The following is a 461,373-nucleotide window of genomic DNA, read 5'->3' as shown; positions in this document are numbered from 1 at the left end:
ATGCATGCGACGTCTACTTCCGCGTGCGGCGCGCGCGAAGGCTGCAGGCGATCGCAGTCACGGTGCTCGCGGCGATGCTCTTCGCGCCGATCGCGGGCCTCGCGTCGGGCGCGTTCGGCGCGGCGGCACCGATCGTGTCGGCGGTGCTGGTGATCGCGCTGATCGTCACCGCGATCGCGCGCGCGGCGACGTGGCACGACCGCTTGCGCGAGCGGATGGGGACCGGACTGCTCGACGATCTCGCGCGCGGAGTCCCCGAGGTGCAGGGCGCGCTCGGCTGGCGCGACGTGCAGCTCTTCGCGTCGATCCCGCGCGACGCGACGCCGAAGACGACGCTGCGCGCGGTGCGTCAGCGCGCCGAGCGGACGCGGACGCTGCCGAACTGAGCGCTCGGCTCGAACGAGGGGCCCGAGGGGCGGGCACTTCACCACCCGTCGACGTCGTCGTCGGTCCCGGCCTTCGTGTCGCGCCCTGCGGAGCGGACGTGGACCTCGTAGCCGTCGCACGTCACGAGATAGCGCGTGCCCCAGGGATCGAGCGCGAGCTCTGGGTCGAGCAGCCCGCTCTCGACGAGCGACTCGATGTCCGCGCAGCGAGCGTCGGGCGCTCCGGAGAGAAAGAGGACAGCCGCGGACTGGACGCGCTGCGCGTCTCGCCTCGCGACGTGCGCGGGTCCCAGCTCACATCCGTGGTACGGCGGCCAGAGCATCACGCACGCGAACGATGCCGCGCCGAGCGCGAGCGTGCCGAGCACCGCGAAGAGCACGAACGAGCTGGCTCGATCGTCGGCGCCGCGCGGGCGGCTCGGCCACGTGACCCCCTCCGGCGCCGTCATCCAGGCCCAGTCGCTGGATCGCTTGGACATCGCCGGACGGTGGAGCACCAGCGATGCCAGCGCAGGGATGCTCGATGGGCAACGGATCGCGGTCGGCGCCTCGGACATCCTGTCCGGAGCGCGCGCGCTTCATGGACGGATTGTCGGCGCCATTCGTCAGCCGACCACCCGGAGTGATGGTCGAGGCCGCAAGCGTGCGGCCCCGACCACCCCGGAGGTTGGTCGGACCGTAAGGGTTCCGGATCCGACCACCCCGGAGGTTGGTCGGACGGTAAGGGTTCCGGATCCGACCACCCCGGAGGTTGGTGCAAACCGTAAGGGTCCGGATCGGGCGGGTTCGAGGATCATCCATCGATAGGAGCTCTCGATCACACGCTCGAGGTCACCCAATCGAGAAAGCTTCTCGATCGGAGCTTCGAGCGCCAGCGAATCGAGAGGCCCTATCGAGTGAGCGCTTCGAGTCCCCACGCGCTCGAAGGCATGGCCGTGCGAGATCTGCGGGGACTCGAGATCGCGCCGACCGCGAAGCAACCCCACCACGAGCGGCCCGCTCGCCGAGACCCAGACGAACCAGCTGCGAGCGCGAGCGCGCGCCAGCGCGCCCTTGCGCGAGCGTGCACACCGAAGCCTCACGGTCAGTACCGAGATCGTCCTCGAGATGACGCTCTCGCAAGCGACGAGCGCGATCTCGAGATGACGCTCTCGCAAGCGACGAGCGTGTTCTCGAGATCACGCCCCCGAGCACGATCCGCGGGGACTCGAGATCGCCATACCGCGAAGCAACCCCACCACGAGCGGCCCGCTGGCCGAGACCCAAACGAACCAGCTGCGAGCGCGAGCGCGCGCCAGCGCGCCCTTGCGCGAGCGTGCACACCGAAGCCTCACGGTCAGTACCGAGATCGTCCTCGAGATGACGCTTTCGAAAGCGACGAGCGTGTCCTCGAGATCACGCTCCCGAGCACGATCCGCGGGGACTCGAGATCGCGCGACCCGCGAAGCAACCCCACCACGAGCGGCCCGCTGGCCGAGACCCAAACGAACCAGCTGTGAGCGCGAGCGCGCGCCAGCGCGCCCTTGCGCGAACGTGCACACCGAAGCGTCGCGGTCAGCGCTCGCACCGAATCACCTGCGCTCCCAGCGGTCCTCTTCCACGTGGTGCACCAGGGTCAGCTCTTGGCCGCTCTCGCTCCGCACCATGAAGCACACCAGGCGCGCCCCGTCGTCGTCTTCGATCCACCGGCCCAGCACGTCGCCCACCTTCGTGCGCTCGGTGCCCATCCAGAACGCGCTCGGCGCGTACGGCCAGCCCTTCGCCACGCGCACCTCCACGCGCACCCGCGCGTCGATCGCGGGCTCCCAGCGCGGCGTGACCTCGCCGCTCTCGACGCGCAGCTTCCGCACCGCGAGCTCGATCGTCTCGGTGAGCAAGCTCGGGATGCCCATCGAGAGCGTCACCACGACCAGCAGGTACTCGTCCGTCACGCGCCGCACGACGATGTCGCGCTCGCTGCCTTGCACGTGAATCGCCCAGGGCTCGCCGGCGCGTCGCTTCGTCGTCTCGCGCACCTCGCTCGTGACGACGAGCATGTGCGCCGCGATCACCTTCGCGTCGAAGGGTGGAAGCGACGAGCAGTAGTCGATGCACTCACCCTCGGCGTCGACGAACACCACCGCGAGCACGCCAGGGACGGAGTGCAGCACGCTGCGGAGGATCGGCGTGAAGCTGCTCTCGTCGAGATCCCGACGCGACTCGACCGGGACGCTCGACGGATGGCTCATGGGCTCGCGCCTCCGCGCTCCATCGCCTCGAGGTCGATCGTGATCGCACGATCGATCGCCGCCTCGTCGCGCTCCACCGGCGTGCGCGACGCGAGCTCGCGCGCCAGCTCCTCGAGCCGCGCCGCGCGCGCCTCGACCGCGAGCTCCTGGCGCATCGCGGACACGACCTCGTCGCGCGGCGCCTCCCACGGCGGCATCACCTCGGTCAGCACGATCGCGTGCCATCCGAAGGTCGTCCGCAGCGGCTGCGCCACCACGCCGGGCTCGGCGCGCGAGAACAGCGCGTCGAGGTACTCGGGCACCAGCTGTCCCTCGCGCGTGACCGGCGGCAGATCCTCGACGAGCACCTCGTACGTGCGCCCGGCGTGATCCTCCTCGCCGATCACGTGTGCCTCGGCGCGCGCGTCCTCGGCTGCGCTCATCCGCTCGATCGCCCGCCGCGCGAAGCGCTCTGCCGCCGCGTCGGCCTCGGGCGGTGCGTCGGGCGCGAGCCTCGCGACCACGTGCGTGCTCCGCCGCCGCTCGGGGCGCGCCCACCGCGCGCGCTGCGCCTCCATCCGCGCCGCGACCTGCTCGGCGGGGATCGACGCGGGCGTGATCTCCGCCTCGACGCGCGCCTCGAGCAGCGCCTGCACCGACGCGCGCCGCACCGCGTCCTGCACCTCGTCGTCGTCGCCGAGCCCGGCCGCCTCGGCGTGCGCGGCGAGCACGCGCTCTTCCTGCAGCCGCCGCAGCGCGTCCTGCGGCGCGAGCCCGGTCTCGCGCGCGACCTCCTCGACCTCCTCGAGCGTGATCGGCGCGCCGTCGACCGTGGACACGACGGTGCCGCTCACGCGCGCGCTCGGCGCGACGGCGCGACGAGCCCCCGCGTCGGGCGCTGCGGTCTCGCCGCCGCACGCGAGCGCGAGCGACACGAGGCACGCGACGACGACGCTCCGCGCGCGACGCAAACGTCACTCCCCCAGCGTGGGCCGCAGGAGCTCGACGCCGGCGCGCAGCACCGAGAGCGCGACGATCACGAGCAGCACCGCCGCGACGTAGTCGTGCGCGCGCAGCTGCACGACGCCGAAGAAGAGCGCCGCCATCGCCACTCCGACGAGGAGCGCGCCCGAGCCGTCGCGCAGCGTCCGTCCCATCGGCGAGAAGATACTCCGCGGCGAGCGTTTCGTGCCGTTTCCGGCGCGATCGATCTCGGTGATAGAGTCGCGCCGCGCGCGACGCTTCGTCGCGCACGGAGGACCCGGATGCGAAGCCATCGCCCCTTGCTCGCCCTCGTCGCGCTGCTCGCGATCCCCACGCTCCTGACAGGCTGCGGTGCGCTTCGTCCCGGCCGACGGGGCTCGGCCGGCGGGGGCGGCGGAGGGGGCGGCGCGGTCGGTGGACAGTGCCGTGGCGACTTCGGGACCAACAACGCCGCGCAGAAGATCGAGGCGTTCCTGATCGCCGCGGGCGACTTCAGCGACGCGGCGATCTCGGTGCAGAACGATCTGCTCGCGGCGTGTCAGCGGATGGGCCGCGCGCTCGGCGTCGCGGAGGCGGACCTCGCGGGCGACGGGCCCGAGGGCGTGCGCGCGGTGTGCACGACGGTGAACGAGCGCTTCCGCGCCGAGATGCAGGCGATCCGCGGTGCGAGCCGAGTGCAGGTGACGATCGAGTCGCGCCCGCCGCACTGCGAGGTCTCGATGGACGCGTACGCGTCGTGCGCGGCCGAGTGCGAGGCCCGCGTCGATCCGGGATCGATCGAGATCCAGTGCGAGGGCGGTGAGATCCGCGGGCGATGCAACGCGCAGTGCACGGGCTCGTGCGCGGTCGACGTCCAAGGCGAGTGCACCGGCACCTGCGACGGCATCTGCGACGGACGGTGCTCGCAGACCGGGCCCGACGGGTCGTGCGCGGGGCGCTGCGAGGGCACCTGCCAGGGCCAGTGCGTGGCGCGCGCGCAGGCGAGCTGTCAGGGCGAGTGCCGCGGCGGCTGCTCGATCGAGTACGAGGAGCCGTACTGCACCGGTCAGGTGCGCCCGGCGTCGGTCAGCGCGCGCTGCCGCGCGTCGTGCGAGGCGCGCGTCGAGGCGCACGCCCGCTGTGATCCGGGCGAGACGCGCATGAACGTGTCGGGCGGCATCGATCCGGCGATGCAGCCGCGCGTCGACGCGGTGCAGAACGCGGTGCGCGAGGGCCTCTCGGCGATCCTGGCGCTGCGCACGCGCGTCGAGCGCCTCCAGCGCTCGGGCCGGGAGATCGCGCGCCTCGCGCCGGACCTTCCGAACGCCGCGGCGACGGTCGGCATCGGCGCGGTCGCGTGCGCGACGGCGGCGGCGGGCGCGGTGGCGGACTCGATGGCGAGCGTGTCGGTGTCGGTCGAGGTGTCGGTGTCGATCTCGGCATCGGCGTCGGCGTCGGCGTCGGCGCGCTGACGGCGCTGCCTCTTCTTCGCGCTGATCTCCCGTTCCGGTGGTGCGAGCAACGTTCGTCTTCGTTGCTCGCACCAGATCGGTCCGGTAGCATCGGGCCCCGTGAGTCGTCGCTGCCCGCAGTGCGGGACCGAATACGCGGATCAGATCGCGTTCTGCGGGAACGACGGGTCGATCACGATCCAGGTGCAGCCCGCGGGAGAGACGCCCGATCGCCGGCTCGGGACGCGCTTCGGCGACTACGTCGCGGTCGCGCGCGTCGCCGACGGCGCGATGGGCCGCGTGTACGAAGGGCGCCACGCGCAGACGAAGCAGCGCGTCGCCGTGAAGGTGCTGCACGACGACGTCGCGAAGGATCGCGTCGCGGTCGAGCGCTTCAAGCGCGAGTTCGAGACCGCGAAGGACCTCGACTCAAAGCACGTCGTGCGGGTGATCGACTTCGGCGAGGCGCCCGAGGTCCCCGGCGCCCCTGGGTCGTCGGGCGGCGTGCGCTCGTGGTTCATGACGATGGAGTACCTGCAGGGCATCGAGCTCGGCGGCGTGCTCCGCGGCGCCGGTGCGCTGCCGCTCGCGCGCGCGCTGCGCGTGATGTGTCAGGTCGCGCTCGGCCTCGAGGACGCGCACTCGTTCGGCGTCATCCATCGCGACCTCAAGCCGGACAATCTCTTCCTCTGCGAGGGCGAGGGCGGCGACGACGTTCGCATCCTCGACTTCGGCTCGGTGAAGCTGCAGATGGAGACCGGGCCGAAGCTGACCGCGTTCGGGACGACGCTCGGCTCGCCCTATTACATGTCGCCCGAACAGGCGATGGGGAAACAGGACGTCGATCAGCGCACCGACGTCTTCGCGCTCGCCGCGATCCTCTACGAGATGCTCACGGGCAAGATCGCGTTCGACGGCCAGGCCGTCGCGCAGATCCTGATGAAGATCGTCAACGAGATGCCCGCGCCCGCGAGCACGCAGAAGGCGGGGCTCCCGGGCGCGATCGACGACGTGATCGAGAAGGGCCTCGCGAAGGACAAGCGCGCTCGCTACGGCAGCACGGTCGAGCTCGCGGCGGCGGCGCTCGGCGCGTTCGGCCTGCCGGTGCAGCCGGGTCGCGCGGGGATCGAGCAGTGGGCGCACGCGCCGATCGCGCAGCTCGAGCAGGCGCTCGCGAGCGCGACGCCGCCGGCGCCGAAGCCGTACGGCGCGCCGGAGCCCGCGGTCGCGCCGCAGGCGCCCGCACCGACGTCGATCCCGATGACGCCCACGCCATCGCACGACGCGCTCTCCACGCCGGCGCCGCCCAGCAACAACCTGGGCCTGATGATCGGCCTCGGCGTGGGCGCGATGGTGTTCCTCGGTCTGGTCGGCGCCGTCGCGATGTTCTTCTTGATGCGCTGAGCCGAGGCCGTGCCGCCTTCCGCGACCGCGATGATCCGGAAGGCACGGCTCGCGACGACGGCGGTGGTCGCGCTCGTCACGGGGCTGCACGCCGGGTGCTTCGCGGTCGGGATCGTCGACGACGGAGCGCTCGTCGTCGGCTGGGTGATCACGGGGAGCGCGATCGCGGCCGCGGTGCACCACGCGTCGCGCGCCGAGACGTTGCAGAGCGCGTCCACGCGGGCGGCGCTCGGCACGATGGCGGCCTGCGCGATCACCGCGCCGGTGGTGTGGCTGGTGGCGCGGACGCTCGCCGATCGATCGACCGGCGACGCGGCGTTCGCGTTCCTCGCCGGGCCGTTGATCGGCGCGCTCCTCGGCGCGCCCGCCGGCATCGCGGTGGCGGTGCCGAGCGTGGCGTTGGTGCGCGAGACGCTCCGCCCGACCGCGTGCACGACGTCGATGATCGGCGCGACGCTCGGCGCGTGGAGCGCGGGGATCATCGTGCTGCTCGCGCTGCATCGCGAGATCGTCTCGGAGGGCACGTCGGTGCTCGCGGTCGCGGCGATGCTGGCCGGGATCGTGGTCGCGGCGCGCTCCTACGCGCGCATCCGCTCGCAGCAGCAGTGGCTCGCGCGCGTGCGGCGCGGCGAGATCCCGGGGTTCGTCATCGTGCCCGCCGTCGAGATCGAGCACTCGCCCGATCTGCTGCGGTTCTCGCCCGACGCGACGCGCGACGCCGTGCTGGTGCGGGAGCGCGGCGGCGAGGGCGGCGCGTATCGAGAGGCGAGCGCGCGCGAGCCGATCGCGTTCGCGGGCAGCGGGCCCGACCTCGAGCCGATCGAGCCGCCGCCGAGGACCCCCCGACCGCGCGACGGCGTCGCGTAGCGATCCGGGCGGGCTCAGCCTTCGCGCGTGAGCTCGCGGATCACCACCGTCGCGTAGCCGCCCGACGGCAGATCGAACGCGAGGACGAGCCCTTCGTCGTCGACCTCGACGGTCGGGGCGCCGAGCCGGATGCGGTAGGGGCGGCGCGTGCCTTCGCCGTACTTCGCGAAGCGCGCGAGCATCTCGTGATCGAGCCCTGCCGCCGCGAGCGCCTCTTCCTCGCGTCGCTTCGCCTCGCCTTCGGGCCAGCGCATCTTCGCGCCGAACATCGGGCCCGTCGCGCTGATCTCGAAGCGCGCGGCGCGCTCGCTCTCGACCGCGAGATCGCTCGCGACGAAGAGCCCGCCCGTCTCCTCCTTGCGGCAGAGATCGCCCTCGACGATCGCGCCGAGCGTGCCCTCTTGGACGCGCGCCGCGCACATCGCGTTGAAGAGCTCCGACTGCAGCACCGACACGAAGAGCTTCCGCTCGAACGAGTCGCGCGGCGGCTTGCCGCCCTCGACGAGCCACGCGCGCGCCCGCGGCAGGTTCGCGCGATCGCGCCCGAAGCGCTGATCACCGAAGTAGTTGGGCACGCCCTGGCGCTCGAGCTCCGCGATCACCGCGCGCGCGTCGGGCTCGGCGTCGCGCGGCGCGTCGCGGAGCCGCACGCGGAAGCGGTTCCCGCGCAGGTGCCCGGTGCGCAGCTTGTTCACGTGCAGCTTCGCTTCGAGCACGCGCACGCCCTCGAGCTCCACGCCCTCGAGCTTGCTCGCGTCGCCGCGATGGAAGCTCGCCCACTGCGTCGTGATCGCGTGGCGGTCCTTGAGCCCCGCGAAACCGGCGTCGCGCGGGTCGCAGCCGAGCGCCTCCGCGATGCGCCGCACGGCGTCGCGGGTGTCGACGCTGGTCTTCTCGAAGCGCACGTAGAGGTGCTCTCCGGCGCCCGAGGGCTCGTAGGCGGGGATCTCGTCGACCCGGAAATCCTGTGGACGATCCTTGAGGATTCCGGCGATCGGGCGCTCGAGACGGGTCAGGAACGGGAGACGATCTTCCACGGAGCGAAATCTCTCATTTCCCATCGGGAGCGGCTCGCATATTCTCGTGAGCCGGCACCCCGATCGGTGCGTGAGGGAGGGGCGGTGCGTCACGCAGGCGCAGTAGGCGGTTCGCGCCGAGAACGAGTCCGGGCCGAAGCCCGTCGGCTGTTGGCGGCGGGAGTCACCGGAACCGTCTTCCCAGGCGCGACGGCGTGCCTGTCGTGGCGGTCGAGGGACGGCGAGCTCGAGTGGGCCGAGGCCAGCGCGGGCACGACAGGTGGCCCAGGCGCCAAACCCGTCGCGGACGACACGCCCTTCGATCTCGCTTCGCTGACGAAGCCGATCGTCTCCAGCATCGCGCTGCGCCTGGTCGCGCGCGGGGCGATCTCGTTCGACACGCGCGCGGACGCGCTGATGCCCGACGCGCGCGGCACGCCGGGCGGCGCGGCGACCCTCGAGCAGCTGCTGACGCATCGCTCGGGCCTCGCGCCGTGGGGCGGGCTCTACCTCGACGTGCCGCACGATCCCGGGACGAGCGCGGCGCGGCGGTGGATCCTCGCCGAGGCGTGCCGCCGTCCGGACGAGGGCGCGCCCGGTCGCGCGGTGTACAGCGACCTCGGCTACATGCTCGCGGGCGAGATGCTCGCGCGCGCCGCGGGTCGCGATCTCGACGATCTGCTGAAGCAGGAGATCGTGCGCCCGCTCGGCATCGCCGAGGATCAGATGATGTACGCGGGCGCGCTCGCGCCGGACCGGCGCGCGGACCTCGCGCGGCGATGCGCGGCGACGGAGCGCGACGACTGGCGCGGCGTGATGGTGCGCGGCGAGGTGCACGACGAGAACTGCGCGGCACTCGGCGGGGTCGCGGGGCACGCGGGCATGTTCGCGTCGGCGCGCGCGATGGCGACGTTCGGTCGCGCGTACCTCGACAGCCGCAACGGCAAAGCGGAGTTCCTGCCGCAGGAGATCGTCGGGCGCGCGCTGCAGGTGCGCCCGGGCGGGACGCACCGGCTCGGCTGGGACGGCAAGAGCCCGGAGAACAGCGCGGCCGGCAAGCGGATGAGCGCAGAGACGTTCGGTCACCTCGGGTTCACGGGGACGAGCATCTACTGCGACCCGACGCGCGATCTCGTGATCGTGCTGCTGACGAACCGCGTGTGCCCGAGCCGCGCGAACGAGAAGATCAAAGGCTTCCGCCCCGCGTTCCACGACGGCGTGGTCGCGGTGATCGACGGCTGAGGGCGTTCGCCCGCGACGGCGTGATCGCGAGGACGCACTGGGTGCTGACCTTGCGGCGTCGACGCCTACGACGAGCCGTGATCGTTCGCGGCGCGTGAGCGAGTGCTCGACGCCCCCGTCTTCCATGCGCGCAGGCGCGCGCCGAGCTTGCAGTAGGTCTTCGCGATCTCCGCGGTGCGGGCGGCGCGCGCGATGGCGCGCGGGTCGCCGACGATCACGGCGAGCTTCTTCGCGCGCGTGAGCGCGGTGTAGAGCAGCGGGCGCGAGAGCAGCACGTGATGGGACGCGTGCAGCACGATCACGACCGCCGCGATCTCCGAGCCCTGCGCCTTGTGCACCGTCGACGCGTAGGCGAGGGCGATCGAGTCGACGTCGTCCTGCGTGTAGCTCACCGCGCGACCGTCGATCTCGACGTACGTCACGCCGTCCTCGACCTTCGTGACCCAGCCGAGATCGCCGTTCCACACCTCGCGCTCGTAGTCGTTGCGCAGCTGCATGATCTTGTCGCCGGCGCGCATGACGCCCGCGAGCGACGAGGTGGTGCGCGGCGGGTTGAGCTCGGTCTGCAGGAGCTCGTTGAGCTTCTCGGTGCCCAGCGGTCCCTTGCGCATCGGGGTCAGCACCTGCACGTCGCGCTTGGGATCGAGCCCGTACGCGGCGGGGATGCGGCGCAGCACGTCGACGAGCCGCTGCTGGATCGCCTCGGGCTCCTGGGCGCGCACCACGAACAGATCGCCCGCGCCCTTCTGTCCGGTGGGCGTCGGCGTGGGCGCGCGACCCGCGAGGATCTCGTGCGCGCCGCGGACGATCGCGCTCGCCTGGGCCTGGCGGAACACGCGATCGAGGCGCACCACCGGGCACACCTCGCTCGCGATGAGCTCGCGCAGCACCTGGCCCGCGCCGACGGGCGGCAGCTGATCGACGTCGCCGACGAGCACGAGCGTGCTCTCGGGCGGCACCGCGTCGAGCAGGCTCGCGGCGAGCTGCACGTCGAGCATCGACGCCTCGTCGACGAGCACGAGATCCGCGTTGATCGGCTCGTCCGCGCAGAGACGGAACGAGCCGGTCGCGGGGTTCCACTCGAGCAGGCGATGGATGGTGCGCGCGTCGCGCCCCGCGGCCTCGCTCATGCGCTTCGCGGCGCGACCAGTCGGCGCGCACAGCACGATGCGATGCCCGATGCGCTCGTGCGCCCGCACGATGGCCTTCACCGTCGTCGTCTTGCCGGTGCCGGGCCCGCCGGTGAGCACCATGAGCCCGCTCGTGAGCGAGCGACGCACGGCTTCTTCTTGCTGCTCCGCGAGCCCGAGATCGGTGATCGCGGCGAGCGCCTCGGGCATCTTCGCCGGCGGCTTCCGCTCGCGAACCAGCCGCGCGAGCGCGCGCGCGGCCTCGACCTCGGCCTCGTGCATCGGCGGCGCGTAGACGTCGCCTTCGTCGAGCACGAGCATCCCGCGCGACGCGAGCTCGTCGATCGCAGGCGCGACGAGATCCTCGGGCACGTTCAGCTCGCGCGTCTGCGCGCGCAGCACCTCGTCGGGCAGGTAGACGTGCCCTTGGTCCGCCGCGCGCCCCACGACGTGCAGCACCGCGCCCGCCGCACGGCGCGGATCGTCGATCGCGATGCCGACCTCGCGCCCGATGCGATCCGCGGTCGCGAACCCGATGCCCGGGATCTCCTCGGCCGCGCGGTAGGGATCGTCGCGAAGCTGCTGCGCGGTGCGCGGCCCGTACTTCATGAGGACCTTCTTCGCCATCGCGGGCCCGAGCCCGAGCCCGTGCAAGAACGCGAGGCCCTCCGCGTCGGCGCGGCGCGCCTTCACCGCCTCGGCGATCGCGCTCGCCTTCTTCTTCCCGATGCCCGGGATCTCCTCGTGGAGGCGCGCGCTCTGGGTCGTGATCACGTCGAGCGTGCGATCACCGAACTTCGCGACGAGCTTCTTCGCGATCGCCGGGCCCACGCCGGGCACGAGCCCCGAGCCGAGGAAGCGCGTGAGGCCCTTCTTCGTCGTCGGCATCACCGGCGTGTACGCGACCGCGCGGAAGCGACGGCCGTACGACGCGTGGTCCTCGTAGCGACCTCGGAAGCGCGCGACCTCGCCCGGCGCGAGCCCTCCGACGTCGCCGACGACGAAGAGGATCTCGTCGTCGCTCTCGCGCTTCACGCGCAGCACCGCGAAGCTGCCGTCGGCGCTGCGCCAGCGCTCCTCCTCGACGACGCCGACGAGCACGACCTCGTCGCGCGCGCGCGCGCCGTCGGAGGGGAGCGCGGTCTGCTGCGGTTCGCGAGGGCGCATGGAGGGGAGCGGCATCACCGGCCCGGTGTGCAGCCGCCAGCGGCATCGTAGTCGAAGCTGCCGCGCGCGCCCGTGCGGGGATCGTCCGCGACGCGCACGGTGCACACGCCGGCGCGCGGGGTGGGCTCGGCGGGCATCGCCGAGACGCGACGGCCGTCGGGATCCCGCAGGAAGAGCGGCTCGCCGGAGTTCGCGAGGCCCCCCGACGCGAGCGATCGGTCGACGCGGATCAGCGCGACGCCCGGCGGGATCGCGACGTCGCGATCGTCCTCGCCGCGATCGTCGGGATCGAACGCGTCCGCGACGATCAGGGCGCGCGCGCCGGGCGCGACGCGCGCGGGACCGACGATCACGTCGCCCATCGAGCCCGGCGCGTCGGAGAGCGAGAAGCCGGCGAGATCGATCGTCACCGCGCCGAGGTTCGCGATCTCGACGTACTCCTGGCGCGGCTCGACGCTCCAGGGATCGGCGCGCACCTCGACGATCGAGATCGGCGCGAGGGCGTCGGTGGTCGAGAGCTCGAGCTGGGTGCGCATGATCGTCCCCGCGAGATCGATCGCGTCGAGCGTCGCGTGAATGGTCGCGCTCGGTCCGAGGTCGTCGATCGCGAGCTCGGTCTCGCCGCGCGGCGCGACCGCGGTGAGGATGCGATCGCCGATCGTCATCCGCACGCGCACGGGCTCGCTCCCGCGGAGGCGCAGCACGATCCGGCGATCGTCGGCGAGCACGCACCCCGCGTCGCTCGGTCGCTCGTCGAGCGCGCACGCCGTCGCGAGCCACTCGGGCGGATCGAGGTCGGGCTCGCGCCCGGTCTCGAAGGGCGCCCTCGTCGCGGGCACGCTCGCGCCGGTCGCGTCGAGGAGACGCTCATCGGTGCGCAGCGCGTGGATCGCGCTCGGCGCCAGCGGACGCGACGGCACGATCACCGCGCAGTGCGCGCCTTCCCAGCCGATCTCGTCGCAGCGCGCGGCGCGCGCATCACCGGGCACGCGCTCGCCGCTCGGACCTTCGATCCACACGCCCTCGGCGATGCCCGACACCGCACCGTCGAAGCGCACCGCCGCGAGCGGCAGGTCCGCCGAGACCGCCGAGGCGCCTTCGGGCGGCCAGGTGCTCACCACGCGCGCGCCGCCGAGCTCGCTCGGGTCGACGTGCATCGTCTGCACGAACGCCGTGCCGAGGCGACGTCCTGCCTCGTCGCGCGCCCACGACGCGATCCCGAGGTGCAGCGTCGTGCCGGGCGCGAGCGGGACGCGCGGTCGCAGCTCGATCGTCGCGCCCCGCGTGATGCGCTCGCACGCGACGACGCGCGCGAGCGTCTCGCTACGCAGCGGCGCGCTCTCGAGGTCCTCGCGCAGCACCTCGGGGTCCAGCTGCGCGACGAGAACGAGCGGATCGGGCTCGCCTTCGAGCGTCGCGCTCGCGTCGATCACGATGCGCGCGGAGCGAGGGATCGCGTCCATCGAGCGCTCGTTGCCGAGCGCGTCGAGCACGGCCACCGAGACGATGCGCAAGGGCTCGGCGGCATCGAGTGGCGCGTCGAGCGCCGCGTCGCGTGGCGGCGGTGGTGGTGGCAGCTCGAAGCAGCCGGACAGCGAGAGAGCGAGCGAGAGCGTGTGGAGAAGAGCTGACGTGCGCATGACGCGCCGCTCATCGACGCACGATGTGTGTGGTTGCGCTCTTTCGTTGCGCGCGCCGCCCGATCTGGCCCTTCGCGACCTGCGCTCGCGGGGATATGCTCCCTTGCGATGCTGACCCCTCCAGGCAGGGGCGGCGAGCCCGGTCCTTCATCCGAGATGCAGAGCGCGATCTCGCGGCTGGTGGGCAGCCTCGTCGCCGGCAAGTACCGCGTGAAGCGGCTGCTCGGTCACGGCGGGATGGGGAGCGTCTACAAGGCCGAGAACGTCGCGATCGGGCGCACGGTCGCGCTCAAGGTGCTGCACACGCACCTCGCGGACGACGGCGTCACGCTCGCGCGCTTCCAGCGTGAGGCGCGCCTCGCGGCGAGCGCGGGGCACGACCACATCGTCGAGATCCTCGACATGGGCGTCGAGCCCTCGGGCGCGCCGTACATCGTGATGGAGTACGTGCGCGGGCAGAGCCTCGGGAAGCTGCTCGCGAGCGAGCCGCCCTTCGAGGTCGAGCGCGCGGCGCGTGTCGCGGGCGGCATTCTCGCGGCGCTCAGCGCGGTGCACACGCGCGGCATCGTGCATCGCGACCTCAAGCCCGAGAACGTGATGCTCACGACGAAGGGCGGGCAGAGCGACTTCGTGAAGCTCTTCGACTTCGGCATCTCGACGTTCGTCGAGGCCGCGCTCGATCCCTCGGGCCCGCTCGATCTCACGCCGAGCGGCCGCACGATGGGCACGCCGTTCTACGCGAGCCCCGAGCAGATCTCGGGGGAGCGCGGGCGCGATGCGCGCGTCGACATCTGGGCGGTCGGCGTGCTGCTCTACCAGATGCTCGTCGGGAAGAAGCCCTTCGAGGGCCGCAATTTCCCGGAGCTGTGCCGTGCGATCCTCGAGAGCACGCCCGTGCATCCGGGCGCGATCCGCCCCGAGCTGCCCGAGGCGCTCGACGCGGTGGTGATGCGCGCGCTCGAGAAGGATCCTGCGCAGCGCTTCCAGAGCGCGAGCGCGATGGCCGCGGCGCTCGTCCCGTTCGGCGCGGTGCCGCTCACCGACGAGCCCGAGCCGACCGACACGTTCACGTGGGACATGCGCGAGCTGCGCGCGCGCGAGGCCGTGCTGCAGAGCGCGGGCACGCGTCCCGCGAGCGACCCGCCGGGCGGCGTCGAGGGCTCGGCGGCCGTGCGCGGCGAGGTGCTCGGAGCGCTGCTCGACTTCTTGCGCGACCGCCTCGGTGGCCCGCGCTTCGAGCGGCTGATCGACGACACCGAGCCCAGCGTGCGCGGCGTGCTGCGCGCGCGGCTCGATCCCGTCGCGTGGTACCCGGGCAGCGCGCTGTGCGTGCTCGAGATCGCGGATCGCAGCTACGCGGGCGGTGATCGTCGGCTGATCGCGGACGCGGGCCGCTCGCTCGCGCGGCGCTCGATCGGGCGCGATCCCGGCGCGCTGGTGCGCACCGTGACGCCCGAGCTGCTCTTCGCGATGACCGCGGACCTGTGGCGACGCTTCTTCGCGGGCGGCGAGCCGAAGGTGACGACGGCATCGCGCGGCCTCGGTCGCCTCGAGATCCGCGGCGGCACGAATGGCGGGCTCGTTCGCGCGGTGGCGATGATGGGCTTCCTCGACGAGGCGCTGACGACCGCGGGCGCGCGCGACGTCGACGTCCGGCTCGCATCGGCGGCAGCGCTCGGCGATCCCGCCGACGTCTACGAAGCGACCTGGTCGAGCTGAGTCTCCGGAGGGGTCTTGGAAGACCCCTCCCCCGACCGGCGAAGCCGGATCGGGGCCCCCCTCCCCAACGCTGCGCGCGGCGCCCAGCCCCGCTTGCTCTCGATCGGCGCGCGTCGCGCCGAGCCCGCTACTCCTCGGCGGCCTCGATGTCGTCGTCCTCCGGGAACACCGGCGTCTCGATCCCCGCGAGGAAGGGCTCCCACTCGACGTAGCGACGCGTCGGCGCGGCCATCACGAGCGCGGTGCTCCAGCCCGGTCGCACCGGTCGCGAGCGCAGCAGCATCCCGGCCTCGTCGGGCGTCGCCCAGCCCTTGCGCAGGTTGCAGTCGCGGCACGACGTCACGAGGTTCTCCCACGTCGAGCGACCACCGCGCGATCGCGGCATCACGTGATCGAGGTTGAGCTCGCGCGTGCCCGGCCGGCGCCCGCAGTACTGACACGTGAACGAGTCGCGCAGGAAGATGTTGCGGCGCGAGAGGCGCAGCGGCGCGTGCGGCACGCGGTTGTAGCCCGAGAGCAGGAGCACGCGCGGGACGCGGATGCGGCCGCGCGGCGTCCCGACGAACTCGTCGCCGTCGTGCACCTCGTGCGAGGACGACAGCGAGGCCCACTGCGAGAAGTCGTGGGGCTCGTACGCACGATCGAGCGCGCGCGCGCGACCGAGATAGAGCAGCGTGAAGCCGTGGCGCGCGGTCGTGATGCGCACCGGCTGGAAGCTGCGGTTGAGCACGAGCACCGGCGCGGCGAGGCCGGTCTTCGCGGCGCGACCCGGCTTGGGCACGGCCTCGATGGTGCTGGGGTTCGGCCCTTCGCGGCGGTCAGCCCGCGAACCGGCAGTTTCGTCGGCGTGCAGCGCGCCTCGCTCGTGCCTGTCGGCCGAGCCGGCCTGCTCCTTCGAGCTGGCATCGCGCGGGTCACGCAGACCACGGCGAGCACGGGACTCCACGGCGAGGACCTTAGCACAACGCACCCCTCGGGTTCCTGACCGAACGCGCAGGCGCCTCCCTCGTTGCGTGCGCGGGGGGGCGCTGGTAAGCACCGCCCGCCATGGCGGGCCAGAACGCGGACTCGCGCGGTGGGCGCGAGCGCGGCGACGCGACGCTCCCCAGCGCACCTCCCGAGGTCGACCTCTTCCGCGAGCCGGGCGACGACGACGACGCGCCGCGCGATCGCCGCGACGCACGTCACGAAGCAGAGGGCGAGCGCACCACGCCGCGCGTGCGTCCGGCGTGCACCATCGCGGTCGGCGGCAGCAAGGGAGGCGTCGGCACGAGCGTCGTCGCCGCGAACCTCGCGCTCTACCTCGCGAGCATCGGGCGCCGCGTGTTGCTCGTCGACGCCGATCCCGGCGGCGCGAACCTCCACACGCTCGTCGGAGCGCCGAGCCCGACGCGCCCGCGCGCCGACAATCGTGCGGTCGGTCGTCCCGTCGACACGCAGATCCAGGGGCTGCGCTTGCTCTGGGGCGCGCTCGACGAGGGCCTGCGCGGTCGTCGCGGTGGTGGTCGTCGCAAGCTCGCGCGCGCCGTCGAGAGCGCCGAGGCCGACTACGTCGTGCTCGACCTCGGCAAGTGCACGAGCCGCGGCGGCATCGATGCGCTGCTGAGCGCGGACCTCTCGCTGATCCTCACGCTGCCCGAGCCGACCGCGCTCGAGAGCGCGTATCGCTTCGTGCGCCGCGCATTCCTGCGCTACCTGCACCGCAGCGTGATCGATCAGCCCACGCGCCTCGCGCTGATGCAGAAGGCGCGTGAGCTCGGAGGCGCGCCCGCGCCGCTCGATCTCTGGCGCACGCTCGAGGACGACGGCGATCCGCTCGCGGAGGTCGTGCGCGACGCGATGGAGCGCTTCCATCCGAACCTCGTGATCAGCCAGACGCGTCTGCGCGCCGATCTCGAGCTCGGCGATCAGGTGCGCAGCGCCGCGCGTCGCCGCCTCGGCATCGGCATCGAGTACCTCGGGCACGTCGAGTACGACGACACGGTGTGGAGCTGCGTGCGCGCGCGGCGTCTGTTGCTCATCGAGAGCCCGGGCACGAAGGCGAGCAAGAACGTCGAGAAGATCGCGCGTCGACTGCTCGCGCTGCAGACCGGCAAGCGCAAGCCTCCGGCGCGCACGGTGCCGCCCGAGAGCCACCACGACCTGCTCGAGGTCGATCGCGGCGCGACCGACGAAGAGGTGCGCCGCGCGTTCAAGCGGGTGCGCGACATCTACGCCGAGGACGCGCTCGCGTGTTACTCGCTGTTCGAGCCGCACGAGCTCGAGGTGCTGCGCGCGCGCCTCGAAGAGGCGTACGACGTGCTGCTCGATCCGGTGCGCCGGAAGCCCTACGAGCTCTCGGTGTTCCCGCCGTCCGAGGAGCACGAGGAGCCGGTCCCCGCGCGCATGTCGCACAACGAGCCGCTCCCGCCTCCGCCCGAGCTGACGCCCGACACCGACTACACGGGCGCGCTGCTGCGCGCCGTGCGCGAGTCGCAGGGCATCTCGCTGCGCGACGTCAGCGCGCGCACGAAGGTCGGGCTCCCGTACCTCGAGGCGATCGAGGGCGACGCGTTCGACGCGCTGCCCGCGCCGGTCTACGTGCGCGGCTTCGTCACCGAGATCGCGAAGGCACTGAAGCTCGACGCGGCGCAGGTCGCGCGCACGTACGTCCGGCGCTATCGACGTCACCTCGAGGAGCGAGGGAAGAGCGCATGACGCTGGTGCTCGCGTCGGCGTCGCCGCGGCGCCGCGAGATCCTGACGACGCTCGGCGTCGCGTTCGAGGTTCGCCCGAGCAACGCCGACGAGACGCAGCACGAGGGCGAGCCGGCGCGGGCGTACGTGCAGCGTGTCGCCGCGGCGAAGGCGCTCGAGATCGCGAGCGCGTGCGAGGCTGGTCGCTGGGTGCTCGGCGCGGACACGATCGTGGTCGTCGACGGCGAGCTGCTCGGTAAGCCGGAGAGCGACGCGGCGGCGCGCGGGATGCTGCGCATGCTCGCGGGGCGCTGGCACGAGGTGATCACCGGGGTCGCGCTCGCGCGTGATGGCGCGATCGTGGAGACGATCGCGGTGACCACGCGCGTCGCGTTCCGGCCGCTCACCGTCGACATGGTCGAGCGCTACGTCGCGACGGGCGAGGGGCGCGACAAAGCGGGGGCGTACGGGGCGCAGGGCATCGCGTCGGGGTTCGTGCGCGGCATCGAGGGCTCGCACTCGAACGTGATCGGGCTGCCCGCGGCGGAGACGATCGAGCTGCTCGAGAAGCACGGCGTGATCGCGCCGTGGCCGGGGACCGCGCGATGAGCGACGTCGCGGCGCGGCTCGCGGCCGTGCGCGCGCGGATCGACGCGGCGTGCGCGCGATGCGGGCGCGATCCTGCGAGCGTCGCGCTCGTCGCGGTCAGCAAGACGCAGGGCGCGGATGCGGTGCGCGCGGCGTACGACGCGGGCCAGCGCGTGTTCGGCGAGAACTACGTACAGGAGCTCGTCGAGAAGGCGAGGGCGCTCGAGGATCTCACCGAGCTGCGCTGGCACTTCATCGGGCACCTCCAGCGCAACAAGGCGAAGGACGTCGCGTCGGTCGCGCGATGCGTCGAGACCGTGGACTCGGTGCGCCTCGTCGAGGCGATCGCGAAGCGCGTCGACGCGAGCACGCCGCTCGAGGTGATGCTCCAGGTCAACGTCGGCGGCGAGGCGCAGAAGTCGGGCTGCACGCCCGCCGAGCTGCCCGCGCTCATCGACGCGGTGCGCGCGACGCCGCTGGTGCTGCGCGGGCTGATGACGGTGCCGCCGCTCGGCCAGGAGCCGGAGGCGTCGCGCCCGCACTTCCGCGCGCTGCGCGAGCTCGCGCAGCAGCACGGGCTGCGCGAGCTCTCGATGGGCATGAGCGCGGACCTCGAGGTCGCGATCGAAGAGGGCGCGACCATCGTGCGCGTCGGCACCGCGATCTTCGGCGCGCGCGCGTGATCAGACGATCGTGCGACGTCGATCGACGATCGCGACGCGCTCGTGCATGCGGCGCACGGGCGGATCGATCGCGGTGCGCGTCCCGTAGCTGAGCGGACGCTGGCGGACGAGCGTGCCGTCCTCGAACGTCAGCTCCTCCATGAAGCGCCGCGGGCCGAAGTCGTAGATCCACGTCTCGATCGCGACGGTGACGGTCACGCTGTCGGCGATGACCGTGCCCGCGACGATGCGGCTCCCGACGGTGCGGGTGCGCGAGACCGTGCTCGTCGTGATCGACGCCGGGTCGCCGCAGATCGAGCGCACGTAGTGGATGGGGTCGCCGGTCACGACGAGCCGCGTTCCGCAACGGAGCGCGTGGGCGGTGCCGTCGAACAGGAACGGTGATGCGACGAGGGCGAGGAGCGAGAGCCAGCGGGCCATGGGTTCCTCCGAGAGCGAAGCGAGGGACGAGACCGAGAGTCGAGCGCTTCGCGCTCGACGAAGCAACCCGGAGGCCCATTCATTCGCGCGCACGCGCGGCTCGCGAGGTGGAGCCGGGAGCGCGCCCGGCTCCCGCGTCCGTGCGCGAATACGTGCCTTTTTGCATGGCACGCGCGTTGTCTTCGCACCTCCGGCCACATGAGCTCTGCAGTGCATGGCGCGTCCCCCGAGGACTCCGGCGAGCACCCCATCACGCGCGCTCCGGCGCCGGCGGAGCCGGATGCGCCGCGACCACCCGAGCATCCGAGCTTCGAGGATCTCGACACCGAGGAGATCCCGACGCGCGTGCACAAGCTCGAGGAGCACGAGGTGCGCGCGATCTTCGAGGGCACCGCGGAGCGCAGCGTCGACGTGAGCGGTCTCGAGCTCGAGGATCTGCCGACGCGCGCGGTGCCGTCGAACGCGCCCATCCGCGCGGTCTCGCTCTCGGACGACGGCATCGTCGTGCCGATCGAGGTCTTCGAGCCGCTGCCCGAGACGGGCGTCCGCTCGCGCGCGTCGACATCCAGGATCACGCGCCCGCGAAGGACGTGGATCGAGCGCGTGATGCGCGCCGTCGCGCGCGTGCTCGCGATGCGCTGAGGCTACTCGGCGATCACACCGCGGGCGACGAGCGCGTCGATCGCGTCGTCGTGCATCGCGAGGCGCTCGCGCAGCACCTCGCGCGTGTGCGCGCCGAGCGCGCCGCCGGGCCACTCCGTGCGCCCCGGCGTTCCATCGAGCTTCGGCGCGATCGCGGGGATCGTGAGCGAGCGACCGTCGACCTCCACGTGCTCGAGCATGCCGCGCGCTTGCAGCTGCGGATCGTGCAGCAGGTCGCGCGCGTCCTGGATCGGACCGGCTGGCACGGCGGCGTCCTCGAGCACGCGCACGATCTCGTCGGCGCTCCGCGTGCGCGTCCACGTCGCGATCGCCTCGTCGAGCTCCGCCTGTCGCGCGACGCGCGCAGGGTTGCCGCGCAGCCCTTCGAGATCCGGGCGCTCGATCGCGCGCATCAGGCGCTGGAAGTTCGACTCGCTGTTCGCGCCGATCACGACCCACTTGCCGTCGCGCGTCGGGTACGTGTTCGACGGGACGATGCCGGTCACCGTCGTGCCCGCGCGCTCGCGCACCACGCCGCGATCGGCCTCGGGGATCATCGACTCGAGCACGCTCACGATGGACTCGGTGAGCGCGACGTCGATCGTCTGACCGGTGCCGCCCTGCGCATCCCGCTCGTAGAGCGCCATCACGATCCCGAGCGCCGCGTGGATGCCCGCGAGCGAGTCGCCCAGGCTCACGTTCGCGCGCGCCGGCGGACGATCGGGGAATCCGGTCACCGAGCGCAGCCCGCCGACGGCCTCGGCGACCGACGCGTACCCGGGCCGATGCGCGTGCGGGCCCGTCTGCCCGAAGCCCGAGACGCGCGCGTAGACGAGGCGCGGACTCGACGCGCGCAGATCGTCGGGGCCGAGCCCCCACTGCTCCATCGTGCCGGGCCGGAAGTTCTCGATCAGCACGTCGCTCGTCGCGGCGAGCTGCTTCACGAGCGCGCGACCTTCGTCGTGGCGCAGATCGATCACCACGCTGCGCTTGTTGCGCGCGAGGCTGCGCCACCAGAGCGACGTGCCGTCCTCGACCACGCGCCAGGTGCGGATCGGATCGCCGCCCGGCGGCTCGACCTTGATCACGTCGGCGCCGAAGTACGCGAGCATCGTCGCGGCCCAGGGCCCCGCGAGGAGCTGCCCGAGCTCGAGCACGCGCACGCCGTCGAGCGGGCGCCGGCTCACCAGCGACCCTGGATGCGCTGCGCGAAGTCGTACGGGTAGCCGAGCTCGAACGCGCTCGCGTCGTCGAGCGTCTTGATCGCGTCGGCGGGCAGCCGGAGCCCGCTCGCAGCGAGGTTGCCCTTCAGCTGATCGATCGTGCGCGCGCCGAAGATCACCGACGTGACCGCGGGCTTCGCGAGGAGCCACGCGAGCGACACCGCGGTCGGCGTCGTGCCGAGCTCGCGCGCGATCTGCTTCACCGCGTCGACGGTGCGCCACCCTCGATCGTTGTCGTAGCGCGCGAGGTTCGAGGTCCAGCGCGACGACGCGAACCGCGAGCCCTCGCCGGCGCCCTGACCGCGCTCGTACTTGCCGCTCAGGAACCCTCCGGCGAGCGGCGACCACGGCAGGATCCCGAGGCCGAACTTCTCGCAGAGCGGCACGTGCTCGCGCTCGAGATCACGCACGAGGAGCGAGTACTGCGCCTGCAGCGACACGAAGCGCTCGAGCCGCCGCGCGTCGCTCGTCCACAGGCTCTCGACGAGGCGATACGCCGCGTAGTTGCTGCAGCCGAGGTAGAGCACCTTGCCCGCGCGCACGAGGTCGTCGAGCGCGCGCAGCGTCTCTTCCTCGGGCACCTCCACGTCCTGCATGTGGATCTGGTAGAGGTCGATGCGATCGGTCTGCAGGCGACGCAGGCTGTCCTCGACCGTGCGCACGATGCGCAGCCGCGACGCGCCGGTGCCGTTCGGGCCGTCGCCCATGCGGAACCGAAACTTCGTCGCGAGCACGGTGCGATCGCGCGTGCCGCGCTCCTTCATCCACCGACCGACGATGCGCTCGCTGAGCCCGTCCTGGCCGTACACGTCGGCGGTGTCGACGAAGTTGACGCCCGCGTCGAGCGCGGCGTCCATGATGGCGAAGCTGGTCTCCTCGCTCGCGCCGACGCCGTGCATGAACGACTTCTCGTCCGGCTCGCCGAACGTCATCGCACCGAGGCAGAGCTCCGAGACCTCCAGCCCGCTCGAACCGAGACGGCGATATTCCATCGTGTCCTCCCCGCGTGGGTCGCGCCTACCTGCGGCGCGCACGCGGGGAGGTCAAGCGTGTCGCGCTCCGATCACCGCGCGCGGAGGTACGCGCGGTCCGTCTCGATCGTGCCCGCGCTGCTCGTCGCCTCGGGGCGGATCACCGGGCGCGTCGGGCTGATGTCGTCGTCGGCGTTGTAGCGCGGGCCGGCGACCCACTCGCCGGGCGTGATCGCGGGATCACTGGTGCTGCCGCCCGGCGTGTAGCCGGTCGCGAGGTTGTGCTCGGTGAGCGCGGGCAGATCGGTGCGCCACGGCGAGTCGGCCGGGAGCAGCTGCGTCGCGGCCGTCGGCCCGTGCGCGAGGTGCGACCACTCGATGAACGACGCGTCGTACCAGCGGGTGGGCAGACCGAGCACGAGGATCGACGCGAGGCCCGTCACCATCGAGCGCACGTTCGTGCGGCAATAGTGGATGTACGTGAGGCCCGGCGCGGTCGCGGCCCGTGCATCGAAGATCGCGCGCAGCTGCGACTTCGGGAGGAACCGGAGGCCATCGTCGGCGCTCGTGAGCAGCTGCGTCCACGGCACGGTGTGCGCGCCGCGGATGCGCCCCTCGAAGAGCGGCGAGCAACGCGCGGTGGTGCCACTGCCGGTGTAGCTCGCGCAGTCGCGACGCCCGCTGTTCGTCGCCTTCGGCAGGCCGAGCGCTTCGGCGCCGCCGCGCGCATCGACGACGCGATACGCGGGATCCGCATCGCGCACGATCGGGATGAGCTCTCCCACGTGCACGACCAGCGTCGTGTGATCGCGGCGCAGATCGCTCACGCGCGTCGCGCCGTCGCCGGGCGGCGTAGCGGCGGCGATCTCGGCGACGGGCAGGCCTTCGTTCGCGCCGTTCCAGTCGAGGCTGCCGTTCAGCACCGCGAGGTGCTCCGGCTCGGCGCCCCAGTACGCCAGCCAGAGCCAGCCGCGCCCGAGCTGCTGCACCGCGGCGCCGGTGGTGCCGGGGAGCTGCTCGAACACCCACACGACGAGGTCGCGTCGCGGGTCGATGCGGTAGCGCTGGAGGAACGCGTCGGTGCTCTCGCCGCGCGGGATCTCCGCTTCGATCGACGAGAGCCCGCTGTCGCGCTCCTCGAGCAACGAGGCCTGCGGCACGTCGTACACGCGAACGCCGGTCGACACCGGCGACACGTGCACGCGCGAGGTGGCGCCGGTCGGGACGATCTGCAGCACCACGAGATCACCCGTGATCGCGGCGGGGCGCGCCGCGCTCCAGTCGCGCACCCAGCGTCCGAGCGTCGCGCCGGTGATCAGGCCGTAGGTGTTCGTCGCGTAGTCGTCCGCGGACTCGCGCGCGAGATCGGCCGCGGTCGCGACCTGCACGTCGCCGGCGATCGACGCGTCCGTGCCCGCGTCGATCGCCTCGACCGCTGCGTCGATCTCGATCTCGCCCGCGTCCTCCTCGATCGCGAGGGCCGCGTCGTGCCCTGCGTCGATCGCGGTCGAGGCGTCGTGATCTCCTTCGTTCACGTCGTCGTCGCCTCCACACGCGCCGCACGCGAGCGCGAGGACGACCGAGAGAGAGCGCAGCGCAGACGAACGAGCACGAGCCATGTCGAAGACCTCCATCGGGTGCGCGCCGCTGAGCACGCGGTGTTCCACGCGCGCGGGGCGCGCGGATCCACGCGTCGCCGCGATCGATCACGGGCGCGCCGTGATCGATCGCGGGACGCCCGTGATCGGTCAGACTGTTCGCGTGATCTCTCGCCTCCTGGCGCTGCTCCCCGCGCTCCTCGTGCTCCCGGGTTGCCTCACCGAGTCGCCTGCCGCGCTCACCGACACGCAGGGCGTGCTCGTCGGATGGACGTGCGAGCGCGGCGACTGCGAGGTCGAGCCGCGCACCGCGACCGTCGATCCCCCCGCGTGCGGCGAGCGCGATCAGTGGGTCGTCGGCGCCGGTGCGATCGCGATCCTCTGCGCCGCGACCGAGAGCGACGACGGCGAGCTCACGGTGCACGAGGCGACGTGCCGCCCGCTCGCGTGCGACGACGAGCTCGACTGCCCGCAGTGGGAAGATCTCGTCTACGGCTGCGACGGCGGTGTGTGCACGACCGAGCGCTTCGACCTCGACGTGCTCGACGTCCGCGCCGCGTGCCTCCGCGGCGTGCCGCGCGCCACGACCTGCGCGCTGCAGGACGAGGACGCGGCGACGATCGATCGCACCGCGCTCGCGACGAACGCATGCCCCGGCGAGGGCGCGTGCGAGATGCCGGAGGCGTGCCTCGAATGAGCGACTCCGCGATCGATCTCGGCGCTGCGATCGGCGCGCTGCTCGTCGGCGCCGCGCTCGGGCTGCTCCTCGGCCTGCGCTTCGGCCCACCCGTCGGGATCGTGATCGCGCTCGTGGTCGCGATCGCGCTCTACCTGCTCAAGACGCGCCGCACGCGACGCCGTCGCGCGCTCGCGCGCGCGCCGTTCCCCGCGTCGATGCGCGCGGTGCTCGAGGAGCGCGTCGAGTACTACCAGCGTCTCTCGCCGGACGAGCGACGCCGTTTCGAGGACGAGGTGCGCTTCTTCCTCGACGAGCAGACGATCACCGGACCGCGCGGCGCCGCGCTCGACGAGCGCCTGCGCGTGCTCGTCGCGGCCTCCGCGGTGATGGTCGTGTTCGGTCGTCGCGGCTTCCGCTATCCGAAGCTGCGCGACGTCGTCGTCTACGACGAGGCCTTCGACGAGGAGTACCGGGAGGGGCACGCCAAGCACATCCTCGGCATGGTGCACGGGCAGGGGCCGATCCTCTTCTCGGCGCGCGCGCTCGAGCACGGCTTCGCGAACACGCGCGACGGACTGAACGTCGGTGTGCACGAGTTCGCGCACGTCCTCGACTTCGACACCGGGCAAGCGGACGGAGTCCCGAGCTTCATGCCCTGGAACAGCGTCACGCCCTGGCTCTCGGTGATGCACGACGAGGCGCAGCGCATCGAGCGACGCCGATCCATCCTTCGGGGATACGCGACCACCAACGAAGCGGAGTTCTTCGCGGTCGCGACCGAAGCGTTCTTCGAACGACCGAGGGCGATGCGAGACAAGCACCCCGAGCTCTACGCGCTGCTGCGCGACACCTTCGGACAGGATCCCGCTTCGTCGCCGACCGAAGCGCCGCGAGGTGACGCGTGACGCCGCGCGCGCGCTTCGCGTTCGACCCGCGCACGATCGACACCACGGGCGTCCGGCGCGAGCTCCACGGGCACTACTGGACGTTGGGCAGCTTCGTGCGCGGCATGGTCCGCCCCGAGGCGCCCCTGATCGACGTGCCGTTCTCGACGACGCTCGTCGACGCGATCTCGGGGCCGGTCGAGCTGAGCGGTCGGCTCGCAGTGCCCGCGGGCGGCGCGCGCGACGCGGTCGTGGTGCTCCACGGGCTCGGTGGTGACGTCACGAGCCGCTACATGTTGCTCGCCGCGCGCGCGGCGCTCGACGCAGGCATGGCGTGCCTGCGCCTCCACATGCGCGGCGCCGATCGTCGCGGCGCGGACGTCTACCACGCCGGGCTCACCGACGATCTCGACGCGGCGCTGCGCAGCGAAGCGCTCGCGGGCTACGAGCGTCTCTACGTGATCGGGTACTCGCTCGGCGGTCACGTGACGCTGCGCTGGGCCGCAGGGCACGCGCTCGAGCATCCGCGCGTGCGCGCCGTCGCCGCGATCTGCCCGCCGGTCGATCTCGCCGCGGGCGTGCGCGCGATCCAGCGCATCGATCGCCGCCCGTACCAGTTCCACGTGCTGCGCGGGCTCAAGGAGCAGTACGCCGCGGTCGCCGCGCGACACGGCGAGCGCACGCGCATCGCGCCGATCCGCGTCGAGCAGGTGCGCCGGATTCGCACCATCGTCGAGTGGGACGACTGGGTGATCGCGCCGCGCTACGGATTCCGGAGCGCCGATCACTACTACGAGCAGGCGGCGGTCGGCCCGCACCTGCGCGCGATCGGCAAGCCCGCGCTCTTCGTCGCGGCGGACGCCGATCCGATGATCCCCGAGACGACGGTGCGCCCCGCGCTCGCGCGCATCAGCGAGCACGTGCGCGTGGTGTGGACCGGCCGCGGCGGGCACGTGGGGTTCCCCGACGACGTGTCGCTCGGGCTCGCCCCCCGTCGCGAGGGCGATCTCGGCGTCGAGCCCGAGGTCGTCGCGTGGCTGCGCGCGCAGTAGCGCGTGCGTGAGAGGTTCGAGGCCGCTCGCGGCCCTCTTCGGTGACAGCGGTCGATGCCGGCGCGACAGCGCGCGGCATCACGCGTCGTCCGAGGAGGACCATGTCGATCCGAGACGCTCGCTCGCTCGAAGAAGGCACCGCTCTGTCCGCCGACGTCTGCATCGTCGGCGCCGGTGCCGCGGGGATCACGATCGCGCTCGAACTGCTCGGGCGCGGCCGCTCGGTGCTGCTGCTCGAGAGCGGCGCGATGGATCTCGAGCCGTCGATCCAAGCGCTCTACGACGGGACGATGAGCGGCATCCGCACGTTCCGCCTCGACGATCACCGATGGCGTCACTTCGGCGGGTCGACGAACCGTTGGGCGGGCTGGTGCATGCCGCTGCTCGCCGAGGACTTCACGCCGCGCGATCACGTGCCGCTGAGCGGCTGGCCGATCGCGCTCGAAGATCTCGCTCCGTACTACGAGCGCGCGCAAGAGCTCGCGCAGATCGGCGATCGATGGGACGCCGAGCGCCTCGCCGGCGCCGCAGGACGCGCGCTCCTGCCCGCACCCGGCGGGCACCTCGCGACGCGCGTGTTCCGCTACAGCCCACCGACGCGCTTCGGTCGGACGTACCGGCCTCTGCTCGAAGACTCGGCGCAGACCGACGTGCTCATGCACGCGAACCTCGTCGGCATCGAGGTCGACGGCGCGCGCGTGTCGCGCCTCGCGTGCGCTGCGCTCGGGGGCCCGCGCTTCTCGGTCGAGGCGGGCGCGTACGTGCTCGCGATGGGCGGGCTCGAGAACGCGCGCATGCTGCTCGCGTCGGACGTCGCGAACGGGAGCGACTGGGTGGGTCGCTGCTTCATGGAGCACCCGCACCTCTACGACTCCGCGGCGTGGCTGGAGCTCGGCCACGCGGACGTCGGCTTCTACGCGGACACCCACGGCACCGAGGCCGGCGACGAGGTGCGCGGCGCGCTCGCGCTCTCGCGCGAGGTGCGCGAAGCCGAAGGTTTGCTCGACTTCACGATCACGCTGCGCGAGCAGGACGTCGGCGCCGAGACGGGGGAGGTGATCGCCCCCGACGTCGCGCGGCTCTGGCGCGGCTCGGGTGACGCGCGGCTCTTCCGCATGACGCTGCGCGCGGAGCAATCACCCTACGAGGAGAGCCGCGTGACGCTGCGCGACGACGTCGACGCGCTCGGCGTTCCTCGGCTCGATCTCCGGTGGCAGGTGCGCGACGACGATCTCCGCGCGTATCGGCGCGCGATGGAGGTCCTCGGCCGCGAGCTCGGCGCGGCGGGGCTCGGGCGCGTGTGGACGCCGCGCGATGCCGAGGGACGCTTCGCCGACGAGATCGCGCCCGGCGGGCATCACATGGGCACCACGCGGATGTCCGCGGATTCCGCGAAGGGCGTGGTGGACGCGGACTGCCGCTGCCACGAGGTGGAGGATCTCTACGTCGCGGGCTCGTCGGTGTTCACGACCGGCGGCAGCGCGAACCCGACGCTGACGATCGTCGCGCTCGCTGCGCGGCTCGCGGATCACCTCGCGGGAGGTGCGTCGTGATCACGCGGCGCGGGTTCGCGCGGACCAGCGTGCTCGCCGCGATCGTGATGGCGCTCGGCGCCGGATGCGAGGGCATCGCGCGGCCGATCGTGCTGCGCGACGAGCGCACGACGCGCGCGGCGCGACGCGCGGAGAAGCTCGTCGATCGTGGCGCGGCCGACGTGATCGGCGGCGTCCGTCGCGCGGCCCTCCTGCCCGACGGAGACGAAGCGAGCGCGGCCGCGCTCGTCGAGCCCACGGTCGCGCTGCTCGACACCGACGAGCCGATCGACGCGCTGCGCGCGCGCATCGCGCAGCTCGTCACCGGCGACCTGCTCGAGGACCACATCGACGATCTCGAAGGCTGGACGATGAGCGCGACCGAGCTCTCGATCTGTCTGCTCGTGCACCTGGTGGAGCCGTGAGGCGCGCGCTCGTCCTCGCGCTGCTCGGCCTCGGCGCGTGCGCCTCTCCGCGCGCCGGGCTCGATCGACGCGAGCCCAACCCGACGTGCCTCGGTCGCGCGACGTTCCCGGACGCGCTCGCCGACACCGGCTGCTTCGAGCCGGGATCCTCGACGCCGATCGCAGCGATGTTGCCGTACGAGGTGCGCGTGCCGCTGTGGTCCGACGGTGCCGCGAAGGAGCGCTTCGTCGCGCTGCCCGACGGCGGGTCGCTCGAGGTCGACGACGGGCACGTGATCCTCCCGCCCGGCGGCGTGCTCGTGAAGACGTTCCGCGCCGGTGCGCAGCCGATCGAGACGCGCCTGCTCGTGCGCGACGAGCAGGGCACGTGGCACGCGGCGACGTACCTCTGGGACGAGGCCGGCGCCGAAGCGCGTCGCTTCGAGGGCGGCACCGTCGAGCGCGGCGGGCTCACGTGGGACGTTCCGCGCGAGGACGAGTGCTTCGACTGCCACGTCGACGCGGCAGGCACGAGCCTGGGCCTCGAGCTCGCGCAGCTCGACACCGACGTCGTGTACGTCGCGACCGGTCGCAGCGCGCCGCAGCTCGACACGCTCGTCGCGATCGGCGCGCTCGCGCGCGACGCGCTCGAGCACGACCACGCGCCGTACGAGCCCGACGACGCACGCGCGTACCTCCACGTGCAGTGCGCGCACTGTCATCGCCCGGGCGGGAGCGCGACCGTCGCGCTCGATCTGCGCTTCGAGATCGAGGAGCGATGGATGAACGTGATCGATCAGCGCCCGGAGCGCGGCGATCCCGAGGGCGAAGCGGGCATCCTCGTCGCGCCCGGCGCGCCCGAGCGCTCGGTGCTGTACCAGCGCATCACGAGCGACGACCCGACGTGGCGCATGCCTCCGCTCGGCACGCAGCGCGTCGACGCCGCGGGCGCCGAGCGCGTCGCCGCGTGGATCGACGCGCTGAGCGAGTGAACGTTCTTCGCAATTCTTCATGATCCCGCCCGAAGGTCGGGTGGACCGCTCTCGACTCCAGCGCTTACGCTCGCCGGTCATGCGCGCGGGGGTCGTCGTTCTCTTGGGCATGCTCGCGTCGGCGTGCGGCGCGAGCGAGGCCGCCGCGCCGGCGGTCGCGGAGCGTGGTCGCCTCGTCGTGGTCGAGCCCTCGGTGTCGGGCGTCGCCGAGGAGCGCGTCACGATGCTCGGCGACGTGCAGGGCGAGGTCGAGGTCCGCGTGTTCGCGCAGGTGCCCGAGCGCATCCGCGTGCTGCACGTGCACGAAGGCGATCACGTCGAGGCCGGCGATCCGATCGCGACGCTCGAGGCCGACCTCCAGGCCACCGGCGTCGCGCAGGCGGGCGCTGCGGTCGAGGCTGCTGCGTCGGCGCGCGATCAGCTGCGCGCCGATCTCGAGCGCGCGACGCGTCTCGCCGCGACCGGTGCGATCCCACGCGCGCAGGTCGATGCGCTCGCGGCGCAGCTCCGCGCATCGGAGGCCCAGGTCGCGCAGGTCTCGGCAGCGCATCGCAGCGCCGGCGCGCAGCGCGCGCGCACCGTGATCCGCGCGCCGGTCACGGGCACGGTCGCGCTGCTCGCGGTGCAGGACGGCGACATGGTCGCGCCGACGTTGCCGATCTGCAGCGTGGTGCGCACCGAGCGCGTGAAGGTCGCGCTGCGGGTGACCGAGCAGGACTGGGTGCGCATCCGCGAGGGCATGGAGGTCGAGATCGCGCCTCCCGCGCTGGAGAACGTGGTGCGACGCGGCACGGTCTCGCGGGTGTCGCCGGTGATCGATCGGATGACGCGCACCGCGATGGTCGAGGTCGTGGTCGAGAACGCCGACGGCGTGCTGCGTCCCGGCATGGTCGCGCGCGCCGGCGTGGTGCTCGCGCGGCGCGAGGACGTGACGATGGTCGCCGGTCGCGCGGTCGTGATGACGCCCGACACCGACAGCGATCACCGCGCGGTCGTGTTCGTCGCCGACGGTGAGACCGCGCGCCGCCGCGACGTGCGCATCGGCGTGCGCTACGGCGAGCGCATCGAGATCGCGGAAGGGCTCGCGGCGGGCGAGCGCGTCGTGATCGAGGGCCAGCACCTGCTCCGCGACGGCGCGCCGATCCGCGTCGCCGGCGAGCGCGCGGCGGCGGGGCCCGGATGAACTGGGGGGCGCTGTCGATCCGTCGCGGTGTGACGACCGCGATGGTCTACCTGTGCCTCACGGGCTTCGGGCTCTTCACGCTCTACAACCTTCCGGTCAATCGCCTCCCCGACGTCGAGTTCCCGGTCGTCGCGATCGTCACGAACTACGTCGGCGCGAGCCCCGAGGACATGGAGACGCTCGTCACCGCGCCGATCGAGCGCGCGGTGGCCTCGGTCGAGAACGTCGAGCGCGTCCGATCGATCTCGCGCCCCGGCACCTCGATCGTGATCGTGAGCTTCACGTGGGGCACCGACATGGACTTCGCGGAGGTCGAAGTCCGCAAGAACATCGAGCTCTTCGCCGGTGATTTCCTCCCCGAAGAGGCCACGCGGCCGCTCACGTTCGCGTTCGATCCCTCGCTCGCGCCGGTCGTGTTCATGGCGGTCGAGGGGCCGATGGACGCGCACCGGCTGCGCGAGATCTCGAGCGACGAGATCCAGCCGTTCCTCGCGCGCCAGCCAGGTGTCGCCGCCGCCGAGGTGATCGGCGGGCTCGATCGCGAGATCCAGGTGCGCCTCCATCCGATCTGGCTGCAGGCGAACGGAATCTCGCCCTCGCAGGTCGTCGACGCGCTGCGCGCCGCGAACGCGATCGTGCCCGCGGGCGGCGTCGACGACGGGACGCAGCTGCTCTTCATCCAGCCGACCTCGACGTTCCGCAGCGTCGCGGAGATCGAGGACGTGATCGTGGGCGCGCGCGGCGGGCGGCCGGTGCTGCTGCGCGAGGTCGCGGAGGTCGTCGACACGTTCGAGGAGCAGACGCGCGTCGTGACCGCCGACGGTCATCCCGCGGTGCTGCTCGCGGTGCGCAAGCAGAGCGACGCGAACACGGTGCAGGTCTCGCGCGCGGTGCGCGACGCGTTGCCCGCGCTGCGCGCGCAGCTCCCGGAGGGCGTCGAGGTCACGCCGCTCTTCGACGAGGCGGAGTCGATCCTCCGCGCGATCGGCAACCTCGGCGACTCCGCGAACGAAGCGTTTTGGCTGACCGCGATCGTGCTGCTGCTCTTCCTTCGCAGCTGGCGCGCGTCGCTGATCAACGTGATCGCGGTGCCGGCGTCGATCTTCGTCGCGTTCGTCGCGATGTCGGCGCTCGGCGTGACGCTGAACCTCGTCAGCATGGCGGGGCTCGTGCTCGCGATCGGCATGATCGTCGACAACGCGACGGTCGTCCTCGAGTCGACGTTCCAGAACATCGAGAAGGGCATCGATCCCGCGACTGCCGCGACGATGGCGGTCGAGGAGATGACGATGCCGATCGTCGCCGCGACGCTGACGACGGTCGTCGTGTTCCTCCCGATCCTCTTGGTGGAGGGCATCGCGGGCGAGCTCTTCCGCGACATGGTGCTGACCATCTGCGCGTCGATGCTCGCGTCGCTCGTCGTCGCGGTGACGCTCGTGCCGCTGATGAGCGCGAAGATGCTCGGCACCGATCACACGACGCGCTTCGCGAAGGCGCTGACGCGCGCGACCTCGTGGATCGACGCGATGGGCCCGGCCTACGAGCGCGGGCTCGTGTGGTGCACGCGCAACCCGTGGAAGGTCGTCGTGATGGCGAGCGTCGCGTTCGTCGCGTCGTGCTGCGTGGTGCCCTTCCTCGGCCGCGACTTCCTCCCGCACTCCGACGTTGCCGACATCCGCGTCGAGGTCACGGCCGCGCCGGGGATCTCGCTCACCGAGATGCGGCGCCGCGTCGAGCACGTCGAGCAGGTGATCCGCGACGAGGTCCCGGAGCTGCAGGTCGTGACCGCGGACTTCGGCACTGCGCAGGGCGTCTCCGCGATCTTCGGCGCGACCGCGAACACCGGAACGATGCGCGTGCGCCTTCCGCCGCGCGATCAGCGCGCGCGCAGCCAGCAGGAGATCGAGCGCGCGCTGACCGAGCGCTTCGCCGAGATCCCCGGGCTCGACATCGAGATCCAGACGCTCGCGATCGGCGGCGGCGCGGGCGGTGACGTCGAGGTGAAGATCTTCGGCGACGACCTCGGCGACGTGCGCCGCTTCGGCGAGGTGCTGCGCGACGAGCTCTCGGCGGTCGAGGGCGTGCGCGACGCGCGCTTCTCGATGGGGCAGGGCAGCCCCGAGCTGCAGGTCGAGTTCGATCGCGAGCGCATGCGCGTGCTCGGCCTCGCGCCGGCGCAGGTCGCGGGCGCGATCGCCGCGTACTACCAGGGCGTGCCCGCGACGGTGTTCCGCGAGGGCGGCGACGAGCACACGATCCGCGTGCGCGCCGCGCGCGAGCACCGCGAGGATCTCGACGCGCTGCGCTACCTGCCGATCCCGCTGGCGACCGACGCGACGATCCCGCTCGGCTCGGTCGCGCGCGTCGGCGATCGGCTCGGCACCACCGACATCGAGCGCGAGAACCAGCGCCGCTACGCGACGGTGTTCGTCGCGATGGGCGAGGCCGACCTGGGGACGCTCACCACGCGCATCGAGGAGCGCATCGCGGCGGTCGGCGTGCCCAGCGGCATCCGCACCGAGATCGGCGGTGCGGCGGCGGATCTGCGCGACGCGTTCTTCAAGCTCGCGCTCGCGCTCGCGGCGGCGCTCGCGCTCGTCTACATGGTCATGGCGGCGGAGTTCGAGTCGCTGCTCGAGCCGCTCGTGATCATGGCGACGGTGCCGCTCGCGATCATCGGCGTGGTGCTCGCGCTCGCCATCACCGGGACCTCGCTGCAGGTGACCGCGCTCGTCGGCGTCATCCTCCTCGGGGGCATCGTGGTCGCGAACGGCATCGTGCTGATCGACGTGCTCAAGCGGCGTCGCGCCGAGGGCGTGGATCTCGTCGAGGCCACGCTCGAGGCCGGGCGCACGCGCCTGCGGCCGATCCTGATGACCGCGCTGACGACGATCGTCGGCATGGTCCCGCCCGCGCTCGGCACCGGCGACGGCGCGGAGATCTGGGCGCCGCTCGGGCGCGCGGTCGTCGGCGGTCTCACCGTCTCGACGCTGCTGACGCTCTTCGTCGTGCCCGTGCTCTACGTGCTGCTCGCGGGCTGGATCGATCGCCGCAAGGCGCGCCGCGCGAAGCCGAGCGAGCCCGCGCAGGTCGCGGTGATCGAGCCCGCCCCGACGCGCGAAGCCGCGGAGTGATCAAGCCGCGCGCGCTCTGCGCAGCGCAGCCTCGAACGAGCCGCGATCGGCGTGCGACGTGATGAACCCGCCGATGAGCGGGTTCACGAGGTTCACGCCCATCTGCAGCAAGCGCGAGCGCACGAGGATGTGCACCGCGACCTTGCCGCGGTGCTGATCGAGCCACGCCGTCCAGCGGCGACGACAGTCGGTGTCGTACGACTCGAGCGTCTCGCCATCGATGAACACGACGAGCGAGCCGTGCTTCGCGAGCATGGGCTCGAGCGCGTCGAACACGGGGATCATCATCTCGCCGATCGCCGCGCGCTCGACGCGCAGCAGCGCGACACCCGAGCCCTCGTCCTCGAGCGTGAGCGTCCCGACCTTGGTCGTGACGCGGAACCCGCGCGCGAGCGACTCCCTGTGCATCCGCCCCCCTCGGAAGAACGTAGTCGCGGTCCCGTCGTGGGCGCAATCGTCGCGTGAGGACGAATCGGGCCCGGATGCCCCAGATCGCGCATGATCCCAGGCGAATGACCGAGCGATCCCACCTGCGCCGCGCGTTCGCGAAGGACGCGCTCGCGCTGGCGCTCTCGCTCGTGACGTGCCCGTTCGCGATCGTGCTGACGCCGCAGCGCACCTCGCTGTTGCTCGGCTCGGCGCTCGCGCTCGCGGGCGGGTCGCGCGATGCGCGGCGTGGAGGGCTCGGTCCGGGCGCGCTCGCGATCGGGCTCACGATCGCGCTCGTGATCGCGTCCCTCGTGGGGCTCGGCGCCGCGAGGGCCGTGTCGCACTCGGCGCCGCTCGCGATCGCGCTGGCGATCGTGCTCCCGAGCGCGCTCGGCGTGGTGCTCGCACCGTTCGTGCTCGCGCCGGTGGCGTGGCTCGATCGCGAAGAGGGCGTCGTCGCAGCGCTGGTGCGTGCGTTCGAGCTCGCGGTGCGCCGCGGCGCGCTCCCGACGTTGCGCGACGGCGCGTCGCTCGGTGCGCTGGTCGGCATCGCGGCGTCGCTCGGCGTGGCGTTCCTCCAGCTCGACGGCGCGGCGATCCTGGTCGCGGTGTGGGCCTCGATCGCGATCGGCGCGCCCATCGGCGCGAGCGTGTTGGCCCGCGCGTACGTCGACGGCTCCGCGCGCGCGGCGTTCGACGGAGCGACCGATGCGCAGGTGTCGCGCGGGCTGCGGCGCGTCGCCGTGCTCGTGACCCCCGCGGCGTGGATGCTCGCGATCGCGCTCGTCGCCGCGATGCTCACGCCCTCCCCGATGCGCCGGGTCGATCACGCGCGTGCGCTCGCGAGCGCCGCGGTGGCGACCGTCGAGCCCGGCGACGAGCTCGTGCTCCCCGGCGATCACGGGCTGGTGGTCGCGCCTGGCGAGGACGGCGTGCTCGTGCGCACCGCGGACGGCGGAGGCGCGGGGCACGTGGCGTGGAAGGGCGCGAACGACTACGACGTCCGGCTGTCGCTCCTCGTCGTGCGCACGCGGTTCCGCGACGTCGACGCGTGGGCGCTGGTGTTCGGCGACGACGCCACGTTCATCGACGACGAGGGCGTACGGCTCGACGACTCCTTCACCGACCGTCTCGCCGCGCGGCTCGACGTGCAGTCGCTCGCCCTCGTTCTGATCGCGCTCGTCGCGCTCGCGTGGTGGAGCCTGCGACTCGCGCGCGCGATGGCCCGCGCTCGCGCGCTCGATGCGCCGCGCTCGTTCGGCGATGCCGCGCCCGATCCCGCGACCCTGGTGCAGCTCGTCGGGCGCCTGCGCTACGACGAGGGCTCGTACGTCGAAGGGAAGGGCACCTCGGCGTCGGTCACCGGCGCCGCGCGCGTGGTGTCGCTCGACGGCGCGGTGGTGATCGTGCTCCCCGCGCACGTGCCGCTGCTCGTCCCGAGCGACGCGAAGCCCGACGACGGCGCGGAGGTCACGGTCGTCGCGCGGGCGGGCGCGCTCTCGCCGACCAGCTTCCGTCAGGGCGCGGCCGCGTGGCCCGACGGCGCGAAGCTCGTCCTCGCCGATCGCGACGAGGCCGCCGAGCAGCTCCTCGAGCGCGCGGCTCGCGGCGCGTCGCTCGTCGCGCTCCTCGCGGCGGTGATGCTCGGCGGCGTCGCGCTCGCGATCGCGGCGCGGCTGTGATCCCCGTCGCGCGGTGCCCCGTTGGGAACGGACCCGACCGGACGTAGGTGACGCGCACACGCGATGCGCGACACGTCCACGCCGACGGTCGTGATCGGCGCGGTGCTCGCGAGCGCCGCGACCATCACGTGGCTCGCGCTCGTCGCCGCGTACTGGACCTTCACCGTCGACGACACGTTCATCCTGCTGCGCTACGCCGATCACGTGGCGCGCGGCATCGGCCCGACGTGGAACGTCGATGGTCCGCCCGCCGAGGGCTACACGAGCCCGCTCTGGGTCGCGGTGCTCGCGATCGCGCGCGGCTTCGGCGCGACGAGCGTGCTCGCGCCCAAGGTGCTCGGCGTGCTCGCGATGGGCGCGGCGATCGCGCTCGTCGCGCGCCTCGCGTGGCGCGTCGCGGAGCGCACCGAGCGAGGCGCCGTCGCCATCGAAGTGCAGCCCGCGCTCGCGAGCGGCTGCGCGGCGTTCGTGATGGCCGCATGGCCGGCGACCGCGATCCACTCGGTGTCGGGCATGGAGACCGCGCTCGCGACGTGCCTCGTCGCCGCGTACGCGCTCGCGCTGGTCGAGACGCTCGAGACGCGCACCGCCGCGCGCGCGGCGACCGCCGCGGCGCTCGGGCTCGCCGCCTCGCTCGCGCGGCCCGAGCTCAACCTGTTCGTCGCGCTCGCGTCGCTGCTCGCGCTCACGCGGCTCGATGGTCCCGGTCGCGCGCGCTTCGCGCTCTCGGTGCTCGCGCTCCACGTGATCCCTGGCGCGATCTACTTCGCGTGGCGCGTGCGCTACTACGGGCTCTGGCTGCCGCTGCCCTTCTACGTGAAGGCCGCGCTCCCGGGCACGACGTTCGCCGGCGTCGACGAAGCGCTCGGCTTCGCGCGCGCGCTGCTCGTCGAGCGCATCGACGTCGGCATCGCCGTCGCGGTCGGCGTGGTCGGTGCCCGCCGCTCGCTCGCGCCGCTCGCCCTCGCGGCGCTCGCGGTGTGGCTCTTCTTCTTCGTGCCCGCGCACGAGATGGGCTTCGATCATCGCTATCCGTTCCCGATCGTCCCGGTCCTCGCGGCGTGCGCGGGCGTCGGTGTCGCGCGCATCGCCGGCTGGCTCCGAGCGCCCTCCGGGCGTGCGTGGAGCCCCGCCGCGATGGCCTCGATCGTCGCGGTCTCCGCGTTCGCGTCGAGCGCACCGCACCTCGCAGGGAGCCTCGCGGAGAAGCGCGACTACGGCGCGGGCATCGAGCGCGCGCACGCGCGCATCGGTCGCGCGCTCCACGAGCTCGGGGGCGCGATCGATCGCCCCGTGATCGCCGCGCTCGACGTCGGCGCCATCGCGTACTTCTCGCAGTGGACGGTGATCGACACCTGGGGGCTCAACGAGCCGCGCGTCGCGCGCACCGGTCGTCGCGACGCCGAGCCCGTGCTCGCGGAGTCACCCTCGGTCGTGATCGTCGTCTCCTCGCGCGCCGATCGGTTCGCTCCTCACTTCGAGCACGAGCAAGCGCTCTGGGACGGCGCGCATGCGCGCGGCATGGCCCAGGTCGCGCGCTTCGAGTTCCTGCCCGACTACCAGCTGCTCGCGCTCGCGACGCCGGGATCGCCGGTCGCCTCGGCGCTCGAGGCCGCGTCCTCCACGCGCGCCTCCGCGCTGGCTTCGGCGGAACCGCCCTCGGCGCGCGCGCCCTGACCCGCGAAGAGCGCGAGCTGCGACGCCGGCGCGTCCGACACGCCGCGCACGCCTTGGTGCGCCGCGATCCATCGCGCGACCGGCTCCGGCAGCGCGGCGTCCTGTGCGATCGCCCCGGGCACGCGGGCGTCGCGGATCGTCGTCGCGCGTGTGTACGACGACCACTCGCCGTCGCCGCACGCGTAGCAGGCCTCGGTCGCGAACACGTGATCCATGACCACGCGGCCCGCCTCGAGCGCGGGCACGCTCGCGACGGCCTCGACGGCCTCCAGCTCGAGCGGCGCCTCGATCGCGCCCTCGCCCTCGGCGAGCAGCGCGTCGCGCGCGCGCGCCCGGAGGTCGTTCGCGGGGCCCAGCTCGAGCTCGGCGCGCGAGCCCGTGCGCACGTCGATCACGCGCACCGCGACCTCCGCGTCGCCGTGCGCGCCGCACGCGAAGCGCTCCGCGCGCTCGCGCACGAAGAGCCACGGACCGAGGCTCGCGATCGGCACGAGATCGTGGTCGAGCGACGCGAGCCCTTCCGCGTCGAGCGCCTCGAGCAGCACGCGCTGCTCTCCGGTCGCGAGCGAGGCCGCGACGAGCCTCGTGCGCGTGCCCTCGTCACCGCCGGGCGCGCCGGCGTCGTCCTGCTCGAGCTGGTCGCACGTCGGGAGCACCATCGTCTCGCGCTCGCGCTGGATCACGACCAGCGAGCTCCCCGATGCCATGACGAGCCCCGGGCGCTCGGCGCGCGCCTCGCCGCTCGCATCGATCCAGGTCGTGCGCACCTCGCCCTCGGCCGGCTCGCTCCACACCAGCCAGCCGCGCTCGGGCGCCGAGGTCGCGACCGGGTCGGCCGCGGGAGATCGCGCCCCGCACGCGACGAGCGCGAGGGCGGCGGAGGCGAGGGCGAGGGAGCGCATGGTGATGCGCGTCCCATATGCACGGAGAGCGCCGATCCCAGCCCCGATTCGTTCGCTGATTCGTGGGCAATTCCTAATGGTTAGCGCGTCGCAAGGGACACGCCGTCGCGTCCCGGATCACGCGCGCCGGATCCCGCGCAGCTCGATGACGAGATCACCCTCGTCGCGGCTACGCGGCAGATCGATGCGCGCATCGACGAAGAAGTCGCCCGCGTCCTCGGGGTCGAGCAGCGTCTGCTCGACGCGCCACACGTCGCGATCCTTCTCGATGCGCGTGTGGCGCGGCGCGCGCGCCGCGGGATCGATGCGCACCGCGCCGTGCTCGACCTCGAAGTCGACGAGCTCCTGCGCGATCGCCTCCGCCGTCCACGCGGGATCGCCATCGGGCGCGACCACCATCGCCGCGGCCTCGCCGAACGCGCGGCGCGAGAGCGCGCGCACGAAGCGGAACATCGCGTTGCGCACGAGCACGGTGAGCGCCTTCGGATCGGCGGTGATGTCCGCGGTCTCGATCGAGCGCTCGGGGTGCTCGGCGCGATCGACGACGCGGTCGGGATCCTTCAGCGACTCCCACTCGTCGAGCAGGCTGGAGTCGACCTGGCGCACGACCGCGCGGAGCCAGTCGGTGAGGTCGTAGACCTCGTCGGTCTTCGCGGCCTCGGGCACGTTCTGCACGAGCGCCTTGTACGCGTCGGACAGGTACCGCAGCAGCACGCCCTCGGAGCGCGCGAGGCCGTACTCCTTCACGTACTCGTTGAAGCTCGCGCCGCGCTCGTACATGTCGCGCGCGACCGACTTCGGGCGGAGGCCGTCCTTGGGCACCCACGGGTGCACCTTCGAGAACGCCTCGAGCGCCGCCTCGAGCATCTCGCGGTTGGGGCGCGGCACGTCGATCTTCTCGAGCTCCGCCATCCGCTCCTCGTACTCGACGCCCTGCGCCTTGAGCTCGTTGACCTTCTGCTCCTTCAGCTTGTCGAGCTGACGCATCAGGACGATCTCGGGGTCCTCGAGGATCGACTCGACGACGCTCAGCACGTTCAGCGCGTAGAGCGGATCGTCGCGATCGAGCTTCGGGACGGTATCGAGCACGAACAGCGAGAGCGTCTGGTGCAGCGACACGTCCTCCTGGAGCTCGCCGTGCACCGCGATCTCGCCGCGATCGATCTCGATCACGTCCGCTTCCTTCAGCGATCGATAGAGCGCGATCGCGTGGCGCGCGTGGTGGAACTTGCGGGTGCGCGACTCGTGCGAGCCGCGGATCAGCGCGCGCATCTCGCGGCACCCGTCGCCGTGGCGATCCCACGCGCCCTGGAGGACGGCGAGCATCATCCCGTGCGAGACCTTGAAGCGCGACTCGAGGCGCTCGGGCTCGCCGTTGCGCAGTCGGTCGAACGTCTGCTCGTCGAAGTGCGCGTAGCCCTTCTCGGGCGGCTTCTTGGTGACGAGCTTCTTCGTCTTCTTGGGATCGCCCTGCGCCTTCTCGCGCGCGATCTTGTTCTCGATGACGTGCTCGGGCGCCTGCGCGACGACCCAGCCGCGATCGTCGTAGCCCTTGCGCCCGGCGCGGCCTGCGATCTGCTGGAAGTCGCGCACGCTGAGCACCGACGTCTTCTGTCCGTCGAACTTGCAGAGCTGCGTGAAGAGCACGCTGCGGATCGGCACGTTCACGCCGACGCCGAGCGTGTCGGTCCCGCAGATCACGGGGAGCAATCCCTTCTGCGCGAGCTTCTCGACGAGCAGCCTGTATTTCGGAAGGAGCCCTGCGTGGTGCACGCCGACGCCGTGCTTCACCCAGCGCGCGAGGTCCTTGCCGAACGGCGTGTCCCAGCGGAAGCCGTGGAGCGCTTCTTTGATCTCGTGCTTGCGCTCCTTGTTCGCGATCTCGACGCTCATCAGATCCTGCGCGTGCTCGGCCGCGCCGCGCTGCGTGAAGTGCACGACGTAGACGGGCGCGCGGTTCTTCGCGATGAGCTCGGCGAGCGTCTCGTGCAGCGGCGTCTCGCGGTACTCCCACTCGAGCGGGACGGGACGCTGCATCGAGCGGATGGTCACGACGTCGCGCCCGGTGCGCTCCTTCAGGTCCTGCTCGAAGACCTTCGTGTCGCCGAGCGTCGCGCTCATCAGCAGGAACTGCGCGCGCGGCATGCGCAGCAGCGGGATCTGCCACGCGACGCCGCGATCGCGATCGCCGTAGTAGTGGAACTCGTCCATCACCACCGACGCGATGCCGGTGTCGTCGCCGCGGCGGAGCGCGAGGTTCGAGAGGATCTCCGCGGTGCAGCACACGATCGGCGCGTCGCGGTTCACGCTCGCATCGCCGGTCATGAGCCCGACGTTCTCGGGCCCGAGCTCGCGGCACAGCGCGAAGAACTTCTCGCCGACGAGCGCCTTGATGGGCGCGGTGTAGAAGGAGCGCGTCCCGTCGGCGATCGACTTCGCGTGGAGCGCGCTGGCGACGAGCGACTTTCCCGAGCCGGTCGGCGTCGCGAGGATGACGTGCTTGCCCGCGAAGAGCTCGAGGATCGCCTCCTCCTGCGCGGGGTAGAGCGAGAGCTTCTTCTCCTCGGCGTACGCGAGGAACCCTTCGAGCAGCGCGTCGGGATCGCGCGCGCCCTTCACGTGCTGAGCGAGCGGAGCGTGCGCGGCGTCGAGCGTCATGGGACGCGGACGATAGCGCTTTTTCGAGTGCTGTCGGCGCGCTGCGCCGCGCGCGCGCCGGGGAGGAGGCGCGCTCGCGTCGGAGCTGGCGTCGGCGTCGGCGTCAGCGTCGGTGTCGGCGTCCGCGTCGGCGTCGGCGTCCGCGTCGGTGTCAGCGTCGGCGTCCGCGTCGGTGTCGGCGTCAGCGTCGGCGTCAGCGTCGGCGTCGGCGTCCGCGTCGGCGTCAGCGTCCGCGTCGGCGTCGGCGTCGGCGTCGGCGTCCGCGTCAGCGTCGGCGTCCGCATCGGCGTCGGCGTCGGCGTCGGCGTCGGCGTCGGCGTCGGTGTCGGCGTGCGCGTCGGCCTCGCGGTGCGTGTGGACGTCGCCGCAGCGTCGCATGACGTGTGCGGAGGAGTGTCGCGCGCAGCGCGGCCGCTCGGCGCGTTCACGCTCGCGCTCGTCGGACGCGGTGCGGCGGCTGCGTGCTGCACAGCCGCCGCACGTACGGTTCACCGCGTCAGCTTCCAGAGCACTGCGCAGAGCGCATCGAGTCGGTTCATCAGCTTCGCGTCGAGCGTGTCGACGTATCCGAACGCCTCTGCGACGCGCAGCGCGACGTCGACCTCGCGTGCGCTTCCGAGCGCGGTTCGGAGCCGCATTCGTCCATTGCCGTCGTGTGCGCCGCTGCCCTCGGCTGCGTTCAGCGCGACCGATGCCATCGCGCGTCGAAGCTGATCCGCGAGTGATCGGTCGTGCTTCGCGACCTGCTTCGCGATCCGGCTCACGTCGCGACAGCACTCGATTGCGTTCTCCGTGATCTTCAGCATCTCGTCCTCCGTTTCGCCCGCCTCCGGGCACCCGCCTCCCGCCGTCGCGCGCAGACCGGGTCAACGACGCGAAGCGCCCGCGCGGAGCCGCACGGAGCGAAGCGGAGGAGGCGAGCACGGGTGACCGCGAAGCGGTCATCGTTGAGGCGGTCGAGCACGTCGGCACGCTCGAGAAGCCCGAGCGGCCCCCCCGCCCTGCGATCGAGACAGCGGTCCTCGCGCGCAAAACGCGGACGCTGACGCCGACGCGGACGCGGACGCGGACGCGGACGCGGACGCAGACGCAGACGCAGACGCCGACGCCGACGCTGACGACGCCGACGCGGACGCTGACGCTGACGCAGACGCTGACGCAGACGCAGACGCAGACGCTGACGCAGACGCCGACGCAGACGCAGACGCCGACGCCGACGCAGACGCCGACGCTGACGCTGACGCCGACGCGGACGCAGACGCCGACGCCGACGCCGACGCAGACGCAGACGCAGACGCCGACGCCGACGCCGACGCGGACGCTGACGTCAACCCCGACGCAGCTCCCCCTTGACGCCCGCGCCCACTGCCATCAATAACTGAGCACTCACTCACGAACCGCGGCGCTAGCCCCCGGCCCCGCGCTCCTGCGAGCCTCCTCGTCCTTCCCATGGCCCGCCCGACCACGATCTCCGACGACGCAATCCTCGACGCCGCGCGCGAGGTGTTCCTCGAGCGCGGCCCGAGCGCGACCACCGCCGAGGTCGCGGCGCGCGCGGGCGTGTCGGAGGGCAGCATCTTCAAGCGCTGGAAGACGAAGGAGGCGCTCTTCTTCGCGTGCATGGCGCCCATCCCGATCGCCGACATGGGCTGGATCGCGAAGCTCCCGTCGCGCGTCGGCACGCGCACCATCCGCGAGAACCTCGAGGAGATCGCGCTCGAGATCGTCGCGCTGTTCCGCCTGATCATGCCCTCGATCCTGATGGCGCAGTCGGTGGGCGAGCATCATCGCCGGCTCGGCGACTTCGACACGTCGCCCCCGATCGTTTCGCGCAAGAAGCTCGCGGCGTACCTCGACGCGGAGCGCAAGCTCGGCCGCCTCCGCGCGATCGACGTCGACGTCATGTCGCGCACGATCCTCGGGTCCCTCTTCAGCTTCGTGCACCTCGAGGTCTCGCTCGCGGGGCAGGATCCCGCGCCCATCGCGGCCGAGACGTTCGTGCGCGGCCTCGTCGAGATCCTCGTCTCGGGCGCGGTGCCCGAAGGCGCTCCGACCAAGCCGAAGCGCAGGTAGTCGTCGTCCGGATCCCCCGTCATCCGGGTCGTCCTCGTCTGCGGAGTTATTGAGTATGCAATCACTCATTATTCGCGTCCCACTGCTCGTCGCGCTGCTCGCGCTCCCATCGGCGGCGAGCGCGCAGCAGCCGCTCTACGTGTTCCTCCGCGCCGCGGAGGAGGGCGGCGCGCTCGACGTGCGCGAGGCCGAGCTCACGCGCGATCAAGCGCGCTCGCAGGTGGACGAGGCGCGCGCGCGCCTCTTGCCGTCGCTGAGCGCGAGCGCGGGCTACACGCGCAACCAGGCCGAGGTCGTCGCGGAGTTCCCCGCGCCCGACGACACCGGCATGCTGCAGACGCAGCGCGCGGTGATCACGCCCTACGATCAGCTCGAGGCGCGCGTCGCGCTCACCGTGCCGCTGATCGACGTCGGCGCGTGGTCGAGCTTCTTCGGCGCCGAGGCGAGCGCGGACGCCGAGACCATGCGCGCCGACGCGCGCGCGATCGACGTGCGCGTCTCGGTCGTCACCGCGTACCACGCGCTCGTCGCCGCGCGTGCGGTCCAGGACGCCGCGGCGCGCACGCTGTCTGCTGCGGAGGAGAACCTCGCGGTCGTCTCGTCGCGCGCCGACGCGGGCCTCGCGTCGGAGCTCGATCGACAACGCGCGATCGCCGACGTCGAGCGCGCGCACCAGAGCGTCGCCGAAGCGGACCTCCAGGAGGCGCTCGCGTCGCGACAGCTGTACGTCGCGACGAGCCTCGAGCCCGACGGCACGCGCGCCTCGCTCGACGCGTCGCTCGAGGACGAAGCGCCCCTCGCCACGTGGATGCGCGCCGCGAGCGATCTCCCCGCGGTGCGCGCCGCGGTGCACGACGTGCGCGCCGCCGAGCTCGCGCGCGATGCCGCGTGGCAGTCGATGCTCCCGACGATCTCCGCGTCCGCGAGCGAGCGCATCACGAACGCCGCGGGGTTCGGCCCCGAGGCGCTCTGGGCCGTCGGCGTGAGCGCGAGCTGGGTGCTCGACTTCGGGCGTCCCGCGTCGCTGGGCACGCGCGAGCGACAGATCGCGCTCGCCGAGGTCCGCCTCGATCGTGCGCAGCGCAGCGCCGAGACGTCGATCTACGAGGCGTGGCATCGCGTCCGCTCGCTCGTCGCGCGGGCCCGCTCCGCACGCGCCGCCGAGGCCGCGAGCGAGCGCGCCGCCGTGGTCGCGCGCGCCCGTGCCGAGGCGGGCACGGGCACCCAGCTCGAGCTCAGCCAGGCCGAGCGCGATCTCTTCAGCGCGTCGGTGCAGCGCATCCAAGCCGACGCGGATCTCGAGGTCTCGCGGCTCGCGCTCCGTCTCCGCAGCGGCCTCTCGATCGACGCGGGAGGCACGCCGTGAACGACGTGATCGCGCGACCGCGGCGCAGCGCGGTGCGCGGCCGGGGAGGGCGCCTCCGCCTGATGGCGCTGCTCGCCGTCCGCATGATGTTCCACGACCGCTTCAAGCTCGTCGGCACGCTGCTCGGCGTCGTGTTCGCGGTCGTGCTCGTGAACCAGCAGCTGGGCGTGCTCTTCGCGCTCCTCGACAAGAACACGATGTTCGTCGATCACGCGGGCGCCGACGTCTGGATCCTCCCGCCGCAGACCGAGACGCTGCAGGGCGGCGCGCCGATCGCGCTCTCCACGCTCTCCCTCGCGCGCACCACCGCGGGCGCGGAGTGGGCCGAGCCGCTCGCGTTCGGCACCGCGACGGTGCGCCGTCCCGACGGCGGAAACGAGCCCGTCTCGCTCGTCGGCACGCGCCTGCCGCGCCTCGCCGGCGGACCGTGGAACGTCGTCGCCGGCGATCCGCGCGACCTCGCGGATCCCGACGTCGTGTTCTTCGAGGACTCGCAGCGCACGAAGCTCGGCGGGATGAACCTCCGCAGCGTGCGCGAGATGTCGGGGCGCCGCGTCGTCGCGGGCGGCTTCACCTGGGGCCTCTCGCCGTTCGCGCCGCCCTACGCGTTCGCCGAGCACGACACCGCGCGCGACGTCCTCGGCATCGCCACCGATCAGACGAGCTTCGTGCTCGTCGGCGCGCGCGACGGGGTGTCTCCGGAGCGATTGCGCGACGCGCTCGCCGCGCGCCTTCCCGATCTCCGCGTCGTCACGGCGCGCGAGTTCTCGACGGGCATCGTCGCGTACCTGCTCGCCGAGCAGCTCGGGATCAGCTTCGGCACGTCGACGACGTTCGCGGTGATCGTCGGCTTCGTCATCGTCGCGCTCTCGATGTTCTCCGCGGTCGTCGACAACGTGCGCGAGTTCGGGACGCTCAAGGCGATGGGCTGCACGACGTGGGACCTCGCGTCGTTGCTCTGGGCGCAGTCGCTGCTCTACGCGTTCCTCGGCACGACGTTCGGGCTCTTCCTCGTCACGCGCATGGCCGAGGGGATGCGCTCGCCGCAGCTCTCGCTCGTGCTGCCGACGTGGATGTGGCTCGGCTCGTACGTCGGGATGGCGGTGCTCTGCGTGCTCGCGTCGACGCTCGCGCTGGTGCGCGTGCGCAACGTCGAGCCGGGGATGGTCTTCCGATGATCACGATCGAAGCGACGAACGTCACGAAGACGTACGGCACCGGCAGCGTCGCGGTGCACGCGCTGCGCGGCGTCGACTTCCACGCGCGCGAGGGCGAGTTCGTGATGCTCAACGGCCCCTCGGGCAGCGGTAAGACCACGCTGCTCTCGATCCTCGGCTGCGTGCTCACGCCGAGCGGCGGCGACGTGCGGCTCTTCGAGGAGTCGCTCGCGGGCAAGCGCGAGAAGGACCTGCCGCGCCTCCGCCTCTCGTACATCGGGTTCATCTTCCAGGGGCACAACCTCGTCGCGTCGCTCGACTGCCGCGACAACGTCGCGCTCCCGATGCGCATGCGCGGCTGGTCGGTGCGCGAGGCGAACCGCGAGGCCGAGCACCTGCTGCGTCGCGTGGGCCTCGGCGACAAGGCCGATCGCCTGCCGAGCGAGCTCTCCGGCGGTCAGCGCCAGCGCGTCGCGATCGCGCGCGCGGTCGCGGGCGCGCCGCCGATCATCCTCGCCGACGAGCCCACCGCGAGCCTCGATGCCGAGACCGGCATGAGCATCACGCAGCTCCTCAAGCAGATGGCGAGCGAGGGCGGGCACACCGTCGTCGTCGTCACCCACGACAACCGGATCTTCCACCTCGCGGACCGCATCGTGAACATCGAGGACGGCCGCATCGTGAGCGAGGGACACTGACATGCACGTCGTTCGTCGATACCTCCGCCCCGTCCTGCTGATCGCCCTGGTCGCGCTGCTCACCGTCGTCGTCGTGCGCACCGCCCTCGCGGGCACCGACACCGCGCCGCGCGACGTCGATCGCGACATCGCCGCGCGCACCGAGCCGACACCGGGCCAACAGCACGACCTCACGCTGCGCACGCCCGACGGCGAGTGGGTCGGCGGGCTCGGCCTGATCGAGCCCGCGCGCCCCGAGTCGCGCCTCGCGCCGGCGGTCGCGGGCCGCATCGCGGCGGTGCACGTCGAAGAAGGGCAGCGCGTCGCCGCGGGCACGCTGCTCGTCGAGCTCGAGAGCGGCCCCGAGCAAGCCGCGCTCGCCGCCGCCGAGGCGGAGGTCGCGGTGGCCGAGGCGACGCTCGTGCGCAGCCGTCGTGGGGTGCGCGCCGAGGATCTCGAAGCGCTGACCAGTGACGCGCAGGCCGCGAGCGCGCGCGCAGAGCTCTCCGCCGGCGTGCTCGCGCGCCTCGAGGCGGCGTCGCGCGGCGGCGGCGTGACCGTCGACGAGCTCGAGCGCGCCCGACGACAAGCCGATGCGGATCGCCTGAGCGCGCTCACTGCGTCGGCGCGGCAGCGCGCGGGCCAGAGCGGCCGTCGCGAGGACGTGCTCGTCGCGCACGCACAGCTGCAGGCCGCGATCGCGCGCCGCGATCAGGCGCGCGCCGCGCTCGATCGACTGCGCATCGTCGCGCCGGTCGACGGAGAGGTCCTCGAGGTGCACTTCCGCGTCGGCGAGTACGCGCAGCCCGGCGGCGCGGAGCCGCTGATCGTGATGGGCGACACCTCTCGTCTGCGCGCGCGCATCGACGTCGACGAGCGCGACGTGGCGCGCGTGCGCGAAGGGGCGGCGGCGCGCATCTCGGTCGACGCGTTCCCCGATCGCTTCTTCGACGGTCGCGTCGTCGCGATCGGAAGGCGCATGGGCCGGAAGAACGTGCGCTCGGACGAGCCGACCGAGCGCATCGACACCAAGGTGCTCGAGGTCGTGGTCGAGCTCGGCGAAGACGCCCGCGAGCTGATCGTGGGCCAGCGCGCGATGGGCTATCTCGCGCCGTGCGAGTGAGATGTCGCTCGATCGTGGCCGATTTGGCTAGTGATCCGCCCCGAGAGGACGCGTACCGTGTCGCAATGACGCGCGCTCCGGTCGTTTCCGCCGTCCTCTTCGCCTTCGCTTTCGTCTTCGCGCTCGGCTGCGACTGTGGTGGTGACCCGCCGGGCGGCCGCAGCTGCGACACCAGTCGAGACTGCCGCACCGGCGAGATGTGCATCGACAACGCGTGCACCCGCGGCCAGGACGGCGCGGTGCCGGGGCTCGACGCGATGCCGATCGACGCGCCGACGAGCCGCATCGTCTCGGTGCGCATCGAGCCCGCGACCGCGACCCTCGAGTCGATCGACGGCTCGCGCCCGACCGTCGACTTCATGGCGATCTCGGTCTTCGACGACGGCGTGGAGCGCCCGTCGAACGGGCCGTCGTTCACGATCGACAACGTCTCGCTCGGCGACCTCGACGAGCCGAGCGGCGAGTTCGCCGCGAACGGCGTGATCGGCGGCGCCGCGACCGTGACGCTGAGCGTGCCCGGCCCGGGCGGCACCGTGCTCACCGCGACCGCGCCCCTCACGGTCAGCATCCGCCGCACGTTGCGCGGCGACGGAGTCACCGACGAGGACGTCACGCGCATCGACGCGCTCACGCCGGTCGACGACGCGGCGCGCAGCGCGGTCGTGTACCCGCTCGACGGCGTGGTGATGCCGCAGAACGTCTACCCGGCCGACGTGCAGTGGACGACCTCGGCGCCCGGTGACCTCTTCCGCGTCACGATCACCAAGCCGAGCGCGACCGTGCGCGCGTACCTCGCGTACGACCCCGCGATGCACTGGCTCGTCGACGAGACCGCGTGGCGCTCGCTCGCGCAGACCGATCCCGACGCGCCCGCGCAGCTCGTCGTCGATCGTCTCGAGGCGGCGAGCGGCCAGCTCGTTCGCAGCGCGACGATCCACATGACCTTCGCGCGCGCCGCGCTCACCGGCAGCGTCTACTACTGGGACATCGAGGCCGGGCGGATCGTGCGCATCGACGATGGCGCGGGCAGCGCCACGTCGTTCATGCCGACCCCGCCGGCGTCGCCGTGGACCGGCGAGAACTGCGTCGGCTGCCACAGCGTCTCGAACAGCGGTCGCTTCATGGCCGGCCGGCTCGGCGGAGGCAACAACATCGGGGGCCTCTTCGATCTCACGACGGACCTGTCGGCCAACCCTGCTCCCACCGTCTACCCGCTGACGGCAAGCTCGCTGACCTGGTGGTTCTCGTCGTGGAGCCCTGACGACACGCGTCTCGTGGTCGCCTACAACGACCACGACGCCGCCACGCGCCAGCTCCGGTTCTACGACCCGTTCGCCGGAACGCAGGTGCCGATCAGCGGTACGGCGCCGAGCGGAACGCACCCGGCGTGGTCGCCCGACGGCACGCGCATCGCGTACGTCGAGGGCGCGAACAGCTGGGGCGGCGAGTTCACGACGGGCAACATCGCGATCCTGCCGGTGCCCGCGGCGGACACCGTCGGCTCGCCGGTCACGATCCACGTCGCCTCGACGATCCCGGGCTCGACCGCCGACAGCTATCCGACGTGGTCGCCCGACTCTCAGCGCATCGCGTTCGCGAACGGCGGCGGCTCGCGCAGCGAGCGTGATCTCTCCTCGCTCTACGTCATGAGCGGCGACGGGACGGGCGTGACCCACCTCGCGCGCGCATCGAGCGCCGCGCGGCTCGACTACCAGCCGCGGTTCTCGCCGTTCACCTCCGGCGATCCGCCGGAGTACTACTGGATGAGCTTCCTCTCGCGTCGCGACTACGGGAACGCGCCGCGCGGAAACGTCACGCGCCCGCTGACGCGTCGCCAGCAGATCTGGGTCGCCGCGATCCGCGTCGGCGCCGCCCCCGGCGAGGACCCGAGCGCCGTGCCCTACTGGCTCCCGGGCCAGAACCCGCTCAGCGCGAACATCAGCGCGTACTGGGCGCCGCGCCCGTGCCGCGAGGACGGCGAGGGCTGCAGCGTCGGCAGCGAGTGCTGTGGCGGCGACTGCCGTCCGCCGGCGGGCGGTGGCGCGCCGGTGTGCTCGCCGCCTCCGCCCGAGAACTGCCGCGAGTCGGGCGAGACCTGCAGCACCACCGCCGACTGCTGCCCCGACATGGGCCTGACCTGCATCAACCGCGTCTGCGTCGCAGGCCCGGGCTGAGCGAGACGACGTGGCGAGCTCGACCGGGTGGCACCCGAGCGATCGCGAGATCGCGTCGGTGCTCCGTCTGAACCGCGACGACCGCTACGCGTACGCGGTCAAGCACATCGCGGACGAGGCTGCTCTGTGGAGCCTGCGCTCGGACGATGGCTACGTGAGCGGTGACGCGCCCGATGGAGCCGTGTACGTCGCCGTCTGGCCGCACCCCCGTTACGCAGCCGCGTGCGCGGTCGACGCGTGGGCGGGCTGTGAGGCCGTCCGCATCGATCTCGACGCGTGGCTGGAGCGATGGACACCCGGCCTCACTCGGGACCAGCGATTCGTCGCGGTGTTCCCGGTTCCCGGCGAGCAGCGAGTGATCGTCGCGCAGCCGGATCGTTTCGCCGCGGACCTGGTGACCGAGCTCGACGCTCTCGAGTGAGCTTCGGCTCGGCCCGCCCACGCCTGCCAGCTCCCGAACGTCGGCGCGGCCACCCCGGTCGCGCCGAGCTCCTCGATCGTGATCCCCGCGCGCACCGCGACCGCGATCGGCCCCAGCCCCTCCGCCGCGTGCGGCCCGATCGCGCTCACGCGAGCGTCTCGGGATCGCACACCACACCAACATGCCGCGCGTGCCGGTGACGGCCACGGCGACGCGATGCGCTGTAACGGCCGCGATCACCCGCAGCGGGTCCGACGCATCCCGACCGACTCGAAGCTCGATCTCGATGGGTCCGACCCATCCCGACCGACTCGAAGCTCGATCTCGATGGGTCCGACCCATCGCGACCGACTCGAAGCTCGATCTCGATGGGTCCGACCCATCCCGACCGCCGCCAACCTCGATCTCGATGGGTCCGACCCATCGCGACCGCCGCCAAACTCGATCTCGATGGGTCCGACCCATCCCTCATCGACTCGAAAGTCGGCGACCGATGGGTCCGACCCATCCCATGTCGACTTTCAGCTCCGCACCCGATGGGTCCGACCCATCCCTCATCGACTCGAAACTCGATTTCGATGGGTCGGACCCATCCCTCATCGACGCGAAACTCGGCACCCGATGGGTCGGACCCATCCCTCATCGACGCGAAACTCGATTTCGATGGGTCGGACCCATCCCTCATCGACTCGAAACTCGATCTCGATGGGTCCGACCCATCGCGACCGCCGCCAACCTCGATCTCGATAGGTCCGACCCATCGCGACCGCCGCCAAACTCGATCTCGATGGGTCCGACCCATCCCGTGCCGAGATCGCGCCCCGTGTTCGATGATGAGCTCGAGGCGCTCCCGCCACCGGCGGCCCCTGAGCTCGGCCGCGTCAGCTCCGCCCGCCCACGCCTGCCAGCTCACCGAACGTCGGCGCGGCCATTCCGGCCGCGCCGAGCTCTTCGATCGTCATCTTCGCCCGCACCGCGACCGCGATCGGACCGAGCACCTCCGCCGCGTGCGGTCCGATCGCGCTCGCCCCGAGCACCACGCGCGTCTCGGGATCGCACACCACGCGCAGCATTCCGCGCGCGTGCCGATCCACGCCCACGCCGTGCAGCGTGCCCTTCACGCTCTCGTCGAACGACACCGTGCGCACGTCGACGTCGCGCTTCGCGAACCGCGCGCGCTGCGGCGAGAGCCCCACGAGCGCGAGCTCCGGCTCGCTGTACACCGTCTCGACCCAGCCGTTCGCGACCACGCGCGGCGCATCGAGCCCGGCCGCGCGACGTCCCGCGATCCATCCCTCGACGTGCGCCTTGCTCGCGACGAACGCGCCGCCCGCCGCGTCGCCGCACGCGAGCACGCTCGGAACGCTCGTCGACCGCAGCGCGTCGTCGACCACCACCGCGCCGCTCCGCGCGTCGACCGCCACGCCGATCGCATCGAGCCCGAGCCGCGCCGTGTCGGCGCGACGTCCCACCGCGACGAACGCACGCTCCGCCGAGTAGGTGCGACCACCGTCGAGCGTCGCCGTCACGCTCTCGCCGCTGCGCGCGACCTTCGTCACGCGCTTGCCGTGCACGATCTTCACGCCGCGCTCCATCAGCACGTCGCCCAGCGAGTCCGCGAGCTCGCGATCGAACCCCGGCAACAAGCCGAGGTCGTCGACGATCCACGTCACCTCGACGCCGAGCTCGCGGAACGCGTGGGTCGCCTCGGCGCCCGTCGCGCCGCCGCCGATCACCATCATCGTGCGCGGCAGATCACGCAGCGCGCGCAAGTGCCGGGGCGCGAGGACGCGCTCGCCGTCGGGCCGCCCTCCGCCGGCCGCCGCAGCGTCGCCGAAGAACCCGGCCGGGAACCACGGCACCGACCCCGTCGCGATCACCGCCGCGTCGAAGCGCTCGCGCCGCGTCGCCTTGCCCTCGCGCGCGATCTCGATGGCATCGGGCGCGACGAAGCGCGCGAGCCCGCGCACGATCGCCACGCCCGCGTCCTCGAGCCGCTTCGAGAGCCGCGCGCCCTCGTGCTCGGCGACGCGCCCCATCTCCGCGATCACGTGCGCGAGGTCCTCCGCGTCGATGCGCCCCGAGACCTTGCGCACCCGCCGCTCGCCGACGAGGTGGAGCAGCACCTTCGAGGGCACGAGCGAGGCGTGCGTCGAGCGCCCACCGATGGCTTCCTCCGCGACCAGCGTCACGCCCGCGCCGTGTCGCGCCGCTTCCACCGCGGCCGACACCGCCGCCGGTCCCCCACCGATCACCACCACCGCCCGCGTGTCGCTCATCGTCGCTCCATCTCCGTCTGCAGCGAGCCGCAGCACTGGTGCCGCGCGGGAATCGCCGCAACCCGCCAGGTGTCGATCGAGGCACCCGTCGCGCGCGCTTCTGTGTCACGATCTCGGGCGCTGGGGGCCACGAAGCCGTCGTGTTCGTCGATCGCGAGCGCATCACCTTGTCCGCGGCGGCGATGCGGTTCGTCCTCGCGGTGTTCTCGCTCGTCGGCCTCCCGAGCGCGCTGCCCGCGATGTCGGCGCACCTCTCGGTGTTCGTCGCGTACATGCTCGCGGCGTGCGTCTTCCAGTGGATGATCTGGAAGAAGATCGGCGGCCTCGCGCGCGCGATGATCTCGGGCCTCGTCGACGTCGCGATGATCACGTTCATCGTGCATCGCGTCGGCAGCGGCTCGACCATGATGGTCGCCCTCTACTTCTTCGCGGGCATGATGAACACGCTCGTCGTCGGCCGGCGCGAAGGGCTCGTGCTCGCGGCGATCGGCGCGCTCGCGTACGACGTCCTGCTCGTCGCGGAGAGCACCGGCCATCTGCCCTACGCGCCCGACGGTCCGGCGTGGATCGCGTCGGCGCCCGACCCGATCGAGGCGGTCGGCTCGGGACTGATGATGACCGTCATGTCGCTCGCGCTCACCGCGCTCGTCGGCGCGCTCGTGCACCAGAACGCGCGGCGCGAGCAGGAGCTGATCGCGGCGAACAAGAAGCTGCAGGAGCTCAGCCTGCGCGACCCGCTCACGCAGCTCTACAACCGCCGCTACCTGATGGAGCGCATCGACGCCGAGCTCGCGCGCGTGCGGCGCGGCAAGTCGCTTGCGGTGATCATGGTCGACCTCGATCGCTTCAAGCGCGTGAACGACGACACCGGTCACCAGCGCGGCGATCTGCTCCTCCAGGAGCTCGCGCGCGGCCTCGCGCGCTCGGTGCGCGAGACCGACGTCGTCGGCCGCTACGGCGGCGACGAGTTCGTCGTGATCCTCCCCGACACCGACGAGACGCAGGGGACGAACGTCGCGAACCGCGTCGTGGAGGGCATCCGCGAGGTCGGGTCCACCTTCGATGCCGATCGCCCGGTGACCGCGAGCGTCGGCCTCGCGCAGGCGCGCACCGCCGACGACGCGCGCACGCTGCTGCAGCGCGCGGATCGCGCGTCGTACGACGCGAAGGGGCGCGGCGGTGATCGCGTCGCGCGCGACTCGCAGGCGCCCGCGACGAGCGACGCGGTGCTCGAGCAGCACGCGCCCTGAGTCAGCCCATCCGCGCGAGCATCACGCGCACGAGGCCCTCGGGATCCTCGGCGTGCACCCAATGATCGGTGGGCAGGCGATCGACGGTGACGCGCCCCGGCTGGCGCGACGCGAGCGCGTCGAGACGCGCGCGATCCGCCTCGTCGAGCACACCCGAGCGCTCGCCGATCACGAAGTGCAGCGACGTGCCCTCGGGCGGCGCCTCGACGACGCCCCACAGGTCCGACGCGAAGTACGACGCGAGCAGCGCGCGGATCGACGGGATCGGCGGCCCGAACCGGAAGCCGTCGTCGCCGCGGCGCAGGCTCATCGCGAGCCAGGGCGCGATAGCGGGCCTCGGGTCCTGCTCCTGCACGGCCTTCACGAACGCCTCGCGCGACGCGAACGGGTAGGGCAGCGCGTCGAGCATCTCGACCACGCGCACCGTGCTCTCCGAGCCACGCGCATCCACGCGCGCGCCCGGCGTGCTGTCGACGACGAACGCGTGCTCGAGCCCGGCGCGCTCCGTCGCGAGCCACTGCAGCGCGACCTTCCCGCCGAAGCTGTGCGCGAGCACCGCGCGCGCCGGCGCCTCGAGCGAGCGCGCGAGCGACGCGACGTCCTCCGCGGCCTGCGCGAGCGTGTCGGGCCCGGACGCCTCGAGCGACGCGCCGTGACGCCGCAGATCGACGAGCACCGCGGCCCAGTCGGGACGTGCCTGCACGAAGCGCCGCGCGATGGTGCGCAGGTTCGCGCCGCTGCCGAGGATGCCGTGCAGGAGCAAGAGGCTGCGCGTCGGCGTGCCATCCGGCGCGCGCACGATGTCGTGAGCGAGAGCCACGCCGTGCGATAGCACGCGGTCGAGATCCCCTCGCGCGGGGATTTGCTATCTTCGCGCGCTCATGGCGTACACGGTCCTCGCGCGGAAGTATCGACCGCAGACGTTCTCCGACCTCGTCGGCCAGGAGCACGTCACGCGCACGCTCGGGAACGCGATCGCCTCGGGCCGCGTCGCGCACGCGTTCCTGTTCACCGGCGTGCGCGGCGTGGGCAAGACGACCACCGCGCGCATCCTCGCGAAGGCGCTCAACTGCGCGGGCCCCGACGGCAGCGGCACGCGCGGGCCCACGAGCGAGCCCTGCGGCGTCTGCGATCCGTGCCGCGAGATCACGACCGGCGTCGACCTCGACGTGCTCGAGATCGACGGCGCCTCGAACAACAGCGTCGAGGACGTGCGCCGGCTGCAGGAGACGATCCCGTTCCGTCCTGCGCGCGACCGCTTCAAGATCGTGATCGTCGACGAGGTCCACATGCTCTCGACGGGCGCGTTCAACGCGTTCCTCAAGACGCTGGAGGAGCCGCCGCCGCACGTGAAGTTCATCTTCGCGACGACGGAGTCGCACAAGGTCCCGATCACGATCCGCTCGCGCTGCCAGCGCTACGACTTCCGCCTGATCCCGCAGAGCGTCGTCGCGTCGCGGGTGCGCGACATCCTCGGGCGCGAGGGCATCCAGGCGGACGACGCGGCGGTCGCGATCGTGGCGCGCGAGGCCGCGGGCTCGATGCGCGACGCGCTGACCTTGCTCGATCAGATCGTCGCGTTCGCGGGCACGACGCTGGTGGGCGAAGAGGTCGCGCGCGTGCTCGGCATCGCGGATCGCGATCTGCTGCATCGCGCGTCGGCGGCGGTGCTCGAGGGCGACGGCGCGGGCGCGCTCGGCGTGGTCGACGCGCTCGCGACGCGCGGCCTCGACATGCTGCACTTCTCGAAGGCGCTCACCGAGCTGATGCGCGACCTCGTGGTGCTGAAGGTCGCGGGGCCGGGCACCGAGCTGGTCGCGCTCGTCGAGGAAGAGCGGCGCAAGGCGCTCGACCTCGTGGAGCGCGTCGAGGAGCTCGAGATGCAGCGCGCGTTCGCGTCGCTCTCGCTGCTCGTCGACGAGATCGCGAAGGCGTCGATGCCGCGCCTGACGCTCGAGATGGGCCTGGTGCGCCTCGCGACGCGCCCGCCGCTGCGCGCGATCGCGGAGATCGTTGCGCGGCTCGACGCGCTGCAGTCGGGGCGCCCGGCGGGCCCGGCGCCGACCGGTCCGCGCGGCGGAGGCGGCGGCGGTCGTGGTGGCGGCGGCGGTGGGACGCGCACGCCGCGCGCGACGGCCGCGCCCGACGACGCGAGCGCGCTGATCGAGCGGCTGCGTGGCCCGGGCGCGCGCATCGAGACGGCGGAGCGCCGCGCGGTGATGCCCGCGGCCGACGACGCGGAAGAAGAACCTGCCCCTGCGGCGAGCGCATCGTCGTCGGGTGGGCTGCGCGCGGAGGACGAGGGCGACGCGCGCGCAGCGGCGGCGCCCGAGCCGACCCGCGCCAGCGTCGGAGTGAACGCGGTCGGACCGGTAGCGAGCGCTGTCGGACCGGTAGCGAGCGCTGTAGGACCGGTAGCGAGCGCTGTAGGACCGGTAGCGAGCGCTGTCGGACCGGTAGCGAGCGCTGTCGGACCGGTAGCGAGCGCTGTCGGACCGGTAGCGAGCGCTGTCGGACCGGTAGCGAGCGCTGTCGGACCGGTAGCGAGCGCTGTCGGACCGGTAGGCAGCGTCGTCGGACCGGTAGGCGGCCCGGTTGGACCGGTCGCGAGCGAAGTCGGACCGGTAGGCAGCGCAGTTGGACCGGTAGGCAGTGTCGTCGGACCGGTAGGCAGCCCCGTCGGACCGGTGAGGAGCCCCGTCGGACCGGTAGCGACCGATCTCCGACCCGAAGTGGCTCGTCCTGGCCCCACTTCGGCACACCCTGCGCCGTCTCCGCGTTCGGCGGCGCCGGTCGATCCGGCGCTCGCCTCGGTCGACGCGCTGTTCCAGGCCCTCTCCGCGACGCGCCCTGCGCCCGCGTCCCGCCCCGCGCCCGCTCCGGCGGCGCCCGCGTTCGCCCCTGCGGCGGCGTTCGCGCCCGCACCCGCCGTCGCCGTCGCACCCGCCGTCGCCGTCGCACCCGCCGTCGCCGTCGCACCCGCCGTCGCTCCCGCCGTCGCCCCCGCCCGTGCCCCCGCCCGCCCCGCCGACCCCGACGCGACCACCCGCTGGGAGACCGTCGTCGCCGTCCTCATGGAGACGCGCCCTGCGCTCGGCTCGGTGCTCCTCCACGCGTCGCCGTCGCGGGTCGGCCGCGACGAGATCGTGATCGCGTTCCCCGCCGGCTCGTTCTATCGGCGCCAGGCCGACGCCCCCGACGCCCGAGCCGCGATCGCCGAGATCGCCGAGCGCGTCCTCGGCGCGCGCCCCTCCGTGACCGTCATCGAGCGCGCGGGCAACGACCCCGGCGGCCAGACCATCGCCGAGCTCGAGGCCGAGCGTCAGCGCGCGCGCTGGGAAGCGACGAAGAAGAAGGCGCTGAACCACCCGATGGTCGTCGAGGCGCTCTCTGTGTTCGAAGCGCGCCCCGAGGCCGCCGAGGTGCGCCTCGAGGGCGATTGAGCGCGTTGTGCCGCTCGGCCCTCTGAGTAACAATCGCCCCCCTTCCAACCCCGGAGCGAAGCAGATCCGATGAGCACGCATTTCCGCGGCGGCATGAGCGAGCTGATGCGCCAGGCCAGCCGCCTGCAGCGCAAGATCGAGAAGCGCAAGCAGGAGCTCCAGAGCGAGGTCGTCGAGGCCGGCGCCGGCAACGACCAGGTCAAGGTGAAGGTCAACGGCGCGAAGGAGCTCGTCTCGATCGAGATCGCGCCCGAGCTCCTCAAGGGCGAGGACCTCTCGATGGTCCAGGACCTCGTCGTCGCGGCGGTGAACGCCGGCATGAAGAAGGCGAACGAGGTCGTCGACGCCGAGCTCGAGAAGGTCACCGGCGGCCTGAAGATCCCCGGCCTGTTCTGATTCCCCGGGGGGCTCCGCCCCCCTGTCGACCCCCGGCCGCTCCTGATCCCGGGGGGCTCCGCCCCCCTGTCGACCCCCGGCCTCTTCTGACTTCCCCGGGGGGCTCCGCCCCCCGTCGACTCCCGGCCGCTCCGCGCTGCGCGGGGTCCCCTACACCCCCTTGCGACGGTCGGCGGGCGCGCGCGGCTTGCGGCCGCGCACGTCGCCCGCAGGTGCTCGATCGAACATGGACGATCCGCTCGCCGAGCTCGTGATGCTGCTCGCGCGCCTTCCCGGCATCGGGGAGCGCACCGCGACGCGCCTCGCGCACTACGTGCTCGGCGCGGATCCCCAGTACGCCGCCGCGCTCGGCGCCTCGATCGCGCAGATCCACGAGCGCGTCCGGCACTGCGAGCGCTGCGGCAACTGGGCGCTCGATCCGCTCTGTCGCGTGTGCGCGGACCCGCGGCGCGACCCCGGCGTGCTGTGCGTCGTCGCGCGCGTGCCCGACCTCGCCGCGATCGAGAAGAGCGGCACGTTCCGCGGCCGCTACCACGTGCTCCACGCGCTGCTCGCGCCGCTCGACGGCATCGGCCCCGACGCGATCGACGTCGATCGCCTGATCACGCGCGTGCGCGAAGAGGGCGTGCGCGAGGTCGTCGTCGCGACGCCGCTCAGCGTCGAGGGCGAGGCGACCGCGCTCTACCTCGCGCAGTCGCTCAAGCCGTTCGGCGCGCGCGTGTCGCGCATCGCGAGCGGCCTGCCGCACGGGGGCGAGCTCGAGTTCGCCGATCAGATCACGCTCGGCCGCGCGCTCGACGGCCGACGCGAGCTTTGACGCTCGCGCTCGCCGCGATTTCTCGGCAGTCTCTCTGACCCGAGACATGCCGGCGCCCACGACGAGCTCGAGCGATCCCGCGACCGTGCGGCGCTACGCCGACGCCGGGCTCGCGCTCCTCGTCGTGCTGATCGTCGGGATGATGATCGTCCCGCTGCCGACACCGCTCCTCGACGTGCTGCTCGCGGGGAACGTGTCGCTCGCGATCGTGATCCTGCTCGTCGCGATGTACGTGCCCGACGCGCTCGCGTTCACGTCGTTCCCGACGATCCTGCTGATCACGACGCTCTTCCGGCTCGCGCTCAACGTGAGCTCGACGCGCCTCATCCTGCTGCAGGCCGACGCGGGCGAGGTGATCCGCGCGTTCGGCGACTTCGTGGTGCAGGGCAACTACGTCGTCGGCGCGGTCGTGTTCCTGATCCTCACGCTGATCCAGTTCATGGTGATCGCGCGCGGCAGCGAGCGCGTGGCCGAGGTGGGCGCGCGCTTCGCGCTCGACGCGATGCCCGGCAAGCAGATGGCGATCGACGCCGATCTGCGCAGCGGCGCGCTCGGTCACGACGAAGCGCGGCGGCGGCGTCGCTTGCTGCAGCGCGAGAGCCAGTTCTACGGCGCGATGGACGGCGCCATGAAGTTCGTGAAGGGCGATGCGATCGCCGGGATCGTCATCACCGGCGTGAACATCGTGTTCGGCGTCGTGATCGGCGTCGCGATGCACGACATGGGCGCGCTCGAGAGCCTGCAGCGCTACGGGCTGCTGACGATCGGCGACGGGCTCGTCTCGCAGATCCCGTCGCTGCTGATCTCGACCGCGGCGGGCCTCGTGGTCACGCGCGTCGCGTCCGAGGACGAGCAGAGCTCGCTCGGCGGCGACGTGGGGCGGCAGATCTTCGGCAACCCTCGCGCCCTCGCGATCGCGTCGGGGTTCCTCGTGCTGCTCGCGATCGTGCCCGGGCTGCCTCCCGCGCCGTTCGTGGTGCTCGCGGCGGTGTTCGGGGGTGTCGCGTGGCGGCTCTCGCGGCGCGCGCCGCGCGTCGACGTGCGCGACGTCGAGCGCTCACCGCGCCTCGTGCCGATCACGATCGAGCTCGGCGCCGCGCTCGCTGCGGGGCTCGACGGGCTCCTCGAGCGCGACGTCCCCGCGCTGCGTGATCGCCTCTTTGCGTCGCTCGGGGTGGTGCTGCCCGAGGTGCGCGCCCACGCGAGCAGCACGCTCGCGCCGCGCGACTACGCCATCCACCTGCACGAGATCCCGGTCGCGCGCGGAGAGCTCGCGGACGACGAGCTCGTCGCGATCCTCGAGCGCGCGGTGCGGCGCCGCGCGGCGGACCTCGTAGGCCTGCAAGAGGTGCAGTCGATGCTCGACCAGCTCGAGCGCACGCACCCCGCGCTGGTCCGCCACGTCGTGCCCAAGCCGATCGCGCTGCCGCTGCTCGCCGACGTGCTGCGGCGGCTGGTCGACGAGGGCGTCTCGATCCGCCCGCTCCGCGAGATCCTCGAGGCGCTCGCGACCGCGACCGCGACGGATCCGGCCGCGCTCGCGGACTCGCTTCGCGTCGCGCTGCGCCGACACCTCACGCACGCGCACGCCGACGGCGGCGTGCTCGAGGTGCTCGTGCTCGACCCCGAGATCGAGGAGACCCTGCGCGATGGCCTGCAGCGCAGCGGCGCGCTCGCGCTGCCGCCCTCGACCGCGCGCGACGTCGTCGCCGTCGTGCGACGTGCGGTCTCGTCGCGCGAGGGCCGCGTCCCGCCGCTGCTCACGCAGCCCGACGTGCGCCGCGCGCTGCGGCGCCTGCTCGAGGTGGAGCTGCCGGACGTCGCCGTCCTCGCGTACACGGAGCTCGATCCCGCCGTCACCGTGAAGACCGTCGGGCGGGTCGCGTTGTGAACGCCGGGTCACGTCGAGCGCACCGCGGTTGTCGATCGCGGGCGAATCGAGCGGGATCCCCATCGAAAACGCGAGGCACGGCAGCTAGCATCGCGTGGCACCAGAGTTGCTCGACCGCGACGCCAGTGCCGCTGGCCCGCCTCCACCGGGGGTTCGACTCGCGATGACCAACCGCATCCTTTGTGCTCTGTCCGTCCTCGGCGTCGCCGCCGCGCTCCTCGCGCCTTCGATGCGCGCCGAGGCTCAGTGCCGGCCCGACGACATCTTCTGCGCGGAGCTCCGCATCGGCCCCGCGCAGCCGCCTCCTCCGCCGCCGGTCGTCGTACAGCCGCCGCCGGTGGTCGTGCAGCCGCCGCCCCCGCCGGTGGTCGTGCAGCCGCCTCCGCCGCAGCCGCCGGTGGTGATCGTGCAGCCGGCGCAGCCGCCGCCCCCGCCGCCGCGCGTGGTCGTCGTGCGCCCCGCGCAGCCTCCGCCGCCGCCGGTCGTGCAGGTGCAGGTCGAGCGCCGCCGCGTGGTGCGCTACGAGCTCGTGCCCGAGTTCGACATCGGCGTGCACATCGCGCTCGCCGGTCTGATGACCGAGAACGTGGGGATGGGCGGCTTCCAGGGCGCGTTCCGCCTACGCCCCATCCGCCACCTCGCGATCGACATCGGCGCGGGCATCTTCGGCGGTGAGAGCCTCAACTACGGCGCCGACAGCGGCGGCCGCTGGGAGGTCCCGTTCACCGCGAACCTGCTCTTCTTCTTCAACCCGCAGCACCGGTTCCAGGTCTACGCGCTCGTCGGTGCGGGCGTGTCGATCGCCGGGCAGGAGACGCGCCTCGGCGAGCGTGAGCTCGAGTACGTGGGCGGCGAGGCCGGCCTCGGCTTCGAGTGGCGCATCGGCCGCCACTTCGCGCTGAACCTCGATGCGCGTGGGTTCCTGCGCCAGCACGTCGGCGACGGGTACGAGTTCGTGCGCCGCGGCGAGGACGGCGAGCTCGAGGGCACGAACCTCTCGGGCGGCTTCTACGGCACCGTCGGCATGACGTTCTACTTCGGCGGCTGAGCCTCTCGTCGCCGAGCCCGAACGCCGGACGCCCCGATCTCCTCGCGGAGGTCGGGGCGTCGTGCGTTTCACTTCCGGTTCAGCAGCCGGCTGATCAGGCCCTTGGGCTGCGTGCCCGGAGGCGGCGGGGGCGGCGCCGACGAGGGCATCGCCGGCGGGATCTGGGAGCGCGGGATGCGGCCCTCGCCGTCGTCGCTCGAGCCGACGCTGGACTCGCCCTCGCCGAGCTCGACGTCGTCGAGCACCAGCACGTCCTCGTCGATCATCAGCTCGAACTCGCCGGACGGCGGCATGTCCGAGGGCTCGACCGCATTCGACATCGGCTCGCCCACGATGGAGTCGAGCTGCGCGTCGAGCACGTCGCCCGGCGGGCGCGGCGGGAGCGAGCTGCGCGGCGCGAGCGGATCGCCGAAGAGCGCGGTCGCGTCGTCGTCGTCGAGCGGACGGCTGCCATCGAGGCCGTGACCGCCCGCCGCGAGCGCCTCCTGCAGATCCGCGCCGAGGAGATCCGCGAGGTCCTGGTGCGCGGCCGGCTCGGCCTCGGGGCGCGCATCGTCGAACAGGTCCGCGAGCGCGCCCGGCGCGACGCTGCCGGGCGGCGGCGCGATCGACGCGTCGTCGAAGAGGTTCGCGAGCGGTCGATCGTCGCGCGTCAGCGGAGGCAGCGCCACCTCGCCGGTCGGCTCCTCGCCGATGACCTCGTCGCTCGAGAGCAGCGCGTTCTCGAGGCTGTTCGGATCGCGGATGTCGGTCGTGTCCTCGAACGCCTCGGCGGCCGCGCCGGGCGGCGTGGTGTCGGGCGCGGGCGCCTCGGACGGAGCGCGCGCAGGGCGTACCGAAGCCGCGCGGCGCGGGGGCGGCGGGATGTCGCGGGCCTGCGCCGCCGCGGCTCGGATCGCGGCCACGCGCGCGGCGATCGCGGGCGACGCGTCGGTCGGCTCTTCCTCGACCGGCGGCGCGTTGCGGGTCGCCGTCGGCGGATCGTCGGCGTCGAGCTCGAGCACCGGCGGCAGCGCCGCGCCGCGGAGGAGCTCGTCGGGCAGCTGGACCAGGCCGGAGCCGTCTTCGGGAGGCGGCTCGATCGGGGCGGGGCGCTCCCACGTCGCCGGCTTCGCGATCATGCCCGGCGGCGGGACCGTCTCGACGCGCGGCGCTGCGGGGATGCTCGCCGGGCGCGGGAAGCTCGACGCCGGGCGCGCGGGCGGCGGCGGCGGCCTCGCGGTGAGGGGCCGCGGCGGCGGAGGCGGCGTGGGCGGACGAGCTCGCGCGGGCTCGGGCGCGGCGGCCTCGGTGCGCTCGGGCTGCGGAGGCTCGGAGCGCCTCTCGGAGAGGCCGTCGAGCACCGCGTCGATCGCGTCCAGCGAGCTCGGCGCGGCGTCGCGCGCGCGCCGGATCACGGCTCCGAGCACGTCGTCGCCCTTGCCGAACGACGCGAGCTCGCGGTCGACGTCGGCGAGCCGCTCCGGGGTACCCATGCGGGCGTCGATGGTGCCCCGGAACTAGGCGCGCCGTAAAGGCCGACGTCGCGTCGCCGCCGGGGGCCCGAGCTCGGGCTCGAGGTACCGCCGCACCAGCGTCTTCAGCTCTTCCCGCATCGCGCCGCGCAGCGAGGGCGCGCTGCGCTCGGACACGAACATCGCCGACGCGAACGTCTGCACGATCACCGTCGCGAGCAGGCGCGGGCGGCGCTCCGGGAGGTGCGGCGCGCGCTTCGCGAGCAGCTGCGCGAGGCGCTCGATGATCTCGCGGGTGAGCGCGTCGTCGCGCTCCTCGTAGAGCGGGTACAGCGCGAAGTTCACGACCACCGCGCGGAACGCCGGATCGCTCGCGTGGAGCGCCGCGAACGCGTCCACCGCGCCGTCGATCAGCGCGGGCCACGGGGTCTCGTCGGGCACCGCCGCGAAGAGCGCGTCGAACGCCTCGCGCGAGCGCTCGAGCGTGCGCTCCGCGACCGCCTCGAAGAGCGCGGTCTTGTTCGGGAAGAACTGGTAGACCGACCCGATCGACGTCTGCGCGTGCTCCGCGATGCCCTCGACCGTCGTCGCCTCGAAGCCCGCCTCCGCGAAGAGCGTCGCGGCCGCGTCGAGGATCGCGTCGTAGCGCCGGCGGCTGCGCGCCTGCACCGGGACGCGCCGTTCCTTCTCGCTGTCGCTCGGTCTCGCCACGCGGGGGTTGCGCGAATGTGAGGCACCCCTCACGTTTCGTCGAACGTGAGGACCGCCTCACGTTCTGCTCCGGGAGGTGCGAGATGGACGCGAGGCCCTACGAGTCGATGCCGACACTCCCGGGCGGGCTGCCGCTGCTCGGGCACTGGCCCGAGATCATCCACGACGTCTTCGGGTTCCTCGAGCGCGCCGCCGAGCGCGCCGACGTGGTGCGCGTGCGCTTCGTCCACGAGCGCGCCGTCATCACCCACGACCCCGCGATGATCCAGCACGTGCTCCAGCAGAGCCCGCGCCTCTACGCCAAGAGCCGCAACTACGCGGGCATGAAGAAGGTCGTCGGCGAGGGGCTGCTCACGAGCGAGGGCGACTTCTGGAAGCGCCAGCGCAAGCTCGCGCAGCCCGCGTTCCACCACGCGAAGCTGCGCGGCATCACGCGCACGATGGCCTCTGCCACCGAGGACATGCTCGCGCGCTGGCGCACGTGGGAGGACGGGCGGCCCTTCGATCTCCACGAGGAGATGATGCGCGTCACGCTGCGCATCGCGGGGCTCTCGCTCTTCGGCGCGGATCTCGACGGCGAGTCGCGCGAGATCGGCGCGGCGCTCGGCGTGATCCTCCCGTGGGTCAACGGGATCATCCAGGAGCCGTTCCGCCCGCCGCTGTGGATCCCGACGCGCGAGAACCGCGCGCTCCGCGAGGCGCTCGCGACGCTCGATCGCCTCGTCTATCGCATCGTCGAGGAGCGCCGCCGCAGCGATCCCGAGCACCAGCGCGACGACCTGCTCTCGATGCTCATGGCCGCGACCGACGACGAGGGCGGCGGGGGCATGAGCGATCGCCAGCTGCGCGACGAGATCCTCACCGCCGTGCTCGCGGGGCACGAGACCACCGCGAACGCGCTCGCGTGGACCGGCATGTTGCTCGCGCGCCATCCCGAGATCGGCGCGCGCGTCGAGCGCGAGGCGAGCGCGGTGCTCGGTGATCGCACCCCGAGCGTCGACGACCTCTCGAAGCTCGAGCTCTGCGATCGCGTGGTGAGCGAGTCGATGCGCCTCTATCCGCCAGCGTGGGAGTTCGAGCGCGAGGCGCTGGTCGACGACGTCGCCGCGGGATGGCGCATCCCGAAGGGCACGGTCGTGATGATCGCGCCGTGGACGCTGCATCGCTCGCCGCGCTTCTGGGACGAGCCCGCGCGCTTCGATCCCGATCGCTTCCTGCCCGAGCGCTCGGCCGGTCGACCGCGCTACGCGTACCTGCCCTTCGGCGACGGACCGCGCGTCTGCATCGGCAAGGCGTTCGCGATGATGGAGTCGAAGCTCCTGCTCGCGATGATGGCGCGCGAGGTGCGCTTCGAGCTCGAGCCCGGCGCGCACGTGCGCCCCGAGCCGAGCGTCACGCTGCGCGCCCGGGGCGGCGTGCCGATGCGCTTCCGGCGCACCGCCCCCGCGCCCTTCGTCGATCAGACCACGAGCGCGTAGACGCGCTGCACCGCGTCGCCGAGCTTGCTCGGATCGGTGCCGCCCGCCTGCGCGAAGTCGGGGCGGCCACCGCCGCCCCCGCCGACCACCGCGGCCGCGTCCTTCACGATGTCGCCCGCCTTGAAGCGGCTCGTGACGTCCTTGCTCACGCTGCACGCGAGGATCGCCTTGCCGTCCTTGGTCGCCGAGCCGAGCAGCACCACCGCCGGCGCGAGCTTGTCGCGCAGCTGATCCGCGAGCTCGCGCAGCGCCTTCGCGTCGCCGAGATCGACGGTCGCGCCGAGCACCTTCACGCCCGCCTGCTCGCGCGCCTGCGTCGTGAGATCGCCGCCGCCCGCGCCGCCGCTCACCAGCTTGTGCTGCAGCCGCTCGATCTCGCGCTGCAGCTCCTTCTGCGTCGCGAGGAGCTTCTCGACCTTCTCCTTCGTCTGCGACGGAGTGCCCTTGAGCAGCGCCGCGGTCTCGCCGAGATCGCGCTCGAGGCCGCGCGCCCAGGTGAGCGCGCCCTTGCCCGTGACCGCCTCGATGCGCCGCACGCCCGCGGCGACACCGCCCTCGCTCACGATCTTGAAGAGGCCGATGTCGCCGGTGCGCGACGCGTGGGTGCCGCCGCAGAGCTCGATCGAGTCGCTCGTCATGCGCAGCATGCGCACGACCTCGCCGTACTTCTCCTCGAAGATGCCGATCGCGCCCTTCGCCTTCGCCTCGGCCATCGGGAGCACCTCGGTCTCGATCGGCGCGTTCAGCAGCACCTTCTCGTTCACGAGGTCCTCGATGCGCTGCACCTCGTCGAGCGTCAGCGGGCGCGAGCCCGAGTAGTCGAAGCGCAGGCGATCGGGCGAGACGAGCGAGCCCTTCTGGAGCGCCGCCGGGCCGAGCACGGTGCGCAGCGCGTAGTGCAGCAGGTGCGTCGCGCTGTGGTTGCGGCGCGTCGCGCTGCGGCGGGTGTGATCGACCTCGAGCTCGACCTTCGCGCCGACCTCGAGCGTGCCCTTCGTGAGCTTGCCCTTGTGCACGAAGAGGCCCTCGACGGGCTTCTGCGTGTCGCTCACCTCGAACGTCGCGTCGCCCGCGCGGATCACGCCGCGATCGCCGACCTGACCGCCGCCCTCGCCGTAGAACGGCGTGCTCTTGGTGACGATCTCGCCCTCGTCGCCCTCGCGCAGCACCTTCACCTCGGCGCCGCCCGAGAGCAGCGCCGTGATCGTCGAGCCGTCGCGCTCGCGCTCGTAGCCGGTGAACGTCGTCGCGCCGACGCGCTGCGCGATGGCGTAGTGCACCGCCGCGACGCCCTCGCCCTGACGGATCGGTCCGCCGCCGCCGCGGCTGCGCTTGCGCGCTTCCTCGCGCTCCGCCTTGTAGCCGTCCTCGTCGACGGTGAAGCCCTGCTCGCGACCGATCTGCTGCTGCAGGTCGAGCGGGAAGCCGAACGTGTCGTGCAGCTTGAACGCCGCCGCGCCGCCGAGCGTCGCCTGGCCGTTCGTCTCTTCCTGCAGGATCTCGAGGCCGCGCTTGAGCGTCTGGCGGAAGCCGCGCTCCTCGTTCTGCGTGACCGCGGAGATGAGCTCGCGCGTCTCGCGCAGCTCCGGGTACTGCTCGCCCATCAGGTCGACGACGCGCAGCGCCACCTCGTGCAGGAAGAGCCGCTCGATGCCGAGCATGTGCCCGAAGCGGATCGCGCGGCGCATGATCGAGCGCAGCACGCTCTCGCGCCCGTCCTTGTCGGGCTGCACGCCCTCCGCGATGCAGAACGCGGTCGCGCGTGCGTGGTCCGCGATGACGCGCATCGCGACGTCGTCGCGCGACATCGTGCCGCCGTACGGCTTGCCGCTGATCTGCGACGCGAGCTCGACCAGCGGGCGCAGCAGATCGGTGTCGTAGTTCGACACGACGCCCTGCACCGCGGCGGTGATGCGCTCGAGGCCCATGCCGGTGTCGACGCTCTGCGCGGGGAGCGGCGTCAGCGTGCCGTCCGCGAAGCGCTCGAACTGCATGAACACGTTGTTCCAGATCTCGACCCAGCCCGCGCCGTCCTCGCCCGGCTCCTGGCCGAACTTCGCGAGGTCGGGCTCGCCCGCGCCCATCCAGAAGTGGATCTCGGTGCACGGCCCGCAGGGGCCGGTGTCGCCCATCGACCAGAAGTTGTCGGCCTTGCCGAGCCGGATGATCCGCTCGGGCCCGAAGCCCGTGACCTCCGCCCAGATCTGTGCGGCCTCGTCGTCCGCGGGCAGCCCCGGCTCGCCCTCGAAGACCGTGACGACGAGCTTCTCCTTCGGCAGCGCGCACGTGCCGACGACGAACTCCCACGCCCACGCGATCGCGTCGCGCTTGAAGTAGTCGCCGAACGAGAAGTTCCCGAGCATCTCGAAGAACGTGTGGTGACGCGCGGTCACGCCCACGTTGTCGAGGTCGTTGTGCTTGCCCTTCACGCGCATGCACTTCTGCGACGTGGTCGCGCGCTTGTACGGGCGCTGATCCTTGCCGGTGAAGACGTCCTTGAACTGCACCATCCCGGCGTTCGCGAAGTACAGCGTCGGGTCGTTCGGCGGGACCAGCGGTCCGCTCGCGAGGCGGGTGTGGCCGCGCTGCTCGAAGTGACGCAGGAACGCTTCGCGGATCTCTCGAGAGGTCTTCATTCGTCGGCTCTTCGGGTCGGTCGCCAGTTGTGAAGCCGGTGAAACTGGCCGGCAACGTGGGTGGTCTCGAGCTTCGGCCTTCCGCGCTCGTGGAGCTGGATGCGGGCGCGCCGCACTCTAAGTGATCGCGTCGGCGGCGGGGGGCCGTCGTGGCTCCGTGGTCGGGGGCCGGGGGGCTCGATGCGACCGTCGATCGATGATTCGGAGAGCGAGCCAGGAGGGCTCCGCTCGGGGGTTCGACGTTCCGGTGCCGAAGATCCGCGCATCGCGCACGCGCTCGGGCGGGTGGGGCGCATCGTGCGGCGCAAGTGGCGGCTCGACGCGTTGCTCGGGATCGGCGGGATGGCGGCGGTGTACGCGGCGACGCACCGCAACGGGCACCGCGTCGCGCTGAAGATGCTGCACCCGTGGCTGCTCGCGTGGCCCGACGCGCGCGAGCGCTTCCTGCGCGAGAGCTACGTCGCGAACTCGATCGCGCACCCCGGCGTCGTGCCGGTCGCCGACGACGACGAGGCGGAGGACGGCGCGCCCTTCCTCGTGATGGAGCTGCTGCACGGCGAGAGCCTCGAGGATCGCGTCGCGCGGCTCGGGCCGATGGCGTTCTCGGAGGCGCTGCTCGTCGCGCGCGATCTGCTCGACGTGCTCGCGGCAGCGCACGCCGCGAGCGTCGTGCACCGCGACGTGAAGCCCGACAACGTGTTCCTCGAGCGCGCCCAGCCGCGCGGGCGGCTGCGCCTGCTCGACTTCGGGATCGCGCGCCTGCGCGAGATCGCGGGCGAGGGCGGGGAGACCCGCCAGGGCGCGCTGCTCGGGACGCCCGCGTACATGTCGCCCGAGCAGGCGCTCGGTCAGTGGCATCGCGTCGACGCGCGCACCGATCTCTGGGCGGTCGGCGCGACGCTGTTCGCGATGATCGCGGGGCGCGCGCCGCGTCGCGGCGACGACGTGCGCGCGCTGATCGCCGCGTCGCAGGAGCCGCTGCCCGATCTGCGCGACGTGGTGCCCGACGCGCCCGAGGCGCTCGCGAAGCTCGTCGCGACGGCGACCGCGTACGAGCGCGACGCGCGCTTCGCCGACGCGGTGCGGATGCGCGACGCGGTGGATCGCTGCCGGCGCGACATCTCGGTGACCGACACCGCGATCTCGCTCGGCCGGCTCGCCGAGACCATCGGCGGCGCGCCGAAGGCCGCGGCGCCGCCCGACACCGAGGAGTTCGAGCGCGCGGATCTCGCGCTCTCGAGCTCGACCCCGTTCGACGACGAAGATCCGACGCACTTCGAGCCGATCGCGGAGGCGCTCGCGGCGCTGCGTCGCGAGGCGGGCGAGGACGATCCGACCGCGTTCCTCACGCGCGGCGCGGTCGCGAAGGAGCTCGCGGAGCACGCGCGCGCCGAGGTCGAGCAGGCGTGCTCGAGCCCGCAGGCCGCCGCGAAGACACCGGTGCCGGCGAGCGCGCCGATCCCGCCGCCCGCGCGGCCGACGCTCGAGCTCGACGCGCGCTGGGTGGTGGCGATCGTGCTGGCGCTGCTGGCGCTCTCGGGGGTGATCGCGCTGGTGGTGAGCCGGATCGCGCGCTGAGGCGCGTCTCGGTCGCGCGCCGGTGGCGGTGGCGCGGGTGCGCGGAAAACGGAGTGTCTCCGGAGCTTGCGGGGACGGCGTCGACGGTCTGGCGCGCGTGCACGAGCCCACTGCACGCCTGCACGAGACCACCGCGGGCGCGTTCGGGGCTCGGTGTCGAAGCGGCTCACGTCGTCGTCGCCCGGCCGACCACGACCACGCTCACGACCACGAACCACGACGGCTCGGCTCGCGGCGATGGCGGGGCGCGCGTCAGCGGAACGCGTAGCCGAGGTACACGCCCCAGCGGACGTAGTGGTCGGTCACGGTGTCGCGGATGCCGCCGACGACGTTGCCCGATGCGTCGACGGGCCACGGCTCCCACAGGTTGTCGTCCATGTACTGCTGATCCGGCGGGAGCTCGGGGCAGCCGCCCGGCGTCGCGCAGCCGACCTGACCGCGGTACGTGGTCTGGAACATGAAGTACTCGAAGCGCAGCGCGACGAACGCGCCCTCCGCGAGCCACGTCGCTTCGTGCCGCAGCTCCGCGCCGGTGAGCAGGCCGGTCGCGGGGCCGGTGTCGATGCCCCAGACCTCGCGCGTCCTCGCGCCGATCTGCAGGCCCACGCGGTAGTCGGCGCGCAGCGCGACCACGAGCGCGTCGGGCACCAGCGCGACCTCGAAGCCGCCGCCGAGCGAGAGGTACTGGTGCTCGACCGGCGGGATGATCGCGTCGAGATCGATGAGCTGCAGCGTCGTGGGGTCGAGCGCGAACGTCGACACGCCCCAGAGCACCTCGAGCATCAGCTGGAAGTCGCCGCGTCGATCGCCCACGCGATAGCGACCGCGCAGGCCCGCCTGCGCGTCGAGCTGCTCGGTCCCGATCTCGATGCGCCCGTCGCCCGCGCACTCCGCCGCGCTGCGGCGACAGCCGAACGACGAGACGAGCACCGAGTGGCGGAACGAGACGAGCACGCCGAGCCACGGGAACACCTGATCGCCGAGCGCGCCCGGGTAGAGCTCCGCCTCGACGCCGAGCTCCGCGTGCCCGATGCCGCTCGACGTGTAGCCGCGCGACTCGTCGTAGAGCGCGGTCGCGGGATCGGCGGCGGGCTGTCCGCGCCGCACCGCGTAGACCGTGGCGTTCGCCGACATCGAGCGCCACAGCGAGCCCGCGGAGAGCGAGAGGCGGAACGAGTCGTAGCGGCCGACGGTGCTCGGCGGGGCGGGCTCCTCCGGGTCTGCGTCCTCGTCGTCGATGGGCGTCTCGTCGTCGAGCGGGGGCGGCTCCTCGTCGTCGTCGCCCTGACGCGGCACGACGCTCGACGGCGGCGGTGCGGTGCCCGGGACGCTCGTGCGCTCGAGGTGGGGCCGCAGCCGGGTCGCGCCGCCGCGGCCGACGCCGTCCATCGCGCTGGTGGTGCGGCCGCTCCAGCCCTCGCTCGCGAGGTGCTCGCCGTTCGTCGCGTTGCGCACGCGCACCACGAGGCGCCAGGTGCGCCGCGATCGCGACACGGTGCCGGCGACGAACGCGCGCGCGTCGAGCGCGGCGGCGAGGCGCACGTAGTCCTCGCGCGTCTCGGGCTGCGACATGCCGAGCTCGCGCGTGGTGCGCCAGACGATCGTCTCGTCGACGACGATCCACCCCGCGGCCTCGAGGTTCGCGACGAGCGCGCTGCGCAAGCGGCTCGCGCGTGGACCGCGGAAGCGCTCGACGACGATGCGCCGCGACCCGTCGGCCGCCTGGGCGGACGCCACCGAGCACGCAGCGAACGCGATCGCCGAGGAGACGAGGCACGCGAGCGCGCGCCGCAGGAAGAGCCGCACCATCGTCTCGGCGGAGCGTACCAGAGCGGGCGCTTCCGAGCGGGGGTGGTGGGACTCGGAGAGCGCGAGAAAACGACCGACCACGACGACGACCAAGACCACGACCACGTGGGGCGGTCGCCTGTCACCCATGTCCTGTCGGGACGGCCACGCGGCGGGCCACCTGTCACCCCTGTCCTGTCCTCGGCAGGCGCGTGGTCGTGGACGTGAACGTGGTCGTGAGCGGCCGTTTTCCTCGGCCCCGAAGCCGCGGCCGACCACGACCACGACGACGCAGCGCGTGACCCATCACCCATGTCGTGTCCTCGACGCCCACGCAGCAGACGACCTGTCACCCATGTCGTGTCCTCGACGCCCACGCAGCGCGCGACCTGTCACCCATGTCGTGTCCTCGACACGATCGTGGACGTGGACGTGGACGTGGTCGTGGTCGTGGTCGTCCGACGTGGTCGTGGTCGTGGTCGTGGTCGTCCGACGTGGTCGTCGTCGTAGACGCCGCCCGCCGTCGTGAACGCCCGTTCGCCGCCGGCGACGGGCGTCAGTCGTTCGCCGTGGTACACGTCGGCCGCCACCTGCGAGGTAGTGGAGCGCCATGCTGAGCGTCCTGCGCGTGCGTCAGCTCGCGATCATCGACGAGCTCGAGGTCGTGTTCGGCCCAGGGCTGAACGTCCTCACCGGCGAGACCGGGGCCGGCAAGTCGATCCTCGTCGACGCGCTGCAGCTCGTGCTCGGCGGGCGCGGTCGGCCCGAGATGGTGCGCACCGGCGCGCCGCAGGCCGAGGTCGAGGCGCTCTTCGACGTCGGCGACGATCCCGTCGCGATCGATCGGCTCCGCGCGGCGGGGATCGAGACCGAGGGCGGCGAGCTGATCGTGCGGCGCGTGGTCTCGGCCCAGGGGCGCACCCGCGCGTACGTGAACGGGACGATGGCGACCCAGGCGCAGCTCGCGGAGCTGGCCGCGGGGATGGCGGACATCTCGTCGCAGCACGAGCACCACACGCTCGTCGATCCCGCCACGCACCTCGGGTACCTCGACGCGTTCGGTCGGCTCGAAGGGCTGCGCGGCGAGGTCGGCGAGGCGTTTCGCGCGCTCGAGGCCGCGGATCGCGCGCTCGCCGAGGCGCAGGCGCGGGTGAAGGGGCGAGGGGAGCGCGAGGACGTGCTGCGCTTCCAGATCAAGGAGATCGACGATCTGTCGCCGCGGCCGGGTGAGCTCGCCGCGCTGGCGGAGGAGCGGGAGCGGCTGCGCTACGCGGAGAAGCTCGTGACATCGGCGGGCGCGGCGGAGGACGCGATCTACGCGCGCGACGGAGCGATCTGCGAGGAGCTCTCGTCGCTCGCGGCGCGCCTCTCGGAGGCGGCGGACATCGACGCGCGGCTCGCGCCCATGCTCGCCGGGATCGAGGCGGCGCGCGCGCAGCTGGAGGAGGCGGCGCGCGATCTCGGGCAGTACGCGCGCGACGTGACGATGGATCCGGAGCGCCTCGCCGAAGCGGACGAGCGGCTGCACCGGCTCACGCGCCTCGCGAAGAAGTACGCGGGCAACGCGGGGGAGGGCGCGGAGGAGGCGATCCTCGCGCAGCGCGACCACCTCGCGACCGAGCTCGCGGAGCTGGACTCGGCGGAGGAGCGCATCGCGGAGCTCGAGGCCGCGCGCGCGAAGGCGCTCGCGAAGGCGGGCGAGCTCGCGAAAGCGCTCTCGAAGAAGCGCCACGACGCAGCGAGCAAGCTGGGCACGGCGATCTCGACGGAGCTCGCCTCGCTGGGCATGGGCGGCGCGAAGGTGAGCATCCACGTCGCGCGGCTCGAGGGCGGCCGTGTCGATGGAGCCCGAGGCGAGCTCTCGGTCGACGGCTCGCGGCTGTCGGCGGGCGGGATCGATCGCGCGGAGTTCCTGATCTCGCCGAACAAGGGCGAGGAAGCGCGCCCGCTGCGCAAGGTGGCGAGCGGCGGCGAGCTCTCGCGGGCGATGCTCGCGATCAAGCGTGTGCTCGCGGGGCTCGGACCGGCGGGGCTCTACGTGTTCGACGAGGTCGACACCGGCGTGGGCGGCGCGGTCGCGGAGGTGATCGGGCGCAAGCTGAAGGAGGTCGCGCGGCACCATCAGGTGCTCTGCGTGACGCACCTGGCGCCGATCGCGGTGTACGCGGATCGGCACTTCCTGGTGCGCAAGGACGTGGTCGGCGAGCGCACCCGGAGCGCGATCCTCGCGCTCGACGAGGGCGAGCGGCTCGAGGAGGTCGCGCGCATGCTCGGCGGCCTGAACATCACCAAGAAGACGCGGGACGCGGCGGCGGAGCTGCTGCGCGGCGCTCGCGCGTAGGGATTCCGCGGACCGCGAGCAGAACCTGCGCGCGATCGCGCGTATGCTCGACGATCGTGCGGCCTCGCTCAGTCGGTACGGGTGGGTCGGAGGTACGAGCAGCGCTCGTCGGCGCGGCGCTCGCCGTCGTCGGCGCGGCGTCGGGACCGTTCACGGCGCACGCGACCGAGCCCGACGCGACGGGCACGGACCGCACGCCCGACGCGCAGGGCGAGACGACGCCGCCGCGCAGCGACGCGCGCATCGAGCCGGGACCGCGCGACGAGGGGGAGCCGCCCGAGGTCGCGCTGTTCCCCGAGGACACGCTGGGCGCGTCGGCGGGCTGGGAGCTGCGGCCCGAGCCGGCGCCGAGCACGCTCGAGGAGCAGTCGGAGGAGGACCTCGACCGCTGGATGGACCGCGAGCTGCGCGACGACGCGGTGAGCGCGGGCGCGACCGACGGCTGGTACCACGCGCTCGGGCAGTCGATGCGACGCGAGTTCCGCCCGGACCTCGACGCGATGACGCGCGAGCGCCGGGCGGGCATGGACACGCTGCAGCGCGTGGCCGACGAGCTGGGACGCTACGCGCAGCGCCCGCAGCGTCCGATCGACCCGGGCGGGGTCTCGCCGAGCACGCTCTTCGCGCGGTCGCGCGAGGACGAAGCGGTGCAGGACAGCTTCGATCAGCGCAGCCCGCTGCACGCGCCGATCACGTGGCACCGCGTCGAGCTGCGGGTGACGCACGCGCCCGACGGGACGATCCTCGCGCTGCACGTGGTGCGCACGTCGGGGATGCCGTCGATGGATCGCGCCGCGGTGGAGGCGGTGCGCGCCGGCGCGACGAGCGCGCCGCGCCCGCCGCCGCGCGTGCACGGGGAGCGCCCGAATTTCGTGAGCGAGTGGGCGTTCGAGGTGGGCGACGTCGCGCCGCACTGGAACGTGGTCGGCGGCGTCGAGGGCCCGACCGGCGAGGGGATGCAGGGCGCGGCGCTCGGGCGGGGCGTGATGCGCACGAGCGTGTCGCTGCTGCGCGTGACCGACGCGATGCACCCGAGCGTCGAAGAGCGACGCGCGGAGCGGCGGCGCGAGCGCCGCGAACGCGACGAGCGTCCGCGGCGCTGACCGCGCTCCATCCGAGAAAATTCGGCTCGCCCGCCGGTCCCTGCCGTCAGCCCGCTTCGCGTGCTCCCGTCCGGGAACCGGCGGACGAGCACTCCGGCAGGGACTCAGGCGCCCTTGTGCACGAGCACGGGGCGCATCGTGCGCAGCACGCGCACCAGCTCGCGCTGGGCCCGCATCACGCGCTTCACGTCGTGGTAGGCGGACGGCGCTTCTTCGACGAGCTGCGCGGCCATGCGCGTGTCGTACGCCACGCCGTCCATCTGTCGCGCGAGCTCGCGCGCAGACACTCGACGTCGCGCTTCGCCGCGCGTCAGCGCGCGACCTGCGCCGTGCGCGCTGCTCGCCAGCGCGGGCGCGTGGCCGCGCCCTTCCGCGTGGTGGCTCGACGTGCCCATAGAGCCCGGGACGAGCACCGGCGCACCTTCGTGCGCCGGCACCGCGCCCTTGCGATGGACCCAGAGCGGCTCGCCGTCGTGTGTCTCGCGCGCGACGGCGTCGTGGTGGCACTCGATCCACGACGCCGAGTCCGGCGTCGCGTGGGTGTGCGTCGCGACGATCTCGGCGACGCGATCCGCGATGATGCGACGGCTCGCTCGCGCATAGGCGAGCGCGACGTCGAGGTCGTGCAGGTACGCGCGTCCTTCGTCGCTGTCCGCGTCGAGGCACGCGAAGCGCTCGAGATCGCGCGGCGCGCGCGCGACGTGCGCCTCCTGGATGGCGGGCCCGAGCGCGCGCGAGCCAGAGTGCACCATCAGCCAGAGCGCGCCGTCGGCTTCGTCTTCCTGGAGCTCGACGAAGTGGTTGCCGCGCCCGAGCGTGCCGAGCTGCACCGCGCCGTCGCGCGCGCGGATGCGCTCGAGCGCGCTCGTCGAGAGCGGCGGGCCCTCGAGAGCTCGCGTGGGCCCGCGGTGGGTCGGCACCGCGCGCGAGAGATCCGCGAGCACGCGCGCCGCGATCCGAGGATCACGCACGCGCTCGGCGGACGTACCGAGGGACATCGCGGCCACGCCGCAGCCGAGGTCGGAGCCGAGCAGCTCCGGCCTCAGCGTGCGGCGCGTCGCGATCGCAGTGCCGACGCATGCATCGCCGGCGAGGTGCACGTCGGGCATCACGGCGATGCGCACGACGTCGGGCGCGCGCGCGGCGCGCTCGAGGAAGCGGCGGACGTCCGCCGCGAGCGGCCCCGCGGACCAGATCGCGATGGGCGCGAGCGTCATCGCACCTCGTCTTCGGTCTTCGTGATCGCGTCGGCGTCGACCGTGGCGAGGACCACGAAGCCGAGCTCGGGCGCTCGCTTGCGGTTCACCTCGGTCGCGATCTCGCGCCGCAGGTAGGCGCGTGCTTCGGAGAGCGCCTCGCGCACCGACTCGCAGGCGTCGGCGGGCGCGGAGATCACCGCGAGCAGGTGGGCGTCGTCCGGGTTGGGGACGACCTCCATCAGACGCGCGTCGTCGAGGCGCGCGTCGTCGGCGCTCGCGAGGGCGAGCGAGAGGGCCTCGAAGGCCGCTGCATGCATCTTCTTGGAACGAGGATCGGACTCGGACGGGAACGCAGGACCGGCGCCGCGGGCGCGGCGCGGAGAACGCTTGCTCATGGAGGATCACCGTGGGCACGGATGGGTCACGTCGCGCGTCGTACGCATCGGCGTGGACCATCCACGACGAGCGCAGAGGCGCGCAGCTCCGCGCGAGGCCCGCGGGTCCTGTCGAGCGCGGCTCGAGCTCCTCAGGAGCGAGCGCGGCGGTTCGACGTGCCGGCGAGGCGCGACGCGGAGCGGTGTGACGCAAGAAGCACGGCGAGCCTCCTTTCCGGTGAGAGCGCCGGAAGATGCGCGGGCACGTGCTCGCACGCAAGCTCGTCAGCGATGGGCGTGTTCGTCCTTCGATTCGCGTTCGAGCTCGAGGCGCCGTCGTTCGACGACGTGGAGCGAGCGTTCCGGGCCGAGATCGGCCGGGGCCTCACGCACGTGGAGCCGGGGGCGCGGCACGGCGCGAGCCCGACGTTCCGCATTCGCGACGCGGAGGGATTCGTGCTCGTGGAGCAGCGCGGCGGCGAGTGGGTGCTGCACGCCGACATGCATCGCAGCGGCCCGCTTCCTCTCGCGCAGGACGTGCTTCGCGCGCTCGGCGGTCACCACCCACCTCGCAGCGCCGGCACCCCGCAGCAGCGCGATTTCGGCGAGGAGTGGTACGGCTGGTTGTTCGAAGGGGGCGATGTCCAGATGCGCACGGCGACGCACGCGGTCCGGGTGTGGCACGGGTTCCTCTCGCGCCTCGAAGAGCTCGCTCGGACTGACCTTGTCTCGATGCTCGAGGCTCGCGACGTCGCGGCATTCGAGCGCGCGCTGAGCGCGATCCCGCCCGAGGCGCTCGCCGACGGCCCGTTCGCAGACGCGCTCCCGCGCGTCCACGCCGAGCTCCTCACGTTCCTCGCCGGTGCGCGTGCGTCGCACCTCCTGGTCGACGTCCAGCTCGATGCGTGACCGTCGCCCTCGTGCGTCTCGCGGGTTCTTGCCCTAGATTCGCCCGCTTCCAACCGAGCTGCAGCCGATGCCCCACGAGTTCGAGCGGCGACGCACGTTCGCCATCATCGCCCACCCCGACGCGGGCAAGACCACGCTCACCGAGAAGCTGCTGCTCTACGGAGGCGCGATCCACACCGCGGGCGCGGTCCACGCGCGCAAGGCGCAGCGCGCCGCGACGTCCGACTGGATGGAGCTCGAGCGCAAGCGCGGCATCTCGATCACCAGCTCGGTGCTGCAGTTCGAGTACGGCGGCATCCGCTACAACCTGCTCGACACGCCGGGCCACCAGGACTTCAGCGAGGACACGTACCGCACGCTGACCGCGGCCGACTGCGCGATCATGCTCATCGACGCGGCGAAGGGCGTCGAGGAGCAGACGAAGAAGCTCTTCCACGTGTGCCGCCAGCGCGGCACGCCCATCGTCACGTTCGTGAACAAGCTCGATCGCCCGGCGCGCGATCCCTTCGCGCTGATGAGCGAGATCGAGGAAGTGCTCGGCATGCGCACCGTGCCGCGCACCTGGCCGATCGGCTCGGGCGAGGACTTCAAGGGCGTCTACGACGTCGACAGCAAGGGTGTGCTCACGTTCGATCGCACCGCGAAGAACGCGTCGCGCGTGCCGATGCAGACGAGCGGCATCGACGATCCGAAGATCGATCAGCTCGTGGGCGAGCAGCTCGCGAAGAACTTCCGCGACGAGGTCGAGCTCGTCACCGGCGCGGGCGACTCGTTCGATCAGGAGCGCTTCCTGAAGGGCGAGATCTCGCCGGTGTTCTTCGGCAGCGCGCTCACGAACTTCGGCGTCGAGCCGTTCCTCGAGGCGTTCCAGGACATCTGCCCGCAGCCCGGCGCGCGCGTGACGAACGTGGGGAAGGTCGAGCCCGGCGAGGATCGCTTCGCGGCGTTCGTCTTCAAGGTCCAGGCGAACATGGACCCGAACCATCGCGATCGGATCGCGTTCGTGCGCATCGTCTCGGGCAAGTTCGAGAGCGGCATGTGGGTCAACCACTACCGGCTCGGAAAGCAGATCCGGCTCGCGCGCGCCGAGCAGCTCTTCGCGCAGGAGCGCCAGACCGTGCACGAGGCGTGGGCCGGCGACGTCGTCGGCCTTCACGACCCCGGGATCTTCCGCATCGGCGACACGCTCTCGACCGGCTCGCCTCCGGTCGCGATCGACGCGGTGCCGCGCTTCTCGCCGGAGTTCTTCGCGCGCGCGACGCTGCTCGATCCGCTCAAGCGCAAGCAGATGCAGAAGGGCATCGACGAGCTCGCGGAGGAAGGCACGCTGCAGCTCTTCTTCCAGCCCGGGCGCGAGAAGGATCCGATCCTCGGCGTGGTCGGCGTGCTGCAGTTCGAGGTGCTCGCGTACCGGCTCCAGCACGAGTACGGCGCGAAGGTGACGCTCGATCGCCTGCCGTACTCGTTCGCGCGCTGGGTCGACGGCGCGAAGGACACGAAGGAGCTCGAAGCGCGCCGCATCCCGCTCGCGGTGACCGACATCGACGGCAAGCCCGTCGCGCTGCTCCGCGACGAGTGGGAGCTGCTGCGCATGCAGCGCGACAACGAGCAGTGGAAGTTCCTCGAGACCGCGCCGATCGGAGCGGGCTCGGCCGCCACCGACTGAGGCCTTCGATCGTGGTGGGTGGGCACCCCGCGCTTATGTGATCCGAGCGTGGAGCCCACTCACACGACGCAACCCATCCCCGACCGCATCGCGCACTTCCGCGTTCGCGAGAAGCTCGGCGAGGACGCGTTCGGCGCGATCTATCTCGGCGACGACGAGAACGATCGCGAGCGCGGCCCGCTGCGCATCCGCGTGCTGCCCGAGAGCGTGCACCTCGAGCCCGATCGTCGTGCTCGGCTGATCGCCGACGCGCAGCGCGCGATGGCGATCGATCATCCGGGGCTCGCCGCGATCTACGACGTCGGCGACGATCCGCGCGGCCTCTATCTCGTCTCGGCGCCGGTGAAGGGGCGCACGCTGCGCGCGTTCGTCGAGGACGCGAAGCAGGTCGATCTCGCGGAGACGCTGCGCATCGCGCAGGAGCTGACGAGCGCGCTCGGCGCGGTGCACCGCGAGGGGCTCGTGCACGGCGTGCTCTCCGACGAGCGCGTGCTGCTCGACGACGCGGGGCGCGTGCACGTGATCGATCTCGGGCTCGCGGAGCTGGTTCGTCCCGTCGCGAGCGCCGAAGCGGACGCGGTGAAGCCCGACGAGGCGCGCCGCGTGCTCGACGCGCGCACGGACGTGTACGCGATCGCGGCGATGATCTACGAGGCGCTCACCGGGACGCGCGTGAGCACCAACGAGCTCTCGAGCGATCCGCCCGAGCAGCTCCCGGCGCTCCCGCCCGCGATGCACGCGAAGACCCCGTCGTCGCTCGTGACGCTGCTGCAGCGCGCGACGTCGCGCGATCGCGCGGAGCGCCCGGAGGACGCGGATCGCTTCCAGGCCGCGCTCGCGCAGATCGATCTGCCGACCGAGCCGCTCGGCGAGCAGATCGCGGAGACGCGCAAGGACGTGCTGAAGGGCACGTCGAACGCGTGGATCGTCGGCGCGTCGGTCGCGATCGCGCTGGTCCTCACGTTCGTGCTGGTGCTGGTGATCGGCGGGACGTGAGCGCGCGAGGAGGCCGCTCCCGCGGCCTCCGAGAGCCGACCCTCAGCGGCGTCGGCCGCCGCGACGTTTGGCCGGACGCCGGGTGCCGCGGCGCTTCGTCGCGCGCTGCTTCGTGCCGCGGCGCGGCTCGTCGACCTCGTCCTCTTCGCTCGCGGGGCCGGCGTCGTAGCCGGCGTCGAGCCCCGACGTGCTCGGCACCTGCGTCGTGCCGAGCGCCACGCCGGCGTCGAGCGCGCTCGCCCGCGCGCCGATCCCCGCGTCGATCATCGCCGAGGCCGCGGTCGCGCCGATCGCGCTCGGCTCCTCGTCGGTGCCGGCGTTCGCGAGCCACACCCACGCGAACGTCGCGCCGGTCGCGGCCGCGAGCGCGAGCGCGAGGAGCGACGTGAAGCGCGACGGCGAGCCCGTCGGCGCGGGCGGCGGCGGGCGCGTGCTCGAGTACGGGCTCTGCGCGGGCATCGCCGCGAGCGTCGGCGCGTCGGCGAGCGCGACGCGCTCCTGCGAGCTCAGCGCGGGATCGCTCGCGACCACCGCGGCGCGGCGCGCGGTCGAGTCGTCGCGCGACTCGCGCTGGCTCGGGCGCGTGTTCGTGCTGGGGCGGGGCGGCAGCGCGGGGTTCACGCGCGCGCCGCTCGCGGTCGAGCGCGGACGCGGACGACGAAGGTTGCCGGTCGGCGTCGACAGGCGCGGGTAGGGGGCGCTGCCCGACGAGCCCGGCCCGTCGGTGTTGGGCAGCGGCATCTCGGAGAGGCTGGTGAGCCCCGAGCCGGGATCGTGGAACGCGCCGCCCCAGAGATCGACGAGCGCGCTGCGCATCTCGCGCGCGTTCGGGAAGCGCTCCTCGCGGTTCTTCGACATCGCGCGCTCGATGACCTCGACGAGCTCGTCGGGCGCATCGGGGCGGTGCGCGCGGACCGGCGTCGGAGGATCGCGCGCGATCATCGCGATCAGATCGCCGACGAGCTCCGACTCGTACGGCATGCGCGCCGCGATCATCTCGTAGAGGATCACGCCCATCGAGTAGATGTCGGTGCGCGCGTCGAGATCGGTCTGACCGCGCGCCTGCTCGGGCGACATGTAATCGGGCGTGCCCATCAGGGTGCCCTCGATCGTCATGTCGGTGCGGCCCGCGCGACGCGAGAGACCGAAGTCGAGCAGCTTCGGGAAGCGCCCGTCCTCGTCGTCGATGAGGAAGATGTTGTCGGGCTTGAGATCGCGATGGACGATCCCGGCGTCGTGCACCGCGCTCAGGCCGCGCAGCGTGAGCGACGCGAGGCGTGCGGCCTCGTCGAAGTCGAGCGGTCCGATGTTCGCGAGATAGTCCGCGAGCGACTCGCCGACGAGACGCTCCATGACCATGTAGGGCACGTCGTCGTCGGTGAACCCGAAGTCGTTGATGTCGACGACGTTGCGGTGCTTCACCGACGCCGCGACGCGCGCCTCGCGCAGGAACCGCTGCGCGACCTCGCTGTCCTTCGGCGCCGTGCGATGCAGGAACTTCACCGCGAGCATGCTGCCGAGCGCGACGTGCTCGGCCTCCCACACGCTCGCCATGCCGCCCTCGCCGATCTTGCGGACGAGACGGTAGCGATCTCCGATGATTGCGCCTTCGACCTGCGGCATCTCGATCAGGGCACCGGGGCGGGAGGAGGAGCGTCGAGCAACCGGACCTGATCCACGAGCAGGCTGTTGCAGAGGTCGACGGGATCTTCGAGCGCTTCGTCCTCGGGCAGACACGCCGAGTGGTCGCTCGGGCACACCACGACGTCGCGGCCTTCGCCATCCGCGGCGGTCACGGTGCGGATGCGGCGGCGCAGCACGCCGCGGCGCGCGAGCGGCCACACGAGCAGGCCGCTCTCGGGGCCCTCGGGCAGGAACGCGCCGGTGCCCATGCCCGAGAGCTCGTCGGGGAAGAGCGGCGCCGACGCCACGCGGATGCGGATCGCCTCCTCGGAGTCGAGATCGACCACGTAGAGCGCGTCGTCGAGCGTCTCCTCGATGCTCCCCGCGCTCACGAACGCGGCCGCACGACCTGGCAGCGGCACGAGCCCGCGCGAGGGCAACGTCGCGAAGAACGACTGCGAGGACCACACGTTCTCGAGCGTCACCACTGGCTCGCGCTCGGCGTCGTCGGGATCGCGCTCGACGAGGAGCTCCACGATGCCTGCGCTCTCCGCGCGCGTCGTCACGTCGCCGCCGACGCCGCGGCACGCGACGACGAGGCGCACGACGTTCGTCGGATCGCTCGTGGGATCGAGGCTCGGCGCGACCTCGGCGCAGCGGAAGAGCTCCTGATCGGTCGCGTCGTAGCGGAACGTGCCCACCACGCGACGCCCTGCGGGATCGACGATCGCGAGCGCGGCGGGCGCGACGAGATCGTTGCCCTCGGCCGAGCCCTGCGCCTGGTAACCGTCGAGCCCGACGTAGAGGCGATCGAAGCGCGGCACCATGCGCTCGGGGCGCGGCGGCGCGCCCTCGACGGTGCCGATCAGCGAGATCGAGTCGACGACCGCGCCGCCCTCGTCGTTCTCGGGATCGAGCTCGAAGACGAGCACGTCCTGGCCGAACGCGGTCTCGCCATCGACGCCCGGCGCGCGCAGCGCATAGAGCGTGTCGACGTCCTCGTCGTCCGGGGTCTCGCTCGCGAACGACACGAACAGATCGAGCACCTGACCGCCGCTCGCCTCGGGGCGCGCGAGGAGCATCGGCGTGGTCCGCAGCTCTTGGGGCGGCGAGGTGTCGAACGGGAAGCGCACGAGCTCGCGGCCGTAACGCGCCGTCGCGATCGTCAGGCCGCCGCCGGGCAGCTGCGTCCAGGGCATGCGCCCGTCGAGCCCGATGCCGATCGTCGCGAGCTGATCCTCCCACTCGTACGTCGCGTCGAGCCAGATGTCGGTGAGCTCGGCGGGGTCGTCGGCCTCGGGGAATTCGATCGGCGTGCCGACCTCGTCGAGCAACGTGATCTCGGTGCGCGTCTCGTCGTACGCGAGCACACCGAAACGAGGCGTGACGCCATCGGGAACGGGGGCACGATCGCTCGTCTCGCAGATCCTCGGGCAGCCGGTCGCGAGCAGCGCGAGCGCGGTCGCCAGGACCGCGACCCACGTGCGGGTCCAACGCATGGGCCCGAGTGTCGCCTCCGCGGGCGCGCGACGCCAGCACGTCTTGCGTGGGGGGTGGTGCTCGGGTAGGACGCGGCCCTCGGTCGCCGCACGGCGACCGCGTTCGTCATTGACAAATCCTTCGCGCGCACGGTCGCGGCACGCTCGGTCAGGGCGCGCCGCGTGGAAGCGACGGGCACCTGCTCGTCGCGGAAGAGGGAAGCCGGTGAGAAGCCGGCGCGGCCCCCGCCACTGTGACCGGGGACGGCGCGGACGCGGTGCGAGCGCACCGAGTCACCACTGCGCGTGCTCGTCGTGTGAGCGGCGGGGCGCGGCGGGAAGGTGGTCCGCGACGGACGATCCGGGAGCCAGGAGACCTGCCGTGTGCGCGGCGCGTGCGCTCGATCGGGGTGGATCGGGCGACGGTTCGCTCGATCGCGATCGTGATCGGCGCACGCGTGTGCGAACGGGCCCGCGGGGACGGGCTCCGGACGGAGCGCGTGATGGATCGAGCGAGGCTGAGTGGTTGGAGTGGGCTCTTCGCGGCCCTCGTGATCGCGACGGGGTGCGGCGACGACGACGGCGTGACGCCTGCGTCGGACGCGGGCACGGACGCGCAGGTCGTGCAAGGCGACGCGCAGGCGCCGGTCGACGCGTACGTCGCGCCGGACGCGTGGGTCGCGCCCGATGCGTGGGTCGCGCCGTGTGATCCGGCGTGCGCCGAGGGCGAGGCGTGCCTGCGCGGCGTGTGCGTCGCGACGTGCGGCGGGGACGTCGCGGCGATGGACGCGGCGCTCGCGGACGGCCTCGTGCCGGTCGCGAACGTGTGCCGCGCGGTGAGCGGGCCGATCGAAGTGGTCGTGCCCGAGGGGGGCGCGATGCCGCGCGTGTACGAGGTCACGGCGGAGACGGTGGGCACGACGACGACGTTCACGCTGTCGCGCTGGACGCTCGATCCGAGCGGGAGCGCGCCGGCGCCCGAGACCGTCGCGACGACGACGCACGAAGGGCACGCGGCGGACGCGCTCTATCCGGGCGGCTACGTCGCGGTGAGCCCGGACGAGGCGCGCGCGATCTTCGGGTACACGACGGGCGACGCGGGCTTCGTCGGCGGAGTGTTCGAGATCGACGTCTCCGCGGGCGGCACGAGCGAGGTCGCTGCGAACGGGAACTACGACGGCGAGTGGCTCGATGCGACGCGCTTCGTGATCAACGGCCTGGCGATCGCGGGATCGGACGGGAGCTCGCAGGGGCTCTACCTCCGCGACGTGAGCGCGACCACGGCGCGCCGCGCGGTCGGCGAGATGGGCGACTGGAGCGGAAGCGTCGCGCGCATCGGCGACGTCGTCGTCGCCGGAGCGGGATCGGCGGGCAGCGGCAATCGCGTGTACGTGCTGGACCTCGCGGCGTTGCTCGCGGCGACGGATCCGATCTCGGCGGCCACCGGCTCCCTCGCGCAATTCGCCGCGCCGAGCACGTTCACGGCGATCGGGGGCATGCGGCTCGCGAGCGAGGCGCGCGACGAGTCGTGGAACCTCGTGGGCCTCGAGGCCCGCACGCTGCGGCACACCGATGGTGTCTGGACCCTCGACGAGCCGGTCCGTCTCGCGACCGGCGCCGTGTTCAGCGGGCTCGTCGCGGTCGGCGAGGATCGGATCCTGCTGCGGCACGAGCGCGGTCTTCTCCTCGTCGCGGACTGACGCCGGGTCGCCGGAGCACCGAGCGGGACGAAAGGCGGACGCGTGCTCGTGTCCGCCTCCGCTCGGAGCTCATCTCGTCGCAGGTCATTGACTAAGATGCGTCTTGCATCCAAGGTTCGATGCATGATGCAGCGAAGGTCGCGGCCGCGATGACGAAGCGAGCACGCTCCGATCAGGAAGACGACGGCGAGGTCCCCGAGGGCTACGACGTCTCGCGCTTCGAGCGGCCCTCGGTCGCGGTCGACGTCGCGCTGCTCACGGTCGACGAGGGCGCGCTGCGCACGCTCCTGCTTCGTCGTGACGCGGCGCCGTACCGCGGACGCTGGGCGCTGCCCGGTGGGTTCGTCGGCATGGACGAGGCGCTCGACGACGCGGCGGCGCGCGTGATCGAGCAGAAGACCGGGATCCGCCGGGTGTTCCTCGAGCAGCTCTACACGTTCGGCGCGCCGAAGCGCGATCCGCGCACCCGCGTGATCACCGTCGCGCACTACGCGCTCGTCGATCCCGCGCGCCTCGCCGAAGCGCGCGAGGAGACGCGCGTCGCGACGCTGGAAGTGCCCTGGGAGGGCGAGACCGGAGGGCCCGTCGACGCGATCGGCGCGGACGGTCGCGCGCTCCCGCTCGCGTTCGATCACGCCGACATCCTCGGGATGGCCGTGAAGCGCGTGCGCGGGAAGCTCGACTACACGCCGATCGGGTTCCAGCTGCTGCCCGAGCGCTTCACGCTCGCGGGGCTGCAGCGCGTGCACGAGACCGTGCTCGGTCGCCCGCTCAACAAGGACTCGTTCCGCCGCCGGATGCTCGCCTCGGGGCAGCTCGAGGCGACCGGCGATCTGCAGACCGGCGTCGATCACCGGCCTGCCGAGCTCTATCGGTTCGCGCGTCGCTCCGCCGTGTGATCGGCGCGCTCTCTCGCTCGCGAAGGAGGTTCCCGTGGCCGACATCCGCAGCTTCGTGCTCGTGCGTCACCTGCGCGCCGAGAGCAGCTCGCACGTGCTGCTCTACAAGCGCGGCTCGCTCGTGAAGAGCGGTCGTGGCCTCGCGTTCTGGTTCTTCCCGATGACGGCGTCCATCGCCGAGGTGCCGGTCGACGATCGCGAGCTGCCCCTCGCGATGCGCGCGCGCTCGTCGGACTTCCAGGACGTCACGGTGCAGGGCGTCCTCACGTACCGCGTGATCGATCCCGCGGCGCTCGCGGAGCACGTCGACTTCTCGATCGACACGCAGCGCGGCGTGCACCTCGAGCAGCCGCTCGAGAAGATCGCGCTGCACGTCGCGCAGCTCGCGCAGCAGCACGCGTCGGAGTGGATCGGGCGCACGCCGCTGCGCGAGGTGTTGCGCGAGGGGCCGGCGACGGTGCGCGAGCGGGTGCACGCTGCGCTCGCGTCCGACGAAGGCATCGCGCAGATGGGGCTCGGCGTCGCGAGCGTGCGCATCTCGTCGATCGCGCCGACGCCCGATCTCGAGCGCGCGCTCGAGGCGCCGATGCGCGAGCGGATCCAGCAGGAGGCCGACGAGGCGGCGTTCGCGCGACGCGCGCTCGCGGTCGAGAAGGAGCGCGCCATCCAGGAGAACGAGCTGCAGAACCAGATCGAGCTCGCGCGTCGCGAGGAGCAGCTGATCTCGCAGCGCGGCGCGAACGGCAAGCGCCAGGCGACCGAAGAGGCCGAGGCGAAGCGCATCGCGAGCGACGCCGAGGCCGCGCGCCTGCGCACGAGCTCGGACGCGCAGGCCGCGTCGATCCGCGCGGTCGACGGCGCGAAGGTCGAGATGGAGCGCGAGCGCATGGCGATCCAGAAGGAGGTCCCGCCGGCGGTGCTCGCCGCGCTCGCCGCGCGCGAGCTCGCGACGAAGCTGCAGCGCATCGACCACCTGCACGTCGGCGCCGACGCGCTCGGCCCGATGCTCACCGAGCTCGCGACGGCGGGGACGCGCGCGCTCGAGGCGAAGAACCAGGCGCGCTGACATGGGCAGCACCCCGCGGGTGGTCGTGGTCACGCGGCCCACCGACTTCGAGGAGCTGATGGCGCGTCACGGCACGCGCGAGCAGGCGCGCTTCTTCCTCGAGCAGCGCGATCAGAAGATCGACGAGGTCGAGGCGCGCCACCGCGCGCTCGAGCAGGTGCTGACGCGCGTGTCGCAGCAGATCCCGCTGCGCTGGCGGCGCGCTCGCGTTCCGCGGGCCGAGCTCTCGCGGTTCGTGTGGGAGCCCGAGGATCTCGTCGTCGCGGTGGGGCAGGACGGGCTCGTGCCGAACGTCGCGAAGTACCTCGACGGGCAGCGCGTGATCGGCGTGAACCCCGAGCCGGCGCGCGTCGCGGGCGTGCTCGTGCGGCACGAGGTGGACGCGCTCGAGCTCGTGCTGCGGCGCACGGTCGAGCAGCGCGCGGTGATCGAGGCGCGCACGATGGTCGAGGCGCGCCTCGACGATGGTCAGCGCCTGCTCGCGCTCAACGAGATCTACGTCGGACACCGCACGCACCAGTCCGCGCGCTACCGCATCGTGCGCGAGCGCGCGACGGAGCGTCACTCGAGCTCGGGGCTGATCGTCGCGACCGGCACGGGCTCGACCGGGTGGGCACGATCGATCGCGCGCGAGCGCGCGACGAAGCTCGCGCTGCCGGCGCCGACCGAGGCGTGCCTCGCGTTCTTCGTGCGCGAGGCGTGGCCCAGCCCCGCGACGGGAACGTCGATCACGGAAGGGCTCGTCGAGGGCTCGGCGCGCCTCGAGATCACGAGCGAGATGAACGAAGGCGGCGTGCTCTTCGGCGACGGGATCGAGGATGATCGCGTCGCGTTCGGCTGGGGCCTCCGCGCGCGGCTCGGCGTCGCGCGCGAGCGACTTCAGCTCGTCGTCGGCGCGCGCTGATCAGCGCACGCAGCGGAAGCCGATCGCGGGGTACGCGCCGTCGCTCTCGAGCGCGCCGCGCGCCGCGCCCATCAGCGAGCTGACGAACAGCGCCGGATACCCACCGCCGCGCACCGTGACCTCGAGATCCTCGCCGGTGCGGCGGCACAGCGGATCGAGCGGCATCGTGCCGCGCCAGCAGCCGCCCTCGCCGACGCCGTAGAAGTCGTAGTGATCCGCGGTGAACTCGGTGACGTTGCCGATCTGATCGAACACACCCGCGACGGGCGCGAACGCGCCGACCTCGCGCGTCCACGCGTCGTCGTCGCCGGCGCACTCGAACGCCTGCGCGCGATCGCAGCGGCCGCCGGCCGCGCCGTCCGGCGGCTCGTCGCCCCACGCGAAGTCGCGACCGGGTGCGAGCCCGCCGAGCGCGTGCCCACGCGCCGCGAATTCCCACTCCGCCTCGGTGGGCAAGCGTCCGCCGTCCCACGCGCAGAACGCGAGCGCGGTCGACCACGTCACGCAGTTCATCGGATGCGCCTCGAGCGCGCCCGGCGTCGCCGACCAGTTGCACTGCGGCTCGAAGTCGCGATCCAGGGGATCGACCACGGGACCGTCGAGCGCGAGGCTGCGGCCGCCGGGGTACGCGACCGGGGCGCTCGGAGCGGGATGTCCCGCGTCCCAGAACGCGCGGAAGCGCGCGACGGTGACCTCGTACGCATCGATCACGAACGGGCTCACGCGGACGCCGGGCTGCACCGGGAACGCACCGGTGCCGCCCGACGACGCCGCTTCTTCGTCGCCCATCGCGAACGTGCCGCCGGGCATCGCCACGAGCTCGCACCCGCGACCGCGCCCGATCGCGTCACAGCTCCGCGGCCAGGGCGCGCACTCGCCGCGATCGCAGAGCGCGGCCTCGCCGCACGTCGCGCGCTCGCCGCATCGACAGCCCTCGTGCGTGCACGTCTCGTCGTGCGTGCACGCCGGTGTGCACGTCGGACCGGCGTCGACACCGGCGTCGGGGAAGGGCGGCAGGTCGTCGAGCTCGTCGCCGGGCGCGACGCGATCGAGCTCCGCGACCGGGATCGCCAGCGCCACGCACGTGCCGGCGCGGCACGTCATCGCATCGCCGCACGCGCGCCCGACGCACGACGCTTCGAGGCGCACCACGACGCGGCGCGTCTCGCCGCGGACGAAGGGCACGATCGCGCGCGCGCCGACCACGATCGCGTCGGCGTCGTCGAGCGCCGCCGCGGCAATCGTGACCGATTGGTCAGCATGCTCGTCGCGCGCGCGCACCCCGAACGAGAAGGGCAGGCCCGCGGCGGTGACGTCCACGTCGCGCCGTTCGTCGTCGATCTCCAGGCGAACGCGGGCGATCCGCGACGCGTCGAGATCGGACTCGACCACCACGATCAGCTGCGTGACCGGCGAGTGGCAGGCGCTCGCGACGAGCGCGATCAGCGACGCGGCCAGCACGGATCGGGACGAAGAGCGGCGCGCGGATCGCATGCGAGCGAGAGACCTCTATACTCGCGCGCGCGGTCGGTGGCCAAGCCGCGCGAGCGCGCGAGGGAGACGTTCGATGTTCGCGAGCCGAGGGGGAGTCAGGGGCGTCGTCGCCGGGGGGCGTGCGAGCGCCGCGGTGGCAGTGCTCGTGGTGCTGGCGGCCGGCGCGTGCAGCACCGGAGATGGCGCGGCGATGCGAAGCCTCGACGCGCTCGACGTCATCGAGGCGCACCTCGCGGCCGCGTTCGTGTCGCCCGAGCCACGCTTCGCCGCGCGCACGATCGGCTCGTCGTGGCGCTTCGACCGCGAGGGCGCGCACGCGACCTGGTCGGGCGATCGCCTCGCGGTGCGCTGGGGTGATGTCGCGGTGTCGGTCGGGGTCGTGGAGATCGCGCGCGGCGCTGCGCGCGTCGCGCTCGATCCCGTCGCGCTGGTCGCGGTCGAGGGGGCGCGCATCCACGCGCGGCGGGGCGCTGCCGACGAGCTCTTCGTGCACGGCGCGCCGGGCATCGAGCACGCGATCGCGGTGCACGAGGTGCCGGAGGGCGAGGGCGCGCTGGAGGTGATCGTCGCGCTCGACGGAGCGAGCGCGCTCGACGTGCACGATCGTGGCGCGCGCGTGCGCGACGGCGCGGGCCGCGAGTCGCTCGTGTACGAAGGGCTGCGCGCCTGGGACGCGCGCGGCGTCGAGCTCGTCGCGCGGATGGAGCGCGAGGATCGCGGCGTGCGCCTCCTGATCGACGATGCGGGCGCGACGCTGCCGATCGTGATCGATCCGGTGATCGCCGCGCCGCGCGGCGTGCTCACCGCGAGCGATGCGATGCCCGAGGACGAGCTCGGCCGCAGCGTGGCGATCGACGGCGACGTGATGGTCGTCGGCGCGCCGTACCGCATGGGCCGTGGCGCGGCGTACGTGTTCGAGCGCGACGCGGCGGGCGCGTGGCTGCAGCGCACGATCCTCACGCCGCCCCTGCTCAGCGCGGAAGACGAGGCGGGGCGCGCCGTCGCGATCTCGGGCGACACGATCGTGATCGCGTCGCCCAACGACGATCATCCGATGTACGAGTACGCCGGCGCGGTCGACGTGTTCCGCCGCAACGGCGCGGGCACGTGGGCGCACGAGCAGCGCATCGTGAACCCGGCGCCCACGACCTACGGCGAGCGCTTCGGCTCCTCGGTCGCGATCGTCGGCGATCTGCTGGTCGTCGGTGCGTACAACGACCAGAGCTTCTTCACCGGCGGCGGCGGCGCGTACACGTACGTGCGCACCGGCACGACGTGGGCCCCGGAGGCGACGCTCCAGTGGGACACGGCGTCGAGCAACGACTCGTTCGGCACGTCGGTCGCGACCGATGGAACGCGCATCGTCGTGGGCGCGCCCTACGACGACGGGTTCACGCGCGACGACGAAGGTTATCTCCGCGAGAACGTCGGCGCGGCGTTCGTCTTCGTGCGCAGCGGACCGGCGACGTGGGTCCAGGAAGCGCGCCTCGCCAGCGATCCCGAGCGCACGTGGGAGCACGTCGGGCAGTCGGTCGCGATCGACGGCGATCGTGTCATCGTCGGCGCGCCGGGCGCGGACGACGACGAGGGCACGATCGCGAGCCGCGGTGTCGCCTACGTGTTCGCGCTGAGCGGCGGTGCGTGGAGGGCCGAGGCGCGCCTGCTGCCGGTGCCCGCGACCGACTGGACGACGTACGCGGAGCTCGGCACGTCGGTCGCGCTCGAAGGAACGATCGCGGTCGTCGGCGCGCCGGGGCTCACGCGACCGTCGCTCGGTCGCTCGCCGGGCTTCGTCTATGCGTACACGCGCGCGGGCACGACGTGGTCGGCGATCGCGGACCTGACCGGCGTGGTCCGCACCGAGAGCTTCGGGCAGTCCGTCGCGCTCGACGGAACGACGCTCGCGATCGGCGCGCCCGAGGAGGACGCGAGCGCGACGGCCGTCGATCAGGGCGCGGTGTACGTGTACGAGCTCGTCGAGCCGCGCGCCGATGGCGAGGCGTGCACCGCGGGATCGCAGTGCACGAGCACGTTCTGCGTCGACGGCGTGTGCTGCAACAACCTCTGCGGCGGCGGTCCGAGCGATTGTCAGGCGTGCAGCGTCGCGGCCGGCGCGGCGACCGACGGCGTGTGCGCGGCGGTCGCGAGCGGGCGTACGTGCCGCGCGGCGGTCGGCGGGTGCGACGCCGCCGAGACGTGCGACGGGACGTCGAGCGTGTGCCCGAGCGACGCGCGCGCGAGCGCGGGGACGGTGTGCCGTGCGGCGGTCGGCGTGTGCGACGTCGAGGAGCGATGCAGCGGAACGTCCACGACGTGCCCGCTGGATCTGCACGCCGACGACGGCACCTCGTGCGACGACGGAGCGAGCTGCAACGGCGCCGACGCGTGCGCGTCGGGCGTGTGCGCGCCGGTCGCGCCGACCGACGAGTGCGACGACGAGGACGCGTGCACTGCGGACGCGTGCGCCGACGACGGCGGGTGCACGCACACGCCGATCGAGGGCTGCTGCGCGAGCGATGCGGCCTGCGACGACGGGGATGTGTGCACCGCCGATGCGTGCGCCGCGTCGCGCTGCGAGCACGTCGCGATCGCCGGGTGCGGCGTCGACGCAGGCACCGACGAGGACGCGGGCGCGCCGGAGAGCGACGCGGGCGCGGCCGTCGATGCAGGCGCCGGCGGCACGGTCGAGGCGGGCAGCGACGGTGGATGCGCGTGCGCGATGCCGGGTCGAGGGAAGGGCCCGACGCCGGTCGCGTCGGCGCTCGTCTTCGTCGCCCTCGCGACGTGGCTGGCGCGGCGGACGCGATGCCGATCCTGACCGAGCGCGAGCGCCTCGGGACGCGCCTCGCGGGCAAGTACGACCTGTCCGCGATCCTCGGTCGCGGCGGGATGGGCACCGTCTACGCCGGCGTGCACGCGTGGACGGGGCGCCAGGTCGCGGTGAAGCTGCTCCGGCCCGCGCTCGCAGAGGACCCGAACATCGTGCGCCGCTTCCTGCGCGAGGCGCGCGCCGCGGCCGCGCTGCGTCATCCGCACGTCGTCGACGTGCTCGACATGGGCCAGGAGGACGACGGCGCCGTCTACATGGTGCTCGAGCTGCTCGAGGGCGAGTCGCTCGGCGCGCTGCTGCGGCGGCGCAAGCGGATGACGCCCGAGGAGCTCCTGCCGATCGTGCTGCCGGTCGCCGATGCGCTCGTCGACGTGCACGCGAAAGGTCTCGTGCACCGCGATCTGAAGCCCGACAACGTGTTCGTGGCGCGTGGTCGCGGGGATCGTTCGGTGCCGAAGCTCCTCGACTTCGGGATCGCGAAGATCCTCGAGGACACGAGCGGCACCCCGGGCACGCGCACCGGCGCGATCGTCGGCACGCCGCACTACATGTCCCCGGAGCAGGCGTCGGGCTCCGGCGAGATCGGTCCCGCGAGCGACGTGTGGTCGTTCGGCGTGCTGCTCTTCGAGTGCCTCAGCGGGAAGCTGCCGTACGACGCGGAGACCGCGACCGGCGTGCTCGTGAAGATCATGACGAGCACGCCGCCCTCGCTCTCGCGCGTCGCGCCGGACGTGCCGCGTCCGCTCGTGCGCGTCATCGAGCACGCGATGCAGAACGACGCCGCGGCGCGCTTCCTCGATGCGCGCGTCATGCGCGACGCGCTGCGCGACGCCGCGACGCAGCTCGGCATCGCGATCCCCGACGAGGTCCCCGACGAGCCCAGCGCGCCGCCGCCGGCGCGCACGGGCGATCTCGCGCCGATCGAGGTGCAGGTCGCGTCGTCGGAGCGCACCGGCGATCGATCCGCGATCGAGAGCGCGCCCACGATCGAGTCGCAGCCCGCGGCGCGACGCGACGACGAGTCGGTCACGCCCGCGCCGAGCGTGCAGCTCCCGCCGCGCCGTCGCTTCTACTTCAACGCCGCGATCGTGGTGGCCGTGGTGGCGCTCGCGGTGGTCGCGTACGCGCTCGGCGCATCGTCGTCGCGCACCGCGCGCACCGAGCCGACGGCGCCGAGCACCGCGACGGCGTCCGCGCGTGATCACGAGGCGATCGACGCGGCGAGCGCCGCGATCGTGAGCGACGCGTCGGTCGTCACCACGCCCACCGTGGTCACGCCCGCCGTGACGACGCCGACGATCGCGACGACGCCGCAGAGCGCGAGCACCCCGCGGCCGCCCCGCGGCGCACGCGGCCGTCCTACGCCCAGCGATCCGACGCCGAGCGAGCCCGCAGCGCCGTCGCAGGAGGAGACCGAGCGGCCTTCGGTGAGGACCGAGTGGTGATCCGCGCGCTCACCGTCGCGCTCGTGCTCGCCGTGGCGTCGTCGGCGCGCGCGCAGACGGTCGAGACCGCGCCGTCGACGGACGAGCTGCGCGCCCTCGAGGCGCGCACGCTGTTCGAGCAGGGTGTCCGCGCGAGCCGAGAGGAGCGCTGGGCGGAGGCGCTCGACGCGTTCCGCCGCTCTCGCGCGCTCGTCGAGCGGCCGAGCACGCTCTTCAACATCGCGATCGCGCTCGATCGCCTCGGGCGTCTGCGCGCGGCGATCGGCGCGATCGACGAGTACCTCGCGACGAGCGATCCCGTCGCCGACGAGGTCGATCGGCGCGAGGCGATGCGCCTGCGTGTCGACGCCGAGGCGCGCCTCGCGCGCATCACGCTGCGCGTCGAGCCCGACGACGCGAGCGTCGCGCTCGATGGCGCTCCGCTCGCGGGTGGCTCCGAGCGCACGACGATCGCGGATCCCGGTGATCACGTCGTCGTCGTGAGCGCGCCGGGGTACGTCGATCAGCGTCACGAGATCGCGGTGCGACCGGGCGCCGACGTGGAGCGCGTGATCGAGCTCGCGCCCGTCGAGCCCCCCGCACCGACCACGCCGCTCGCGACCACGATGCACGTCGAGCCCCCGACGCGCGACGACGACACGAGCTTGCTCGAGGATCCCGTCTTCTGGGCGATCCTCGGCGGCGGCGCCGCGCTAATCGCCGGCGTCGCGATCGGCGTCGGCGTGCACGTCGCGAGCGCGCCCGCGCCCTACGGCGGCACGCTCGGCGTCACGTTCGAGGTGCCCTGACGGCAGGCGCCGACGGCGTGCGCGTCGCCGCCGACGCGCCGACGCCGCCGGCTCCGTCACGAGTCGCCGCGTTGCGAACGAGAGCAAGCGGGGCTGGGGCCCCGCGCGCAGCGTTCAGGGAGGGGTCTTCCAAGACCCCTCCCGAAACTCAATGCTCCTGGACGCCGCCGAGGTCGAGCTTGAAGCCGGCCTTGAGGAGCATGTCCTTGATGACCTGCTTGTCGTTGCTCTTCATGTAGGCCTCGAGCGGCTCGACCTTTTCGGCCTTCACGAGCTCGATCAGGTGATCGTTCATCGTCTGCATGCCGAGGTTGCGCCCCGTCTGCATGACGCTCTTCAGCTGGAACGTCTTGCCCTCGCGGATGAGGTTCGACACCGCGGGGTTCGCGATCATCACCTCGTACGCCGCGACGCGCCCGCCGCCCTTCTTCTTGCACAGCATCTGCGCGATCACGCCGCGCAGCGACTCGCTGAGCATCGTGCGGATCTGCGCCTGACGGTCCGCGGGGAACTGATCGATGATGCGGTCCACCGTGCTCGGCGCGCTCGTCGTGTGCAGCGTGCCGAACACGAGGTGCCCCGTCTCGGCCGTCTCGATCGCGATCGAGATCGTCTCGAGGTCGCGCAGCTCGCCCACCAGCACGATGTCGGGATCCTCGCGCAGCGCCGCGCGCAGCGCGTTCTTGAAGCTCCCCGTGTGCACGCCGACCTCGCGCTGGTTCACGAGGCACATCTTGTTCGGGTGCACGAACTCGATCGGATCCTCGATCGTGATGATGTGATCGCTGCGCGTGCTGTTGATCACGTCGATCAGCGTCGCGAGCGTCGTCGACTTGCCGCTCCCGGTCGGCCCGGTGACGAGCACGAGGCCCTTCGACAGATGACAGAGCTCGAGCACCTTCGGCGGCAGGCCGAGCTTCTCGGGCGGCAGGATGTCGAACGGGATCTGGCGGAACACCGCGCCCATCCCCTTGCGATCCATGAAGTAGTTCGCGCGGAAGCGCGCGACCTCTTCGATCGTGTGCGCGAAGTCGGTGTCGTTCTTCGCGCCGAACTCCTCCTTGTTCCGCGCCGGTGCGATCTCGAGCAGGAGCTCGCGCATCTCGCGGTCCTCGATCGGCGCGCGATCGAAGAGCGGCGTCATCTCGCCGTGGCGTCGCACCATCGGCACCACCTCGCTCGAGAGGTGCAGATCGCTCGCGCCGCACGCGACCATCATGCGCAGCAAGTGATTGATCTTCGGCTCGCCGAGCACCGCGTCGACGCGCTTGCCCGACGCGTTCATCGCGTTCCTCGAGTGCCCCGGCTCGATGCGGATCTCGCCGCTCTTCGGATCGCTCTTGGGCTCGCTCGCGACGGGCGCCGGACGCGGCGCGCCCATCCGCGCGGCGGGCGACTGCGCCATCGTCGCCTTCTCCACGACGGCCGCCTTCTCCACGACCGGGCGCTCCGCCGTGATGCGCTCCACGCCTCCTCGCGGCGGCGGTCGCACACCCACTCCGTCGAGCTCGATCGCGCCCCCGTCGTCCTCGGGGCGCACCACGACGCGCCACTCCGCCGCCTGCGCGGCGTCGACCTCGACGCGCACGAGGATCCCACCGGTCGCGGCGTGCTGGAACGACGTCCTCCGCGTGCGTCGCAGCTCGTCGATCGATGCGGGCGGCGCCGCTTCCTGCACCAGCTGCACGACCTGCGCGTGCTCGATCGCGGTGTTCGACGCGCGCTCGCCCTCCGCGAACCGGAAGCGCACAGGCTCGCCCGACGCGAGCATCACCTCGCGCGCGTTGTGACGGACGAGGTGCTGGACGTAGAAATCGAGACGCAGCATCGAGCCTCTCTGCGTTGCAGTCTCCGCTGCAACGTTCCGGTGTTGGTGGAGAGCGTAAACGAGCCCGCACGCGCCTTGCGAGCGCGGATTTGGTAGAAGCAGACGCGATGGCGGGGACGGACGGGAGCGGGCGCGCGGCGAGGACCGCGATGTTCCCGCGGTGGCTCGTGGTGCTGCTCGGTCTGCTCGCGGTCGGCGGCACGGTGTACCTGCTGCGCGGCGTGCTCACGCCGATCGCGCTCTCGTTCGGCATCGCGTACCTGCTCGATCCGCTCGTCGATCGCTTCGAGTCGCGCGGCGTGCCGCGCGGCGCCGCGATCACGCTGGTGCTCGCGATCGTCGCCGCGGTGATGGTCGTGTTCACGCTGCTCGTGCTGCCCGGAATGGTGCGCGAGGTCATCCACTTCGTGACGGAGCTCCCGGGCGAGATGCAGGAGCTGCTCGCGCGCATCGAGCCCTGGCTCACGGCGCGCGGCATCCCGGTGCCGCACGACGTCGACGAGGCGCTCACGCAGTTCGAGCTCGATCCGAGCGAGCTCGCGAGCCACGCCGCCGCGCCCGCGCAGGCCGCGCTCCGCTTCGTGCTCGGGGGCACGGCATCGGCGCTCGGCGCGCTCGCGAGCGCGCTCATCGTGCCCGTGCTCGCGTTCTATCTGCTCTACGACTTCGATCGCATGACGGTCGGCGCGCGCGAGCTCGTGCCGCCGCGCATCCGTCCGTGGGTCGTCGAGGTCGCGAGCGAGATCGACGCGGTGCTCGGGCAGTTCGTGCGCGGTCAGCTCCTCGTGATGCTCGCGATGGGCGTGCTCTACGCGGGCGCGTACTCGCTCGTCGGGGTGCGGCTCGCGGTGCCGATCGGGCTCGTCGCGGGCCTGCTCGCGTTCATCCCGTACGTCGGCGGCGGCTCGGCGCTCGGCATGGCGCTCCTGATGTGCCTCGTCGACTGGACCGACTGGACGAAGCCCGCGCTCGTCGTGGTCGCGTACCTCGTGTGCCAGGGCCTCGAGGGCTTCGTGATCGTGCCGCGCGTCGTCGGCGACAAGGTCGGGCTGCCCGCGGTGTGGGTGCTCGTCGCGTTGATGGTCGGCGGCGAGCTCTTCGGCTTCCTCGGCGTGCTGCTCGCGGTGCCCGCCGCGGCGGTCGTGAAGATCTTCGTCGTGCGCGGGCTGCGTTGGTACAAGCAGTCGCCGCTCTACCTCGAGGGCGCGGGCGTGGAGCGCGTCGCCGAGGTCGTGCAGCGCACCGAGGCGCCGATCGGCGAGCCTCCCGCGCCGATCGCGTCCGTGCCCGACATCGCGCAGGAGATCGCGCCGGTGATCCCGGTCGCGGCGGCGACGCCCTCGGACGCCGCGCCGATCGCGGAGGACGCGGGCCCGACGCTGCCGACGTCGCCGGACGCGCCGGTGCCTCCCGAGCGCGACGAAGACGAAGAAGACGACGACGACGAGGAGAGCCCACGATGATCGCCGTGCTCGAGTCGGGGCGTGGACCGTTCCTGCGTGCGATCGCGGACGCGCTCGCGGATGCGCTCTCCGAGGCGGACACGCCGCAGCCGAGCGCCGCGCCGATCGCGCTGCCCGCGCTCGAGCCGCGCCGCGACGTCGACGGAGCGAGCGCCGCGATCGCGCTCGACCCCGAGTCGCTGGCGCGCGCGCACGAGGCGAACGTCCCGCTGCGCCTCGCATGGATCGGCTGGCTCGATCCGCGCTGGGAGGACGCGATCGCGAGCGCGCATCACGTGCTGGTCGCGCACGCGTCGCTCGTCGATCCGGTGATCGCGCTCGGCGCTCCGCGCGCGCGGGTCGAGGTCGCGTCGTGGATCGCGCCGCGTGGCGAGCGCGATCGTGACGCGGCGCGCACCGCGCTCGGGATCGATGCGGACGCGCCGCTCGTCATCGTGCCGACGCAGGTGATCGGGGACGATCTCACCGCGCTGCTCCTGCAGCTCGCGCTCGTCCGCGAAGGTGTGCGCGTCGCGTTCGACGTCGGCGAGGACGTCGAGGCTGCGCGCGCGCTGCGCCGTCGCGTCTCGTTCCCTGCGCACATGTTCGCCGATGGCGAGACCGCGCCCCTCGCGTGGACTGCCGCCGATCGCGTCCTCGCGCGGCTCGACGGCCCCGAGCTCGCGCGCGCCTTCGCGCACGGCGCCGCGCCGATCCTCGCGCCGCCGCGCCCTGCGGATCTCTTCACCGCGCGCGCCCTCGCGAGCGAGGGGCTCGCGACGACGGTCGTGAACGATGCGACGCTCGCGGTGGCGATCGACGACGCGTGCTCGCGCGCCTCGATCGATCGCGCGCGCGCCGCGCTCGCCGCGCTGGAGATCGACCGAGCCGCCGAGCGCGTCGCCGCGAGCGTGCAGCGCATCGTGCGCGATCCTGCGTCGCGCCGTGCGATCGCCGGGCTCCCCGAAGGGCTCGAGGCGATCGGCCCGGAGCGCCGCGAGGCAGCGAGCACGTCGCCGAAGGCGCCGTCGCGAGACGAGCAGATCGAGCGCGAGCTCGAGGCCCTGCGCGCGCGCATCCGCGGCGAGAAGACCTGACGTTGACGCCGTCTCTAGCTTTGCGATAAGCGTTCACTTGGCGCTTCCGCGGGAGGGGACGTGGGACCGTGGTCGCGCAGAGCGGGCGCGCTCGCCGCGGTCGTGCTCGCGGTCGGTGCGCAGCGCGCGTCGGCCGACGTCGCGCTCCCGCTCACGCTCGGCGCCGCGGCGTGGCTCGCGTCGTGGGAGGCGTCGCGGCGCTCGCGAGCGCGCTCCTCGTCGCGGCCGATGGTTCGTCGACCCGCTCCTCGTCGCGCTGCTCGCCGGTCTCGCAGCGTCGCGCGGTCGCGCGGGCGACGTCCTGCGCGCGGAGCTCGCGTGGCCGGCGCGCTTCGCGCTCGCGCTCGCCGCGGCGGATGTCGCATCGAGCGTCCCGCTCCCGCTCGGCATCGCGCTCGCTGCGCTCGCGCTCGTCAGCACTGCACCAGCACGATCGTGACGACGTGATCGCCGCGCTGCGGGAGCTCGCCACGCCGACGCGACGCGCGCCACGGCCGCAGGGGGATTTCCTTCCTTGACCCCCCGTCTGCACGCTGATAAGCGAGACCTTATCAATCTTGCGAGGCTACGGACATGAGCGAACCTCAGCGCCCGCCCGAGCACACGACTTCGTCGAAGGGAGCTTCGACACCACCCACGCGCGCCGCGGCGTGGCGCTCCGCCGCCGCGTACCTGGTGCTGGTCGGTCTGCCGTTCGCAGGCCTCTTCGTCGTGATGCGCGCCGGTGCGTCGCTCGAGGCACCGCCGGTCGTCGCGGGCACGTGGCCGCTCCCCGATCACGAAGCGCGCGCGTGCCTCGGCATCGGCAGCGAGGATGCGATCGCGGTCCAGCAGTCGGGCCGCTTCCTCCACCTGCGTGCGGGCACGACCGTCGCCGACGGCCGGATCGTGGGCTCGCGGCTGCAGGTGTCGTGGCTGCCTTCGTCGGGTCCCTGCGCGGGCCGCGAGCTCGCCATCGACGCGCGGATCGACGGCGAGGGGATCCGCGGCGCGCTCCGCGCCGCGTCCTGCGAGCCGTGCCGCGACGTGACCTTCGAGACCACGCCGCCCACCGAGTGATCCGGAGGCATCGATGCACTTCCTCCTGACCTTGATCCTCCAGATCGGCGTGATCCTCGTGGTCTCGCGGATCGTCTCGCTCGCGTTCCGACGCATCCAGCAGCCGCAGGTCGTCGGCGAGATGTTCGCGGGCATCCTGCTCGGCCCCTCGCTCCTCGGATGGCTCGCGCCCGACGTGTCCGCGTTCGTCTTCCCGCGCGAGAGCCTCGTGCACCTGAACACGCTGAGCCAGGTCGGGCTCGTGCTGTTCATGTTCCTCGTCGGGCTCGAATTCGATCCGAAGCTCATGCGCGGCCGCGGCCACGCCGCGCTCGTCACGAGCCACGTCAGCATCATCGCGCCGTTCTTCCTCGGCGCGCTGCTCGCGTTGCACCTCTATCCGCAGCTCTCGGACGCGTCGGTGTCGTTCGACGGCTTCGCGCTCTTCATGGGCGCGGCGATGAGCGTGACCGCGTTCCCGGTGCTCGCGCGCATCCTCCAGGAGCGCAACCTCGTCCGCACCAAGGTCGGCGCGGTGACGATCGCGTGCGCCGCGGTGGATGACGTGACCGCGTGGGCGATCCTCGCGGTCGTCATCGCGATCGTGCGCGCCGAGTCGCTGCACACGCCGCTCTGGATCACCCTCGCCGGCACCGTCGCGTACATGCTGGCGATGCTCTTCCTCGTGCGCCCCGCGCTCGGGCTGATCGAGAAGCGCTACCACAACACCGGGCGAGTCACGCAGGACCTGCTCGCGGTCGTCCTGCTCATCGCGCTCGCGTCGGCGTGGACCACCGAGTACCTCGGCATCCACGCGCTCTTCGGCGCGTTCTGCATCGGCGCGGTGATGCCGAAGGACAAAGGCCTCGTGCACGAGCTCGCCGAGAAGCTCGAGCACGTGACCGTCGTCTTCCTGCTCCCGATCTTCTTCGCGAACGCGGGCCTCCGCACCCAGATCGGCCTCGTGAGCGGCGCCGAGATGTGGATCTTCTTCGGCCTGATCATGCTCGTCGCGGTCGGCGGCAAGTTCGGGGGATCGACCCTCGCGGCGCGCATGACCGGGCTCTCGTGGCGCGAGTCGAGCGCGCTCGGGATCCTGATGAACACGCGCGGTCTGATGGAGCTCGTCATCCTGACGATCGGCCTCGACCTCGGCGTCATCTCGCCCGCGCTGTTCGCGATGATGGTGATGATGGCGCTCGCCACGACGTTCATGACGACGCCGTTCCTGCAGTGGCTCTACCCGCTGCGACAGATGCGCGAGGCGGCGCGCGACGAGAGCGAGCCCGACGAGTTCACCGTGCTCGTGCCGGTGAGCCTTCCGGCATCGGGCCCCGGCCTGCTGCGCCTCGCGCGCGCGCTCGTGCCGAGCGGCCGTCGTCCTCGCGTGTACGGGCTGCACCTGCGCCGCGGCGACGAGCACGCGATGACCGATCTCGACGGCACGCCCGAGCTGCCCGCGCAGGAGTTCGCGCTGCAGCCGATGCTGCGCGCCGCGCAGGAGCAGTCGATCGAGGTGCGGCCGCTCGTGTTCGCGTCGGAGCGGCCGGGGCGGGACATCGCGGACCTCGCGCGCGTGAAGGGCGCCGACATGGTGCTGCTCGGCTGGCACAAGCCGGTGATCTCGCGGCGCATCCTCGGCGGCGCCGTCTACGACGTGATGACGAACGCGCCTGCCGACGTCGCGGTCTACCTCGAGCGTCGCTTCGACCCGTGGACGCGCATCCTCGTGCCGTGCCGCGACGTCGCGCGCGACCTCCCGGCGCTGCGCGCCGCGGGGCGCATCGGCGCGACGGTCGGTGTGCCGGTGACCGTGCTGCACATCGTCCCGCCGAGCGGCGACGGCGCGGCCACGGACGCCGAGCTGCGCGCCGCGGTCTCGTCGTCCGCGAGCGACAGCCAGCGCGCCGAGGTCTCGATCGAGCAGGCGCGCAGCGACGATCCCGTCGGCGCCGTCGTGTCCGCGGTGCGGCGCGCCGATCACGATCTCGTCGTCGTGGGCGTCTCGAAGGCGTGGGGAATCGAGCCCGCGATCTTCGGTGTGCGCCACGAGCGGCTCGCGGAGGAGACCGACGCGTCGTTGCTCATCCTGCGCACCCACGACGTCGCCGCGCAGCAAGCCGCCGCCGCCGCGCGGCCGGCGCTGCGCGAGGCGGCGGCCGAGTAGCGCTTCCGTTCGTGCGCGGGGGGCGGCACCTTCTCCATGCGGATGGGCGCTCCCACCAGCCTCGAGCTCGCGCGCGTGTTGTTCCAGGTCGTCGTGATCCTGGCGGCGTCGCGCGCGCTCGCGCCGATCGCGCGCCGGCTCGGTCAGCCGGTGGTCGTCGCCGAGATCGTCGCGGGCATCCTGCTCGGCCCGTCGCTGCTCGGGTGGATCGCGCCTCCGGTCTCGGCGTGGCTCTTCCCGCCCGCGTCGCTCTCCGGCCTGCGCCTGCTCAGCCAGCTCGGGCTCGTGCTCTTCATGTTCCTCGTCGGGCTCGAGCTCGATCCGAAGCTCCTGCACGGTCGTGGTCGCACCTCGATCGCGGTGGGCACGGCGAGCCTCGTCGTCCCGCTGGTGCTCGGTATCGCCTGCGCGCCCTGGCTGCACGCGCGCTACGGCGCGGGCTCGCCCTTCGCGCCGTTCGCGCTGTTCCTCTCCGCCGCTGCGAGCGTCAGCGCCTTCCCGGTGCTCGCGCGCATCCTCTCGGAGCGTCACCTGCTCACGACTCGCGTCGGCGCGATCGCGATCGCGTGCGCTGCGGTCGACGACATCGGCGCGTGGTGTCTCGTCACGCTCCTGCTCGCTGCCGGACGTGCCCCCGCGTGGCTCGACGGGCTCCGCGTGGCCGGCGTGGCCATCGTGCTCGTCGCGGTGATGCTCTTCGTGCTGCGCCCGGTGCTCGTGCGCGTGGTCCGGCGCGTCGAGCGCACGGGCGCGATCGGCGCGGGCTCGGTCACCGCCGTGCTCTTCCCGCTGCTGCTCGTCGCCGCGGTCTCCGAGCTGCTCGGCGTGCACGCGCTGTTCGGCGCGTTCCTCTTCGGCGCGGTGCTCCCGAAGGACGGCCCGCTCGCCGAGGTGCTCGCCGAGAAGCTCGAGACGATCACGGTCGGGCTCCTCCTTCCGCTCTTCTTCGCGCACAGCGGCCTGCGCACGGAGCTCGCGCTGCTCGACTCGCGCGCCGACTGGCTCGTCACCGCGGGCATCGTCGTCCTCGCCACGGTCTCGAAGCTCGGCGGCAGCGCGCTCGTCGCGCGCGCCAGCGGCTGGTCGTGGCGCGACGCGGGCGCGGTCGGAATCCTCCTCAACACGCGCGGCCTCATGGGCCTCATCGTGCTCAACGTCGGCCTCGACCTCGGCGTGATCTCGACGACGGTGTTCACGATGCTCGTCATCACGGCGCTGGTGACGACGCTCGCGACGACGCCGCTCCTGCGCCGGGTGTTCCCCGACCGCGCGGCGATCGAGGAGCGCTTCGTCGACGCGCCGGCGCGCACCGCGGCGCCGAGCGCGAGGGCGCCGGAGGTCGTGCTCGCGTGCGTGTCCGATCCGCGCTCGGGCCCCGCGCTCGCCGCCGCCGCGCACGCGCTCGTCGGTGAGCGCGCCGACGGCGCGCGCGTCTTCGGGCTCCACCTCGCCGAGCCGAGCGATCGCGCGTCGTCCGAGCTGCGCCGCGAGACGCGCGACGAGCCGCCCGTGCTCAGCGCGTTCCTCGCGACGGCGCGCGCCCTCGCGGTCGATGCGCGCCCGCTCGCGTTCGTCTCGAGCGCGCCCGCCGACGACATCGTGCGCATCGCGGACGCCAAGCGTGCGTCGACGATCGTCCTGGGCGGCCACGAGCCCTGGCTCTTCGAGGGGCGCCTCGACGGCGTGGTCGCGCAGGTGGTGCGCCGCGCGCGTGCGACGGTCGCGGTGCTCGTCGGCACCGAGCGCGGCGTCCCGGACGGCGGCTTCGGGCGCATCCTCGTCGCCGACGCGGGCGCGAAGGAGGACCGCGTGGCGGTCGAGGTCGCGCGGCGGCTCGGCGCGCGCGCGGGCACGCGCGTCACGTGTCTCGCGGTCGGCGCGGATGCCGCGGCTCGTGCGCTCCCCGACGGCTGGTCGCGCGAGCGCGCGTCGCAGAGCTCACCGCGCGATGCGCTGCTCGCGATCACCGCGTCACGCGCGTTCGATCTGGTCGTGCTCGGGCTCGCGCCGCACTGGCGACTGCGCGCCGAGCGCGAGCTCTCTGCGCGCGTGGGCGCGCCCGTGCTGGTGGTGCACGACGCGCGCGCGCTCGCGGTGTCGGCGAGGACGAAGGCGCCGTGCGCGAAGGGCCGGCGGAGGTGAGAGCGTGAGCCACGTGGGGACGACGCTGCGGCGACTGCGGCTCGAGTCGGGCGTGAGCCTGCGCGATCTCGCGCGCCGCCTGGGCGTGTCGAGCGCGTACCTGAGCCGCGTGGAGCACGGTCTCGATGCCGCGCCCACGCCCGAGCGCCTCGAGGCGATCGCGAGCGAGCTCGGCCTGCCCGCGAGCTTGTTGCTCGAGGTGGGACATCGCGTGAGCCCGTTCGTCGAGCGCTACCTCGAGCACGAGCCGCAGGCGGCGCCGCTGTTCCTCGAGATCGCAGCGCGCGGCCTCGGCGCGGAAGAGCTCGCGGAGGTGCAGCGCTACGTCGCGCGGCGGTTCCCGAAGCGCGCCGCGCTGGAGGACGGCGCGGGCGCACATCGGCTCTCTCCGCTGCTCGACACGGAGCGCGTGGTGCTCGCGCTTCACTGCGACGCGCTCGAGGACGCTTACCAGATCGCGAGCGCGCGCCTCGCGGCGCTGCCGCGCATGCCCGACGCGTCGGTGCTCGCGGAGGCGTTCCGCGCGCGCGAGGAAGAGGTCGGAGCGGGCGTCGGCGCGGGCGTCGGCGTGCTCTGCGCGGCGGTCGCCGGCGCGCAGCCGCGTGCCGCGCTCGTGCTGCTCGCGCCGCCGCTCGCGACCGACGCGCCCGACGCCGAGCCGCTCTCGGTGTTGGTGCTGCTGGTCGCCCCGACGCGCAGCCGCGAGACGTTGCTGCGGGTGGCGCACGTCGCGAGGCTCGCGGCCCGAGGCATGGCGAGCGCACTGCGCGACGTCGCGCACCCCGACGAGGCGCGACAGCGCGTCGCGACGCTCGAGCTCGTCGCGTGACCGCGGAGGCGCCGGCGGGCGCTGCTCACCCGGCCAGGTATCCCGATAGCCCCCCGCCGAGCGGCTGCTATCCTCGCGCGCCCTCATGCCCAGGAAGGCCACGCCCACGCCCTCGATGCCCGCTCCGCCCGCGCCCGCGGATCCGGTGCGTCGCATCGCCGACGAGGTGCGCGCGCACGCGGCGCGGGATGCGCTCGGCGCGCTCGCGCTCGACGTGCTCTCGCGCCAGGCCAAAGGACGCGTGCTGTTCGCGGGGCGCGAATTCGTCGAGAAGCGCGCGACGGAGCACGGCGTGGTGCGCGACCAGGCGCAGACCGGCGCGGGCAACCTGCTCGGCGTGCTCGAGCGTGGCCCCGAGTCGGACGTGGAGCGCGCGACGGTCACCGCGTTCGCGGTGCACGGGCTCGGCGAGCGCCTGGCGCGCGCGTCGACGGAGGACGCGAGCTCCCTCGTCGCGCGCTTCGTGCGGCACGCGGACTGGCTCGAGCTCGCGACGTCGTACTCGGTGCTGCCCTTCGTCGACGCGGTGCTCGCGAGCGAGCTCGCCGCGCGCGTGTGGGCCGAGGTCGCGCAGGCGGTGGTCGACGACGCGAGCGGGCCCTCGGGATCGAGCGCGTCGATGCGCGCGCGCAACGCAGCGCGGCTCACGGCGCTCGCGGCCTCCAGCGCGAGCGCGGCGCGCGAGGGGCTCGCGGCCGTCGCGTCCACGTCGGGGATCGACGGCGCGACGCGCGCGCTCGCGACGACGCTGCACGGCGGCCCGGTGACGAGCGGCGACGCGCGCATCCGCGGGCGCGTGGTGCAGCCGCGGCGCTCGGGCGCGCTCGCGGTGCTGCGCTGGGTGAGCGGATGGGCGCTCGCGTCGTGGACGGTGCGCGCGATCGGAGCGCTGCTCGGGTTCCGCCGCGAGGCCGAGCTCGCGCTCGGCGCGCGCGGGATCGAGCTGCGCGAAGAGCGCTTCGTGCTCGGTCGCAAGGTCGGCGAGACGCGCAGCACCGTGGCGCCGCAGTCGATCCTCGAGGCAGGACGCGAGGTGCGATATCCCTCGCTGCACCTGCTGGTCGGCGCGATCGCGCTCTCGTTCGGGCTGCTCTTCGGCGGGCTCGTGCTCTTCGACGGCGCGCGCAGCGGCGAGCTCACGCTCATGCTCGCCGGCGCGGCGCTCGCGCTCGGCGGCGCGGGCCTCGACCTCGCGCTCGACGTGCTGGTGCCCGGCCGTCGCGGGCGCGTGACCGTCGACGTCGCGGTGCATCGCGGCCGCGTGCTTCGCCTCGGCCGCGTGCCGCTCGACGAAGCGGATCGCTTCCTCGGCGCGCTCCGCGATCGCCGCGCCTGATCGCCCACCGGAACGCGTGCGCAGCGCGCACGCGTGAAGGATTGGCCTCGCTTCACGTCGACGCGCGTTCACGATCGACGCGACAGTTCTTTTCCGCGTGGGGCGGCATGCGGCATGCTCGGGGGACGCTGCTCGCGGGCACGGGAAACCCGCGCGCTCTGCGCTGCGCGTGCGTGGGTGTGCTCCCTCGGAGCTCGCTCGATCGCGCGGCGCGTGGCCCTCTCCCGGAGGACTCATGCAACGTCAGGTCACCTTCGCGTTCGTGCTCGCCGCTGCAGCGCTCTGTTCTTTCGCGTCGCGCGCCGAGGCCCAGGCCACGGCGGATCAGTGCCCGCCCGGGCAGCCGTGCGTCGTCGTCGTCCCACAGCCGCCGCCCGCGCAGGGCCAGGTGATCGTGCAGCAGCCCCAGCCGTCGAGCGCGTACGTGACGGTGCAGCCGGCGCCACAGCCGGGTGTCACTGCGTACGGCGCGCCGCAGCCGCAGCCGCGCGAGGTGCGTCATTCGCGCATGCGGTGGGGGATGATCGTGCCGGGCATCATCCTCACGGTCGTCGGCTGGGTCGCGAACTGGATCACCGCGATCCCCGGCGCGATCGAGATGGATCTCGACGACGTGAACCCCGACGCGGGCCGCTACTTCGGCTGGCAGTGGGTGCCGTGGATCGGGCCTTTCGTCGGCGCCGGGTACTGGGCGGGCACGTCGTACGACGGCTACTTCGGCGTGCACCTGCTCTGGGGCATCATGCAGACCTCGGGGCTGCTGCTCTGCATCCTCGGCACCGTGCTCACCGAGGAAGAGGTCACGTACGAGTACGCGCTGGGCGATGCGCCCGACGCGCCGCGCCTCGCGGTGACGCCCTTCGCGAGCGAGTCGAGCGGCGGGCTGTCGGCGCGGCTCACGTTCTGAGCCGAGATCAGGGCGCGTCGCTCGTCGGCGCGCCCTCGTCGCTCGCGCGCAGCGACTCGTCCGCGCTCGGAGCCCGGATCACGCGCTCTTCGTGCGCGCGCTGCGCGGCCATGCGACGCCGATCGAGCAGATCGCGCACGAGCTGCACCAGCGACGAGAGCTGACCTTCGTCGAGATCGAGGGTCGCGAGCGCGATCCCCTCGTGCGCTTCGAGCTCGATGCGACGCAGCGCGGCGCCGACCGCGCTCAGCCCGATCAGCGGGTCGCCCCGGAGCGCGTCGACGCGCGCGCGCGCCTCGTCGACGAGCGCACCGGCGTCCGCGGGGGATGCACCCTCGACCGCGATCGTGAGCCCGAGGCCGCGCTCGATGCGCGCTCCGATCGCGATGGTGCGCACCGACTCCAGCGCGTCGAGATCGACGTCCGCGCCGATGCGCCCCAGCCACTCGCGCCAATTCGCCGGCACGTGCGCGGCCGCGATCAGCTCGCGCCGGCCCGACACGCGGTTCCAGAGCCTCGAGAGCGCGGCATCGGTGTCGGCCCCGGGCGCGTCGCCCTGATCGACGCGGATCAGCTCGCGCACGACGAGCTCGTCGCCGCCGACGATCCCATCGCCGCCGAGGAACGCGGCGCGGCTCGGGCCGTGCGCGCTCGCGATCGCGGGAACGCCCTCGATCGACACGCGTCGGATCGCGCCGCCGTCCGCCTCGACGACGCGCTGGACGCACTCCACGAGCTGCTCGCGCGGGAGATCGCCGCGCGCGACGAACCCGAGGTGCTCGAAGGGCTGCGCCTCGGTGCCGAGCACGAACGCCGCGACGCTCTGGACGCGCGAGAGCGGATCGAAGCCGCACGCCTCGACGATGCGCTCGAGCCCGGCGTCGTCGTCCGCGAGCGCGCGCCAGATCGGCGAAGCGCGCAGCGCAGGGACGTCGACGTGCACGACCGCGGTCGCGCCTTGCGGTGCGGCGGCGAGCGCGGTGGCGGGACGACCGCGCCCCGCGAGCCGCGAGAGCCCGAACGCGAGCCCGATGCAGGCGAGGGCGATCCCCACGATGACCACGACGTGTCGGCGCACGGCGGCGGAGGATAGCAGCGCATCGAACGACGAGGCCGACCCGCTGGAGCAGGTCACGACCCGAGGAAAGCTCGCCATCGCTCGCGGACCGAAGACGCGCCCTTGTCGCCGGCATCGTGGATGGCTAAGGCTTGCGCGTCCCGGCCTTTCGCCCGAGGGCTTCGTCTGCCCTCTTCGCCCGAGGCCCTCTTCTCCCGAGGATCTGGATGCCCGCGATCGCCGTCACCGAGGCCACCTTCGAGCGCGAGGTCCTGCGCTCCGAGATCCCCGTTCTGATCGATTTCCACGCCGATTGGTGCCAGCCGTGCAAGGTCCAGTCGCCGATCGTCGACGAGGTCTCGCGCGAGCTCGAAGGCAAGCTCAAGGTCGTCAAGATCGACGTCGACAAGAACCCGAGGATCGCGGCGAGCTTCCGCGTCCAGTCGATCCCGCAGCTGTTCGTCATCGATCAGGGCCAGGTCGCCGCGCACCACGATCGCGGGGTCGCGAACAAGCAGCAGATCCTGCAGATGGTGCGGCCCTTCCTGCCGACGCAGGGCAACGAGCTCAAGCCCACCGATCTCGCGATGCTGATGCAGCAGCGGCGCGTGGTGCCGGTCGATCTGCGCGAGGCCGCGGCGTACGCGCGCTACCGCATCCCGGGCGCGGTGAACATCCCGGCGGCGGACCTGCCGACGCGCGCGGCCGAGCTGCAGCCGCGCGACGGCCGGCTGCGCGTGCTCTACGCGCGGAGCGGCGACGAGGCGCGCGATCTCGCGGACTCGCTCGGCAAGCAGGGCCTGCAGGTGGGCTGGCTCTCGGGCGGCTTCCTGCACTGGGAGGCCGACGGGCTCCCGGTCGAGCGAGGCAAGCCCGCGTGAGCGAGGGCCGCGTCCGGCTCCGGCTGCAGGGTGAGCCCGAGGCGCTGACGCTCCCGGTGCGCGAAGGCGAGGCGAGGGTGCGCGTGCGCGCGCCCTCGATCGCCATCGTCGCGGCGGTGCGCGCGGCCGACGCGGATGCGTTCGCGACGATGATCGCCGAGGCCGCGAGCGGGCGCGCCGTGATCGAGCAGCGCGCGGCAGTGCGCGCGAAGGCGGGCGCGGAGACGATCGATGGTGTGCTCCGCGCGTCGTCCGATGCGCTGCCCGGAGCGCTCGATGCGCTGATCGCGCACGGCGCGGACGACGCGCTGCGAGTGGTGATCGGCGCGCCCTTCGTCGCGCTCGCGCGCGCGGATCTCTCGGTCCTGATCACGTCGGGCAGCACGCCGGTGCAGTGGGATCCGCAGCTGCGCGCGATGCGCGATCGCTTCGAGCTCGTGATCCCCGAGCCGCGCCCCGGGCTCGCGCGCGCGCTCGTCGCGCGCCTCTGATCACGCTGCGCGCACGAGGCGCGCCGTGAGCAGCTGGAACAGGATCTTTCCGAGCTCGAAGCTGCCCATGCCGAGCTGGCTCGCGATCGCGCGCACGCTCTTCTCGCCGTCGATCGCGTCGAGCACCGAGCGCTCCTCGGGCGCGAGCCGATCGAGATCGATCGCCGCGATCGCGTCGCGATCGGGGCGGAGCACGTCGTCCCACGAGCGGATCTGCTCCTCGATGAGGCGCCACTCGTCGACGCGCCGCAGGCCCTCCATGAGGATCGCGCCGATCGGCAGTCCGAGCCGCGCTTCGAGCGCCTCGGGGCGCGTCGCGAACCGCACGAAGCGATAGCTGCCCTTCTTCCAGCGCAGCGACTCGTACACGAGCTCGCTCGTCTGGCGCACGAGCGCGCGCTGCAGCTCTTCGTGCGACAGATAGCCGAGCTTCACGAGGCGCGTGCCGAGCAACGTGCGCGGACCGGGCGCGCGCGCGCTCAGCAGTCGCTCGAGGTCGTCGCGATCGAGGAGCTCCTCTTCGAGCAAGTAGCGGCCGAGGAGGAACTCCTGGTCCTGGTCGCGCCCGAGCGCGAGATCGATCGTGCCGTGGCTCATGCACACCGAGATGGTGCGCGCTTCGTCGGCGCCGCTCCGGCGCACCTCGAGCACGCCGGTCTGCCGCAGGTGCTGGAGCATCTGCAGGACCTCGCCGAGCGGCACGTGCTCGATGCGCCCCTCGAGCCCGACCTCGCCGCGCAGCGCCGGCACCATCTCGGCGATCTCGCCCGCGAAGCCGAGCAGCGCCTCGGGCGAGGCGGTCGCCTCGATGCGCGCGGCGAGCGCCTCCTGCGCGAGCGGCTCGCTCGCCGGCGACGCGGTGATCGCGTCGATCGCGAGCTCCGCGACGCGCGCCGCCACGCGACGCGCCTGGGCATCGAGCTCGCGCCGCCGATCCTCGGCCTCGCGCGCGGCCTCCGCGTCGCGCTCGTCGTCGTCGATCGCGCGCGCCTCGCGCGACAACGTGGAGCGCTCGCCGGAGTCGTCGGCGAGCGGTGGTGGTGGCGAGCTCTGCGCGGCGGCGCGCGCCATCGCGTGCGTGGTCACCGCGAGCAGCGCCTCGGGCGAGAACGGCTTGGTGATCGCGTCGAGCGCGCCGGTCTGCGCGAGGAAGCCGTCGCCGATGCGATCCGCCTTCGCGCTCATCAGCACGACCGGCACGCGCGCGAGGTTGTCGATGCCGCGCAGCGCCTGGCAGAGCTGGAAGCCGTTCATGTGCGGCATCACGAAGTCGACGAGCACGAGGTCGGGCACCATCGCGCTCGCGCGCTCGAGCCCTTCGCGTCCGTCCGCCGCGAGCACGACCTCGAAGCCCGCCTGCACGAGGGTCCGCTCGACCACGCGGCGCACGGTGCTGCTGTCATCGACGACGAGGACGCGGCGTGACATCGAGGTGGCGCAGCATACCGAAGATGCGCGCGCGCCGATCCCTCACGGAGCGAGATCGCGCACCAGGATCTCGGCTCCGTCGATGGCGCGCCGCATCGGCTCGGGCAGGTGCGGCACGAGCACCGCGAGCCCGAGGAGCACCGCGGCGAGACCCGCGGCGGCGCGCAGCGGGATGAACGCGATCGGCGCGGAGACCGCGGGCGCGAGCCGGCTCGCGACGCCGAGCAGCACCTCGAGCGCGATCAGCGCGATCGCGGCCGGCGCCGCCAACGCGACGGCGAGCGTGAGCGCGTGGGTGACGATGCGCGCCGCGCCGAGCGCGACCTCGGCGAGCTCGACCGACGCGATCGCCGCGCCCGGAGGCACCGCGACGAGGCCCTCGCCGAGCGCGGCGATCACCAGCCGGTGCCCGCCGAGCCCGAGGAAGATCACGGTGCCGAGCAAGAGGTGGAGCTGCCCGAGCGGGCTCGTCGCCTCGCCCTGCGCGCCCGTGATCTCCGAGCCCATCGCCGGCGCGCGCATCGCGTCGATCACGCGCCCTGCATGATCGAGCGCGATCAGCGGGATCGCGGTCGCGATCGCGAACACGAGGCCGATCGCGCCTTCGCGAAGCGCGAGCGCGGCGAGCGCGAACGTGCTCTCGGGCAGCGCCGGCGCGACCGAGAGCCCGAGCGGCGTGAGCGCGACGGTGAGCACGAGCAGCAGCGCCGCGCGCAGCGCGGGCGGCGTGTCGCGCAGCGCGAGCCACGGCACCACCACCGTCAGCGGCGCGACCCGCGACGCGACCAGGATCGCGACACCGATCACCCGCGCGTCGAAAAGCTCGGGCATCACCGCACCTCGCCTCAGTGGACCAGGCGCGGGATCGCGAGCCAGAGCTCGGACGTGAAGCGCACCACCTCGCCGCTCATCCACGCGCCGACGAGCGCGAGCGTCAGCGCGACCGCGACGAGCTTCGGCACGAACGAGAGCGTCGGCTCCTGCACCTGCGTCACCGCCTGCAGGAGCGCGATCGCGAGCCCCACGACGACGCTCACCGCGAGCGCGGGACCGGACACGAGGAGCACGAGGTAGAGCGTCTCCGCGGTCAGGCGCGCGAGATCGGCGGCGTTCACGCGCGCCAGGCTACCACCGCGAGGAACGCCGCACCTCGCGACGACACGCGGCGCCTCGTGCGCACAGTGGACCGAGACATCGCGCCGCGCGCCGACCTGGGGCGCGCGCCCGCGATCCACCTACGCGGGAGCACGTTCGGCGAGTGCTCCAGCGGGCACTTACGTTGCAATCATGCGCTCTCAGCGGCGCGGGGGCGTCGCCGACACAAGGAGCTCGGGGATGAATCGAACGACGAAAGTCGCTCTCGTGATGGCCGCGGTGTGCGCGCTCTTCGGCTGCACCGGCGAAGCGGTCGGGCGCGTCGGCGCCGCGCACCTCGCGGTCGACGCCGGTCGCGTCGACGACGATGCGGGCCCGCCGCCGGTCGTGTGCACGCTGACGCAGGGCTACTGGAAGAACCACGCGGAAGACTGGCCGGTGAGCTCGCTGGTGCTCGGCGGCGAGGTGTACACGCAAGCGCAGCTGCTCACGCTGCTGCGCACGGCGCCGCGTGGCGATGCGAGCCTGATCCTCGCGCACCAGCTCATCGCGACGCTGCTCAACGGCGTCGACGCGTCGATCGCCGACGAGGTCGCCGACGCGCACGCGTGGCTCGCGGACAACGCCGACGGCGACGGCCGGCTGCCGTTCGGCACCGCGTCGGGCAGCGACGCGCACGAGGACGCGACCGACATCGCCGACGCGCTCGCGGACTACAACGAGGGCGTGACCGGGCCCGGTCACTGCGGGCGCGCCCCGGTCCAGGTCGTCGCGCCGCAGTGAGCGAGGATTCGGCGCCGCCGCGCTCCCTCCGAGCGCGGCGGCGCGCTCCGCTCCTCGTGCGTCCGCGCACGCGCTCGCTTGTGGCCAGACCCGCGAACGCTCTACGAATTCCGCCTCGATGGCACGCCCCGACCGCTTTCGCTCCAACGGCCGCGTCCTCTTCCTCACCGAAGACGCCGAGCTGCTCCGACGACAACTCGCGGGCGAGACGGTGCCGCTCGACACGCTGCTCGCGGCGAAGCTGATCGACAACATCTCGACCGACGAGATCACGCCGGGCTGGGTGTGCTTCCACTACGACGAGACGCTCGGCGAGTACTCGCTCGTCGGCCTCCGCGGTGGGCTCTTCGATCGCAGCACGCTGAAGAGCGGCCGGTTCGACGTCATCGTCAGCGGCGAGAGCAAGGGCTGCGGCAGCTCGCGCGAGCAGGCGCCGTACAGCGAGCTCGCGGCGGGCGTGAAGCTCGTCATCGCGCGCAGCATCGAGAAGATCTACGGGCAGAACTGCCAGAACATCGGGCTGCTCACCTCGACCGACTTCTCGCTGATCCCGCGGCTCGCGCGCGGCGAGGAGATCGCGATCGACGAGTTCACGAGCGGGCTCGATCCGATCAGCGCCGACATCGTCCGGGCGGGCGGGCTCTTCGAGTACAACAAGCTCCGCATGGCCGGCGAGCGCACGCCGCCCGCGATCACGACCGCGCCGCGCCCGATGACGATGGTCGAGAAGATCATCGCCGCGCACGCGGTCGTCGACGCGAAGACCGGCACGCTCGGCGTGCCCGCGGTGAAGCCCGGCGACGCGCTCTTCGTGCGCACCGACGTGCGCTTCTCGCACGAGTACGTCACGCCGATGGCCGACGCGCTCTTCGTCGCCGCGCTCGGCAAGGACGCGAAGGTCGCGGAGCGCGAGAGCGTCTTCACGTTCCGCGATCACCTCACGTTCCTCGGCGACGTGATGGACGAGAAGAAGAAGTCGATGGGCCTGCTCGATCGCGCGAGCGGCCTCGCCGACACCCAGGAGCGCTTCGCGAAGAAGCACGCGCTCAAGCTCTACGGCGAGGTCCCCGCGGGCGGCTCGGAGGCCATCTGCCACAACGCGGTGATCGAGGACATCGCGCTCCCCGGTCAGATCGTCACCGGCACCGACTCGCACACCTGCATGGCGGGCGCGCTCGGCTGCTTCGCGTTCGGCGTCGGCAGCACCGACATGGCCAACGCCTGGTACACGCGCGACGTGCGCGTGAAGGTGCCCGAGACCGTGCGCTTCGTGCTGCGCGGCTCGCTGCGTCCCGGCGTGAGCGCGAAGGACGTGATGCTGCACATCCTCGCGCAGCCGTTCTTCCGCACGTCGCGCGGCATCGGGAAGGTGCTCGAGTTCGCGGGCGAGGGCCTGCAGGCGCTGCCGATGGACGAGCAGGCCACGCTCACGAACATGGCGGTCGAGGCCGGCGGCTTCACCGGCATCCTCGAGCCGGGCGAGGTCGTGGTCGACTACCTCGCGTCGATGCGCGGCCTCTCGAAGGACGCGATCCGCGCGCGCATCGTGACGAGCGATCCCGGCGCCGAGTACCTCGACACGTTCGACATCGATCTCGCCGACGTGCCGGTGATGGTCGCGACGCCGGGCGATCCCCGCAACGGCGTGCCGATGCAGCAGCTCGAGGGCGACGTCGCGATCGACATCGCGTACGGCGGCTCGTGCACCGGCGGCAAGAAGGTCGACATGGACATGTACGCGCTCGTGCTGCGCAAGGCGCTCGCGCGCGGCCAGAAGATCGCGAGCGGCGTGCACTGCTACATCCAGTTCGGCTCGCAGCACATCCGTCGCTACGCGGAGCAGCAGGGCTACGTCGACGTGTTCCGCGAGGCGGGCGTCGAGCTCATCAACCCGTCGTGCGGCGCGTGCATCAACGCGGGGCCGGGCTCCTCGGCGAAGAAGGAGCAGGTCACGGTCAGCGCGATCAACCGCAACTTCCCGGGCCGGAGCGGGCCGGGGAAGGTCTACCTCGCGAGCCCGCTGACGGTCGCGGCGAGCGCGGTCGCGGGCCGCATCGTCGATCCGATCGCGTTCCTCGAGGGCTGATGCGCGCGCTCGGGTGCCTGCTCGTGCTCGGCCTCGCGGCGTGCGGCGGCGGCGTCGATCCGTACTGCAGCTCGGTCGACGACCCGACCGGGCGCGGCATCGCGCTGTGTCGCCAAGGGAGCGAGACGCCGGTGTGCGACGACGCGGACGACACGGCGCGCTGGGAGCGCAGCGGCGGCGTGGTGCGGCTCATCGGAGGCACGCTCGCGTTCTGCGACGAAGCGCGCGAGGTCGTCTGCACAGATCGCAGCACCGCGCCGTACTGTCTGCCCGAGCTCCGGGACTGAGCCTTCGGAAGGGGTCATGGATGACCCGTTCCCCCGACCGGCAAAGCCGGATCGGGTCCCCCATCCCCGAACACTGCGCGCGGGGCCCCAGCCCCGCTTGCTTCTTGCCCGACGGGCCGAGCTGCGAGCTCGCAGAACGATGTGCGAGCTCGCGATCGCGCCGCTCAGCCGAAGTAGATGCAGCAGCCGGTCAGGCAGTAGTAGCCGCCGGGGCACGCGGGATCGGTGGGCAGGCCGCAGGGCTGGCGATCGTCCTCGCAGCGCGGCGGGGGCGGCGGGCCCGCGTCGGTCGGCGTCCCCGCGTCGCGCGGGCCGGCGTCGATCGGGTTGCCTGCGTCGTCGCGCGGGACGCCCGCGTCGCTCGGCGGCGGCGGCGGGAAGCAGTCCGCCGGGATCGTCGCGGGATCACGGCCGAGGCAGAGCTCGCAGCGACCGCAGTCGTTGAAGCAGTCCATGTTGGGCGTGCAGCGGCGGCACGACCCGTAGTTGTGGTCGAGCGCTTCCTCGACGGTGCACGCAGGCTGGCCGGTCTCGGGCACCGAGCCGATGAACACCCAGTTGTCGCCGGTGCCGCCGATGTCGCAGCAGCCGAAGCAGTCACAGCCGTTCGGCACGAGCGGCCCGCAGAAGTCGAGGCACGCCGCCGACTGCTCGGTCTCGCAGGTCCGGCGGTCGTCGTACGGGCACGTCGGGTTCGCGGGACGCGAGCCCGGGCTCAGCGGATCGCACGGCAGGTCGTAGCTGCAGTCGTCGTTGCCGTCGCCCGAGTCCTGATCGAAGTAGCAGTCGCGCGTGCACTGCTCGCCGATGCCGGGGATCGCGGGATCGAGCCGGTCCTCGCTGTTGTCGCAGGGCCCGAGGCAGTCGGGATCTTCGCTGTCCGACAGGCCGTCGCCGTCGTCGTCGAGGCAGTTGCCGCAGAGGTAGAGCCGGCCCTGGCACTCGGCCTGGACGCACGCGACGATCGCGCCGTCGGGCAGCAGGATCCCGCCGTCGACCTCGACGAACCCGGCTTCGCCGAAGATCGCGCCGTCGAGCCCCGTGCCGCCATCGCCGTCGACGGTGGCGTCCATCCCGCCGCCGCCACCGCCGTCCGTTCCGTCGCCGCCGGCGTCGATGCCGCTACCACCGGCGTCGCCGTCGTCCCCGTTCCCGTCTTCGTTCGAGCACCCTGGCGCGACCGACGCGAGCCCCAGCAGCGCCGCCATCGCGACCAGTCCGATCTTCCGCATGCGGGCTCCATGACCGGCGGACGTGACCTCCTTCACGTCCGCAGCGGGCTCACGGAGCCATGCTCTCGCGCCGGTTCCTCATCGCGTGCTCCGCCGCGCGAACGAACGGCGCGAGCCGCTCCTCGTGCTTCGCGCGCAGCACGTCCGGCGGCGCGGCATCGGTGATGCGCCCTTCGTGCAGCAGGGCGAGCCGATCGCTGATCGTGAACGCGCTCGCCATGTTGTGCGTGACCATCACCGTCGTGATCTTCAGCGTGTCCCGCAGCGCGAGGATCAGCCGGTTCACGCGCGTGACGTTGATCGGATCGAGGCCCTCGGTCGGGTCGTCGTAGAGCAGCACGTCGGGCCGCATCGCGATCGCGCGCGCCAGGCCCACGCGCTTGCGCATGCCGCCGCTGAGATCGCCCGGCGCCATCTGCTCGATGCCGGGAAGGCTCACCTGTGCGAGCGATTCCGACACGCGCTGCGCGATCTCCGGCTCCGGCAGGAGGCGCTGCTCGCGCAGCCCGTACGCGACGTTGTCGAACACGGTGAGCGAGTCGAAGAGCGCCGACGCCTGGAACTGGATCCCGATGCGCCGCCGCACCTCGATCCAGTCGCGCTCGTGGAGGTGCGTCACCTCGCGACCGTCGAACGTGATCGTGCCCGCGTCGACCGGCACGAGGCCCATCATGATCTTGAGCAGCAGGCTCTTGCCGGTCGCCGAGCCGCCGATGATCGTCAGCAGCTCGCCCGCGTTCACGTCGAGATCGATCCCGCGCAGCACCTCGTGCTCGCCGAACGCCTTGCGGACCCCGCGGATCTCGATGAGCGCCACGCGCGATCGGTAGCACGGCGAGCGCCCCGTCGGGCGTGGCCCGGGCGCGCTCGTGGGGTAGTCTCGCGCGCGTGTCGAATCGAACGCTGCGCGCGCTGGTGATCGCGAGCTCGACCGCGATCGTGTCGTCCATCGTGGTCTCGTGTGGATCGTCGAGCGCAGGCTCGTCGTCGTCGGCGACGCCGAGCGCACCGACCGCCGCCGCCGAGACCGAGGCGACACCGGCCGAGCCCGGCGCCGCGCCCGCCGCGACCGCGCCGAGCGCCGCCGCGGCGCCCGAGCGGGTGCGCGTCCGCTACGACCTCGCGGCGCACCTCGAGCGCGTCGAGCTCAGGCAGGGCGACGCGCAGGTCGTCGACTTCGGCGTGCCAGCGGGCTCGATGTACACGCTCGGCGGATGGCGCACGCGCGTCGGGCGTGATCGCGTCGAGGGCGACGTCACCGCGAGCGTGATCGAGAACGTGACCGGCTTCGTGCTCGTGCCCTCCGACGTCGCGGGGCCGCGCACGCTGCGCATCCGGGCGCGCGCGGTGCGCGACGGACGCGTGACCGTGTACGTCGACGGCGAGACGATCGGCTACGCGACGCTGCCGACCGACGGCACGTGGGGGATGATCGAGGTCGCGCTGCCCGCGGAGCGCCTCCGCGTCGGCGAGAACAGCGTGCAGCTGCGCGTGTCGCGCACGGGATCGCTCCCCGGGGTCCCGAGCGCGGGCCTCCTGCTCGACTGGATGCGCCTCGGGCCCGCCGACGATGCGCACGCGAGCGAAGGACCTCCCGTGCAGCTCGCGCGAGGCGAGGGCGAGGCGCGCGCGCTCGCGATCCCCGACGGCTGGACCGCGGGCTGGACGATGGAGGTGCCCGAGGCCGCGCGCCTGCGCGGGATCGCGCGCGGCACCGGGCGCATCGAGGTGATCGCGCACCGCGACGGCGAGGCGCCGCGCACGATGGGCACGGTCGAGGCGAGCGCCGACGGTCGTCCGTTCGATCTCGATCTCGCCGCGGTCGGCGCGAACATCGCGCGGCTCGATCTGCGCGCGACCGGCGACGTCACGCTCACGCGCCCCGCGGTCGTCACGCTCGACGCGCGCCCGCTGCGCTCTGCTTCCGACGAGCGGCGCCCGCGGCTGCGCAACGTGCTCGTCTATCTCACGGACACGCTGCGCGCCGACAAGCTGCGCCCCTATCGCGCGCAGACGCGCGTGCGCACGCCGGCGCTCGACGCCTGGGTGCAGAACGCGGCGCTGATGCTGCGCGGTCACTCGCAGGAGAACTGGACCAAGCCGAGCGTCGCGACGCTGCTCTCGGGGCTCTATCCGTGGGAGCACAACGCGACGACCGAGGACGCGATCATCCCGAGCAGCGTGCAGCTGCTGAGCGAGCGCCTGCGCGAGAGCGAGTACTACAGCGGCGCGTTCGTCGCGAACGGGTTCTGCTCGGATCGCTTCGGCTTCGAGCAGGGATGGAACACGTTCCGCAACTACATCCGCGAGGGGCTGCGCTCGCAGTCGCAGTTCGTCGCGGCCGACGTGCTGCAGTGGCTCGATCGTCGCCCGCAGGACCAGCCGTTCTTCCTGTACGTGCACACGATCGATCCGCACGTGCCGTACATGCCGCCCGCCGAGGCGCTCGCGATGTACGACCCGAACCCGTACTCGGGCATCGTCGACTTCGGTCGCGATCGCGAGCTGCTCGAGGGGATCAAGATCGGCCGCATCCGCCTCAACGCGCGCGACCGCGAGCGCCTCGAGGCGCTCTACGACGGCGAGATCACGTACCACGACACCCACTTCGGCTCGATCATCCAGGCGCTCGAGGCGCGCGGGATCGCCGACGAGACCATCGTCGTGTTCACCGCGGATCACGGCGAGGAGTTCTGGGATCACGACTCGGTCGGCCACGGGCACAGCGTGTTCGAGGAGCTGATCAACGTGCCGCTGATCCTGCGCATCCCCGGCGTGACCGACGGCGCGGTGACGATCGAGGACTCGGTCGGTCTCGTCGACGTGCTGCCGACGATCTTCGACGCGCTGGGCATGCCGATCCCGAGCGATCTCTCGGGCGAGTCGTTCCTGCCCCAGCTGCTCGGCGCCAGCGCGGACGCGCCGCGCTTCACGGTGACGGGCTTCATGGACGGCTGGCGCGCGATCAACGTCGGTCGCCTCAAGCTGATCCACCGCACCGAGCGGCGGATCATGCTCTACGATCTCGTCGCCGACCCCGACGAGACGCGCGACCTCGCGGCGGACCATCCGATCGCGGTGCGCTACGCGCGCGGCCTGCTGGGGCTCGGTCTCTCGGGCGCGACGCGTCCGCCCGAGCGCCGTCGCAGCGCGCCGGTGCGCCAGGAGCGTATCGAGATCGACGCGACCACGCGCGCCCAGCTCGAAGCGCTCGGCTACGCCGGCGCGTCGCGCCCCCAGGCGCCGCCCGAGGATTGAGCGCCGGCTGCGTCGAGATGTGCCCGATCGAGCTGGCGCTCGGTCGGGCATGGGTCGAGGTATGTCGGACCGAGCTGGAGCTCGATCGGGCATGGGTCGAGGTATCGCGGGCCGAGCTGGAGCTCGAGCGGGCGATGGGTCGAGGTATGTCGGACCGAGCTGGAGCTCGATCGGGCATGGGTCGAGGTATCGCGGGCCGAGCTGGAGCTCGATCGGCGGTGGGTCGAGGTATCGCGGGACCGAGCTGGGGGCTCGATCGGCGATGGGTCGCGGTATCGACGACCGAGCTGGAGCTCGATCGGCGATGGGTCGAGGTATGGCGGGCCGAGCTGGAGCTCGTCGGGCGCTCAGCGCAGGCGCTCGTCGTCGAGCGGCACGATCAGCGACGGATCGTCGTTCGCGACGCTGCCGACCTTCGTGCTCACCTTGAACGCCTCGAGCGCGACCGGCTCGGCGCGCTGGATCGCGCGGATGACCTCGCGCGCGTCCTGCTCGTCGGGCGACAGCCAGCGGTCGCGCAGGGCAGGGGGCACGATCATCGGCATGCGATCGTGGATGTCCGCGACCGGCGCGATCGGCTTCGTCGTGAGGATCGCGAAGCTCGGGATGCGCTTCGTCTCGTCGCCGACCCCGCCCTGCCAGATGTCCCAGATGCCGGCGAACGTGATGAGCCCGCCGCCCACCGGGCGGAAGTGGTAGGGCTGCTTCTTCGTGCCCTCGCGCTTCCACTCGTAGAACCCGTCGGCGATCACGAGGCAGCGACGGCGCGACGCGCTCTCCGCGAACGCACGCTGCGTCGCGACGCCCTCGGCGCGCAGGTTGATCCAGCGCGCGCCCGCGGCCTTCGGGCTCTCGCTCTCCGCCGGCACGAGCCCGAACCGCGCGAGCCCGATGCGCCGCTCCTCGCGCTCGATCGCGATGGGCGCGTCCTCGGTCGGCGCGAGGTTGAAGCGCGGCTCGATCGCGTCGATCGTGAGCACCGCGCGCAGCTCGTCGGCAGCTTCCTGGGCCTGGATCGCGACCGTGTAGCGCCCGCACATGTGCGATCGATCATGCGCCCGGGCGGGGCCCGCGCCCAGGGCCCGCGAGGCGGCGTAGCATCGCGGGCACCATGTCGAAGCGCAGCGCCCTCGTGATCACAGTCGTCGCGTCGATCCTCGGTGCGTGCACGTCGCGCGGCACACCGGGTCGCGAGGCGACGTTCGCCGAGTGCACGAACGGCGTCGACGACGACGACGACGGCCTCCTCGACTGCGCCGACACGACGTGCGGCGCGCACTGCGAGGGCGGCAACGGAGGCGGCGACGCGAGCGTGCCGCGCGACTCGGGGCCGCGCGTCGACGCGCGCATCACGTGCGACGCGCCGCTCGACGTCGTGTTCGTGATCGACGTGAGCACGTCGATGCGCGAGGAGGCGGAGCGCCTGCGCACCGGCGTCGAGTCGATCTGGAACGCGGCGCAGGACCTCACGAGCAACACGCAGTTCGGGCTCGTGGTGTTCGTCGACGACGCGGTCGCGGTGAACGGGTGCAGCCCGTTCGCGTCGATCGCGAGCCTGCAGAGCGAGCTGATGCGGTGGCGCGACTTCTGCGCGTCGAATCGCTCGCCCTCGAGCGATCTGCAGAACACCGACTGCACCGAGAACTCGCTCGACGCGCTCCACCTCGCGGCGACGACGTGCCCGTGGCGCGCCGGCGCGACGCGCGTGATCGTGCACGTCACCGACGACACGTTCGCCGAGCGCCCGCAACGGCTCAGCGACGCCGTCACCGTGCAGCACACGTACGCGGAGGTCGCGAGCGAGCTCGTCACGCGCGAGCTGCGCGTCGGCGCGTTCGCGGTGCCGGGCGCGGGCGAGCCGTGCGGCGCGGGCTCGAGCCCCGACGTCGGTCGCGGCTTCCACGCGCCGTTCGGCGCGATGCCGTCGCTCCCGATGCAGACGCGGGGGCGCGCCTACGATCTGCGCGCGGTGCGGAGCGGCTCGCTCGACATGGCGGCGTCGATCACCGAGCTGCTCGCGGACGAGTACTGCACGCTCTTCTGACGCGAGATCGCGACCAGCGCGCCGAGGATCTGCTCGGCGCTGCAGGGCTTGCGGAGGGTCGCCGCGAAGAGCGCGCGATCGGTCGGCGAGAGCGCCTCGAGATCCCCGGTGTGCAGCACGAAGGGCGGCGCGTCGTCGCCGAGGAGCGCGCGCACGCGTCGACAGAGCTCGATGCCGTCGATGCCCGGCATGAGCAGGTCGGTGATCACCACGTCGGCGCCGTCTTCGCAGATGCGCTGCAGCGCGGCCTCGGGCGACGTGAAGCTGCGGATCTCGAAGCCCAGCCCACCGAGCAGCCCGAGCATCGCGCGGAGCACGCGCGCGTCGTCGTCCACCAGCGCGAGCCGCGCCGGTCCCTCCCCAGTCCCGTTCATCCTCGAGGCCCCTCCCGTGCGGGCGCAGCATCGACCCCGCCGCACTGCGTCACAAGAGTCGGCGCGTGACGGACGTCGAAAGAAAGCGCAATGGGGCGTTGTGGCGCGAAACGTGGCGTTTACGTGCATCCAGCGTGGAACGACGGGAGCTCGACGGTGTGACCGTCCTGGTGATCGACGATCACCTGGACAGCCTCGAGGTCGCCGAGATCGTCCTGGAGCGCGCGGGCGCGCGCGTGCTCGCCGCGCCGAGCGCGGAAGCGGGGCTGCGCTTCCTCGATACACAAGCGATCGACGTCCTCGTCTGCGACCTGTCGATGCCACGCGTGGACGGATTCGACGTCGTGCGGGCGGTGCGCGCGCGCAAGGACGAGAAGCGGTCGTTGCCCGCGATCGCGGTGTCGGGGAGCGGCGTGCACGACGCGGGACGGGCGATCACGGCCGGGTTCGACGCGCACGCGACGAAGCCGATCGCGCCGGAGGCGCTGGTGGCGCACGTGCGGCGGCTCGCTGATCGGCCGGCTGCGTAGGATCTCCGATCTCCGCGCGGGGCGAGGCTTCGGTGTGGGGCGCGGGGAGGGGTCCCGTGCTCGGACAGTCCTCGCGATCCGACCTGCTGCGGGTGTCGCGGCTGGCGAGCGGGATCTCGTCAGCGCGTGCGCTTTGCGCGCGCGCTGACTCGCATTCGGGGAACGTCGCGGAGGCTGGGTGGCGCTGCGGAACTGCGCGCGGGACCCCTCCCCGCGCCCCGGCTGGTAGCGCTTCGGCCGCGCGCGGAGGTGGACGCCGCTCGGTGTGATGGATGGACGCGTTCTCGCGCGAGTCCGCTTCGCGGGCTCGCGCGAGAACGCGGACCGGCTCGCCCTTCGGGCATCGCGGCCGCATTGGACGGCTCGCCCTTCGGGCATCGCGGCCGAGTTGGACGGCTCGCCCTTCGGGCATCGCGGCCGATTGGACGGCTTGCCCTTCGGGCATCGCGGCCGATTGGACGGCTCGCCCTTCGGGCATCGCGGCCGAATTGGACGGCTCGCCCTTCGGGCATCGCGGCCGATTGTTCGGCTCGCCTTCGAGCATCGCCCCCATCACTGCGGCGATCAGCGCAGCTGGCGGACTCGAACGATCGCCTCCCTTCCTCCTCTGCGCTTCTGCGCTCCTCAGAAATTCCGCTTCCGCTACGCGCGCTTGCGCTCGCCCACTCCGCGTCGAAGGTTGGTGCCGTCGCCGTCCTTCTCGGGCGACGGATTGGAGTCGTCCCGCGCGTGCTCTCGAAGGTGCCTCCCACGCCCGTCCTCGAGCGCCGCATCGGAGATCTCGTGAAGCGTCGCTATCGCCTCAGCGCCCTCATCGGCGCGGGCGGACAGGGCGCGGTGTATCGCGCGACCGACCTCTTCGAGGGAGACGAGGTCGCGGTGAAGGTGCTGCACGAGGAGAGCGAGCGAGACCCCGTCGCGCGCGAGCGTCTCTTGCGCGAGGCCGAGGCGCTGATGGTCACGCGCGGGACCGCCGCGGTGCAGGTGCTCGATCAGGGCTTCTCGAGCGATGGGCGCCTCTGCCTGGTCACCGAGCTGCTCGAGGGATGCGACCTCGAGGACTCGCTGCTTCGCATCGAGGAGCAGGGGCGCTCCTTTCCCGCGAGCGATCTCGTGTGGCTCTTCGAGCCGCTCGTGACGACGCTCGAGCGCGCGCACGCCGCGCACATCGTGCATCGCGATCTGAAGCCCGCGAACGTGTTCCTCGACGAGCGCGACGGGCGCATCCGCGTGCGCCTGATGGACTTCGGGTTCGCGAAGTTCCAGCGCCTCAAGCGCCTCACGCTCGACGGCTTCGTCGCGGGCTCGCCGAGCTACATCGCGCCCGAGACGTGGCTCGAGCGCACGCCCGCGCCGAGCGTCGACGTCTACGCGCTCGGCGCGCTCATGTACCGCACGCTCGCGGGTCAGCCGCCGTTCTCGGGCGAAGGGCTCATGGCCGTCGTTCGCGCAGCGACGAGCGCGCCGCGACCGAGCCTCCACGCGCTGCGTCCCGATCTGCCGCGCGACGTCGACGCGTGGGTGCAGCAAGCGCTCGCGATCTCGCCCGAGGAGCGCTTCCAGACGCCGCGCGCCGCGTTGTACGCGCTGTGCACCGCGCTCGGGCTCGAGCACGGAGCGCCCGCTCAGCGGAGCGCGGGCCACACGTAGCGCACGTCGGGCGCGCGCTCTTCGTTGCCGGCGCCATCGGTGCGCTCGGCGACGACGAAGCCGTGCTGCTCGTAGAAGCGCTGCGCGCGCACGTTGCTCTCGAACGTCCAGAGCTGCAGCCCTCGAGGCCGTCGCGACTTCGCGAGCGCGACGAGCTGCGAGCCGATCCCGCTGCGCGTGTGATCCGCGTCGACGTAGAGCTGATCGATCCACGCGCCGTCGAGCACGAGGAGCCCGAGCGAGCGCCCGTCGAGCGCCGTCGCGAGCCACACCTCGCGCGTCGGGATCACGACCGTGCGCATCCACGCGCGGACCTCGTCGTCGGTGTGCGCAGGGGGCGGGATCGCGTCGCCGGCGCCGCGGCGCGCCCGGAGCAGGAGCTCGGCGGCGTCTGCGGCGTCGCCGGGCCCCGCGGGTCGGATGGTGATGCGCATCGCTGGGGAACCCGAGGAGTTTCGCGCGGATGGGTAGCAGGTCGCGCTGCGCTGACCAGAGGCCGCGCTCGCCTCCGCGCGGTTCGTCGTCTAGAGCGCGTCGGATGGAGACCGCACCCTTCGACGCCACGCCGCACCACCAGCGCCTCGCTCGGCTCGTCGGCCGCTGGCGCGGGGTCGCGCGCACGTTCTTCGAGCCCAGCAGCGCGCCCGAGGTCGCGCCGTGGGACGCGACGATCGAGCTCCTGCTCGGCGGACGCTTCCTGCGCATGCGCTACGTGTCGCGGGTGATGGGCAAGCCGATCGCGGGCGAGCTCACGATCGCGCGCGAGATCGGTGAGCGCCGCTGGCTGATGTCGTGGATCGACAGCTTCCACACGAGCCCCGCGATCCTCGCGTCGGAGGGCGCGCGCGACGACGAGGCGATCCGCGCGAGCGGGACGTACTTCGCGGGCGAGGGCCATCCGCGCTGGGGCTGGCGCACCGAGGTCCACGACGAGCGCGCGCCCGCGTCGCTGCGGATCGTGATGACGAACATCTCCCCGGAGGGCGAGGAGAGCGCGGCGATCGAGATCGAGCTCGAGCCCGGCTGACGGGGCGCGCTACAGCCACGCCTCGTGCTCGGCGGCGAGCTCCTGGAGCGCGGCGACGAACCGGCTCGCATGGAAGCCGTCGCAGACCGCGTGGTGCACCTGGATGGCGACCGGCAGCAGCGTGCGCCCGTCGCGCTCGACGTAGCGGCCGAGCGTGAAGATCGGCGCGACGTGACGGATGGCTCGCGGGATGTCGAGCGTGAACGCGGAGAACTCGAGCCACGGGATGCTCGACACGTCGAAGCTGTTCGGCGGTCGGCCCTCCTTCGGGAAGAAGCGCGTCGCGCGAGCGTGCTCGGCGATGTCCTTCGTCGCCGCGTCCTCGAAGGCGCCGAAGTCCGCGTCGTAGCGGGTCCAGATGCCGGAGAACGTCTCCGCCTCCGCGTTGAACACCGTGTACGCGGGGTGCAGCTCGTCCCACACGCCGAGCGCTCCGTCGGCGTCGAAGCCCATCCGGAATTCGCGAAAGCGCTGCACCGTCGTCGCGAGCATCCAGAGCTGCGCCGGATAGGCCTTGCGGCCGCGACCCGTGAGCGCGCTGCGGAGCGACGTGATGTCGACGTGCACCGTGAAGCTGTACGTGCACGGCACGCGATCGATGTAGTGCTCGAAGTGCTCGGCGCGATTCCACGTGCCGAGATCGATGGCGCGGAATCCCGTCATCGCGTCCTCCTCCCCTGCGCATCGCATCTCGTGCAGGGCCGGGCCCGCGACGACCGAATCGCAGGAGAACTACGGACGCGCCCGGGAGGGCTCGAACCTCCGACCGTCGGCTTAGAAGGCCGCTGCTCTATCCAGCTGAGCTACGGGCGCTCTGGTCTTCTCTCTGTACCGCGTGGCGGATCGGGTCGCGAGTTCTCGATTCCGGGCCGGCGCCACTCGGCACCATTCCGGAGGACTCGGGGTGGAGGGATTCGAACCCCCGACGACGAGCACCCAAAGCTCGTGCACTACCAGGCTGTGCGACACCCCGGAATGGTCGCGGAGGATAGCCGCTCCCATGGATCTTGTCGCGTGCTACGAGCGGCGCTTCCAACGATCATCGACCTGCTCCGAGGTAGGCCGCGAGGCGCTCGCGCATGCGCGCACACGCGCGTCCACGGTGGCTGATCGCGTCCTTCGCGGTCGCCGAGAGCTCGGCCATCGTCGCGTCTCCGTCCGCGGGCACGAACACCGGGTCGTAGCCGAACCCGCCGCTGCCGCTCGGCTGGTGCGCGATGCGACCCTCGCAGCGGCCTTCGGTGAGCTCGACGCGCGCGCCGAGCGCGCCGCGGGGATCGGCGAGGGCGAGCACGCAGCGGAAGCGCGCGGTGCGACGCTCGTCGGGCACGTCGGCGAGCGCCGCGAGCAGCTTGCGCACGTTCGCCTCGGAGCCGCCCGCGCCCGCGTAGCGGGCCGAATAGACCCCGGGTGCACCGTCGAGCGCGTCGACCTCGAGCCCGCTGTCGTCGGCGATCGTCATGCATCCCGACGCGGCGGCCTGGGCCTCCGCCTTCAGGATCGCGTTCGCCTCGAACGTGTCGCCCGTCTCTTCGACGTCGGGGAGACCGAGCTCGTCGGCGGAGACGAGCTCCACGCCGAGATCGCCGAAGATGCGGCGAAACTCTTCGAGCTTGCCGCGGTTCTTCGTCGCGATGAGGAGCTTCGTCGTCATCACCGCACGAGCTTGTCGAGCGAGGTGCCGGCGCGCGCGAGCGCTTCGCTCTGCGACGCGAACAGCGAGGGCATCGACGACATCGCGAGGTCGACCAGCGCGGTCCAGCGATCGCGCGGCACCGGTGCGCCCTCGGCCGTGCCCTGCACCTCGACGATGCCGCCGTCGCCCATCGCGACGACGTTGAGGTCGACGTCGGCCTTGCTGTCCTCGACGTACGCGAGATCGAGCAGCGCGCTCGGTCCCACGATGCCCGCGCTGATCGCGGCGACCGGACCGCGCAGCACGCCCGCGCCGATCACGCCCTTGCTGCGCAGCCGATCGAGCGCGAGCGCGAGCGCGACGAAGCCCCCGGTGATCGACGCGGTGCGCGTGCCGCCGTCGGCGTCGAGCACGTCGCAGTCGACGGTGATCGTGCGCTCGCCGAGCTTCTCGAGGTTCACCGCGGCGCGCAGCGAGCGGCCGATCAGGCGCTGGATCTCCTGGGTGCGCCCGTCGATGCGGCCCTTGCGGCCATCGCGATCCTGGCGCTGCGGGTTCGCGCGCGGATGCATCGCGTACTCCGCGGTGACCCAGCCCTTGCCGCTGCCGCGCAGCCAGCCCGCGACGCCCTCGTCGATCGACGCCGCGATCAGCACGCGCGTGCCGCCGCACGCGTAGAGCACCGAACCCTCGGGGTTGCGCTGCACGCCGGTCTCGATGGTCACGGGCCGGAGCGCGTCGGCGCTGCGTCCGTCGGTGCGGCTCGTCATCTTCGGGGAGCTCCGTGCGAAACGGTCGAGCGAGGTACCACGAATGGACCCTTCGCGTCACGCGTGATCGTCGATCACCGCAGGCTGCACGGGTCGCTCGTTCGCGGGCGCGTGCACTTCCGGGAACCACATGACGAACGTCGTGCCACCTTCGGCGCCGTCCTCGCACCGGATGTGCCCGCGGTGCGCGACGACGATCTGTTGCGTGAGCGAGAGACCGAGCCCGGTGCCGCGCTCCTTCGTCGAGAAGAAGAGATCGAACACGCGGCCGCGCCGCTCGGGCGGGATGCCCTCGCCGCGATCGGCGATCGTGATCTCGACGCCGTGCTCGAGGGTCGCGCGATCGTCGGCGCGTCGCACGCCGAGCGTCACCGGCCCGCCTTGAGGCATCGCCTCGCGCGCGTTGCGGATCAGGTTGAGCAGCGCCTGGCGGATCTGCGCCTCGTCGGCGGCGACGAGCGGGAGATCGGGCTCGACGCGCACGTCGATGCGGCACTGCGCGGCGACGAGCTCGCGCTCGACGAAGCGCGCGACCTCGGTCGCGACGGCGCCGAGATCTTCGTGCGTGAGCAGCGGGGCAGGCAGGCGCGCGAGCCGCAGGTACTCCTCGGTGATCCCGGTGAGCCGATCGATCTCGCGCTGGATCGCGCGCAGCGGAGCGGCGACCTCGGGGCCCGCGCCCGAGAGCTCGTCGGCGAGCACCTCGACGTTCAGGCCGATGCTCGAGAGCGGGTTGCGCACCTCGTGTGTGACGTGCGCGGCCATCTTGCCCATCGCGGCGAGGCGCTCGGTCTGGATGAGGCGCGCCTTCGTCGCGAGCTCCTCGGTGACGTCGTCGGCGACGACGAGCACCGGGATGCGCCCGTCGAGCGCGTCGGTGCCGAAGGGGCTCACGCGCACGTCGACGTGGCGCGGGGGCTCGCCTGCGAGCGTCGCGCCGTGGAGCGCGACGGGCTCGCCGCCGATCGCGACGCGATCGATCGCGTCGTCGAGGCCGGCGAGCCGCTCGACGAGGCCGGTGTCGTCGAGCGGACGATCGATCGCGCTGCGACCGATCCCGAGCACGGGATCCGCGGACTGGTTCGCGGCGCGCACGCGACCCTCCGCGTCCACCACGACGACCGCGGAGCGCAGGCTCGCGACGATGCGCTCCTGGATGCGCTGCAGCTCGCGCACCTCGCGATCGCGCGCGGCGACCGCGTCGACCATTCGCTCGAATTCCTGGGCGAGACGGCCGATCTCGTCGTCGCGCCGGGTGTCGAGGCGGTTCGAGAGATCACCGCGCGCGACGGCGACGACACGCGCCTGCAGCTTCGGAAGGGGCGCGAGGAGTCGCTGCGACCACCACGTGACGCCGAGCCCCGCGAGCAGCGCGAGCAGCGCGAGCACCGCGATCTCGATCACGGAGCGGCGCTCCTGCTCGGCGGCGCTGCGGCTCGTCTCCTCGAAGCGCGACTCGACGCGGTTGCGCGTGACGAGCAGCTGCCGCGCGATCTGCGCCTCGCGACGGACGATCTCCGCGTGCAGCTCGACGGCGCGCGCGCGATCCCCGCGATCGAGCGCGGCGAAGAACTCGCCGTAGAGCGAGTCGCTGCGCTCGTACGCCTGCTGGATCTGCTCGAGCGTCTCGCGCACCGAAGCGAGCGTCGCGCGATCGGGCTCGGGGCCCTCGAGGCGCTCGACGCGCTCGACCGCGGTGAGCGCTTGCGAGAGGCGACGCGGGCCGACCTGACGCGCGGCGCTGATCCAGCTGCGCGTGCGTCGCGACTCGCGCTCGTCGAGCACGTACTCGAGCATGTTGTTGACGACGGCGCCGTTCGCCTGCGCCTCCGCGATGCGCATGACGAGCGGGACGTACGCCTCGTGCAGGAGGCGCAGGTTCTCGGAGGTGCGCTGGTGCTGCACCAGGCTGGTCCCCGAGACGACGCCGAACGCGACGAGCACGCTCGCGAAGGCGAGGAAGATCCGGGTCGGGATCGTCAGGCGCGCGCGCTTCATCCGCACGGCCGTTCTAGCCTCATCGCGCGACGCGTTCACGGGGGCAGCACGGCGGCGGCCTGCGCGGCGAGCGCGGGCTCGGCGGCGATCGCCGCGGCGAGGGACTCGCGCGCCTCGCGCGCACGCCGCAGCGCGACGAGCGCGCGCGCCCTCGCGAGGTGCACCGGGCCGGGCGTCTCGACCTCCGCGGCGAGGGCGAGATCGAGCTCCGCGAGCGCGTCGCGCGCGCGCCCCGCGTGCAGCAGCGCCTCGCCGTGCAGCCAGCGCCCGCGCCCGTTCTCGGGATCGACGAACACGACGCGCGGCCCGACGGCGAGGAGCGCGTCCCATGCGCCCGCCTCGTGCAGCGTCTGCATCAGCGCGGCGAGCGCGCCGCGATCGTGCTGATCGAGCGCGACGATGCGCTCGAGCGCGCGCCGGCGGAGCGCGGCGTCCTGGCTCGACTCCGCGAGCTGCGCGAGGCCGTGCCATGCATCGAGCCGCTCGGGATCGATGCTCGCCGCGGCGTCGAGCGCAGCGCGGGCGGCGGTGGTGTCGCGGCGCGCGAGCGCGGACTGCGCGGCGAGCAGGCGCACTTCGTATCCGTCGTGGCCGCTCGCGATCAGATCCGCGATGTGCGTGTCGAGCTCCGCCGCGTCGCGACGCGCGAGCGACGTGCGTGCGAGCACGAAGCGCGCGATCGGCTGGTGGGGATCGATCCGGATCGCCTCGATTGCCGACTGCGTCGCGCCGGCGACGTCGCCGTGCGCAGCGAGACCGGCCGCGAGCTCGGCGTGCGCGATCGCGTCGCGCGGCGCGCTGCGGACGCGCGCGCGGAGGCCCTCGACGTCGAGATAACGCCCGAAGTCGACGGCGAAATCGCGCGCCCGCGCCGCGAGCCGGGTGCGCTCGTGGACGCGCCACTCGCGATCGAGCTCGTCGATCGACACACCGAGCGCGCGCTGCACCACGTCGGCGCTGCTGCGTCCCTCGCCCCAGCCGCGCAGCATCGCGACGACGCGATCGAACCCGAAGCGATCGACCATGTACCCGACGAGCCGCGAGCTCGCGTAGTACGCGGTCATCACGTCCTCGGCGCTGCGCGCGTGGGTGAACGCGGAGTTCAGATCGCGCACCGGCGGCAGGCGATCGAGCGCGAGCCAGAGGCGATGGTCTTCCTCGCGACGCCACTCGGGGCGCGCCATCACCGTCTCGTGCTCCGCGAGGCCCTCGGTGAACCAGCGCGGCACGCGGTTGCGCGAGAGCTGGATGTGGAAGACGTGCGCGAGCTCGTGCGTCGTGATCTGACCCCAGTCGAACGCGCCGCCGCGCGGGCTCAGCGCGGTGACGACCTGACCGAAGCACACGCCCTGCACGCCCGCGTTCGGCAGCCCCGAGGTGCGCACGCTGAAGTGCTGCGAGCTCGCGAACATCTCGATGTGCACCGGCTGTCGCGGCGTGAAGCGATACCGGCGGCGCATGTCGTCCCACGCGCCGCGGAGCGTCGTCGTCACGGCGCCTTCGATCAGCGGGCGCTCCTCGCGATGCATGCGCAGCACGAACGGGCGCGCGTCGAAGCGCTCGTAGTGCGGCGTGATCACGTCGTCCCAGAGGTTCAGCGTGTTGAACACGCGCGCGTCGAAGCGATCCCTGCGCCATGCCTCGCGCAGCGCGGCGAGGCCGTCTTCTTCCTCGCCCATGCGCAGCAGGTTGAGGCCGAGCGTCGCGTGGGCGCGCGCGTCCTCGGGATCGATGCGTAGCGCGCGGCGCGCGAGCTCGACGACGTCGGGATAACGATGCTCCCAGTCCGCGTGATCCGCGACGATGCTGTAGAGCTCGGCGTAGCGCGGGTTGCGATCGAGCACCGCACGCACGGCCGCGTCGAACGCGCTCTGGTTGCCTTCGACGAAGCGCACCGCGGCGCGCACGGAGAGCGCCTCGAGATCGTTCGGGTCGATCGCGAGCGCCGCGTCGAGGTGCGCGTCGGCGCGCGCGATGTCGACGTCGCGCAGCGCCATGCCCGCGCGGGTGACGTGCGCCGCGACGAGGTTCGGATCGACCGCGAGCGCCGCGCTCAGCTCGCGCTCGGCGCCCGCGAAGTCGAACGACTGCTCGAGCAGGATGCGCGCGCGGAGCAGGTGCGCGCGTGGATGATTCGGGCTCACGCGCAGCGCGTCGCTCACGCACTCGTCGGCGTGGCCGAGATCGAACTTCGAGAGGAAGAGCGTCGCCCACTCGAGCTGGGTCTCGACGCGATCGCGCGCGACGCGCGTGGCCTCGCGGAACGCGTCGTTCGCGTCGTGCGGGCTCTCGAGCATCGCCGCGGCCATGCCGACGTACGTGAGACCTTCGCCGTCGCGCGAGGTGATCGTTCCGTCGTTGTACGCGCGCACCAAGCGCATCAGCACCGTGCGCGCCTCGCTCTCGCGGCCGCGCCGCAGGAGGAGACGTCCGAGCATCACGCGCGCGCGATGCGCGATGGGCTCGCTCGCGACCTCCTCGAGCACGCGCTGCGCCTCGTCGAGACGGCCGCGCGCCATGTGCGCCTCGCCCGCGAGCGTGCGCGCCGCGATCCTCGACGACGCGCTCCGCGCCGCGGTCTCCGCGCTGCGCTGCGCTTCGTCGTGACGTCCGGTCTCGAGGAGCACGCGCGCGAGCGCGAGCTGGGCCTCGGGGCTCGCGATCGCGCGCAGCGCCGTCTCCGCGGTGCCGTACTCCCCGCGATCGAGCGCGCGGAGCGCATCCGCGAGCGGGGTCGCGGGGCGCTCCTGTGCGGCGCCGAGGGGCGCGAGCGAGATCGCGACGAGGACGAGGAGGGCCGAGAGCGCGCGTCGCGTGCGAGGCATCGATCTCACGATCATACGGCCCGTGCGCCGGGTTCGCTCGGCGCCGCACCTACGCGATCGGTGAGCCTCCACGCGGCGGTCGCGCGGTCGGTCAGATCGACAGCACGCCCGACACGCGCTGCATCATCGCGACGCGCGCCTGGGTCACCGGGCTGCGGCCGTCGAGCAGCTTCTCGGTCTCTTCGAGCACCGCCGCGAGCGGCCAGCGCGTCACGCTGCGATCCGGCGTCGCGATCCCGCCGGGGAGCGGCGACTGCCACGCGACCATCTCGTCGGTCGCGCCGGCCGCGAGCGCGTCGATCGCCGCGAGCGCGAAGCGGCCCGCGATCATGCGATCGAGGAAGCTCGGGTTCCCGCCGCGCACGAGATGCCCGAGCACCGTCGCGCGGATCGACACCTCGCCGAGCTCCGGCTCGAGCACCTCGGTCAGCCGTCGCACGAGCCGCGTGCACGGGACCTCGACGCCCTCGGCCTTGATCACGAGGACGCGCTGCTTGCCGCGATCGGCCTCGAACGAGCGGCGGATCAGATCCGCGACCGACCCGACGATCGCGTCCTCGTCGCGGCCGTCCTCGCGGTAGAGCGCCGCGTCCGCGCCCGCCGCGATCGCGCTCGCCATGCACAGATAGCCCGACTGCCGGCCCATCACCTCGACGACGAACGCGCGACGATGCGCGCGCGCCGTGTCGCTGATGCGATCACACGCCTCCACGATCGTGTTGAGCGCCGAGTCCACGCCGATCGCGCTCGCGGTGCACCCGATGTCGTTGTCGATCGACGCGGGGATCCCGACCACCTTCGCGCCGTGCTCGGTCGCGAGCGCGTGCGCGCCGGTGAGCGATCCGTTGCCGCCGATCACCACGAGCCCGTCGAGCTCGCGCAGCGCCTCCGCGCCGCGCGCGCGACCCTCGGCCGTGTAGAACGCCTTGCAGCGCGCCGATCCGAGGATGCTGCCGCCGAGGTGGCCGCACACGTCGACCTCGTGCGTGGGCGCGAGCCCGCCCTCGGCCTTGCGCGTCAGCGCGCGCCAGCTGCGATCGAGCAGCCCTTCGTACCCGCGCTCGATCCCGACGACCTCGATGCCGCGCTGCGCCGCGATCAACGTCGCCGCGCGCACCGCCATGTTCATGCCGGGCGCGTCGCCGCCGGACGTCAGGATGCCGACGCGACGCATCAGCGCTCGTCTCGCTCTTCGCGCGACGTCTTCTTGTCGCCCTCGAGGCCCGCGGGCTCTTCGTCGATGTCGTCGAGCAGGCGGTTCATGAGCCCGTCGATCATCAGATCGCGCTGGTGCTCCTCGATGCGCCCCTCGATCCAATTCCCGCGGATCTGCTCGTACTTCACGCGGTACTCGCCGAGCAGCTTCCGATAGCGCTCCTGCTGCGCCCAGATGCGGCGGTGGTTGCGCGCGTAGACCGCGCCGAGCGACGCGATCGACACGCCCGTGAGCACGAGCCCGATCGGCCCGCCGACGAGCAGACGCAGCGCGACCACGACCGCCGTCGCGCCCGCCGCGCCGGTGAGCACCTTCTTCCCGGTGCCCGGCGCGGTCACTCCGCCCCACGCGACCTCCCACGCCTCGCGCGACGCGAGCAGCAGCGCGACGAAGTGCACCTGGTTCTTCCGCTGAGCCCAGTAGGTCTCGATCGCGGTCTTCAGGAATCCGTCGTACGAGGCGTACTTCGGGCCGGGTTTGCCCGGGGTGGGTTCGCTCATCGCCCGAACGTACCACTTCGCGCGCCCCGCGACCGCGTGCGAGCACGTGTCATACTCGCCCGATTCGTGAGGTCTCGAGGCTCGGGACCTCGAGGGGAGTCTGCCCTTGTCGATGACCGCCGCTTGCTTCGCGTCGCGACTGCGCGCCACCTCGTTCGCTCTCTTCGTCGCGATGTCCATCGCGGGATGCGGTGACGACGACGGACCGGACGAATCCGACGGCGGTCAGACGATGGACGCCGGGCAGTTCGACGCCGGCCCGCGACGCCCCGACGGAGCGCGCGACTGCACGAGCGACGAGGAGTGCGTCGACGAGGTCACGTGCACGCGCGACGTGTGCGACCCGATGGGTTACTGCCGGAACCCCGTCGATCCCGCGGTCTGCGACGACGAGATCTTCTGCAACGGCGTCGAGCAGTGCGATCCGCGCCGCGGCTGCGTGCCGGGCCCGCGCGAGACGTGCAACGACGGCGACGTGTGCACGCTCGATCGCTGCGACGAGCCGGGCAAGACGTGCGAGCACTTCCCGCGCGATCTCGATCAGGACGGCGACACCGACTGGTTCTGCCCCGGCGGCTCCGACTGCGACGACATGGACCCGGTGCGTCACTCGGAGTTCCCCGAGGTGTGCGGCGATCGCGTCGACAACGACTGCGACGACGCGATCGACGAGCCCGACTGCGGGCGCGCGCCGAACGACACCTGCGAAGACCCGCTCGACGTCTCGGCGGGTGGTGTGTTCGTCGTCGACGCGTCGAGCCTCGGCGGCGACTACACGATCCCGTGCGCCGGCACGCCGCCCTCGGGCACCGTGCGTCGCGACGCGATCCTGACGTTCACGCTCGGCGAAGCGCGCGGCGTGCGCATCCGCGCCGACGGGCCCGCGACGCTCACCGGGCTCGCGCTGGGCACCGAGTGCGGCGTCGCCGAGAGCGCGACCGAGTGCAGCTACGGGTTCCCCGCGGAGGTGCGCGCGCGGCGGCTCGGGATCGGCACGTACTTCGTCGTGGTGTCGTCGAACGCGCCGGGCGACGTCGCGGTCACGGTCGAGTTCACGGAGCCGACCGAGCCCGCGCCGAACGAGGCGTGCGACAGCGCGATCGACGTGTCGGGCGGCGGTACGTTCACCGGTAGCCTCGTCGACGTCGCCGACGACCTCTCGACCGAGTGCGGCAGCATCGGCGCGCCCGACGTCGTCTACTCGTTCACGACGACGGCCGACCACGACGTGCGCATCTCGGCAGTGAGCCCCAGCGGCGATCGGCTCGCGTGGGATCTGCGCTCGACGTGCGAGAGCAGCGCGAGCGCGCTGCGCTGCGCGAACGACTCGCCGGCGAACGGGCTCGTGCACGAGCTCCCGGGAGGCACGTACTTCATCGTGCTCGAGGGCACCTCGTCGGCCGAGATCGACTACACGCTCGAGGTGGAGCTCCTGCCTCCGACGCCGCCGCCCGCGGGCGACCTCTGTCGCAACGCGATCCCGCTCGTGCTCGGCGAGCGCACCGAGGGAACGCTCGCCGACAAGGAGGACGACCTGGTCACGAGCTGCGGCTTCGACTTCCGCGACGCGGTGCACTCGTTCACGCTCGGCGCGCGCCGCGACGTGACGATCGAGATCGACGGCGGCACCGCGTCGTTCAACGCGTCGGTGCGCGGCACGTGCGCTGACGGCGCGACGCAGCTGCGCTGCGCGCGCGGCACGCCGGTGCGGATGCGCCTCCGTGATCTCGCGGCGGGCACGTACTACGTCGTCGTCGAGTCGTTCAACGCGGCGCCGTACGCGATCACGGTGACGGACTCCGACCCGGTCACGCCGGTCGCGGTCAGCGGCAACGAGACGTGCGCGAGCGCGTTCGAGATCCCCGCGACGGGCGGCGTCTTCACCGGCGACACCACCGCGATGCTCGACGATCTCCAGACGCGCACCTCGTGCGGCGACGGAGCGCGCTCGACCGACGCGATGTTCCGGCTCGAGCTCACCGAGGCGCGCCGCGTCGTCGCGAACACCGGCGGCTCGACGTTCGACACCGTGCTCCACGTGCACCGCGACAGCTGCGCCAACACGGGCGAGCTCGCGTGCGACGACGACAGCGGCGACGGCTCGTCGAGCCTGATCGATCGTCGCCTCGATCCCGGTACGTACTTCCTCGTCGTCGATGGCCGCGGGATGGTGTCGCGCGGCCAGTACACGCTGGAAGTGCTCGTCACGCCGTGAGCCGTTCTCGATGAAGACGTTCGTTCGCGCGCTCGTCGCGCTCTCGCTCCTGTTCCCCGCGACCGGTGCGCACGCATGGCATCGCCTCCCGCCCGGTCGCGACGGCTTCCGCGAGGCCGGGTACGAGGCGGTGCGCGGGGTCACGATCGGTCCGATCGAGAGCTCGCAGCAGCCCGGTCGCGGGTACGGCACGGAGTCGACCGCGGCGCTGCTCGATCACCTCGCGTCGATGGGCGTGAACTGGGTCTCGATCACGCCGTTCGGTCGCATCTGGAGCCTCCAGAGCACCGAGATCCTCATGGACTTCGAGGCGCCCTACGAGGAGAACCGCGAGGCCGTGCGCCGCATCGTCGCGCAGGCGCACGCGCGCGGCATCCGCGTGCTGGTGATCCCGCACCTCTGGGTCGAGACCGGCGGTTGGCGCGGCGAGATCGATCCCGGCTCGCCTCAGGCGTGGGCCGAGTACCAGCGCAACTACCGCGCGTTCGTGCTCGCGTGGGCGCGCGACGCGGCGGCGGCGGGCGCGGACGCGTTCTCGATCGGCGTCGAGTGCAAGAGCTGGTCGGGGCGCTTCGGCGGGTTCTGGTGGGACTTCATCGACGACGTGCGCGAGGTCTTCCCGGGGCTGCTCACGTACAGCGCGAACTGGGACGAAGCCGAGGACGTGCTCTTCTGGGATCGCCTCGACCTCGTCGGCATCAACGCGTTCTATCCGCTCGCCTCGCACGCGAACGCGACGTTCGCGGAGTACGAGGAGGGCGCACGCCGCGCGGCCGAGGGCGTCGAGCGCGTCGCGAGCGTGCTCGACATGCCCGTGCTCTTCGTCGAGGTCGGCTACACGACGCGACGCGACGCCGCCGTCGAGCCTTGGCTCTGGCCCGACGACATGACCGACGTCGCGATCTCGGAGCACGAGCAGGCGAGGGCGCTCGAGGCGAGCTTCCGCGCGTTCGTGCCGCACGAGTGGTTCTCGGGGTTCCTGGTGTGGCGCTACTACGCGTACCTCGACGACGTGAGCCAGGAGGCGATCTGGGGGTTCTCGCCGCACGGCAAGCGCGCCGAGCACGTGCTTCGCGCGACGTTCGCCGCGGCGTTCGGCGCCGACGCCGACACGATCGTTCCGGTGCCGCGCGTGCTGCGCGATCCGCTCGGGATCGTGCGCTCGACGGTCGTGGACTGATCAGCTCTTCTTCGTCTTCTCGGAGACGGTCTCGCCGCTCGTCTGGATCGGGATCTGGCGAGCGCGCGACGGCTGCTCCGGCATCTTGAGCTTCACCTCGAGCACGCCGTCGTCGAAGCGCGCCTCGCAGCTCGCGGGATCGGTGCCCTCGGGCACGCGGATCGCGCGCTCGAAGCAGCCGTAGCTGCGCTCGGTGCGGAAGAACCCCTCGCGCTCGTCGCGCTTCTCCTCGCGCCGCTCGCCCGAGATGACGAGCAGGTCGTCCTTCAGCTCGAGCTTCACGTCCTCCTTCTTCATGCCCGGCAGGTCGGCGCGCACGACGAGCTGATCGCCCTGCTCGAACACCTCGAGCTGCGGCGTCCACTCGCTGATCGCCGGCGCGAGGCCGTAGCCGCCCGCCGGTGCGAGCCCGCCGCCCATGCCGAACTCGCCGAAGAGCCGATCCATGTCCTCGAACATGCGGCGGACGAACGAGAACGGCGTCTGCATCGCCGGTCCGCCACGCCCGAGCCCCGTTCCGCCGCCACCGCCGCGCGCGAGGCCACGCTGCTCGCGCTCCTGCTCACGTCCCTGCGGCTGCTGCGCGCCACCTCCGCGCGCGCTCTGGTTCCTGCCGTTCTGCGGCTCGTTCTGCGCCATGGCGTCCTCCTTCGAGTTCGCTCATGGCGCCGCACGCGAGCGCATCCAACGTGGCGGCGCGCCTCTCGATCGGTCGTCGTTTTCTTGCCCGCGCGCGCGCTCCTCGGGTACGCGGCGAGACATGCGATTCTCGCTGGGTGAGCCCCCTCGCGATGGCGAGCCGCGCGACCGCAAGGTCGTGCGCCCCTTCGCGTTCTTCCGCGCCGGCGCGCACCCGAGCGCCGCGGCGAGCCAGCGCCCGATCCTCGTCTTCGAGGATGTCTTCAAGTTCTTCCGGCCCGACCAGCCGACGCTGCGCGACGTCAATCTGACCGTCGAGCGCGGCGAGTTCGTGTTCGTCACGGGCCCGAGCGGAGCGGGCAAGAGCACGCTCCTGCAGCTCGTCTATCGCAAGCAGACGCCCGACGAGGGACGAATCCTGTTCTGCGGCCGCGACATCGCGCGCCTCACCGGCGACTCGATCCCGTACCTGCGCCGCAACCTCGGGATCGTGTTCCAGGACTTCAAGATCATCCCGCACTGGACGGTCTTCGAGAACGTCGCGGTGGCGCTCGAGATCCTCGCGATGAGCAAGCGCCTGATCCGCTCGCGCGTGTCCGAGGCGCTCGAGCGCGTGGGGCTCGCGGGGCGCGGCGAGGATCTCACGGGCGCGCTCTCGGGCGGTGAGCAACAGCGCGTCGCGGTCGCGCGCGCGATCGTGACCGAGCCCGCGCTGCTCCTCGCCGACGAGCCGACGGGGAACCTCGACCCGCACCTCGCGCTCGACATCCTCACGCTCTTCGAAGAGATCCACGCGACCGGAACGACGGTCCTCTTCGCGACGCACGACCACACGCTGCTCGAGCAGCGGCCGCACCGCATCGTCTACATCGACGAAGGCCGCGTGCGCGAGGCGCGCTCCGGGCTGCGTGATCTGCGCGCGACCGAAGCGACCCAGGACGACCGCGACCGGCACCAGGCGGGCTCGGGCGTGGTCTCGATGAACGCCGTGCGCGCGCGCGCACGCTGATCTCGGCAGGGAAGGGACGCTCTCATGGATCTCAAGTCGGCTTTCGCGCGCGCGACGCGTGCGATGCGAGAAGAGGCGGGCCTCCACCTCGTCGCGATCTCGAGCCTCACGATCGCGTTCCTGTGTCTCGCGACGTCGCTGCTCGCGATCACGAATCTCGGCGCGCTCGCGGACTCGTGGGGGCGCACCGCGCGCCTCAGCGTGTACCTGCGCGACGGCGCGGAGGCACAGGACGTCGAAGAGCTGCGCATCGCGCTCGAGGGGCTGCCCGAGGTGCGCGCGATCGAGCACCTCACGTCGTCGGCCGCGCGCGAGCAGTTCCTGCGGGACGCGGAGATCGGCGCCGACCTCTCCGCGCTGCCCGCGGACGCGTTCCCCGCGTCGCTGGAGATCGAGCTCGCCGCGGGCGTCACCGGCGCGCGCGTCGACGCGATCACCGACCGCGTGCGGCGCTTCGGATCGGTCGAGGACGTCGAGACCTATCGCGGCTGGTTCGCGCGCGTCGAGAGCCTGGTCGTCGCGGGGCGCGGCGTCGCGAGCGGCCTCGCGCTCCTCGTCGTGCTGTGCGTGGTGTTCGTCGTCGGCAACACCATCCGCCTCGCGGTCGCGGGTCGTCGCGACGAGATCGAGGTGATGAAGCTCTGCGGCGCGACGAACGGCTTCGTGCGCGGCCCGTTCATCGTCGAGGGCGCGGTGCAGGGCTCGGTCTCCGCGCTCGTCGCGCTGCTCATCCTGCTCGTCGCGTACGTCGCGCTGCGCGGTCACGTCGACGGCACGCTCGCGAGCATCGTGGGCACGCAGAGCGTCTTCCTCCATCCCGGCGTCGCGCTCGCGCTCGTGCTCGGAGGCGCGCTGCTCGGCGCGACCGGCAGCGTGCTCTCGCTGCGCCGCTACCTGGCGGTCTGACGATGCGGAGACGCGCCCTCACGCTGCTGCTCGCGCTCGGCCTCGCGGTCGGGAGCGCTCCGCGCGACGCGCGCGGCCAGGACGACACGTCGGAGGAAGCGCCGCTTCCGCTCGATCCGGTGCAGCGCCTCGCGGCGCTCGAGGAACGCATCGCGAGCGCGCTCTCCGAGGCGGAGCACGCCAGCACCGACCACGCGCGCGTCGAGACCGAGATCGCAGGTCTCACGGAGGGACGCGCCGCGGCCAATCGTCGCGTGCGCGAGCGGACCCGGGCGCTGTACCGCATGACCCGCGCAGGCGTGTTGCCGCTCGCCGGCGGGCTCGACTCGATGCTCGCGCACGTCGCGCGCGTGGAGCGCCTCGAGCGCATGCTGCGCCACGATCTCGAGGCGCTCTCGGATCTGCGCGCCCGCGCCGCCGCCCTGCGCGCCGAAGCGGGGCGCCTCGCCGAGCGGATGGACACGACGCGCGCGCGCGTCGCGCAGCTCGAGGCGCAGAAGGGCGCGCTCGAAGAGGACGTGCGCCGCGCGATGCTCTACGGCAGCGCGTTCTCCGATGCGACGTTCGGCACCTCGACGTCGACCAGCGCGTACGGCCTGCGCGCCGTCGATGCTCCCGCGACCTCGGCGCTGGGCTTCGAGTCGCACCGCGGCGAGCTCGCGCTCCCACTCGCTGCGCCGCGCGCCATCCGCGAGGCCACGCGCGAGCAGGGTGCGGGCATCGAGCTCGACGGAGTGCGCGGCGCGCCGGTGCGCTGCGCCGCGGACGGTCGTGTCGCGTTCAGCGATCGTCATCCCTCGTACGGCCGCATGATCATCGTCGATCACGGCGAGGGGCACTTCACGATCTACGGCGGCCTCGCGCGCAGCGACGTGCAGGTCGGCGCGCCCGTGACGCGTGGCGCGACGCTCGGCGCGGTCGACACCGAGCCGCTCTTCTTCCAGGTGCGCCGCGGGACGAGACCGCTCGACGCGCGCACCTGGCTCGGCCTCTGATCAGCGTCGCCGGCGACGCGCGACGAGCCCGATCGCCACGCCCGCGATCGCGATCATCGCGCCCGACGCGCTGCCGCGCGCGGCGACGCGACACCCACAGCCGCTCCCGCCGCTCGACGGCGTCGTTCCCGCGTCCGCGCCGGCGTCCGCGGCGACGACGCTCGCGTCCGGCATCTCGACGACGGGGCACTCCGCGCTCGGATCGCCGCTCCGCTCGAGCGTCGCGCGCACGGTGTAGAGGTTCTGTCCGCGCCGTCGCAGATCGACCGACTCGATCGCGAAGTACAGCGTCTTGCAGCGCGGCAGCGCGTACTCGCTGCGCTCGTCGAGCACCACCGCGCCACCCTCGACCGCCACCGCGGCCTGCGCGCTCACGCGCACCGCGTTCACGCGCACCGGGCTCCCCTCGAGCAGGTGCAGCGTGTACTGCCCGTTGCGGGTCAACGATGTCATCTCGATGCGCAGCGACGTCGCGTCCACCGGCACGTCGATCCGGTAGTGCACCGGCGCGACGCCGCGCCCCACGCCGCCCGTGAGGAACTCGTTGCCGCTCCAGCCGCGACGCTCCGCGCCGTCGTCGAGCGCGACGATGCGCTGACATCCGGGCAGCCCGCGCGCGTTCACGACCTCCTCGACCGCGCTCGCCTGCTCGGCGCTCAGCGTGCCGCTCGCGAGCATCCCCTCGGCGGTCGCGATCATCAGATCGCCCGCGTCCGCGAGCGACGGATCCTCGGTGATGCTCGACACCGTCGTGAAGACGAGCGCGTCCGCGGCCTCGACGCCAATCCGCTCGCGGAGATCCCACGCGGCCGCCGCCCAGATCGTCCCGTCGAAGTGCCCTTCTCCGAACAGCCCGGACGGGCACGTGAGGTCGTTGTCGATGACGCGCAGGCTGCCGTGCGCCCCGAGATCACCGCCGACGCCGGCGAACGACTCCGCGATCTCCGCGTTGCCCTGGAGCGTGCCCGCGTAGTAGTCGCTCGTGCCCTCGTTCACCGCGAGCGGCTCGTACGACACGCCGAGCGGATCGACCGCGAAGCCCGTCATCGTCGCGACCTGATCGGTCACCGCGTGTCCGAACTCGTGATAGACGACGTCCGCGTCGTACGCGTAGTCGCCGCTGCGGCCCTGTCCGAACAGGAGATATCCGCACTGACCTCCGGACGCGGGGCTGAACGCCGCGTTGTCGTACGCGATGTCCGGCACCTCGCCGTAGTTCACGAACACGCGCATCGCGCTCGCGCCCGAGCACGCCCACGTGAACCCGTGGCGCTCGCGGTGCCACGCGGCCGCGCGGCTCAGGTGATAGAAGGCGTTCACCTCGGCGAACTCGTCGTCGTGCGAGCCCGGGGCCGCGTCGTAGAGGAAGTTGCCCTCCGCGTCCGCCATCGCGCGCTGCGTGCCGGCGCATCCGCCTCCCGCCTGCACGTCGCACTGCGCGACGTGGAACGAGTCGCTCGTGAGGCGCTGCGCGCCCGCGGCGAGATCGGCGAGCTCGACGTCGCTCGTCGCGCCATCGCTCGTCGTCGGGTTCGTCTCGTAGACGCGCGCCATCGCGTGCGTGAGCAGCGGCACGATCGCGAGCACCGTCCCGTCGCGCGCGTCCAAGAGCGCGCGCATCCGCTGCGAAGGGGCCGCACCGTGCAGATCGACCGCCCACGCCGGCACGATCGTGTCGACGAGATCGATGGCGATCGCCGCCGGCGACGTCGTGCGCGCGATGCCCCAGCCGACGTCGAGCGCGCGCGCGATCTCGGTCGCGCGCGTCGCGTCGATCGAGGCGCCGCGCTCGACGCGCGCCGGGCCCGCGTCGGCGAGCACCATGTCGATCGCGCCGTCGGCGAGCGAGCGCACCACGACCATCGCGCCGAGCACCGGGCGTCCGTCGGCGTAGCGGCGCAGCCGCACGATCGTGAAGCCGTGATGGCGCTGCGTGCTCTCCACGCGCAGCTCCTCGCCCTGCGGGATGCCGAACGCATCACCGAAACGCTGCGTCAGCGCGAGCGCATCGCGCGCGGGATCGCCCGACCACGGCCGCACGCGAGCGCCGAACAGCAAGCGCACCCGGCCCTCGTCGTCGCGACGCACCCGCGCCCGTGGCCCCGCGAGCGCGAGCAGCGCGTCCTCGCCGGTGCCCGAGGGATCACGACCGGGATCGACGCGCTGCGCCTCTGCCGAGGGCGCGACGAGCACGAGCGAGCACACGACGAAGAGCGAAGCGAGGCGACGCATGGCGCCCAGGGTACCCGCGGGATCAACCGCCCGGAACGCACGCGTCATCGGCGATCCTCGCGACATCACGCGCGAACGCGCGCCCGCTCGCTCGATTTGCGTTCACTCACTCGCTTCGCGCAGCTCGAGATCGATCCGGCGCTCGGCGCGATCGAAGTAGACCGTGCGCTCCGAGCTCGTGAACCCGCTCTTCTCCGCGCGCACCTGACCGAAGTCGACGTCGCTCAGCACCTGCATCTCGTAGCGCCCGTCGTCGCTGGTCGTGGTCTCGGCGACGAGCCCGGTGTCCGAGGTGAACGTCACGCGCGCGCCGCCGACGCCCGCCGACGACCCGTCGTCGCGCTCGACGGTGACGATCCCCGAGAGATCGTACGCGCTCGCGTTCGTCTCCTCGGCGCACGCGCTCGCCGCGAGCAACACGAAGAGCGCGGGAACCAGTGCAGGGCGGAGCTGTCCGATCATGCCCGTGCAGGATATCAAGCCCGACCCCGCGGCGTCTCTGGTGGTGCGCAGCCCGCACGAGTACGATCCGCGGCCCCCGATGGCACCGCGCCCCGCCGAGCCCGCTCCGCCGATCCTGCGCAACGTGCTCGTGCCCATCTCGCTGGTGACGACGTTCGCGCTCGTCTACTGGGTGCGCATCCCGCTCGCGCTCGCCGTGCTCGCGGTGAGCCCGCTGATCGCGCTCTTCGTGCTCGCGCCGTCGTGGGCCTCGTCGTCGATGCGCGCGTTCGATCGCGACGCGCTGCGCCTGCGTGCTGCGGGCCGCGCGAGCGAGCTCCGTGCGCGCTTCGATCGTGCGATCGGCATGCGCCTCTTCGCGGCTCCGTCGAGCAGCGCCGAGCGGCTCGGCGGCGTGCTCCGCGAGACCGGAGATCATCAAGGCGCGCGTCGCGCGTACCAGCGTGCGATCGAGACCGCGGGCGCGACCCCGACGCTGCCGATGTTCCTCGGCCTCGCACACGCCGCGTACGCCGCGCGCGAGGACGCCGAGGCGATCGGCGCATACCGTCGCGTGCTCGCGACCGACGAGAGCCTCCCGCGCGTGCGCGCGCGCCTCGCGCACTCGCTGCTGCGTCGCGGCGCACCCGCCGACGCGGCCGACGCGCACGAGCTCCTCGACGCCCTGCGTCCGACGAGCGACGCCGAGCGCACCGAGCTCGCGCTCCTGCGCGCCTACGTCGACGCGCGCAAGGGCAGGACGAGCGCCGCGCGCACCGCGCTGCGCGAGATTGAGGGCGGCGACGCGACGCTGCGCGACGACGTCGAGTCCGCGCTCTCCACATCACCCACGAAGACGGAAAAGAAAAAGCGCCGCTGAGCAAGCGGCGCCGTCGACGTTCCCGATCGCGATCTCACCCGCCGGAGCGCTTGAGCTCGGTGAGCACGAGCTTCGCGACCGACTTCAGCGTCTCGAACACGCCCACGCCCGTCGACGCGACCGCCTCGAAGTCCGGCACCGCGCCCGGGTTGAGCAGCCTGCGCAGCTCGTCGACCGGCGCGACGCTCGGCATGTCGCGCTTGTTGTACTGGACGACGTACGGAAGCTTATCGAGCGAATAGCCCTGCTCCGCGAGGTTCGTTCGCAGGTTCTCCATCGACTCGAGGTTCGCCTCCATACGCGCGATCTGCGAGTCGGCGACGAACACCACTCCGTCCACGCCCTTCAGGATCAACTTCCGGCTCGCGTCGTAGAAGACCTGACCGGGGACCGTGTAGAGGTGGAATCGAGTCTTGAATCCGCGAATCTCACCGAGCGCCAGCGGGAGGAAATCGAAGAACAGAGTCCGCTCGGTCTCCGTGGCGAGGCTGATCATCTTGCCCTTCGCCTCGGGATTCGTCTTGTTGTAGATGTACTGGAGATTCGTGGTCTTTCCGCAGAGACCAGGTCCGTAATAGACGATCTTGCAGTTGATCTCGCGCGACAGGTAGTTGATGAACGACATGAGCTCTGTTCCCTCCGCGCGAATCAGTCGTTGAACAGATTGTCGATGTCGTCGTCCGTGATCTCTGCGAACGGAGTCTCGCGCGACGGATCCTGCACTTTGCGGAGCAGTGCCTCGAAGATGCCGTTGAGCTCTTCGCTCGCCTTCTTCACGCGGAGCCGCACCAGCCCGAGGCTCGTCTTGTTGTCGAAGATGACGACGAGGATGACTCGGTTGCCGACGAGCTGGATGTGGATGTTCTGCTTCTCGCCCTCGTGGAACTGAGTCGTGAACTCGTTCTCGCGGAGGAGCTTCGCCATACCGCCCGTCGCGGCGATGTTGCCGGCTGTGAGCGAGGCGAGAGAGGTCGTATCGAGCTGCTCGGTCTCACCGGCCGCCGCGATCAGCTGGCCGTTCTTGTCGATGATGAACACGACGCGGGCGTTCGCTTCCTTCACCAGGCGCGTGACGATCGCCTGGATCTGGTTGAACTCCTCCTCGTACATGACCATCTGCGGGTTCGTCATGAAGAGCTCCTCGGCGGGGCCTCGGTTTCCCGGGGCCGCCAGCGCAGACCCGTAGGTAACAGAGATCGCGAGCGAGCGTAAAGGGCTTCGCGCCCTGGACGCGGACGTGCTCTGTGCCGCTTGCACGCACACTGCACGGGCCCCAAGAACGATCGCGTGGGGCGCCTGATCGTCGACGTCGCGCTCAATCTCCTGCGGCTACCATTCCTGCCGGTCTGGTGGCTGCTCCGGAGGGTGAGGATGCCGCGTGAGCGCTGGGTGCACGTCAAGCTGCGGAGCCGCCTCGTCGAGGTCGATCGTCCGCTGCACACGCTCGCTCGGTTCGTGCCGGGGCTCGCGACGCGCCGGCCGACCTCGCTGCTCGCGCTGCGTGAGCTGACCGACCACATCCTGCGCGACGCGAACGTCGAGGGCGTGGTCCTCGAGATCCCGTCGCTGCACGCAGGATGGAGCTCGGTCGACGCGGTGCGCGAGCTGGTGCAGAAGCTCTGCGCGGGCGGCAAGAAGGTCGTCGCATGGCTGCCCGACGGGGGAGGCAACCGCGAGCTGTTCCTCGCGTCCGCCGCGACGCGCGTGCTCACCTCGCCGAACGCGACGCTCTCGCCGCTCGGCATCGCCGCGTCGAGCAGCTACGTGAAGGGCCTGCTCGATCGCTTCGGCGTGCAGGTCGAGGTGCATCGCCGCGCGGAGTTCAAGACCGCCGCCGAGACCACCGTCAGCGAGACGATGAGCGAGGCGCAGCGCGAGCAGCTCGGCGCGCTCCTCGACACCATCGATCGCGCGCTGGTCTCCGCGCTCGCGTCGCGCGTCAAGCTCGGCCCGACGCCCGAGGCGCGCGAGGCGAAGGTCCGCACGCTCTTCGACGACGCGCTCGTCTCCGCGCGCGCGGCGCTCGACGCGGGGCTGATCGACGGCCTCTGCTACGAGGACGGCCTGCCGCAAGCGCTCGCCGAGGGCGAGGGCAAGCCGCCGAAGGTGGTGCGCGCGTCGCGGTACTTCAGCTTCCATCGCTCGCGCTTCTTCCGTCCGGTCGGGCCGCGCCCGTACATCGCGATCGTCCCGGTGCACGGCGCGATCACGTCGGGCGGCGGAGGCCCCGCGGTGGGCGGACCGCCGGCGACGCAGGAGGCGGTGATCGGCGCGATCCGCATGGTCGGTCGCGATCCGCGCTGCCTCGGCGCGGTGCTCCACGTGAACTCGCCGGGCGGCTCGGCGCACGCGAGCGATCTGATCCACCGCGAGGTCGAGCTGCTGCGCGAGAAGAAGCCCGTCATCGCGTGCTTCGGCGAGGTCGCGGCGAGCGGCGGCTACTACATCGCGGCGCCCGCCCACGCGATCATCGCGCAGCCGCTGGCGATCACCGGATCGATCGGCGTCGTGTCGGCGCGCCTCGTCGCGCGCGATCTGCTCGAGGGCATGGGCGTGCACACCGAGGTCGTGCGTCGCGCGCCGCACGCCGATCTGCTCGCGAACCCGCGCCCGATGGACGCCGACGAGCACGCGATCTTCGAGCGCGAGATCGACAACTTCTACCGCACGTTCGTCGGCATCGTCGCGAAGGGCCGCAACAAGTCGGACGCCGACGTGGAGCCGCTCGCGCGCGGTCGCGTGTGGTCGGGCGCCGACGCGCATGCGCGTGGGCTCGTCGACAAGCTCGGCGGGCTCGACGTCGCGATCGACGAGGTCCGCTCGCGCATCACGTTCCTGCCGAGCGCCCTTCGCGGGATCATCGAGCCGCGCGTGGTGTGGCCGCGCCCCGGCGATGCGCCGCCGATCCCGCTCGCCGCGGCGGGCGCGATGCTCGGTTCCCCGGCGAGCACGCTGCTCGAGCGCCTCGATCCGTCGGTCGCCGAGATCCTCTCGCTCGTGAGCGGCCGCGAGCGCGTGCTCTTCTACGCGACGGGCCTTCCGCGCATCGATTGACCGCCCGGCGTTGCGTCGCTCCGCGCACGTCGTCTATGGTCGCGCGCGGAGGAAGAAGAATGCTTCGCTCGTCCCTGATCGTCGGTCTCTCGGTCTCGCTCGCGATCGCAGCGGCAGGCTGCGGCGGCGGTGGTCGCCGCGCGAACGTGTCGCCGGGGCCGATGCCGGAAGGCGGCACCTTCACCGGGATCTGGCACTCGCCGCAGTACGGCGAGATGCACTTCTCGCAGACCGGCACGCAGGTCGTCGGCTGCTACACGAAGGACGAGCGCCGCGGGCGCGTCCAGGGAACGGTGCAGGGCAACCTGATGCGCTTCGAGTGGTCGGAGCGCCGCGAGCTCGTCTCGGGCCGTCCGGTCACGACGCGCGGCCACGGCTACTTCCAGTACCGCGTGGGCGACGACGGCGACTCGTACGCGACGGGCGAGTGGGGCCACGACGCCGACGAGACCGGCGGCGGCGAGTGGAACGCGGTGCGCGATCGCCGTCGCACGCGCCGCCCCGACCCCGACACGTGTGGCGCCGCGACGACCGGCGACGAGCAGCCGCAGGGTGACTCGTTCGAGTCGAGCGGTGGCGGCGACTCGTTCGACTCGAGCTCGAGCGACAGCGGCGGCGGCGACGACCTCGGCGGCCTCTGATTCTTCAGGGGTTCGCCCCCTGGGCCGTCGGACGCATCACGCGCGATCACGTCCCGCGCGCAGCAGCCACGCGAAGAGCGCGATGCCCACGACCGCGGCGAAGACGAGCTTCGCCGCGTAGGGCATCGCCGGCTCGTGCATCTGGCTGATCGTCCCTTCGATCACACCGGCGAGCACGAGGATCGGCATGCCTCCGATCACGAGGCGCGCCGCGCGACGTGCCTCGCTCCGCAGCGCGTCGCCGCGCGTGCGACGACCGGGCAGCACCACACCGCGCGCGATCACGAGGCCCGCCGCGCCCGCGACGACGATCTGCGTGAGCTCCGGGATCCCGTGCGGGAGGATCCACGCCCAGAAGAACAGCCCGTGGCCCGCGAGGTGGTACTGCACCGCGAGCGCGCCGAGCGGGATGCCGTTCGTCACGAGCACCGCCGCCGTCCCCACGCCGAGCGTGATCCCGAGCGCGAACACCAGGAACGTGACCTGGATGTTGTGCGTGAAGAGGAACGTCGAGAATTGCGCGGCCTCGTCGCCTCGACGCGGTGCCCGTCCTTCGTCGCGCGCGACGCGCTCGTCGGGCGTCGTCTCCGCGTGCGCTTCGGGGATCAGCACGCCCGTCACGCTCGGGTCGATCAGCACCGCGCCCGCGCCCATCAGCACGCCGCCGAAGAGCAGCGCCGCCGACAGCGCCATCGCGCGCCACTCCGCGCGCACGAGCCGCGGCAGCTCGAGCGCGAAGAACGCGAACATCGACGTCCTCGGCGCACCGCTCCCCGAGTGCACCTGCGCGTACGAGCGCGCGACCAACTCGTTCAGGTGATCGACCACCGCGGGATCGACCCCCTCCGCGCGCGCTCGGACGAGATCCGCCGAGACCGCGCGATACAGCTTCCCGAACCGGCGCGCGCCCGCGACGTCGAGCGCGCGCGCACCGCGCGACTCGATCGTGACGAGGAGCCGCTCGAGCTCTTCCCACGCCGGCGTCCGCTCGCGGACGAAGCGAAACGCGTCGCTCACGACGCGATGGTACGCTGCGCCCGCGTGCGGTCGATCGTCCGCATCACGACGCCCGAGAACGTCCCGTTCGAGCACGAGCTCGCAGGCGTCCCGTCGCGCGCCGTCGCGTGGGCGATCGACGTCGTCGTGATGGGCGTCGCGATCGCGGTCACCGCGCGCATCGCCGAGGCGTTCGGCGCCGCGGGTGGGTTCGCGAGCGCGGTCGCGCTCCTCGCCGTGTTCCTGGTCCAGTGGTGGTACGGCGCGCTGTGCGAGTGGTGGCTCGGCGGGCAGACGATCGGCAAGCGCGCCGTCGGTCTTCGTGTCCTCGACGAGCGCGGGTTCCGGATCGGGTTCGTGCAGGCCGTCGTGCGCAACCTGGTGCGCGTCGCGGATCTGCTGCCCGGGCTCTACCTGGTCGGCGGCGTCTCCGCGCTCGTCGACGTGCGCGGTCGTCGCCTCGGCGATCTCGCGGCGGGCACGATCGTCGTGCGCGAGCGTCCGCGCCCCGCGCCCTCGGCGCTGGTCCCGCCCGCCGAGCGCCAGCCGTTCGCCGACGATCCGGCCGTCCGGCTCGCGGTGCGCCGCATCAGCGCGTCCGAGCGCGACGCCATGATCGCGCTCGGGCTGCGACGCGATCAGCTCCCGCTCGGGGTGCGCCACGCGCTCTTCGCGCGTCTGGCCGAGCACCTCGAGGCACGACTCGGGATGGACCGCCCGGCGTACCTCTCGGCCGAGCGCTTCGTGCTGAACCTGACCGCGATCCTCGTGGACGGCTGACGAGCCCGGAATGCGAAACGACCGGCGCCCGAGACATCGTCTCGGAGCCGGCCGTCATTCGCCGCGACGGGGCGGGGCGAGCTCAGTGCCGCTGCGCGCTCTGCTCGCCGTCCTCGCTGCAGAACAGGATCGCGCAGTTCTTCCGCGGCGACTCGCGCATGCGCGCACAGAGCTCGACGAGATCGTCGTCGACGTCCACGACCGATCCCTCGGTCGCGCGACCCGTCTCTTCGCAGTAGCGGCACTCGTCCAGGGCGACCCAGCGCCCGCGGAACTCGTCCGACTGGCAGATCGCATCCCAGCTCATCCTCTGGGCGCCCATGTCGTCGTCCCCGTCCGGGTCGCCTAGTGGCGCGTCTCCCGGCGCGCCTCCCGCGTTCGAACCGTCGGGCGAGCGCCCGTCCAGGACCAGCTTCCAGCTCGACAGTAGACCCATGCGGTTCTCCCGCCTCCCTCATCCCGACGAGCCCCCGAGGTCGTCCGCTCCTCGGCAGGACCGCACGCGTGGACGCGTGCAGTGCGGTGCTGATCACGACGCGACGTTCGCCTTCGTCGCGTGTGCGGCCCCCGTTCCATCATGGCCGCTCGTGTCTGCTCGCTTCGTCGGGCTCCCCCGTTCCCGTGGGGGACTGGCTGTCTCCGAAGTAGGAACCCTTTCGTTCACCGAACCGTCATCCATCCGGCAGCTCGATGACTCTCGAAAGCACCCCCCCGATCCAAGCCCGCGGCCGAAGCCGCTTCACGAACCGCGCATCGTCGCGAAAGCGACCGACTCTGCGCTCGAGGACCCGGGGTTCACCCCCGAGGTCGATGGCCGGAGTCTCCACGAGGGTCGGGCCCCGTGCAAGTGCTCAGTGCACACCCCGTCACGCGTGGGCTGCTCCCAAGTCACTGGCCGGTGGCGCGGCAAGGAACGCGCCGGAAACGTGACGAACCCGCGAGATCACGGCCTCGGGCACCACGACGGGTCGAAGTAGCGCGCTCCGCCGTTGGCGCCGACGCCGCGGAGATCGCGGAACAGCTGCTGCGCCTGCGGGCAGCGGCCCTGCTGCAGCAGCGAGAGGATCTGGTTGCCTCCGCGGCGATCGAGCTCGTCCTGGAGCTGCCGCGTGATCGGCGAGCGACGCCCGACCAGGCGCTGCGCCTGCTGCAGCGAGGCGATCGCCGCGCGGAAGTCGTTGCGCTGCACCGCGGCGATGCCCGCGCCGATCAGCGAGCGGGCGCGCGCTTCGTCGGCGGGCGAGGGCCCGCGCTTCGACGGGCCGTCGTCCTCGCGCGGCGTCTCGGTCGAGGCCACGCGCGTCCCGGCGTCCGGCGTCGTCGTGACGGTCGGGGTCGTGGTGGGCGTGGTGGTCGGCGTCGTCGTCGGCGTCGTGGTGACGGTCGGCGTCGTCGTCGGCTGCATCACCGGCTGCATCGGCTGCATCACCGGCTGCATCGGCTGCTGCGGAGGCTGCGCGACCGGGTCCTGCCCCACGACGCCCGCCTGGGTGCCGACGACACCCGTGGTCGTCGTCTGCGACGCGAAGAACAGGATCACGCCGCCGATCACGCCGCCCACGACGAACAGCAGCATCACCAGCGCGACGATGATCTTCCCCGCGCCGCCGCCCGACTTCTGCGGCGCCGCGTAGCCGTAGCCCGTCGCGCCGGGCATCGGCTGCATGCCCGGGTTGCTCGGATACGCGCCCGGATACGTGCCCTGCACCGGCAGCGGCGACGTCTGACCGAAGCCCGGCGTCACCCCGGGGATCGGCACCCCCGGCGCCGACGGCACGTGCCCACCCGGCGCGACCATCCCGGGCACGCTCGGAGGCGGCGTCGCCGCGTGCCCGAACTGCTGCATCGGGCCCGGCGTCGGCGCCGGCGGACGCGGATTGCCCGGCCCCGATCCCGCCGACGACGTCGCCATCGTCCACGCGGCCTGCGCGTCCTGGTACCCGGTGAACTCCTGCAGGAACTCGAGCACCGTCGCCTGACGCTGCTCGCGATCCTTCGCGAGCGCGCGCATCACCGCGTTCTTCTTGTTCTGCGCGATCGCCACGCCGCCCGGGTGCGCCTCGAACGGCGCGGGCTGCGCCGTCAGGTGCTTCGTCGCCCACTCCCAGGGCGTCTTCGCATCGAACGGGAGGACGCCCACGAGCATCTCGTAGACCATCACCCCGAGCGAGTAGATGTCGGAGCGCGCGTCGAGCAGCTTCCCGCTGAACTGCTCGGGGGACATGTAGGGCGGCGTGCCGAGCACCATGCCCTGCTTCGTCAGCTTCTGCTTCGCCGGGTCGTCCGCCTCGCCCTTCTTCGCGATGCCGAAGTCCAGCACCTTCACGAAGTCGGTCTGACCGCCACGATCCGTGAGCAGCACGTTGTCGGGCTTGAGGTCGCGGTGGACGATCCCGCGCCCGTGCGCTTCGTGCAGCGAGCCGCAGATCTGGATCAGGATCTTGTCGATCCTCGCGACGTCGAGGCGCGTCTTCTCCATCTCGGAGGCGAGCGAGCGCCCCTCGATGAACTCCATGACGATGAAGAGCGTCCCGTCCTCGAGCTCGCCGAAGTCGTAGAACTGGATCGTGTTCGGGTGCGAGAGCTCGATGACCGTCTCGGACTCGCGGTGGAAGCGCGCGACGAGCTGAGGGTCCTGCGAGAGCTCCGGGTGCAGCGTCTTGATCGCGACCTTGCGGACCGCTGCGCCCATTTTCTGCTCGGCGAGGTACACGCGGCCCATGCCGCCCTCGCCGAGGAGCTTCGTCGGGCGATAGCGGCCCATCAGCACCTTGCCGATGAGCGCGTCCCCCGCGTCCACGACCTCGACCTCCAGCATCGCGCCGCAGCTGAGGCAGAACTTGGCGTGGTCTTCGTTGTGGTGCTGACAGCGCTGACAAATACGAGCCACGTGGCCTCCCCAGGCGTGCGGCGGTCGTTTCGACCGCGAGTGTATAGGCGGGTTTGGGCGAGAGCGAGCGAGAAGGGCGCACCGAGAAAACGGGTAGGACGCACGAAGACCCTGCTCGTGCTCACGATTGATGGGGCGCGTGGGGCGTGGGAGCCTGAGGCCGAATGTCTCGTCTTCGGCTGTTCGTCGCTTGCCTCCTCTTGGTCGTCGCTCCCTCGATCCTTCTCGCAGCGTGTGGTGACGACTCCGGCCCGCCGGGCACCGTGAGCGTTCGCGCCGTGTTCGAGCTCGCCGGCGACCCGATCGACTTCGGGGCCGTGCCGTTCCCGGACGACCTCTATCTCCGCGACGGCCACGTCGAGCTCGGCGCGTTCCCGCGCGAAGAGCGCGCCGATCCCGCGACCATCGCCTCGCTCCGCGGCTCGCTCCACGAGATCGACGGCTTCGGCGTCAGCTCGCCGGTCTTCTTCTACTTCGACGGCGCGCTCGACCCGGCATCGCTCCCCGCCGACGCGCGCGCGAGCCTGCTCGAGGACGCGTCGGTCTTCCTCGTCGACGCCGACCCCGCCTCGCCCACCGCGTCGGAGCGCGTGCCCGTCGTCGCCCGCTGGGACGCGACCGAGCAGCGCCTCTCGCTCCAGCCGCTCGACGGCCACCCGCTGATCGAAGGCACGCGCTACGCGGCGGTCGTGACGACCCGCGTGCGCTCGAGCGAGGGCGCCGCGATCGAGGCGGCCGAGCAGTTCGCGATCATCCGCGACGCCACCGCGCGCCCGACCGACGCGCTCGAGGCCGAGGCCTACGATCAGTACGCGCCCGTGATCGCCAGCCTCGCGATGGCGGGCACGCCGCGCGAGGAGATCGTCGCGCTCGCGGTGTTCACCGTGCAGACCGTCGCCGACGACCTCGTCGACGCGCGCGACGTCGTCCGCGGCGGCGACGCGCCCGCGATCCAGATCGAGCGCGCCGTGACCGGCGAGGCCGTCGACGCGCTGCTCGGCGCGCCCTCCGCCCCGCTGCCCGGCGGCGACGTGCCGGGCGGCGTCGCGCACGACGCGATCGGCTGGGTGATCGACGGCACCTTCGAGTCCCCCGAGCTCGCCTCACCCGCGCCCGGGCAGCACGGCCGCTGGACGCGCGACGCGTCGGGCGCGCTCGTCGTGAAGCGCACCGATCGCGTGTGGTTCACGCTCGTGCTCCCGAGCGGCGTCGACCTCGCGACGATGTCGGTGCCCGTCGTCGTGTTCCAGCACGGGCTCGGCGGCCAGCGCGGCAACGCGTTCGCGGTCGCCAACACGCTCTGCGCCGCGGGCTTCGCCGTGGCCGCGATCGACATCCCGTACCACGGCATGCGCACCACCGGCGGCGCGATCGACGCGCGCCACGCGTACGGCGCGAGCGAGGGCGCCGACCTCTACGGCGACCTCGGCGGGCAGGCCGTGTACGTCGACTTCCTCGGCATCGGCGACGACGCGGGCGAGCTCGTCCCGTTCCATCCGTTCTACACGCGCGACGTGTTCCGGCAGTCGGTCGTCGACCTGATGGGCCTCGTGCGCGTGCTGCGCGAGGGCGTCGCCGAGGCGGTCGCGACCGCCGGCGGCCCCGCGTTCACCGTCGCGAGCGCGCCCTTCGGGTTCGTCGGCGTCTCGCTCGGCGGGATCCTCGGCACCGTGTTCGTCGCGAACGAGCCGGAGATCGGCGCGTCGGTCCTCGCGGTCACCGGCGGTCACCTCGCGCGCCTCGTCGAGATGAGCCCGTCGTTCGCGCCGACGTTCCTCTCGATCCTGCTGCCGCGCTACGGCTACTCGCTCGACGCGATCGACTGGCAGACCGAGACCGTCAGCAGCCTGCCGGGCATCGCCATCTTCCAGACGCTGCTCGACCGCGGCGACTCGATGGCGCACGCCGCGGTCCTCGCGCGCCGTCCGGTGCACGTGCTGATGCACATGGCGCACGGCGACGAGACCGTGCCGAACGTCGCGACCGAGTCCCTCGCGCGCGTCGTCGGCGCGCCGATCGTCGGCGCGCCGCCCGCGTTCACCGACCTCGACGTCGGCATGCTGCCCGTCTCGCAGAACGTGATGATCGGCGACACCGACGTCACGCGCGTGCTCGTGACCTACGAGGACGCGAACCACGGCCTGCTCACCTCGCGCAGCGACGCGCAGCGCTGGATGCAGCCGGCGCTGCCGCCCTTCGTCGCGCAGTCGCCGCCGATCGAGCTCGAGAACCCGATCGACGACGCGCAGGCGCAGATGCGGCACTTCTTCGCGACGTGGCGCGAGGGAAGACCCGAGGTCGCCCCGGCGGAGTAGGAGCGCACGGCCGAGCACGTGCACGAGCACGTCGGACGAGCACGTCGGACGTGCACGAGAACGCGTACGGGCGCCGTCTCGACCGCGGGCCTGTCGGTCGGGGCGCGTGCCCTGACACGTTCTCGTGCTCGGCAGTGTGGATAGAGCGATTGACCCTCTCGTCGCGCCCCGGATATCGTGGGCGCCGCTCCATCGGGGGAGAGTGCGTCGATCCAGAAGCGCGAGGCGCGCGCGGGAGGAGTGTCGATGAAGGGCGAGGTTCGGAATCCGACGACGGTCTGGCTCGTGGCGATCTTCACCTGCGGGCTCGGGCCGCTCTACTACTTCTATACGATGTTCACCGAGCTGAAGAACTACCTCGGCCGTGACGACATCAACCCGATCGTCGAGCTCCTCATCGCCTGGGTCTGCGCGCCCTACGCGCTGATGCGGCTCGGCGGGTACATCCAGGAGGCGCGCCAGCGCTCGGGCGTCGCGAACGCCGAGAACAACTGGGTGAACTACCTGCTCTTCCTGTTCGCGTGCGGCTTCGGCTGGGCGAAGATCCAGGAGGACATGAACTCGATCTGGCAGGGCGGCGGCGGCGCGCCGGCCACGTTCTGATCAGACTGGTCGCGTGAGCGATCGCGCGATCACGACCAAGACGCCCGAGGCCTCGAACGAGGCTTCGGGCGTCGTCGTTCCGCGCCCGCTGCCTCCGAGGCCGCAGTGGCGCCGCGTGCTCGACGCCGCGATGCCGCTGCTCGCGCTCTTGCTGCTCGCCGCGATCGAATTCCCGCTCTGCCCGACGCGCCTGATGTTCGGCGTGCCGTGCCCCGGCTGCGGCCTGACGCGCGCGACGCTCGCGATCCTGCAGCTCGACTTCGCCGCGATGTGGCGCCTGCACCCGATGGCGCCGGTGATGACGCCGATCGTCGCGTGGTTCCTCTCGAAGCCGATCCTCGAAGAGCTCGGCTGGATCCCGAAGCACCGCGTGTTCGTGCGCGTGCCCAACGTCGTGTGGGGCACGCTGCTCGTGATGTTCTTCGGCCTGTACGTCGCGCGGCTCGGCGGGCTGCTCGGTGGGCTGCCCGACCCGATCGATCCGAGCGAGAGCATGCTCGGGCGCGCGTGGCACCTGGTCGCGCCGCACGTGCACTGAGGCGCGGACGAACGGCCGCCCACGACCACGACCACGACGACGTCCACGTCCACGTCGGGGGCGCGGCGTGGTGCGCCGTCGTGCGATCGGCCGGGCCCACGTCGTCGTGGTCGTGGTCGTGGTCGGCCGTTCGATCGCGCTCTCCGCCGTGCGATAGTCGCGCGCACCAAGGGGAGGGCAGATGAGCGCAGAGAAGACACTGGGCGATGCGATCGTGGAGCGGCTCGGGGGCGTGCCGCTCGATGCGCGCGCGAAGGGCGCGGCGCGCGCGTTCACCGCGCAGCACAAGCGCTTCGCCGCCGCGGAGGACGTGAGCGACGCGAAGGCGAGCGCGCGCAGCGCCGCGCTCACGACGCTGGGCGCGATCGACGAGGCGCTCGACGCCGCGGTCTCCAGGCTCGCCGACAAGCTCGTCGGCGAAGGGATCACGAAGCGCAACGCGCCGTTCGCCGGGCTCTCGAGGCACTCGCCGTCGGAGCTCGTCGAGCTCGGGTACGGCAACGAGGTGCGCGAGGCGATCGCGCTGACCAAGGCCGTTCGCAAGAAGAAGCCGCCGCGTGAGGTGATCGTGGCGTGTGACGCGGTCGATCGGCTGGCCGCGAAGGTGAAGTCGCAGCTCCCCGCCTACGACCGCGCGCACAAGGCGTGGAAGGTCGCGATCGCCGAGCGCGACGCGCTGCTCCCCGAGTGGCAGAAGTCGCTGTCGCGCCTGCGCGTCCTCGCGAAGGCGTCGCTCATCGATCGTCCGGGCGCGTACGACGCGCTGGTCGCGCCGCCCGAGCCCATCGCGGCGCCGCGCCCCCGCCAGCGCAAGATGCCGCCCGCGCGCCCGGTCCCCGGCGAGCCCGAGGAGGAGAAGAGCGGCTCCTGAGCGCGGGTCATCCGCCTCCGGTCCGCGACGTCTGCGGAGACGAGCGCCGACCGGAGGCTCCGGTCGACGAGCAGAGCACCGCGAAACGCCGACCGGGGGCTCGGGTCGCCTCGGGATCACGCGAGGAACGCCGACCGGGAGCTCCGGTCGCCGGAGCGGACCGCGAGCAACGCGAACCGGAGGCGCCGGTCGACGAAAACCGCGCGAGAAACGCGAACCGGAGGCGCCGGTCGACGAAAACCGCGCGAGAAACGCGAACCGGAGGCGCCGGTCGACGAGCACCGCGCGAGAGACGCGAGCCGGGGGGCGCGCGCTCGCGCCGCCGCTACGGGGCGAGCTCGATGCGGATCTGCGGCATCTCGCCTTCGTAGAACGCGACGCGGTCCTTCAGCGCCGCGTGCTCGTCGTAGGGCTCCTCGTAGGTCCAGACCGCGTCGTCGAGCGTCTTGCCGCCGGTGCGCACGCGGAAGTAGTGCGCGGTGCCCTTGAAGGGACAGGTGGTCGTCGTCGCGGTGCGCTCGAGCTTGTCCATGACGACGTCGGATCGCGGGAAGTAGAAGCGAGGCGGGGCTCCGTCCTCGTCGACCTCGATCACGTCGCGCGAGTCGGCGAGCACCTCGCCGTCGATCTCGACGCGCAGGTGCTGGTCCAGCGTTCGCTCCGCGACCACGTGGTCGGGCCACTTCCGATGCCCGGGAGACTTCATCGTCGATGCTCCTTCCGGAGCCGACGGTGGACGCATGTGCCGTGCGCGAGACCCGCGAGAGAGCGCACGCGCATCGCTCGAGCGCAGCGAGCCCGTGCGCTCGCGGGCCTCGCCGAGACCCAGACGAAACGCCGCGACTGCGGCCGATCAAAGAGGAAGGTTGTCGTGCTTCTTCGGCGGGTTCTCGAGGCGCTTGTCGCGCAGCAGCCAGAGCGCGCGCGCCAGGCGCGCGCGCGTCGTGCGCGGGTGGATCACCTCGTCGACGAAGCCGAGCTCCGCGGCCTTGAACGGGTTCGCGAACTTCGAGCGGTACTCGTCGACGAAGTGCGCCTTCGCCGCGACCGCGTCCGTCGCCTTCTCGATCTCGCGGCGGTAGACGATGTTCACCGCGCCGTCGGGGCCCATCACCGCGATCTCCGCGCTCGGCCACGCGAAGTTCATGTCGCCGCGCAGGTGCTTGCTCGCCATCACGTCGTACGCGCCGCCGTACGCCTTGCGGGTGATGACCGTGATCTTCGGGACCGTCGCCTCGGCGTACGCGTAGAGCAGCTTCGCGCCGTGCTTGATGATGCCGCCGTACTCCTGCGCGGTGCCGGGGAGGAACCCGGGCACGTCGACGAAGGTGACGATCGGCACGTTGAACGCGTCGCAGAAGCGCACGAAGCGCGCGGCCTTCACGCTCGCGTCGATGTCGAGGCACCCCGCGAGGATCTGCGGCTGGTTCGCGACCACGCCGATCGGCGAGCCGCCGATGCGCGCGAAGCCGACGACGATGTTCTCGGCGAAGCGCTCCTGCACCTCGAAGAACACGCCGTCGTCGACGACCTTCGCGATGACCTGCTTGATGTCGTAGGGCTTCGCGGAGTCGCGCGGGACCAGCGTGTCGAGCTCCGCGTCCTCGCGATCCACCGAGTCGGTCGTGGGGCGGTGCGGCGGGTCCTCGTGGTTGTTGAGCGGGAGGAACCCCATCAGCTCGCGGATCGCGGCGAGGCACGACGCGTCGTCGGCCGAGGCGAAGTGCGCGACGCCGCTCGTCTCGTTGTGGGTGCGCGCGCCGCCGAGCTCTTCCTTGCTCACCTCCTCGTGCGTGACCGTTCTGATCACGTCGGGGCCGGTGATGAACATGTAGGAGGTCTTCTCGACCATGAAGATGAAGTCGGTGAGCGCGGGCGAGTACACCGCGCCGCCGGCGCAGGGCCCGAGGATCGCGCTGATCTGCGGGACGACGCCCGAGGCGAGCACGTTCGCCTGGAAGATCTCGGCGTAGCCCGCGAGCGACTCGACGCCTTCCTGGATGCGCGCGCCGCCCGAGTCGTTGAGGCCGATCACCGGGGCCCCGACGCGCATCGCGAGGTCCATGATCTTCGTGATCTTCCGGGCGTAGGCCGCGGAGAGCGAGCCGCCGAACACGGTGAAGTCCTGGGCGAACACGAAGACCTTGCGGCCCTCGATGCTGCCGTAGCCGGTGACCACGCCGTCGCCGGGGATCTTCTGCTCGGCCATGCCGAAGTCGTTGCAGCGATGGACGACGAGGCGATCCATCTCGACGAACGAGCCGGGGTCGAGGAGCAGATCGATGCGCTCGCGCGCGGTGAGCTTGCCCGCCTCGTGCTGCTTCGCGATGCGCGCGGCGCCGCCTCCTTCGAGCGCACGTCGATCGAGATCATCGAGAGCAGCGACGGGATCGAAGGGCTTCTTCACGGTCATGGCCGCGAAGGGATAGCGGAGCGAGGGTCCAGAGGGAAGGCTCGCGCGCTGCGCGACCGCGGTATCGTCGTATCGCTGCGCGGGGAAGAGAGGCGCTCGCAGCGCGGGCTCGCGACGATCGCGCGCGTGGTGTCGCTCCTCGCGTGACGTCAGCGCTTCTCGGGCTCGCTGGTGCGGCGGAGCAGCAGGTGCGCGACGCGCGGGCGTCCCTTGCTGTCGGCCACGCTCTGTTGGCGCAGGAGCTGGTAGCCGCGCGCCTCGAGCCAGCGGGTGAGCGCGGCGAGCTCGTAGCGGCGGCTGTAGAGCATCGTGAGCGCGCGCCGCTCTTCGACGAGCCAGAGGTCGTGGCAGAAGTTGCACGAGCCGGGGATGCGCGACGCGTCGTCGTCCTCGCGCAGCGTGAGGCGCATCTCGACGCGCGCGTGGCTGCGGCCGAGCGCGCTCTCCCACGCGCGATACGGGCCCTCGAGGAGCAGGCGGCGGTTGGTCTCGGCCGCGGTCTCCTGGCGATCGGTGCGCGCGAGGAGCGCGTAGAGGGGATCGCTCGAGAGCGGATCGGCGCGCAGGCCGACCTCGAGCCAGAGGAGATCGCCGGGACGCACGAGGCGCGCGAGCTTCTCGCGGAGGAAGTGCTCCTCGTCGCGCACGTTGCCGAAGACGTTGCCGAGGACGCAGACGAGGCGCCGCCCGGCGTCGGCGTCGTAGCGCTCGGTCGGCAGGCGATTGACGAAGCCGAGCGGGCCCTCCTCGAAGTCGGCGCAGAACGCGAGCACGTGGGTGCGGGGCAGGTCCTCGCGCTCGCCGACGAGCTTCCGCGCCGAGGTCGCGGCGCGCACCAGCAAGGAGATGGACACGTCGACGAGCGCCATCGTCTGCCAGGGGAGTGGCTGGCCGATGCTGCCCTCGAGCGCGTGGAGCGCCTCGATCAGCACGCACTCCTTGCTGCCCTCGCCGGGGCCGAGGCTGATCACGTCGAGCCCGCGGAGGCGACGCGAGTCGAGCCCGAGCGCCTCGGCGATCGGACCGCGGCATCCACCGCGCGCGTCGCGCGCCGAGTCGAACCAGAGGCGCGCTTGATCGCGCACGCCGCGCAGCCACGAGTCCTGCTCGTAGCCCGAGCGGATGATGCTCTCCCACGCGAGCGCGCCCTGCGCCTCGGCGTAGAGGAACTGGTGCCCGACGTAGTCGTAGTGGACGCGGTCGCGCAGCTTGCGTTGCTGCTCTGCGGGGCTCGAGCCTTCTTCGATCTCGAGCGGGCGCAGCTTCAGGTGGACCGTGGAGTCCATGAGGCTCGCGCGATCCTTGAGCTGCGCGATGCGTCCCGCCAGGGCGCGCTTCACGCCGGCGAGCTTGTAGGGCTTGAGCTCGCGCACCGCGCCGGAGCGCCAGTTCGCGACGTTCTCGACGCTGACGCCGGCGAGCGCGGCGACGTCGCGATCGCTCTCGACGCCGAGCTCGGCGCAGGTCGCGAAGAAGAGCTCGAGGAGCTGGCTCGGACCGCCGGGGCGCGAGGGGCGCGCGCTCTCGACGCCTTCACCGGCGCGATCGGGGGTTCGTCGTGAGCGCATCGTCTCGCCTCCCATCCTCTCACGCGTTCGTGCGCGCGGCGGTCTTTGGCGCGCAGGCGCTGGTCTTTCGCGGTCTCCACGAGGTCTTTGGCGCATCGGGCGTGGCACCGTCACGAGCATGCGGAAGACACGGAGAGGGATGATCGTCGGCGCGCTGCTCCTCGCGGCGTGTCAGGGCACGGGCGCGGACGCCGTCGGCGCGGATCTTCCGGCGGGGGACCCGGTGCCGATCGATCTCTCGCGGCGCGGCTCGGCGCGCTCGCGCGCGGATCTGACGTGCGAGCTGATCGCGCCGGAGGCCGAGGTCGACGCGTTCTTCGCGGCGCATGCGCGCGTGTACGTGGTCGCGGTCGGACCCGAAGACGTCGGCGAAGCGGGCGTGTTCGGCGTGTACGACGAGGACACCGCGTGCGCGGCGGAGTGCCTGGCGGTGTGCGAGGAGCGGTGGATCTGCGCGACGCTGCAGTGCGGCCCGCGCGACGCGCCGGACGGCGACCCCGATCAGATGAACGACGAGCTCGAGGACCAGGGCTTCCCGGTGCCGGGGCGCGAGCCGCGCGGCGACGAGCCGCGGGAGCCGGGCAGCGGAGGGGGCGGACCGTTCGATCCGCCCGATCCGGGCCCGATGCCGCCGGGCTTCTGAGCGGCTCGAGACCGTCGAACGATCAGCTCGCCCGCCGGTCTACCGCGCGTCGCCGCGGAGGGTCTGCACCGCGTGCTGCAGGCGCTCCGCGGTCGCGTCGGCGGGCGCGATCGCGTCGCCGACCTCGAGCTCGATCTGCGAGCGGAAGCGGCGCGGGCGCTTCGCCATCGCAGGACCGCCGCGGCGGCTGAACCAGCTGCCCCAGAGGCCCTTGAGCGCCATCGGGAAGACGGGCACGGGCGTGCTCGCGACGATGCGCTCGACGCCCGGGCGGAACGGCGAGAGCTCGCCCGTGTACGTGAGCGCGCCCTCGGGGAAGATGCAGACGAGCTCGCCCTCGGCGAGCGCGCGATCGATCTCGGCGAACGCCTTTTCGACGAGCTCGGGCTTCTCTTTGCGGCCCGCGATCGGGATCGCGCGCGCGATGCCGAACATCCACTTGAGCAGGGGGATCTCGAAGATCTTCCACCACATCACGAAGCGGATCGGGCGCGACGACGCGGCCGCGAGGATGAGCGCATCGACGTACGCGACGTGGTTGCACACGAGCAGCGCGGGGCCTTCGCTCGGGAGCTTCTCGACGCCCTTCACGCGGAGCCGATACATCGTGTGCATCAGCAGCCAGACGAGGAACCGGAAGAGGAACTCCGGCAGCAGCGTGTAGATGTAGAGCGCGACGAGCGCGTTCATCACGCCCGCGGCGAGGAAGAGCTGGGGGATCGTGAGGCCGAGGCCGAGCAGCACGATCGCGACGCCGGCCGCGCCGACGATGAAGATCGCGTTGACGATGTTGTTCGCGGCGATGATGCGCGAGCGCTTCGTCGGGTCGCTGCGGTGCTGGATCATCGCGTTGAGCGGCACGCTGTAGAAGCCGCCGAACACGCCGAGCAGCGCGAGGTCCATGAGGATGCGCCAGTTGCTCGAGTCGGCGAGCACGGCGAAGGGGCCTTCGACGACGGCGGGCGCGACGTGCCACTCGCTCGCGAGGAAGAGATCGATCGCGAAGAACGTGATGCCGATCGATCCGAAGGGGACGAGGCCGAGCTCGATCACGCGCCCGCTGAGGCGCTCGCAGAGCAGCGAGCCGATGCCGACGCCGAGCGAGAAGACGATGAGCAGGAGCGTGACGACCTCGGGCGAGCCATGGAGCACGTCCTCGACGAAGCCCGGGAGCTGCGCGAGGAAGAGCGCGCCGACGAACCAGAACCACGAGTTGCCGAGCACCGAGAGCCAGACCGCGCGGTTCTCGCGCGCGTACCCGATGACGCGCCAGGTCTGGACGAGCACGTTCGGATCGATGCGCAGGCCCGGCATCGCCGACGGGACCTGGGGCACGCCACGGCTCGCGACGTAGCCCGCGACCGCGACGACGACGATCGTGATCGCGACGGCGTGCACGCCCCAGCCCGCCTGCGCGACGAGCACGCCGCCGAGCATCGTGCCGCCGAGGATCGCGACGTACGTGCCCATCTCGACGAGGCCGTTGCCGCCGACGAGCTCGTCCTCGCGCAGCACGGAGGGCAGGATCGCGAACTTCACCGGCCCGAAGATCGCGCTCTGCAGCCCGAGCATGAAGAGCAGGGCGAGCAGGAGGATCGCGCTGCCCGAGAAGAGCGCGAACGCGGCGACGATCATCACCGCGATCTCCATGAGCTTCGTCCAGCGCACGAGGCGCGACTTCTCCATCTTCTCGGCGAGCTGACCGGCCGTCGCGGAGAAGATGAAGAAGGGCAGGATGAGCAGGCCGCTCGCGAGGTTCACGAGGGCGTCGCGCGAGAGCGAGACGTCGCTCGGTGGCGTGAGCGTGAAGAGGATGACGAGCGCGTTCTTGAAGACGTTGTCGTTGAACGCGCCGAGGAACTGGGTCCAGAAGAAGGGCGCGAAGCGCTTCTCGGCGAGCAGGCGGGACTGGCTCACTTGGGTGCCATGCGCAGCGCGCCGTCGATGCGGATGACCGTGCCGTTGAGGTACGCGTTGTCGACGATGCTCAGCGCGAGGCGCGCGTACTCGGTGGGATCGCCGAGGCGCGAGGGGTTCGGGATCGCTGCGGCGAGCGACTTGCGCGCTTCTTCGGGCAGCGCCGCGAGCATCGGCGTGTCGAACGTGCCGGGCGCGATGGTCATCACGCGCACGCCGACCTTCGCGAGGTCGCGCGCGGCCGGCAGAGTCATCGCGACGACCGCGCCCTTGCTCGCGCTGTACGCGACCTGACCGATCTGTCCTTCGAACGCCGCGACCGACGCGGTGCCGATGATGACGCCGCGTTGTCCGTCGGGCAGCGGCGTGGCCTTCGCCATCGCGGCGGCGGCGAGGCGCAGCACGTTGAACGTGCCGACGAGGTTCACGTCGATGACCTTGCGGAAGAGGTCGAGGTCGTGCGGCTTGCCGTCCTTGTCGACGGTGCGCGCGGCCCAGCCGACACCGGCGCACGCGACCGCGACGCGGAGCGGACCGCGCGACGCGGCGCCGTCGATCACCGCGCTCATCGCGGCGCCGTCTGCGACGTCGGCGGGCGCGGCGAACGCGCGATCACCGCCGATCGACGTGGCGAGCGCCTTCGCGCGATCGGCGTCGCGATCGACGATCGCGACCGTCGCGCCGCGCGCTGCGAGCGCCTCCACCGTGGCGCGTCCGAGCCCCGACGCGCCGCCCGTGACCAGTGCGACCGAACCGTGCAGATCCATGCGCGGGATCTAACCCGACCGAGCACCGCCGCGGAAGCGCGCCGAGCGCGTCGCCCGGTCAGTACGGGCTGTCGCGGTAGCCTTCGACGCGGGTGTCGCCGCTGCCGCTCTCGTCGCCGCCGCCACCACCGCCACCGCCGCCCGGGCGACGGATCAGCGTGAGGCGCGCCTCGACCTCCATCGACGTCCCGTGCACGACCTGCGTGACGGTCGTCGGTCGGAAGCCGGGCCGCGAGAACACGAGCTCGAGCTCGCGGCCCTCGGTCGCGAGCTCACCGACGAGCTCGACCTGCGCGGGCGTCGGGCCGTACTCGCGGCCCGCGATCTCGACCGTCGCACCCGGCGGGGTCGAGCGCAGCGAGACCATCAGCGTGTGCACCGGCTCCGCGGGCTGCGGCGTGGTCGTCGTGGTCTGGGGCGTCGGCGCCGTCACCGCGCCGAGCGCGTCGGTCGGCGGCGCTTCGGGCTGCGGCGGCGATCCCGTCGTCGGCGTCGGGAGCACCGTCGTGTCCACTGTCGCGCCGCCACCGATCATGCCGGTCGCGTACGCTCCGATGCCGCCGACGGCCGCGAGCACCGCGACGATCGCGAGCGCCATCGGCGCGTTCGACTTCTTCTCCTCGGGCGCCGCGCTCGTCGGCGCGGGCGGGAGCGCGCCCGAGGGCATCCCGGCGGGCGGCGACTGCGGACCGACCGTGTGCACGCCGCTGATCGGCGTCCCACCGGTCGACATCGAGAGATCGACCTCGCGGCTGTGCGACGCCGTGAGGTGGAGGCCATCGCCGCCGCCCTGCTTCAGCGCGACGAGCAGCGCTTCCATGTCCGGATAGCGATCGGTGGCCTTCTTCTCGAGGCACTTGAAGACGACCGCCTGCAGCTCCGGCGGGATCGGCGGCTTGCCGGAGGGCACCGTCATCGGCGGCACCGGCTCGCGCACGTGATCCATCAGGATCTGCATCTGGTTCTCGCGGTTGAACGGCACGCGGCCGGTCAACATCTCGTAGAGCATCACGCCGATGGCGTAGATGTCCGTGCGGCCGTCGACGTGCTCGCCCTGGATCTGCTCGGGCGACATGTACTTGGGCGAGCCCATGAACACGCCGGCCTGCGTGAGATCCTCGTCGGGGTTCTGACCGTCGATCTCCTTGACGAGACCGAAGTCGAGCACCTTGACGTAGTCCTCGCCGTCGCGGTCGACCAGCATCACGTTGCCCGGCTTCATGTCGCGATGGATGACGCCGAGGCGATGCGCTTCGCGGAGCGAGCGACAGATCTGCTTCGCGATGTTGATCGCGCGGTCGCCCGCGAACGGGCCTTCTTGGGTGAGCGCGCGCTTCAGGGTGCGCCCGTTCACCAGCTCCATCGCGATGTAGTAGATGCCGCCGTCGCCCTGACCGTAGTCGAACACCGTGACGGTGTTCGGGTGCGTCAGCTTCGCGACCGTGGCGGCCTCGAGGAAGAAGCGCTTCCGGAACTCGGGATCCTTCTCCTCGTCGTGCTTGAGCGAGAGGATCTTGATCGCGACGAGGCGACCGAGCGGCGCCTGCTCGGCCTTGTACACGACGCCCATGCCGCCGCGCGCGATGGGCGAGAGGATCCGGAAGCGATCGGAGACGACCTTGCCGATGAGAGGGTCGGTCTCGCCCGTCTTCCCCGTGCGTGCCGGCGGAGCGCTGATCTCCTCCGGAGCGACGGCGTTGTCCTTCGGGCTCGGGACGCTCATGCGGGAAAGGACCCCCTCTGACGACGGGTCATTGGGTTCCCCGACCCCGATGATGTCGTCCAGCCGAGTGTACCCCAAATGCACTGTTCGTCTATAGACACGTTGTTTCCAGCCCTGGCGTACACGGGCCGTCGAAACGGTGGGGTTTCGTGGGGTCCGGGGTCAGCACTCCCAGGTCAGTAGGCGACACTCGATGGCGCCATTGAAGAGCCGGTGGGACGCGACGGGCTCCGGGAGAAGACCTTCGGGCGGCGGCGCCTGGAGCAAGAGGCTCAGTCGGTGGCCGCGGAGCGCGGGACGGATCGCGGCGAGCTCGTCCCAGAAGGCGCGCACGTCGAGGCGCACGCCGTAGGGCGGGTTCGCGACGAGCTCGGTGGGCGTGCGCGGGAGCGCGAGATCGCGGAGCGAAGCACGCCGGAAACGCGCGCGAGACGCAGCGCGCTTCGCGTTCGACTCGGCGAGCGAGACCGCGCGCGGATCGACGTCGAGACCGAGGATCTCGGGGCCGCTCGGGCGCTCGTTCGCGCGTGCCTCGTCGCGCATCGCGCGGAACGCGGCGCGCTCGCGCGCGTCGTGGCTGGCCCAGCGCTCGACGCCGAAGCGATCACGCGCGATGCCGGGCGCGACGTCGCGCGCCCATAGGTCGGCCTCGATGGGGATCGTGCCCGAGCCGCAGGTGGGATCGATCAGCGGGCGCTCGCGATCCCAGCCCGAGAGGCGCAGCACCGCGGCGGCGAGCGTCTCCTTGAGCGGCGCTTCGCCGATCGCGCGGCGCCATCCACGTCGGTGCAGCGACTCGCCCGAGACGTCGAGGTGCACCGACGCTTCGTCCTTCGCGATGTGCACGAAGATCGCGACGTCGGGATCCTCGCGATCGACGTTGGGCCGCGCGCCGGTGTGATCGCGCAGACGATCGACGATCGCGTCCTTCGTCTTCTGCGCGACGAACGCGGTGTGGGTCAGCGCGCTCTGCTTGCTGATCGCGCTGACCGCGAGCGTGTGGCGCGGCGTGAGCCAGCGCTCCCATTCGACGTCGCGCGTGCCGGCGTAGAGCGCCTCGCCGTCGGGCGCGGGGAAGCGCGCGATCGGCATCAGCACGCGCACGCCGATGCGCGAATGAAGGCACGCGCGGAACGCGTGATCGATCGTGCCCTCGAAGCGCGCGCCGCCGCGATCGGCGCGCACCTTGTGGAGGCGCAGCTCGCGCAGCTCGTCCTTCAGCGCGAGCTCGGTCCCCGCGGCGCAGGTGACGAAGAACGGCTGGAAGCGGTCTTCGCGCGCCGTGCCCTCGACAGCCTCGCTCACATGCGCTCGAGGACTTCGATGCCGAGCAGCGTGAGGCCGCGGCGGAGCTGACGCGACGTGATCGCGGTGAGCGCGAGGCGCGACTCGCGCGTGGCGCCCTCGCTCTTCAGGACCTGGCACGCCTCGTAGAAGCGGCTGAAGTCGCTCGCGACCGCATAGAGGTGATCGCAGAGCAAGTGCGGCTGGCAGGTGTCGGCCGCCGCGTGCACGACGTCCGCGAACTTCGCGAGCTGGCGCGCGAGCGCGAGCTCGGCGGGCTCGGTGAGCGTGATCGAAGCGGGCGCGAAGCTCGCGAGATCGATCCCGCCGGTGCGGAAGATCGAGCCGCCGCGCGTCGCCGCGTACTGGAGATAGGGCCCGGCGTTGCCCTTGAACTCGATGAGCTTGTCGAAGTCGAACTGGTAGTCGCTGAGCCGGTTCTGGCGCAGATCGCTGTACTTCACCGCGCCGATGCCGACCGCCCTCGCGACCTTCGGCATGTCTTGTTCGCTGATGTCGATGCCCTGCTCGCGCACACCGACCGCCGCGCGCGCTTCTGCCTCGTCGAGCAGCGACGCGAGCGTGAGCGCGTTGCCCTCGCGCGTCGCGAGCGCGGTGCCGCTGCTGCCGAGCACCATGCCGAAGCCGACGTGCTCGAGCTGCATCTGGATGCCGAGCATCTGCACGACGCCGAAGAGCTGCTCGAAGTGCTGCGACTGGCGCGAGTCGACGACGTAAATCGAGCGTTCGACGCCGAGCGACTTGCGGTGCTCGACCGTCGCGATGTCGCTGGTCGAGTAGAGGAACGCGCCGTCCTTCTTGCGGATGAGGAACGGCGTCTTCTGCTTCGCGAGCTTGTTCGGGACGTTCTCGAGCTCGTTGAAGAAGATGCAGATCGCGCCCTGGTCCTCGCGCGCGAGGCCCTTCGCGAGCAGCTCGTCGACGACGCCCGGGAGCATCGGCTCGTAGAAGCTCTCGCCCTTCCACCAGTCGAACGAGACGCCGAGGCGCTCGTAGACCTTGTCGTTCTCGGCGCGCGTGATCGCGACGAAGCGCTCCCAGAGCGCGCGGTTCGCGGCGTCGCCCGACTGCAGCTTCGCGAGCTCGCGGCGCGCCTCGTCCGCGAACGACTCGTCGTCCTTCGCGCGCTTCTTCGCCTCCACGTAGATGCCCTCGAGCTGCGCGAGCGAGAGCGACGCGACCGCGGCGTCACCGCCGCCGAACGCGCGCAGGCCCGCGATGAGCAAGCCGTACTGCGTGCCCCAGTCGCCGAGGTGGTTGTCGCCGATGACCTCGTGGCCCTGGAAGCGAAGGAGCTGCACCAGCGCGTGGCCGATGATCGTCGAGCGCAGGTGGCCGACGTGCATCTGCTTCGCGATGTTCGGGCTCGAGTAGTCGACGACGATCTTCTGCTTCGTCTCGCTCTCGGGCACGCCGTCGCGCGCGTCCTTCAGCGACTCCGCGAGGCGCGCCGCGATCCACGCGTCGGCGAGGCGGATGTTGAGGAACCCGGGGCCCGCGACGGTCGCCTCCGCGATCGCTTCGTGCGAGCGCAGTGCTTCCGCGACCTTCTCGGCGAGCTCGCGCGGCGGACGCTTCTGCTGCTTGGCGAGCGGCATCACGCCGTTCACCTGGTAGTCGCCGTGCTTCGGGTCCTGCGTGGGGCGCAGGATCGCGGGCGCCTTCACGCCCAGGGTGTCCTCGATCGCCTTTCCGGCGAGAGCATCGAGGAAGCGTTCGATCCGCATAGGCGCGCGTTCTTACCACCGAGCGCGTCGGACTGCATGATCCCGGGCGCCGGACGCGATATCGTCGCGCGGTGCGCGGGATCGTGTGCGCCGTCGGCGTGGGGCTCGGAGTGGCTTCGGTGGTCGTGACGTCGCTCGCGGCGTGCTCGTGCGACAACCCGTCGCCGCCGGTGATGTCGTCGTGCGATCGCGCGTCGGCGGGCGCGGTGAGCGCGATCGAGATCCAGCGCGTCGAGGAGATCCACGGGACGCAGGGCGGCACGCACCTCGAGGTCGACGTGCGCGTGGTCGGGAGCGCGCTCGGTGCCTGCATCGCGCAGCGCACCGAGCTGCGCGGACCTTCGGGCGTCGTGGAGACGAACGCGTCGAACGTGCCGCTGCGCGGGAGCGACACCGACGCGACGAGCGCGCCCATCCTGCTCTTCCCGCCCACGGCGCCGTCCATCTCGGACGTGCCGCTCACGCTCGTCGTGGAGATCGGCGGGCGCACCGCGGCGCGCGAGCTCGAGACGCTCGCGCAGGATGGCGGGCCCTGAGGCGCCGCGCGTTCTAGACTCGCCGCCGATGCCGGGCTCGAGCTTCGGACAGGCGTTCCGCGTCACCACCGCGGGCGAGTCGCACGGACCGGGGAACGTCGTGATCGTCGACGGATGTCCCCCCGGTCTCGCGCTGAGCGAGGAGGATCTCCGCCCCGATCTCGCGCGCCGCAAGCCCGGCCAGAGCGTGCTGACCACGCAGCGCATGGAGAGCGACGAGCCGGAGATCCTGAGCGGCGTCTACGAGGGGCGCACCACCGGCACGCCGATCGCGATCCTCGTGCGCAACACCGATCAGCGCAGCAAGGACTACGCGTCGATCGCCGAGGTCTATCGCCCCGGCCACGCCGACTACACCTACGACGCGAAGTACGGCTTCCGCGATCCGCGCGGCGGTGGTCGCTCGAGCGCGCGCGAGACGGTGGCGCGCGTCGCTGCGGGCGCGATCGCGAAGAAGCTGATCCACGAAGCGTTCGGCGGTCGCGTGATCGCGTACGTGAAGCAGGTCGGCGACGTCGTCGCGAAGATCGACGATCCGGCGAGCGTCACGCTGGCCCAGGTCGAGACGCTGCCCGATGGATCGCCGAACCTCGTGCGCTGCCCCGATCCCGACGCGGCGGCGCGCATGGTCTCGCTCATCGACGAGGTGCGCCGCGATCTCGACTCGATCGGCGGCGTGTCGGAGATCGTCGCGACGAACGTGCCCGCGGGGCTCGGCGAGCCGGTCTTCGACAAGCTGCGCGCCGATCTCGGCAAGGCGCTCTTCTCGTTGCCCGCGGTGCTCGGCGTGGAGTTCGGCAGCGGGTTCGCGAGCGCCCGCATGCGCGGCAGCGCGCACAACGACGTGTTCCTCGCGGCGGCGCGCGAGACCTCGCCGCCCGACGTGCCGACGCTGCGCACCGCGAGCAACCGTCACGGCGGGATGCTCGGTGGCATCTCGAGCGGGATGCCGATCGTGATGCGCGCCGCGATCAAGCCGACGAGCTCGCTCGCGCGCGAGCAGGACACCGCGGACGTGCACGGACGCGCCGCGACGCTGCGCACGAAGGGACGACACGACCCGTGTCTGCTCCCGCGCTTTCCTCCGATCGGCGAGGCGATGGTCGCGATCGTGCTCGCGGATCACTGGCTGCGCTGGACCGGCTCCCGGCGGGTGTCGTCGTCGACGTGATCGCGCGCTGTGTCGTTCCGCTGATCGCGCTCGCGATCGGATGTGGCGCCGCGGACGCCGACGAGCGCGGGTCGAGCATGCCGCTCGCGCCCACGTCGCCGGGTGAGCTCGCGCGCGCCGCGCTCGACGATCTCCCCGATCGGCCGACGGACGGGCTCACCGGCGATCTCGTGCTCGAGGACCCGAGCGGTCACGCGCTCGACGCGCTCCATGCCGCGCTCGCGCGCGCCGCGCGCGGCGAGCACACCGCGCGGCTCTCGTTCTACGGCGGCTCGCACACCGCGAGCGATCTCTACACCGGCGTGATCCGCGCCCGGCTGCAGCAGCACTTCGGCGATGCGGGCCACGGCTTCGTGCTCGCGATGCCGCCGATCGATCGCTACTGGCAGCAGGGCGTGCGCATCGCCGACGCCGAGGGCTGGACGATGCTGCAGCCCTCGAGCAAGCGCATGGGCGTCGAGCACTACGGGCTCGCGGGCATGGCGTTCGAGGCGACCGAGCCCGCGTGGGCCGACGTCGAGACCGAGCACGGCGCGAGCGCGTCGCGCATCGAGATCATGTACCTGCGCCAGCCCGGCGGCGGCGCGCTCGAGGTGGAGATCGACGGTGAGCCCTCGCGCGCGCTCGACACTGCGAGCGACACGATCGCGCCTGCGATCGAGCGCATCGAGGTGCCGTTGGGATCGCATCGCGTCTCGCTGCGCACGCGCGGCAGCGCGCCGGTGCGCGTCTTCGGCGTGGTGCTCGAGCGCGATCGGCCGGGCGTGATCGTCGATCAGCTCGCGATCGCCGGCGCGAAGGCGCGCCATCAGCTGCTCTGGGACGAGGGGACGTGGAGCGCGCTGTGGGCGCCGCGCCCGCCCGACCTGATCGCGCTCTCGTACGGCAACAACGAGCTCGACGATCACCACCTCGCGTTCGCGCAGCACGAGCAGCACTTCGTCGACGTGCTCGAGCGGCTGCGCAGGCACTCGCCGGGCGCGTCGTGCCTCGTGATCGGGCCCTCGGAGCGGCAGGTGCGCGGTGAGCGCGGCGAGTGGAAGCGCCCGGGCGCGCTGCCGCTCTTCGTCGCGATGCAGCGGCGGGTCGCGCACGCGAACGGCTGCGCGTTCGTCGACGTGCTCGCGTGGCAGGGCGGACCGGGCGCGGTGGAGCGCTGGCTCGCGGCCGATCCGCCGCTCGAGCGCGACGATCGCATGCACTTCACCGAGCAGGGATATCGACGGCTCGGGGCCGATCTGCTGCGCGTGCTGCTCGCGGGAATGGCCGCCGAGCCGAGCTGACTCCGTCAGCAACTCATGCCTGCGTCACGCAGCGATCCGCGGGCCTCGGCAAACAGCGGAAAAACATCGCGTTTCCCGCCCATTTCGGCTTGACGCACTGCGTCGCACCCCATACTCCTGTTGACTGAGCCGCGGTTCAGTTTCGTGAGAGACGCGCCAGCGGCCCGATCCCGAACGCATCGAACGGCAGCCGACGCTTCCTAGGAGTGAGGTGCAGATGTCGCAGGCCCAGAATCGGTACAAGGCGGACCTTCGCGAGCTCCAGTTCCTGGTCTTCGAGCAGTTCGGCCTCCGTGACCTACTCTCGAAGGAGCCGTTCGCGGCGTGGGGCGAGGACGAGGTCCGCATGGTCCTCGACGAGACCTACAAGTTCGCGACCGAGGTGCTGGGCCCGCTGAACGGCGTCGGCGACCGCGAGAAGTGCAAGCTGATCGACGGCAAGGTGAAGACCCCGACGGGCTTCCCCGAGGCGTGGAAGAAGCTGTACGAGGCGGGCTGGCGACAGCTCTCGGGCAGCGAGGAGTTCGGCGGACAGGGCGCGCCGCGCACGCTGCAGGTCCTCGTCGAGGAGATGTTCAGCGGCGCGAACGTCGCGTTCATGATGTACCCCGGCCTGTCGCTCGGCGCGGCGGAGCTCATCGATCACTGCGGCACCGACGAGCAGCGCAAGCTGTTCGCGTCGCGCATGTACGGCGGCAAGTGGGGCGGCACGATGTGCCTCACGGAGCCGCACGCGGGCTCGGACGTCGGCGCGGCGCGCACGACGGCGAAGGCGCTGCCCGACGGCACGTACAAGATCCAGGGCACGAAGATCTTCATCTCGGGCGGCGATCACGACTGCGCCGACAACATCGTGCACCTCGTCCTCGCGCGCATCGACGGCGCGGAGGCGGGCACGAAGGGCCTCTCGCTCTTCATCGTGCCGAAGTACCGCGTCGACGCGAGCGGCAACCTCGGTCAGCCGAACGACGTCAAGGTCGCGAGCATCGAGCACAAGATGGGCATCAACGGCTCGGCGACCTGCGTGATGCAGTTCGGCGAGGAGGACAGCTGCGTCGGCGTCCTGGTCGGCGGCGTGCCGCACCAGGGCATGAAGCAGATGTTCCAGATGATGAACTACGCGCGCATCGGCGTGGGCATCCAGGGCCTCGCGATCGCGGGCGCGGCGTACCTCTCGGCGCTCGAGTACGCGAAGGATCGCAAGCAGGGCTCGAGCATCACGGCGTGGAAGGACCCGACCGCGCCGCGCGTCGCGATCATCGATCACCCCGACGTGCGCCGCATGCTCCTCGGCATGAAGGCGAAGGTCGAGGGCATCCGCGCGCTGATCGTGAAGCTCTCGATGCACCAGGACCGCGCGACCGCGCTCGGCGGCAAGAACGACGAGCAGGCCGCTTACCACCAGGGCCAGGTCGAGCTGCTCACGCCGATCGTGAAGGCGTACGCGAGCGATCAGGCGTTCCGCGTCTGCGAGGACGCGATCCAGGTCTACGGCGGCGCGGGCTACTGCCAGGACTACCCCGTCGAGCAGTACCTCCGCGACTCGAAGATCTTCTCGATCTACGAGGGCACGAACCACATCCAGGCGCTCGACCTCGTGGGCCGCAAGCTCGGCCAGGCGGGCGGCAAGCACACGCAGGAGTTCTTCGCGGACATCGGCAAGTTCGTCTCGGCGAAGCAGGAGGACGCGGTCCTCGGCGCGTCGGTGAAGAACCTCGCGAAGGCGCAGGAGGCCGTGGGCAGCGCGGCGTTCCAGTTCCTCGGCTGGTTCAAGGGCGGCGAGATGGCGAAGGTGCCGCTCAACGCGAACCGCTTCCTCGAGATGATGAGCGAGCTCGCGGTCGGCTGGCTGCTGCTCGAGGGCGCGGCGATCGCGTCCGACGCGCAGAGCAAGCTGACGAAGGACCAGAAGGACTGGTTCTTCTACGAGGGGAAGAAGCAGGCCGCGATCTTCTACGCGCAGAACGTGCTGCCCGAGGTCGTCGCGAAGGCGAAGATGCTCGGCAACGGCGACAAGAGCGCGCTGGAGATTCCGGACGAGGCGTTCGCGACCGTGTGAAGGGGATCGCGGGCTGGTGACATGAAGGGGCTCGGCGGTGACGCCGGGCCCTTTCTCGTTCCGTCGTGTACGCGCGGCGGGGGGAGGGTCGCAGCACGAGCTTGGTGAGATTTTCGGCCTCTTCGCGGGCGCCACGTAGGGGAAAACCTGGACGACCGAAGGTCAGGTCCCCGGTAACTTTGCCGAGAGGAGGCACGACGTGTGGAGCCGATCGCAGCGAGCGCGCGTCGTGAGGAACCGGTGATCCGCCGGTCGAGCCCCGAACGCGCGGCGATCTCTCCAGAGAGCGCCGATGGGGAGAGCTCGGGGCCGCGGATGCGGGACTCGCTCGAGGTCCTGATCGAGACCGACGTGCCGGAGCGCGCGCGCGAGGAGCACGCGCCGGAGCTTCCGACGCTGCGACGCTTCGCGGGGTACGAGCTGCTCGGGCGGATCGCCGTCGGCGGGATGGCCGAGGTGTTCCTCGCGCGCGAGCGATCGGAGGGCGCGGCGCGACTGCTCGCGCTCAAGGTGATCCGCGCGTCGCTCGAGCGCGACGCGGGCTTCGCCGAGATGTTCATGCGCGAGGGCGCGGTCGCGCTCGGGCTGCGGCATCCGAACGTCTGCCACGTGTACCGGTTCGGCGTGGAGAGCGGGCACGCGTACCTCGCGATGGAGCTCGTGGCGGGCACGAGCGTGCGCGAGCTGATCGTGTACGCGCGCAAGACGCGCACGAGGATCCCGCCGCACGTCGCGGCGAAGATCGCGTCGAGCGTCGCGGAGGCGCTGCACTCGGCGCACGTCGCGCGCGACGAGCGAGGGCGCGCGCTCGAGGTCGTCCATCAGGACGTTTCGCCGCACAACGTGATGGTCGCGTGGGACGGCACGGTGAAGCTGCTCGACTTCGGGGTCGCGCAGTCGTCGCTGGAGACCACGCGCGACGATCCTGCGAAGGACACGGCGAGCGACACCGACGGGCACACGATCGTGCGCGGCAAGCTCGCGTATCTCTCGCCCGAGCAGTGCACGGGCGCGAAGATCGACGCGCGCTCCGACGTGTTCTCGCTCGGCATCGTGCTGCACGAGATGCTCACGGGAGAGCGCATCTTCCGGCGCGACGGGCCCGCGGCGACGATGCGCGCGATCGCGGTCGAGCCGCTGAAGGACGACGCGTTCGCAGGGATCCCCGCGGGCCTCGCGCGCGTGCTGGTGAAGGCGCTCGCGCGCTCTCCGCGTCATCGCTACGCGAGCGCCGCGGAGATGCAGGAGGATCTCGAGCGCTACCTCGCGGACGAGCGGATGGTCGTGACGTCCGCGAAGATCGCGACCGCGCTGCAGCAGATCGTCGGCGATGCGTACGGGCGCCCGCCGGAGCTCGATGCGCGGCCGGAGGTCGTCGCAGCGCTCCCGGAGCCGCGCGCTGACGCGACGGCACTGCCGTTCCCGCTGGTGCGCGAAAGGGCACCGGCGCGCGGATCGCGCGTGGCGTGGGTGATCGCTGCGCTCGCGGTGATCGCGCTCGTCGCGATGGGCGTGGTGACGACGATGCGCGCGGGGAGCGTCGAGCCGCGTGCGGTGGAGGTGGCGCCGGTCGCGGCGCCGCCGAGCGAGCCGATCGTGGTGGAGGAGCCGGCGGCCGTCGCGCCGGAGGTGGTGGAGCCCGCGCCCGTGGAGGTCGCGCCCGCAGCGCCAGCGCACGTCGAGCCGCCCGCGGCGCAGGCGGAGACCGAGTCGGTGTCGGCCGCGCGAGAGCGGCGTCGTGCGGAGCGGGCGCGCCGTCGCGCGTCGGTCCCGACGACGCCGGGGGGCTTCGTGGAGGATCCGGGGTTCTAGATGAGACGACGCGCGTTCGCGACGGGACGCTCGGGCGCGCGGTGGATGGCGGTCGCGATCGGGATCGCGACGCTCGCCATCACGCCGCGCGCGTGGGCGCAGGACGAAGATCCCGAGCGCATGGCGATGGCGCGCTCGCTCTTCCAGGAAGGGGTGGAGCTCGCGCGGCGCGAGTCGTACGAGGAGGCGACGGATCGCTTCCGTCGCGCGTACGCGATCCGTCCCGCGCCCGCGATCGCGTTCAACCTCGCGTCGGCGCTCGTGCATCGAGGGCTGCTCGTGGAGGGCTCGGAGGCGCTCCAGCGCGTGCTGCGCGATCCCACGACGCCGGCCGAGCTGCGCAGCTCCGCGGAGGCGCAGCACGCCGACATCGCGCGGCGGCTGGGACGGCTCACGGTGCGCGTCGAGGGCGACGCGAGCGACGTGCGGGTGCGTGTCGGAACGCGCGATCTGCCGTCGGAGGCGATCGGGGTCGCGGTCCCCTTCGATCCGGGCTCGCACGAGGCGGTCGCCATCCGCGACGGCGAAGACGTGGCGCGCGCGCAGGTCGAGGTCGGAGAGGGACAGGCAGCGGAGGTCGTGCTCGACGTGCCCGCGCGCGCGGAGCGCGTCGAGGCGCCGCGCGCCGCGCTCGCGGTGACGCCCGTCGAGACGACGGAGCCGTCGGATCGGGGCGGCGGCGACGACACGTGGATGTGGGTCGGGATCGTGGGGGGCGCGGTGGTCGCGATCGGCGTGGGCGTGACGCTCGCGATCGTGATGACGACACCGTCGGGGGAAGAAGCGCCGTCGATCGGGAACGCGATGCCGGGGGTGATCGAGTGGTGACGCGCGGCGTGATGCGCCTCGCGCTGGGGCTCGCGCTCGCGTCGTGTGCGGCGCCGACGCCGGTGACCGAGCTGATGATCGTCGTCGACACGGATCTGCGCGTGCCCGACGAGCTCGAGACGATCCGGATCGAGATGCGCGACGGGCAGGGCGCGATGCGCGAGGCGAGCGCGGATGTCGCGGCGGGCGCGCCGCTGCCGGTGACGCTCGGCCTCGTGAGCCGGACGACGCTCGGGCCGATCGACGTCGACGTGATCGGCCTGCGCGGGAGCACGGAAGTGCTGCGCCGGAGCGCACGCGTCGTGTTCGTGGAGGACCAGACGCGCGCGCTGCGGCTCGACCTGCTCGCGTCGTGTCGCGCGGTGACGTGCGAAGCGGGCGAGACGTGTGCGGAGTCGGGATGCCGCTCGATCGAGGTCGCGCCCGGAGAGCTGCTCGCGTGGGACGGGAGCGCGCCGCGCCTCGATGGCTCGATCGCGCAGGACGACGCCGGCACCGACGATGCAAGCGCGCCCCACGACGCCGGACCGATCGACGCGGGCGACGAGCCGATCGACGCGAGCCCGCTCGACGGCGGACCGCCGCCCGAGTGCCGGAACGCGACGGAGTGCGACGACGGCGTCCCGTGCACCGAGGACGCGTGCACCGACGGAACGTGCGTGAACACGCCCGCGGCCGCGGTGTGCGACGACGGCGTCGCGTGCACGACCGACGTGTGCGATCCGATCACCGGGTGCTCGAGCACGCCCGACGCGGCGGCGTGCGACGACGGCAACGCATGCACGACCGACGCGTGCGACGCGATCGCGGGCTGTCGCGTCACGCCGGTCCACACCGCGTGCGAGCTCGGCTCGTACTGCGATCCCACCGGCGGATGCACGGTCGCGCCGACGTTCACGAGCATCTACACGACCGTGTTCGGCTCGCGCTGCGGACCGTGCCACGTGAGCGCGGGAACGCGCGCGGGTCAGCTCGATCTCGCGACGCAGACGCAGGCCTACCTCGAGCTCGTGAACGTGCCGAGCATCTGCGAGACCGGGAACGTGCTCGTGATCCCGCGCGACGCGACGCGCAGCTTGCTGTGGCGCAAGCTCGCGGGCGTCGATCTCTGCGGCGACGTCATGCCGCGGATGTCGCGGCAGCTCGACGCGGCGTCGATCGCGCAGGTCGCGCGGTGGATCAACGGAGGCGCGCTCGAGTAGCGGGCGGCTTGCGCGCGCTCGCGGGCGCGCGAGAACGCGCTCGTGGGCGACACGGCGAAGGTCGGGGCGGGGCGTCGGAAGCGGCACTGGGCGCTCGGGTGTGGCGGCGCGATCGCGACCGTCGCGCTCGTGCTGACGGGCGCGTTCATCGCGCTCGATAGGCCGCGTCCCCACGGCGTCCCGGGAGACGAGGCGGAGCTGCTCGCGGACGAGATGCTCGGCGCGCTCCGGTCCGACGCGTGGGAGCGCACCGGCGCGATCCGGTGGACGTTCGGGCCGTCGGGCACGCGTCATCTGTGGGATCGCGAGCGCGACTGGGCGCGTGTGCGCGCGGGCGATCTCGAGGTGCTCGTCGATCTCGACGACCCGTCGCACGGGGTCGCGACGCGTGGCGGCGTGCGCCTGGCCGGCGACGAGGCACGGCGTGCGATCCGCGACGCGTGGGCCCAGTGGATCAACGACTCGTTCTGGCTGATCGCGCCGTACAAGGTGCGGGATCGCGGGACGACGCGATCGATCGTGCGCGTCGAGGGGCGCAGCGCGCTGCTCGTGGAGTATGCGTCGGGCGGCGTGACGCCGGGCGATGCGTACCTGTGGCTGCTCGGCGAGGACGGGACGCCGCGCGCGTGGCGCATGTGGGTCAGCGTGCTGCCGATCGGCGGCGTCGAGGCGAGCTGGGACGGCTGGATCACGCTGCCGACGGGCGCGCGCATCGCGACGCGGCACGAGGCCGGGCCGTTCACGCTGGAGCTCAGCGACGTCGAGGGCGCGGCGCATCTGTCCGAGCTCGAGCCGGGGCCCGATCCGTTCGCCGCGCTCGCCGCGGAGACCGAGCCCTGAGTCACTCCAGGGCGGGGAAGCAGCCGAAGCCGATGTCGAGCCGCGCGTCGGCGTCGGACTGCACGGTGCGACAGAGCTCGCTGCAGAGCGTGATCGCGCGCGGCGACGCCGCGTCGTCGAAGTGCCACGCGTCCGCGGCGCACGCGCTCGCGCTCGGAGCGCGCGCGAGCTCGCGTCGCGATCCATCGCCCGCGGTGTAGGTGACGCGGATCGCGTCGTGATCGAGCACCGCGCCGGGCGGTGCGTCGGGAAGCGCGAACTCGCACGGCACGGGCACGCCTTCGATCACGCCGCGCGCGATCGAGTCGAAGATCGCGCTCCAGTCCGTCTCGCACACGCGGCCGCTGCGGCCCGCGATGCAGTCGGCGATCGGCTCGTTGCGATCGTCGAGGCACTGCGTGAGGCGCATGTACGTCTCGCCGGGATCGGCGAGCGACTCGCAGTCGCCGGCGGCGTCGTCGGCCCACGTCGCGGGCGTCTCGCCGTAGTGGCCGACGATCGAGTTGTGGATGGTGCGCGCGAACATGCCGTCGGGCTCGAGCGCCGCGAGCGCGTCGCGCGCGGCGTCGGCGCTGAACGTCCCGGCCTCGTCGTCGGTGATCCAGAGGAACGCCTTCGCGGCGTTCGGGCGGAGGAAGTCGCGGTAGTCGGGGTAGTGCTCGATCACGAGATCGATCGCGTCGTCGGATCCGACGGCGTCGTGGATCGCGAGCAGGCGTCCTTCGGGGCCGCTCGTGCAGTCGGGCTCGCCCGAGCCGAGCGGCACCGGCACGCAGACGCCGCGCTCGCCGTCGGGACGGCTGATCAGCACGACGCGGTAGTCGAGACCGCTCGCGCCGAGGATGGACGCGAACGTGTTGATGTTCGTGCGCACCTGCGCCGCTTCCTCGGACATGCTGCCCGAGTTGTCGATCGCGACGACGATGTCGACGGGCACCGGGCGCGCCGTCGACTCCGCGGTGATCGCGCGACACGGCCCGGCATCGGGGCGCGCCCCGCCACCGTCGAGGTCCGCGCGAGGCGTGGGCGGCATCGTGCATCGACCGTCGACGCACGTGCGCCCGCCGCTGCACTGTCCGTAGGCACCGCATGGCTCGTACGTCGCGCTCGCTCCATCGCATCCCGAGGCGAGCGCCGCGAGCATCCCGATCACCGCGAGTCCGTCGCGCGTCATGTGCGATCTCCCCCAGCGGAAAGACGCGCATCTCAAGCGCCGTGCCGCGCAGATCCGCGGGAAAAACGCGCTGCGGCGCGCCCGATGTACGGCGCGCGCGCTGCTCCGGCGCCCATCGAGATCGACGCTCAGCGGCGCAGCAGCGCCGGAGGGACCCATCCGCCGAACGCGCGCTCGAGCTCCAGCGCCACGGCGATGGTCACGTGGTCGTTGCGATGACGCCCGATGACCTGACAGCCGAGCGGAAGGCCCTCGCTGCCGAGGCCCAGCGGGACCTGCGTGCTCGGCAGCTCCATCACGTTGATCACCGCGCAGTACGCCCAGTCGATCGGCGTGAGCAGCGGCATGTTGTGGCGCGGCGCGGGGCGCGTGTACGACGGATACAGCATCACTCCGTCGCCGATGCGCTCGACGAGCTCGCGCTTGAGCGCGTGGCCCTTCGCGACGGTCTTCGAGGTGTCGCCCGGCAGTCGCTTCGGGATCTGCTCGAGCGCCGCGAGCGCGAGCGCCGGGAGCGTGTGAGGGCTGCGACCGACGACGAAGCGCGCGAGCTCCGGCAGGAGCGGGCGACGCGCGCCGAAGAGCATGTCCGCGAACTCCTCGCCGCCCGCGTCGCTCATCATCGCGGCCCAGATCAGGACGGACTCGGCGAGCGCCGGGATGCGCATGCGCTCGACGCGCGCGCCGCGCGCCTCGAGGTGACGCGCCGCGCGTTCCTGTGCCGCGGCGAGCTCGCGATGCACGCGGTTGAGGCCGTTGTCGGCGACGTGCAGCACCCGCAGCCCCTCGAGCGACACCTCGCTCGGATCGCCGGCGACGCACTCGACGCACTCCGGGCTCGCGGCATCGGGGCCCGCGAGATCGCAGAGCAGCGGCCAGAGATCCTCCGCGCGACGTGCGATCGGTCCGCTGCACAGGTAGCGGAGCGCGGGACCGTGCGCGATCGGCCACTGCCCCGCGTTCGGCACGAGCCCGCCGGTCGGCTTGTGGCCGAACACGCCGTTGAAGAACGCGGGCATGCGGATCGATCCGCCGACGTCGGCGCCGAGGCCGAACGGCGCGATGCCCGCGCCGATCGCCGCGCCTTCGCCGCCCGAGCTGCCGCCGACGGTACGCGACGCGTCGTACGGGTTGTGGCAGCGCCCGTAGACCGTGTTGTGGCTCTCCATCCACATGCAGAGCTCGGACACGTTCGTCACGCCGAGCGGGATCGCGCCCATCGCGCGCATGCGACGCACCGCGACCGCGTCGGTCTCGCTGACGATCTCGCGGCGCGCGACCAGCCCCGCCGTGAGCGGCATGCCGGTGAGCGCGAACGTCTCCTTGATCGTGCACGGCACGCCGTGGAAGCGCGGCAGCGCGGCGCTCTTCGGCGCCTCGTCCGCGCGGCGTGCCTCCGCGAGCGCGTCGTCGGCGCGCGCGCGCACGACCGCGTTGAGGCGCGGGTTGACGCGCTGCATGTGCGCGAGGTGCAGGCCGACGATCTCCTCGCTGGTGCGCTCGCCGGTGCGGATCGCCTGCGCGATGCGGGTGCCGGACCAGGTCAGCGGATCTTCGCGCACGGTGCGCGCGGGGAGGGTCTCGATCATCACGATGTCGTTCACTCGGTCGCTCTCATTCGCACGAAGGATCGGACACGCCGGGATCGGGCACGCGCGGCGCTTCGTCGCGCGCGAACGTGCGGAGGAAGCATCGGTACTGCGCCTTCGGTGCCTCGGTCTGGAACGCCGTCTCGTGGCCGTCCTCGATGCCGTCCTCGGCGTGCTGCGCGACGACCGCGGTGACGATCGCATCGTCGATCTCCACGTTGCCGGCAGCCGGGAGATCGACGAGGCCGCGCGTGCTGAGCCACAGGAGGTGCTCGAGCGTGTCGTACGCATCGAGGCGCGGATCGTCCGCGTCGAGCGCGGGGCCCGCACGATCGACCCCGAGCGCGAGCGACAGCGGGTTCGCGATCGGCGGCAGGATGTAGCGATCCACGATGCCCTGGAACATCAGCACGTGTCGCGGCGCGCCGACCTCCGGCGCGTGCACGAGCAGCGGCGCGTAGACCTGCGCGTCCGCGGCCTCGCCCGCCCACTGCAGGAGGCCGAGCATCACGTCGTGCTCGGTGAGCTGGCGACGCCCCGTGTAGCGGAGGAGCGCCTCGGCGAGCGGGCGCGTCGCGATCGGGCGCTCCTTGTACACGACGTTCTCGATCCAGCTCGCGCCTGCGCCGCTCAGCACGAGCGCGGCGAAGCGCGGCTCGAACGCCGCGGCGAGCGGTGCGATCGACGCGCCCATCGAGTGACCGAAGAGCGCGAGGTGCGCGGTGTCGAAGCGCGCGCTGCCGTCCTCGGAGGCGAAGCCCTCGCACGACGACGCGTCGATCGTGAGCGTGTCGAGCGCGCGCGCGAGCAGCACCAGCTCGAGCGCCGACTGACGCAGGTTGTCGCGCAGCGCGATCGGGTTCTGGATGTTGAAGACGAGGAACTGCTCGTCGCCGCCGCTCACGTTGCGCGAGCCACCGTGCGGCCCCTCGATGCTGATCCCCGCGAACCCTGCGCGCGCGAATTCGAGCGCGGGACCGGTGCCCGGCGCGAGCGCGGGGCCGCCTTCCTCGGCGCGCGCGCCGCGATCGACCAGCGGACGATCTCCGCCCGCGCCGGTGCGGATCAGCATCGTGGTCGGGAAGCCCGCCGCGGGCATCGTGGTGCGCGGGATCGTGATCCACACGCGCGCCGTCTCTTCGCGCTGGCGGACCGGCGCGCCGTCGTCGTCGAGCGCCCACGCGCCGCCTTCGCGCTGGAAGGGCGGCTCGCCCTGCTGGAACACGGGCACGCGCATCGCGCCCTCGAAGACGCAGTAGTCGTCGAAGGTCTCGCGCGCCTCGAACGCGGTCTCGAGCGCGGGCGCATGCGCGCCTTCGGTCGCGGCGACCGCGCGGCGCAGCACCTCGAGCGGATCGCCGGTGCGGAACACGGTGAGCGCGACGACGTCGTCGAGCGCGACCGTCTCGAGCTCGCGGAGCCGATCGAGCGCGTCGCGGAACGCGCTCGCCGCGCGCTCGGAGAGGCCATCCGGGGTCTCGCCCGCGAGCAGCGCGTCGAGCGCGGGCGCGCGGACGAACGGCTGATCGTCGTCGCCGCGCAGCGCGCGCGTGAGGATGGCGGCGTAGCGCGTGCGCGGCCGGAGCGGGCGTCCCTGCACCGGCAGGAGCGTGAGGAGGTTCGGGCCCGCATACGGACCGGCGTCGACGTCGAACGACGCGCGGAACGGGTGCAACGCGCCGTGGAAGGGCGACTCGGGATCGACGTCGAGGAGCAGGATCGGCGAGCTCGACGTCACGCTCGCGCGCGCGTCCGGCAGGAGCGACGTGTCGATCGGGCCGTCGAGACGGAAGTGGATCGGCGACGTCGTGCCGAAGCCGTCGACGGTCGCGAGCGCGTCGTGGATCTGATCGACGATCGTGCTGCCGACGGGGTTCGTCGCGCGCGAGAGATCGATCGCACCGTCGTCGCCGACGAGGTGCTCGCCGGGGAACGGCGCGCCGTAGAGATCGCTCGACGCGAAGTCCATGAACACCTCGCGATCGACGTCCGTGACGATCGGCGTCGAGGTGTCCTCGAAGCACGACGCGAGCAGCGCGGAGGCGAAGATCGCGAGCGTACGTCCGGTGCGCGCCATCGGCGAAAAGCGTACGGGTCGGTCGCGAAAAGCTCAACGTGCTCGCGACCGCGCGCAGGTAGACTCGTCGCGCGAGAACGAGGGAGGGGCCGTGGCGATCGAGGGACAGCTCGGGGGCAACGTCGCGCTCGACAACATCGAGCATGCGAGGCAGGCGCTGGCGCGGAGCGATCTCGCGCAGGCGCTCTTCCACGTGAGCTCGGCGCTCGCGACCGATCCGACGAACCGCGAGTGGCGCGCGCTGATCGATCAGGTGCTGTCGAAGGCGCCCGATCCGATGGTGTTCGTGCGGCCCGACGAGGCGAAGGCGGACTTCATCACCGCCGCGACGCGCGGCTACGTGCTCGCGTGGAAGAAGCAGCACGCGGAGGCGATCGCGACGGTCGCGGAGGTCGCGGCGGTGCGGCCCGACTGCGCGTACCTCGCGTGGGCGCGCGACTGGGCGCAGCAGCCGGGCGTGGTGCAGTCGATCCCGCTCGACGTGATCACCGGGCGCATCGTGCCCTCGGTGCTGCGCGCCGTGACGAGCGTGAGCGCGCCGTGCTCCGAGAGCGATCCGCGCCGGAAGAACTGCGAGGCCGCGGTCGATCTGCTCGGTGCGCTCTACGGCGCGCACCCGCAGGAGGCGTTCGTCATCTTCGCGATCGGCGTCGCGCTCCGGCGCGTCGCGCGCTTCGACCAGGCGATCCAGTACGCGGGCTACGCGTTCCAGCTGAAGAACGACTGGAACACGTGCATCGGTCTCGCGAGCGCGCTCCGCGATGCGAAGCGCGTCGACGAGGCGGTGCAGTACTACCGCCACGCGTACTCGATGCGGCCCGACGAGATCGCGGCGCTGCTCGACGTCGGCGACACGTACCTCGGCGCGTCGCGCTGGGACGAGGCGATCGCGGCGTATCGCGACGTGCTCGCGAAGGACGGCAAGCAGGCGTGGGCGAGCGCGTCGATCCTGTACGCCGAGCACAAGAAGACCGGCGCGCCCGACGTGCGCGAGCAGCTGTGGCGCATGGCCGACGGCAACGGGCGTGCGTCCGACCTCTTGATGGATCTGTTCGGCGACAAGCCGTACTTCACGTGGCTGCCCGGCGCGGGAGACTCCACCGCGCACGCCGCGCGCGACATCATCGCGCAGCTCACGCGGAAGCCGCCGCCGCCCACCGGGCTCGGGATCGACATCCCGCTGACGTACATGGAGGCGCCGAGCGCGCTCGCGGCGTTCCAGCTGTGGACGAAGGCGCAGGGCTGGATGCAGGTCGGCATCGCGGCGAAGGTCGAGGGCGTGCAGCAGCCCGACCCGCGCTCGCCGAAAGCGCAGGTCGACTTCCAGCTCTGGGCGTTCGACGACAAGGTGCCGCGGCCCAACACGCCGGCGCCCGATCCGCGCGTGCACGCGGCGATCGCGGAGATCGCGAAGACGCCGTACTGCCTGCCGATGTGGCAGCCGCTCGCGCAGGCGCTCGCGGCGCAGATGGGGCCGGCGTGGATGAACCAGCTGCTCTGCGCGATGGTGCATCCGCCGCCGCTGCCGTCGCCGCGGCACGACCCGCTGATCTGGGTGCAGAAGTGTCAGGTCGCGGCGGCGCTGGTGATCGCGTACCTCGACGCGACGCCCTGGGAGAGCAGCCAGCGTCGGCGCACGTTGTGGTCGATCGCGTTCGGTCCGACGGACTGGGTGTGCGATGCCGCGATCGTCGCGATGGGCTGGCTCGCGGCGCACGACGCGAGCGTGCGCGAGGACGTCGAGGGCGTGTTCGCGCAGCTCGAGAAGATCATCCCGCAGCAGGGCTTCACGTGCTGGGAGTACCCGCTCGTCAACGTGTGGAAGAACCTCGGCGGGCACCCGCGCGAGATGGTGGAGAAGCTCGCGCAGTGGAAGCTGCGGTGCGAGTCGCAGAAGGTCGAGTTCGCGGAGGAGAAGCACGGCGGGCTGACGCTCGAGCAGTACGCCGAGCTGAGCGCGCTGCGTGACGCGATCCTGATGAAGCAGGGCGGCGGCGCGGGCAGCGCGATCATGGCCGCGATGGGCGGCGGTGCGCAGCCGGAGCTCGCCGCGTTGTGCAAGCGCTTCGGGATTCCGGCGCCGATGAGCGCGGCCGCGGCGCGTGTGCCGGGGTGGGATCAGCGGATCAACGCGGACGGCGCGCTGCAGAAGCGGTTCTTCGATCTGACCGCGCGCTTCCAGCTGAAGCAGTCGGGCGTGGACGCGAACAGCCACGAAGGGCGCGTCGCGCAGCAGATCCGCGGCGGCGCGTTCGACGTGGAGAGCGCGAAGCAGAACCAGATGGCGGCGGCGCAGGCGATGGCGGCGGGGGAGGGCGGCGATGCCGATCCCACCGTGTTCCCCGGCCAGAAGCTCGCGAAGCTGTCGGACTACGTCGGCCTCATGAAACAGATGCAGGGCGGCGACTTCAACGGCGCGCTGAAGAAGTACGGGCTCGACATGGGCAGCTACATGCAGGCGTCGCAGGCGTGGGGGATCAAGCTCGCGAGCGACCCGATGCTGAACGCGAAGTTCGGGAAGATGATGACCGGCTGACGCTCCGGTCGCGCGCTCACATCGCGTCGAGCGTGGTGAGCGCGCGATCGAGATCGCGCTCGAGCGCGTCGATGCGCGCCTCGATCACCTCGCGCGCGAGGCCTTCGCGCAGCGCGGTCTCGAGCGCGCCGGCGCGCTCCGCGGCACGTCTCGCGCCGATGCTCGCGACGAGGCCCTTGAGCGCGTGAGCGTCTCCAGCGCGCGGCTCGGACGCGCGCATCTTCGCGATCGCGTCGGCGGCGTGGGCGCGGACACGCGCGACGGTGCGCACGAGGAGCGTGGTGCCATCGGCGCCGCGCACCGACGCGAGATCGTGCACCACCTCGCGATCGATCTCGTCGATGCCCGCGCGCCGCGGAGGCGCGACCACGGTGCGCGCGCGATCCGCTCCGTCGATCGCGAGCCGTACCAGGCCGCGCGCGTGATCGAGGCGGAGCGGCTTCACGAGCACGACGTCGAGCCCCGCGCCGACCGGATCGTGGCGCGGCTCCGCGAGCACGTTCGCGGTGAGCAGCGCGAGCACCGGGCGCGTCGACGCGAGGTGTGTCTCGGCGCGCACGAGGCGCGCGGTCTCGAGGCCGTCGAGCTCGGGCATGTGGTAGTCGATGACGACGAGGTCGTAGCGCTCGCTGCGCGCGCGCTCGAGCGCGCTGCGGCCGTCCTCGACGGTGTCCACGTGCACGCCGAGCGTGCGGAACATCGCGCCGAGCAGCTCGCGCGCGGGATCGGAGTCGTCGACGACGAGCACGCGCACGTCGGCGACGCGCGGGTCGTGCTCCACCGCGGGTGTGCCCGGCTGCGCCGCGGCGCTCGTGCGCGACAGTCGGAAGCGCACGACGGCGCGCGTGCCCTGGCCCTCGTGGCTCTCGAGCGCGAGCGTGCCGCCCATCGCGTCGAGCAGCCGATCGACGATCGCGAGGCCCAGCCCGACGCCACTGCGCGACGAAGCGCCCGGCGCGCCCTGGACGAACGGCTCCCGCGCGTGCTCGAGCAGCGCGTCGCTCATGCCGACGCCGGTGTCGCGCACCTCGAGCACGAGCTCGTCCTCGTCGACCGCGAGCCGCACGTCGATGCGCCCGCGCTTCGTGAAGCGCGTCGCGTTCGAGAGCAGGTTCGCGAGGACGCGACGGAGCTGATCGGGATCGCCTTCGAACGTGCCGCGCGCGCGCTCGTCGATCGCCGCGCCGAGCACCACGCCGTCGTGCACGCGCGGTCGCATCGCGTCGACCTCGTGCTCGACGAGCGCCGCGAGGTCGAAGCTCATGCGCCGCAGCACGGGAGGGCCCCCGGGTGATGCGTGCTCGAGGAGATCTTCGACGAGGCGGAGCAGCGTGTCGCTCTGCACCGAGACCAGCTCGAGCCATCGTCGTCGCTCGCCGTCGAGGGGCTCGCGCGCGAGGAGCTCCGCGAACCCGGCGATGCACTGCAGCGGCGAGCGCAGCTCGTGGCTCAGCGTCGCGAGCAGCTCCGCGCGCTCGTGTGCGGATCGCGAGGCCTGCCGCTCCGCTTCGCGCAAGCGCTCCTCCGCGATCTTTCGCTCCTGGATGTCGCGCACGCTCGTCCGGAGCCCGCGGCGCGCACCGTCCGCCGGGACGATCAGCGGCTGCCACGAGATCGCGACGAAGCGCGTGCTGCCGTCCTTCCGCACGATGCGCAGCTCGACGTCGTTGCCGGTGCGCCCCTCGCGTGCGCTGCGAAGCACCTCCGCGGCGCGCGCGCGATCGTCGGGATGCACGATCGCGAGCGGGAACCCGGGCATCGCGAGGCACTCGTCGGGCTCGTACCCGGTGAGCCGCTGCACCGCCGGGTTCACCCATCGCACGCGATCGTGCTCGTCGATCCACGTCTCCCAGTCGTACGTCGAGTCCGCGATCGCACGGTAGGGCGGCTCGTCGTCGCGCATTCAGCTGCCGGTCGCGGTCACGAGGCCGTGCGCGAGCGCGAAGCGCGTGAGGCTCGCGACGTCGTGGATGTCGAGCTTCTGCATCAGGTTCGCGCGGTGGTTCTGCACGGTCTTCTCGCGGATGCCGAGCGCGTCCGCGATCTCGCGCGACGTGGCACCGCGGGCGACGAGCGCGAGGATCTCGCGCTCGCGCGAGGTGAGCTCGGCCGCGGGCTCGCGGCGCGCCGCGTGACGGCGCAGCAGCTCCGCCGTGCGGCGACAGTAGAAGGTCTCGCCCGCGACGACGCGATCGATCGCGGTGGCGAGATCGCTGAGCGGCGCGCCCTTCATCACGATCGCGTGGGCGCGCGACGAGACGGCTTGCTCGAGCACCCACGGCTCCTCGTGCGCGGTGACCAGCACGACGCGCTTCGGCCGACCCGGGGCGAGCCGCCGCAGGAACGCGAGCCCGCTCTCGCCCGGCAGACCGACGTCGAGCAGCAGCACGTCGACGTCGCGCGTCGCGAGCGTCTGGCTCGCCTCGTTCGTCGTGGAGAACGCGCCGACGATCTCGATGCCGTCGCGCGCGGCGAGCCATTCGACGAGCATGTCGCGGAAGATCGTCTGGTCGTCGACGATCAGCAGCTTCGTGGTCGCGCGTCCGGGCACGGTCTCTCCCCAATCCTAGGGCGTCCCTCCCGGGATGGCCTGGGTGTTCTTGCTCATGTCGCGAGCTGGTCGCAGCCCCAGGGTCGGCGCCATGCGCCTGCGAAACCTCTTGGTCGGATCGCTCCTCCTCGTGTCCGCCGGATGCGGCGGCGCTCAGACGTCGCGCGCGACCACGGTCGCCAACGCGTGCGACGAGCTCGAGCCGAGCGTGCGCAGCGCGGCGGTGTTCGATGCGCCGCTCACCGTGGTCTCGGCGGAGCGTGTCTACACGGACAATCCGAAGCCGTTCATGCGAGATCCGCGCGGCATCGCCGTCGACGTCCGCGCCGAGCCCGGCATGGACCAGCCGTACCTGCACCGCGTCGTGACGTGCCGCATCGGCGCGACCGACGGACGCACCCAGGTCGCGGTGCACCCGCGGGGACCGGTGTACCGCGTCACCGTGACCAGCGACGACCCGAGCACCGCGCGCGATCTGTTCGCGCAGCTCGACGTGCTCCAGGCTGATCGCTGAGCTTCAGGACGCGCCGAGCGCGACGGTGATCTCGCCGCGCTCGGCGCGCACGCGCATCGTGCGATCGCGGAGCTCGGGCGCCCCCGCGAGCAGCACCGCGATGGGCGTGACCACGCGCTCCTCGATCACGCGCCGGAGCGGGCGCGCGCCGCGCGCGCGATGCCAGCCGAGCTCGGCGAGGCGTGTGCGAGCGTCAGCGTCGACGTCGAGCGTGATCGCGCGCCGCACCAGCCCCGTGCGCTTCGCCGCCGACGCGAGCTCGAGATCGACGATGCGCAGCAGGTCGTCGTGCGCGAGGTTCCGGAAGCGCACGACGCGATCGATGCGGTTGAAGAGCTCGGGGCGGAACGCGCTGCGCACCGCGCGCTCGAAGTCGGGCTCGAGCGCGGCGCCGAAGCCGGGCGCGACGGGCTCGGACGCGCCGAGGTTCGACGTCATCACGACGAGGCTCATGCGGAAGTCGACGAGCCGCCCGAGCGAGTCGGTGAGACGGCCTTCCCCGAGCACGCCGAGCAGCAGATCGAACACCTCGGGGTGCGCCTTCTCGATCTCGTCGAGCAGCACGAGCGAGAGCGGCTCCTTGCGCACGCGATCGGCGAGGCTGCTCGCGCCGGGCGTCGACGCGAGCAGGCGCGGCGCCGATCCGGGCGCGAGGTACTCGCTCATGTCGACGCGGATCATCCGTTCCTCGGATCCGAAGAGGAACCGCGCGATCTGCTTCGCGAGCTCGGTCTTGCCGACGCCGGTGGATCCGACGAACAGGAGTGATCCGAGCGGGCGCTCGGGATCGTTCATCCCGGCCTTGAAGCGCGCGAGGACGCGCGCCGCGGTCGCGCACGCGTCGTCCTGACCGATCACGCGCGCGCGCAGCGCGCCGGCGATCTTCGCGGAGCCGAACGCGACGTCGTCGTCGAGCAGCTCGAGCGGAAGCCCGGAGAAGCGCGCGAACGCGCGCGAGACGTCGCTGGGGTACACGCGCGTCGCGGTGCTCTCGGTCGACGCGGTGTGGCGCGCCATCCAGTCGAGGAAGCGCACGCCCTTGCCCGGAAAGCGCTGGTGACGCTGGTACGCGTCGAGGTGACGCACGAGGCGCTTCCACGCCTCGGGATGGAACGCGGGCCCGCGGACGCGCTGCTGGTAGAGCGAGAGGAACGCAGGCATCGCGTCCCGCGAGGGCTCGTCGATGCGCACCACGCGGAACGCGTCGACGAGCGCGCCGGCGCGACGCCGGCACTCCTCGAGCTCGCTCTCGGTGCACTCCGCGACGACGCGGATCTCGCCGGCGACGATCGCGGGGCCGAGCACCTCGGCGATGCTCGAGCCGTCGTGCTGTCGCTCGAGCAGCGCGAGCAGGCGATCCACGTGCAGCAGATCGCCGCTGCTCGCGAGCTCCTCCACGAGCGAGAGACAGCGCTCCTGCCACATGCCGAGATACGTCATGCCGGCGAGGATGCGGTCGCGCGACGTGGACCAGAGGCGCGGTCGACCGCGCTTGTTGCCGCCGCGGCGCTGCGACGCGAGACGCTTCGCGAAGCGCTGCACGAACGACGTCTTGCCGACGCCCTCGCCGCCGACGAGCAGCAGCGACGGCGGACGATCGCGATCGAGCTCGGGGACGGTCGCGTCGAACGTGGGGTCGTCGCCGACGAGCTGGGGCAAGCGGCCCGCGGTGGCGCGCGCGGTGAGATCCTCGGCGATCGCGCGCAGCGTGGGCGGCGCATGGTGCACCTCGGCGTCCTCGGCGGTCGTGGTGTGCGTCGTGAGCTCCGGGTCCCACTCGCGCACGACCTCGTCGGGCTCTTCGCGCAGCTCGTAGAGCGCGCGTCCCGCCGCGCCGAGCAGACCCCCCGCGACGACGTGCTGGATCGCGGCGCGCGCGCCTTCGAGATCCTCGAGCAGGAGCCACATCCCGAGGCGCGGCAGCATCACGCGGATCGCGCCGCTCTCGACGCGGCTCCACGCGTAGCGGACGCGCAGCGGGATCGTGCGCGAGCCGACGACGGGCTGCTTCTCGACGAACGAGAGCGGCGCGACGTCGACGAGCACCGAGCTCACGTGGAATGTCTCGTCCCACAGGTAACGATCGATCGTGTCCTCGCCCGACGCGATGCGGGCTGCGAGCGTGCGCTCGATCGCTGCGCGCACCTCCGCCTCGGTCGCGCCGTATGCGCTCGGGACGGGCTGATCGAAGAGGCTGTCCCAGCTGCGCATCGCGTAGCCGCTCTTGCGGCCGTCCTCGTGCGACACGAGCCAGAGGCGCATCGTCTTGCGGCTCATCGTTGCGCCTCCTCGCGGCTCGCGCGGATCGGCAGCGCGCGCGAGAGCGCGGTGATCATGTCGCGGGCCTCGAACGCCGCGGCCCACGCGAGGCGCAGATCCTCGATCTCCGCGAGCGCGCTCTCACCGCTGCGCACCGGGGGATCGAAGCGCAGGACCCGCACGACCGGGAGCAGCGCCGTCGGATCCGGTGGCACCGGTGACGCGCCGGACTCGAGCGCGTGCTCGAACGCGCGTCGCGCGTGGAGGTGATCGCGGAGCAGCGTGCGCGGATCGGTGCCCGCGCGCACCGGCGTGATCGCCACGCGCACGACCTCGGAGTGTCCGCCGAGCGAGTGCCACACGTGGCAGCCGGTCTCTTCTTCGAGGCGATCGAGGATGCACAGGCCGCTCGCGACGACGACGACGTGATCCGCGCCCTGCGCCTCGCTCGGCTGCACGATGCGCGCGTCTTCCTGCACGAGCGCCGCGATCACGGTGTGATCGGTCGGCGGCGCGAGGTACACGCCGAGCAGCGCGGAGAGCAGGCTCGCGCTGCGCTCACGTCGCGCGCGACCGACGCGCAGGAGCTCGATCGCGACGGTGTGCTGGCGCGGATCGTCGGCGCGTACGACCGCGCGACGCAGCAGGTCGCGCTCGGTGATCACCTCGAGCATCCCGGCGCGATCGAGGGCGCGCTCGATCGGGCGCTCGCGCACCCGCGCGTCGCCGCTCTTGCCCGGCTCACCGTGATGACGACGTCGCGCCTTCGTCGCGCGCACGCTCGGCGCCGCGAGGTCGTGCTCGTCCTCGTATCGCTCCCAGCGGTCCTCTTCGGACTCGGTCGAGCCCTCGAGTCGGATGCGCAGCGCCGCGAGCCGATCACGCACGCGCTCGACCGCATGAAGGACCTCGTCGAGATCCGCGCGCGCCTCGCCCGAGAGCGCGCGTCGTCGCTGCATCAGCGTCCCCGTGCGCTCCTCGAGGACGCCGCGCTCTTCGAGCGCGTGCACCTCGTCGAGCACGTCGGGCAGCAGCGGCTCGAGCTCGATCGCGGGACGATCGAGGAGCGCGGCCATCGGGTGCTCGGCGAGCACGGGGTCCGCCTCGACCAGCGCATCGGTGCGAGCGCTGAACCCGCTCGCGTCCGAGGCGAGGCGCACGATCCGCATGCGCCCGCGCGGCCCTCCGGCGATCTCCTCCGCGAGCAACGAGCCGACGCGATCCTCGAGCCAGCGCTTCACCGAGCGCGCGCCGCCCTTCACGTCGAACGCCTCGTGCGCGATCCGCGTCACGGCGCGCTCGTTCGCGAACACGTAGATGCCGCGCTCGGCGAGCCCACGCCGCGCGAGCAGCTTCGAGAGCTCCTTCTCCGCGACGCGCTCCGCGACCTCGAGCGAGAGCGGATCGAACGGCACGACGCGATCGATGCGGTTGAAGAGCTCGGGCGGGAAGAACTCGCGCACCGCGCGCAGCACGTCGAGCCGCTGTCCCTGCATCGAAGGATCGAACCCGATCGCCGAGCCCGTGCGACCGCCGAGGTTCGACGTCATCACCACGACGGTGTGCGTGAAGTCGGCGGTGACGCCCGCGGCATCGGTGAGGCGACCTTCGTCGAGCAGCTGCAGCAGGAGCTGCAGCACCGCGGGGTGCGCTTTCTCGATCTCGTCGAGCAGCACCACGCAGAACGGCTGCTCGCGCACGCGCCGCGTGAGCAGGCCCTCGGGGTCCCACGCGTTGCCGATGAGGCGTGCGACCGCGCCGGGATGGCCGAGCTCGCCCATGTCGATGCGCACGAGGCGCTGCTCGCCGCCGTAGAGCCAGCGCGCGATCGCGCGCGCGAGCTCGGTCTTGCCGGTGCCGGTCGGACCGGTGAGGAGGTAGACGCCGTACGGACGACGCGGGTCGACGAGCCCGGCACGGATGCGCATCGCGAGATCGACCGCCGCGCGCACCGCGGCGGGCTGGCCGATCACGTCGCGCGCGAAGAACGCCTCGACGCTCTCGGGCTCGAGCGGCACATCCGGCTGGACCAACGACGCGGGGAGCCCCGTGCGGCGCGCGAGCTCCGCGACGACGTCGGCCGGACCGACCGCGCGCGGCGGATCGTCGGGGCGCTCCGGCGCGCGACCGACCGCGCGCAGCAGATCGAGCGCCTTGCCGGGGAACGCGCGTCCCGGCGAGAGCCCTCCGCCGAGATCGAGGACCGCGCGGTACGCGAGGGGCGCGAAGCGCACGCGGCGCTCGTGCTCGAGGCGGCGCGCCTCGTGGAACATCATGCGCAGCACGACGTCGACCGGCGGCTCGTGCACCAGCACGCGCTGGAAGAGCTCCGCGAACCCCGGCGCGTCGTCCTCGAGGCGCTGGAGCTGCTCGGGCGTCACCTCGCCGACCATCACGATCTCGCCGCGCGCGAGCGGCCCGCGGAACACGTCGGCGAAGCTGCGATCGCTGCCCGTGTGACGCCCTGCGCGACCGAACGTGTGCAGGTCCTCGACGCGCAGCACCACCGGGCGCGCGCGACAGTCCGCGAGCACCTCCATGCAGCGCTTCTCCCACTCGCCGAGGTGCGACATGCCCGCGATCGTGCGGCGCGCGGAGATCGACCAGACCTCGGTGACGCGATCGAGGTTGCGGTGCGCGGACCAGCCCTCCGCGTCGAGGAGATCGACGATCGCGCGATCGACGAGCGTGCTCTTGCCCACGCCGGGCGCTCCGACGACGAGCGTCGACTGCTTGCGCGGCGCGCAGATCAGGCGCTGCAGCTGCTCGCGGTGCGGCGAGCGCGGCATGCCGATCGCGAGGGTGCCCTCCGCCGCGCGCACCGTGAGGTTCGTGCCGATGCGCGGCAGCACGCGTAGCCCGCCGCGCTTCTTCGTGCCGCGCCGATCGACCATCGAGTCGAGGTCGAGATCGGCGAAGGGATCGCGCTCGCGCTCCGGGATGCCGTCGAGCAGCGACGTCACCTTCGTCGAGAACGACATCGAGGTGATCGAGTCCTTGCCGTCGGTCGTGAGCGCCTCGAGCTCCTCGTCGCGCAGATCGGCCCAGCGCGACGCGAAGAAGAGCCTCGCCTGGTCCTCGAGCGGCCGCTCGGGATCGAGCGCGAACCACTCGTGCTGACGCAGCGGGTGATAGACGAGCGTCACGCGATCCGCGGGCGTGGCCCATCGCGGCTCGAGCACGATCGGGTGCACGCCGACGTGCGCGCGACGACCGAGGCGCGCGCCGTTCAGCGAGAGCTCGAGGCGAACGCGTCGAAGCTCGAGGCCGCGCGCCGGCTCGAACCGCGCGAGCTCGACCGGGGGCAGGCCCTCGAGCACCGCGCGAAGACGCTCGACGAGCGCCTGCTGCGCGCGGAGCGCGGACGCGCCCGATCGCGTCACGACGTGCGGCGAAGCGCCCAGCGTCGTCCACTCCCAGTGCGCGCCGTGGCGCACTTCGTACACCGCGACGCGGAACGAGAGGCGATGGCTCACGACGCCTCCTCCTCGTCGAGCGTCTCGGCGTCGCTCGGCGCGTCGAGCACACCGCGCACGGCGGAGGCAGGCTGACCTCCACCCGTGCGCCAGAGGTGCTCGAAGACGATCGCCTCGAGCTCGCGCGCGCCGTGCGCGGCATCGATCGCGAGCCGCTCGCGCCCGTCGACGATCGCGAGCGAGCGCGTCGGGAGGTCCCAGTCACGCACCGTCGCGACGCGCGCCGGGATCTCACCGCGAGGACGCGGCTCCACGAGCGTCGTCGAGCGCCAGTGTGCGTCGTCGAGCGAGCCTTCGGTGCGCAGCACCGTGATCGCGAGGTGCTCGCGCCGCTCGCCGTGCTTCCAGCGGTGCAGCCCCGCTTCGGCCGCGAGGAGCGATCCCGCATCGCGCCCGCGCACCGCGAGGATCACCGACGTCGATGCGCGGTCGTCGCGCGCGAGGCGCTCGCGCGCGTGATCGATGGTGCGCGGCGGCCCCCAGCGTCGCGTGACCGGCCACTCGTCGCCGCGATCGCCCTCGAGGTGCAGCCGCGCCACCCATCCGAGCTCGCTCTCGCGGTCGAGCAGCGGGAGCAGCCAGCGATCGAGCGTGCGCCCGCCGCGCTCCTCGACGAGCAGCACGATCGAGTCCGCGCGGAGCGGCGCGACGAACACGCGTCCCAGCGCGCGCCGCAGCGCCCACTCGCTCGCTCGCGCGTCCGCGAGCAAGCTCTCCGCGCCGCGCCCGGCGAGCACCGACGTGAGCGCGAGCTCCTCGATCGACTCGAGCTCGCGCATCTGCGTGATCACCCGATCGCTGGGATCGGCGAGGCGATGGTGCTCGGTGCGCAGCGTCCCGATCTCGCGCGCCGGGACGTCCCCGCGACGACGGTCGCGCTCGTCGACGTCGCCCCACGACATCTCGGAGACGAGCAGCTCGACGCGCGCGCGCACGTCGGTGAACGCCGGCGCCGCGAGCCATGCCTGAGCGCGGCGACGCACCTCGGTGATCGCCTCGAGCTCGACGACGTCGCGACGGCCGGTTCGGCCCTCGCCGCGCTCGATCTCGATCACGAGATCGTCGATCGCGACGCGCACCAGCGGTGGCGCCTTCGTCGCCGGCTCGTCCTCGTTCCGCACGCGCACCACCGCGTTGCGCGCGCGGTCCCCGAGCCGCGCGAGCAGATGCGCGGCGGGCGCGACGAGCGTGTCCTCGACGTGACGTCGCAGCGCGCGCGCGCCGTAGTGCTCGCTCGTCCCCGCGACCGCGAGACGATCGGCGGCGGCGTCGCTCACCACGAGCGCGATCCCGTGCTCGACGAGGCCGCGCCGCTGCTCGATGCGCGCGAGGAGCAGCCGCACGACCTGGCGCATCTCGATCGTTCCGAGCGGGTGCAGCGGCACGATGCGATCGATGCGGTTCACGAGCTCGGGCCGGAACGCGCGCTCGACGGCGCGCAGGTAGTGCTCGTCGTCGGGCACGTCGCGCGCACCGATGCCGATCGACGCCGCGCGATGCGTCGCGCCGAGGTTGCTCGTCATCACGACGATCGCGTCGTGGAAGTACGCGATGCGACCGCGCCCATCGGTGAGCCGACCCTCGCCCGTGACCTGCAGCAGGAGATCGAACACCGACGGATGCGCCTTCTCGATCTCGTCGAGCAGGACGACGCAGAACGGCTGCTGTCGCACCGCGCGCGTGAGCAGTCCGTCGCCGCCTTCCGCGCCGATCAGTCGCATCGCCGCGCTCGGATCGGCGTACTCGCTCATGTCGAGCCGCAGCAGGCGATCCGGCGATCCGAACAGGTGCGCCGCGAGCGTGCGCGCGAGCTCGGTCTTGCCCACGCCGGTCGGTCCGACGAAGAGGAACGTCGCGAGCGGCTTGTCGCCCGGCGCGAGATCCGCCTTCACGACGCAGAGCGTGTCGACGACCCGGCGCACCGCCTCGTCCTGCCCGGCGATGCGCGCTGCGAACGACGCGCGGAGCTCGCTCGCGTCGAGTCGTCGGTCCGGGCGCAGCAGCGCCTCGGGCACGCCGCTCGCGAGCGAGAACGCGCGGAACACCCGCGCCGCGTCGATCGGCGCAGCACGATCGGCGCGCGCCTCGGACTCCTCGGCGGCGCGGATCTCATCGAGCAGCCGCAGCGCCTTGCCCGGGAAGGGCTGGTACGGGAGGAAGCGCTCCGCGAGATCGAGGATCGCGACGCGTCCTGCGTCGTCGGGCACGGCGCGGCCCGGGGCGTGCGCGCGCGACCATGCGACCGCGGCGTCGAGCGCGCGCTCGGTGCTCGCACGCTCGAGCGGGGCGACGCGCACGCGGTGGAGCAGCGACGCGAAGCCCGGCTGTCGCGTCTCCAGCCGATCGGCTGCGTCGTCCGAGAGCTCACCGAGCAAGCGCAGTCGCCCCTGCTCGATCCAGCTCTTGAGCGACGACACGAGGTCGACGCTGCCCTCGGCGCGATCGGCGAGGAGGTCACCGAGATCGTCGAAGTAGAGGAACGCGGAGAGCGTCTCCGCCGCGTCGATCACACGGCGCAGTCGCTCCTGCCACTGCCCGAGGAAGCTCATCCCCGCGACGAGCTGCGCCGCCGACGTCTGGTACACGCGCGGCGCCCGCCCCGCCGCGCGCTCGCGGCGGATCCACGCATGCACCACCGCGCTCTTGCCGACGAGCGGCGCGCCGACGATCGCCACGCGCGCGGTCTCCGGCGTCGCGCAGAGCGCGGTCAGCATCGCGATCTCGCGATCGCGACCGAGCACGGGCGGTGCGTCCTCGGGGAGCTCGCGATGGAGCGGTCGCGCGACGGTGCGCAGCAGATCGTCGGCGCGCTTGCGCGCTTCGTTCTGCGCGCGGCGCTTGCGCTCGGCGGCGCTCGTCGCGTCGCTGCTCGCCTCGAGCGGCACGCGCATCGGCTCGAGCGCGTGCCCCGCGACGCCGATCAGCGCGCGTCGCGCATCCGGCGTCGGGGCGAGCGCGGCGAGCAGCCGCGCGGCCTCGCGCTTCGCGACGACCTCCACGTCCTCGTGCGCGGCGACCCAGCCTGCGGCGGCGAGCGTCGGGAAGAGCAGCCACGCATCACGCGCGCCCTCGCGGTCGGGGCCGGTCGGCACGACGACGCACGGCACGTCGATCGGGATCGCACGCTGGATGCGGCGCGGGAGCGACGGATCGCGCAGCTCCGCGCGGACCGCGTGCAGTGTGGTCGCGATCGGCAGCGCGTGACGGGCCACGTGCTCCGCGCTGCGTGCCCGCGCGAGCGTCGCGGCGAGGAAGAGGCGCAGCTCCTCGATCGCTTCGCTCTCGCGCTCGAACGCGATCGCGCCGGGCTCGACCGGCGAGCGCACCAACGCGCGTCCTCCTGGGAGCGCCTGCACCAACGCGAGGGAGTCGAGCTCTCGCGCGCCTCGGACGTCGTTCGATCCCTCGCTCACGGTGGTCGCATCGTACGCGGGAATGCGCGCGCACGTGCCTCCCGTTCGTGCCGCGATCGGGCCCGCTCGTCGCGGGCGCTCGACGGCTCACCGGATCGCGCGAGGTCGTCGCGATCCCCGACGCAACACTGGAGACCGATGCAGACCACGCTCGCTCACGACACGATCACCGCCGCGCGCGCGACCTGGGGCGTCGCGTCCTCACCGCCGATGCCACGATGGCGCGAGTACATGGCGTGGATCGAGGCGCGCCGCGCGGATGCGGAGCGCTTCAACGCCGGCGAGATCGCGCTCGAGCGAGCGCTCGTCGCGCTGGTGACGCGTGCGCCGGGTAGCGCGCCGTACGACGCGCTCCCGTGGCTCGACGCGTCCGAGGGGCCGCCCTCGCGCCGCCTCTACAGCGCGCTCGTCTCGTTCGTCGACGACTACGAGGGCCCGTTCCCCGCGGAGCTCTTCCCGCGTGACGAGGTGCACGCGCTCCGGCGCGCACTGTGCGCGCAAGGCCGCGCGCTCACGATCGACGAGCAGCTCGCGATCGCGCTGGAGCACACCGCAGGGCGCACGTTCGCAGCGGCGATCCTGCTGCACGCGGTGATGCGCCTCGTCGCGCGTGATCGTGACGCGCGCGCGCTCGGGAGCCTCGAGTGGGACGAGCGGCTGCGCGACGCGTCGTGGATCGCACCGTTCGCGCCGTCGGTCGCGGGCGACGGAGATGCGCCCGGCGACACCTATCACTACTGGGCGAACTTCGTGGTCGGGTTCCACGCGGCGCTCCACGGTCGTGTCGCGCCGCGCGCGCTCGGCGCCGCGTTCTATCTCGGTCCGATCGCGATGCGTTGGATCCGCGAGGGCGTGTTCGGCAGCGAGCTCTTCGCGGGCGCGCACACGGAGTGCGATCGTATGGGCCTGCGCCACGGGCGCGCCGTCGCGCGCGCGATCACGAGGTCGCGATGAGCGCGCACGCCATCACGACCGTCGCGCCGCCGCGTCGTGCCGAGGAGCTGCTCACGCTGCCGCCGCTCGTCGCGCGCCTGCCGATCCTCCGCGAGCTGCCGGCGTTCTGGCCGATCTACCTGTGGCACCACCGGCGCCCGTGGACGCGACGCCTGCATCACGCGGGCTCGTGGTCGTGCATCGCCGGCGCAGGGCTCGCGATCGCGCTCGGGGCGTGGTGGCCGGTGCTGCTCGGTCTCCTCGTCGGCTACGGGCTGGCGTTCGCAGGCCACTGGGTCGTGGAGCGCAACCGACCGCTCACCTTCGGCCGCCCGATCCTCGCGGGCATCGGCAACTGGATCATGTTCGCGCTCGAGGTCGGCGGGCGCCTCGAGGTGCACCTCCAGGTCGTCGAAGAGCAGCCGCGCGACGACTGGGACGACTACGACGTCGGCAGCAACTGATCTTGCTCGCGTGGGGCGAGCGGGTAATGTGCGCCGCGCATGACGATCCGGGACCTCGGTTACCGCCCGTACGACGGTCCACGACTGCCACCGTCGAACGCGGTCTGGGTCCTGTTCCGATACGGCCTCGGTCGCGCGTGGGCGTCGTGGCTCGTGAAGCTCGCCGCGTTCACCGCGTGGCTGCCGGTCATCGGCTTCGTGATCGGCTCGTGGGCCGCGAACTCCGCGATGGAGGCGGTCCCGCCCGAGGCGCGCGATCAGCTCCCGCCGATCGTGCACCTCTTCGCCGACGAGTCGCGCGCGCTGAGCAGCCTCTTCGGGCTCGAGACCTGGTTCTTCGTCAGCCTCGTGACCGTCGGCGCCGGCGCCGGCGCGATCGCGCACGACCGCACCCATCGCGCGTTCCAGTTCTACTTCGCGAAGCCGGTCACGCCCGAGACGTACCTCGCGGGTCGCGTCTCCGCGATCGCGACCTGGGTGTTCGCCATCGCGTTCGTGCCCGCCTTCCTCTACTGCGTCGCGCTCGCCGCGTTCGGGCCGCGCGAAGAGGCGCTCGACACGGTGGCGCTCCTGCTCCCGGCGCTGGTGTTCTCGCTCCTGCTCGCGATCGTGATGTCGATCGCGTCGGTCGCGGTCTCGTCGCTCAGCGCGAGCCGCGCGCTCACGATCTCGACGTGGCTCACGGTGTTCGTCGTGCCCCACGTGATCGCGGGCGTGGTCGACGTCGTCTCGCGCGCGAGCGGTCGCGAGGAGGGCTTCCCCTGGCTCTACCTCGGCTCGTTCACCGCGATGCTCGGCACGGTGCGCGACGCGCTCTTCAAGATCGACGATCCCAGCGCGCTCGAGTGGTTCCACGCCGCGGGCGCGCTCGCCGTGATGGTCGTCGGGCTCGGTGCGCTCGCGCTGCATCGCCTGCGCGCGCAGGAGGTGATCACGTGACCGCCGCTGCAGCCTCGTCGCAGGCCAGCATCCAGGCGATCGGCGTCTCGAAGTGGTACGGCAAGGTCACCGCGCTGCAGGACGTCAGCCTCCAGCTGAAGCCCGGCGTGTGGGGCCTGCTCGGCCCGAACGGCTCGGGCAAGACCACGTTCATGCGCCTGTGCGCCGGGCTCTCGAAGCCGAGCCTCGGTCAGATCCGCGTCTGCGGTGACGCGCCGTTCGCGAACCCCGAGGTGCTGCGCCGCATCGGGCTCTGCCCCGAGGCCGACGCGCTCTACGACGAGCTCACCGCGCTCGAGTTCGTCACCGCGATGGCCGAGCTGTCCGGCTACTCGCGCAAGGACGCGCGCGATCGCGCGGTGAAGGCGCTCACCGACTTCGGCCTCGACAAGGCGATGGAGCGCAAGATGGGCGGCTACAGCCGCGGCATGCGCCAGCGCGCGAAGCTCGCGCAGTCGGTGGTGCACGACCCCGACGTGCTGCTCCTCGACGAGCCGCTCACCGGCACCGATCCGACGTCGCGCCACGTCATCCTCGATCAGGTCCGCATCCGCGCGAACGCGGGCGCCGTGGTGCTCTTCTCGACGCACGTGCTGGTCGAGGTCGAGGCGCTCACCGAGCAGGTGTTGCTCATCGCGCGCGGTCAGCTCGTCGCGCAGGGCAAGGTGCACGAGATCCGCGACCTCCTCGAGGAGCACCCGCACCACGTGCGCGTCGACTGCGATCGTCCGCGCGATCTCGCGGCCGCGGTGCTCGCATCGCCGGAAGGAGAAGGCGTGCTCGGCATCTCGTTCCCCTCGTCGACCGAGGTCGAGCTCGAGACGCGCAAGCCCGACGAGACGTACTCGGTGATCGCGAAGATGATCGTCGAGGGCGGGTTCACGGTGCGCTCGCTGACGAGCCCCGACGCGTCGCTCGAGGCGCTGTTCCACTATCTCGTCGAGCGCAGCGGCCGCATGGCGGGCACCGGCTCCGACGCGGCGAGCGGATCGGCGAAGCCCTACCAAGCCGCGCTGTCGCCCGGCGCGCGCGACACGAAGAAGAAGGGAGCACGCGCGTGAGCGCTCCGCCGGTCCCCGACTTCGCGAGCGCGCTCGCGGCGTCGCTGCGCCTCTCGTGGAAGCGCCTCCTGCGCGGTCGCAAGGTGCGCCTCGGCGCTGCCGCGGTGGTGCTCGTCGTCGTCGCCGCAGTCGCCGTGCGCTACCTGCTCGAGCCCGAGGAGCCGGAGCGCGTCGTCGAGGCCGCGGTGCGCGTGGGTTTCCTCAACATGCTCGTGTTCCTCCTGCCGTTCCTGTTCACGGCGGGCGCGATCGCGGAAGAGGTCGAGAACCGCACGCTGCCGTACCTCACGCTGCGCCCTGCGGGACGCATCGCGATCACGCTCGGCAAGTTCTTCACCGGCGCCGGGCTGAGCATCCTGCTGCTCGCGGGTGGCGTGCTCGTGATCCACGTCGCGTCCTTCGCGACCGATCCCACGCCGATGATCGACGAGCTGCCCGACACGCTGCGCATGATCGGTGCGCTCTCGCTGCTCGCGCTCTGTTACTCGGCGCTGTGTCTCCTCTGGGGCTCGCTCGTCGTCGAGGCCGGCGGCTTGCTCGCGACCCTGCACCTCGCCGTCATCGAGTACGGCTTCTCGTGGCTGCCCGGCCTCGCGCGGCTCGTCTCGATGAACCACTTCGCCTCGGAGCTCGCGGGCTTCGAGCGAAGCGGGTGGGGCGCGGAGAGCGTGCCCGACGTCGACACGTGGATCTGCGCGACGGTCATCGCGGTCGTGACGCTGCTCTACCTCGCGGTCGCGTCGGTCGTCGTGCGCACGTCGGAGCTCGGGTTCGGGAAGGCGTGATCGTGTAGGATCGCGCGCGTCTCGATGAGGACCGAGTCGCACATCAGCATCACGCGGACGACGGTGCGCGAGGGCGAGATCTCGCGCCACGCCGGGACGCGGTTCGAGGGCGGCCGCGCGTATGCGGTCGCGACCGGTCTCGGGCTCCCGCGGAGCTGGCCGATGGCGACGAGCGCGATCCTCGTGGGCTTCGAGCGCGGGCTCGACGAGACGCGCACGAAGCAGGGCCCGCCCCCGGCCGGGCTCACCGGCGCGGGGCGCGCGCTGCACTGCGCGGAGCGCGCGCGCGCGTCGCTCGCCGAGCTTTGCGAGCAGCTGGTCGAGCGCTCGCTCCCCGACGCGTCGTTCGTCGCGCTGGTGGTCGAGCACGGCGATCTCCACGTCGTGAGCGCGGGCCCGACGCGCGCGTACCTGCATCGACGCGGCAAGCCGCAGCGCCTCACGCCGCGCGAGGAGCCCTCGGGCGGCGTGCTTCGCTCCGCGGTGAGCCACTGCCACGTCGTGCTCGAGCCGGGCGATCTCTTGATGATGGGCTCGGTGAGCGCGTTCTCGATGCGCGCGATCTCGCAGGTCGTCTCGGTGCTGCAGGCGGATCCGCGCACCGCGCCCGCGGTGATCGCGAGCGTGCTGACGGATCCCGCGGGACAGGCGGGCGTCGGCGCGGGCGCCGTCGTGATGCGCGTCGAGTGATCACGCGCGCCTTCGGCGCGCGATCGTCACCACCGCCACCATCGCGAGCAGCACGAGCACGCCGGGCGAGCCCGCGCTCGCGACGCTGCACCCGCCGGAGCTGCTCGGGCGCGGACGACACAAGGTCGCGTCGCCCTCGCGCACGCAGTCGTGCCCGACCGGGCACGTGCTCGCGCCGCCGCACGTCGCGGTGCACGCGCCGTCGATGCACTGGCCCTGCGCGCACGCGACGCTCCCGTCGCACGCTTCGCCGAGGACCGGCGCGCTCGGGATGCAGCGCATCTCGCCGTCGACGTCGGCGCAGGTGCCGCCCGGGCACGACACCGCGTCGGTGCAGCGCCGCGCGCAGAAGCGCTCGCCGGTGTCGCGCGCGAGGCAGCGGGCGTCGTTGCAGTCGGCGTCGCCGCGGCACGTGCCGAAGGGCCCGGCGCGCTCGCCGCGCGCGCAGTAGCCCTCGACGCAGCGCATGCCGCGCCCGCAGTCCCCGTCGCCGACGCAGATCGCGGTGCACTGATCGGCGCCGTCGACCTCACCGCAGCCGAACGTCGAGCACTCGCTCGCGAGCTCGCACGGCTCGCCGCGCCCGCGCCCGCTGGGACGCGCGCTCGGCGCCACGCACACGCCGCAGCTCCCCGCATCCGCGCTGCACACCTCGACCGCGGGGCACGCGACCGAGTCCCCGCGGCACGGCGTCGCGCACACGCCGCCCTCGCACCGCAACGACGCGCACTCGGTGTCGGCGCTGCACGGATCACCCGGCGAGCCCGAGCCCTCCGACCCCGGGGCGCAGAGGCCCTCGCAGCCCGCGCTCGTGGCGCAGTAGAAGCCATCGACCGCGATCGCATCGCCGCCGAAGGGCGGCACGATCTCGCTGCAGCTCGCGGCGGGCGAGAGCGGATCGCACGGGCGCGTGCATCGGCGCATCCCCGCCACGTCGGCGCACAGCGCGCTCGGAGGCGCGCCGTCGCGGAGCGCCTCGGCCGAACGCGCACTGATCGTCGCGCTCGCACGCCTCGCCGAGCGCGAGGCAGCCCTCGTCGGTCTCGCCGTCGCAGTCGTCGTCGATCGAGTTGCACAGCTCCTCGCCGGTCGCGACGCACGCACCGCTCCGCACGATCGCGGCGTCGATCAGGCCGAGGTACGTGTCCACGCGGTTCCACGCGTCGAGCATCGCGGGGCAGTCGCCCTGGTTCGCCGCGAGACCGTACGAAGCGACGCCGACGATCTGGCGCGGCCGCGTGCCGTCACCCTCGAGGATGATCGGGCCGCCCGAGTCGCCCTGACAGATGGTGTCGCGCGCCTCGAGCACCGTCGCGGTCACGTTCTCGATCGTCGCGGTCGTGCGGTACTTGATCCCGACCTCGCGCTCGCGCGTCGTGCCGAACCCGATCGCGGTGACCGTGCTGCCGACGAGATCCGTGGGCACCTCGCGACGCACCGTGATCGGCTCCACGCCCTCGACGGGCTCGCGCAGGATCAGCAGCGCGATGTCGGTGCCGTCGCCGATGAAGAAGCGGCCCGGCGTCGTCACGACCTGCTGCACGCGGTGGTTCGTCGTCGCGCCCGCGCGATCGCCGACCCCGACCGAGAAGAACGACGGAGGCGCGGGGCTCATCGCGCTCTGCTGCTGCACGCAGTGCTTCGCGGTGAGCACCACGCGATCGGTGATCAGCGTGCCCGTGCACGCGCCGATCACCGCCTGGATCAGCACGACGGCGCGCTCGCCGGTCTCGCGTTCGCCGTCGACGATCGGCGCGCCGACGCTCCTCGAGAGCGGCGTCGACTCGCATCCGGAGATCGACGCGACGAGCAGCAAGATCAAGCCCGGACGGTTCATGAGAAGCCTCCGGGCGTCGGACGCTACTGGAGCGATCCCGCGCTGAATACCCATTCACGCGCGGCGCGCGTGCGCGAGGTCACGTCTTCAGAACGTGCACGTCCCGGTCGCAGCCGAGCAGCGCAGCCCCGGATCGATCTGCGCGCAGAACTCGTCTCCGCCGATCAGCGAGCAGCGCGGCCCGCAGAGCCCCAGCGTGTCCGCCCAGCACACGTTGATGCCGCTGCACTCCGCGTTCGACGAGCAGCCGCACGCGAACTCGTCGGACAGGCCGTTGCCGTTGTCATCGGCGCCGTTGCAGCACTCGCCGAGGTCGGGGAAGGGCGAGCAGTCGCCGTCCGCGCAGTCCGCCGCGCCGTCGCAGTCGTCGTCGCGCCCGTTGGTGCACATCGCGATCGTGCCCTCGACCGGCGTGCACACCGCACCGGCATCGCGCGCTCCGGCATCGCGCGGCGGCGGCGGGATCCCGGCGTCGCGCAGCGCGCAGACCGGCGACGTCGCGCACTCGCGATCGCCGCAGTCGACGAGGCCGTCGCAGTCTTCGTCGACGCCGCCCGTGCAGCGCTCGCGCCCGGTGGGCACGCAGCACATCGGCGTGCCGGCGCAGAGGGGATCGTCGCAGTCGATGCGACCGTTGCAGTCCTCGTCGATCCCGGTGCCGCACTGCTCCGGGCCCTGGAACACGCAGCACGCCGGATCGCTCGAGCACGCGAGGTCCGCGCAGTCGGGCGCGCCGTTGCAGTCGTCGTCGACACCGTTGCCGCACTGCTCGGCGCCGGTGGGCACGCAGCACGACGGATCGATCTGGCAGTCGGGATCCGCGCAGTCGGTGCGCCCGTCGCAGTCCTCGTCGAAGCGGTTCGTGCACTGGTCCTCGAAGCCGGTGCACGCGCCGCATCCCGGCTCGAACTCGCAGTCGGGATCGTCGCAGTCCCTCAGCGCGTCGCAGTCCTCGTCGAAGCCGCTGTTGCAGATCTCGAAGGGCAGGCACACGAGGCAGAGCGGCTGTCCCGCGCAGTCGGGATCGTCGCAGTCGAACGATCCGTCGCAGTCGTCGTCGCGCCCGTTGCGACACGCCTCCGCGACGCAGCCCGGCTGACACGAAGGATCACGCGCGCACTGCGGGTCGTCGCAGTCGACGAGACGATCGCAGTCCTCGTCGACGCCGGTCCCGCAGATCTCGATCGGCAGACAGAACGAGCAGATCGGCTGTCCCGAGCACTCGCTGTCGTCGCAGTCGGCGTCACCGTCGCAGTCGTCGTCGCGCCCGTTTCGGCAGGTCTCGCTCGGCGCGCACGTCAGGCAGGCGGGGCTGCGCGCGCAGTCCGAGTCGTCGCAGTCGACGCGCATGTCGCAGTCGTCGTCCGCGCCGTTCTCGCACGCCTCGCGCGTGCAGCTCACGCAGGTCGGCGCGGCGCGGCAGTCGGAGTCCGAGCAGTCGGCGCGACCATCGCAGTCGTCGTCACCGCCGTTCGTGCACACCTCGGGCACGCAGACGCGGCACGCGGGGTCGAGCGCGCAGTCGGAGTCGTCGCAGTCGACGCGCAGGTCGCAGTCCTGATCGGCGCCGTCGCCGCAGATCTCGGGCCGCGGGATGCACGTGCTGCACGCGGGGTCGCGCGCGCAGTCGGTGTCGGCGCAGTCGGTGCGACCATCGCAGTCGTCGTCGACGCCGCCGGTGCAGCGCTCGGGGCGGGGCGTGCACACCGCGCAGATCGGATCTGCGAAGCAGTCGGGATCGTCGCAGTCGAAGCGGTTGTCGCAGTCCTCGTCGGCGCCGCCGCGGCAGAGCTCGGGGAAGCACATGCGGCACGCGGGATCGCGACCGCACGAGACCGAGTCGCTGCAGTCGGCGAGACCGTCGCAGTCGTCGTCGACCGCGTTGGTGCAGATCTCGGCGCGCGGCCGGCAGCAGCTCGGGCTCGTCGTGCAGTCCGGATCGTCGCAGTCGACGCGACCGTCGCAGTCGTCGTCCGTCGCGCCGGTGCACTGCTCGGGACGCGGCGTGCAGCAGAGCGGCGAGCGCGCGCAGTCGGTGTCGGCGCAGTCGAGGCGAGCGTCGCAGTCGTCGTCGTTCCCGTCGTCGCAGAAGACCTCGCGCGGAGTGCACATGCGGCACGCCGGATCGGCGGCGCACTCGCTGTCGTCGCAGTCGACGCGACCGTCGCAGTCGTCGTCGAGGCCGTCGGCGCAGGCGCTCTCGCGCGACGCGCACACGCAGTCGGGGCTGCGCGCGCAGTCGGCGTCGTCGCAGTCGATGCGCATGTCGCAGTCCTCGTCGAGACCGTCGTCGCAGCGCGCCTCGCGGCGCGTGCACATGCGGCACTCGGGGCGAGCCGCGCACTCCGGATCGAGGCAGTCCACCCGGCCGTCGCAGTCGTCGTCGACCATGTCGCGACACGCGACCTCGCGCGGGCCGCGCGGGACGCAGGTGAGGCACTCCGCGGTCATCGCGCACGTCGCGTCGTCGCAGTCGAGCGCGCCGTCGCAGTCGTTGTCGATCCGGTCGCGGCAGAGCTCGGGCACGCCGGGGCGCACGCGCGGGTTGCGGTCGTCGCAGTCGCCGCCGCCGCAGCTCACGGCGGGCACGCCGTCGCCGTCGTCGTCGCGCGGCGTCGTCGTGCACGCGCGCACCGACTCGTCGCAGCGGTCGATCGTGCACGCGTTGCCGTCGTCGCAGCGCGGAGCCGGGCTGCGCACGCAGCCCATCGGCGAGCAGGTCTCCGCGCCGTTGCAGAAGCGCGAGTCGTCGCAGAGCACGTCACGCGGCGTCGTGGTGCAGCGGTCGAGCATCTCGCTGCACTCGTCGAGCGTGCAGTCGACGCCGTCGTCGCACGCGACGCGCGCGCCCGGCGCGCAGCGTCCGCCGACGCAGCGCTCCGCGCCGTTGCAGAACGAGCCGTCCTGACAGTTCGCGTCCGTCGCGCACGGCATCACGATGCAGCCGGCCATCGGATTGCAGATCTCTCCGGCGTCGCAGCGCGACGGATCGGGGATCGACTCGCAGCTGCGCGTCGCTTCGACGCAGCGGTCGTTCGTGCAGCTGACGCTGTCCGCGCAGGCCGGCGCCGCGCCGCGCACGCACACGCCGCTGCGGCAGCGCTCCTGACCGTTGCAGAAGAGGTCGTCGTCGCAGTCCTCGTCGAAGTTGCAGACGCCGCCGTCGCCCCCGTCGGGCGCCGCGTCTCCGGCGTCGCCTCCGTCGTCGATCACGTGGCCGCCGTCGCCCGCGTCGCCGGGGTCCTCGCCGGCGTCGCCCGCGTCGACGGCCGCGTCCATGCCGCCCCCGTCGTTCGGAGCGATGCCGCCGCCATCACGGAACAGATCGAGCTCGCTCCGCCCACATCCCGCGACGACGAGCATCGATGCGATCGACGCGACGAAGTGAAGACGAGCACTGCGAACGGACATCTGCGACCTCCCTGGACCCGCGACGATTCTACCGGGGACGCCCGCCGGACCGTGAGCGTCGTCTGCGCGCACCGACGCCCGGTCTGCGGAGTGGCCGCGTCCCGTGGGTTCCGTCGCGCTTCGATAAGCGGTTCGCGAAGCGCGCCGCCGTTTTCTTCGCCATCGTCGTTCGGCGATCCGACCATTCGCTCCGAGATGACGCGCCGTCTGACCGCCTCGCTGCTCGCGCTGCTCCTCCTGGCCGGCTGGGTGACCGACGACGTGCCGTTGCCGCGCGAGCTCGAGGCCGACGGCATCGACGAGGACTGCGGCACCGTGCTGCTGCCGCCGAGCGGCGCGCGCCGCGCCGCGGCGATCGCGGGACGGGGGCGCGCGATCGGAGCGCTGGATCGCTCGGCGTGCGAGTCGGCGCTGCGCGGGGCCGGCGTCGCGTTCGAGTCGGTCGCGGCGAGCGACGCGAGCGGGGTCGAGCATCCGATCCGTCTCGCGGGGCCGCTCGACGGAGTGCGCATCACGCCCGACGAGGGCGTGCACTCGGTGATCGACTGTCGCCTCGCGGTCGCGCTGCTCGCGTGGGCGCCCGACCTGCGCGCGCAGGGTGTCGCGCGGATCGAGCACGTGTCGATCTACCGACCCGGCGCGCGCGTCGGAGGGAGAGGTCGCGTGTCGGGCCACGCGCATGCGCTCGCGATCGACGCGCTCGCGTTCGTGCTCGAGGACGGGCGACGCCTGCCGGTGCTCGACGCGTGGCTCGATCGCGCGCGCGGCGTCGATCCCTGCACGAGCCACGAGGGCGACGACGACGGCACGGCGCGCATGCGCGCCGCGGTGTGCGCGGCGGTGCAGCACGATCTGTTTCAGGTCGTGCTCACCCCGCACCACGACGACGCGCACGCGAACCACGTCCACCTCGAGGTGAGACCCGGCGTCGACTGGAGCTTCGTGCACTGACGGGTCCGGGTCCGGAAAGCGACCCGGCCCTCGCCCCCGACCCGGAATAATCCCGCGGCCACCGCGTTCCCGCGCGCGCTCGGCTCGGGAATTGACACGTCAAGGGCAGCGGCTATCGTCCGCGCCCGCCGGAGCCCCCGGTTTCCCAGCGAGAACCCTGCGAGCCCCAGCCCACCCCAACGAGGCGGCAGAGCATGGACGTGATGATCGAGGCCCGGAACCTGACGAAGCGCTACGGGCCGCAGCGCGCGCTCGACAACGCGAGCTTCGAAGTGCGCAAGGGAGAGGTCCTCGGCTTCCTCGGCCCGAACGGCGCCGGGAAGTCGACGACGATGAAGATCCTGACGTGCTTCATCGCGCCGACCGAAGGCACGGCGTCGATCAACGGGCACGACATCTGGGAGGACCCGCTCGGTGTGCGCGCGTCCATCGGATACCTGCCCGAGAGCACGCCTCTCTACACCGAGATGCTCGTGCTCGAGTACCTCGAGTTCATGGCGCAGATGCGCGGCCTCAAGGGCGACGCGGCCCGCAAGCGCATCAAGAAGGCCGTCGAGCAGACGCACCTCGGCGACGTCATCGCCAAGGAGATCCGCCAGCTCTCGAAGGGCTACCGCCAGCGCGTCGGTATCGCGCAGTCGCTCGTGCACGAGCCGCCGATCCTGATCCTCGACGAGCCGATGTCGGGCCTCGACCCGAACCAGGCGCTCGAGATCCGCGATCTCATCCGCGAGATCGGCAAGGAGCGCACGGTCATCCTCAGCACGCACAACCTCGCGGAGGTGCAGGTCACCTGCCAGCGCGTGCTGATCATCGCGAAGGGCAAGATCGTCGCGGACGACACGCCCGCCGCGCTCACGAGCCGTGGCCGCAACCGCTACGTCGTCCACGTGGACAAGGCGAGCGCGAACGCGGCGAAGGGCTATCGCGACGCGGGTGACGTCATCGGCGCGTTCCGCTCGCTGCCGGGCGTCGAGACGGTGCGCGAGACGAAGACCGACGACACGAAGGCCACCGCGCTCGAGATCGTGTCGCGCACCTCCGAGGATCTGCGCGCCGAGCTGTTCCGCGCCGCGGTCGAGAAGGGCCTCGTGCTCCTCGAGCTGCGCACGCGCGGCGAGAACCTCGAGCAGGTCTTCCGCGACCTCACGCTCGGCGAGGACAGCGCGCTCGCTGCCGGCGACGAAGACGAAGACGACGAGGAGGAGGACGAGGACGAAGAGCCCTCGGACCGCGCCGAGTCGAAGGAGAACGCGTGATGCAGAACACGCTCACCATCGCGGGCCGTCAGTTCCGCGCGTATTTCAACGGGCCGGTCGCGTACATCGTGATCGCGCTCTCGCTGCTCATCGTCGGCTTCCTCTTCTGGGAGCCGTTCTTCCTGATGAACCGCGCGTCGGTGCGCGAGATGTTCCGGTTCATGAGCTGGATGCTCATCGTCGGAGCGCCCGCGATCACGATGGGCCTGCTCGCCGACGAGCGTCGCAGCGGCACGCTCGAGCTGCTCATCACGATGCCGGTGCGCGAGTCCGAGGTGATCCTCGGCAAGTTCCTCGGCGCGGTCGGGCTGCTCGCGGTGCTCCTGCTCTGCTCGCTGCCCTATCCGATCAGCGTCGCGCAGCTCGGCTCGCTCGACTGGGGTCAGGTCGCGACCGGCTACCTCGGGCTCTTCCTGCAGGGCTGCGCGATGATCGCGCTCGGCATCGCCGCGTCGAGCTTCACCGAGAACCAGCTCGTCGCGTTCTTCGTCGCGACGTTCGTGTTCCTCTTCATGACGGTGCTCGGCTTCTACCTGCCGCTCTGGTCGGGGAGCTTCGCGTCGTTCCTCGAATGGATCACGTTCGACTTCCACCGCGAGAGCATGGGCCGCGGCGTGATCGACACGCGCGACGTCATCTACTTCGTCTCCTTCGCGACCATCTTCTTGATGCTCGCGTTCCGGGCGCTCGAGAGCCGCCGCTGGAGCTGAGCCATGGCCAACGAGAACGAGACCAAGAAGGCTCCCGAGAAGAGCGAAGCCGCCAAGCGCACGCCGGCGCGCAGCCAGGCGAGCCGCCAGCGCGCCGAGTCGCTCGGCTTCCTCGCGATCGTCGCGGGCATCCTGATCGCGCTGAACCTGCTGGGGTTCCTCTCCTTCTTCGCGCGCGTCGACGCGACGCGCGATCGCGTGTTCACGCTGTCCGAGGGATCGCGCCGCGTCGCGCGCGAGCTCGACGACACGCTGACGATCACCGCGTACTTCACGCCGGATCTGCCGCCTCCGTTCAACGCGCAGGAGCGCTACGTCCGCGACATCCTCGCGGAGTACGAGGCCGCGTCGAACGGGCACGTGCAAGTGCGCGTGGTGCATCCGGACGACGAAGAGGAGCGCGAGGAGGCGGAGCGCGCGGGCGTGCGCCTCATGCAGCACCAGCGCCTCGAGTCGGACCGCGTCGCGGTCATGGAGGGCTACCGCGGCCTCGTGTTCGAGTACGTCGGTGACCGCCACGTCATCGCGTCGCTCCCGCAGGACACGACGGGCCTCGAGTACGCCATCACGATGGCGATCAAGCAGCTGACCGGCGAGGACATCGCGATCGGCGTGCTCTCGGGCCACGAGAGCCCGACGCCGACGAAGGGCCTCGCGACGCTGCAGCGAATGCTCCCGACGTACACGATCCGCGAGGTCGACGCGTCGCAGGAGATCGACCGCAACATCAAGGCGCTGCTGATCGTCGATCCGCAGAGCGAGCTCAGCGACGTCGAGCTCCGCCGCATCGATCAGTTCGTGATGCGCGGCGGCAGCCTCGGCGTGTTCGGCGGCTCGATGAAGGTCGCGACCGACGCGGGCCCCGACATCCAGGCGCAGCCGACGAACAGCGGGATCAACCGCCTGCTCGAGGCGTACGGCGTGCGCATGCAGGAGAACATCATCGCCGACGCGCGCTGCGGCACGGTCCCGCTGCGCACGCCGCTCGGCTTCGCGATCCCGGTGCCGTACCCGCCCGCGCCGACGGTGCCGATCACCGAGGAGCAGGCGAGCCACCCGGTGCTCTTCCGCCTCGACCAGGCGCAGCTCTTCTTCACGTCGGGGATCGAGACGCTCGATCGCTTCCGCGAGGCGGAGGGCACGACGCTGTTGCGCTCGAGCGAGGAGTCGTGGTCGCTCTCGGGCGACGACGTCAATCTCCGCATTCGCCAGCCGCGCGAGTGGGAGGTCTCGGGCTTCGACGGACCGCACACGCTCTCCGTCGCGGTCACCGCGACCCTCCCGAGCGCGTTCGCGGGCAGCGCGGGCGAGGGCGAGGCTGCCTCGATCGAGTCGCCGGAGCGCAGCGAGAGCGAGGTGCGTCTCTTCGTGATCGGCACCTCGACGATCCTCCGCGACGAGTTCTTGCCGCCGGCGGAGCGCGTCGAGGACGCGCAGCTCGCGGGCGCGATGGCGCTGCCGCTGAACGCGATCGACTGGCTCGCGCAGGACAGCGATCTGATCGCGGTGCGCGCGAAGTCGATCGAGGAGCCCGCGCTCGACGTTCCGCGCGGCGTGACCGAGGCGACCGAGGACGCGATGACGGCGTTCGAGGGGCAAGACGAGGCGGGCGCGCAGGACGCGCTCGAGCGTCGTCAGGCCGCGGTGCGCGCGTGGGATCAGCGCAAGAACCTCTTCAAGTGGGGCAACACGTTCGCGATCCCGCTCGCGGTCGCGGCGTTCGGTCTGATCCGCTGGCAGATGCGCCAGCGCAAGAAGGCCACCCTGAAGCTCTGAGGCGCAGACACGATGGACTGGCACAAGAACAGGCTGCCCATCGCGGGCCTTCTGCTGATCGCAGTCGGCGGTCTCGCGATCTGGGCGTGGGGCGTGCGCACCGGGGACACGCCGGTGCGCGAGACGCAGCAGGCGCGCGGGTTCCCGGATCTGTCGCGCGATCAGATCTCGGTGATCGAGATCACGCGGCCCGAGGCGGAGGGTCAGACGATCCGCCTCGAGCGCCGCGAAGAGCAGTGGTTCGTCACGCAGCCGATCGAGGTCATCGCGGATCAGAGCGCGGTCTCGACGGCGCTCGACAAGCTCGACGAGATGGAGGTCGCGGGCGTCGCGGCGTCGAACCCCGAGTTCCACGAGCGCCTCGAGGTCGATCCCGCGCACGGCGTGCGCGTGGTCGCGCGCGGCGCGGACGGGAACGCGCTCGCGGACCTCTGGATCGGCGCGTACCGCTCGGGCAACACGATGGTGCGGCTCGAGGGCGAGGAGCGCGTCGTCTCGGTGCGCGGCTCGATCAAGTTCGCGTTCAACAAGGAGCTGCGCGACTGGCGTGACCGCGCGATCCTGAACGTCGAGGCCGACGACGTGACCGAGGTCGCGTGGCGCGGGCCGAACGGCACGTTCCGCTTCGATCGCGCGCCCGCCGCGGCGCCCGCCGCGCCGGAGGGCGAGGGTGAGGCCCCCGCGCAGCCCACGCTCGGCGAGTGGCGGCAGGCGGAGATCTCGTACGTCCCGCCGGCGCCCGCGGCGCCCGAGACGCCGCCGGCCGGACGTCGTCCTCCGCCCGAGCCCGCCGCGCCGGCGCCGCTCACGGCGATCGAGGGCTTCCAGGCGAGCAAGGTGCGCAGCATGGTCGCGAGCCTCGCGCGCATGCGCGCGGCCGACTTCGCAGGGCCCGACGTGACGCCCGAGAGCGCGGGGCTCGGCCCCGATGCGGCGCGCGTGACGCTCACGACGCGCGGCGAGGGCGACGAGGGCCCGCAGACGTTCACCGTGATCCTCGGCAACGAGGCGAACGCGGAGCGGCACGACTTCTACGCGCAGCGCGAGGGCGAGCCGACGATCTACGTGATCAGCCGGTTCCTCGGCGAGCGCGTGAGCCCGACTGCGACGTCGTTCACGGAGAGCGCGCCCGCGACCCCGCCGGGCGAAGGCGAGGGCGCGCCCGGCGAGGGCATGCCGATGCCGATGCCGGGCGGTGAAGGTGGCGGCGCGCAGCTCCCGCCCGAGGTGATGGAGCAGATCCGTCGCCAGCTCGAGCAGCAGGGCCTCGGAGGCGGTGCCGGGCCCTGACCGGGCCACGTCATCGATCGCCCGACGAACGGCGCGCACGACGAGAGTCGGCGCGCCGTTCGCGTTTTCCTCGTCACGGGCACGCGCCGGGCACGACGCGCACTTCGTGTCCGCCGCTCGCTTCGCCGATCACGACGAGGTCCGGAAGCGCGTCTCCGTCGAGATCACCGATCACGACGTCGCGTCCTTCGCCGTCCAGCGCGACGCCCGGCCGTCCGATCAGCGCCCCGCCCGGCACGCGCGGATCGCCGAGCACGTAGGGGTACACCGCGGTGCCGACGATCACCGCGACGTCGACCTGCTCGTCGTCGTCGAGCGCGCCGATCGCGAGCGCATCGACGACGCCCGACGCATCGGCGCGCGGCGCGAGCGTGAACGTGTCTCCGTCGGCGAGGATCATCGTCACGCGGCTCGTCCCGATCGCGTTCATCGCGAGGTCGTCGTCGCCGTCGCCGTCGAGATCCCCGGACGCGATGTGGCTGCCCGCGCTCACCGGGACCGTCGCGACGCGCGTGGGCGCGCCCGCTTCCTGGACGCGATCGACCAGCACTGCGGCGCCGATCAGGCTGCTCGAGGCGAGCCCGGGCGTTCCGTCCGCGAGCGTCATCGACGCGATCTCGACGAGGGGCGGCGCGCTCGCGCTCTCGAGCTCGACGAGCGCGCCGCCCGCGAGCTCGAACGCGCGAACGGCGCCCGACGTGCCGCCGCCCGCGACGTGGATGCGCCGGCCCGAGAACGTCACGCCGAACGCGTTCCCTTCGAAGTCGAGCGTCTGCGCCGCGCCGAGCTTGCCGGCCGCGTCCGTCGTGTGCAGCGCGAGGGCGCCGCCGGTCCCGACCACCGCGGCGTCGAGGCGGCCGTCGTCGTCGGCGTCGCCGAGCGCGAGGTCGGCGGCGCCCGACGTCGACGCGACGGTGTCCGTCGCCCTGAGCGCGCGCGACCCGCACCCCGCGCCATCCGGCTCGGCGGAGAGCACGAGGACGGAGCCGTCCATCGTGAGCACCACGACGTCGAGGAAGCCGTCGCCCGTGATGTCCCCGAGCTCCACGTCGACGGGCGCGCTCGCGAGGCTCACGTCGCGCGGCGCGCCGAACGTCGCGCTCGCCGCGCACGTCGCCGTGCAGCGCACGCCGCCGTCGCTTCCGGCATCGTCGGTCGACGCGTCGGTCGAGGCATCGAGGCCCGCGTCCTCGCGCTGCATCGGCGCGTCGATCGGCATCGACGCATCGGCGATCCCGGAGTCCATCTCGTCGCCCGCGTCGGGGGTGCCGCGCAGCCGATCGAGATCGAGCGAGCAGCCCGTCGCGACCAGCGCGAGGACGCAGCCCAGCCAGAGCAGCTTGCGCATCAGAATCGCCCCTCCACCGCGACCGACGTCGGGCCTGCGCGCAGCGCGACGGCAGGCGCGCCCTCGTCGTCGTCGCCACCCATCGGGATCTCGAGCACGAGCACCACGACCGCCGCCGCCGCGAGCGCGAGCGACGACGCGAGGAGCACGTTCGTCACCGTGACCTGCGTGTCCACGCCGCTCGCGTCGATCTCGGCGTCGGTGCATGCGCCGCGCATCGCGAAGCACCCGGTCTCGAGACCTTCGTAGCGCGCGTTCGCGTCGACCCACGACCACACGGCCACGCCCCCGGTGATCAGCGCGAGCCCTCCGAGGATCGACGAGCCGATCGGCGCGAACGCGCGCTCCGGTGCGGGCTGCGGCGCGACCGGAGCGGGGTCGACCTCGGGCGCGATCGCGATCTCCGGCTCGGGCGCGGGCGCTTCGACCGTCGTCTCCGGCGCTGGCTCGCGCTGCGCGATCGCGCGGCGCAGGACCTCGACACGCGCCTCGACCTCGCGGGCGTTCGGCGCGTTCGGCACCGCGCGCAGGTAGGCCTCGAACGCGGCGAGCGCCTCCACGTCCTGGCGCATGCGGTCGTGCGCGCTCCCGATGTTGAAGAGCAACATCGAGCGCCCGCTCAGCTCGTACGAGCGCTGGAAGTACGACAGCGCGTCCGAGAAGCGTCCCGCCTCGAACGCCGTGCGACCGGCCGCGAAGAGCGCGCGTGCCTCCTCGTCGCGCGAGGTGTCCGCGGGTGGCTGGGCGTCCGCCGGAGGATCGATCGGCAGCGCTTCGTCGTCGTCCTGGGCACGGACGACGCTCGGCGCGACGAGCAGGGCGACGATCAACACGAGCGCACGCATCGGCGCGACGATAGCAGCCGCGCGCAACGGGGTGATCGCGGTGGCTCGAGGACGCTCGCGAGGTCGGTCGCGTCGACCCGCTTGACACGGCGGCCGCGTTCGCTGCTAATCGGCGGCTCGGATCCCGTTCAGGCGGACGATTCTGTCGCCGACGGATCCTGGAGCAAGCCTGGCCTCGATGCGGTCGACGTCGCGTTCCACGCCAATCCTGGTCCTCGCTGCGCTCGCCGCGCTGCCTCCGTTCGCCGCGGGGTGCGGCGGTGACGACGGCTCGATCGACGACGCCGGCGTCGTCGACGCGAGCGCTGCGGACGCGAGCGGCGCGGACGCGTCGCGACACGACGCGGCCAGCGTCCCCGACGACGGCGCGATCCCGGACGACGACGCCGGCGACCTCGACGCGCAGGTCGACACGACGCTCGCGGTCGACGACGCGTTCGAGATCGCGATCGGCGCGGCCCACACGGTCGACGCGCCCGGGGTGCTCGCGAACGACACGATCGCGGGCGCGACGATCACCGCGTTCGACGCCACCTCGCGCCTCGGCGGCGTCGTCGCGCTCTCCGCGGACGGCAGCTTCGTCTACACGCCGCCGTCGATCACCGACACGCCGCCGATCGACGACGACTTCACGTACACGCTGGGCACCACCGCCGCGACGGTCACGCTCACGCTCGTCGACGTGCCGGTCGCGACCGACGATCGCTACGGCACGCTGCCCGACACCGCGCTCACGATCGACGCGCCCGGTGTGCTCGCGAACGACGCGCCGAACGGCGCGCGCATCGACGCGTTCGACACCACCTCGACGCAAGGCGGCACGGTCGCGCTCGCGCCCGACGGTGGGCTCGTCTTCACGCCTGCGACTGGCTTCCAGGGCGACGACACGTTCACGTACCGGCTCGCGAACGTCGCGGGCATGGTGACCGCGACGGTCACGATCGACGTGAGCGCGCGTCCCACCGCCGTCGACGATCTCGCGTACGCCGTCGCGCGCGGCGCGACGCTCGTCGCCGACGGCACCACGCACCCGACGCTCCTCGCGAACGACGCGCTCGGTGCGCCGCTCGCGGTGATCACGTCGTTCGGCGCGCGCTCGCTCGGCGGCGACGTGACCGATCACGCCGCGGGCAGCACCGCGACGGTCGCGGGCAGCAGCGTCACGGTCGAGGCCGACGGAACGCTCACCTTCGCACCCGCGCCTGCGTTCGTCGGGCCGTTCGAGCTCGAGTACCAGCTCGCGAACGCGACGGGCACGTCGATCGGCGTCGTGCGCATCGACGTGCGCGACGCGCCGCTCGCGACCGACGACGCGTTCACCGTGCGCGCGGGCGAGACGCTCGAGATCCCGGCGAGCGACCCCACGTCGCTGCTCGCCGACGACGTCGGCGCGCCCGCGCCGGAGCTGGTCTCGTTCGGCGGCGGATCGCTCGGCGGCAGCGACACCGATCATGCCGCGGGCGCGACGGTCACCGTCGGCAGTGACGCGATCACGGTGCGCGCGGACGGGAGCCTCACGTTCGTCGCCGGCGCGAGCTCGGGCGGGGAGGTGACGTTCGACTACGTCATCGCGAACGCCGAGGGCGAGGATCGCGGCACGGTGCGCGTGACCGTCGAGCGCGCGCCCGCGATCACGAGCGGGTCGTCGCTCACGCTGCGCGCGGGCGACTCCTCGGGCCTTCCGTTCGCGTTCGTCGCGACCGGGCACCCGACGCCGTCGATCACGGTGGAGGGGACGCTGCCGAGCGGCGTGACGTTCGACACCGCGACGTCGTCGCTCGTCGGCGCGCCGAGCGCGACCTCGGGCGGCGCGTACTCGTTCACGGTCCGTGCCCGGAACGGCGTCGCGCCCGAGGCGACGCAGACGTTCTCGCTGACGGTCGAGCAGGCGCCCGTGATCACCGGTGCGGCGACTGCCACGTTCCGAGTCGGACAGGCGCAGTCCTATTCGTTCTCGATGTCCGGATATCCCGCGCCGACTGCGATGCTCTCGAATGTGCTCCCGATCGGCCTCGTGTTCGACGCGACCGCCCGGACGATCTCGGGCACGCCCGCCGAGGGCTCGGCCGGCACCTATCCCGTCTCGATCATCGCGAGCAACGGCGTGGGTCCCGACGTGGCGCTCGACGTCACGATCGACGTGCGCGAGTCGCCCGTGATCGGCTCGCCCGACGCGACGACGTTCACCGTCGGCACGCCGGGGTCGTTCGCGGTCGCCGTGATCGGCACGCCGAGGCCGACGGTCTCGATCGCGGGCGCGCTGCCCACCGGCGTCGTGTTCGATCCCGCGACGCGCACGCTCGGCGGCACGCCCGCGCCCGGCACCGGCGGGACCTACGCGCTCACGTTCACCGCGAGCAACGGAGTCGGCACCGTCGCCACGCAGTCGTTCACGCTGACGATCCGCGAAGCACCCGCGCTGAGCGGCGCGGCGACTGCGACGTTCACCGTCGGCACGAATGGCACGTATGCGTTCACGGGCGCGGGATATCCGATTCCCACGCTCGCGCTGACTGGCTCGCTTCCGAGCGGCCTCGCGCTGGACGCGGCGGCGCGCCGGATCCAGGGCACGCCCGCGGCGGGCACCGGAGGCACGTATCCGGTCACGGTCACCGCGACGAACGGCGTCGGCGCGGACGCGACGCTCTCGGTCACGGTCACGGTGCGACAGCCGCCGGCGATCACGTCGGCGAGCGCGACGACCTTCACGGTCGGCACCGCCGGCACGTTCACCGCCACCGCGACGGGCTTCCCCGCGCCCACGGTCGCGCTCGCCGGCACGCTGCCGACGGGAGTCGTCTACGACGCGGCGACGCGCACGCTGAGCGGCACGCCGGCGGCGGGCACCGGCGGCACGTACCCGCTGACGTTCACCGCGAGCGACGGTCTCGGCAACGTCGCGGCGCAGAGCTTCACGCTCACCGTGAACGAAGCGGCGTCGATCGCCGGCACGCCGCCGGGATCGCTCACCGTCGGCACCGCGTACTCGCACACGTTCACGGTCTCGGGCCACCCCGCGCCGACGCTCGCCGTCATCTCCGGCACGCTCCCGCCCGGGCTCGCGCTCGACTCGGCGACGCGCCGCATCTCGGGCACGCCGACCACGGCGGGCACCTACGCGAACGTCGTGGTGCGCGCGCAGAACGGCGTCGGCACCGCCGCGACGATCACGTTCTCGATGACGGTCGTCGCGCCGGTCTCGCCGCCGACGGTGACGAACGACGCGTACGGGGTGACCGGCAACGTGCCGATCGACGTGCCGCTCGCGGGCAGCGTGCTCGCGAACGACACGCTGAACGGCGCGACGATCACGGGCTACGGCCCGAGCTCGGTCGCGGCCTCGACCACCGCGGTCGGCGCGCCGCTCACGACGATGCTCGGCGGCCGTGTCGTGCTGCAGTCCGACGGAACGTTCGTGTACGAGCCGCCCGCGGGCGCGATCGCGAACGACGCGTTCGCGTACACGATCACCAACGCCGCGGCGTCGGTGGTCGCGACGGTCTCGCTCGGCATCCAGAACCGCGTGTGGTTCGTCGACGCGAGCGCGGCGGCGGGCGGCAGCGGGACGCGCGTGCGGCCGGTGCGCAACTTCGGCGAGCTCCCCGCGACGTCGAGCGGCGACGTCGTGCACGTCGCGGGCAGCGGTGCGGCGTACTCGGCGTACACGCTCGGCGCAGGCGTCCGCCTGCTGGGCCAGGGTATCGCCGTCACGACGGCGCACCTCGGGTTCGCGCCCGCGACCTACGCGCGCGCGTTCCCGGCGGTGTCGGCGGTCGCGCCGCGGATGGGCACGCTGACGCTCGGGACGAGCGTGTACGTGCGCGGCATCGACGTCGTGGTCTCGTCGTCGTCGCGCGGTCTCGTCGCGAGCGGCGCCAGTGGCGTCGACGTCGCGCTCGTGTCGGTGACCGCGAGCGGCGCGGAGGCGGTGCACCTCACGAACGTCGGCGGCACGATCGCGCTGCGCGCGGTGAGCGCGACCGGCGGACCGAACGGCATCGTCGTCACCAACAACACGGGCTCGTTCTCGATCGTCGGCGACGGGACCGGCGCGAACAACGGATCGGGCGGCACGATCCAGAGCACCACGTCCGACGGCGTGCTCCTCACCAACGCGCGCAACGTGACGCTCCGGTCGCTCGCGATCGCGAACGCTCCCACCGCCAGCGGCGTGCGCGGCGTGGTCGTCGACGGGATCACGCTCGAGGGCATGCGCGTGACCGGCACCGCGACCGCGCTCGACTTCGACGACGCGACCGTCGCGAGCCCGACGATGCTGAGCGGCGCGGTCGTCGTGCGAGGCTGCGAGCTGCGCAACGCGAGCACGAGCGCGCTCGCGATCGTGAACGCGGCCGGGACCATCTCGAGCCTCACGTTCGAGGGCAACACGGTCTCGAACGTCACGTTCACCGCGGTGCGCGTCGAGCTCCTCGGCACCGCGCGCGCCGACGACGTCGTCGTGCGCGCCAACACGATGACGACGGTCGGCACCGACCTCGGCGCGAACGGGCTCACGATCGCGCTCGGCGACGATCTCGATCCGGCGATCGAGATGCCGTATGCGCGCGTCGTGATCGAGAACAACTCGATCTCGGGCACGAGCGGCTACGCGGTGTGGCTGCGCTCGGTCGAGGTCGACGGCACGCTCGCGCTCGTGCTGCGCGACAACACGCTCACGATGCCGAGCAGCGGTGTCGCGGGCGTGCGTGTGCAATCGGGCACCGCCGCGAGCGGGCTCAGCACGGTGTGCGCGCAGATGTCGGGGAACCGCGGCGGCACCGGCTTCTCGCTGCGCCTCGAGGCGGGCGACCGCTTCGGGATCGTGGGGCTCGGCTCCACGACGCCGAGCAGCGTGGTGTCGTACGTCCAGTCGCAGAATCCGCTCGGCGGCACCGTCGCGCTCTCCGGCGCGACGTCGAATTTCACGTCCTGCGTGGCCCCCTGAGCACCGACGAGAGGGAGATCGATGGCCGAGCCGTTCCTGTCCGAGATTCGGATCATGGCGTTCGACTACGCACCTCGCGGATGGGCGCAGTGCAACGGGCAGATCCTCGCGATCAACCAGAACCAGGCGCTCTTTTCGCTGCTCGGCACGATGTACGGCGGTGACGGGCGCACCACGTTCGCGCTGCCCGATCTGCGCGGGCGCGTCCCGGTGCACGTCGGGCCCGGGTTCGTGCAGGGGCAGCGCGGCGGCGAAGCGGCGCACACGCTGACGAACCACGAGATCCCCGCGCACACGCACGCGCTCGTCGCGCGCAGCGAGGTCGCGACGGAGATCGTGCCGAGCGCCGGCGCGACCCTCGCGACGAGCCGCGGACAGCCCGCGTACTCGACGTCGACGAGCGCGCTCGTGCCGATGGCGCTGGGCGCCATCACGACCACGGGCAGCTCGCAGCCGCACGAGAATCGACAGCCCTATCGCGTGCTGACGTTCTGCATCGCGCTGCAGGGCATCTATCCGAGCCGCAGCTGAGTCGTCGGGAGGAGATGCGATGTCGGAACCGTACGTCGGTGAGATCCGGCTCTTCGCCGGCAACTTCGCGCCCGTGGGATGGGCGATCTGCGACGGCAGCCTCGTGTCGATCGCGGAGAACGAGCTCCTCTTCGTGGTGGTCGGCACGACCCACGGCGGCGACGGCGTGAGCACGTTCGCGCTGCCCGATCTCCGCGGGCGCGTGCCCGTGCACGTCGGCACCGGGCACGTGCTCGGCGAGGGCGGCGGAGCCGAGACGGTCACGCTGACGACGAGCCAGATCCCCGCGCACACGCACGCGCTGCACGCGAGCGACGCGAACGCGAGCACCACGAGCCCGACGAACGCGTTCCTCGCCGCGATGCCGAGCGCCGCGGTCACGGCGTACGGTGTCGACGCACCCCACGTGACGTCGTCCCCACAGGTCGGCGTCGTCGGTGGCTCGCAGCCGCACGACAACATGCAGCCGTACGTCGCGCTGAATTACATCATCGCGCTCTACGGCCTCTACCCCTCACGTCCCTGAGCGGAGCGAGACCATGGCAGATCCGTTCGTCGCCGAAGTGCGCATGTTCGGCCTCAATTTCGCGCCGCGCGGATGGGCGCTGTGCAACGGGCAGATCATGGCGATCGCCCAGAACACCGCGCTCTTCTCGCTGCTCGGCACGACGTACGGCGGCGACGGGCGCAGCACGTTCGGACTGCCGAACCTGCAGGGCGCCGCGGCCATGGGCGCGGGGCACGGGCCGGGGCTCACGCCGCGTCCCCTCGGCGCGGTGGGCGGCAGCGCGACCGTGACGCTCCTGACGACGGAGATTCCGGCGCACGGCCACGGCGTGTCGTTCTCTCGCGCGGAGAGCTACGAAGGCCATCCAGGCGCCGGTCAGCCCGCGATGACGCAGGGTGGGCTCGCGCTGTACGCGCCTCCCGGCGCATCGTCGCCGACGACCGCGATGAGCCCGCTGGCGCTGGGCGTGAGCGGTAGCTCGCAGCCGCACAACAACCTGATGCCGTACCTCGCGATCACGTTCTGCATCGCACTGCAGGGCGTCTTCCCGCCGCGTCCATGAGCGCCGAGCGCTACGTCGAGCTCGCGCTCGATCCGATGTCCCGCGTGACGCTCCGGCCGATGACGGACGCGGACCGTCCGTTCCTCGAGCGGCTCTACGCGTCGACGCGCGAGGAAGAGCTGCGCCCGGTGCCGTGGAGCGACGCCCAGAAGACGGCGTTCCTCGCGTCGCAGTACGCGCTCCAGCACGCGCACTATCAGCAGCACTACGACGGCGCGCGATTCGACGTCATCGAGGAGGACGGCGCGCCGATCGGGCGACTCTATCTCTCGCGCGGAGAGCGGGAGATCCGCATCGTCGACATCGCCCTGATCCCCTCGCACCGCGGCCGCGGCATCGGAGCGTCGCTGATCGAGCGCGTGATCGCGCGCGCCCGCAAAGAAGGCGCGAGCGTGACGATCCACGTCGAGCGCAACAACCCCGCGCTGCGGCTCTACGAGCGGCTCGGGTTCCGCGTCGAGGAGGATCGCGGCGTGTATCTCTTCCTCGCGCATTCGGCGGGGCGCGCATGAGCGAGCGGCTCGACGTGTCGCGATATCGCGCGCTCGAAGGGCGCGAGTTCACGCTCGCACCGACGTCGGACGACGAGCGCTGGACGCTCTCTCTCGTGCTCGAGTCGGTGCGCGATCTCGGTACGCGTGATGGACTGTCTTGTTATTCGCTCGTGTTCGCGCAGCGAGAGGGCCAGTCGTACGCGCCTCAGGGCACGCATCGACTGACGTGCTCCGAGCTGGGCGAGCAGGTGTTGCTCGTCGTCCCGATCGGGCCGGGGCCCGGCGCGCGCATGCGATACGAAGTGATCTTCAACTAGAGCAGGAGACGCCGTGATCCGCAGGACGTTCTTCCGAGCCGTGTGGTCGAGCGGCGCTGCGCCGCTCCTTCTCTCGTCGCTGGGATGCGCGGGCGAGCCTTCGGCGCGCGTCGTCGCGAGCGGGCCGGCGGGGCGCGTCGACGTGCTCGGGCGCGTGCTCGAGGTCGATCGCCACGCACGCCTCGTGCGCGTTCGCGACGATCGCGGTGGTGAGCTCGCGGTCTCCGCAGAGGGCACCTTCGTCGATCCCGTCGATGCGGTCGGGCTGGACGACGGCGCGATCGTGGTCGCCGACACGGTGCGCGGCATCGTCGAGCTCGATGCGGCGATGCACGAGCGGCGCGTCGTGCGCGCGGCAGGCGAGCGCGACGGGCTGCATCGCCCGGCCGCGCTGGTGGCCGACGGAGCGCGCGGCCTCTTGGTCGCCGACGGGTACGCCCACCGCGTGATCGGGCTCTCGCTCGCAGGCGCGGTGACCGCCTCGTACGGCGCACCACGCGGGCACGAGCGCCCGCTCAACGGGCCCGCGGATCTCGCCGTGGACGCGCTCGATCACCTCCACGTCGTCGACGGCGGGAACGCGCGCGTGCGCATCTTCGCGCGCAGCGGCGAGGTGATCGCCGACTACGACGCGGGCGGCGCGATGCGCGTGCCTCGATCGATCGCGATCACGCCGGAAGGCCGCGTCTACGTGGCGGACGCGGTCGCGTCGGCGGTGTTCGCGCTCGATCTCGAGGGCGGCCTGCTCGAGACGATCACGATGCGCGAGGTGCTCCCCGGCGCGGTGCACGCGTCGATCGACGGCGTCGCGATCGCGCCGCTCGCGATCTGATCACGACGCGTGCAGCAGGTCTGCGAGCGAGCGTCGCTCGTGGATGCGACGGATCGCGTCCGCGAGCAGCGGCGCGATGCTCGCGACGTGCTCGGGCAGTCCGCTCGCGTCGTGCGCGACGCTGTCGGTGAGCACGACGTGCGCGGGCGCGAGGCTCGTGAGGCGCTCGCGCGCGGGCCCGACGAGCAGTCCGTGCGTCGCGGCGACGATCGCGGGCGCGGTGCATCCGTGCGCGCGCAGGGCCTCGATCGACGCGACGATCGTGCTGCCCGTCGAGATCATGTCGTCGACGAGGATCGGCGTTCGTCCCGCGACCTCTCCGGTGATGCCGTGCGCCTCGACCTGGCGCCCGCTGATGCGCGTCTTGTGCACGACCGCGACCGGCCGGTGGAGCCTTCGCGCGAAGGCGTCGGCGCGCTTCGCGCCGCCGAGATCGGGCGCGACGATCACCGCGTCCTCGGGCGCGTGGGCCGCGAGCGCCGAGACGACGGTCGGGATCGCGCTGAGGTGATCGACGGGCATCGGCAGCAGGCCTTCGACGCCGGGGGTGTGCAGGTCGACGGTGATCGCGCGATCGAAGCGCGCGCATCCGATCAGATCGCCGACGAGGCGCGCGGCGAGCGGCTGGCCTTCTCCGGTGCGGCGATCCGCGCGCGCATAGCCGAAGTACGGCAGCACCGCGACGGTGCGCGCGGCGCCCGCGCGGCGCGCGGCGTCTCCGAGCAGCACGAGCTCGAGCAGCGAGTCGCCCACCGGCGGCGCCGTCGGCTGCACCACGAACACGTCGCATCCGCGGAGTGTCCCGCCGAGCTCGACGCGGATCTCGCCGTCGGGAAAGCGCTCCGCGATGCAGGGATGCCGCTCGACCCCGAGCGCGTTCGCGATCGCGCCACCGAGGCTGGGGTTCGCTGTGCCGACGACGAGAGCGAGGCTCATGGCGCGCAGCGTAGACCAGGATCACGGGCGCAGCGCGGCCCAGATCACGCACGCCCAGCCGGCCATCAGGAAGAGCCCGCCGAACGGGGTCACCGCGCCGAGCCACCGCACGCCGGTGATCGTCATCGTGTAGAGCGAGCCCGAGAACACCACGATGCCCGCCGCGAAGCAGAGCCCGGCCGCGCGCGCGCCGAGCCCCTCGCCGCGCGACGCGAGCCACGCGCAGAACGCGATCGCGAGCGCGTGGATCAGGTGATATCGCGCTGCGGTCTCCCACCACTCGAGCCGTCGCGCCGCGTCCTCGAGGCCTTCGAGCGAGCGGCGCAGCCCGTGCGCGCCGAACGCGCCGAGACCGACGCCGAGGAAGCCGAACACACCGGAGAGGATGACGAGGACGCGGTCCATCAGCGCGTTCTAGCTCAGGGCGTGTTCGCGTCGCCCCAGCCGACCTCGACGCCGGTCACTCCTTGCGCGGCCAGGATCGCGACCGGGTCGTAGACGAACGCGCTCGCGCCGAAGTTCGCGCGCTGATCGAACGCGGGCGGCGTGCTCCCGGTGGGGTTGCCGTAGAGCATCGGATGGAGCGGCACGGTGACCTCGTGCATCTCCAGCGTCGAGACGAGCGCGCCGCCGATGATCACGTAGACGATCGGGCTCGCACCGCGGTAGTCGACGGCGAAGCCGTACGTGGTGCTCGTCGTCGGCACGTCGTGCTGCCACACGAGCTCTCGCCACATCGCGCCCGTCGTGTTGATCGACATCGACCACGGCACGTCCTCGGAGTCGTAGGGATCGAGCACGCCCGTGGCGGTCACGAGCCCGAAGCCCATGTTCACCGGGCCGACCAGGCGCGTGACCTCGAAATACCAAAATTGCCCGTAGATCGGCTGATTCGCGCGGATCCCGTACTTGCCCGGACCGTGGAACGACACGGAGAGCCCATCGCTCGACAGCATCACCTGACTGCCTGCGATCGCGTCGGGCACGAGCCGCACCGGATTGGACTGCGGCAGCGTGCCAGTCACGGTGAGCGTCAGCGTGCGAGTCGTGGTCAGTCCCGCGGAGTCGGTGACGCTGAGGTCGATCGCGTGGCGTCCGAGCTCGACCGGGGTGTACGTCCAGGTCGCGCCGTCGTGCTCGGTCGCGGGGTGGTGCGTCGCGGCGCGATCGTGCCAGTGGATGGTCGTCGAGAGATCACCGTCCTCGAGATCGGTGGCGCTCGCGCTCAGCGTGATCGCGGCGCCCAGCGCGACCGTGGCAGCAGCGTCGACGTCGAGCTCGGGCGCCTCGGAGCGCGGGAGCCAGCGCTCGCGACCGAAGCCCATGACGAGCGCGCTCGCGACGTCGTCGAAGCTCGCGGCCGTGAGCGCGGCCTCGATCTGCGCGCGCGTGTAGAAGAACGGATGGTTCGTCGTGTCGTTGCCGAAGTTGAACGCGCCCATCGCCGGCACGTCGTGCCGCCAGCCGCCGTAGATCGCGTGCACGGGCTCGTCGACCACCGCGAGCGCACAGCTGCGACGCACCTCGAGCGTGCCGAAGACGTCGAGCACGACGTGCAGGATCGGATTCGCTGCTCGGTAGTCGACGACGAAGCCGTAGACCTCGTTTTCGCTCGGGAACCACACCGGACCGGTGCAGGTCCCGCGGCCCTCGGCCTGGATCTGCCCTGCGGTCGCGATGCCTGCGCTCAGGCCGTTCGCGCCCGGGATCGCGTCGAGCGGCGCGCTCGCGGACGCGATGCCGAAGCCCCACGCGCCGGTGCGCGCGATCAGGCGCTTCGCTTCGAAGTAGAAGACGCCCGAGCGCGGTGCGATCGCGGCGTCCGAACGAACGCCGCCGTACATGCCGCCACGCTGCTCGAACCGGAGCCGATCCGCGAGCAGCACGATCCCCGCGTCGTGGCCGGTGGTGAGATCGGTCTCCGAGAGCAGCACGGGCGGCATGCCGGGCGCGGTCGCGCAGACGTCGTTCTCGCAGAACGCCGAGAGGCACTGGGCGTGCGCGTCGCACGCGGCGCCGAGCTCGCGCAGCCCGCACGGACCGCCCTCGCAACCACCGTCGAACGGCGCGTCGAGCGGCGCATTCGCGTCGACCGGCGTGGTCGCGTCGACCGCGGCATCGTCGGGCGGATCCTGCATCGCGTCGCGCATCGACGCGTCGGGGTCGTCGCGGTCGGGCCCTGGGCACCCGGAGATCGTCGCGACCGAAGCCAGCACCAGGAGCACGCGCGAGGCGTCAGCCCGCGACCACCAAGTGAAGGACATGCGCGGGAAGCGTGACGCGAACTCGCGCGCAGAGCGAGCGCACGTCGCGCGTGGTCAGGGCTCGCACGCGTCGGCATACCCGGTGGCGCACGCGCGCTCGTACAGCGCGCTGGCGGCCTCCGGGTCGCGCTCCTCGATCGCCGTCGCGAGCACGACGCACGGGAAGTGACCGAGCTCGCGGCACGCGCGATCGAGCACGGCGAGCCCCCGCTGCGCGTCCGCCGCGATGCCTCGGCCGTAGACGAGCGCCATGCCCCACATGCCGCAGCCCCACGGCTCTCGACCCGCGCACGTCCGCTCGAACACACGCGTCGCGCACACGAGCTCGCCGGGCGTCGCGTCGGTCGTTCCGAACCCCGCGCCCCAGTTCGTGCAGCCGTTCAGGCTCCCGAGACGACACGCCCGCTCGTACCAGCGTCGCGTGCGGAGCGCGTCGTGCCCCGCGGCTTCGATCGCGTATGCGTGCGCCAGGCACGCATCGGCATCCCCTGCTTCGCACGCGCCGACACACGCCGGTCCGCCGAAGCCGCACTCGTGATCGCGCCAAACGAAGCTCTGAGGCGCTGGTGCGACCGGGAGCGCGTCGGCGAGACACGCCTGCGCCGAGAGCGACGAGGCGTTGCGCGCCGGCGCGCCCTGACGCGACGGCGCGCTCGCGCACGCCGACAGACACACGAAGACGACGAGAGAGCCCAGACGGATCTGCATGGCGCGCGACCTTAGCACCGCGATTCGTTGCGCAGAGCACACATCGCGGGCGAGCATCCTCGCGCACCGAGGCAGTCGATCGGGCCCAGCAGGAGGGAGCTGATGGCGAAGAAGAGAGTCGCGGTGATCGGTGGAGGCGCGTCCGGGTGCGCGCTCGTGTGGTCGCTCTTGCAGCCGCAGTGCGACGATCAGGTGGAGGTCACGCTCTTCCACGACGAAGACGAGGTCGGCGGGCACAGCAAGACGATCCCGGTGTGGTTCGACGACGCCGGGAAGGGCCACGTCGCGACCGCGTCGAGCCCCGCGCCCGCGGGCAAGCAGACGTACCCCGTCGACATCGGCGTGCAGTTCGTCTGTCCGACGCTCTATCCGAACCTCTATCAGCAGCTCGAGCGACCCGAGTTCCAGAACAGCGTCCGACTGACCAACCACCCGGCGCTGCGCATCTCGGGCTCGTTCTCGCCGACGCTCAATTGGGGCAATTTCCCAGCGTACCAGTCGGGCCCACGGTTCGACGGCTGTTACGACGGGGCGACGCGCGAGCTCGCGGTCGAGTTCCAGAAGGACCTCAAGTACGCGCCGTTCACGCCGCTCGACGGAATCACGTTCTCGACGACGATGGAGCGATATCTCCAGCTCGAGGGCGTGCCCTGGTCGTCTAATTTCTTTCGATATCTACTGATTCCCTATCTCTGCATCATCAACGGGTACGGGACTGGCGATCTCCTCGAGACGACGTTCGAGGATCTCTTCCCGATCTTCACGAAGATCCCCGGGCTGCAGAAGCTCGGCCCGTATGGCTCGTTCACCGAGCCGGGCAAGGGCTGGGATCGATTCACCGACGGATCGACCTCGTGGTGCCTCGCGATGGCGAACTACGGCACGACGAAGGGCGCATCGCTGAAGCTCGGCACGACGGTGCTCGCGGTGTGGCCGCGCGCAGACGGCACGGTGCGGATCCGCTTCGCGCCGACCGAGGACGTCGAGCGCAACCGAGTCGATCCCACGCACCCGGTGCCGGTGGACGAAGCGGAGTTCGACGACGTCGTCCTCACCACCGACATGACGACCAACCGGGCGCTGCTGAACAACGCGGACAACGGGCTGTATGCGACGCAGCGCGACTACATCGCGGGCGACCGTTTCGCGCTGATCCCGGGGATTTGTTACATCCACCAGGACGACGAGTGCCTCTCTCCGCACCTGCGCGACAAGCTCGAAGATGGTCAGTTCGTCGGCGCGTACTCGTGGGGTGAGACTGCGCTGGGCGGCAATGCGTACAGCCTGCCGTACAACCTCCAGACGTCCTTCCAGACCTACCTGATGAAGAACATCCTCGGCACGCCGGTCGACTGCCACGTGTCGATGTATGCCGAGCACTCGGGCGCGCGGCTGCCCGATCCCGCGAAGACGATCCACGTGAAGACGTGGCGACACGGGCGCTGGGTCGCGAGCTTCTTCGACAAGGCGAAGAAGGAGCTCCACCGCGTGCAGGGCCTCGGCCACATCTGGTTCGCGGGGAACAACACGACCGTCGACTCCGAAGAAGGCGCGCTGATCTCGGCGATGGTAATCGCGAACAAGCTCTGTCCGCAGTTCACCTATCCGTTCGAGCTCGCGAGCGAAGCGTTCTTCTTCTACGAGTACTTCCAGAACACGATGTTCCCGAAGCGCTCGTTGCCCTGGGTGCTCGCCCAGGCCGCGGCGGACGCGGAGGAGCACGTCCGACACCTCCTCGACGGAACCGGGCCGTGATCGCTTGAATTCGCAACGCGACAATGCGACGAACGCCGCATGTCGCGTTGCCCGTCTCGATCGATTCGTGTCACGAGCGTCGCCGTCGCCCTCGGCGCCTTCACGGCGTGCGGGGGCGGCGAGTCGATGTCCATGAGCACACCCGCGCCGGCGCCGAGCGCGGGAGAAGAGAGCCGTCCCGCGATGAGCTGGCTGCAGGATCTCAACGCGCGGGCGCGCGCAGCGGGCGAGACCACCGACACGCTCCACGGCGTCGCGATCCAGGATCCGTATCGAGCGCTGGAGTCGGACTCCGACATCACGCGCGAGTGGATCGAGCGTCAGACGGCGCGCTCGCGCGAGGCGCTCGCGTCTTGGTCGCGCGCCGACATGGCGGAGCGCATCCGCGAGGTGCTCGCGATCGGGACGATCTCGGGCGGCGCGATCGCCGGCGATGTCGCGATCTACGCGCGGCGCGACGCGGATCGCGAGCAGCCTGCGCTCTTCGTGCAGTCGCTCTCGCGCACCGGCGCGCCGGTCGGGCAGGCGCGCATCCTCGTCGATCCGCAGACGTACGGAGAGCGCGCGGCGCTCGATTGGTACTACCTCTCGCCGAACGGTCGTCATCTCGCGTTCGGCATCTCGGAGAACGGCGACGAGCGCAGCACGCTGCGCGTCGTCGAGGTCGCGACGGGCACGGTGCAGCCCGACGTCATCGCGCACGCGAAGTGGTCGACCGTCGCGTGGCTGCACTCCGAGGACGGCTTCTATTACCGTCGATATCCGCGTGAGGGCGAGCCCGACTACGACGCAGCGCAGCCCGACAGCTATCACCCGCGCCTGTTCTTCCATCGTCTCGGCGACGACCCGGCGAACGACGTGCTCGTCTATTCGCCGCCGAACGGCACGGACTTCCCGGACGCGACCGTGAGCGACGACGACCGCTGGGTCGTGATCGGCAATTTCCGCGGATGGTCGCAGTCGGACGTGTATCTGCTCGATCGCGGCGCGCAGCGTGCCAATCGAGTCGTCCGTCCCGACGAGGCGCACGCGCTCGTGACGGTGATCGCGGGGGAGGATCACCTCACGTCGGGGCGCGTGCACGGCGGGCGGCTCTACCTGACGACGAACGTGGACGCGCCGCGTTACCGCATCGTGGTGGCCGATCCGGCGCGCGCGACGGATCGCGCGGCGTGGAGCGACGTGATCCCGCAGGGCGACAGCGCGATCGAGAGCTGGACGATCGCCGGCGATCGCATCGCGGTGCACGTGATCGACGACGTGCGCTCGCGGGTGCGCGTGTTCCGCCTCGATGGTCGCGCCGATGGCGAGATCGAGCTGCCGGGGCGCGGTGAGGTGGGGAGCCTCGACGGCGATCCGCGGACCGGACGTCTCGTGCTCGGGTTCTCGAGCTTCGTGCATGCGCCAGCGATGCACCTCTGGAACGCGCGTGGTCGTCAGCTCACGCAGCTCGCGGCGGTCGACGTGCCGGTCGATCTCTCGGAGCTCGAGCTCACGCAGGAGCGCGTGCCCTCGCGCGACGGCACGCCGATCAACGTGCACCTGCTGCACCGTCGTGGGCTCGAGCGCAACGGTGAGAGCCCCGTGCTGCTCAACGGCTATGGCGGGTTCAACGTGTCGCTGCTGCCCGGCTTCCAGCGCAGCCCGCTCTACTGGGCCTCGCGCGGCGGCGTGTTCGCGGTCGCGAACCTGCGGGGTGGCGGCGAGTTCGGCGAGGACTGGCACCGTGCCGGCAACCTCGCGAACAAAGAGCGCGTCTTCGAGGACATGGAGTCGGTGATCCGCTGGCTCTCGAGCTCGGGGATCTCGCGCCCCGATCGCATCGCGATCACCGGCGGATCGAACGGCGGACTGCTGATGGGCGCGATGATCACGCGCGCGCCCGACGCGTTCGCGGCGGCGGCGTCGTACGTCGGTCTGTACGACATGGTCCGCTACCACCGCTTCCCGCCGGCCGAGCTCTGGATCAGCGAGTACGGCTCGAGCGACGACGCGACGCAGCTCCAGTGGCTGGTGGCGTACTCGCCGTACCACCGCGTGCGCGAGGGCGTGCGACTGCCCGCGATCCTGATCGAGACCGCGGATCACGACACGCGCGTCCACTGGGGCCACTCGACGAAGTTCGCGGCGCGCCTGCAGGAGTCGACCGGCGAGGCGGATCCGCGCGTGTGGTTCTACCGAGAGCAGCTCGTGGGGCACGGGGCGGGCACGCGCCTGTCGGATCTCGTGAGCCGGTACACGCGCCTCTACGCCTTCGTGGAGCACGCGCTCGGGCTCACGACTGCCGCCGCGAGCGCGCCGACGGAGTGAGGTCGCGCGGCTCGCGGGACGGTGCGCGGACGTGGTGCGTACCGTCACGCCTCGCCGCGGCTCGAACGAGCGTCTTCTCGACCGCGGGTCATCCGCTGTACGCTCGGCGCGTCAGTGGCTCGCGAGGACGACGAGACCGGCGAGGTGACGATCATCGGGCAGCGCGCGCTCGTGAGCGAGGCGACGCTGCAGCGCGACCGCGCGTACCTCGTGGTGATCGCGGGCGCGAACGTCGGCGAGATGTACCCGGTCGGCGGCGGGCTCGTGATCGGGCGCGGCGCCGACGCGGACATCCGCGTGATGGACGACGAGATCTCGCGTCGGCACGCGCGCATCGCGGTGCTCGGCAAGGACATCCTCGTCGAGGATCTCGGCTCGAAGAACGGCACGTTCCTCAACGGCACCGCGGTGCGCCGCAAGGCGCTGCAGGACGGCGACAAGATCCAGGTCGGCGCGACGACGGTGCTGCGCTTCTCGGTGCACGACCGCCTGGAGGAGAGCTTCCAGCGGCACATGTACGAGTCCGCGCTCCGCGATCCGCTGACGCGCGCGTACAACCGGAAGTACCTGCTCGATCGCCTGCAGAGCGAGCTCGCGTACGCGCAGCGCCACGCCTCGCCGCTCTCGCTGCTGCTCTTCGACGTCGACCACTTCAAGCGGATCAACGACACGTACGGACATCCTGCGGGCGACGCGGTGCTCGTGGGCCTCTCGCGCCACGTGCTGCGGATCATCCGCACCGAGGACGTGTTCTCGCGCTACGGCGGCGAGGAGTTCGGGATCCTCTCTCGCGGGATCCCACTCGACGGTGCGTCGCGCTTCGCGGAGCGATTGCGCACGGCGATCGAGGGCTATCCGATCATGCACGACGGCGTGCGCATCACCGTGACGGTCAGCGTCGGTGTGACCGCGGTGCCGCAGGCGAAGGTCGAGGATCCGAGCGAGCTCGTCGTGCTCGCGGATCGCGCGCTCTACCAGGCGAAGCACCAGGGCCGGAACCGGGTCTGCGTCGTGATCTGATCCTCGATGCGCGGACGCGCGCGCGGGGTCATGCTCGCGCGCCGTTCCTCGGGGAGGTGTCGCGTGTCGATCGGTTCGTCGTCGCGCCCAGGCGTGTCGTGCGCCGCGGGTTGGTGGCTCTCGTGCATCGTGCTGCTGTCCGGCTGCGGCGCGGCGGCGACGTGGAGGCCGCCGCTCGACGCGCACGGATGGTCGGAGGCGGATCGTCGGGCGCGCGTCGCGCTCGGTCACGTCGAGGGAGATCCCGCGGGCGATCCCGCGCGCGAGGTGGAGCGCCTGCGGGCGATCGCGGCGCTCGAGGAGCGCGCCGGGAACGCGACGTCGGCGGTCGAGGCGACCACGCGCGCGGTCACGGTGGCGCGCGCGCGCACGGTGCTCGCGCCCGAGGCGTCGCGTGAGGAGGCGCGTCGGGTGTGGAGCGTGGTGCGCGCCGAAGCGCTCGCGCGCGCCGAGCGTCTCGGTGACGTCGGGCTCGCGCTCGCGGTGGTGGGTCGAGACGCGCCGGGTGACGCGCGCGACGTCGTCGCGCGGCTGCTGCGGCTGCGCGCCGATGCGGGCGGGGCTCTCGTGCGCCCGGTGCCGATCGCGCTGTGGAACGGGCTCGACGAGAGCGCGCGCGTCGACGTGGAGCGGCTCGGTGCGGTCCCGCGCGGCGCGACGCGGCCGTCGCTCGATCGCATCGCGGGGGAGGGCGCGCGAGCGCTCGTCGTCCTCGAGCGACGCTGGCATGAAGCGGGAGAGCGCGAGGACGGCGAGGCGGTGCTCGCGATCGCGCGCGCGCTGGTGTCGATCGATCGCGCGCATCCGCTGGCATCCGCGGCGCTGCTCGTCGCGCGCGAGGGCGATCGCGAGGCGGCCATCGACGTGGTCGGCACGGCGGCGCCGGGGCATCGCGGCGTGGCGATCGCGCGCTTGCTGCAGGCCGCGCTCGCGAGGCCGAGCTCGGCCGCGCACCAGCTCGCGCTCGCCGCGCGCTGCCTCGAGCAGGGCCTCGCGGGCGACGCGTACGATCGCGCGCTCGAGGCGCGGACGCTCGCGCGGGACGACGATGCGCGACGGCTCGCCGACGAGATCGCCGCGCTCGCGACGGTGGTGACGGCGAGCGCGGAGCGCCTCGAGGCGTGGGAGCGCGACGCGGGCGTGTCGCGCTCGCCGTGGATCGAGCGCCGCATCGCGGAGTGGGCAGGATCGGAGATCGCGTCGCCGCCGCTCCTCGCGCGCGCGGCGCGCGCCCAGCGCACGTTGGTCGAGCTCGGCGTCGGCGACTACGACGCCACCGCGTCGATCGCGGCGGACTCGACGGGCGACGAGTCGCTGCGCGCGCTCGCGCTCGGTCGCATGTGGGCGCTCGATCGCGCGGCTGCGCGCGTGCTCGCCGAGTGCGCGCGCGACGGGCTCGCGTGGGGCGAGTGCAGCGAGCGACAGCGCTGGGTCGACGGAGACGGCTGGGCGGACGACGAGGAGCTCGCGCGCCGCCCGCGCGATCTCGACGAGGTGCTGCTGCCGCTCCCGGAGCTCTTCGATCACGACGAGGCCGGCGAGCTCGTGCAGGCGTGGCTCGCGGAGCTCGAGTCGTCGCGGCACGCGCTGCATCCCGCCGTCGTGGAGGCGCGGGTGCGCGTGCTCGCGCGCGGAGGCGACGTCGCCGGCGCGCGGAGCGTGCTCGAGGACGCGGGGCGCGTGCTGGCGTGGTCGCGTCGCGCGGTGCTCGCGCTCTGGCTCGACGATCTCGCGGCGGGGCGCGAGGTCGGCAGCGACGTGCTCGAGCGCGCGCTGCTCCTCGGGTCGCCCGCCGAGCGCATCGAGCGGATCGCGATCGACGACGAGCGCGAGGAGGTCGCGCTCGGCGCGTCGAACGTGTCGCGCCTGGCGATCGCCGAGACGCACTTCGACGAGCCCGGTCGCGAGGCGCAGGTGCTCGACGCGCTGGCGCCGCTGATCGAGCGCGGTGATACGAGCGCGCTCTACGCGGCCGCGCTGTCCGCGATCGTGCTCGAGCGCGCGGGGCGCGCGGAGGATCTCGCGCGCATCGTGGAGCGCGTGCGCGCGGCACTGCCCGGGAGCGCGCTCGGTCGCCTGCTCGAGGCGCTCGCCGGGGAGGCGCGCGATGCCTACGCGGGCGCGCTCGTCACGTGGCCGGAGTCGCGCGATCTCGTGCGGCGCTGGCTCGCGGCATGGCGCGCCGGTGAGCCCACGGTGCCGCTCGATGCCGCGCGCGCCGCGCTCGAGAGCGTCGATCCGAGCGCGATCGATCTCGCGTTCGACGGTCCGCTCGCGGACGTCGACCAGCTGAGAGCGGTGCTCGAGCCACCGCTCGCGGGCGAGCTCGACGTCGCGGCGCTGCGGGCGCGCGGCCCGGCGCTGACGCGCACCTTCGCCGTCTCGTATCGGCTGCGCGCGCTGATCCGCGGTGCGATCGTCGACGCGCCGGACGCGGCGAGCGCGATCGCGTCGGCGCGCGAGCTGCTCCCGTTCGCGACGAGCGCGGCCGACGGGCCTGGCGCGTGGCGACGGACGCGGGTGCGCTTGCACGTCCTGCTCGGTGAGACCGAGCGCGCCCTCGAGATCGCGGATCGCCCGGTCGATCCCGAGATCGACACCGAGACGGAGGCACCGCTGCTCGCCGACGATCGGCTGCGGCTGCTCGCGTCGGCGCGTCGTGCGCTCGACGACACCACGACGTGGCGCCTGATCGTCGCCGACGCGCGAGACGAGACGGCGCCCGACGTCTTCGATGCGCTCGCCGCGCGAGCGGGCACGAGCTCCGCGGTGCGCGCGCTCTTCTGCCACGAGCTCACGACGACGAGCGAGCTCGCGCCGCGCGTCATCGACGAGTGCGGGCCCGCGTTCCGCGCCGATCCCGGTCAGCCGATCGTCGCGCAGGCGCTCTCGTGGGCGGTGCTCGAAGCGACGGAGCACGCACGGGCCCGGGGCCTCGCGCCTGCTGCGTTCTTCGACACCGCGACGCGCGCGCTGGGCGATCGCGCGTCGAGCGTGCTGCTCCACAACAACTCGGTCTGGCTCTCGCGAAGCGGCGAGCACGAGCGCGCGGCCGCGGTCGAGCTCGCGGCGCAGGCGCGCGGGTGGGTGGTCGACGAGACCTCGCGCGACGATCTCGCGCAGCTGCGGTGGCGCGGGCCCAGCGTGCGCGCGTCGTACGTCGCGAGCGGCGAGGCGAGCTGGAGCGAGCTCGCGTTCCAGGCGCTCGGGGATGCGCGCCTGGCTGCGGCTTCGATCTACGCCGATGCCGCGACCGCGTTCGCACGCGCGCGCCCGCAGGACGAGGGCGCGGTGCGCGCGTTCGCCGCGGGCGACGTGATCGCGTGGGCCCACGCCGATCTCGACGCGGGCCGCTTGACGCCCGACGGACTGATGGCGTTCGACGCGACGCGCATCGACGACTTCGACGATCGAACCGACGCGCTCGTCGGCGCGTACCCCGAGTCGATCCTCGTCGCGTACGCGGCGATGGTGCGCGCGCTGCGGCGCGGCGATCACGAAGCCGCGCTGCGATGGGGCGGCATCGTCGAGCGCGAAGGCGTGCGCGGCACCTACGTCGTCACGATCACGCCGGCGCTGATCGCGATGCGCGGGCGCGCGGAGCTCGACGCGCTGCGTGCGCGCGGCCGCCAGGCATTCCCCGACGATCCGCGGCTCTCGGGCGACGCCGAGGCCGAGGCCGCGCTACCGCCGATGCTCGCGAGCGCCGAGGCCTTCGACGCCGCGCTCGCGGACGTCGACGTCGATCGGATGGTCGCGCGCCTCCGCGGTCTCGAGCGGCGCGTCTCGGTGCAGCACGCCGTCGAGGTCACGCTGCCGTCGTGGCTCGCGCCGCTCGGCGGTGCGGGCGGCGCGCTCGAGGGCGGCGCGCGGATCGTCGTCGTGAGCGAGCCGCGCCAGTCCGACTGCACCCCGCAGACGTGCCTCGACGCGCTCGTGCCCGCGATCGAGCGGACGGGGTTCCGCCACGTTTGGTCGGCGCCGCTCACGCTGCCGATCGGCGCGGGCGCGCGAGCGCTGATGACGAACGGCACGCACGTGATGGTGCTCGGCGTGGTCCCCCGCGGCGCGCGGCTCGTCGTGTCGATCGCCGCGGGCCCGACCACGACGATCTCGCAGCTGCTGCCGACGTTCGCGCTCGCCGAGGCGTCGATGCGGCCGCTGGACGGGCTCGTCGGCGCCGCATGGGCGGAGGCGCTGCGCGCGGTGAGCGGCGCCGCGCCGCCCGGTGTGCGAGCCCGGGCGCTGCGCGCAGCGCTCGCGCCGGGCGAGGGCTGCACGATCACGGCCGAGCTCGACGAAGTACGTCGCATCGACGCCGCGCTCGCGCCGGCGCTGCTGCGCGACCTGCTCCTCGCGACGCCCGAGCCGAGCGCACGCCGTCGCCTCCTCGCATGCGTGCCCGAGGGAGCCGGTGATCACGGCGCGCTCGGCGTCGCCGCGGTGCTCGATCCCGATCCGGCCATTCACGCGCGCGGCCGCGCTCTCATGAGCGCCGATCGTGCGGGCGCTCTCGCCGCGGCATGCGCCGTGGTGCGCGCGCCGGTGACGGTCGCCGCGTCGGGCCTCGCGTCGCGCGCCGACACCGCGCTGCCGCCGCTGGGCGCGGTCGAGGTGCTCGCCGCGCTGCCGACCGAAGAGCGACGCACGCTGACGACCGAGCTCGTCGGCGGAACGGATCGCCGGCTCGCGTTGCTCGCGCTCGTCGCGGAGCAGGTGCTGCCCGGCGGGATCGCGCCCGACGCGCTCGCGCGCATCGTCACGACGGGCGATCCCGGGCTCGCGATCGAAGCCGTGCACGCGCACTGGAACGCCCCGAGCGCGGCCGAGCTCGAGGCGATCCGCACGCGCCTCGACGCGATGCGCGCGCCGCTCGACGACGAGCAGCGAGCGCTGCTGCGCACCGCCGCGTGGGTGCTCTCGCGCGGCCTCGATCCGCGCGATCGCGAGCGCTTCACGCGCATTGCCGCGCTCGCGCGCGAGGGCCTCTCCGCCGAGGACGCGCCGTACGGCGAGGCGGCCGCGCGCAACGTCGAGTGGCACGCGGAGTCCCACGCCGCCGCGCTCGAGCGCGCTCCGATCGAGTCGCTCGACGAGCGCTTCGCCGCGCGCGCCGAGTGGCTGCGCGCCCAGCGCGCGCGCTCGCGCGTGTCGCCCGAGGCCGCGCGCTTGCTCGCGACCCAGCCGCTCGCGCGCTTCCTCCCCGGCACGCACTGGCGCTACGTGCGCGTGCCCCAGCCGTCGCTGCTGATCGCGACGCTCACGTCCGCGTACGAGCGCCTCGACAGCGCGGGCTCGACCGACGCCGCGGTCGCGCGCGCTGCCTTCGCGTGGATGGCGGAGCGCGCGGGGGCGGAGCTGCTCGGCCCCGAGGGCGGCCTCGATCTCGATCGTCCGATCGAGTGCGCGATGGCCGATCGCTGGCCGCGCTCCTGGGTGTGCTCGGTGCACGTGCGCGACGCGGATCGTGCCCGCGCGATCCTCGCGCGCCGTCGCATGGGCACGAACAGCGCGCCGTGGCTCGCGGTCGACGCGGCGAACCTCGCGCGCACGCTGCCGATGGTCGCGGGCGCCACGCCGTTCGCGCTCGATCGCATGCTGCGCGTCGATCCCGACGCCGCGGACTCGAGCGAAGGCGGCGGAGGCCGCCGCGACGGAGGCGCGCTGCTCTTCGCGGAGCGCGCACGCGTCGAGGTCTCGCTCGACGGGGTCCGCTTCGATCGCTTCGCGACGTTCGTGCGCCGCGAGCACGAGGGCTCGGGCGTCGACACCGAGCACTACCTCTTCACCGGCGATCGCATGATCGTGTTCGGCCTCGAGGAGATGGCGCGCGCCGTCGTCACGGGCCCGCTGCCGATCGCGCGCACGCTCGCGGGCGATCCCACGTTCCGGCGCCTCACCGAGGACTGGGCCGACGGCGCCGCGCTGCAGATGGCGAGCGTCGGATGGCGCGGCGAGTCGGACGGCGAGATGCCGCTCGTCGAGCGCGCCGACGCGAGCTTCGAGATCGCGGTCGAGGGCACCGGTCTCGTGCTGCGCATGCGCGCGCCGTTCGCAGGCACGCCGGGCGACGTCGGCGCGCTCGTCGCGATGCTGCCCGCCGACGCGACCGCGCGCTTCGCGATCGCAGGCGCCGAGGACGACGCGCCGCGCCGTCGTGCCCGTGAGGTCGACGCGCCGATCGAGCCGCGGCCTCCGCTGCGCGACGCGGGTGAAGCCGCGCGCCTCGCGAGCGACGCCGCGGAGCGCCTCGCGTTCGCGTGGATGCCCCGCGCGGGCGGCGAGCTCTGGGATCGCTGGGTGATCGTCGCCGAGGGCGCGAGCCTCGATCGTGCGCTGGCCGCGCGCGGGATCACGCCGCCCGCGGAGGGCGCGCTGCTCGAGCACGCGGGCGTGCGCTTCGCGCGTCGCGGCGCGCGCTGGGTCCTCGGTCCGCTCGAGGCCGACGTGCGCGCGGCGCTCGCGAGACCGCTCCCGGCGCACGGAGGCGAGGTGCAGGTCGGCAGCGGGCACCTCGACGGCCTCGGCGCCGCGCGCGCGCTGATCGGGCTCGTCGGTGCGCTGCCCGAGGGCGATCCGCGCCGCACGCAGCTCCAGATGTTCGCGGCGCTGCTCGGCGCCGGACGCGAGCTCTCGTTCGACGGCCACGTCGACACGCGGCGCCGTCAGCTCGTCGTCGTCGCGCACGTCGAGCCGACGCTCCGCGCCGAGGGCAGCGAGCACATCATCGACGAGGTGCTGCGCAACCCGCGCAACGCCGTGCGCCTGCCGCGCGTGATCGAGCCCATCGAGCTGCGCGCACCGCTGCGCCTCGTGCTCGAGAGCGACGAGCCCGAGGCGGTCGCCGCGCGCGTGTTCGTCCGCGGCGCGCGCTCGCGCACCCGCGTGATCGATCCACGGCACCTCGAGGTCGTGATCACGCCGATGCCCAGCGAGGGCAGCGACGTCGCGATCGACGACGCCGCTCGCGCGCGGCTGACGCGTGGATACGGGAGCGACGCGCCGCGGGTGCGCGCGCTCGCGGCGCAGATCGTTCCCGCGGGCGCACGCCCCGAGGAGGCGGCGCGCGCGGTCGTCGCGTGGGTGCACGAGAACATCCGCTACGAGCTCACCGCCGAGGAGCTCGACGCGGCGAGCGTGCTCGCGCGCGGTCGCGGCGACTGCAGCGAGCTGAGCCGCCTCTCGGTCGCGCTGCTCCGCGCCGCCGGTGTCCCCGCGGAGCTCCGCGAGGGCTTCGCGATCGACGGCCAGGAGGCGGTCGCGCACGCGTGGGTCGCGTTCCACGACGGACGCGGCTTCCGCGAGGTCGATCCCACCAACGGCAACGTGCACGTCTCGAGCGGCTACGTGCCCGCGAGCGTGTGGAGCGCGGTCGGGCTCCTCTCGGTCGGCGGCCTGCGCGTGGTCGAAGTCGGACCGGTGCCCTGACGTCCGCGCGTCGCGCCGGCGGAGGCCGGCGAGCCGAGTTGCCGAACGCGCCGCGACGGGGTAATCCGTTCATCCGGATAGGCGGATGGACCTCGGCGCGGCGACGAACCTGCTCGGCCTCCTGGGCGACCCCACGCGGGTGCGCCTGGTGTCGATCCTCGCCCACCTCACGGACGGCGATGCCGCCACCGGCGCCGCGCAGGAGCTCTCCGTCGCCGAGCTCGTCGAGATCACCGGCGTCACCCAGTCGCGCGTCTCCACGCACCTCGGTCGTCTCCGCGAAGCGGGCGTCGTGCGCGACCGTCGCGAGGGCAGCTCGGCGTTCTACTCGCTCAACGACGCCGGGATGAGCGAGCCCACGCGCAAGGTGCTCTCGCTCGTGCGCGGCGAGCTGAAGGACGCGACGCTCGAGGCCGACGCGCGCCGCGCCGACTCGGTCGTGAAGCGTCGCAAGAGCGGCGTCACGTGGCTCGAGTCGGTCGCGGGCCACATGGAGCGCCACTACTCGCCGGGCCGCACGTGGGAGTCGATGGCGCACGGCGTGCTGACGATGCTACAGGCGGGCGACGTGCTCGACGCGGGCTGCGGAGACGGCACCGTCGCGTCGCTCGTCGCGCCCCGCGCCGCGAGCGTCACGTGCCTCGATCGATCCCCGCGCATGATCGAGGCTGCGTCGTCGCGCCTCGCGTCGCTCGCGAACGTGCGCACGGTCCTCGGCGACGTGCACACGATGCCCTTCGACGACGCCTCGTTCGACGCCGTCCTCTTCTTCCACGTGCTCACCTGCGCGGAGGACCCCAAGCGCGCGCTCGCGGAGGCCGCGCGCGTCCTGCGCCCCTGCGGCACGCTCTCGGTGCTGGTGCTCGACGCGCACGATCACGCCGAGCTCACCGCCTCCTACGGCCACGTCCACGCGGGGTTCCGCCCGCGCCGCCTCGAGTCCATGATCGCCGCCGCCGGCCTCGAGGTCGACGCGTGCGACGTCACGTCGCGCGAGCGACGCGAGCCCTTCTTCCAGGTCGTCACGGCGTCCGCGCGCAAGCCCGCGCCGGCCACGTCGTCGCCCGTTTCCCGTCCTTCTCGAGCTGCACGGAGATCGCCCCGATGACCCAGCCCTTCGTCACGCCCCGCCTCGAGTCGCTCCTCCGCGAGCGCATCGTCGTCCTCGACGGCGCGATGGGCACGATGATCCAGCGCCACAAGCCGACCGAGGCCGACTACCGCGGCAAGCGCTTCCTCGACTCCAAGGTCGATCTCAAGGGCGACAACGAGCTGCTCAACGTCACGCGCCCCGACCTCATCCGCGCGGTGCACGGCGAGTACTTCGCGGCGGGCGCGGACATCGTCGAGACCAACACGTTCGGCGCGACCTCGATCGCGCAGGACGACTACCACCTCGCGCACCTCGCGTACGAGCTGAACCGCGCGGGCGCGGAGCTCGCGGTCGAAGAGGCGCACGCCTGGACGAAGAAGACCCCGGATCGCCCGCGCTTCGTCGCGGGCGCGATGGGCCCGACGACGAAGCTGCTCTCGATCTCGCCCGACGTGAACGATCCCGGCCTGCGCGCGGTCACGTTCGATCAGGTGAAGAGCGCCTTCGCGGACCAGGTGCGCGGCCTGATCGACGGCGGCGTCGACCTGCTGCTGCTCGAGACGATCACCGACACGCTCAACACCAAGGCGGCGCTCGTCGCGATCGAGGAGGTCTTCGCCGAGAAGAAGAAGCGCCTCCCGATCATGATCTCGATGACGATCACGGATCGCTCGGGGCGCACGCTCTCCGGCCAGACCGTCGACGCGTTCTGGGCGTCGATCGAGCACGCGAATCCGGTCAGCGTCGGCATCAACTGCGCGCTCGGCGCGACCGAGATGCGGCCCTTCCTCGCGGAGCTCGCGCGCGTCGCGCCGACGCGCATCAGCTGTTACCCGAACGCGGGTCTGCCGAACGCGTTCGGCGGCTACGACGAGCAGCCCGACACGACCGGCCGCCTGCTCGCGGAGTTCGCGGAGGCGGGCTTCGTGAACATCGTCGGTGGCTGCTGCGGCACGACGCCCGATCACATCGCGTCGATCGCGAAGCAGGTCGCGAAGCTGAAGCCGCGCACGCCTCCGCCCAGCGATCAGCTCTCGCACTACTCGGGCCTCGAGACGTACACGATCCGGCCCGAGTCGAACTTCACGATGATCGGTGAGCGCACGAACGTCACCGGCTCGCGCAAGTTCATGAACCTGATCAAGTCGGGCGACTACACCAAGGCGCTCGAGGTCGCGCTCGATCAGGTGCGCGGCGGCGCGAACATCCTCGACGTCAACATGGACGAGGGGATGCTCGACGCGGTCGCGGCGATGACGAAGTTCCTCAACCTCGTCGCGGCCGAGCCCGAGATCGCGAAGCTCCCGATCATGATCGACTCCTCGAAGTTCGAGGTGATCGAGGCGGGCCTCAAGTGCGTGCAGGGCAAGGCGATCGTGAACTCGATCTCGCTCAAGGAGGGCGAGGACAAGTTCCGCGAGCAGGCGCGCACCTGCCGTCGCTACGGCGCGGCGGTCGTCGTGATGGGCTTCGACGAGAACGGGCAGGCGGAGACCGCGGACCACCGCGTCGCGATCGCGACGCGCGCGTACCGCATCCTCGTCGAGGAGATCGGCTTCGCGCCCGAGGACATCATCTTCGACCCGAACGTGTTCGCGGTCGCGACCGGCATCGAGGCGCACAATCGCTACGCGATCGAGTTCATCGAGGCGGTCAAGCGCATCAAGCAGGAGTGCCCCGGCGCGAAGACCTCGGGCGGCATCTCCAACCTGAGCTTCTCGTTCCGCGGCAACGACCACGTGCGCGAGGCCATGCACGCGGTCTTCCTCTATCACGCGACGAAGGCCGGCCTCGACATGGGCATCGTCAACGCGGGCCAGCTCGCGGTGTACTCGGACATCGACGCCGAGCTGCTCGAGCACGTCGAGGACGTGCTCTTCGATCGTCGCCCCGACGCGACCGAGCGCCTCGTCGCGCTCGCCGAGCGCGTGAAGGGCGGCGGCAAGAAGCGCGAGCAGGATCTCGCGTGGCGCGAGTGGCCGGTCGAGAAGCGCCTCGAGCACGCGCTCGTGCACGGCATCGACGACTACATCGACGCGGACACCGAAGAAGCGCGCGCGAAGTACGGCAAGCCGCTCTCGGTGATCGAGGGCCCGCTGATGGCGGGCATGAGCGTCGTCGGCGACCTCTTCGGCGCGGGCAAGATGTTCCTGCCGCAGGTCGTGAAGAGCGCGCGCGCGATGAAGAAGTCGGTCGCGTACCTCACGCCGTTCATGGAAGAGGAGAAGCGCCGCACCGGCGTCACGGGGCGCGGCAACGGCAAGGTGCTGCTCGCCACCGTGAAGGGCGACGTGCACGACATCGGCAAGAACATCGTCGGCGTCGTGCTCGGCTGCAACAACTACGAGGTCGTCGATCTCGGCGTGATGGTGCCCGCCGACAAGATCCTCGACGCCGCGGTGAAGGAAGACGTCGACGTCGTCGGTCTGTCGGGGCTGATCACTCCGTCGCTCGACGAGATGGTGCACGTCGCGAGCGAGATGAAGCGCCGCGGAATGTCGCTCCCGCTGCTGATCGGCGGCGCGACGACGAGCCGCCAGCACACCGCCGTGAAGATCGCGCCCGCGTACCACGAGCCCGTGGTGCACGTGCTCGACGCGTCGCGCGCGGTGAACGTGGTGAGCGCGCTGCTCGCGCCCGAGCAGAAGAAGGAGCTCGCGAAGAAGAACGTCGAGGAGCAGGAGCGCATCCGCTCGGCGTTCGCGAGCGGCCCGATCAAGCCGCTCGTGCCCTTCGCCGACGCGAACGCGCGCCGCACGCCGATCGAGTGGAAGGACGCGGACATCGCGAAGCCGACCTTCGTCGGGCGCCGCGTGATCGACGATCAGCCGCTCGCGGAGCTCGTCCCGTACATCGACTGGACGTTCTTCTTCACGGCGTGGGAGCTCTCGGGCCGCTTCCCCGAGATCCTCGATCACCCGAAGTACGGCAGCGCGGCGCGCGATCTCTACGAGGCCGCGCAGAAGCTCCTCGCGAAGCTCGTCGCGGACCGCAGGCTGCGCGCGCGCGCGACGTACGGCATCTGGGCCGCGAACAGCGACGGCAACGACATCGTGCTGTTCACCGACGAGTCGCGCGCGAAGGAGCTCGTGCGCTTCCCGATGCTGCGCCAGCAGCGCGAGCAGGACGGCGAGGCCCAGCGCGCGCTCTCGGACTTCGTCGCGCCGATCGGCTCCGGCATCGCGGATCACGTCGGCGCGTTCGCGGTCACCGCGGGCATCGGCGCCGAGGAGATCGTCATGGGCTTCAAGAAGCAGCACGACGACTACCACGCGATCATGACGCAGGCGCTCGCGGACCGGCTCGCCGAGGCGTTCGCCGAGATGCTGCACGAGCGCGTTCGCCGCGAGTGGGGCCACGGCGAGGCGACGCCGCTCACGAACGAGCAGCGCATCCGCGAGGAGTACCGCGGCATCCGCCCGGCGTTCGGCTACCCCGCGTGCCCCGATCACACCGAGAAGCGGAAGCTGTTCGATCTGCTGCGCGCGAAGGACGTCGGCATCGATCTCACCGAGCACTTCGCGATGACGCCGCCCGCGAGCGTGAGCGGCATCTACCTGGCGCACCCCGAGGCTCGTTACTTCTCGGTCGGCAAGATCGATCGCGAGCAGGCCGAGGACTACGCGCGCCGCAAGCAGATGAGCGTGAGCGAGGTCGAGCGCTGGCTCGCGCCGCAGCTCGGCTACGACCCGAGCAAGGCGTGATGGGCGCCGCGGATCGCACGTTCGTCATCGGAGGCGTGATCGCGCTGCCCGTCGGCCGTCGCGTCGAGGTCACGATCTTCGCGCGCGAAGAGGGCGTGTTCAGCGTCGCGAAGGTGCCGCAGATCGACGAGCCGCTCGTGCGCGATCTCGAGACCGGGGTCGTGTACGGGCGCTCGTGGCACTTCCAGGACGAGCAGGCGATCCGCTGGAACGCGCCCGTCGCGATGAGCGTGCGCGACGACCTCGAGGTCGCGGAGCGCGTCGTCGGGCGCCTGCTCGCGTGCCGCGTGCTGAGCGAGGGCTACTCGGACCCGTGGCAGCAGACGACGCTCGTGGTCGCGCCCGAGGCGAGCACGACCGAGTACCGCTGAGTCGAGACTTTCGAGAAATCGGCTCGCCCGCCGGTCCCTACCGTCCGCGCTTCGCGCTCCCGTCCGGGACCGGGGGACGACCACTCCGGCAAGGAGTCAGCAGGGGAACGCCTGCATCGCGAGGTCGACGACGCGACGCAGCTGCTCGCGCGTCGCGCCGTCCATCGACTGAACCGCGAGCCCCTGGCAGACCGACCACACGTAGCGCGCGAGGTCCGCGGCCGACGCGTCCTTCGGGAGCTCGCCCTCGCGCTTCGCGCGCTCGAAGCGCTTCGTGAGCAGCGCGAGCGTCGCTTGCCGCTTCGCGGAGAGCACGTCACGGATGCCGACGTTCGCGTCGTTGCACACCAGCGCGCCCTGCACGAGCAAGCATCCGCGAGGACGCCCGGCGATGCCGACCGCGTCCGAGTAGAAGCGCATCATGCGGAACGCGGCATCTCGCGCCGTCTCGGCCTCGATCGCGGCGAGCACCGGCGCGGCGGGCCCCGCCACGTAGCGCTCGAGCGCGCGCTGGAAGAGCCCTTCTTTGCTGCCGAACGTCGCGTAGAGGCTCGGGCGGTTGATGCCCATCGCGGTCGTGAGCTGATCGAGCGTCGCGCCCTCGAAGCCCCTCGTCCAGAAGAGCTCGAGCGCGCGATCGGTCGCCTCGTCGACGTCGAATGCACGGGGTCGCGGCATGACGTGGATAATGTACCACGCGGTACAAATAACGCTTGCGCCTGGCGTCTCGCGCTGTAGTGTACCGGCAGGTACAAAACGGGAGCGAGAGAGATCATGCAGAACGGCAAGGGAACGGCCCTGATCACCGGCGCGTCGACGGGCATCGGCGCGATCTACGCAGACCGCCTCGCGCGTCGCGGCTACGACCTCGTGCTCGTCGCGCGGCGTCGTGAGCTCCTCGACGCGCTCGCGGCGCAGATCGTCGCGGAGACCGGCAGGAGCGTGCGCACGATCGCGGCCGACCTCACCGACGAGCGCGACCTCGCGCGCGTCGAGGACGAGGTGCGCGCGAGCACGACGCTGACGATGCTCGTCAACAACGCCGGCGTCGCGGCCGTGTCGTCGATCGTCGACGCCGATCCGCGCGCGATGTCGGAGATCGTCACGCTCAACGTCGGCGCGCTCGTGCGCCTGACCCACGCGGCCGCGCCGGGCCTCGTCGCGCGCCGCGGCACGCTCGTGAACATCTCGTCGATCACCGCGATCGCGCCCGAGGTGCTCAACGGCGTGTACGGCGGCAGCAAGGCGTTCGTGCTCGCGTTCAGCCAGTCGCTGCACCACGAGCTCGCGCCGCGCGGCGTGCGCGTGCAGGTCGTGCTCCCCGGCGCGACCGCGACCGATCTGTGGGCGCGCTCGGGCCGCCCGATCGAGCACCTGCCGAAGGAGATCGTCATGTCCGCGGAGGACATGGTCGACACCGCGCTCGCTGCACTCGATCAGGGCGAGGTCGTGACGATCCCTGCGCTGCCCGACGTCGCGCAGTGGGACGCGTACGAGCGCGCGCGCGTCGCCATGCGCCCGCACCTGTCGCTCGCGACGCCCGCCGCCCGCTATACGCGCTAGCGCGACATGTGCTGGAAGCGCTCCTGGTAGGCGCGCCCCGCGTCCTGCACGGCGCGCACGGAGGTCCGCTCGTCCTCGGTCTCCTCGAACACCACGCGGTGCTCGTAGGTCGGATCCACCGGCGGCGCGGGCAGCACGCGATCGGTCACGGCGAGCGCGCGGCTCGTGGAGCGCGGGAACATCTCGTACGCCGCGATCGCCGCGCGCGCGGGCATGCCCACGACCACGCGCCCACGCCTCGCCGCGATCGCGTCGATCATCTGAGATGCAGCACGATCCGCGTCCATCGAGAGCGCGGGCGCGATCGACGCGGTGCCGAACCACGCCTGCTCCTTCACGACGTCTCCGTGGTAGTAGGCGCGCACGTACGAGCCCGTCCGCATCAGGCCGGGCACGATCGTCGTCACCGCGATGTCGTCCTTCGCGACCTCGGCGCGCAGGCCCTCGCTGAAGCCGACCTCCGCGAACTTCGCGGCGCTGTAGGCGAGCAGGTGCGGGATCGGGACGCGACCGCCGATCGACGTGACGTGCGCGATCCGTCCGCCGCCGTGCCCGCGCATGATCGGCAGCACGGCGAGCGTCGGGTGCACCGACGACCAGAAGATCGACTCCATCGCTTCCTGGAAGTCGCGCGTCGTCATCGACTCGACCGGACCCACGCCGATCGTCGCCGCGCACGTGATCAGCACGTCGACGCGCCCGAGGTTCGCGAGCACCAGATCGAGGAAACGCGCCACCTCTGCCTCGTCGGTCGCGTCGCAGGATGCCGCGACGACCGTGCCGCCACGCTCCATCAGATCGAGGCGCGCGCGCTCGGCGGTCTCCTCGTCGCGGCCACAGACCGCGACGGGACATCCGAGCGCGACGAAGCGGCGCGCCATGGCGAGCCCCAGCCCGCGCGTCCCACCGACGATCACCACGACCTGACCGCGCAGCGACTCGCGCTGCGCACGTCGTCGCGCCGCGCGCGTGGCGAGCACGAGGCCGCCGATGCCGACCGCCGCGGCGAGGGTGAGCGCGACCCGGTGCTGCGAAGAAGAGCGCGTCCGCATGCGGTCGCACGCTGCAGCGGAGATGCCATGCGCGGTGAGGCGTGGTGGCACGCACGAGCAGGCCTTTCCTCGGCTCCAGGCGTGCCCTAACGTTGACCGGATGGACTGGCAGACCGCGCTGGTGCTGCTGATCGAGCTCGCCGCGATCGCGTTCCTCGTGCAGCGGCTGGTGCTCGGTCGTCGCGCCGCGCCGCCCGCGGCGAAGCCCGACGTCGCGGCGGGCTCGCTGGTGCGCAAGCCCAAGCGCTGAAGCCGCGGAGGTCTCGAGATGATCGATGGAGCGCCCGCGATCCGCGTCGCGGAGGTGAACGCACGTCCCGTGCGCCGCGACGGCGCGTTCGTCCTCTACTGGATGATCGCGAACCGCCGCGCGCGCTCGTCGTTCCCTCTCGAGCGCGCGATCGCGTGGGCGAAGGAGCTCGATCGGCCGCTCGTGATCCTCGAGCCGCTGCGCTGCGACTACCCGTTCGCGAGCGATCGTTTCCATCGCTTCGTCGTCGACGGCATGGCCGACAACGCGCGCGCCTTCGCGGGCGCGCCCGTGCTCCATCACCCGTGGGTCGAGCGCCGTCGCGGCGAAGGGCGCGGCCTGATCGAGGCGCTCGCCTCGCACGCGTCGGTGATCGTCGCCGACGACTCGCCGATCCCGTGGCTGCGCGGGATGGTGCGCGCCGCCGCGGAGCGCGTGCCGATCCGCGTCGAGCGCGTCGATCACCACGGGCTGATGCCGCTCCGCGCGACGCCGCGCGCGTTCCCGGTCGCGCATGCGTTCCGCCGCTTTCTCCAGAAGGAGCTGCCCGCGCACCTCGCGGCGTGGCCGAACGACGATCCCTTCGCGCACCTCGTGCTGCCGCGCCTGCGCGCGCTTCCGCGCGAGATCACCGAGCGATGGCCCGCGCTCGATCGCGACGAGCTGCGCGATCCCGCGGCGCTGATCGCGCGACTTCCGATCGATCACACGATCGGTGCGATCGAGGATCGGGGAGGCCACACCGCCGCGCGCGCACGGCTCGCCGCGTTCCTCGAGGACGGGATCGATCGCTATCCCAATCGCAGTCACCCCGACGACGACGCGTCGAGCCGGCTCTCGTCGTGGCTGCACTTCGGGCACGTCTCGTCGCACGAGGTGCTCGGCGCGCTCGGCGCGCGCGAGCGCTGGACGCCCGCGAAGATCGCCAAGAAGCCCACCGGCACGCGCGAGGGCTGGTGGAACGTGAGCGATGCGGGCGACGCGTTCCTCGACGAGCTCGTGACGTGGCGCGAGCTCGGCGCGGTGCGCTGCGCGCACACGGACGACTTCATGCGATGGGAAGGACTGCCCGCATGGGCGCGCGAGACGCTCGAGCAGCACGCGCGTGATCCGCGCCCCGCGCTCTACGACCGCGCGCGCCTGGTGCGCGCGGAGACCGACGATCCCGTGTGGAACGCGGCGCAGCGCCAGCTCCTCGCGGAAGGCCGCATCCAGAACTATCTGCGCATGCTCTGGGGCAAGCGCGTCCTCGCGTGGACCGCGCATCCGCGCGAGGCGTTCGACCTCCTCGTCGAGCTGAACGACCGCTACTCGATCGACGGGCGCGACCCGGCTTCCTGGCTCAACGTCGGATGGGTCTTCGGCGCGTATGATCGCCCGTGGGCGCCGAAGCGGCCCATCTACGGCAGCGTGCGCTACATGACGAGCGAGAGCGCGAAGCGGAAGCTGCGGATGAAGCGATGGCTGGCGAAGTGGAGCTGAACGAGCCCGAGGGCACGCTGCGGCTGCGCGGCTTCTCGCTCGAGGATCACGACGCGTTCCACGCGATCTGGGGCGATCCCGAGGTGATCTGGTGGGGCCACGATCCCGATCGCGAAGCGAGCCGAGCGCGGCTCGAGCGCGTCATCGCTTCGCGCGCGCGTCGCGGTCAGGGCATCGGCTTCTGGGCGATCGTGGACGAGTCGATCGACGATCCGGGCACGCGCATCGTCGGCGACGTCGTGCTCCAACCGGCGCCGTTCGCGCGCGGCGATCTCGAGATCGGCTGGCACCTGCGGCGCGGGTGCTGGGGTCGCGGCTACGCGGTGCGCTCGGCGCGCTTGCTCGTGCGTCACGCGTTCGATCGGCTTCGGCTCGCGCGCGTCGTCGCGGCGATCGTGCCGACCAACGAGCGCTCGATCGCGGTCGCGCAGCGGCTCGGGATGCGCATCGAGGGCCGCGTGATGCACGGCGGCATGCAGCACGATCTCTGGGCGCTGCACCGCGACGACTGATTCCCCGAGGGGGCTCCGCCCGCTTCTCGAACCCGAGAGCTCCGCGCTCAGCGCGAACGCAGGTACGCGATCAGCAGCCCGAGCTCGTCGTCGTCGAGCTCCATCCCGAAGCGATGTCCGGGCTCCTCGCGCGCGGGATCGAGCAGCGACTCGAGCGTCGGCACCACGCCGTGGTGGAGGTACGGCGCGGCGTCGGCGACGCGCACCAGCGGGGCAGGGCGGTACCCACCCGTTCCTCGCGCGCGGCCCGTCGCGAGCTCCGCGTCGGTTCCGATCTCGTCGATCGGCACGAGGTCTCCGCTGCCCACCGCGTTGGCGTGGCAGCGACCGCACTCGCGCGCGAACACCAGCGCGCCGCGCTCGCGATCGCGCGTCGCTCCCACGTACGCCGGCGCGGCGGGCGCTTCGAGCGACTCGAGGTACGCCACGAGCGCCCACATCAGCTCGCGCGGCGGGCGCGTCCGATGGTGGTTCGCCTGCACGTACTGCGTCTCCTGACGGATCGCGAGCGCGAGCGGCGTCGCGTGACGCAGCGTGCCCGCTTGCGTGAGCAGCCGCTGATGACGCAAGCCCCAGAGGTCCGGGATCGCGATCGGCAGATCCGCGACGTCCTCGAGCACGTCGGCGCGACCCGGGCCCCAGCTCTCCCAGCGCGCTCGCGTGTGCGGATCGATCGCCGCGCCGCGCGCCTCGTAGAAGTCGATGCGCACGCGTCCGTAGTCCAGCGTGCGCCGCGCGCGCCCTGCGACGATCGCGCCGCTCGCGTCGCGCGCGCTGTGGCAGAGGGCGCACGTGATCCCGACTCCCGTGCGCCCCTCGACGTCGCGCGTGAGCACGAGCCCGGGCACGCTGCCGTCGGGCGCGCGCTCGACGCCCACGCTCGCGCCGTGCTCGGCATCGCGGATCGCGCGATCCCAGAACGGCTCGGTGCGCAGCGGCAGCTCGAAGAACACGCGCTCTCCGAGCGCGATCCACGCGTCGTGCGTCGTCGGCCGCGTGCCGGCCCAGAGCGGCGCGACGCGCTCGTCGATCGCCGGCGTCTCGCCGCGCGCCATCGCCACCGCGACCTCGGCGTCGATGCGACGGACGCGCGGGCTCCACACCGGCAGCACGTCCCACCCGCTGCGCTCGCGTCCGTACGCCGCGAGCCGCGTCTGCGAGTAGAGGTTCTCGGGGTTCGTGAGCGAGGCCTCGAGCGCATCGCGCCGCGCGCGCGCGTCGTCGAGGTATCGCGTCGCGTGCGCGTCGAGCCACGCATCGCTCCACGGCTCGAGCGAGGGATCGATCGGAGGCGTGGAGGGCGCGATCGGCTCCCGCGGCGCGTCACACGCGGCGATCAGGAGCGCGATCGCGAGCCATGCGCGCATCAGGTGACGATCTCGGGCTCCCGGCTCACCGGCGCGAGCTCGAGCGTCCGCTCGACGCCGTCGATGCGCACGCGCATCTCGATCCGGAGCTGCACGCCGTACGAGCGGTACGCCTCACCGCTGCCGATCGCGCTCCAGTCGGGCGCGCTCGTGTCGTAGCGGACGTCGAGCTCCGCGCCGGGCTCGATGCGCTCGTCCCACGCGCCGAACGTCTCGCCCAGGAAGACCTGCGCGCCGCGCGGCTCGAGCTCGTCGACGAGCTCGCCGTCGAGCGTGCGCAGGCGGATCGAGACGACCTCGAAGGGCACCGCCGCGTCGCCCTCACCGGCGCGGATCGCGAGCTGCACGCTGCTCTGCGTGCACCAACCACACGGCCCGTCCTCGGCGCAGTCACCGATGAGCCCGGGCTCGCGCGGTGCGGCCGGCTGCGCGTCGGGACAGTCCTCCGCGAGCGTCACCGACGCGATCGACGCCTCGACCTCGAGCGACTCGGTGGAGTGGCTCGCGGCACATCCTTGGAGCGTGGGCGCAGTGAGCGCGAGAGCGACGAGCAGCGAGCGAACGAAGCGCGAAGTCATGACGGTTCCCCTCCAGATCGCGGTGCCGCGTTGCAGTGCTCGTGCCGCACGAAATGCGGCAATTCTAGCCGGAATGCGTGTGCCGCGGCGTGCCGAGCGCGCGTGATAGGCTCGCCGCCCATGACGACGAAGGACCTCGTGCTGCTCGCGCTCGCCGCGGGCGCGCTCTCCGCCGGATGCGGCGCGGCGACCGATCACACCGCCACGCTCGCGCGCCTGCGCGACGCGATCGACGCACCGATCGCGACGCCCACGCAGCTCGAGGATCACAACCAGCTCGTCGAGAACGTGGTCCGGAGCGGCGCGCTCGACGGGCTGCGCCAGCACGAGGTGCAGGAGCGCATCGGCCGCGGCGAGGAGTGCGGCGTGCGCGCGCTCTGCTCGGAGCACGGGTTCCGCCCGAGCGACTGGGTCTACGACGTCGGCCGCGACCCCAACGATCCGCAGCTCCCCGCCGGCCCGACGCTCGTCGTCGGCTTCGATCAGACGGGGCACGTCGACGGCACGTACTACGTCACGCGCCGCTGATCAGTCCTTCAGCAAGTAGCGCGTCACCACGTCGGTGATCGTGCGGACCATCTCCTCGTCGTCGGTCTCGCGGCGCTGCGTCGTCACTGCGTGCGTGAGCGCGTCGACCATGTGCACCGCGACGAACGCCGCGAGTCGCGTGTCCTCGACGCGCAGCAGCGCGCAGTGCGCGTCGAGGTACGCCTTCGCGATGTCGATGACGCGATCGAGCTCCTGCTCGTAGCGCGCGAGCCGCCCGGTGCGCGGGATCTGCTCGCGCAGCACCTTCGCGAGCTTCGGGCGCTCGCGCTTGCTCGCGATCATCGCGCTCACGAGCGCGCCCGCGACGGTGCGCGGCGCGTGGTCGCTCATCGCGGCGAACGTGTCGACGACCATCTGGAAGAGGAACGCGGAGTGGCGATCGACGAGCTCGCCCACCAGCGACTCCTTGTTGGGGAAGTACTGGTAGAGCGATCCGATGCTCACGCCCGCGCGCTCCGCGACGCGGTTCGTCGAGAGCGCGTCGTACCCGTCGCGCACGAGAATGTGAGCGGTCGCGTCGAGGATCGCGTCGACCGTGTCCTGCGCACGTCGCTGCGAAGGCCGCTTTCTCGGGGTGGTGTCGGCGCGCCGTGCCATGCGGGAATGCGAGTGGAAGAACGTGAGCTGTGGCTCACATTCTATCTCGACCCGCGCTAGGAGGCACATCGCGATGTGGAAGCCGCTCAACTCGCTCTTGCTCGTGCGTGCGGTGCTGCGTCTGGTGCGCGACCCGCGTCGTCTCGACGAGGTGTTCCGCATCGCCGACGCGATGGAGTCCGCGGAGCTCGCCGCGCGCGTCGAAGAGGAGTTCCGGCGCCACCCCGAGCACCTCGACGCGCTCCGTGATCGGCCGCGCATCGGGCGCATCGAGGTCGCGAAGCTCGCGGCGATGCCCGAGGGCTCGCTCGGCCGCGCGTTCGCGGACTTCCTGATCGACAACCAGCTCGACCCCGAGGACATCGAGGTCAACGCGGTGCACAGCGACTTCGACTTCGTCCGCGCGCACCTGCGCGAGACGCACGACGTCTGGCACGTCGCGACCGGCTTCCCGACCGACGTCGCGGGCGAGCTCGGCCTGCAGGCGTTCTATCTCGCGCAGTTCCGCGCGCCGCTCGCGTCGATGCTGCTGACCGTCGGCATGCTGAACACGCTCTTCTACGCGATGGACGATCGCGACGCGCGCATGCGCGCGATCTCGCGCGGCTGGTTGCTCGGCAAGCGCGCGCGCTCGCTCTTCGGGTACCGCTGGGCGGAGCGCTGGGAGCGTCCGCTCGCCGAGGTGCGCCGAGAGCTCGCGCTCGACGTCGATCTGGTCGACGAGACGATCGAGTCGCTCGTCGGTCCCGAGCAGCCGACGGCGTCGGAGCTGCGCGCCGCGGCCTGATCAGCGCCAGCGCGCGATCAGCGCGGCGACCCAGCGCAGCGCTTCGTGGGCGAGCGCGAGACCGCGCGTCCGCATCATCGCGAGCGCGAGGCGAGCGCGCGCCGCGGGGCCGATCGGCGCGACGGCGAGCGGCGCGTCGATCAGCGTGGGATCGGCAACGGCCATCGCGAGCTCGGTCGACGCTTCCTCGAGGCGCACGCGGCGTCGCACACCGCTCGCCGCCATCTCCGCCACCGCAGACGGCCGCGCGCCCCGCGTCGCGTCCTGATCGCGCCGCTTCGCGTACGCGCCGGTCCGCTCGCGCCGCCGCATCGGCGCGACGTCGCGCGTGATCACGTCCGCGTGCTGCTCGAGCGCCGCGATGATCGCGCCGCGCGCCCCTTCGATGCGGTCGCCCATGACGCGTCGCACGTGGCGCGCGACCTCGTCGCGCGTCGCGAGCCCCCCGAGCGCGGGCGCGGCGCGCTCGAGCGCGTGGGCGAAGTCCCGTGCGCTCGAGAAGCGCGCTGCGCGATCCCGCGCGAGGGCGCCCGTGAGCGTCCCCTGCAGCGCGATCGCGGTGGGCGCGATGGTCGCGATCGGCGGCGCCTCGCGCTCGGGCTCGCGCAGGAGCGCAGCGAGCCCGCCCTCGAACAGACGACGGCCCGCGAGCATCTCCCAGAGCACCACGCCCATCGCGTAGACGTCGGTGCGCCGGTCGACGCGCTGGCTCCGGATCTGCTCGGGCGCGAGGTAGCCGACCTTGCCCTTCACGCGTCCGGGCGGCGTGCGCGGCGCGTGATCCGCGGTGCGCGCGACGCCGAAATCGGTCAGGAGCGCGTGCCCGTCGGTGCGCACGAGGATGTTCGCGGGCGAGACGTCGCAGTGCACGATCTCGAGCAGACGTCCGCTCTCGTCGCGCGCCTCGTGCGTAGCCTCGAGCCCGAGCAGCGCGTCGTGCACCACGCGCATCGCGATGCGCGGAGGGACCGCCTCGGCCTCGAAGAGCTCGCGCAGCGACGCGCCGTCCACGAACTCCATCACGAGCGCGCGGTTGCCCGTCGTGTCGGTCGCCACGTCGAGCACGCGGACGACGTGCGGATGATCGATCGCACGCGCGATGTGCGCCTCGTCGAGGATCGCGTCCGCGTCCTCGCTCGCGCGATACGGCACCTTCATCGCGACGCAGCGCGCGAGGCCGCGCGGGCCCGGTGCGCGCGCCGCCCACACCGCGCCCATGCCTCCGTTCGCGATGCGTGCGACCAGCTCGTAGTCGCCGAACCTGACGCCGCTCTCGCGTGCGTCTGCCTGGCCCCGGATCGATGTGGAGCGCGACATCGGCTGCCCTCCGGATCCGAAGTGGGAGGGCCGCGCTCGATCGGGTCACGCGCGCTAGGCGAGGTTGCGTCGCGGCGCGGGTGTGCTCGGGCGGCGGAGCATGCGCTCGAGGAGCGGCCGAGCGCGCAGCAGGCGGTGCAGCGCGATGCTGCCGGGCACCGTCTCGGGGGCGAGCAGCGCGAGGACGTACCCGCGACCGAGCGGCGCGGCGTGCGCGGTCGCGGGGCCGAGCACGCGCGAGACGTGATCGCGCTCTTGCGTCGGATCCGCGTGGATCCCGGCGCACGCGACCGCGCCCCAGCGCGCGACGTCCGCCGCGTCGACCCAGTCCGCGTGCGCGACGTGCTCGACGACGTCGCCGTGGCAGGTCGCGATGCACGCGATCCCGCCGACGCCGGCCGCGGCGTAGTCGAGGATGCGGCGCACCTGCGCGAGGGCCTTCGCGCTCTCGAACTGCCGGGGCACCAGAGCAGCGTAGCGCGGGTGGCACGGCGCGCGGAAGGTGGCTCGCATCGTGCGATGGGGCGCGGTCGTCCTCTTCTCGATCACCGAGGTGCTCATGAGATCCGCTCGTCCGGCGCACGTCCTCCGCGCGCCGGAGACTCGCGTCCCCGCTCTCGCGCTCGTCCTGGGGCTCGTCGTCCCCGCGATGCTCCTCGCCGGCTGCGACTGCAGCGGTCGCATCGACGGCGGGGGCACACCGTGCGTGACGAGCGCCGAGTGTCCGACCGGGAGCGCGTGCGTCGACGGCGTGTGCGACGGCACCGGCACGACCGACGGAGGCGCGATCGGGTCGTGCACGTCGGATCCCCCCGTGCCGGTCGCCGAGGCGTGCAACGGCCGCGACGACGACTGCGACGGACAGATCGACGATGGCGTGCTCTCGAGCTGCGGCGACTGCGATCCGTCGTGCGAAGGAGAGCACCTCGGGCCGGGCACCGGCACGCCGTTCGATCCCGAAGGCCACACCGACGGGAGCGAGAGCGAGGGCGTGGGGCTCGACGACGACGGCGCGATCGTCCTCGACTCGCGGCGCATCGAGACCGCGTTCATCTGGATCGCGAACACCGGCGACGGGACCGTCTCGAAGGTCGACACGCGCACTCGCGTCGAGGTTGCGCGGTATCGCACCGGTCCCGCGGGCGGCGCCGACGATCCCTCGCGGACCTCGGTGAACTCGCTCGGCGACGTGTACGTCGCGAACCGCGCGGGCCGCAGCGTCACGAAGATCTCGGTGCTCGGCGCGGACTGCACCGACACCGACGGCGACGGCGTGGTGCGCACCTCGACCGGGCCGACCGACGTGCTGCCGTGGGGCCAGGACGACTGCGTGCTGTGGAACGTGTCGCTGCCCGATGGCGGCATCCTCCGCGCGCTCGCTGCGCAGGACACGCTCGGACCCGACGGCGAGATCATCACCGCGGTGTGGGTCGGCGGTTGGGAAGGGCTCGCGTGGAAGCTCGACGGCGAGAACGGCGCGATCGTCGTGCGCACCGCGTCGCCGACGAACAACTACGGGTTCGCGCTCGACGGCGCGGGGAACCTCTGGATCGCGGGGCGCAGCGCGCGCGTGCTCGGGCGCATCGACACGCGCCGCTGCCTCGACACCGCGAGCTGCGACGTCGCGCCGTGCGGCGACGACGGAGACTCGTGCATCAAACAGCAGGTCTCGATCCCCGAGGGCCACAACCCGTACGGGATCACGGTCGACGCGGATCAGCGCGTGTGGGTCGCGATGCACGGCACCAGCACGATCGGCCGCTACGATCACGACGCGGCGGGCGCGCGGTGGACGTTCGTGAACGTCGGCGTCGACTGCCACGGGATCGCGGCCGACGGCGCGGGCTGGGTCTGGGCGGCGGGATACGGCGCGGGCGTGGTGCGGCTCGACGCCGACGATCCGACGATGTTCTCGATCGTCCCGGGCACCGACGGTCGCGGCAGCAAGGGCATGGCGATCGACTTCGACGGCCAGGTCTGGTCGATCAACCAGGGCACCGACGACGCGACCGTGATCGAGCCGGGCGCGACGCTCGGCGATGCGACGGTGACGACGAGCGTCGTGCCCGCGGGCATCGAGCGCTACACGTACTCCGACATGACGGGGCAGCAGCTGCGCCTCGCGACCGATCCGCGCGGCTGGTATCGGCGGCCCTTCGAGGGATGCCCGGAGGGCGCCGACGTCGAGACCGAGTGGCGCGAGCTGCGCTTCGAGGGATCGATCCCGCCCGGCACGCTGATGCGCTTCCGCGTGCGCACCGCGGCGACGCGCGAAGCGCTCGCGAGCGCGATGTGGATCCTCGTCGGCGAGGCGCCTCCTGCGACGTCGCCGCTGTCGATCGACGATGCGCTCGTGGCGGCGTCGGTCGAGCCGCAGCGATGGATCGAGGTCGAGGTGCAGCTCGAGGCGATGCGCTCGAGCGCGACGGAGATCATCTCGCCGCGCCTCACCTCGCTCACGGTCACGCGCCAGTGCGGCTCGCTGGTGTTCTAGTTAGTCGAGGATCTCGTCCACCGGGCGCAGGAGCGGCGGCGGCTCGGGGTCGTCGATGCGCTGCCTCAGGTTGACCTCGATCATCCGCGAGATCGCGCGCAGCGGGAGGTCGTTCGGGTCGGTGCCGAACGGCATCTCGATCTCGTCGCCGACCACGTCGAGCCCGAAGAACGCGTACGCGACGATGCCCACCGCGAACGGCGTGTAGATGCCGATCTCGTCGACGAGCCCGAACGGGAGCACGTAGCAGTACACCGCCGTGATCCGGTGGATCAGCGTGGTGTACGAGAACGGGATCGGCGTCGCCTTGATGCGCTCGCAGCCGCCCTGGATGTCGGTGAGCGACGTCATCGACTGCTCGAGCACCGGGAGATGCATCGTGTGGATCCACCCGCGCTGCCACGCCGCGCGGATGCGCTCCGCGGTGCCCTGCGTGATCGCGAACGGGCGGTTGCTCTCCTTGCGCAGCTGCTCGATCTCCTCGGCCGGCAGGAACGGCGCGAGCTGCGCGAGGTCGTCCTCGTCGCGCAGCGCGAGCCGCAGCGCGTGCGCGAACGCCGCGATCCGCAGCACGATCTCGCGCTGGAACGCGCGCAGCTCGCCCTCGTCGACGCGCGCGCCGTCGGGCTGCGTGCCGATGATCGTCAGCACCTGCCGCGTGAACGTGCGCGTCGTGTTCACGAGCGCGCCCCAGAGCTTGCGGCCCTCCCACCAGCGGTCGTAGCTCGCGTTGTTCCGGAAGCCGAGGAAGATGCCGAGCGCGACGCCGACGAGCGTGAACGGCAGTGGCTTCAGGTTCGGGTGCCAGTCGTGCAGCTCCTCGAGGATCGTCACGAAGATCGAGACGATGAGCACGCCGGCGATGCGGTACTTGGTCCGCGGGAGCTCGCTTCCCTTGTACGCGAAGACGAGACGCCACCACGAGACCTTCGACGGGACCAGCATCCGTGCGCTTCCTCCGCGGGCCCGTGTGTATCACGAACCCGCGGAGCAGACGCGGTCACAGCCCCATCTGCTTCGCGACGATGATCTTCATGATCTCGTTGGTGCCCGCGAAGATGCGTTGCACGCGCGAGTCCATGAAGGCGCGCGTCACCGGGTACTCGAGCATGTAGCCGTAGCCGCCGAAGAACTGCAGGCACGTGTCGATCACGCGCTGGCTCATCTCGGTCTGCCAGAGCTTCGCCATCGAGCACTCTTTGACGAGGTACTTCCCGCGCACGTGCTCGGCGACGACCTTGTCGAGGAACGCGCGGCCGACCTCGCACTCGGTCGCGCACTCGACGAGCTTGAACTGCGTGTTCTGGAACTTGCTGATCGGCTTGCCGAACGCGGTGCGCTCCTGCGTGTAGCGCACCGTGTCCGCGAGCACCTGCTCGGCCGCCGCCTGCGCGCCGATCGCGACGACGAGGCGCTCCTGCTGGAGCTTCTGCATCAGCATGAGGAAGCCCGCGCCTTCGTCGCCGAGCCGATTCTCGGCGGGGATGCGGCAGTCCTCGAAGTGCAGCTCGCTCGTGTCCTGCGAGGCCATGCCCATCTTCGCGAGCTTCTTGCCCTTCACGAAGCCGGGCCGACCCGCCTCGACGACGAAGAGCGACATCGAGCGGTGCGGATCGCCGGGCGCGTTCTCGGTCTTCGCGACGACGATGCACAGGTCGCAGAGGATCCCGTTCGAGATGAACGTCTTGCTGCCGTTCAGCACGTACTCGTCGCCGACGCGCTTCGCCGTCGTCGCGACCGCCGCGAGGTCGGAGCCGGTGCCGGGCTCGGTCATCGCGATCGCGGTGACGAGCTCGCCCGAGGCGCAGCCGGGCAGCCACTTCTTCTTCTGCGCGTCGTTCCCGAACGCGTGGAGGTACGGGACGATCACGTCGCTGTGGAGCGGGATGGCGAAGCCCGACTCGTAGGTCTTCGCCATCTCTTCCATGATCACGACGGAGTGCAGGAAGTCGCCGCCCGCACCACCGTACTGCTCTTCCATCCACGGGCAGAGGAAGCCCTCGGCACCGGCCTTCCGCCACGCATCGCGATCGACGATCCCGCTCGCGCGCCAGCGCTCCTGGTGCGGGATCACTTCCTTCTCGAGGAACTTGCGGAAGGACTTACGGAAGAGCTCGTGCTCCTCGGAGAACAGAGTGCGATCCACGGCGCGCCTCCTCGGCTGAACGGCGATTCAGTCGAGGAGGATACCAGACGCTAGAGCTCCATCCCGGCGCGGATGCGCAGCGTGGCGTGCGCGACGTGGAGATCCGCGAGCGCCTGGATGCGCAGCACCTCGGCCTGGAAGAGATCGCGCTCGGCCTGGATCAGATCGAGCTGCGTCGCCGCGCCCGCCTCGAAGCGCACGCGCGCGTCCTCGGCCGCGCGCTGCGCCGACGCCACGCCCGCGGTCGCCGCGTCCGTCCGTGCGCGCGCCGCGCCGACGCGCTGGTACGCGTCGAAGATCGACGTCTCGGTCTGCTGCACCGCGCGCTCGAGCTGCACCTCGGTCACCTCGGCCGCCGCCTGGCGTGTTCCGATCTGCGCCGGACGCAGGAAGTCGAGCGTCCACACGGCCTGCACGCCGAGCGCGTACGACCAGTTCGCGCCCTGGAAACCCGCGGCGTTCGAGCCGCTCTCGCGCGCGTAGCCGCTGATGATCGGCAGCAGCGACGTCCACGCCGTGTCGGCCGCGATGTCCGCCGCGCGCGACGCCGCGCGCGCCGCGCGCACCGCCGGGAGGTCGCTCGAGTTCGCCATGTAGGCGTCGAACGGCTCGAGGTGCGGCGGCACCTCCTCGAGCGACGGGCGCTCGTCGATCGGCGTGAGGCCCGTGAGGTTCTCGAGGTTGCGCGCCGCGAGCACCACCGCGAGCCGCGCCTCGGCGAGCGACTGCTGCGCGCGCGTCACCTCGGTCTCCGCGCGCGAGAGCTCGAGCTGCGCCGCGACACCGACCTCGACGCGCGCGGCCGCCGCTTCGCGGTTGCGCTCGAGCGCCTCGAGGTTGCGCTCCGAGGCCTCGACCACCGCGCGCGAGCCCACCAGCTGATGCCAGATCTGCACGATCGCGACGGCGACGTTCTGGTCGGCGAGCTCGAGCCGCGCCGACTGCGAGTCCGCGATGGCCTCGGTCTGGAAGAAGACCGACCAGCTGCCGATGTCGATCAGCGGCACCGTCGCGGTGAACTGCGCGGTGAGCGAGTCGAAGGGCTGGATGACCACCTGTCCGCCGGTCACCGGGTTCGTGAACCCAGCCTCGAACTCGTTGCGCTGGTAGCCACCCTGCGCGGTGAAGCTCGGCAGCAGCCGCGCGCGCGCTTCGTCGACCTGCGACTGCGCCTGGCGCAGCGCCGCGCGCGCCTCGCGGACGTCGAGCGAGCCGGTGCCGCGCGCGGCGAGGAACTCGCGCAGCGGCTGCTGCGCGTGGGCCCCGGTTGGCGAGGCGACGAGCGCCGTCACGAGCGCGACGAGCGAGAGGACGGGAACAACACGATCCATGTCGAGGGCCTCCGTGGGGTCCGAGCTGCTTGACGTCGAGAGCGCCCGGATCCAATGACTGACCGACCAGTCAATCAACGCGTCGAGTTTCTGATGCCGCGCTCGCCGAAAGACAACCAGGAGATTCGTGATGCCCGCCGAGAGGAGATCCTCGCGGCGGCGGCCCGGGTCTTCGCGGCGAAGGGCCTGTCGCAGTCGAAGATCTCCGACATCGCGGCGGCCGCGAACCTCTCGCACGGCCTCGTGTATCACTACTTCGACAGCAAGGACTCGATCTTCGGGGCGATCGTCGACCAGATGATCGCGAAGATCGACGCGGATCTCGCGTCGGACGGCGAGCTCACGGCGTACCAGCGGCTCGTCGCGGGCATCGAGCGCTCGCGCGACCGTGTCTGTGCGGGCGGCCTCGAGCCGGGCCGTGTCGTGGCGCAGGCGATGATGCAGGGGGTCATCCCCGATCACCTGCGTGGTCGCATCCACGAGCACTTCGGTCGCCTTCATCGCCGCATCGCCGAGCGCATCGAAGAAGCCCAGCGGGACGGCGACATCGAGCCGGATGCGGACCCCGTCGAGCTCGCCTCGGCGCTCGTCTGCCTCATGCGTGGTCTGTCGATGCGCGCGCCCGACATGCCGCACCTCCCGTTCCCCATCCCCCGGACGGACACGATTCTTCGTTTGCTCCGTCCGTCGTCAGCCCCACAAGACACGCGCCGTGCAACCCCCCGCGCGGCACGAGGACCGAATGCACGTCGCAGATAGGTACAGAAGACTCGCGATCACCCTCCTCCTCGCGTCGAGCCTCGCGGCGTGCGGCGGCGGCGGCGGAGACCACGCGCAGGCCTCGCAGCGCTCCGAGGCCGAGACGCCCGCGGTCGCGGTGCGCACCACGACCGCCCAAGGTCGACAGCAGCCCGTGACGCTCACGCTCGACGGCACCCTCGTCGCGGACGAGGAGTCGCAGCTGACGTCGGTCGTCGCGGGTCGCGTCGTGGAGGTCCTCGTCGAGCGCGGCGCGGTCGTCGAGGAGGGGCAGCCCATCGTGCGGCTCCGCGACGTCGACTACCGCCTGCAGGCGCAGTCGGCGCGCGCGCAGGTCGAGCAGGCGCGCGCTCGCCTCGGCATGGAAGAGAACGGCCCGGTGCCGCGCGCCGAGGACATGCCCGACGTGCGCGCCGCGCAGTCGGCGCTCGAGCTCGCGCAGGCGAACCTGCAGCGCGCGGAAGAGCTCGCGCAGCGCGGCGTGCTCGCGCAGCAGGCGCTCGACGAGACGCGCACCCGCGCCGCGCAGGCGCGCGAGCAATACCAGACGACGCTCAACAACGCGCGCGCGTCGATCTCCTCGCTCTCGGCGGCGCGCACGACGCTCGCGCAGGCCGCGACGTCCGCGTCGGAGGCGACGGTGCGTGCGCCCTTCTCGGGCGAGATCGCGAGCCGCAACGTCTCGGTCGGCGAGTACGTCACGCCGCAGTCGCCGATCGTCAGCCTCGTGCGCACCGATCCGCTTCGGATCGAGGTGCAGGTGCCGCAGCAGCACCTGATGGCCGTGCGTCCCGGGCAGACCGTGCGCATCGCCGTCGACGCGGTGCCGGACCGCACGTTCGAGGGCACGGTGCGCTACGTGAGCGCCGCGGTGCAGCGCGAGACGCGCGGCCTGACCGTCGAGGCCGTGGTGCCGAACCCCGAGCGCCTGCTGCGCCCGGGCCTCTTCGCGACCGCGCGCATCGAGACCGGCTCGCAGCAGGACGTCGCGGTGGTCCCGGCGTCCGCGGTGATGACGGAAGCGGGCGTCGATCGTGTGTTCGTCGTCGTCGACGGAGCGATCGAGGAGCGCGTCGTGTCGATCGCGGAGCGAACCTCCGAGGAGATCGTCATCGCCGAGGGCCTGCGCCCGGGCGAAGAGGTCGCGACCGACTCGCTCGATCAGCTCGGTGACGGTGTGCGCGTCGCGCCCGCGGGCGCGGCCACGGCGACGGCGCCCAGCGCGCCGACGCCCCAGCCCTGACGTTCGAGAAGGAGAAGCTCAGCGATGCAGTGGCTGGCCCAGGTCTGCGTACGTCGCCCCGTGTTCACGTGGGTGCTCGTGCTCTCGCTCGTCGTCGTCGGCGGCGCGAGCTTCTTCGGTCTCGGCGTCGATCGCTTCCCGAAGATCGACTTCCCCGCGATCATCGTGACGACGGTCCTGCCGGGCGCATCGCCCGAGCAGATCGAGACCGAGGTCACCGAGCCGATCGAGGAGCAGCTGAACTCGATCAGCGGCCTCGACGAGCTCACCTCGAGCTCGTACGAGGGCTTCAGCGTCGTCGTCGCGCGCTTCGATCTCGAGAAGGACGTCGGCGAGGCGTCGGAAGAGGTGCGTGACCGCGTCGGTCGCGTCGTCTCCGAGCTGCCCGAGGGCGTCGAGCAGCCGCGCGTCGAGCGCGTCGATCCCGACGCCGCGCCGATCATGTACGTCGCGGTCCGCACGAACCGCAGCGCGCGCGAGGCGACCGACTTCGCGGATCGCGTGCTGCGCCGCCGCATCGAGTCGATGAACGGCGTCGGCGGCATCGCGATCAGCGGCGCGCGCGAGCGCGAGATCCAGATCGTCACGGATCCCACGCGCCTCGCGTCGTTCGGTCTGACCGCGCGCGACGTGCAGGTCGCGCTCGCGCGCGAGAACGTCGAGATCCCGGGCGGCAACGTCGAGCAGGGCACGCGCACGTTCCAGCTGCGCGTCGCCGGGCGCATCGAGAACCCGCAGGACTTCGCGCTGGTGCCGATCCGCGAGCGCGAAGGGCGCGTCATCCGCGTCGGCGACGTCGCCCAGGTGCTCGACGCGGGTGAGCAGCCCGAGTCGAGCGCGACCATCGACGGCGAGAGCGTCGTCGTCCTCTCGATCCGCAAGCAGTCGGGCGCGAACACCGTCGCGGTGATCGACGCGCTCCGCGGGCGCATCGCGGAGATCCAGCGCGACATCCCGCCGAGCTACCGGCTCGAGATCGTCCGCGACGAGAGCGAGTTCATCCGCAACTCGATCCACGCGGTGCAGGAGCACCTCATCGTCGGCGGCTTCCTCGCCGCGCTCGTCGTGCTCCTCTTCCTGCGCAACGGTCGCTCGACCGTGATCACCGCGCTCGCGATCCCGACGTCGATCATCGCGACGTTCGCGCTGATCGCCGCGCTCGGTCTCACGCTGAACGTCATCACGCTGCTCGGCCTGACGCTCTCGGTCGGCATCGTCATCGACGACGCGATCGTCGTCCTCGAGAACATCGTCAGGTACATCGAGGAGAAGGGCTACGACCCGAGGCGCGCCGCCGTCGTCGCGACCAAGGAGATCGGCCTCGCCGTCCTCGCGACCTCGCTCTCGCTCGTCGCGGTCTTCCTCCCGATCGCGTTCATGGGCGGCATCATCGGCCGCTTCATGTCGAGCTTCGGCTACACGATGTCGTTCGCGATCATCGTGTCGCTCTTCGTGTCCTTCACGCTGACGCCGATGCTCTCGTCGCGCTGGCTGAAGGGCCCCGTGCGCGCGGGCCGTCCCTCGCGTCCCTCGCTCGAGCCCGAGACGCCGGAGGAGGACGACCTCGAGATCCCCGACCCCGCGCCCGGCGATCGCCGCGCGGAGCGCGAGACGTACCTCGCGTGGCAGAAGGGCCAGCGCAACGTCGAGGACCTCTCGGAGGTCGCGGGCGGTGCGCACGAGAGCGGTGGATGGCTCTACCAGCGCATGGAGCGCGCGTACATGTGGCTCCTCGCGCTCTCGATGCGGCACCGCTGGGCGGTCGGCATCGTGCTCGTGATCTCGCTCGTCTCGCTCGGGCCGATGACCGCGGCCGTGCCGAAGAACTTCCTGCCCAACGAGGACGAGTCGCGCTTCGAGATCACGGTGCGCGCGCCCGAGGGCACGTCGCTCGCGCAGACGCAGATCGTCAGCGAGCGCATCGCACGCGCGGTGCGCGAGCTCCCCGAGGTCGACCAGACCGTGCTCACCGTCGGCGCGCCGGCCGGTGATCCCAGCGGCCGCGGTGCGAACCAGTCGTCGCTCTACGTCCGGCTCGTGCCCGCGGATCGCCGCGAGCGCTCGCAGGACGAGACCATCGAGGCGGTGCGCTCCGACGTGCTGCCGCGCGTCACGCCGGAGGGCGTCGACGTGCTCGTGAACCCGGTCGCCGCGTTCGGTGGCTCGGGCCAGCAGGCCGCGCCGATCCAGTACGTCCTCTCGGGCCCGGACCTGAACCAGCTCGATCAGTACGTGCAGCGGATGCTCACCGAGGCGCGCCAGCTGCCCGGCGTCGCCGAGGCGAGCACGTCGCTCGTCACCGGCCGTCCTGCGTACGAGATCCAGGTCGACCGTCGCCGCGCCGCCGATCTCGGCGTGAGCGTCGTCGACATCGCGAGCGCGATGCAGCTCATGGTCGGCGGCGTCGAGGTCACCGACTACAGCGAGGCGGGCGAGCAGTACGAGGTCCGCGTGCGCGCGGACGCGGACTTCCGCAGCCGCCCCGAGGACATCGCGCAGATCACGGTGCCGAGCGCGACCGGCCAGGCGGTGCGCCTCAGCGACGTCGCCGAGATCGTGCCCACCACCGGTCCGGCGTCCATCCAGCACCTCGGCCGACAGCGCCAGGCGACGATCTTCATCTCCACGCGCCCCGGCGCGTCGGAGCAGGCGATCGTGCAGGGCCTCGAGCAAATCCGCGCCGGCCTCGACATGGAGCCGGGCTACGGCTCCGCGCTCTCCGGCCGCTCGCGAGAGATGGGACGCGCGCTCCAGAGCTTCCTGATCGCCGTCTTCCTCTCGTTCACGTTCATGTACCTCGTGCTCGCGGCGCAGTTCGAGAGCTGGATCCACCCGGTGACGATCCTCGCGTCGCTGCCGCTCACGCTGCCGTTCGCGATCTTCTCGGTGCTCGCGCTCGGGCAGTCGCTGAACATCTACTCGATGCTCGGCGTGCTCGTGCTCTTCGGCGTCGTGAAGAAGAACTCGATCCTCCAGATCGATCACATCCGCGGGCTGCGCCGGAAGGGCCTGTCGCGCGCGGACGCCGTCATGCTCGGCAACCGCGATCGACTGCGACCCATCCTCATGACGACCATCGCGTTCGTCGCGGGCATGGTGCCGCTGCTCGTGTCGAGCGGCGCGGGCTCGGGCACGAACCGCGCGATGGGCTCGGTCATCGCGGGCGGTCAGACGCTCTCGCTGCTGCTCACGCTGATCGCGACGCCGGTCATCTTCTCGTGGCTCGACGACCTCTCGCACTCGCGCGTGGTCAAGTTCGGCGGGCGCGTGATGTTGGCCCCGTTCCAGCTGGTGGATCGCCTCGTGTCGAAGAAGGAGACGCACGCGCCCGCGCACGCCGCACACCCGGCGCACGACGAGCGTCCGCGCGATCTCGAGGCGTCGGCCGAAGAAGAGTGAGCGCGCGTCCCGCGGGTCCCGGACGGAGCGCGCGTCGCGCGCGGACGTAGGGACCGGCGGGCGAGCCGATGTGTCGAAGTCTTCGAGGTCCTCGCGCGCGGTCCCGAGCACGGGCCCGCGCGCGTGGTCTCTCGACGCGCTCGCCGCGACCAGCGCACACTCGGGCGCGTGGCACGCAGCGCGTTCCCTTCGGACCCGAGCGGATTCGCCGATCCTCCGTGGAACGCGCCGCTCGACGCACAGGCCGCGATCCGCGCGATCCCCGAGAGCTCGACCATCGCCGGGATGTACCTCGAGCCGCTGGTGCGCGAGGCGCGACGTCTCGGGCGCGCGCTGCCGTCCGCGCGGCAGCGCTACGTCGCGTTCCAGTTCTATCCGCTGCGCGAGCACGTGACGGTGCTCGTCGAGGGCACGCAGGCGCTCTTCCCGGAGCTCTCGATGCGCGAGGCGCTGCGCAAGCTGGGTCGCGGCGCGCCGAGGGCGCTGGTGCAGACGACGCTCGGGAAGATCGTGCTCGGCACGGCGGAGGGCGTCCTGCAGTCGCTCGACGCGATCGCGAAGACGTACAACACGAACATCAAGCCGGCGCACGCGGAGATCGTCGAGTCGGCGCCCCAGGCGGCGGTCGTGCGCCTCGAGCGCGTGCCGTTCCTCCTCGACTCGCACCACGTCGGCGTGCTCGAGGGCGCGATGAGCTACGCGGGCGTGCGCGGGACCGTGAAGATCCGGATGCGCGCCGCGGACGCCGCGGACTTCCTCTGCGAGTGGTAGCCGCCGCGCACGCGCCACATCGATCGCGGCGGCATCACGGACGCCGAGACGCGACCGGGCACCACGCGCGCGCAGACGCGCCCCGCGCCGGCTAGTAGTTGTGCAGGACCAGCGACGGGTCGCCGCCGCGCTCGGCGACCATCGCGCGGAGCTCCTTCACCATCGCGCTCTGGCCCACCGCGACGAACGCCGCGCGCCCGAAGTCGCGCACGCGCTCGAGCACCGCGTCCTGCGCGCGCACCCCGCTCAGCGTGCCGTCGGGGCGCGGGAACGAGTAGTGGAGGCGCACGTCGACGCCGCGATCGCGCCAGCGCTCGACGTCCTCGGGGATCGCGAGGTGCGCCTCGCTGCGCAGGCCGTGATCGAGCGACAGCGCGCCCCAACGGCCGCGCTCGCGCAGCACGCTCTCCAGCGCCGATCGCACTGGGGCGATCGCGGTGCCGGTCGCGACGAAGTACAGGTCCCGGCCCGCCGCGCGGTCGAGCGCGAAGCCTTCGCCGGCAGGCATCGTGACCTCGAGCGGGCTCCCGACCGCCATCGCCGCGAGACGATCCGCGGCCTCGCCGCCCTCCGGGTTCGGCGTGCGGATCAGGAAGCGCAGCGCGCGCTCGTGGGGCGCCGAGAGCATCGCGAAGATGCCCTCGTGCAGCGGGCCGCCCTCGGTGCCCACGCGCACCCTGCAGAACTGTCCGGCGCGCTCGAAGCGCTCGAGCGCGCCCTCCGGCGCGTCGAGCTCGAGCGTCATCTGGTCCGCGGCGACCGGGCTCCGCGCGCGGAGCGTGCTCGGGGCGTAGGCGCTGAACTCGGGGAGAGGCATGCGGTGCTCGAAGAGCCGTACCGCGTGCCGCCTCGCACGTCGAGAGCCCAGACCGCGCGATGCGCACCGAGCGAGAGCAAGCGGGGTTGGGGCCCCGCGCGCAGCGTTCGGGGCGGGGGGCCCGAGCCGGCTCCGCCGGTCGGGGGGAGGGGGCTTCCGAAGACCCCTCCCGCAAGGAGCCGAGAGGGACGTTCTCTACTGCTCGAGGCGACGCTCGATGATCGCGCGGCGGCGCAGCTCTTCGAGGAAGAGCTCCTCCTGCCGCGTCATCGCCTCCTGCATCATCTCGCGGTACACGTCCATGCGGACGTCGTCGTACGCCGGCAGCGCGTCGCTCGCGAGATCGCGGTTCACGAGGTGCAGGATGAACACCGCGTTCGACGCCTCGCTGCGCACCGGCGCCGAGACCTCGCCCTCCTCGAGCGTCAGCAGGACCTCGGAGAGCTCGGGCGCGAGGTCGCGCTCCGAGATGCGGCCCGTCGAGCCGCCGCCGTGCTCGTCCATCGCGCTCGCGAAGTCGTCTTCGCTCTCGATGCCCGCGCGGATGTCCTCGGCGTCGCGCATCGCCTGGTGGATGTCGGTCGCGCTCGCGTCCGCGGGCAGCGGCAGGCGGATGTACTCCGCCTCGAACGTCGCCTCGCGACGCGCCCGCACCGCCATCTCGTCGTAGCGCGCGCGGACGTCGTCTTCGGTGATGTTCACGCGGCCGCGCACCCGCTGGTTGAGCACCTTGAGGCGCAGCAGCTGCTGGCGGACGTCGCGACGGTACTGCTGCGGCGTGAAGCCCTGCGCGCGCACCGCCTCCCAGAACTCGCGCTCCTCGAGGCCGCTCTGGGTCCGCACGTTGTCGATCGCGGTCGACACCTCGGACGTCGAGACCGTCACGTCCTCTTCGTCCGCGGCCTGCAGGATCAGGCGCTCGTCGATCATTCGATCGAGCAGCTGCGTGTAGATCTGCTGCACCGCCTGCATGCGCTGCGCTTCGGTCGGCGCCTGCATCGCGCGGCGCAGGAACGGCGCGGCCTTCTGGCGGAGGTCCGAGAGGAAGATCGCCTCGTCGTTCACCACCGCGACGACGCGCTCGATCACCTCGGCGTGTGTGGTCGCGGCGACCGAGAGCGAGAGCAGCGACGACGCGAGGACGAGCCCGACGAGTCGACGAAGGGATGTGCGGCGCGTCGTCATCGGCGTGCTCACTGCGGCGCCGGCGACGGCGCTGCGGGCGACTGCGGGCGCGGGCGGCGCGGCGTCGGCGTGGTCGCGGGCGGCGTCGTCGGCTCGGGGGTCGTGGGCTGGGTCGGCGTCGCGTCGGCGGGCGCGTCGATGTGCACCTGCGACAGGAGGTCGAGGTTCTCCTCGACGTCGGCCTCGCCGCGCAGCCGCGTCACCAGCTCCTCGACGGCCTGCTCGCGGCGCTCGCGCCACAGCCGGTGGCGGATGGGACGCGTCGCCTCCTCGAGGCTGCGGCTCAGCGCGGCGCGACGCCCCGTGAGCTTCACGATGTGGAACCCGCGCTCGGTCTGCACCAGCTCGGGGTGCACGCCGCCGATCGTCGGGATCGAGAACGCGGCGCGCGCGACCTCGTCGGGCACCGCCGGATCCTCGGGCTGGCGCTCCTCGGGGCGCGAGAAGAAGCGCAGATCGCCGAACCGATCGCGCGTCTCCGCGTCCTCGTTGTGCCGCTCGGCGAGCTCGCGGAACGCACGCACGTTCGTCGGGTCCTCGAGCACCTGGCGAAGCACGCGCTCTGCCGTCGCCCGGCTCCGGATGAAGATGTGGCTCGCGCGCACCTGCTCGGGCTTGTTGAACTCGCTGCGGTGCGACTCGTAGTAGCGCCGCACGTCCTCGTCGCTGACGTCCGAGAGCTGGATGCGATCCTCGTACTGCTGCTTGAGGAAGCGGCGGATGAGGATCTGCTTCCGCGTGCGCTGCACGTCGGGGAGCTCGTCGAAGCCCTCGCGGTCCGCCTCCTGCGCGAGGAGCTCGAAGCGCACCATCTGGTCGATGAGCTCGCGGCGGCGCTCCGGGCTGTTGTAGCGAGCGCGGAGGAACGGGCCCTTCGACGCGATCTCGTCGGCGAACTCGCCGACGGTGATCGTGCGGTCGCCGATCTTCGCGAGCGCCTCGGCGGCCTGGGCCTCGGTCAGGCCGTGGCGCAGCGTCGGCTCCGCGGAGGTGCCCGTCTGGGTGGTGGCCGCGGGGGTGTCGCCGTCGTCGCCGCACGCGAGCGCGATGGAGCCGAGGGCCGAGAGGGCGAGGAGGATGAGAAGGCGCCGATGCATGGGCGAAGCGTGGGGACGGGTACCACGTGGGCTCGGCCGAAGCCAGACCCGGCGTTGCGCGCGCGCCGCGGTGCGTGACGGGCGCCGCCGGGCCGGATGCCGCGCTTCCGAGGCTTCCGACGCGCGCCGGAGGCTTCCGACGGGCGCCAGCGGGCCAGATGGCGCGTTCTCGCGAGCTTCCGACGCGCTCCGGGAGCTTCCGACGCGCTCCGGGAGCTTCCGACGCGCTCCGGCGGCTTCCGACGCGCGCCGATCGGGCCGGAGGAGGGCGTCGGAAGCGTTTCGGGCCCGTCGGAAGCCTCAGCGGCGCTTCTTCTTGCGCTCGAGCAGGCTCTCCGCGAGCGAGGACGGCGGCGTGGGGCTACGGGGCACGTCGGGAGCCTTCTCGGCGGGGCCGGAGGGCGGAGGGGCGACGATCGGTGGCGTGATGTCCGCACTCATGGACGTCTGGGCGCGGGCGATCTCGGGGGCGACCTCGGGATGGGCGCGCTGCTTCGCGCCGCGCAGTGCCTCGAGGGTCGCAAGCGGCGTGGGCGCGACCGGCCTCCGCGCCGGCGCACGGAAGCGCGCGGGCACCAGGCGCTCGAGCCACGCGCGCGGCAGCACGAGCCGGCGCAGCGCGACCGAGATCAGCATCAGCCACATCGCCGCGAGCAAGAGCTCCTGCCACAGCGGCGCGTACGCCCACGCGGGCGCGGGGCGATCGACGAACACACGATCGAGATCCCCGAGGACCTGCCCGCCGGTGAGCGCGGCGATCTGCGCGAGCCGCGCGCGATCGGTGCCCTCGCCGCGCAGCTCGTCGCCGCGCGCGCGCACCAGGCCCGCGGTGCCGACGAGGCCACCGCTGCCCTCGTCGTCCGCGACCTCGCGCACGGTGACGAGGTACGAGCCGGGCGCGCTCGCGTCGAAGCGCGACTCGTAGCGACCGGGCCCGGTCTGCGCGAGCGGGACCTCGATCGAGCGTCCGCCCGGCGCCGCGACCGTCGCGACGAGCTCGAGGTAGTTGCGGTAGCGGCCGTCCTCGTCGATCGCCTCGACGCGGATCTCGCCCTCGCCGCCGCGCATCGCGAGGTGCACGCCGGCGTCGCGTCGCTCGGGCGAGCGCGCGAGGGTGCGCGCGAGCTGGCCGAACATCCGCGCGTAGCCGGGCCACGAGAGCCAGCTCCGCGCGAAGCGCGCGCCGGCGTCGGTGGCGAACACCGCGCTGCGCCCGACGCCCGCCTGCCACTCGAGCAGCAGCGGGTCCTCGCCGCGCGCGATCGCGAGCGTGCTCGAGCGCGGTCGCGCGTTGACGACGACGAAGCCGTCGAGCGCCGGCGCCGACGCGAAGTCGACGCCCTCGGTGGCCTGCGATGCGGCGCCGGGCGTCGGGCGGAACGCCTCTTCGACGACGGCGGAGCGGCTCGCGGCGATCGTCTCCTGCGTGAAGATGCGCGGGAGCTCGGTCATGTCGTCGACGATGTAGAAGCGACCGTTGCCGAGGCGCGACAGCACCTCGAGCTCGGGCGAGTCGGGGCCCGCGCCCATCGAGACGATCGACGTCGTGATCCCGGCGCGCGCGGCCTCGGTCACGAGCGCGCGGGCGCGGTTCATCTCCTCGGAGTCCGAGCCGTCGCTGAAGAGCAGGAGGTGCTTCAGCTGGGTCTGCTGCTCGCGCAGCAGCGAGTAGCTCGCCTCGAGCGCGACGTCGACGTAGATGCCGCCGCCGCCAGGCTGCGCGGCGCGGATGGGGCCGGCGAGCGCCGCCGGATTCGTCACCGACGTCATCGGAAGCGTCCACGTGACCTCGGTGTCGACGTGGGTGACCGCGACGCGATCCATCGGCGAGAGGAGCTCGGCGGAGCGCGCGGCCGCCTCGTTCGCGAGGTCGAGCTTCATCACGCCGGGCGCGACCTCGACCGTCATCGAGCCGCTCTTGTCGATCGCGATCACCATCGCGAGCGACGCGCGATCGCGACGGCGGCGCAGGTCGAACGTCGCGGGGAGCACCTCTTCGATCGGCGTGTACGCGTAGCCGCCGAGGCCGAACGCGTCGCGCACGCCGGTCATCAGGAGGCCGCCGCCCATGTCGCGCACGTACGCGCGCACGGCCTGCATCTGCTCCTGGGTGAAGGCGCGCGCGTTGAGGTCGGAGAGGACGAGGAGATCGAAGGACGCGAGCTCGCCGAGATCGACCGGCACGCCCTCACGGCCGCGCACCTCGACCTGGAGGCCGGCGCGGCGGATCGCCTCCGCGAGCGCGCCCGCTTCCTCGGGGCGATCGGAGAGCACGAGCGCGCGCGACGCGCCCGAGACGCGGAGGAACGCGCCGCCCTCGTTGTTCTCGGGCGCGCCGTCGGTGCTCGCTTCGACGGGCTCGATGAGCACGTCGTAGCGGTGCACGCCGGGGTCGCTCGCGACGTCGCGCATCGTCAGCACGTCGCCGCCGGCGCGCACGTGGGTGGTGCCCTCGGCGATCGGCGCGCCGTCGCGCGAGACGCGCACGCGGACCTCGGCGTCGTGGGTCGCGCGGGTGACGATGCGCAGCTCGATGGGCTGGCCGGGATCGGCGGCGCGCGGGAGCTGCACGCGCTCGACGGCGATCTCGGGGCGGGGCGCGCGCTCGATCGGGAGCACGTCGATCGCGATGCCGCGGCCGGCGGCGATCTGCGCGGCGGCGAGCGCGTCGCCCTGGGTCTCGACGCCGTCGCTGACGAGCACGATCCGCCCCGAGTGCTCGGCGGGGAGATCGGCGAGCGCGCGGCGGATCGCGGCCCCGAGATCGGTCGCGTCGCGCGGGATCGACGCGGTGGAGCGGGCGAGGGGAGGGCGCGGGGAGGGCACGACCTCGGTCGCGGCCTCGGCGCCGAACACGACGACGCCGGCGAGGTCGTCGGCGCGCATCGACTCGGTGGCGCGACGTGCGGCGTCGAACGCGTGCGCCGCGCCCTCGTCGCCCGGGCGATCGACGCTGCGCGAGCGATCGATCGCGAACACGACCGCGACCTGATCGAGCCGCGAGCCGAGCTCGAGCCGTGCGAGCGCGAGCGCGGCGCAGAGGGCGGCGAGCACGAGGGCGATCTGGATCGCGCGGCGGCGTGGCCCGGCGTGCGACGAGGGGAGCGAGCGCACGCGCCACGCGACGAGCAGCACGAGCGGGAGCCCGAGCGCGAGGAGCAGCGGCGCGGCGAGACGCAGGCTCACGCGGCACCTTTGCGCGTGGCCCAGACCACCTCGATCGCGAGGATCACGAGCAGCGCCGCGGCGAGCCACGGCCACGCCTCGCGCGGCTCGCGGCGCTCGCTCGCGCTCACCTCCGCGCCGCCCTCGCGCGACACGAATCGCGCGCGGGGCCGCACGTCGCTCTCCTCGCTCGAGAGCAGGTTGCGCAGCGCGTGCACGCGACGCCGGCCGACCTCCGCCTGGTACGTGCCGGGCACCGCGGGCACGTCGACGATCGCGACGCCGCCGCGCGCGGTGGCGGACGACGAGCTGCCGTCGGGCGCGCGCACGACGACGGTCTCGCCGTCGGCCGCGGGCACGCGCAACGGCTCGCCGATCGCGCCGGGCGCGATGCCGCCGGCCGCGCGACGCGCGCGCACGCGCTCGAGCAGGTTGCGCACGAACACGACGAACCCGGGACCGCGCGGCCAGTCGCTGCGATCGGGATCGAAGGCGACGATCGTGGCCTCGCCGTCGGGGCGCTCGAGCACGGCGACGATCGGGCCCGCTTCGCTGGTGACGATCGGGCGCGCGGAGGCGCCGGTGATCGGGCGCGCGGAGGCGACGCGCACGTCGCGGAACGAGACGAAGCGCAGGCGGGGATCGCCCTCGTCCCAGCTGACGATCGCCGGGCCGGTCGCCTCGGGGCCGAGCGTCACGCCGAGCGCGGCGTCGCCGGTGGGCGCGATCGCGAGCGCGTCGGCCGCGAGCCGAGCGCCGCTCGGCGGCGCGTCGGGGGTCGCGCCCGCGAAGACGAGGAGCCCATCGAGGTCGGGCGCGTCGGGATCGTCGGCGCGGCGCTGCGCGAGCGCCTCGGGGCTCGTCGCGAAGAGCTCGACGTCGCGGTCGGCGAGCAGCACGCGACGGATCGACTCGGGCGCGTCGCCGACGAGGAAGACGGGCAGACGACGCGCGCCCGGGCTCGGCGCGACGGCCACGTCGTCGAGCGAGAGCGCGTCGCCGGTGCCGTGGGTGCCTTCTTCGTCCGAGGCGAGCTCGACGCGCACCACGGCCGCGCGACCGGACGCGTCGGGCGGGAGATCCGCGAGCATCACGACGCCCTCGGCGCGATCGGGCGCGACGCGCACGCGGCGCGAGGCGACGACGCCGCGGCCTTCGACGATCGCGCTCACCCAGACCTCGGCGTCGGTCGTCCCGAAGCGCACGAGGCGCGCGAAGATCTCGGCGCGATCGGGCGACTCCTCGCTCGGCCTCGCGCGCACGTCGATCGCGACGATCGCGGTGTTCTCGCCGGCTGCGCCGACGCGCTGCACCTCGACCGGTACGCCCCCGGCCAGGACGACGTCGCCGTCGATCGCGGCGTCGGTGAGCACCACGATGCGCGAGCCCGCGCTCGCATCGCGGAGACGCTCGGCGGCGAGCGCGACCGCACCCTCGATGCCGGCGCCGCTGCCGCGGGTGCGGAGTCGATCGATCGCGCGCTCGAGGATAGAGCCGTCGCTGGTGGCGGGCGCGAGCACCGCGGCCTCGGCGCCGGCCTCGACGAGCATCATCGTGCCGCCCGGCGGCAGCGAGCGCGCGAGGGCGCGCGCCGCGCTCTTCGCGTGATCGAGGCGCGAGCGTCCGTCTGCTTCGCGCGCGGCCATCGAGGCGGAGGTGTCGACGATCACCGCGAGCCGCGCGCCCTGCGGGATCTGTCCCGCGCCCGCGGGACGCGCGAGCGCGACGGCGCCGGCGATCAGCACGAGCGCCTGGAGCAGGAGCGAGAGGTGCGGGATCAGCTTCTTCCACGGGCGCTCCGCGCGCAGATCGCGCAGCGCCTGCTCCCAGAGCAGCGTCGAGCCCACGACGCGGGCCTCGCGGCGCCGCTTGAGCACGTAGAGCAGCACCAGCGGGCCGAGCAGGCCGAGCCACGCGAGCGACGCCGGGGAGAGCAGCTCCATCACACCGCTCTGGCGGCGCCCGGTGTGCCGCGCGCGAGGTACTCGACGAGCACGTCCTCGAAGGCGCCCTCTCCGACGCGACCGTAGAAGAGACCTCGCTTCTTCGCGTAGGACTCGAGCTCGACGAGGAACGTCGCGAGCCGCTGGCGATAGGCGCGCACCGCGCGCGCGTCGAGCGAGACCTCGACCTTGCGACCGGTCTCGCTGTCGACGAGCTCGAGGTCGCCGCCCGGCGTGGGATCGAGCTCCTCGCGATCGAGCACGTGGAAGAGCACGGGCTCGTGCTTCTCGGCGATCAGGCGATCGAGCGGGCGCGTGAAGCCGCGCGGATCGAGGAAGTCGCTGAGCACGACGACGAGCCCGGGGCGCGGCGAGCGCGCGAGGAATTCGTCGACGCCGCGCGCGAGATCGGTGTCGCCCGAGGGCTCGAGCTCGTCGAGGAAGCGCAGCAGCGGGCCGACGCGCTTGCGGCCGCGCGACGCGGGCAACGGGCGCGACAGGCGCGCGGCGAACGGCATGACCGCGACGCGCTCGCTGCCCGAGAGCCCGACGTAGCCGAGGCCCGCGGCGAGGCGCTTCGCGACGTCGATCTTGCGGGGCGCGCCGAGCCCCATCGACGCGCTCGTGTCGACGAGCAGGTAGAGCGAGAGGTCCTCTTCGGCCACGAAGAGGCGCAGCACGAGCTCCTCGAGGCGCGCGTACGCGTTCCAGTCGATGCGACGCACGTCGTCGCCGGGGAAGTACGGGCGGTGCTCGGCGAACTCCGCGGACGATCCGCGGTTCCTCGAGCGGCGCGCGCCCGAGGTCGCGCCCGCGAAGCGACGCCGCACCGCGAGGCGCAGGCGCGCGAGGCGGCGCAGGAACTCGGGCTCGAGCAGCGAGCTGCTCACGCGGCGTCTCCACGATCGGGATCGACCGTCGTGGTCTCGGCCGTCGGCGCGAACGCGTCCGGGGCGGTCGCGTCGGCGGGCGCGCTGGGCGGCGCGAGCGGGGGCGTGCTCGCGCGTGCCGCGCGCTCCGCTTCGCTGCGCGCGACGAGGCGCTGCTTGCGCTCCTGCATCGCCTTGCGTGCCGCGACCCCGCGCGCCTCGACCGCGATCCACGCCGCGATCGCGAGCAGCCCGTAGCCGACGGCGGGCACGAGCGCGCGCGTGGCCTCCCAGAGCGGCATGTCGTGCTCGAGCCCGATGTCGAACGCGAGGATCGTCGGGAGGAGCGGCGAGAGCATCAGCGGCGCGGGGATCTCGCGGTTGAGGCGCGAGAGCGCGTCGTCGTCGATCACGAGCGTCATCAGGAACGGCAGCAGCACCGCGGCCGAGAGCAGCGCGAGCGTGAGCACGCGCGCCGCGAGCCCGTTGCGCAGCACGAGGCGCAGCCACGCCGAGACCGCCGCCGCGAACATGCCGACCGCCGCGTTGCCGACCGCCAGCGCGAGCAGCGCCGCGTCCGCCACGGCGTGCTCGCCCCACGCCGGATCGCGCAGCCAGCGCACGCCCGAGACGACCACCGGCACGACCGCGGCGCTCGCGATCACCGCGAGGAACGTGAAGCGCAACGTGGGGCCCGCGCCCGGTCCGATCGGCGCGAGGACGCGCCGCAGGAGCGAGGGCGTGCCGGTCGCGCGCGGCGGGAGCGGCGGCTCGTTCGCGAAGAGGAGCGCGACGAACGTCACGAGCAGCCCCGAGACGAGCGCGAGCGCGATGCCGGCCTCCGCGCAGTCGCGCGTCGTGCTCGGGCCCGCGACGATGCACGCGGCGAGCACGCCCGCGCCGCCGATCGCGGGCACGCACCAGATCTTGAGCGGCGTCGAGCGATCCTCGGCCGCGGGCTGCACCCCGGCGACCGCCGACGCGAGGAAGAACCACAGCGGCATGCCGAGCGCGTAGAGAGGGCCCATCACGAGGAACGCGAACCCGTCCCACGTGGCGAAGCGCTCGGGCAGCGCTTCCGCGAACCAGAACGGGCCGTCGAACGGCGTGCTCCACGCGCCGTGCGCGATCTCGCCGAGCGCGACGGTCAGCGGCCACACGAAGAACGAGTGCGCGCCCACGTAGACGAAGAACGCGAGGACGATCGCGAGCCACAGCGACTCGACGCGCGCGCTGATCGCGATGCCGAACGCGACCGCGGGCGCGAGCGCGATCAGCACGTACGCGAACCCGGCGAGCACGGAGAGCGGCGAGATGCCGCCGAAGAGGAACGCGAGGCCGACCACCGGCGACGCGGCGATCACGCAGAGCACGACCGCCGCGTACGACGCGAGGAACTTGCCCCACACGATGCGCGAGGGGCTCATCCCGCTGAGGATCAGCGACTCGAACGTGCCCGAGCGCTTCTCGCCGGTGATCGTGGTCGCCGCGTAGGCGGGCGCGACCATCGAGAGCACGACGCTCAGCAGCGAGAAGAAGACGTGGAAGACCTCTTGTCCCACCTCGGCGGGCGCGCGCTCGCCCGCGTTGACCGCGCCCCACGTCAGCACGAGCAGCGCGACGAGCCCCGCGGTCAGGTAGAGGAAGCGGATGAACATCGCGGTGCGGAACGTCGCGCGCAGCTCCTTGAGGAGGATCGGGTTGGGATCCTCGAAGGGCTTCGCGAGCCACGCCTTGATGCGGTCGCGCGGCGAGCGCGGAGGCGGCTGCGCGCCGGGCGCGTGACCGAACGCGCCGCTCGTGCGCTCGTGCGTCTCTGCAGCGGCGCTCACTGCAGCTCTCCCTTCGTGACCTCGAGGAAGATGCGCTCGAGATCGTTCTGATCGGGCTCGACTCGGAGCAGGCGCAGCTTCTGGGAGACACAGTGATCGACGAGATCGGCGAGCGTCTCGTCGCTGCCTCGGTACTGCACCTTGTACGCGCCGTCGGGATCGCGCTCGACCGAGAGCACCTCGGGGCCGCGCGCGAGGATCGCCTCGACGTCGGCGGGCGGTGCGAGCACGCGGATCTTCACGGCGCGCTCGGGCTTGAGCGTGCGACCGATCGCGTCGACCGAGCCACCCGCGAGGAGCCGGCCCTTCTCGAGGATCGCCACCGACGTGCACATGTCGGAGAGCTCCGTGAGGATGTGGCTCGAGAGCAGGATCGTCTTGCCGAGCGAGCGCAGCTCCTCGATCAGCTCGCGCATCTCGATGCGCGCGCGCGGATCGAGCCCGTTCGCGGGCTCGTCGAGGATCAGCACCTTCGGGTCGTGCAGCAGCATGCGCGCGATGCCGAGGCGCTGGCGCATGCCCTTGCTCATCGTCTGCACGAGGCGATCGCGCAGCGGGCCGAGGTCGGTCAGCTCCATCACCGCGCTCACGGTGCGCTCGCGCGCGCCGAGCCCGATGCCGTGCGCGGCCGCGAAGAACTCGAGGTACTCGACGACCGTGATGCGGTCGTAGACGCCGAACGCGTCGGGCATGAAGCCGAGCACCTTGCGCACCTCGGCGGGCGCCTCGACCACGTCGATGCCGTCGACGAGCACGCGCCCGTCGTCGGGCTCGAGCAGCGTCGCCATCATCCGGATCGTCGTGGTCTTGCCGGCGCCGTTGGGCCCGATGAACCCGAAGATCTCGCCCGCGGGCACGTGCATCGAGAGGTCGCGCAGGACCTGCATCGATCCGAACCAGTGGCTCACGTGCTCGACGCGGATCACGGCACACCTCCGTCGGGGCTCGCGGCGTTGGTCGGCGGTGGGAGCAGCTCGGTCGGCGTCTCTCCGGTCGGCTCGCCCCACACCGAGCCGTCGGTGGTCGGCGGCGCGGCGCGGCCGAGCAGGTCGTAGCGCGGCCTCGGGTGCAGGAGCACGAAGCGCAGATCGCGCTCCGCGCCGAACGAGGGCTCGCTCTCGACCGTGGGCTCGGGATCGAGGCGCGCCCAGAGCAGAGGCTCGCTCGGCGACGGGCTCGGCCCGCCGATGAGGCGCAGCACGCCACGCACGTAGCGCGCGTCGTCCTCCTCGAGGCCGAGCTGTCGCGCGATGTCGCGCGGCGTGGGGTTGTCCTCTTCGTCGAAGCCGAAGCCGCTCGAGAGCACCGTCGCCGCGCTCGCGGGGATCGGGCGCGTCGTGCCGGCTTCGACGTCGCCGATCGCGTAGACGCGCGACTCGTCGACGATGAACGCGGCGCGCAGCGGCTGCTGCGACTCGTTCGTGATCGAGACGAGCCGATCGCCCTCGTACGCGAAGCGGATCGGCCCGCCGAGATCGACGACGCGATCGTCGCGGAGGAAGATCGTCTCCCAGAGCCCGCCGCGCATCGACGTGAGGCGAGGGCGCTCGCCGGAGTGGTCGTAGACGAGCCCGTCGTCACCGCCGCCCGACGCGAGGCGCATCGTGCGGCCTCCCTCGCGCGTCGCGACCTCGATGGTCGACGGCGCAGTGAGGAAGTAGCCCGCGTAGGCGCGCGTCGGCGCGAGCGCGTCGCCCTCGACGGCCTCGACGATCTCGACGCGCCGGTAGCGCATCGTGACGCCCTTTCCGAGATAGCCGACGACGAGCATCACCGTGGCGCAGCCGATCGCGAGGATCGGCGTGCTCACGAGCGCGAGCGTCGGTCGGTTGCGCTGCAGCACGAAGCGGAAGTTCAGCGGACCGACGACGATCACGTAGAGGAAGAGCACGATGCCGACGAGGCCGAGCGCGGGGCGGTAGCCCTCGTTGGGATCGAGCGCGGCGCGCAGTCGCGCGAGGCTGGGACGACCGTCCCACCACGTCTGCTCGAGCGAGTCGACGCCGCGACCGAGCGTGAAGCGCGTCGACGCGGGATCACGCAGCGCGCGCTGCGCGATCGAGCGCAGGAGCTCGCGCAGCTCGGGGCGATCCACGTGCGGCGGCGCGCTCGCGTCGTACGCCGTGAGGTACACCGCGCCGGCGCCCACGCGATCGGCGCACCCGAAGCGCTCGGTGACGCCGCGCGCGCACTCGAGCGCGGGGAGCGAGCCCGGCGTGAAGTCGCCCGGGGCGAGGCGCTGCGTCTCGGAGAATCGCACCGCGCCGAAGGTCTCGCGGACGAGCGGCGTCGCGAGATCGCCCTCGCTGCGCGGGAAGATCACGAGGTGCCCGCCGGCGTGCACCCAGCGGCGGACCGCGTCGAGCTCGCGATCCGAGAGGCGCGTCAGCATCGGCGCCTGCGCGGCGAGCACCGCGACCGTCGAGTAGCCGAGCGCGTCGTCGGGCACGATGGGATCGCCCGTCGTGGCGTCGATCGTGATCGTGCCGATCGGCACCTGCACGGCGCGCTCGGCGCCGGTCGCAGCGCCGTAGTAGCCGGGGTTCTCGTCGGGCACCGAGGCTTGGAGATCGAGCAGCGTCGCGCGCAGGCGCGGAGGATCGGCGAGCACCACCAGGCTGCGCCCCGAGGGCGCGTAGGCAGAGCTCATCGACGTGCTCCCGAGCAGCGCGTCACCGACCTCGTAGCGCGCTTCGATCTGCGTGCCCGAGCCGTTCACGAAGAACGTCACGAGCGTGCGGCGTTGCTCGGCGGGCGGCAGATCGAGCGGCACGACGTGGCGATCCGGAGACTGGTTCCACTGGCTGGTGCGGACGAGCACGCGACCGCGGAACGTCTCGCGCGTCAGGTTGCGCACCGTCACCGCGACGGTCGCGTAGCCGTCGCCGATCAGCGCTTCGTTGCCGAGCACGCCCTCGACGCGCACCTCGACGGGCGGCGGCGGCTCCTGCGCGCGCGCCGGCGTCGCGAGCGACGCGACGATCGCCAGGAGCGCGGCGACGAGCTGCGTCGCGTGGTTCGAAGGGATCGAGAACGATCTCGAAACGATCGTCATCAGCCCTCGATCCGCTGCACGGCGGCGGGCATCTCGGGGACCTCTTCGAGGATCTTGCCGAGGATCGCGTCGGCGCCGAGGCCCTCCGCTTCGGCCTCGAAGCCGGGGATGATGCGGTGGCGCAGCGCGGGGAGGATCACGCGGCGGAGGTCGCTGAACGCGACGTGCGCGCGGCCCTCCATCAGCGCGCGCACCTTCGCGGCGAGCAGCAGCGCCTGTCCGCCGCGCACGCCGCCGCCGTACCGGAGGAGCTTGCGCGCGCTCGGTGCGGCGACGGGCAGCGAGGGATCCGTAGCGCGGAGCAGCCGCGCGACCCAGCGCGTGATCGGCTCGGCGACGTGCACCTCGCGCACGAGCTTGCGCATCGCGAGGATGCCGGGCCCGTCGATCACACGCGGCACCGCGCCTTCGATCGTGCCGGTGGTGCGATCGAGGATGCCGACGAGCGTGTCCTCGTCGGGCGCGGGCACGTAGATCTTGAAGAGGAAGCGATCGAGCTGCGCTTCGGGGAGCGGGTAGGTGCCCTCCATCTCGATCGGGTTCTCGGTGGCGAGCACGACGAAGGGCTCTTCGAGCGCGTGTCGCGTGCCCGCGATCGTCACGCTGCGCTCGGCCATCGCCTCGAGCAGCGCGCTCTGCGTCTTGGGCGTCGCGCGGTTGATCTCGTCGGCGAGGACGAGCTGTCCGAAGATCGGCCCGCGCGAGAGCTCGAAGCGCTTGCGGCCTCGCTCGTCCTCGACGACGACGTTGGTCCCGACGATGTCGCCGGGCATGAGATCGGGCGTGAACTGGATGCGCGAGAAGCGCAGGTCCATCGCCTCGGAGAGCGTGCGGACGAGCAGCGTCTTGCCGAGCCCGGGCGCGCCTTCGAGCAGCGCGTGGCCGCCGGCGAAGAGGCAGACGAGCACCTCGTCGACGACCTCGGCCTGACCGACGACGACCTGCGCGACCGCGTCCTTGAGGCGCGCCACGACCGTCGCGAACTGTTCGAGCCTCGTGTCCGTCATTCAACGCTCTCCGTCGAAGTACTCGCGCACGTGATCGCGATAGTCCTCGGGGATCGGGAGGCGCTCGATCGCGCCTTGCTCGCCGGTCGCCACGTCGCGGCCGGTCGCGCTCCCCTCGCTCGAAGCGGGCGCGTCCATGCCCTCGGGGTCGATCCACTCGACCGTGCTGCGCGAAGGCGCGCCGGCCCCGACGCGAGGTCGGACGCGCGCGAGCGGCCCGCCTTCGGCGCCGAGATCGCGCGTCGAGCCGCTCGAGCCGGCATGTCCGCCGCCCGCTCCGGGCCCACCACCGCCCGTCCCGTTCCCCCCGGCGGTCCCCGACCCCGAGCCGCTCCCGCTCCCGCTCCCCGACCCGCTCCCCGAGCCGCTCCCGCTCCCCGAGCCGCTCCCGCTCCCCGACCCGCTCCCGGATCCTCCGGAGCCGCTCCCGCTGCCCTGTCCCGCCCCCGAGCCGTTCCCGCTCCCCTGTCCCGCCCCGGACCCGGATCCGGCCCCCGTCGGCATCCCGCTCTCACCGAGCTGCATCTGCAGCTCGTCGAGGTGCTCGAGCGCGTCGCGCAGCGCGCGCTCCATCTCCTCGGCGGTCATCGGCTGCCCGCTCTGCTCGCCCTGCTGTCCGCTGCGCGCCTGGCTCGGCGCGACCGGCGCGCGCCGCATCGCATCCGCGAGACGCTGTCGCTCCTCGGCGCTGAGCCGGCTCCACGCGTCGCGCATCGCGTCGACCATCTCGCGGTTCAGCTCGCTCCCTTCGCCGTCGCGCTCCAGCCGCTCGAGCGCGCGACCGAGCCCCTCGAGCTCCGGCATCGCCTCCATCAGCTCGCGCGCCAGCTGTGCCTGCTCCGCGCGCCGCTGCAGGAGATCCTCGCGCTCGAGCAGCGACCCCGCGAGCTCCTCGTCACCGGCGCGCCGCGCCGCGTCGGCCGCTTCGCGCAGCGCCTCTCTCGCGCGCTCACGATCCTCCGCCTCGCGCCGCGACGCGGCGCGCTCCACCGCGCGATCGAGCGCCTCGAGATCGCGCTCCTGCACCGCGCGCTGCATCTCGTCCTCGCCCTGCATGGCCTCCGACGCGGCGTCCTGCGCGCGTCGTTGCTCCGCGGTCGGGCGCGGTCGCGCCGCTTCGACCGCGAGACGCACGCCCTCGAGCCGATCGAGCGCCTCGCGCCGCTCCAGCCCCTGCTCGAGATCGCGACGCAGCTCGCGCGCACGACGCGCGGCCTCGTCGAGCTGACGACGCTGCTCGGGCTCGCGCGCCTGCTCCGGCAGTCGCTCGATGCGCCGCAGCGTCTCCGTCTCGTCGGTCTGCACGACGTCGGTGCCCGGCGCGCGCACCGGCGTGCGCGGCGGGGGCACCATGAACGCCGCGAGGAACGTCGCGCACGCCATCGGCAGCGCCCACGCGTCCCCTCGCGCGATGCGCGGCCGCACGTCGCGACGCGACGCGCGCGCGAGCGTCTCGCTCCCCTTCACCACCGTCGGCGCGAGCGCGGGCGGCGCGTCCGCGCCGATCTCCCACGCCGTGATCACGGCGGCGTCCGCGTCGAGCTTGCGATCGATCCACGTGACGACGTCGGCATCGCTCGGCCGCGCGCGGCGCGCGCGCACGAGCCCGACGATCGGCGCGAGCCCCAGCAGCGCGAGCAGCGGCCAGCGCGGCAGCGCCGGCGCGACCAGCGCGATCGCGAGCGCGCCGGTGCCGAGCACCGCGGACCACAGCACGAGCTCCGCGAGCATCGCGCGTAGCACGAGCGCGCGGCGGACCTCCGCGAGCAGCTGGGGCAACCGGCTCATGGGCGCGAGCTCGAACCTCCTCGGTACGGACAGCGATTCCACGACCGATGAGACGCACGGCCGCGGAGAAATCGTGGCTGGATCATGGCAGCGATCGCGAGCCCCACGAACGCGAACGGCAGCCCGGAGGCTGCCGTCGTCGTGTCACGAGGCGCGATCGCCTCGAATCAGAACGAGACGTTGCGGAGGCGCCAGAAGAACGTGCCGTTGTCGGCCTGGACGCGGATGCCGGGGCAGCCCGCGGTGTCGAGACCGCTCAGCTGGGTGACCGTGGTGCGCTGGCCGACGTACTGGGCCATGTCCGCCGCCCAGTTCGTGTCCGCCGTCACCATGCCGCCCTGACCGTCGCTGCCGGTCCACGGCGTGTGCATGCCGAGCACGACGCTCGAGCCGACCGCGACCGGCCCGTAGACCGGCACTGCCATGCCGCAGTCCTGCGGGACCAGCGCGCCCATCGCGCCCGCGACGCCGGGGATCGCGCCGATGCCCGGGATCACGCCGCCGCCGCCGAGCGACGCCGCCGTGACGGTCGCGAGCTCGGTGAAGCCGATCGTGTACGCCGCGCCGCCCGCGCTCGCGCTGTACGTGCCGACCCAGACGCGGTGCTGACCGGGGCCGAACGGTCCGGCGACGACCGGGTTGAGCCCGTCGCTGTCGTCGTTGCACGCGAAGCTGCCGTCGGCGCGCTGCACGACGAGCGTGGTGTCGCTGGACGAGCTCACGACGATGCGCAGGTTCGCGAACTGGCCGGTCGCGTTGACGATGTGGTTCGGCTGCGCGGCGATGAAGCCGCGGCAGTCGGGGCTCATCGTGCTCGCGGCGACGGGGCCGCCCGCCATGCCGGTCGCGGTCGAGGGATCGGGCATGAAGCCCGGTCCGATCGTCACCAGGCCTCCGCCCACGCCAGGCGGCGGCGTCGGCGGAGCCGTGCCGGTCGTGCCCACGCCCGGCGGGGCCGTGCCCGTGCCGGCGCCCGGCAGGCCGGGGATTCCGCTGCCGCCGAAGCAGCACCCCGCGAGGCCCAGCGCGAGCATGGCCTGCACGATCGATCGCTTGAGCATGTGCTTCGCTCCTTCTTCTCGGTTCACTCGTCCGGATCCCCCGCTCCGCGCGTCCACCTGCGAAGCGTGCTGAGAGTACGCCAACCGCTCGCGGATCTCGCGCAGGTTTTTTCCGCGTCGAGCGCAGGCCGAAACGACGCGCTGCGCGAGAGATCGCGGTGCGGACGAGCTTCAGCGCGTCTCGGGCAGGCTCTCGATCGCGACCGTGCTCAGCGACGACTGCGTCGTCACCGCGAGCGTGTACGGCGTGCCCGCCGCGTCCTCGCCGTACGTGCCGACGAACACGCGATGGCGGCCCGCCGGGAACGCGCCCTCGACGATCGGGTCGAGGCCCTCGGTGTCGTCGTTGCAGAGCACGCGACCCTCGGCGAGCTGCACGACGAGCGTCGCGTCGCCCTGCATGTGGACGAGCACGCGCAGGCTCGGCACGGGCGCGTCGACCTTGAGCAAGAAGCTCGGCGCGCTCGACACGTAGCCGCGGCAGTCGGGCGAGATCGACTCCGCGGGCAGCGGTCCTCCTGCCTGCCCGCGTCGGATGATCGGATCGGGGCGGAAGCCGGGCGCGATCGTGAGGATCTCGCCCTCCGCGGCCGGCGTCGGCGTCGAGGTCGCGGAGACGTCGGGCGCGGTCGCGCCGGCGCTCGGAGGCGGTCCGTTGAGCGCGCCCTCCGACGGCACGATGGGGCCCGTCGCGACCGGCGCGAGCGAGCTCGAGCCGGACGGCGTGGTCGACGTGCTCGTCGTGCTCGACGCGCCGCCGCACGCCGCGAGCACGAAGAGCGCGAGCCCTGCGGTCGCACGTCGCATCGAGCCGATCCTACGGCGCTGCCGCGCCGCTCTCCCCGCTCGCACCCGGCGCCGCAGGAGTGCCCTCCGCGGGCGCCGTGCCCTCCGCGGGCGCCGTGCCCTCCGCGGGCGCCGTGCCTTCGGCGGGCGTGCCTTCCGGCGTCTCGCCCTCGGCCGGCGCGGCCGCTCCACCACCGCCACCGGGCTCGCGCCCGCCGAGCCGGCGCACGTGACGCACCAGCGCCTGCACACCCGCCGGCGTCAAGCGATCGCCGAACGCCGGCATGAACCCACCGCGACCGAGCAGGATGGCCTGCGCGATCTCGCCGTCGGTGCGCTGCTCCTGCCACGACGCGCTCGCGAGATCGGGGATCTGCGCGACCGGAGGACGTCCGGGGCCGTCGCCGTGACCTGCCTCGCCGTGGCAGCTCGCGCAGAGCGAGCTGAACAGCGCCGTCGCGGCGCGTCGCTCCGCCTGCTCGGGATCCTGCTGCTCCGCCTCTTCCGGCGGCGCCGCGCGCGTGTCGCCGTCCGCGCCCTCGCGTCCCGACGGCACCTGGTGATCCGAGGGCTGCCACTCGCGCAGCTCGCGCTCCGGCTCACCGCACGCGGCGACGAGCACGAGGGCCAGGACGAGCGGATGGGCGCGCACGCCCGAGGCATAGGCGGCGCCCTCGGCGCGGGCAAGCTGGGTTAGGCTCGGGTCGTTGACGACGCTCGTCCTCGCCGTCGGTCCGATCGCGCTCGACGCGGAAGGAGAACGCGTCCGTGCGGGCCTCGCCGCCGCGCTCGGTCGCGCGCTCCAGATCGAGGTCGAGGTCCGCCCCGCGCTCACGTATCGCGAGCTCCTCGGGTGGGTCGGTCGCCGCGAGGTGCAGCTCGCCTGGCTCGGTCCTGCGCTCTTCGTGCAGGCCCATGCGCGCTTCGGCGTCGAGCCGCTGGTGCGCATGGAGCGCGAGGGGCGCGCGTCGTTCCGCGGCGCGCTCTTCGTACGCGAAGACGCCGGCATCACGACGCCCGAGCAGCTCGCGGGCAAGCGGGTGGCGTGGGTCGATCCCGACTCGTGCGCGGGGTTCCTCTTCCCGCGGATCGCGCTCGCGCAGCGCGGTCTCGATCCCGATCGGCTCTTCGCCGACATGCGCATCCTCGGCAGCCACGGCGCGGTGGTCGCGGCGGTCGCCTCGCGGCAGGTCGACGCCGGCGCGACGTTCGTCGAGCACGCCTCGCCCGACGATCCCACCACGCCGATCGCGCGCGCCGGGTGGAGCGGGGCGGACGTCCCGATGCGCGCGGTGCTCACGAGCGATCCGATCCCCGGCGACGTGATCGCGGCCACGCGCGTGCTCGACGAGCGGTGGCGCGCACGCATCGTCGACGTGCTCGAGTCGCTCGACCGCGAGCCCGACGGCGCGACCGCGATGCGCTCGTTGTTCCAGGCCGCGCGGCTGGTGCGCGCGACGAGCGACGACTACGCGCCGGTGCGCGACGCGCTGCGCGCCGCGGGCGTGAAGATCTGAGGCTCGACCGGCGCCACGTGTGGCGCTGGGATCGCGTCGGAGTACGCTCGCGCACCATGCGCACCTGGGGCTTCCGCATCCTCCGCGCGACGTTCATGGCGATCGTCGCCTGGCTCCTCTACCAGGTGCTCGATCACTACGATCGCGCGTGGCTCTTCGTGCCGATCGCGATCGGCGTGCTCGCGCTCTGGCTCGCGGAGCAGGCGCGCCGCGCGTGGACGCGCAAGAAGAAGGAAGCGGACTGGGATCGCTGGGAGAGCGCGGTGGTCGATGCGTCGCTGCGCCCGCGCGCGATCATCGAGGTGAAGCAGGCGCTCGCGCGCTCGCAGCGCCTCGGGCCGCGACTGCGTCAGGAGCAGGCGCACCTCTCGGTGGTGCTCGCGGAGCTGCTCGACGCGAGCGGTCGCCCCGAAGAGGGCGCGCGTGTCCTCGCGCGCGTGGACCTCGACGCGCTCTCGCCGTCGCAGGCGGTCGTGGTGCGGCACACGAAGATCGCGTCGTACCTCTCGGCGGGCATGATCGACGACGCGCAGGCCGCGCTCGCGGTGCGCGGCAAGGCGAGCGACGAGCCCGACATGGAGGCGCGTCTCGATCTGCTCGGCGGGATGATCGCGGTCGAGCGCGGCGAGCTCGACGATGCCCTGAAGATCGCGACCGACGTCGAGGCGCGGCTCGAGGACGCCTCGGTCAAGGCGGAGGCGCGCGTGCTGCGTGCGGCGGCGCTGGATGCGAGAGGTGATCACGAGGGCGCGATCACCACGCTGCGCACGCTCGACGACGCGACGCTGTTGTCGCTGGAGATGCTCGGCTTCCGCCGCGTGCGCGGCCTCGCTGCCGAGGCGCGCGCACCGATCGCGGGAGCGAGCGAGGATCAGCCGGGCGAGAGGTAGACCGCGATCCCGAAGAGCGCCGGGATCAGCACCGAGAAGAGCACCATCCCGATCATGAAGCCCGCGTCGTCGTTCTTCTGCTGCTGCGCCATCTCGACCTTCGCCTCCGTGGAAGAGCGGGCGCGAGCCTAAGGGCGAAGTCCGCTCGCGTCGAGCCCACACGTCGGTGTGGGGAGGAGCCGAGGCGTGTCCGCCCGGCGACCGCGTCGTGGCCGGGCAGCCACGCGCGCCGCGCGCCGTCCACGATGTTCCCGGCCGGAGGGCGCAGGCGCGCCGGTTGCCATCGTAGCCTCGCTCATGGCGACCTCCGCGCCCTCGTCCGAGCCTCCTCCGTCCCCAGGCCCGTACCGCACGCCCGCGGGACCCACTGCGCCGAGCCCGCGACGCGTCCCCGTCGTGGTCCTGGTCGCGGGTGTGCTCCTCGTGCTCGGCGTGATCATCGCGCTGATCCCGAGCGGCAGCCGGCGCTCCGCGACGCTCCGGGACGCGCCGTGGCAGGCGCTCGACGGCATCTCGCAGTTCCCGCCGCCCGAGCCGGAGGTCCCGCCCGCGACGCCGCTGGCGCCGCTCTTGGTCGCCGACGCGCCCGACGCGCTCGCGATCCTCTCGCCGCGTGAAGGCGCGACGCGCGTGGAGCGCGGCGAGACGCTGCTCGTGCGCTTCAACCGCCCGATGGTGCGCGGCTCCGAGGTCGGTCGTGCGCTCGAGCATGCGCCCGTCTCGTTCGAGCCCGCGGTCGCGGGCAGCTGGCGATGGGCGACGCGCAGCAGCCTGCTGTTCACGCCCGCGGTGACGGCGTTCGATCGCAACGTCGAGGCCTCGCTCGTCGTCGAGGAGGAGCTCGCCTCGCTCGACGGCGACGCGCTCTACGACGACACGCCGCGCGTCATCGTGTTCGACGGATCGCCGCGCCTCGTCGGGCACCAGCCGAGCGTCGCGGAGGGCGAGCCGCTCGCGCTCACGTTCGACGCGCAGGTCTCGGCCGCGGAGCTCGCGCAGGAGATCTTCGCGTGGGAGGTCGAAGGCCGACGTCCGATCCCGCTGCGCATCACCGCGGGCGGCTTCGAGCCCACGACGGCCGAGGACGCGCCGCAGCGCTTCCGCGTCGATCTCGCGCTCGGTCGTCCGCTCGAGGCGGGCGCGCAGATCGCGGTCGCGCTCGCGCCGCGCTGGAGCGGCTACGGAGGGTCGTACCCGCGCGTCGTGCAGTTCGCCCTCGCGCCGCGCCCGCGCTTCACCGGGATCGGCTGCGAGGAGAGCCGCTGGGGCACCGCGCGCTGCACGTTCACCGAGGATCCCGGGCAGATCGTCGACATCGGGCCGGCGCTGCGGCTGCTCGCGAGCGAGCGTCTCGCCGCGCTCTCGCCGAGCGACGTGCGCGTGGCGCCCGCGCTGCGCGACGTCGACGTGCGCGTCGAGGGGCAGGGCGCGGAGCAGGGGCGCGTCGTCGCGATCCGCGGCGAGTGGGAGCCCGATCAGGTCTACGAGGTGCGCCTCGGCGCGGTGCAGACCGAGGGCGGAGATCGCGTGGTGCCGCTCGCGCCGCTCGCGGTGCGGAGCGCGGGTCACCCGCCCACCGTGCAGGCGCCGGGCGGCACGCTCGTGTACGAGCAGGACGCGCCGATCGCGCTGCACGTGCGCGGCATCCACGTCGACGAGGGACGCGCGCTCGTGCGCACCGTGCCCGAGGGGCGCGAGGTCGACGCGCTCGTGTCCCCCGCGTCGTTCGTCGCGGCGGAGCCGATCGAGATCGCGCTCCCGACGATCCTCCCGGACGCACGCGCGAACCGCTGGGGGCGCGGCACGCTCGACGCGCGCGACGCGAGCGGCGGCGCGCACATGATGGTGGTCGCGTTCCAGCCTGGCGCGCGCGGGACGGCGTCGGATCTGCAGGCGGCGTTCGTGCAGTCGACCGATCTCGGCGTCACCGCGGAGGCGCTCGATCGCGGCGTGCTCGTGTGGGTGAGCTCGATCGCGCGCGCGACGGCGATCGAGGGCGCGCGCGTCGAGCTGCGGAACGTCTCGGGCGGGCTCGTCGCGGAGGCGACGACCGACGCGAACGGCGCGGCGTGGGTGCGCAGCGATGGGCGGCGCGGATCGACGATCCAGTGGAGCCCGCTCGCGGAGACCACGATGATCGTGGTGCGCGCGGCCGGTGATCGCGCGGTGCTGCAGCTCGATCCGCGGCGCGGCGTGGGGCCTGGCGCGCTCGGGGTTCCGCAGAGCGGTGGCGCGCCCGACGAGGACGAGGGCGTGGTGCGCGCGACGGTGATCGCGGATCGCGGTGCGTACCGCCCGGGCGAGCCGATGTCGGTGCTCGCGATCGCGCGCCGCATGGAGGGTGCGAGCGCGACCCCGCCGAGCGATCGCCCGGTTCGGTTCCGGCTGATGGGCGGCAGCGAGACGCCGATCGCCGAGGCGAGCACGCGGCTCGAGCGTGGCCAGGCCGACGCGAGCTGGACGCTGCCCGAGGGCGTGATGCTCGGAACGCATCGACTCGAGCTGATCGATACCCAGGGGGCATCGCTCGGATCGACGAACGTCACGATCGCCGAGTTCCGCCAGCCGCGCTTCAGTGTCGATCTCGCGGCGCCGAGCGGCGACGTGCACGGCGGTGACGCGCTCTCGATCGCGGCGACCGCGCGCTACCTCTTCGGCGCGCCGCTCGAGGGCGCGACGATGCGGTGGTCGATCGCGCGCGAGGGCGTGGCGCCGGTGCCGGTGCGGTGGAGCGAGTACGCGTTCGGTCCGGCGTCGGGCGCGGCGCGGGCGGGCACGCTGGCGGAGGGCGAAGCGACGCTCGATCGCGAGGGCGCGGCGACGCTCGGCGCGGAGGTCTCGCTCGCGTCGCCGGTGCGCACGCGCTTGCGCGTCGAGGCCGAGGTCACGGACGCGACGGGACAGACCACGAGCGCGTCGCGCTCGATCGTCGCGTACCCGGCGAGCTTCGAGGTCGGCGTGCGGCGGCCGCGCTCGTGGGTCGGCCTCGGGAGCGAGCTCGCGATCGACGCGATCGCGATCGATCACGCGGGCGAGCCGGTCGCGGCGCGCGCGATCGAGGCGCGCTTCGTGCGCGAGGGCTGGCACGGCTGGTGGGAGTGGCACGACGGCGCGGAGCAGGAGGACGAGGGCGCGTACCAGCTGCGCCGCGGTCAGCGTCGCGACGTCGCGCACACGTGCGATCTCGAGAGCGCGCTCGAGCCGGTGCGCTGCGCGTTCACGCCGGCGCGCGCCGGTACGTACGTGCTCGAGGTCGAGGGACGCGACGAGGCCGGGCGCACGACGCTCGCGCAGACGCGCGTGTACGTCGCGGGGCCCGACGAGCACCCGGATCGTGATCCGCCGGGCGCGCCGATCGCGCTCACGCCGGCGCGCGAGGAGTGGAGCGTCGGCGAGGAGGCGGAGCTCGCGTTCGAGTCGCCCTGGGAGGGCGCGGAGGCGCTGATCGCGGTGCACCACGGCTCGCTGCTCTCGTTGGAGCGTCGTCGCGTCGGCGCGGGTGGTCAGGTGGTGCGCGTGGCGCTCACCGACGCGATGGTGCCGAACGTGTTCGTGACGGTCGCGCTCGTTCGTCCGCGCACGGGTGAGCCGGGCGAACGCATCGATCTCAACGCGCCCGATCTGCGGTTCGGGAGCGCGAGCGTGCGCGTTCGTCCGCGCACGTCGCGGCTCGAGGTCGCGATCGAGACCGAGGGCGCGGCGCGCCCCGGCACGCGCATGCCGATCGCGGTGCACGTGCGCGACGAAGAGGGACACGACGTGCGCGGCGCGCGCGTCGCGCTGTGGGCCGTCGACGAGGGCACGCTGCGCCTCACCGGGTACCAGACGCCCGACGCGACGGGCGGGCTCTTCGTCGAGCGCGGCGCGGCGTTCGCGCTCGAGGATCTGCGTCGCGCGCTGGTCTCGCGGATCGATCCGTCGATCGAAGCGGAGGCGAGCGGCGACGGTGGGTACGCGGAGGGCGCGATGGATCTCGAGGAGCGCGAGCGCTTCGATCCGACGCCGCTCTGGGCGCCGCGGCTCGTCACCGGTGCGGATGGAGTCGCGCGCGCCGAGCTCGAGCTGCCGGCGCGCCCGACCGAGTACCGCGTGATGGCGATCGCGATCGACGACGGCTTGCGTCGCGGGCGTGCGTCGGCGTGGGTCGTCGCGGAGCAGCCGCTCGTCGTGCGCGCCGCGTTCCCGCGCTTCGCGACCGAGGGCGATCGCTTCGAGGCGGTCGCGTTCGTGCACAACGCGGGGGAGCGCGAGATCACCGCGCAGGTACGGTTCCACGTCGGCGGGGAGGCGCGCGAGGCGCGCACGATCACGATCGCCGCGGGCGGCGAGGCGCGGGTGAGCGAGCCGATCGCGGCGACGAGCGTCGGCGTGATGCCGCTCCGGGTCGAGGCGAGCGCGAGCGTCGACCGCGAGCCCGTCGCGCACGAGGACGGCGCGCGCGTCCCGGTCGTGCCCGCTGCGCGATGGGTGCGTCGTCGCGCGGTCGTCGGTGGCAGCGGCGAGCGCGCGCTCGATCTCGCGTTCGGGCAGAGCCCGCGCGGCGAGCTGCGCGTCGCGGTCGCGTCGCATCCGTTCGTCGGGCTCGACGGCGCGCTCGACGCGCTGGACGAGAGCGGGTGGGGCGGCACCGAGGTCGAGGCGTCGCGCTTGCTCGCGATCGCGAGCTACCTGCGCATGTCGGAGGGGCTGCGTCGCGGCGGTCGGGACGAGGCGGAGCTGCGATCGCGGGCGGCGCGCGCGATCGACGCGATCATGCGCACGCGCACCATCGACGGAGGGTTCGCGCGATGGAGCGCCGACGAGGGCACTCAGCCGCACGAGACGGTGCTCGCGCTGCGCGCGCTGATCGAGGCGCAGCGCGCGGGGCTGCGCGTCCCCGAGGGCGTGCGCGAGGCCGGGCTGCGCCGTGTCGAGCAGCTCGTCGAGATGGGCGCGTTCGGTGAGACGTACGGGCGAGCGGGCCAGGAGAGCTGGGCGCTCGCGCTGCGCCTGCTGGGCGAAGCGGGCACGCGCGGTGGGCCGCTCGACGCGCTCTACGAGCAGCGCGAATTCGCGTCGCCGGCGTCGCTCGCGTGGCTCGCGCTCGCGCTGCCCGAGGGCAATCGTCGTCGCGAGACGGCGCTCGCGCTCGCCGTGCACCGGCTCTTCCCGGAGCTCGAGATCGCAGGGCTCGAGTCGAGCGCACGGTCGAACGCGGGCGCGCCGCGCGCGGTGTACGTCGAGCACGACGTCGCGGCGATCGCCGCGGTGCTCGAGGCCGCGTCGATCGTCGACGGCGGAGAGCAGTGGATCCGCGAGCTCGCGACGGAGCTGCTGCGGATCGGCGGCGCGCGACAGGACGGGCTCGGCGCGCCGACGGACGTCGCGGCCGCGATGGCCGCGCTCTCCGCGTGCGCGCAGCGCTTCGGGCGCGAGGGTGATCCGCTCGACGCATCGCTCGTGATCGGCGATGGCGCGATCGAGGCGCGCGTGCGCGGCGACGAGGGCGCTCTCTTCGACGTGCCGTGGTCGCGGGTGCAGGGCGCGCGCCGGCTGCTCGCGCGCGGTGGGGGCGCGGAGGATCCGATCTTCGTCGCGCTCGATGCGCGGTGGGCGGTGCCGATCGGCGAGGCGGACGACGTCGCGCGCGGTCGCGCGGTCGCGCTCCATCGTGTGCTCGAGACCGCGGCGGGCACGCCGATCGAGCCGGGCGCGCGCATCCCGCTCGGCACGATGATCCGGGTGCGGCTCTTCGTGCACGTGGAGAACGGAACGTCGGATCGCGTCGCGGTGCGCGATCCGCTCGGCGCCGGGCTCGAGAGCGTCGACGCGGGGCTGCGCACGACGCCGCACGCGTCGCTCATGGCGCTGCTCGGCGCGAGCCCCGACGACGACGCGACCGACGCGCGCGGGTTCCACGCGATGCGCACGCTCTCGTACGTCGAGCACCGGCGCTTCGACGTGCACGCGACGACCTTCTATCTGTCGTCGCTGCCGCCGGGGCTGCACGAGCTGACGTACGCGGTGCGCGCGACCACGCCGGGCGAGTTCGTCGTGCCGCCCGCGTCGGTCGAGGCCCTGCGCGACGATGCGTTCGTGGGGCGGAGCACCGCGCTTCGCGTGATCGTCGAATGAAGGCAGCACGGTGGCGCATCGCGCGGCGTGGGCTCGCGCTCGCCGTCGGGCTCGCGCTCGCCGCGTGGATCGGACTGCCCGATCCGCTGATCGAGACCTCGCGCTTCCTGCACTACGAGGACTCGGTCGAGATCGCGGATCGTCACGGCGCGCCGCTGCGCTTCGCGCGCAGCGGCGCGTCCGATCGCCGCTGGGTCCCGCTCGCGTCGATGTCGCGCGACCTGATCGACGCGGTCGTCGCCGTCGAGGATCAGCGCTTCTGGGAGCACGAGGGCGTCGACGTGCGGGGCACGTTCCGCGCGCTCGTCTTCAACTTCGTGCCTGGCTACCGCTGGAGCGGCGCGTCGACGATCACGCAGCAGCTCGTGAAGCTCGTGTACGGAAGGCCGCACGGCGTCGCGTCGAAGGGCGTCGAGATCGCGCGGGCGCTCGCGCTCGAGCGCACGTTCTCGAAGGACGAGATCCTCGAGCAGTACCTGAACCGTCTGCCTTACGGGAACGGCATCGAGGGCGTGGAGCGCGCGAGCCAGGCGTACTTCGGGCACTCGGCGTCGGAGCTCACGCTGTCCGAGGCGGCGCTGCTCGCGGGGATCCCGCAGGCGCCGAGCGCGACCGAGCCGCGCCGTCATCTGCCGCGCGCGATGCGACGCCGCGCGCTCGTGCTCTCGCGGCTCGAGGCGCTCGGGCTGCGGAGCGCCGAGGAGATCGCGGCTGCGCGCGCCGACGAAGTGCGGGTCGTGCCGACGCCACCGCGGCCCTGGCGCGCTGCGCGGTTCGTCGACGTCGTGCAGCGCGAGCGCGCGCGCGGCGCGCTGATCGCGCGCGGAGGATCGCTGCGCACGTCGCTCGATCTCGCGCTCCAGGATCGTGCGGAGCAGCTGCTCGAGGCCCGGGTGCGCGAGCTCGCCCCGCGCGGCGTGGAGAACGGCGCCGCGATCGTGATCGCGAACGCGAGCGGCGAGGTGCTCGCCTACGTCGGCGCGGCGCGCCGCGGCCACGACGCGCCCGGCGGAGCGCTCGATCTCCTGCGCGCGCCGCGTCAGCCCGGCTCGACCCTGAAGCCGTTCGTCTACGGCTTGCTCTTCGAGCGCGGCGGCACCGCGGCGAGCGTGCTCGACGACGTCGCGACGCCGATGACCGGACGCGCCGGCGTGCTCTACGCGCCGCGCGACTACGACGGGACCGAGCGCGGCCCGGTGCGCGCGCGGGTCGCGCTCTCGTCGTCGCTCAACCTCGCGGCGCTCGATGCCGCGCGGCGCGTGGGCCCCGATCGCGTGCTCGCGCGGCTCGAGGCGCTCGGCGTGCGTGACGTGCCGAGCGTCGAGGAGGTGGGCGCGGCGGCGGTGCTCGGCGGTGTCGACGTGCGCGCGGTCGAGCTCGCGGAGGCGTACGTGGCGCTCGCGCGTGGCGGCACGCGCGTCCCGCTGCGCTGCGTCCCCGGTGCGATCGAAGAGGGCACCGAGGTCATGCCCGCGGACGCAGCCGCGATCGTGCGCGACATCCTCGCCGACGGCCGCGCCCGCGCGCAGGCGTTCGGCTCCGATCTGCACGTCGAGTCGGAGGGCCTCGAGATCGCGCTGAAGACCGGCACCTCGACGGGCTTCCGCGACGCGTGGGCCGCCGTGTTCGACGATCGCGTGACCGTGCTCGTGTGGCTCGGCGATCCCGACGGCGGCGCCACGCGCGCGGTGTCGGGCTTCGAAGGCGCGGCTCCGGTCGCGGCGCGTCTCTTCGCGGCCGCGCACGCGCGCGTCGCGTCGCTCGGCGCGACGGTCGAGACGAGCGTGCGCGAGGACGTCGCGCTCCAGCACGCGTCGATCTGCGCGCACACCGGGCTCCTCGCGGGCGCGCGGTGCCACGCCGTCGTGACCGAGCGCTTCACCGCGGGCACCACGCCCACGCGCACCTGCGATGCGCACGCGGAGGACGGCGCGCTCCTGCTCCCGCCGCGCTACGCCGAGTGGATCGCGCGCGTGCGTCCCGCCGACGTCCGCGTCCGAACGAGCGAGGGCTCCACGCTCGTGACGGCGCCGGTGGTCGTTCATCCGCGCGCGGGCGCGCGAATGCTCGCCGATCCACGCCGTGGCGAGACCCGCATCCCGCTGCGCGCGACCATCGCGGGCGCGCTCGCCGACGACGTCGAGTGGGAGATCGACGGCGCGGTCTGGCGCGAGCCCACGTGGCCGCTGCGCCCTGGCGAGCATCGCTTCGTCGCGCGTGCCCGGGGGCTCCGCAGCGACGAAGCGCGCATCACCGTCGAGTGATCAGCGACACCGTCGAATGATCAGCGGCGCGGCGTGACCTTCGCCGCCGCGCGCGCGAGCGCGTCGATGCTGCGCAGATACCGCAGCACCGCCGCGCGCTCCGCGCTGGTCGACACCGCGCCCCACCAGCGATCGTGCGCGTCGCACGCGCGCTGGATCGCACCGCGGAGCCGCGCGCTCTTCACGTGCTGCGCGTTGCGCCCGAGCTCCTCGAGCACGCGCTCGAGCTCGTCGAAGAGCGCATCGGCCTTCTCGGGGTGCACCGCGGCGGCCTCGAGATCCTCCTGCACGGCGAGAAGCCGCGCGACGAGGCGCTGGGCCCGGTGGTCGGCGAGCGAGATCGGCGGCGCCGGTCGCATGCCCCAAGCCTACGAGGCATCGCGCCGGCGCGCCCGCGATCAGACGTGGATGGTGCGAGCCAACCAGAAGACGAGCGCGATCGTCGCGAAGAACCCGGCCACCATCGCGGTGAGCACCCACGCGCCGAGCGTGTCGTGCGGGTTCGGCAGCGCGGGCCGGGCGAGCTCCTTCGTGGCGCGCTCGGCGCGGATCTCGACGGCAGGCGTGGCAGTGCGGGCGGCGGCGGTCGTCATCGTCGTGCTCCCTCGGATCGTGTGAAGCCGACGACGCGCTGAGCAGCGCACGTGCCACGTGGGAATTCCGGGCCAGCGCGCGCGCAGCGCGCAAACGATGCGCGAGGCACGCGCACGCGCTGCGCGTCAGCCGCCGATCAGGCTCATGCCGACGCGCTCGTGCTCGTCCGCATGCACGTCGGCGAAGTGGTGCCCGGTGTCCTTCACGCCGAGCGACCACGCGGTCGCCCACAGCACGTCGAGATCGCTCGCGCCCTCGCGCACGAGATCACGCAGCGACACCGCGCGGCGCGACGCCAGGCACGCGCGCAGCTCGCCGCGGCTCGTGATCCGCACTCGGTTGCATCCACCGCAGAACTCGTCGCTCACCGCGGTGATGAAGCCGACCTCGCGCCCCGATCCGTCGGCCGCCGCCAGGTACCGCGCGGGGCCCTTGCCGTCGGGCTTCGTCGCGCTCGCGTCGGGCGCCACGCGCGCCCCGAGCCGCGAGACGATCTCGCGCGCCGCGACGAACCGCTCGCGCGGCAGCGCGGCGGCCTCGCCGATCGGCATCAGCTCGATGAAGCGCGGCACGATGCCGATCGACCACGCCCAGTCGACGATCGCGCCGAGCTCGTCGTCGTTGAGCCCGCCGAGCGCGACGCAGTTGATCTTCACGACCATTCCCGCGTCGAGCGCTGCGTGCACGCCGGCGAGCACCTCGTCGAGATCCCCGCCGCGCGTGATCGCGCGGAAGCGATCACGATCGAGGCTGTCGATCGACACGTTCACCTCGTCGAGGCCCGCCTCGCGCAGCGGGCGCGCGAGCGTCGTGAGGCGCGCGCCGTTCGTCGTCATCGCGAGCGCTTCGATCGGCGTGCCCGCGCGCAGCATCGCGACGAGACGGACCACGTCCCGTCTCGCGAGCGGCTCCCCGCCCGTGAGCCTCACGCGGCGCACGCCCCCGGTCGCGAGCGCGCGGGTGATCGCGACGAGCTCCTCGAACGCGAGCACGTCGCTGCGCATCGCGTGCTCGTCCTCGCCGCCCGGGGGCATGCAGTAGACGCACGCCATGTTGCAGCGGTCGGTGATCGATGCGCGCAGGTAGGTGATGCGCCGACCGTGCGCGTCCGTGAGCGCGATGCCCTGCTCGCCCCAGCCCTCGGGCCTCCGCGGCGCCTGCTCGGCGACCGCGATGCGCGATTCGCCGGACGGCGCGAGCGGCAGGCTGCGGCGGCTCATCGGCTTCGTTCTTGACGCGTGACGCAGCGCGGCGCCAGCGCTCGGACCGTGCGTCCGCGAACCCTTCGGGCTTGCTTCGCGCCGCGAAGTCGACCTATCACCATCGCTCCCGAAGCAACGCGGATGGTCATCGCATGAATCTCTCTGCTCCTTCGCGGATCGATCTCCGCGTCGCCTGTCTCGCCCTCGCTCTCGCGATCCTTCCAAGCGCGATCGCGCGCGCCGACGAGCCCGATCCCGAGGTCTCGTCCGAGCCCGCGGCCGCGACCCGCGACATCTGGGATCGCATGATCGCCGTCGAGCTGATCGGCGGTCTCGACACGCCCTACGGCGTGTTCGGTGGCGCGATCGTGATCTCGCCGATCCGCCACCTCGCGCTCGACGTGGGCGGCGGCGTGAGCCGCGACGGCGGTCGCGTCGCGGGCGGCGCGCGCCTGGTGCTGCCGCACGCGAACGGCGCGCTCGGGCTGCGCGTCGGCTTCGCAGGCGGGCCCCTCACGTGGGAGAGCGCGGTCCCCGGGCACAACGTGCCGGGCGACGAGGTGCACACGCGCGACGGAGTGCAGCACCAGATCTGGGAGTTCGCGGGCTTCGTCGACGCGTCGCTGTCGCTCGAGTGGCGCTTCGATCTCGGCATCTACGCGCGCCTGCTCTTCGGCGTGGAGCACGCGCTCACGGGCCCGAGCGCGTGCGAGGAGCGCATCGACGGCGAGATCGTCGGCGCGTGCGGCACGACGACGTTCCAGCCGACGCGCACCTACGTCGGGCTGGCGGTCGGCTACGCGTTCGACATCTGAGCCGCGCGCGAGAGCACGACCGCGCGTCGTGCTCTCGCGCTCACTCCGCGCTCGGCCCGCTCGATCCCTGACGAGTGCTTCGCGCGTGTGTGTCGCCGCGCGCGAACGATCAGGGCAGCGTCACGCCCGCGGGCGCGATCCCGACGAGCAGCGCGCCGCGTTCGGCGCCGCGTCCGCCGCGCTCGCCCTGCATGTAGAGCAGGGTGACGCGCGGATCGATCTGTCGCGGCGCAGGCCAGCGCAGCGCGCGATCCTGCACGACCGGGATGCGCAGCGGCTCGAACGTCACGCCGTCGAAGCTGCCGGCCATCGTGATCAGCACCTGACCGTCGGAGCGCCGCGACTCGTAGTAGAGCCGGATGACCGCACGGCCCGCCTCGGTGCGCGCCGCGACGACGCCCGGGCCGCCGATCGCGATCTCCTCCGCATCGCGCGAGTCGCGGGCCGCGAGCGCGGGGAGATCGAGCGTGCCGATCTCGACCCACGCGAGCCCGTCGCCCGACGACGCACCGACCAACGTGCCGTCGCGCTCGAAGTACATGAGGAACGCGTGCTCGGCCTCGGTGCCGCGCGTCTCGATCACCGTCGGGCGTCGCACGTCACCGGCGATCACCGGCGCGGTGCCGACCTTGACGAACGACCCGTCGATCGACGCGGCCTGCGCGACGCCGATGCCGCCTTCGGCGGCGTAGTAGAGCAGGGCGCGGCTGTCCTCGAGCGCCACGGCCCAGGGATCGCGCACGAACCCGCCTTCCCACTCGTGCGTCGCGGCGAGGACCTCGCTCCCGGCGTCGAACCCGAGGCCCTCGTCACGCGGCGCGCTGCGGACGATCACGCGCGGCTCGAACACGCTCCAGTCGATCTCGAGCGGGCCCTCCGGCGGCGGCGGCCCTGCGTCCGCCGTGCCCGCGTCGGTCCCCGCATCGTCGATCGTGCCGGCGTCGTCGATCGCGCCGGCATCGTCGGGCATGCCGGCATCCGGCATCTCGATCTCGAGCGGATCCGCGCCGGCATAGAACAGGAAGCCCTCGGCGACCATGCCGTTCTCGACCGCCCGCGTGCGCTCGAAGAGCGTCGATCCCGGCGGCGTCGGCGGCACATCGACCTCCTCGGCCTGCGCGAGCCGGAACGGCCCGGTGCCTCCGTGCGGCAGCCCTTCGGGCTGCCCCGGCGCACTCCCGAGCGTGCTGCACGCGCTCGACGCCCCGAGCGCGAGAACCAGCGCGATGCTCCGGACACGTCTCATCGGAACGCGATCTCCATCGAGAGGCCTCCCGAGAAGAACCAGCCGCCCGCGCGCCAGTCGCCCACCGGGTCCACCGGGCTCGACTTCCGCGTCGTTCGCTCCGGCAGGATCGACCACTGCAGGTGGAGGTCGAACGCGATCCATCCGTCGATCAGCGGGCGCAGCTGATCGAGCCGCAGCCCGCTGCCGAGCGAGAGCGCGAGGCGATCGGTGTCGACGAGGTTCGAGACGCCGCGCTGCTCGGGCACCGGGCTCGCCTCGTAGAACGCGCCGCCGCGCACCGTGACCTCGAGCCCGTGCTCGCGCGCTGCGATGCCCTCGACGCCGATGCGCGGCACGAAGCGGTCCGAGAAGCTCGCGGCGACCGGCGTCGAGCCGCTGATCATGTCCGGCACGAAGATCGTGTCCTGCAGCTCGGGCGGGACGCGGATCGAGAGGAGGATGTCCGCGCGCCCGATCGGGCTGACGTACGCCGACCAGTTCACCCACGTGAGCTCCGCCGAGATGCGCAGCTCGGGGATCGGCGTCCAGCTGCCCGCGAGCGAGATCTGCTGCGGCACGAACGCGTTCACCGACTCGCTGACGAGATGGAAGTACCCGGGGATGCTCACGTCACCGACGAGCAGCCGCGTGCTGCTCGTCTCGCCCGGCGATCCGACCTCCGCGATCAGCTCGTTCGAGAGCGCGAACTCGCCGCGGTAGACGATGCCGAAGCTGAGCTCGGGCATCGGGACGATCTGGATACCGACCTGCGGGTACCGGATCGTCGTGAGATCCGCCGACACCTCGTGCTCGACGCGCGAGCCGACGTCCGGCCGCAGCACGTCGATGTCGCCGCGGATCGAGAGCTCGTTGCGCGCGTACGAGAGGAACGAGATGCCGCCGCCGATCAGCAGCCAGTCCACCGGACGGACCGCGAGGTGCGTCGCGAGGTACGTGCGGTGCGGCCGGTTGTCGTAGAACTCCCAGCGCGGGCGGCTCCGCGGCAGCGATCGCGTGCGCGAGATGCGCTCGTCGTTGAGGTGCACGCCGACGCCGAACGCGAAGCGGAAGCCGTCGATGTTGCCGGGGACCACGAGGCCCGCGGTGAGGCCGTGCACCGAGTCGACGTTGCTGTCGTGGTCGTCGATCCCGAGCTCGTGGTGCACACCGAGCCAGCCGATGCCGACGCGCACGTGCTCGCCGCGCACGAGGCCCGCGGGGTTGTAGTAGTTCGCGCTGATGTCCGCGACGTCCGCGGTGACCGCGCCGCCGAGCGCGATCGAGCGCGACGTCATGCCGTACGTGTCCATCGGCTGCGCGAGCGCGCGCGATGGGATCGCCGCCGCGAGAATGACCGCGGTCAGAATTCCAACGCGATGGTCCATCCACCCACCAGGATCACGCCGCCCGTGCGCATCCCCATGCCCTCCGGCGCCTCCATCGCGCCGGTCCGCAGGATCTGATGCACGCGGTCGACGACGAAGTGCGCCTGACCGAAGAGATCGAAGCGGACCCGCTCGCGCGCCGAGAGGTCCCACGTGAGCCCGAGGCCTGCGGTGACGACGTGGCGATCGCCGTCGAGATAACGCACCGGCACCGCGTCGTTCATCACGGCGGAGCCATCGGGGTTGCGGCGCGGCGCGAGGCGCGCATCCGGCGCGGGGCTCAGCTCGAGCGCGTAGCCGCCGCGCAGGTGCAGCGTCGCGCGGCGATCGCGCAGCGTGCCCTCGACCGCGAGGCGCGGCGACACCGTGTCGGAGAACTCGGGATCGGGCGCCGAGAGCGACGAGAGGCTCGTCGCGGTCTGCGCGCCCGGGTACTGGCTCCACATGCGCCACGTGAGGTTCGCGATGACGCGCAGCCCGGGATCGGGCCGCCACGAGACCTCGCCCGCGAGCTGTCCCGGGTCGTACTGCACGATGCCGCCGACCGTCAGCACCGGGAGCGTGACCGGCAGATCCGCGGTGCGGATCTCGAGGTCCATCTTCGCGCGCAGCTCGTGCCGGTAGACGAGCCCGAACGACCACTCGCCGACGTCGTACGAGGCGCCGACGAGCGGCGCGAAGGTCGCGAGCAGCTGCGTCTCGACCGTCGACGAGAACGACGCGGTCTCGTCGAGCCGCACGTCGAGCTCGCCGATCACGTCGGCGATCGCCGACACGCCGATGCCGAGCCGCAGCCCCTCGAGCACCGTCGAGTGCAGATCGATGCCGAGCCCGATCACGATGCCGAGCGACTGCGCGCGCTCGATCACCGGCCACTGCGGCACGTCGGGGAAGCGCACGTTGCCGCGGAGCAGCACCTGCTGCGGCGTGTACACGCCGAGCCCGAGCACGAGCCGGTCCTGCAGCACGTCGTGGAAGGGCAGGGGCAGCGTCGCGCCGATCGTCATCCCGCGCGCGGCGTCGATCGGGAACCGCTCGTCGTCGATGTGCAGGTCGTACGCGCCCGCCGAGAGCCCGACGTGGATGCCGCGGCGACGCGCGCGACCGAGCCCGGCCGGGTTCGCGAACGTCGCCTCGTAGTCCTCGGCGTACGAGACGCCGGTGAGCGCGAGCCCCTGGGTGCGCGCGCCGAGCCCGAAGAGGTCCTGTGGGGTCGCGCTCGCCGTGCCCGCGCTCCCGAACAGGAGCGCGAGGAGCGCCGCGAGCGCCGTCGTGATCCGACGCATCGCCGCGCAGACTACACGAGTTCGTCACCCCGGAGATCGGGCAATTCGCGTGCGAACCGTGGCCGGAACGGCCACGAAGAGGGCCTGGTCCCGTGACGGGGGCGTGCCGCGCGCACTTCCGTGCGATCGCGATCTTTCCCGCGACAGCGAATCGGATAGGATGGGCCCCGTGCGCTCGTTCCTCGCTTGCTTGGTCCTCGTGACATCGCTCGTCGCGCCGGTGATCGCGCGCGCGCAGCCGCGCCCCGAGGACGTCCAGGCCGCGGCCGCGGCGTTCGCGGAAGGACAGCGCGCGCAGCTGCGCGGCAGCTACGCGCAGGCGGCCGATCTCTTCGAGCTCGCGGATCGCAGCGCGCCGAGCGCGGCCGCGCTGCGCAGCGCCATCCGCAACCACCGCGCGGCGGGTCACCTCTCGCGCGCCGCGACGCTCGCGCTGCGCGCGCAGCGCCTCTACCCGGACGATGCCGACACGCGCGCGGTCGCGGACGAGGTGATCGCCGCGTCCTCGAGCTCGCTCGCGCGGATGCGCGTGACGTGCGAGCCCGCGTGCTCGCTCGCGATCGACGGGCGCGCCGCGACGGAGACGAGCGCGACCGAGATCGATCTCTTCGTCGATCCCGGCGAGCGTCGCGTCGTCGCGTCGTGGCCGGGGCGCGAGGCGGTGAGCGAGTCGGTGGCGATCGAGGCGGGCGCGGAGCGCACGCTCGAGATGCGCGCGCCGGAGCCGACGCCCGAGCCGGTGGTCGCGCCGGAGCCCGAGCCGGTCGTGGAGACGGAGCCGGCGCCGATGGACGAGGTGATCGTCCAGCCCGCGCCGCCGGCCGACGACGGTGGGATCACGCCGTGGGTCTTCGGGATCGGCGCGGGGCTCACCGCGATCGCGCTCGGCGCGGGCATCGCGTCGGGCGTCGACACGCTCTCGGCGCGCGACGCGTACGAGAACGATCCCACGCGCGAGCGTTACGAGGACGGCGTGGATCGCCAGTGGCGCACGAACGGGCTCTTCATCGGCGCGGCGGCGCTGGGGATCGCGACCGTGGTCCTCGCGTTCTTCACCGACTGGGACGGCGAGCCCGAAGAGCAGCGCGCGGAGACGACGCGGCCCTGGCTCGTCGCGAGCCCCGAGGGCGCGATGATCGGGATCGAGCAGAGCTTCGGAGGCGGGACGTGAAGAGCGCGGCGGAGCCGGTGGTGCGGGCGCGAGCGGAGGCCCATCCGCGTCGCATGCTCGATCGCTACGAGATCCTCGCGGAGATCGCGCAGGGCGGGATGGGCACCGTCTATCTCGCGCGGCTCGGCGGCGCGGGCGGGTTCGAGCGCCTCTTCGCGGTGAAGCTCATGCACGAGCACCTCGCGCAGGAGGAGACGTTCGTCACGATGCTCCTCGATGAAGCGAGGACCGCGGCGCACATCCACCATCCGAACGCGGTCGGCATCATCGACGTGAGGGAGAGCCCGGTCGGCTACTACCTCGTGATGAACTACGTCGACGGCTTCTCGTTGGCGCAGTTGCTCGATCATCCCGCGCTGCAGCGCGAGGAGCGCATCCGCATCGCGACGCGCCTCGTCGCGGACGCCGCCCACGGCCTGCACGCGGCGCACACCGCGAAGAGCGCGAAGGGCGAGAAGCTCGGCATCGTCCATCGCGACGTGAGCCCGCAGAACATCCTCGTCGGCACCGACGGGATGGGGCGCATCGTCGACTTCGGCATCGCGCTCGCCGCGTCGCGCGTCGCGGCGTCGCGCCCCGGGATGCTGAAGGGCAAGCCCTCGTACATGGCGCCCGAGCAGGCGCGCGGCGAGGCGTGCGATCCGCGCGCGGACGTGTTCGCGCTCGGGATCGTGCTGTGGGAGGCGCTCACGGGCGCGCGGCTCTTCTACGCCGACATGGACATCGCGACGCTCGTGAAGGTGATGGAGTGCGTGGTCGAGCCGCCGACCAAGCACGTGCCCGAGCTGCCGGACTCGCTGTCCGCGATGGTGATGAAGGCGCTGCAGCGCGACGCGAAGGATCGCTACGCGACGGCGCGCGACATGGCGATCGCGCTCGAGCGCGCGGCGGAGAGCGCGGGGCTGCTCGCGAGCGCGCACGAGGTCGAAGAGGTCATCGCGCGGCTCTTCGAGAGCGAGATCGCGACACGACAGGACGCGGTGACCAAGCGCCTCGCGGAGTCGACGGGGCCGGAGCAGCCGCTCGATCGCGTGGGGCTCGCGTCGATCTCGCGGCTGATCCCGCGGCCGCGGCGCGATGACGTGAGCGTGGTCGAGTCGAGCGGCGGATCGCGGAGCGACGCCGATCTGCCCGCGACGCGCGCGAGCCGGCCGGGCGTCGAGGCGCGCTCGGGCGTTCGTCAGAGCGCGGTGCCGCGCACGCCGGTGAGCGGGATGCACTCGGACGTCGACGCGCACGCGAGCACGCGCCTGAGCGATCGTCCGGACGCGACGTCGCCGGTGCCGCTGCAGTCGGCGCCGGATGCGACGCGATCGCGCGCGCTCATCGGCGCGGCGATCGCGGTGACCGTCCTCGCGATCGGCGGTGCGATCGCGGTCGCGCTCTCGGGCGGCGAAGAGGCCGCAGCGCCCGCGCCGGTCGTCGCGCCCGCGGCGGCTGCCGCGCCGGCCGTCGAGCCGCCGCCTGCGCCGGTGGTCGAGCCCGCGCCGGTGCAGGTCGAAGCGCCGGTGCCCGCGCCGGTCGTCGAGGCCGTCGCCCCCGCGGTCGAGGCCGTCGCTCCGGTGGTCGAGGCGCCCGCCGCGCCGCGTGCTCCGCGCACGCGTCGCGCCACGATCGAGCCCGCGTCTCCGTCGACGCCGAGCGCGCCGCAGCTCGAGACGAACCCGTACCTCACCCACTGAGATCCCCCATGCTCCGCGCGCGTTCGTTTCCGATGCTGCTCGCGATCCTCCTCGCGATCGCGACGCCCGGCTGCTTCGTGTTCGACGAGTCGCTCTACATGAACCGCGACGCGAGCACGCCGGGCACCGACGGCGGCCCTCCGCTGCTCGCGCTCGCCGACGTGTGCACCGGCGAGCTCCCGGTCGTGACGTTCGAGGACGGCGCGACGTCGTGGCTGCGCTCGTTCGACACGCGCGGTCTGTCCGACGATCACTCGAACCTGAGCTGCACCGGCCGCCCTTCGCCCGGGCCCGAGGGCTTCTTCGCGATCGACATGACCGCGGGCGAGCGCTGGCACATCCACGTGCGACGTCGCAGCAGCGGCGCCGATCCGGTGCTCTACCTGTTGCGCCAGATCTGCGACGAGCGGAACTGCGATCGACCCAACGGGCTCGACGCGTGCCGCACCGACTCGGACGAGCACCTCTCGCTCGTCGCCGGACAGACGGGGCGCTACTTCGTCGGGATCGACTCGTCGAACAGCGAGGGCTTCGCGGGCAGCGTCGAGGTGTTCCGGCCCGAGTGCGGCAACGGCGTGCAGGAGCACGGCGAGAGCTGCGAGCCCGGCGTGAACCCGTCGCTCACGTGCAGCGATCAGTGTCGCGTGGTGCTCGCGGGCGGTGCCTCGGAGCACGAGGTCAACGACGACGCGTTCATGGCGAACGAGCTCGACGTCACGGGCGGCGCGATGAGCGTCGGCGGCCGCGTCGGCGCGCTCTGCGAGCTCGACGTCTACGCGGTCGACGTGCCCGAGGGCGGCGGCTCGATCCGCGCGAGCCTGCGCACCGCGGGCGGTGCGGACTGCCCGAGCAACACGCCCTCGACCGAGCTGCAGCTCGTCGGCGCGGACGGCATCGTCGTGCTCGGCACCGGCACCGCGCGCGGCGCGAGCTCGTGCCCGTCGATCGACGAGACGGACTCGTTCGCGAACGGCCTCGCCGCGGGCCGCTATCACCTGCGCGTGTACGCAGTGAACGAGGCGATCGATCGCCCGTTCGACTACTCGCTGCGCGTCGAGGTCGTCACGCCGTAGTCGGCGATCACGGGCTCGCCTCGCGCAGCGTGACGAGCGTTTGCGCGTACCGATCGGGAGCATGCCAGTGCGGCGGAGCGACCGCTGCCCCGGCCTTGGCGAAGAGCTCATCGACCGCAGCGCGAATGGCACGCGCGAGACCAACTCGCTCGACCGTGCACACGTATTTCCGCCGCATCGCGCGTCCGGCCATCGGCGGAATGAAGTGAGGCGCGTAACTAAGGAGGACTTGGGCGAGTGTGTCGTTGAGGTTCCAGGCGTCGATCGCGTAGCCCGCGGGTTCACCCCAGAGGCACACACGCCGTGATCCGCTGCCGCCGCGAGCGAGGAACGAGCCCAGGTCGACCAGCTCTTCGAGCGGGTCGTTGAGTACCCACGAAGCAGCCGCATCGAGCCGGAACTCGTCGAGATCGATGTCGACGTCGAGCCAGCCGTGCACGGGCGGACGCAGCGAGACCCGGATCGAGTCGACGAGAGGGATGACGAGGTCGGGCCGCGACTGCGAGGTCATTGCGGCACTTTACTGCGGCCACGAGCACCCAAGCGCATCCCTCCGACTACTCGCTGCGCGTCGAGGTCGTCACGCCGTGATCGTCACGGCGTGACCGGCGCGCAGAAACCGACCATCCACGTGCGCGCCATGCCGGTGCATGACTCGCCCGTCGTGCACTCGTCGACGGCGGCCTCGGGGTCGCACGGCTGGCGGCACGCCGTCGTGTCGCCGGTGCGGATGCAGATCAGATCGTGCCCGCACGTGCCCGCTTCGCCGCCGCACGTCTCGCCGCGCGCTCGCGTCCCGGCCGTCCGACACGCGGTGTACGGCGCGCGCGTCTCGGGGTGCGTCGCGAGCGTGCACGTGTCGGCCGCGTCCGCGCAGTCCTGCGCGTAGATGTCGCAAGGCGCGGGGATCGGGCGGCACACGCGGATGCAGGCGTCGCCGATCGTCCCGCTGCACGCGTGCCCGTCGCCGCAGAAGCCGATCGAGCCTTCGGGGCACATGCGCTCGCAGTGGAAGCCGTCCCCGAAGTTCAGGCACAGCGTGCCGGCCGCGCACTCGTCGTTCCGCGTGCACGTCTCGCCGGCGCCGCGCACCGGCGTCGTGATCGCGCGGCACTCGGTCCCACTCGCGCCGCGGCGGCATGCGCTCTCACCGCACGAGGTCGGATCGAAGGGATCACACGCACCGCTCGCGGTGCACGGCATCGACACGAGGCCGCCGTCGATCGTCGCGTCGCCGCTCGTCCCGCCATCCGCGCTCGTGCTCGCGTCGCCACCGCTCGCGTCCGCGCTCGTCGCGGCGTCGATCGTGGTGCTCGCGTCGTCGGACGCGCCGGCGTCCGACCCGCTCCCCGCGTCGATCCCGCTGCTCGCGTCGCGACGGTCGACCCCGTCGTCGTCGCCGCAACCGATGGCGAGCCCCACCGCGAGCACCACGACGATCGTGCGCGTCATGCTCGCGAGCATCGCGGAACACGGCGCGCCCGAGAAGGCCCGTCCCCGCACGTGAGCCGTCTCGCTGTGCGCAGAAAGCGCGCTGTGGAAGACTGCCCAGCCTCATGTCCGAGGCTCCCCACTACCGTCCGCAGAACCCGATCCGCATCGTCAGCGCGGCCGCGCTCTTCGATGGCCACGATGCCGCGATCAACGTGATGCGCCGCATCCTCCAGGCGTCGGGCGCCGAGGTGATCCACCTCGGTCACAACCGCAGCGTCGAGGAGGTCGCGACGGCCGCGGTGCAGGAGGACGCGCAGGGCGTCGCCCTCACGTCCTATCAGGGCGGCCACATGGAGTACCTCACGTACCTGCGTGAGCGGCTCGACGCGCTCGGCGCGAAGCACACGCGCATCTACGGCGGCGGCGGCGGCGTGATCGTGCCCGCGGAGATCGAGGAGCTCCACCGCCGCGGCATCGATCGCATCTTCAGCCCCGAAGACGGCCGCAACCTCGGGCTCCAGGGAATGATCGACCTCGTGATCCGCGGGTGCGACTTCCCGTCGAGCGAGCCGCTCGACCAGGCGCCGGGATGGATGCCCCTCGCGCGCAAGCTGACGCTCGTGGAGAACGGGCGGCTCGACGCGAGCGCGCTCCCGCAGCCGAGCAAGCGCGTCCCGGTCGTCGGCCTCACCGGCACCGGCGGCGCGGGCAAGAGCAGCCTCACCGACGAGCTCGTGCGCCGCTTCGTGCAGGACGATCCGAACCGCCGCGTCGCGGTGCTCTGCATCGATCCCACGAAGAAGAAGACCGGCGGCGCGCTCCTCGGCGATCGCATCCGCATGAACTCGCTCAAGAACGAGCGCGTGTTCATGCGCTCGATGGCGACGCGCGGCTCGGGCTCCGAGGTCAGCGCGCAGGCGAAGAGCGCGCTCGCGCTGCTTCGCGCGAGCGGCGCGTTCGACGTGATCTTCGTCGAGACCGCGGGCATCGGGCAGGGCGACAGCGCGATCACCGAGCTCGCGGATCTCACGCTCTACGTGATGACCGCCGAGTACGGCGCGCCCTCGCAGCTCGAGAAGATCGAGATGCTCGATCACGCCGACCTCGTCGCGATCAACAAGTTCACGCGCCGCGGCTCGGAGGACGCGCTGCGCGACGTGCGCCGGCAGATCCAGCGCTCGCGCGGCTGGTTCGAGCGCAAGCTCGAGTCCCTCCCGGTGTTCGGCACGAGCGCCGCACACTTCCACGACGCGGGCGTGAACGCGCTCTACGCGCACCTCGTCGCGGCGCTGAACGAGCGGTTCGACGCGAAGCTGCGCACGTCGTACGAGGCGGGCCCGCAGCGCACCACCGAGGCCTCGCAGGCGATCATCCCCGCGGGACGCGAGCGCTACCTCAGCGAGATCGCCGAGGCGTGCCGCGAGCACCACCAGTGGGCGCGCGAGCAGAGCGACGTGGCGCGCGACGTCGAGGCCCTGGCGCGCGCCGTCGCGCTCGTGGGCGGACCGAAGGACGAGCCGGATTGGGCGCCGTACGGCGAGATCGCGTCGGCGCCGCCGCGTGCGCAGGATCTGATGGCCGAGCACGATCGCGCGCTCGCGCGGCTCGACGCGCGCTGCCGCGCGCTGCTCGCCGAGTGGAATGGTTGGAGCTCCAACTATCAGCGCCCCGAGTTCGAGTACCAGGTGCGCGGCAAGACGATCCGCGTCGCGAACTACCGCGAGACGCTCTCCGAGCTGCAGCTGCGCAAGGTCGCGCTGCCGCGCTTCCGGAGCGCGGGTGATCGCCTCTACTGGCGCCTGACCGAGAACGTCCCGGGCGAGTTCCCGTACACGGCGGGCACGTTCCCGTTCAAGCGCACCGGCGAGGACCCGACGCGCATGTTCGCGGGCGAGGGCCCGAGCGAGCGCACCAACAAGCGCTTCCACTACCTCGCGGACGGCCAGCCCGCCGCGCGCCTCTCGACGGCGTTCGACTCGATCACGCTCTACGGCGAGGACCCGGCGATCCGCCCCGACATCTACGGGAAGATCGGCGAGAGCGGCGTCTCGATCGCGACCGTCGAGGAAGCGGAGCAGCTCTACGCGGGCTTCGATCTCTGCGACCCGTCGACCAGCGTGAGCATGACGATCAACGGCCCCGCGCCGACCGTGCTCGCGTTCTTCTTCAACACCGCGATCCGCCAGCAGTGCCGCCGTTGGCTGCGCGAGAACGGACGCCTCGCGATCACGAAGGAGCAGGAGCTGCAGCCCGACGCGAAGCGCGGCTCGAGCTGGGCGCAGGTGCGCTCGCTGCTGAGCGACGCCGAGCACGCGCAGCTCCGCGAGAAGACGTTCCAGCAGGTCCGCGGCACCGTGCAGGCCGACATCCTCAAGGAGGATCAGGGTCAGAACACGTGCATCTTCTCGACCGAGTTCGCGCTCAAGGCGATGGGCGACGTGCAGCAGTTCTTCGTCGACCACGCGGTGCGCAACTTCTATTCGGTCTCGATCAGCGGCTATCACATCGCCGAAGCGGGCGCGAACCCGATCCATCAGCTCGCGTACACGCTCGCGAACGGCTTCACGTACGTCGAGTACTACCGATCGCGCGGCATGGACGTGAACGCGTTCGCGCCGAACCTGTCGTTCTTCTTCTCGAACGGCATGGATCCCGAGTACACGGTGATCGGCCGCGTCGCGCGTCGCATCTGGGCGGTCGCGCTGAAGCGTCTCTACGGCGCCGACGCGCGCTCGCAGATGCTCAAGTACCACATCCAGACGAGCGGCCGCTCGCTGCACGCGATGGAGATCGAGTTCAACGACGTGCGCACGACGCTGCAGGCGCTGCTCGCGACGTACGACAACGCGCAGTCGCTGCACACCAACGCGTACGACGAGGCGATCACCACGCCGACCGAGCAGAGCGTGCGCCGCGCGATGGCGATCCAGCTGATCATCAACAAGGAGTTCGGGCTCGTCGGCTGCGAGAACGCGACGCAGGGCTCGTTCGTCGTCGAGGAGCTCACGGACCTCGTCGAAGAGGCGGTGCTGCAGGAGTTCGATCGCCTCACCGAGCGCGGCGGCGTGCTCGGCGCGATGGAGCGCCAGTACCAGCGCGGGCGCATCCAGGACGACTCGATGAAGTACGAGCGCCTCAAGCACTCGGGCGAGCTGCCGATCATCGGCGTGAACACGTTCCTGCCGAAGAACGCGGCGCAGGCGTCGATCCCGCGCGACGTGCAGCTCTCGCGCGCGAGCGAGGACGAGAAGCGCGGCTGCATCGCGCGCCTCGAGCGCTTCCACGCGGACCACGCGAGCGACTCGGGCGGCGCGCTCGAGCGCCTCAAGCGCGCGGCCGTGAAGGGCGAGAACCTCTTCGCGGCGCTGCTCGACGCGACCGAGCACTGCTCGCTCGGACAGATCACCCACGCGCTCTACGACGTCGGCGGCGAGTACCGCCGCAACCTCTGATCACGTCGCGCGGAGGCGACGGATCGGCGCGCGCACCGCGCTGCGGATGACGGCGACGAGCGCGTCGAGCGCTTCGTCGCCGCCGTGGAGCGGATCGAGGCGCGCCGTCCCGACGCGCGCCTCGCCCGGCGCGATCCGGAGCTCGGCGCGGTGGTTGGTCCCCAGCGCGAGGAGCGCGGCGCGCGTCGGCGCGTCGAGCACCGCGCGCACGGTCTCCTCGTCGCCGGCGACCAGGAACGCGCCGTCGAACGTCGAGTCTCCGAGCTCGATCTCGCGCGAGCCGAGCATCTTCCCGAGCGAGTGCCACAGCGTCTCGGGGCCGAGCGAGAGCGTCGCGACCCCGGGCGCGACCGGCGCCGCGATCTCGACCAGCAGCGCGGAGTCGTCGATCGCGGTCCGCACGTCGATCGGGATCGGCGCGGCGCGCGCGACCAGCATGTCCGCGACGGACTCGGCGCGAGCGCGGTACGCGTCCGGCAGGACGCCCTCCAGCCATCGCACCGCGCGAGGCGCGGTGCTGCGCACCGAGTGCGCGGTGCGCCGGACCTCTCCCGGCGTGCTCCACTCGAGCACCACCGCCCCGTGCCGTGCCTCCAGCGCTTCGAGCGCCGACACCCGCGCCGCGAGCTCCGCGATCCGATCGATCGACGGCTCGGGCCCGGGGTGCGGGAGCCCCCGGCTCGGGGCCACCTCGGCCCAGAACGCCTCGGTCCAGCGGGCTTCGAGCTCGCGCATCCGCGCGACCAGCGCCACGCGCCGTCGCTCGAGCGCGCCGGGATCCTCGCGGTAAGCCATCGTCGCCGTAGATTGGCTCAATCCTGGCTTCGACCGGGACTGTACTCGCGCTACCATCGCCCGCGTGACGCCCGGCTCGCCCTCCGATCTCGTCGGTCAGACGTTGATGGGCAAGCTCCGCGTCGACCGCGTGCTCGGGGCCGGCGGCATGGGCACCGTGTACGAGGTGGAGCACCTGATCACGCGCCACCGCCGCGCGCTCAAGGTGCTGCACGCGCAGCACGGCCAGTCGCACGAGACGGTCGCGCGCTTCATCCGCGAGGCGGGCGTCGCGGGCACGCTGCGCACGCCCTACGTCGTCGAGACGTACGACGCGGGCACGATCGAGGGCGGCGGCGCGGCCTACGTGCTCATGGAGCTGCTGCGCGGCCAGTCGCTCGCCGCGCTGCTCGAGGATCGCCACGAGCTCACGACGGGGCGCGTGTGCGGCATCGCGTGCCAGGTCCTCGAGGGCCTCGCGGTCGCGCACGAAGCGGGCATCGTCCATCGCGACGTGAAGCCCGACAACCTCTTCCTCGTGCGCGACGAGCACGGCCGCGAGCGCGTGAAGATCCTCGACTTCGGCATCTCGAAGTTCGTGCACGGCGCGCCGCACGACTACGCGGGCACGCTGACGGGCGAGGGCACGATGCTCGGCACGCCCTATTACATGTCGCCCGAGCAGGCGTCGGGCGCGAAGGACGTCGACGCGCGCACCGATCTCTACTCGCTCGGCGTGATCCTCTACGAAGCGCTCGCGGGCACGCGACCGTTCGACGGGCGCACGCTCGCGGCGCTCGTGATCCGCATCCACAAGGGCGAGTGCGAGCCGCTCCGCGTCCTCGCGCCGCAGCTGCCGCAGGGGCTGATCGACACGATCATGCGCGCGATGAGCCCCGATCGCGAGAAGCGCTTCCCCAGCGCGCGCGCGATGCTGCGCGCGATGCTGCCGTACGCCGAGGGCACGTACGTCGCGTCGCTCGACACGCTGCGCGACGCGGTCGCGGACAGCGCGACGTTGAAGGCGCCCGCGTCCACGCCGCGGCAGCCGGTGATCACGCCGACGCGCATCCACGCCGATCGCAGCGCGGATCCCGCGGCGGTCACGCTCGACGCGGTCGCCGACGCCGAGCGACGTCGCGACGCGATGGTCGCGCGCTCTCGCGGCATCCTCGTCGCGACCGCGCTCGTGATGCTGCTGGTCGGAGGCGTCGTGGTCTGGGCGCTGACGAGCGGTGGCGGCGCTGACGACGCGGTGACCGCCGCCGAGCCCACGCCCGTCGGAGTGCCCGCGCCCGCGTCGCCTGCGCCTGCTGCGGTGCCTGCGCCGGCCGCGGTGCCGCCCGAAGATCCGCCCGCCGCGCCGGCCGTGAGCGCGACCGTCACCGTCCCCGCGGTGCCCGACGTGCCCGTGGTCGCGCCGGTCGCGCCGCCGCCTCCCGATCCGCCCGCGCGTGCGGAGACGACGCCGCGCACCGGTCGCACCGGCCGCGCGCCGCGCGCGACGAGCGAGCCCGCGAGCACGACGACGTCGCCTCGACCGCGCGGTGCAGGGCGCGCGATCGAGCGCGACAACCCCTACTGACGCGCGCGGCTCGACGCGCCCGAGGCTCATGATCCGGATCCCACGTCGCGCGCTCGTCCTCGTCCTGGTCGCGCTCTCCACGCTCGTGCTCCTCGCTCCCGGTCGCTCCTTCGCGCAGGGCGGGCGCGACGAGGCGCGCACCCGCTTCGCGCGCGGCGTCGAGCTCTACGACGAGGGGCGCTACGACGCGGCGCTCGCCGAGTTCCAGCGCGCGTACGATCTCGCGCCCGCCGTCGCGGTGCTCTTCAACATCGCGCAGGTGCACGCCGCGCTCGGCCACGCGGTCGAGTCCGTCGACGCGTTCGAGCGCTACCTGCGCGAGGGCGGCGCGACGATCTCGCCCGAGCGACGCGCCGACGCGGAGGCCGAGCTCGCGCGGCAGCGCGCGCGCATCTCGACGCTCGTGATCGAGGCGAACGTGCTCGGCGCGATCGTCGCGATCGACGACGTCGACGTCGGCACCACGCCGCTCGGCGAGCGCGTGCGCGTCAGCGCGGGCGAGCGCGTGATCGCGGTGCGCGCGCCCGGGCACGAGACGGTGACGCGACGCGTCCGCATCGCGGGCGGTGCGCACGAGACGGTGCGGATCGAGCTGATCGAGTCCGCGTCGCCGCGCGCGTCGCTGCGCGTGCGCACGACGCTCCCGGGCGTCGAGATCCTCCTCGACGATCGCCCGCTCGGCCTCACGCCGTTCGACTCGAGCGTACAGATCGAGGCGGGCCCCCACCGGCTCGTCGCGCGCCGGCCGGGCTATCGCACGTTCGAGCAGAGCTTCGCCGCGCCGCTCGGATCCGAGGTCCCGATCGACGTGCTCATGGAGCGCGATCCCCACGCGCCCGCGGGCGTGCTCGGCGAGATCGAGCTGCAGCTGCCGGACGCCGAGTGGGCCGGCACGATCGACGGGGTGCGCATCCCCGCGCGCCAGCGCCGCATCGAGGTGCCCATCGGGCCGCACGATCTGCACCTCGAGGTCGCGCAGCGCCGCCCGGTGCAGACGCGCGTCGAGGTCCCGATCGCGTCGATCGAGACCGTGCGCCCCGCGCTCGCGTGGACGCCCGAGGCGCAGCAGTCGGGCCACGCCGAGATCGACGCGCGACACGCGGCGGGCGTGAGCACGATCGTGCTCGGCGTGTTGCTCGTCGGCGCGGGGACCGCGGGCTACGTGCTCAACCAGGATCAGTGGCGAGACATCGACGCCGAGGTCGCGCTGGTGCAGGCGAACTGCACGAACCTCAGCGCGCCCGAGTGCCGCGCGCTGCACCCGCAGTTCGCTCGCTTCGAGGACTACCAGGCGGACATCAACCGGCGCCGTCAGGAGTACGCGACGATCGACGCGCTCGCGATCGGCGGCATCGCCCTCGGCGGCGCGCTCGCGCTGAGCGGGACCATCCTGCTGCTCGCTACGCCGTCCCACGGCGACTTCGATCGCGGCGCCGCCGCGCGCGTCGACGTCGGCGTGGGGCCCGGCTCGCTCGCGCTGCGCGCCTCGTTCTGAGCGATCACTCGCGGTACTTCGCGACGAAACCTAATTGAAGATAAAACCGCTTGTGATTCCGAGGGGTTCCACGCTTTAGAGGTTCGCCCGGCCAGCGTGGGGCGCCAGGTAGTGATGCGCTCCGGGCCCGTGCGCGCCAACCTCCGCGGGAGCGCTGGTCAAGTACGGGGCTGCAAGCGCTATAAATCCGGAAGAACACAGGAAAAATCGGATTGACAGGTCAGGTAAGCGACACGGAAGAACTTACCTTCCGGCTTACCTCGCCTTTCGGGTCGTCCTGACTTCGTTCGAAGTCTTTTCCCCGATATTCGTGGGATTTTTCCGGGGTTGGGTAGCGTCCGACCAGGTCCACACCAACCCGGATGCCGGATTCTCGTGAGGGGGTCCGGCATTCGCCTTTTCAGCGCTTCCGCTCGCGCTCCTGGATCGATTCGTGGTCCTGCGGAGAGATCCAGACGATCACGCTTCCATCATCTTCGTACCGGTGCACGGAGATCGACAGACCAGCGATCACCCAACGACCATCGATCGCCCAGAAAGCGCCGATTTCCTCGTGGAGAAACCGCCGCGCTTCCTTAAGCGACGCGAACCAATACGAAACCAGATACGCCCCGCAAAGGGGGCTCCCGCTACCGTCCGCCATGTGCGCGCTCCGTCAATCGCTAGATCGCCAGGTGTCGCAAACGCACATGCGGGATAACATCCCACAATTGCCCCGAAATCACATCGGGTGAGCCACGGCGCCGCTCCGTTTGCGGCACGTGTACGACCAACGAGGCGACGGATCGCCGATGGGGTCGATCAGAACTTCCCTGGTCGCCGTAGTCCAGGGCGTCAGAAACCAAAGCTTTTTGAGCTTTTCTGAGCTTTAGAGCGAGGAACCGAGCCCTTCTCATTCAAGCCGGCACCCTCGCCGACCGGGCAAGCGCACTCTGCGCGACCGGAGAGCGAGTCACAAGGCTGGACGGTTGCCGGTGTTCAGCCTGAAGGGACCACCTTCGGGCGCGATTTCCAGCCTGAAGGGACCACCTGGTTTTCAGGGTCATGGGACCGACCCGCGAGGGGCGTGCCCCTGATTTTCAGGGTCATGGGACCACCCGATTTTCAGGGTCATGGGACCGCCTTCATGACCTCGAGACCGAGCGGTTCGAGCCGAGCGACCGGAGCGTGAAACGACCGACCCTCCTGCGCGCCGACGTGGGGCAGCGCGCAGGGGGTGCCGGTGAGCTTCCGGGAGCTGACGATGATCGAAGTACGAGAGATCGTGCGCCGCTGGCAGGCCGCACAGCGTGTGCGCGAGGTCGCACGCGAGACGGGACTGGATCGGAAGACGGTGCGCCGCTACTTCGCGGTGCTCGATGCGCTGGGCGTGTCGCGCGACACCGAGCTCGACGATGCGCTCGTGCACCAGGTCGCGTCGCGAGTGCAGACGCGCGCGCTTCCTGAGCCGAGCGTCGAGCGCGAGATGCTGATGGAGCATCGCGATCGCATCGCCGCGTGGCTCACGCAGACGAAGCCGCTGCGACTGACGAAGGTGCACGTGCTGCTCGCGCGCGACCACGGCGTCGACGTGAGCTACGCGACGCTGCGCCGCTTCGCGATCGACGAGCTGAGCTGGCGGATGAAGAAGCCGACGGTGCGTGTGGTCGACGCGCCGCCTGCAGAAGAAGCCCAGGTCGACTTCGGCAAGATGGGCGACGTCTACGACCCGGCAGCGGGTCGCGTGCGCGCGCTCTACGTGCTCGTCGTGACGCTCTGCTTCAGCCGCTACCAGTTCGTGTGGCCGACGTGGGATCAGACGACGGCGACGGTCTGCGAAGGGCTCGACGCGGCGTGGCAGTTCTTCGGCGGCGTCGTGCAGCGCATCGTGCCGGACAACGCATCGTCGATGGTCTCCAAGGCCGACGCGATCGGGCCCACGATCGTCGACGCGTTCGCCGACTATGCGCAGGCGCGCGGACTCTTCGTCGACGCGGCGCGCGTGCGTCAGCCGAAGGACAAGGGCCGCGTCGAGAATCAGATCGCGTACGTGCGCGAGAGCTGGTTCGCCGGTGAGCAGTTCGACGATCTCGAGCACGCGCGTCGAGATGCGGCAGCGTGGTGCCGCGACGTCGCCGGCGCGCGTGTGCACGGCACGACGCGCGAGGTGCCGCGCGACCTCTTCGAGCGTGAGGAGCGATCACTCCTCGGCCCTGCGCCTACCGAGCGATTCGACGTGCCGCACTGGTCCGACGCGAAGGTGCATCCCGACCATCACGTGCAGGTGCTCAAGTCGCTCTACTCCGTGCCGACGCGCTTCATCGGCAAGAAGGTCCGCGTGCGCGCCGACAGTCGCATGGTGCGGATCTATCTCGGCACCGAGCTCATCAAGACGCACCCGCGCGTCGCGGCGGGCAAGCGGTCGACCGACCCGAACGACTATCCGCAGGGCGTCGGCGAGCTCGCGATGAGGAGCGTCGATGCGCTGCTCGCGCGCGCGAAGCAGCGCGGCGCGAACGTCGGTCGCTACGCGGAGCGACTGCTCGGCGGGCCGCTGCCGTGGACGACGATGAGGCAGGGCTACGAGCTCGTGCGGCTCTGCGATCGCTACGGCGAGGCGCGTGTCGACGCGGTGTGCGCGCGTGCGCTCGAGTTCGATGTGATCGACGTACCTCGCATCGCGCGAATGCTGAAGCTCGCGATCGCCGGCGAGGAGCGCGCGCACGACGAAGGCAAGCTGCATCGTCTCTCGAGCGGTGGCGCGCCCCGCTTCGCGCGAGGCGCCGATCTCTTCGCGACGAAGAAGGAGGGCGAGCGATGAAGACGCTGCCGTCGATCTCGCCCGAGCTGAAGAAGGTGCTCAAGAAGCTGAAGCTCGGTCCGATCATCGCGACGCTGCCCGATCGCATGGCGCTCGCGGAGATGCAGAAGCTCTCGCTCGAAGAGACTCTGCTGCTCGTGCTCTCGGACGAGATCGCTCGTCGTGAGAGCAGCGCGTGCGCGCGACGCGCTGCGAAGGCGGGCCTCGATCCGGACATGACTCTCGAGCGCTGGGACTCGAGCGCAAAGGTCCGATACGACAAGCGCGTGCTCGCGGAGCTGACGAGCCTTCGCTTCATCGAGGCGAGCAAGAACGCGGTGATCCTCGGGCCGGTCGGGGTCGGCAAGACGTTTCTCGCGAGCGCGCTCGGCCACATCGCGTGCCGGCACGGCTACAACGTGATCTTCACGCGCGCCGACGCGATGCTCAGGCGGCTCAAGCAGAGCCGTCTCGACAACTCGCGCGACGCGGTGATGACGGAGCTGTCGACGATCGATCTGCTCGTCGTCGACGACTTCGCGCTCGAGCCCATGACGCGCGACGAGAGCCGAGACGTTTATCAGCTCTTCGTCGAGCGCTCGGGCCGCGCATCGACGATCGTCACGAGCAACCGAGACACCTCGGAGTGGCTCGCAGCATTCGACGAGGTGCTGCTCGCGCAGAGCGCGGTCGATCGCTTCATCCACAACGCCTTCGACCTGGTCGTCGAGGGCGAATCCTATCGCGCGAGGCTCAAGCCGAAGGTCAGCGACGACGACCCTCCGCCGTCCTCGCCGGTCGAGAAGAAGACGCTGATCGGAAAGCGCCGCTGACGCGGCGTACGTCGGCGCGCTACGCGCGCCTCCGCTGTCTCGACACGAGCGAGACGGATCGCGCATCCTGCATCCGGTCGCTCGACTTCCCCCTGGTCCCATGACCCTGAAAACAGGGCGGTCGCTTCAGGGTGAAGACCGGCAGACGGTCGAATTCGATCCGGCAGAACCGGTAGGGCGACCCTCGCCGAACGTCTGGCGCCTGTCTAGGACGTCAGGAGGCGCTGGGACGAACGCGGGTAGCGGGAGAGCTCGATCGGGGCTCCTGGGAGCGCCTGGAAGACCAGAACCCCAAAAGCGAAAACCCCTGGAACCGCAAGGGTTCCAAGGGCTTCCGCGTGGATAACTTACCTGTCGACCAGGAAACGACCAGAAATAAGCCGATATTGGGTGCTTCCCTTACCGTTTCGCTTACCGCTGATTCTCTCGTGTGCGAATCGCCTGTGTTTTCCAGGGTCTTAGGTCACTCGCCGTACTTCGCGACGATCTCCTTCACGTACGCGATGAAGGGGTCCTTGTGATGCCGATCGAAGTTGTCCCACGTGCTGAAGCTCGACGGGTCCTCGACGCGGTCCACGAAGATCTTGCCGTCGAGGTGATCGACCTCGTGCTGGAACGTGCCCGCCGAGATGCCCTTCACCTCGCGCTCCCAGGGCTGCCCGTGGCGATCCCACGCGCGCACTCGAACGTGCGCGGCGCGACGCACACGACCACGGAGGTTGGGGACGCTGAGGCATCCCTCGTAGTTGAGGAACGTCTCGTCCGAGAGCGGCTCGATCACCGGGTTGATCAGGATCGTCAGCGGGATGCGCGGCTTGTACGGATAGCGCGGGTTCTCGCCGACCTCGATCACGCAGATGCGCAGCGGCTCGTAGACCTGCGTCGCCGCGAGCCCCGCGCCGTTCGCGTCGCGCATCGTCTCGACGAGATCGTCGACGAAGCGCTGGATCTCGGGGCTCTTCACTTCGTCGAGCGTCAGCTCGCGGGCGCGCTCGCGGAGGATGGGATGGCCGATCTGCGCGATCTTCCGGATGGTCATGCCCGGCGATCCTGCTGACGCGCGCCGCGCGCGTCCAGGCCCCGCGCTCACGCCGTCGCGAGCGACGGCGTCGCGCGCGCGCGCAGCTCCTCGGCGAAGCGCTGCACCATCGCGCGCTGCCCGCGATGCAGGTGCACCGTCGGTCGCGCCGCGCGCAGCTTCGCCTCGGCCTCGTCGACGTCGCCCGCCTGACCGCGCGCGATGAGCAGCGCCGCCGCGAACGTCGCGCTGCGACCGTGCCCCGCCGCGCAGTGCACGTAGACGGGCCCTTCGTGCGCCGCGATCGCGCGCGCCAGCCGCGCGAAGTCCGCGTAGCGCGGCACCGACGTGTCGAGCGCCGGCAAGCAGTGATAGTCGCGCCCGTCGCGCATCGCCGCGCCGCACGCGAACTCGCTCGTCAGATCCACGACGACGCGCGTCCCGGGGGGCAGCGCCTCCGCGCCGACGATGCGCCCGAGGTAGAGCCCCGGCGCGACCTCGTTCCACGCGTCCTCGCGATGCCGCCACGCGTCCCAGCGCACGCGCAGCCACGCGACCACGTGATACGGGAAGAGCAGCACGAAGTGCGGCGTGCGCAGCGATCCGTCCTCGCGCTTGCCGAACACGCCCGGCCCGAGCCCGAGATAGCCGAGCCCCACCGCGATCACCGCGAGCGCGGGCCACGTGAGCGCCCACGCGGGCCCGCCGATCCACCCCGCGCACCCGATCAGCACGAGGCCGAGCACGACCTGGAACCAGCCGAAGCGCATCAGCCTCCGCCCACCGCGTGCTCGACGTCGCGCACCGTCTTCGGGATCGCGCTCGTGAGCACCTCGGCGCCCGTCGCGGTCACGAGCACGTCGTCCTCGACGCGGATGCCGCGCACGTCCGCGAACCGCTCGAGCGTCGCGTGATCGATGCGATCGCGCGCGATCGCCTTCAGCTTCGGATCGCGCAGGATCGCGGGCACGACGTAGAAGCCGGGCTCGATCGTCACCGCCATCCCCGGCGCGAGATCGCGATCGAGGCGCAGGTACGAGAGCCCGAACTGCGACGAGCGCGTGCGCCCCGGCGCGTACCCCGCGCGATCGCCGAGGTCCTCCATGTCGTGCACGTCGAGCCCGATCAGGTGCCCCACGCCGTGCGGGAAGAAGAGCGCGTGCACTCCGTCCGCGACGAGCTCCTCGGGATCGCCGCGCAGCACGCCGAGATCGACGAGCCCGCGCGCGATCACGTGGCACGACGCGAGGTGCACGTCCCGATAACGAACGCCCGGCGCGACCTTCTCGATCGCGGCGCGGTTCGCGGTGAGCACGAGCTCGTACATCGAGCGCTGCGTCTCGCTGAACCGACCGCTCACCGGCCAGGTGCGCGTCACGTCTCCGGCCCAGCCGCCCTCGGTCTCCGCGCCGACGTCGGCGAGCAGCAGATCGCCCTCGCGCAGCTCGTGGCCGTACCCGTGGTTGTGCAGCACCTCGCCGTGCACCGTCACGATCGACTGGTACGAGGTGCCCATCCCGCGCGTCAGGAGCGCGCTCTCCATCGCGCCGCGGATCGCGTGCTCGCGCAGCCCGACGCGCGTCGCGCGCATGCCCGCGAGGTGCGCCGCGGCCGTGCCGTCCGCCGCCTCGCGCAGCCCTCGGATCGCGGCCTCGTCGTGCACCAGGCGCAGCGCGATCATCGCGTCGGCGAGCGCGGCGTCGTCCTCGGCGAGCGCGCCGTAGCGCACCGGCCGTCCCAGCAGATCGCTCTGCCGCTCGCGGGTCGGCGCGTCGATCGCGGGCAGCGTCGCGACGCGGCGGCCCGCGAGCACGCGCGGCAGATCGCTCGCGTCGCGCACTGCGCATCCGACGGCGGCCGCGAGATCGGCGAGGGACGCGCTCGGTCCGTGCCAGAGCTCGTCGTCGTCGTCGGGCGTCTCGACGAAGAGCGTCGCCGCATCGCCCTCGAGCAGCAGGAACGCGCCCGGGATCGGAGCGCCCGCGAGGTACAGGAAGTGGCTCGCCGCGCGGTACGGCCAGGGGTTCGCGCGGTAGTTGCGAGGGCTCGGCGCACCGGCCGCGATCAGCGCGGGCGCGCCTTCGAGCGCCTTCGAGAGGCGCGCTCTGCGCGCGACGAGCGCGGCGGTGTCGATCCGCGGGAGCAGCATCGGCGGAGTATAGGAGCCGGGCCGCCCGCGGGCAGGAGCGCACGCACGCCCGCGGGTGTGGCTGCTATGCTCGTCGCGACGTGCTTTCCGGCCGCCGCCCCGACCTCACGGGACACTCCGCCTCGGCGCCCACCGCGGTCCTGGTGATCGCGGTGACGCTGGCGGCGTCGTCGGCGCGCGCGGAATGCGAGGCCGAGGCCACGCTCTCGACCGGCGTGACCGTGCAACGCTGCACCGAGGACGGGCGGCGCTGGTCGGTGGCCCACGCCGACCTGGCGGCCAGCGACGTCGGGGTGCGCGTCGCGCGCAGCGGCGAGCGCGGACAGACCGCGAGCGCGTGGCGCGCGTCGGTGCCGGGCGCGGTGCTCGCGGTGCAGGGCGGCGCGTTCCGCTTCCCGGGCTGGGATCCCGAGGGCCTCACGATCGCCGAGGGCGAGCCATGGCCCGGCACCGCCGACGACGGCACCCGCGCGGTGCTCGCGCTCGACGCGCAGGGCGCCGGCCTCGTCGTTCCCGCGGTGCAGACGGTCCCCGTCGAGGCGTGGATGCGCTCGGCCGTGTCGGGCGTCGAGGTCGTGCGCGCGGGCGCGCCGATCACCGCGTGCGAGGGCGACGGGTGCGAGCGACGGCCGCGCACCGCGGTGGGCATCTCGAGCGACGGGCGCACCCTCGTGATCGTCGTCGTGGAGGGCTGGACCGCGACGAGCGAGGGCGTGACCGATCCCGAGCTCGGCGCGCTCGCGAGCGAGGCCGGCGCGCACGACGCGATCCGCATCGGCGAGGGAGCGACCAGCGCGCTCACGACCGCGGGCGCGGTCGCGGAGATCCCCTCGAGCGACGGCGCGCTGCGCGCTGCGGGCCCGTTCCTCGGCATCGTGGACCGCGCCGACGGTGCGACCGGCCTGCTGCGCAGCGTCATGGAGCTCCCCGATCACACGCGCCTGCCCGGCGGGACGTACCGCGTGGAGAGCACCGACGGTCGCCTCGTCGCCATGCCCCGCCCGAACTCGAGCGCGTACTGGCAGCTCGACATCGCGGCGCGCACGTACATCGTCCACGCCTCGCTCGCCGGCTATCGCGACGAATGCAAGGTCTGCACGGTCCCGCCGGGGTACGAGGAGTGGTGCAGCTTCCAGATGACGCCGGGGAGCGGGACGGCGGAGTGCGCCGCGCCGCCCCGCGGGATCGACGCCGGGGTCTTCCCGATCGTCGACGCCGGTGAGCCGGACGCCGGAGGCGTCGACGCAGGCGAGGGCAGCCGCACCAGCATCGGCGGCGGCTGCGGGTGCGTCGTGAACGGCGCGCGCACGGATTGGCGCGCGGCCGCGATCCTCGCGATGCTCGCGGCCGTGGTGGTGTGGATGCGACGAGGGAGGCGCGCGTGAGCGCGACGAGCCGGATCGGCCCGGGCACGGGCGTGCTCGCGACGGACGCGGGCGGGACGCTGGTGCTGCGCCGCGTGCGGGTGCGCGTGGCGTCGGGCCCGGATCGCGGGATCGAGCGCGAGCTCGATCAGGGCACGATGGTGGTCGGCAGCCACCCGCAGGCGGACCTCGTGCTCACCGACACCACGGTGTCGCGCTACCACGCGGAGCTCGCGCTCCTGCCGGCGGGCGTGCGGGTGAAGGATCTGCGGTCGACGAACGGCACGTTCGTCGGCGAGTCGCGCATCGAGAGCGTGCTCGTGCCGGTGGGCTCGGAGGTGCGGCTCGGGCGGACGCGCGTCGAGCTGTTGCCGTCGGACGTGCCGCTCCCCGACGCGCCGTCGGAGGCGACGCGCTTCGGTCGGCTCGTGGGATCGAGCCCGGCGATGCGGAGGCTCTTCGGGCAGCTCGAGCGCGTCGCCGCGACCGAGGTCGCAGTGCTCATCCACGGCGAGCCCGGCACGGGGAAGACGGAAGCGGCGCGCGCGATCCACGACGCCTCGAGCCGCGCGCGCGGGCCCTTCGTGGTGATCGAGCTCGGCGGCGTGCCGGCGGCGGCGGTGGGCCCCGCGATGAGCTCGGCGCTCGGCGGCACGCTGCTGCTCGAGCGCATCGACGAGGCGAGCGGCGCGGTGCAGGACGCGCTCTCCGCGGCGCTCGATCGCCGCGAGCGCGAGGGCATCGACGTGCGCGTGCTCGCGACGAGCCGGGGCGATCCGCGCGCGCTCGTGGAGCGCGGCGCGCTGCGTCGCGATCTCTGGTTCCACCTCGCGTCGGTGCGCGTCGAGGTGCCGCCGCTGCGTGAGCGGCTCGAGGATCTGCCGCGCCTCGTGCACGCGCTGCTCGAGGAGCTCGGCTATCCGGAGCTGCGCCTCGGCGCGGCGGAGCTGGGGCAGCTGCGCGTCCAGCGCTTCGACGGCAATGTGCGCGAGCTGCGCCGCACGATCGAAGAGACGCTGCTGCGGAGCGCGGTGCCGGCGCGTCCTTCGTCGCCCCCGGGCGAGCAGGTGACGGACGAGCTCGCGCGGATGCCGTTCAAGGAGGCGAAGGATCGCCTGCTCGACGCGTTCGAGCGCGGCTACGTCGCGCAGCTGCTGGAGCGCGCGGGCGGAAACCTCAGCCGCGCGGCGGCGGAGGCCGGGCTCGACCGCAACCACCTCGCGCGGCTGGCGAAGAAGCACAACCTGCGCTGACGGGGTCGGGGGCCGGGTCCGCGTCGCTGGCGGGGAACCGCTGCGGCTCGGGACTGCGCGGGCTCCGGATCCCGGCGTGCGGCGGAGCCGCTCGAATCGCGTGCGGGGGCCGTTCGCCTCGAGAGCATCACGGTTGTCGCGGGCAGCGTGCGCTCGAGCGCAGGAGCGCGACGAGAACGGACGGGCACTCTGGCGCGATCGGCGTGATGGACGCCGTTCGAGCGCGCCGAACCGACACGGGCCGCGCCATGCCCGGCTGCGCCGTCGGTGCGCGCGATCGCGCGATTTCGTCGTGAGATCGGCAGGTTGAGCGCGAAGTCGACGATCCCCGGCTGCGCGCGGTCGTGCCGGGAACGATTCGCAGGTCGGGCATTCCTCAATGATTCTGCTGGTCAACTCGCGCGAATTGGCCGTTGGAAGCGTCTGGGCACCCCCGGCGCGACCGTAGGACTGCACGAGAAGGTCCCCAGACGCGCGAAATGACCAATTCGGGCGTCTGGGGACCAAAACTCGCGTGTTTTGGCCATTTCGCCCGAGATGCCGCCTCCGGTCGCGCGAAATGGCGAACGGACGCGACCCCACGCCGGATCTGGCCCGTCACGTCCGATCCAGCGGCTCCCGCGCCATTCGCCCGCGAGCTCGCCCCTCGCGCCCCTCGCCCTCGCGCCGGCCGTCGCCCTCGCCCTCGCGCCGGCCGTCGCCCCGCCGTCGCCCCCGCCGTCGCCCCCGCCGTCGCCGTCGCCCTCGCCCCCGCCGTCGCCGTCGCCCTCGCCCCCGCCGTCGCCGTCGCCCTGGCCCCCGCCGGCCGGTCCCGCCGGCCGCCTCGGATTGGCGCGTGCACTCGGCCGCGCCCGCGGACAGTCTGCCGGGCACCATGACCCTCGACTCCGCGCCCGCCCCGGTCTTCCTCTCCGGCCCGATGGGCAGCGGGAAGTCCACCGTGGGGCGCGTCCTCGCGGATCGGCTCGGCGTGCCCTTCGTCGATCTCGACGCGCGCATCGAGGCCGAGCAGGGCGCGTCGGTGCGCGCGATCTTCCGCGATCGCGGGGAGCCCGTCTTCCGCGCCATCGAGCGCGAGGCCGCGGCGCGCGTCGCCAGCGAGCCCGGCGCGCGCGTCGTCGCGCTCGGCGGCGGCACCGTGACCGACACCGCGACGCGCCGGATGCTCCTCGCGCGCGGCACCCTCGTGACGCTCCACGCGCCGCCCGACGAGCTCGCCCGGCGCGTCGCGGGCGCCGACGATCGGCCGCTGCTCGCGACCGCGAGCGACACCACGCGCGTGCTCACGAGCCTCCTCGAGGAGCGCGCCTCCGCGTACGCGGAGTGCCACGCGCGCATCGACACCCGCGGTCGCGACGCGAGCACGATCGCCGAGGACGTGCTGCGCGTCGCGCGCGAGCGCCCGGTCGCGGTCGCGCTCGGCGAGCGCAGCTACCGCGTCGAGATCGGATCGGGCATCGCGTCGCGCGTCGGCGCGCGGCTGCGCGAGGCGGGCGTCTCGGGCATCGCGGTGGTCGCCGGCGACGCGAACGTCGAGTCGCCGTGGGCCGCGAGCGCGCGCCGCTACGTCGAGGGCGCAGGGCTGCGCGCGGCGTCGGTGACGCTCCCGCCCGGCGAGCAGCACAAGACGATCGCGTCGGTCGAGCGCATCTGGGACGCGGCGCTCGAGGCGGGCATCGATCGCCACGGCGCGGTCGTCGCGGTCGGCGGCGGGGTGGTGGGGGACCTCGCTGCGTTCGCTGCGTCGACGATCCTGCGCGGCATCGTGCTCGCGCAGATCCCGACGTCGCTGCTCGCGATGGTCGACAGCTCGGTCGGCGGGAAGACCGGCTTCGATCGCGCGCAGGGCAAGAACCTGATCGGATCGTTCCACCAGCCGCGCACCGTGCTGTGCGACGTGGACGCGCTCTCGACGCTCGATCGCGCCGAGCGCATCGCCGGGCTCGCCGAGGTCGTGAAGTCGGCGTGGATCGACTCCGAGGACGCGATCGCGACGCTCGAGCGCGACGCCGACGCGCTGCTCGCGGGCGACGGCGAGGCGACGATGCGCGCGGTCCGGATGTCGGTCGCGCTGAAGGCGCGCATCGTCGCCGAGGACGAGCACGAGCGCGGCCCGCGCGCGCTCCTGAACCTCGGGCACACGCTCGGGCACGCGATCGAGGCCGCGAGCGGGTACACGATGCGCCACGGCGAGGCCGTCGCGCGCGGGATGGTCGCGGCGGTGCGGGTGGCGCGCGCGCTCGGCGACGCGCGGCAGGACGACGAGCGACGGATGATCGCGCTGCTGGCGCGCCTCGGGCTGCCGACCGATCCCGAGCGCTACCTCGACGACACCGCGCTGGCGTTCGTGGGCGCGGACAAGAAGCGCAAGGGCCGCGACGTGCGCTTCGTGTCCCCGGGGGCGGCGGGCACGGTCGGGCTGCGGATGATCGCGATCGAGGAGCTCCAGCGCATCGCCACGCGCGGCTGAACCTTGCCGGAGTGCTCGGACCGCAGGTCGCGGACGGGAGCGCGCGAAGCGCGCGGACGGTAGGGACCAGCGGGCGAGCCGATGACCTTGCCGGAGTGCTCGGACCGCAGGTCGCGGACGGGAGCGCGCGAAGCGCGCGGACGGTAGGGACCAGCGGGCGAGCCGATGACCTTGCCGGAGTGCTCGGACCGCAGGTCGCGGACGGGAGCGCGCGAAGCGCGCGGACGGTAGGGACCAGCGGGCGAGCCGATGACCTTGCCGGAGTGCTCGGACCGCAGGTCTCGGACGGGAGCGCGCGAAGCGCGCGGACGGTAGGGACCAGCGGGCGAGCCGATGACCTTGCCGGAGTGCTCGGACCGCAGGTCGCGGACGGGAGCGCGCGAAGCGCGCGGACGGTAGGGACCAGCGGGCGAGCCGATGTAGGGACCCGCCTTCGACTGCAATTTGGCTGCGCCGCGGCGCCGGGCGTACGCTGGATCCATGCACGCCAGGGTTGGGTCGTTCCTCGCTCTTCTGCTCGCGCTCGCCGGCTGCGCCGAATCGAACCCGGGGATCGAGATCGAGGGCGTGCTCGCGTTCAGCGACGCCGCGATGTGCACGCTCGACCCGGGCACCGACCCGACGTTCCTGGCGAGCCCGACCCTCGACACGTCGCCGCTGTTCAACGCGATTCGGCCCGGCGGGATCCGCTACGCCGCGAGCTTCCAGGTCGTGAACCGGTTCTTGAACCTCGGCCGCTCGGACTTCCCGATCATGGCGGACCCGAACTCGTTCTTCGTCGAGGAAGCGGAGGTCTCGCTCGAGGCGATCGACGGCTCGCCGCTGGATCTCGGCGACCTGCCGACGCGCTTCCGGGTGCCGGCGAGCGGCTACGTGCCGTCCGCGGCCGACGCGACCGAGTACGGTCGTGGCGCGGTGACGGTCGAGGTGATCCCGAGCATCTACGGCGACGCGCTCCAGGGCCGGACCGGGACGATCGTCGCGCAGGTCCAGCTGACGGGGACGACGTCCGGCGACTCGACGCAGACGACCGCCGAGTTCCAGATGGTCGTCTCGCTGTGCGACGGCTGCCTCTTCCAGTGCCAGCTCGACGAGATGAGCATGCCGATCAACGTGCCGTCGTGCCGTCCGGGGCAGGACGCGGTCAGCGCCGCCGCGGCGGCGTGCGGGCCCTGAACGCGCAGCGCGGCGCTGCAGCGATCAACGCAGCGCGCCGATGAACGCGTCGCCGAACGCGAAGCGCAGCAGGTCCGCGAGCGCGCCCGACTCGGCGACCGCGTCCTCGAGCGCGCTCGGCGGGCGCGTCCCGCTCTGCTGAGCCTCGAGCGCGCGCAGCGCCGCGATCGACGCGCGCACGTCGCCCGACGCGACGAGCCCGGCGCGCGCCGCGCCGCCGAGCACCGACGCGCGCTGCGCGTCCCAGTCGAGCGTGCTCTCCGAGTCGAGCAGCAGCTCGCGCACGTCGCGCTGGTTGCGCGTCGGGATCGTGCGCCAGAGCTGCGACGCGAGCGCCGCCGCTTCGCGCGCGACCTGCGCGCCCTCGGCGGGACCGAACGCGGCGCGCAGCGCGGCGTAGAGCGTCCGGCCCTCGTCGTCGGAGAGCGTCGCGAGCAGCACGTGCTCGGGGCGCGCGAGCTCGATCGCGCGGCCGAGCAGGAAGCGCAGCGAGCGATCGTCGCCCGGCGCGTCGGCGCCGACGAGGACGGCCGGAGGATGGGTGCGGATCGGCACCACGCCGGTTCCCGCGCCGCGCGTCGCGAAGAGCGTCACGTCGTCGCCCTCGGGCAGCGCATCGAGCGTCGCGGCGAGCGCGCGCCCGATGCCCGAGCCGGTGTGCGGCCCGACGCGATCGGTGCCGAGGATCCCGAGCTGCTGGAGCGACACCCGGAAGAGCGGCAGCGCCGACTCCCACACGAGCGCGAGCAGCCGCCGTGCGCTCTCGTGCGCGGGGTTGCGCAGCAGCGTGCCGCGCGCGTCGGCGAGCGAGCGCGCATCGAGCGCCTGGATCGCGGGCGCGCTGCGGCGCGGATCGAACGCCGAGAGGACGGCGTGCGCGACGTACGCCGCGCCGCGCGCGCCGGCGCGCGTCGCGATCTCGCCGAGCAGCTCGATCGCGGCGGCACGACCGGGATCGATCACGAGCGCGGCGCGCAAGAGCGCGGCGGCCTCGAGGAGATCGTCGTCGCTCGCGGCGAGCGCGCGGGCGCGCGCCTCGAGATCGTCGAGCGCGTCGTCGTCGAGCGGCTCGTCCTCGGAGACCGGCATCGCGATCGGCGAGGGCCCGCCGGGCGCGGGCGGCAGCGAGGGCGGCGCGGGGAGCCAGAGATCCATGCGCGACGGGCGATCGCCGGGCTCGGCGGGCTCCTCCTCGTCGGGCTCGGGCAGCGCGACCGGCGGGCGCGACGGGCGCAGCGAAGGCGAGGGCGCGGCGTGGCCGTTCGCGCTGGAGACCGGGCGCGCGCGCTCGGGCGTCGACGCGCGCGACGGGGGCGACGGGCTCGGCGCGTACGACGGCGAGGTCGCGTAGCTCGGCACCGGCGCGGGCAGCTCGGACGGCGCGGGATGCGCGATCACCGACACCGCGGAGGCGAGCGACGCCGGGCCCGAAGGCGCCGCGACGCCGAGCTCGGCGGCGACGCGCTTGGCGTCGTCGCTGGTCGGGTCGGCCTCGAGCGCCTCGCGCACCTTCGCGCGGGCGTCCTCGCGACGGCGGGGATCGCGGCGCAGCCAGCTCGCGAGCTCGGCGAGCACCCCCGCGATCTTCGAAGGCTCGGGCTCCTCGGCGCGCAGCGCGGCGAGGGCCTCGTCCGCGAGCTGCTCGGCGCGCGCGAGATCGCCGCGCGCGAGGGCGTGCAGGCGCGCGGCCTTCATCGTGAGGCGGGCCTTCTCGTCGGCCATCCACGCCTCGTCGGCGCGCCGCGCGAGCTCGCCGAAGAGCTCGCCGAACGCGCGCTCACCGAGCTCGGCCGAGGCCTCGCCCATGCGCGCGCCGAGCCGCCCGAGCTCCTCCTCGAGCTCGCTGAGGCCGGTCTCCTTCCACACCGGGAAGAGCACCTCCCAGGCGTGCTCGGGACGGCCGATCTCCTGGTCCAGCAGCGTCGCGGCGCGTCGGATCATGGAGAGGCGCACCATCGGGTGCGGCGCGTTCTCCGCGAGCACGAGCAGGCCGCGCGCGAGCGCGTCGAGGTCACCGGTGGCGCGCGCCAGGCGCTCGACCGCGGTGAGGATGACGCCGCTGCTCGCGGCGTGACGCGCGGCCTCGAGGTACGCCTCGAGCGCGTCGCGCTCCGCGCCCGCGCGCTCGAGCCAGCGCGCGCGGCGATAGAGCAGGGCGCGCCGTCCGCTCGCGCCCATCGCGTGGGTGATCAGCTCGTCGTACGTGCGCTTGGCGTCCTCGACGTCCTGGCGTTCGAGCGCGAGCTGCTCGAACGCGACGAGCAGCGCGCCGTGGCCCGGCACCGCGCGCAGGCCCTCGTGGATCAGCTGGATCGCGAGCGCGACGTCGCCCGCGTGGCGGGCGGCGCGCGCGGCGGCGCGCTCCCAGAGGCGTCCCGCCCACGCGCCCTCGGCGCGGCGCGCCTCGTCGCGCATCACCGCGACGCCAGCCTCGGGGCAGTCGATCGCGACCAGCACGCCCGCGGTCTTCGCGACGCGCTGCAGCGCAGGCTCGTCGGCGACCGGCGGCAGCTCCTCGAGCGCGGCGCGCGCGAACGACTCCGCGGCCGAGGGATCACCGAGCACCTGCATGCTCGCGGCGGCGAGCGCGAGGCGCCCCTCGAAGCGCTCGTCGTCGGTCGCGCCCTCGGCGACGCGCAGCGCGAGCGCCGCCATCAGCCGGTCGTGCTCGCCGGTGCTCGCGTAGATCTCGGCGAGGCGGGTGATCGACGGCTCGTCGCGCGGCACGCGCGCCAGCACGCGGAGGAGCGCGCGCGCCTCGCCCGCCACGTCGCCGCCGCGCGCGTGCTGGGCCGCGATCTCGCGCAGCGTCGCGATCGCGTCCTCGTCGCTCGACGCGGCGAGGCGCCGCTCCAGCGCGGCGATCACGAAGATCGGCGAGCCGGCGCGCTGCGCGAGCGCGCTCGCGATCTCGCGGAGCGGGACGCCGGCCTCGCCGAAGCGATCGGCGCTGCTGACGGCGAGGGCCGCGGCGCGCTCGACGGCGCCGCGCGCGTCGAGCGCGGAGAGCGCGTCCGCGATCGGGCCGATGCTCGCAGGCTCGCAGCGCGGATCGCGCGTGAGGGCCTCGACGGCGCGCACCACGAGATCGATCTCGCCCTGCTCGAGCGCGACCTGCAGCGCGTCGCGCCAGGGCTCGGCCTGGTACGTCGCGAGGCGCGCCCATCGCTCGATCGCGTCGAGGCGATCGTGCTCGCGCGGCGCGGCGCGGACCGCGGCGGCGAGCAGCGGCGGCAGGTCGCCGACGAGCGCGCGCGCGCGGGCGATCGCGTCGGGCGGCGCGCTGCCACGATCGGTCGCGAGCCGGCGCGCGAGGATCAGCGCGGCCTCCGCGGCCTCGGGATCGGCGAGCAGCGCGTCGATCGCGGCGACGCGCGCGCCCTCGCGATCGCCGGCCGACTCGCAGCGCGCGGCGAGCGCGGTGAGAGCCCGAGCGCGCTCGGGCGGAGCGAGCGCGAGGCGCGACTCGCGGGCGAGCGCATCGCGCACCAAGGCGTCGTCGCCCAGGCGCGACGCGGCGCGGCGCAGCCGGACGATCGCCTCGCGGTGCCCGGGCACCTCGTTCAGCACGCGCAGGCAGGCGCGCGCGGCGGCGCGGTGATCGCCGCGCACCGCCTCGAGCCCCGCGATGCGGAGGAGGCGCCGCACGCGCTCGATGCGCCGGCCCTCGTGCTCGACGCGCTGCTCGAGCACCTGGATGCGCCCCGGGACGTCGCCGCGCAGCGTGAGGATGCGCTCCAGGAGATCTCCCGCGCCGTCGTCCCAGCCCTCGTCGATCATGCCCGCGAGCAGCGAGATCGCGCGCTCGCGACGCTCCGGGTCCTGCGCGAGGATCGCGGCGAGCCCGCGGGTCGCGTCGCGCCGCTCGGCGCGCTCGCCCTGGCGCGAGAGGCGATCGAGCTCCGCGGCGCGCGCCATCGCGGGGCGCATCGTGCTCTCGAATCGCGCGCGCGCCTTCGACATCGGCTCGCCGCCGAGCGCCGCCGCCACCGAGCGCGCCCACGCCGCGCGCAGCGGCTCGTGGGTCACGTCGTCCGCGATGCGCGCGAGGTCCTCGAGCGCCGCGGCGCGCGCGGCGTCCGACGTCCAGCCCGACGCGCGGATCGCCCGCTCCAGCGCGTCGGCGAGCAGCATCGGATCGGCGGCGGCCTCGGCTTGCTGTCGGATCGCGGCGCGGGCGCCCTCGTCGGTCGGCTCGACCTCGAGGCAGCGGATGCGCAGCTCGAGCTCCCAGCTGCCGTCGCCCGGGATCTCGAGGCGCGCGTCGGCCGCGCGCGTGAGCCAGGAGAGGCGCGCCTCGGGCGGGCACACCGTCGCGAGCTCTTCGAGCACGACCGCGCGCTCGACCAGCGCGCCCGCGGCCTCGAGGTCGACGTCGAGCGGCTCGTAGAGCACCTCGAGCTCGGGCTCGTCGTCGAGCGCGCGCAGCAGCATCTCGGCGGCGAGCAGCGGGCGCTCGTCCATCTCGGCGCGCTCCGCGGCCTCGAGGCGGAGGCGCCTCCGCACGTCGGGCTCGCTCGCGCGACGGGCGGCGTCCGCGCGCAGCGCGATGATCGCGGGACCGCGCTGGGCCGCGGCGTGCCACGCCGCCATCGCGTCGGCGGCGCGCTCGTGGCCGGGCGTGATCGACCACGCCCACCCGACGAGGTACGCGGCGCCCTCGGGGTCGCTCTCGCCGAGCTGCGTCGCCGCGCCGAGCAGCTCGTCCGCGGCGTCGGCGGGACGTCCCTGGGCGATCACGATCGACGCGGTGATCGCGCGCGCATCCGCGGCGCGTGCCCCGCCCGACGCGGCGCGCAGCGCGGAGAGCGCGACCTGGGTGCGACCGATGCGGCGCGCGAGGAGCGCGTACGCGATCAGCACGTCGTCGCGGCGCGGCCCCTCGCCGGCGGCGCCGACCGCGGCGCGTCCGTACGCGAGCGCGAGGTCGGTGTGCGCGCACGCGGCGCACGCGTCGGCCGCGGCGAGCAGCGTCTCGGGATCCTCGGCGAGCGCGGCGGCGGCCTCGCGCAGCGCGCGCTCGCGCTCCTCGACGCTCGCGTAGCGCTCGAGCCAGGTCTCGGCGGCCGCGCGCCACGCCGCGGCGCGCTCGACGGCCGGCGCGCCCGACTCCTCGAGCACCGCGATCTCGCGCTCCAGTGGATCGAGCGCGTCGTCGAGCGCGCGCGTCGCGGGCGGGAGCTCGGGCAGCGTGAGGTCGAACGTCTCGATCTGCGCGAACGCCTGGGCCGCGCCCGGCGAGAGCTGCACCGCGGCGGGGCGCGGCGGCGGGATCGACGCGCTGCGCGCCGGCGGGATCGACAGGTTGCCGGGGCGGATCGAAACGGCCTCGGGCGCGGGCGCAGGCGCGGGCAGCGAGGGGAGTCGGCGGGCGGGCGCAGGCGCGCTCGCGCCCGGCGTGACGACGCGCGCGAGCCCGGCGCGGACCAGCGCGGCGATGCGCGACGCGGCCGCGGGCGCGCTCATCAGGAACGCGGCGATGCGCGGCTCCTTCGCGCTCTTCTCGGCCGCGTCGAGCCCTGCCCAGCGGCGCGCGCGCGCCGTGTGCGGGCCCTGGAGCCACTCGAGGCGATGCGTCGCGCGCGCGCCGACCTGCTCGGCGTCGCCCTCGGCGGCGCGCCGCTCGAGCGCGTCGAGCACCAGCGGGACGAGCGATGCCTCGGCGGCGACGTGGGGCGGAGGCGCCTCGGGGCGCAGCGGCGGGACCGCGCGACCTTCGCTCTCCGCCTTCGCCATGCCGCGCACCAGGCGGTCGAGCCAGAGCGCGCGCAGCGTCTCCGCGAGCGCGTCGTGCGAGAGCAGCGTCGAGCCCTCGGGCAGGCGATCGGGGTCCGCCGAGAGGCGTCCGAGCGCGGCGCGCTCCTCCTCGCGGATGCGCCCCGTCTTCGCCAGGAACTCGTGGAGCGAGGGATCGCCGGGCGCACGTCGCACGTCGACCACGCGGCCGCGCCGCAGCACCACCGTGCGCTCTCCGACCTCGACCGCGCCCTCGGCGCCCCGCTCGTCGAGCTCGAGGAGGAAGCGCGCGATGGGGCTCGGCGATGGCGCCCAGACCTCCGTCACGCGCGCGACTCTATCACCGAGCGCCAGGGGAGAAGGGGCTTTCGCGCCCGGCCTCCGCCGCGCCCGGCGCGTCCGTCACCGCACGTCGAGCCCGATCGGCAGCGCGAGCACGACCGGCTGGCCCTCGCGCAGCAGGCGCGCCCAGCGCAGCGCGCCCGCCGCCGGGCCGAGCTCGGCGTGCATCAGCGCCGCGGCCGCGTCCTCCGCGGGATCGCCGCCCTGCATCGTGTGCATCAGCGTCTCGATCATCGTGCGCCGCGCCGGCCACTCGACGATCTGGGTGTCCTCCGGGAGGCTCGCCCGCTCGCGCGCCATCGCGACCGCGGTGCCGAGCCCGCCGAGCCGATCGACCAGGCCGCGCTCGAGGCCCTGACGGCCGCTCCAGATGCGGCCCTCCGCCGACGCGAGGACGCGCTCCGCCGGCATCTCGCGGCCCTCCGAGACGCGCTGCACGAAGCGCTGGTACGTGCCCTCCATCATCCGCCGCAGCACCGCGCGCTCCTCGTCGGTGAACGGCGCCGAGGGCGACGACCAGCCCGCGTGCGCGCCGCGCGTGATCGTCTCGGCGTGGATCCCGAGGCGCGACATCAGCGCGGACGCGTCGACCTTGCCGCCGACCACGCCGATCGAGCCGACGATGCTGCCGGGGTGCGCGACGATGTCGTGGCCCGCCGACGCGATGTAGTAGCCGCCGCTCGCCGCCATGTCGCCGACCGAGACGATCACCGGCTTGCGCCCCGCGATGCGCCGCACCGCGTGCCACATGCGATCACTCGCGAGCGCCGACCCGCCGGGCGAGTCGATGCGCAGCACGACCGCCTTCACGTCCTCGTCCTCCGCGAGCTCGCGCATGCGGCGCACGAAGGGCCCCGACTGACCGGTGCCGGTGCCGCTCTCCTCGGCGTCGGTGATCTCGCCGTCGAGGTACGCGAGCACGATGTGCGGGCCGACCGGCTCGCCCTCCGGGGGCTCGCCCGACGTGAGCGCGCCGATGAGGTCGCCGATCGTGACGTCCTCCTGCTCCGGCGTGAGGCGGACGCGGACGTTGCGCGTCGCGCCGCCCGCCTCGCGGGCGCGGGTGCGCGCCTCGTCGTCGTACTCGATCGCGTCGACGAGGTGCGCCTCGAGCGCGCCCGCGCTGTCGTACGGGCCGCCGTCGAGCACCTGCTGCGCGTGCGCGGCGTCCATGCCGCGGCCGGTCACCATCGCCTGCACGAGGCCGGCCTGGAGATCGTCGAGCAGCGTGCCGAGCGACTCGCGCATCTCGGGCGACATGTCCTGGCGCGTGAAGGGCTCGGCCGCGCCCTTGAACGTGCCGACCTGGAGCAGGTCCGCGCTCACGCCGATCGAGTCGAGCAGCGAGCGCGCGTAGAAGACCTGCGCGGCGACGCCGACCGTGTCGAGCATGCCCGCGGGCGTGACGGTGATCCGGTCGCACGCCGACGCGGCGAGCAGGTAGCCCGCGTTGTCGATCGTCTCGAAGTGACAGTGGACGGGCTTGCCCGCGTCGCGCACCGCTTGGAGCGACTCGCGGACGTCGTCGATGCGGCCCCACGCGCCGCCCATCGGGCCGAGGCGCAGGAAGAGCGACACGACGTGCTCGTCGGTGCGCGCGTCGTCGATGCGCTGCACGACGTCGCGCAGGGCGGGCTGCGGCGGCTCGAAGAACGTGGGCTGCGCCGACTCGGAGGGCGGCGCGAGCAGGACGATCTCGCGGAGCTCGCGGCGCGCGGGGTTCGCGTCGGTCTCGGTGTCGACGGCGGCGGGATCGCCGCCGCAGGCGGCGAGGACGAAGAGAGCGGTGAGCGGGGTGGGCGCGCGACGCATGCGAACGCGATGGTAGGGCCAGCGCGTCCCGAGCGCTCGCGGGCCCGATCGATCGACGAGGTGGCACCGGACGCTCGGCGGGACGCGTCCTGGGATTCGCAGGGCGGCCCCCGCCGCGTGTCCGGTGCGTTCCTGGGACTCGCAGGGCGGCCTCCGCCGCGTGTCCGGTGCGTTCCTGGAATTCGCAGGGCGGCCCCCGCCGCGTGTCCGGTGCGTTCCGGGGATTCGCAGGGCGGCCTCCGCCGCGCGTCCGGGGGCCCCGCGAGAACGTGTCGGAGGCGCCGGCGGCGTGTCCGGGGCCGCGCGGAGAATGTGTGGGAGCCCTCGGCCGCGTGTCCGGTGCCGCCCTGGCGATGGCGTGCCCGGTCTCGCCGTCGTTTCAGGGCTCGGAGTCGATCGCGGGGACGTCGCTCGGCGGCGGCGCGGTGCTGCCCCGCGGTCCCGGGAGCTCGTCGGGCGCGGTGGTCGGCGTCGTGTCCGGCGCCGGCTCGCTCGGCTCGGGCGTCGGCTGCGGCGTCGGCGTGGGCTCGGGAGCGCTGCTGGCGCCGAGCTCGGTGCGCAGTCGGTCCGCCTGGCGGCGCGCGATCGACGCGCGGCTGCCGTTCGGCGCGCGCTCGAGGTAGCGCTCGTACGCCGAGAGCGCTTGCTCGCGCTGGTTGAGCCGCCGGTGCGCGTCGCCCACGCCGATCAGCGCGTCGGCGTACCCGCGATCCGCCGCGGTCTCGAGCTGCGTCAGCGCGCCGCGGACGTTGCCCTCGGCGAGCATCACGAAGCCGAGCCCCGCGCTCGCCTCGGGCCCGGCGCGCTCGCGGAGCGCCTGCTCGTAGAGCGCGCGGGCGCGCCGCGTGTCGCCGTTCTCGAGGCGCTGCTCGGCCTCGCGCACCAGCGCGTCGTAGCCGCGCGGCATCGCGGGCTCGGCCGGCGTCGTGGGCGGGGACGCGACCGTCGGGGTCGGCGGCGGGGTGCTGGTCGTGGTCGTCGGCGGCGGAGGCGTCGGCGTGGGAGGCGGCGCCACCGCGACGGGCGTGCCGGCGTCGGCGCTCGCCACCACGGGCGCGGCGGGCGGACGTCCTGCGTCGATCGCGGCGCGCATCGCGGTGGCGATCGGGTGCTCGGGGACGCGATCGAGCACGGCTTGCAGCTGGAGCTGCGCCGCGCTCACGTCGCCCGCCGCGAGGTGGGCCCGCGCGAGCAGCAGGCGCGCGCGCACGAGCCCCGGGTCCTCCGCGATCGCGCGCTCGGCGAGCGGACGCGCCGCCGCGATCGCGCCCGCCTGATCGGCGACCAGCAGCGCCTCGACGCGCAGGCCCTCGGCCGACGGCGCGCTGCGCAGCGTGCGCGCACGATCGAGCCGCGAGCGCGAGAGCGTCGGGTCTCCGGCGAGCCGCAGCGCGTCGCTCAGGGCGATCTCGGCGTCGGCGTCGCCCGCGCCGTGTCGCGCGGCCGCCTCGGCGTGCTCGCGCGCATCCTCGGCGTGCTCGCGCGCGTCGCGCCTCAGCGTCGCGGCCTCGCCGCGCAGCGTCGCGTCGGCCTCGGCGCGCGCCTCGAGATCGATCGCGTCGAACGTGTGCTGCTGCGCGATCAGCGCGTGGGCGCGCGACAGACCGGTGAGCGCGCGCGCGTCGTGCTCGCGGAACGCGAGCGCCTTCGTGTAGTGCGCGATCGCGTCGTCGTACGCGTCCTCGTGATCGAGCCGGAGCGCCTCGTCGCCCGCGGCCACGAACGGCGCGGCGCGATCGGCCTCCTCGCCGCCGCCGAGCAGCGCCGCGATCCCGTCCCATCCCGCCGCCACGCCGCCGCCGATCGCGAGCAGCACGACCAGCGCGACCCAGAGCCCGCTGCGGCTGCGCGCGCGGGGGCGTGCCGGCTGATCGTCGTCCTCGTCGACGTGGAGCGGGCGGAACGACGGGCGCTTCTCGCCCGAGGGCGTCGGCGTCGCCGTGCGGGGCGCCGGCGTGGACGGGCTCGCCGGCGCGTGCGGCGGAGGCGGCAGGGGCGCCGGCGTCGTCGCGCCGAGCGTGGGCGCGGGCGGGCGTGACGTCGGGGGCGCGGCGCGCGGCGGGGCGGGCGGTCGCGCCGAGGGCGCGCGCGCGCCGCCGGGCGTGGTCGCGTGGGCGTCGGACACCGGGCGCGGCGCGGACGCAGAGCCGCTCCGAGGCGCCTGCGAGGGCGTCGGTGCGCCGGCGGGCGGGGGCACCGCCATCTCGAGGGTGCGCCCCTTGATCTCGTCGACCGCGGGCAGCGGCTGCGACGACGGCCGCGGCGGCGGCGCGCTCGCGCCGCCCATGCCCAGCATCGTCGACTTGCCGGCGCCCTGGCCGCGGCCCGCGGGGGGCGCGCTCGGTGCCGGGCCCGCCATCTCCATCGTCGGCGCGTACGCCCGGCGATCGTCGCCGCGCCCCGTGGGCTGGCGGCCGGTCGGCTCGCGGCCGGTCGGCTCGCGCCCGGTCGGCTCGCGGCCGGTCGGCTCGCGGCCCGCAGGCTCGCGGCCCGCAGGCTCGCGCCGCGTCGCGCTCGCGCCGGTCGGCTCGCGGCGCTGGGTGCCCGTCGCGTCGCGACGCTCGCCGCGGCCGGCGTGCGCCGCCGCGAAGAACGTCTGGAGCTCGGCGATGTCGCCGAGGCGCTTCCAGCCCTCGCCGCTGCGCGAGATCTCGTCGTCCGGCGTGAGCTGACCGAGCGTGATCCGGCGCTGCAGCTCCTTCAGCGACGCGATGCTCTCGCTCGGCCCGCCGCCGGCGCGGCGAATGGTCCACACGCGCGCGTCGCCGGGCGCGCTCGACGCTGCCGCGGCGCCCGGGCGGAACACCTTGAAGAGGTGCCCGCAGTTCGTGCACTTGACCGTGGTCCCGCGCGCCGCGACGAGCGTCTCGTCGAACTCGTACTCGGTCCCGCAGCGCTCGCAGGTGACGTCCATCGAAGCGTGTTCCGGTGGGTGACGCGCGAGGGTACCCGCCGCGTCCGAGCGTGTCGAACGTCGCGTGATCACTCCACGAGCGAGGCCGCGAGCGCGCGCGCGCCGTGCAGCCCGACGCGCGGCTCGACGACGATCGAGATGCGGATCGTCTCGAGCACCGGGCGCATCCGTCCCTTCGCGAGGAACGACGAGAGGAACGCGCCGCCGCGGATCGCGCCGAGCAGCTTGGGCGCGATCCCGCCCGCGACGAAGAGCCCGCCCGTCGGGAGCGTCTTGAGCGCGAGATTGCCGGCCTCGGCGCCATAGAGCGACACGAACATCGCCACCGCGTGCGCGCATGCGGGGTCGCTGCCGGAGGCACCGAGCTCGCCGATCACCGCGCCGGGGTCTTCGTCGACCAGACGCGCGAGCGTCGACGGATGGCACGTCGCGAGGCCGCTCTCGACGACGTACGCGTGGATCGCCGCGAGGCCCATGCCGGAGACGACGCGCTCGTACGAGACGTGATCGGGATGGCGGCGGCGCAGGAAGCGCAGGAGCCCGTCCTCCACCTCGTCGCGCGGCGCGAAGTCGGTGTGCCCGCCCTCGCTCGGCAGCACGCGCACTCCCGCGGGCGTGCGCACCACGGTGGCCTCGCCGAGGCCGGTCCCGGCGCCGAGCAGCGCGATCGGGCCCATCGGGTCGATGACGCCCTCCTGGATCACCGCGACGTGCTCGGGGCCGAGCTCGAGGAGCCCGCGCGCCGTCGCCTCGAAGTCGTTGATCACCGCGACGCGCTGCGCGCCCAGCGCGACGGCGAGCGAGGGCCCGTCGACGAGCCAGGGCAGGTTGGTGGTGTAGACACGGTGGTCCTTCACCGGCCCCGCGACCCCGAAGGCGGCCGCGGAGATCGGCGCGCCGCCGACGGTCTGGAGGAACGCTCGCGCCGGGGCCTCGAGCCCGGCGTGGTCCGCGCTGGGGAAGGTGGTCGTCGCGACCTCGATCCAGCCCCGCTCGTGCCGCTCGCAGAGCGAGAGAGCGGTCTTGGTGCCGCCCACGTCCCCGGCGAGCACCCGCGTTCCGATCGTCACCATCGCGCCTATCTATCGGCCGCGACGCCGTTCTTTCAAGCGCGCGCCGCTCACACGAGCGCGTCGATCGCGGCGCGGGCCTCCGCGCAGCCGGGATCGATCTGCAGCACGCGCAGGTACGCCCCGTGCGCCTCGGCAGTGCGGCCCGCGCTCGCGAGCACGCGCGCGTGGAGCAGGTGCGTCACGTGGAGCTCGGGCGAGAGATCGCGCGCCTGCGCGAGCTCGGCGAGCGCGGCGTCGTTCGAGCGGCGGTCCTCCGGCGCGAGGCAGTGCCGCGCCCAGCCGACGTACGCGAGGAACTCGCCCTGGTCCGGACAGATCTCGTACGCCTTCGAGAACGCGCCGAGCGCCTCCGCGACCTTGCCGCGATCGAGCGCGCGGTTGCCGCGCCGGAAGTGGCGCTCGGCCTCGAAGAGCTCGTCGACGCGCGCGTCGAGACCGGTCGGCGGCGCCGTCTCGTCGTCCTCGTCGGCGATGGGCGCGGGCTCGCGACGCTCGTCGTGCTCGGGCGTCGCGAGCATGCCCGAGGCGTCACCGCGCGCCATCCCGGGGCGGGCGTCGGGCACCACGCGCCCGCGCGCCGGCGAGGTCGCGTCGTCCCACGCTTCGCCCGCGCCTTCGCCGCCCGCATGCCGGGGCGGGAGCAGGACGCCGTGCGGCGGCTCGGTCGCCTCGTCGGCGATCTGCTCCATCGCGTCGTCGCCGGTGGCGTCCTCGGCGGAGAGCGGCGTCGGCACGCTGCGGCTCGAGGGCAGCCCGCGTGTCTCGCTCGAGCGCAGCGCGCGCCCGGGCGTCTCGGCGTAGTGCACCGCGCCGAGGCACTCCATCGCGTAGACGAGCTGCGCGACCGCGCCGGGGCGCGTGCCCATCGAGAGCACCTCGCGCAGCGTGAGCTTGCCGTCGACGCGCCCGAGCACCTGCCGCGCTTCGGGCACGAGGCGCACGCGCACGAAGCGCGCGAGCTGGACCGGATCGGGCACGAGGTACCGCGCGAGGTGCGGCGAGAGAAGCTCGAAGAGGCGCGTCGCGGGCATCGCCGCGCACACGCCCTCGTAGACGATCTCCGCGAGCCCGAGCTCGATGCCGACCGAGCCCGCGGGCGGCTCGAGCTTGGTCGAGAACCGATAGGTCCCGCGCATCCAGCCGAACACGTCGAAGAGCTTGTCGCGCGCCTGATCGGCGAGCGCCTCGCCGAGCTCGAGCGGCGCGAGCGCGCCCATGTCGATCAGGATCTCGCCCTGGAGGCCGTGCCCGAGGCGCATGCGGCGGATCGACTCCTCGAGCGTCGCCGCGCCGATGCGGCGGCGGCGCAGGAGGATCTGACCGAGGCACTCGTCGAGCAGGTTCGAGCGCACGTGGGTCGGCACCCCGGCGCGGAAGTAGACGACCTTCGTGGGTGGATCGCCCGTCGTCGTCTCGCGCCGCAGCCCCTCGGCGACGCACACGAGCGCGCCGCTCGCGCGCTGATCGGCGAGGCGCCGCAGGAGCGCGGCGAAGCTCGCCTCCTCGAAGGTGCCCATGATGCGCTGCGAGCCTTCTTCGCTCGCGCGCGCGTCGGCGCCGACGTGACGGCCTTCTTCGAGCGCGGCGGCATCGGCGAACACCTCGCGAGCACCGGCGTGCGCGGCATCCGCCTCGGGCGGGATCTCGCGAGCGGGCGTGATCTCCGGGGTGCGCATCGCGGGCGGCGGCGTCGTGAGGCGGCCCGACGTGGGACGACGCAGCACGCCGGAGCCGCCGTCCTCGAGGTCGTGGTGCGCCTCGCGCGTCGGCGCGCGCGACGCGTTCGCCATCACGGTCTCGACCACGGGCCACGCCGCGGCCGCGTCGTCGCCGGCGGGCGGCTCGTCGGTGTCGCCCGCGTCCTCGCGCTTCGCGTCGGTGATCGTCGGGCGCTGCGCGAACGCGTCGGTCGGGAGCAGCAGGCGCTCGAGCTGTCCGCCGATCTCGTCGGCGCTCGCGACGCGCGTGCTCTCGCCGGGCGGGCGGGCGAGCACGTCGACGAGGCGCTCGATCGCGTCGTCGTCGAGCGGTCCGAGCAGCGTCGCGGTCGCGCCCACGCGCCGACCGAGCTCGTAGAGCGTCGCGCTCTCGGGGTTGCGCTCCCCGAGCAGCACCACGTGCGCGTCGCGGCCGCCGGGCGCCCAGCGGATCGACTCGATCGTCGCCACGCCGTCGCGCCCCGGCAGGAAGAAGTCGACGACGACCACGTCGGCCGGCTCCTGCACGAAGCGGTCGATCGCGCGCTCGCCGTCCGCGAGCATGACGGGCGCGTGGCCCGCGACCGCGACCGCTCTCGCGATGCGCGCCGCGATCGCGGCGTCGGGATGCACGACGAACACGGAGAGCGGGATCACGCGCTCGCCTCCGCAGACCACGGCGAGGGCGCCGGCACCGGCGCGATGACGCGCTCGAACACGGCGCGGATCTCCTCGACGGTGCGCTGGTACGACGAGGTCAGCACGCGCGCGGGATCGTGCCCGTCGCGCTCTCGGATGCCGAGCCGTCGCGCGAGCTGCTCCGCGGTGCGCGATCCCGGTCGCAGGACGGGCTCGCGCGTCTCGTCGAGGAGCTTCAGCGTCTGCTCGATCGCGCGCAGGAACGCGAAGCCCTCGATCAGCGCGTCCGCGTCGGCGCGCGAGATGCGCCCCGCGCTCGCGAGCGCGGCGACGAGGCCCGGCGTGGTGGGGACCGCCTCGGGCTCCGTCCGGAGTCGCTGCTCCATCTGAAGCCATTGGGCGAGGAACTCGACGTCCACCAGACCCCCGAAGCCGAGCTTGGGATGGTATCGATCGCGGCTCTCGCCAGCAAGCTCGGTCTGGATGCGCGCGCGCATCTCCGCGAGCGCTTCGGGCGGCGGAGGCGGCTCGCCGCCGACCGTGATCGCGGCGATGCGCGCGCGGACGGCCTCGCAGAGCGCGGGCTCGCCCGCGATCGGGCGCGCGCGGAGCAGCGCCTGTCGCTCCCACGGCGCCGCGTTCTCGTGGTGGTAGCGATCGAACGACGCGAGCGAGACGACGAGCGTGCCTTGCGCGCCGCTGGGGCGGAGGCGGGTGTCGGTCGCGTAGCCGGGGCCCTCGCCGTCGGGCTGCGAGAGCACGCGGACGGTGCGCTGCGCGATGCGCGAGAAGAGCTCGGCGTGGCCGATCGAGCGCGCGCCTTCGGTGTCGCCGTCCTCGTCGTAGAGGAAGATCAGATCGAGGTCGCCGCCGAAGCCGAGCTCGCGCGCGCCGAGCTTCCCCATCGCGACCACGACGAGCGATGCGCGCTCGCCGTTCGCGCCGATCGCCGGCGGTCCGAAGCGCGCGATCGACTCGCGCGTCGCGAGCGCGACCGCGGCGCGGATCTGTCGCTCCGCGGTGAGCGTCAGCACGCGCATGCAGTCGTCGAGCGCGAGCTCGCCGGCCGCGAGCGCGAGCCCCGCGCGCAGCGTCGCGCCGCGCTTGGCGCGCCGCATCGCCGCGACCACGGCCTCCGCGTCGACCTCGTCGTCGCGCGCGATCAGCGCGTCGACCTCGGCGTGCAGCGCGTCGACCTCGCGCGCGTCGACGACACCCGGCGCGAGGAGGAGATCGAGCTCCTCCGGGTGCCCGATGAGCCCGCTCGAGAGCGTGACCGACGTGCCGAAGAGCGCGACGAGGCGCCGGAGCAGCAGCGGATCTTCGAAGAGCCTCCGCTCGTGCGACAGCCCGCGCAGGCGCGCGAAGAACTCCGCGAGGTGGCGCAGGCTCGCCATCGGATCGGCGACGCTCGAGACCTCCTCGAGCAGGCGCGGGCCGAGCTCGGGATCGGTCTCGCGCATCACCGGGCCGAGCGGTGCGTCGGCGCGCCGGGCGAGGCGACAGAGGTGCTCCGCGGCCTCGTGGGGATCGCCCACCGGGAGCAGCGGCGCGACGAGCTCCGCGACGGTGTCGACGTCGGCCCCCGACGCGATGCGATCACAGAGCGCCTCGAGCTGCTCCTCGCGCGCCGTGCGCTCGCGCCGGCCGCTCGTGCCCTCGGGCATCAGCGAGTCGAAGAGCTCGGCGATGCGCGCGCGATCCTCGCGCATCACGCGCTCGAGCGCGTGATCGTCGTCGTAGCCCAGCGAGCGTGCGAAGCGCGCGCGCTCGGCGCCTTCGGGCGGCAGCTGGTGCGTCTGGTAGCCCGACCACGCGTGGATGCGGTGCTCGATGCGGCGCAGCCGCGCCCATGCCGCCGCGAGCGCGCGCGCCTCGCGCTCGCGCACCAACCCGGCGGCCTCGAGCCGCGTGAGCGCCTGGATCGTGCCCGGCACCTGGAGCTGCGGGTTCCGCCCGCCCCACACGAGCTGCAGCGTCTGCACGAAGAACTCGGCCTCGCGGATGCCGCCGCGCCCGAGCTTCACGTCGCGCGCCTCGTCGACCGCGAGCTCGCGACGCGAGCGCTCGAGCATCTGCGCCATCTCGCGCGCGATCCCGGGATCGACGGTGCGACGGAACACGAACGGACGCAGCGCATCGAGCAGTCGGCGCCCCAGCGCGCGATCCCCCGCGATCGGCCGCGCGCGCAGCAGCGCCGCGCGCTCCCAGGTCCGCCCCCAGCTCTCGTAGTAGCGCTCCGCGCTCGCGAGCGAGTTCACCAGCGGGCCGCGCGTGCCCTCGGGGCGCAGCCGCAGATCGACGCGGAAGCAGAACCCGTCCTCGGTCACGTCGGAGATCGCGGCGACGCAGCGCGCCGTCGTGCGCGCGTGGTGCTCGTGCACCGAGATCGCGTCGCCCGGCACCTCGCCGTCGTCGGTCTCGTAGAAGAAGCAGAGATCGACGTCGCTGCCGAGGTTGAGCTCCCAGCCGCCGAGCTTGCCCATGCCGAGGCACGTGAGGCCGATCGGCGCGCCACCTTCGCCGACCGGCACGCCGAAGCGCTTCTCGACGGTGCGCTTCGCCGCCTCGAGCGCGCTGTCGCACGCGGCCGCCGCGAGGGCCGCCATCTCCGCGCTCGTCGAGTCGATGTCCGCGAGCCGCAGGATCTCCTGCAGCGCGATGCGCACGATGTGACGGTGCCGCAGCCGGCGCATCGCGCGCCGCAGCTCGGGCCCGTCCTCCATGCCCTGCGTCGCCGCGCCGAACTGCCGGATCAGCGCGGCGACGCGCGCGCGCCGCGCGAGCCCGATCCGCAGCACGTCGCCGGGCAGCGTCGGATCGCCGAGCGCGAGCGGCAGGAGCGCGGGCGCGTGCTCGCCGAGCACCCCGACCAGCGCGCGCGCGCCCTCGTGCGACGCGTCTCCTCCCGCCGCGGCGAACGCGTCGATCGCCGCGCGCGCGGCGGGCGTGTCGATCTCACGAGCGAGCGGGAGCATGGGCACGCGCGCAGCGTACCGCGCGCGCCGTGGGCGCGGCGGCGCGAATCACGTGGGCGCAGCGTCGCCGAGGCCCCCTCGCATCGGGGGCGCCGCGAGCCGGCGCTGCTCGGGGATCCACGCGTCGAGGTACCAGGGGGTGTTGATCACGACGATCTGCGGTCCGCCGCGCAGCAGGAGCGCCGTCTTGAGCAGCGACGCGATCGGTGTGTGGAGCAGCCACTGGTACCAGCGCGGCTCGACGAGCTGCGGCACCACGACTGCGATCTCGCGATCCGGGTGCCGCGACGAGACGTGCCGCACGAAGCGCACGAGCGTGCGCAGCAGCTCGCGATAGCGCGAGTGGATCACGACGAGCCGCGGTGCCGGCACGCCGAGCCGGTCCGCCGGCTCGACGACGAGGTGACGCCATCGCGACGTGAGGTCGTCGGCGTCGCGATCGCCGGTGAGCACCTGCACGGCCATCACCTCGGGCGAGAAACCGATCGCGAAGCGCAGCGCCTTCACGGTGACCGCATCCCAGCGCAGCATCGGCACGACGACGATCGGAGGCTCGCTCTTGCGGAAGTCGAGCGTCACGTCGCGCGCTGCGGTCGCGTGCGCGACGAAGTCGTAGTGCGCGCGCACGCGCTTGAAGAGCAGGATCGATCCCGCGACGAGCACCACGCTGATCCACGCGCCGTCCTCGAGCTTCGAGATCGCGATCACGATCAGCGTCGTGGCCGTCGCGACCGCGCCGAGCGCGTTGACCGCGAGGTGCCTCCACCACGAAGGACCGCGCACCCGCCACCAGTGCGCGACCATCGCCGCTTGCGACGTCGTGAACGCGAGGAACGCGCCGATCGCGAAGAGCGGGATCAAGTGATCGGTGATCCCCTCGAAGACCACGAGCAGCACGGCGGACGTCGTCGCGAGCGCGAGGATGCCGAACGAGTACGCGAGCCGCCGCCCGCGATGCACGAACATCTCCGGCAGGAAACGATCGACCGCGATGATGCGGCACAGGCGCGGGAAGTCCGCGAAGCTCGTGTTCGCCGAGAGACACAGCACCGCGACCACGCTCCCGATCGCGACGTAGTAGAAGGGCCCGCGCCCCACGACCGCGGCGACCATCTGCGAGAGCACGCTCTCGTACTGTGCGGTGCCGGGCGGGGTCGCCGTGATCCCGTACGCGCGCGAGAGGAACGCGACGCCGAGCAGGAGCACGACGAGGATCCCGACGATCAGCGTGAGCGTGCGCCGGGCGCCCACCCACGCGGGCGGGTGGAAGATCGGCACGCCGTTGCTCACCGCTTCGACGCCGGTCATCGCGGTGCAGCCGCTCGAGAACGCGTGCACCAGGAGCCAGAGCGACACGAGCGACGTCGTCGCGTGCGGAGTGGCGAGGTGCGGCGGATCGACCGGCACGGGAGCGCCACCCGATGCGACCGTGCGCGCCACGCCGATCGCGATCACCGCGAAGAGCGATGCCACGAACACGTACGTCGGGATCGCGAACGCCGCGCCCGACGCGCGCACGCCGCGCAGGTTCACGATCGTGAGGAGCGCGACGACGCCCAGGCAGAGCTCGACCGTGTACGACAGCAGCGTCGGGACCGCCGAGACCAAGGCGCCGATGCCGGCCGACACCGCGACCGCGACGTTGAGCACGTAGTCGATCGCGAGCGCCGCCGCGGCGAGCAGCGACGCGTTCGTCCCCATGTTCTCCTTCGCGACGCTGTACGCGCCCCCGCCGCTCGGATAGGCCGCGATCGTCTGGCGATACGAGACGTAGAGGATCCCGAGCAGCCCGACGATCAGCAGCGTGATCCACGGCACGTACTGCGTCGCGAGCGTGCCCAGCCCGATCAGCACCGTGAGCAGCGCCTCGGGGCCGTACGACGCGGACGCGAGCGCGTCGAGCCCGAGGATCGGCACGCCGGCGATCGGACCGACGCGCTCACCCTCGTCTTCTTCGGTGGCGAGCCGTCGTCCGAACAGCAGGTGCACGAGCGACATGCGCCACGTGCTCAGCAACGGACATACCGTGCGCGACTGCGCCCGTGCGCGGCCCTTCGCACCAGCGTGCGCGACGTGGATCGCGGCCGCGCGGCGCCGCCCGTCCCACGCGCGCAGCCCGCGCGAGGCGCGATGTCGCGATCAGTCGACGAGCGGCTCGCCCGACGGGCGATCGATGCGTCCGAACGCCTGCAGCGCGAGCGGGAAGAACACGCTCGTCGACACGTACGTGAGCGCCACGCCGAGCACCGCGAGGAACGCGACCGAGCGCAGCCCCTCGTGACGCGCCAGCGCGAGCGCGCCGAACCCGACGAGGTTCGTCATCGACGAGAGCAGGTTCGCGCTCGAGGTACGGCGCAGCACGACCGGGATCGCGTCGCGTCCCTCGGCGCGATAGCGGTGGTAGATGTGCAGCGCGTTGTCGAGGCTGATCCCCACGCAGATCGGCAGGATCCCGGCGTTCATGAAGTTCAGGTCGACGCCCGAGAGCGCCATCGCGCCGCCGAGCCCCGCGAGCCCGATCAGCACCGACCCGAGCACGACCGCCGCCGCGCGGAAGCCGCGCAGATCGAACAGCAGCACGACGAACACGACGAGCAGCGTGCCGATCAGCAGGAAGGGCCCGTCCGCGAAGATCGTCGTGAAGATCTCCCCCGCGATCCAGTTCTCGCTGAGGATCGACACCGTGAGCCCGCGCCGCGCGAGCTCGTCCGAGATCGCGCGCACCTGCTCGGCCCAGCCCACGATCTCGTCGGTCTCGCGGTAGGTCCGCGCGGTGCGGACCACGAGCAGCGTTCCGTCGTCGCCGATGGTGCGGAACGCGCGCACGAACGACTCGGGCACGTCGTCGACGCCGAAGGGCTCGACGTGCGTGAGCCGCAGCGCCTCGGCGAGCCGCTCGCGACCGCGCTCGTCGAGGCGCTCCGGGCGCACTCGCTCGAGCTGCACGCGCAGCTCCGCGGCGAGCGCGGCGCGCGTGCGTTGTGCCTCGGCGGGCGGCACCACGTCGTCGAGCCCGCGGATCTCCGCCACGTCCCAGCGATCCGCAGGGCGCGCCGCCCCGAGCTCGCGCACCGCCTCCACCACGACCGCGGCCTCGCGGCGATCGCGCACCCAGATCACCGCGTTGGTGAACGTGCCCTCGAGCTGCTCGCGCACGTACTCGTCGAAGCGCGTCGTCTCGCTGTCGCCCTGCAGCACGCGCCAGTTGCCCTCGAAGCGGACGCCGCCGGTCGCGATCACGATCAGCGATCCGATCGCGAACGCGGGCACCGCCGCGAGGATCCCGCGGCGCACCGCGCGCGGAACGACGATCGCGCGCACCTCGCGCTGGTCCTCGGGCGGGATCGGCGTGGGCCGCCAGCGCTCCGAGATCACGTTGAGCGCGGGGAACCCGAGCAGGGTGGCGATCAGCGTGAGGATCATGCCCGCCGCGGCGATGCGCCCGAACTCGTTGAACCCCGAGAAGTCGGCGAGCGCGCTCACCAGGAACACGCTCGCGTTCGTGATCCCGATCGCGACGAGCGCGCGACCGGTCGTGCCGAGCAAACGCTCGGTCGCCTGCTCGAGCGTGAGCCCCTCGCGCCGCATCTCGACGAAGCGGTGGTGGAGATGGATGCCGTACTCGATCCCCAGCCCCGAGAGGATCGAGAACAGGAAGCCGCTGATGATGTTGAGGCTTCCCACCGAGACGCGCGCGAACGCGAACGTCCACACGAGCCCGACGAAGAGCGGCAGCGCGAGCAGCGCGAGCGCGCGCGGCGAGCGCAGCGTGCCGACGATCAGCAGCACCACCGCGAGGAACCCGATCGGCCCCGCGAGCGCGAGATCGCCCACGATGCGCTCGTGATCGTCGAGGCGCTGCGCGATGCCTCCGACGAGGCGCACCTCGAGGCCGCGATCGAACCCGCCGTCGCGCCGCACGTCCTGCTCGGCGCGCGCCACCACGCCGTGCGCCTCGCGCGCGAAGTCGAGATCGCCGCTCGCGCCCGAGAAGACGACCCACATGCAGAGCCAGCGTCCGTCGCGCGTGACCGCCCACGACTGCAGCGAGGGCGCGCGGCGCGCCGCCTCTTCGAGCAGCTCGGTCGGCGACGCGACGTCCTCTCGCTCGCCCTCGTCCTCGTCGAGCCCGAGATCGAAGCCCGACTCGCGCATCACCTCGTCGTCGATCGCCTCCTGCGCGCGATCGACCATCGAGCGCAGCTCCGACTCCTCTACGAACAGCAGCTGGCGCTCCTCGAAGAACTCGACGTCGAAGCGCGCGTCGACGGCGCGCACCAGCGGCTCGCTCGCGAGGCGCGCCGCCATCGCCTGCGCGAAGCGGCGCGCGGCCTCGGGGTCCTCGTTGTCGATCGCGACGAGGACGTTCGACGTGACCTGCGCGCGATCGAGGACGTCGTGCAGCTGGCGCACGGCGGGCCGATCCTCGGGCAGGAGATCGAGGAACGACGATCGGATCGACAGCCCCGACGCCAGCCAACCGGCGGGCACCATCGATGCAAGGAGCACGAGCACGATCGCCCACGGGTGCCGGTGCGTGACGCGACCGAGCCGCGCGAGGCCTCGCTCGAGAGAAGAAGGAGTGCGCTCGCTCGACATACCTCTGTCCGCCGGCTCCCGAGACCGCGTCCGGCCCGCGATCGAGCGGCGGAGCGTGGGCTCAGGCAGGCTCTGATTTCAAGCGCGATGGGCGCGGAAGGGACGTGGTTGACGGTTTCCACCCATCGCAGTACAAACCCGCGCTCTCCGGGGTGGCCCGTGCGCGTCCGTGCGCCCGGCGCGGCGCAGATGCCGTGGCCCTCCTGGGAAGACACGCGGCCCAACGTGGGTCTGTCGTCGAGGTGTCCGGGTGATCCTCTCCTTCGTACAGCTCCTCCTGTGGCTCCAGCCTGCGGCGACGGGCTCCGGGGGTGGATCCGGTGGCGGTAGCGGCGGTGGCGGCTCGCAGTACTGCATGATGCAGGCGGGCATCATGGTCGCCGTACTGCTCTTCACCTATTTCTTCATGATCCGGCCTGAGCAGAAGCGCCGCGACGAGGCCGAGGCGCTGCTCAAGTCGCTCCGCAAGGGGATGAAGGTCCGCACGACGGGCGGCATCCTCGGCGAGATCATCAGCATCGACGAGCACACGGTGATCCTCGCGGTCGCCGACAAGGTCCGCATCAACGTGCTCCGCTCGCACATCGCCGGCCCCGAGCCCGAGAAGCGCGAGAGCACGGAGACGAAGGACGCGAAGACCACCGAGGACAAGGGCGCGAAGAAGCCCGACGAGGCGCGCGGCTGATCCGCCGCGCGTCGGCGATCGCAGCGAGGGCTCGTTTCGAGTCAGCAAGAAGGCGGCATGGACAGGGGCTGGTACCTTCGTTTGGGGTTCGTCGTCACGTGCGTCGTGGCGGCTTGGCTCGCGCTCTGGCCGAGCGTGGACGCATGGATTCCTGCGCCGGAGTGGGTGAAGAGCACGTTCACCCACCAGATCGCGCCTGGTCTCGACATCCGCGGCGGCTTGCGCCTGCAGTACGAGGTCGAGGTCGACGAGGCGGTCGCGGATCGACGTGACTTCCGCGCGCAGCAGGTGGTGGAACGCCTCTGCCAGCAGTTCGAGATCTGCGAGGAGAACGAGCCGCCGACGCGCGAGCAGCTCGACGAGACGGCGGAGCGCGTGCGCGTCCAGACGTCGGGCGAGCAGGGCTTCCGCGTCACGTTCACGAACCCCGAGGACGTCGCGGAGCTCGATCGCGATCTGATCACGAGCTTCGGCGATCTCCGCGAGGCGCAGCGCACCGAGACGAACGTCACGCTCGAGCTGCGCGACGACAGCCTCGAGCGCCTTCGCGAGACCGCGGTCGAGCAGGCGCGCGAGACGATCGGCAACCGCATCGACGAGATGGGTCTGCGCGAGGCGTCGGTGATGACGCGCGACACCGACATCATCGTCGAGCTGCCGGGCGCGAGCGAAGCGCAGTTCCAGCAGATGCGCGAGATCATCGCGCGCACCGCCCGCCTCGAGTTCAAGGTCGTCGACGACCTCGCGGACTTCGTGCAGGGCCTGCAGGATCTCCCGGAGGGCATCGAGCGCGCGAGCGAGGTCGTCTCCGCGGGCGAAGAGAACCCGCAGGAGATCGTCTACTACCTCACCGCGTCGGGCGAGGGCTCGCGCGACCGCCTCCAGCAGTACGTCCTCTCGCTGCGCGACTCGGGGCAGATCCCCGAGGACCACCAGCTCGCGATCGGCCAGGCCGATCAGGGCGAGGTCGAAGAGGGCGAAGAGGTCCAGGAGGCGTGGCGCACGTACTACCTCTACGACCGCGCCGAGCTGACGGGTGACGCGATCGACGACGCGTCGGTCGCCGTCGATCCCCAGGACAACCAGCCGTACGTCTCGATCGTCTTCAACGGCGCGGGCGCGCGTGCGTTCGAGCGCCTCACCGGCGCGAACGTGAAGCGCCGCATGGCGATCGTGCTCGACGACCGCGTCGCTTCGGCGCCGGTGATCCAGCAGCGCATCGGCGGTGGCCGCGCGCAGATCACGCTCGGCGGGTTCCGCGACTACAACCAGATCCTCAACGAGGCGAACCAGCTCACGATCGTGCTGCGCGCCGGCGCGCTCCCCGCGCCGATCCGCCCCGCGAACGAGCAGCTGATCGGCCCGACGCTCGGCGCCGACTCGATCGTGCAGGGCGCGATCGGAGCCGGCCTCGGCGTGCTCCTCGTCCTGCTCTTCATGGCGTTCTACTACCAGGTCGGCGGCCTGGTCGCGGACGTCGCGGTGTTCCTCAACGTGCTCTTCCTGCTCGCGGTGCTCGCCGCGTTCGAGGCCACGTTGACGATGCCCGGCATCGCGGGCATCGCGCTCACGATCGGTATGGCCGTCGACGCGAACGTGCTGATCAACGAGCGCATCCGCGACGAGATGCGCCTCGGCAAGTCGCCGCGCTCCGCGGTCGAGCTCGGCTATCAGCGCGCGTTCACGTCGATCTTCGACAGCCAGCTCACGACGTTCATCGCGGGCGTCGTCCTCTATCAGTACGGCACCGGCCCGATCCGCGGCTTCGCCGTGACTCTGATGATCGGCATCGTCACGTCGCTCTTCACCGGCGTGTTCTGCTCGAAGGTCGTGTTCGACTGGGTCGTTCGCGGGCTGAAGGTCCGCCGGCTTCCGGTGGGGTGACAGAGAGATGGAGTTCATCAAGCCCGGTCGTGTGTTCGACTTCATGCGCTACCGCACCGCCGCGGTGGCCACGTCGTCGATCCTCGTCCTCCTCAGCGTGCTCTCGCTCTTCTGGCCGGGGCCCAACTTCGGCATCGACTTCACCGGTGGCACCGAGGTCCAGCTGCGCTTCCGCGGCGACATCTCGACCGCCGAGCTGCGCGAGACGCTCGAGGGCCTCGAGTACGAGAGCCCCGACGTGATCGCGGTCCAGGGCGCTGCGAACGAGTACATCGTTCGCGTGCGCGAGGTCTCGGCGCTCCCCGCGGACATCGAAGAGCGGATCCGCACCGAGCTCGGCAACGCGCTGGGCGACACAGAGGTGATCGCGCTGCGTGTCTCGCCCGGTGGCGACAAGGTGTCGGTGCGCCTCGGCGCGTCGGGTGACCCGGCGCAGATCCGCAGCGCGCTCGAGGCGTCGGGCGTGAGCCTCCGTGGCGACGTCGTGCGCTTCGGTCCCGAGAGCGACTTCCGCTACGAGGCGAACCTCGTGGGCGTCGCGGACCGCCTGGTCGCGCAGCTCGAGGAGCAGCTCGGCGAGCGTGGTCCCGAGGAGCCGCTGCGCATCGAGTGGGTCGGCCCGCGCGCCGGCGAACAGCTGCGCAACTCGGCGCTCAAGGCGCTGCTCTACGCGATCGCGTTCATCATGGTGTACGTCGCGTTCCGCTTCGATCTGCGGTTCGCGCCGGGCGGCATCATCGCCCTCATCCACGACGCGGTGATCACGGTCGGCGTGTTCGTGCTGGTCCAGCGCGAGTTCAACCTGACGACGATCGCGTCGCTGCTGACGATCATCGGCTACTCGATCAACGACACGATCGTCATCTACGACCGCATCCGCGAGAACACGGCGCGCCACCGCGGGAAGACGATGGCGGAGCTGATCAACATCTCCACGTCGGAGATGCTCTCGCGCACCATCGTGACGTCGGGCGTGACGCTGCTCGCGATCATCCCGTTCTTCGTCTGGGGCACCCAGGTCATCCAGGACATCGCGTTCGCGCTCTTCATCGGCTTCGTCGCGGGCGTCTACTCGACGATCTACATCGCGGCGCCGGTGACCGAGTGGTTCGACAAGGTCGTGTTCGCGAAGGCGCGTGAGCGCGCGGCCGCGGCAGCGCGCGGGCGCGCCGCTGCGTCGGGAACCTGATCCGTCCGACGCCGAACGCTGGTACAAGGCTTCTGAATGGCCGCGAGGGGCGAGAGCATGGGCGACAGCGTCGCCCTCTCTCGCCCTTCTTCCGTTCCAGCGCCGAAAAGCCCAGAAAACACAGCAAAAGCTGCGTGGCGCGAGGCCGAGAACGATCCGCCGGCGGCGCTGGAGCTCGGGCGCGCGCTGGGGATCTCGCCGACGATCGCGCAGATCCTGATCCACCGCGGCCTGCAGGATCCCGCGGTCGCGCGCGAGTACCTCGAGCCGCGCCTCTCGGGCCTGACGATCCCCGACGGCATGATCGATCGCAGCGCGGCCGCCGATCGTCTGGCGCGGGCGATCCGGGCGCGCGAGCGCATCGCGGTGTTCGGCGACTACGACGTCGACGGCACGACCAGCACCGCGATCCTGTGCGACGCGCTCGAGCAGATGGGCGGCGACGTCGTCGCGCTCGTCGCGAGCCGCTTCGCGGGTGGCTACGGCCTGAGCGCGCCGGCGCTCGAGCGGGTGCGCGCGACCGGTGCGACGCTGCTCGTCACGTGCGACTGCGGCTCGAGCGACCACGCGCGCGTCGCCGCGGCGCGCGCCGCGGGCATCGACGTGATCGTCGTCGATCACCACCTCGTTCCGGCCGAGCCGCTGCCCGCGAACGCGTTCCTCAACCCGCACCGGCCCGACTGCGCGTTCCCCTACAAGGGCCTGTCGAGCGCGGGCCTCGCGCTCTCGCTCGCCGCCGCGGTGCGTGCGGTGCTCGGCGCGAAGCTCGATCTGCGCGAGCTGCTCGATCTCGTCGCGCTCGGCACGATCGCCGACGTCGCGCCGCTCGACGGCGACAACCGACGCCTGGTGCGCGCGGGCCTGGTGCGTCTCGCACAGCCGACGCGGCCGGGCCTCGTCGCGCTGCGCGAGCAGGCGAAGATGCGCGCGGGTGGCTCGCTCGGCGGCATCGACGTCGCGTTCCGTCTCGCGCCGCGCCTCAACGCAGCGGGCAGGCTCGGCGATCCCGCGATCACCGTCGCGCTCCTGCGCGCGCGCACGATGGTCGACGCGCGCGCCCACGCGATCGCGATCGAGGCGCTCAACGAAGAGCGCAAGGCGATCACCCGGCGCATCACCGAGGAAGCGGTCGCGCAGGTGCGCGAGATCTACGACGGCCGTCACGACGGCGGAATCGTGGTCGCGTCCGAAGGGTGGCACCGCGGCGTGGTCGGCATCGTCGCGGCGCGCCTCGTCGACCTGTTCGACGCCCCGGTGCTCGCGATCGCGATCGAAGACGGCGTCGGGCACGGCAGCGGGCGCACGCCCGCGGGCTTCCCGCTCTACGACGCGATCAAGGCGTGCCGCGGCGAGCTCGTCACGTTCGGCGGGCACCAGGCCGCAGCAGGGCTCAGCGTGCGTGCGCCGCGCGTGGACGCGCTGCGCGCTGCGTTCGACGACACGTGCCGCACGCTCCGCGCGCAGCGCGGGGACGTGGACACGTCGAAGCGCATCGACGTCGTGCTCGACGCGGCGAGCTACCCGCTGCCGCGCGCGTCGGAGCTCGCGCTGCTCGAGCCGCTCGGCGCATCGAACCAGGAGCCCGTCGTCGCGGTGCACGGCGCGCGCGTCGAGGATGCGCAGCCGGTCGGGGACGGGCACCTCAAGATGGTCGTGCGCTTCGGCGGCACGAAGCTGCGCTGCTTCGGCTGGGAGATGGGCGCGTCGCTCGAGCGCATCGGCCGCCAGGTCGACGTGATCGGCACGCTCCGCCCCGACGACTGGACGGGCGGCGAAGCCGTCGAGCTCCGCCTCGCCGCCGTCCTCTGAGCCGCGATTCAGCTCGGCGTCGACTCGGTCGCCGCGCGCTTCGCGGCCATGCGCGTGCGCAGCCACTGCACCACGCCGGGCGCGACCGAGATGAGCACGACGAGGATGATGATCTTCTCGATGTGCTGGATGACGCCCGGCACCTGACCGAGCGCGTACCCGATGATCGTCATCGACGCGACCCACGAGACGGCGCCGATCACGTTGTACATGGCGAAGCGGCGATAGGGCATCTGCGCGACCCCCGCGATCACCGGCACGAACGTGCGGACCAGCGGCATGAAGCGCGAGATGATGATCGCCTTGCCGCCGTGCTTCTCGTAGAAGTCGCGCGCCGCGAGCGCGTGCTTCGGATCGAAGAAGAACGACTTCGGTCGGCTGAAGATGCGCGGCCCGGTCTTCGCGCCCATCCAGTACGACGTCGCGTCACCGATGATCGCGCACGGGATCAGGATCAGGTTCAGCAATCCGAGATCGAGCGAGCCCTGCGCCGCGTAGAGCCCGGCCATGACGAGCAGCGAGTCGCCGGGCAGGAAGAACACGAGCGCGCCCGTCTCGAGGAAGACGATGAGCGCCATGCCCGGGTAGCCGCCCCACTCGATGAGGTGCCCCGGGTTCCGGATGATCTCGATCAGGGAGTGGAACAGACCAATCAGCGCATCCATCGTGCACCCCGGCTATCACTGCGCGCCCCCAGCGGCAACGCGCGACTGTGCGACGACCGCGTCACGCCTTCGCGCGACGGAGCCGACCGACCAGCATCATGAGCGCGGGCTGGAAGATCAGCGTCGCGACGAGCGACGTCGAGAGCGCGACCGCGATGAGCTCACCGAACTGGCGCACCGGCACGAAGCCGCTCAGCAGCAGGACACCGAAGCCCATCACGAGCGTCGCGCACGAGACGACGATCGCGCGACCGGTCCCGCGCGCCGCGCGCACCAGCGCCGCGCGCCGCCACAAGCCGCGCTCTTCTTCTTCGACGAGCCGCGCGAACGCGTGGATCGTGAGATCGACGCTCACGCCGATCGCGACCGAGAACACGATCGCGGTGCTCGCGTTGAGCGGGATGCCGCGCACGACCATCCACGCGACCGTCGCGATCTGCGGGATCACGTTCGGGGGGATCGCGAGCAGACCGAGCTTCACGCTGCGGAAGAGCAGGGCGATCGTCGCGAAGATCACGAGCGCCGAGAGCGAGAGGCTCCCGAACATGTCCTGCACGACCGCGTCCGCGCCGTGCGAGCCGATGTACGCCTCGCCGAACGTCGAATAGGTCACGTGCAGCGGCGCGAGCTCCTCCTGGAGCTTCTGCTCGATCGCGCGGATCAGCCGGATGCTGCGCTGCGCGCCGATGTCGCCGAGGCGGATCTCGATGCGCGCGCGCCGTCCGTCGTCCGTCAGGTACGCGTCGACCGGGCTCCGCTCGAGGCGATCGAGCAGCGCGAGCAGCGCGTCCACCTGCTCGCTCGAGCGGAAGGGCGTGCGCGCGTCGTCGCGCTCGATGCCCGCGATGCGACGCCACGTCTCCCACAGGAAGTCACCGGGCGTCGTGGTGCGCAGCACGCCGTCTTGCGTCGCGGCCCAGCGCGCGATGCGATCGAACGTCTCGAGCGCGCGCGGATCGCGCAGCGCGCCCTCCTCGTGCGCTTCGATCATCACCTCGAGCGGGCGGATCCCGTCGAGGCGCTCGTCGACGAGCTGCGTCGCGCGCACGATCGGATCGCTCGGATCGAAGGTGTCGCGCAGCGACGTGTCGACCTGGATCGCGCTGTACGCCCACGCGCACGGGATCGTGATCAGCACCGCGACGACGAGCACCGCCTTCGCGTGGCGCACGACGAACGCCGTGATGCGCACCAGCAGCCCCTCGAGCTTGCCGCGCGGCAGCGGGTCGTCGCCCTTCACCTGGCCCTCGGTGGGCGTCGGGAAGAACGTCAGCGCCGCGGGCACGAACGTCACGAGGATGGCGTACGAGACCATCACGCCGAGCGACGCGACGAGCCCGAAGCGACGCAGCATCTCGGTCTGCGCGACCAGCAGCGACGCGAAGCCGACGCTGGTCGTGAACGACGTCAGGAAGCACGCGACCGCGAGCTGACGGATCGCGCGACGTGCGGCGGCCACACGATCGGGCGAGCGCCGCGTCTCCTCGACGTAGCGCGCGACGACGTGCACCGCTTCCGATATGCCCATGATGATGAGCAGCGTCGGGAGCGTGTTCATCAGGATGGTCAGCGGCTCGCCGAGCAGCGCCATCATCCCGAGCACCGACACGACGGATGCACCGACGGTCGCGAGCGTGAGCAGCGTGCCCGGCCACCACCGGAACGACGCGTAGAGCAGCGCGATGCAGACGAGCAGCGAGAGCGGGACGAGGATCGTCTGATCCTCGATCATCGCGTCGCTGATCTTCGCGCGCAGGTGCGGGATGCCCGCGGGATGCACGGTGATCCCCGCGGGCGGCGGGTTCGCGGCGAGCCACGCGTCGATGCGGTGCACGGCCTCGAGGCGGTGCTGACCGGTGCCGAGCGCGGGATCCAGGAACGCGACGACCGACGCGAGCGTGCGATCGCGCGACACGAGGCGACCGTCGACCAGCGGAAGATCCTCGATCGCAGCGCGGATCGCGGCGGCCTCGTCCTCGGTGACCTCGTCGCCCTGCACGACCGCGCGGGTGTCGGCCTCGCCATCACCCACGCGCTCCGCGACGCTGTAGAGGCCCATCGGGAACCGCTCGGGCTCCGCCGCGACGAGCACCTGCAGCGCGGCCTCGGCGCGCGCATCCGCGCCGTCCTCGGGCTGCTCGAGATCGTCGAGCCCTTCGAGATCGTCGAGCGTGGCCTCGGCCTCGACGCGCGCGCCCGGCAGCGGCGTGACGGTGAGGCTCTCGACGCGCACCGTGTAGTCCTGCGACGCGAGGTGCTTCGAAAGCCTGTGCACGTAGCGCAGCGGCTCGAGCTGCGTCGCGTCCTCGGCCTCGACGAGGATCGCGACGACGCTGTCGGTGTCGCCGAACGACTCGCGGAACACGCGCGCGCGATCTGCGTACCCGCCGTACGAAATCAGCAGGTTCTCGGGCGACGAGTCGGTCTGCAGGCGCGGCAGCTGGATCGCCGCGAACGTCACGAACATCGCGACGACGAGCAGCACCGTTCGGCGCCGCGCCGTCACCACGGCCGCGAGAGCGTCCAACCAGCGGGCGAACATCGGGGCGCGCACCGTATGCCGTCCCGCCCGCGTCGTCCACTGTGCGGTCCCGGGGCTCCCCGGACGTGCGGGTGCGACCCAGCACCGATGTGCAGTGCGTGCGGGTGGGCCAGCGGAGGTGCGTCGTGCGCCTCGGTGGTGGGTCCGTGCGCCGCGGCGCGCAAGAGGCAAGAGGCGCGCGTCAGCGCAGCGCGGTCGAGAAGGTCGGCGCGACGATCTCCACCGGCGTCACCACGCCGCGCTCACGATCGATCCGGATGCGCTCGAACGAGCGCCACGCGCGCACCGTCGGCGTGCATGCCAGCGTCTGCTCGCGCGTCGTCGCGCGCGACGCTTCGTCGTCCGCGACGATCCCCGCCGCGACCACCACGAACCGCTCGTTGCAGAGCACCTCGAGCTCGAGGTCGCCTGCGGCGTCGAGCGACCACGCGTGACGCGTCTCGCCCGCGACCGCCAGCTCGATGTCGGCAGGCTCGCTCGCGTGCATCCGCAGCACGGCGCCGCGCGCCGTGAGCTCGACGCCGTCGGGCACGCGCAGCGCGAGATCCGCGAGCGGGCACGACGCGAACTGCACCGCGCGCAGATCGATCGTCTCGGAGCGCGGCGCCGCGGCGAGCTCGGGCGCGAGCCTCCGCACGAGCGACGCCGGCGGCCTCCGCACCGGTCGCTCGCCGTTCCCGCAGTCGTCGATGCGCACGATCGAGAGCGGCCCATCGACGTAACGCAGCGCGGCGCCGGTCGGATCGATCGCGTGCATCACGGGCGCGGTGATCCCGTACCCGTCCGCGACACACGCCCGCTCGTCGCTCGGCGGCGTCGCGAAGTACGTCTGCCGGCAATAGAGCGTCCCGTCCGGCGCGAGCCCGCTGTTCGTTCGCGTCGCGCGAGGCAGCGCGGCGGAGAGCACGATCGTGTGCACGCGCGGTGGAGGCGGTGCACGCTCGACGACGGGCTCGGGCGCAGGCGCGGGCGGCGGAGGTGGCGCACCCCCGCAGCCCATCACCATCAGCGCGGCTGCGATCAGCGACCGGTCCACTGCGGCGTGCGCTTCTCCATGAACGCCATGAGGCCCTCGCGCGCGTCCTCGGTGCCGAGGATCGCGACGAGCTGATCACGCAAGTAGGGCAGGGCGCTCGCGAGATCACGATCCGCCTGCGCGTGGAACGCGGCGAGCCCCATGCGCATCGCGGTCGGCGACTGTGCCGCGAGCTTCTCGGCGAGCGCGCTCACCGACGCGTCGAGCTCCGCGTCGGGCACGCACTTCGAGATCAGCTCGATGCGCTCGGCCTCGCGCGCATCGAGCTTCTCGCCGAGCAGCATCATCTCCATGAGCCGTCGCCGGCTCACGACGCGACGCAGCACCGCCATGATCATCATCGGGAAGAGCCCGCGCTTGATCTCGGGCGTCCCGAACGTCGCGCTCTCGCACCCGATCGCGAAGTCGCACGACGCGACGAGCCCGAGCCCACCCCCCATCGCGATCCCCGGCACGCGCGCGATCGTCGGCTTCCCGACCGTCGTGAAGCGCAAGAGCAGATCGACGTAGTCGCCGCGCGGCGCGAGCGGCTCGGCCCCGCCGTCCGCGCCACCCGACATCTGCTTGAGATCGCCGCCCGCGCTGAACGCGCCGCCTGCGCCCGTCAGCACGATCGCACGCACCGACGCGTCGTCCTTCGCGTCGTCGAGCGCCCAGCAGAGCTCGTTCACCATCTCGGGCCCGAGCGGGTTCTTCCGCTCGGGCTTGTTCATCGTGATCGTCGCCACCGCGCCCGTCTGCGCGACGAGCAAGGTCCGATACGCGCGCGCCTCCATGACGCTCAGCTCGCGGCGCTGTGGCTGGCGATCGTGTGGCCCACGTCGCGCGCCGCTTCGCGGCCCGCGGCGAGCTCGTTCAGGCGCAGGATCTCGCGCGCCTCCTCGACCGTCGCCGGCTCGCGCCCGACGTCGCGCGTCATGCGCACCGCGACCTCGACGAGCTCGCCGTTGTTCTTCGCCATCTGTCCGTTCGGCAGATAGAGATGATCCTCGAGCCCGGTGCGGATGTTCCCGCCGAGCACCAGCGCCGTCGCGAGCATGCGCCAGTGGCCGTGCGAGATCGCGATGACCTCCCACTCGCTCCCCGCGGGCATGATCTTCGTCTGCAGCTGCAGCGACTCGACGCTCTGCGGGATGCCGCCGAGCACGCCGACGATGAACGAGAACTGATACGGCTCGCGCAGCGCGCCCATGTGCAGCAGCGGCTTGATGCCCGCGTTGTGCCCGGTGTCGAAGCACTCGAGCTCGGGCTTCACGCCCGCCTCGTTCATCGCCTCGAGCAGCGTGAGGATCTTCGAGTACGGGTTCGGGAAGATCATGTCGAACATGAACTGCTTCCGCGACTCCGAGTACTTCGCGTAGTTCATCGTGCCCATGTTGAGCGCCGCGATCTCGGGCCGGACCGTCTTGATGATCTCGACCGGCTGCGAGACGTCGTCGCCGAGCACGCCCGTCGAGAAGTTCAGGATGATCGGGCAGCGCTTGCGCACCTCGTCCTTGATGCGCGCGAACACGCTCGGCTCGAACGTCGGCGTGCCGTCGTCGTTGCGCGCGTGGATGTGCACCACGCTCGCGCCCGCGTCGTACGCGCGCTTCGCGTCCTCGGCGATCTCGACCGGCGTGTACGGGATGCCCGGGCACTGCTTGCGATTCGCGAGCACGCCGGTGAGCGCGCAGGTGACGACGACCTTGTCCTCGAAGCCCATGTCGATCCTCCTCGGTCTCAATCCCCGTCGCGCGCGGCGGTGTCCGCGCCACCCATCTTCTCGCGCTCCTCGATCTCGATGCGCACGCGGTCCGCGAGCCTCGCGAGGATGCGCCGCAGCTCCGCGCGATCGCTCGCCGAGAGCGACCTGAGCGCGCTGCCGAAGAGCTCCATCGCCGTGACCGGAACGCCGCGCGCGATCTGCGACCCGCGCTCGGTCGCGCGGATCTTCACGACGCGCCGATCGGTCTCGCTGCGCTCGCGCACCACGAGCCCGTCGCGCTCCATGCGATCGACGATGCCGGTGATCGTCGAGTTGCGCGCGCTCATCCGCTCGCTGAGCTCGGAGAGCGAGATCTCGCCGACCGCCTCGAGGATCTTCAGCGCGGTGACCTGCGGACCGGTGAGCCCCATCCCGCGCGCGACCGTCTTCGTGACCCTGCGGCTCTCCGTGTAGAGATAGAGGATCGTCTCGACGATGCGGTCGATGTCGCTGCCTCGTTGAACGCCCTGCTCGGATTGCGCCACGGTTCACTCGTTCCCGCTCGTGGCCCACGAGCGAGATGTTTCGCATGCGTAATATTCGGGTCGCGGATGACGGTCAAGAGGCATGGCCGTGTGGGCCCCGTCCCGCGGTTGCCCGCGGCGTGGGCCATATGTCAGTCTGCGCGCCGATTGATTCCGATCGCCGCGCGCGCGTGTCGCGCCCGCCGGCAGGGGAGGCGAGCTTGAGCTCCAAGGGTCAGTTCTTCGCGCGAGCGATGATCACCGCCGCGCTCGCCAGCGCGATCGTCGTCGGTTCCGTCTCGGTCGGTCCATCGCGCGCCGAAGCGCAGTGCATGCCCAGCCCGACCTGCTCGCGCGTCTCGCCCGACGGCAAGGGCATCGTCGGTCTCGGTCTGATCGGCGCGGAGCTCGGGTTCGTGATCCCGGCGCTCGTCCAGGAAGCGGCGGGCACGAACGAGTGGTGGCCCTACCTCGTGTTCCCGGTGGTCGGCGCGGCCGCGGGCGCGATCGGCGGCTACTTCATGGAGCAGGAGACGCAGAATTCGCCGGAAGTCGACGTCGCGTTCCTCGCGGTCGGACTCGCGCTCGTGGTGCCGACGCTCGTCGCGACCCTCGCGCTGACCGCGTACGACCCCGGCCAGGACGCGGTCGCGCGCGACGACGGCGGTCAGGCCGAGGAAGAGCCGACCTACGAGGACGGCACGACGACCGACGCGGTGCAGGTCGAGGGCGAGTTCGGCGACGAGCCGGTCGAGGGCGGCAACGGCGACACGCCGCCGCCCGAGCCCGCGGGTGACGACGCCGGCGACGCCACCGAGGGCGGCAGCAGCGCGGTGCAGCGCCAGGTCCGCGGTCTGCTCGCGGGTGGGCCCGGCATCCTGCGCTTCGATGGGATGGGCCGTCAGGTGCTGCTCGGCCTGCCGATGGTCCAGACGCGCTCGTCGTTCACGGTCGCGGAGAGCGAGGCGCTCCGCCTCGCGCCGAGCACCGACGTGAACGTGCCCGTGATCAGCGGCTCGTTCTGAGTCGTCCCGACGACGAGCGGCGCGGCCCCGACTGGCTGCGCCGCTCGTTCTCGTTCCGTCAGGTCGACGGAACGAACACCGCGCGACGGTAGTAGCGCAGCTCGTCGATCGACTCGCGGATGTCGCCGAGCGCGCGGTGCGAGCCGCGCTTCGTCGGACGGCCCGCGTAGGCCTGCGGGTGCCAGCGACGCACGAGCTCCTTGAGCGTCGAGACGTCGACGTTGCGGTAGTGCAGGTACTTCTCGACCTGCGGCATGTACTTCGCGAGGAAGAGGCGATCCTGGTGGACGCTGTTGCCCGCGAGCGGCGCCGCGCGCGCCGGCACGTGCGCCGCGACGAACTCGAGCACCTGACGCTCGGCCTCGGCCTCCGAGATCGTCGACGCGCGCACGCGATCGACGAGCCCCGACGCGCCGTGGTGCTGCTTGTTCCAGTCGTCCATCGCGTCGAGCAGCGAGTCGGGTTGGTGCACCACGATCTCCGGGCCCTCCGCGAGGATCTCCAGCTGCCCGTCGGTGACGATCACCGCGATCTCGAGGATGCGCTCGCGCTCGATCGCGAGCCCGCTCATCTCGAGGTCCATCCACACCAACAAATCGCTCTCGACCGGCATCGATCAGCTCCCCGCGCCGCACGCGAGCACCGCGAGGCTGCTGCCCCCGGCGCCGAAATTCGTGATGATCGCCGTGCCCTGCGTCGTCGCCGCGACGTCGACGCCCACGATGGCCCGGCCCGTCCCGCTGATCTCGTCGGGACCGAAGGTGCGGCGGATCGTCGACGGCATCTCCGCGTCGAGCACCCACGCGCGCAGGCTGCTCGTGTCGCCGCGCGTGATCACGAGACCGTCCGACGTGCGATCGATCCCGAGCTGCACGCTGCCCCCGCCCGTCGGCAGCGTCGTGACCGGGCTCGTGCCGCTCGACGTGATCGGCTGCAGCGAGTGATCGAACGCGTCGCGCACCAGCGCCCAGACGTGTCCCTCGTCGGACGCGAGCGGATGCCCCGGCGAGAGCTCGCCGTCGGGCACGACGGTGCCGACCACCGAGCCGTCCGCCGTCGCGAGGAACGTGAGCTCGCGCGCGCCGCTCGGGACCACGACGTTCGCGCCGTCGCTCGCGAGATCGAGCGCACCGATGCCCGCGACGAGCCCGTCGCCCACGCGCACCGGCGCGGCCCACGCCGGCGTCCACACGAAGCGCGACGTGTCCTCCGCGTCCCACGCGACGTAGGGCACGTCGTCGATCGTGATCGCGACCATCGCGGTCACGCCGTCGACGTCGCGCGTCACGGGCGCTCCGACCGGCATCACCGCGCCCTCGTCGTCGCGCTCCAGCTCGACCAGCACGATCGTCGCGCTCGCATCGGTCGCGGGCTCGAGCGCGATCACGAACCACGCGCCCTCCTCGGTGGGCGCGGCGTCGATCGCGATCGGCGCGCGCTCGGTGTCGTAGAGCGGCTCGACCGTGCCGAGCGCTCCGTCGAGCCCGAGGCGCCGCGTGCGCACGCCGCGCGCCGTGAACTCGCCGTCGCTCACGATCACGCGATCGCCCCAGCTCGTCGCGCTCATCGTCGGATCGAGCGTCGTGAGGTCGAAGCGGATCGCGGTGGGCGCGGCGTCCTCGTCGACCGCTCCGTCGCAGTCCTGATCGACGAGATCGCAGACCTCGGTCGCGTCGGGCGAGACCGTCACCACGCGATCGTCGCAGTCCGTGCCGCACGGGGGCGGCGCATGACCATCGCCGTCGGCATCGCGGATCGGCGCGACCTCGACGCACGCGCCGGCGAGGCAACGCAACGCCTCGCACCCCGCGGGGACGCAGTCCTCGTCGAAGAAGCACGTCCCGCCGACGTCGCGTGGCAGCGGGCGTGGGTCGTCCCCGTCGCGCTCGTCGCAGCCCTCGAACGGCCCGGCGGCGCCGAGCACGACGAAGAGGAGCGGAGCGATCAGAACGGTGGCGCGGCGGAGCACGGGCCTGAGCATAGCGTGGGTCGTCCGAGCCGTGGCGCTCGTCCCATCGTGCCGAGCATCGCCGGGCGCGGCTGCTAGTGTGCGATCCGATGCTCCTCGCGCGCGTGCGACGCACGATCCGAGAGCGACGTCTGCTCCGGCGCGGCGAGCGCGTCGTCGTCGCGGTCAGCGGCGGGCCCGACTCCACCGCGATGCTCGACGTGCTCGCGCGCATCGCGCCCGAGCTCGCGCTCGAGCTGCACGTCGCATCGGTCGATCACGGGCTGCGCGCCGAAGCGCAGCGCGAGGTCGAGCTCGTCGCGGCGCACGCGAGCGCGCTCGGTCTGCCGTTCCATCCGCTGCGCGCGACGCTGCCCACGAAGCGCGGCTCGCTCCAGGACCGCGCGCGCGCCGCGCGCTACGCGCTCCTCCATGCGCTCGCGAGCGAGCTCGGCGCCTCGCGCATCGCGGTCGGTCACACGCTCGACGATCAAGCGGAGACGGTGCTCGCGCGCATGATGCGAGGCAGCGGCGCGCGCGGGCTCGCGGGCATCGCGCCCCGTCGCGCCGACGGAGTCGTGCGACCTCTGATCGACTCGACGCGCGCCGAGGTCCGCGCGTGGATCGAGGCGCATCGCCTCACGATCGTCGACGATCCCAGCAACGTCGATCCGAGGTTCCAGCGCGCGCGAGTGCGTCACGCGATCCTCCCGGCGCTCGCGATCGAGAGCCCGGCGATCGCGCGGCACCTCGCGCACATCGCCGACGACACGCGCGCTCTCGACGCGCTCGCGCGCAAGCACGCGCGACATCTGCTCGCGAGAGCCGCGAAAGACGGCGATTCGCTCGACGCGGAGCTGCTCTCTCGCGCGCCGCTCGCGGCGCGTCGCGAGGCGCTGCGCATCTGGGCTCACGCGCGCACTGGCGGCACGATTCGCCGTGCACACCTGGACGCCATGGAGGTCGCGCTCCAGGGAAGAGGGAACGCTCGGCTCCCCGCTGGCTGGACCGCTTCGGTCGTCGGTGGCGCGCTGCGCGCGACGCACGATCCGACCCCCTTCGGCTCCTCTTCGAACGTGCGTTCAGCGGGTCGATGAAGAAGCGTGAACCCGAGGAAAGCTGAAGCTCGAATGATTGTCGGCCTGGAGAGTGTGTGCCACCCTAGTCACGTGACCCGGAGCAGGCCCGCTCTCCGGGATCCACGTGATCGTCACGTCGTCGTCCGGTGGCGACGGCGTGCGCGAGTCGCGTGAACGAGGTGCACGTGAAGCAGAGCCACAAGACCCTCCTCCTCTGGCTGCTCTTGATCGTGATGATGTACGCGATCTACCAGCTGGTCACCAACGACCCCGCGCCGCGGCAGGTCGCGTTCAGCGAGTTCATCGCGGACGTTCGGGCCGGGAGGGTCGAGCAGGTCGAGATCGAGGCGAGAGGGCCGAACGCAGAGTACACGTACGTCCACGTCCAGGGTGAGCGGCGCGAGCAGCGCAGCACCGTGGGCTACACGGGCGAAGAGCTCAACCAGGAGCTCCTCGAGCACAACGTCCGCGTCAACTACGTCCCGGCCGAGCAGAACGCGTTCCTCACGTCGCTGCTCTACGCGTGGCTCCCGACGCTCTTCGTGCTCGCGCTGTTCTTCTTCTTCATGCGGCAGGTGCAGGCCTCCGGCGGCAAGGCGATGAGCTTCGGCAAGTCGCGCGCTCGCCTGCTCAACGAGTCGCAGAACAAGGTCACGTTCGCCGACGTCGCGGGCATCGACGAGGCGAAGGACGACTGCGAAGAGATCATCGCGTTCCTCAAGGACCCGAAGAAGTTCCAGCGCCTCGGCGGACGCATCCCGAAGGGCGTGCTCCTCGCGGGCCCGCCGGGCACCGGCAAGACGCTGCTCGCGCGCGCGATCGCGGGTGAGGCCGGCGTTCCGTTCTTCAGCATCTCGGGCTCGGACTTCGTCGAGATGTTCGTCGGCGTCGGCGCGAGCCGCGTCCGCGACCTCTTCGAGCAGGGCAAGAAGCACGCGCCCTGCATCATCTTCATCGACGAGATCGACGCGGTCGGTCGCCACCGCGGCAGCGGCATGGGCGGCGGCCACGACGAGCGCGAGCAGACGCTCAACCAGCTCCTCGTCGAGATGGACGGCTTCGAGGCGAGCGAGGGCGTGATCATCGTCGCGGCGACGAACCGCCCCGACGTGCTCGACCCCGCGATCCTGCGCCCGGGTCGTTTCGACCGCCGCATCACGGTGCCGCGCCCCGACCTCAACGGTCGCCTCGGCATCCTCCAGGTCCACACGAAGAAGACGCCCGTCGCCGACGACGTCGACCTCGACCTCATCGCGCGCGGCACGCCCGGCTTCAGCGGTGCGGACCTCGAGAACCTCGTGAACGAGGCCGCGCTCCTCGCGGCGCGTCAGGACAAGGACTTCGTCTCGATGAGCGACTTCGAGATGGCGAAGGACAAGGTCCTGATGGGCAGCGAGCGCCGCTCGATGGTCATCTCCGAGAAGGAGAAGAAGACCACCGCGTGGCACGAGGCGGGTCACACGCTCGTCGGTCTGCTGGTCCCGAACCACGACCCGATCACGAAGGTCTCGATCATCCCGCGCGGTCAGGCGCTCGGCATCACGATGTCGCTGCCGAAGGAAGATCGCCTGAGCACCAGCAAGGAGTGGGTGCTCGATCGCATCGCGATGATCCTCGGCGGGCGCATCGCGGAGGAAGTGAAGTTCGGCCAGATCACGACCGGCGCGAGCAACGACTTCCAGAAGGCCACGCAGCTCGCGCGCGCGATGGTGACCGAGTGGGGCATGAGCGAGCGCCTCGGCCCGCTGGCGTACGGTGAGCGCGAGGACGCCATGTTCCACATGGGCCCGAGCTTCCGGAACAAGGACTACTCGGAGCAGACCGCGCAGGAGATCGACGCGGAAGTTCGTCGGATCATCACCGAGCAGTACGATCGCGCGAAGCGCCTCGTGCAGGAGAACATCGACAAGCTCGATCTGATCTCCGACGCGCTGCTCGAGCGCGAGACGATCGACAGCACGGAGATCGAGGCGATCATGGCCGGCCAGCCGCTGCCGCCGCGCCAGAAGATCGTGATCCCGCGCTACTCCGAGAAGGCGCAGAAGGCCAAGCAGCAGCGCAAGACGAGCATCTTCCAGCCGCGCCCGCGCGAGGTTCCCTCGAGCTGACGTCGGTGGATCGCAGCGCGGTGTGAAGGGCCGCGCCGGGAGTAGGGTGGGGGTCTCCGAGACGACGAAGAGCCCGCGAACGAGGGCCGCTACGCGAATGGAGCGTGGCGGCCCGTTCGTGTTCCGTCCGGAGGCCCCATGAGCGCGCCCGTCGAGATCTGGGGCGTGCTCAACGTGACGCCCGACTCGTTCAGCGACGGCGGGCGGTTCGTCGCGCTCGGTGCGGCGATCGAGCACGCGGAGCGGATGCGTGCCGACGGCGCGGACGTGATCGACGTGGGCGGCGCGTCGTCGCGGCCCGCGGGCAAGACGTACGGCGCGGGCGCGCCCGACATCGCGCCGAGCGAGGAGATCGCGCGCGTCGCGCCGGTGATCGACGCGCTCGTCGCGCGCGGGATGCGGGTGAGCATCGACACCGCGCGCGGCGAGGTCGCGGACGCAGCGCTCGCGCGCGGCGCGTCGATCGTCAACGACGTGACGATGGGCGCGGACGACGCGCTCCTCGACGCGGTCGCGCGACGCGGCGCCGAGCTCGTGCTGATGCACTCGCGCGGCGGAGGGCGCGTCGATGCGACGACCACCGCGTACCGCGACGTCGTCGAGGACGTGCTCGCGGAGCTGCGCGCCGCGATCGCGCGCGCGCTGTCGCGCGGCGTGCGCGCGGAGCGGATCTGGATCGATCCCGGCGTCGGCTTCGCGAAGACGCCCGCGCAGTCGGCGGCGCTGATCGGCGCGACGTCGCGCTTCGTCGCGAGCGGACATCGCGTCCTCGTCGGTGCGTCGCGCAAGTCGTTCATCGGTCAGCTCGCGCCGGACGCGTCGGGCGCCGCGCCCGCGCCGGACGCACGGCTCGGTGGATCGCTCGCCGCGGTCACGGCCGCGGTGCTCGGCGGCGCACACGCGGTGCGCGTGCACGACGTCGCGGTCTCGCGGCAGGCGGCGCTCGTCGCGCTCGCGATGCGCCCGCCGCGCAGCGCCTCACGCGGGAAGGAGACGCGCGCCGATGCCTGAGCTCGGCGATCTCCTGACCGGCATGGTCGACTGGGGTCGGCTGCGCATCATCGTCGACGTCGCCGACGTCCTCGTCGTCGCCTACCTGTTCTATCGCCTGACGCTGCTCGTGAAGGGCACGCGGGCGATGCAGATGGCGATCGGCCTCGGCCTCGTCTTCCTCGTGTACCACCTCGCGCGACGGCTCGGGCTCGTCACGCTCTACACGATCCTCGACGCGCTGCTCACGTACATCGTGTTGCTGATCGTCGTCATCTTCCAGAACGACATCCGTCGCGTCCTCGCGCGCGTCGGGCAGAGACCGTGGTTCCGCGGCGCGCGCAACGTGCGCGAGGTGCAGGCGATCGAAGAGGTCGTGAAGGCCGCGGTGCACATGGGGCAGCGGCACATCGGCGCGATCATCGTGTTCGAGCGCGACGCGGCGCTCGACGAGTTCGTCGAGCACGGCACGCCGATCGACTCCGGCGTCACGAAGGAGGTCCTCTACTCGCTCTTCGTGCCGCACGCGGACAACCCGTTGCACGACGGCGCCGTGATCATTCGCGAGGGGCGCATCTGGCAGGCGGGCGGGCACCTGCCGCTCTCGTCGAGCGCGAAGCTCGATCGCTCGCTCGGCACGCGCCATCGCGCGGCGATCGGCATCTCCGAGGAGACGGACGCGGTCGTCGTGGTGGTCAGCGAGGAGCGCGGGAGCATCTCGCTCTGCTTCAACGGCAACATGGCGCGCGGGCTCGACGCGGGATCGCTGCGCCAGGCGCTGCTCGGTCTGTTCTCGACGCCGGTGCGGAAGAAGACGCGCACCGACGCGACCGCGTCCACGCGCCGCGCGTCGCCCTCGCAGAGTGAGCGCCCGTCGCTCGCGCCGCCGTCGGTGCCGACCGCGACCGCGCGCAAGGAAGAGAGCGCACCGTGACCGCGAGCACGGCTCGCGCGCGCGAAGGCGGGTTCGTCCGCAACCTGATCTTCGAGAATTTCCCGCTGAAGGTCTTCTCGCTCGTCGCGTCGCTCGCGCTCTTCTCGCTCGTGCGCGGCGCCGAGGACGCACAGCGCTCGCTCTTCGTCGACGTCGTGGCGGTGCTGCCCGACGCGTCGACGGGCCGCATCCTGCTCTCCGACATCCCGGATCGCGTGCGCGTCACGCTGCGCGGCTCGCGGTCGCTGCTGAACTCGATCCGGCGCGACGACATCCCGCCGATCCAGGTGACGCTCGATGACACGCGGGCGCGCCTCTACTACTTCGATCCCGAGCGCCTCGAGGTGCCGGCGGGCCTCGAGATCACGCAGATCGCGCCCGCGACGATCGCGCTGCAGTGGGCGGATCGCGCCGAGCGCCGACTGCCCGTGCACCCGACGATCGACGGCCGCCCGGCGCCCGGGCTGATGCTCGCGGGCCCGCCCGAGGTGCGACCGCCGAGCGCGGTGATCACGGGGCCGGCGCCGGAGATCTCGCCGCTCGATCACGTCACGACGGATCCGATCAACCTCGCAGGGCTCGAGGCGGGACGTCACGAGCGTCGCGTCACGCTGATGCACCTGCCGCCGCACGCCGAGTACGAGGGCGAGGCGATGGTGACGGTCGTGGTGGAGATCGCGCCGCAGGTCGCGGAGCGATCGCTGCCGCGGCTCGAGGTCGCGGTGGTCGGCGGCGAGGTCCGCGAGCTGCGTCCGGCGCGCGTGCGCGTGCGGGTGCGCGGCGCGCCGCAGGTGCTCGACGGAATGGACGCGCTCGGCGTCGTGCCGTACGTCGACGTGAGCGAGCTCGAGCCCACTGCCGGCGGCCAGAGCGTGCCGGTGCGGGTGCGCGGGATCCCCGAGGGCGTGGAGCTGGTCGACGTGGAGCCGCCCGACGTGCTCGCGATGCCGAGCCGCTGAGCGCTCACGACCGCCGCGACGACGACCCACGACCACGACCACGACCACGACGACGTGAGGGTGGTCGTCGACGTGAGGGTGGTCGTCGACGTGAGCATGGTCGGGAGCGGCGTTCGACGCGATCGTGGGTCAGCGCCGTCTCGTCGCCTCGATGACGCGTCGCGCGGCGTCGATGCGTGGATCGCCTCGCGCGCTGCTCGCAGCCGCCTCGAGCAGGGCGCGTGCGCCTTCGTCGTCGCCGTCGTCGGCGCGCGCGATCGCGAGGAGCAGCGCGAGGCGCACGCTCCACGGGCCTCGCTGCGCGAGCTCCTCGAGCCCTGCGCGCGAGTCGCGCGGACGTCGGGTGAACCCCATGCGATCGGCGTCGACGAAGCTCGGTGAGCGCGCCGCGATCGGCGCGTTCGGTCCGTGGCGGCGCACCAGCACCATGCCGAGCTCGTCGAACGCCACGAACGCCCACGCGTCGCTCGCTGCGAGGTGCTGGCGCAGGTTCGGCCTGCCCTCCTGGAACGCGCGCTCGCGCGGCGACGTGTGCTTCATGACGACGAGCTGCACCCCCGCGTCGTCGAGCGCGTCATCCCAGCCCGGCTCGCCGTAGCGGATCGACTGGTAGCGGCGGAAGTGCGCGTCCGAGTACGCCTCGAACGAAGGGTGGAAGTACACGCGCTCGCGCGGCCAGAAGCGCGCGAGGAACGGCCCCGCCCAGCCGTCCTGCACGTACGCCGGGCCGACGATGCGGTGCGCGTCGATCGCGTCGAAGAGCGGCGCCGGCCACACCGCCGCGGCCGGGCCGATCGCGGGAGGCGCGATCGCCGCGCGGTCGACGAGCGCGACGATCGCGATCACGACGGGGAGCGCCCTCGGCATGCGGAGCGTCGATGCGAGCGCGGCGAGCGGCGGCGCGACGAAGATCCACGCGAGGTCGGCGAAGCGCGCGTGGCGCAGCGAGATCGCGATGCCGAGCGCGATCATCGCGACGTACGGCAGGGGCGCGCGTCGCCACGTCGCGAGCACCACGAGCGCGCTCGTGATCACCAGCGCCCAGTACGGCCAGAGCACGCGCAGCGGCTGATCCCACGGCGGTCGGAACTCGACCAGGTGCTCGCCGAGGTACGGATCCGACGCCATCTGCAGCGGCACGCCGAGCACCGCGAGGCCGTGCGGGTGATAGAGCGCGAGCGTGATCGCGGCGAGCGCGACCGCGCCCACGGTCGCGGCGACCAGCGCGATCGCGCCCTCCCGTGCACGCGGCAGCGCGTCGCGACCGACGACGCGCGCGGCGAGCGGCTCCAGCGCGAGCGCGACCGCGAGCACGATCATCGCGATCAGCGAGAAGAGCGCGCCCGCGTGGAGGTGCACCGCCACCGACGCAGCGAGCCCCGCGACCGCGACGTGCCGCAGCGGGCGCGGTGATCGCAGCGCACCGGCGCACGACCAGAGCACGATCGCGAGCGCGAGGTTCGACGCGAGCAGCGGTCGCTCGACGAAGCGGAACGCCGCGGCCCACGCGCCGAGCGCGCACGCGGCGGCGGCGATCTCGGGCTTCGCGTCGAGCCGTCGCGCGGCGGCGAGCACGAACGCGGCGGTCGCGACCACCAGCGCGATCCGCAGCAGCAACGTCCCCGCGAACCCGGCCGCCTCGTACGCGAGCGTGAACGCCGTCGCGGGCAGCCACTGCTGGTTGATCCACGGGTGATCGGGCTCGGCGAACGTGAGCACGTTCGTCGCGGGGATCGCGCCCGTCGTGAGCACCGCGCGCCCCGTCGCGAGGTGGAAGCCGAGATCGGGATCCGCGGACTCGCTCGTCGCGAGCACCGCGACGAGCACGAGCGCGCCGATCGTGGCGAGGCGTTCGCTCATCGCGCCCGAGCATCGCCGATCTCGAGGCGCGAGCGGGTCACGCTCGCGCCTCGCGTCGCGTCACGCGCTCGCGAGCTCGCGCTTCGCTTCGTCGGCGATGTCGTTCGCGAGCTGCTCGATGCGCGTCTCGTCCTCGCCCTCGATCATCACGCGCAGCTTCGGCTCGGTGCCGCTCCAGCGCACGACCACGCGGCCGCTCTTGCCGAGCTCGACCTCGGCGCTGCGGATCGCCTTGAGCGTCGCGGGCATCTCCTCGAGCGGGCGGCGCGCCGGCAGCTTCGCGTTCACCAGGATCTGCGGGACGCGCGTCATCACCTTCGACGCGAGATCGGCGAGCGGGTGCTGCTCGCGCAGCACCATCGCGAGGAGCTGCAGCGCCGCGACGAGCCCGTCTCCCGTCGACGCGTGGTCGAGGAAGATCATGTGCCCCGACTGCTCGCCGCCGAAGTTGTAGTCGTTCTTGCGCATCTCCTCGACGACGTAGCGATCGCCGACCGCGGTGCGCACCATGCGGCCGCCCGCGCTCTCGATCGCGCGCTCGAGGCCGAGGTTCGACATGACCGTCGACACCAGCGTGCCCTTGCGCAGCGTGCCCTCGCGCAGCATCCGCGTCGCGCACAGCGCCATGACGACGTCGCCGTCGACCTCCTTGCCCTCGGAGTCGACGACGATCACGCGGTCCGCGTCGCCGTCGAGCGCGATGCCGAGGTCGGCGCGATGCTCGCGCACCGCGCGCGCGCAGCACTCGGGGTGCACGGCGCCGCACTCCTCGTTGATGTTGTAGCCGTCGGGCTCGACGCCGATCGGGATCACCGTCGCGCCGAGCTCGGCGAACACCGCGGGCGCGACGCGGTACGCCGCGCCGTTCGCGGCGTCGACGACGACCTTGAGCCCCTCGAGCGTCAGGTCGCGCGGGAACGTCTGCTTCACGAACGCGACGTAGCGACCGCGCGCGTCGTCGAGGCGCTCGGCGCGTCCGACGTCCTTGCCGGTCGGGCGCCCCTTCTCGAGCGCGCCGTCCTCGATGAGCCGCTCGAGCTGGGCCTCGGCGTCGTCGGGCAGCTTGAATCCGTCGCCGCCGAAGATCTTGATCCCGTTGTCGGCGAACGGGTTGTGCGACGCGCTGAGCACGATGCCGGCGTCGGCGCGCATGCTCGTCGTGAGGTGCGCGATGGCGGGGGTCGGCATCGGTCCCGAGAGCATCACGCGGCCGCCCCAGGTGCAGACACCGGCGGCGAGCGCGGTCTCGAGCAGGTAGCCCGACACGCGCGTGTCCTTGCCGATGATGACGCGCGGCGGGTGCTTCACGCGCTGGCGCAGCTGGTAGGTGATCCCCGCGCCGATCTTGAAGGCGATCTCGGGCGTCATCGCGCCTTCGTTCGCCATGCCGCGGATGCCGTCGGTTCCGAAGAGAGTACGAGCCATGTTCGCGACCCGTAGCATGGACGCCGGACGCGGGGCTGCGAAGGGTGTCGGTGTGGGTGGAGGGGGCACGATCGTGCCGGCGCACGAGGCACGTCGTCGGTCTCCGCGGTTGGGGATGTTCGGCGAATTCGATAGCGATTCCGCACACCCGAAGAGGTCGAGAAGAGGGGCTGCGAGATCGGAAAGAGCACCTGCGGGATCGGGAAGAGCACCTGCGCGGTGCGAGTCGGGGGTCTCGCCGGTGCGGAAGAGACCCTGCGCGGTGCGAGTCGGGGGTCTCGCCGGTGCGGAAGACACCCTGCGCGGTGCGAGTCGGGGGTCTCGCCGATCGGGAAGAGGCCCTGCGCGGTGCGAGTCGGGGGTCTCGTCGGTCGGGAAGACACCCTGCGCGGTGCGAGTCGGGGGTCTCGTCGATCGGGAAGACACCCTGCGGTGTGCGAGTCGGGGGTCGGTCGGGGGCTCGAGCCTCCGTGGCGTCAGGCGCGGCGCGTCTTGAGCGCGAGGGCGAGCGGCGTCAGCACGGCGACCGTGAAGAACCACGGCGAGGGGAACGCGTGGCCGTTGAACAGCGGGAACGCGGCGCCGAAGACCGCGACGAGCGCGGGCCAGAGGACGACCGGGACGCCCATCAGCGCGATGCGCGACGCGCCCGCGCTCACCCAGCGGTAGTACGCGCGGAGCCCCTCTTCGGGCGCGAGGCGGTCGTAGAGCGCGCCCGCGACGCACACGATCGCGGCCCACACCGCAGCCATCGTCGCACCGTCCTCCGGCCCGACCGCGCCCCAGGCGACCGCCGCGGCCAGGACGCTGAGGAGCAGCCCGACGCCGTTGTAGAAAATCATGGGCGCAGGGCTACTCGACGCCGCGCGACGCGTCACTCGCGGGTCGCTTCGATTCGGACCGAGCACCGCAAAAGTACGGGCTCGGTCGCCACGGTCTCTAGAGGCCGCGCATGCGGGTCGCGGTGTAGACGCGGCCGATGCCGACGACGTACGCGCCCATGCGCATCGGGAGCGAGCGGCTGCGGCTCTGCTCCCAGGTCGCGTCGAACGCGGCGCGCATCACGCGGCGCAGCTCCTCGTTCACGCGCGCTTCGTCCCAGTAGTAGTGCTGGAGGTTCTGCACCCACTCGAAGTAGCTGACGGTCACGCCGCCGGCGTTCGCGAGGATGTCGGGGATCACGTGCACGCCCTTGGCGAACAGGATCTCGTCGGCGCCCGGCGTGGTCGGGCCGTTCGCGCCCTCGACGATCACGCGCGCGCGGATGCCGCGCGCGACCTCCTCGGTGATCACGCCGCCGAGCGCGGCGGGCACGAGGATGTCGCACGGCAGCGTGAGCAGCTCGTCGTTGTCGACCTTCTTCGCGGCGTGGAAGCCCGCGAGCGTGCGGTGCTTCGCGACCCACGCGAGCGCCGCCGCGACGTCGATGCCCTTCGGGTCGTAGTAGCCGCCCGAGATGTCGGAGATCGCGACGACGAGCGCGCCCTGCTCCGCGAAGAGCCGCGCCGCCCAGCCCCCGACGTTGCCGAAGCCCTGCACCACGACGGTCTTGCCCACGAGGGGCTCGCCGAGGCGCGCCATCAGCTCCTCGGTGACGTAGAGACAGCCGCGCCCGGTCGCCGCCGCGCGCCCGTGCGATCCGCCGAGCTCGATGGGCTTGCCGGTGACCACGCCGGGCTTGTAGCCGTGGTACTTCGTGTACTGGTCGAGGAACCAGCCCATCTCCTGCGGGCCCGTGTACATGTCGGGGGCGGGGATGTCGGTGTGATCGCCGACGATGTCGTTGATCTTGTCGACGAAGGCGCGGGTGATGCGCTCCTTCTCGCCGACGCTGAGCTTGCTCGCGTCGACGTGGATGCCGCCCTTGCCGCCGCCGAACGGGACGCCGGCGACGGCGGTCTTCCACGTCATCAGCTGGGCGAGCGCGGTGACCTCCTGCGCGTCGACCTCGTGGTGGTAGCGGAGGCCGCCCTTGAAGGGCCCGCGCGCGTTGTCGTGCTGCACGCGATAGCCGACGAACGTGCCGATCGAGCCGTCGTCCATGCGCACGTTGAGCTCGACGCGCACCTCGCGGAAAGGTGTGCGGAGCTGCACCGCGACGTCGCGCCCGAGGTCGAGCACCTTCGCCGCCTGTTCGAAGTACCGGTTGGCGTTCTCGAGCGCGTCCGAGCTCATGTGGTTCCCCCTGCGTCGTGAGTTCGAGCGGCGCGGCGATGGCGAACCACCGCGAGCGCGAGGAGCAGCGCGAGCACGCCGTTGGTGCCCAGCAGCACGCCGAGCACCAGCTTGAGCGTGCCGATCGATCCGCGCGCGACCGCGATCGGACCGAGGCTCGCGAGGTGCGCGCCCGCGGGCGTGGCGGGCTCGGGCGCGGCGACGCCGACGACCGCGACGTCGCCGGGGTCCATGCCCTGGATCGCGCCGGCGACGAGGCGCTGGATCGCGGCGTCGTCGTAGGGCGCGCGCGCGCCGCGGTGGCGGATCAGCACCGATGCGCGCGGGCGCGGCGGCGGCGCGTCGAGCGGGAGCTCGCTCGCGTCGGGCAGCGCGACGTGGACGCGGGCGTCGAGCACGCCGTCGATCGCCTCGATGGTCCGCGCGAGCTCGCCGCCGAGCGCGGCGGTGAGGCGGGCGCGCTCCTCGGTCGCGGTGGGCACGAGGCTCGCGGTGCCGAACAGGTCGTGGAGGCCGGGATCGGGCGCGCGCGGGAGCTCCTCGGCGCGCAGCACCGCGAGCGCGGATGCGACGTCGTCGCCGGAGACGAGGATCGCGAACGAGCCCTCGCCGCGCTCCGGCTCCTTCACCGCGTGGATGCCGTGCTCGTCGAGGGCGACGAGCACCTCGTTGGCTTGCGCCTCGGGCAGGCCGCGCTCGATCTCGGCGCGGCACCCCGCGAGCAGCGCCGCGAGCGCGAAGCAGAGGCGCGCGCGGCTCATTGGCTCGCGTCGAACGAGTAGCTCGCGCCCATGCGCGGCGCGCCGAAGCCCGGGAAGCGGATCGCGGCGACGCGTCCCTGCACGCAGCGCTGGAACTCGGGGCTGCCCGCGCGGACGCTCGAGCCGAGCACGGCGCCGCTGCCCGCGATCGCCATGTCGATGCGCACGCGACCGAGCGAGCGACCGGCGCGCAGCTCCTCGCCGACGCACGGGAAGAACGAGTTGATGCGGCCGTTCATCACGCCCGCCACCTGCGAGGGCGAGAGGCGTCCTTCGCCGCCGCTGCCGGTCGCGTCGCCGATGTCGACGACCTGGCTCATCGCGTCCTCGTACGACGTCCCGGGCGCGCCGGCGCGACCACCACGGCCGCCGCCGCGCCGGCCCGAGCCGCGCGGAGGATCGGGGAGGATGCCCGCGGTGCCTTCGATCTCGACCTGACCGCGCTCGTAGAGATCGGCGAGGTTCGCGTCGGCGATCTGGGTGTCCTGCTCGGCCTGGCGCGTGAGGAAGAAGATGCCGACGCCCGCGAGGATCAGCACGAGCACGCCGCCCGCGACCATGAACTTCACCGCGTTCGAGGTCTTCTCGACCTTCGCCGCGGTGACGATCGCCTGCTTCTCGTCGGCGGCGGCCTTCTTGAGGCGGTACTGCTCGACGAACTCCACGAAGTCCGGGTGATCGGCGACCTTGCGGCGCTCCCCGGTGTCCATGTTGAGCAGGCCGTGATCGCCGAGGACCTCGCCCTTCGCGATCAGCTGGACGAGCTCGCGGCCCGAGAACGGACCGTGGTCGAGCTTGTCCTTCTGGACCATCCAGCGCGCCGCGTCGTTCTCGGTGATCTTGTTGAGCACCGAGCCGAGGTCGACGTCGGCCGCGCGCACCGGCGCAGCGGCGGCCGCGGGCGCCGGCGCGGCGCCGGGGATGCCGTCGACGAACGAGGGGCGGAACTCCTCGTGGATCGAGACGCGCTGGCCGACCTTCGGCGCGCCGGCGGGCGCGAGCGCGGGGATCGGGCGCGGTGCCGAGCCGGACGCCGCGGCGGTGGCCGGCTTCGGCGGTGCGGCGGGCTTCGGAGGCGCGGGGGCCTTGAGCGCAGCGGCGGGCGGGGTGACGACCTTCGCGCCCGAGCCCGGCGGCGGCGCCTCGGACATCGCGCTGTCGACGTCGACGTCGATGTCCATGCCGAGGCCCCCCGCGTCGCCCTCGGCCGCCTCGGCGCCGCCGACGTGCGGCGCGAGCGCGGCGCGCACGTCCTCGGGCGTCGCGAAGCGCGCGGCGGGATCGGTCGCGAGACAGCGCAGGAGGATCGCGTCGATCTCGGCGCTCGCCTCCGGGTGCGCCTGCGAGGGCGCGACGAAGTCGTCGCCCGCGCTGCGGCCGGTGAGCATCGTGTAGAGCAGGCCGCCGAGGCCGAAGACATCGGTGCGGCTCGCCGCGTCGATCGACTCCGCGGGCGCGCCGCCGCCGCGGACCTCGGGGGCGAGGAACGCCTGCTCGGTCGGACCGAGCGCGGCGGGACCGGCGGTGCGGAGGATCGCGCGCGCGATGCCGAGCTCGCTCACCTTCACGCGGCCGTTCTTCGAGACCCAGACGACCGCCGGGCGCAGCGCGCCGTGCGAGGTGCCCTTCTCGTGCGCGGCGGCGAGCGCCTTGGCGACGTTCGCGATGACGTTGTACGCGCCGCGCAGCGAGAGCGGCTGGCCCTCGGCCTTCTTGCGCGCGACGACGAGGGTGAGGGGCTGGCCCTGGAGCCACTCGCACGCGACGAAGCGGGCGCCGCTCTTCTCGGCGCCCATTCCGTAGGTCGCGACGACGTTGCGGTGCGTGAGCGCGGCGGCGGTCTTGATCTCGGCGCGGAGGATCTCGACCGCGTCGGGCGTCGCGATCAGGCCGGGGCCGAGCACGCGGAGCGCGATGGGACGCTGGGTCTTCTGGTCGCGGGCCGCGAGGATCGTGCCGAGGGCGTCGTCGCCGACGGCGCGCTCGATCTCGAAGCGGCCCCCGACGACAGTGCCCGGCGAGAGCCCGTGGTTGCCGGAAGGCGTGCGGGCGGAAGCCGTCGACGTGGACATGCGGGGGTCGAAGCTACCGCGGTGGGGGGGCGGACGGAAGAGCTTCGGTGGATGGCGCGGGGGGCTGCCGTTCGGGGACGGCGGGCGGGACGCGGCTCGCGGAAGCTTCTCGTCGTCGTCGCGGAACATGCTCGCGCGCGGCCGACGTTGCGCGGCGCCGGATGGGACCGGCGGGATGGAGGTCGAGATGGCGAACGCGGCGGAGCCTCGCGGCAGGGGCGAGCTCATCGGACGGCTCGCGTGGAGCGCGGCCCTGGTGGCGGCGGTGGCGGTGGCGGTGCTCGGGCTGCGGCACTGGGTCGACGCGCGCTACCGGCGCGAGGGGATCGTGGTCTCGGGCTCCGCGACCCAGCGCATCACGAGCGATCGCGCGATCTGGTCGGCATCGGTGCACGCGCGTGGCGCGACGGTCGCCGAGGCCTACGCGGTCCTCGAGCGCGACGTCCCGCGGGTGCGGCAGTTCCTGCTCGACAACCACGTCGCCGAGGCGGACGTGCACGTCGACGCGGTCGCGACCGAGGAGCTCTACGCCTACGACGACGACGGGAACGTGAGGACCGAGCAGATCGTCGGCTACGCCCTGACGCAGTCGGTGCGGGTGACGTCGAGCGACGTGGAGCTCGTGGGCCGCGTCGCGCGCGACGTGACGCAGCTGATCCAGAGCGGCGCGCTCGTGGTGTCGGGCGCGCCCGAGTACATCCACAGCGATCTCGGCGAGATCAAGATCCGCCTGGTCGGCGAGGCGACCGCGGACGCGCGCGCCCGCGCGGAGCAGGTCGCGCAGCACAGCGGCGCGACGCTCGGCCCGCTGATGTCGGCGAACGTCGGCGTGGTGCAGGTGAACGCGGCGAACGAGACGAGCGTGTCGTGGGAGGGCGTCTACGACCGCTCGTCGGTCGAGAAGGACGTGATGGTGGTCGTGCGCACCGTGTTCGAGCTGCGGTGAGGGTCGCGATCGCGGTCCTCGCGCTCTCGCTCGCGATCGCGCTCCCGGCGCGCGCGCAGATCGAGGTGGCGAGCACGGCGCTCGCGGGGACGCTCGTGCGCGCGCGCGTCGAGCCGGGCAGCACGGTGCGGATCGACGGCCGCGCAGTGCGCGTCTCGGCGCGCGGCGAGGTGCTGCTCGGCGCCGCGGTCGATCGGATGCGCCCACTGCGGATCGACGTGCGCGGGGTGGACGGGCGTCGCGCACTGCGCGCAGTGTCGATCGCGGCGCGTCGCGATCCGATCGAGCGCTTGACCGGCGTGCGGCGCGAGCTGGTCGTGCTGCGGGGCGCGCTGCGCTCGGCGCAGGACGCGATCGATGCGCGCCTTCGTGTGCTCCGTGCGCGCGACGGCGCGGTCGCGCACTTCGCGTCGGGGTTCGTGATGCCCGCGGAGGGGCGCGTGACGAGCCCGTTCGCGGTGCATCGGGTGCTCGACGGAGGCGCGCGCGATCGTCACTGGGGCGTCGATCTCGCGGCCGCGGAAGGCGCGGCGGTGCGGGCGCCCGCCGCGGGCGTGGTGGTGCTGGACGCGAGCGCGCCGCTCTACGGGCGGATCCTGGTGATCGATCACGGGCACGGGCTGACGTCGAGCCTGCTGCACCTCGCGCGCGTCGACGTGGAGATCGGCGCGGTGGTGCGGCGCGGTGACGTGATCGCGCGTGTGGGACGCACCGGTCGCGTGACGGGCGCGCACCTCGACTGGCGGCTGCACCTCTTGGGCGTCGCGCTCGATCCGCGGTCGGCGCTCTAGTAGACGCGCGCGGGGAGCGTGCTCGAGGGCGGGACGAAGCCGGGCGCGGGCTCGTCGGGGCCGACCGCGGGGAGCGTGCTCGAGGGCGGGACGAAGCCGGGCGCGGGATCGTCGCCGCCGCGCGCGGGCAGGGTGATCCCGGGCGCGACTGCGCCGGGCTGCAGCGGGACCTCGGGCGCCTGCGAGGGCACCGCCGTCGGTGCGCTGTCCGCGCGCACGTCGAGCACGATCTCGGTCGAGACCTCGCGTGGCGCGCCCTCCACCGGTCCGCGCATCGCGAGCGCCTCGACCGAGTCGACGATGCACGCGCGCACGCGCTCGGGCGCGCTGCCGCCCACTTCGGAGCGGGTGATCCGCCCCGTCGTCGTCACGTACGCGCGCACCGGGATGCGCACCGTGCCGCTCATCGCGCGGGCGGTCTGCGCGTCGAAGCACTGCGTCGGCGTGCCGATCGCGCTCCGCAGCTCCGCGCCGAGATCGCGCGCGGGCGTCGCGCCCGGCGTCGTCTCGGTGCGGGTCTCGGTGACCTCCTGCGGGCCCGCGCCCCACGCCTGCGGCGTGCGCGTCTGCGCGCGGATCGCCGCGGCTTCGCGATCGGGCATCACGCGCGCGGGCTCGCTCGCACCGCCCGCGACTGCGCTCTCGGTGGTGACGCCGCCGCCGCGCTGCGGTCCTCGCGTCACGCTCGGCGCGCTCTCGCCGTCGTCGTCCCCGCCGCACGCGACGAGCGCGGTGCCGAGGACGAGCGCTGCGATCGCGCGCCGCACGGTCAGCTCTGCGCCGCGTCGGGCGCGCTGCGCGCCTGGGTCTCGGCGCGCGAGACCTCGACCACGAGCTCCTTGTCGTGCGAGCTCTGCCCGTTGAGCGCGCCGAGCACCGCGTCGACGCGCTCGCGCGGCACGCCGACGAACGTGTGGCGATCGCGGATGCGGATGCGCCCGAGGTCGTCCTTGCCGAGGCTCGCGTGCGTCTCGAACAGACGGATGATGTCGCCCACCCGCACGCCGTCGCGACGGCCGAGGTTCACGAAGAGCGTGCTCATCGACGGGTCCTCGCCGACGCCCTCGGGCTGCGCGAGCGGCTCCTCGATGCGCTCGGGCGGTCCCTCGGCGGGCGCCGGCGCCGCGACGAGCTGCGCGACCGACACGTCCTGCGCGGGCGGGACGCGCTCCACCTCGCCGGTGCGCTCGCGCCGACGACGGCGACGGCGGCCCTCGTCGGCGTCGCTCTCGCTCGTCGCGGCGATCTCGACGCCCGGCGTGGTCGCGTCGCTCGCGTCGGGCGCGCTCACCACCGCGCGCGGCGCGCGGGCACGGCGCGCGGCGGCCGCCTGCTCGTCGACCTCGCCGGGCGCGGTCCCCTTCGATCCGAAGAACGCGCGCAAGAGGCCGCCGACGATGCGCTCCGCGTCGTCGTGCACGAGGAGTCGGCGCGCGATCGCGCGATCGGCCTCGACCGCGCCGTCGGCGAACGCCTCGCTCAGCATCTCGATGCGATCGAGCTCCGCGCGCGCCTTGAGCTCGCCCGCGCTCGGCAGCGTGCGCTCGATCGGGAAGATCTTGTACGCGAGGCGCACGTAGTAGAGCGCCCCGAGATCCTGCGGGGTGACGAGCGCGATCGCGGTGCCCGTGCGCCCCGCGCGACCGGTTCGCCCGGTGCGGTGGACGTACGACTCGATCTGCTCCGGGAAGTCGTAGTTGATGACGTGCGTGAGGTGCGAGATGTCGATGCCGCGCGCCGCGACGTCGGTCGCGACCAGGTAACGCAGCTCGCCGCGGCGGGTGCGCTCGAGCACCTTCTCGCGCTCGCTCTGGGGCAGATCGCCGTTGAGCCAGTCGGCCTGGAAGCCCGCCTGCTGCAGCTCCGCCGCGACCTGCTCGGTGGTCGCCTTCGTGTTGCAGAAGACGATCGCGCTCTCGGGATCCTCGACCTCGAGGATGCGCATCAGATCGCGGCTCTTGCCGAGGCCCGAGAGCAGGTAGACGTAGTGCGAGATCGTCAGCGCGCCGACCGCGTCGCTCGACAGCGTGATCGGCACCGGATCCTTCAGGAACCGCTGCGCGAGGCGCTGGACGGCTTCGTCGAGCGTCGCCGAGAAGAGCATCGTCTGGCGCGACTTCGGGAGCAGATCGACGATCGCGTTGAGCTCCTTCGCGAAGCCCATCGAGAGCATCTCGTCCGCCTCGTCGAGCACGAGGATCCGCAGGTCCTCGCCGCGGAGCGTCCCGCGGCGCAGGTGATCGAGCACGCGTCCGGGCGTGCCCGAGACGATCTGCGCGCCCTCTTCGATCTCGCGGACCTGGCGCTCCATCGGCGCGCCGCCGTAGACCGCGACGACGCGAATCCCCTTGTGTTTGCCGAGCTTCTCGATCTCGCGCGCGCTCTGGAGCGCGAGCTCGCGGGTCGGTGCGAGGATCAACGCCTGCTGTCCGCCCTCGGGGCGCACTCGGCGATCGACCATCGGGAGACCGAACGCAGCGGTCTTCCCGGTGCCGGTGCGCGCCTGGACGATCAGATCCGAGCCGCCGATCGCGGGCTCGAACACCGCGTGCTGCACGGGCGTGGGCGAGGTGAAGCCCATCTCGTCGACGGCCTTGCGGACCTCGGGCGTGAGATCGAGCGCGTCGAAGGTGGGCGGCGTGGGCTGGCTCGAAGCTTCGGTCATCAGTGTCACGCAGGCGAGGCTCAGGGGCGCGCGTCCTCGTCGAGCGCGCGCCGGGTGTCTTCGTCGAGCGAGGCCACGTCGGCCTCGTAACGGAGGAGATGCTCCTCGACGCGATACCGCAGGCGAGCGAGGAGGGCGTAAGAGGGAAGGGCGCCGCACGACGCGGCGAGCGCACGATAGCGCTCGTCCCAGGGTTCGAGGAAGAGGCCGACCGGTTGGGCGCCCGGCTCGCGGACGCGGGCTCCGGCCTCGGAGAGCAGATCCGCGCGCAGGGCGTCGAGCTCGGTCGGGCAGTGCGCGTCGGAGTCGGGCGTGATCCCGAGCGCTTCCGCGGGCCAGAAGATCTGGGGCACGGCCGAGATCAGGCCGGCACCGATCACGTAGATCACGAGCACGACGTAGAGCGCGCTCGCGATCCGGCGTCCGATGCGGCTCGCATCGCGCGATCTCGGCGGACGAGGCGCGGGTGCGGTCGACGGGGGAGTGGGCTCCGGAGGGCTCGGCACGATCCTGGGCGAAGCTCGCGGCGATCAGTCCGCGAACCAGCAGAATTTCCCGGCAGTCGTAGCTCAGACCGATCCGTGAAACAACGCTGGAAGGCCGTGCAGGCCCGCGCGGGTCACAGCGGGAAGCGCCGCCCGAAGATGTCGAGCCCACCCGCGCCGGGCGCCTGGTACACGACCCACCACGCCTGATCGGCGCCGGCGCCGATGACCGCGACCGCGGGGCGCGCGCCGGTGCCGGCGACCTCGAAGTCGCCGAGCGTCGGGGGCTGCTCGCGGTTGAGCGACGGATCGCCGGACGGCGATCGCACGGCCGCGCGCACCGCGTTGCCGCTGCGGAACGCGACGAGGAAGCGATCGCCCGCGGCCCCGACGGCGGGCTCGAGCTGATCGCCGGCCAGCGTGGAGTTGACCGTGAACGGCGCATCGGCCGCGACGCCGGCGTCGGAGAAGACGCGCGCGCGGATGCCCGATCCCATGCCGTCGCCGTTCGCCTCCGCCCACGCGACGAGGAACGTCCCGTCGGCGAGCGCCGCGAGCGCGGGCGCGGTGCGCATGCCGCCGGCGTCGGCGACGGGCTGTGCGGCCGCGTCGACGGGCGCGCCGTCGGTGCCGAAGCGCTGCACGTAGATCTGACCGAGCGCCGCGAACGCAACGACGAACCCGCTCGACGTCGCGGCGATCGCCGGCGTGGTGCCGCCCGCCTGACCGGTGCCGACCTCGAAGGCCTCGGCGCCGCTCGGCGCCGTCGTGCCGGTCGCGAACGCGCGGCCCGAGAGCCCGGTCGGCGAGGACGCGTCCTGGAACACCGCCATCGCGGCGCCGCTCGAGTGATAGGCGATCGCCGGGCCGTTCTGGATGCCGGTGCGATCGGCGCGCAGCTCGGGCGTGGCCTGCTGCATCAGCGACGGGCTGTAGAAGACGACGCGCGCGTTGACGTCGCCGGCCGGGAAGTCGACCAGGGAGAGCGCGACGCGACCGTCGGGCGCGACCGCGATGCCGCCGCCGTTCTGCACACCCGCGAGCGTCGCTTCGGTGTCCACGGCGAGCCCGCCGGTCAGCGGGCGCCCGTTCGGGTCGAAGAGGCGGAAGCGAACGTTCGTCGCGTCGTCCTCCCACGCGACCGCCACGCGCTGGCCGCTGCGCGCCGCGACGCGCGGCGCGGTCTGATCGGCGTCGGTCGACGTGTTGAGCGTCTCGGCGACCGTGCGGCAGTCGGTGCACGTGGGCGCGCCGGTCTCGCACTGCTCGTCGGGGCTGAGGATGCCATCGCCGCACTCGCCCATGCCGACGATCGGCGCGAGCACCACCGTGACGCCGACGGTCTCGCCGTCCGCGACCGTCGACGTCGCGCACCCGGTCGCGATGAAGACGTTCATGCGGCCGCTCACCGGGTCGGTGCCCTTGCCGCGCGCGAGCACGACGTAGTCGCCCGGCGGCAGCTCGACCGAGTAGCTCGCGAGATCGTCGCGCGTGAGCGTCACGTCGACGACCGCGTCGGAGAAGGTCTCCTGCACGTCGGGCGGATCGGGCAGGACCGTGCCGCTCGCGGGCGTGCACGCGAACGAGCCGGCGGGGAGCACGTAGAGGCGCAGCGAATTGCCCGCGCCGTACACGTCGTCGATCAGCCCCAGCGGGTCGCGCAGGGCCACACCACGACCGGGGGCGGTCTCGGCGGTGCAGGCGGTCGTGAGCGCGACGAGCGCGAGGCAGACGAAGCAGAGCCTCATGGGCGCGCATCGTACACCAGGCGGGAAGCGGTCACGCATCGTGGAGCACGTCGAGCTCCGCGATCGCGCGGCTCGCCTCGTCGACGGCGCGCGCGGCGGCGTCGAGCGCGCCGAGGATCGCCGCCGGGTCGTCGCCGATGCACGCGAGCGCGCCGTGGTGGCCGATGACGAGCCGCAGCGCGCGCGGGGGCACGCCCTCGATCCAGCGCGCGCCGCCGCGCTCGATCGTGCCCTCGTCCTCGAGGACGCGCGCACGTCCCGGCGGGGCCTCGTGGACGGTGATCGCGAGCGGCGTCGCGGGCTCGATCAGCGCGCGCACGATCGCCTCGCCGAGGCGCGCGATTCGGGCGAGCTCGGTCCCGTCGCGCGGGGCGGGGATGCGCGGATAGTCGGTGCGGAGCGCGTCGTCGCAGCGATCGCGATAGGGCTGCGACGCCATCCACGCGAGCGCCCACGTCGCGAAGGTGCGCGCGTCGAGCGCGGCGCCGCTCGCGTCCTCGGCGCGTCGCGCGAGATCGCGATCGAGGTTCGGCGCGCCCTCGGGATCGCAGAGCGGAAACGCGCGCGCGCGGCACGAGGAGCGCGTCGAGAGCCAGCAATTGTCGGGCAGCACGCGGGCTGCGCCGAAGCACGCCCAAGGGAGCTGTCCGCGATCCTTGCGTGCGCTGATCAGCGCGAGGCCGGACGCGTCGAGCGCGCGGGCGAGCTCGGGGCGCGGGCGATGGCACAGCGCGGGGTGCACCAGCGCGACGCGCTCGTCGAACGGTCGGTACGCGATGCGCCGCACGTGCGGATCGGGATCGCGCAACAGCTCGCGCGCGACGAGCCGCGCGCGCTCGGGATCCCAGTGCGGCGTGGCGCGACGTGCGCCGCCGCGCGCGAACGTCTCGAGCGACGCGAGCAGCGCGTCGCGATCGCGCGCGATCACGAGCTCGTCGCGGTTCGTCTGCAGGCCCTCGCGATGGAACGGCATCCACGCGTCGAGGCTCGGCCACGTGCGGTAGGTCGCAGGCGCGGGACCGCCGCGCGCGAGGCGCCACGTTCCCGTGGGATCGTGGCTCTCCCAGCGCAGCGCGCGCCGCGAGAGCGCGTCGAGCTTCTCGTCGCGCGTGCCCTCGACGCGCGCGATGCGCAGCGCGGTCGCTCCGCGACGAACGGGCGCGCGCACACCGATCGTGATCGCGACGGAAGGCCGCACTCCGAACACGTTCTCGTCGTCGATCCCGCGGGCGCGCGCGATCAGGCTCGACCCGCCGAGATCGATCACGTCGATCCGATCGAGCCAGCGCGCGAGCGCGGCGCGCATCGCGCGGTGCACCGGACCGTCGAGGAACGAGGCGTTCGTGACGAGCGCGATCACGCCACCGCGTCGCGCGCGTCGCACGAGCTCCACGCTCCAGCGCACGAAGCGCACGTAGTCGTCGGAGAGCACGCCGATCTTTCGCTCCGCGAGCGGCGCGCCCGTGTCGTCGCGACGGAAGTCGTCGAGCAGCGCTTCCGTGAGGCGCGCGTCGCGGTTCGCGCTGCGCGCGGCCCACGGTGGGTTGCCCACGACGACGCGCACCACGTCGTCGTCCTCGAGCTCGCGCACCGGCGCGAGCGACGCGAGCGCGTCGCCCTGCGCGAGACGCAGCGGCCATTCCAGGTCGCGCGCCGCTGCACCGACGATCGCATCGGCGCGCGAGATCGCGTCGCCGTCGACGTCGAGCCCGACGCACGCGCGGGGTCGCGCGCGGGACGCGATGCCGTGCTCGATCAGCGCCGCGAGGAACACACCGGGCCCGGTCGCGGGATCGACCAGCACCACGTCGTCGCTCGCGATCCCGTCGGGCCTCGCGAGGTGCTCGCGCAGCGCGAGATCGGCCGCGTGCGCCACGAAGCGCGCGATCGCCGCCGGGGTGTGGACGACGCCGCGGGTCCGCGCGGTCTCGCGATCGAGCGTCGCATCACGCTCTCTCGCGCTCGCCTCGACGCGCTCGACGAGTCGCAACTGGCCGCGCTCGCGCCCACCGTGCAAAGCTCCGCACCGTGGAGCATCTGCGGGAGGACGTCGAGGAGATCCTGTTCCGTCTCGCCGAGCGCGCCGAGCACGATCCCGTGCTGCGCGCGCGCATCGTGCGCGGCGTGCGGCTCGCGATGCGCGTCGCGATCACCGAGCAGAAGACGCTCGGGCGCGATCGCGTCCTCCGCGAGCTCACCGCGACCGCGAACCGCTGGGCTCGCTGGCGCGCGCCGCGACTCGCGCGGGCGCTCTCCATCGACGTGCAGGACATGGGCGATCTCGGGCGCATCCAGGACTGGGAGGACCGCGTCACGTGCGTCACCGGGCACTGGGTGCTGCGCGAGCGCGAGGTCGCGGAGAAGCACGAGACCGCATGTCCGTTCGCCGATCTCGCGACGCACGAGCCGCGCATCTGCACGGAGCTGGTGCACTCGCTCGAAACGGAGACGTTCCGCGCGTTGAACCCGCGGTATCGCCTGGTGCCGCTGACGCGCCTGCTCTCGAAGGGCGATCACGCCTGCGTGTTCCGCCACGAGCTCTCCGGCTGAGGTCGGACGTCCCCGATCGCGCCCGGCGATCGCCGATTGCGGTCCTTGCGTGCGCCGCGCAGAACGGGCATTTCTCGCGCCGCCATGAGCTCGGGGGACGGCGAGGGCGGGCATCCACGTTCACGCGCGAACACGCCGGCCGCGGCGCGCGAGGCCGAGGTGCGCGACGTCGAGGTGCACGACATCGAGGTGCACGAGATCCAGGTGCGCGAGGCCGAGGACGAGAGCGTCATCGAGCGGCGCGCGATCGCGCGGGTGAGCCTCGAGCCGCCGCGGCTGGCGCTCGAGGTCGCGCGCGACGACGAGCTCGACCCGGTGCTCGATGCGCTGCGGCCCGATCTGGGCCCGCCGGACCTGGGCGCGCCCGATCTCGAGGCGCCTGCGCCGGCCACGCGCAGCACGTTCCGCGCAGCGGTGCGCCCCGAGAGCGCGAGCGCGCCGAAGCCGCGCAGGCGGGACGATCCCACCACCGCGATCGTCCGCACCGCACGCGCGTCGAGCCCGCCCGCGATCGTGCCGGAAGAGCCGCCCGATCGCCTCGCACAGCTCGCGTCGGAGATCGCGCGCTCGGGGCCCGATCACCTCGCGGCGCTCGGCCCGCGCGCGCTGCGCGAGGGGCTGCCGCTGCTGCCGCGCATCGCCCGCGAGTTCCCGGGCCTGCTGTGGCTCGATCTCGCGCACCTGCGGCCGCGCACGCGCGCCGATCAGATCTCGGCCGCGTGCGCGGTGCTCGCGGCGTTCGGCACGGCGTCGGGGCCGCACCTCGCCGCGCTCCTCGCGCCCGGGCACGCGTGGCACGTGCGAGTGTGCGCGGCGCGCGTCGCGGCGCAGGCGCCCTCGGCCGAGCTCGTCGAGCCGCTGGTTCGCGCGCTCGCCGACGACGACGCGACGATCGCGGACTTCGCCGCGCTCGCGCTCTGCGCGCACCAGGGCCAGCCCGCGCTCGCCGCGATGCTCGGCCGGCTGCGCGTCGCGCTCGTCGATCGCAGCGCGCCTCCGTTCTGGCGGCGCACCGCCGCGCGCACGTTCGGCCGCATGCGCGAGGCCGCGAGCGTGCCGCTCCTCGTCGAGGCGCTCGCGGACGCCGAGCCGATCGCCACCGCGGCGCGCGATGCGCTGCGCATCCTGACTGCGCGCGATCACGGCGCGTATCGTCTTCCCTGGCGGTTCTGGTGGCGCGCGCAGCGCACGCGAGGACGCGCCGCGTGGCTGCTCGAGGCGCTCGACCAGGACTCGCCGGCGCTGCGCTCGCGTGCGTTCCAGGAGCTCGTGCTGCTCACCGGCGACGACCTCGGGCGACGGCACGCGACGGTCGCGCGCGAGGACGCACCGGCGCTGCGCGCGGCGTACGAGCCGATGCTCGCGGCAGCACGCGCGGCGCGCTGAAACCGCGGAGGAACGCGCCACGCCCGGCGTAGGATCGCCGCGTGGCTCGCACCTCCTCCGAGCGCCGCGCGCGGATCGACGATCGCCTGACCGACCCTCCCGAGCCGACCGGGGGCGGCCGGCGCGTCGCGATCGGGTGCGTCGTCGCGTTGCTCGCGGTCGCGCTGCTCGCGGGAGGATTGGGGCTCGTCGCCGGGGCGTGGACGCGCTTCGCGCAGCCGGCGCTCGACACGCGCGACCACGAGGACGCTCCGGCCGCCGGCGATCCCACGGCGAGCGCGCCGGGCGATCCGACCGGGCCGCGTCCCACCGGCGATCCCCTCGCCGAGATGCGCCGTCGCTACGTGCCGAGCCCGCACGTTCGCGTCGAGGGCATGATCCCCTCCGATCGCGCGCTCGGTCGCACTCCGCTGCCGCAGCCGTGGCAATCCGGGCGCAGCGCGGACACGCCGTGGATCGTGCACGGTGCGCGCTATCAGCCGGGCTCCGCACCGAGCGCGTCCGGACAGCCCGCGCCGCGCATCGGACACGACGTCGGCGAGCAGCCCGATCGGCCGCTCACGATCCTCGCGGGCGTGCCCGCCGAGGCGCGCGTGCGCGCGGCCGACGCGAGCGGCGGTCCGGGCGTGACCGCGTACACGATCGCGTTCGACGGATACCGCGGTCATTTCGTCCTGCCCGCGACGGTGCCGACGGAGCTCGGCGTGGTCTCGGCGAGCGGCTCCGACGGAGCGACGGTGCGCTTCACGATCGGCGCGCCGATCCGTCAGGACGGAACGCTCGCGTCGTCGGGCCAGGCGTTCCGCGTCGTGGCGCGCATCGCGGCGATCGACGATCAGGGCCGCATGTCGCCGTGGGTCACGCGCGAGCTCTCGGTGCTCCCGGTGGGCACCGGCGACGTCGAGGTCGCGCTCACGATGAGCGAAGCGACCGATCTCGATCTCTACGTGACCGATCCCACCGGCAACACCGTGTACTTCGGGAACACGACGGGCGTGAGCGGCGGGCACCTCGATCTCGACGCCAACGCCGCGTGCAGCGGCAACCTCGGCGTGGACAACGAGCACGTGTACTGGCCGACCGGTCGCGCGCCGCGCGGCACGTACTCGGTGCGCGTCGCGCACTACGAGAGCTGCATCCAGGGCCGGCCCGTCGACTACCGCATCACCGTGCGCAACTGCGGCGAGACCGTCGTGCTCTCCGGTCGTTTCGCGGGGGGCGCGCAGGCCCAGCAATGCTTGTCCAACGGGCAGGATCCGAGCTGGTGCCAGGACGTCGTCAGCTTCGTCGTGCCGCCGTGCGCGCCGCCGAACGGGCCGTGATCACCGGGCGCGTCGCGCGCCGATCGCGATCAGCGTGATCGCGCCGAGCTCGAGCAGCGCGGGCCACGCGCTCTCGAGCCACGTCCATCCGAGCACGCGCACGAGGTGGCTGAACAGCGCGACGCGCACCACCACGAAGACGGCGAGGAGCGCCCATCCCGCGAGCATCGTCGCGAGCGCGCGCACGTGCCTCCGCAGCGCGACCGCGAGCACCACGAGCACGACGAGCAGCACCGCTCCTACGAGCACCGGGAAGAACACGTGCAGTCGATCGCGATGCTCGTAGAGCCCGAGCGCGAACGTCGCGCTGCGTCCGGCGCGGAACACCGCGGTCTGGAGATCGAGCTGCTTGTTGACCGCGAGCGCCGCGAGCGCGAGCCCGCTCAGCACCACGAAGCGGCGCACTGCGACGGCGCGCACGCCGCGCGCCGCATGGAGCGTCACGCCCGCCGCGATCGCGTAGGCGAGGGTGATCGCCCAGCCGAGGGGCGTGTCGTCGCCGAGCCAGCTCATGCGCGTGCGGGGGGCGAGCATGGTCGCGGAGCGCGCGCCGCGCTACGAAGGGCGCCGCATGGACGGACTCTTCGGCGGTCGATGGGCGCTGATCACCGGCGCGAGCTCGGGGCTCGGCGAGGAGCTCGCGCGGCAGCTCGCGGAGCGCGGGTGCAACGTCGTGCTCACGGCGCGCTCGCGCGAGAAGCTCGGCGCGCTGGCCGCGCAGCTCGGCGCCGCGCACGGCGTCCAAGCGCGCGTGATCGCCGCGGATCTCGCCGATGCAGCAGGGCTCGACACGCTGCTGCGCGAGCTCGACGCGCTCGGCGTCGCGATCGATCACGTCGTCGCGAACGCGGGCTACGGCACGTGGGGCCCCTTCGTCGAGGAGACCACGCGCTCGCAGACCGAGATGGTGCGGCTCAACTGCGAGGCGGTCGTCGGCGTGGTGCACCACGTGCTGCCCGGCATGGTGGCGCGCCGTCGCGGTGGCGTGCTGCTCGTCGCGTCGACCGCCGCGTTCCAGCCGACGCCGATGTTCGCGGTGTACGGCGCGACGAAGACGTTCGTGCGCAGCTTCGGCGAGGCGCTCGCGGAGGAGCTGCGTGGGACCGGCGTGCGCGTGAGCGTGCTCTGCCCGGGGCCCGTGCCGACCGGGTTCCAGACGCGCGCGAAGATCGAGATCCCGCCGGCGCAGCGTGCCGCGGTCCTCACGCCGCAGGAGACCGTCGAGCGCGCGCTCGCGGGGTACGCGGCGGGCCGGGTGATCGTGGTGCCGGGCGCGGTGAACCGCGCGGGCGCGGTGCTCGCGAGCGTGATCCCGAACCGCGTCGTGGTGCCGGTCGTGCGCCACATGATGAAGACGCGTCGCACGAGCGAAGGCTCGTGAGGGCGCTCGTCGTCGCGCTCGTCGCCGCGTGCGCGGGATGCGGCGCGTGGGACGCCGAGTCGCGTGCGCGCGATCGGGCGCGCGACTGGATCGACTGCGACGACGTCGACCTGGTGCAGCGCGCGGAGAGCGCATGGCGCGCGAGCGGATGCGGCCGTCACGTCGACGTCGCGTGCACCACGTCGGACAACGAGCCCGAGTGCATCCGCGTGCGCTTCGCGGACGCGTCGGGCGCGGAGAGCGCGACCACGGCGCCGGTCGAGACGAGCGGCGGCGAGAGCGCGCCGAGCGGCGACGACGCCGCGACGAGCGCGGTGCGCGCATCGCTCGATGCACGACGCGAGGACGTGCTCGCGTGCGCCTCGAGCGAGCGCGTCGTCGTGCGCGTCGAGTGGGACGCGACGGGCGCGATCACCCTCGGGCTCGGCGGTGAGCTCGGGGGCTCGGCGGAGGAAGGCTGCGTCCGCGCCGCGCTCGCCGATCTGCGCGCTCCGAGCGGCGCGCCCGGCTCGCTGCTGCACCTCGTGCGGCGCTGATCGCCCGCGACCCATCGCGCGCTGCGCAGTTTCTTGCGGTATTCGCGCCAGTTTGGTGCGATCGTCGACACATGGGGGACGACGACGAGATGGCCGTCTTCGTCGTGACCGAGGCCCGCGACGCGGTCGCGGGTGAGCCGGCGCGCGAGGACGTGTGGTGCGTGCGAGGCGCGTCTCGCGCGCTGATCGCGGAGGATCTCGCGGTCGGCGCGGGTCACGTCGGAGGGCTCGCGGTGACGCACGGGTTCGGGGTCGACGTCTGGGACGTCGGCGATCGACTGCTCGCGCGCGTCGCCGAGGGCTGGCGCGCGAACGACACCGACGAAGGCTCGCGCCGCGAGCGCTTCTTCGTCAGCGAGGATCGCGGGGTCGCGTGGACCGAGGTCGGCTCGGCCGACGCGCGCGATCTCGAGCACCGCCGCACCGAGGAACGCCTCGTCGCGCGGCTCGATCGCTGGCCCGCCAGCTGGTGTTAGCCCAGGCGGGAGTGCTCGCCTGCGCAGGGCCCGCACGGGAGCGTGCGGAGCACGCGGACGGGAGGGACCTGAGCGGGCGAGCCGATTTGGAGCCCCAGCGGGAGTGCTCGCCTGCGCAGGGCCCGCACGGGAGCGTGCGGAGCACGCGGACGGGAGGGACTGGGCGGGCGAGCCGATGTGCAGTGCTCGCCTGCGCAGGGCCGCACGGGAGCGTGCGGAGCACGCGGACGGGAGGGACCTGGGCGGGCGAGCCGATGTGGAGTGCGCAGGGCCCGCATGGGAGCGTGCGGAGCACGCGGACGGAGGGACCTGGGCGGGGGCGAGCCGATGTTCGACGCCGTTCAGGCCGGCTCGAGCGCGAGGATCGGATCGCCGCCGTTCACGTCGTCGCCGTCCTTCGGGACGATCGCGACGACCTTCGCGCGCTCGGGCACGCTCGCGCCGCCGTACTGCACGCGGTTGAACGTCTTCATCACCTCGAGCAGCGCGATCGTGCGCCCCGTCTCGATCACGTCGCCGACCTTCACGAACGGCTCGGCGTCGGGGCCCGGCTTCGCGTAGTAGCGCCCGCTCATCGGCGCGCGGAACGCGAGGCCCGCGCCCGCCGCGCCGCGCTGCTCGGCCGCGCTCGCCGACGCGCCCACGACCGCTGCGGGATCGAGCGTGACCAGACGCTCGCCGTGCTGCACCGGACGCCGCGCGACGCGACGTCCTTCCGGCAGCGCGACCACCGCGCCCTGCGCGCTCGCGGGCACGATCAGCCGGTAGCGCGCCCCGAGCACCTCGAGCTCGCCCAGCACCATCCCCGGCGCGAACAGCGCGCCTTCCTGCGGCGCCGCGCGGAAGAGACCCGGTCGCGGCGCGAGCAGCTCGGTGCGTCCGTTCTCCCCGGCGCGCGCGATCAGCGCGAGCTCGCCGACGAAGCGACGTCCATCGATCGCGCCGCTCATCGCACGCCTCCCGAGAGCTCCGCGAGGTCGTGCAGGCTCCAGATGCGCGAGTTCTTCACGCGACGATGCCCGGTCGACTGGTACGCCGCCTCGACGAGCGTCTCGAGCCACGCGCGCAGCTCGCCGATCTCGATGATCTCGTCGGTGTCCATCTGCCGCGCCGCGACGAAGGGATCCATGTCCTTCTCGATGCGCTGCTCGACCTGCTTCATCCCCTCTTCGATCGCGCGTCGCTCGCCTTCGTCCTTCGCCACGATGCGGAAGTCGTCGTCGAGCTTCGTGTTGTAGGTCGCGATCGCGAGCGTGCGTCCTTCCATCACGCTGAGCCGCGAGAGCGTCGTCGAGAGCTGCACGACCGGGTCGTACGGAAGGCCCGTCATCGCGTAGTACCCGGCGCCGCTCGCCTTGCGCAGCAGCACCGTGAACATCGGCACGTCGTTCGTGCTGTTCGTGTAGATGAGGCTCGAGCCGTACGCGAGCAGGCCCTGACGCTCGGCCTCGGTGCCGATGTCGAAGCCCGAGATGTCCTGCAGCCAGATCAGCGGGATGCCGTCCGCGTTGCAGGCGCGCGAGAACGCCGCGACCTTCGCGATGCCGCCGCGATAGAGGATCGCCGCGGGGCGCGGATCGTCGGGATGATCGGGATCACCGACGAGCCCCTGGCGGTTGATCACGAAGCCTGCGTACAAGCCGCCGACGCGACCGACGCCGCAGACGATCTCCTCGCCGACGTCGGGCATGCACTCCCAGAAGAGGCTCTGATCGCAGAGGCGCGCGAGCACCTGCATCGCGTCGTAGCCCTCGCGATGATCGACCGGGAGGATCCCCGCGAGCTCGTGCGCCGGCAGCGCGGGATCCGTCGCGCCCATGCCGCCGCGGTAGTAGTCCGCCGCGCTCGAGGGCAGTCGACGCACTTCCGCGCGCACGCTCGCGAGCAGCGTCTCGTCGTCGGGCACGCGCACGTCGGCGCAGCCGCTCGCGTGCACGTGCACTTCGGGCCCGCCGATGTCGAGCGACGTGAGCTTCTGGCTCTTCGCGCCTTTGATCAGCGCCGCGCCCGCGATGACCATGTACGCCTGCTCGGTCATGTACACGCGGTCGCTGATGATCGGCATGTAGCCGCCGCCCGCGATGCAGTCGCCGAACACGCCCGCGATCTGCGGCACGCCGTTCGCGCTGAGCAGCGAGTTCATCTTGAAGATGTGCCCCGCGCCGCGCGCGCCCGGGAACGAGTTGCTCTGCTCCGGCAGGAAGAGCCCGCTGCAGTCGACGAGGTAGATCGTCGGCAGCCGGAGCTTCAGCGCCATCTGCTGCGCGCGCTGGATCTTCTCGGGCGTGCGCGGCCACCACGATCCGCTCGCGACGGTGTTGTCGTTCGCGATGACGATGCACCAGCGGCCTTCGATGCGCGCGAAGCACGTCACCACGCCCGCCGCGGGCGAGCTGAGGTCGCCGAACTTCAGCCCTTCGTTGACGAAGGTGCCGACCTCGAACGTGCGCGTGCCGGGATCGATCAGCTGCGCCACGCGCTCGCGCGCGGTGAGCTTGCCCTTCGCGTGCACGCGCTCGACGTACTTCGGGCCCCAGCCGGCCTCGACCTCGCGACGTCGCGCGCGCAGCACCTCTTCCTTCGCGGCGAGCGCGCGACGGTGCTCGTCGAACGCGCGGTCGTCGATCACCTGCGCGCGCGGCGCACCGATCGGGATCAGCGGGACGTGGGCCATCCGGGGATCCTCCGAGTGTCGTAGCGACTGGTGCGGAACTCTTCGGAACGGAGCACCGCGAGGTGCATCGGGATCGTCGTCTTCACGCCGTCGACCACGAACGACTCGAGCGCGCTCACCGCGCGCTCGATCGCCTCGCTCCGGTCGCGCCCGTGCACGATCAGCTTCGCGATCAGCGAGTCGTAGAAGGGCGGCACCACGTACCCGCTCGCGACGTGCGTGTCGACGCGCACGCCTTCGCCCGCCGGCGGCACGAAGCGCGTGATCGCGCCGGGGCTCGGGCGGAACCCCTCGTGCGGATCTTCCGCGTTGATGCGGCACTCGATCGCGTGGCCGCGCAGCGTGACCTGCTCCTGCTCCACGCTCAGCCGGTGGCCCGCCGCGACGAGGATCATCTCGCGCATCAGGTCGAGCCCGCTGCGCATCTCGCTCACCGGGTGCTCGACCTGGAGGCGCGTGTTCATCTCCATGAACCGCAGCGTTCCCTGCTCGTCCATGAGGAACTCCATCGTGCCCGCGCCGACGTAGCCGATGCTGCGCGTCGCGTGCACCGCCGCCGCGAGCGTCCGCGCGCGCTCGCTCTCCGAGAGCACGGGCGAGGGCGACTCCTCGATCAGCTTCTGGTGGTTGCGCTGCACCGTGCAGTCGCGCTCACCGACGTGGATCACGTCGCCGTAGCGATCCGCCATGAGCTGGATCTCCACGTGACGGCCGCCCTCGAGCAGCTTCTCCATGTACACGCGCGGATCGCCGAACGCGGCGGTCGCCTCGGCGCGCGCGTCGTCGAACGCGCTCTTCACCTCGTCGCGCGACCGCGCGATGCGCATGCCGCGCCCGCCGCCGCCGCTCTCCGCCTTGAAGAGCACCGGATAGCCCGTGCGCTCCGCGGCCTCGAGCGCCGCGTCCGCATCACGCAGCACGCCGTCGCTGCCCGGGATGAGCGTGAGCCCCGCGCGCCGCATCGCGTCCTTCGCGGGCGTCTTGCGGCCCATCAGCGCCATCGCGCGCGCCGGCGGACCGACGAACGTGATCCCGTGCTGCTCGCACAGCGCCGCGAACGTCGGGTTCTCGCTGAGGAAGCCCCAGCCCGGATGGAGCGCGCTGCACCGCGACTGCTTCGCGGCCTGCACCACGCGCGTCATGTCGAGGTAGCTGAGCGCGGCGCGCCCCGGACCGAGCACGACGCGCTCGCGCCCGCTCAGGTACGGCGCGTCGAGATCCGCTTCGGACACGCCGAACACCGGCGTGATGCCGAGCGCGTCGCACGCTCGCGCGACGCGCACCGCGACCTCGCCTCGGTTCGCCACGAAGAGGCGACGGAAGATGGGCCCTGGGCTCATGAGGGCGGCACCGTAGCGCAGCGGCGACGCGCCCGGAAGTACGCGCGATGACGAAGCTCTCGGGGGGTTAGAAGGTGCCCGTCGCTGCCGCGCCGACCGTCGTGCGGACCACCTCCTGCTCGTGCGAGACCGACGCGGTCGGCACCACCGCCCACGTGAAGTCGGAGCTCGCCTGCGCCACCTCTCCGACCGGCACGCGCACCCGCGACGGCACCACGCCGAGCGTGATCAGGTAGCCGCTCACGAAGCCCACCGTCATGCCCACCAGCACGTCGGTGACGTAGTGGCTGTCGGATGCGACGCGCAGCGCGCCGGTCGTCGCCGCGCCCGCCACCGGGATCGCGCAGCCGATGATGTCGGCCGCGAGGTTCCCGTAGAGCCCGCGCGACAGGTGCAGCGCGCACGACGTGCCCGCCGACGTGAACGAGAGCGCGGTGTGCCCGCTGAAGAAGCTCGCGTAGAGATCGTCGTTGTTGCACTGGGGCAAGTCGGGGTGGTCGGGGCACAGCCGCTGGCCGTACGGGCGCTCGCGCGACGTCGCGTGCTTCGCGATCGCGTCGATCGAGAGCGACGTGCCGAGCGCGAGGAAGTGCGCCGAGGTCGCCTGCCACACGAGGTGCACGTCGCCTTGGATCAGCGGCACCAGCACGATGTCGATCAGCTGCGTGTAGAGCATCGTCCCGACGAGCGTGCCGTCGGAGATCGTGCGGAGCGTCGCCTCGTCCCGATCGATGTCGTCGAGCTCGTCGAGCGGCGGGATCACCGGCTCGACGAGGGCGGCGTCGGCCCAGCCCGCGTCGACCCTGCCGTTGCTCCACGGCGCTTCGTAGAGCCCGATCCCGAGCGCGGTCGCCCACACCGCGAGCCCTGCCGCGTACGGCGCGACCGGCGAGATCGGCGTCCGCACCTGGGTCTCCGTCGCGGGCTGCGGCGCCGGATCACGCGGGACGTCCTGCGCCGCGATCGGCATCGCGGGGACGATCGTCACGCAGAGCACGAGAGGTATCGAGAGACGCACGTCGGCTATCTGCGAGCCACCGGGCGCTCCACAACCCCTCGTGATCGGCGCGATCGGATTCACGATACGCTCTCCGTACGAAGGGAGGTGGGCCCTGTCGGTACGCTGGCTTTGCGACACGTCGGAGTGGCCGCTCGTCGCCCTCGACGTGCCTCCGGGCGCCGATCCCGAGCAGCTCGTGCAAGCGAGCATCTTCGAGGAGGTCGACGCGCTGCTCGAGAAGGGCGAGCGCTTCGCGACGATGCACGACGTGCGGCGCGCCGGGAAGATCGACGCCCTGCGCCGGAAGCGCTTCGCGGAGTGGGTGAAGGCGCGCGAGGCGCAGATGAAGAAGCTCCTCATCGCGCACGCCGCGATCGTCAGCGGCGAGCTGCAGCGCGGCGCGATCACGGCGCTGCTCTGGATCCGCCCCGCGCCCACCGACATGCGCGTGTTCACCAGCACCCACGACGCGAGGTCGTGGCTGCGCGAGCGGATCGCCGCCGACCGCGCCCGGCCCTGACCCCCGACCGCGCGGCGGCGATCCGGTGTGCCACGACGTGACTTTCGCGATCGCAAGACGGCGTTCTGGCGGCTGGGATCACGTCCGGGCGATCGCAAAGCGGCGTTCTGGCGGCTCGGATGACGTCCGTGGGATCGCCCAGCGGCGTTCTGGCGGCCCGGATCACGCTCCTGCGCTCGCGCGGCGTCGTTCGGGGCGCGCTGGACGCGATCTCGTGCTCGCGCAGCGTGCTCCGGGGCGCGCTGGACGCGATCTCGCGCTCCCGCGGCGCCCGCGGTGGCACACCGCACGTCCGTGCGCGCGCCGCGGTGGCGCAGCTGGCGTCAGCAACCGCAGTCGAGATCACGCGGGGTGATCACGGGCGTCAGCGCGTAGCGGTCGTCGGTCCAGCGGAGCACGCCGTCGGCGGTGACGAGCTCGATCGTTCCGTCGCCGTCGGCGTCGACGGCCGCGAGCGGCTCGTGCGCGACGTCGGCGCTCGCGGTGCGCAGCTGGAGCGCTCCGTCGCGCACCTCGAACGCTGCCCAGGCGCGCCCGCCGAAGCTCTCGCACCCTTCGTTCACGACGACGGTGACGGTGACGATCGCGCGCGCGCCCGTCGGGTCGACGAACGTGCGCACCGTTCGCGTGCCGCCCTCGTCCCAGGGAACGCCGCGCGCGACGTCTTCGAGCTCGTCGTGGTCGCGCTGCAGCGCGCGGTGCACGTCGGTCTCGCGGAGCAGCCGCAAGGCCTCGGCGGCGTGCGCGGGATCGGTCGCGACCTCGGCGAGGATCGCCGGCGGCGGCGCGTCGCTCGCGCGCGCCCAGCTCGAGCCACGGCAGTCTCCGCTCGTCGTGAGCGTGCCGACGAGGAGCGCGCCGCCTTCGCCCATCGGCCACAGCTCGCGCGCGATCACGTCGCGCGGCTGGGCCACGCCGGTCTCGAAGCCGTTCCAGTGCTGCACCGAGCCGAAGTGCGGGCGCACGCGCCGCAGCTCGTGGAGCGCGCCGATCGTCGCGGTGCACGTCGGGCCCGTCGCGCCGTGGAGCTGCAGCGCGCGACCGCGGAGCCGGCGCAGCGCGTCGGGCACGCGCTCGTCGACGATCGAGCGCGCCGCGACCATCGGCGGCGCGTCGACGAGGAGGCGGGGCTCGCCCTCGGACCAAGCGGGATCGACGCGCGTCGCGAGCACCACGTACAGCCCGCCGGCGTCGATCACCGGCGCGAGGGCGAGCGGATCGCGCGCGCCCGCCTCGGCCTGCTCCGACACGATCGACGAGTCGAGCATCTCCTCGCGCGCGATGCGCAGCGCGTCTCCCTCGGGCACGAGCAGGATGGACTTGGTGCCGACGTCCTCGTACGTCGCGGCCGACCAGCGCTGCACGAACGTCGCGATCACCGTCGTCGCGCTCGCCGCGAGGCGCAGCTCGGAGATCTCGACGCGCATCGGGCGCGTGAACATGCGGCGGCGATCCTCGAGCCAGCCCTCGCGCGCGTAGGTGCGCAGCCGCGGCCCCGAGCGCTTGCTGCCCTCGAAGCGCGTCGCGTAGAGCCGCGCGTATGCGTCGAAGTCGCCCTCGTTCTGCGCGCGCGCCCACTCGTCGAGCAGCGCGCGCGCCGCGCGCTCGTCGAGCTGCGGAGGCGCGGGCGTGGCGATCGACGTCGGCGCGGGAGGTGCGGGGGGCGGCGCGACCGGCGCAGCCGGCTCGGGGTCGCGCGCGCCCGACGAGCACGCGACGACGAGCCACAGCGAGAGAGAGGACGCGAGCGCGCGCATCGACATCACGCGCGAGGATACGTCGCCCTCTCTCTCGTTTCTTCGTCAGCCCGCGACCGGCAGCTTCTTCTCCGGCGCGACGCTCGAGCCGCCCGAGATTCCCGCGAAGAAGTCGTTGCCCTTGTCGTCGACGACGATGAACGCGGGGAAGTCGACGACCTCGATCTTCCACACCGCTTCCATGCCGAGCTCGGGGTACTCGAGCACCTCGACCTTCTTGATGCAGTCCTTCGCGAGGCGCGCCGCGGGACCACCGATCGAGCCGAGATAGAAGCCGCCGTGCGCCTTGCACGCCGCGGTGACCGCGGGGCTGCGGTTGCCCTTCGCGAGCATCACCATGCTCCCGCCGTTGGCCTGGAAGAGATCGACGTACGCGTCCATGCGGCCCGCGGTGGTCGGACCGAAGCTGCCCGACGCGTAGCCCTCCGGCGTCTTCGCGGGGCCCGCGTAGTACACGCAGTGATCCTTCAGGTACTGCGGCATGCCCTGGCCCGCATCGAGGCGCTCCTTGATCTTCGCGTGCGCGATGTCGCGCGCGACGATCATCGGACCGCTCAGCGAGAGGCGCGTCTTGATCGGATGGCGCGAGAGCTCCGCGCGGATGTCGCTCATCGGACGGCTGAGATCGATCTTCACGACCTCGCCCGAGAGATCCGCGTCGGTCGTCTCGGGCAAGTACTTCGCGGGATCGTGCTCGAGCTGCTCGAGGAAGATCCCCTCGCGCGTGATCTTCGCGAGGGCCTGACGATCCGCGCTGCAGCTCACCGCGATCGCGACGGGACAGCTCGCGCCGTGGCGCGGCAAGCGGATGACGCGGACGTCGTGGCAGAAGTACTTCCCGCCGAACTGCGCGCCGATGCCGGTGCGCTGCGCGATCGCGAGCACCTTCGCCTCGGTCTCGACGTCGCGGAAGCCGCGGCCGAGATCGTTCCCGCTGGTCGGCAGCGTGTCGAGGTAGCGCGCCGACGCGAGCTTCGCGGTCTTGAGCGCGTGCTCCGCGCTGGTGCCGCCGACGACGAGCGCGAGGTGGTAGGGCGGGCACGCCGCCGTGCCGAGCGAGCGGATCGCCTTCTCGACGAACTTCATCAGCGAGTCGGGGTTCAGGAGCGCCTTCGTCTCCTGGTACAGGTAGCTCTTGTTCGCCGAGCCCCCGCCCTTCGCCATGAAGAGGAATTCGTACTCGTCGCCGTCGGTCGCGTAGAGCTCGATCTGCGCGGGCAGGTTGTTCCCGGTGTTCTTCTCCCGGTACATGTCGAGCGGCGCGAGCTGCGAGTAGCGCAGGTTGCTCGTGAGGTACGTGTCGAACACGCCGCGCGCGATCGCGGCCTCGTCGCCGCCGCCGGTCAGCACGTACTGACCCTTCTTGCCCATCACGATCGCCGTGCCGGTGTCCTGGCACATCGGCAGCACGCCACCCGCGCTGATGCACGCGTTCTTGAGCAGGTCGAGCGCGACGAAGCGATCGTTCGCGCTCGACTCGGGATCGTCGAGGATGCGGCGCAGCTGCGCGAGGTGGCTCGGACGGAGGTAGTGCGCGATCTCGCGCATCGCCTCGCGCGTCAGCAGCGTGAGCCCCTCGGGCGCGACCTCGACGAACGAGCGACCGCCCGCGTCGAAGGTGCGCACGTGGTCGCCGTCGAGCTTCCGCCACGCCGTGCCGGGGTGGTGGTGGTCGATCGGGAGCAGCTCCTGGTACTGGAATTCGGGCATGGCGGCGCGAGCATAGCGCGCGTCCTCAGCCCAGGTACCCGCTCGCGAATTCGGCGCTGGGAGGGATGACGGTGACCACGTCGATCAGCACGTCGTCGGGCCCGCGCGTGATGAAGTGGCGCTGCCCCCACGGCTCGTCGCGCAGCGGGACCAGCATCGGCAGGCGCATGTCGAGCGCGCGCGCGTGGATCGCGTCGACGTCGGGCACCTCGACCGTGACGAAGAAGCCGGAGGGGAGGGCGCCGCGCGCGGGCTCGGGGATCGACGCGTGATCGAACGCGACGAAGCCGAGCTGCAGCGTCGGCTCGTCGTGCGACGCGAGGCTCGCGTACCAGTCGTTCTCGAACGTGCGCCGCAGGTCGAGCAGCGACGCGAAGAACGTCGCGGACGCGGCGACGTCGCGCGATGCGATGACGGGATAGAGACCACGGGTGGGCTGGGACATCGATCCTCTCCTTCGGGTGGTGGACGGACGACTCCCTCCGAGCGCAGCCGCGCACGAGCGCGCTTCACGCGAGCGGGAGGAGCACGTCGGTGACGAGCGCGTCGGGCGCGACCTCGTCGGGATCGTTCACGTAGATCTCGCGGATCGGGCCGGCTGGGACGTCGTTCGCGTCGGCCCACGCCCAGAGCGCGTGGTGCGCGTGCGCGAGCTCCGAGTAGGGCCCGACGTGCCGCACGAGCGCGCAGCGCGTCGCGGGCATGGTGATCCCGTCGTCGACCGTGACCGCGATCTCGATCGGGATCGTCTCGTCGTCGATCGACGCGTGGAGGATCGCCATCACCGGATCGCGCGCGCCGGGAACGGTCGCGAGCGACTCGCGGACGAGGCGCGTGGTGTCGGCCTCGAGATCCTCGGCGCTCGTCGTCGCGCGCACGATCGCGACGCAGCGCGCGGGCTCGGTCCGAAGCGAGACCTCGTACGTGATCGGCGCCGCGCCGCGCATCACGCGATCGAGCCCGCGCACCGCGCGCTGCCTGTCGGCGATCTCGCGCTCGATGCGCGCCTTCTCCGCCTCGAGCGCCGCCTGCATCGAGCGCGGATCGCGCAGCACCTTCGCGATGGTCGCGAGCGGCACGTCGAGCGCGCGCAGCGTCGCGATCGTGACCGCGTCGCGCACCTGCTCCGGTGCGTAGCTCCGGTATCCGGTGCGGCGATCGATCGACGCCGGACGCAGGAGCCCGATCTCGTCGTAGTGACGCAGCGCCTTCACCGTGAGGCGCGTGGCGCGCGCGAAGCGTCCGATCGACATGCGTTCCGACATCGCGACGCAGAGCCTGAGGTCTTCCCCTGCAGGAGAGTCAAGCGCGGCTCGTGACATCGGCGCGCCGAGGGACCACATCGAGGCTGCATGACCCGCGCGACACGCACCGAGAGCGACACGATGGGCACCCTCGAGGTGCCGGCCGACGCGTACTACGGCGCGCAGACCGCGCGCTCGCTGAAGAACTTCCCGATCGGCGATCAGCGCATGCCGCGCGAGATCGTGCGGGGGCTCGCGATCCTCAAGAAGGCGAGCGCCGAGGTGAACGCGGAGCTCGGGCTGCTCGATCCGAGGCTGCGCGATCTGATCGTGCGCGCCGCGGACGACGTGCTCTCGGGCGCGCTCGACGATCAGTTCCCGCTGGTCGTGTGGCAGACCGGCTCGGGCACCCAGTCGAACATGAACGTGAACGAGGTGATCGCGGGCCGCGCGAACGAGCTCGCGACGGGCCAGCGCGGCGGGAAGTCCCCGGTGCACCCGAACGATCACGTGAACCTCTCGCAGTCGTCGAACGACGCGTTCCCGACCGCGATGTCGATCGCCGCGACCGAGATCGTCGAGGCGCAGCTGCTGCCGAAGGTGCGCGGGCTGCGCGAGACCCTCGCGAGGAAGTCGAGCGACTTCGCCGACGTCGTGAAGATCGGTCGCACGCACCTGATGGACGCGACGCCGCTCACGCTCGGGCAGGAGATCTCGGGGTGGGTCGCGCAGCTCGATCTCGGCGTCGAGGCGATCGAGCGCGCGCTGCCGCAGCTGCGTCAGCTCGCGGCAGGGGGCACCGCGGTGGGCACCGGGATCAACGCGCACCCCGAGTACGCCGAGCGGGTCGCCGCGCGCATCGCCGCGCTCACCGGTCGCGCGTTCACGTCGGCGCCCAACAAGTTCGCCGCGCTCGCGGGGCACGACGCGTTCGTCGGCGCTCACGGCGCGATCAAGCAGCTCGCGACCGCGTGCATGAAGATCGCGAACGACGTGCGCTGGCTCGCGAGCGGGCCGCGCGCGGGGCTCGGCGAGATCCGCATCCCCGACAACGAGCCCGGCTCGTCGATCATGCCGGGCAAGGTGAACCCGACGCAGTCGGAGGCGCTCACGATGGTCGCGGCGCAGGTGATGGGTAACGACGCGACGCTCGGCTTCGCGGCGAGCCAGGGCAACTTCGAGCTCAACGTGTTCAAGCCCGTGATCGCGAGCGCGTTCCTCCAGTCGGCGCGCCTGCTCGGCGACGCGTGCGCGAGCTTCGACGAGCGCTGTGCGCGGGGCATCGAGCCCGACCGCGACATGATCGCGGCGTACGTCGCGCGCTCGCTGATGCTCGTGACCGCGCTCGCGCCGACGATCGGCTACGACCTCGCGGCGAAGGTCGCGAAGCACGCGCACGCGACGGGCACCACGCTGCGCGACGCGGCGATCGAGCTCGGCGCGCTCAGCGGCGAGCGCTTCGACGAGCTCGTGAAGGCGGAAGAGATGGTGCGCCCCACGCGAGGGTGAGGCGCACCACCGTCGCGATCAGCGCGTCAGGAAGATCGGGTTCGACATCGCGAACGGGAGCCGCCCCGGGTGCACCGGCTCGAGCTCCTCGTCACCCGCGGCGACGATCACGACCCACGAGCCCGCTGCGGCGACGTCCACCTCGATCGTCTCGTCGAGCACCACGGTGTCGGTGCGATCCGCGGGCGGCGTGATCGGGATCGTCTCGGTCGTCACGCCGTCGACGATCACCTCGAGCGAGTCGACGTCGATCCACGTCGCCGCGCGAACCACCACGTCGATCGCGGTGCGCGCGCCCGCGCTCGTCACCTCGCCGCCGGGGCCGACGCCGCCCGCCGCGGTCACGTCGAGGTAGATGCCGCCGCTCACGTACGAGCGTCCGTCGCGCGTCGCGTCGCGCACCTCGGTCGGCGTGACGCCGCGCGGATCGTCGGTGCCCATCGCGAGGCACGTGCGCGGATAGCCGATCGGCGCCGAGTACATGTGGTGGCTGTCCGACGAGCCGACCGCGAACACGCGACGTCCGAAGCGCAGCATGGAGAACCAGTCGCGCACCGTGTTGTCGCGGTTCTGCTCGAAGCTCGAGTCGTTGAGCACCTCGACGATCGAGAAGTCCTCGTCCCAGTGGGTCGGACGATCGACCATGCCGGTGTCGGGGTCGTAGCCCGCCGCGTTGAAGTAGCCCTGCGACGCCCCGCCCGAGCGCGGGTGGTTGATGATCAGCGTCGGCGCGCCCGGCAGCGCGCGCGCTTCCGCGAACACGTCGGGCGGCAGGCGCCCCGGCCAGCGCGGCGCGCCGCCGTTCGGACGCGTGTCGTCGGGCTCGACCGGGAACACGCCGAAGTGCCCCCACTCGAACGTCGTGAGCTCCTCGCCGGCGAGACCGAGCGCGAACGCGCCGAGCCCGAGCTCCTGCACGACCGGATCGAACGCGGCGATGAACTCGTGATCGCTGCGCACCGCGAGCTCGAGCCCGTCCGCGACGAGCGCGCTCACCTTCGCGGCGGCGTCGTCGTCGGAGTCCGGCGAGCGCGTCGTGTGGACGTGGTAGTCGGCGCAGAGCACGCCCGTCGTGTCGACGCTGCGCACCAGCGTCGCGTCGATCGTCTGCGTCGCGTCGGCGGCGACGGTGACCGTGCTGTCGACGAGCTCGTACTCGTAGCCGCGGGACACCACGACGCGCCACGGACCCGCCGGCACGCGCACCGTCAGGTCGCCGGTCGCGCCCGCGAAGAGCACGTCGGCGCGGCCGCCCGGCACCTGCTGCTCGCCCCAGCTGCCCGCGGGCCGCGCGATCTCGGTGCCCACCGGGAACAGCTGGACACGCGCTGGAAGACCGCCGCCTGCCTCGTCGCGCGCGTGCACTTCGATGGTGCCCATCGCCGCCATCGTGAGCGTCACGTCGTCGGTCCCGCGCGGCGCCGCGAACGGCCCCGCGATCGGCGTGCCGCGTCGATACGCCCAGACCTGCACGTCCTCGTCGGGCACCGCGAGCTCGAACGCGCCCGTCTCGTCGACGCGCCCGCGCGTGTGGTGCGTGTCGCCGCTCGTCACGTGCACGCGCACGTCGGTCGCCGGCGACCCATCGGCCTCGAGCACCGTGCCGCGGACCGTGCGCGACGCCTCGCCGAGCGCCTCGCGCGCGATCGCCTGCGTGCGATCGAGCGAGCGTCCGATCGCGATCGATCCGAGCGGCACCGAGACGCGCGCGCAAGCCTCGATCCGCTGCGGGCCGATGTGCGCCACCAGCACGCCGCTCTGCTCGATGATCTTGTTCAGCATGCGCCCCTCGGGCGGCTCGTAGGCGTACGACGCGCCGCCGTTCGGGTCGTCGAACGCGATGAACGGCGTGGTTCCCGTGAAGTCGTCGAACCCGCCGCTCGGCGTCCACGGCGGCATGCGCGAGCTCTGGAAGAATCCCTGGAGGACGTTCGACACGTTGGCCGCGGCCGCCGACGACTCCGCCGCGTGGATCGTGATGCGCACCCGATCACTGTCGGGCGCGAGCTCGTACTCGATCGCCGCGGGGAAGCCGTTCACGTCGCCGCGCACGATGTTCAGCAGGTCACCCGCGAAGTCGATCGGCGCGAGCGGACCCGTGGCGCGCACCACCGCGGGCTGGCCGTCGCTGCCGTCGTTCATCACGGTGACGGCTTCGGTGCGCACGAGGTACGCGCCGAGCCCGAAGAGCACCTCGTTGAAGTCGGCGGGCACGAGCGCGCCGTCCGTCTCGCGGCTCGCGACACCGACGATGCGCCCGCCGAACGGGTCGTAGAGATCCGAGGGCCCGACGTCCTCGATGATCACCGCGACGCGATCGTTCGCGAGGACGAAGTCGCCCGCCGACCACGTCGCGAGCCCGTGGCGATCCTCGGGCAGCTCGCTCTCCTCGATGCGCCCCGCGCGCGCCTGGCCCGCGGTCGCGAGCGGCTCGGCGTGCCCGTCGGCATCGCCGGTCTCGAACGGATCGACCTGACCGCAGGTCGGCGGCGGGCCCGAGTCCGCGCCCGCGTCACCGGTCATCCCGTCGTCGTCGCCGCACGCGCCGAGCGAGACGACGAGGACTGTGGCGAAAATGTGACCGGAAAGTAACGGATAGCGCATGGGCCGAAGGATACACACACGCGCAAGCGCTTCGGCAAGACACACTCGCGACGCGTGAACGCCCTCTTGCGATGCGCCCGTCGCGTGGTACGTGCGCGCCGCGCGTCGCACAGGCCGACGCCGCACGAGGGAGCGCGATGGCGATCGAGATCCGCGAGCACGTCCCCGGTCAGGACCTGAGCGACTTCCTGCGCGTTCCACGCATCGTCTACGCCGGCGATCCGAATTGGGTGCAGCCCCTCGACTTCGAGATGAAGCAGCGCCTCACGCCCGGGAAGAACCCGTTCTTCCACCGCGGCGAGCTCGCGCTGTTCACGGCGTGGAAGGACGGTCGCCTCGTCGGTCGCATCTCGGCGCAGCTCGATCACGAGCACCTGCGCAAGTACGAGGATCGCACCGGCTTCTTCGGGTTCTTCGACACCGTCGACGACGAGGAGGTCGGCAAGGCGCTCGTCGACGCGGCGTCGAAGTGGGTCGCGCGCCGCGGCATGCACCGCATGCGCGGGCCCTTCTCGCTGACGATCAACGAAGAGCTCGGCGTGCTGATCGAGGGCTTCGACACGCCGCCGGTGCTGATGATGAACCACCACCGGCCCTGGCAGGATCGCGTGGCGCTCGCGTCGGGCCTCGAGAAGGCGAAGGACTTCTACGCGTGGCGCTTCGACGTCGGCGAGATCCCGCCGCGCGCGCTGAAGGCGTGGGAGGAGACGAAGGCGCTGCCCGAGGTGCGCCTGCGCTCGGTCGAGCCGAGCAAGATGGACCGCGAGCTGCGGATCATCCTCGACATCTTCAACGACGCCTGGAAGGACAACTGGGGCTTCGTCCCGGCGACCGAAGAAGAGGCGAAGAAGATGGGCGAGGATCTGAAGCTGATCCTCGACAAAGAGCTCGCGTTCATCGCCGAGGTCGACGGCAAGGCGGTCGCGATGTGCATCGCGCTGCCGAACCTCAACGAGGTCATCCGCGACTTCGACGGCAAGCTGAACCCGGTCACGCTCGGGAAGCTGATCTGGCGGCTGAAGATCAAGCGCCCGAAGAGCGCGCGCCTCGTGATGCTCGGCATCCGGAGCGAGATGCGCCACCAGCGCCGCTACGCGGGCCTGTCGCACGCGCTCTACGTCGAGGTCGCGAAGCGCGGCGAGAAGCTCGGCTACGAGTGGGGCGAGCTCTCCTGGACGCTCGAGGACAACCGACCCATCAACCTCGGCATCAAGTCGATGGGCGCGCGCATCTACAAGAAGTACCGCGTCTACGAGAAGGCCGTGCAGGGAGGCTGATCGATGCTCCGCGAGATCTCGCTCGTCCTGCACATCGTCGGCGTGCTGCTGTGGATCGGCGGCAGCGCCAGCGCGGCCTGGACCGCGGCGCAGCTCGCGCTCGTGTCGTCCGCGGAGCAGCGCAAGGAAGGGCTGCTCGCGGTCCGTCGCGCGCTGCTCGCGATCGTGACGCCGGGGCTCCTGCTCGCGTGGGCGGGCGGCCTCACGATGTTCTTCACCGCGCTCGACGTGTACTCGCGCGCCGGGTGGATGCACGGCAAGCTCACGATCGGCATCGTCGTCGCGGCGCTGCACGGCGTGCTCGTCGCCCGGGTGCGCAAGGGCGCGAGCGGGGAGCGCGAGGTCTCGCAGGGCTTCTTCGGGGGCGTCGCGATGACCATCGTCGTGCTCGCGGCCGTGGTCGTCGCGCTGGTGATCTTTCGCCCGGGATCGTGAGCGAGCGTTCACGGTCGACGCGGCGCGATCGTGAACCTGGTGCCCCGGATGCGCGGTCGGACACGCGCGTTTCCCGGAGCGCGGCATCGTGGCACGCTAGCTGCTGACCGCGAGGCGATCATGATGCGACGCGTCCTCCTCCTCGCCCTCGTCTGCGCGAGCTTCGCCGTGGGCTGCGGTGATCACCGACTGACCGCGAGCGGCTTCGCGCGCTTCGAGAGCGACGATCTGCGGACGGGCTTCGAGCTCCCGATGAACGTCCGGATCGACGGCGACGCTGCCGCGGGTGGCGTCACCGGCTCGTGCGAGATCGAGCCCGTCGGTGACGAGGATTACGCGGTCATCATCGACCTCTTCGGCGGCGGCGGCGACGAGGGCCTCCGCTCGCTGACGCTCCGCGCGCAGAGCGACGGGTCGAGCAGCAGCGTCGAGGCGCGCGTCGCGTCGGGCACGTACAGCGGCGACGCGTCGTGCGTGGTCGAGCTGACCGACGTCGATGGCGACGAAGTGGTCGTCGACGTCGAGGCGTGCACGCTGACGTCGGGCACGAGCGTCGCGACGCTCGATGCGCACCTCGAGCTCGACGGCTGCGCCGTGGTTCAGTGATCACTCGACGCGGATCGTTCTCCCCGACCAGGTCCGAACGTCCATCGCGCGCCCATCCGTCGTGATGATCGCGCCCCCGTCGCGATCGGTGCGCACGACGTGCTGCGCGCTCCCCTCGAGCCGCTCGACCACGTCGGCGTGGGGATGCCCGAACTGATTGCCTCGCCCCGCGCTCACGACGGCCACGCGCGGGCGCAGCACGTCGAGGAACGGCGCGGTGCTCGACGTGCGCGATCCATGGTGCGCGACCTTGAGCAGATCGACGCGCGACAGGAGCCCGCTGCGCGCGAGCACGCCTTCGCTGTGTTGCTCGGCGTCGCCCGCGAGCAGGAGCCGTCGCGCGCCGATCGCGATCTCGATCACGAACGAGTTCTCGTTCGGGTCCCACCCCGGATCGAACGCAGGGCAGGGCCAGACCACACGCACGCGTGCCGCCCCGAACGCGCGAGGCCGCGCGCAGAGCGCATCGGGCCTGCGCACCGGGATCCCTCTCTCGCGCGCCGTCGCGAGCATCGCCGACAGCTCGCCGTCGGGCAGCTCGTCCTCGCTCTGCCCGGTGTCCCAGAGCTCTCCGATCTCGACGTGCTCCATCAGCGCAGCGAGCCCGCCGTAGTGATCGGGATGCGGATGCGTGATCACCGCGACGTCGATCCGATCGCGACGCCGCGCACGCAGGGTCGGCGCGATCGCCGCTTCGCCCGGATCGATCCCCGGGCCCACGACGCCGCCCGCATCGACGAGCACGAGCGAGCCGTCGGGCATGTCGATGAGCGCGCCGTCGCCTTGACCGACGTCGAGGAACGTCGCGCGCAGCACGCCGTGCGGCTGCTCGTTCGCGCGCAGCCGGACCTCGGCGCCTGCCATCGCGACGAGACCCAGCACGATCACGATCACGCCTGCGCGCACGCTCCGCACGACGAGCAGCGCGCCGCACGCAACCGCGAGCACCACACCCTGCGCGATGTCGAGCGGCGGTAGCGCGCGACCGAGCGGGAACGCGGCGAACGCCTCGCACGACGCGAGGAACCCACGCGCGACGAGATCCATCGCGGCCCCCGTCGGCGCGGCGAGCACCGGCGCGATCGATGCGATCGCCGCGTGCACCGCCGCGATCGGCAGCAGCACCGCGCTCGCGATGGGCACCACGATCACGTTCGCGATCACGCCCATCAGCGGCAGCCCTTCGAAGCACCAGATCACCAGCGGCGCGGTCGCGAGGCTCGCGCGCACGCTCGCGACCACCAGCGCGCGCAGCGGTCGCTCCTCCGCGTCGCCGATCGGCGCGAGGATCGCCGCCGTCGCGGCGATCGACAGCAGGAACCCAGGGCGCGCGAGCGTCGCAGGATCGACGATCCCGAACACCAGCACCGCCGCCGCCGTGACCGCGACCGCATCGGCCCGACGTCCCGACGCGCGCAGCGCGTACGCGATCGCACCCGTGATCGCGGCGCGCCACGCGCTCGGCGCGCCGCCCGCGAGCGGCGCGTAGATGAGCGCGAGCGGCACGCCGATCCCGGCCGCGATCCGCGCGACCTCCACGCGCATCGCGATCGCCGGCACCCACGAGAGCGCGCGTCCGAGCAGCCACACGAGCGCGCCGATCAAGAGCGTCACGTGCATGCCCGACACCGCGAGCACGTGCGCGAGGCCGGCGCCGCGCACCGCTGCTTCGTCGTCGTCACCGAGCGCGAGATCCCCGAGGATCAGCGCCCGCGCGACGCCACACGCCGGCTCGTCCAGCGTGCGTGCGAGCGCGCTCCTCACGTGCGCTCGCGCCGCGCCGATCCACGCACGAACGCCGAGCTCGCGCGCCGTGCTCACGGTGATCGCCCGCGCGTCGGCGCGCACCGGATCGATCATCGGCCAGCGCGGATGCGGGCTCGGATTGCGGAAGCCCGCGGTCGGCGCGATCGCGAACGAGCCCTCGACGCGCGTGCCCTCGCTCCACGCGCGGTCGCGCACCCGGATGCGATCACCGCGGCGCAGCTCGACGTCGCCGCGCGCGTCGTCGACTCGCACGATCGCGTCCGCACGATCGTCGCGCGCCCGCAGCTCTTCGACGACCCCGCGCACCTCGGCCGTGCCGACGCTCACCAGCTCGTCGCCGGCGCCCTGCGAGACGCCCACACCCGCCGCGCACGCGAGCACGCCCAGCGCCACGCCGACCCACGCTCGCGGCCGCGCGTCCGAGCGCCTCGCCAGGAGCGCCAGTCCAGTGCCCACGGCCAGCGCGAGGACCGCGCCTACCCAGCCCGCGTCGACCCCACCTGCCGCCGCGCTCAGCACCACGCCGAGCACCAGCCCTCCTGCCGTCCACCCGAGCGCGCCCATCCGCGCCCGCCAGGTCACACGCCGTACCGTCGCTAGTACGCCGAAATCATCAATGATTTCGCCAGGGCGTCCTGACGGTCCGCCCGCCACCCGCCGCCACGTCCGCCATCCCGGCCGCTGGGCCGGTGCGCGCCTTGACACCGATTCCGCCGCCCCCTATGCCTCAGCTCGGCTCAACCCTTACCCGTACGTGAGGGTTTGACTCCAACCTCCGAACCCCGTGACCACTCGATTCGAGCTCCCGCCCGGCAAGACCGTGCGCCGCCTGCCCATCGCGGCGGACGTGGCGTCGCCGCGCGTCGAGACGTGCACGACGCACGACGTCGAGCCGCTCCGGGTCGGCGAGCTCGCCAAGCGCACCGGCAAGACCGTCCGCGCGCTGCACCTCTACGAAGAGATCGGCCTGCTCGAGCCCGCGCGCCGCACCGACGCCGGCTATCGGCTCTACTCGTCGGACTCGGTCACTCGCGTCGAGTGGATCACGCGCCTGCAGGACGCCGGTCTCTCGCTCCCCGAGATCCGCGATCTCCTCGCGAGCTGGGGCTCGAGCGGCTCCGCGCCCGGCGCGATGAAGAAGGTCACCGAGGTCTTCGAGCAGAAGCTCGACGAGACCCGCGCGCAGATCGCGCGCCTGCACGAGCTCGAGCGCGAGCTCGTGCGCAGCCTCGAGTACCTCGCGACGTGCGACAGCTGCCAGCCGCAGCGCGTCGTGCACGAGTGCCCGAGCTGCGATCGCCACGACGAAGGAACGCATCCGCCGGTGCTCGTCGCCGGCTTCCATCCGACCGCCTCCGACGGCGCGGAGTGATCCCGAGATGACGCTCAAGCTTCCGATCTACATGGACAACCACGCCACGACGCCCGTCGACCCGCGGGTGCTCGAGGCGATGATGCCGTTCTTCACCTCGCACTTCGGCAACGCCGCATCGCGCAACCACGCGTTCGGCTGGGCCGCGGAGGAGGCCGTCGAGTACGCGCGCGATCAGGTCGCGAAGCTGATCGGCGCGGGCAGCTCGAAGGAGATCGTCTTCACCTCGGGCGCCACCGAGAGCGACAACCTCGCGATCAAGGGCGTCGCCCACTTCTACAAGGAGAAGGGCGATCACATCATCACGTCGCGCACCGAGCACAAAGCGGTGCTCGACACGTGCAAGCGCCTCGAGCGCGAGGGCTTCCGCGTCACGTACCTCGACGTCGATCAGAAGGGCCAGGTCTCGCCCGACGACGTGAAGAAGGCGCTGACCGACAAGACGATCCTCGTCTCGATCATGCTCTGCAACAACGAGATCGGGACGGTCCAGCCGATCGCCGAGATCGGCAAGCTCACGCGCGAGCGCGGCATCCTGTTCCACACCGACGCGGTGCAGGGCGCGGGTCGCATGGAGTTCGACGTCGAGAAGATGAACGTCGATCTCGCGAGCCTCTCGGCGCACAAGATGTACGGCCCGAAGGGCGTGGGCGCGCTCTACGTGCGCCGCAGCAAGCCGCGGGTGCGCATCGTCGCGGAGATGGACGGCGGCGGTCACGAGCGCGGCATGCGCTCGGGCACGCTCAACGTCCCGGGGATCGTCGGCATGGGCAAGGCTTCCGAGATCCTCGTGAAGGAGTACGAGAAGGACCGCGCGCACTCGTTCGGTCTGCGCGAGCGGCTTCGCAAGAAGCTCTTCGACAACATCGAGCAGATCCACCTGAACGGCGCCGACGATCCGTGGCGCCACCCGGGCAACCTCAACGTCTCGTTCTCGTTCGTCGAGGGCGAGGCGATGCTGATGGCGATCAAGGACGTCGCCGTGAGCTCGGGCAGCGCGTGCACGAGCGCGAGCCTCGAGCCGAGCTACGTGCTGCGCGCGCTGGGCGTCGACGAAGAGCTCGCGCACTCGTCGATCCGCTTCGGCCTCGGCCGGTTCAACACGGAAGAGGAAGTCGACTACGTCGCCGACCTCGTGATTCGCCAGGTGAAGCGCCTGCGCGAGATGTCGCCGCTCTACGAGATGTGGAAGGACGGCGTCGACCTCAAGACGATCCAGTGGACGGCCCACTGAGGAGCTGCAGATGGCGTATTCGAACAAGGTCATCGATCACTACGAGAACCCGCGGAACGTCGGGACGCTCGACAAGGAAGACGACACGGTCGGCACCGGGCTCGTCGGCGCGCCGGCGTGCGGCGACGTGATGCGCCTGCAGCTCAAGGTGAACCCCGAGACGAACGTCATCGAGGACGCGAAGTTCAAGACGTTCGGCTGCGGCAGCGCGATCGCGTCGAGCTCGCTCGCGACCGAGTGGGTCAAGGGCAAGACCGTCGACGAGGCGATGTCGCTCAAGAACACCGAGATCGTGAAGGAGCTCAACCTCCCGCCGGTGAAGATCCACTGCTCGGTGCTCGCCGAGGACGCGATCAAGAGCGCGATCGAGGACTACCGTCGCAAGCAGGCCGCGAAGAAGGCCGAGCAGAAGTAAGCGAATCATGGAAGCGCACGAGAGCAGCACGCCCGAGACGACCGAGCCGGTGAGCACGCCGGCGAAGGACATCGATCTCACGCCGAAGGCGGTCGAGATGGCGAAGAAGGCCATCGAGCGCCGCGGCACGCCCACGGCCGCGCTGCGCCTCGGCGTTCGTGGCGGCGGCTGCTCGGGCGCGAGCTACGTGATCGAGTTCGCGGATCGGATCCGTGATCGCGATCACGTGTTCGAGTTCGAGGGTGGCGCGCTGAAGGTCGTGGTCGACCCGAAGAGCCTCGTGTACCTGCGCGGCTCGGTGCTCGACTACGAGGTGAAGCTGATGAGCCACGGCTTCAAGTTCCAGAACCCGAACGAGAAGAAGGGCTGCGGCTGCGGCGAGAGCTTCTCGATCTGAGGAGCGCCGCGACGGGTCGCGCCCGAGTCGAACGATGAGCACCGACCCGTTCCGCACGCTGGGCCTTCCGGCGCGCTTCGATCTCGACGCGCAGGAGATCGAGCGTCGATATCGCGAGCTGCAGAAGGCCCTGCACCCCGACCGCTTCGTCGGCGCGAGCGCGCAGGAGCGCCGCCTCTCGCTGAGCAAGGCCGTCGAGGTGAACGAGGCGTACCGCACGTTGCGCGACGATCTCGCGCGCGCTCGCGCGCTGCTCGCGCTCCGCGGCCACGACGTGAAGGACGGCCAGCCCGCCGACCCCGAGTTCCTGATGGACGTGATGGAGCGACGCGAGGCGCTCTCCGAGGCGCGCAGCGCGCGCGACGTCGGGAAGGCACGCGCGCTCGCGGAGAAGGTGCGTCGCGAGAACGATCGCGCGCGCCAGGAGATCACCACGCTCTTCGAGCGCGAGGCGGAGCCCGCGCGCATCGCCGACGTGCTCTCGAAGATGCGCTACTACCGCCGCTTCCTCGACGAGGTCGAGGTCATCGAAGAAGAGGCGCTCTCGTGAGCCTGCTGCAGATCCACGACCCGGCCGCGAAGCCCACTGCGATCGGGATCGACCTCGGGACGACGAACTCGCTCGTCGCGTACGTGTCGCCGACCGGCGCGCCGGTGGTGATCCGCGACTGCGACGGTCACGCGCTCGTGCCGAGCGTCGTGCACTACACGGGCGAGCGCGTCGTGGTCGTCGGTCATCGCGCGCAGGAGCTCGCGCTCGATCATCCGCGCGACACGATCGTCAGCGTGAAGCGCTTCATGGGGCGCGGCGCCGACGATCCCGAGACGCGGCGCATGGGCCCGTACCGCTTCGCGAGCGAGAGCGGCCCGGTGGTGCGCTTCGAGGTCGGCGAGGGCAGGGTGGTCACGCCGATCGAGGTGAGCGCCGAGATCCTGCGCGAGCTGAAGGAGCGCGCGGAAGACGATCTCGGTAGCGTCGGTGGCGCCGTGATCACCGTGCCCGCGTACTTCGACGACGCACAGCGACAGGCGACGAAGGACGCCGCGAAGCTCGCGGGGCTCGAGGTGCTGCGGCTCCTCAACGAGCCCACCGCGGCGGCGCTCGCGTACGGCCTCGACAAGAAGCAGAACGGGCGCTTCGCGGTCTACGATCTCGGCGGCGGCACGTTCGACGTGACGATCCTCGATCTCGACGACGGCGTGTTCCAGGTGCGCTCGACCGGCGGCGACAGCCAGCTCGGCGGCGACGACATGGATCGCGCGCTCGCGGAGAAGGTGCTCGTGGCGCTCGGTCGCGACGACACGAGCCCTCACGCGGTCCGCTACGCGCTGCACGCCGCGCGCTCGATCAAGCACGCGCTCACCGATCACGACACCGTCGAGACCGAGCTGGAGCACGACGGCGCGAAGACGACGTTCCGCATCACGCGCGCGGACTTCGACGCGGTGATCAAGCCGCTGCTCGAGCGCACCGGCATCGCGTGCCGTCGCGCGCTGCGCGATGCGCAGACCACGCCGGATCGGATCGACGGAGTGATCCTCGTCGGTGGCGCGACGCGCGTGCCCGCGGTCCGTGCGTACGTCGCCTCGATGTTCGGCAAGGAGCCTCTCGCCGACATCGATCCCGACCTCGTCGTCGCGATGGGCGCGGCCGCGCAGGCCGACATGCTCGGTGGGAGCGGACCGCGCGAGGACGTGCTGCTGCTCGACGTGCTCCCGCTCTCGCTCGGCATCGAGGCGATGGGCGGCGTGGTGGAGCGCATCCTCCCGCGCAACACGGCGATCCCGTGCGAGGCGGCGCAGGTCTTCACGACCTACGCCGAGAACCAGACCGGCTTCGAGATCCACGTGGTGCAGGGTGAGCGTGAGCTCGCGGAGGACTGTCGCTCGCTCGCGCGCTTCACGCTGAAAGGCATCCCGCCGATGCCTGCGGGCCTGCCGCGCCTCGAGGTGCGCTTCCGCGTCGACGCCGACGGCATCCTCCACGTGAGCGCGCAGGAGCGCACGACGGGCCTCACGCAGGACGTCGAGGTGAAGCCGAGCTACGGGCTCGACGACGCCGCGATCGAGAAGATGCTGATGGACGCGTACGAGCACGGCGAGGACGACATCGCCGCGCGCACGCTCCGCGAGCAGAAGGTCGAGGCGGAGCGCGTCCTGCACGCGACCGAGAAGGCGCTCACCGAGGACGGCGATCTCCTCGAGTCGAGCGAGCGCACCGTCATCGATCGCGCGATGCAGCGTCTTCGTGATGCGGCCGCGAAGGACGAGCACCGCATCATCGCGGCGCGCATCGAAGAGCTCGACGACGCGACCCACGCGTTCGCCGGGCGCCGTATGGATCGTTCGATCAAGAACGCGCTCGCGGGCCGCGAGCTCGAGACGATCGAGAAGGACACCGCGTCGGCGAAGGGCATCGACGCGCACATGCCTCCCGAGGCGAGAGACGACTGATGCCGAAGGTCCGGTTCGTGAAGGAGAACCTCGAGGTCGAAGTCCCCCAGGGCACGTCGATCCTCGAGGCCGCGAAGAAGATCGGCGCGCCCGAGGGCGATCGCTGTGGCGGCGTGTGCGCGTGCTCGACCTGCCACGTCTACGTCGTGAAGGGCTTCGACGCGACGTCGGAGATGGAGGACGAGGAGTTCGACATCCTCGACAAGGCATTCGACGTACGCCCGTCGTCGCGGCTCGGATGCCAGGCGAAGATCCAGGGCGACGTCGCGGTCGAGATCAGCGACGAGAGCTTCCAGGCGTTCCTCGACGAGCACCCGGACGAGAAGGCCGCCGCGAAGAAGCTCAGGGAGCGCTGAGGAGGGGAGGCGCGCAGCCTCCCCGGGAAGCTCAGAGCGACATCTCTTGCTGGAACCGCTTCTCCTCGCGGTCCTTGATCGACTCGAGGATGATCGTCGCGGTCTCTTCGATCGCGCGACCACTGACGTCGATCACCATCCAGTCGGGATGGCGCGAGAAGATGCTCTCGGCGTACTCGAGCTCGCTGCGCACGTGCTCGCGCAGGCCGTACGCGGTGTCCGCGGGCATGCCGAGCTGGACCAGGCGCGCCTTGCGGATCTCGAGCAGCTGATCGATGCCGATCGTGAGCCCCACGACGCGCTCGGACGGGATGTCCTCGAGCTCCGCGGGCGTCGACACCCCGAGCACCAGCGGCACGTTCGCGACGCGCAGGCCGCGCCCCGCGAGGTACGTCGAGAGCGGCGTCTTGCTGGTGCGGCTGACGCCGACGAGCACCAGATCGGCCTTGCGCAGGTTGCGGGGCTCCTTGCCGTCGTCGCTCTTCACGGCGAACTCGATCGCCTCGACGCGCCGGAAGTACTCCTCGGAGAGCGGCATCGTCGCGGACGGCTGGTTCAGCGGCGACGCCTCGACGTACGTCGCGACCTTGTGGATGAGCTGGCCGATGACGTCGACCGTCTCGACCTTCTCCTGCTGCGCGATCTCGTGGAACGACTCGCGCAGCTCGGGCGACACGAGCGTGAACACGACCATCGCGCCGGCCTCGCCAGCCTTGCGCAGCACCTCCGCGACCGCGTCGCGATCTCGCACGCGCGTGAACAGGCGCACGCGCACGCGGTGATGAGGGAACTGCAGGAGCGCAGCGCGCACCACGCGCTCGGCGGTCTCGCCGGTGGAGTCGCTGACGACGAAGATCTGGTGGCCGTCCATCGTGCTCTTTTGTCTACCACGCCCGGACGGTTCGCGACACTCGCCGCAGCGTGACGGAACGACGAAGCCCGGGCGCCCTCGTGAGAGGAAGCACCCGGGCTCGCGTCGTCGCACGAATTTCGAGCGGAGCGCGCTCAGCTGTTGCTGGGGTGCCCGCCGCGGCCGAGCGGACGTCCGGCCATGCGGTTCACACGGCGGCGGTTCTTGGCCTTGAGCTTCGACTTCGCGCGCTTGGACCGCGAGCGGTCGCGCTTGCGGGGCTTCCGCGAGATCATCAGGAACATCGTTCGCTCCTCGAAAACGTAGGGGCCGAAGGTCTAGACGAGAGAGCCCGACGCCGCAAGGCGCCGGGCTCGTCTCAGGTCACATCGCGAACGCGATCACGCGGGCGGACGGCGGACGCACGAGCCCGTGTCCGCGCCGGCCGCGACGCGGCAGACGCGATCGGCGCCGCAGTCGGTGGCCTGGGTGGCCATCGTGCAGGGCGTGGTGCACAGGCCCGCGAGCGTGCCCGACGCCGCGACGTTGGGCTGGCACACGTCGGTGTCCGGCGTGCACATCCCGTCCTCGCAGGGGTCGACGCAGCGGCCGAGGTCGCTGCTCACGATGTCGGCGGTGCAGACCTGGTCGAGGAAGCAGTCGGTGCTGTCGCCGCAGGTCCCGCCGAGCGTCTCGCAGAACCCGTAGGTCTCGCCCTCGACCGCGACGCAGGTCTCGCCCGTCTCGCAGGTGCCGGGCGTCGCCGCCGGATCGCACGTCGGACGGCACGTTCCCGTCGGAACCTCGCCGCCCGTCGCGGGCTCGAGCTCGCACGCCTCGCCGGCGCGGCACGTGAGGTTGTCCTCGCCGCCGCAGAGCGGGAAGCAGTAGCCCATGAAGCCACCGACGTTGATCGGATTGCCCGAGGTGTCCTGCAGCGGCACGCAGGTGTTGCCGGGCTGGCAGTCCGTGGTCGCCGCGCAGCCGTCGACGCAGAGCGAGCCGTCGTTGCCGCCGAACGGCAGGCAGATGCCGCGGCCGCCGTCGCACACGCCTTCCGCCGTCGTGTCGCTGGCCGTCGCGCACTGCGCTTCCGCGCACGTGCCGCCGCGGAGGCAGAGGCCGATGTCGGCGGCGCAATCCGTCGTCGCGTCACACGCCTCGCCGACGGTCGCCGTCGCCGCGTTCTCCCACTCGCAGCGGCCGGTCGTGGTGCTGCAGCTCACGCCGGTGTCCGGGACGACCCAGCCAGCGAAGTTGTTCTCCTCGGTGATGACGATCGTGCCGTTGCACTGCGCGCTGTTGCGGCACGACTCGAAGCACAGGTTCGTCAGCGGATCGCAGCTGTAGCCCGTCGGGCAGCCGCCGTTCGTCGCGGGGTCGAACGTGCAGGTGCCGCGGCAGATGCCGGTGTCCTCACCGTACGCACGGTCCGCGGTCTGGAAGAACAGCCAGACGGGCACGCCGAGGTTGTCCTCGCCGATGTTCTGCGAGCAGCGGGCGCACGACCCGCACATGTCCGTGTCGGCGCTGACGTCGCACTGCTCGGTGCAGAGCGAGCCGTTCGCGAACGTGATCGGGATGTCGTTCGCGGGGTTCGGCGTCTCGACCTCGCGGAACGTCTCGTTCGTCGCGTCGGTCGCCTCGGCCTGCGGGTAGCCGAACGCGTTGCGGAGCGTCAGCTGCGCACCGGACACCGCGAATTCCTGGATGCACTCCAGGCCTTCCATGCAGGCACCGGCGCGGCACAGGCCGCCCACGCGCCCCGTCGTGCCGCACGCAGACGCTCCACCGCCGTCGGTCCCCGAGTCGCCGGTCATCGGACCGGCGTCGGGAAGCTGTGCGTCCACGTCGATCACCGTACCGTCGTCGTCACCGCAGCCGACTGATCCGGCGATGGCGACTGCGCTCAGCAGCGCGAACCAAGCACTTCTCCTCATCACGAATCCTCCCGAATCGACGCTGGCCGCGCCCGAGCTCGGCCCCGCAGATCTGGACGACGAGGCCCTCCCGCCTCTCGTCGAAGAACGCGCGGCATATCGCTGGGCGTACTGCAGAGTCAAGCCACTCTGCTCCGGTACCGGCACCGGAGCTTCGCCTCGTCGTGAGCAAACCATTGCGAGCGCACCGGCCGGTCGGACCTCGCCGGACCGGGATGCATGCAGCACACACGCCACGCGGAAACGCTGGGATTTTCGCTCGACGGCAGCTTGCGAACGCGACGCTCGCGTCGTTGCGTAAAGATGCTGACGGCGATCGTCAGCGCCGACTGAGGAGGCGCTTCAGCGCGTCGCCGTACTCCGCGCGCGTGATCACGCCCTTCTCGATCAGCGCGAGGAGCAGCGCTTCGTGCCGCTGCTCGATCGTCGCTTCCTGCTCGAGGCGATGCACGGGCATCGTACGCGGTACTTCTTCGGGTGGCTCGGTCGCGCGGCGGCGCCCGGTCGCGACTCGACGAGTCGACTCGGGGGCGATCTCGTCGTCGGTGCCCGCGGGCGCTTCGATGACGCGCGTCGCGTCGGGCCCGTACTCGCGATCGAGCGCGCGTCGGATCGACGACACCGTCGCGACCATCGCGCGCACACCGCGGCCGGCCGCGGCGGCGATGTCGGCGATCGCGCGCTCGTCGAGCGGGTTCGCGAACGCCGCACGCACCGATCGTCCGCTGGGCTCGAGCGCAACGACGATCGCGAGATGGCGTCGCGAGATCTCCTCGGGAACGAGCCGCACGGCCTCGTGCTCGAGCGTGCCGCGATCGAGATCGATCACGACCGCTCCCGCCTCGCGTGCGAGCAGGTCCGCGACCACGTCGTCGCCTGCGAGCCCGGCGTCGATCACCGCTGCGATCGCGGATCCACCGCGCTTCCGCAGCATCGCGACGTCGCTCGGCGCGATCACTCCCTCGCGCGCCAGGAGATCCAGGACGTCCAACGCTCCCCCTCGCGCTCCGTCCGTGTGTTCGCGCTGCGTATCTCGCCGGTCGCACGCGCCAGCGAAGCGGGCTCTACAGGATTCGAACCTGTGACCTTCGGCTCCGGAGGCCGACGCTCTATCCAGCTGAGCTAAGAGCCCGAGGACGAGCGGTGTATCGCGCGGTGCGTCGCGACGCAAGACGCAACGCCGACGAGCTCGAGTCGATGAGCGTGGTTGCGGTTGCCCGCATCACCTCACGATCTCACACAGCCCTCACGGAGCCTGGTCATGCGTCGACGTCTCGTTCGGATCTCTCCTCTCCTCGTGCTCGCGGCGAGCGCCTTGGCCGCCGGTTGCGAGACACCGCTCGAGTGCGGAGAGCTGCTCCGCCAAGCACCCGACCGGCGGATCTGCGTGTGCCCCAATGGCGGTGAGTACCGCGACGGTCTCTGCCATCGCGACGGCAGCGTCGTGCCGCTCGACGGCATGACGTGGGACGACGCAGGCGTGGAAACGACCGAGGACTCGGGGATCGACTCGGGGCCCGCGTGCGAAGAGCGAACCTTTCATCGCGATGCCGACGGCGACGGCTTCGGTGATCGCGCGAGCTCGATCAGGTCCTGCGACGCGCCCGAGGGCTACGTCGAAGACGATCGCGACTGCGACGACGACTGCGAGGCGTGCGGGCCCGAGGGCACCGAGGTCTGTGACGCGGACCTGAAGGACGAAGACTGCGACGGCGCGAGCAACGAGGCCGACGCTGGATGCACGTGCATTCCTGGCAGCGCGCCGGTGCAGTGCGGCACGACGGACGTCGGCGAGTGCAGCTACGGGACGCAGCGATGCGTCGACGGAACGTACGGTGAGTGCGAGGGCGTCGTATCGCCGGTCGACGAGATCTGCAACGGTGTCGACGACGACTGCGACGAGCGCGTCGACGAGTCGGTGACCACGACGTTCTATCGCGATGCCGACGGCGACACGTACGGCAACGCTGCGATGACGATGCAGGCGTGTGCGGCACCGAGCGGCTACGTCGCGCGCGCGATGGACTGCAACGACTCGTGCTCGGCGTGTCACCCCGGGCGCGCCGAGACGTGTGACGGCGAGAACAACGACTGCGACACGGCGACGGACGAAGGTGTGCTCCAGACCTTCTACCGCGATCTGGACGGCGACACGTTCGGCAGCGCGACCAGCCCGATGACGGCGTGCGCTGCTCCGGCCGGATACGTCGCGAACGACGACGACTGCAACGACTCGTGTGGATCGTGTCGGCCGGGCGGCACCGAGGTCTGCGACGGCCTGGACAACGACTGCGCGGGTGGCGTCGACAACGGCGTCCGAACGACGTTCTACGCGGACTGTGACGGTGACACGTTCGCGGCGAGCGGCGCCGTCACCACGAGCGCCTGCGAGCCCCCCAGCGCCGCGCCGGCGGCGTGCGGCGCCGGAGGATCGTGGACCGACCGGGCGCCCACGACCGGGCAGACGGACTGCGCGGACTCGAACAGCAGCGCGTTCCCCGGACAGACGCAGTACTTCGGCTCGCCCATCGCGGGCGCACCGGCGTCGCGCGACTTCGACTACGACTGCGACAACGTCGAGACGCGGCGCTACACGCTCACGAACGTGACGGCCTGTGGCGGCGGTACGGAGTCGCAGTGTCGCAGCCGGAGTGGCTGGAGCGGAAGCACGACGCCGGCATGCGGTGCAGAGGCCCAGCACCTCGAGTGTCTGCCCCCCATCTCGGGCTCGTCGTGTGCGGGGCTCGGCCCGCGCGCGGTCGCCCAACGTTGCCGCTGACGGTCAGCCGCCGGACTTCGTCTTCGTCACGTACTCGTCCGCCATCGTGCCGACGAACTGGGCGAGGATGCCGTCCGCGACGCGGAGCCTTCGGCTGAGCTCTCTCGCGATGTTCATCACGAACAGCGAGTACGCCTTCAGGTCGCGGCGATAGAGCAGTCGATCGACGCTCTCGGCGCTGAGCCGCATCACGCGGCTCGGCGCCAGCGCGCGCACGCTGGCGCTGCGCGGCTGCACGTCGAGGATCGACATCTCGCCGAACCATCCGCCGGGGCCGAGCATCGCCACGCGGATCTCGCTGCCCGTTCTGGTGCGCTTCAGCACCTCGAGCTCGCCGTCGAGCACCACGAACATCTCGCGAGCAGGGTCGCCCTCGGAAACCACACGCGTTCCGACGTGGACGCGCTCGACCGGGAGCTCGCGGCACAGCACGCCCAGCGTCTCGTCGTCGAGCCCGCCGAACAGACCGACCTCTCGGAGCATCGCGGGGTCCACCCGATCCATCGAGGCGCGCGTGTCGCTCATGGTCGGCATCCTCTCACCGGCAAAGAGGAGCGGCAAGCATCGCGCTTCCGCCGGACCTCTCGCTCCCGGTAGACTCGGTGCGTTCCTTTGGCGATCGACGAAGAGCTCGACCTGCCTCGCCCATTCGGGCCGTACACGCTGACGCGTCGACTCGCCGTCGGTGGAATGGCCGAGGTGTACGTCGCGAAGACCAAGGGCCTCGGTGGCTTCGAGAAGGTCGTCGCGATCAAGGTCATCCATCCGCGCTACTCGGAGGACGAGCACTTCGTGCAGATGCTCGTCGAGGAGGCGAAGATCTCCGTCCTCCTCACGCACGTGAACATCGCGCAGACGTTCGACCTCGGCTGCATCGACGACACGTACTACATCGTGATGGAGCTCATCGAGGGCGCCGATGCGTATCGCGTGATGCGCCGGACGACCGAGATGAAGCGCGCGATGCCGATCGATCTCTGCGCGCACATCGCGGCGGAGATGTGCAACGGGCTCGACTACGCGCATCGCAAGCGCGACGCGGAGGGCGCGTCGCTCGGCATCGTGCACCGCGACATCTCCCCGCAAAACGTCCTGATCTCGTACGCGGGCGAGGTGAAGATCGTCGACTTCGGGATCGCGAAGGCCGCGCTGCGCAGTGGTCAGACCGAAGCCGGCGTGATCAAGGGCAAGTACTACTACATGTCCCCGGAGCAGGCGTGGGGCGATCCGATGGATCACCGCTCCGACATCTTCTCGACGGGCGTCGTCCTCTACGAGCTGCTCACGGGACGGATGCTCTACCAGGAGGACAACGTCCCGCTGCTCCTCGACAAGGTGCGCAAGGTCGAGGTCGCGCCGCCCGAGACGCGCCGTCCGAGCATCCCGAAGGCGCTCTCCGCGATCGTGATGAAGGCGCTCTCGAAGGAGCCGCAGGATCGCTATCAGTCCGCGCAGGAGATGGCGCAGGCGCTCACGCAGTTCCTGTATCAGACGAGCCCGACGTTCACCGCGGCGCGGCTCGCCGAGCTGATGGGCACGCTCTTCCCGAACGAAGTGCAGCGCCACAGCGCGATCATGAAGCTGCCGTCGGTCGAGGAGCCGATCGGACGCGACTCGCTCGCTCCCGCGGCGCAGTCGAAGAGCGTGCTCTTCGAGCTCGGCGCAGAGGAGGACGAGGACGCGACGCGCAACGACGTGCTGCCGTTCCGCAAGGCGCAGCGCGTGACCAAGCCCGCGACGAGCCCGGCCGAGGAGGCGACCGGGAGGCCGACGCTGCGCCCGCCGCGCCGCAACGTCGAAGGCGAGCCGACGCGCGCTGCGTCGCCGCGCGCGGCGAACGGCGGGAGCGATCAGGTCACGGCGCCGGTGGTGGGCCCGAGCGGCGCGTGGGTGTCTCCGGTGAGCACGACGTCGCCTCGTCGCGCGCCCGACGAGCCGACCGACGACACGCACTCCGCGCCCGAGTGGGACGACCCCACGCGCCTCAAGGACGAGGAGTGGAGCGAGCAGGACGCGACGCTCGTCGACGCGGGGGATCTCGCTGCGGCGTTGCTCGCCGCCGCGCCGAAGATCGAGGGCGCGCAGCAGGCGCAGAGCGAGCGCGGCAGGGTCAACGTGCAGTGGGCAGGCAAGGTCCCGCAGCACGCCGCGCCGCCGCAGGCCGCGAGCGCGCAACGAGCTGCGCCGCCACCGAGCGTGTGGGTCGAGCCGCCGCCTCCTCCGCGCGCGGCTCCGGTCGCGCCGGCGCCACGCGCGCCCTGGGAGCCGCCGAGCGTCATCGCGCCGCCGACCGCGCTCGTGTTCACGGCGCCGACGCCGGGCGTCGATCCGTTCGCGTCGCCGCCGCCGAGCCCTCCCGGCGCGACCGGTGGGTTCGAGCCGGCCGACTCGCGTCGTCGCTCGGCGATGCTCGCGATCGCCGCGGTCGCGGTGGTCGTGCTCGGCGTGCTCGCCATCGCCGCGGTGCTCGGCGCGGCGCCTCCACCGGCGATCGAGGTGATCTCGTCGCCCACCGGAGCGAGCGTCGCGATCGACGGCCGGCCGGTCGACGGCGTCACGCCGATCGTGATCACCGATGGGATCGAGAGCGGACGCAGCTACCGCGTCGACGTCGTGATGGCGGGCTATCAACCGTGGACGGCGCAGCTCTCGCCGACGGAGGGCGCGCTCCGGCAGTTCGTCGTCCTCGCGCCGCTGCCGGCGACGCTGCGCGTCGAGACCGAGCCGCCGGGCGCCGAGGTGATGGTCAACGGCGTCGTGCGCGGCGCCGCGCCGATCGAGGTGACGGGCCTGCAGGTCGGTCAGGAGGTCGAGGTGCGCGCGGCGATCGCGGGACGCGCGCCCGTGATCCGGCGCGTGCGCCTCGCCGAGGGCACGACGTCGGAGCGCATCCTCGTCACGCCGTGATCACTGGATCGTGGGCGGCGGCTCGATCGGGCCGAAGCGTGCCTCGTGCCGCGCGAGCGTCTCGCCGAGCGCCGCGTGGAAGCGCTTCGCGTGCGCGGGCGAGAGGAGGATGCGGCTGAGCAGCCAACCAGCGCGGCCCTGCACGAACGCGAAGTCGAGCACGAAGCTGTCGAAGCTCGAGCCGACCTGCGCGAGGTTCGAGAAGCGACCCTTCGCGACCTCGTCCTCGGCCTTGATCGTGATGTCCGCGGGCGGTGCGTTGGGCGGATTCTGCTGATCCATCGTGCTCTCCAGCTGCTCGTCGAGCGCAGCGCGCGACTATAACAGGCAGTGTGGGAACCGCGTCGCCGGGGCGGTGTCCAGCACGGCGATGAGCGCCTCCACCGCACCGGCAGCACCGCCTCTCTCGATGCCCGAACGCGACGCGCCGCCCGATCCCGGCAAGCAGCAGCCGCTGCTCTTCTGCCCGTTCTGCCGCGAGTGCTTCGAAGGCGAGCGCGAGTGCCCGGAGCACGAGCTCGCGCTGGTGCCCTTCGATCAGCTGCCGCGCGATCCCGAGCTCGAGGGGAGCGACCTTCCGTCGCACGACGAGCCGGTGTCGATGTTCGAGCCGCGCTTCGGGCGCGGGCTCGTGATGGCCGGCGTCGCGCTCTCCGCGATCGGGTTCGCGCTCCCGCTGCTCACGATCACGACGGCGACGCAGACGCGCACGTTCAGCGGCTTCGAGACCGCGACCGGGCCTGCGCCGAGCGTGTGGACGATCCCGTTCGTCGCCGCGATGTTCGTGTGGATCCTCGCGCGCCGTCGCACGCCGCTCGAGATGCTCGGCGCGCGTCTGGTCGGCGTCGTGTTCGCGCTCGCGCCGCTGGTCTCGCTCGTCTACACGGTGCTCAAGGTCACGAAGAGCGCCGAGGAGCAGTCGGCGCAGACCGGGCGGCTGCTGGAGGTCGGCGTGGAGTACGGCGCTGGCGTGCTCGCGATCGCGGCGCTCCTGCTGCTCGCGGGCAGCGCGCGGCTGGGCGTGATCCCGATCCCGCGCGGTGGCCCCTCGAGCCCCGAGCCGGCGAGCGAGCAGCCGAAGACGAAGCGCTGATCTCGATTTGCCCGCGTCGTCGGGGCCGTCTACGTTCGCGGCGCGATGGCGCTCATCGAGCTCGAAGGGGTCGAGAAACGCTACGGCGAGCTGCGCGCGCTCAAGGGCGTGACGCTGAAGCTCGAGCCAGGGCGCATCGGGCTCCTCGGGCCGAACGGCGCGGGCAAGTCGACGCTGCTGAAGACACTGCTCGGGCTGCTCACGCCCGATCACGGCAGCGTGAAGGTGCTCGACCTCGACGTGGCGCGGAGCCCGTTCGAGGTGCGCGCGCGCATCGGGTACATGCCCGAGGGCGACTCGGTGATCCCCGAGCTCACCGCGCTGCAGTTCACGTCGCTCGCGGGCGAGCTCTGCGGGCTCCCGAAGCGCGAAGCGATCGGACGCGCGCACCAGGTGCTGCACTACGTCGGCCTCGGCGAGGCGCGCTATCGCAAGCTCGGCTCGTTCTCGACCGGCATGCGCCAGCGCGCACGGCTCGCGCAGGCGCTCGTCGGCGATCCCAAGCTGCTGCTCCTCGACGAGCCTACGAGCGGACTCGATCCGCGCGGTCGCGACGAGATGCTCGCGCTGATCGTCGACATCCCGCAGCGCACCGGGGCGAGCGTCATCCTCTCGACGCACATCCTCCCGGACGTCGAGAAGACGTGCGATCAGGTGATGGTGATCGCGGGCGGCGAGGTGCTCTACGCGGGCGCGCTCGCGCCGCTCGTCGCGAGCGAAGAGGGCGTGTTCGAGGTGCGAGGGAAGGGCGAGCCCGACTCGCTCAAGACCGCGCTCGAAGTCGGCGGCTGCGTGGTGACGCGCGACGGGAGCACGCTCGAGGTGCGCGTTCCTTCGGGCAAGGACGCGCGGTTCATCCTGGAGCTCGCCATCACGTCCGGGCAGCAGGTTCGCCACGTCGCGCCGCTCACGAAGACGCTCGAGCGCGCGTTCATCCAGACGCTCGAGAAGGCGGGCGCCGCCGCCGCGGAGGGCGCGAGCGCCTAGTCAGCCCGTCTTTCCGGGAGCGAACAGGTAGCCCTGCTCCTGGAAGACGCAGATGCGATCGCGTCCTTCGTCCTTCGCGCGATAGAGCGCGCGATCCGCAGAGCGGAGCAGCTCTTCCTTCGAGTGCACGCCGCGGCTCGGGAAGAGCGCGAGCCCGATCGACGCGGTCACCGGCATCTTCGTGCCCGCGACGTCGAACGGCTCCTCGCGCAGCGTGCGCGCGACGCGATCCGCGACGACGAGCGCGCCCGCGAGGTGCGTGCTCGGCAGCAGCACCACGAACTCCTCGCCGCCGTAGCGCGTGACCACGTCGATCTCGCGCACCGACTTCTTGAGGCGCACGCCGACCTCGCGGAGCACGGCGTCGCCCGCTTCGTGCCCGAAGCGATCGTTCACCTGCTTGAAGTGATCGACGTCGATCATCGCGAGCGCGAGCGGATCGCGGTGGCGCTCGGCGCGCTTGTACTCCTCGGTCAAGCGCGAGTTCAGGTAGCGAACGTTGTACAGCCCGGTGAGCTCGTCCTGCACCGCGAGCCGCTGGAGGCGCTCGCGCGCCGCGCCGAGGTCGTCGTGCGAGCGCTTGATGCGCAGCATCGCTTCGACGCGCGCGAGCAGCTCGCGCTCGTCGAAGGGCTTCGTCACGTAGTCGTCCGCGCCGATGCGCAGGCCCTCGATGCGGCTCTCGGGATCGGTGCGCCCGGTGACGAGGATCACCGGCACGAAGATCTCGGGCGGCGTCGTGGACTTCAGGATCCGGCAGCAGTCGACGCCGCTCAGGCCCTCCATCATCACGTCGAGCAGCACGAGATCGACCTGCCCCTGACGATGCAGGTCGAGCAGCTTCTGCGCGCCGTCGACCGCGATCACGCGGTACCCGTGGCCCCTCAGAAGGCCAGCGACGTACTCGCGCGTGACGCGATCGTCGTCGACGACGGCGATGCGCGCCGGCGGCGGCGGGGCGCTCCCGCGGGCGGTCTCCACAGGACTGATGGTACAGCTCTGGGGCGTCCCCGTCGACGCTCTCGAGATCCGCTACGCTGCGCCTCGGATGAGCATTTTCGACCGCGCCGTGGGGCGGGCGGCCCGCTTCATCGACGACGTGCTCCTCTTGCCCGAGGAGGTGCGCGATCGGATCGAGCGCGCCGAGCAGCTGCTCGATGCGGGGCGCGGCGCGGAGGCGGAGAAGCTGCTCCGTGGGGTGCTCGAGGAGCGTCCCGGGCTGCTGCGCGCGCTGATCGGATGGGCGCGCGCCCTCGAGATGACCGGCGACGTGTCGGGCGCGCGGCTCGCGCTCGCCGAGGCGCGCCAGCAGGAGCCCGACGATCCGCAGCTCTCGCTGCTCGCGGCGAAGCTCGCGCTCGCGTCGCACGACCCCGGCGCAGCGGTGACCGCGGCGCGCGAGGCGGCACGGCGGCTCGCGGCGCAGGGCGGTCCGGCGTTCGCCGAGGCATGTGTGATCCGCGCGCGCGCCGAGTGGATGCGCGGTCGCCCCGATCGCGCGGCGCGCGAGCTGCGCAAGGCGATCGCGGCGCGCCCCGAGGACGTCGACGCGCGCATCGCGCTCGTCGAGGCGCTGGTCGACTCCGACGAGCGGCTCGCGGCGCGACGTGCCGCGCGCGGGCTCGAAGGCGCAGGGCTCGACGATGCGCGCACCACGCGGCTCGGGCTCGCGCTGCATCGCGCTGGGGATGCTGCGAGCGCGCGCCCGTTGCTCGAGCGTGCGGCGCAGATCGGCAACACGCAGGCGCTCGAGGCGCTCGCGCGGCAGTCGCTCGCGCGCGGCGATCACGCCGCTGCGGAGGGGCACGCGCGCATGGCGGTCGCGCGCGGCGGCGGCGCGGCTGCGCTCTCCACGCTCGCCGACGTGCTCGTCGCTGCGGGGCGCGACGGCGAGGCCGCGCAGGCGCTGCTCGCGGCGTCCGAGACGCGTCAGGGCGGCGATCGCGATCTGCTGCGCCGCGCTGCGCGTGTGGTGCCGCTCCGCGATGCGCGCGAGCTGGTGCGTGTGGCCGACGCGCTCGAAGCGACGTCGCCCGAGGATCCCGCCGCGCGCGCGCTGCGCGCCCACGCGATGCTGCTCCGAGGAGAGCGCGACGCGTGCCGCACGCTGCTCGCGGGCGAGATGGTCGAGCCGCGCGAGGTGCTCGCGCACGCACGGCTCGCGCTCGACGAGCGCCGCCCGCAGGACGCGCTCGCCGTCATGGATCGTGGTGAAGCGAGCGAGCAGCTCCGGCCGCGCAACGGCGATGCGCAGCTCGCACGCACGATCCGCCGCGACGCGCTGCGCACGCTCTGGCGCGGACCGCGCGAGGAGGTCGATCTCGCCGCCGCGATCGACGGCGTGCTCGCGTTCGCGGAAGAGCGTCGCCTCACCGACGCGGTCGCGCGCGCCCGCGCGCTGCGCGACGAGCTCGATCGCCCGCTCTTGCTGACGATCCTCGGCGAATTCAACGCGGGCAAGAGCACGCTCGTGAACGCGTTCGTCGGCGCCGACGTCGCGCCCACCGGGATCCTCCCGACGACCGCGACGCTCAACGTGCTGCGCGGCGGCGCGGAGCGGCGCGTGCGCGTCGTCCGCAAGGACGGCACGACCCGCGAGGGCGACTGGGACGATCTCAAGCGCCTCCTCGGCGATGCCGAGCGCGAGGGCGCGGTCGTCGATCACGTCGAGATCGTGCTCCCGTCCGAGCTGCTCGAGCGCGTGTGGATCCTCGACACGCCGGGCAGCAACGCGCCGAACCCCGAGCACGAGGCGCTCGCGAAGGAAGCGATGCGCCGCGCCGATGCCGCGCTCTGGGTGTTCGACGCGGGCCAGGCGGGCAAGGCGAGCGAGGGGCGCATCCTCGCGAGCGTGCGCGCGAGCAAGCGCACCGTGATCGCCGCGCTCAACAAGGTCGATCGTCTCAAGCCCGAGCAGCTCGCGCAGGTGAAGGCGTCGCTCGCGCGCGAGATGCCCGAGATCGGACCCGAGCCGGTCGCGCTCTCGGCACGCGCGGCGCTGCGCGCGCGCGTCGCGAACGACGACGCGGCGTACGAGGCGAGCGGCTTCCCCGCGCTCGTTCGGCGGCTCGAGAGCGACGTGTTCTCGCAGTCGCGCCTGCTCAAGCGACGCGCGTGCGCGGGACGTCTGCTCGAGCTGCTCCGCGACGCGCTCGCCACGGAGGCCGAGGTCGAGGGCGGGTTCGAGGCGCGCCGCGCGAAGCTCGATCGCGCCGCGACGACGCTCGCGAGCGTCGGCGGCCCGGTGCAGGCCGCGATCGAGCGCGCGATCGAGGAGCTCGAGGCTGCGCAGTCGCGCGCCTTCGACGACGCTGCGGCCGAGGTGCTCTCGTTCGTCCGACCGCGCACCAACCGCTTCGCGTCGCACGGCGCGGATCCCGAGGACCGCGCGTTCCTCGCCGAGGTCATCCAGAACCGGCTCGACCAAGCGAGCGAGTCCACCGCCGCGCGTCTCGGCGAGGCGCTGGTCGCGGCGCTCGCTCCTTCGTTGGCGGGCACCGAGCTCGAGGCCGCGATCGCGGTGCGCGTCGAGGCCGCGATCGCACCGCCGGTCGCAGCGTTCGGTGGCTTCCAAGCCGGCCTGCTGAGCGGCGGTGCCCTGCGTCGCTTCTTCGACGAGGTACTCCCCACCGCGACGCTCAGCGTGAAGCCGATCGCCGATGCGCTCGGTCAGGCGCGCGCGTTCCCGCGCGAGTCGCTGCGACCCGCGCTCGAGCACGCGACGGCGGAGCTCCTGCGCGAGCTGGAGCGGGACGTGACCGCCACGGGTGAGGCCGCACGCCGCGAGTGGGAGCGCCTGCGCGCCCGAACGTACGAGCCTCTGCGTGCGCTGCACGAGGTGCTCGAAGAGCTCGTTGGATGAAGGCGTCGCGGGCCGTCTCGGGGGTGCGTCGGATAATCGCGGACGCGAACGACCGCCACGAGCTAGCTCACAAGATGCAAAAGCGGTTCCCTCTCGGCATCACGGGGGCTATAGTCGAAACCAACTTCACGATTGGCGGAGACTGGGCGCGCGTGGGGCACTTCCCCCCGCCCTCGTTTCCCGGTCCCGGGACGCACCCGTCGGCCGCTGCGAGATCGTGAGGAGCCGGAGCCCGATGGAGATCAAGCAGCAACTCCGCCAGACGCAGCAGCTCGTGATGACGCCGCAGCTCCAGCAGGCGATCAAGCTGCTGCAGATGTCGCGCATGGAGCTGGTCGACCTCGTTCGCGAGGAGATGCTCGAGAACCCGGTCCTCGAGGACCAGGTCGAGACCGGCGAGGTGAACGCCCAGGGCGTCGAGGTGCAGGCGCCGCCCGAGGCCGCGACGTCGATCGATCGCGCCGTCGAGGCCGACGATCGCGCGTCCGAAGCGTCGGTGAAGGGCGAAGAGAAGAAGACCGACGAGATCGACTGGGAGCGCTACCTCGAGAACCACGCGATGCAGGCGCCGATGCCGAGCTCCGGTCGCATGAGCGACGAGGAGATGCCCGGCGTCGAGGCGACGCTCACGAAGAGCGAGGACCTCGCCGATCACCTCGCGTGGCAGATCCGACTGACCGACTTCACCGACGACGAGATGCGCTTCGTCGCGCTCGTGGTCGGCAACCTCGACGAGAACGGCTACCTGAAGCTCGAGGACACGCCGCCCGAAGAGGTCGTGCCGCGTCTCGCCGCCGAAGCGGAGATCGACCCCGAGGACGCCGAAGAAGTCCTCAAGATGATCCAGAAGCTCGACCCGGTCGGCGCGGCGTCGCGCGATCTGCGCGAGTGCTTGCTCGTGCAGGCCGAGCACCACGGCATGGACGAGCTGGTGATCAGCGTCCTGCGCGATCACCTCACGAACCTCGAGAAGAAGAACTACGCGGCGATCGCGCGCGACCTGAAGGTGACCGTCGAGGAGATCTACGACGTCGCGCAGGTGATCGCCGAGCTCGAGCCGCGCCCGGGGCGCGACTACGTCAGCGAAGAGCCGCGCTACATCGTGCCGGACGTCTACGTCACGAAGGTCGGCGACAAGTACTACGTCCAGGCGAACGACGATGGCATGCCGCGCCTGAAGATCAGCGGCTTCTATCGCGCTGCGATGGCCGGCGATCCGAAGGCGAAGGAGTACATCCAGGGCAAGCTGCGCAGCGCGCAGTGGCTCATCCGCTCGATCGACCAGCGCCGCAAGACGATCGTCAAGGTCACCGAGTGCATCGTCGAGAAGCAGCGCGACTTCTTCGACAAGGGCATCGAGTACCTCAAGCCGATGATCCTGCGTGACGTCGCGGAGACGGTCGGGATGCACGAGAGCACCATCTCGCGCGTCACGAGCAACAAGTACGTGGCGACGCCCCGCGGCGTGTTCGAGCTGAAGTACTTCTTCAACAGCGCGATCCGTCGCGACAACGCGGACGACATCGCGAGCGAGTCGGTCAAGCAGGCGATCAAGAAGATCATCGCCGAGGAAGACGAGCGGAACCCGCACAGCGATCAGAAGATCGTGGAGATCCTCGCGCAGGACGGCGTCGTGATCGCGCGTCGTACGGTCGCGAAGTACCGCGAGATGCTGGGCATCCTCAGCTCGAGCAAGCGCAAGAAGTACTTCTGATGGGGGACGTCACTCCGCCGTCGCCGAGTCGACCCGGAGTGCGGTAGCGTAGACCTCGAGAGGCGCACCTCGGCTTCAACAGAGGGCGCCACGGGAGGAGAGACGCATGGAGGTCTCGTTCACGTTCCGTCAGGTGGAGCCCTCGGAGGGCGTGAAGAACTACGCTCGCGAGAAGATCGCGAAGCTCCAGAAGTACCTTCGCGCGCCGCTGACGGCGGACGTGATCCTCTCGGTCGAGAGGCATCTGCAGACGGTCGAGGTGATGGTGCACGGCGACGGTCATCGCTTCGCCGGAACGCACCAGTCGGAAGACATGTACGCGTCGATCGACCTGGTGATCGACAAGATCGATCGTCAGATCCGCGACGACAAGGACGCGAGCGCCGACCGACGCAAGCACTCGGGCGGCATCTCGCAGATGAGCGGGAAGACCGAGAAGTAGCGAAGCGCGATGTCTCGACGTGGGTCGCGCGGGGGCTAGGGCGCGCGACCGACGTCGAGACCGCTGCGCAGCAGCTCCGAGAGAGCAAGACGACGATGCGCCTGGCCGAGCTCCTCACCGTCGACCGCATCGACACCGACCTCGACGCTCGCGACAAAGGCGACGCGATCCGCGCGATGGCGAAGCTCCTCGCGTCCGGGCTCTATCCGAGCGCCGGCGGAAGCGCTCCAAGCGTCGAGGAAGTGGAGCGCGTGCTGCGCGAGCGCGAGGCCGTCGCGAGCACCGGCGTCGGCGACGGCGTCGCGATCCCGCACGGACGCTTGCCCGGCCTGACGCGCTTCGTGGGCGCGCTCGGGATCCAGAAGGACGGCGTCGCGTTCGACGCGATCGACGGGCGCCCTGCGTCGATCCTGTTCGCGCTGATCGGGCCCGATCGCGCTGCGGGAGAGCACCTCAAGTGCCTCGCGCGGATCTCGCGCGCGCTGCGCGACGACTCGGTGCGCGCGAAGCTGCTCGGCGCGGAAGCGCCGCAGCGCGCGCTCGACATCGTGCTCGAGGTGGACGGGGCCTAGATCGTTCGTCGTGGCGACGCGCGGGTCGTCACGAGCGAGCGACCTCGTGCGGAGCTGGAGAGACCGAGCCCTCAAAGCCCTCGCGTTCGTCGCGCTGGTCGTCTTCGCAGGCGTGTACTTCGTGCGATGGCAGCCGGACTCGCTGGGGCCGGCGCCGGTGTCGATCGAGGCGAGCGCGCCACCGCTGTCGGACGACGAGCTCGCGGTGATGACGATCAACGCGTGGCGGCTCTCGCAGCCCGCGCGCGTCCCGGCGCTCGTCGACGCGATCGACCGCGAGGGCACGGCGCTCGGCGGCGGCCGTCCGGCGCTCGTCGGCATCCAGGAGATCCAATCGCGCGATGCGATCCAGGCGCTCTCGCGCGAGCTCGAGGACGACGGGTTCTTCGCGGCGTGCGAGTGCTCGATCCGCACCGACGGATCGCTGCGCAGCGCGGTCGCGGCCGCGGTGAGCGAACCGTACGTCGTGCGCGGTCACGAGTGCGTCTCGCTCGAGCGGCTCTTCCCGGATCAGCGTCGGTGCGCGCTGCTCGCGCGCGTCGACGATCCCGCGGGGCGCTCGATCGTGCTCGTGGTGGTGCACCTCGCGTGGCATCCGTCGAACGGCGCGATGGCAGCGTGGCTGAGGCAGGAGCTGGTGGAGCGCGATGCGCTCGGGCCGCGCACGATCCTGCTCGGTGATCTCAACGCGTGGCCGGGGACCGAGGGATACGATCGCATCGTCGCGCCTCCGCTGCGCGACGCGGTGCCCGGCGCGCCCGCGACGCATTACTTCGGGTGGACGATCGATCACGTGGCGGTCGGCGATGCGTTCGAGACCGTGCGCTCGCTCGATCGACGCGCGTCGTACGAGCGGATCCGGCCGGCCGCGGCGATCGTGATGCCGCTCGCGTGCGACGCGGGTGGCCCGCCCGGGTGCCCGGTCAGCGATCACCTGCCGGAAGGCGTCGTGCTCCGATGGCGCGACGGTGATCGCGTGTCAGCGACGCAGCGGTAGGCCGAGCGCGCGCAGCGTCTCGGCCATGTGCCGCGCGGGGATGTCGGCGTGCGGCGCGTCGCTCTCGACGATCACGACGCGGCGATCGCGCGCGTGCTCGAGGCGCGCGTCGCGCCCGACCGATGCGCGCGCGCCGAGCGCACGACGCGCTCGTCGCGCGAGGTCGCGGTTGCGCTCGCGCGTCGTGCCGCGTCCGCCGTGGAACGAGAGCAACCTGCGCGACGCGTCCGCCGCGGCCCACGCGAGGAACGCAGGACCGCCGCTGTAGAGCGCGTCGAACAGCACGAGGTGCCGCAGGCGATCGTCGACGCGCCCCGCGCGCAGGATCGCGAGGCTCGTCTCGAACGCTGCGCTGTGCGCGAGGATCGTGATGCCCGCGAGATCGTCCACGCGACGGCGCGCGCCGAGATCGGGCTCGAGCGCGGCGAGGATCTCGTCGAGGAACGTGCGGAACGCGCCCTCGCGCGCGAAGCGCCCCGGGCTCCCTTCGCGCTGCCAGAGCGCGAGCTGCACCACGACGAAGAGCGTCTGCGTGCCCGCCTCGTCGTGACGCGCCGCGAGGCCCCATCCGGGATGCGTCGGTGCGCCGGCACGACACCGCGCGTCGCGCGCGTCGGAGATCAGCACCTGCGCGCACCCGCGATAGCCGTGGAGGAACACGACGAGGTGCAGCGGCGCGCGTGCGTCGAACCCGGATGGCGCGTGCACGATCGCGTCGGGCGCGCCCTCGTGATCGAACGCGCCGTGCGCCACGTCGATCTCGCGTGTCCACTGCGCGCTCGCGATCGCCGGGAACAGCGCGGTCAGGAAGACGATCGCGATCCCGCGCACGTCAGGCCGAGACCATGCGCTCGATGCCCTCGAGCCGCGAGAGCAGGAACCGCTCCGACGCCGAGAAGCCCTCGGCGCGCGCGCGCATCGCGACCACGTAGCGACGCACCGGGCCCGCGCCCGTGTAGCGCAGCTTGCGCACGAGCTCGTGCACGCGCTCGATGTCGTCGGCGCCGAGGAGGCGCCCCGCCGCCTCGTGGAGCTCGAAGACCCAGTCGAGCCACGCCGTGCGCTTCGTCCCTTCGGCGAGCCGCAGCGCGTACTTCGTCGCTTCCGCGATGCGGCTCGGGGGCGGGACCGAGCCGGTCTTCGCGCGCGCCAGGATCTCGTGGAGCGACTTGCCCAGCACGCGCTCCGCCTCGTCGAAGCGTCCGAGCGCGAGCGCCTTGTCGGCGATGCCCGCGAGCAGCGCGCGCCCGGTGCTCTCCTCCGAGCCGACCCCCGACGCCGAGGGCGGACGCGCGCCGTCGACGCGCACTCCGTCGAGCCGCAGCGCGTCGTGCTTCGCGGTCTGCATCGAGTCGGGGCGCACCGCGGGGATCTCGAGCGTCATCCCCGCGAGCGTCGGGCTGCCCTTGTGCAGCAGGTGCCCGCACTTCTGGCAGAACGCCATGTCCATCGTGACCGAGGCGCCGCACGTCTCGCACGCGGCCTCGAGCAGAGGGCGATCCGGGATCTCCACGAGCACGAGCTCGTGCGACCCGATCGTCACGCGATCGAGGTGCACGATCTTGCGTCGCCCCGGGATGCGCTCGCCGTTCACCAGCACGCCGTTGCGGCTGCCGAGATCGTCGACGAACACGCCGTCGGGCTGGACGTGGATCGCGGCGTGCCGACGCGAGACGAGCGCGTCGTCGAGCGCGAGGTGGCAGGCCGAGCTACGCCCGACGACGAACTCGCCGGGAGGCATCTCCAGGTCCGAGCCCTGGTACCGGATCCGGTAGCGAGGCAAGCGCGTCGGATCGTGCCAGAGCGCGCGCGCCGACGGAAGAGAAACGGGCGCTCCCGTCGTCCGGGGCGCCCGTTGCTCGTGGGGGACGGGGAGCATCGGCTCCCCGCGGGATCACATCGCGAAGACTTCCTGGAGCCGCGCGATCTCGCCCAGCGACGTGGTCAGGCGTCCCTGGATCTCGACCGTCTGGTCCATCATCCGCTTGAGCTCGGTGATGTCCTGCACGTACTGGCGGAACGCGCCGAGCTGCTCCGAGAGCACGCCCGCGCTCTGCGCACCGTCGACGACGAGCACGGTGCTCGGCGTGGTGCCGATCTCGGTGTCCGCCACGAAGCGCTCGAGCTCGCGGCCCGGACCGCCGCGACGCGCACGCGCCATCAGCTTCGTCTGGCCCTCGATGGGCTCGAGGAGCACGAGGCTGCCGACGATGCCGGCTTCCTCGCTCGCGACCGGCACGACGCCGTACAGCGCGGTCGCCGACTCCGCCGCCGCGGCCGCGGTGCGATCGAGCTCGGCGCGACGCGTCTCGTTCAGCGTCGTCGCCGCGAGGCGCCCGATGCGCTCCCAGATCAGCTGGACGTTGTTGTAGTACGCGAAGAGATCGTCGACGGTCCCGGGCTGGAACGCGCCGTAGTTCTTCCGCGCGAACGCGCCGGCCGTGATCGGCACTTCCATGCCGCGCAGCTCGGTGATCGTGTCGTAGTCGACGCCCGCCGGCTGACCGCCGTGACCTGCCGCGCGCTCGACGAGACGGTCGATCTTCGTCTGCGCGTCGAGCACGCGCGCCGACGCGTCGGTGACCGTCTGGTAGATCTCGTGGCCGTCGCGAACGGTCACGTTGTAGAGCACGTTGCGGCCGTTCATCGAGCCGAAGCCGCCGCCGAGCAGAGCGCCCACGACGAGGCCGATGCCGAGCAGCAGGAAGTTGCGGCCGCGCTGCTTGCGACCGACCTCCGAGTCGTCGACCGGCTTGTCGTCGATGACGAGACGGACCTCCTGAGGGCCCGCCGCGACCGCGGGACCGGCCGCGAACGGATCCACCGGCGCCTTCGGACGCACCGACTCCGCGGCCTTCGGCTGCGCGAACGGCGGCGGCGCGACGTCGGGCCCGCCGAACGGCATCTTCGGCGCGATGGCGGCCGGCGGCGCGACGACCGGCGGCGCGACCACCGGCGCGATCGCGGGCGGCGGGACGGCGGCGGCAGCAGCGGCCGCGGCAGGAGCAGCAGCGGGAGCGGCGCCGGCGGCGCCTGCGACGTTCGGCGTCGCGATCGGAGCGGCTCCAGGGGTGTTCGGGGAGATCGTGCGACCGAGCCGGGCTCGCAGATCCTTCTTCGGCTTCTTGTCGTCGGACATGTGCGGGCCTCGCCCTCCTGATCGAACCCTGAGTGGCTCCTCGTTTGGGAAGGAAACTTCCCTCCGCGTCCTTGGGCCTCTCCCCCGGACGAAGCTCGTGTTTCTTCGAGGAAACACGAGCACGCGGGGGTCGCAAGGAGGCCGGAAGGTATCCAGGGCGAGCGACGGGTGTCAAGCGATGCAGACCTGCCGGAAGAGCCGGGAACCCCGAGAGGTTCGCGAGGTCTGGCGGCTCCGGCCGCGGTGGCGCGGGCCGGATCGCGATGGCACCCTGACGGTCCCGCGCGCGGGCCCCAGGTACGCAGTCCACTCGGATCCGAGTGGGGTTCTCGGAGACGGTGACGAGCGCGAAGGGGTCCGACCGGAGGCATGACGAGCGAGCGCGGAATCGAGCGGTGGAGGCGTGCCTTCGGGGGGGTGTCGCGCGGTGTGCGACGCGTCACCGATCTGGTACCGATCACGCCGCTCGGGCTGATCGTCGCGGTCGTCGGGTGGGCTGCGCTGCAGCACGTCGGGCTCGCGGAGCGCGACCTCGTGATCGTCGTCGCCGCCGGTGGCGCGCTCGGGCTCCTGGCGCTGGCGCTCGTGCTCGTCGTGCTCGGTGCGATCCGGATCAAGCTCGCTGCGCGCGCGCATCGCGCGGGCGAGGAGCGGACGCTCGAGACGTCGCGCTCGCTGCCGACCGGGTTCTCGCTGCCCGGCCTGCTGATCGTCCCGATGCTGCAGGTGCGCTGGGCGTGGGAGTCGCCGGGCGCGGATCTCGAGCTGTCGCGTCGTGGGCTCCGCCTGCACGAGGACGCGTCGGTGCGCGCGCGCGGGATCGTGCCGGGCGTCGAGCGGCGCATCGTGATCCAGGACGCGTTCGGCCTCGCGCGCGTCGCGGTGCGGCAGCGCGAGCCGGTGCGCCTGACCGTGCTCCCGCACGCGGGCGCGATGCGCGATCTGCCGCTGCTCGTCTCGATGGCCGGCGGGGACGACGTGCCGCACCCGATGGGCCTCGACGACGGGGATCGCGTCGAGCTGCGTCGCTACGCGCCCGGCGATCCCGCGCGGCACATCCACTGGAAGGTCTTCGGCCGCACCCGGAAGCTGATGGTGAAGATGCCCGAGCGCGCGCTCTCGCGCGCACGGCGCACGGTCTCGTATCTGGTCGGCGGGCCCGACGACGAGGCGAGCGCGGCCGCGGCGCGCGTCGCGATCGAGGGCGGCGCGTTCGGCGCGGAGTGGATCTTCGGCGCCGACGGATCGGACGGTGAGGCCAGCGCGATCGGCGACGCGGTGCAGCGCGTCGTGACGTCGGCGGGCGTCGGAGAGCGCGGCGGCAGCGGGCTGCGGTCGTTCGTCGATCGCGCCGAGCGCACGGGACCCGCGTCGCTGGTGCTCTTCGCGCCGCCGCGGCCCGGGCCGTGGCTCGCGCGCGTGCTCGCGGTGCTGCGCGGCCGCGCGGGGCGGGCGAGGGTGGTCATCGGCGTCGACGGGATCGACTCGTCCGCGAAGCCGACGTGGTGGCAGCGGGTGATCGCGCGTGAAGCGCCGCGCGTCGGCACGCCGATCGACGAGCTCGACGCGGTGCTCGGCGCGCTCGCGGCCACGCGCTGCGAGGTCGTGGTGATCGATCGACGCAGCGGACGCCGGCTCGGCAGCGCGCACCGTGGCGCGGCGCGCGCGCTCGCCGCGGACGGCAAGCAGGTGGCGGCGTGAACGAGGCGCGTGACGTGCGCGAGCCGGCGCTCTCGACGATGCTGCGCATGCTCGTCTACGCGCTCACCGCGGGCGTGTTCGCGTGGCCGCTCTCGGTCGCCGAGGGCGTCATCGCCGCGGCCGTCGGCGCCGGGCTCGGGTCGCTGGTCGGCCGTCGCGTGGCGAGCACGCGGGTGCGCACGCCGGTCGTCATGATCGGCGCGTTCGTCGCGCTCGGCGTGTCGATCGCGTTCGCCGACTTCGTGGTCGGGAGCGCAGCGGCAGCCTCGCTGCTCGGGCCCTCGCTCGCGCTGCGCGCCGGTGAGGCCGCGGCGTTCGGAGTCGGTGCGCTCGTGGTCGGCAGCGCGGTGCGCTTGCTCTCGGCGCGGCGCCGCTCGCTCGCGGTGATCGAGATCGCGCTCATCGCGACCTCGTTCGCGGCGCTCGTCGTCGCGCATCGCAACTACGCGATCCACCGCCCGTTCGAGATCGCCGACTGGTTCCTCGTGCGCGGTGGAAACCCCGAGTACGGCATGCTCGGCATCGGCGCGCTCGCCGGGCTCGTCATCGGGCTGCTCCTGCTCAGCGAGCGCAGCTTCCTGCGCTCCGCGGTGCACCTCGGGGTCGCGGCGTGCCTGCTCGCGCTCATCCTCGGCACCACGGCGATCGCCGGGCTCCCTCCGCCGCAGTCGGGCGGCGACGGGCTCAACCTGCGCAACGACACCGGCCGCGCGGAGCGCGAGGCGCAGGGCCAAGGGCAGAGCCAAGGCGGCGCGGGCGGGCCCGACTTCCAGGACGAGTACGATCAGTCGGGCTCGCAGACGCCGCTCGCGATCGCGCTCTTGCACGACGACTACTCGCCGCCGAGCGGCGTCTACTACTTCCGCCAGGAGTCGTTCAGCCAGTACAACGGGCGACGGCTGATCGCCGCGGGCATCTCCGGCGTCGACGACGACGTCGCGTCCGGCTTCCCGACGCGCACCATCGACATCCCCGGCGCGCCCGACACCGGCGCGTGGCGCACGACCGTCGAGACCACCGTCGGGCTGCTCGCGGAGCATCCGCGCCCGTTCGGGCTCGAGTCGCCGATCCAGCTGGTGCCCGTGGAGAACCCGGATCGCGGGCGCTTCCGGCGCACCTATCGCGTGCGCTCGGCGGTGCTCACGTCGGACGAGTGGGGCCTGCTCGGGCGCACCGCGGGGAGCCCCGCGTGGAGCGAGGAGATCCGCGCGCACTACACGCGCGGTCCGAGCGATCCGCGCTACGGCGAGCTCGCGCAGCGCATCCTCGGCGAGGTCCCCGAGGACCTGCGCGTCGATCCCATCGTGCGGGCGTTCGCGATCACGCAGTGGCTCGGCCGCGAGGGCACGTACTCGCTGCGCAGCCGCCACGCGAGCGCGGAGGATCCGACCGCGCACTTCTTGTTCGGCGATCTCACGGGGTACTGCGTGCACTTCGCGCACGCGGCCGTGTACCTGATGCGCGCGGCGGGCCTGCCGGCGCGCGTCTCGACCGGGTACATGGTGCCCGAGTCGTCGCGTCGCGGCGGCTCGGCGATCCTGATCGCGGGCGGCAACTCGCACGCGTGGCCCGAGGTCTATCTCGACGGCGTCGGATGGGTCGTCGTCGACGTCGTGCCGGAGCGCTCGCTCGACCCGCCGCCTGGTCCCGCCGACGAAGCGCTGCAGCAGCTGCTCGCCGAGATGCTGCGCGGGCTGCGTCCGCTCCCCGAAGACGGAAGCGAGGCGCCGCGCGCCTTCGATCAGATCCTCGACGACGTGCGCGGTCCGCTGGCGATCGGCCTCGCCGCGCTCCTCGGCTCGCTCGTGCTGCTCGGCTACGCGATCAAGGCGTGGCGTCGGCTCGCGGGCAGCGTCTCGCCGTCGCCGCACACCGTCTATCGCGCGGCGCTCGATCAGCTCGCGTCGAGCGGCGTGGTGCGCGAGTGGGGCGAGTCGCGCGAGGCGTTCGCGTGGCGCGTGCGCCGCGAGCTCCCGAGCCTCGCGAAGCTCACGACCTCGCACGCCGCGGTCGCGTGGGGGAGCAAGCGCAGGAGCGACGACGCGCGCGCGCTGCTCGCGACGAAGAGCGAGCTCGGGCGCGAGCTCGCGAAGACGATCCCGTGGTGGAGGCGCGCGCTCGGCGCGCTGAACCCGTACTCGTGGCTGCTGTCTCGATGATCGGCGCCGCAGGAATGAGGAACTGAGATGGACGCGACGACCAGCAGCAGCGAGAACCTTCCGTCGACGAACGGAAGTGGAGGCCTCGAGAGCGCGCACGAGGTGGCGAGCCGCCTGAAGGCGCGGCTCGGCGCGGTGGTGCGCGGGCGCGAGGACGTGATCGAGCTCGTCCTCACCGCGCTCCTCGCCGACGGCCACGTGCTGCTCGAGGACTATCCCGGCTCGGGCAAGACGACGCTCGCGCGCGCGCTCGGCGGATCGATCCGCGAGGATCAGGGCGTCGTCGGCATCGCGCCGTTCCGCCGCATCCAGTTCACGCCCGATCTGCTCCCGAGCGACATCACGGGCACGAACGTGTTCGAGCTCGAGCGCTCGAATTTCGTGTTCCGCCGCGGCCCGATCTTCGCGCACGTCGTGCTCGCAGACGAGATCAACCGCACGTCGCCGAAGGTGCAGGCCGCGATGCTCGAGGCGATGGCCGAGAAGCAGGTCACGGTCGACAACGACACCCACGCGCTCGACGATCTCTTCTTCGTCATCGCGACGCAGAACCCGCTCGACCTCGCGGGCACGTACCCGCTGCCCACGCCGCAGCTCGATCGCTTCCTCTTCAAGATCAAGATGGAGCACATCTCGCGCGACGCGGAGCTCGAGGTGCTCGCGGCGTATCCCGCGCCGCACCTGTCGCTGGCCGACGAGGTGCCTGGCGTCACGCGCCACGATCTCCTCGCCGCGCGCCGCGCGCTGCGCGCCAACGTCGCGCTCGACGCCGCGTTCCGCGAAGCGCTCGTCGACCTCGCGCGCTCGCTGCGCGACGACAAGCGCGTGCTCCAGGGCGCGTCGACGCGCTCGCTCGTGCTGATGATGCCCGCGCTCCAGGCGCGCGCGCTCGTCGCGGGGCGCGACCACGTCACCCCGCACGACCTCGAGGTGCTCGCGCCGTACGTCTTCACGCATCGCCTCGAGTGCGCGCCCGGCGTCGACGATGCCGCCTCGGTCGTGCGCGAGCACGCGAAGGCGCAGGTCGAGAAGCTCGCGCGCCGCAGCCTCAAGCGTTGAGCACCTCGATGCGCGCACGTCGTCTGATCCTGCTCGTCTCGCTGAGCGCGCTCGTCGCGAGCGGTGTGGTGCACGCGCAGGACGACGAGGGCGGCGACGACGATCTCGGCGAGCTGCTCGGGCCCGAGGCGCTAGGTGCGATCGAGCGCTTCGTCCCGCCCGGGATGGAGGCCTCGCCCGAGGAGCTCGCGGCGTGGCAAGAGGCCGATCAGGGCCACCACATCAAAGCGCGCGAGCTCGCGGAGCGCATCGTCGCGCGCAACCCGAGCTCGTACGTCGGGCACTTCGTGCTCGGCTACGTGCACCACCAGGGCGAGGCGAACTTCCCGCGCGCGCTCTTCCATCTCGATCGCGCGTACCGCCTCTACAGCGCGCGCTGGGGCGAGCCGCCGAACCCGTCCGCGCCGTGGCGCTGGCACTCGATGATGCTGCGCTTCCTCGTCTACGCGCACGCCGACCTCGAGCACTACGAGGAGCAGATCGCGTGGATGCGCCGGTTCAACGAGGTCTACGACCCCGACATGATCGGCGAGATGGCGTGGCCGCTGATGAAGCTGCGCCGCTTCGACGAGGCGCGGCAGGTCGCGCGCGCCGCGCAGGCGAGCGACTCGCCGTGGCAGGTCGAGGTCGCGCTGAACGCGCTCTGCGCGGTCGAGTTCGAGGCAGGCGACGATCGCGCGAGCTACGACGCGTGCCGGGCCGCGATGGAGCTGCGCGGCGGTGATCCGCGCTCGCAGAGCGCGGTCGACTTCACGAACTTCGCCGAGGCCGCGCGCGCCGTGTTCCGGCTCGACGAGGCGGAGCGCGTCGATCAGCTCGCCACGCAGGCGCAGGTGAGCTGGTACGGCAACCCGCACGTCGAGCTCGGCGAGCTCTACGTCCGCGAGGGACGCTTCGTCGAGGCGCTCGATCAGCTCAAGCAGGTCCCGCGGTATCGCGCGCGCCGTCCGCCGCACGTGCAGGACAGCGACCGCAACGAGGCGCGGCGCGCGCTCGCCGAGTTCTTCCTCGTCATCGGCCGCAGCCAGGACGCCGCGCGCATCGCGCATCGCGCCGTGGTCGCGCCCGATCGGCGCGGGCACAACAGCCGCGATCCCGCGCAGGACGAGGCGATCGCGGCGCTGCTCGATCGGCGCGCGCGCGTGATGGAGGCGCAGCGGCTCGTGGTCGAGTCGCTCGGCGCGCCGTTCTACGAGCGCGTCTGGGCGACCATGCAGTCGTGGAGCCTGCGGCTCGACGCGTGGAAGTCGGGGCGCCAGGCGGCGCGCGCGCTCGCCGACGACACCCGCCTCGTCGGGACGTTCATGATCGGCACGTCGCGCAGCGCGGTGCTCCCGCCGTGGCTCGCCGGCGAGCTCGTGCAGGTGCTCGGCCCCGGCGTCGCGAGCGAGGCCGTGCGACGCGCGCGCGCCGAGGATCGCCGCGAGGGCGCGGGCGCGTACTACGACGCGTTCGAGGCCGAGGCCGCGCTCGAGAGCGGCGACTCGCAGCGCGCGCGCGAGCTCGCCCTGCGCGCGCTCTCGGCGCTGCAGCCCGCGGAGACGCTGCTGCGCGCGCGCATGCACGCCATCGCGGCGGAGTCGGCGCGGCGCAGCGGCGAGATCCAGCGCGCGCTCGAGAGCTACGACGAGGCGTTCCAGACCGACCCCGGCATCTTCCCGCGCCTCGAGCTCGCGGTGCCGGTGCGCATCACGATGCGCGGCGGCGCGGTCGCGGAGCACGCCGGCGATCTCGTCGCGTCGAGCCCGCGGTTCGTGAGCTCGGAGTCGGCGCTGCGCGTCGAGATCGAGGCGAGCCCGAGCAGCGCGCGTGCGTGTCTGATCGGCGCGAGCGGCTCGGTGCTCGCGTGCGCCGAGGAAGCGCGCCGCGGGTCCGAGAGCGACGACGACTACGGCGCGCGGCTCGCGACCGCGTTCCACGCGGCGGCGTTCGCGCCGCGCATCGACCTCAGCCAAGCCGACGCGAACGGGCTCGACGGCTCGAACGTCTCGGCGCGCGATCCGCTGCGCACGCTCTTCGGCAGCGACGGCGACGGCACCGAGGTCGAGGTCGACGAGGAGTAGCCCTCACCACGCGAAGCGCCGCTCGCTCGCGATCACGACGTCGAGCGTGACGTCGCCGCGCGGCGCCGGGCGCATCGCGAGCGAGGGCAGCACCTCCGCGACACATGCGCGATGCGCGCTCCCCAGCGTGCTCTCGACGACGCTCGTGCGCGTCGGGAGCTCGCTGCGGTCGAAGCGGACGCGCGCTCGCACGATCCCTTGCTCCGCGCCCGCGCCGTGGTCGCGCGCGCATCGCTCGACGCGCTCGACGAACCCCGCCATCGCGCGATGCACGTCGAGGACGGCGCGGTCGCGATCCTCGGTCGGCGCGTGCGCCTCGACGACGCGCACCTCGCGCACCACGAGCGCGTACCACGGACGCGGCGGCGGGACGTCGGCGCGCGCGAGCGAGACGAGCGCGAGCGCGAGCGCGAGCACCGCGCAGACGATCGACGGAGCGGACGAGCGTGCGTGCACGTGGACCTCCGAGAGCGCTACGACGCGCGATCGCTCCGCAAGTTCCGTCCCTGGGCCGCCTCGGCGGACGGCTCGAGCCGCGCGAGCCGCGACTGGGCGGCCTCGGCGGCGTTTCCCCGCGTGCGAGCCGCGACTGGGCGGCCTCGGCGGCGCTTCCCCGCGTGCGAGCCGCGACTGGGCGGCCTCGGCGGCATTTCCCCGCGTGCGAGCCGCGACTGGGCCGCCTCGGGAGCGATTTCTGCGCGCGTCGGGGCCGTCGAGGCGCCTTTGGCACGCTTTCGCGTCGCGACATGCGTCCGAGGCGGCCTCGGCAGCGAATTCGCGGGATGCGAAGGGCTTCGAGGCGGCCTTGCCAGCGAATTCCCGCGATGCGGAGCCCGCCGAGGCGGCCTTGCCGGCGAGTTCCCGCGGGTGCGGAGCCCGCCGAGGCGGCCTCGGCAGCGACTGCGACCTCCGCGAACGGTGACGCCCCCGCCTCGGCGGCGATCTCACTCGAGCCAGCGCCGCACTCTGCCCGCGAGCGACTTGAGCGCCGACGGGTGCTCCGCGCTCGCGAGCTCGCCGGTGCGCGCGGAGATCGCGGCGTGGAACAGCCCTTCGACGCCCCCGGTCGCCTCGCCCGCGTAGCGATAACGAACGACGTAGAGCGGGTAGTAGACGAGCGCGGCCGCGCGGATGCGCACGTCGACCTTCGCGTAGAGCGCCGCGTGCGGCTCGCCGCGACGTCGAAGGCTCGCGCGCGCCGTCTCCTCGGCCTCCTCGCGCGGGACGTCGGGCAGCACGCGCTCGTGATCGTCGATCGCGTTCTGCGCGCCATCCTCCGAGCGCAGCGCGACCATGTCGGAGCGCGCGATGCGCACCTTCGCGCTCGGATCGATCGCGAGGTGCGCGCGCGCGAGCACGAGGATCTCGCCGTCGTGATGGCGGAACCCGCCGGTCGGGAGCACCGCCGGGCGACCGCGTCCAGTCGGCATCGTGGTGAGCCCGACGTGGAAGCCGTCGGCCGATCCCTCGAAGCGCCAGAGCGGCACGAACACGCGCTCGACGGGCCCGATCTCCGCGCGGTCGACGTCCGCGGGCCGCGCCCATCCGCGCGTCACCGCGTCGCGCGCGCGCCCGTGGCCCGCCATCGTCCCGAACGTCGCGGGGACGACGAAGGTGTCGCGCTCGTCGACGTCGATCGGGCGCGAAGGAGGCGTGACGAGCGGCGGGAACGGCATGGCGCCCATCGTACTCCGCGCGGGTCGTGCAGCTGCCGCGAGCGCGGTGCACGATGCGAGCGCGCCATGCGCTCGATCGATCCGAAGCGCGCGTTCTCGCTGCACTCGTCGCTCGGCAAGGTGGTCGGCGTCGCGATCGCGTTCGTGTGCGCGACGGGCGCGCTCGCCGCGCTCGCGCCCTCGATCGATCGCGCGCTGGTGCCCGCGTCGCGCATCGACGACGCGCGCGCTGGGGATCGTCGCGCGCGTTGGAGCGCGCTCCTCGCGTCGGCGGAGGCGCACGCGCACGGCGGGCAGGTGATCGTGCTCTCGGCGCCGCACGTCCCGGGCGTCGCGGCCGAGGCGATCGTTCGTCACGGGCCGCGACACTTCGAGCGGCTCTACCTCGATCCGCGCGACGCGCGCGTGCGCGGGCGCGGCGCCTGGTGGAACGTGCAGCGCTTCGCGCGCGATCTGCACCGCTCGCTCTTCCTCGGCGAGAACGTCGGCATCTTCGTCGTGGGCGCGCTCGCGGCGCCGCTCCTCGTCTCGACGCTGAGCGGCCTCGTGCTCGGGCTGCGCACCAAGCAGCGCTGGCGCGTCCGCTGGCGCGCCGGTCGCGAGCGCGCGCTGCGCGACGCCCATCGTGTCGTCGGGCTCGCGCTCGCGGTGATGGCGCTGCTCTGGGGCGCGACCGGCGCGTGGTACTGGGCCGAGCTGATGCTCGGCTGGGCGCACGTCTCCGTGATCCCCGGGCTGCCGCAGGTCGAGGCGCGCGCCGGCGCGCAGCCGCGCGAGCTCGACGAGCTCGTCGAGCTCGGCGAGGCCGCGTACCCCGAGCTCGTCGTCGACTCGATCGCGCTGCCGACCGCCCGCCGTCCCGTGCTCTCGCTGCTCGGGCACGACGGCAGCGTGCTGGCGCGCGATCAGGCGTGTCAGGTGTTGGTCGAGCCGTACGAGGGACGCGTGCTCGGCGTGTGGAGGCCGGACGCGATGGGCGTCGCCGAGCGCTGGGCGCACGCCGCCGATCCGCTGCACTTCGGCGAGCTCGGCGGCACGCCGACGCGCGTCGCGTGGGGCGTGATGGGCCTCGCCGTCGCGATCGTCGCCGGCGTCGGCCCGTGGATCCGGTGGCGACGGCGCCGCGCGTGATGATCAGGTCGCGCTCGCGGCGTGCACGGTCGCGCGCGCGACGCGCGAGGACGTGCCCACGACGAGCGCGTCCTCGACCAGCCCGCGAAGGCGATGGGGACGATCGCTCGCGTCGCCGCCCACGCGGAAGCGATGCGTGAGGAGCGCGCCGAAGTACGCGGCGACGCCGCCGAGGAGCGCGCCCGCGAGCACCGGCCGGCGCCCCGCGGCGAACACGGCGGCGCCGGAGAGCGCGCCCGAGACGCAGCGCCCCGCGAGCGACGGGGGCGCGAGGCGGCTCGGCACGCCCGGCAGCATGTCGCCGACCAGCTCGGCCCACATCGAGAGCCGCAGCGCGCGGCGCAGCGCGGGCCGCTGGAGCGCCCGCCACGCCGCGCTCTCCTGCGCGATCCCGGCGTTTTCCGCGTGCTTCGCGAGCTGCGCGATCGGCGCTGCAGCGCGCCCGCCGGAGAGCGCGCCGAGCAGGGTCGCGCGCAGCACGGTGCGCGCGAGACTCGAAGGAGCCGCCGTGTCCATGCCCTGAGCGGAGAGCAACTCGGAGGCCGAGAGGGAGGGACGCGCGCTCACCGAAGTACATCGAGCCGCTGGAGGCCTGTCGATGCGTGAGCTGATCCCGCTCTTGTTCCTCGGGGCGTTCGTCGCCGTTCCGATCGCGCTGGTCGTCGCGTTCGTGCAGCTCCGCGCGAAGGCGCGGCGCGCCGCGCAAGAAGGCCCGTGGAGCGCGCTCGCGCAGCAGCTCGGCGGGCGCTTCGAGGGCGGCCGCATCTTCGTGGACCGCGGCGCGTATCAGCTCACGCTCGACACGAAGCTCGTGTCGGTGATGCAGGCCGCGTCGACGCCGTACTACCCGGACGGCGGCACGTTCACCGAGGCGCGCGTCGCGTTCGATCCGCGCGGCACCACCGCGATCCTGCCCTCGCCGGACGCCGTCCCGCTGAAGCTCGAGCTGCACGAGCTCTCGCGCATCCCCGCGCTCGCGACGCTCGCCGAGCTCACGCGGCTGCCCGCCGGCACGCGCGTGTTCCTCGGCGCGAAGGACGCGCGCGTCGTGATGCACGGCGCGATCGTCGACGCGAGCGTGATCGGCGCGGCGATGCGCTCGCTCGACACGCTCGCGCAGGGCGTGTCGGCGAGCGGACCGCTCGCGCAGATCGCGTGATTCACTCGGTGCGCTGGTCCTGCGGAACCAGGATGCGCGCCTGGTACGGCCCGACGCTCACGTCGATCGCGCCGCCCGCGCCCACGGTGAACGTCGTCTCGGGCTCGAGGAGGTCGACCAGCACGGTGCCCTCCGATGCGTCGAGCGCGTTGCGGCGCGCCGCGTCGGTCATCGAGCTCGCGTGGCCGCCCTGCGCGTTGATCACGACGAGCGCGTAGTCGCCCTCGCTCGTCTCGCGCTCGAACGCGACGACACCCGCGTCGCCCGCGTCTCCGGTCGCCTCGGTCGTGTAGACGAGCTCGAAGTCACCGTGGGTGAGCGCGCGATATCCGCGGCGGATGCGCGTCAGTCGCGCGATCCACTGGAAGGTCTCTCCGTCGGTCCGATATCCGCTCCACCAGAGCGGCTCTCGGTTCATCGGATCGTTGCCGCCCGCATACTCCTGCTCGGTCCCGTAGTAGATGCAGGGGATGCCGTCCTCGGTGAGCAGATAGGCGAGCGCGGCGCGCATCGCGGCCGGGCCCTGCTCGTCGGGGCGGTCGTAGAGGAAGCGCGGCACGTCGTGGTTGTCCATGAAGTTCACGAGCAGGTCGCGCGGCGCGACGCCGACGCCGCCGGGCTGCGGCTCGGTGCCGTAGTTCACGCCGCGCTGCTCGTAGAGCGAGCGGATGCGATCGGTCGGTCCACCGCGCTGGAACACGTCGCCGAAGACCTGGAACTTCTGCGAGAAGTAGAAGACGGAATCGAGACGTCCGGGGCGCGTGTAGCTCCCGATGAGCGCGTCGTCTCCGTCGAACGCCTCGCCGAACATGAAGAAATTCTCTTTGCCCGCGGCGGCGAGACGCTCGCGCACGCGCGGCGCGAAGTCGTCCCAGAACTCGTATTCGACGTGCTTGAGCGTGTCGATGCGGAACCCGTCGATGTCCGTCATCAGCACCCAGCGCACGTAGGAGTCGACCATCACGTCGCGCACTTCCTGGCGCGTGGTGTCGAGATCCTTGAGCCCGCCCGGGAAATCTCCGAGCAGCGTCATCTCGCGCACCAGCGACTGGCACGCTGCGTCGCCGCCGGGGCAGTCCCAGTGCGTCACTCGCCCGCGCCGGTTGTACATCGACGGATCCGCGAGCACGGCCGGGTTGGGGCGCACTCGGAAGATCTCGGGCATGTCGAAGAAGCGAATCGTCGCGGGGCCGCTCTCGCCGAGCGAGGTCCAGCCCTGGATGCCGCGAGGATCGTAGTCGGGATCGTACTCGCTGATGCGCGTCACCGGGCTGCCGCCGCCCGAGCCCGCGACGGTCTCGTCCGGCTGACCGTTGCCATTGATGTCGTAGTAGAAGATCTGGCCCATGTGGTTCGTGACGATGTCGAGGATCACGAGCATCCCGCGCTCGTGCGCCGCGTTCACGAACCCGCGCAGGCTGGCCAGATCGCCGAAGTGCGGGTTGAGGCGCTCGAGATCGACCGCCCAATAGCCGTGATAGGCGTCGAACCCAGCGTCGTAGTCGACGTTGAGCACGATCGGGCTGATCCACAGCGCGGTGACGCCGAGCTCCTCGAGGTAGTCGAGCTGATCGACGATGCCCTGCCAGTCGCCGCCCTGATAGCGCGCGAGCGCGCCGGGCTCGAGGCGGTAGTCCGTCGACGCGTCGCCGTTGGCGAATCGATCGGTGAGGAGCTGATAGATGATCTGATCGCGCCACTCCGTCGTGTTCGTGCGAACCACGACGTCGCGCACGCCGTCGAGCTCGCCTTGCACGCACGAGCTCGCGCAGAGCGAGGCGGTGAGCGCAGTGGCAGTCAGGAAGATCTTGTGTGCTGCGTTCATGATCGTTCTCCCTGATCTCAAGGCGCGTAGCTGGAGCTCGAGAACCACCACTCGACGGACACTCCGAGGAAGTGCTCGAGGTCCTCGCGCGAGCGCGGATCGGCGTCGTTGTACAGGCGCTGCGCGCCCTCGTCGCGCGCCGTGAGCACGTAGTGCAGCCGGATGTGCGGGCGCGTGTAGCTGCCGCGGCCCCACGGCGAGACGAACGGGATGAACCCGAACTTGAACACCGCGCCGCCCTCGGGGTCGCCGCTGATCTCGTTGAGCGCGGTCGTCTGCATGCCCTGGAAGCTCAGGTCCGCCTGGAGGCCCGCGAAGCGTCCGAGCCACACGATCGGGCGCACCGAGATCGCGCCCTCGGAGATCGCGCTGCGATCGAAGACCGACGGATCCGCGTCGCGGAAGAGGCGCCACCACGCGCCGAGCATCACGCCGATGCCGATGTCGTTCGACTCGTTCCACTCCCAGTTCGCCGAGAGCGCGAGCCGGATCTCCTCGGCACGCCCCGTCGAGATCACGGTGCCGGTGCGGAACGGGACGCCGAGCGGGTCGTACGCGCCGAGCCCGCGCCCGTAGCGGAAGAACAAGTTCGCGAACGTGCGCTGGCTCCCGATGTACCCGCCGACCTGTGCTCCGAGCACATATCCCGAGTCCTCGGGAAGCCCCTCGAGCGTTCCGTCGGGACGGCGACGCTCACCCGCCGCGAGGAAGTGCTGCTCGCCGTAGAGCACGGCCTTGAGGCCCATGTCGGCGAAGCGCCCGAAGGGCCACCACGTCGCGCGGCCCGCGACGACGATGCGCGGGCGATCGAGCACGAACACTTCGTCGGGCAGGAAGCCCGCGCGCGCTGGGAAGAGATCGACCTGCCGCTGGAAGGGATTGTTCGGCTGCGACATGCCGACCGAGAGCGCGAACTCGAGGTCGTCCTCGAACGCATAACGAAGACCGCCGCCGACCATGTTGAGGTTGTCGAGCGGCCAGAAGTTCATGAGGTAGACGTCGTCGCCGCGGACCATCCGCGAGCCGCCCCAGATCGACAGGCCGCTCACCAGGATGTTGCTCGCCTCGGCGAAGAGGTTGCGGATCGCGATGCGCTCGTCGAACTCGCCGTCGTAGTGGAAGAGCGGCCCGGCGTACGCGACGGTCGCGACGATGCGCGTGTCGATGCCGAACATGCGGTCCTCGCGGCGCAGCTCGATCTCGGCGTAGGTGTCGTCCTCGTCGACGCGCGGCGCGAACGAGACGATGCGCGACTGGCGACCGGTGCGGCCCTGCAGATCCGACGCGGCGACCACGCGGCCGTACGAGCCGAACTGGAAGCCGCTCCAGAAGTCGTCGCCGTCTTCTTCGTCGCCGTCTTCGTCGTCGTCGTCCGCATCGCCGGCGTCGGACTCGGTCGAGCGCGCCTCGGCGAGCGCGCCCTCGGGCGGCGCCTCGGCGTCCTCGGCGGCGTCGATCACCGCGTCGGCGGCGGCGGCTTCCTCGCTCGGCTGGGTCTCCAAGCCGCTCGGCTCGGCCGGCTCGAGCGGCTCTCCGGGCGGCGGCGCGTCCTGCGCTCGGGCCGAAAAGGCTGGCAAAACGAGCGTCAGAAGCGTGACGCAGACCAGGGAGACTACGTTGCGCACGGCGCGGACGATACTCGATCGGAGAGCCGGTGGAAACGGGATCGAAACCGCGCTAAGTCGAAATCGCGCGCCGCCGGGTGCGCGACGATGACCACCACCGCCTGAACCGAGCGCTCGAGCTTCTCTCCCGCCCCGGCGATCCGCGCGATCGGCGCGTGCCGGGCCTCGGAACGGTGGTGTTCATGTCTGGTTCGATGTCGTCGCGCCTCGTGGAGGCGCGCGGGCTCTCGTTCGCGTTCGGCGACGGAGCGCCGCTCTTCGAGTCGTTGGATCTCTCGCTCGCGCCCGGCTGGCACGGGCTCGTCGGTGAGAACGGCGCAGGCAAGACGACGCTGCTGCGTCTGATCGCCGGTGAGCTCGCGCCCGACGCGGGCCGTGTGATCGTGGTCGATCACGCGCTCGTCGTGCTCTGCCCGCAGCGCGTCGACGAGATCGACGCGCACGTGCGCGAGCTCGCGTCGCGCGACGACGGGGACGCGCAGCGGCTGCGCGCGACGCTCGCGCTCGACGTCGGCTCGCTCGCGCGCTGGGCGACGCTCTCGCCCGGCGAGCGCAAGCGTTGGCAGGTCGCGGGCGCGCTCGCGCGCGAGCCGGACGTGCTGCTGCTCGACGAGCCGAGCAATCACCTCGACGCCGATGCGCAGCGCGCGCTCGCGCGTGCGCTCTCGCGCTTCCGCGGCGCGGGTGTGATCGTCTCGCACGATCGCGCGCTGCTCGATGCGATCACCGCGCGCACGATCCGCCTCGACGCGCGACGCGCGCGAGTCTGGGAGGGCGCGTACTCGGACGCGCGCGAGGCGTGGATCGCGGAGGAGGACGCACGCCGCACGGAGCGCGAGCTGCTGCGCGATCGCGCGAAGAAGGAGGCGCGGAAGCTCGAGCACGTGCGGCAGGAGAGGGCGCGCGCGGAGTCGATGCGTTCGACGTCGAAGCGGATGCGCAACCCGGGCGACTCCGACTCGCGCGGGATCCTCGCGCAGACGCGCGCCGACTGGGCGGAGGCGCGCCTCGCGCGCAGCGCGGCCGTGCGGCGGGGCGCGGTCGAGCGCGCGGAAGAGCGCGTCGAGGCGCTCGGCCCCGTCACGAAGGCGAAGGGGCGCTCGGTGCTCTTCGCGTACGAGAGCTCGGCGAAGAGCGTCGTGCTCGCGATCGACGCGGAGGAGGTGCGCGCGGGCGAGCGCGTGATCTTGCGCGACGTGCGCCTCTCGCTCGGGAGGCACGATCGCGTGCGCCTCGAGGGACCGAACGGCGCGGGCAAGACGACGCTGCTCCACGCGCTGATGGCGAACGCGAGCGCGCGCGTGCTCTTCGTGCCGCAGGAGATCGCGCGCGAGGAGACGGCGCGCACCGTCGCGTCGCTGCGTGCTCTACCCGGCGATGCGCGCGGTCGCGCGATGTCGTTGCTCGCGGCGCTGGGCGCCGATCCCGCGCGCGTGCTCGCGTCACCCGAGCCCTCGCCGGGCGAGGCGCGCAAGCTCGCGATCGCGCTGGGTCTCGCGACGGAGGTGCACGCGGTGGTGCTCGACGAGCCCACGAACCACCTCGATCTGCCGTCGATCGAGCGGCTCGAGGAGGCGCTCGAGCGCTACCCGGGCGCGCTGCTCGTGGTGACGCACGACGCGCGCTTCGCGGCGAAGATCGCGAACGAAGCGTGGCGCATCGAGGGCGAGCACGTCGTGCGCGCGCCGATGTGATCCGTCGTCGCCCGTGCGCGCTCGAGTCGCGGCTCGTGGGGCGGACCGCCTCTCGAGAACGTGATCGAGCGCGCTGGCGCGTCCATCGCATCGCGTTTCGTGCATGGAGCCGGCGCACGCGATCGACCACGCCGCCTCCGATCCATCACGCCCGCTCGAACGGAGGTCGTCGTGAAGATCGTCGTGATCGGAGGCACGGGTCTCATCGGATCGAAGCTGGTCGCGCGGCTGGAGGCGCGCGGCCACGAGGCGGTCGCGGCCGCGCCGAACACCGGCGTGAACACGATGACGGGCGAGGGGCTCGCGGGCGCGCTCGAGGGCGCGCAGGTCGTCGTCGACGTGTCGAACTCGCCCTCGTTCGAGGCGGACGCGGCGATGTCGTTCTTCACGACCTCGACCCGCAACGTCCTCGACGCCGAGAAGGCCGCGGGCGTGCGGCATCACGTCGTGCTCTCGGTGGTGGGCACCGAGCGGCTCACGGAGAGCGGCTACTTCCGCGCGAAGCGCGCGCAGGAGGACATCATCAGCGCGTCGGGCGTGCCCTACACGATCGTGCACTCGACGCAGTTCTTCGAGTTCGTGAAGGGCATCGCGGACGCGGCGACCGTCGGCGACACCGTGCGCCTCACGCACGCGCGGGTGCAGCCGATCGCCGCGGACGACGTCGCGGAAGCGATGGCGAGCGCCGCGCTCGGCGCGCCGAAGAACGGCGTGCTCGAGGTCGCGGGCCCCGAGCAGTACGGCCTCGACGACCTCGTCAGCAAGGCGCTGGTCGCGCGAGGCGACGCGCGTCGTGTCGCGCGCGACGAAGACGCCGGCTACTTCGGCGCGCACGTGGAGGAGACGACGCTCGTGCCCGGCGAGGGCGCGCTCGTCTTCGCGACGCGCTTCGACGACTGGCTCTCGCGCTGATCTCAGTAGTCGGTCGGGTGCACGTACGGGTGGCTCCAGAGCGTCACCTGGAGCAGGCACGACTTCACCCACGCCTGGTGCATGCGCTCGACCTGCTCGGGCGCGTCGCCCTTCCTCGCGAGGAACGGGCGCAGCGTGTGCGTCACCGGGAACACGAGCAGGAAGAGATCGCGGAACGGCACGATCGGCGCCGCGCTCGCGCCGTCGGTGCGGTTCTTCTTCACGCGGTGGTGGCGCAGCGCGATCTCGTGCTGGTAGTCGAGCCACTTCTGGTCGTGCTCGGCGCGCGCGGTGTCGAGGATCCACTGGCCGAAGCGCTTGCGCACCGCGTCGAGGTAGCCGGGGAGCGGCGCGCGCGTCGTCGCGTCGGAGAACGACGCCAGCAGGTGCGGTTGGCTGCCGACGAAGCCGTACCAGACGTCCAGGATCGCGTCGGTCTGATCGGCGAGCACGCGCTCCGACGCGCGCAGCGCCGCGACGTCGTCGTCGCCGAAGAGCACCGAGCGCTTCATGCGCTCGAAGTCGTCGAGCGTGATCGGAGAGCGCGCGAGCGAGCTGCTGCCGTACGTGTAGCCGGGGATCGTCATGACGTGCTTTCTCCTCCGCGGGACGGAGCCCGCCCTTCGTCCGCGAGCGAGCGGCTCGCGGGAACGCGTGCGTGGTGGCGAGGTGCTCAGCGCGAGCGCGTGAGCGCGTCCCAGTTGCTCGCCGCGAGCTCGGCCGAGGCGGGGACCTGATCGACGCAGTCGAGACGCAGCTGGTCGTTCGCGAGCGGCGCGTCGACGAGCGCGCAGTGGTGCGGCTTGCCTTCGCCCGGGTGCGCGTTCGCGCGGAAGTGCGTGCACCCGAGGCACATGCGGCTCACCGGGATCTGCTCTCGCTCCTGCAGCGTGCGGATCATCTTGAGCAGCCCGCGATAGAACGCGGCCTGCTCGTCGGGCTCGAGCGCTTCCACCGCGGTCGCGAGGAAGTCGGGCCAGCCGGCGGCGCGCTTCGCCTCGCGGCGCCCACGCGCAGTGAGCGCGAGCAGCGTGGCGCGCGCGTCGTCGGGGTCGACGAGCTTCTCGACGAGGTCCTTCTCGACCAGCGTGCGCGCCGACTCGCTCACGCCCGGGAGCCGCAGCGCGAGGCGCGCCGCGAGCGCCGACGGGCGCATCGGACCGGCGGTGAGCAGCGTCGCGAGGATCTGCCCCTGCGTGGGCGAGAGACCGCGCTCGCCCGCGGCCTGCGAGGACTGGTGCTTGAGCGCGAGCCCGATCTTCGCGAGGCCGCTCGCGATGCGCTGATCGAGCGGCTCGGTGTGGTCGTCGAAGAACGACCCGGGCGGCGGCGCTTGCTCCATGCGTCGTGAAGATGCTTCGGAGTCCGAAGTACGTCAATCGAATTGCTTCGGACTCCGAACTATCTCGTGCTGGAGATGTGCGCGGCGCGCGACTAGATCGCGCGCATGGACGTGTTCGTGGTGCGTCACGCGATCGCGGAGGACGCGGCGCCAGGGCAGGACGACGCGCAGCGCGCGCTGACGCGTGATGGTCGCCGGCGCTTCGAGCGCGCGGTGAAGGGGCTCCGCGCGCTCGACGTCACGTTCGAGCGCGTGCTTCACAGCCCGTGGAAGCGCGCGGTCGAGACCGCCGAGCTGCTCGCGCCCGTCGTCAGCGGCCCCCTCGAAGAGACGCCGCTGCTCGCGAAGGCGCCGTCGCCCGCGCTCTACGAAGCGCTCTCGCGACACACCGAGGAGGGCCCGATCGCGGTCGTCGGGCACCAGCCCTGGCTCGGCGAGGCGATCGCGTGGCTCGTGCTCGGCGACACGAAGCACGGCGGCACGATCGATCTGAAGAAGGGCGGCGTCGTGTGGCTCGAGGGCGAGCCCAAGCGCGGCGAGATGCGGCTGCGCGCGCACCTGCCTCCGCGGGTGCTGCGCGCGCTGCGGTGATCACTCGGCGGGCGCGGGGGTCGGCATTCGCGTGCTCGGCACCGCGGGCGTCGGCGCGGCACCGCCAGGCAGCTTCGCCGCGGGCTGCGCCGGGATCTCGGTGCGCGCCTGCGACGCCTCTTGCGCGACCGCGCGCGTGCTCGGCGCCGAGGGGGTCTCGAGGATCACGCGCGAGCTGCGCTGCCACGTGAGGTACGCCCACGCCCACTCGAAGAGCACCGCGAGCCGATTGCGGAACTCGACGAGGAACATGACGTGGATGAAGAGCCAGAGGACCCACGCGACGAAGCCGGCGAGCTTCACGCGTCCGATCTCGGCGATCGCCTTCGCGCGTCCGATCGTCGCCATCGAGCCCTTGTCGCGATACCGGAAGGGCAGCCGCTCCTGGCCCTTCACCGAGCGCACGATGTTCTTCGCCGCGTGGCGTCCGGTCTGCAGCGCGAGCTGCGCGACGCCGGGGAGCATCTTGCCGTCCTGCTCCTTCGAGATCAGGTCGCCGAGCATGAAGATCTCGGGGCGCGCGGGCACGGTGCAGTCGTCCGCGACCTTCACGCGTCCGGCGCGATCGAGCTCGGTGCCGAGGTCCTTCGTCAGCGGGCTCGCGCGCACGCCTGCGGCCCAGAGGATCGTGTTGCTGCGCACGACCTCGTCGCCCATGTGCACGCAGCCCTCTTCGATCTTCGTGACCTTCGTCGAGAGGCGGACCTCCACGCCGAGCCGCTTCAGCTCGGCGAGCGCCTTGTCGGACAGCTCGGGCGCGAAGGTCGGCAGGATGCGCGGGCCCGCCTCGACCAGCACGACGCGCGTCGTGGTGGGATCGAAGTGGCGGAAGTCCTTCGCGAGCGTGCGCCCCGCGATCTCCGCGAGCGCG

General features: G+C 72.5%; 358 protein-coding genes, 3 tRNA genes, 1 pseudogene and 1 riboswitch (2 of these 363 running past the window's edge). Of the genes and pseudogenes, 190 read left to right on the top strand and 172 right to left on the bottom strand.

Annotated features, from left to right (window positions below; translation table 11 throughout):
- Positions 1–386, top strand: the 3' portion of a protein-coding gene (locus DB32_RS24690) for a hypothetical protein (RefSeq protein WP_157069361.1). The gene continues 157 nt to the left of window position 1, outside the view; 386 of the gene's 543 nt are visible here — the last part of the coding sequence; its start codon lies off the left edge, out of view; its stop codon occupies positions 384–386.
- 38 nt (positions 387–424) lie between these two features.
- Here DB32_RS24690 and DB32_RS24685 read toward each other — a convergent pair whose 3' ends face one another.
- The 4 genes from DB32_RS24685 to DB32_RS47050 form a co-directional block, all read right to left on the bottom strand.
- The gene (locus DB32_RS24685) at positions 425–865 is read right to left on the bottom strand and encodes a hypothetical protein (protein WP_157069360.1); all 441 of its coding nucleotides are present in this window, start codon (positions 863–865) and stop codon (positions 425–427) included.
- A gap of 1,092 nt (positions 866–1,957) precedes the next feature.
- Positions 1,958–2,614, bottom strand: coding sequence for a roadblock/LC7 domain-containing protein (locus DB32_RS24680; RefSeq protein WP_053235097.1), 657 nt, complete (start codon positions 2,612–2,614; stop codon positions 1,958–1,960).
- Positions 2,611–3,564, bottom strand: a complete 954-nt coding sequence (locus DB32_RS24675; protein WP_053235096.1) for a peptidylprolyl isomerase — start codon at positions 3,562–3,564, stop codon at positions 2,611–2,613. Before DB32_RS24675 ends, DB32_RS24680 begins: the two co-directional genes overlap by 4 nt.
- Before the next feature lie 3 nt (positions 3,565–3,567).
- Entirely contained in the window at positions 3,568–3,750 is a 183-nt protein-coding gene (locus tag DB32_RS47050; protein WP_157069359.1) for a hypothetical protein, read from the bottom strand.
- A gap of 108 nt (positions 3,751–3,858) precedes the next feature.
- On the opposite strand from DB32_RS47050, the gene DB32_RS24665 reads away from it, so the two are divergent.
- The 3 genes from DB32_RS24665 (at position 3,859) to DB32_RS24655 (ending at position 7,278) form a co-directional block, all read left to right on the top strand.
- Positions 3,859–5,028, top strand: a complete 1,170-nt coding sequence (locus DB32_RS24665; protein ID WP_157069358.1) for a hypothetical protein — start codon at positions 3,859–3,861, stop codon at positions 5,026–5,028.
- Between the two features lie 99 nt (positions 5,029–5,127).
- Entirely contained in the window at positions 5,128–6,411 is a 1,284-nt protein-coding gene (locus DB32_RS24660; protein ID WP_053235093.1) for a serine/threonine-protein kinase, read from the top strand.
- 30 nt (positions 6,412–6,441) lie between these two features.
- The gene (locus DB32_RS24655) at positions 6,442–7,278 is read left to right on the top strand and encodes a hypothetical protein (RefSeq protein ID WP_157069357.1); all 837 of its coding nucleotides are present in this window, start codon (positions 6,442–6,444) and stop codon (positions 7,276–7,278) included.
- A gap of 14 nt (positions 7,279–7,292) precedes the next feature.
- Here the strand turns inward: DB32_RS24655 and truD are convergent, their stop codons facing one another.
- Positions 7,293–8,315, bottom strand: a complete 1,023-nt coding sequence (gene truD / locus DB32_RS24650; protein ID WP_240481246.1) for a tRNA pseudouridine(13) synthase TruD — start codon at positions 8,313–8,315, stop codon at positions 7,293–7,295.
- 150 nt (positions 8,316–8,465) lie between these two features.
- Between truD and DB32_RS24645 the strand changes: the two genes are divergently transcribed.
- Positions 8,466–9,536: a serine hydrolase domain-containing protein gene (locus DB32_RS24645; protein ID WP_053235091.1), complete on the top strand. Its 1,071-nt coding sequence runs from the start codon at positions 8,466–8,468 to the stop codon at positions 9,534–9,536.
- A 65-nt stretch (positions 9,537–9,601) separates the two neighbouring features.
- Here DB32_RS24645 and recD2 read toward each other — a convergent pair whose 3' ends face one another.
- On the bottom strand, positions 9,602–11,833 hold the full coding sequence (gene recD2 / locus DB32_RS24640) for an SF1B family DNA helicase RecD2 (protein WP_169791541.1): 2,232 nt from the start codon (positions 11,831–11,833) through the stop codon (positions 9,602–9,604).
- Between the two features lie 14 nt (positions 11,834–11,847).
- Positions 11,848–13,473 carry a lamin tail domain-containing protein gene (locus DB32_RS24635; protein WP_053235089.1) on the bottom strand — a complete coding sequence of 542 codons (1,626 nt, stop codon included), beginning with the start codon at positions 13,471–13,473 and terminating at the stop codon, positions 11,848–11,850.
- Positions 13,474–13,581: 108 nt separating this feature from the next.
- Here DB32_RS24635 and DB32_RS24630 point away from each other — a divergent pair, with 108 nt between their 5' ends.
- Positions 13,582–15,192 carry a serine/threonine-protein kinase gene (locus DB32_RS24630; protein WP_083457725.1) on the top strand — a complete coding sequence of 537 codons (1,611 nt, stop codon included), beginning with the start codon at positions 13,582–13,584 and terminating at the stop codon, positions 15,190–15,192.
- Between the two features lie 127 nt (positions 15,193–15,319).
- Here DB32_RS24630 and DB32_RS24625 read toward each other — a convergent pair whose 3' ends face one another.
- Positions 15,320–15,973, bottom strand: coding sequence for an HNH endonuclease (locus tag DB32_RS24625; RefSeq protein ID WP_075097613.1), 654 nt, complete (start codon positions 15,971–15,973; stop codon positions 15,320–15,322).
- 266 nt (positions 15,974–16,239) lie between these two features.
- On the opposite strand from DB32_RS24625, the gene DB32_RS24620 reads away from it, so the two are divergent.
- From DB32_RS24620 to DB32_RS24610, 3 genes are read left to right on the top strand one after another with little or no spacing between them, the layout of a single operon-like run.
- A complete protein-coding gene (locus DB32_RS24620; RefSeq protein WP_053235087.1) occupies positions 16,240–17,889 on the top strand; it encodes a helix-turn-helix domain-containing protein in 1,650 nt (549 codons plus the stop codon).
- A complete protein-coding gene (locus tag DB32_RS24615) occupies positions 17,886–18,476 on the top strand; it encodes a Maf family protein (RefSeq protein ID WP_053235086.1) in 591 nt (196 codons plus the stop codon). Before DB32_RS24620 ends, DB32_RS24615 begins: the two co-directional genes overlap by 4 nt.
- Positions 18,473–19,138: a YggS family pyridoxal phosphate-dependent enzyme gene (locus DB32_RS24610; protein ID WP_053238940.1), complete on the top strand. Its 666-nt coding sequence runs from the start codon at positions 18,473–18,475 to the stop codon at positions 19,136–19,138. The genes DB32_RS24615 and DB32_RS24610 overlap by 4 nt, the downstream gene beginning before the upstream one ends.
- Here DB32_RS24610 and DB32_RS48495 read toward each other — a convergent pair whose 3' ends face one another.
- Positions 19,139–19,558 (bottom strand): DUF2845 domain-containing protein, encoded by a 420-nt coding sequence (locus DB32_RS48495; protein ID WP_053235085.1) that lies wholly within the window; start codon positions 19,556–19,558, stop codon positions 19,139–19,141. It abuts the gene before it with no gap.
- A 198-nt stretch (positions 19,559–19,756) separates the two neighbouring features.
- Between DB32_RS48495 and DB32_RS24600 the strand changes: the two genes are divergently transcribed.
- Positions 19,757–20,200, top strand: coding sequence for a hypothetical protein (locus tag DB32_RS24600; RefSeq protein ID WP_169791540.1), 444 nt, complete (start codon positions 19,757–19,759; stop codon positions 20,198–20,200).
- A gap of 2 nt (positions 20,201–20,202) precedes the next feature.
- Here the strand turns inward: DB32_RS24600 and DB32_RS24595 are convergent, their stop codons facing one another.
- From DB32_RS24595 to DB32_RS24585, 3 genes are all read right to left on the bottom strand, one after another.
- A complete protein-coding gene (locus tag DB32_RS24595) occupies positions 20,203–21,387 on the bottom strand; it encodes a CaiB/BaiF CoA transferase family protein (RefSeq protein WP_053235083.1) in 1,185 nt (394 codons plus the stop codon).
- The gene (locus tag DB32_RS24590) at positions 21,384–22,415 is read right to left on the bottom strand and encodes an aldo/keto reductase (RefSeq protein ID WP_053235082.1); all 1,032 of its coding nucleotides are present in this window, start codon (positions 22,413–22,415) and stop codon (positions 21,384–21,386) included. The genes DB32_RS24595 and DB32_RS24590 overlap by 4 nt, the downstream gene beginning before the upstream one ends.
- 71 nt (positions 22,416–22,486) lie before the next feature.
- Positions 22,487–24,013: a rhodanese-like domain-containing protein gene (locus DB32_RS24585; protein ID WP_157069355.1), complete on the bottom strand. Its 1,527-nt coding sequence runs from the start codon at positions 24,011–24,013 to the stop codon at positions 22,487–22,489.
- On the opposite strand from DB32_RS24585, the gene DB32_RS47045 reads away from it, so the two are divergent.
- From DB32_RS47045 to DB32_RS24545, 8 genes are all read left to right on the top strand, one after another.
- Positions 24,012–24,689 (top strand): hypothetical protein, encoded by a 678-nt coding sequence (locus tag DB32_RS47045; protein WP_053235080.1) that lies wholly within the window; start codon positions 24,012–24,014, stop codon positions 24,687–24,689. The genes DB32_RS24585 and DB32_RS47045 overlap by 2 nt on opposite strands.
- Positions 24,686–25,576, top strand: coding sequence for a M90 family metallopeptidase (locus tag DB32_RS45560; RefSeq protein ID WP_053235079.1), 891 nt, complete (start codon positions 24,686–24,688; stop codon positions 25,574–25,576). The genes DB32_RS47045 and DB32_RS45560 overlap by 4 nt, the downstream gene beginning before the upstream one ends.
- A complete protein-coding gene (locus DB32_RS24570) occupies positions 25,573–26,607 on the top strand; it encodes a YheT family hydrolase (protein ID WP_053235078.1) in 1,035 nt (344 codons plus the stop codon). The genes DB32_RS45560 and DB32_RS24570 overlap by 4 nt, the downstream gene beginning before the upstream one ends.
- 101 nt (positions 26,608–26,708) lie before the next feature.
- Positions 26,709–28,160 (top strand): GMC oxidoreductase, encoded by a 1,452-nt coding sequence (locus DB32_RS24565; RefSeq protein ID WP_053235077.1) that lies wholly within the window; start codon positions 26,709–26,711, stop codon positions 28,158–28,160.
- The gene (locus DB32_RS47040; protein WP_053235076.1) at positions 28,157–28,564 is read left to right on the top strand and encodes a hypothetical protein; all 408 of its coding nucleotides are present in this window, start codon (positions 28,157–28,159) and stop codon (positions 28,562–28,564) included. The genes DB32_RS24565 and DB32_RS47040 overlap by 4 nt, the downstream gene beginning before the upstream one ends.
- A complete protein-coding gene (locus DB32_RS24555; protein WP_053235075.1) occupies positions 28,561–29,535 on the top strand; it encodes a c-type cytochrome domain-containing protein in 975 nt (324 codons plus the stop codon). Before DB32_RS47040 ends, DB32_RS24555 begins: the two co-directional genes overlap by 4 nt.
- Before the next feature lie 79 nt (positions 29,536–29,614).
- Positions 29,615–30,718 carry an efflux RND transporter periplasmic adaptor subunit gene (locus tag DB32_RS24550; RefSeq protein ID WP_053235074.1) on the top strand — a complete coding sequence of 368 codons (1,104 nt, stop codon included), beginning with the start codon at positions 29,615–29,617 and terminating at the stop codon, positions 30,716–30,718.
- Complete coding sequence (locus tag DB32_RS24545) at positions 30,715–33,852, top strand: efflux RND transporter permease subunit (protein ID WP_053235073.1); 3,138 nt, start codon at positions 30,715–30,717, stop codon at positions 33,850–33,852. The genes DB32_RS24550 and DB32_RS24545 overlap by 4 nt, the downstream gene beginning before the upstream one ends.
- Here the strand turns inward: DB32_RS24545 and DB32_RS24540 are convergent, their stop codons facing one another.
- A complete protein-coding gene (locus tag DB32_RS24540) occupies positions 33,853–34,260 on the bottom strand; it encodes a hypothetical protein (RefSeq protein WP_053235072.1) in 408 nt (135 codons plus the stop codon).
- Between the two features lie 104 nt (positions 34,261–34,364).
- On the opposite strand from DB32_RS24540, the gene DB32_RS24535 reads away from it, so the two are divergent.
- Together DB32_RS24535 and DB32_RS24530 are read left to right on the top strand one after the other, a co-directional pair.
- The gene (locus DB32_RS24535) at positions 34,365–35,963 is read left to right on the top strand and encodes a hypothetical protein (RefSeq protein ID WP_053235071.1); all 1,599 of its coding nucleotides are present in this window, start codon (positions 34,365–34,367) and stop codon (positions 35,961–35,963) included.
- A gap of 63 nt (positions 35,964–36,026) precedes the next feature.
- A complete protein-coding gene (locus DB32_RS24530; RefSeq protein WP_053235070.1) occupies positions 36,027–37,640 on the top strand; it encodes a hypothetical protein in 1,614 nt (537 codons plus the stop codon).
- Positions 37,641–38,659: 1,019 nt separating this feature from the next.
- Here DB32_RS24530 and DB32_RS24525 read toward each other — a convergent pair.
- Both DB32_RS24525 and DB32_RS24520 read right to left on the bottom strand, forming a co-directional pair.
- Positions 38,660–41,578: a DEAD/DEAH box helicase gene (locus DB32_RS24525; protein WP_240481245.1), complete on the bottom strand. Its 2,919-nt coding sequence runs from the start codon at positions 41,576–41,578 to the stop codon at positions 38,660–38,662.
- A gap of 110 nt (positions 41,579–41,688) precedes the next feature.
- Positions 41,689–42,006 (bottom strand): four helix bundle protein, encoded by a 318-nt coding sequence (locus tag DB32_RS24520; protein ID WP_053235069.1) that lies wholly within the window; start codon positions 42,004–42,006, stop codon positions 41,689–41,691.
- Positions 42,007–42,649: 643 nt separating this feature from the next.
- On the opposite strand from DB32_RS24520, the gene DB32_RS24515 reads away from it, so the two are divergent.
- From DB32_RS24515 to DB32_RS24485, 7 genes are all read left to right on the top strand, one after another.
- On the top strand, positions 42,650–43,273 hold the full coding sequence (locus DB32_RS24515) for a TetR/AcrR family transcriptional regulator (protein WP_053235068.1): 624 nt from the start codon (positions 42,650–42,652) through the stop codon (positions 43,271–43,273).
- A 55-nt stretch (positions 43,274–43,328) separates the two neighbouring features.
- On the top strand, positions 43,329–44,639 hold the full coding sequence (locus tag DB32_RS24510; RefSeq protein WP_083457715.1) for a TolC family protein: 1,311 nt from the start codon (positions 43,329–43,331) through the stop codon (positions 44,637–44,639).
- On the top strand, positions 44,636–45,817 hold the full coding sequence (locus DB32_RS24505; protein WP_053235066.1) for an ABC transporter permease: 1,182 nt from the start codon (positions 44,636–44,638) through the stop codon (positions 45,815–45,817). The genes DB32_RS24510 and DB32_RS24505 overlap by 4 nt, the downstream gene beginning before the upstream one ends.
- A complete protein-coding gene (locus DB32_RS24500; protein ID WP_053235065.1) occupies positions 45,814–46,494 on the top strand; it encodes an ABC transporter ATP-binding protein in 681 nt (226 codons plus the stop codon). The genes DB32_RS24505 and DB32_RS24500 overlap by 4 nt, the downstream gene beginning before the upstream one ends.
- 1 nt (position 46,495) lies before the next feature.
- On the top strand, positions 46,496–47,596 hold the full coding sequence (locus tag DB32_RS24495; RefSeq protein ID WP_053235064.1) for an HlyD family secretion protein: 1,101 nt from the start codon (positions 46,496–46,498) through the stop codon (positions 47,594–47,596).
- Positions 47,597–47,661: 65 nt separating this feature from the next.
- A complete protein-coding gene (locus tag DB32_RS49635; protein WP_053235063.1) occupies positions 47,662–49,770 on the top strand; it encodes a PD40 domain-containing protein in 2,109 nt (702 codons plus the stop codon).
- Between the two features lie 10 nt (positions 49,771–49,780).
- Positions 49,781–50,191 carry a DUF2750 domain-containing protein gene (locus DB32_RS24485; protein WP_053235062.1) on the top strand — a complete coding sequence of 137 codons (411 nt, stop codon included), beginning with the start codon at positions 49,781–49,783 and terminating at the stop codon, positions 50,189–50,191.
- An 881-nt stretch (positions 50,192–51,072) separates the two neighbouring features.
- Here DB32_RS24485 and DB32_RS24480 read toward each other — a convergent pair.
- Positions 51,073–52,470 (bottom strand): FAD-dependent oxidoreductase, encoded by a 1,398-nt coding sequence (locus DB32_RS24480; RefSeq protein ID WP_053235061.1) that lies wholly within the window; start codon positions 52,468–52,470, stop codon positions 51,073–51,075.
- A 140-nt stretch (positions 52,471–52,610) separates the two neighbouring features.
- On the opposite strand from DB32_RS24480, the gene DB32_RS24475 reads away from it, so the two are divergent.
- Positions 52,611–53,720: a GGDEF domain-containing protein gene (locus tag DB32_RS24475; RefSeq protein ID WP_157069353.1), complete on the top strand. Its 1,110-nt coding sequence runs from the start codon at positions 52,611–52,613 to the stop codon at positions 53,718–53,720.
- A 1-nt stretch (position 53,721) separates the two neighbouring features.
- Here the strand turns inward: DB32_RS24475 and DB32_RS24470 are convergent, their stop codons facing one another.
- Positions 53,722–54,540: an alpha/beta fold hydrolase gene (locus tag DB32_RS24470; protein WP_053235059.1), complete on the bottom strand. Its 819-nt coding sequence runs from the start codon at positions 54,538–54,540 to the stop codon at positions 53,722–53,724.
- A gap of 61 nt (positions 54,541–54,601) precedes the next feature.
- Between DB32_RS24470 and dnaX the strand changes: the two genes are divergently transcribed.
- From dnaX to DB32_RS47035, 5 genes are all read left to right on the top strand, one after another.
- The gene (dnaX, locus tag DB32_RS24465) at positions 54,602–57,163 is read left to right on the top strand and encodes a DNA polymerase III subunit gamma/tau (protein WP_053235058.1); all 2,562 of its coding nucleotides are present in this window, start codon (positions 54,602–54,604) and stop codon (positions 57,161–57,163) included.
- Between the two features lie 69 nt (positions 57,164–57,232).
- Positions 57,233–57,559: a YbaB/EbfC family nucleoid-associated protein gene (locus DB32_RS24460; protein ID WP_075097611.1), complete on the top strand. Its 327-nt coding sequence runs from the start codon at positions 57,233–57,235 to the stop codon at positions 57,557–57,559.
- Positions 57,560–57,785: 226 nt separating this feature from the next.
- Entirely contained in the window at positions 57,786–58,376 is a 591-nt protein-coding gene (gene recR, locus DB32_RS24455; RefSeq protein ID WP_053235057.1) for a recombination mediator RecR, read from the top strand.
- 46 nt (positions 58,377–58,422) lie between these two features.
- Positions 58,423–60,267 (top strand): flagellar biosynthesis protein FlhA, encoded by a 1,845-nt coding sequence (locus tag DB32_RS24450; RefSeq protein WP_053235056.1) that lies wholly within the window; start codon positions 58,423–58,425, stop codon positions 60,265–60,267.
- Positions 60,268–60,496: 229 nt separating this feature from the next.
- Complete coding sequence (locus tag DB32_RS47035) at positions 60,497–61,315, top strand: hypothetical protein (protein WP_053235055.1); 819 nt, start codon at positions 60,497–60,499, stop codon at positions 61,313–61,315.
- A 68-nt stretch (positions 61,316–61,383) separates the two neighbouring features.
- Here DB32_RS47035 and DB32_RS24440 read toward each other — a convergent pair whose 3' ends face one another.
- Positions 61,384–62,790, bottom strand: a complete 1,407-nt coding sequence (locus DB32_RS24440) for a hypothetical protein (protein ID WP_053235054.1) — start codon at positions 62,788–62,790, stop codon at positions 61,384–61,386.
- Positions 62,791–62,814: 24 nt separating this feature from the next.
- Complete coding sequence (locus tag DB32_RS24435) at positions 62,815–63,480, bottom strand: TetR/AcrR family transcriptional regulator (protein WP_053235053.1); 666 nt, start codon at positions 63,478–63,480, stop codon at positions 62,815–62,817.
- A gap of 83 nt (positions 63,481–63,563) precedes the next feature.
- On the opposite strand from DB32_RS24435, the gene DB32_RS24430 reads away from it, so the two are divergent.
- Positions 63,564–64,958: a cytochrome P450 gene (locus DB32_RS24430; RefSeq protein WP_053235052.1), complete on the top strand. Its 1,395-nt coding sequence runs from the start codon at positions 63,564–63,566 to the stop codon at positions 64,956–64,958.
- On the opposite strand, the gene alaS is transcribed toward DB32_RS24430, so the two are convergent.
- The gene (gene alaS, locus DB32_RS24425) at positions 64,940–67,594 is read right to left on the bottom strand and encodes an alanine--tRNA ligase (protein ID WP_053235051.1); all 2,655 of its coding nucleotides are present in this window, start codon (positions 67,592–67,594) and stop codon (positions 64,940–64,942) included. The genes DB32_RS24430 and alaS overlap by 19 nt on opposite strands.
- 297 nt (positions 67,595–67,891) lie before the next feature.
- On the opposite strand from alaS, the gene DB32_RS24420 reads away from it, so the two are divergent.
- A complete protein-coding gene (locus tag DB32_RS24420; RefSeq protein WP_169791539.1) occupies positions 67,892–69,172 on the top strand; it encodes a serine/threonine-protein kinase in 1,281 nt (426 codons plus the stop codon).
- Between the two features lie 252 nt (positions 69,173–69,424).
- On the opposite strand, the gene DB32_RS24415 is transcribed toward DB32_RS24420, so the two are convergent.
- The gene (locus DB32_RS24415; protein WP_053235049.1) at positions 69,425–70,981 is read right to left on the bottom strand and encodes a hypothetical protein; all 1,557 of its coding nucleotides are present in this window, start codon (positions 70,979–70,981) and stop codon (positions 69,425–69,427) included.
- Positions 70,982–71,570: 589 nt separating this feature from the next.
- On the opposite strand from DB32_RS24415, the gene recN reads away from it, so the two are divergent.
- Together recN and tolA are read left to right on the top strand one after the other, a co-directional pair.
- Positions 71,571–73,301, top strand: a complete 1,731-nt coding sequence (gene recN / locus DB32_RS24410) for a DNA repair protein RecN (protein ID WP_053235048.1) — start codon at positions 71,571–71,573, stop codon at positions 73,299–73,301.
- A 56-nt stretch (positions 73,302–73,357) separates the two neighbouring features.
- Complete coding sequence (gene tolA, locus DB32_RS24405) at positions 73,358–74,404, top strand: cell envelope integrity protein TolA (RefSeq protein ID WP_053235047.1); 1,047 nt, start codon at positions 73,358–73,360, stop codon at positions 74,402–74,404.
- A 104-nt stretch (positions 74,405–74,508) separates the two neighbouring features.
- Here the strand turns inward: tolA and DB32_RS24400 are convergent, their stop codons facing one another.
- Positions 74,509–75,621, bottom strand: a complete 1,113-nt coding sequence (locus DB32_RS24400) for an RtcB family protein (protein ID WP_053235046.1) — start codon at positions 75,619–75,621, stop codon at positions 74,509–74,511.
- A complete protein-coding gene (locus DB32_RS48485; RefSeq protein ID WP_169791538.1) occupies positions 75,618–75,998 on the bottom strand; it encodes a hypothetical protein in 381 nt (126 codons plus the stop codon). Before DB32_RS48485 ends, DB32_RS24400 begins: the two co-directional genes overlap by 4 nt.
- Positions 75,999–76,268: 270 nt before the next feature.
- Here DB32_RS48485 and DB32_RS24390 point away from each other — a divergent pair, with 270 nt between their 5' ends.
- The 3 genes from DB32_RS24390 (at position 76,269) to DB32_RS24380 (ending at position 79,548) form a co-directional block, all read left to right on the top strand.
- Entirely contained in the window at positions 76,269–76,886 is a 618-nt protein-coding gene (locus DB32_RS24390; protein ID WP_053235044.1) for a hypothetical protein, read from the top strand.
- A 67-nt stretch (positions 76,887–76,953) separates the two neighbouring features.
- Positions 76,954–78,552 (top strand): peptide chain release factor 3, encoded by a 1,599-nt coding sequence (locus DB32_RS24385; RefSeq protein ID WP_053235043.1) that lies wholly within the window; start codon positions 76,954–76,956, stop codon positions 78,550–78,552.
- Between the two features lie 48 nt (positions 78,553–78,600).
- The gene (locus DB32_RS24380; RefSeq protein ID WP_053235042.1) at positions 78,601–79,548 is read left to right on the top strand and encodes a serine/threonine-protein kinase; all 948 of its coding nucleotides are present in this window, start codon (positions 78,601–78,603) and stop codon (positions 79,546–79,548) included.
- Between the two features lie 42 nt (positions 79,549–79,590).
- Here the strand turns inward: DB32_RS24380 and DB32_RS24375 are convergent, their stop codons facing one another.
- Both DB32_RS24375 and DB32_RS24370 read right to left on the bottom strand, forming a co-directional pair.
- The gene (locus tag DB32_RS24375) at positions 79,591–81,171 is read right to left on the bottom strand and encodes a serine/threonine-protein kinase (RefSeq protein WP_053235041.1); all 1,581 of its coding nucleotides are present in this window, start codon (positions 81,169–81,171) and stop codon (positions 79,591–79,593) included.
- A 5-nt stretch (positions 81,172–81,176) separates the two neighbouring features.
- A complete protein-coding gene (locus DB32_RS24370; RefSeq protein ID WP_053235040.1) occupies positions 81,177–82,670 on the bottom strand; it encodes a hypothetical protein in 1,494 nt (497 codons plus the stop codon).
- Between the two features lie 159 nt (positions 82,671–82,829).
- Positions 82,830–83,036: riboswitch (cobalamin riboswitch) on the top strand.
- Between the two features lie 116 nt (positions 83,037–83,152).
- Here DB32_RS24370 and DB32_RS24365 point away from each other — a divergent pair.
- From DB32_RS24365 to DB32_RS24350, 4 genes are all read left to right on the top strand, one after another.
- Positions 83,153–84,349: a hypothetical protein gene (locus tag DB32_RS24365; protein WP_157069352.1), complete on the top strand. Its 1,197-nt coding sequence runs from the start codon at positions 83,153–83,155 to the stop codon at positions 84,347–84,349.
- A gap of 149 nt (positions 84,350–84,498) precedes the next feature.
- Positions 84,499–85,248, top strand: coding sequence for an NUDIX hydrolase (locus DB32_RS24360; protein ID WP_053235038.1), 750 nt, complete (start codon positions 84,499–84,501; stop codon positions 85,246–85,248).
- 34 nt (positions 85,249–85,282) lie between these two features.
- The gene (locus DB32_RS24355; protein ID WP_053235037.1) at positions 85,283–86,314 is read left to right on the top strand and encodes an SPFH domain-containing protein; all 1,032 of its coding nucleotides are present in this window, start codon (positions 85,283–85,285) and stop codon (positions 86,312–86,314) included.
- A 1-nt stretch (position 86,315) separates the two neighbouring features.
- Complete coding sequence (locus DB32_RS24350; protein WP_053235036.1) at positions 86,316–87,218, top strand: NAD(+)/NADH kinase; 903 nt, start codon at positions 86,316–86,318, stop codon at positions 87,216–87,218.
- Here the strand turns inward: DB32_RS24350 and DB32_RS24345 are convergent, their stop codons facing one another.
- A complete protein-coding gene (locus tag DB32_RS24345; protein ID WP_053235035.1) occupies positions 87,219–88,679 on the bottom strand; it encodes a formylglycine-generating enzyme family protein in 1,461 nt (486 codons plus the stop codon).
- 223 nt (positions 88,680–88,902) lie between these two features.
- On the opposite strand from DB32_RS24345, the gene DB32_RS24340 reads away from it, so the two are divergent.
- From DB32_RS24340 to DB32_RS24330, 3 genes are read left to right on the top strand one after another with little or no spacing between them, the layout of a single operon-like run.
- Positions 88,903–91,530: a hypothetical protein gene (locus DB32_RS24340; RefSeq protein WP_157069351.1), complete on the top strand. Its 2,628-nt coding sequence runs from the start codon at positions 88,903–88,905 to the stop codon at positions 91,528–91,530.
- Positions 91,518–92,987 carry a serine/threonine-protein kinase gene (locus tag DB32_RS24335; protein WP_169791537.1) on the top strand — a complete coding sequence of 490 codons (1,470 nt, stop codon included), beginning with the start codon at positions 91,518–91,520 and terminating at the stop codon, positions 92,985–92,987. Before DB32_RS24340 ends, DB32_RS24335 begins: the two co-directional genes overlap by 13 nt.
- Positions 92,984–93,775, top strand: a complete 792-nt coding sequence (locus DB32_RS24330) for a PEGA domain-containing protein (RefSeq protein ID WP_157069350.1) — start codon at positions 92,984–92,986, stop codon at positions 93,773–93,775. The genes DB32_RS24335 and DB32_RS24330 overlap by 4 nt, the downstream gene beginning before the upstream one ends.
- Before the next feature lie 148 nt (positions 93,776–93,923).
- On the opposite strand, the gene DB32_RS24325 is transcribed toward DB32_RS24330, so the two are convergent.
- Positions 93,924–95,603, bottom strand: coding sequence for a PilT/PilU family type 4a pilus ATPase (locus DB32_RS24325; RefSeq protein ID WP_083457701.1), 1,680 nt, complete (start codon positions 95,601–95,603; stop codon positions 93,924–93,926).
- 107 nt (positions 95,604–95,710) lie between these two features.
- Between DB32_RS24325 and DB32_RS24320 the strand changes: the two genes are divergently transcribed.
- The 8 genes from DB32_RS24320 to DB32_RS24280 all read left to right on the top strand — a co-directional run bounded on the left by DB32_RS24320 (position 95,711) and on the right by DB32_RS24280 (position 106,561).
- Positions 95,711–97,066, top strand: coding sequence for an AI-2E family transporter (locus DB32_RS24320; protein WP_053235031.1), 1,356 nt, complete (start codon positions 95,711–95,713; stop codon positions 97,064–97,066).
- Positions 97,063–98,142: a hypothetical protein gene (locus DB32_RS24315; RefSeq protein WP_053235030.1), complete on the top strand. Its 1,080-nt coding sequence runs from the start codon at positions 97,063–97,065 to the stop codon at positions 98,140–98,142. The genes DB32_RS24320 and DB32_RS24315 overlap by 4 nt, the downstream gene beginning before the upstream one ends.
- Before the next feature lie 573 nt (positions 98,143–98,715).
- Positions 98,716–99,201, top strand: coding sequence for a hypothetical protein (locus DB32_RS24305; RefSeq protein ID WP_157069349.1), 486 nt, complete (start codon positions 98,716–98,718; stop codon positions 99,199–99,201).
- A 13-nt stretch (positions 99,202–99,214) separates the two neighbouring features.
- Entirely contained in the window at positions 99,215–101,347 is a 2,133-nt protein-coding gene (locus tag DB32_RS24300) for a cation:proton antiporter domain-containing protein (protein WP_053235027.1), read from the top strand.
- A 42-nt stretch (positions 101,348–101,389) separates the two neighbouring features.
- Entirely contained in the window at positions 101,390–103,489 is a 2,100-nt protein-coding gene (locus DB32_RS24295) for a cation:proton antiporter domain-containing protein (protein ID WP_053235026.1), read from the top strand.
- A 4-nt stretch (positions 103,490–103,493) separates the two neighbouring features.
- Entirely contained in the window at positions 103,494–104,318 is an 825-nt protein-coding gene (locus DB32_RS24290) for a helix-turn-helix domain-containing protein (protein ID WP_075097609.1), read from the top strand.
- 85 nt (positions 104,319–104,403) lie between these two features.
- The gene (locus tag DB32_RS24285) at positions 104,404–105,654 is read left to right on the top strand and encodes a hypothetical protein (protein WP_157069348.1); all 1,251 of its coding nucleotides are present in this window, start codon (positions 104,404–104,406) and stop codon (positions 105,652–105,654) included.
- Positions 105,655–105,889: 235 nt separating this feature from the next.
- Positions 105,890–106,561: a hypothetical protein gene (locus tag DB32_RS24280; RefSeq protein WP_053235023.1), complete on the top strand. Its 672-nt coding sequence runs from the start codon at positions 105,890–105,892 to the stop codon at positions 106,559–106,561.
- Between the two features lie 7 nt (positions 106,562–106,568).
- On the opposite strand, the gene DB32_RS24275 is transcribed toward DB32_RS24280, so the two are convergent.
- Positions 106,569–107,639, bottom strand: a complete 1,071-nt coding sequence (locus tag DB32_RS24275) for a hypothetical protein (RefSeq protein WP_053235022.1) — start codon at positions 107,637–107,639, stop codon at positions 106,569–106,571.
- A 206-nt stretch (positions 107,640–107,845) separates the two neighbouring features.
- Here DB32_RS24275 and trxA point away from each other — a divergent pair, with 206 nt between their 5' ends.
- Positions 107,846–108,499, top strand: a complete 654-nt coding sequence (gene trxA, locus DB32_RS24270) for a thioredoxin (protein WP_053235021.1) — start codon at positions 107,846–107,848, stop codon at positions 108,497–108,499.
- Entirely contained in the window at positions 108,496–108,990 is a 495-nt protein-coding gene (locus DB32_RS24265; RefSeq protein WP_053235020.1) for a hypothetical protein, read from the top strand. The genes trxA and DB32_RS24265 overlap by 4 nt, the downstream gene beginning before the upstream one ends.
- On the opposite strand, the gene DB32_RS24260 is transcribed toward DB32_RS24265, so the two are convergent.
- The 3 genes from DB32_RS24260 to fliQ are packed head-to-tail and all read right to left on the bottom strand — an operon-like array spanning position 108,991 to position 111,533.
- Positions 108,991–110,418 carry a response regulator gene (locus DB32_RS24260; RefSeq protein ID WP_053235019.1) on the bottom strand — a complete coding sequence of 476 codons (1,428 nt, stop codon included), beginning with the start codon at positions 110,416–110,418 and terminating at the stop codon, positions 108,991–108,993.
- 42 nt (positions 110,419–110,460) lie between these two features.
- A complete protein-coding gene (locus DB32_RS24255; protein WP_053235018.1) occupies positions 110,461–111,249 on the bottom strand; it encodes an EscT/YscT/HrcT family type III secretion system export apparatus protein in 789 nt (262 codons plus the stop codon).
- A gap of 14 nt (positions 111,250–111,263) precedes the next feature.
- Positions 111,264–111,533, bottom strand: coding sequence for a flagellar biosynthesis protein FliQ (gene fliQ / locus DB32_RS24250; RefSeq protein WP_053238936.1), 270 nt, complete (start codon positions 111,531–111,533; stop codon positions 111,264–111,266).
- Positions 111,534–111,753: 220 nt separating this feature from the next.
- On the opposite strand from fliQ, the gene DB32_RS24245 reads away from it, so the two are divergent.
- From DB32_RS24245 to DB32_RS24235, 3 genes are all read left to right on the top strand, one after another.
- Complete coding sequence (locus tag DB32_RS24245) at positions 111,754–112,296, top strand: hypothetical protein (protein WP_157069347.1); 543 nt, start codon at positions 111,754–111,756, stop codon at positions 112,294–112,296.
- 118 nt (positions 112,297–112,414) lie between these two features.
- Complete coding sequence (locus DB32_RS24240) at positions 112,415–114,382, top strand: aconitase family protein (RefSeq protein ID WP_053235016.1); 1,968 nt, start codon at positions 112,415–112,417, stop codon at positions 114,380–114,382.
- The gene (locus tag DB32_RS24235) at positions 114,382–114,669 is read left to right on the top strand and encodes a hypothetical protein (protein ID WP_053235015.1); all 288 of its coding nucleotides are present in this window, start codon (positions 114,382–114,384) and stop codon (positions 114,667–114,669) included. The genes DB32_RS24240 and DB32_RS24235 overlap by 1 nt, the downstream gene beginning before the upstream one ends.
- Before the next feature lie 164 nt (positions 114,670–114,833).
- Here DB32_RS24235 and DB32_RS24230 read toward each other — a convergent pair whose 3' ends face one another.
- Both DB32_RS24230 and DB32_RS24225 read right to left on the bottom strand, forming a co-directional pair.
- On the bottom strand, positions 114,834–115,901 hold the full coding sequence (locus DB32_RS24230; RefSeq protein ID WP_053235014.1) for a hypothetical protein: 1,068 nt from the start codon (positions 115,899–115,901) through the stop codon (positions 114,834–114,836).
- A 49-nt stretch (positions 115,902–115,950) separates the two neighbouring features.
- Positions 115,951–116,718 (bottom strand): ABC transporter ATP-binding protein, encoded by a 768-nt coding sequence (locus DB32_RS24225; RefSeq protein ID WP_053235013.1) that lies wholly within the window; start codon positions 116,716–116,718, stop codon positions 115,951–115,953.
- Between the two features lie 71 nt (positions 116,719–116,789).
- Here DB32_RS24225 and DB32_RS24220 point away from each other — a divergent pair, with 71 nt between their 5' ends.
- Positions 116,790–119,159 (top strand): sulfatase-like hydrolase/transferase, encoded by a 2,370-nt coding sequence (locus DB32_RS24220; protein WP_053235012.1) that lies wholly within the window; start codon positions 116,790–116,792, stop codon positions 119,157–119,159.
- Positions 119,160–119,506: 347 nt separating this feature from the next.
- Here DB32_RS24220 and DB32_RS24215 read toward each other — a convergent pair whose 3' ends face one another.
- Complete coding sequence (locus DB32_RS24215; protein WP_053235011.1) at positions 119,507–120,199, bottom strand: SOS response-associated peptidase; 693 nt, start codon at positions 120,197–120,199, stop codon at positions 119,507–119,509.
- 71 nt (positions 120,200–120,270) lie between these two features.
- Between DB32_RS24215 and DB32_RS24210 the strand changes: the two genes are divergently transcribed.
- Positions 120,271–121,203, top strand: coding sequence for a VWA domain-containing protein (locus DB32_RS24210; RefSeq protein ID WP_053235010.1), 933 nt, complete (start codon positions 120,271–120,273; stop codon positions 121,201–121,203).
- Here DB32_RS24210 and DB32_RS24205 read toward each other — a convergent pair.
- A complete protein-coding gene (locus DB32_RS24205) occupies positions 121,113–121,577 on the bottom strand; it encodes a response regulator (protein ID WP_075097608.1) in 465 nt (154 codons plus the stop codon). The genes DB32_RS24210 and DB32_RS24205 overlap by 91 nt on opposite strands.
- Positions 121,578–121,642: 65 nt before the next feature.
- Here DB32_RS24205 and DB32_RS24200 point away from each other — a divergent pair, with 65 nt between their 5' ends.
- Together DB32_RS24200 and DB32_RS48480 are read left to right on the top strand one after the other, a co-directional pair.
- Complete coding sequence (locus tag DB32_RS24200) at positions 121,643–122,107, top strand: response regulator (RefSeq protein WP_169791536.1); 465 nt, start codon at positions 121,643–121,645, stop codon at positions 122,105–122,107.
- 729 nt (positions 122,108–122,836) lie between these two features.
- Complete coding sequence (locus DB32_RS48480) at positions 122,837–123,757, top strand: serine/threonine-protein kinase (RefSeq protein WP_053235007.1); 921 nt, start codon at positions 122,837–122,839, stop codon at positions 123,755–123,757.
- On the opposite strand, the gene DB32_RS24190 is transcribed toward DB32_RS48480, so the two are convergent.
- Positions 123,733–124,191, bottom strand: coding sequence for a GNAT family N-acetyltransferase (locus DB32_RS24190; RefSeq protein ID WP_053235006.1), 459 nt, complete (start codon positions 124,189–124,191; stop codon positions 123,733–123,735). The genes DB32_RS48480 and DB32_RS24190 overlap by 25 nt on opposite strands.
- Positions 124,192–124,295: 104 nt before the next feature.
- Here DB32_RS24190 and DB32_RS24185 point away from each other — a divergent pair, with 104 nt between their 5' ends.
- Positions 124,296–124,784, top strand: a complete 489-nt coding sequence (locus DB32_RS24185) for a DUF1579 family protein (protein WP_053235005.1) — start codon at positions 124,296–124,298, stop codon at positions 124,782–124,784.
- A 9-nt stretch (positions 124,785–124,793) separates the two neighbouring features.
- Here DB32_RS24185 and catA read toward each other — a convergent pair whose 3' ends face one another.
- The 9 genes from catA to DB32_RS24140 form a co-directional block, all read right to left on the bottom strand.
- Positions 124,794–125,447, bottom strand: coding sequence for a type A chloramphenicol O-acetyltransferase (catA, locus tag DB32_RS24180; RefSeq protein WP_053238935.1), 654 nt, complete (start codon positions 125,445–125,447; stop codon positions 124,794–124,796).
- A 76-nt stretch (positions 125,448–125,523) separates the two neighbouring features.
- Positions 125,524–125,597 (bottom strand) — tRNA-Arg (locus tag DB32_RS24175).
- 86 nt (positions 125,598–125,683) lie between these two features.
- Positions 125,684–125,757, bottom strand: a tRNA-Pro gene (locus tag DB32_RS24170).
- Between the two features lie 66 nt (positions 125,758–125,823).
- Positions 125,824–126,438 (bottom strand): RdgB/HAM1 family non-canonical purine NTP pyrophosphatase, encoded by a 615-nt coding sequence (rdgB, locus tag DB32_RS24165; RefSeq protein WP_053235004.1) that lies wholly within the window; start codon positions 126,436–126,438, stop codon positions 125,824–125,826.
- Entirely contained in the window at positions 126,438–127,190 is a 753-nt protein-coding gene (gene rph / locus DB32_RS24160; RefSeq protein ID WP_053235003.1) for a ribonuclease PH, read from the bottom strand. The genes rdgB and rph overlap by 1 nt, the downstream gene beginning before the upstream one ends.
- 57 nt (positions 127,191–127,247) lie before the next feature.
- Positions 127,248–129,227 (bottom strand): sensor histidine kinase, encoded by a 1,980-nt coding sequence (locus tag DB32_RS47030; RefSeq protein WP_157069344.1) that lies wholly within the window; start codon positions 129,225–129,227, stop codon positions 127,248–127,250.
- Positions 129,224–132,013: a tetratricopeptide repeat protein gene (locus tag DB32_RS24150; protein ID WP_169791535.1), complete on the bottom strand. Its 2,790-nt coding sequence runs from the start codon at positions 132,011–132,013 to the stop codon at positions 129,224–129,226. Before DB32_RS24150 ends, DB32_RS47030 begins: the two co-directional genes overlap by 4 nt.
- 91 nt (positions 132,014–132,104) lie before the next feature.
- Positions 132,105–133,187: a 6-phosphofructokinase gene (locus DB32_RS24145; protein ID WP_053235000.1), complete on the bottom strand. Its 1,083-nt coding sequence runs from the start codon at positions 133,185–133,187 to the stop codon at positions 132,105–132,107.
- Positions 133,187–133,729, bottom strand: a complete 543-nt coding sequence (locus DB32_RS24140) for a hypothetical protein (protein WP_053234999.1) — start codon at positions 133,727–133,729, stop codon at positions 133,187–133,189. The genes DB32_RS24145 and DB32_RS24140 overlap by 1 nt, the downstream gene beginning before the upstream one ends.
- Before the next feature lie 112 nt (positions 133,730–133,841).
- Between DB32_RS24140 and DB32_RS24135 the strand changes: the two genes are divergently transcribed.
- The gene (locus tag DB32_RS24135; protein ID WP_053234998.1) at positions 133,842–135,944 is read left to right on the top strand and encodes a putative metal-binding motif-containing protein; all 2,103 of its coding nucleotides are present in this window, start codon (positions 133,842–133,844) and stop codon (positions 135,942–135,944) included.
- 10 nt (positions 135,945–135,954) lie between these two features.
- Positions 135,955–137,124, top strand: a complete 1,170-nt coding sequence (locus tag DB32_RS24130; RefSeq protein ID WP_157069343.1) for a glycoside hydrolase family 113 — start codon at positions 135,955–135,957, stop codon at positions 137,122–137,124.
- On the opposite strand, the gene DB32_RS24125 is transcribed toward DB32_RS24130, so the two are convergent.
- Positions 137,125–137,763: an Hsp20/alpha crystallin family protein gene (locus tag DB32_RS24125; protein WP_053234997.1), complete on the bottom strand. Its 639-nt coding sequence runs from the start codon at positions 137,761–137,763 to the stop codon at positions 137,125–137,127.
- Between the two features lie 121 nt (positions 137,764–137,884).
- Here DB32_RS24125 and ftsE point away from each other — a divergent pair, with 121 nt between their 5' ends.
- Genes ftsE through DB32_RS24110 form a run of 3 tightly spaced genes read left to right on the top strand, consistent with a single transcriptional unit; the run spans position 137,885 to position 140,673 of the window.
- Positions 137,885–138,772 (top strand): cell division ATP-binding protein FtsE, encoded by an 888-nt coding sequence (gene ftsE / locus DB32_RS24120; RefSeq protein WP_075097607.1) that lies wholly within the window; start codon positions 137,885–137,887, stop codon positions 138,770–138,772.
- Between the two features lie 24 nt (positions 138,773–138,796).
- Positions 138,797–139,678: a cell division protein FtsX gene (locus DB32_RS24115; protein WP_053234996.1), complete on the top strand. Its 882-nt coding sequence runs from the start codon at positions 138,797–138,799 to the stop codon at positions 139,676–139,678.
- Positions 139,679–139,680: 2 nt separating this feature from the next.
- Positions 139,681–140,673: a murein hydrolase activator EnvC family protein gene (locus tag DB32_RS24110; protein WP_053234995.1), complete on the top strand. Its 993-nt coding sequence runs from the start codon at positions 139,681–139,683 to the stop codon at positions 140,671–140,673.
- Here DB32_RS24110 and DB32_RS24105 read toward each other — a convergent pair whose 3' ends face one another.
- Positions 140,674–142,905: an MYXO-CTERM sorting domain-containing protein gene (locus tag DB32_RS24105; RefSeq protein WP_053234994.1), complete on the bottom strand. Its 2,232-nt coding sequence runs from the start codon at positions 142,903–142,905 to the stop codon at positions 140,674–140,676.
- A 102-nt stretch (positions 142,906–143,007) separates the two neighbouring features.
- A complete protein-coding gene (locus DB32_RS45530) occupies positions 143,008–143,367 on the bottom strand; it encodes a carboxypeptidase-like regulatory domain-containing protein (RefSeq protein WP_169791534.1) in 360 nt (119 codons plus the stop codon).
- Between DB32_RS45530 and DB32_RS24095 the strand changes: the two genes are divergently transcribed.
- Positions 143,366–144,226 (top strand): tetratricopeptide repeat protein, encoded by an 861-nt coding sequence (locus DB32_RS24095; protein WP_169791533.1) that lies wholly within the window; start codon positions 143,366–143,368, stop codon positions 144,224–144,226. The genes DB32_RS45530 and DB32_RS24095 overlap by 2 nt on opposite strands.
- A gap of 34 nt (positions 144,227–144,260) precedes the next feature.
- Here DB32_RS24095 and DB32_RS24090 read toward each other — a convergent pair whose 3' ends face one another.
- Positions 144,261–144,851: a GTP-binding protein gene (locus DB32_RS24090; protein ID WP_053234991.1), complete on the bottom strand. Its 591-nt coding sequence runs from the start codon at positions 144,849–144,851 to the stop codon at positions 144,261–144,263.
- A gap of 23 nt (positions 144,852–144,874) precedes the next feature.
- On the bottom strand, positions 144,875–145,357 hold the full coding sequence (locus DB32_RS24085) for a roadblock/LC7 domain-containing protein (protein ID WP_053234990.1): 483 nt from the start codon (positions 145,355–145,357) through the stop codon (positions 144,875–144,877).
- 156 nt (positions 145,358–145,513) lie between these two features.
- On the opposite strand from DB32_RS24085, the gene sppA (DB32_RS24080) reads away from it, so the two are divergent.
- Together sppA (DB32_RS24080) and DB32_RS24075 are read left to right on the top strand one after the other, a co-directional pair.
- Positions 145,514–147,280: a signal peptide peptidase SppA gene (sppA, locus tag DB32_RS24080; RefSeq protein ID WP_157069341.1), complete on the top strand. Its 1,767-nt coding sequence runs from the start codon at positions 145,514–145,516 to the stop codon at positions 147,278–147,280.
- A 59-nt stretch (positions 147,281–147,339) separates the two neighbouring features.
- Complete coding sequence (locus tag DB32_RS24075) at positions 147,340–147,921, top strand: hypothetical protein (protein ID WP_053234988.1); 582 nt, start codon at positions 147,340–147,342, stop codon at positions 147,919–147,921.
- 36 nt (positions 147,922–147,957) lie between these two features.
- Here the strand turns inward: DB32_RS24075 and DB32_RS24070 are convergent, their stop codons facing one another.
- Positions 147,958–148,938 carry a stage II sporulation protein M gene (locus DB32_RS24070; protein ID WP_053234987.1) on the bottom strand — a complete coding sequence of 327 codons (981 nt, stop codon included), beginning with the start codon at positions 148,936–148,938 and terminating at the stop codon, positions 147,958–147,960.
- Positions 148,939–148,962: 24 nt separating this feature from the next.
- Here DB32_RS24070 and DB32_RS24065 point away from each other — a divergent pair, with 24 nt between their 5' ends.
- Positions 148,963–149,697, top strand: coding sequence for an RDD family protein (locus tag DB32_RS24065; protein WP_053234986.1), 735 nt, complete (start codon positions 148,963–148,965; stop codon positions 149,695–149,697).
- Positions 149,698–149,779: 82 nt separating this feature from the next.
- Here DB32_RS24065 and DB32_RS24060 read toward each other — a convergent pair whose 3' ends face one another.
- Together DB32_RS24060 and DB32_RS24055 are read right to left on the bottom strand one after the other, a co-directional pair.
- Complete coding sequence (locus DB32_RS24060; RefSeq protein WP_053234985.1) at positions 149,780–150,019, bottom strand: hypothetical protein; 240 nt, start codon at positions 150,017–150,019, stop codon at positions 149,780–149,782.
- A gap of 621 nt (positions 150,020–150,640) precedes the next feature.
- Positions 150,641–152,587 carry a serine/threonine-protein kinase gene (locus tag DB32_RS24055; RefSeq protein WP_157069340.1) on the bottom strand — a complete coding sequence of 649 codons (1,947 nt, stop codon included), beginning with the start codon at positions 152,585–152,587 and terminating at the stop codon, positions 150,641–150,643.
- A 164-nt stretch (positions 152,588–152,751) separates the two neighbouring features.
- On the opposite strand from DB32_RS24055, the gene DB32_RS24050 reads away from it, so the two are divergent.
- The 4 genes from DB32_RS24050 to DB32_RS24035 all read left to right on the top strand — a co-directional run bounded on the left by DB32_RS24050 (position 152,752) and on the right by DB32_RS24035 (position 156,914).
- On the top strand, positions 152,752–154,902 hold the full coding sequence (locus DB32_RS24050) for a hypothetical protein (RefSeq protein ID WP_083457687.1): 2,151 nt from the start codon (positions 152,752–152,754) through the stop codon (positions 154,900–154,902).
- A 246-nt stretch (positions 154,903–155,148) separates the two neighbouring features.
- Entirely contained in the window at positions 155,149–155,505 is a 357-nt protein-coding gene (locus DB32_RS24045; RefSeq protein WP_157069339.1) for a hypothetical protein, read from the top strand.
- 13 nt (positions 155,506–155,518) lie between these two features.
- Positions 155,519–156,043, top strand: coding sequence for a DUF2752 domain-containing protein (locus DB32_RS24040; protein WP_053234981.1), 525 nt, complete (start codon positions 155,519–155,521; stop codon positions 156,041–156,043).
- 181 nt (positions 156,044–156,224) lie between these two features.
- Entirely contained in the window at positions 156,225–156,914 is a 690-nt protein-coding gene (locus DB32_RS24035) for a hypothetical protein (protein ID WP_053234980.1), read from the top strand.
- A 325-nt stretch (positions 156,915–157,239) separates the two neighbouring features.
- Here DB32_RS24035 and DB32_RS24030 read toward each other — a convergent pair whose 3' ends face one another.
- The 3 genes from DB32_RS24030 to DB32_RS24020 all read right to left on the bottom strand — a co-directional run bounded on the left by DB32_RS24030 (position 157,240) and on the right by DB32_RS24020 (position 160,895).
- A complete protein-coding gene (locus tag DB32_RS24030) occupies positions 157,240–157,620 on the bottom strand; it encodes a DUF427 domain-containing protein (protein WP_053234979.1) in 381 nt (126 codons plus the stop codon).
- Between the two features lie 147 nt (positions 157,621–157,767).
- Entirely contained in the window at positions 157,768–159,327 is a 1,560-nt protein-coding gene (locus DB32_RS24025; RefSeq protein WP_053234978.1) for an acyl-CoA carboxylase subunit beta, read from the bottom strand.
- A gap of 149 nt (positions 159,328–159,476) precedes the next feature.
- Positions 159,477–160,895: an L-histidine N(alpha)-methyltransferase gene (locus tag DB32_RS24020; RefSeq protein WP_157069338.1), complete on the bottom strand. Its 1,419-nt coding sequence runs from the start codon at positions 160,893–160,895 to the stop codon at positions 159,477–159,479.
- Between the two features lie 118 nt (positions 160,896–161,013).
- Here DB32_RS24020 and DB32_RS45525 point away from each other — a divergent pair, with 118 nt between their 5' ends.
- Positions 161,014–161,538, top strand: a complete 525-nt coding sequence (locus tag DB32_RS45525; RefSeq protein WP_157069337.1) for a hypothetical protein — start codon at positions 161,014–161,016, stop codon at positions 161,536–161,538.
- Between the two features lie 39 nt (positions 161,539–161,577).
- On the opposite strand, the gene DB32_RS24010 is transcribed toward DB32_RS45525, so the two are convergent.
- The 5 genes from DB32_RS24010 to argS all read right to left on the bottom strand — a co-directional run bounded on the left by DB32_RS24010 (position 161,578) and on the right by argS (position 168,977).
- The gene (locus DB32_RS24010) at positions 161,578–163,455 is read right to left on the bottom strand and encodes an MFS transporter (protein WP_053234975.1); all 1,878 of its coding nucleotides are present in this window, start codon (positions 163,453–163,455) and stop codon (positions 161,578–161,580) included.
- Positions 163,452–164,222, bottom strand: coding sequence for an SDR family NAD(P)-dependent oxidoreductase (locus DB32_RS24005; RefSeq protein ID WP_053234974.1), 771 nt, complete (start codon positions 164,220–164,222; stop codon positions 163,452–163,454). Before DB32_RS24005 ends, DB32_RS24010 begins: the two co-directional genes overlap by 4 nt.
- Before the next feature lie 58 nt (positions 164,223–164,280).
- Positions 164,281–165,945: a serine/threonine protein kinase gene (locus tag DB32_RS24000; protein WP_053234973.1), complete on the bottom strand. Its 1,665-nt coding sequence runs from the start codon at positions 165,943–165,945 to the stop codon at positions 164,281–164,283.
- Positions 165,946–166,107: 162 nt separating this feature from the next.
- Positions 166,108–167,250, bottom strand: coding sequence for a THUMP domain-containing class I SAM-dependent RNA methyltransferase (locus tag DB32_RS23995; protein ID WP_053234972.1), 1,143 nt, complete (start codon positions 167,248–167,250; stop codon positions 166,108–166,110).
- Positions 167,247–168,977: an arginine--tRNA ligase gene (argS, locus tag DB32_RS23990; RefSeq protein WP_053234971.1), complete on the bottom strand. Its 1,731-nt coding sequence runs from the start codon at positions 168,975–168,977 to the stop codon at positions 167,247–167,249. The genes DB32_RS23995 and argS overlap by 4 nt, the downstream gene beginning before the upstream one ends.
- A 71-nt stretch (positions 168,978–169,048) precedes the next feature.
- Here argS and DB32_RS23985 point away from each other — a divergent pair, with 71 nt between their 5' ends.
- The 8 genes from DB32_RS23985 to DB32_RS23950 all read left to right on the top strand — a co-directional run bounded on the left by DB32_RS23985 (position 169,049) and on the right by DB32_RS23950 (position 178,708).
- Entirely contained in the window at positions 169,049–169,513 is a 465-nt protein-coding gene (locus DB32_RS23985; protein WP_053234970.1) for a hypothetical protein, read from the top strand.
- 28 nt (positions 169,514–169,541) lie between these two features.
- On the top strand, positions 169,542–170,684 hold the full coding sequence (gene aroC, locus DB32_RS23980) for a chorismate synthase (RefSeq protein WP_053238933.1): 1,143 nt from the start codon (positions 169,542–169,544) through the stop codon (positions 170,682–170,684).
- Positions 170,681–171,967 (top strand): GDSL-type esterase/lipase family protein, encoded by a 1,287-nt coding sequence (locus tag DB32_RS23975; protein ID WP_053234969.1) that lies wholly within the window; start codon positions 170,681–170,683, stop codon positions 171,965–171,967. Before aroC ends, DB32_RS23975 begins: the two co-directional genes overlap by 4 nt.
- Positions 171,968–172,184: 217 nt before the next feature.
- A complete protein-coding gene (locus tag DB32_RS23970; protein WP_053234968.1) occupies positions 172,185–174,026 on the top strand; it encodes an acyl-CoA dehydrogenase in 1,842 nt (613 codons plus the stop codon).
- A gap of 315 nt (positions 174,027–174,341) precedes the next feature.
- Complete coding sequence (locus DB32_RS23965) at positions 174,342–175,838, top strand: serine/threonine-protein kinase (protein ID WP_157069336.1); 1,497 nt, start codon at positions 174,342–174,344, stop codon at positions 175,836–175,838.
- The gene (locus DB32_RS23960; RefSeq protein WP_157069335.1) at positions 175,839–176,666 is read left to right on the top strand and encodes a hypothetical protein; all 828 of its coding nucleotides are present in this window, start codon (positions 175,839–175,841) and stop codon (positions 176,664–176,666) included.
- Positions 176,663–177,868: a hypothetical protein gene (locus tag DB32_RS23955; protein ID WP_157069334.1), complete on the top strand. Its 1,206-nt coding sequence runs from the start codon at positions 176,663–176,665 to the stop codon at positions 177,866–177,868. Before DB32_RS23960 ends, DB32_RS23955 begins: the two co-directional genes overlap by 4 nt.
- A gap of 42 nt (positions 177,869–177,910) precedes the next feature.
- Positions 177,911–178,708, top strand: coding sequence for a hypothetical protein (locus DB32_RS23950; RefSeq protein WP_053234964.1), 798 nt, complete (start codon positions 177,911–177,913; stop codon positions 178,706–178,708).
- A 1-nt stretch (position 178,709) separates the two neighbouring features.
- Here the strand turns inward: DB32_RS23950 and DB32_RS23945 are convergent, their stop codons facing one another.
- From DB32_RS23945 to DB32_RS23935, 3 genes are all read right to left on the bottom strand, one after another.
- The gene (locus DB32_RS23945; RefSeq protein WP_053234963.1) at positions 178,710–179,882 is read right to left on the bottom strand and encodes a vWA domain-containing protein; all 1,173 of its coding nucleotides are present in this window, start codon (positions 179,880–179,882) and stop codon (positions 178,710–178,712) included.
- 128 nt (positions 179,883–180,010) lie between these two features.
- Positions 180,011–181,486 (bottom strand): amidase, encoded by a 1,476-nt coding sequence (locus DB32_RS23940; protein ID WP_240481244.1) that lies wholly within the window; start codon positions 181,484–181,486, stop codon positions 180,011–180,013.
- A gap of 10 nt (positions 181,487–181,496) precedes the next feature.
- Positions 181,497–183,548 carry an alpha/beta hydrolase gene (locus tag DB32_RS23935; protein ID WP_053234962.1) on the bottom strand — a complete coding sequence of 684 codons (2,052 nt, stop codon included), beginning with the start codon at positions 183,546–183,548 and terminating at the stop codon, positions 181,497–181,499.
- A gap of 91 nt (positions 183,549–183,639) precedes the next feature.
- On the opposite strand from DB32_RS23935, the gene DB32_RS23930 reads away from it, so the two are divergent.
- Positions 183,640–186,084, top strand: a complete 2,445-nt coding sequence (locus DB32_RS23930) for a tetratricopeptide repeat protein (protein WP_053234961.1) — start codon at positions 183,640–183,642, stop codon at positions 186,082–186,084.
- Positions 186,085–186,100: 16 nt separating this feature from the next.
- Here DB32_RS23930 and DB32_RS23925 read toward each other — a convergent pair whose 3' ends face one another.
- Together DB32_RS23925 and DB32_RS23920 are read right to left on the bottom strand one after the other, a co-directional pair.
- On the bottom strand, positions 186,101–187,987 hold the full coding sequence (locus DB32_RS23925; RefSeq protein ID WP_053234960.1) for an ATP-binding protein: 1,887 nt from the start codon (positions 187,985–187,987) through the stop codon (positions 186,101–186,103).
- The gene (locus tag DB32_RS23920) at positions 187,988–188,635 is read right to left on the bottom strand and encodes a LuxR C-terminal-related transcriptional regulator (RefSeq protein WP_053234959.1); all 648 of its coding nucleotides are present in this window, start codon (positions 188,633–188,635) and stop codon (positions 187,988–187,990) included.
- Between the two features lie 91 nt (positions 188,636–188,726).
- Here DB32_RS23920 and DB32_RS23915 point away from each other — a divergent pair, with 91 nt between their 5' ends.
- Positions 188,727–189,149 carry a hypothetical protein gene (locus DB32_RS23915; protein ID WP_053234958.1) on the top strand — a complete coding sequence of 141 codons (423 nt, stop codon included), beginning with the start codon at positions 188,727–188,729 and terminating at the stop codon, positions 189,147–189,149.
- Between the two features lie 3 nt (positions 189,150–189,152).
- Here the strand turns inward: DB32_RS23915 and DB32_RS23910 are convergent, their stop codons facing one another.
- From DB32_RS23910 to DB32_RS23900, 3 genes are read right to left on the bottom strand one after another with little or no spacing between them, the layout of a single operon-like run.
- Positions 189,153–191,426 carry an AAA family ATPase gene (locus DB32_RS23910; RefSeq protein ID WP_053238931.1) on the bottom strand — a complete coding sequence of 758 codons (2,274 nt, stop codon included), beginning with the start codon at positions 191,424–191,426 and terminating at the stop codon, positions 189,153–189,155.
- Positions 191,423–194,884 carry an AAA family ATPase gene (locus tag DB32_RS23905; RefSeq protein ID WP_053234957.1) on the bottom strand — a complete coding sequence of 1,154 codons (3,462 nt, stop codon included), beginning with the start codon at positions 194,882–194,884 and terminating at the stop codon, positions 191,423–191,425. The genes DB32_RS23910 and DB32_RS23905 overlap by 4 nt, the downstream gene beginning before the upstream one ends.
- On the bottom strand, positions 194,881–198,297 hold the full coding sequence (locus DB32_RS23900) for an AAA family ATPase (RefSeq protein ID WP_053234956.1): 3,417 nt from the start codon (positions 198,295–198,297) through the stop codon (positions 194,881–194,883). The genes DB32_RS23905 and DB32_RS23900 overlap by 4 nt, the downstream gene beginning before the upstream one ends.
- Positions 198,298–198,435: 138 nt before the next feature.
- Here DB32_RS23900 and DB32_RS23895 point away from each other — a divergent pair, with 138 nt between their 5' ends.
- Genes DB32_RS23895 through DB32_RS23870 form a run of 6 tightly spaced genes read left to right on the top strand, consistent with a single transcriptional unit; the run spans position 198,436 to position 203,169 of the window.
- Entirely contained in the window at positions 198,436–199,251 is an 816-nt protein-coding gene (locus DB32_RS23895; RefSeq protein WP_053234955.1) for a hypothetical protein, read from the top strand.
- Positions 199,248–199,694, top strand: coding sequence for a DUF962 domain-containing protein (locus tag DB32_RS23890; RefSeq protein WP_053234954.1), 447 nt, complete (start codon positions 199,248–199,250; stop codon positions 199,692–199,694). Before DB32_RS23895 ends, DB32_RS23890 begins: the two co-directional genes overlap by 4 nt.
- Positions 199,695–199,733: 39 nt before the next feature.
- The gene (locus DB32_RS23885) at positions 199,734–200,633 is read left to right on the top strand and encodes an ABC transporter permease subunit (RefSeq protein ID WP_053234953.1); all 900 of its coding nucleotides are present in this window, start codon (positions 199,734–199,736) and stop codon (positions 200,631–200,633) included.
- The gene (locus DB32_RS23880; protein WP_053234952.1) at positions 200,630–201,694 is read left to right on the top strand and encodes an ABC transporter ATP-binding protein; all 1,065 of its coding nucleotides are present in this window, start codon (positions 200,630–200,632) and stop codon (positions 201,692–201,694) included. The genes DB32_RS23885 and DB32_RS23880 overlap by 4 nt, the downstream gene beginning before the upstream one ends.
- A complete protein-coding gene (locus DB32_RS23875; protein WP_053234951.1) occupies positions 201,691–202,479 on the top strand; it encodes an ABC transporter permease in 789 nt (262 codons plus the stop codon). Before DB32_RS23880 ends, DB32_RS23875 begins: the two co-directional genes overlap by 4 nt.
- 24 nt (positions 202,480–202,503) lie before the next feature.
- Positions 202,504–203,169: a hypothetical protein gene (locus tag DB32_RS23870; protein WP_053234950.1), complete on the top strand. Its 666-nt coding sequence runs from the start codon at positions 202,504–202,506 to the stop codon at positions 203,167–203,169.
- On the opposite strand, the gene DB32_RS23865 is transcribed toward DB32_RS23870, so the two are convergent.
- The 3 genes from DB32_RS23865 to DB32_RS23855 all read right to left on the bottom strand — a co-directional run bounded on the left by DB32_RS23865 (position 203,170) and on the right by DB32_RS23855 (position 208,417).
- Positions 203,170–203,871: an MYXO-CTERM sorting domain-containing protein gene (locus DB32_RS23865; protein WP_157069332.1), complete on the bottom strand. Its 702-nt coding sequence runs from the start codon at positions 203,869–203,871 to the stop codon at positions 203,170–203,172.
- Between the two features lie 49 nt (positions 203,872–203,920).
- The gene (locus tag DB32_RS23860) at positions 203,921–205,006 is read right to left on the bottom strand and encodes a S1 family peptidase (RefSeq protein WP_053234948.1); all 1,086 of its coding nucleotides are present in this window, start codon (positions 205,004–205,006) and stop codon (positions 203,921–203,923) included.
- A gap of 87 nt (positions 205,007–205,093) precedes the next feature.
- Positions 205,094–208,417 (bottom strand): MopE-related protein, encoded by a 3,324-nt coding sequence (locus DB32_RS23855; RefSeq protein WP_169791532.1) that lies wholly within the window; start codon positions 208,415–208,417, stop codon positions 205,094–205,096.
- A gap of 195 nt (positions 208,418–208,612) precedes the next feature.
- On the opposite strand from DB32_RS23855, the gene DB32_RS47025 reads away from it, so the two are divergent.
- The 5 genes from DB32_RS47025 (at position 208,613) to DB32_RS23830 (ending at position 214,403) form a co-directional block, all read left to right on the top strand.
- Positions 208,613–209,368 (top strand): extensin family protein, encoded by a 756-nt coding sequence (locus DB32_RS47025; RefSeq protein WP_053234946.1) that lies wholly within the window; start codon positions 208,613–208,615, stop codon positions 209,366–209,368.
- Positions 209,369–209,571: 203 nt separating this feature from the next.
- The gene (locus tag DB32_RS23845) at positions 209,572–210,627 is read left to right on the top strand and encodes an ATP-binding cassette domain-containing protein (protein ID WP_053238930.1); all 1,056 of its coding nucleotides are present in this window, start codon (positions 209,572–209,574) and stop codon (positions 210,625–210,627) included.
- Complete coding sequence (locus DB32_RS23840; RefSeq protein WP_053234945.1) at positions 210,627–211,337, top strand: ABC transporter permease; 711 nt, start codon at positions 210,627–210,629, stop codon at positions 211,335–211,337. The genes DB32_RS23845 and DB32_RS23840 overlap by 1 nt, the downstream gene beginning before the upstream one ends.
- Before the next feature lie 3 nt (positions 211,338–211,340).
- Positions 211,341–213,113 carry a GldG family protein gene (locus tag DB32_RS23835; protein ID WP_053234944.1) on the top strand — a complete coding sequence of 591 codons (1,773 nt, stop codon included), beginning with the start codon at positions 211,341–211,343 and terminating at the stop codon, positions 213,111–213,113.
- A gap of 12 nt (positions 213,114–213,125) precedes the next feature.
- A complete protein-coding gene (locus tag DB32_RS23830) occupies positions 213,126–214,403 on the top strand; it encodes a DUF4340 domain-containing protein (RefSeq protein WP_053234943.1) in 1,278 nt (425 codons plus the stop codon).
- A 73-nt stretch (positions 214,404–214,476) separates the two neighbouring features.
- Here the strand turns inward: DB32_RS23830 and DB32_RS23825 are convergent, their stop codons facing one another.
- Both DB32_RS23825 and DB32_RS23820 read right to left on the bottom strand, forming a co-directional pair.
- The gene (locus DB32_RS23825; RefSeq protein ID WP_053234942.1) at positions 214,477–215,751 is read right to left on the bottom strand and encodes an FG-GAP-like repeat-containing protein; all 1,275 of its coding nucleotides are present in this window, start codon (positions 215,749–215,751) and stop codon (positions 214,477–214,479) included.
- The gene (locus DB32_RS23820) at positions 215,751–216,596 is read right to left on the bottom strand and encodes a tetratricopeptide repeat protein (RefSeq protein WP_053234941.1); all 846 of its coding nucleotides are present in this window, start codon (positions 216,594–216,596) and stop codon (positions 215,751–215,753) included. Before DB32_RS23820 ends, DB32_RS23825 begins: the two co-directional genes overlap by 1 nt.
- A gap of 178 nt (positions 216,597–216,774) precedes the next feature.
- On the opposite strand from DB32_RS23820, the gene DB32_RS23815 reads away from it, so the two are divergent.
- From DB32_RS23815 to DB32_RS23785, 7 genes are read left to right on the top strand one after another with little or no spacing between them, the layout of a single operon-like run.
- Positions 216,775–221,541, top strand: a complete 4,767-nt coding sequence (locus DB32_RS23815; RefSeq protein ID WP_053234940.1) for a beta strand repeat-containing protein — start codon at positions 216,775–216,777, stop codon at positions 221,539–221,541.
- A gap of 21 nt (positions 221,542–221,562) precedes the next feature.
- A complete protein-coding gene (locus DB32_RS23810; RefSeq protein WP_053234939.1) occupies positions 221,563–222,072 on the top strand; it encodes a phage tail protein in 510 nt (169 codons plus the stop codon).
- Between the two features lie 19 nt (positions 222,073–222,091).
- On the top strand, positions 222,092–222,598 hold the full coding sequence (locus tag DB32_RS23805; RefSeq protein WP_053234938.1) for a phage tail protein: 507 nt from the start codon (positions 222,092–222,094) through the stop codon (positions 222,596–222,598).
- 13 nt (positions 222,599–222,611) lie between these two features.
- A complete protein-coding gene (locus DB32_RS23800; RefSeq protein ID WP_053234937.1) occupies positions 222,612–223,142 on the top strand; it encodes a phage tail protein in 531 nt (176 codons plus the stop codon).
- Positions 223,139–223,654: a GNAT family N-acetyltransferase gene (locus tag DB32_RS23795; protein ID WP_205627076.1), complete on the top strand. Its 516-nt coding sequence runs from the start codon at positions 223,139–223,141 to the stop codon at positions 223,652–223,654. Before DB32_RS23800 ends, DB32_RS23795 begins: the two co-directional genes overlap by 4 nt.
- Complete coding sequence (locus DB32_RS23790) at positions 223,651–223,953, top strand: DUF6916 family protein (protein WP_053234936.1); 303 nt, start codon at positions 223,651–223,653, stop codon at positions 223,951–223,953. Before DB32_RS23795 ends, DB32_RS23790 begins: the two co-directional genes overlap by 4 nt.
- A gap of 13 nt (positions 223,954–223,966) precedes the next feature.
- A complete protein-coding gene (locus DB32_RS23785) occupies positions 223,967–224,785 on the top strand; it encodes an NHL repeat-containing protein (protein ID WP_053234935.1) in 819 nt (272 codons plus the stop codon).
- Here DB32_RS23785 and DB32_RS23780 read toward each other — a convergent pair whose 3' ends face one another.
- From DB32_RS23780 to DB32_RS23765, 4 genes are read right to left on the bottom strand one after another with little or no spacing between them, the layout of a single operon-like run.
- Complete coding sequence (locus DB32_RS23780; protein ID WP_053234934.1) at positions 224,786–225,721, bottom strand: ribose-phosphate diphosphokinase; 936 nt, start codon at positions 225,719–225,721, stop codon at positions 224,786–224,788.
- Between the two features lie 21 nt (positions 225,722–225,742).
- The gene (locus DB32_RS23775) at positions 225,743–226,126 is read right to left on the bottom strand and encodes a DUF423 domain-containing protein (RefSeq protein ID WP_053234933.1); all 384 of its coding nucleotides are present in this window, start codon (positions 226,124–226,126) and stop codon (positions 225,743–225,745) included.
- Positions 226,127–226,140: 14 nt separating this feature from the next.
- Positions 226,141–227,985, bottom strand: a complete 1,845-nt coding sequence (locus DB32_RS23770; protein ID WP_157069330.1) for an Ig-like domain-containing protein — start codon at positions 227,983–227,985, stop codon at positions 226,141–226,143.
- Between the two features lie 54 nt (positions 227,986–228,039).
- Complete coding sequence (locus tag DB32_RS23765; protein ID WP_053234931.1) at positions 228,040–228,693, bottom strand: tetratricopeptide repeat protein; 654 nt, start codon at positions 228,691–228,693, stop codon at positions 228,040–228,042.
- Between the two features lie 102 nt (positions 228,694–228,795).
- Between DB32_RS23765 and DB32_RS23760 the strand changes: the two genes are divergently transcribed.
- The 7 genes from DB32_RS23760 to DB32_RS23730 all read left to right on the top strand — a co-directional run bounded on the left by DB32_RS23760 (position 228,796) and on the right by DB32_RS23730 (position 246,374).
- Positions 228,796–230,448: an NAD(P)-binding protein gene (locus DB32_RS23760; RefSeq protein ID WP_053234930.1), complete on the top strand. Its 1,653-nt coding sequence runs from the start codon at positions 228,796–228,798 to the stop codon at positions 230,446–230,448.
- A gap of 183 nt (positions 230,449–230,631) precedes the next feature.
- Positions 230,632–232,758 (top strand): prolyl oligopeptidase family serine peptidase, encoded by a 2,127-nt coding sequence (locus DB32_RS23755; RefSeq protein ID WP_075097993.1) that lies wholly within the window; start codon positions 230,632–230,634, stop codon positions 232,756–232,758.
- 114 nt (positions 232,759–232,872) lie between these two features.
- The gene (locus DB32_RS23750) at positions 232,873–233,778 is read left to right on the top strand and encodes a GGDEF domain-containing protein (RefSeq protein ID WP_075097603.1); all 906 of its coding nucleotides are present in this window, start codon (positions 232,873–232,875) and stop codon (positions 233,776–233,778) included.
- Positions 233,779–233,841: 63 nt separating this feature from the next.
- Positions 233,842–241,206 (top strand): transglutaminase family protein, encoded by a 7,365-nt coding sequence (locus tag DB32_RS23745; RefSeq protein ID WP_053234928.1) that lies wholly within the window; start codon positions 233,842–233,844, stop codon positions 241,204–241,206.
- Positions 241,207–241,291: 85 nt separating this feature from the next.
- The gene (locus DB32_RS23740) at positions 241,292–242,314 is read left to right on the top strand and encodes an ArsR/SmtB family transcription factor (protein WP_053234927.1); all 1,023 of its coding nucleotides are present in this window, start codon (positions 241,292–241,294) and stop codon (positions 242,312–242,314) included.
- Complete coding sequence (metH, locus tag DB32_RS23735; RefSeq protein WP_053234926.1) at positions 242,311–246,003, top strand: methionine synthase; 3,693 nt, start codon at positions 242,311–242,313, stop codon at positions 246,001–246,003. Before DB32_RS23740 ends, metH begins: the two co-directional genes overlap by 4 nt.
- Entirely contained in the window at positions 246,003–246,374 is a 372-nt protein-coding gene (locus DB32_RS23730) for a hypothetical protein (RefSeq protein WP_053234925.1), read from the top strand. Before metH ends, DB32_RS23730 begins: the two co-directional genes overlap by 1 nt.
- Before the next feature lie 96 nt (positions 246,375–246,470).
- Here DB32_RS23730 and DB32_RS23725 read toward each other — a convergent pair whose 3' ends face one another.
- Positions 246,471–247,052, bottom strand: coding sequence for a TetR/AcrR family transcriptional regulator (locus DB32_RS23725; protein ID WP_053234924.1), 582 nt, complete (start codon positions 247,050–247,052; stop codon positions 246,471–246,473).
- A 93-nt stretch (positions 247,053–247,145) separates the two neighbouring features.
- Between DB32_RS23725 and DB32_RS23720 the strand changes: the two genes are divergently transcribed.
- Positions 247,146–247,937: an SDR family NAD(P)-dependent oxidoreductase gene (locus tag DB32_RS23720; protein ID WP_053234923.1), complete on the top strand. Its 792-nt coding sequence runs from the start codon at positions 247,146–247,148 to the stop codon at positions 247,935–247,937.
- Here DB32_RS23720 and DB32_RS23715 read toward each other — a convergent pair.
- Positions 247,934–248,989 carry an SDR family NAD(P)-dependent oxidoreductase gene (locus DB32_RS23715; protein WP_053234922.1) on the bottom strand — a complete coding sequence of 352 codons (1,056 nt, stop codon included), beginning with the start codon at positions 248,987–248,989 and terminating at the stop codon, positions 247,934–247,936. The two genes, DB32_RS23720 and DB32_RS23715, sit on opposite strands and share 4 nt — an antisense overlap.
- A 100-nt stretch (positions 248,990–249,089) precedes the next feature.
- On the opposite strand from DB32_RS23715, the gene DB32_RS47020 reads away from it, so the two are divergent.
- Genes DB32_RS47020 through DB32_RS23705 form a run of 3 tightly spaced genes read left to right on the top strand, consistent with a single transcriptional unit; the run spans position 249,090 to position 251,233 of the window.
- Positions 249,090–249,239, top strand: coding sequence for a hypothetical protein (locus tag DB32_RS47020; protein ID WP_157069329.1), 150 nt, complete (start codon positions 249,090–249,092; stop codon positions 249,237–249,239).
- An 18-nt stretch (positions 249,240–249,257) separates the two neighbouring features.
- Positions 249,258–250,721 carry a cryptochrome/DNA photolyase family protein gene (locus DB32_RS23710; protein ID WP_053234921.1) on the top strand — a complete coding sequence of 488 codons (1,464 nt, stop codon included), beginning with the start codon at positions 249,258–249,260 and terminating at the stop codon, positions 250,719–250,721.
- Positions 250,700–251,233 (top strand): GNAT family N-acetyltransferase, encoded by a 534-nt coding sequence (locus DB32_RS23705; protein WP_053234920.1) that lies wholly within the window; start codon positions 250,700–250,702, stop codon positions 251,231–251,233. The genes DB32_RS23710 and DB32_RS23705 overlap by 22 nt, the downstream gene beginning before the upstream one ends.
- Positions 251,234–251,280: 47 nt before the next feature.
- Here the strand turns inward: DB32_RS23705 and DB32_RS23700 are convergent, their stop codons facing one another.
- Together DB32_RS23700 and DB32_RS23695 are read right to left on the bottom strand one after the other, a co-directional pair.
- Positions 251,281–252,600: a c-type cytochrome gene (locus tag DB32_RS23700; RefSeq protein WP_053234919.1), complete on the bottom strand. Its 1,320-nt coding sequence runs from the start codon at positions 252,598–252,600 to the stop codon at positions 251,281–251,283.
- On the bottom strand, positions 252,600–253,178 hold the full coding sequence (locus DB32_RS23695) for a hypothetical protein (RefSeq protein WP_053234918.1): 579 nt from the start codon (positions 253,176–253,178) through the stop codon (positions 252,600–252,602). Before DB32_RS23695 ends, DB32_RS23700 begins: the two co-directional genes overlap by 1 nt.
- Before the next feature lie 120 nt (positions 253,179–253,298).
- On the opposite strand from DB32_RS23695, the gene DB32_RS23690 reads away from it, so the two are divergent.
- Positions 253,299–253,706, top strand: a complete 408-nt coding sequence (locus DB32_RS23690; RefSeq protein WP_053234917.1) for a hypothetical protein — start codon at positions 253,299–253,301, stop codon at positions 253,704–253,706.
- Here DB32_RS23690 and DB32_RS23685 read toward each other — a convergent pair whose 3' ends face one another.
- On the bottom strand, positions 253,707–254,324 hold the full coding sequence (locus DB32_RS23685) for a TetR/AcrR family transcriptional regulator (RefSeq protein WP_053234916.1): 618 nt from the start codon (positions 254,322–254,324) through the stop codon (positions 253,707–253,709).
- 73 nt (positions 254,325–254,397) lie between these two features.
- Between DB32_RS23685 and DB32_RS23680 the strand changes: the two genes are divergently transcribed.
- On the top strand, positions 254,398–255,111 hold the full coding sequence (locus DB32_RS23680) for a Coq4 family protein (RefSeq protein WP_053234915.1): 714 nt from the start codon (positions 254,398–254,400) through the stop codon (positions 255,109–255,111).
- On the opposite strand, the gene DB32_RS23675 is transcribed toward DB32_RS23680, so the two are convergent.
- Both DB32_RS23675 and DB32_RS23670 read right to left on the bottom strand, forming a co-directional pair.
- Entirely contained in the window at positions 255,112–256,428 is a 1,317-nt protein-coding gene (locus tag DB32_RS23675; protein ID WP_053234914.1) for a serine/threonine-protein kinase, read from the bottom strand.
- Positions 256,429–256,482: 54 nt separating this feature from the next.
- Positions 256,483–256,893, bottom strand: a complete 411-nt coding sequence (locus tag DB32_RS23670) for a hypothetical protein (RefSeq protein WP_157069328.1) — start codon at positions 256,891–256,893, stop codon at positions 256,483–256,485.
- A 94-nt stretch (positions 256,894–256,987) separates the two neighbouring features.
- Between DB32_RS23670 and DB32_RS23665 the strand changes: the two genes are divergently transcribed.
- Positions 256,988–258,922, top strand: coding sequence for a hypothetical protein (locus DB32_RS23665; RefSeq protein ID WP_157069327.1), 1,935 nt, complete (start codon positions 256,988–256,990; stop codon positions 258,920–258,922).
- Here the strand turns inward: DB32_RS23665 and DB32_RS23660 are convergent, their stop codons facing one another.
- From DB32_RS23660 to DB32_RS23650, 3 genes are read right to left on the bottom strand one after another with little or no spacing between them, the layout of a single operon-like run.
- Positions 258,923–259,867 carry a bestrophin family protein gene (locus DB32_RS23660; protein ID WP_075097602.1) on the bottom strand — a complete coding sequence of 315 codons (945 nt, stop codon included), beginning with the start codon at positions 259,865–259,867 and terminating at the stop codon, positions 258,923–258,925.
- A 55-nt stretch (positions 259,868–259,922) separates the two neighbouring features.
- Positions 259,923–261,068, bottom strand: a complete 1,146-nt coding sequence (locus DB32_RS23655; protein WP_053234911.1) for an acyl-CoA dehydrogenase family protein — start codon at positions 261,066–261,068, stop codon at positions 259,923–259,925.
- 50 nt (positions 261,069–261,118) lie between these two features.
- Positions 261,119–262,399 carry a TolC family protein gene (locus tag DB32_RS23650; protein ID WP_053234910.1) on the bottom strand — a complete coding sequence of 427 codons (1,281 nt, stop codon included), beginning with the start codon at positions 262,397–262,399 and terminating at the stop codon, positions 261,119–261,121.
- A gap of 54 nt (positions 262,400–262,453) precedes the next feature.
- Here DB32_RS23650 and DB32_RS50285 point away from each other — a divergent pair, with 54 nt between their 5' ends.
- From DB32_RS50285 to DB32_RS23630, 4 genes are all read left to right on the top strand, one after another.
- Positions 262,454–263,158, top strand: coding sequence for a TetR/AcrR family transcriptional regulator (locus DB32_RS50285; protein WP_083457676.1), 705 nt, complete (start codon positions 262,454–262,456; stop codon positions 263,156–263,158).
- Positions 263,142–264,401, top strand: coding sequence for an efflux RND transporter periplasmic adaptor subunit (locus DB32_RS23640; RefSeq protein ID WP_053234908.1), 1,260 nt, complete (start codon positions 263,142–263,144; stop codon positions 264,399–264,401). Before DB32_RS50285 ends, DB32_RS23640 begins: the two co-directional genes overlap by 17 nt.
- A gap of 24 nt (positions 264,402–264,425) precedes the next feature.
- The gene (locus DB32_RS23635) at positions 264,426–267,800 is read left to right on the top strand and encodes an efflux RND transporter permease subunit (RefSeq protein WP_083457671.1); all 3,375 of its coding nucleotides are present in this window, start codon (positions 264,426–264,428) and stop codon (positions 267,798–267,800) included.
- A gap of 168 nt (positions 267,801–267,968) precedes the next feature.
- Positions 267,969–268,571, top strand: a complete 603-nt coding sequence (locus DB32_RS23630) for a DUF2378 family protein (protein WP_053234906.1) — start codon at positions 267,969–267,971, stop codon at positions 268,569–268,571.
- Between the two features lie 91 nt (positions 268,572–268,662).
- Here DB32_RS23630 and DB32_RS23625 read toward each other — a convergent pair whose 3' ends face one another.
- From DB32_RS23625 to DB32_RS23560, 14 genes are all read right to left on the bottom strand, one after another.
- The gene (locus DB32_RS23625) at positions 268,663–269,388 is read right to left on the bottom strand and encodes a ferredoxin--NADP reductase (RefSeq protein ID WP_053234905.1); all 726 of its coding nucleotides are present in this window, start codon (positions 269,386–269,388) and stop codon (positions 268,663–268,665) included.
- Positions 269,389–269,583: 195 nt separating this feature from the next.
- Complete coding sequence (locus tag DB32_RS23620) at positions 269,584–270,573, bottom strand: SurA N-terminal domain-containing protein (RefSeq protein WP_157069325.1); 990 nt, start codon at positions 270,571–270,573, stop codon at positions 269,584–269,586.
- Positions 270,574–270,581: 8 nt separating this feature from the next.
- A complete protein-coding gene (locus tag DB32_RS23615) occupies positions 270,582–271,670 on the bottom strand; it encodes a peptidylprolyl isomerase (RefSeq protein ID WP_053234903.1) in 1,089 nt (362 codons plus the stop codon).
- Between the two features lie 300 nt (positions 271,671–271,970).
- Positions 271,971–274,856, bottom strand: coding sequence for a VWA domain-containing protein (locus tag DB32_RS23610; protein ID WP_053234902.1), 2,886 nt, complete (start codon positions 274,854–274,856; stop codon positions 271,971–271,973).
- A complete protein-coding gene (locus tag DB32_RS23605; RefSeq protein ID WP_053234901.1) occupies positions 274,853–276,778 on the bottom strand; it encodes a vWA domain-containing protein in 1,926 nt (641 codons plus the stop codon). The genes DB32_RS23610 and DB32_RS23605 overlap by 4 nt, the downstream gene beginning before the upstream one ends.
- Positions 276,778–277,668: a DUF58 domain-containing protein gene (locus DB32_RS48475; RefSeq protein WP_053234900.1), complete on the bottom strand. Its 891-nt coding sequence runs from the start codon at positions 277,666–277,668 to the stop codon at positions 276,778–276,780. The genes DB32_RS23605 and DB32_RS48475 overlap by 1 nt, the downstream gene beginning before the upstream one ends.
- Entirely contained in the window at positions 277,665–279,479 is a 1,815-nt protein-coding gene (locus DB32_RS23595; protein WP_053234899.1) for an ABC transporter permease, read from the bottom strand. Before DB32_RS23595 ends, DB32_RS48475 begins: the two co-directional genes overlap by 4 nt.
- Complete coding sequence (locus tag DB32_RS23590; RefSeq protein ID WP_053234898.1) at positions 279,476–280,405, bottom strand: ABC transporter ATP-binding protein; 930 nt, start codon at positions 280,403–280,405, stop codon at positions 279,476–279,478. The genes DB32_RS23595 and DB32_RS23590 overlap by 4 nt, the downstream gene beginning before the upstream one ends.
- Positions 280,402–282,534 carry a hypothetical protein gene (locus tag DB32_RS23585; RefSeq protein WP_053234897.1) on the bottom strand — a complete coding sequence of 711 codons (2,133 nt, stop codon included), beginning with the start codon at positions 282,532–282,534 and terminating at the stop codon, positions 280,402–280,404. The genes DB32_RS23590 and DB32_RS23585 overlap by 4 nt, the downstream gene beginning before the upstream one ends.
- Positions 282,534–283,541 (bottom strand): AAA family ATPase, encoded by a 1,008-nt coding sequence (locus DB32_RS23580; RefSeq protein WP_053234896.1) that lies wholly within the window; start codon positions 283,539–283,541, stop codon positions 282,534–282,536. The genes DB32_RS23585 and DB32_RS23580 overlap by 1 nt, the downstream gene beginning before the upstream one ends.
- Positions 283,542–285,329 (bottom strand): hypothetical protein, encoded by a 1,788-nt coding sequence (locus DB32_RS48470; protein WP_169791531.1) that lies wholly within the window; start codon positions 285,327–285,329, stop codon positions 283,542–283,544.
- A gap of 167 nt (positions 285,330–285,496) precedes the next feature.
- Positions 285,497–286,390: a hypothetical protein gene (locus DB32_RS23570; RefSeq protein WP_157069323.1), complete on the bottom strand. Its 894-nt coding sequence runs from the start codon at positions 286,388–286,390 to the stop codon at positions 285,497–285,499.
- Between the two features lie 171 nt (positions 286,391–286,561).
- Complete coding sequence (locus DB32_RS23565) at positions 286,562–287,197, bottom strand: hypothetical protein (RefSeq protein ID WP_053234893.1); 636 nt, start codon at positions 287,195–287,197, stop codon at positions 286,562–286,564.
- 10 nt (positions 287,198–287,207) lie between these two features.
- A complete protein-coding gene (locus DB32_RS23560) occupies positions 287,208–287,828 on the bottom strand; it encodes a c-type cytochrome (RefSeq protein WP_053234892.1) in 621 nt (206 codons plus the stop codon).
- A gap of 55 nt (positions 287,829–287,883) precedes the next feature.
- Between DB32_RS23560 and DB32_RS23555 the strand changes: the two genes are divergently transcribed.
- The 4 genes from DB32_RS23555 (at position 287,884) to DB32_RS23540 (ending at position 297,961) form a co-directional block, all read left to right on the top strand.
- Positions 287,884–288,693 (top strand): phosphate/phosphite/phosphonate ABC transporter substrate-binding protein, encoded by an 810-nt coding sequence (locus tag DB32_RS23555; RefSeq protein ID WP_053234891.1) that lies wholly within the window; start codon positions 287,884–287,886, stop codon positions 288,691–288,693.
- Positions 288,694–288,749: 56 nt separating this feature from the next.
- Entirely contained in the window at positions 288,750–289,583 is an 834-nt protein-coding gene (locus tag DB32_RS23550) for a hypothetical protein (RefSeq protein WP_053234890.1), read from the top strand.
- A 396-nt stretch (positions 289,584–289,979) separates the two neighbouring features.
- Entirely contained in the window at positions 289,980–295,697 is a 5,718-nt protein-coding gene (locus tag DB32_RS23545; protein ID WP_053234889.1) for an alpha-2-macroglobulin family protein, read from the top strand.
- Positions 295,694–297,961: a transglycosylase domain-containing protein gene (locus tag DB32_RS23540; protein ID WP_053234888.1), complete on the top strand. Its 2,268-nt coding sequence runs from the start codon at positions 295,694–295,696 to the stop codon at positions 297,959–297,961. Before DB32_RS23545 ends, DB32_RS23540 begins: the two co-directional genes overlap by 4 nt.
- A 20-nt stretch (positions 297,962–297,981) precedes the next feature.
- On the opposite strand, the gene DB32_RS23535 is transcribed toward DB32_RS23540, so the two are convergent.
- The 3 genes from DB32_RS23535 to moaA form a co-directional block, all read right to left on the bottom strand.
- A complete protein-coding gene (locus tag DB32_RS23535) occupies positions 297,982–298,320 on the bottom strand; it encodes a hypothetical protein (RefSeq protein WP_053234887.1) in 339 nt (112 codons plus the stop codon).
- A gap of 39 nt (positions 298,321–298,359) precedes the next feature.
- Positions 298,360–298,554: a hypothetical protein gene (locus tag DB32_RS23530; protein ID WP_053234886.1), complete on the bottom strand. Its 195-nt coding sequence runs from the start codon at positions 298,552–298,554 to the stop codon at positions 298,360–298,362.
- 126 nt (positions 298,555–298,680) lie between these two features.
- Positions 298,681–299,775, bottom strand: coding sequence for a GTP 3',8-cyclase MoaA (gene moaA, locus DB32_RS23525; protein WP_053234885.1), 1,095 nt, complete (start codon positions 299,773–299,775; stop codon positions 298,681–298,683).
- Between the two features lie 134 nt (positions 299,776–299,909).
- Between moaA and DB32_RS23520 the strand changes: the two genes are divergently transcribed.
- Positions 299,910–300,572, top strand: a complete 663-nt coding sequence (locus DB32_RS23520; protein ID WP_053234884.1) for a hypothetical protein — start codon at positions 299,910–299,912, stop codon at positions 300,570–300,572.
- A gap of 109 nt (positions 300,573–300,681) precedes the next feature.
- Here the strand turns inward: DB32_RS23520 and DB32_RS23515 are convergent, their stop codons facing one another.
- Genes DB32_RS23515 through DB32_RS23505 form a run of 3 tightly spaced genes read right to left on the bottom strand, consistent with a single transcriptional unit; the run spans position 300,682 to position 304,471 of the window.
- Complete coding sequence (locus tag DB32_RS23515) at positions 300,682–301,818, bottom strand: hypothetical protein (RefSeq protein WP_053234883.1); 1,137 nt, start codon at positions 301,816–301,818, stop codon at positions 300,682–300,684.
- A complete protein-coding gene (locus DB32_RS23510) occupies positions 301,815–303,185 on the bottom strand; it encodes an OmpP1/FadL family transporter (protein ID WP_157069322.1) in 1,371 nt (456 codons plus the stop codon). The genes DB32_RS23515 and DB32_RS23510 overlap by 4 nt, the downstream gene beginning before the upstream one ends.
- Positions 303,161–304,471: an OmpP1/FadL family transporter gene (locus DB32_RS23505; protein WP_053234881.1), complete on the bottom strand. Its 1,311-nt coding sequence runs from the start codon at positions 304,469–304,471 to the stop codon at positions 303,161–303,163. The genes DB32_RS23510 and DB32_RS23505 overlap by 25 nt, the downstream gene beginning before the upstream one ends.
- Positions 304,472–304,640: 169 nt before the next feature.
- Here DB32_RS23505 and DB32_RS23500 point away from each other — a divergent pair, with 169 nt between their 5' ends.
- Genes DB32_RS23500 through DB32_RS23490 form a run of 3 tightly spaced genes read left to right on the top strand, consistent with a single transcriptional unit; the run spans position 304,641 to position 308,397 of the window.
- Positions 304,641–305,642 carry a hypothetical protein gene (locus DB32_RS23500; RefSeq protein WP_157069321.1) on the top strand — a complete coding sequence of 334 codons (1,002 nt, stop codon included), beginning with the start codon at positions 304,641–304,643 and terminating at the stop codon, positions 305,640–305,642.
- Positions 305,639–307,324 (top strand): serine/threonine-protein kinase, encoded by a 1,686-nt coding sequence (locus tag DB32_RS23495; protein WP_053234879.1) that lies wholly within the window; start codon positions 305,639–305,641, stop codon positions 307,322–307,324. Before DB32_RS23500 ends, DB32_RS23495 begins: the two co-directional genes overlap by 4 nt.
- Before the next feature lie 8 nt (positions 307,325–307,332).
- On the top strand, positions 307,333–308,397 hold the full coding sequence (locus tag DB32_RS23490) for a hypothetical protein (protein WP_053234878.1): 1,065 nt from the start codon (positions 307,333–307,335) through the stop codon (positions 308,395–308,397).
- A 7-nt stretch (positions 308,398–308,404) separates the two neighbouring features.
- Here DB32_RS23490 and DB32_RS23485 read toward each other — a convergent pair whose 3' ends face one another.
- Complete coding sequence (locus tag DB32_RS23485; RefSeq protein ID WP_053234877.1) at positions 308,405–308,908, bottom strand: hypothetical protein; 504 nt, start codon at positions 308,906–308,908, stop codon at positions 308,405–308,407.
- 83 nt (positions 308,909–308,991) lie between these two features.
- Complete coding sequence (locus DB32_RS23480) at positions 308,992–309,849, bottom strand: hypothetical protein (protein ID WP_157069320.1); 858 nt, start codon at positions 309,847–309,849, stop codon at positions 308,992–308,994.
- 104 nt (positions 309,850–309,953) lie between these two features.
- Here DB32_RS23480 and icmF point away from each other — a divergent pair, with 104 nt between their 5' ends.
- On the top strand, positions 309,954–313,283 hold the full coding sequence (icmF, locus tag DB32_RS23475; protein WP_053234875.1) for a fused isobutyryl-CoA mutase/GTPase IcmF: 3,330 nt from the start codon (positions 309,954–309,956) through the stop codon (positions 313,281–313,283).
- Here icmF and DB32_RS23470 read toward each other — a convergent pair whose 3' ends face one another.
- Positions 313,284–314,078, bottom strand: coding sequence for a hypothetical protein (locus tag DB32_RS23470; protein WP_053234874.1), 795 nt, complete (start codon positions 314,076–314,078; stop codon positions 313,284–313,286).
- A 64-nt stretch (positions 314,079–314,142) separates the two neighbouring features.
- On the opposite strand from DB32_RS23470, the gene DB32_RS23465 reads away from it, so the two are divergent.
- Positions 314,143–315,642 carry a serine/threonine-protein kinase gene (locus DB32_RS23465; protein ID WP_053234873.1) on the top strand — a complete coding sequence of 500 codons (1,500 nt, stop codon included), beginning with the start codon at positions 314,143–314,145 and terminating at the stop codon, positions 315,640–315,642.
- 28 nt (positions 315,643–315,670) lie between these two features.
- Positions 315,671–317,137 carry a PEGA domain-containing protein gene (locus DB32_RS23460; protein WP_053234872.1) on the top strand — a complete coding sequence of 489 codons (1,467 nt, stop codon included), beginning with the start codon at positions 315,671–315,673 and terminating at the stop codon, positions 317,135–317,137.
- Between the two features lie 400 nt (positions 317,138–317,537).
- On the opposite strand, the gene DB32_RS23455 is transcribed toward DB32_RS23460, so the two are convergent.
- Positions 317,538–317,780, bottom strand: coding sequence for a hypothetical protein (locus tag DB32_RS23455; RefSeq protein WP_053234871.1), 243 nt, complete (start codon positions 317,778–317,780; stop codon positions 317,538–317,540).
- A 600-nt stretch (positions 317,781–318,380) separates the two neighbouring features.
- Between DB32_RS23455 and istA the strand changes: the two genes are divergently transcribed.
- The gene (gene istA / locus DB32_RS23450) at positions 318,381–319,937 is read left to right on the top strand and encodes an IS21 family transposase (RefSeq protein ID WP_157069319.1); all 1,557 of its coding nucleotides are present in this window, start codon (positions 318,381–318,383) and stop codon (positions 319,935–319,937) included.
- The gene (gene istB, locus DB32_RS23445) at positions 319,934–320,749 is read left to right on the top strand and encodes an IS21-like element helper ATPase IstB (RefSeq protein ID WP_053234869.1); all 816 of its coding nucleotides are present in this window, start codon (positions 319,934–319,936) and stop codon (positions 320,747–320,749) included. The genes istA and istB overlap by 4 nt, the downstream gene beginning before the upstream one ends.
- Positions 320,750–321,212: 463 nt before the next feature.
- Here istB and def read toward each other — a convergent pair whose 3' ends face one another.
- Genes def through DB32_RS23430 form a run of 3 tightly spaced genes read right to left on the bottom strand, consistent with a single transcriptional unit; the run spans position 321,213 to position 323,916 of the window.
- Complete coding sequence (def, locus tag DB32_RS23440; RefSeq protein ID WP_053234868.1) at positions 321,213–321,788, bottom strand: peptide deformylase; 576 nt, start codon at positions 321,786–321,788, stop codon at positions 321,213–321,215.
- A gap of 47 nt (positions 321,789–321,835) precedes the next feature.
- Positions 321,836–322,537 (bottom strand): phosphatase domain-containing protein, encoded by a 702-nt coding sequence (locus tag DB32_RS23435; protein WP_053234867.1) that lies wholly within the window; start codon positions 322,535–322,537, stop codon positions 321,836–321,838.
- The gene (locus DB32_RS23430) at positions 322,537–323,916 is read right to left on the bottom strand and encodes an aminopeptidase P family protein (RefSeq protein WP_053234866.1); all 1,380 of its coding nucleotides are present in this window, start codon (positions 323,914–323,916) and stop codon (positions 322,537–322,539) included. The genes DB32_RS23435 and DB32_RS23430 overlap by 1 nt, the downstream gene beginning before the upstream one ends.
- A gap of 80 nt (positions 323,917–323,996) precedes the next feature.
- Between DB32_RS23430 and DB32_RS23425 the strand changes: the two genes are divergently transcribed.
- The 4 genes from DB32_RS23425 (at position 323,997) to DB32_RS23410 (ending at position 330,179) form a co-directional block, all read left to right on the top strand.
- Positions 323,997–325,301 (top strand): phosphodiester glycosidase family protein, encoded by a 1,305-nt coding sequence (locus DB32_RS23425; protein WP_083457669.1) that lies wholly within the window; start codon positions 323,997–323,999, stop codon positions 325,299–325,301.
- Positions 325,298–326,533, top strand: a complete 1,236-nt coding sequence (locus tag DB32_RS23420; RefSeq protein WP_075097989.1) for a sigma-54-dependent Fis family transcriptional regulator — start codon at positions 325,298–325,300, stop codon at positions 326,531–326,533. The genes DB32_RS23425 and DB32_RS23420 overlap by 4 nt, the downstream gene beginning before the upstream one ends.
- Before the next feature lie 874 nt (positions 326,534–327,407).
- Complete coding sequence (gene aroB, locus DB32_RS23415; protein WP_053234863.1) at positions 327,408–329,003, top strand: 3-dehydroquinate synthase; 1,596 nt, start codon at positions 327,408–327,410, stop codon at positions 329,001–329,003.
- A gap of 480 nt (positions 329,004–329,483) precedes the next feature.
- The gene (locus DB32_RS23410; protein ID WP_053234862.1) at positions 329,484–330,179 is read left to right on the top strand and encodes a hypothetical protein; all 696 of its coding nucleotides are present in this window, start codon (positions 329,484–329,486) and stop codon (positions 330,177–330,179) included.
- A 24-nt stretch (positions 330,180–330,203) separates the two neighbouring features.
- Here DB32_RS23410 and DB32_RS47000 read toward each other — a convergent pair whose 3' ends face one another.
- The 8 genes from DB32_RS47000 to DB32_RS23370 all read right to left on the bottom strand — a co-directional run bounded on the left by DB32_RS47000 (position 330,204) and on the right by DB32_RS23370 (position 351,969).
- The gene (locus DB32_RS47000) at positions 330,204–336,242 is read right to left on the bottom strand and encodes a hypothetical protein (RefSeq protein WP_053234861.1); all 6,039 of its coding nucleotides are present in this window, start codon (positions 336,240–336,242) and stop codon (positions 330,204–330,206) included.
- A gap of 75 nt (positions 336,243–336,317) precedes the next feature.
- Positions 336,318–338,069 carry a signal peptide peptidase SppA gene (gene sppA / locus DB32_RS23400; RefSeq protein ID WP_053234860.1) on the bottom strand — a complete coding sequence of 584 codons (1,752 nt, stop codon included), beginning with the start codon at positions 338,067–338,069 and terminating at the stop codon, positions 336,318–336,320.
- A 379-nt stretch (positions 338,070–338,448) separates the two neighbouring features.
- Positions 338,449–340,983 (bottom strand): tetratricopeptide repeat protein, encoded by a 2,535-nt coding sequence (locus DB32_RS23395; protein WP_053234859.1) that lies wholly within the window; start codon positions 340,981–340,983, stop codon positions 338,449–338,451.
- A gap of 68 nt (positions 340,984–341,051) precedes the next feature.
- Positions 341,052–342,053, bottom strand: a complete 1,002-nt coding sequence (gene glk, locus DB32_RS23390) for a glucokinase (RefSeq protein ID WP_169791530.1) — start codon at positions 342,051–342,053, stop codon at positions 341,052–341,054.
- Positions 342,054–342,103: 50 nt separating this feature from the next.
- The gene (locus DB32_RS23385; protein ID WP_169791529.1) at positions 342,104–344,410 is read right to left on the bottom strand and encodes a DUF4388 domain-containing protein; all 2,307 of its coding nucleotides are present in this window, start codon (positions 344,408–344,410) and stop codon (positions 342,104–342,106) included.
- Positions 344,407–347,370: a bifunctional [glutamate--ammonia ligase]-adenylyl-L-tyrosine phosphorylase/[glutamate--ammonia-ligase] adenylyltransferase gene (gene glnE / locus DB32_RS23380; RefSeq protein WP_053234856.1), complete on the bottom strand. Its 2,964-nt coding sequence runs from the start codon at positions 347,368–347,370 to the stop codon at positions 344,407–344,409. The genes DB32_RS23385 and glnE overlap by 4 nt, the downstream gene beginning before the upstream one ends.
- A gap of 48 nt (positions 347,371–347,418) precedes the next feature.
- Entirely contained in the window at positions 347,419–349,368 is a 1,950-nt protein-coding gene (locus DB32_RS23375) for an APC family permease (RefSeq protein ID WP_053238926.1), read from the bottom strand.
- Between the two features lie 141 nt (positions 349,369–349,509).
- Positions 349,510–351,969, bottom strand: a complete 2,460-nt coding sequence (locus DB32_RS23370) for an efflux RND transporter permease subunit (RefSeq protein WP_053234855.1) — start codon at positions 351,967–351,969, stop codon at positions 349,510–349,512.
- A gap of 250 nt (positions 351,970–352,219) precedes the next feature.
- Here DB32_RS23370 and yajC point away from each other — a divergent pair, with 250 nt between their 5' ends.
- From yajC to recJ, 4 genes are read left to right on the top strand one after another with little or no spacing between them, the layout of a single operon-like run.
- The gene (gene yajC, locus DB32_RS23365; RefSeq protein ID WP_157069316.1) at positions 352,220–352,654 is read left to right on the top strand and encodes a preprotein translocase subunit YajC; all 435 of its coding nucleotides are present in this window, start codon (positions 352,220–352,222) and stop codon (positions 352,652–352,654) included.
- A gap of 57 nt (positions 352,655–352,711) precedes the next feature.
- A complete protein-coding gene (gene secD, locus DB32_RS23360) occupies positions 352,712–354,538 on the top strand; it encodes a protein translocase subunit SecD (RefSeq protein WP_083457667.1) in 1,827 nt (608 codons plus the stop codon).
- 7 nt (positions 354,539–354,545) lie between these two features.
- Complete coding sequence (gene secF / locus DB32_RS23355; protein WP_053234852.1) at positions 354,546–355,727, top strand: protein translocase subunit SecF; 1,182 nt, start codon at positions 354,546–354,548, stop codon at positions 355,725–355,727.
- Between the two features lie 36 nt (positions 355,728–355,763).
- Positions 355,764–357,536 (top strand): single-stranded-DNA-specific exonuclease RecJ, encoded by a 1,773-nt coding sequence (gene recJ / locus DB32_RS23350; RefSeq protein WP_053234851.1) that lies wholly within the window; start codon positions 355,764–355,766, stop codon positions 357,534–357,536.
- A gap of 8 nt (positions 357,537–357,544) precedes the next feature.
- On the opposite strand, the gene DB32_RS23345 is transcribed toward recJ, so the two are convergent.
- From DB32_RS23345 to DB32_RS23320, 6 genes are all read right to left on the bottom strand, one after another.
- On the bottom strand, positions 357,545–358,201 hold the full coding sequence (locus tag DB32_RS23345; RefSeq protein ID WP_053234850.1) for a DedA family protein: 657 nt from the start codon (positions 358,199–358,201) through the stop codon (positions 357,545–357,547).
- A 61-nt stretch (positions 358,202–358,262) separates the two neighbouring features.
- The gene (locus DB32_RS23340; protein WP_169791528.1) at positions 358,263–360,728 is read right to left on the bottom strand and encodes an efflux RND transporter permease subunit; all 2,466 of its coding nucleotides are present in this window, start codon (positions 360,726–360,728) and stop codon (positions 358,263–358,265) included.
- Positions 360,729–360,924: 196 nt separating this feature from the next.
- Positions 360,925–361,779 (bottom strand): hypothetical protein, encoded by an 855-nt coding sequence (locus DB32_RS23335; protein WP_053234848.1) that lies wholly within the window; start codon positions 361,777–361,779, stop codon positions 360,925–360,927.
- Positions 361,764–362,555, bottom strand: a complete 792-nt coding sequence (locus DB32_RS23330) for an enoyl-CoA hydratase-related protein (RefSeq protein ID WP_053234847.1) — start codon at positions 362,553–362,555, stop codon at positions 361,764–361,766. Before DB32_RS23330 ends, DB32_RS23335 begins: the two co-directional genes overlap by 16 nt.
- 5 nt (positions 362,556–362,560) lie before the next feature.
- On the bottom strand, positions 362,561–363,484 hold the full coding sequence (locus DB32_RS23325) for a beta-keto acid cleavage family enzyme (protein ID WP_053234846.1): 924 nt from the start codon (positions 363,482–363,484) through the stop codon (positions 362,561–362,563).
- A 17-nt stretch (positions 363,485–363,501) separates the two neighbouring features.
- Complete coding sequence (locus DB32_RS23320) at positions 363,502–364,011, bottom strand: MarR family winged helix-turn-helix transcriptional regulator (RefSeq protein WP_075097601.1); 510 nt, start codon at positions 364,009–364,011, stop codon at positions 363,502–363,504.
- 200 nt (positions 364,012–364,211) lie between these two features.
- Here DB32_RS23320 and DB32_RS23315 point away from each other — a divergent pair, with 200 nt between their 5' ends.
- Positions 364,212–365,015, top strand: a complete 804-nt coding sequence (locus DB32_RS23315) for a hypothetical protein (protein ID WP_053234845.1) — start codon at positions 364,212–364,214, stop codon at positions 365,013–365,015.
- A 58-nt stretch (positions 365,016–365,073) separates the two neighbouring features.
- Here DB32_RS23315 and orn read toward each other — a convergent pair whose 3' ends face one another.
- Together orn and DB32_RS23305 are read right to left on the bottom strand one after the other, a co-directional pair.
- Entirely contained in the window at positions 365,074–365,628 is a 555-nt protein-coding gene (orn, locus tag DB32_RS23310; RefSeq protein ID WP_053234844.1) for an oligoribonuclease, read from the bottom strand.
- A gap of 3 nt (positions 365,629–365,631) precedes the next feature.
- Positions 365,632–366,984, bottom strand: coding sequence for a putative metal-binding motif-containing protein (locus tag DB32_RS23305; protein ID WP_240481242.1), 1,353 nt, complete (start codon positions 366,982–366,984; stop codon positions 365,632–365,634).
- Between the two features lie 89 nt (positions 366,985–367,073).
- Between DB32_RS23305 and tilS the strand changes: the two genes are divergently transcribed.
- From tilS to DB32_RS23280, 5 genes are all read left to right on the top strand, one after another.
- The gene (tilS, locus tag DB32_RS23300) at positions 367,074–368,060 is read left to right on the top strand and encodes a tRNA lysidine(34) synthetase TilS (RefSeq protein WP_157069315.1); all 987 of its coding nucleotides are present in this window, start codon (positions 367,074–367,076) and stop codon (positions 368,058–368,060) included.
- A 167-nt stretch (positions 368,061–368,227) separates the two neighbouring features.
- A complete protein-coding gene (gene ftsH / locus DB32_RS23295; RefSeq protein WP_053238925.1) occupies positions 368,228–370,150 on the top strand; it encodes an ATP-dependent zinc metalloprotease FtsH in 1,923 nt (640 codons plus the stop codon).
- 138 nt (positions 370,151–370,288) lie between these two features.
- Entirely contained in the window at positions 370,289–371,161 is an 873-nt protein-coding gene (gene folP, locus DB32_RS23290; protein ID WP_053234841.1) for a dihydropteroate synthase, read from the top strand.
- Positions 371,154–372,074, top strand: coding sequence for a diadenylate cyclase CdaA (gene cdaA / locus DB32_RS23285; protein WP_075097600.1), 921 nt, complete (start codon positions 371,154–371,156; stop codon positions 372,072–372,074). Before folP ends, cdaA begins: the two co-directional genes overlap by 8 nt.
- On the top strand, positions 372,071–373,033 hold the full coding sequence (locus DB32_RS23280; protein WP_053234840.1) for a CdaR family protein: 963 nt from the start codon (positions 372,071–372,073) through the stop codon (positions 373,031–373,033). Before cdaA ends, DB32_RS23280 begins: the two co-directional genes overlap by 4 nt.
- Before the next feature lie 129 nt (positions 373,034–373,162).
- Here the strand turns inward: DB32_RS23280 and DB32_RS23275 are convergent, their stop codons facing one another.
- The 6 genes from DB32_RS23275 to DB32_RS23250 form a co-directional block, all read right to left on the bottom strand.
- Complete coding sequence (locus tag DB32_RS23275; protein ID WP_053234839.1) at positions 373,163–374,893, bottom strand: hypothetical protein; 1,731 nt, start codon at positions 374,891–374,893, stop codon at positions 373,163–373,165.
- Between the two features lie 60 nt (positions 374,894–374,953).
- Positions 374,954–376,318 (bottom strand): phosphoglucosamine mutase, encoded by a 1,365-nt coding sequence (gene glmM, locus DB32_RS23270; RefSeq protein WP_083457663.1) that lies wholly within the window; start codon positions 376,316–376,318, stop codon positions 374,954–374,956.
- Positions 376,319–376,794: 476 nt separating this feature from the next.
- The gene (locus DB32_RS23265; protein WP_053234837.1) at positions 376,795–377,160 is read right to left on the bottom strand and encodes a hypothetical protein; all 366 of its coding nucleotides are present in this window, start codon (positions 377,158–377,160) and stop codon (positions 376,795–376,797) included.
- A 97-nt stretch (positions 377,161–377,257) separates the two neighbouring features.
- Positions 377,258–378,493 carry a Glu/Leu/Phe/Val family dehydrogenase gene (locus DB32_RS23260; protein ID WP_053234836.1) on the bottom strand — a complete coding sequence of 412 codons (1,236 nt, stop codon included), beginning with the start codon at positions 378,491–378,493 and terminating at the stop codon, positions 377,258–377,260.
- The gene (locus DB32_RS23255) at positions 378,490–379,254 is read right to left on the bottom strand and encodes a hypothetical protein (RefSeq protein WP_053234835.1); all 765 of its coding nucleotides are present in this window, start codon (positions 379,252–379,254) and stop codon (positions 378,490–378,492) included. Before DB32_RS23255 ends, DB32_RS23260 begins: the two co-directional genes overlap by 4 nt.
- Positions 379,251–381,326, bottom strand: a complete 2,076-nt coding sequence (locus DB32_RS23250) for a protein kinase domain-containing protein (RefSeq protein WP_053234834.1) — start codon at positions 381,324–381,326, stop codon at positions 379,251–379,253. Before DB32_RS23250 ends, DB32_RS23255 begins: the two co-directional genes overlap by 4 nt.
- 187 nt (positions 381,327–381,513) lie before the next feature.
- Here DB32_RS23250 and DB32_RS23245 point away from each other — a divergent pair, with 187 nt between their 5' ends.
- Both DB32_RS23245 and DB32_RS23240 read left to right on the top strand, forming a co-directional pair.
- Entirely contained in the window at positions 381,514–382,272 is a 759-nt protein-coding gene (locus DB32_RS23245) for an SIMPL domain-containing protein (protein ID WP_169791527.1), read from the top strand.
- Positions 382,269–383,063, top strand: a complete 795-nt coding sequence (locus DB32_RS23240) for a M23 family metallopeptidase (protein WP_053234832.1) — start codon at positions 382,269–382,271, stop codon at positions 383,061–383,063. The genes DB32_RS23245 and DB32_RS23240 overlap by 4 nt, the downstream gene beginning before the upstream one ends.
- Here the strand turns inward: DB32_RS23240 and DB32_RS23235 are convergent.
- From DB32_RS23235 to DB32_RS23215, 5 genes are all read right to left on the bottom strand, one after another.
- Positions 383,060–383,830, bottom strand: coding sequence for a hypothetical protein (locus DB32_RS23235; RefSeq protein ID WP_053234831.1), 771 nt, complete (start codon positions 383,828–383,830; stop codon positions 383,060–383,062). The two genes, DB32_RS23240 and DB32_RS23235, sit on opposite strands and share 4 nt — an antisense overlap.
- Positions 383,831–383,832: 2 nt before the next feature.
- Positions 383,833–385,728 (bottom strand): DEAD/DEAH box helicase, encoded by a 1,896-nt coding sequence (locus tag DB32_RS23230; RefSeq protein WP_053234830.1) that lies wholly within the window; start codon positions 385,726–385,728, stop codon positions 383,833–383,835.
- A gap of 20 nt (positions 385,729–385,748) precedes the next feature.
- The gene (locus DB32_RS23225; RefSeq protein WP_157069314.1) at positions 385,749–386,117 is read right to left on the bottom strand and encodes a hypothetical protein; all 369 of its coding nucleotides are present in this window, start codon (positions 386,115–386,117) and stop codon (positions 385,749–385,751) included.
- A gap of 230 nt (positions 386,118–386,347) precedes the next feature.
- Positions 386,348–387,961, bottom strand: a complete 1,614-nt coding sequence (locus DB32_RS23220; RefSeq protein ID WP_053234828.1) for a hypothetical protein — start codon at positions 387,959–387,961, stop codon at positions 386,348–386,350.
- A 31-nt stretch (positions 387,962–387,992) separates the two neighbouring features.
- The gene (locus tag DB32_RS23215) at positions 387,993–389,951 is read right to left on the bottom strand and encodes a type ISP restriction/modification enzyme (RefSeq protein WP_053234827.1); all 1,959 of its coding nucleotides are present in this window, start codon (positions 389,949–389,951) and stop codon (positions 387,993–387,995) included.
- Positions 389,952–389,989: 38 nt separating this feature from the next.
- Here DB32_RS23215 and DB32_RS23210 point away from each other — a divergent pair, with 38 nt between their 5' ends.
- From DB32_RS23210 to DB32_RS23200, 3 genes are all read left to right on the top strand, one after another.
- Positions 389,990–390,511 (top strand): hypothetical protein, encoded by a 522-nt coding sequence (locus tag DB32_RS23210; protein WP_053234826.1) that lies wholly within the window; start codon positions 389,990–389,992, stop codon positions 390,509–390,511.
- 84 nt (positions 390,512–390,595) lie between these two features.
- On the top strand, positions 390,596–391,897 hold the full coding sequence (locus DB32_RS23205; RefSeq protein WP_053234825.1) for a hypothetical protein: 1,302 nt from the start codon (positions 390,596–390,598) through the stop codon (positions 391,895–391,897).
- A 41-nt stretch (positions 391,898–391,938) separates the two neighbouring features.
- Positions 391,939–393,219, top strand: coding sequence for a hypothetical protein (locus tag DB32_RS23200; RefSeq protein ID WP_053234824.1), 1,281 nt, complete (start codon positions 391,939–391,941; stop codon positions 393,217–393,219).
- On the opposite strand, the gene DB32_RS23195 is transcribed toward DB32_RS23200, so the two are convergent.
- Positions 393,220–393,753 (bottom strand): hypothetical protein, encoded by a 534-nt coding sequence (locus tag DB32_RS23195; RefSeq protein WP_169791526.1) that lies wholly within the window; start codon positions 393,751–393,753, stop codon positions 393,220–393,222.
- 37 nt (positions 393,754–393,790) lie between these two features.
- Here DB32_RS23195 and DB32_RS23190 point away from each other — a divergent pair, with 37 nt between their 5' ends.
- The 3 genes from DB32_RS23190 (at position 393,791) to DB32_RS23180 (ending at position 395,612) form a co-directional block, all read left to right on the top strand.
- Entirely contained in the window at positions 393,791–394,600 is an 810-nt protein-coding gene (locus DB32_RS23190; protein ID WP_075097986.1) for an SDR family NAD(P)-dependent oxidoreductase, read from the top strand.
- Entirely contained in the window at positions 394,597–395,136 is a 540-nt protein-coding gene (locus DB32_RS23185; protein WP_053234821.1) for a hypothetical protein, read from the top strand. Before DB32_RS23190 ends, DB32_RS23185 begins: the two co-directional genes overlap by 4 nt.
- Positions 395,137–395,207: 71 nt before the next feature.
- Entirely contained in the window at positions 395,208–395,612 is a 405-nt protein-coding gene (locus DB32_RS23180) for a hypothetical protein (protein WP_053234820.1), read from the top strand.
- Between the two features lie 341 nt (positions 395,613–395,953).
- Here the strand turns inward: DB32_RS23180 and DB32_RS23175 are convergent, their stop codons facing one another.
- The 4 genes from DB32_RS23175 to DB32_RS23160 all read right to left on the bottom strand — a co-directional run bounded on the left by DB32_RS23175 (position 395,954) and on the right by DB32_RS23160 (position 400,614).
- The gene (locus tag DB32_RS23175) at positions 395,954–396,562 is read right to left on the bottom strand and encodes an acetyl-CoA carboxylase biotin carboxyl carrier protein (RefSeq protein WP_053234819.1); all 609 of its coding nucleotides are present in this window, start codon (positions 396,560–396,562) and stop codon (positions 395,954–395,956) included.
- Positions 396,559–398,286: an acyl-CoA carboxylase subunit beta gene (locus DB32_RS23170; RefSeq protein WP_053234818.1), complete on the bottom strand. Its 1,728-nt coding sequence runs from the start codon at positions 398,284–398,286 to the stop codon at positions 396,559–396,561. The genes DB32_RS23175 and DB32_RS23170 overlap by 4 nt, the downstream gene beginning before the upstream one ends.
- On the bottom strand, positions 398,268–399,626 hold the full coding sequence (locus tag DB32_RS23165; RefSeq protein WP_205627074.1) for an acetyl-CoA carboxylase biotin carboxylase subunit: 1,359 nt from the start codon (positions 399,624–399,626) through the stop codon (positions 398,268–398,270). The genes DB32_RS23170 and DB32_RS23165 overlap by 19 nt, the downstream gene beginning before the upstream one ends.
- A gap of 67 nt (positions 399,627–399,693) precedes the next feature.
- Positions 399,694–400,614 (bottom strand): phosphatase PAP2 family protein, encoded by a 921-nt coding sequence (locus tag DB32_RS23160; RefSeq protein ID WP_169791525.1) that lies wholly within the window; start codon positions 400,612–400,614, stop codon positions 399,694–399,696.
- A 178-nt stretch (positions 400,615–400,792) separates the two neighbouring features.
- Between DB32_RS23160 and DB32_RS48465 the strand changes: the two genes are divergently transcribed.
- Positions 400,793–401,146: a hypothetical protein gene (locus DB32_RS48465; RefSeq protein WP_169791524.1), complete on the top strand. Its 354-nt coding sequence runs from the start codon at positions 400,793–400,795 to the stop codon at positions 401,144–401,146.
- A 323-nt stretch (positions 401,147–401,469) separates the two neighbouring features.
- On the opposite strand, the gene DB32_RS23150 is transcribed toward DB32_RS48465, so the two are convergent.
- From DB32_RS23150 to DB32_RS23135, 4 genes are all read right to left on the bottom strand, one after another.
- The gene (locus DB32_RS23150) at positions 401,470–402,909 is read right to left on the bottom strand and encodes a nuclear transport factor 2 family protein (protein ID WP_053234815.1); all 1,440 of its coding nucleotides are present in this window, start codon (positions 402,907–402,909) and stop codon (positions 401,470–401,472) included.
- 39 nt (positions 402,910–402,948) lie between these two features.
- Positions 402,949–404,613 carry a fumarate hydratase gene (locus tag DB32_RS23145; RefSeq protein WP_053234814.1) on the bottom strand — a complete coding sequence of 555 codons (1,665 nt, stop codon included), beginning with the start codon at positions 404,611–404,613 and terminating at the stop codon, positions 402,949–402,951.
- A gap of 25 nt (positions 404,614–404,638) precedes the next feature.
- A complete protein-coding gene (locus DB32_RS23140) occupies positions 404,639–405,058 on the bottom strand; it encodes a VOC family protein (RefSeq protein WP_053234813.1) in 420 nt (139 codons plus the stop codon).
- 64 nt (positions 405,059–405,122) lie between these two features.
- A complete protein-coding gene (locus tag DB32_RS23135) occupies positions 405,123–405,866 on the bottom strand; it encodes a MerR family transcriptional regulator (RefSeq protein WP_053234812.1) in 744 nt (247 codons plus the stop codon).
- 99 nt (positions 405,867–405,965) lie between these two features.
- Between DB32_RS23135 and fumC the strand changes: the two genes are divergently transcribed.
- Positions 405,966–407,366 (top strand): class II fumarate hydratase, encoded by a 1,401-nt coding sequence (gene fumC / locus DB32_RS23130; RefSeq protein WP_053234811.1) that lies wholly within the window; start codon positions 405,966–405,968, stop codon positions 407,364–407,366.
- 18 nt (positions 407,367–407,384) lie between these two features.
- Here the strand turns inward: fumC and DB32_RS23125 are convergent, their stop codons facing one another.
- Positions 407,385–409,970: a CehA/McbA family metallohydrolase gene (locus DB32_RS23125; protein ID WP_157069312.1), complete on the bottom strand. Its 2,586-nt coding sequence runs from the start codon at positions 409,968–409,970 to the stop codon at positions 407,385–407,387.
- Positions 409,971–410,107: 137 nt separating this feature from the next.
- Here DB32_RS23125 and DB32_RS23120 point away from each other — a divergent pair, with 137 nt between their 5' ends.
- The 3 genes from DB32_RS23120 to DB32_RS23110 all read left to right on the top strand — a co-directional run bounded on the left by DB32_RS23120 (position 410,108) and on the right by DB32_RS23110 (position 412,288).
- Positions 410,108–411,247, top strand: a complete 1,140-nt coding sequence (locus DB32_RS23120; RefSeq protein WP_053238923.1) for a hypothetical protein — start codon at positions 410,108–410,110, stop codon at positions 411,245–411,247.
- A 3-nt stretch (positions 411,248–411,250) separates the two neighbouring features.
- Positions 411,251–411,682, top strand: coding sequence for a CopD family protein (locus DB32_RS23115; protein WP_053234809.1), 432 nt, complete (start codon positions 411,251–411,253; stop codon positions 411,680–411,682).
- 120 nt (positions 411,683–411,802) lie between these two features.
- Positions 411,803–412,288, top strand: coding sequence for a hypothetical protein (locus DB32_RS23110; RefSeq protein ID WP_053234808.1), 486 nt, complete (start codon positions 411,803–411,805; stop codon positions 412,286–412,288).
- On the opposite strand, the gene DB32_RS23105 is transcribed toward DB32_RS23110, so the two are convergent.
- The gene (locus DB32_RS23105) at positions 412,289–414,709 is read right to left on the bottom strand and encodes a DNA internalization-related competence protein ComEC/Rec2 (protein ID WP_157069311.1); all 2,421 of its coding nucleotides are present in this window, start codon (positions 414,707–414,709) and stop codon (positions 412,289–412,291) included.
- Positions 414,710–414,839: 130 nt separating this feature from the next.
- On the opposite strand from DB32_RS23105, the gene DB32_RS23100 reads away from it, so the two are divergent.
- Genes DB32_RS23100 through DB32_RS23070 form a run of 7 tightly spaced genes read left to right on the top strand, consistent with a single transcriptional unit; the run spans position 414,840 to position 420,283 of the window.
- Positions 414,840–415,427, top strand: coding sequence for a MerR family transcriptional regulator (locus DB32_RS23100; protein WP_240481241.1), 588 nt, complete (start codon positions 414,840–414,842; stop codon positions 415,425–415,427).
- Positions 415,428–415,434: 7 nt separating this feature from the next.
- Complete coding sequence (locus tag DB32_RS23095) at positions 415,435–416,661, top strand: IscS subfamily cysteine desulfurase (protein WP_053234806.1); 1,227 nt, start codon at positions 415,435–415,437, stop codon at positions 416,659–416,661.
- A 10-nt stretch (positions 416,662–416,671) separates the two neighbouring features.
- The gene (iscU, locus tag DB32_RS23090; protein WP_053234805.1) at positions 416,672–417,076 is read left to right on the top strand and encodes a Fe-S cluster assembly scaffold IscU; all 405 of its coding nucleotides are present in this window, start codon (positions 416,672–416,674) and stop codon (positions 417,074–417,076) included.
- A gap of 7 nt (positions 417,077–417,083) precedes the next feature.
- Positions 417,084–417,473, top strand: coding sequence for a HesB/IscA family protein (locus DB32_RS23085; protein ID WP_075097598.1), 390 nt, complete (start codon positions 417,084–417,086; stop codon positions 417,471–417,473).
- 34 nt (positions 417,474–417,507) lie between these two features.
- Entirely contained in the window at positions 417,508–418,023 is a 516-nt protein-coding gene (gene hscB, locus DB32_RS23080; RefSeq protein ID WP_053234804.1) for a Fe-S protein assembly co-chaperone HscB, read from the top strand.
- Positions 418,020–419,927, top strand: a complete 1,908-nt coding sequence (gene hscA, locus DB32_RS23075) for a Fe-S protein assembly chaperone HscA (RefSeq protein WP_053234803.1) — start codon at positions 418,020–418,022, stop codon at positions 419,925–419,927. Before hscB ends, hscA begins: the two co-directional genes overlap by 4 nt.
- On the top strand, positions 419,927–420,283 hold the full coding sequence (locus tag DB32_RS23070; RefSeq protein ID WP_053234802.1) for a 2Fe-2S iron-sulfur cluster-binding protein: 357 nt from the start codon (positions 419,927–419,929) through the stop codon (positions 420,281–420,283). Before hscA ends, DB32_RS23070 begins: the two co-directional genes overlap by 1 nt.
- A gap of 31 nt (positions 420,284–420,314) precedes the next feature.
- Here DB32_RS23070 and DB32_RS23065 read toward each other — a convergent pair whose 3' ends face one another.
- The 5 genes from DB32_RS23065 to DB32_RS23050 all read right to left on the bottom strand — a co-directional run bounded on the left by DB32_RS23065 (position 420,315) and on the right by DB32_RS23050 (position 424,205).
- Positions 420,315–421,154 (bottom strand): pyruvate, water dikinase regulatory protein, encoded by an 840-nt coding sequence (locus DB32_RS23065; RefSeq protein ID WP_053234801.1) that lies wholly within the window; start codon positions 421,152–421,154, stop codon positions 420,315–420,317.
- Positions 421,155–421,288: 134 nt separating this feature from the next.
- On the bottom strand, positions 421,289–421,438 hold the full coding sequence (locus DB32_RS46995) for a hypothetical protein (protein ID WP_157069310.1): 150 nt from the start codon (positions 421,436–421,438) through the stop codon (positions 421,289–421,291).
- Positions 421,439–421,534: 96 nt separating this feature from the next.
- Positions 421,535–423,073 (bottom strand): hypothetical protein, encoded by a 1,539-nt coding sequence (locus DB32_RS23060; RefSeq protein ID WP_157069309.1) that lies wholly within the window; start codon positions 423,071–423,073, stop codon positions 421,535–421,537.
- A gap of 319 nt (positions 423,074–423,392) precedes the next feature.
- Positions 423,393–424,064: a GspE/PulE/PilB domain-containing protein gene (locus DB32_RS23055; protein ID WP_053234799.1), complete on the bottom strand. Its 672-nt coding sequence runs from the start codon at positions 424,062–424,064 to the stop codon at positions 423,393–423,395.
- A 67-nt stretch (positions 424,065–424,131) separates the two neighbouring features.
- Positions 424,132–424,205 (bottom strand) — tRNA-Arg (locus DB32_RS23050).
- Positions 424,206–424,334: 129 nt separating this feature from the next.
- Here DB32_RS23050 and DB32_RS23045 point away from each other — a divergent pair.
- The gene (locus DB32_RS23045) at positions 424,335–425,852 is read left to right on the top strand and encodes a putative metal-binding motif-containing protein (protein WP_053234798.1); all 1,518 of its coding nucleotides are present in this window, start codon (positions 424,335–424,337) and stop codon (positions 425,850–425,852) included.
- A gap of 3 nt (positions 425,853–425,855) precedes the next feature.
- Here the strand turns inward: DB32_RS23045 and DB32_RS23040 are convergent, their stop codons facing one another.
- Positions 425,856–426,377 carry a cyclic nucleotide-binding domain-containing protein gene (locus DB32_RS23040; protein WP_236604942.1) on the bottom strand — a complete coding sequence of 174 codons (522 nt, stop codon included), beginning with the start codon at positions 426,375–426,377 and terminating at the stop codon, positions 425,856–425,858.
- 87 nt (positions 426,378–426,464) lie between these two features.
- On the opposite strand from DB32_RS23040, the gene DB32_RS23035 reads away from it, so the two are divergent.
- Positions 426,465–428,759, top strand: a complete 2,295-nt coding sequence (locus DB32_RS23035) for a serine/threonine-protein kinase (protein WP_053234797.1) — start codon at positions 426,465–426,467, stop codon at positions 428,757–428,759.
- Here DB32_RS23035 and DB32_RS23030 read toward each other — a convergent pair whose 3' ends face one another.
- Positions 428,760–429,041, bottom strand: a complete 282-nt coding sequence (locus DB32_RS23030) for a DUF3467 domain-containing protein (RefSeq protein ID WP_053234796.1) — start codon at positions 429,039–429,041, stop codon at positions 428,760–428,762. It lies immediately after the preceding gene.
- A 127-nt stretch (positions 429,042–429,168) separates the two neighbouring features.
- Between DB32_RS23030 and DB32_RS23025 the strand changes: the two genes are divergently transcribed.
- On the top strand, positions 429,169–429,852 hold the full coding sequence (locus tag DB32_RS23025; RefSeq protein ID WP_053234795.1) for a hypothetical protein: 684 nt from the start codon (positions 429,169–429,171) through the stop codon (positions 429,850–429,852).
- 111 nt (positions 429,853–429,963) lie between these two features.
- A pseudogene (locus DB32_RS23020) lies at positions 429,964–430,839 on the top strand (ABC transporter ATP-binding protein); the annotation flags it as partial.
- On the opposite strand, the gene DB32_RS23015 reads toward DB32_RS23020, so the two are convergent.
- Complete coding sequence (locus DB32_RS23015) at positions 430,840–431,820, bottom strand: diguanylate cyclase (RefSeq protein ID WP_053234793.1); 981 nt, start codon at positions 431,818–431,820, stop codon at positions 430,840–430,842.
- A gap of 67 nt (positions 431,821–431,887) precedes the next feature.
- Here DB32_RS23015 and DB32_RS23010 point away from each other — a divergent pair, with 67 nt between their 5' ends.
- The 5 genes from DB32_RS23010 to DB32_RS22990 all read left to right on the top strand — a co-directional run bounded on the left by DB32_RS23010 (position 431,888) and on the right by DB32_RS22990 (position 438,426).
- On the top strand, positions 431,888–434,701 hold the full coding sequence (locus tag DB32_RS23010) for a dynamin family protein (RefSeq protein ID WP_169791523.1): 2,814 nt from the start codon (positions 431,888–431,890) through the stop codon (positions 434,699–434,701).
- A gap of 235 nt (positions 434,702–434,936) precedes the next feature.
- Positions 434,937–436,415, top strand: coding sequence for an RNA polymerase factor sigma-54 (rpoN, locus tag DB32_RS23005; protein ID WP_053234791.1), 1,479 nt, complete (start codon positions 434,937–434,939; stop codon positions 436,413–436,415).
- Between the two features lie 106 nt (positions 436,416–436,521).
- Positions 436,522–436,857, top strand: coding sequence for a ribosome hibernation-promoting factor, HPF/YfiA family (gene hpf / locus DB32_RS23000; protein ID WP_053234790.1), 336 nt, complete (start codon positions 436,522–436,524; stop codon positions 436,855–436,857).
- A gap of 95 nt (positions 436,858–436,952) precedes the next feature.
- Positions 436,953–437,429: a PTS sugar transporter subunit IIA gene (locus DB32_RS22995; protein WP_053234789.1), complete on the top strand. Its 477-nt coding sequence runs from the start codon at positions 436,953–436,955 to the stop codon at positions 437,427–437,429.
- 46 nt (positions 437,430–437,475) lie between these two features.
- Positions 437,476–438,426, top strand: coding sequence for an endonuclease/exonuclease/phosphatase family protein (locus DB32_RS22990; RefSeq protein ID WP_157069307.1), 951 nt, complete (start codon positions 437,476–437,478; stop codon positions 438,424–438,426).
- On the opposite strand, the gene DB32_RS22985 is transcribed toward DB32_RS22990, so the two are convergent.
- The 3 genes from DB32_RS22985 to DB32_RS22975 form a co-directional block, all read right to left on the bottom strand.
- Positions 438,409–439,257 carry an alpha/beta hydrolase family protein gene (locus DB32_RS22985; protein ID WP_053234787.1) on the bottom strand — a complete coding sequence of 283 codons (849 nt, stop codon included), beginning with the start codon at positions 439,255–439,257 and terminating at the stop codon, positions 438,409–438,411. The genes DB32_RS22990 and DB32_RS22985 overlap by 18 nt on opposite strands.
- A 1-nt stretch (position 439,258) precedes the next feature.
- The gene (locus tag DB32_RS22980) at positions 439,259–440,209 is read right to left on the bottom strand and encodes an FHA domain-containing protein (RefSeq protein WP_075097597.1); all 951 of its coding nucleotides are present in this window, start codon (positions 440,207–440,209) and stop codon (positions 439,259–439,261) included.
- Between the two features lie 111 nt (positions 440,210–440,320).
- Entirely contained in the window at positions 440,321–441,565 is a 1,245-nt protein-coding gene (locus DB32_RS22975) for a hypothetical protein (protein ID WP_053234785.1), read from the bottom strand.
- 429 nt (positions 441,566–441,994) lie between these two features.
- On the opposite strand from DB32_RS22975, the gene DB32_RS22970 reads away from it, so the two are divergent.
- Genes DB32_RS22970 through DB32_RS22955 form a run of 4 tightly spaced genes read left to right on the top strand, consistent with a single transcriptional unit; the run spans position 441,995 to position 448,547 of the window.
- Positions 441,995–443,266: a DUF58 domain-containing protein gene (locus tag DB32_RS22970; protein ID WP_169791522.1), complete on the top strand. Its 1,272-nt coding sequence runs from the start codon at positions 441,995–441,997 to the stop codon at positions 443,264–443,266.
- Positions 443,263–445,425, top strand: coding sequence for a transglutaminase-like domain-containing protein (locus tag DB32_RS22965; protein WP_053234783.1), 2,163 nt, complete (start codon positions 443,263–443,265; stop codon positions 445,423–445,425). Before DB32_RS22970 ends, DB32_RS22965 begins: the two co-directional genes overlap by 4 nt.
- A 27-nt stretch (positions 445,426–445,452) precedes the next feature.
- A complete protein-coding gene (locus DB32_RS22960; RefSeq protein WP_053234782.1) occupies positions 445,453–446,484 on the top strand; it encodes an AAA family ATPase in 1,032 nt (343 codons plus the stop codon).
- A gap of 8 nt (positions 446,485–446,492) precedes the next feature.
- Entirely contained in the window at positions 446,493–448,547 is a 2,055-nt protein-coding gene (locus DB32_RS22955; protein WP_157069306.1) for a hypothetical protein, read from the top strand.
- A gap of 3 nt (positions 448,548–448,550) precedes the next feature.
- Here DB32_RS22955 and DB32_RS46990 read toward each other — a convergent pair whose 3' ends face one another.
- Entirely contained in the window at positions 448,551–449,003 is a 453-nt protein-coding gene (locus DB32_RS46990; RefSeq protein WP_053234780.1) for a hypothetical protein, read from the bottom strand.
- Positions 449,004–449,491: 488 nt separating this feature from the next.
- Positions 449,492–450,223, bottom strand: a complete 732-nt coding sequence (locus tag DB32_RS46985) for a hypothetical protein (RefSeq protein ID WP_157069305.1) — start codon at positions 450,221–450,223, stop codon at positions 449,492–449,494.
- 66 nt (positions 450,224–450,289) lie between these two features.
- On the opposite strand from DB32_RS46985, the gene DB32_RS46980 reads away from it, so the two are divergent.
- Entirely contained in the window at positions 450,290–451,354 is a 1,065-nt protein-coding gene (locus DB32_RS46980; protein WP_053234778.1) for a PepSY-associated TM helix domain-containing protein, read from the top strand.
- A gap of 3 nt (positions 451,355–451,357) precedes the next feature.
- Here the strand turns inward: DB32_RS46980 and DB32_RS22935 are convergent, their stop codons facing one another.
- Complete coding sequence (locus DB32_RS22935) at positions 451,358–451,834, bottom strand: DUF4126 family protein (protein ID WP_169791521.1); 477 nt, start codon at positions 451,832–451,834, stop codon at positions 451,358–451,360.
- A 118-nt stretch (positions 451,835–451,952) separates the two neighbouring features.
- On the opposite strand from DB32_RS22935, the gene DB32_RS22930 reads away from it, so the two are divergent.
- A complete protein-coding gene (locus DB32_RS22930; protein ID WP_053234776.1) occupies positions 451,953–452,513 on the top strand; it encodes a hypothetical protein in 561 nt (186 codons plus the stop codon).
- 1 nt (position 452,514) lies between these two features.
- Here DB32_RS22930 and DB32_RS22925 read toward each other — a convergent pair whose 3' ends face one another.
- Both DB32_RS22925 and DB32_RS22920 read right to left on the bottom strand, forming a co-directional pair.
- Positions 452,515–454,338, bottom strand: coding sequence for an alpha-amylase family glycosyl hydrolase (locus DB32_RS22925; RefSeq protein WP_053234775.1), 1,824 nt, complete (start codon positions 454,336–454,338; stop codon positions 452,515–452,517).
- Positions 454,339–454,355: 17 nt separating this feature from the next.
- Positions 454,356–455,840 (bottom strand): carbohydrate porin, encoded by a 1,485-nt coding sequence (locus tag DB32_RS22920; RefSeq protein WP_053234774.1) that lies wholly within the window; start codon positions 455,838–455,840, stop codon positions 454,356–454,358.
- Between the two features lie 305 nt (positions 455,841–456,145).
- Here DB32_RS22920 and DB32_RS22915 point away from each other — a divergent pair, with 305 nt between their 5' ends.
- Together DB32_RS22915 and DB32_RS22910 are read left to right on the top strand one after the other, a co-directional pair.
- Entirely contained in the window at positions 456,146–457,657 is a 1,512-nt protein-coding gene (locus DB32_RS22915; RefSeq protein ID WP_240481240.1) for an ATP-binding cassette domain-containing protein, read from the top strand.
- Between the two features lie 171 nt (positions 457,658–457,828).
- Entirely contained in the window at positions 457,829–458,569 is a 741-nt protein-coding gene (locus DB32_RS22910) for an SDR family oxidoreductase (RefSeq protein WP_053238918.1), read from the top strand.
- Positions 458,570–458,571: 2 nt separating this feature from the next.
- Here the strand turns inward: DB32_RS22910 and DB32_RS22905 are convergent, their stop codons facing one another.
- Positions 458,572–459,156 carry a protoglobin domain-containing protein gene (locus DB32_RS22905; RefSeq protein ID WP_053234773.1) on the bottom strand — a complete coding sequence of 195 codons (585 nt, stop codon included), beginning with the start codon at positions 459,154–459,156 and terminating at the stop codon, positions 458,572–458,574.
- An 86-nt stretch (positions 459,157–459,242) separates the two neighbouring features.
- The gene (locus DB32_RS22900) at positions 459,243–459,911 is read right to left on the bottom strand and encodes a MarR family winged helix-turn-helix transcriptional regulator (RefSeq protein ID WP_053234772.1); all 669 of its coding nucleotides are present in this window, start codon (positions 459,909–459,911) and stop codon (positions 459,243–459,245) included.
- A 105-nt stretch (positions 459,912–460,016) separates the two neighbouring features.
- Between DB32_RS22900 and DB32_RS22895 the strand changes: the two genes are divergently transcribed.
- Positions 460,017–460,502 (top strand): SixA phosphatase family protein, encoded by a 486-nt coding sequence (locus tag DB32_RS22895; RefSeq protein ID WP_053234771.1) that lies wholly within the window; start codon positions 460,017–460,019, stop codon positions 460,500–460,502.
- Here DB32_RS22895 and DB32_RS22890 read toward each other — a convergent pair whose 3' ends face one another.
- On the bottom strand, positions 460,503–461,373 hold the 3' portion of the coding sequence (locus DB32_RS22890) for an NAD(P)/FAD-dependent oxidoreductase (protein WP_053234770.1). It continues 527 nt past the right edge of the window; only the last 871 of its 1,398 coding nucleotides appear in the window; the start codon falls outside the window, past its right edge; its stop codon occupies positions 460,503–460,505.

This window comes from Sandaracinus amylolyticus (genome assembly GCF_000737325.1).
GTDB classification, from domain to species: domain Bacteria; phylum Myxococcota_A; class Polyangia; order Polyangiales; family Sandaracinaceae; genus Sandaracinus; species Sandaracinus amylolyticus.
Note: the sequence above shows the minus strand (reverse complement) of the source record. Positions and strands in the feature narration are given on the sequence as shown.

Coding starts and splice junctions, on each gene's coding strand:
- metH (WP_053234926.1), top strand. CDS start 242,311: ATGACCCAGCCCTTCGTCACGCCCCGCCTCGAGTCGCTCCTCCGCGAG.
- DB32_RS23695 (WP_053234918.1), bottom strand. CDS start 253,178: ATGACTTCGCGCTTCGTTCGCTCGCTGCTCGTCGCTCTCGCGCTCACT.
- DB32_RS24655 (WP_157069357.1), top strand. CDS start 6,442: ATGATCCGGAAGGCACGGCTCGCGACGACGGCGGTGGTCGCGCTCGTC.
- DB32_RS23860 (WP_053234948.1), bottom strand. CDS start 205,006: ATGAACCGTCCGGGCTTGATCTTGCTGCTCGTCGCGTCGATCTCCGGA.
- DB32_RS23550 (WP_053234890.1), top strand. CDS start 288,750: ATGCGCACCTGGGGCTTCCGCATCCTCCGCGCGACGTTCATGGCGATC.
- DB32_RS24095 (WP_169791533.1), top strand. CDS start 143,366: ATGCCCGTGCAGGATATCAAGCCCGACCCCGCGGCGTCTCTGGTGGTG.
- DB32_RS22930 (WP_053234776.1), top strand. CDS start 451,953: ATGCGTGAGCTGATCCCGCTCTTGTTCCTCGGGGCGTTCGTCGCCGTT.
- DB32_RS24360 (WP_053235038.1), top strand. CDS start 84,499: ATGACGAAGCGAGCACGCTCCGATCAGGAAGACGACGGCGAGGTCCCC.
- DB32_RS23165 (WP_205627074.1), bottom strand. CDS start 399,626: ATGAGCCCAGGGCCCATCTTCCGTCGCCTCTTCGTGGCGAACCGAGGC.
- rpoN (WP_053234791.1), top strand. CDS start 434,937: ATGGAGATCAAGCAGCAACTCCGCCAGACGCAGCAGCTCGTGATGACG.
- DB32_RS23730 (WP_053234925.1), top strand. CDS start 246,003: ATGGGCGCCGCGGATCGCACGTTCGTCATCGGAGGCGTGATCGCGCTG.
- recN (WP_053235048.1), top strand. CDS start 71,571: ATGCTGAGCGTCCTGCGCGTGCGTCAGCTCGCGATCATCGACGAGCTC.
- DB32_RS24665 (WP_157069358.1), top strand. CDS start 3,859: ATGCGAAGCCATCGCCCCTTGCTCGCCCTCGTCGCGCTGCTCGCGATC.
- DB32_RS23800 (WP_053234937.1), top strand. CDS start 222,612: ATGGCAGATCCGTTCGTCGCCGAAGTGCGCATGTTCGGCCTCAATTTC.
- DB32_RS23825 (WP_053234942.1), bottom strand. CDS start 215,751: ATGCGCAAGCTGCTCTGGCTGGGCTGCGTCCTCGCGCTGGTCGCGACG.
- DB32_RS23780 (WP_053234934.1), bottom strand. CDS start 225,721: ATGAGCCTCGCTCTCGTCGTCGGCACAGCGAACCCCAGCCTCGGTGGC.
- DB32_RS24615 (WP_053235086.1), top strand. CDS start 17,886: ATGACGCTGGTGCTCGCGTCGGCGTCGCCGCGGCGCCGCGAGATCCTG.
- DB32_RS24440 (WP_053235054.1), bottom strand. CDS start 62,790: ATGGGTACCCCGGAGCGGCTCGCCGACGTCGACCGCGAGCTCGCGTCG.
- DB32_RS24365 (WP_157069352.1), top strand. CDS start 83,153: ATGGATCGAGCGAGGCTGAGTGGTTGGAGTGGGCTCTTCGCGGCCCTC.
- DB32_RS23615 (WP_053234903.1), bottom strand. CDS start 271,670: ATGCATCGGCGCCTTCTCATCCTCCTCGCCCTCTCGGCCCTCGGCTCC.
- DB32_RS22955 (WP_157069306.1), top strand. CDS start 446,493: ATGCGCGCACGTCGTCTGATCCTGCTCGTCTCGCTGAGCGCGCTCGTC.
- DB32_RS23060 (WP_157069309.1), bottom strand. CDS start 423,073: ATGAGGAGAAGTGCTTGGTTCGCGCTGCTGAGCGCAGTCGCCATCGCC.
- DB32_RS23580 (WP_053234896.1), bottom strand. CDS start 283,541: ATGACGGACACGAGGCTCGAACAGTTCGCGACGGTCGTGGCGCGCCTC.
- DB32_RS23245 (WP_169791527.1), top strand. CDS start 381,514: ATGGCGAACGCGGCGGAGCCTCGCGGCAGGGGCGAGCTCATCGGACGG.
- DB32_RS24530 (WP_053235070.1), top strand. CDS start 36,027: ATGCGCGACACGTCCACGCCGACGGTCGTGATCGGCGCGGTGCTCGCG.
- DB32_RS24545 (WP_053235073.1), top strand. CDS start 30,715: ATGAACTGGGGGGCGCTGTCGATCCGTCGCGGTGTGACGACCGCGATG.
- DB32_RS23935 (WP_053234962.1), bottom strand. CDS start 183,548: ATGGCGCGCACCGGACGTACGCTCGCGATCTTCGCCTCCGCGCTGCTC.
- DB32_RS47045 (WP_053235080.1), top strand. CDS start 24,012: ATGTCGAAGACCTCCATCGGGTGCGCGCCGCTGAGCACGCGGTGTTCC.
- DB32_RS23795 (WP_205627076.1), top strand. CDS start 223,139: ATGAGCGCCGAGCGCTACGTCGAGCTCGCGCTCGATCCGATGTCCCGC.
- DB32_RS24515 (WP_053235068.1), top strand. CDS start 42,650: ATGGCCCGCCCGACCACGATCTCCGACGACGCAATCCTCGACGCCGCG.
- DB32_RS24235 (WP_053235015.1), top strand. CDS start 114,382: ATGCGCGCGCTCGGGTGCCTGCTCGTGCTCGGCCTCGCGGCGTGCGGC.
- DB32_RS22900 (WP_053234772.1), bottom strand. CDS start 459,911: ATGGAGCAAGCGCCGCCGCCCGGGTCGTTCTTCGACGACCACACCGAG.
- DB32_RS24020 (WP_157069338.1), bottom strand. CDS start 160,895: ATGCGCTCACGACGAACCCCCGATCGCGCCGGTGAAGGCGTCGAGAGC.
- DB32_RS24415 (WP_053235049.1), bottom strand. CDS start 70,981: ATGGTGCGGCTCTTCCTGCGGCGCGCGCTCGCGTGCCTCGTCTCCTCG.
- DB32_RS24630 (WP_083457725.1), top strand. CDS start 13,582: ATGCTGACCCCTCCAGGCAGGGGCGGCGAGCCCGGTCCTTCATCCGAG.
- DB32_RS23685 (WP_053234916.1), bottom strand. CDS start 254,324: ATGGCACGGCGCGCCGACACCACCCCGAGAAAGCGGCCTTCGCAGCGA.
- DB32_RS23095 (WP_053234806.1), top strand. CDS start 415,435: ATGACGCTCAAGCTTCCGATCTACATGGACAACCACGCCACGACGCCC.
- DB32_RS24000 (WP_053234973.1), bottom strand. CDS start 165,945: ATGAGCGTCCCGAGCCCGAAGGACAACGCCGTCGCTCCGGAGGAGATC.
- DB32_RS24305 (WP_157069349.1), top strand. CDS start 98,716: ATGAGCGAACCTCAGCGCCCGCCCGAGCACACGACTTCGTCGAAGGGA.
- DB32_RS23680 (WP_053234915.1), top strand. CDS start 254,398: ATGTGGAAGCCGCTCAACTCGCTCTTGCTCGTGCGTGCGGTGCTGCGT.
- DB32_RS23395 (WP_053234859.1), bottom strand. CDS start 340,983: ATGGACGTCACCTGCGAGCGCTGCGGGACCGAGTACGAGTTCGACGAG.
- DB32_RS23725 (WP_053234924.1), bottom strand. CDS start 247,052: ATGCCGCGACCCCGTGCATTCGACGTCGACGAGGCGACCGATCGCGCG.
- DB32_RS23715 (WP_053234922.1), bottom strand. CDS start 248,989: ATGCGGACGCGCTCTTCTTCGCAGCACCGGGTCGCGCTCACCCTCGCC.
- DB32_RS49635 (WP_053235063.1), top strand. CDS start 47,662: ATGACGCGCGCTCCGGTCGTTTCCGCCGTCCTCTTCGCCTTCGCTTTC.
- recJ (WP_053234851.1), top strand. CDS start 355,764: ATGGCCGCGAGGGGCGAGAGCATGGGCGACAGCGTCGCCCTCTCTCGC.
- DB32_RS22915 (WP_240481240.1), top strand. CDS start 456,146: ATGTCTGGTTCGATGTCGTCGCGCCTCGTGGAGGCGCGCGGGCTCTCG.
- DB32_RS23620 (WP_157069325.1), bottom strand. CDS start 270,573: ATGACGACGCGCCGCACATCCCTTCGTCGACTCGTCGGGCTCGTCCTC.
- DB32_RS23885 (WP_053234953.1), top strand. CDS start 199,734: ATGACGATCCGGGACCTCGGTTACCGCCCGTACGACGGTCCACGACTG.
- DB32_RS23855 (WP_169791532.1), bottom strand. CDS start 208,417: ATGTCCGTTCGCAGTGCTCGTCTTCACTTCGTCGCGTCGATCGCATCG.
- dnaX (WP_053235058.1), top strand. CDS start 54,602: ATGGCGTACACGGTCCTCGCGCGGAAGTATCGACCGCAGACGTTCTCC.
- DB32_RS24135 (WP_053234998.1), top strand. CDS start 133,842: ATGACCGCCGCTTGCTTCGCGTCGCGACTGCGCGCCACCTCGTTCGCT.
- DB32_RS23660 (WP_075097602.1), bottom strand. CDS start 259,867: ATGCTGGTCCCGTCGAAGGTCTCGTGGTGGCGTCTCGTCTTCGCGTAC.
- DB32_RS47050 (WP_157069359.1), bottom strand. CDS start 3,750: ATGGGACGGACGCTGCGCGACGGCTCGGGCGCGCTCCTCGTCGGAGTG.
- DB32_RS23470 (WP_053234874.1), bottom strand. CDS start 314,078: ATGGCTTACCGCGAGGATCCCGGCGCGCTCGAGCGACGGCGCGTGGCG.
- DB32_RS22960 (WP_053234782.1), top strand. CDS start 445,453: ATGGACGCGACGACCAGCAGCAGCGAGAACCTTCCGTCGACGAACGGA.
- DB32_RS23025 (WP_053234795.1), top strand. CDS start 429,169: ATGCCCGAACGCGACGCGCCGCCCGATCCCGGCAAGCAGCAGCCGCTG.
- DB32_RS23345 (WP_053234850.1), bottom strand. CDS start 358,201: ATGGATGCGCTGATTGGTCTGTTCCACTCCCTGATCGAGATCATCCGG.
- rdgB (WP_053235004.1), bottom strand. CDS start 126,438: ATGACGACGAAGCTCCTCATCGCGACGAAGAACCGCGGCAAGCTCGAA.
- DB32_RS24115 (WP_053234996.1), top strand. CDS start 138,797: ATGGATCTCAAGTCGGCTTTCGCGCGCGCGACGCGTGCGATGCGAGAA.
- DB32_RS24215 (WP_053235011.1), bottom strand. CDS start 120,199: ATGTGCGGGCGCTACACGGTCGCGATCCAGGCCCAGGAAGCTGCCGAC.
- DB32_RS23505 (WP_053234881.1), bottom strand. CDS start 304,471: ATGCGTCGGATCACGACGGCGCTCGCGGCGCTCCTCGCGCTCCTGTTC.
- DB32_RS23840 (WP_053234945.1), top strand. CDS start 210,627: ATGCAGAACACGCTCACCATCGCGGGCCGTCAGTTCCGCGCGTATTTC.
- DB32_RS23540 (WP_053234888.1), top strand. CDS start 295,694: ATGAAGGCAGCACGGTGGCGCATCGCGCGGCGTGGGCTCGCGCTCGCC.
- DB32_RS23140 (WP_053234813.1), bottom strand. CDS start 405,058: ATGTCCCAGCCCACCCGTGGTCTCTATCCCGTCATCGCATCGCGCGAC.
- DB32_RS23070 (WP_053234802.1), top strand. CDS start 419,927: ATGCCGAAGGTCCGGTTCGTGAAGGAGAACCTCGAGGTCGAAGTCCCC.
- DB32_RS23065 (WP_053234801.1), bottom strand. CDS start 421,154: ATGGACGGCCACCAGATCTTCGTCGTCAGCGACTCCACCGGCGAGACC.
- secF (WP_053234852.1), top strand. CDS start 354,546: ATGGAGTTCATCAAGCCCGGTCGTGTGTTCGACTTCATGCGCTACCGC.
- DB32_RS23565 (WP_053234893.1), bottom strand. CDS start 287,197: ATGCGACGTGCGACCGCAGGGCTCGCGCTCTTCGTGCTCGCGGCGTGC.
- DB32_RS23010 (WP_169791523.1), top strand. CDS start 431,888: ATGAGCATTTTCGACCGCGCCGTGGGGCGGGCGGCCCGCTTCATCGAC.
- DB32_RS24685 (WP_157069360.1), bottom strand. CDS start 865: ATGTCCAAGCGATCCAGCGACTGGGCCTGGATGACGGCGCCGGAGGGG.
- def (WP_053234868.1), bottom strand. CDS start 321,788: ATGACCATCCGGAAGATCGCGCAGATCGGCCATCCCATCCTCCGCGAG.
- DB32_RS23760 (WP_053234930.1), top strand. CDS start 228,796: ATGGCGAAGAAGAGAGTCGCGGTGATCGGTGGAGGCGCGTCCGGGTGC.
- DB32_RS23125 (WP_157069312.1), bottom strand. CDS start 409,970: ATGCGCTATCCGTTACTTTCCGGTCACATTTTCGCCACAGTCCTCGTC.
- DB32_RS23145 (WP_053234814.1), bottom strand. CDS start 404,613: ATGCCCGAATTCCAGTACCAGGAGCTGCTCCCGATCGACCACCACCAC.
- DB32_RS23040 (WP_236604942.1), bottom strand. CDS start 426,377: ATGAGCGACACGCGCGCCTCGATGGATCGGGTGGACCCCGCGATGCTC.
- DB32_RS23890 (WP_053234954.1), top strand. CDS start 199,248: ATGAGCGCGCACGCCATCACGACCGTCGCGCCGCCGCGTCGTGCCGAG.
- DB32_RS24300 (WP_053235027.1), top strand. CDS start 99,215: ATGCACTTCCTCCTGACCTTGATCCTCCAGATCGGCGTGATCCTCGTG.
- DB32_RS24060 (WP_053234985.1), bottom strand. CDS start 150,019: ATGGGCGCCCAGAGGATGAGCTGGGATGCGATCTGCCAGTCGGACGAG.
- cdaA (WP_075097600.1), top strand. CDS start 371,154: ATGCCTGAGCTCGGCGATCTCCTGACCGGCATGGTCGACTGGGGTCGG.
- DB32_RS23915 (WP_053234958.1), top strand. CDS start 188,727: ATGCGCCTGCGAAACCTCTTGGTCGGATCGCTCCTCCTCGTGTCCGCC.
- DB32_RS23945 (WP_053234963.1), bottom strand. CDS start 179,882: ATGACGCGCGACGGACTCGCGGTGATCGGGATGCTCGCGGCGCTCGCC.
- DB32_RS23775 (WP_053234933.1), bottom strand. CDS start 226,126: ATGGACCGCGTCCTCGTCATCCTCTCCGGTGTGTTCGGCTTCCTCGGC.
- DB32_RS23570 (WP_157069323.1), bottom strand. CDS start 286,390: ATGCTCAAGCGATCGATCGTGCAGGCCATGCTCGCGCTGGGCCTCGCG.
- rph (WP_053235003.1), bottom strand. CDS start 127,190: ATGACGAGCCGCACCGACGGACGCAGCGCCGACGCGCTCCGGCCCGTG.
- DB32_RS23770 (WP_157069330.1), bottom strand. CDS start 227,985: ATGTCCTTCACTTGGTGGTCGCGGGCTGACGCCTCGCGCGTGCTCCTG.
- DB32_RS24480 (WP_053235061.1), bottom strand. CDS start 52,470: ATGAGCGACACGCGGGCGGTGGTGGTGATCGGTGGGGGACCGGCGGCG.
- DB32_RS24145 (WP_053235000.1), bottom strand. CDS start 133,187: ATGCGTCGCGTCGGCATCCTGACGTCCGGCGGCGACGCGCCCGGCATG.
- DB32_RS24210 (WP_053235010.1), top strand. CDS start 120,271: ATGTCGAAGCGCAGCGCCCTCGTGATCACAGTCGTCGCGTCGATCCTC.
- DB32_RS46985 (WP_157069305.1), bottom strand. CDS start 450,223: ATGCCGTTCCCGCCGCTCGTCACGCCTCCTTCGCGCCCGATCGACGTC.
- DB32_RS23180 (WP_053234820.1), top strand. CDS start 395,208: ATGGGGGACGACGACGAGATGGCCGTCTTCGTCGTGACCGAGGCCCGC.
- DB32_RS23960 (WP_157069335.1), top strand. CDS start 175,839: ATGAGACGACGCGCGTTCGCGACGGGACGCTCGGGCGCGCGGTGGATG.
- DB32_RS23275 (WP_053234839.1), bottom strand. CDS start 374,893: ATGAGCGAACGCCTCGCCACGATCGGCGCGCTCGTGCTCGTCGCGGTG.
- folP (WP_053234841.1), top strand. CDS start 370,289: ATGAGCGCGCCCGTCGAGATCTGGGGCGTGCTCAACGTGACGCCCGAC.
- DB32_RS24150 (WP_169791535.1), bottom strand. CDS start 132,013: ATGCCTCGCACGCGACGCGCGCTCTCGGCCCTCCTCGTCCTCGTCGCG.
- DB32_RS23690 (WP_053234917.1), top strand. CDS start 253,299: ATGACGACGAAGGACCTCGTGCTGCTCGCGCTCGCCGCGGGCGCGCTC.
- DB32_RS24245 (WP_157069347.1), top strand. CDS start 111,754: ATGAATCGAACGACGAAAGTCGCTCTCGTGATGGCCGCGGTGTGCGCG.
- DB32_RS24500 (WP_053235065.1), top strand. CDS start 45,814: ATGATCACGATCGAAGCGACGAACGTCACGAAGACGTACGGCACCGGC.
- DB32_RS24255 (WP_053235018.1), bottom strand. CDS start 111,249: ATGCCCGAGCTTTTCGACGCGCGGGTGATCGGTGTCGCGATCCTGGTC.
- DB32_RS23535 (WP_053234887.1), bottom strand. CDS start 298,320: ATGCGACCGGCGCCGCCGATCTCGCTCGCCGACCACCGGGCCCAGCGC.
- DB32_RS23925 (WP_053234960.1), bottom strand. CDS start 187,987: ATGCGCGACGACGAGCCGCCCTACCGTGCGATCGCGGACTCGACGTAC.
- catA (WP_053238935.1), bottom strand. CDS start 125,447: ATGACGGGATTCCGCGCCATCGATCTCGGCACGTGGAATCGCGCCGAG.
- alaS (WP_053235051.1), bottom strand. CDS start 67,594: ATGAAGACCTCTCGAGAGATCCGCGAAGCGTTCCTGCGTCACTTCGAG.
- DB32_RS24510 (WP_083457715.1), top strand. CDS start 43,329: ATGCAATCACTCATTATTCGCGTCCCACTGCTCGTCGCGCTGCTCGCG.
- DB32_RS23520 (WP_053234884.1), top strand. CDS start 299,910: ATGAATCTCTCTGCTCCTTCGCGGATCGATCTCCGCGTCGCCTGTCTC.
- DB32_RS24385 (WP_053235043.1), top strand. CDS start 76,954: ATGCCCCACGAGTTCGAGCGGCGACGCACGTTCGCCATCATCGCCCAC.
- DB32_RS24430 (WP_053235052.1), top strand. CDS start 63,564: ATGGACGCGAGGCCCTACGAGTCGATGCCGACACTCCCGGGCGGGCTG.
- DB32_RS24320 (WP_053235031.1), top strand. CDS start 95,711: ATGGCGGGGACGGACGGGAGCGGGCGCGCGGCGAGGACCGCGATGTTC.
- DB32_RS24340 (WP_157069351.1), top strand. CDS start 88,903: ATGCGAAGCCTCGACGCGCTCGACGTCATCGAGGCGCACCTCGCGGCC.
- DB32_RS23370 (WP_053234855.1), bottom strand. CDS start 351,969: ATGTCGAGCGAGCGCACTCCTTCTTCTCTCGAGCGAGGCCTCGCGCGG.
- glmM (WP_083457663.1), bottom strand. CDS start 376,318: ATGGCTCGTACTCTCTTCGGAACCGACGGCATCCGCGGCATGGCGAAC.
- DB32_RS24090 (WP_053234991.1), bottom strand. CDS start 144,851: ATGTCGTTCATCAACTACCTGTCGCGCGAGATCAACTGCAAGATCGTC.
- DB32_RS48470 (WP_169791531.1), bottom strand. CDS start 285,329: ATGAGCCGGTTGCCCCAGCTGCTCGCGGAGGTCCGCCGCGCGCTCGTG.
- DB32_RS24600 (WP_169791540.1), top strand. CDS start 19,757: ATGAGCTCTGCAGTGCATGGCGCGTCCCCCGAGGACTCCGGCGAGCAC.
- DB32_RS23585 (WP_053234897.1), bottom strand. CDS start 282,534: ATGACGATCGTTTCGAGATCGTTCTCGATCCCTTCGAACCACGCGACG.
- DB32_RS24205 (WP_075097608.1), bottom strand. CDS start 121,577: ATGAACGGGACTGGGGAGGGACCGGCGCGGCTCGCGCTGGTGGACGAC.
- DB32_RS24130 (WP_157069343.1), top strand. CDS start 135,955: ATGAAGACGTTCGTTCGCGCGCTCGTCGCGCTCTCGCTCCTGTTCCCC.
- DB32_RS24085 (WP_053234990.1), bottom strand. CDS start 145,357: ATGACGAACCCGCAGATGGTCATGTACGAGGAGGAGTTCAACCAGATC.
- fumC (WP_053234811.1), top strand. CDS start 405,966: ATGACCCGCGCGACACGCACCGAGAGCGACACGATGGGCACCCTCGAG.
- DB32_RS24295 (WP_053235026.1), top strand. CDS start 101,390: ATGGGCGCTCCCACCAGCCTCGAGCTCGCGCGCGTGTTGTTCCAGGTC.
- DB32_RS23835 (WP_053234944.1), top strand. CDS start 211,341: ATGGCCAACGAGAACGAGACCAAGAAGGCTCCCGAGAAGAGCGAAGCC.
- trxA (WP_053235021.1), top strand. CDS start 107,846: ATGCCCGCGATCGCCGTCACCGAGGCCACCTTCGAGCGCGAGGTCCTG.
- DB32_RS45560 (WP_053235079.1), top strand. CDS start 24,686: ATGAGCGACTCCGCGATCGATCTCGGCGCTGCGATCGGCGCGCTGCTC.
- DB32_RS47035 (WP_053235055.1), top strand. CDS start 60,497: ATGCGCGCCGAGGCTCAGTGCCGGCCCGACGACATCTTCTGCGCGGAG.
- DB32_RS23460 (WP_053234872.1), top strand. CDS start 315,671: ATGATCCGGATCCCACGTCGCGCGCTCGTCCTCGTCCTGGTCGCGCTC.
- DB32_RS24390 (WP_053235044.1), top strand. CDS start 76,269: ATGGGCGTGTTCGTCCTTCGATTCGCGTTCGAGCTCGAGGCGCCGTCG.
- tilS (WP_157069315.1), top strand. CDS start 367,074: ATGCTCCTCGCGCGCGTGCGACGCACGATCCGAGAGCGACGTCTGCTC.
- DB32_RS23170 (WP_053234818.1), bottom strand. CDS start 398,286: ATGGCCCACGTCCCGCTGATCCCGATCGGTGCGCCGCGCGCGCAGGTG.
- DB32_RS47020 (WP_157069329.1), top strand. CDS start 249,090: ATGGACTGGCAGACCGCGCTGGTGCTGCTGATCGAGCTCGCCGCGATC.
- DB32_RS23805 (WP_053234938.1), top strand. CDS start 222,092: ATGTCGGAACCGTACGTCGGTGAGATCCGGCTCTTCGCCGGCAACTTC.
- DB32_RS24005 (WP_053234974.1), bottom strand. CDS start 164,222: ATGGATCTGCACGGTTCGGTCGCACTGGTCACGGGCGGCGCGTCGGGG.
- DB32_RS23255 (WP_053234835.1), bottom strand. CDS start 379,254: ATGAGCCGCGCGCGCCTCTGCTTCGCGCTCGCGGCGCTGCTCGCGGGG.
- DB32_RS23845 (WP_053238930.1), top strand. CDS start 209,572: ATGATCGAGGCCCGGAACCTGACGAAGCGCTACGGGCCGCAGCGCGCG.
- DB32_RS22905 (WP_053234773.1), bottom strand. CDS start 459,156: ATGACGATCCCCGGCTACACGTACGGCAGCAGCTCGCTCGCGCGCTCT.
- DB32_RS23820 (WP_053234941.1), bottom strand. CDS start 216,596: ATGCGTGCGCTCGTGTTGATCGTCGCCCTGCTCGTCGCGCCGAGCGTC.
- moaA (WP_053234885.1), bottom strand. CDS start 299,775: ATGAGCCGCCGCAGCCTGCCGCTCGCGCCGTCCGGCGAATCGCGCATC.
- DB32_RS23870 (WP_053234950.1), top strand. CDS start 202,504: ATGAGGACCGAGTCGCACATCAGCATCACGCGGACGACGGTGCGCGAG.
- recR (WP_053235057.1), top strand. CDS start 57,786: ATGGACGATCCGCTCGCCGAGCTCGTGATGCTGCTCGCGCGCCTTCCC.
- DB32_RS45525 (WP_157069337.1), top strand. CDS start 161,014: ATGCGGAAGACACGGAGAGGGATGATCGTCGGCGCGCTGCTCCTCGCG.
- DB32_RS23375 (WP_053238926.1), bottom strand. CDS start 349,368: ATGTCGCTCGTGCACCTGCTGTTCGGACGACGGCTCGCCACCGAAGAA.
- ftsE (WP_075097607.1), top strand. CDS start 137,885: ATGCGATTCTCGCTGGGTGAGCCCCCTCGCGATGGCGAGCCGCGCGAC.
- DB32_RS24540 (WP_053235072.1), bottom strand. CDS start 34,260: ATGCACAGGGAGTCGCTCGCGCGCGGGTTCCGCGTCACGACCAAGGTC.
- DB32_RS24280 (WP_053235023.1), top strand. CDS start 105,890: ATGCAACGTCAGGTCACCTTCGCGTTCGTGCTCGCCGCTGCAGCGCTC.
- DB32_RS23510 (WP_157069322.1), bottom strand. CDS start 303,185: ATGGACCATCGCGTTGGAATTCTGACCGCGGTCATTCTCGCGGCGGCG.
- DB32_RS23115 (WP_053234809.1), top strand. CDS start 411,251: ATGCTCCGCGAGATCTCGCTCGTCCTGCACATCGTCGGCGTGCTGCTG.
- DB32_RS23910 (WP_053238931.1), bottom strand. CDS start 191,426: ATGAGCCGCAAGACGATGCGCCTCTGGCTCGTGTCGCACGAGGACGGC.
- DB32_RS24635 (WP_053235089.1), bottom strand. CDS start 13,473: ATGCGCACGTCAGCTCTTCTCCACACGCTCTCGCTCGCTCTCTCGCTG.
- DB32_RS23045 (WP_053234798.1), top strand. CDS start 424,335: ATGCGTCGACGTCTCGTTCGGATCTCTCCTCTCCTCGTGCTCGCGGCG.
- DB32_RS23110 (WP_053234808.1), top strand. CDS start 411,803: ATGATGCGACGCGTCCTCCTCCTCGCCCTCGTCTGCGCGAGCTTCGCC.
- DB32_RS24190 (WP_053235006.1), bottom strand. CDS start 124,191: ATGCGCATCACCATCCGACCCGCGGGGCCCGGCGACGCCGCAGACGCC.
- DB32_RS23220 (WP_053234828.1), bottom strand. CDS start 387,961: ATGAGGCTCTGCTTCGTCTGCCTCGCGCTCGTCGCGCTCACGACCGCC.
- DB32_RS23150 (WP_053234815.1), bottom strand. CDS start 402,909: ATGTCGATGCGCGCGCTCGCGTCCTCTCTCTCGCTGTGGCTCGTCGTC.
- DB32_RS24495 (WP_053235064.1), top strand. CDS start 46,496: ATGCACGTCGTTCGTCGATACCTCCGCCCCGTCCTGCTGATCGCCCTG.
- DB32_RS23410 (WP_053234862.1), top strand. CDS start 329,484: ATGCACGCCAGGGTTGGGTCGTTCCTCGCTCTTCTGCTCGCGCTCGCC.
- DB32_RS24525 (WP_240481245.1), bottom strand. CDS start 41,578: ATGCGACGCTGCGGCGACGTCCACACGCACCGCGAGGCCGACGCGCAC.
- DB32_RS24105 (WP_053234994.1), bottom strand. CDS start 142,905: ATGCGTCGCCTCGCTTCGCTCTTCGTCGTGTGCTCGCTCGTGCTCGTC.
- hpf (WP_053234790.1), top strand. CDS start 436,522: ATGGAGGTCTCGTTCACGTTCCGTCAGGTGGAGCCCTCGGAGGGCGTG.
- DB32_RS24335 (WP_169791537.1), top strand. CDS start 91,518: ATGCCGATCCTGACCGAGCGCGAGCGCCTCGGGACGCGCCTCGCGGGC.
- DB32_RS23675 (WP_053234914.1), bottom strand. CDS start 256,428: ATGTCGCGCTCCACATCGATCCGGGGCCAGGCAGACGCACGCGAGAGC.
- DB32_RS23175 (WP_053234819.1), bottom strand. CDS start 396,562: ATGAGCGGCGCGATCGATGGACGTCGCTTCGTCGGCGAGCTCGCGCTG.
- DB32_RS23640 (WP_053234908.1), top strand. CDS start 263,142: ATGCACGTCGCAGATAGGTACAGAAGACTCGCGATCACCCTCCTCCTC.
- sppA (WP_053234860.1), bottom strand. CDS start 338,069: ATGCGTCGCGCGCCCACCCCGCTCACCGCTCTCTTCGTCCTCGCCGCC.
- DB32_RS24590 (WP_053235082.1), bottom strand. CDS start 22,415: ATGGAATATCGCCGTCTCGGTTCGAGCGGGCTGGAGGTCTCGGAGCTC.
- DB32_RS24025 (WP_053234978.1), bottom strand. CDS start 159,327: ATGACCGTGAAGAAGCCCTTCGATCCCGTCGCTGCTCTCGATGATCTC.
- iscU (WP_053234805.1), top strand. CDS start 416,672: ATGGCGTATTCGAACAAGGTCATCGATCACTACGAGAACCCGCGGAAC.
- DB32_RS24535 (WP_053235071.1), top strand. CDS start 34,365: ATGACCGAGCGATCCCACCTGCGCCGCGCGTTCGCGAAGGACGCGCTC.
- DB32_RS24045 (WP_157069339.1), top strand. CDS start 155,149: ATGAAGGGCGAGGTTCGGAATCCGACGACGGTCTGGCTCGTGGCGATC.
- DB32_RS24350 (WP_053235036.1), top strand. CDS start 86,316: ATGGGCAGCACCCCGCGGGTGGTCGTGGTCACGCGGCCCACCGACTTC.
- aroB (WP_053234863.1), top strand. CDS start 327,408: ATGACCCTCGACTCCGCGCCCGCCCCGGTCTTCCTCTCCGGCCCGATG.
- DB32_RS23205 (WP_053234825.1), top strand. CDS start 390,596: ATGAGCTCGGGGGACGGCGAGGGCGGGCATCCACGTTCACGCGCGAAC.
- DB32_RS23430 (WP_053234866.1), bottom strand. CDS start 323,916: ATGCTGCTCCCGCGGATCGACACCGCCGCGCTCGTCGCGCGCAGAGCG.
- istA (WP_157069319.1), top strand. CDS start 318,381: ATGATCGAAGTACGAGAGATCGTGCGCCGCTGGCAGGCCGCACAGCGT.
- DB32_RS23265 (WP_053234837.1), bottom strand. CDS start 377,160: ATGATTTTCTACAACGGCGTCGGGCTGCTCCTCAGCGTCCTGGCCGCG.
- DB32_RS24240 (WP_053235016.1), top strand. CDS start 112,415: ATGGCACGCCCCGACCGCTTTCGCTCCAACGGCCGCGTCCTCTTCCTC.
- recD2 (WP_169791541.1), bottom strand. CDS start 11,833: ATGCGCCCTCGCGAACCGCAGCAGACCGCGCTCCCCTCCGACGGCGCG.
- DB32_RS24185 (WP_053235005.1), top strand. CDS start 124,296: ATGGAGACCGCACCCTTCGACGCCACGCCGCACCACCAGCGCCTCGCT.
- DB32_RS23260 (WP_053234836.1), bottom strand. CDS start 378,493: ATGAGCTCGGACGCGCTCGAGAACGCCAACCGGTACTTCGAACAGGCG.
- DB32_RS45530 (WP_169791534.1), bottom strand. CDS start 143,367: ATGATCGGACAGCTCCGCCCTGCACTGGTTCCCGCGCTCTTCGTGTTG.
- DB32_RS47025 (WP_053234946.1), top strand. CDS start 208,613: ATGACGCGCCGTCTGACCGCCTCGCTGCTCGCGCTGCTCCTCCTGGCC.
- DB32_RS23740 (WP_053234927.1), top strand. CDS start 241,292: ATGGACCTCGGCGCGGCGACGAACCTGCTCGGCCTCCTGGGCGACCCC.
- DB32_RS46995 (WP_157069310.1), bottom strand. CDS start 421,438: ATGTTCCTGATGATCTCGCGGAAGCCCCGCAAGCGCGACCGCTCGCGG.
- DB32_RS48495 (WP_053235085.1), bottom strand. CDS start 19,558: ATGGCCCGCTGGCTCTCGCTCCTCGCCCTCGTCGCATCACCGTTCCTG.
- secD (WP_083457667.1), top strand. CDS start 352,712: ATGGACAGGGGCTGGTACCTTCGTTTGGGGTTCGTCGTCACGTGCGTC.
- DB32_RS24260 (WP_053235019.1), bottom strand. CDS start 110,418: ATGTCACGCCGCGTCCTCGTCGTCGATGACAGCAGCACCGTGCGCCGC.
- DB32_RS24400 (WP_053235046.1), bottom strand. CDS start 75,621: ATGACGCTCGCGCCCATCGCGATCTGGTCCGCGGGGCCGCTCGCGGCG.
- DB32_RS23605 (WP_053234901.1), bottom strand. CDS start 276,778: ATGGAGCTGCTCTCCCCGGCGTCGCTCGCGTGGCTCGGCCTGCTCGGC.
- DB32_RS22895 (WP_053234771.1), top strand. CDS start 460,017: ATGGACGTGTTCGTGGTGCGTCACGCGATCGCGGAGGACGCGGCGCCA.
- DB32_RS24610 (WP_053238940.1), top strand. CDS start 18,473: ATGAGCGACGTCGCGGCGCGGCTCGCGGCCGTGCGCGCGCGGATCGAC.
- DB32_RS23250 (WP_053234834.1), bottom strand. CDS start 381,326: ATGTCCACGTCGACGGCTTCCGCCCGCACGCCTTCCGGCAACCACGGG.
- DB32_RS24585 (WP_157069355.1), bottom strand. CDS start 24,013: ATGGCTCGTGCTCGTTCGTCTGCGCTGCGCTCTCTCTCGGTCGTCCTC.
- DB32_RS23810 (WP_053234939.1), top strand. CDS start 221,563: ATGGCCGAGCCGTTCCTGTCCGAGATTCGGATCATGGCGTTCGACTAC.
- DB32_RS24285 (WP_157069348.1), top strand. CDS start 104,404: ATGCCCAGGAAGGCCACGCCCACGCCCTCGATGCCCGCTCCGCCCGCG.
- DB32_RS23895 (WP_053234955.1), top strand. CDS start 198,436: ATGCAGACCACGCTCGCTCACGACACGATCACCGCCGCGCGCGCGACC.
- DB32_RS23650 (WP_053234910.1), bottom strand. CDS start 262,399: ATGGATCGTGTTGTTCCCGTCCTCTCGCTCGTCGCGCTCGTGACGGCG.
- hscB (WP_053234804.1), top strand. CDS start 417,508: ATGAGCACCGACCCGTTCCGCACGCTGGGCCTTCCGGCGCGCTTCGAT.
- DB32_RS23330 (WP_053234847.1), bottom strand. CDS start 362,555: ATGGAGGCGCGCGCGTATCGGACCTTGCTCGTCGCGCAGACGGGCGCG.
- DB32_RS24325 (WP_083457701.1), bottom strand. CDS start 95,603: ATGCTGCGTCTCGATTTCTACGTCCAGCACCTCGTCCGTCACAACGCG.
- icmF (WP_053234875.1), top strand. CDS start 309,954: ATGTCCGAGGCTCCCCACTACCGTCCGCAGAACCCGATCCGCATCGTC.
- DB32_RS22975 (WP_053234785.1), bottom strand. CDS start 441,565: ATGTCCGACGACAAGAAGCCGAAGAAGGATCTGCGAGCCCGGCTCGGT.
- DB32_RS23710 (WP_053234921.1), top strand. CDS start 249,258: ATGATCGATGGAGCGCCCGCGATCCGCGTCGCGGAGGTGAACGCACGT.
- DB32_RS23190 (WP_075097986.1), top strand. CDS start 393,791: ATGGACGGACTCTTCGGCGGTCGATGGGCGCTGATCACCGGCGCGAGC.
- DB32_RS23490 (WP_053234878.1), top strand. CDS start 307,333: ATGCTCCGCGCGCGTTCGTTTCCGATGCTGCTCGCGATCCTCCTCGCG.
- DB32_RS23705 (WP_053234920.1), top strand. CDS start 250,700: ATGGCTGGCGAAGTGGAGCTGAACGAGCCCGAGGGCACGCTGCGGCTG.
- orn (WP_053234844.1), bottom strand. CDS start 365,628: ATGCCGGTCGAGAGCGATTTGTTGGTGTGGATGGACCTCGAGATGAGC.
- DB32_RS23230 (WP_053234830.1), bottom strand. CDS start 385,728: ATGACCGAAGCTTCGAGCCAGCCCACGCCGCCCACCTTCGACGCGCTC.
- DB32_RS24230 (WP_053235014.1), bottom strand. CDS start 115,901: ATGCGGAAGATCGGACTGGTCGCGATGGCGGCGCTGCTGGGGCTCGCG.
- DB32_RS46980 (WP_053234778.1), top strand. CDS start 450,290: ATGCGCTCGATCGATCCGAAGCGCGCGTTCTCGCTGCACTCGTCGCTC.
- aroC (WP_053238933.1), top strand. CDS start 169,542: ATGCCGGGCTCGAGCTTCGGACAGGCGTTCCGCGTCACCACCGCGGGC.
- DB32_RS50285 (WP_083457676.1), top strand. CDS start 262,454: ATGACTGACCGACCAGTCAATCAACGCGTCGAGTTTCTGATGCCGCGC.
- DB32_RS24375 (WP_053235041.1), bottom strand. CDS start 81,171: ATGCCGCAGGTCGAAGGCGCAATCATCGGAGATCGCTACCGTCTCGTC.
- DB32_RS24125 (WP_053234997.1), bottom strand. CDS start 137,763: ATGGCGCAGAACGAGCCGCAGAACGGCAGGAACCAGAGCGCGCGCGGA.
- DB32_RS22925 (WP_053234775.1), bottom strand. CDS start 454,338: ATGAACGCAGCACACAAGATCTTCCTGACTGCCACTGCGCTCACCGCC.
- DB32_RS24110 (WP_053234995.1), top strand. CDS start 139,681: ATGCGGAGACGCGCCCTCACGCTGCTGCTCGCGCTCGGCCTCGCGGTC.
- DB32_RS24030 (WP_053234979.1), bottom strand. CDS start 157,620: ATGAAGTCTCCCGGGCATCGGAAGTGGCCCGACCACGTGGTCGCGGAG.
- DB32_RS23765 (WP_053234931.1), bottom strand. CDS start 228,693: ATGCAGATCCGTCTGGGCTCTCTCGTCGTCTTCGTGTGTCTGTCGGCG.
- DB32_RS23755 (WP_075097993.1), top strand. CDS start 230,632: ATGAGCTGGCTGCAGGATCTCAACGCGCGGGCGCGCGCAGCGGGCGAG.
- DB32_RS23665 (WP_157069327.1), top strand. CDS start 256,988: ATGAGATCCGCTCGTCCGGCGCACGTCCTCCGCGCGCCGGAGACTCGC.
- DB32_RS23485 (WP_053234877.1), bottom strand. CDS start 308,908: ATGACCTCGCAGTCGCGGCCCGACCTCGTCATCCCTCTCGTCGACTCG.
- DB32_RS24460 (WP_075097611.1), top strand. CDS start 57,233: ATGAGCACGCATTTCCGCGGCGGCATGAGCGAGCTGATGCGCCAGGCC.
- DB32_RS23625 (WP_053234905.1), bottom strand. CDS start 269,388: ATGCCTCTCCCCGAGTTCAGCGCCTACGCCCCGAGCACGCTCCGCGCG.
- DB32_RS23120 (WP_053238923.1), top strand. CDS start 410,108: ATGGCGATCGAGATCCGCGAGCACGTCCCCGGTCAGGACCTGAGCGAC.
- DB32_RS23085 (WP_075097598.1), top strand. CDS start 417,084: ATGGAAGCGCACGAGAGCAGCACGCCCGAGACGACCGAGCCGGTGAGC.
- DB32_RS23135 (WP_053234812.1), bottom strand. CDS start 405,866: ATGTCGATCGGACGCTTCGCGCGCGCCACGCGCCTCACGGTGAAGGCG.
- DB32_RS23325 (WP_053234846.1), bottom strand. CDS start 363,484: ATGGGCTTCGAGGACAAGGTCGTCGTCACCTGCGCGCTCACCGGCGTG.
- DB32_RS24450 (WP_053235056.1), top strand. CDS start 58,423: ATGCCGGCGCCCACGACGAGCTCGAGCGATCCCGCGACCGTGCGGCGC.
- DB32_RS24315 (WP_053235030.1), top strand. CDS start 97,063: ATGATCGCCGTGCTCGAGTCGGGGCGTGGACCGTTCCTGCGTGCGATC.
- DB32_RS24520 (WP_053235069.1), bottom strand. CDS start 42,006: ATGCTGAAGATCACGGAGAACGCAATCGAGTGCTGTCGCGACGTGAGC.
- DB32_RS24140 (WP_053234999.1), bottom strand. CDS start 133,729: ATGAGCGAACCCACCCCGGGCAAACCCGGCCCGAAGTACGCCTCGTAC.
- argS (WP_053234971.1), bottom strand. CDS start 168,977: ATGCGGATCGAACGCTTCCTCGATGCTCTCGCCGGAAAGGCGATCGAG.
- DB32_RS24680 (WP_053235097.1), bottom strand. CDS start 2,614: ATGAGCCATCCGTCGAGCGTCCCGGTCGAGTCGCGTCGGGATCTCGAC.
- DB32_RS23480 (WP_157069320.1), bottom strand. CDS start 309,849: ATGACGCGCACGATCGTCGTGGTGCTCGCGGTGGGGCTCGCCATCGGT.
- glnE (WP_053234856.1), bottom strand. CDS start 347,370: ATGCTCCCGCTCGCTCGTGAGATCGACACGCCCGCCGCGCGCGCGGCG.
- DB32_RS24620 (WP_053235087.1), top strand. CDS start 16,240: ATGGCGGGCCAGAACGCGGACTCGCGCGGTGGGCGCGAGCGCGGCGAC.
- DB32_RS23435 (WP_053234867.1), bottom strand. CDS start 322,537: ATGCGCTTCGGCTGGTTCCAGGTCGTGCTCGGCCTCGTGCTGATCGGG.
- DB32_RS23790 (WP_053234936.1), top strand. CDS start 223,651: ATGAGCGAGCGGCTCGACGTGTCGCGATATCGCGCGCTCGAAGGGCGC.
- DB32_RS23195 (WP_169791526.1), bottom strand. CDS start 393,753: ATGCTCGCCCCCCGCACGCGCATGAGCTGGCTCGGCGACGACACGCCC.
- DB32_RS23815 (WP_053234940.1), top strand. CDS start 216,775: ATGCGGTCGACGTCGCGTTCCACGCCAATCCTGGTCCTCGCTGCGCTC.
- DB32_RS24035 (WP_053234980.1), top strand. CDS start 156,225: ATGAGCGCAGAGAAGACACTGGGCGATGCGATCGTGGAGCGGCTCGGG.
- DB32_RS23030 (WP_053234796.1), bottom strand. CDS start 429,041: ATGGATCAGCAGAATCCGCCCAACGCACCGCCCGCGGACATCACGATC.
- DB32_RS24370 (WP_053235040.1), bottom strand. CDS start 82,670: ATGCGTTGGACCCGCACGTGGGTCGCGGTCCTGGCGACCGCGCTCGCG.
- DB32_RS23515 (WP_053234883.1), bottom strand. CDS start 301,818: ATGAGACGTGTCCGGAGCATCGCGCTGGTTCTCGCGCTCGGGGCGTCG.
- DB32_RS48485 (WP_169791538.1), bottom strand. CDS start 75,998: ATGAGCAAGCGTTCTCCGCGCCGCGCCCGCGGCGCCGGTCCTGCGTTC.
- DB32_RS24565 (WP_053235077.1), top strand. CDS start 26,709: ATGTCGATCCGAGACGCTCGCTCGCTCGAAGAAGGCACCGCTCTGTCC.
- DB32_RS23530 (WP_053234886.1), bottom strand. CDS start 298,554: ATGACGACCGCCGCCGCCCGCACTGCCACGCCTGCCGTCGAGATCCGC.
- DB32_RS23970 (WP_053234968.1), top strand. CDS start 172,185: ATGTCGCAGGCCCAGAATCGGTACAAGGCGGACCTTCGCGAGCTCCAG.
- DB32_RS23635 (WP_083457671.1), top strand. CDS start 264,426: ATGCAGTGGCTGGCCCAGGTCTGCGTACGTCGCCCCGTGTTCACGTGG.
- DB32_RS24050 (WP_083457687.1), top strand. CDS start 152,752: ATGTCTCGTCTTCGGCTGTTCGTCGCTTGCCTCCTCTTGGTCGTCGCT.
- DB32_RS22995 (WP_053234789.1), top strand. CDS start 436,953: ATGCGCCTGGCCGAGCTCCTCACCGTCGACCGCATCGACACCGACCTC.
- DB32_RS23455 (WP_053234871.1), bottom strand. CDS start 317,780: ATGGCGGACGGTAGCGGGAGCCCCCTTTGCGGGGCGTATCTGGTTTCG.
- DB32_RS23700 (WP_053234919.1), bottom strand. CDS start 252,600: ATGCGCGCATGGCTCGCGATCGCGCTCCTGATCGCCGCGTGTGACGCG.
- DB32_RS24075 (WP_053234988.1), top strand. CDS start 147,340: ATGCTTCGCTCGTCCCTGATCGTCGGTCTCTCGGTCTCGCTCGCGATC.
- istB (WP_053234869.1), top strand. CDS start 319,934: ATGAAGACGCTGCCGTCGATCTCGCCCGAGCTGAAGAAGGTGCTCAAG.
- DB32_RS23830 (WP_053234943.1), top strand. CDS start 213,126: ATGGACTGGCACAAGAACAGGCTGCCCATCGCGGGCCTTCTGCTGATC.
- DB32_RS24550 (WP_053235074.1), top strand. CDS start 29,615: ATGCGCGCGGGGGTCGTCGTTCTCTTGGGCATGCTCGCGTCGGCGTGC.
- DB32_RS23965 (WP_157069336.1), top strand. CDS start 174,342: ATGCGGGACTCGCTCGAGGTCCTGATCGAGACCGACGTGCCGGAGCGC.